The following is a 461,373-nucleotide window of genomic DNA, read 5'->3' as shown; positions in this document are numbered from 1 at the left end:
AAGAAGTAAATCTTGAGGTTATGACGAACACAGAAGGAGAAGTAGTTGTTGAGATTCCCGCTCAGGAGCTTGTCTATCAATATTGCACAGAATTAATGATAAAGTGCTACGATGATTTTCAATCTGGAAAAGTAGGTGACCTCAAGCTCTTTTTGGAAGGAATAGGAGATTCCGCCGTGGTAGTTTGTGATGAGAATGTTCTTAAGACCCATGTTCATACTAACAATCCCGGAGTTGTTATTGAAGAAGCCCTGAAATATGGAGAAATATTGAAAGTAAAAATAGACAATATGAAACTTCAGCATGAGCATCTGGTTGGTCAGAACAGCGAACCACCCAGAAAATATGGTTTTGTGGCTGTTTCTCCAGGTCATGGAATTTCTGAAATTTTGAAAAATCTCGGCGTTGATCAGGTTGTGCGTGGTGGCCAGACTATGAATCCAAGCACGGCAGATTTGAAATTTGCGATAGATAGAGTGAACGCAGAGATAATTTTTCTGTTTCCAAACAACCCTAACATTTTCCTGGCGGCAAAGCAAGCCGCGGAAAATACAAAAGGCAAAAATGTTATCGTAATTCCAACCCAGACCGTTCAGGAATGCATATCATCTATGATGAGTTTTGATCCAAACGAAGAGCTTGACAGACTTAGAGAAAAATTCATCGAAGCGGCAAAATATATCATACCTTTGAGTATTACCAGAGCTGTGCGAGATGCAAGACACAATGGAACAAAAATCAAAAAAGGTGAGTATATGGTAATGAGAGGTAAAAAATTGATTTCCCATGGTTTGTCACTTAAGCAGGCATTAAATAGAGCTTTAACAGCGCTTGATCTGCGCGGTAAAGAGGTAGTGACGATATTTACTGGGCAGGATGCTGTCGATGAAGAAGTAAATGCAATAAAAGAATCCTTAGAAAAGGTTATAGATGAGGTTCAGATTGATATTCATGACGGAGGTCAGCCGCATTATCCTTATCTTCTAATGATAGAATGAGGGGAAAAATCCCCTCATTCTACACTCATAACCACTTTTCCACATTCACCATTCAACATTAATTCAAAACCTTTTTCCCAGTCTTTAAAAGAAATCATGTGTGTAACTACTTTCGAAAGGTCTATCTTTTTGCTTTTCAATAACTGGTCAGCTATTCTCCATGTTTCGAACATTTTTCTGCCAGTTATTCCAAAAAGCTTTATACCTTTGAAAGTTATGAGTTCATCTATGGGAATCTGAATTCTGGTACTGAAAACACCGAGTATAGAGGCACTGCCACCTCTGGTGAGGCTCTGTAATCCCTGTTCAAGTGCTGTGCTGCTGCCAGACATTTCAAGCAAAATGTCTACGCCATCTCCACCTGTCAATTTCATCACTTTTTGAGTCAGATTCTCTTCTCTTGGATCTATTACGACATCTGCGCCGTTTATTTTTGCAAGGTTCTTTCTGAAGGGTTTTATTTCTGAAGCTATCACCAGTGAAGCACCAGAAGCTTTTGCAACCTGGATTGCCATAGCTCCTATTGGACCAACACCGGTTATAAGAACTGTTTTACCTGTCAAATCTTCAACAAGTGCTGTATGTACAGCATTTCCAAATGGTTCCATAACAGATGCAAATTCTTCTGGTATCTCTTTCGAAACTTTCCACAGGACAATCTCTGGTACCCTGACATATTCTGCGAAAGCACCATCTATATCCACGCCGAGAATCTTCATATCTTTGCATATATGCATACGGTTAGTTTTGCATTGATAACAGTGCTGACATGGTATATGTGTTTCTGCCGCAACATAATCTCCTACTTTTACCATTGTTACAGCTTCTCCGACAGCTTCAACTATTCCAGCAAATTCATGCCCCACTGTCATTGGTGGTTTAATATGTTTCTGTGCCCAGTCGTCCCATTTATAAATATGTACGTCAGAGCCGCATATTGAAACTTTTCTAACCTTTACCAGAACTTCTGTTGGTTTCAAGTTCGAAGGTTCTGGAATATCTTTCATTTTCAATCCTGCCGCCATGTGTGTTTTTGTTATGGCTTTCATAATCATCCCTCCCTGCCACAAAAAAGAGCTTACCTCAAATGTTATGGAAATTCAAAATCATTTGTTCGGTTAATTTTGAGGATGTTGTAAAATAAATGTGCAAATACAAAAGGAGGTGTAACAATGCCTTTATCAAGGATCACAGGTGTCCTGAGAGATGAACTTGAGCGGCTCTCGATGGAAGGGAGAGCGAAGGGCAAAGAATTCGTAATTGTTGATGTGAAAAAACCACAGGGTAAAAAAGGACCAAGATTTTTACTGAAAGGTTATGGTGATAGAGAATTTATAAGAATGAATTCCAATTCTTATCTTGGGATGTCTCTGAAAGATGAAATCATCAAAATTGAGGAAGAAGCTGCAAGAAAATATGGTGTTGGCCCCGGAGCCGTTAGATTCATCAGTGGAACTTATTTTCCACACAGGGAACTTGAAAAAAAACTCGCACAATTTCATTCAAGAGAAGATGCAATGATATACAGCGCAGCTTATGTAACTGTTATAGGCGTGATTTCTTCACTTGTAACAGATGAAACAATTATTATCAGTGATGAACTCAACCATAACTGCATTATCAACGCAATAAAACTTTCCAGACCGAAAGACAAATTTGTTTATAAGCATTTGGATATGGAAGATCTCGAAGAAAAGATTAGAAATAGTACTGGCAGAGCCAGGAGATTGATTATTGTAACAGATGGTGTGTTCAGCATGAGGGGAGACTATGCTCCACTGCATCGGATAGCGGAGATTGTCAACCACTATGATAGCAATTTTGAGGAAAATATAATAACAATTGTTGACGATTCTCATGGTGTTGGAGCTTTCGGTTCAACAGGTCGTGGTACCGAAGAGATGACGGGTGCGATGGCAGACATCCTGATAGGAACTCTTGGAAAAGCTTTTGGGGTTAATGGCGGCTATGTAGTTTCAAATGAAACTCTAACCACCTATCTCAGAGAAAAGGCGATTACCTATATTTATTCCAATCCTATAACACCTGCTGAAGCAGCGTGTGCGCTTAGAGTGTTGGAAATTCTGGATAGCGAAGAAGGTGAGATGAGGTTGAAACATTTAAGGGAGCTTGCGGAGAGATTCAGAAAAGGCTTATCTGAAGCAGGATATGAGACTATTGCCAGTGAGCATCCGATAGTTCCCTTGCTTGTTAGAGACACCAGAAGAACATTGGATATTGTGAAATATCTACTTGATAACGGCATTTTAGCTACTGGTCTGAATTATCCTGTAGTACCGAAAGGGGATGAAACTATAAGATTTCAGATAAATGCAGACCACACTGATTACGATATCGATTATGTATTGGAAATTTTGAGAAAGTACAGAAAATATAGATGGTCGTGAGGCGCTTGGGTATAGCAATTTGACTGATTATGTAACAGATTGTATAATCGGTTTAGACTATCCTATGAAGGGAGGTAGTGGGAATGAAGAAATTCCTTGCTTTGATGCTACTTGTTGTCGCGGCTTTCGCTTTCGCACAAACTGTTAACTGGGCGTTTTTGCAGGAGCCCATATCTTTGAACATATGGGATTATCTTGGACCGAACGCAACTGTCTGGACAGGGTATGTGCTGTCACCAAGATATCCTGGTCTTTACTCCTATTCTGATGTCAGATTTGACTGGGTACCGAGTCTCGCAGCAGACCTGCCAGAAATTGTCCAAGAGGGAGATTTGTGGGTTTATACTGTAAAACTTAGAACAGATGCTGTGTGGTCTGATGGAACTCAGTTTACCGCAGATGATGTGGTCTGGACTTTGAACACAGTGAGAAAGCTGATAACTGATTACGGTCTAGGTGGAAACTGGGCGAGTTATATTGACAAGGATTATTTCGTGAAGGCAGAAAAAGTTGATGATTTCACAGTTAAAGCTTATTTCACTCAGCCAAGCCTTGCAAAAGCAAACTTTGGTGCGCTGATGGTACCAATTCTGCAGAAAAAGTATTGGGAACCGAAGATCGAAGAGGCTTTCAAAACTGGAAATCCTCTTCAGACAATTTACAACTACGACACATCTGATGAGCCAATCCTTGGTGCATTTGCTTTCAAGAGATGGGAAAAAGGAGCATTTATAGAAATTGAGGCAAGAGATGACTACTATGATAAAGGAAGTGTTCTAACCCTCTACAAAAATGGAGCAGTGAAAATTGAGAATCCAAATACAGGTTTTGTATGGACGGGTTATGGAGAGGCTGCTGGCGAGAAAGAACTTGAGCTCGTGACTGGTCCATATGTTGAGAATATCGTTTACAGAATGTATCTAAACAGGTCGGCAGCTATTACGGCTTTAATAAACGGAGATGTAAGCTTCATATTCAATTCGCTCGGTTTGCAAAAAGGTGAAGAAGATCAGCTTGCAAAGATAGCAAATGTAAAGATCATAAAGAATAGTGTCAATGGATTCAGGTATATGTGCTTCAACATGAGAAGATTTCCAATGAACATAAAAGAATTCAGACAGGCAATAGCTGCTCTGGTAGATCGTGAATTCCTCACTTCGAGAGTTCTTGGTGGACAGGCATTTCCACAGTATGGCGTTGTTCCTTCTGGAAATACCTTCTGGTACAATCCGAATGTTGAAAAACTGTCTCCAGGATATGGTCTGAGCTCCGGCGATAGAAGGAAACTCGCGATTGATCTGTTGAAAAAAGCAGGTTTCAGATGGGTAGTTGAACCAAAGATAGAAGGTAACAATGTTGTCAGACAGGGTAGAGGCTTGATTGGACCAGACGGGCAGAGAATTGAGCAGATTGAACTTCTTGCCCCGGGTGCTGGTTATGATCCTATGAGAGCCACTATGGCACTTTACATTGAAAGATGGGCAAATGAGATTGGTATTCCAATTAAGGCTAATTTGGTTGATTTCAACCTGATTGTTCAGAGAGTTTTTGACGAACCATTTAATTTTGATATTTACATGCTTGGTTGGAGTCTTGGCTACTATCCAGATCATGTTGCAGATTTCTTCCACAGCAGACGCTCTGGTGTGGGAGATTTCAATGCTGCGGGTTACAACAATCCAGAATTTGACAAACTTGCTGATGAATTCCTTGCGGCTTCTGATATAAACAAGGCAAGAGAACTTTCCTTCAAACTTCAAGAAATCCTGGCAGAAGACCTTCCATATCTTGTTCTGTTTGATACGCCAGTAACAGAGGCTTACAGGTCAGATCAAGTTGTTTTCCCATATGAGAAGACACTTTCTGGTTTGCAGTATGTATACGGCACACCTACTTTGGTCAAAGCTGCTGAGTGATAGAAAACTTTGGCTTACCTTATTTACCAACCGCCCCCTGATGGGGCGGTTGGATTTTGACAGCTGAGGAGGAGGTAGAAAGTGGTCAGATTTCTTAGCGAGAGAATAGTGCAGATAGTTATACTCCTGTTTATTTATGTAACAATTGTTTTCTGGTTAATGGAGGCTCTACCTGGTAGTTTCCTCGATAAATATTTGATGAATCCGAAGATCACTCCTGAAATAAGAGAAAACCTCAAAAGACAGTTTGGTTTTGATAAGCCTGTTTTTACAAGATATCTGTATTACATGAAAAATTTCCTGGTACTGGATCTTGGAGTTTCTTTTTCCTACTTTCCCAGAAAAGTCACCACACTTATAATGGAAAGATTGCCAAGAACTGTTTTCCTTTTTGTGACAGCAACACTGGTCTCTTACGCACTTGGATATAATCTGGGAAAAAAGGCAGCGTGGAGCAGAGGCAAGATTGCTGACAAGGTAACGACCTTTACTGGAATTATCTTTTGGACAATATTTCTTCCCCTTCTGGCTATATTCAATATATGGCTCTTTGGGGTTATCCTGGGAATACTGCCTTTGAATCAGTTTATTGAACCGAATTTATGGAGAGATGTCCCGTTTTCAGCACAGGATGTTTTCTTAAAATTAATGTTGAATGCATTTATTTTCCTGGTTGTATTTTTAATTGCGGCGATAATTTCTCAAAGACTCAAGACGATACCCGCCAAGAAAACTTTACTCTATACATCCTTAGCAGGCGCTGTTCTGATTTCAATTTTGATATGGATTTCCTCAGGCAAGGGTACTTATGCCTGGGATATTATAAAGCATATGGTTTTGCCAGTTATTACTTTGACTCTTTACACATTTGCCGGTAGTATGCTTGTCATGCGTGATACCATGCTTGATGTTATAAGAGAGGACTATATAACTACAGCAAAAGCGAAGGGGCTGCCAGATAAGGTAGTGAGAGATAAACACGCAGCGAGGAACGCACTTTTGCCGCTTGTAACTAACTTTGTGATAAGTCTTGGGTTCACCATAGGCGGAGGAATAATCACAGAAACGATGTTCTCGTGGCCTGGATTAGGAAGGCTTTACCTTGAAGCACTTAACCAGCAGGACAGTCCACTGCTGATTGGTTGTCTTGTCTTTACGGGCGTTTTTGTTTTGGTTGCGCATCTTGTGGCCGACATATTGTATGCCTTCTTAGATCCGAGAATCAGGTACTGAGGAGTGATATGATGGTTGAAGCAGTGATAAAGGAACCATTGTGGAAGATACGTTTCAAGTTGTGGTTGAGATCGTTCAAAACCAACTGGGAACTGTTTAAAGAAAGGAAACTTGCAGTTTTTGGGCTTGGTGTGATAATCTTTTTTGCGATTTTTGGTTTGATCTATCCTCTTTATCCAGTTGTGATGAAAAATATTTTCTGGAAAGATGACCCATATGGTTATCAGACTTTCCTACCTTACGACCCGATTGTCGGGTTCGACCCAGAAGTAATCAGTCATCCGTCACCACCATCTTTAAGACACCCACTTGGTACGGATCCACTTGGTAGAGATATATTGTCGATGGTTATGTACAGTACCCCACGTGAGTTTGTTCTTGGTATAACAGCAGCACTGATAACGGTTGTTATAGGTACGATAATCGGAGCAAGTTCTGCTTATTATGGCGGGGTTATAGATACTTTCTTTATGAGGCTTGCTGACATTGTAATGCTTTTTCCAAGTTTGGCTTTATTGATGGTTTTGAGTGCCTTTATCGATTTAACACTTTTCAGACTGGCTGTTATTATAGGCCTGCTATCTGGATTTGGCTCGATAACACTGGTTCTCAAGGCTCAGGCACTTACGGTCAAAGTCAGACCGTTCATAGAGGCCGCGAAATCTGCCGGCGCAAGCGATGCTTATATAATTTTCAAGCACATTATCCCCAATATTCTTCCGCTGTCATTTCTGTATATGATGTTGAATGTCACGGGGGCCATTTTTACAGAAGCTACTCTGTCATTTTTAGGGCTTGCCAATATAAGAATGAGCTGGGGAGTAATAATTCAAATGGCTGAATCGTCAGGTTATCTGATGGGTGCAAGCATAGGAACTTTCTGGTGGCTATGGGTCCCGGCCGGCGCCTGTATAACTTTGCTTTGTTCAGCTTTTTATTTCCTTGGTAGAGGTTTGGAAGAAATAGTTAACCCAAGACTCAGAAAGAGGTGATGAAGTTGCTACTTTCTGTGAAAGACTTGAAGATGTATTACAAAACAAAAATGGGTTATGTGAAGGCTGTCGATGGTATAAACTTTGATCTTGACGCTGGAGAAAGTTTGGGAATAGTAGGTGAATCAGGTTGTGGAAAGACATCAATATCGATGACTGTGCTGAGGCTTCTTCCAGACAATGCCGAGTTTAAAGCTGGAAAGGTTCTTTTTGATATGGGTAATGGTCCAGTTGATCTGGTTTCACTTCCTGAGTCTGAAATGAGAAAATATAGATGGCGTGGTGTATCTATGATTTTTCAGGCGGCTATGAATTCTCTTAACCCAGTTTACAGAGTAGGAGATCAGATAGTTGAGGCAATACAGAACCATTATCCTGAAGTACCAGTGGATAAAGCAAGAGAAAAAGTTGCCCAGCTTTTCGAACTTGTGGGTTTAGATCCGTCAAGAATGGATCAGTACCCTCACCAATACAGTGGTGGTATGAAACAGCGTGCTGTAATTGCTATGGCACTTTCATGTGACCCAAGGGTGATCATTGCTGACGAACCTACCACTGCATTGGATGTGATTGTTCAGGATAGAATCTTGAAAGAAATACGTATTATTCAAAAGAAACTTAATATGGCAATGATTTACATTTCTCACGATATAGCTGTTATTGCAGAAGTTAGCGATAAAATAGCGGTTATGTACGCTGGAAAATTTGCAGAACTTGCCGATTCAGTTACGATATTCAAAAGGCCCATGCATCCATACACGTATGGTCTGATGCACGCGTTTCCAAGTACTGTCGGCGAAAAAACAGATCTTGTTACGATACCCGGAGAACCGCCAAATTTGCTCAACCCCCCCAAGGGGTGCAGGTTTGCTCCAAGATGCCCCAAAGCTGATAAGAAGTGCGAGAATGAAGAGCCGCTATATGTTGAAATTGAGAAAGGGCATTTTGTGGCATGCCATCACCCTGTTCAGCCTGGAGAGGTGGTGCAATTCTATGCAGAATGAAACTGTTTTGAAAATAGAAAGCCTGAGAAAATACTTTCCTGCTGAAAGAAGAATTTTCGGTAAGGTTAGATATTTTGTTCATGCTGTTGATGATATTTCCATAGAGATTAAGAAAGGTGAATCGCTCGCGCTGGTGGGAGAAAGTGGGTGTGGAAAGACAACAACCGGGAAAGTGCTTGTTGGTCTGGAAGAACCGACAGATGGAAGAGTTGTTGTGGAACAGGAAGATGTAACTCCGCTGCTTTTTGAAAATGAAAATAAAGCGAAGCATTATATTGAGAAAACATATGTAAACAGATTCTCGCAGATGAATGACGATGAACTTAGAAAGATAAACGGACTTGACAAGATCTACGCTGACAGATTTCTTTCACTTGGCAAAAACGGAGCAAAGTTTGTTTCAGAGTTTGTTGAAAATCGTCGGGAGAGAATCTGGCAGTTGCGTAAAAGAGTTCAGATGATCTTTCAGGACCCATATGAGTCTTTGAATCCAAGGTTGACTATTTTTGATATAGTATCAGAGCCGTTGAATATTCACGAAATAGGCAATCTAAAAGAACGGGAAGACAGAGTAGCTGCTATGCTTGCTGATGTTGGATTGACTCCTCCGGAAACTTTTATGTTTAGATTTCCACACGAACTTTCGGGCGGTCAGAGGCAAAGGGTTGCAATTGCAAGGGCACTAATACTTAATCCAACTTTTGTTGTGGCCGACGAACCGACTTCAATGCTTGATGTTTCTATTCGAACAGGTGTTATGAAATTAATGATGAAACTTGCCGAAGAGCACAACATGAGTTATCTCTACATAACACATGATCTTGCAGTGGCAAGATATATGAGTAACGATATAGCAGTTATGTATCTTGGAAAAATAGTTGAGACTGGCCCAACGGAAGAAGTACTGCAAAACCCTCTTCATCCGTATACGAAAGCACTGCTAACCGCGGTTCCTATACCAGATCCAGAACAGAAAAGAGGAGAGCCAAACATAAAAGGAAGTGTGCCAAAACCAATAAACCCGCCGAAACGCTGCAGGTTTTTCGACAGATGTCCTTACGCTGTTGAATATTGTGAGAAAAATAATCATCCTCCTTTAACAGAAGTTGCGCCAAAACATAAGGTGGCTTGTTATGTCGTCAGTGGGGAGGCAAGGTAGTATAAGAAAAAAGTTATTTCTGTGGATATCTCTAATCCTGGTAGCGTTTAATTACGCTGCCGGGGTTTTTGTATACAGAGGTTATGTCAAAAAACTTTCAGAGACAACTGTTAACTGCAACATTGTCTTTTCTCAAAATCTTATTCGCGGAGAGGTGAATATAATACCTCCAGATCGCTTTAAGGTCATGCCTCTTGATTATCAAATATATTTTTATGATAAGAGAGGTAATACACTTCAACTTATAGCAAATTCTTTGAATGGAAAAATGCAAGCTTCATTTGAAACACAGTCAAAAGACGTATTGATTTCGTCAGAATGGAATGTTGTTGGATATTCCAATGTTAAGATCAGGTGGTTGTGGCTGTCGATGAGCCTGGCTATTCCCATAGAGGTGAACATAAAATGAAGAAAGTCTTGTTTTTCATAATTGTTATGACTTTCCTATATCATGCCGTGATATTTGAACTTGTACTTGGAAAGTTTTCTCCTTTTCCATCTGCGCTGATGTGGGTTTTCGTAGCCATTATTTCTTGGTTTGTTGGAAATTCAATCGAGTCTTTCTCCAGGACGCTTTTTGTTGTTGTTACTTCTTTTATTGTATCAGGTATCATCAGTTATTTCTTAATGAGTTATTACATTAGAGAATCTGTAGAAGGATTGGTTCAGATAATCACACTGCGGATGATATCAATATCACTTCTCACTGTTTTTACGCTCAGCAGTATCTGTGCTTTTTTTGGGTATATGTTCAGATCTCGATAAAATCAGCAAGCCAACAAGGTTGTTGATTATATGACATACAACCGCAGAAAATAAGCTTTGGGTTTTGAGAACGGAATTTGCAAAGATGTATCCCACGATAAATCTGTAGACAAAGTTGAATATAGAAAATGATTCGATTTTCGAAAATATGTTTACACCATGAACAAGAGAAAAAATAGTTGCGTTGACCAAGCTATTGGGCACAAGAAATAGGATCACGCCTCTGAATATTAATTCTTCCGAGAACGGAAGAACGATGCCCAGTGTTAAAAATTCCTGAAGTGATATCTTTTTGTAAATTCTCATCTGACTTGCTTTTAGAAGATTACCGAGCAGGATCATTATTGTAAAAATAATGAAAAAACTCAGAAAACCCTTCAAGTTGATCTGAAAGGTGTAGGAAACTCTCAAAATAGCAAAAACAACGAGTGAATATGAAATCTGAAAAAACGACATCACTACTATTCTGTTCAGAGGAAACAATCCTGACAGTTTTTGAATTAATATAATGCCTGCCAGAACAAGCAAAATATGGAAAAAATTCAAGTTTATCTATCCTCCAGCAGATTTTTCAAATATTTGTTGCACACACCGCAATTCGAACAACTGCTCCATCTGCAATCTTGTGTTGGTAAGCCGCTGAGAGCTTTCTGATATTCTTCAATTAAAAACTGTTTTCTGATACCTGTATCGATGTGATCCCATGGAAGGCTCTCGTCGAATCTTCTTGGCCTGAGATATTCATTTGGATCAATTTTTGAGCTTTCAATTGCTTTTTGCCAGTGGTCGAGGTTAAACATGTTGTCCCAGTCGTCAAAAATTGCGCCATTTTTGAAAGCATTTATTAGTGTTTTAAAAACACTCCTATCTCCTCTGGAAATCAAACCTTCGATTAAACTCATTTCTGGATCGTGAAAGCTAATGTTTGCAAATTTTCTTGCCTGTGTTAATATTCTTTGGGCGTGTTTTATATAAGAAACGGGTTTTTGCTCGGAAAATTGGAATGGGGTATGTGGTTTTGGTATGAAATTCGAGATTGAGATATTTATTTTTTTAAATCCGATTTTTCGGGCTATGTTTGCCATCTCAATTATTCCTGATAAATCTTTATCTGTTTCTGTTGGGAGACCTATCATGAAATATAGTTTTATTCTGTTCCAGCCGGATTTTCTGGCTGTTTCGAGAGTTTTCACGTAATCTTCTTCGGATATATTTTTGTTTATCACATTTCTCAACCTTTGCGTCCCGGCTTCAGGAGCAAATGTCAGGCCAGCTCGCCTGACATTGCTCATAACGTTAGCCATTGCAAGCGCGAAAGCGTCAAGCCTGGTTGAAGGCATTGAAATTGAGGTGCAGGAATCTTTGAGGAGTTCTTTTAATTTACTGAGTATTGCTTCGATATTGCTGTGATCAGCTGTTGAGAGTGATAATAGAGCAAGTTCTTCGTATCCTGTGCATAACAGAGCAGAGAAAGATTCTTTCAACATCGTTTCGGAAAATTTTTCTCTGACTGGTCTATATATCATTCCGGCCTGACAAAATCTACATCCTCTCGTACAGCCTCTCATTGCTTCTACAACGATTCTGTCGTGGACGATCTGGGCATGTGGAATAATTCTGTTTGGTGGAAGAACAGATTTGTTCAGATCAGGAATCGTTCTTCGAGATATTTTTTCTGGAATATCTTTATCTGAAGGAAAAGGTGGTGTGGAATCTACATAGAATATTGGCACGTAAACGCCTTTAATCTTTGAGAGTGATCTGAGTTTTTCTTGCCTGGGGAGATTTTTTGTTTCTATTAGTCTATATGCAATCTCGACTGCTACTTCTTCGCCGTCACCTATCACTATTGCGTCAAAGACAGGCGCGATAACCTCAGGGTTTACTGTACAAGGCCCGCCAGCTACGATGATCGGGTCATTTTCTCTGCGTTCTTCAGCAATAATCGGTATCTTTGACAGATTAAGTGCCCACAACACATTTGTATATGACAGCTCATATTGAAGCGAGATACCTATCATATCAAGATTTCGCAATGGCGTCTTTGATTCATGTGTGAACAGTTCTATATTTTTTGTGCGCATCAAGTTTATCATGTCAATCCAGGGAAGAAAAGCCCTCTCTGCCCAGACATCGTGAATGCTGTTCAGAACGTAATATATTATGAGTAAACCAAGGTTTGACATTCCGATTTCGTAAACGTCTGGAAAAAGCAAACCAATTCTTAACTTAACATCTTCTGGGTTTTTTAATATCTGATTTAGCTCACCACCTATGTACCTGGATGGTTTCTCAACTTCATTTAGAAAATCATTCAAAAATCTCATTATTTTCGATTGTTCATCCAAAACTCGAACACCTTCCTTGCCAGTGGGGCTGCTGCTTCTCCTCCGCCGCCAGCTTTTTCAAGCATAACGAGTACTATTATCTCGGGATTTTTCACTGGTGAGAACCCTACAAACCATGAATGGGATTTTTCTCCCTGCTTACCGGTTTCTGCTGTGCCTGTTTTGCCTGCCACGTCAATATTTAGCCCTTTAAAGGCTTGGTAAGCTGTTCCTTCTTCGGAATGATTGCCATTTGATTCAACTACTTCTTTTAAAGAATCTTTTAAGAAGTCTATCGTTGTGTCTTTTAGAGGAACTTTATATGAGGCGTTTTTTTCATATCTGACAATCTTTTCTCCCTGTTGATTGGAAATGAGTTGAAGTACATGAGGCTGGTAACATGTACCATCATTCGCTATTGCGTTGAAAAAATTCAGCACTTCAATTGGAGTAAGATTTATAAAACTCTGCCCTATTCCGCACAGAATTGTATCTCCGGGATACCAGGGTTGATTATACACTCTGGATTTCCAGGATGGATCTGGAAACAAACCGGTGCGCTCTCCAGGTAGATCCACCCCGGTTAACTGGTCCAGCATGAACAAATTTGCAAATTGCTTCATTTTCTCTATACCGAGTTCCAGAGCCAGATTGTAAAAGAAAACATTGCATGAGACCCTCAAAGCTTTTTTTAAATCAGTTTCGCCATGGCCAGATACATACCAATCTCTGTAAGTTCCCAGAACATTTCCAGAATTTCCAACAAACTCAAAGTATCCCTTGCAATTTACAGTTTTAGTTAAATCAAGACCCTCTTCAAGGTAGGCGATGGCATACAGTGGTTTTATAACAGACCCGGGTGGATATGTTGCAGATATCGCTCTGTTTAAAAGTGGGCTTTGTGGATTGTTTGAAATTTCATTCCATTGTCTTCGATCCATAGAGTTTACAAACAAATTTGGGTCAAAGTCCGGATTTGAAGCCATAGCAAGTATTGAACCATCAGAAGCCTGGACAATTATGGTACCGGTGTAATTTGATTCTTTTAAAAGTTTTTGAACGTAATCTTGTATTTTTGAATCTATTGTCAGTATCAAATTGTTACCGGCTATAGGAGCTGCCTGTAAAAATCTCCCAAATGTTTTACCAGAAGGCGAGATACTTATCAGTTCGTAACCGTTTGTTCCTCTGAGGTAGGAGTCATATTCTTTTTCTACACCGGACATTCCTTTTCTGTCTATGTCTATATATCCGACAACGTGAGGTGCAAGGTTGCTGTATTTTCTGATATATTTTCTGGATATAAGAACACCTGTTTTTTGAAGTTTTATTGCTTCAGCTTCTGTTACGATGATTTCTTCACCAAGCAGGAGTTTTAATTTTCTTTCTGGGCCAACGACTTCTTCCACTGAGCTGGGGTCCATTAGTCCAGTTGAACGTGCCACCAGTACTTCTTCATCCCATGCAATTGGTGATCCATCATTGGTTAGAATTTTACCGCGCGGTGCTTCTATTTGTCGTACATATACCTTCAAAGAATCTACATATTCGCGATGTGACTCGCGTTGCAAAATTTGCAACACAAATGCCCTTGCCAGCAATATCAAAAACGGAATGGTCGCCATTAGATAAACAATCACTTTAAGCCTTTTCAAGTTTGTTCCTCCATAAGAACAGTGACGAAGTTGTTAAAATCAGGCTCGTTATCCAGCAGGAATCAGCTACTATTGTTAGCAAACCAATAGAAAAGATGTATATGAGAAATGGTAGAAACGGCTTGAGAAAATATTCTCTTATAATTATAAAAGATATGTAAGTTGCGAAAATTAATACATAGATGAAATTTATTCTCTGAAAGCACAAAGAAGAGTGAATTGTTAAAATCACCAGGACTCTTAAAGAATCAGCAATTTTGCTAAATTTGAGATATTCCAAAGCCATGTAAGGGATTATCAGAGGAAATACGTCAAAATATGCACCATCGAAGGCCAAAACAAGGATTGAGACAATATAGATCAGGTATTTTTCAGCAAAGTTCTTGCTCACTGCTTTTCACCTTGCTTATTCTCACAGCCAAATAAATAAATGGAGTGTCACAAACAGCCACAAGCCATTTCAGTACATATGTTGTAAAAACAATGCTTGTGAAAGTTTTTGCGTTATATATGCCAAGAAATGCTATGATGCAAAAAACTAGTGTATCGATAGCCTGGGACACCATAGTTGAGAGGTTGTTTCTGAGCCAGAGATGCCTGTTTTTTGTCAATTTTTTCCACATGTGGTAAGCCCACACATCGTGATGCTGGGAGACAAGATATGCAGATAAGCTCCCAATAGCTATTCTCGGCATTAGAGTGAATATTGATTTGAGATGTGGATCTGCTAAATCAGCTGCAGATGCTCTGTACCAAAGGCTAATCTGCATCCAGATGGTGGTCAAGAGAAGAGAGGTAAACCCAAGCCAAACAGCCTTCTGCGCTTCCTTTTTTCCATATAATTCGCTTAAAAGATCTGTTGCAAAAAAGCTTGCACCGTACACAACGTTACCAAGTGTGGCGGTTAAGCCGAAAAGTTCGACAAGTTTCACTACCTGGAGATTGCATACAATAGTTGTTGTGACCACAACTGTGTACAATCCATATTTACCGAATATCCTGAAAGCTAATATTGAGCTTCCAAGGACGATTGCTATTTCTGCAAACCATATTATTTCATTGCTGAGCATTTTTCAATACTCCTTTCCTGGATCAACCTGATTTATTAGTTTTCCTCTTTTCAGATATTCCTCCAGTATGAAAAGTGTTTCATTCATCAAGCCAGTTACTCCGTCGATAGTATATCCACCGACGTGCGGTGAAAATATGACATTTTTAAGTGTATTCAGTGGATATCTGCTTGGCAGCACAATTTCGTCTGGTGATTTTGGATATTGATACCATGTATCAATAGCTGCGCCGGCAAGAATATTTTCTTTGAGAACTTCAAAAAGTGCTTTTTCGTCAATCACTTCGCCTCTTGATATATTTACAAGGTATTTTCCCTTCATTTTGTACAGCCTTTCGCGATTGAGAAGATTTCTGGTTTCCCTGGTCAACGGAACTGTTATAAAAATCAAATCGCTCTGTTCAATAGCCCAATCAATATTGGATGTCACGCAGGAATGCTCAAAAGGTGCGGATTTTCTAACCGATATTATTTTGCAATTAAAAGGATGCAGGAGCTTTGAAATTTCTTTTCCGATATGTCCCATACCAACTATGCATACAGTTTTGTTTCTAAGAGAAGTCCAGTAATCCTGCTCCGGTGAACCGACGGAATAGCCATGCCACACGCCATATCTTAAATCCTGGTCGAATTCAACTATCCTTCCAAGCAGTGAAAGAGCCAGAGCCATGGCTCTTTCTGCAACTGCAGGTGCATTTTCATGACAGTTGCTTACCATTATTCCCCTTTTATTTATTGCCTCCCAATTGAGTGCATTGACACCTGCCATGGGTACAATTATCACCTGCAAGTTTTTTGCTGAAAGGATTTCTTCTTCAGTTAGCCTTGCTGCAATCACTATATTTGCTTCTTTTATCAAAGAGCGTGCGTCAGGTGAAGAAAAATAGCCTTCGAAAGCAATTTCTGGAAATTTAAGTCTAAATTCTTCTATTCTCTCTACCCAGTGTTTGTTTGTTTTGTTTAAAAACAACACTAACACTTAGTTCACCTCTCAATAGAGATGTAATGTCATCTCAAGTTGAGTTAAAACTTTTTTGAATTCGTTGTTTGTTGCTGCTGAAAACATCGGGTCGTTTTCTGGTACATTTGCAATTGTGCATATGTTTTTCCCTTCAGTTGCACAGACGAAATTGACTGCTTCATTGAGCAGACGATCATAAATCTCTGGTTGCTTCAATGGGGCACAATCCACTATAAATACGCTTTTTTCTGTTGAACCCCATACTACATAACCAACGGTTCTCATTAATGTCGTTCTTGCTGTTTTGTACCTGTTGCCAGCAAGCAGAAGTGTTGCAGGTTCACGTTGCCAGTTTGGATTGCGTTGAAGAGATATCATGGCTTCTACAGAAGCTTGATGGATCCATCTTGGATCTACTTTTAGAAAGTTTACATTTGTCGTGGGGTGCTGAATTTCTTTTATCATTGTGAAGAGTTTTCGCGAAATTCTGAATCCGTTTTTCTCATAAAATCTGACAGCTCTCAGCTCACTTTCAAGTACTTCGAGCGTTACGGTTCTGACTTTTTTCCAGCGCAAAGCTTCGAGTGCATGTTCAAGCATTCTGTAAGCGAGTCCGCTTCCTCTTTCGCTTTTTATCACACCCATGGAATCTATTCTTCCCTTATCCTTTCTGACACAACATACTATAAAGCCAGCTGGTTCGTCATCTTTTAAAAATATAAATGAATTCTCCATGGAGATAGAATTTTCACGTGCATCGAGGTTAAAACTGAATGTATCCCAGTTAACCGGCACAGGGTAATCGCTAAAAACCTCGTTAACGAGGCTGAGAAATTTGACAATCGAAAACTCTGTCAACAACTTGACAGATTCCATTATTCCACCACCTCTAACCTATATGGAGATATTCAGGTGATGATCGTTTTCATTTGGTTTGACTGTTGTAGATTTCATCGCAGTCTTCCATACGTCCAGAAGCTGCTCAAAATAGTAAATCACTTCGTCGAGTTTCTGAATATCTTTTTTTAAATTTGATTCTATCAATGTTCTATACATATAATTGTACAGGGATCTGAGCGATTTTGCGATCTCGCCACCTTTTTCCATATCCAGAGATATGTTCAGTTCAGTTATTATATCTTGAGCTCTCTTAATTTTTTCATTTGCTGCGATAAAATTATTTTCTTTGAAAAATCCCTTTGCATCTTTGAGAACCTCTATTCCTTTTTCGTAAAGCATTTCAACGAGCTTTGCCGGGCTGGCTGTTTTTACAGAATTTTCTATATAAGAATCTTTCATGTTCCTTCCTCCCGAAGTTTCTCAAGGGTTTTTTGAAAAAATTCTTGGTAAAACTTTAACACGATTGGCAAATCATTTTCAACAGCGTTGGCAATATCTTCTTTGTCTTGCTTTTCAAGACATTTCAAAAAATTTCTTAATCTTGATAACACATCTGTTGTGTCTGGCTCTGGTACTACAGTTATTTTGCGAATACTCTGTCTGAGGCTGTCAAGGGCAGATATGCTATCTGAAAGACTTTCTATGTCTTTAAAAGATTTCGTTTGACCATATCTTAAAGATTCGGCGACGTTCGGTAAGAGTTTTACAGCTGTTTTCACATAGTCTATGACTCCAGGAAGAATTTCCACAAGGTATTCTGAGGGAGTAACAAATTCCATAATTATATTTGTATCTTCTTCTAAAGTTGAATTTCTCAATTCTGAGACTTTCTGAGCAGGAATCTCAACATTGTTGATAATCAGATGTTTGAGAACCTTGCCCTTCGGTGATAATTCATCGTAAAGTTTTCCAAAATTTTCAAAATCTGAAACATTGAAAACAGACTCTTTTCCGTCCACGGTGACTTTTACCATATTAAATCACTCCTTTTTTGTGCGCTAACATAATGAGGGCGATTGTTTTTGCGTCAACGATTTCGCCGTTAAAGCACATCGAGATAGCTTTTTCTTGATGAACCACAGAAATGTATAGCAACTCGTCTTCATCCGGATTTTGATGTCCTTTTGTCAAATTTGTTGCAACATACAGATGTATTTGCTCGTTCGAAAATCCCGGGGTTGTATATATGCTTCCGAAATACTCAAGCGATTCAGATTTATAACCAGTTTCTTCTTCTAATTCTCGTTTAGCACAGCTTAATGGGTCTTCGTTACGATCCAGTTTTCCAGCAGGAACTTCTAAGAGTTCTCTACCTATAGGGTATCTGAACTGTTTGACGAGAATTATGCATCCATCATTCAAAATTGGTAATATTGCAACAGCACCAGGGTGATAAACCACTTCTCGCACTGATTTTTTATTGTTTTCCAGCAGAACTTCATCAACACAAAGAGTGAGTATCTTCCCTCTAAAAATTTCCTGTCTGCTCAACAACTTTTCCGACAACTTCTTCACTCCCTGACAGCCATGTTTTCAACTTCAACGGGCAGAACATTTGAGACGCCATCTATCATTGTTATTCCCTGTAACAGATCGGCACATTCCATAACTACTTTATTATGCGTGATTATTAAGAACTGCGCTTTCTTCGATCCATCCTCAAGAAGTCTTTTGAATCTTTCGGCATTGAATTCATCAAGTGGAGCATCTATCTCATCCAGAACATAGAATGGACTTGGTTTGACTTCAAGCAAGGAAAACAGCAAGGCTATTCCAACGAGGGCTTTCTCACCGCCTGAGAGTAGTTGTAACTTCTGTATCCTTTTTCCAGGTTTGCGCACAGATATTTCCACACCTGCTTCGAGTATATCTTTACCTGGTTCAAGTTTTATCTCTCCCTCTCCCCCGCTGAAAAGAAGGGATATAAAATAATTAAACTTCGTGTTGACTTGTTCATAGATATCGAGCAATTTGTTACGTGCTTCCTCGTCTGTACGCTTTACAAGATTAATTATCTTCTCCTGCGCATCCTGGAGATCTTTTTTTTGCATAGTTAAATCGTTGAACTTCTGCTCCACCTGATTAAATTCATCTATTGCTGTTACGTCAACCGGCCCGAGATATTTTATTTTGTTTTGAAGATCTTCAAGCTCATTTTTCAGTGATTCGAGCACATCTCCTGACAGTTCCTCGGTATTCATAGCGGTTTCTCTATCCACTTCATTTATCAGCTGATCTATTTTTGCCTGACTCTCCTGAATCGATAATTCTAAATGATGCAAATAATCTCTTAATTTTTCTCTGTCTTCTTTCATCTGCTGCATTTTTTTCTCCAGTTCGTTAAGTTTATTAAATTTCTGATCTTTGTCGCTCCTCTGCATTTTCATAGTTTCAAAAAGGTTTTCTGTTTCTTTCTTGATTGTCTCTATTTCTCTCTGATTATCAAGCAATATCTGCTTTAATCGGTCTATTTCCCCCTCAATTTCCTTTATTTGTGAATTCAGCTGGGTAGATTCTTCACTTAACTTTTGCTTTTCATCTTTCAGCTTTCTCAGCTCTGATTCATAATGAACTCTTCTTTCCAGCAAATTCGTAAGTTCTGCCTTCAATTCTGAGAATTGCGTCGAAATCTCCTCAAGGATATTTCTTTCGTGAGATAGTTGTTCATCGAATTTTTTTAACTCTTCTTCGTATATTCCAATCTGGTTAGATAAATCGCTTAATTCAGAAATAATCTGTTCTCTTCGGCTTCTCATTCCTTCGGATTTTATGGCATAATTCCTGCGAAGCTGGTCCATTGACTCTATCTCTTTGTTCAGTTCTTCGACAGTTTTATTCAATTCTTCAACCATTCTTCTTGTTGAGCTGCCTTCAGCAATGGCATTTGTCAGTTCTCTCTCCACTACTCTTTCCTGATTCAAAAGTGATCTGGTTTCTTCTTCTATCTGATTAATTTTTTGCTCGTGCAATTTTTCCAGCGAAGAAAGCTCACGTCTCTGGTTTGCTATTTCTGAAAGTCTGATCTTTCTCTTAACGAGTGAGTCTGATCTTTCTAATTCTACCTCTCCGCCTGTTATAGATCCATGTTGACCTATTATTTCTCCTTTCAGCGTTGCTATACGACATCTAACTCTATAACGTTTTTTGATATCCACCGCGTCTTCAAGGTTTTTTACTATTATATCGTTCCCAAAAAGGTATCCAGGCAAAGCACTGAATTTTTCATTAACTCTAACCACCTGCGCAGCATATCCAACAAATCCTGGATGACGTTCTATGTCTCTCATTCCACTGAAATGGGACTCTATTAGATCAAGAGGTAAAAAAGTTGCCCGGCCTATTTTCTCGGAACTGAGCCATTCTATCACTTTTTTTGCCGTCTCTGCGTTATCCACCACTACATGCTGGACAGCCCCTCCAAGAAGCACCTCTATGGCTTTTGTATAATCTGGTGGAAAATTTATCAGATTTCCAACCACATCGTAAATACCATCAAATGGTGCCTCGGCTTTTTTGGCGAATATTGCCCTTACAGACCTTGTGTATCCTTCGTAGGTTTGAATTCGGTATTTGATCCTTGATTCCTCTTCATCCAGAGATCTCAGCATGCGTCTTACATTGTCGAGCTGGTCAGCAGTGGCCCTCTTTTCGCTTGAGAGCTCCTTCAATCTCTCTCTGATCAACTGAAGTTCCTGTGCAAGCTGGGATTCCTTGTCGCCGGCGTTTTTCATTTTCTCCAGGAGCGCTCCAAGTTCCTGTTGAAGTCCATAGAGCCTTTGTGATTTCAAATTGAGTTGTGTATCAACCATCGAAATTCTTTTTGAAATATCTTCTAAAGCATCTTCGATTCTTGAAAGTTCATTTTCCAGAGACAATTTCTTTTTTTGTATTAAATCGCTTTTTTCCTTCAATGAGAGTAGTTCTTTTTCCTTTTCTGAATACCTTGAGATCAGCTGGTTACGTCTTTCTTCGACGTCCTGCAACATCTTCTCTTTTGTATTTATTTCTTCCATCAGAGCTTTGAAAATAAGATTTAATTCTTCGCTTCTTTTTTCAATAGATTCAATTTGCTCGTTTATTGAATCAAGTCTTGTAGTCATCTCGACGAACTTGTTTTCTCTTTCATTTAATCTCTTGGTGTACATTTCTCTCAACTCAATCAAAGTCGTCTGACGCTTTTTATAATCCTCGAGCAAATTTGTAAAGTTTTCTATCTCTCTATCAACGTTGGCGAATTCCTGTTTTAGAGCAGACCAGTTTGTTTCCACGCCTACAAGTTCTTTCTGTAGATTCTTTATCTTTTCGGTGGTTTCTTCTTGTTGGTTACTCAGGTGGTTTAATCTCTTTATCTCTTTTTTGAGAATATTCCCGTAATAAAGCTTTTTTACGTTTTCCAAACGTGAGCTGTATTCTCGATAGCGCTCTGCTCTTTTTGCTTTCAAATAAAGGGATTTTCTCTGTCTGTCCAGTTCGTACAATATATCCTGAACGCGCGCTAAATTGTTATTGACAATTTCAAGTCGCGCAAGGGATTCTTTTTTTCTTTCCCTGTAGAAGGCTGTACCAGCTGCTTCTTCGAGCAATAATCTGAGTTCTTCTGGTGAAGCGTTTACTATCCTTTCTATCTGTCCTTGCCCGGCTATGGAATAGAATTCCTTGCCTATGCCTGTCCCCATAAATTTCTCATGGATATCTTTCAGGCGAACAACTTCACCATTAAGCATATATTGATTTTTTCCATCAGATGTCAGCAGTCTTGAAACCACAAGTTTTTCATCTTCGTTCTCAAAGGACAATTCAACATATGCACTTGTTGCAGCAGGTATTTTGCTGGAACCTGCGAAAATAACATCGTACTTTTCCTCTGCTCTGAGTTGTTTCATAGACTGCTCACCAAACACCCATCTTATGGCATCAACTATGTTTGATTTTCCACCACCATTTGGTCCTATTATCGCTGTTATTCCATCAGCAAAAAATAACTTTGTAGGTCGGGCAAAGGATTTGAAACCACTAAGTGCCATACTGACAAGCTTCAAGCCCGACACCTCCCGTTAGGCTGAATATACTCTTTCTCCGGAGACAAAAGTTGCAACAACATTCAATTCTTCATCAAGGGCAACTAAATCTGCTGTTTTTCCCTCTTTAATAATTCCGGCATTGAGTTTACTCGCTCTCGCAGGTGTCAGCGTTGCCATAATTATAGCTTCCTTTTCAGTATATCCAAGGTTGAAAACAACATTTCTCACTGCCTGATCGAGTGTTAGAGTACTTCCAGCAAGATTGTTTTCTCCCTTCAAGCGCGCTATTTTTCCCTTTACAACTACTTTAAGCTCTCCTAAGGAGTATTCTCCGTCTTCTAATCCTGTTGCAGCCATTGAATCAGTGACCAGAACCGTCTTATTCGGGCCTTTAGCATTGATAATCAACTTTACAGTGGCAGGATGAAGGTGCACAAGGTCACATATTACTTCACAGTAAACATTTTTCTCCGTTAAAGCAGCGCCCACAACACCAGGTTCTCTGTGAGAAAAACTTTTCATTGCATTAAATACATGAGTAGCCCTTGTTGCGCCAATTTCTATTGCTTGAACAGTTTGTTCGTAAGTTGCATCTGTGTGGGCAATAGTAGGTATTATGCCATTTTTTCTAAGAAATTTAATCGCCACTGCAGCGTTTTTAAGTTCTGGAGCTATGGCAAAGATTTTTGTAATTTCTCTGAATTTCTCAACGAATCTGGATAGCTCTTCAAGATCTGGATTTTTCAACAATTCTTCTTTATGTGCCCCTTTTTTCGAGGGATTCAAATATGGCCCCTCTACATAAAGACCACCTATTTTTGATCCAGGGAGTTTCGTTCGCATTGATTTTCTCACGGTCTCGGCAACAGATGACAGCTTTTCGAATTTATCTGAAACAGTTGTTACTAAAAAAGTTGTCACACCATGTTTTGCATAAAACATAGAAAGTTTTTCAAAATCTTCAACAGTAGCACTCATTGCATCTATACCAATTGCGCCGTGCGTATGGCTATCGATATAACCGGGTGCAATTATCGGATATGTGAAATCAGCTTTCAATCCGGAAGATGAAACAGATTGTATGACCCCGTTTTCAATCGTTATAATCTTATCTTCAAGAATTCTGCTTGGTGTAATAGCCCTTTTTGCCCTGATTTTCATTGAACCATCCCCTGTACACCGCTTATTATGCTGATCAGATTCTGAATTATTGGAATCATATCAACTATATTCATTAGAGGATTATCAGGAACAAAGATTACATCACCCGGCGAAACATTGGGGTTGCTTGCGACAGACTTTCCTTTCAAAGTCCCGGACAGATCGCAGAGTACCGGCTCTCCAGTTGGACCACCTTTGAAGAGATAAACCCTGGATGCGATCGCTCGTGTTGTGAAACCTCCGCATTTCATGATTGCATCCATCACAGTTGAGTATTGATCTATTCTAACCAGTCCAGGCTTTGAAACCTGACCGAGTACATAAACGACATTTGATTCTATTGGCGGTACATAAAGTATATCACCAGCTTTCACAGAAATGCTGTTCAAAACTATTGGATCCGCCGCGTTTATTGTTTTGCTTTCATTTCCACGTTTCAGAATAATCTGGTTATAAGATCCCCAGTCACTTATGCCACCAGATAGGCTCAAGGCCTCTAAGGCTGTTATCTGCCTGTCAGATATGTAATACCCCCCAGGATTTTTAACCATGCCAAGTACATAAATATAACTTTCTAAATCTTTTTCTATCACAATGAAGGTTCCATCTATCAGATCGAGGTCTGCTTTCTTTATCTGGATATCTTTTAGCGAAACAAGCGTTGATTCGTTTGTAGGGTAAATAACATGTACCTGGCGGGCGTCGTTGACAAGTGTTATCTTTCCAAGAACAGTTGATAATTTGAATTCTTCGTTATGAGATAGCAGGATTTTTTCGTTTTTCACAGCATCTCCAAACACAAAAACATAATGGGGTGACTTTTCTGTTACATAGACAAAGTCCCCATCTTTCAGGAAAAAGTTGAACTCTTCTGATTCAACCTGATCTACACTGAACAAATGTCTCTTACCTTCTGAATAAACTATGACTTTGTCTGAAACAAAAATTTCAGTTGGTTCGGTTATAAAACCACCACATTTCGCTATGGCGTTCCTCAAGGTGGATCTTTCGTTGACTTCGAAAACCACCTGACCAGGCACTTTAACTCTTCCGAGAACACTCACCCGCGCTGGCTTTTTGAGCGTCACCTTGATGATATCTCCACTTTCAAGAACTATATCGGGCTCAAGCTGGATGGGCTCTTCACTGTTTCTCGATACTCTGCACAGCTGTTCAACCAGATCAAGATTCAGGTTAGCTTTCGAAAGAGCTCTTTTTAGCGTGATTTTCTCATCAAAATTGAAAGTTATGAATTGAGAAAGATCACCTATAAAGTAAACATATCTTCCTTCCCTTAGTTTAAAAACAACTGTTGCACCATTTTGCAAATCTTCATCTTTTAATCCATCTAAAACGTCGTGTATTTTGAGCACGGTGGTTTGTGTTTGCCCGGGCTGAATTAACTGAATAGATTCGAAAGTCTGTTCACTAATCTGACCAACCTTGTTGATCAGAGTGGACAGCTTCTTTGGTTCTTCTGGTTCAAAGATTATTTTTCCGGACGTTGCAAGATTTCCAACAACATAAACGTAAAACTCCTGATATTCAACTCTCACTAAATCTGCTGGCTCCAAATCGATATCTTTTTCTTTTATCGTAGATGCCTGTATTTCATACCATGAACCGTCTCTGTATATCTTTATTGTTCCACCTTTTTCAACCTGCGGAGAATCAAATCCACCAGCTTTTGCAATCAACACGCTCAATTTCATTGATTCTTCCGGTTGAAAATCAATTCTGCCCTGGTTTTTCACAAGTCCCAGAACATAAACAAATCTCTCCTGCTTTTTTACAACATCCACGTAAGCACCAGATTCAAGCAAAATATCTTCACCTTCCGAAAGTACTGATGGGGAGTAATCTTTCTTTGCGGTGCTTTGAGTGACAGTTATTTTTTCAATGTATTTCAATTCTGCTTGCACACCACCAGCCTTTGCTATTAATCGTTTTAGTGTGATGGGCTCATCTTCCATAAATTCGTAAATACCCGGTTTTGCAACAAATCCGGTCACATAGGCGTATCTCAAATCTATTTTTGGAACATAAATCTGATCACCCGGTTTGAGCTCCAAATCGTTGTTTTTACCCGTCAGGATTGCTTCCAAATCTATTTTTTGCACAGTGCCATTTCTGCTGAGGTAAACATTTCTCAGATCACCAACATTTGTAATAACCCCTCCGGCGAGAGATATAACTCCAGCCAAGGTCATTCCTTTTATATAAGAAAATGAGGAAGGGTTTTTCACTGCCCCAAGAACTTTTACATTGCTGATAGGACTTTTAGAAGGTATATAAATAATATCTCCTTCAAAAACAGGCACATCTGCTTCAATTGAACCTTCGTAAAAAGCCGAAAGATTAACGATAAAACTTTCTTCTCTTCTGAAAATTCTTATATTTTCAAGATCTATGGAATCGATGTTGAAATTCCCATTTGAACCAACAGTTGAGATAACTTGGCTGAGAGTTACAGGGTTTATACCAATATCTATTCTTCTATTCGTTATTCCCTGAATGTAAATATATCTCGGTGCGTAAGAAATAAGTGAAACAGTGACGCTCGGGTTGGGAATTAATTTGGCTATTTTTTCACTTGCTATTTTTTCAATATCTGACAGCGTCATCCCTTCAACTTTTATTCTTCCTACACCAGCGTAAGAGATGTACCCATCACTGTCTACAAGACAATCTTTTGTCATCTCCGGATAGGCGAAAACCTCGATTCTTACGATATCTCCTGTTCTTAAAGTGTATTCGGCAAAAATCAAACATGAGAGAAATAAAATCAATAAAAGAAAACCTTTCCGCATTCAATCACCTCTCGATTTACTTTCTCTTCATATGATATCACTTTGTTGAATACAGGCAGCGTTGGAAAATGTGGTAATATTTAAGAAAGTATCCAGGAGGTGATTTTGTGCCCATTAAAGTGAAAATAAAAAACGATGGAGAGTTTATATCAGAAAAACCGGTCCAGATTCGAGAAATTATTCGTTCTGATGAAGTTATTGCCGCAGTTTTTAACGGTAAATTAATAGACCTGAGATCAACGATAGATAGTGATGGAGAGGTAGAATTTGTTGATTTGTTTCACGAGCTTGCGCCTGAAGTTTACAGGCACACTATGTCTCACATTTTGGCTCAGGCAGTTATGAATGTCTATGGGAAGAAGAATGTCAGGCTTGGCATAGGTCCAGCGATTGAAAACGGCTTTTACTATGATTTTGAGATATTAAATGGAAAAATAACTGAAGAAGATTTATCAAGGATAGAAGAAGAGATGAAGAAAATAATCGAACAGAATATTCCTGTTGAGCGTATTGAAATGAGCAAAGATGATGCTATATCTTTTATGACTGAAAAAGACCAGCCGTACAAGGTCGAGCTTTTGAAAGAGATACAGGATAATAAAGTGACTTTATTCAAACAGGGCGATTTCGTCGATCTGTGCAGGGGACCACATATGCCTTCCACAGGCATGGTTAAACACTTCAAGTTACTTTCTGTTTCTGGAGCATACTGGAAAGGTGATGAAAAAAATCCGATGCTTCAAAGAGTTTATGGCACAGCATTTTTAAGGCAGGAAGAATTGAAAAATTACCTTGACCTCCTCGAAGAGGCCAGAAAAAGAGACCACAGAAAGCTTGGCCCTGCACTTGATATTTTCTTTATTGATTTTGATGTGGCTGCTGGTATGCCAGTTTTTACGCCAAACGGGACAGTTATTCTCAAAGAGCTTATGGAATTTTCCAGGCAGCTGCACATTGAATATGGTTATGAAGAAGTTATGACCCCACTTGTCATGAGTGAAAAGCTCTGGAGGATGTCGGGGCACTGGGAACACTATAAAGAAAATATGTATTTCACTACAAAAGAAGAGCAGCAATTCGCCATTAAACCAATGAATTGTCCTGGCCATATACTTGTGTACAAAAACAAACCGGTTTCCTATAGAGATCTTCCCGTGAGATTTTTTGAGTTTGGAAAAGTTCACCGGTATGAACGGAGCGGTGTTTTGCATGGGCTATTTCGTGTGAGAAGTTTCACTCAGGATGATGCACACATATTCTGCAGAATAGATCAGGTGGAAAATGAAATAGCAGGTGTGATAAATCTTGTTCACAGGATATATTCGCAGTTTGGTTTTGACTATTCTGCCGAACTGAGCACGATGCCTGAGGATCATATGGGGGACGAAGCAACCTGGGAGAAAGCAACAGAGGCCCTGAGAAAAGCTATGGAATCAGTTGGATTACAGTATGTTGTGAAAGAAAAAGAAGGTGCGTTTTATGGACCAAAAATAGATTTCCATGTAAGAGATTCGATAGGTAGAACCTGGCAATGTGCAACTATTCAGCTTGATTTCCTTATGCCACAGAGATTTGGGCTTGTTTATACCAGTATGGATGGAAAATATCAACAACCTGTCATGATACATAGAGCTATTTACGGAAGCTTAGAAAGGTTTTTAGGAATACTTATCGAGCATTACGCGGGAGCATTTCCGACATGGCTGGCACCTGTTCAGGTGATTATAATACCGATTGCTGACAGACATTTTGAATATGCTGAGAAGGTAAAAAGTGAATTTGTTAAAAACGGTGTAAGGGTGAAAATAGATGCACGACGCGAGACAGTTGGGTATAAAATAAGAGATGCGCAATCTATGAAAATACCTTACATGCTTGTTGTTGGAGACAGAGAAGCTGATTCAGAAGCTGTTTCTGTCAGAACAAGGGGCAGTGACTTCGGAAGCAAGCCAGTAAAGTTGGTTCTGGAAAAAATAACTGAGGAAATTGCGACGCGTTCGTTGAAAAATTTGATGGAGGAATGAATGTGGTTTTTACCGTTCTGGGAAAGGTGAATAAAAATATAATTGAGTTTTTCGAAAAAATGGAAGCTGCTGAGGGGAAGAATTCTCCTCAGCTCCTTTTAACAGATTCCTTGACAGATTCCAGGATACCTCAGATAGTTTTTTCAGGTTCTTCTGCCAAATTTTACGATGAAGGTAAATTAATTGCCAATTTTGAAAATGCAGAAGAAAATTACAAATCTTTATGGGCATTTGCAAAATCTTACGTCGAAAAAGATGCTACCAGCGCTGGATTGACGAGCACAAAATGGGCACGAAGGGTTATAAGTGGTATTCTCCAGGCTATGATTGTTCTGATGGAGGTTGAAGACAAAAACGGATTCAGCCATTCTCAGAGAGTTGCTAAGCTCGCGAAAAAAATTGGAACAGAGTTAAGGTTGAGCGAAGAAGATATTCTTTCTCTCACAGAAGCAAGCATGTTGCATGATGTAGGAAAGATAGGTATTGAACAATTGATGATGTTCACTCCAACCAGAATAAGGACTTTGGAAAGCATGCCAAAAGATCACGCATTGATGGGTGCTATCTATCTTTCAACGATAGAATTTCTCTGGGACCTGGTTCCTGCAGTGAGATCTCATCATGAAAGATGGGATGGACAGGGTTATCCAGACGGTTTGAAAGGCGAAGATATACCACTTTTTGCAAGAATAATAGCTGTTTGCGATTATTATGACGAGCTGACTCATTTTATAACGTCGGAATGGGGTGTTGGTCCAAAGAGTAAAAGCGATGCGTTGAAAATGATAATAGATCAAAGCTCACGTATGTTCGATCCAGAAATTGTGGATGTATTTGTTAAGGTTATGGAGTCAAGCGAAGACATCTAAGAATATTCCAAAGGGTTTTAACAGATCTTCAATCAGTTTTGCCGGCATGTTCAACATGAGTTTCAGAAAATTGAGCTGCTGTTCTATTTTTTCTTTTTCATGACTGTTGATAGCTGCTTCCAGCTTGTTTTCGAGCTCTCGAATTTGTTTTCTCAACTGGTCTTTGTACTCGTTGGAATTATCCTGAACTTTTTCGCCGTTAGGGTAATATATCCATGCAGTCGTTTTACCTGCGACTGCTGCAAGAAAAGACCCTTTTCTTCTTAAATCAAGATTGATCCCGCCATGAATTATTATTCCACCGTTTTTGGCGGCCTCCCTCTCAAATGCGAGCCAGTTGCTTATTTCCTGTGAAACTACGCGCAAGATACTTCTGCTTGCCGGAGCTGAATGAGAAAGCCCCGGTTCACCTGGATCGAGTTTATAACCAAGTATCGGATTTTCCAGACCAGCACTAAGGACATTCACAAAATCACACCTTCTTAGAAAGCATTTTAAGGGCTTCTTTGACTATTTGTTCTGCCTTCTTCGAAGAATGGTAGACGCTCTTTGCAGCCTCTCTTGATTCTATCTTACCAAATCCGAGGGCGACAAGTGCATCGATTGCATCTGACAACTCTTTTGAATAATCAGATTTTATTTCAAATTCTTCGTCTTTTAATTCCGCTATAAGCCTCTCGGCTGTTTTTTTACCGATACCTGGAAATCTGGATAGTTTTTCGACATCCTGAGAAATTATCAAATGCACTAATTCTTCTGGTTCAGAGGTTGAAACAATTCTCAAAGCAGTTTTTGGACCTATTTTTGAGACTTTCAGAATTTTTTCAAAAACATAGAGTCTTTCTTTGCTCAGAAAACCATAAATTGTTATTCCTTCCTGGCTGAATTCAAGATGTGTATGCAACTGAACTGTCTGCCCTATCTGTGCTTTTTCAAGTGTTTCAATGTCACAGAGAATTTTTATCAAAAAACCATTGATTTCAAGTATTACACTGCTACCATTTTTACTATGAACTGTGCCTTTAACTCCCACCAGCAAAGTATTCACCTCGCAATTATCCACTCTGGATCAAGCTGCCCGTCCATTATGTAATCCCTCAGATATCCAACTAAGTACAGAGACCCTGTAACGATAATTGTTTCATACCCATCTGATTTCAATATTTCGTAAGCTTTTATCGGATCAGGTTCAAGGATCGTGTTTGCGTTTATTTCCCTGGTGATTTGAAAAGTTTCCTGAGTATTTTGTGCCCTGTGGGAGAAAGGTCTTGTAACAACTATCCTATCAAACATGGGCGCAATCTGAGTCAAAATACTTCTTTTATCTTTATCATCAACTATACCTATCACAGCAGCAATTTTTTCATCCTCAAGATAATCTTTTATAGATTTTCTCAAAACAAGTGCAGCAGAAAGGTTATGCGCTCCATCAAATATCACCTTTGGTTTTTCACCAACGACTTCAAACCTTCCTGGCATGGTGGTCTTGCTCAAAGCACTTCTTATCCTGAGTTTATCTATCTTTATATTATTTCTTTGAGCAAAAATCAAAAATGCTTGAAGCGCTACAGAGGCGTTGAGAAACTGGTGTGCACCATTTAAGGAGATTTTCAAATCTTTGAGCTCGATGATATCGCTGTGAAAATCAAAGGTATTGTTCGAAAGAAAAAGTTTTTCGTTGTCGTAGTAGAAATCTTTTCCCAGGAGATATACAGAACTGTTTTTTAAGTGCGCTACTTGATTTATGACGTTTAAGGGAATTTCGTTAGTTTCTCCACAAACCACCGGGATATTTTCCTTGATTATTCCGGCTTTCTCAAAAGCGATTTTTTCAAGAGTGTTTCCCAGTATGTGCATGTGATCAAATCCGACAGTTACGATAACGCTCACTTCTGGGGTAAGTACATTTGTTGCGTCGAATCGTCCTCCAAGCCCGACTTCTATCGAAGCTGCCTGAGTTTTCATATCTCTGTATACGCAAAAAGCCATTGCCGTGGTGAATTCAAAAAAACTTGGTTTCGATTGTTCTCCTTCTTTGTCGAGCTCTATCGCTGCCTGTTGAACTTCATGAAAAGCATTCAGCATAGTTTCATCAGTTATGAATTTTTCATCCACCAGTATACGTTCTTTGAAGGATGTCAGATGTGGTGAATAATAGGCAGCTGTTTTTAATCCATGTTCTATAAAAAGCCAGCTCAAAAATCGTGTAACTGATCCTTTTCCATTGGTACCTGCTATATGAGCGCTTTTGAATACATTTTGAGGATTGCCAAGTCTCTCGCACAGTTTCTGAATTCTATCAAGTCCAAGTGTGATTTTCCCTGAAGGTCTTTCTTTGTAAAGATATTCGAGCATTTTCAGGTATGTCACATCAGATCACCCAGTATTTGATTGAGTATTTTGAGCCGATCTTCTATCTCAGAAAGCTTTTGACGTGCTTCTGAAATAGCTTCTTCTGGTGCATTGGAAAGAAATTTATCATCAGAGAGCTTTTTAAGCTGCCATTCTCTTTCTTTTTGCAATTTTTCTATGTTTTTCATCAATCTTTTGATCTCAGATTGAAGATTCAGGCCAGCCACATCAACGTATACATGCTGATTTTCAGAAACAAAAGCTGTGGCACAGCAAGCTGGTTTCTCTTTCACATAACTTATTTGAGCACCCGAAAGATGTTCTATGTAAGAGCTTTCCTCTTTACAAAGTGTTTCACCATATATGTAGACTTTCGTATTTCTTTTTGGAGGAATGTTCATTTCTGCTTTTACATTTCTTATTCCCCTGATTATTTGAACCAGTTTTTCAAAATTCTTTTCTGCCTCTTCGTTAATTAGTGTCACATCAACCTCTGGCCAATCTGAAATAACTATCGATTCGCCATGTACTGGCAAGTTTTGCCACAGCTCTTCACTCAAAAATGGCATGAATGGATGTAAGAGTCTGAGGCTTGTATCAAGAACTTTTACCAGAACATTCTGTGTGATTGCTTTCTTTTCACTATTGAGAACAAGCTTCGAAGATTCTATGTACCAGTCACAAAACTCATTCCAGAAGAATTCGTACAGCGACCTGGCAGCGATGTTGAATTCGTATTTTTCAATCGCATCACTTACTACCGAGATAACTTTCTGGAGCTTTGAAAGAATCCATCTATCTGCAAGGGAGAGTTCATTCAGCGGTTGGGGTTTATAATTGTCTAAATTTATCAGGACAAATCTTGCTGCATTCCATATCTTGTTGGCAAATTTTCTGTAGGTATCAAAGTATCTTTCATCAAGTTTTATGTCACTTCCCTGGGCTGCAAAGATTGCGAGTGTGAACCTGACAGGATCCGTTCCATATTTTTCAGACATATCTATTGGATCTATCCCGTTACCAAGTGATTTGCTCATTTTTCTACCGTGTTTATCTCGGATAAGCTGGTGTATGTATACATCTGTAAAGGGTTTTTTTTGCATAAACTGATAACCCATGATAATCATTCTGGCAACCCAGAAGAAGATTATGTCGAATCCTGTTACCAGAACAGATGTTGGATAGTATTTTTCAAGATCTTCTGTTTTCTCAGGCCATCCCAGTGTTGAAAAAGGCCAGAGAGCAGATGAAAACCATGTATCGAGTACATCTTCATCTTGCTCGATAGACTTTGAGCCGCATTTTGGACATTCTTCAATATCTATTTCAGATACTATCGTTTCATTGCAGTTTTTGCAGTACCACACCGGTACTCTATGACCCCACCAGAGTTGTCTGCTTATACACCAGTCGCGAATATTGTACATCCAGTGGAGATAAACCTTTTTCCATCTTTCAGGAACAAAACGAATTTCTTCGTTTTCAACAGCTTCAATAGCCCTTTTTGAGAGAGATTTCATACTTACAAACCATTGGTCCATAATTCTTGGTTCTATCACAGAGTCGCATCGATAACAATGCCCAACGGCGTGGTTTATATTCTCCACTTTGAGTAAAAACCCAGCTTTCTCAAGATCTTCTAAAACAGCTTTCCGCGCTTGATACCTATCGAGGCCAGCATATTTTCCGCCGTTTTCATTTATTTTCGCCTCGTTGTCAAAGATTTCTATAAATTGTAGAGAATGTCTTTTTGCTATATCAAAATCATTGGGATCATGAGCTGGGGTTATCTTTACAGCACCCGTACCAAATTCAGGGTCCACATAACTATCAGTTATGATTGGTATCTCTCTGTTCATCAGAGGAAGAACAACAGTTTTTCCAGATATATTCTTGTATCTTTCATCTTCCGGGTTAACTGCGACTGCAACATCGCCGAGCATTGTTTCCGGTCTTGTAGTTGCAATCACTATATATTCATTGCTTCCCGAGAATGGATATTTCACATAATAGAGTTTTGCAGACTCTTCTATGTGCTCAACTTCTTCGTCTGACAAGACAGTTTGACATCTTGGACACCAGTTGACCATATATTTTCCCCTGTATATCAGGCCACGGTTGTACAGATCTACGAAAACTTTTCTGACAGCTTTTGATAAACCATCATCCAGAGTAAATCTTTCTCGAGACCAGTCTACGGAAGCACCGAGTGTCTCTATTTGCTGACGTATCTCCTTTCTATATTTTTTTGCCCATTCCCAGACTATTTCGATGAATTTTTCTCTACCAAGCTGCTCTCTGCTTTTTCCCTGGCTCTCGAGATATCTTTCAACGGCATTTTGAGTAGCTATGCCGGCATGATCTTCACCCGGCACCCACAATGTATCAAAACCACGCATTCTTTTGTATCTTACTAATATGTCCTGCAAAGTGATATTCAGGGCGTGTCCCATATGGATTCGTCCCGTTATGTTTGGAGGTGGTATAACAATTACAAAGGGTATACCACTGCCTTTTGGCGCGAAATAACCTTTTTCTACCCATCTTTCATACCATTTTTTTTCTATCTGCTCCGGGCTGTAACGTGTACCAAGATTCATTGAATTACACCTCCAGATAGATTTTTCAATGATTTTACCACAATTCAATCGACAAAGATGCGTACGGTGGTGCCATCAGAACCAGTAACATTTATTATATCTCCCTCAAGATCAGACAGGTTTTTCAACGCTTCGTCTATTTGATCAGATACCAGATCAAGATCAACATTTGGTACATTCTTTTTCAAAGAGGGTAACATGAGTTTCATTGTCTGAGCAAGAGAAACTGGTATTTTCATATCTACCTTGTCTCCATCTGCGCTTCTTACTTGAATATACAGCAGTTTTTTCTTCCCTTCTTTCGGTTTTTGAAAATTGCTTGTTTCGGAAAAGATGCCCATACCTTCAGCAAGCTCAATAGCTTGCTCAGGAGTGAGCTTACCATCTTTTACCAGATTCATAATCCTCATAAGTTCTTCTCTCATATTTTTTCCTCCCCGCTGTTTTTTATCAAAGAGATCGCTGTCGAAAAATCGATCTCTCCTTTTTCCAATTTTTCGAGAATTGAAGAATATCGAGATTCTTCCTGAACAGAATAACCGAGATTTTTCAGAAGTCTGCTAAAATACGAATGGGCTGTCGGATAAGATATTTTCAATTTCTCAGCTACTTTTGTCAGATTTCCTCTGTTTTTCAAGTACAATCTCAGAAACTCCAAATCCTCGGAGGACAATCTTGAAAATTCATTTGGTTGAAAGGAACCTTCGACTTTGCTGTTGCAACTCACACATTTATATGAAGTTATGATTACCCTGCCGCCGCAAACTGGACATTTAGATTGGAATTCGATCATTTTTTCACCTTCACACAATGCCAACCCTTACAGTAGTTCCTTTACTCTCAACTTTAATAAAATCACCCGAAAAGCTCATCAATTCATCTAATGAAGTAATTATCATATCTTCAATGAGGGTATAATATTTTTCTTCAATTTCAATAGAAATCTTGTCTTTGATGGACTTTCGCAGCATAGGGGATAAGGCTTTCAAAAAAGGCTTTAAAACTATTACTATTGATAAAGGGATCGATATTTTGACATTCGTTGAATTCTCTTCGTTGACCATTATGAGAAATTTTCTACCTATGGGAGGAGTTATCATATCTTTGAGCCATTCAATATCTTCCTGATCGAGTTTCCCCCGAAAGCGCTCTTCAATATTTTTTTTGTTCTGCTCCGCACGTTTTTGAGCTTTTTTGTAGACCGATAGTAATGATACAAGTATGTATATTCCAAACGCGGCAAATAATATACCAAAGAAGAATTTTGCCCCAAAGAAAACTAAACAAAACCCAGCAATTATGAGTGTTATTGCCAAGTACATCTCATCACCTCCAAAAAAATTTGAAAGTAGGATTTTATATTTTATCAATTGTGAGTTTATAATATATGCTTTGTACACACACATAGAGAGAAGAGTGTAAATCTAAATTTTCAAAGTCGTAACATGATTGATGATACAATAAACAGGCAAGTATTTACACAAGCACTCGAGAAACGTCTTTAAATGCTCCAAAGGGACTCCGGAGCTACGTTTTTTGGTGCCTGTTTACTAAGGAGGTGAATCTGTGTACGCTATTATTGAGACTGGTGGAAAGCAGTACAAAGTTTCTGAAGGAGACACCATTGCTGTTGAAAAGCTGTCAGTTAAACAGGGAGAGCAGGTAGTTTTTGAGAGAATTTTGCACCTTTCAACCGATGGAACTGTGAAAATAGGGCAGCCTTATGTGGAGGGATGCACAGTTAAGGGAACGGTTCTGTCGCATGAAAGGGCACGAAAAGTTGTTGTTGTGAAATACAGGCCAAGAAAGAATTACCGACGTGAGCGTGGTCACAGGCAATGGTTTAGTCTTGTCAAAATCGACAAAATAGAAATTGAAAAAACATCATGATAAAGATCGTTTTTTATACCTTTAAGGGTGGCTACAGCGGCTTCAAAATTAACGGACACAGTAATTTTGATGTCAAAGGTAAGGATATAGTTTGTGCCGCTATCAGTGCGTTGTCTCAGCATACTGCCAAGATGCTTGTAAAACATTGTGGTGCCAGAATAGTTGCCAGGCAGGAAGGCTTACTGGAAGTCGCTTTAAACAATATCGATAATTTTTCAAATGTCGTTTTATCTGAATTCAAAGAAAGTATTGAAGATTTACAAAGTCAGTACCCGAGAAACATTTCTTTGGAGGTGAAAGAAGATGCGAATCGACATACAGTTGTTTGCTCATAGGAAAAGTGGAAGCACTAATGGAAGGGACAGCAACCCGAAATACCTGGGTGTTAAAGTGGGAGATGGGCAAAAAGTCATTTCGGGAAATATTCTGGTGAGGCAGAGAGGAACAAAAATACATCCGGGGAAAAATGTTGGTTGTGGTAGAGATTTTACCCTTTTTGCTTTGAAAGATGGTATTGTGAAGTTTCATGTGAAAAGAAATAGAAAGTTCGTTGATGTCATAACCCAAGAATGAGGAGGAATCAATATGGCACGACCTTTTCCTATACAGAGAACATCGATTGTTAGAGAAGCAGGAAAAAAGTGGTTTGTTGTTGATGCTTCAGGAAAAGTTCTTGGTAGATTGGCCAGCCAGATAGCGAAATATCTTATGGGAAAAAATGAGCCAACCTTTTTCCCTGGTGTAGACAATGGTAACTACGTGGTGGTCATAAATGCAGACAAAGTACTTTTAACCGGAAAAAAACTCGATAAAAAAATGTATTACCATTATTCAGGTTACCCTGGAGGGTTGAAACAATTGACGGCCAGACAGCTTCTTGAAAAGCATCCAGAGAGGCTAATATATCTGGCAGTTAAAAGAATGTTACCTAAAGCAGCTCTCGGCACCAAATATTTGAAGCGTTTGAAAGTATATGCATCAGACTCACATCCACACGAGGCTCAGAAACCGCAACCTTTAGAATTTTAATGGGAGGGTGAATGATGGATAAGGCTATTTTTAATGGTCTGGGTAGAAGAAAGACGTCTGTTGCACGGGTTTATATAGTTTCTGGGAATGGGAAATTGACTATAAATGATAAAATTTTTGCCTCTGCAGAGGAATATTTTAAAGATCGTGTGAGAGCAAGGCATGCCTTCGAACCGCTCGTTGTTACAAACAACGATGGCAAGCTTGATGTTTTTGTAAGGGTTGAGGGTGGAGGCCTTTCAGGACAGGCCGGCGCAGTGAGACTTGCACTGGCTCGAGCACTTATTAAGATGGATACGTCGTTCAAGCCTGTTTTGAAATCTCATGGTATGCTTTCGAGAGATCCCCGAATGGTAGAAAGAAAGAAATACGGTCTGAGAAAAGCTCGAAGAGCTCCTCAATACTCAAAACGTTAATTCATTCTCCGGGGCAATTTTTTATGCCCCGGGTTGAACCACCGTAATCTTAAGAAGGTCTAATTACTCTGGCATAAGACCTCGCAACTCTATTTTTCTTTCCTTCAGGAGGAATATGAGCTTGAGAATTTTCTTCCGGATTAATTTCTTGCAATGGTGAGTAAGGAACAGATTGAAAGGATTAAAAACTCTGTAGATATAGTACAGGTTATCTCGCAATATGTATCTTTGCAAAAAGTAGGGTCAAATTACAGAGGATTATGTCCTTTTCATAGCGAGAAAACACCATCGTTTCATGTTAATCCGACCCTTAAGCTTTATCATTGTTTTGGTTGTGGAGCATCTGGTGATGTGATCAAATTTATTCAGGAAATAGAGCACATTTCTTTTCAGGAGGCTTTGCAGAAACTTGGAAGGCAAGCTGGTATTGAGGTAAAATTTTCTTCCTCTCAATCCGGAAAAGATGAATATGTTGAATATCTCTTTAGAGTTCATACAGAATATAGAAATTGTCTTCGCAAAAACAGCGAGGTTGTTCAATATTTTTTTGATAGAGGTTTTAATGATCGGGAAATAGAGGAATACGAATTTGGGTACTGCCCGGGTGGATCAAAAATAGCTTATGAAGTTGCTTCAAAACTGTCTCTTAAATTTTCGAAAGCGATCAGGTATGGTTTGATGAGAAAAGTTGAGAGCGGTTATGTAGATACATTCGAAAACAGGATAATCATACCAATCAAAGATGATTTTGGCCGTATTGTAGCCTTCGGTGGTAGGACTGTCTCAAATCGTGAGCCAAAATATTTGAACTCTCCAGAAACACCGTATTTTTCAAAACGTTCTGTGCTGTTCATGTTCGATAAAGCAAAAAAGGCTATCAAGGGGGTGGATTTTGTTGTAGTAACAGAGGGTTATTTTGATGCGATAGCTTTTCACCGGATAGGTGTAACCAACGCTGTTGCAACTCTTGGTACAAGCCTTTCAGAGATTCATTTGATGAAATTAAAGCCACTGACAAAGAACATTATATTGTGTTTCGATAGCGATGATGCTGGTAAGAGAGCTACTATGTCTACATTGAAAATCTTTTTAGAGAACGATTTTGATGTTGCTATTGCTCAATTTAAGGAAAAAGATCCTGATGAAGTTCTGAGAAAAAGCGGTGCTGATATGTTGAAAGATACACTGAAGAAAGCATTGCCTTTTGAAGAGTATATTGTTGAGTTTTATTCAAAACAATTTGAGCTTTCAACTACTTCTGGAACAGAAAGATTTTTGATGCAGTTGAGACCCTGGACACGTTTGATGCTCAGCTTGAAAAAAATAGAGAGATACGAAAATTTGTTAAGAATAATTTCTTCAAAAACGAGGTTATCCACCGCCCAGCTATCTGAATATTTCAAATCAAAGGCAATTCAGAGGACAAAGTTTGTTAAAACCAACCTCCCTTCAGATGAGGATTATCTGATTTACTTGTACATAACCCGGGAAGATTTGAGAAGAGAAATATCGAAAATTGACAGATCGCTTATCAGAGAACAAACAGCTGAAATCCTTGATCTTTTGGAAAATAACCTTGATCTATCGGAGTTTGATGAAGAAACAAGAAAATATATTTTCGATGTCATGTCAAAAATACCTCCTGGCGACTCTCTCAAGATTTTTGAAGATATCAAAAAAAATTTTATTAGAAAATCAATTGAAAAGCGTTTGTCACAGATAGACAGTAAACTTGCAATTTGCAAGGATGAAAGAGAAAGGGCAAACCTTTTGAGAGAAAGACTGAGGTTGATTTCTTCCTTGAATGGGACCGGAGGTGGTCAAAGTGGAGCATGAAAAAAAGCAGCTGGAAGAAGAGCTTGAAGATGATGAAGGGAAAGAAAAATCTGCTCGGAGAAAAGCATTAACAGGCGAGGAAATTGAGAAGAGAGTGAGGAATCTTATAAAAACTGGAAAGAAGAAAGGTTTTATAACATATGATGACATAGATAAGGCTTTTCCACCTGATTATGATGGATTTGATACTTCTTTGATAGAGCATATATATGAAGAATTGGAAAAAAACAAGATCAACATACAGGATACAGAACCAATCGAAGAGATAGATGAGGATGTGGAATCAGAAATTCCAAGTTTGCTGGAAGAAGGACCGGAAATATATGACAACGTTGCTCTGAAAGATCCTATAAAGATGTACCTGCGAGAAATAGGAAAAATACCCTTGCTGACACCTTCACAGGAAAGAGAACTTGCGAGACGTGCCCAAATAGGCAATAAAAGGGCAAAAGAAAAGCTCATTGAATCGAATCTGCGGCTTGTAGTGAGTATTGCAAAAAGATATATCGGCAGAGGATTACCTTTTCTTGATCTGATTCAGGAAGGAAATATCGGTCTTCTGAAAGCGGTAGAAAAATTTGACTGGAAAAAAGGTTACAAATTCAGCACTTATGCGACCTGGTGGATTAGACAGGCAATTACGAGGGCGATAGCTGATCAGGCAAGAACCATAAGGATACCTGTTCATATGGTTGAAACCATAAACAAGCTTAACAGAATTACCAGAGAATACTATCAAAAACACGGTGAACAGCCTTCGTTAGAGGAACTTGCAAAACTTATGGATAAACCGGTGGATAAAGTTGAAGAGATCCTTCAAGCATCCAAAGAAACAGTTTCGCTTGAGGCTCCTGTGGGCGAAGATGAGGATTCTACCGTGGGAGATTTTGTGGCTGACGAGAACATAACCTCTCCAAAGAAAGAAGCTATGAGAATGCTGATGCGCGAAGAACTTGAAAAGGTTTTAAAGACACTTAACCCGAGAGAAGCAATGGTGCTCAAAATGAGGTATGGATTACTTGATGGAAAAGCCAAGACACTTGAGGAAGTGGGACAGTATTTCAATGTTACCAGAGAAAGAATCAGACAGATAGAGGTTAAGGCGTTGAGAAAGCTCAGACATCCTTCAAGGAGCAAGTACCTTAAATCTTTGATATCATTGCTTGACCAACAAGGGTGATATTATATACTTTGGAGGTGATTTAAAGCTGGTATCAAAAATAGTTGAAGTTCCAGACAATGTCGATATGGTGGTCGTTCTCGGGCAATATGATAACAGGCTAAGGTTTTTAAGGAAAAAATTCTCAGTTAACATCGAAGTTTTTGACAAGAAAATAACGGTTGCCGGGAGTGACAATTCTGTTGTTGAGACAGTAGAAAATATACTCTCTCAGGTTGTTACGGCAGCCAAGAAGGGATATGTGATGGATTGGGGAGAGTTTGAATCTTTGGTTGATTTCTATACAGCTTGGGGTGGAACTGTAGATATTGATCATCAGGAAGTTTTGCTTGCTGGGAAGATTCGCCCAAAGACAAGAGGTCAGAAAGAATACGTTGAAGCAATGAAAAAGCATGACGTTGTTTTTGCAATAGGACCTGCTGGCACCGGAAAGACATATCTCGCTGTAGCCATGGCCCTGGATTACCTTAGATCGGGAGCCGTTCAGAGAATCATACTTACAAGACCTGCTGTTGAAGCTGGTGAGAGATTGGGGTTTTTGCCAGGAGATCTGGTTGAAAAAGTCGATCCCTATTTAAGACCGATTTACGATGCTATCATGGATATGATGCCCGCAGAAAAATTTTACAGCTATCGCCAGAAAGGCATAGTGGAGATCGCTCCGCTGGCTTTCATGAGAGGAAGGACTCTGAACAACTGCTTTGTTATTCTCGACGAGGCACAAAATACAACTCATCAGCAGATGAAGATGTTTTTAACAAGGATTGGATTCAGCTCAAAAGCAGTTATCACAGGCGATGTTACTCAGATAGACATAGACAAAGGAAACTCTGGGCTCATCGAGTGTGAAGAGATTCTCAAGGGTGTTGAAGGCATAGCTTTTGTGTATCTTACTGATCTTGACGTTGTAAGACATCCTATAGTAAAAAATATAATAAAAGCTTACGAAAACTACGAGAGGAACAGGCATGAAAAAGATCATTGATTTCATCAGGCAAAATCTGATTGATTTTGCTGTGGTTCTGGCAGGTTTTTTTCTTCTCAAGATTCCATATCTCTCTAATATATCCCTTTTTTTAAATGGTTATGTCGTAGCTTCGCTGATCTGGTTTGCCTTGATAAGACCAAAAATGGATAAAAGACCATTTAATCTTCACAGGTCGTATTTTTATTTGTTTTACTCGATAACCTTATTTGGTTTTTTTCTCGCAAAAATAATTGTTAGAGAGATAGGATTATATGCATCACCTTTTTTTATTCCCATCACTCTTCTGGTACTCCTTTTTGATGTTGAAATAGCAATAGTTACTTCCATATTTTTCGCAATTATCTTCTCCTTAGTTTTCAATCTTGACGCTCTGGGTTTTGCTTTCATTTTGACAAATTCTTTACTCACCGCTTTGCTTGGTTCACGAATTCAGAAGAGAATGCATGTTGCAAGATCGGCACTTTTTGTGGCGCTTTTCTCGATGATTTTTTATCTCTTCCATATAGAATTGCACAGAGTAGATATCAATTTAATGGAAAGTTTGGTGATTCTTTTTATACCAATCGTTTTTTCAATTGTCAGTATAGGCGTGCTTCCATTTATCGAATACGCGAGTATGATATATTCAAATGTTGACTTAATGGAACTCAGCAATTTAAACAATTCTTTGCTAAAACTTCTTTCGTTGAGAGCACCTGGAACTTATTACCATTCATCGATGGTTGCAAACCTTGCTGAAGCTGCTGCGCAAAGGATAGGGGCAAATGCGATTCTTGCAAGAACAGCCGCTTACTTTCATGACATAGGTAAATCGAAAAGACCTTATTTTTATACAGAAAATATCTACGAGAAGAATCCTCACGATGAGCTAAATCCCAAGTTGAGCCATCTAATAATCCAGGATCATGTTAAATCTGGCATAGAAATGGCAAAGAGAAATAGGCTTCCTTTGCTTATTCAGGATGTTATACCTCAGCATCATGGAACTCGGGTGCAAAAATATTTCTATCACAAGTCAAAGGATATGGGAGAAGAACTCAGTGAAAATGAATTTCGTTATTCCGGGCCCAAACCTCAATTCAAAGAAGCCGGTATAATAATGTTGGCGGATGCCGTTGAAGCTGCTGCCAGAAGTATGAAAAATCCGACAGCCGGGCGAATAAAAACCATGGTTGAGGAAGTTATTTCAGGTATATATAACGAGAGAGAACTTGATGAGTCTGGATTAACCTTGAAAGATCTTGAGGCTATAGCAGAAGAGTTTACGAAAGTTCTGTTTAGTATGTTTCGCTCGCGCATTGAGTATCCAAAAGAAGAGATAAAGAAGGTGATCAATCTTGCCGAAGATTCACTTGGTCAACAAAACGAGAACGAAGATCGATCAAAAAAAGATCAAGCAAGTTATTAGCATGGTTTTGAAAAATGAGGATAAAAATATTGACGTGAGCCTTGTATTTATTGGAGAAAGACGTATGAGAAATCTCAATAGAGAATACAGGAAAATTGATTCGCCTACTGATGTTTTGACCTTCTTTTACGAAGAAGAATCTTTTGGGGAAATCTTTATATGCCCGTCACAGGTGGAAAAAAATGCGAGCAAGTATTCCCAGAGATATGAAATTGAGCTTTTTCGTGTGTTAATACACGCCTGCCTTCATTTGTGTGGTTATGATCATGAATTTGTGGATAACAAGTCTCAAGAAATGTTTCACAGGCAGGAAAAATATCTCAGGGAGGTAGAGAAAAATGGTTGTTAAACCTTTCAGGGCAGTCAGGCCAAAAAAGGAATTTGCTTCATCAGTTGCTGCAAAACCATACGATGTTGTAGATTCTCGGGAAGCAAAAGAAGTTCTTAAGTTGAATCCTTATACATTTTACAGAGTTACAAAACCCGAGATAAATTTTGATAAAGATATGGAGCCAAGTTCTTCTGAAGTTTTGCAAAAAGCCAGGGAAATACTTTCAGAAATGATTTCTTCAGGTATTTTGATTCAGGATGAGACAGAGTGTTTTTATATATATAAACAAACCGGAAAGGACCATATCCAAATAGGTCTTGTCGCAACATTCCATGTTGATGATTATCTCAACAACAAAATCAAAAAGCACGAACTGACCCGCAAAGAAAAAGAAGATGAAAGAGCAAAACATATATACCACTTGAAAGCACAAACTGGGCCTGTTTTTCTTATGTACAGGTCTTCGGAAAAATTGGATTCTCTCATAGAAAGATTTGCTCAAGGTGAACCCGAGTATGATTTTACAGACGAAGATGGTATAAGGCAAACGGTATATGTTGTGAAAGATAGACAATCAGTTGAATTAATCAAGAAAGCCTTTGAGGGTGTGGATAGTTTCTATATTGCCGATGGTCATCACAGAGCAGCTTCCGCTGTTAGAGTGGCACAAATTTTGAGACAGGAAACGAGCCCCTTTAAACCTGATGAAGAATATAATTACTTTCTTGGTGTCTTGTTTCCACACAAACATCTGAAGATATACGATTACAACAGAGTAATCAGAGATTTGAACGGATTGACAGTTCAGCATTTTATTTCAAGTCTTGAGAATATTTTTGATCTTTCCCTTGCCCCTCATTCACCTTACAAACCTGTTAAAAAACACGAGTTTGGTATGTATATAGGTGGAAAGTGGTACATTTTGAGACTTAAAGAAGGTTTAATTAATGAGTCGGATCCTGTCAGATCTCTCGATGTTTCAATTCTTCAGGAGTTTGTTTTGAAGCCAATCCTTGGTATAGACGATCCAAGAACAGATAAGCGTATAGAGTTTGTCGGAGGTATTTACGGGTTGAGAATGCTGGAGAATTATGTTGATAAAAAAGGATTTTCTGTGGCGTTTGCTCTTTATCCAACATCTGTTGAGGATCTTATGAAAATTTCGGATTTTGGCTTTATCATGCCTCCGAAGTCGACATGGTTCGAGCCAAAATTGAAAAGTGGCCTGTTTATTCACTTAATTTGAACCAAACATAATGTGTGAAAAGTCGAATTATCAGGAGGTGGTAATATGTTCTTCTACGATCCGACGTTTTTGTTATTAATACCGGCTCTATTACTCGCAATCTGGGCACAGGTCAAGGTCCAGAGCGCTTTTTCACATTATTCTCAAGTCAGATCAACTACAAATTTTACAGGAAGTCAGCTTGCAATGAGACTTCTTGATTCAGCTGGTATTTATGATGCCAGAGTTGAAGCGATGCCGGGTCATTTGACTGACCATTATGACCCGCGTACAAAAGTAGTCAGACTTTCTTCTTCAACTTACGGAAGTAGTTCTGTCGCTGCGCTTGGTGTTGTAGCCCATGAAATAGGGCATGCTATTCAACATGCAGAGAAAAATCCTCTGCTTGTCTTCAGAACTATTCTTGCTCCAGTTGCAAGCGTGGGTTCTTCCTTAGCATGGATATTTTTCATCATGGGATTATTATTTGCGCTGCCGGCAATGCTAAGATTTGGAATTGTGCTGTTCTCCTTAGCTGTTCTGTTCAGTTTGGTAACATTGCCTGTTGAATATGATGCGAGCAAGAAAGCTTTGAAATTACTGGGAGAAAATGTAATGATGCCGGAAGAAGAGCTTAAAGGCGTGAGAAAAGTTTTGAGTGCAGCTGCTCTGACCTACGTTGCTTCTACTGCAATGGCTGTATTGCAACTTCTAAGGATGTTACTTATCGCGGGAGTTTTTGGAAGGAGAGATTAAAAAAGGAGCCGTGGGGGGATTATTTTGAAAAAAATCACGATAAAAGATATAGCTGAGATTGCTGGTGTATCTGTGTCAACTGTTTCGCGCGTTTTGAATGAAAAAGGTAATGTAGATGATAGTTTGAGAGAAAGAGTCCTCAATGCTATAAGAGAAACAGGGTTTCAACCAAGTAAATTTGCGCGACAATTTAGAAAAAGAATAACTCAGGTTCATGTTGCTATTCCAATTTGGGAAGAACCTTATTTAAGAGTACTTGATGGCTTGATAGAAGCATTTGAAGATAAGGAAATTTTTGTTAGTGTGGGTAAAAGCACCGAAGATTCTGTTGCAGATATTGTGGTGCTGATTTCTGATAAAGATAATTGCGAAGGTAAGATAAATATAACAGTCGGTAGTGATTTCGATAATTGTTCAGTGGTTTTCGATTATTTTCATGCTTACAAAGAATTAACTGATTTTTTCCTCAAGAATGGAAAGCGGTCATACACTTTACTTTCCACAGGGCTTAAAGATTACAAAACATGTAAATTGTACGCAGCTTTTTTGAAGGCTATGTTTCACGGCGGAATTGAAGATTACGATGTTATTTTGCTTGAGAATGAAGGTGATTTTCTAAACAAGTTTTCACGACTTTCGGATGTCGTTTTTTGTGTTGATGACGTTATTGCGGTCAGGCTTATAGAAGCTTTGAAAATTGAAGGAGTAAGGATACCAGAGGAAGTTTCAATAGTAGGGCATGGGAATTTGACAATTTCTCAATTAGTAATTCCATCTCTGACGACGGTAGAATATTTTAACAGATCGATTGGAAAGATGTGTGCCAGTGTCCTTTTGAAGATTCTCAATGGTGAGAAGGTTCCTAAAAGAATTGTTTACAAAGGCCAGGTGATCAAGAGAGAGAGCAGCATATGAAGAAAATTCAAGCTATCACACTGCTTTTTACCGTAACAATGATCTGGGGTTTGACTTTCCCTGTTCAAAAAATAGCTTTAGACGGTGCAAATCCTTTTTTTTACAATTTTCTCAGATTCATTGTCTCGTTCTTTTTGAGCCTGTTGTTTTTCAGAAAAAAGCCAAGTTGGGGAAAAGGATTGATTCTTGGTTTGTTTCTAGCAATAGCTTATGCTTCTCAGACGAGTGGTTTGAAGATTACCAGTTCCACAAAGAGTGGTTTCATCACATCACTGTATATCCCGCTTGTACCATTTTTTTCTTATATTGTGGAAATGATCAAACCAACGTTAATTCAATTTCTTACCTTCCTTGTTTCTATTTTTGGGCTTTATATGTTAAATGATCCATCCAGAGATCCTTTTAATATAGGAGATTTACTCACACTTGTATGTGCAGTCAGCTTTGCAATTCATGTTGTTTTGATAACTCATTTTACGAAAAGGTCTGACGTTGATGAGATCTCGCTTATCGCACCACAGTTTCTTTTAACAGCGTTGATTAATCTTTGTTTAACACCTCTCGGTGGAGGCCTGAAAATTAGCATGGAATTCATTTTTGCGATGGTATTCTCAGCTCTTCTGGCAACTATTTTTGCTCTCTGGGTCCAGTTAAAATTTCAAAAGGAAGTAGGATCTAATGTATCTGCTTTGATCTATGTTGGGGAACCAGTTTTCGCGGCTATTTTTTCATTTTTAATACTCTCAGAGAAACTCTCGTTTTTACAGATCTCTGGTATGATTTTGCTTATCTGTGCGATAATTTTTGGGATAGCTTATAAAAGAGATTCTGGAGGTGATTGAAATGAGTATAATATACGCAAGAAGAAGCGTTAGAAAATTTCAACCCCGCGATGTAAGCGAGGATACAATTTTGGAAATTATCAGAGCGGCGATGCATGCGCCATCTGCTGGTAATGAACAGCCGTGGCACTTTGTCGTGATTAAAAATCAAAGCACGAAAGAAAAGATAGCAGAGATACATCCCTATGCAAAATCAGTAATTAGTGCTCCTGTCGCAGTAATTGTTTGCGCGGATTTGTCTTCGGTAAAATATCCCGGGTTCTGGGTTCAAGATTGCGCAGCTGCTACGGAAAATATTCTTCTCAGGGCTGCCGAACTTGGGCTCGGTGCTGTTTGGTGTGGTATATATCCTGACGAATTAAGAGTAGAAAGTTTTCGTAAATTCCTCGGTCTTCCTAAAGATATTGTAGCATTTTCACTGATACCAATTGGATATCCTGCTGAAAAACCAGGCACTGTTGATAGATTTCGAAAAGACAGATTGCATTTCGAAAGATGGTGAGAATGATGGAGAAAATTCTGGCTTTAGAGTCGACCGTTATCGCCCATGGATTGCCATTTCCAATCAATATTGATACAGCTGTTGAGCTTGAAGAGCTTGCAGCTGAAACTGGATGTTCTGCAAAGACTATAGGAATAATTGCTGGTCAGATAAAAGTTGGGTTAAGCAGGGAGGAGATTGTTCAAATTGCTTCGAGAAAAGATGTTTTAAAAATAGGAACCGCAGAAATTCCATTTGCACTTGCTAAAAAAATGTGGGCTGCAACGACAGTGAGCGCTACAATGCGCATTGCACATTTGAACAATATAAAAGTTTTTGCAACAGGTGGAATAGGAGGAGTTCACAAAATAGATCAATGGGATGTTTCTCAGGATTTAGCCGAACTCTCCAGAACCAGAATGATAGTAGTCAGCGCTGGTCCTAAATCAATACTGGATTTGAGATCTACTGTTGAAATGCTGGAGACATTTCAAATAACTGTTGTTGGCTATAAAACTGATGAGCTACCGGCTTTCTACTGTAAATCCACCAGCATACACATTAATAGAGTTGACAGTTTTGAAGAGATTGCATCTATTTTTTTATTCAAAGAGAAATTTAATCTACCCGGTGCAGTTCTTGTTTTCAATCCCATACCTGACGAACATGCAATTGAGGTTGAACAATTTGAAGAATGGTACAGACTATCTGAGCATGACCTTGATGCATCTTCTGTGAAGGGTAAAGGTGTTACTCCATTTCTTTTGTCGAGGCTGGCTCATTATTCGAAAGGAAAAACTGTTAGGAGTAATGTCGAACTTCTGAAAAACAATGTTAAGGTTGCCTGTGAAATATTGAATCAGCTTTCAAAGATGCAATAAGTTAGTTTTTGAAATTTTGCATGGTACATAGCTCTATCAGCGTTGCGGAGGATTTTTTCAAAATATCCTCCGTCTTTGGGATATTCTGCTATACCGGCGTTTGCAGATATTTTAAGCTTTTTTCCCTCCTGAATTATAGGAGTTTCTATTTGCTCTATAACACGCTCAATCAATTTAACTGCCAGCCGGGCAGGCGTACCTGGCAGGAGAAAAACGAATTCATCTCCGCCCAATCTGGCAACGAAATCGCTTTTTCTCATACACTTTTTGAGCCTTTTTGCAACAACCGATAACACTTTGTCACCTGTACTGTGGCCATATTGATCGTTGATTTTCTTGAAACCCATTAAATCGATGTAAATTACAGAAACAGTTTTTCCAGATCTATTTGATGAAGAAAGTATTCTTTCAGCTTCTTCTTCAAGCATACGCCTGTTGGGTAGCCCGGTGAGAGGATCATGATATGAAAGAAAACGCATCGTTTTGTTTTGATCTTTGATTTTTTTCTCAAGGTTTAATCTTTCGAAGACAACACCAATCTGACCGGCAAAAATTTTTGCAGTTTCAACAGCCTCTTCATCGAAAGCATCGACATCCTCGAAGTTATCTAAGTTGAAAAAACCTATTGTTTCTTTCTGGACTACAATTGGTATGGAAAGCATCACCTTGATTTCGTTGATTTTGCCAAAAGCCTTCAATATGGAGGATCTCTCTTTGTCGAGAGTTTCGTTGATTGAAAAATCAGTCACTTTTACCACATCTTTTGCAAGTCCCTGTGCAAGCTCATTTTCCCTGAAAAAGACTCTCGAAAGTTGCTGAAAGTCGTATCCAACAGCGGCCTTGTAATAAAAGATACCTCTCTTTCCTCTTAGCAAGACACTTCCTGCCTGTGCTCCCGGGATAATTTCAACAGCTTTTTCAAGCAAAAATTGATAATGGTTTTTTCTTTTTCCTTTAAGAACTTCACCAGTAAAATGCATTATTGCCTGCTGACACCTTGTTTTTCTTTCAAATTTATCAGTTAAATGTTTTAATTCTGTCACATCTATGAGAGTTACTATCGATCTACTTGAGTTTGGTATCATGCTTACATTAATGAGAATTTCCCGATAATTTTTTTCAGAATCAACAAGGGTAAAATAATATTTCTCTGGAACATGGCAAGATTTTCTTCTTTCGTAATGATATTTTTTCATTGTTTCGAGGTCCTTGGGATGAACGAAAGCAGTCCAGCTCTTTTTACCTTCCACGACACTTTTTGGCAACTTAATCAGTTTGCATGCTTCCTCATTGAGCGCAATTATCGTTGTATCTTCATCTATTATGAACGTGGGGATGCCGAGCAGCTGAATAAATGAACGTATTGAGTTTTCTTTCATGGCTTTTCACCTACTCAACTATGTGAACTTTGAGCATGTTAGTTGTTCCAACAATACCACACGGAGCACCAGAAGTAACAACCACAATGTCGGAATTTTGAACATATCCGACAGCTTTAACCTTCTCGACGGCCACGTGGATCATTATATCTGTGGAATGGACTTCTGGAATTAGCATCGGAACTATCCCCCAAACAATAGACAACTGATGAAAGGTGTTTTCATCTGGGGTCGTAGCTATGATAGGACGAAGTGGCTTGAAATAGGCCACCCTTCTTGCAGTGCTTCCAGAAGCTGTTGATATTATTATAGCTTTGGCATTTATTTCTTCAGAAATGTAGTAACTACTCCTTGCAATAGCTTCAGATGGATCTTCGATTTTTTCAAACCTGCGTTCTTTAAAATGAGCATTGATTTCGGGTAGGTAGTTCTCAACATTTTCAACAATCTCATTAATTTTTTCAACTGTTTCGATCGGAAAGTTCCCCACAGCTGTTTCAGAGGTTAGCAGTATAGCATCTGCTCCATCTAAAACTATGTTTGCAACATCCATTATTTCAACCCTTGTTGGTGATGAACTGTTGATCATAGAATTGAGTATTTCGGTTGCGACGATCACAGGTATTTTATAATTTGATGCGGTATTTATTATCTTTTTTTGCAATATCGGCAAATCTATCAGAGATGTCTCCACCGCTAAATCTCCTCTTGCTACGATTATTCCATCGCTCACGCGACATATATCTTCCAGCGTTTCTATGGATTTTTTTGTTTCTATTTTCGTAAGAATTTTCGCACTTGAATCGAAAGATTCAAGATGTTTTTTGATTTTTTGAACATCTTTTGCGTTTCTTGCAAATGATACACAGTAATAGTCCAGTCCCATATTGACAGTTTCAGCTATGATCTTAATATCTTCTTCTGTTGGTACTTCGACAGGTAGATCAGAATTGGGAAAATTGACGCCACTGTTTTTCTTCAAAATTCCTCCTATCTCCACGACGCATTCTACTTTTTTTGGAGAAATTCTTTCCACTCTGAGTTGTATTTTTCCATCATCTACGAGGATTAAATCGCCGGTTTTTACACCCTGAAATGGTCCGGAAAAATTTATGCTTATAGTATCCCGAGAAGAAAAAGTTTTTTCGCTTGTTACAGTCACTTTTTCACCTTGTCTAAGTTCGATGATTTCTTCTTTCTGATCTCCCGTCCGGAGTTTGCAACCTGGTAAATCAAGAATGATGGAAACAGGCATTTTGAGTTCATATCTAATATCTTTGATTAGCTCTACCAGCTCTGTGATTTTTTCCATCGTGTAATGAACTGCGCTTATCCTAAAAGCATTTACCCCTCTTTTTAGCAATTCCTTTATTTTCTCTGGTTTCTCGGTTTTAGGTCCTATCGAACATATAAGCTTGGTTTTTCTCATTTTTTCACCTCAAGAGAGTGTTAATGAAAGTTCATACAGAGACATATCCAGGCCTTTTTTGGACTTTAATGCTTCTGCTATGGGGACATGCTCTATTCTGTTCATCCTCAACGCCATCATCATGCATGTCTCACCATTCATCAATGCTTTAACTGCTTCTGCCCCCATTCTACTTGCTAAGAGTCTGTCAAAAGCTGTTGGGCTTCCTCCACGCTGAACGTGACCGAGTATAGTTATTCTTGTTTCATACCCTATTCTGTCCTGTAAGTTTTTTGCTACCTGTATTGCACCACCGGCTCCCTCGGCGACGACAATGATGCAATTTATTTTTCCTCTTTTTCTTTCTTCGAATAATCTTTCGGCCAGCTTGTCAAAATCAACGGGAACTTCCGGGACTATTGCAGCTTCAGAACCAGTTGCAAGGGCAGCATTCAATGCTATATATCCTGATTCTCTTCCCATTACTTCAACAACGAAAGCTCTTTCATGCGACGTGGCAGTGTCTTTCAATTTTTGTATAGCATCTATAACTGTATTTAAACATGTGTCAACTCCTATGCACATATCTGTTTGCGCTATATCGTTATCTATGGTTCCTGGTATACCAACTACAGGTATTCTATGCTCTTCATACAATAGTTTAGCACCAGTTAAACTGCCTTCGCCACCGATGACAACGAGTCCTTCTATACCGGCATTCTTCAATTTTGCGGCTGCTTTTGCCCGGCCTTCTGGTGTATAAAATTCCCCACATCTGCTTGTTCTGAGTATTGTTCCTCCTCTTTCCATTATTCCGGCAACATCCGAAAAGTTCATTTCCTTGAAAGCACCATCGATCATCCCACAATAACCTCTTTGTATTCCTATCACTTTCAGGCCATTTTTTACGCCAAATCTAACAACTGCTCTTATAGCAGCATTCATTCCTGGTGAATCCCCGCCACTTGTTAAGACGCCTATGGTTTTCATTTTCACACACCTCCTGGTGTAAAATAGACACTGAACTGATTAATTATATAACAGGAGGAAATTAAATTGTGGAGAATACTTCTTGAAGAGGTTGATTTACCTACCGCAAATATTTTGAAATCGTTGCTCGAGGAGAGTGGTATAGAGGTTCTGATCAAACCAGGCAGTTTTGATCCCGTTATTTTTGGACAGGGTGGGCTGGTCCAGATTCTCGTGACGGAAGAAGATTTCGAAAAAGCACAAAAAATTTTAAGGGAGGCGTCGAAAAATGAGGAGAACACCTCTATATGAAAGTCATGTATCTCTTGGAGCAAAGATGATAGATTTTGCTGGCTGGGAGATGCCACTCCAGTATACTTCGATAAACGATGAAGTTGCAACTGTTAGAAAAAACGTAGCGCTTTTTGATGTTTCTCATATGGGTGAGATCTTCGTGGAGGGGGAAGATACGGTTGAATTTGTGGATTATCTATTGACAAATTCTTTTAAAAATTTGAGAATTGGTCAGGTCATGTATACAGTTATGTGTAATGAAATGGGTGGTATCATAGACGACTTGCTGACTTACAGATTTGGGGAAAAGCAGGCAATGCTTGTTGTTAACGCTGCCAACATAGAGAAAGATTTCGACTGGATAGTAAATCAATCAAAACAGTTTAATGTTACAGTTCGAAACTTATCCGACCAGTATGGTTTGATAGCTGTTCAAGGGCCACTGAGCGAAAGATTTTTAAAAACGTTTGTTTCAGATATCGATTCTCTTTCTTACTACACCTTCGCCAGTTATTCGGTCTTTGGAAAAAACTGTATTGTTTCTAGGACTGGATACACAGGTGAAGATGGATTTGAAATTTATTGTCATTGGGATGATACTTTTACTGTGTGGAATGAATTGCTTCAACGGGGAAATAACTTTGGTGTAAAACCGGCAGGCCTTGGTGCAAGGGATGTTTGCAGACTTGAGGCTTCATATATGCTCTACGGAAATGATATGGATGAAACCACAACACCTCTTGAAGTCGGTTTATCTTGGGTAGTGAAGTTTGACAAAGATTTTATTGGAAAAGATAGCTTAATAAAGCAAAAGGAGTTGGGTTTACAGAAAAGAATAAGAGGTCTTGAGATCTCTGACAGAAGAATCGCACGTCATGGGATGTATGTATTCAAAGGGGAGAAAAGAGTAGGTGTGGTAACCAGTGGAACTTTTTCACCAACACTCGAGAAACCCGTAGCGCTTGCAATGTTAAGCAGTGAGATAAAGATTTCAGATGAAATTGAAGTGGATATAAGGGGAAGTAAAGTGAAGGCTATGATTGTGAAATTGCCTTTTTACAGAGGTTCTGTAAAAAGTTCTTAGGAGGTGCGGTGAGATGAAAAGGTATGCAAAGACTCATGAATGGGTCTCGGCTGATGGGAATATTGCTATTGTTGGTATTACAAATTTTGCACAGGAAAAACTTGGAGATGTTGTATACGTCGATCTTCCACAAGTTGGCAAGGTAGTTAAAAAAGGAGAAATGCTTATGAGCATTGAGTCAGTGAAGGCAGCAAGTGATGTATATGCACCTGTAAGTGGAAAGGTTACCGGGGTTAATGAAAAATTGAACAATGAACCGGAACTTGTGAATAAGGATCCGGAAGGAGAAGGATGGCTTGTGAAAATTGAGATGAGTAACGTAAGCGAGCTGGAAGAACTTCTCGACGAGGAGGCGTACAGAAAGTTTTGCGAGGAGGAAGGATAATGAATCCATATATTCCTCATACAGAAGATGAAATACGACAAATGTTAGAAGTTATTGGTATTGAGACAGTAGAGGAACTTTACAGAGATATCCCTGTTACGTCGAAGAATCTTAATCTTCCAGACGGTCTGGATGAGTTCACAGTTGTCTCAAAACTCAAGAATCTATCTTTAAAAAATATGGTGATCGAGAAACCGAATATTTTTATGGGTGCTGGAGTATATGCTCACTACATTCCACAGATTGTGAAGTTTTTATCTTCACGACCTGAGTTTGTCACAGCTTATACCCCATATCAGGCAGAGGTTTCTCAGGGAACATTACAAGCCCTATTTGAATATCAAACAATGGTTTGTGAACTCACAGGTATGGAAGTTGCAAATTCTTCAATGTATGATGGTGCAAGCGCTCTTGCAGAAGCAGTTCTAATGGCTCACAGGATAAGTAATAAACGCAAAGTTCTTATAAGCCGGGCTGTTCATCCAGAATATATTCAGACATGCTATACATACGCAACTGCCCAGGATATAGAATTTGAAACGGTTCCTGTTACTAAGTCCGGAATGACAGATCTGGCAGTCTTAAAAAAACTCATAGATGATGATACGTCAGCTGTTGTTGTGCAATATCCAAATTTTTTTGGTATTGTGGAAGATTTGAAAATGATCAGAGAGTATGCTGATGGTCTTGTTTTGATAGTTGTAACAGAACCTTTCGCTTTGTCTTTGTTAGAGCCACCGGGCAGTTTTGGAGCCGATATTGTTGTTGGAGAAGGACAACCCCTTGGAGTATCGATGAATTACGGTGGACCGGGGGTTGGTTTCTTTGCTACGCTTGAAAAATATGTTCGCAAAATGCCCGGGCGATTGATAGGAGAGACAAAAGATAGTGAGGAAAAGACAGGATATGTCATGATTTTACAGACACGCGAACAACACATAAGAAGAGAGAAAGCCACGTCAAATATATGTACAAATCATGCACTTATGGCCGTAACGAATGCGATATTTATGAGTATTCTGGGTCCACAGGGCATGAGAGAGGTTGCTGAAAGAAGTTACACTAATGCTCATTATCTGGCCAAGAAATTGTTAGAAAGTGGATTTGAACTTGTTTTTGATGGTCCATTTTATAATGAATTCATTGTACGAATGCGTTCTGAATATGATAAGATCTGGAGAAAGCTGTTTAACAATGGAATACTCGCTCCTCTCCCTCTTGAGTGGTATTATTCTGAATTCAAAGATTGCGCACTTGCCTGTGCAACAGAAGTAAATACAAAAGAAAGCATAGAAAAACTGGTTGATCTTTTGGGGCGTGATATTGTATGATAATCTTTGAAAAATCAGTTCCCGGCAGGAAAGCTTACAGATTACCAGATGAAGAGCTTCAAAGGATTGATCCTGTTTTTCCAGAGCATTTGAAAAGAACCCGCCCATTAAGATTGCCGGAATTATCAGAGCCCGACGTGGTCAGGCACTACACTGCTCTTGCAGAAAAAAACTATTCTGTTGATAAAGGTTTTTATCCACTCGGGTCATGCACGATGAAATACAATCCAAAGCTGAATGAGTATGTTGCAGGCCTGGAAGGTTTCACAGATATTCATCCATACCAGCCATGGGAGTCAGTTCAGGGTGCGCTGCAGGTGATGTATGAGCTGAAAGAATTTCTTTGCGAAATTACAGGTATGGATGAAATGACTCTTCAACCAGCTGCCGGTGCCCATGGGGAATTAACGGGAATGCTTATCGTTCGTGCATATCACCTTTCTCGTAATGACAAAAAAAGACATGTGGCACTGGTGCCAGACTCAGCACATGGTACAAACCCGGCTTCTGCGGCAATGGCAGGTTTTGATGTTGTGGAAATTAAATCAACGGAAGATGGGCTCGTTGACCTTGAACAACTCGAAAATCACCTTAATGATGAAATAGCTGTGCTGATGCTCACAAATCCAAATACACTTGGATTGTTTGAAAAAGATATTGTAAAAATAGCAGAGAAGGTTCATCAGGCTGGTGCTCTTCTTTATTATGATGGAGCGAACCTGAATGCGATAATGGGTAAAATCAAGCCTGGAGAAATGGGATTTGATATAGTTCATCTCAATTTACACAAAACTTTCTCGGCACCACACGGAATGGGAGGTCCCGGGAGCGGCCCAGTTGGGGTAAAAGCTTTTCTAAGTGAATTTCTTCCGATCCCAATTATTAGAAAAGACGGTGATAAATATTATCCAGACTTCAAATTGCCAAATAGCATAGGTAGAACCAGAAGTTTTTATGGAAACTTTCTGGTTCTCTTAAAGGCTTATGTATACATACTGTCTATGGGGAAAGATGGGCTGACCAGGGCTTCTGAAATGGCAGTTCTGAATGCAAATTATCTGCGTTCCTTGATATCGAAATTTCTTAAAATAGCTTCACCGGGAATTTGCATGCACGAGTTTGTAGTTGATGGAAGCCAGTTTGTAAAAGAAACAGGAGTAAAGATACTTGATGTTGCAAAGAGGATTCTTGATTATGGACTTCATGCACCAACAGTGTATTTCCCTCTCATTGTTCATGAAGATATGATGATAGAACCAACTGAAACTGAAAACAAAAATACCCTGGACTATTTCGCGAAGGTGCTTGAGAAAATAGTCGAAGAAGCGAAAAAAACACCAGAAGTTGTGAAAACAGCACCTCATACAACGCCTGTTAAGAGACTTGACGACATAACAGCAACCAAAAAACCTGTTTATAGATACAGATTAAGTTAAAAGGGGGCACTCAGCCCCCTTTGAATGTTTATTGAGCAGAAATTCTATAAAGCGGTGATACGAAGTCCACTTTGCTTATTTTTTGAGGAATATCATCAACGTCGAAAACATATAATCCATCGCTGGCTGAAACATATGCATACAATGCGCCTGAAAGCTCTCTGATAACTACGTCATGAGCATAGGCAGATGTGTTCCAGCCGATGGGAAAGATGATCTCCGTTTCCTCAAGATTTCCAGCAAGATCATCGACGTTGAAACACAATATACCACTGTTACCCGCCGCAACAAAAACCTTATCATCGTAAGCTGTTATTCCGGCAAAATTCTCAGCAATTTCTCCGAGTGCCACACTTGTGGCGTAAGGTGTTAAGTCATTTCTGTAAGCTTCCAGATAAAGCTGATCTGAGTCTCTTCCAATGATCAGTATGTAGTCATCTTTCAATATCATGTCCACAGGTGTATAATTAATCTCAACTTCTCCTTGATGGTTGAGAAATCCTTGCGATTCAATGGACATCTTAACCAGCTTTAATTTTTCGTCTTTAACCCCTGCCAAATATATTGTGTCCTGGTTTATTGCTATGGCGCCAACTGAGCTCATATCATAAGGTTGAGTAGATTCTGTAGCAATGTTGTAGACCAGAACTCTTTCATCACCTGCCACGATAAGATAATTTGACCCATTAAAACTTCCAGCATCGACGCGCTTAGCGTTAATTGCTAATGAGATAATATTGGGCTGAGTTTGCTTCCCTGAGAGATAGTCTTTCAGATTTACGCAAATTATGTCGCCTGACGAATCAACCACGTAAGCCCATCCATCTAAGAATGCTAATTCTTTTGTGCTGTTGATGCCTTCTTCGTATCTTATTGGATATCTCAATGCGTTTGGCTGGTTTATGTCATATATGACGAGCTTGCTTGTACCGCCAGAGATATACAGAAAATCGTAAAGATTTGGAGAGGTAGGGCTTTGAGAGATAGAGAAAGTGTATATTTCACTTGAACTTGTTGCGCCTTTCAAATCTTTTGCAACTACTTTCCATTGATAAGATTTACCTGGTTCTAATACTGTAGAATATTTTGTGAGAGAATAATTTTCTTCTATTACATCCAGCGGTTGACCCTGTTCAGACAGATAAAGATCGTAAGTCAGGGTATCTTTATCCGGGTCAGAACATGTCCATTCAAATTCCACGTACATCGTGTTCAGTGTTTGATTATCAGATGGATTGATGAGTGATGGTTTATCAGGGGCTCTGTTGGTAGTTTGACCCCCACCAAACCAGTCGCTGATACCAGTACATCCTTGGAGAAACAATGCTATCAGTCCTGTTATTGATAGCAAAATGTACGATAACTTTCTCATTTTTTAACCCCCTTTTGGCACAATACATATTGATGACTGGTAAAATTGTACCACAGCTTTTTCAAGAAAGGAGAGTTTTAATGAGGGCTTTATTGGTAGATTATGATGGAACGCTTGTCGAAGTTAACGAAGAAAAATTTACAAAAGAATATTTTGTGCAACTCAAAGCTTTTGCTGAAAATAGGATGTCATTTTCAGGTAAAGAGATCATGGAATGCATTGAGCAAATTACCAATTTTGCTGATGGGAAAGCCAACAATTATGAAAGGTTTCTGGAATGCTTTTCAAAAAAAAGCCAGCTAAATTTTGCTGACTTGAAAGGAATATTTGACACATTTTACAGAAGTAAATATTTTGAAAATTTAAGTGTTTTTGTGAAACCTAACATTTCTGTGGTAAACTTGGTAAACAGGGCAAAAGAACATGGTATTTTAACAGTTCTCGCGACCAATCCGGTGTTCCCAAAAATAGCGATTATTAAGAGATTAGAGTGGATAGGTATGACAGAATGCAGTTTTGATTTGATAACGCATATGGAAAATTCATATTACTGTAAACCTGATCCAAGATATTTTCAGCAAATAATTTCTATATTGAAAGTTGCTCCAGGCGATTGCACTATGGTTGGTAATGATGAATATTTTGATCGCTCATGTGAGAAAATAGGTATTGAATTTATTAATGTAAAGGAAATCGACAAAATTCAATTAGGAGGTGGGGAACATGGCAATACCGATGTTGAATGAAAGAAAGGTCAACACAGCTTTTGCTATAGTTGCCATTGTTCTATCAGTAGTTGCTGGCTTGGCTGGTATTGTAGGAACTGCACACATGCTTGAGGGCATAGTTGAAGGTTTTTTCTCTGATTATGAATTTGGATATGGTCAGATGTTTGGTGGTATGGTCGCAGCGATTTTTGCAGGGATATTTGGCATACTGGCTGCTGTTTTTACTCTTATTGTTTTGAATCAGTGGAGCAGTGCTCTGACAGACAATATTCAAAACACCAAAACATTGTTGACTTATTTAAAACAGAAAGGTGATTCAGAGAAGCAGACTAACCTGGTTGTTTTAGAAGGTCATCTGTCAGGCTTACAGCTCTATACGTGGGCATATTGGGTTTATTTAATTTTCTATGTACTGGCACTTTTTACGGGAGTAGCTTCATTTGTTTTTTCAATACTGGCGATAATCTTTCTGGCTGTATATCTGCAAAGCGTATTCACTGTCTCGAAAAGGTTGGAAGAAATTAAGAATATTATGTACCCACTCTTAGGTGTTGAAACACCCATGTTGACGTATATTAAATCCAGAAATATAGGTGTGTTCATTTTGCTGGTTATAGTTACGCTCGGTATATACTGGTGGTATCTTTTGATAAAACTTTCAAGCGAAATAAACCAGTATATTGACGCTGATCAAAGGCTCAGGCAGGTGATAAATGTTTGAAGATCATGATAGATGTTGATGACGTGCTTGCTGATTTCAATGGAGCTTTTATAGATTTGAGCCATGAGCTTTTTGGTACGCCGAAAGATGTTGAGATAACTGAATGGGATTTTTACAGATGTATTCCTGGGCTGACCAGGGAAATGGAACAGGAAGTCTGGAATATCATTAAAAACAGGGAGAATTTTTACGAAACCCTGAAACCATTCGCCAGAGAGGAAGACTTCTCCTTGCTAAGAGAGGTTATTCTGTCGAAAAGATACGAGATTTTTTTCGTGACATCCCGCTTCCCAGTGCGAGGAAGGAGTGTTGAGGAGCAGACTTGCCGATGGATAAAACGTCACATAGGCGGTTCTATCTCGCCACTTGTGTATGTAACTTCAAAGAAAGGTGCGTTATGTGAAAAGATGAATATAAGCATTGCACTTGATGATGCTCCACACCATATTGATAATCTGATCTGCCATGGTGTCTCGGTTGTCGTTATGGATTGGCCACACAATAGACAATTCGTTGATCTTCCAAGAGTCAAAAATCTCAAAGAATTTTTTCACGTAGTTGAAAACTGGGATATTATATGTCAAAACCAAACAGTCGAATGATTAAAGCTGTTATATTCGACATGGATGGTGTTCTTATAGATAGCGAAAGACTTTATAGGGATATTTTCCATCAGATCTTCTCAAAGTTTGGTGTAGATTTTCAGGATAATTTGTTTGACGAATTGGCAGGCACAACTCTGGAACGCGGTGGAGCAAGAAAAATCATAAAGAAATTTGGCTTGAACATTGATGAGTTTGCGTTTATTGAATTAGTGCACGATCTATTCGAAGAGCTTTCGTATGATCTTAAACCCAGAGAATGTGTTTCAGAAATTATCGGTCAACTTAAAAAAATGCATATCAAACTGGGAGTTGCAACTTCTACAATCAAAGAAGAAGCCTTAAAAAGGCTTAAAAAAGCTAATTTGTGCGGTTTGTTTGACTCCATGGTTTTTGGGGATGATGTTGAAAAAAGCAAGCCAGATCCAGATATATACATTGAATGTTTGAGAAGATTGAAAGTCAATTGTGCAGAAAGTATCGTTTTTGAGGATTCTGTAAATGGAGTTAAATCTGCTGTTGGCGCGGGGATTAAGTGCATAATAGGTGTGTTGCATGACCGCAACAATGCTCGTTCGTTGATTGAAGCCGGGGCTTTTTTTGCTGAAAAGCCACCGGAGGTTTTTCTCAGAATTTTGAGGTACCTCAGTTGAAAATTAGTTATAGTATAATTATTTGAGGATGGGGGTGAGATAATGCCGTGTTCAAAAAAGAATCCTGAGCCAAAAAAAATAGAAGAAAAGCCTAAGAAAACAGAAAAGAAGAAAAAATAGAATGCCCCGGCCTGAGCCGGGGGTTTTCATATCTCGGCGACCTTTGAGAATTTTTCAAGAAATTCTTCTCTGCTTATTCTGGCGACTCTGGTTAGTCTGGACAGCATTTCTTCATCTTGTAAATCTTTTCTGGTTAATCTGATCATGTAGCTGCGTGCAACTCTATAGTGCTCAGAATTTATATCTACCATACGGACTTTTGTCCTACCGGTGGATGGATCTATAAGTTCTTCGAAAGGCAGTATTCTAATTCTTCCATTGTCAAGGCACACCATACCACCAGTCAAATTTTCTTCATATTCTCCAAGTAAAAATCGCATTGCTCCGTAACCTAAGGTTCTTGTGTAATCAATATCGAAGGGTGTTGGCCTTGCACATCTGAGTTCATATCCAAGTGTCACGTCGATTATATTTATCTTTTCATCTCTCTGAGCGAAACGTTTCTGAATTTCCCTTTTGAGAATAGTTGCAAGAGGAATTTCGCTCAGTCTTATATGACCATGCGGATCAGTTTCAACTACTACGCCGGGAATACTTGCAAGTTCTTTCGGATCGATCATTTCTCCTATTCCTTCAGCTATTACTGCTAAACCATCGTTACGCCCCAGTGCTTTTCTTTTTATTATAGCTGCCTCAAGCAGATCACATACTTCAGAAAGTTTTATCCTTTCCTTTCTGAATTCTTCTCCAATAACGGTTAATGCTGCGCTTGCTGCTTTACCTATACCGAGCGCTAAATGACCTGCTTTTCTTCCCATTACTACGACGAAATACCATCTGTTTGTAGTTCTTGAATCCTGCATCAAGTTATAGACAAGTTCTGTTCCAACATGGCGTGCTGTTTCAAAACCGAAAGTTGGCATGCCTCCAGGGAGTGGTAGATCGTTATCGATAGTTTTCGGAACATGTGCAACACGTAGTGCTCCATTGCTCACTTTCATCACTGATGAAGCTGAAAATGCGGTATCATCCCCACCTATTGTGACCAGGTACCTCACCTGCAGTTCTTTAAGAGCTCTAACGACATTTTGCAGATCCTCAGCTTTTTTTGTGGGATTTGCGCGCGATGTTCTTAAGATAGAACCTCCTTCAATGTGAATGCGAGAGACATCTGAAATAGTTAAATGGCGGACAAAGGTCGTTTGTGCTTTCATCAGGTGCTCGAAACCGTCGTAAATACCCACTACCTCCAAGCCATTGTTAATGGCTTCAATTGTCACGGCGTTGATCACGCTATTGATGCCTGGTGCGGGACCTCCACCAACGAGAATTCCGACTTTCCCAGACACGTTAAAACACCCCTTCTCGTAGTTTATCGAAAGAATTATACTCCAACTCACCTGAGTTTAGAGATTTTTTTAGCTTGCCTTAATTAACAATGCATTTACGTTTTGTTTTTTATATTTTTAATATTCCAGATTAATGCACAGGTGTATCATATGTAGAAACAGGAGGGAAAGAGATTTGCGATTTTATGAGTCTTTGTTGAATGAAAAAATTTTAAGTGTTTTAGGTGCAAATATAAAGCGCTACTGTCCGGTGATTGTGGAAGGGCGTGTGTGTTTATATTGACACACAACCTGAAAAGATCACCGGGCTGCCAGTAAGGCGGCCCGATTTTTTTATTGGGAGTGATTAGAAATGAAAATCGTTGAATATTCGGCGAATGGAAACACATTTTTGATATTTGATTCGATGACAAATCTTTTAGGGGATGACACCAAGCGCGATTTAATTCTAAACTATATTACTGATCAGGATGGTGCAATATTTGTTGAAAAATCAGGCCAGGACTTTTTCATGGATTATTTTAATCGTGATGGAAAGAGGGCGATTTTTTGCGGCAACGGTGCGAGAGCTTTTGTGGCATTTTTACGTGATGAGGGGTTTCTGAAAGACGATCATCTCATATTTCATACAAAATCTGGCACCCTGAAAGGTTTTATTCAGAAAGAAAAGATATCGGTACAGATGCCTGGTCCGATATACCTTGGGAAAAGGGTGGTAGAGGAATTCGAGGGCCATCTAATCCGGGTAGGTGTTCTGCACTTTGTATTGAAAGTAAAATCTGTTGACAGAATGGACGTTATTCATGAGGGTAAGAGGCTGAGGGCTCTGACAGATGCCAATATAGACTTTTATCAGATTCTTGAAAAAAATTGTGTAAAAATGAGGACTTTTGAGAAAGGCGTGGAAAGAGAAACAAAAGCATGCGGTAGTGGTGCTGCGGCTGTCTTTTCCATATGTCAGACGGATAGATTGTTGGTTGAGGTCCCTGGTGGAATATTGTGCGTCTATATAAACGGAGATTCAATTTTTTTGCAGGGGGAGGTCAGAAGATGCAAGATAATTTTACCGAGATGAATAATGATTTAACAGCTGATTCCATTATTGAAATGATCAGTAGTTCGAAAAAGAAAACACCGGTAATCGCATACGTGAAAGGCCATTTGAGTGATATTGATATGAGTGGTGTTCAGTTTTTTGGAACAGATAATTTTGGAATTATTTTTGCCGACTATGAAGATCTGAGGCAATTCCTGGAAAAGAATGGAAATAAAATTCATGATGTGCACATAGAAGCTAAAGCCAGAAACTCCGCGCTTCCCATGGCAGACATTACAAAATTTAATGCACGCGTTGAGCCAGGTGCGGTAATTAGAGATCTGGTTAAAATCGGCGACGGTGCAGTTATTATGATGGGAGCAATTATCAATGTGGGTGCTGTTATCGGAGAAAAAACCATGATTGACATGAACGCAGTGATAGGAGGGAGAGCAATTATAGGAAGGAATTGTCATATAGGTGCCGGTGCTGTTATTGCCGGTGTTATAGAGCCACCAAGCGCAACACCAGTTGTGATTGAAGATAATGTCATGGTAGGTGCAAATGCCGTTGTTTTGGAAGGAGTGAAAGTTGGAAAAGGCTCAGTTGTTGCAGCTGGCGCTGTGGTGGTAAGTGATGTTGATCCATACACTGTTGTTGCAGGTATTCCGGCAAAGTTCATCAAGAAGGTTGATGAAAAAACGATAGAAAAAACGAAAATCATTGAGATATTAAGGCAGAGAGATCATTAGTTACCATATTTTGTACAAAAAAGTATAAGCTACATTTCTTTGGTACAATCATAATATAATCAAGAGATTTTTTAAGGGGGTGTATTTTTTGCTGGCGCTGTTGTTTGGAGCCATAGTTATTGCAGTGTGTTGTGTAATTATTCTGATTTTTAGGATTCTGGACAGCAGTCCTGGCAATGAGGAAACTATAAGGCTATCTGAGATGATACAGAAGGGTGCAAAGTCATTTTTGTTTCAAGAGTATGCTATTTTTTTCCCAATTATTTTTGTGATTGCGCTTTTGATATTCATTTTTCTTAACTGGATTTGTGCAATTTCTTTCATTGCCGGTGCTGTTTTTTCATCTCTTGCCGGTTTTTTTGGCATGATAATTGCTACGAAATCGAATGCCAGAACAAGCTGGGGAGCCATTAAAGGTTTACCAAGCGCATTGAGGATAGCTTTTTCCGGTGGAGCAGTCATGGGAATAAGCGTATCAACTCTTGGTTTATTAGGCATTGGACTAATATATAAACTGACGCGTAATGTAGAGTATATAAGTTATTATTCGCTTGGTGCATCTTTCGTGGCTTTGTTTGCAAGAGTTGGAGGCGGAATATACACGAAAGCAGCTGATGTAGGTGCTGATATAGTTGGAAAGACTGAGGCAAATTTGCCAGAAGATGATCCGAGAAATCCTGCCGTAATAGCTGACAATGTTGGAGATAATGTGGGAGATGTAGCTGGAATGGGTGCTGATCTTTATGAATCTTATGTTGGATCGATTTTTTCGGCGCTCGCTCTCGCAACTATTATTGACGCAAGATTTACAGATGCTATTTTTGCGCTGGTTACCTTCGGATTATTGTCTTCTATCGCTTCTGTTGTAATTACCTTAACAGCTGGGAAGAAATTCAGAGATCCGTCATCTGCTTTGAGATTTGGAACAATTCTGTCAAGCGTTCTTGTTGCAGTATGTATGTTCGTTTACTCCGCGGTGATCAATCTTTACAATATTTTCTTTGTTGTTATTCTTGGAATTTTTGTTGGCGTAGTTGTTGGGTTCGTGACGGAATTTTATACATCGGGCAAAAAAGTAATTAATCTGGCAAAATCAGCAACCATGGGCCCAGCAAATTCAATGATAAATGGTATATCCCTCGGTATGGAATCAACAAGTGTTGTTACTGTACTTATAGTTCTCGTTGTTTTAATTTCGTTCAGATTACTTGGACTTTTTGGAGTAGCTCTGTCAGCTGTGGGAATGCTTTCTACTATCGGCATGAGTTTATCGGTTGACGCTTATGGTCCCATTGCGGATAATGCTGGTGGAATTGCTCAGATGGCCGGTCTTGATAGCAAAGTAAGAGAGATAACAGATAAACTTGATTCTGTTGGCAATACAACAGCAGCTATGGGTAAAGGGTTTGCAATAACTTCGGCTGCTTTGACTTCCTTAGCTTTATTTTCAAATTACGCAAATGTAGCCCATGTAAGTACACTTGATATAAAAGATCCAACGCTTTTCACGGGTGCCATGATCGGTGCCATGCTACCATTTTTGTTCAGTGCTTTGACAATGAAAGCTGTTGGTAATACTGCAGATATCATGGTTGAAGAAATAAGAAGGCAAATAAAAGAAGTGCCTGGTATAATCTCTGGACAGGTTCAGCCGGATTACAATCGATGTATTCAAATAGCCACGAAAGGTGCTCTGAAAAGGATGGTTTTTCCATCATTGCTTGCAGTTATCAGTCCGGTTATGACATACTTTGTTCTTGGACCATCAGGAACAGCGGGAATTCTTATTGGTTCAACTGTTTCCGGAGTTATGCTCGCCATATTTATGGCTAATTCTGGAGGAGCCTGGGATAATGCAAAAAAATATGTAGAAGAAGGGCATTACGGTGGCAAAGGTTCTCTGACGCATAGAGCTACTGTTATAGGAGACACCGTTGGTGATCCACTTAAAGATACCGCTGGTCCATCTATAAATATACTGATTAAACTCATGGCAATAACATCTGTTGTAACTGCAATTTTTGTTGGGAGGTAGGAATATGAAAAGAATAGCTGTTCTTTGCGTCGGAAATGATTGCCCGGGATTGAATGCAGCTATCAGAGCAGCAACTGTTAAAGCTTCAGAGCTAAATATAGAGATTCTTGGTGTTAAGGATGGTTTTGAGGGATTCCTGAGCGGAAAAATAGAAGTTATGACAAGAAACACCGTTTCTGGAATATTGCATAAAGGAGGAACCATTCTTGGAACCTCTCTGTTTTTACCTGTGAATGAAGAAGACATTGTGCAGGTAGCAGAAAAGGTTGAACAGTATTCTATAACATGTTTACTGATACTTGGTGGAAGACTTGGAGTGAGAGCCGCATTGAAACTGATGCAGAGTGGTGTTCCATCTGTTCTTGTTCCGGCAACCATCGACAACGATCTTTCCTTTAGTGACTTTTCCATAGGATTTTTTACGGCTGTTGAACACGTTAAAGATGCCCTTGATATTTTGCACGCGACGGCGGAATCACATCACAGAGTAATGATTGTTGAAACGATGGGTAAACCAGGTGGCTGGATAGCAGTAGTTGGAGGTCTTGCAGGAGGGGCTGATTATATAATAACCAGTGCCGAGCCTCTTGATATCCAAGAACTTTTGAAGAAGATTCGCAGCCGTTATGAAAGTCAAAAAAGGTTTTCTCTCGTTATTGTAGAGAACGATGTCAACCTTCCGGGTGAAATATACCAGCTTGCTAATATGGATTCTCACATACCTCCAGCAGAAGCCATAGGTGAGTTTCTCGAAAAACAATTGAAAGATATAAACATGGAATGGAGATATACAAATCTCGGATATTTACAAAGAGGAGGCAGTCCTGTGTCTATGGATAGATTAATAGCAATTCAGATGGCGACGAGAGCAGTAGAAATGGTTAAGGCGGCAAGAGTGTACCATGCTGTTGGTATGAAGGGATTGACAGTGACAGAGGTGCCATATTCAGATACTATGATTAATGTACGAACTGTCGAGGAACATCTGAAAAATCTTGCAAAACTTTTTTATTGAGGGGATCAAAATGTCCTTGCTTGATGTTGTTGGTCCGGTTATGGTAGGGCCGTCGAGTTCTCATACTCTTGGAGCCATGAGAATAGCTAAGTTTGTCAACAGGATGATAGGGATGGTTCCGAAAAAGGTAGAATTCCTGCTCCATGGTTCTTTTGCAGAGACTTTTAGAGGACATGGTACAGATAGGGCACTTCTGGCTGGCATTCTGGGGTTAAGATACGATGATGAAAAAATAAGAGCTATTTACGAAATAGTAGATAAAGTTGGACTTTCTTATCAGTTCTCAAAAGCTAATCTTGGTGATGTGCACCCTAATACTGTTTGCGTAAAAGTTGAAGCTGGAGATTATCACCACGAAATAGAAGGTTGCTCTGTTGGTGGGGGGGCTATAAGAATCACGAAAATCAATGGTATCGATTGCAATTTGACATGGGCTTACGATACCTTGATAATAATCAATAAAGATGAACAAGGCGCACTTTCAAAGATACTTAGCAATTTGGGTGCAAATATTGCAAATCTTTATCTTAGGAGAATAAATCTCCTGGTTGGAAGGGCTTTGACTATAATCGAGCTTGATTCACCAGTAAATGTTTTCAATTTGTCGAAAAATCCGTTTGTTGTTGAATATTATTTTATTCCGAGAGACGATACGGTACAGGATTTTCTGGGTGGGTGATTATGAATTTCTCAGAACTAATTGAGTTGAAAAATAAAACAGGTCAACCTTTTCACGAAATTGTGCTGATTTCTCAGATGATGGAAAATGGTTCTGATCCAAATATTGTAAGAGAAAAGATAACTTTTCTACTGAAGACAATGTTCGAAGTCTGCGAAAAAAATTACGCCAAAAGACACCGTACATTAACTGGTCTCTGTGGAGGAAATGCTGAGTTGTTATCGCAATACGAACCTCACATGATTGGTAAATTTGCACACGTTGCCATGATCACTGCTTTGTCTGTGTCAGAGGCCAATGCTTCTATGTGTAAAATTGTTGCGTGCCCGACTGCTGGTTCTTGTGGCGTTGTACCCGGCGTATTGTTTGCACTCAAAATGGTTGAAGACTTTCCTGATAATGTGTTGATAGACAGTCTAATAGTGGCAGGGGCGGTAGGAGATGAAATAGCCAGAGTAGTTTCTACATCAGGTGCAGTCGCAGGATGTCAAGCGGAAATAGGAACCGCAGCAGCTATGGCAAGTGCTGTGGCTGTTTATAGTTTTTCAAATGATGCCGAAAAAGTTTCTCATGCAGCTGCCTTGGTTTTGAAATCTATGATGGGACTTGTTTGCGATCCAGTTGGTGGATTTGTTGAAGTGCCATGTATCAAAAGAAACGCTGTAGCGGTTAATATAGCAATAGCATGTGCTGAGATGGCACTCTGTGGTATAAAAAGCATAATTCCCTTTGATGAAGTAGTTGAGGCAATGGCAAAAGTTGGAAGATCTATTCCCGAGGAACTTCGTGAAACTGGACTCGGGGGCATCGCATCGACAGAAACAGCTAAATCTATTCTTGAAAAAATCAGGAGTGATCTGAATGAAGAAACGTATGAGCATTGAAATAAAAGACTCGGCAGATTTATGTACGCCCAGTGGCAAACTCAATCCAATGGCACTTGGATGGTCCAGACGGCCGTTAATTCGTTGCAATATTCATGGTCATTTTTTGAGAAAGAAAAAATGGAACTACTGGGCATTTATCAATCAAAATTGCATGTTCTCGGCGACTGTTTCAAATATAGATTACTTAGGTGTTGTTTTCTGTTATTTTCTTGATCTAAAAAGTGGTGAACTTATTGAGCGAACGGTTCTAACTCCATTTGGAACAGGTTGCAATTTACCAGATGTTGTGAACAAAGACGTGGAATTCAATTCAAAAGATATGAAAATTAGATTTCTGAGGCGAGATGAAAAAACATTTATAGAATCACACTTTGTCGCAAAAGGCAAAAGAATAGAAGCCCATTTAGAGGTTTTGCAAGAGAATATAGAATCTTTGAATGTTGTTGTGCCATGGAACTGGAATAGATATCAATTCACAAGTAAACAATATTGTTTGCCTGTGAGGGGGAAAGTATTTGTTTCTGAGAAATGTTATGATTTTGATCCAGATAACAGTTTCGCTACACTTGATTTTGGAAGGGGTGTGTGGAAATATTTAACTTTTTGGAACTGGGCAAATTTTGCAACGCGCTTAGATGATGGGACTGTTATCGGGGTAAATCTTGGAGCTGGCTGGACAGATGGAACAGGTACGAACGAGAATGCTGTTTTGATAAATGGGAAACTCAGCAAAATTGAAAGCGATGTAAGATTTGTTTATGACAAAACAGACCTTATGAAACCCTGGCACATATATTCATTCAACGGTGATGAGGTAGATATAGAGTTTCAGCCATACTTTCACCGCTCTGCAAAAACAAACTTGATATTACTCAGTTCGAACGTTAATCAGATGGTAGGTACCTTCAAAGGTTTTGTAAGGGATGGAGATAGAAAAGTTTACATAATCAGAGATGCCCTTGGATGGGCTGAAGAACATTACGCGAGATGGTAAATAGAGCCGAATCAGATTTTTACTATCCTTTTTATAATTTTCACAACTGTGTAAATATCTTCTTTTGAAATATCTTTGTGAGTCACAAATCTGTATATGCCTTCATGAGGTGGATTGATTTTCACGCCATTTTCTAACATTTTACCAACAAAAATTTCTGGTTCAATGGTATTAAAACTGAAAAACACCATGTTTATATCGAGCTGATCTTTCAAAACGTGAATCTGAGGGATTTCATCTAGAAGATTTGCCAGCAACTTTGCATTTTCATGATCTTCGGCAAGTCTGTCTATCATTTCATTCAGTGCTATTATCCCGGCAGCAGCGAGAACTCCAGCCTGTCTCATTCCTCCACCCATTAATTTTCTTCCCTTCCTGGCTTTCGCGACAAAATCTTTTGTACCTGCCAGAATTGATCCAACTGGAGCAGAAAGTCCTTTGGATAAGCAGAACATAACTGAGTCGGCACTTGAAGCTATTTGCTTTGCATCTACATTTAATGCAATAGCTGCATTAAATATTCTTGCACCATCTAAATGAACCGGTATTGAGCATTTTCTCGCAAGTTTGTGAACATTTTCTAAATAATCTATCGGTATTACTTTTCCACTTGAATGAGCGTTCTCCATGCAAATCAAGCCTGTTCTTGGATTATGTATGTCTTCATTTCTTATTGCCTTTGCTATTTTATCGATGGAGGGCATACCGTAAGGATCATCTATTGTTCGAAGTTGAACATTTGATATTACGGCAGGTGCGCCCACTTCATGAACAAAAATGTGGTTTGAAGAAGGCACTATGACTTCATCTCCTCTGAGTGTATGGGTGAATATAGCAAGCTGATTTCCAAAGGTGCCAGACGGAACAAAAAGGGCAGCTTCCTTGCCTATTTTTTCGGCTGCGAGTTCCTGCAATTTGTTAACTGTGGGGTCATCCTGATACACATCATCTCCAACTTCTGCTTCAAACATTGATCTTCTCATTTTCTCTGTTGGGGTTGTGACAGTATCGCTTCGAAGGTCTATCACTTCAATCCCTCCATAAACATAAATATTATACAGCTAACCTTTGTAAAAAATCCCGCATGGAAAATTTTGAAAAAGATATTTAAGTGTATTTTATGTTATAATTCTCGGCGAAAAGGTGTTTTTCATCTTAAATATTTGTGAAAAACCACATTTGGAGGGGGTGTATTTATGAGGTGGCTATCTTTTCTTATGTTATTTGCTATGGTGCTTTGTTTTGCTGCTGAACCTATAGTTATCGGAGTTTATGAACCCATGACGGGACCGTATGCAGCTGGTGGACAGATGACCATGGAAGGCATCAACCTTGCGTATGAACAGGTAAAAGAAGTTCTTGGAAGAAAGATTGAGCTTGTTCTGGTGGATAACAAAAGTGACAAAGTTGAAGCGGCAAATGCTGTTGCAAGATTGATTGAATATCACAAAGCTGTAGCAATCATAGGTAGTTATGGTAGTGCAGTTGCAATACCTGGTAGTGAAGTTGCTAATAAGCTTGGAGTTCCAATGGTTGGATGTTCGCCAACAAATCCGTTAGTGACCCTTGGAAAACCATTTGCTTTCAGAGTATGTTTTATCGACCCATTTCAGGGTACTGTTATGGCTCAATTTGCTGTTGAAAAACTTGGTGCAAAAACGGCTGTTGTAATACAGGATATTGCCTCAGATTATTCTGTAGGTTTGTCACATTATTTTCAGGAAGCTTTCAAAAAATTGACCAAAAATAACAAATCTGTTCTGGGTGTGATCTCCTATCAAACTGGCGATCAGGATTTTACAGCTCAGCTTACATTTGCTAACAGTAAAAATCCAGATGTGATTTTCATACCTGCTGCGGCGTACGGTGAGGCTGCTCTTATCATAAAACAGGCACGTGAGCTCGGAATGAAACAGGTTTTCTTGGGTGGTGACACATGGGAGGCACCGGAGTTCCTTGAAGTTGGTGGAAAATCTGTCGAGGGCAGTTATTTCAGCACCCATTTCGACACAGAAGCAGTGACAACACCGAAAGCCGCGGAATTTATAAAAGCCTTTAGAGAAAAATATGGCAAAGATCCAAGTGCTTTTGCTGCTCTTGGTTATGATGCATACATGCTCGTTATAGATGCCATTAAACGGGCAAATTCTGCAGATCCAAAGGCAATCAGGGACGCACTCGCAACTACCAAGAATTTTGAAGGCGCAACGGGCTACATAACGCTCGACCAAAACGGCGATGCGGTGAAAGATGCTGTTATAAGGATGGTGAAAGACGGTAAATTTGTTTATGTTGCAACAGTTAGACCTAGTGAGTAACTTTCGGTGCAGGCAGAACGCCTGCACCTTTCGGAGGTGCTGAAATGAACTGGACTCTATTTTTACAGCATCTGGCGAATGGTATAGCGTTAGGATTTGTTTTTGGTCTTGTAGCTATCGGTTATACTTTGGTCTATGGTGTGGTTAAGCTGGTTAATTTTGCTCATGGTGACATATTCATGATGGCTACATTTTTCGTTTATTACAGCATTACGCTTTTTTCAATTCCGTGGTGGTTATCTTTTGTTTTTGCCATTTTTCTTACAATTCTCCTGGGGATTTCTGTTGAAAAGATTGCCTACAAACCTTTAAGAAGCGCACCGAGAATTTCTTCGCTGTGTTCAGCAATCGGAATGTCCTTCCTGCTGGAAAATTTTGCAACAGTTGTGTTTGGGGGAAGACAAAAGCCTTTCTATCAACCAAATGTTCTGAACAGAACGATAGAAATATATAATGTGAGAATACAATTTGTAACAATAATTACAATTGTTGTGTCGATAGTCGCTTTATTATTTTTGAATTATCTCGTTTACAGAACAAAAATGGGTCTGGCAATGAGAGCTCTTGCACATGATTTTGATACAGCAAAATTAATGGGCATAAATGTGGATAGAACTATTACTTTTACATTTGCTGTTGGATCTGCTCTCGCTGCTATTAGTGCCATATTCTGGGCTTTGAGATATCCTCAAATATGGCCATTCATGGGGGTTTTCCCGGGGTGGCGCGCTTTTACGGCAGCGATAATAGGAGGTATTGGAAGCATTAAAGGTGCAATGACGGGTGGTTTTTTAATAGGTATGATTTCGATTTTGCTTGTCGCTTTTTTACCCGACCTGGCAGGATACAGAGATGCCTTCATTTTTATCATGCTTGTTTTAGTGCTTCTTTTCAAACCAAAAGGTTTGTTTGGTGAAGCATAGGGGGTTGTAACAATGTACAGAAAAAGCTCCTTCTGGCTTAGTGTGGCAACTGTATTCGCATTTTTCTTATTCATTGCTTACGCACAGGGCAATTTTGATGCTTATATTCTAAGAATCATGAATGTTGCCGCTATATATGTTATTCTTGGAGTTAGTTTGAATTTGATAAATGGTTTCACAGGGCAATTTTCCTTAGGACATGCCGGTTTTATGGCGATAGGCGCTTATACTTCAGCGCTACTTTACATGTCTCCTGAACTCAAAGCGATGAATTTTTTTATAAAACCACTCATCTGGCCTCTAAATCAGATTCAAATTCCTTTTTTTCCAGCTCTACTTATAGGGGGACTACTTGCTGCAGGTGCTGGTTTTCTGGTTGGGGCACCATGTATGCGAGTTAAGGGGGATTATCTTGCCATAGTTACCTACGGATTTTCGGAAATAATAAGAGTTCTGTTTAACAACCTTCAAAGTGTGACAAATGGTCCTCTTGGTTTAAAAGGTTTGCCGACATATACGAATCTCTGGTGGAGCTGGGGACTGGCTATCTTCACGATCTTTTTTGTGAAGAGATTAATCGACTCCAGCTATGGGAGAGCCCTCAAAGCTATAAGAGATGATGAAGAAGCAGCGGAGGCTATGGGGGTAAATTTGTTTTTCCATAAAGTTTTGGCATTTGTGGTAGGAGCTTTTTTTGCTGGTATTGCGGGTGGTTTGCTTGGAAGTTTGGTGATGACGATAGATCCAAATGCTTTCAACATAATGCTTACATTCCAAATAGTCTTGATAGTTCTTCTTGGTGGGCTTGGAAGCATAACTGGTACTGTGATATCGGGTGTTTTGATAGCTTTTTTAATGGAATGGTTGAGAATTGTCGAGACGCCAATGACTTTATTTGGTATTACGATTCCTGGAATAGCTGGCATGAGGATGCTGATTTTTTCGATTATCTTGATGATAGCAGTACTATTTTTCAGACATGGAATACTCGGGGACAGAGAATTTTCTTGGGAAGGTATGTTTTTAATTTTGAAAAGTAGAAGGGTGAAAAAAGGAGAATGAATTATGCTGAAATTAGATCACGTGACAAAAAAATTTGGTGGATTGATAGCCGTTAATGATGTATCAATTAATATTGAAAAGGGGAAACTTGCTGGCCTTATAGGACCTAATGGTGCGGGAAAAACGACTATTTTCAATATTATTACTGGTGTTTATAGACCAGAAAATGGCAGAGTTTACTTTAAAGATCGTGAAATCACTGGGGAAAAACCTCACAGAATAACGTCACTTGGGGTGGCGAGAACTTTTCAAAACATAAAACTCTTCTACAGAATGACCGTTCTTGATAATGTGAGGGTTGCATGCCATTTCAGGTTAAAGGCATCAATATTATCTGCTGTGTTTGACCTTCCCGGTTATTCAAAACAGGAAAAATCTATAACGGAAGAATCCTTGAAGTTACTGGAAGCTGTTGGGTTGTATGAATTAAGGAATGAACGTGCAAGTTCCTTGCCTTATGGTCACCAGAGAAAATTAGAGATAGCTCGCGCGCTTGCTACAAGACCCGAATTACTTTTGCTTGACGAACCTGCTGCAGGCATGAACCCGGAAGAAACATTAGACCTGATGAAATTTATTGTCAGAATACGCAATGAATTTGATCTGACAATTCTTCTAATAGAACATGACATGAAAGTAGTCATGGGAATTTGCGAAGAAATAACTGTTCTTGATCATGGAAACATTATTGCTCGCGGAACACCCCTGGAAATTCAGAATAACCCGGAAGTTATAAAAGCTTATTTGGGAAGTGGTGCTTATGCTCGTGGTTAATGATCTTTGCGTAAATTATGGTGCAATAAAAGCACTCAAAGGTATTTCTTTTCGTGTGGACCGAGGTAGTATAGTTGCCTTGATTGGTTCAAATGGTGCAGGAAAAACGACAACTCTGAAAGCCATCTGCGGTCTTGTGAAGATCAGATCCGGGAAGATTTTATTCAATGACGAAGATATTACAAACAAACCGACAAATCAGATTGTTTCCAGAAGAATTACGATGGTTCCGGAAGGCCGGCGAATTTTTCCGAATCTTACCGTATATGAAAATTTACTGATAGGAGCTTATCAGAGATCGGATAAAAATGGCATAAAAGAAGATATGGAATTCGTTTTCTCTTTGTTTCCAAGACTTAAAGAGAGAGTTGATCAGAAAGGTGGAACATTATCAGGCGGTGAACAACAGATGCTTGCTATTGGAAGAGCGTTGATGAGTAAACCGGATTTGTTGATGCTTGATGAACCATCCCTGGGACTGGCGCCGATAATAGTCGAAGAGCTCTTTGAGATAATCCAAAAAATACACAAAGAGGGTAAAACAATACTTTTAATTGAACAGAATGCTTATGCAGCGCTTAATATAGCGGATTATGCATATGTTGTTGAAACTGGCAGGATAGTTTTGCACGGTAACGGGAAAGAGCTTTTGAACAATGAAAAGGTGAAGTATGCTTATCTTGGAGGCTGAATTTAAAATTTGTGCGGTGTTTACTTTTTCGTAACTTGACACTGTGTTGACTAAGTGATACTATGATATCCGGTCGCTCGAATAAGATGATGAAAATGATGGGTCTTACGAATTGAATAGAAGTAGAAAAGGTCTTGTTAAGACCAGGAGTATTGTGTCCCTGGGTCATTGAAATGTGGATAGCAGTCCCGCCAATCGAAATATAATTGAAAGTCAGGAATCAAAACCTTCACTATAAGTTTTGTGGAGGGTTTGATCCTGGCTCAGGGTGAACGCTGGCGGCGTGCTTAACACATGCAAGTCGCGCGGGGAAACCCCTTCGGGGGGAGTACCAGCGGCGCACGGGTGAGTAACACGTGGGTAACCTACCCCTCAGCGGGGGATAACCGGGGGAAACTCCGGCTAATACCCCATATTATCCGGTGACGACAGTTGCTGGATGAAAGGAGTGTTTGCTTCGTTGAGGGATGGGCCCGCGGCCCATCAGGTAGTTGGTGAGGTAATGGCTCACCAAGCCTACGACGGGTAGCCGACCTGAGAGGGTGACCGGCCACAAGGGCACTGAGACACGGGCCCTACTCCTACGGGAGGCAGCAGTGGGGAATTTTGGACAATGGGCGAAAGCCTGATCCAGCGACGCCGCGTGAGGGACGAAGCCCTTCGGGGTGTAAACCTCTGTTGTGAGGGACGAATAAGATCTGGAGGAAATGCCAGATCGATGACGGTACCTCACGAGAAAGCCCCGGCTAACTACGTGCCAGCAGCCGCGGTAATACGTAGGGGGCGAGCGTTACCCGGATTCACTGGGCGTAAAGGGGGCGCAGGCGATCCAGTATGTCGGGTGTGAAATCCCACAGCTCAACTGTGGAATTGCGCCCGAAACTACTGGGTTTGGGGCTGGTAGAGGGAGACGGAACTGCTGGTGTAGGGGTGAAATCCGTAGATATCAGCAGGAACGCCGGTGGGGAAGCCGGTCTCCTGGGCCAAGCCCGACGCTGAGGCCCGAAAGCTAGGGGAGCAAACCGGATTAGATACCCGGGTAGTCCTAGCCGTAAACGATGCCCACTAGGTGTGGGGGAGTCATTCCTCCGTGCTGTAGCTAACGCGTTAAGTGGGCCGCCTGGGGAGTACGCCCGCAAGGGTGAAACTCAAAGGAATTGGCGGGACCCCGCACAAGCGGTGGAGCGTGTGGTTTAATTGGATGCTAAGCCAAGAACCTTACCAGGGCTTGACATGCAGGTGGTACCAACCCGAAAGGGAAGGGACCCTTTCCTTTTGGAAAGGGAGCCTGCACAGGTGGTGCACGGCCGTCGTCAGCTCGTGCCGTGAGGTGTTGGGTTAAGTCCCGCAACGAGCGCAACCCCTGCCCTTAGTTGCCAGCGGTTCGGCCGGGCACTCTAAGGGGACCGCCGGCGACGAGCCGGAGGAAGGAGGGGACGACGTCAGGTACTCGTGCCCTTTATGCCCTGGGCTACACACGCGCTACAATGGGTGGTACAGTGGGTCGCGACCTCGCGAGAGGGAGCCAATCCCCAAAACCATCCTCAGTTCAGATCGCAGGCTGCAACCCGCCTGCGTGAAGCCGGAATCGCTAGTAATCGCGGATCAGCCATGCCGCGGTGAATACGTTCCCGGGGTTTGCACACACCGCCCGTCAAGCCACCCGAGTCGGGGGCACCTGAAGACGCCTATCCTAACCCGAAAGGGAGGGAAGGTGTTGAAGGTGAATCTGGCGAGGGGGGCTAAGTCGTAACAAGGTAGCCGTACTGGAAGGTGCGGCTGGATCACCTCCTTTCTAGGGAGAAATCGGGACTGCTATCCATATTTGAGTGGCTCAAGCGGGCTCGTAGCTCAGTTGGTGAGAGCGCACGCCTGATAAGCGTGAGGTCGGAGGTTCGAATCCTCCCGAGCCCACCATGGGCGGGGACGTAGCTCAGCTGGGAGAGCGCCTGCTTTGCAAGCAGGAAGTCAGGGGTTCGAATCCCCTCGTCTCCACCAATGGAAGGGTCATTGAAAACTGCATAGGAAGCGAAAAGGTCAAGGTACTAAGGGCATGCGGTGGATGCCTTGGCGATGGAAGGCGATGAAGGGCGTGGTAAGCTGCGATAAGCCTCGGGGAGCCGCAAACAGGCTTTGATCCGGGGATTCCCGAATGGGGAAACCTGATTGGTCGTAAGACCAGTCGCCGAAAGGTGCGAACCGGGGGAAGTGAAACATCTCAGTACCCCGAGGAAAAGAAATCAAACGAGATTCCCTGAGTAGAGGCGATCGAAAGGGGAAAAGCCTAAACCAGTGCGATGTTCAAGCCCGTAGGCGTTGTTGCACTGGGGTTGTGGGACACAGTTGGGCGAGGCTACGGACTCGCCGGGGAGTTACAAATCTTCTCCTTAGCTGAACCATCTGGGAAGATGGGCCGGAGAGGGTGACAGCCCCGTAAGCGAAAGGGAGAAGACTCCTTGAACTGTGTTCCCAAGTACCGCGGGACCCGGGAAATCCTGCGGGAATCTGGGGGGACCACCCTCCAAGGCTAAATACTCTCCATCGTCCGATAGTGCACGAGTACCGTGAGGGAAAGGTGAAAAGAACCCCGGGAGGGGAGTGAAATAGAACCTGAAACCGCATGCCTACAATAAGTCGGAGCCCGCAAGGGTGACGGCGTGCCTTTTGATTAATGAGTCCGCGAGTTGTCGTCAGTGGCAAGGTTAAGCCGGTAGAGGCGGAGCCGTAGCGAAAGCGAGTCCGAATAGGGCGCAAGTCACTGGTGGCAGACCCGAAGCCGGGTGAGCTACCCCTGGGCAGGATGAAGGTGGGCTAAACCCCACTGGAGGTCCGAACCGATGGATAGTGAAAAATCCTCGGATGACCTGGGGGTAGGAGTGAAAAGCTAACCGAACCCGGTGATAGCTGGTTCTCCCCGAAACGCATTGAGGTGCGGCCTCGAGTGGTCTGTGCAGGGGGTAGAGCACTGATAGGGCTAGGGGGGTAACCTCCGAACCCTGTCAAACTCCGAATCCCTGTACATAAAACTCGGGAGGAAGTCTGTGGGGGATAAGCTCCATGGACAAAAGGGAAACAGCCCAGACCATCGGCTAAGGGCCCAGAGAGATGGCTAAGTGGGAAAGGATGTGGTGCACCCCAGACAACTGGGAGGTTGGCTTAGAAGCAGCCATCCTTTAAAGAGTGCGTAACAGCTCACCAGTCGAGGTGCACTGCGCCGAAGATGTAACGGGGCTCAAGCCATCCCCCGAAGCCATGGGTCTGTACATTATGTACAGGCGGTAGGGGAGCTTTCCGCTGTAGGGTGAAGGTAGACCCGTGAGGGCTGCTGGACGAGGCGGAAGTGAGAATGCGGACATGAGTATGCGAGAGGAGAGTGAGAATCTCTCCCCCCGAATGCCCAAGGGTACCTGGGGAAGGGTCGTCCTCCCAGGGTTAGCCGGTACCCTAAGGTGAACCCGAAAGGGATAGCCGAAGGGAAGCTGGTTAATATTCCAGCGCCACCTGTAATCGAGGTGCGAGGGGTGACGCAGAAGGGTAAACGCCGAGGGTAAGTGGCATTCCCTTCCAAGCGGTTAGGGCGTTGATGGGTGTAGGTAAATCCGCACCCGGAGTCTGAGCCGTGATGGGAAGGACCCGTGAGGGTCCAACGGCGTTGACCCCACGCTGCCAAGAAAAGCCTCGCGTACCGTTCGAGGTTGCAGGTGACCGTTCCGCAAACCGACACAGGTGGGCGAGCTGAGAAAGCTAAGGGGAGCGGGATAACCCTCGCCAAGGAACTCGGCAAATTAACCCCGTAACTTCGGGAGAAGGGGTGCCGCAGTAGGGTGAACTCAGGGGAAAGGGCAACCTGGAAACTGAGGAAGCCTGAAGCGGTCGCAGTGACAAGGCCCTAGCGACTGTTTACCAAAAACACAGGCCTCTGCAAACTCGTAAAGAGGATGTATAGGGGCTGACGCCTGCCCAGTGCCGGAAGGTTAAGGGGAGGGGTGAGGCCGCAAGGCGTAGCTCCAAACCGAAGCCCCGGTAAACGGCGGCCGTAACTATAACGGTCCTAAGGTAGCGAAATACCTTGCCAGGTAAGTTCTGGCCTGCATGAATGGCGTAACGACTGGGGCACTGTCTCGGCGAGGGACCCGGTGAAATTTCAGTGTGGGTGAAGATGCCCACAACCTGCGGCTAGACGGAAAGACCCCGTGGAGCTTTACTGCAACCTGGTATTGGATTCTGACACATCGTGTACAGGATAGGTGGGAGGCTGTGAACCCGGCTCGTCAGGGTCGGGGGAGCCGTCGGTGGGATACCACCCTCGGTGTGTCGGAATTCTAACCTGAACCTGTGAAGAGCAGGTTGGGAACAGTGCCAGGTGGGCAGTTTGACTGGGGCGGTCGCCTCCTAAAATGTAACGGAGGCGCGCGAAGGTCGGCTCAGGTGGGTTGGAAATCCACCGAAGAGTGTAAGGGCATAAGCCGGCCTGACTGTGAGACCGACAGGTCGAGCAGAGACGAAAGTCGGCCCTAGTGACCCGGCGACTCCGAGTGGAAGGGTCGTCGACAACGGACAAAAGTTACCCCGGGGATAACAGGCTAGTCTCGCCCGAGAGTTCACATCGACGGCGAGGATCGGCACCTCGATGTCGGCTCATCCCATCCTGGGGCTGAAGCAGGTCCCAAGGGTTAGGCTGTCCGCCTATTAAAGGGGTACGTGAGCTGGGTTCAGACCGTCGTAAGACAGGTCGGTCCCTATCGGCCGCGGGCGCAGGAGGTTTGAGGGAGGTCTCCCCTTGTACGAGAGGACCGGGGAGAGTGGGCCTCTGGTGTACCGGCTGTCCTGCCAGGGGCATACGCCGGGTAGCTATGCCCATAAGCGATAACCGCTGAAGGCATCTAAGCGGGAAGCGCGTCCCAAGATTAGACCTCCCATCCCATAAGGGAGTAAGGCCGGTCCGAGAATAGGACCTTGATAGGCCGGTGGTGTAAGCATCGTAAGGTGTTGAGCCAACCGGTACTAATAGGCCGAGGCCTTGACCTTACAGCTTCCTATGCAGTTTCCAGTGATCCTTCAGGTTTCCTCGGGTGCAGATACCAGAGCGGGAAACACCCGGTCCCATTCCGAACCCGGCCGTTAAGCCGCTCTGGGCCGATGGTAGTATGGAGGCGACTCCATGTGAGAGTAGGTAGTGCCCGGGGATTTAAAGAGGCTGCTTTGAAGCAGCCTCTTTTTTGTATTGCTATCTGTGACCTCCCCCCATTTCTAAAAAAGTGGGCTTCCTGCTTTATAAAAACTTTCGCCTCTCCGCAGGTTTAAGATCGGAATGGTCCACTCCTACAGCTTGGATATCCAAGCTATTTCTTAGTATACTCTCTTTTCCTATTTTTATCAGGTATCTATCCTGCCTTTCGTCTCATGTTTGAAAATCATGGGTTTTCCCGGCGGGGAATCATAAACTATCATTGCTTATAGAAGAGGTTTTCACAGTCAAAGTAGCTTCTGCTGTCAGATTTTCCACGCTCAAAGAGCTGTTATATTAACATATGGCTAATTTTATTTTTGCCACATTTATATTCTTACTGTGAACAGACGTACAAATTATCCGTTCTCTTAGTGTTAAGTTGTGACATTATGTGCTGAGAGCAAACGATATTCATTATTCACTTATAAAAGTGGAAAATTTTTGTCTCTGGTTAAAGTGCTTCATAACTTTCCACGGGATATCCTATTTCTTCCATTTTGCTCAAGACTGTTTTGATATCTTCAGTATCAACAATAACAGTTTTCTTTTCAATGCTGATCTCATACTCCTTCAATCCGATGTCATCGAATACTTTCGAAATTCTCATTTTACAGTGCTGACACGAAATATCCGGGACTCTCAGTGAATATTTCATGATCTTCTTCCTCCTAATTAGATTTGTAAAGGTGGCACGCAATAATTCTACCATCTTCCATTTTAACAAGTTCAGGCTCAACTGAACCACAGATGCTCATTGAAAAAGGACATCTTGGATGAAATCGACATCCTTTTGGTGGATTGATTGGATTTGGAACTTCTCCTTCAGGGATAAATCTTTTTTTTGAGCTCATGATATCTGGATCTGGCTCTGGAATAGCCGATATCAGAGCTTTAGTGTACGGATGCATGGGAGATTTGTAGATGTGATTATATGTACCTATTTCAACAAATTTTCCAAGGTACATTACCCCTATTTTATTGCAGATGTATTTGGTAGTTGCAAGATCGTGAGTTATAAACAAAAAGGTCAGGTTCATTTCTTTTTTCAAATCAAGAAGGAGTTTTAGAAGTTGTGACCTTACAGAGACATCGAGCATGGCCAGCGCCTCATCGGCAACAACAAATTTCGGCTTTAAAATCAGTGCTCGGGCTATCACTACACGTTGCCTCTGACCACCGGAAAGTTCATGGGGATAACGAGGATAAATTTCCGGTTGAAGATTGACTTTTTCGAGCATCTCAAGAACCATATTCCTTCTTTCTTGCTCGCTTTTTCCAATGTTGTGTATTTCCAGACCGTGTTTCACGGCATCCCCTATTTTCATATAGGGGTTCAGGGCAGCCATAGGGTCCTGAAAGATTACCTGCATTTTCCTTCTGAAGGATCTCATCTCATTGTTACTCAATCTGGTGATATCAACCCCGTCAAATTCTATAGTTCCCTCAGTTGGTTCTATCAACCTGAGAACAAGCCTGCCTGTTGTGGTTTTTCCGCTTCCTGATTCCCCTACTAATCCGAAAGTCTCTCCCTCGTTTATCTCAAAAGAAACACCATCGACAGCTTTGACAAATTTTTGCGGAACTCTCATTAATATTTCTCCCGCGCTTCTTTTAACAGCAAAGTATTTTTTCAGGTTTGAAACACGAAGTAAGCTCATTTTCCTCACTCCTTAGCGATACAACCAGCATTTGACTTGTCCTCCGTCCACATCAAAAACAGGCGGTTCTTTTTCGCAAATGTCCATTCTGAATGGACATCTACTGGTGAATCGGCATCTTTCTGGCACGTTCAGCAAAGAGGGAGGTGATCCAGGAATGAAATTGAGCTGAAGATCTTCTGGGTTGGTGTTTGGAATACTTTTCAAAAGTAATTTTGTGTATGGGTGTTTGGGTTCATAATAAATTTTGTTCTTGACATTCTGTTCTACCATCTGTCCGGCATACATGACAGCTATTTTATCGGCCATTTGAGCAACCACACCGAGATCATGTGTAATCAATATGACAGAAGTGTCATAGCTTCTTCTGAGTTCATCTAAGAGCTCCAGAATTTGTGCTTGAACAATTACATCAAGTGATGTTGTTGGTTCGTCAGCGATTACTATATCTGGATTCAAAACGAGTGCGAGTGCTATCATGACTCTCTGGCGCATTCCTCCACTGAATTGAAATGGGTACTCTCTCATTCTTTCCGGTTCAATACCAACTTTTTCCAAGATTCGAGCAGCTCTTTCTCGAGCCACATCAAAAGATATACCCGGTTCGTGTTCTCGGAGTGTTTCGTAGAATAATTTTTCAACTTTTATTATTGGATTCAGAGATGTCATTGGATCTTGGAAAATCATTCCCACGACTTTTCCACGCACTTTTTTCATTTCTTTCTCGTTTAAGGGAATTATGTCAATTTTTCCAACCGATAATTTGCCTTCATATTTTGTTTTCGCAGGCAGTAGTTTCAGTATGCCCTGACCAAAAGTTGATTTCCCACATCCGGATTCTCCAACAATACCTATGGTTTCACCCTTTTTTAACACAAGATCTATACCATCAACAGCTCTGACATATCCTTTCTGGGTGTGATAATGTATTTTAAGGCTTTCAGCTTTCAAGACTATTTTATCTTCGCTGCAATCCATGTTTATCACCTTCTCTCGCGAATTGTTGGATTTAGCAGCTCGTTGATCCCCTCGCTGAACATAGAAAAACCGAGAGCTGCTAAAACAATTGCAAGTCCCGGGAACATTATTCCCCACCAGGCTCTGCTCAGAACAAATCTCTGTCCACTGCTCAGATCAAATCCCCAGTCCGGAGTCGGAGGAGCTATACCAAGTCCAAGAAAAGACAGGCCTGCCTCTGTCATAAGTGCGTCTGCGAGATTCATCGATAGAACGACAACAACAGATGGCAGGACATTTGGAAAGATGTACCTTATAAGTATTTCCCAATTTTTAGCGCCAAGAGCCCTGGCAGCTTCTACGTAAAGCTCGTTTTTGATTGATGCTACCTGGTTTCTAATGATTCTAAAATATGTGGGGGCGTAAACAACGGCGATTGAAAGTGATATGTTTACCACTCCTGGTCCCAGAACGGCTGCAATAGCTATGGCAAGAACCAGTCCGGGGAAAATATACATCGCATCCATTATTAAAGTTAAAATCCTGTCAATCCATCCACCGAGATATCCAGAGATCAATCCCAATGGTACACCTATGGCGAATGCTATCGCAACTCCCATAAAAGAGATACTTAGAGCTATTCTTGCTCCATATATGACCCTGCTAAGTATATCTCTCCCTAAATTATCCGTTCCAAACCAGAATTGTTTCGAAGGTGGTTCAAGAGACAGACCGACCTTTTCTGTCGGATCATATGGTGCTATGTATGGCGCGAAGGCAGCTAAAATGATGAAAAAAATCAAAATGGAGGAACCAATGATTGTCAATCTGCCGGTTCCAGAACCTGTCAAATCTCTCATGAATTCCCCTATCTTTTCGCTCATAAAACCTCTGTTCTTGGCCACCTAACCACCCCTTAGTACCGGACTCTTGGGTCTACCAAGGCATTCACTATATCTATGATTATGCTTATTATCACTATGAATAATGCGAAAAAGACTATAGTGCCCTGAATTGCAGGGAAATCTCTATAACGTATTTTCATAACTAAGTAGCTACCTATGCCCGGCCAGGAGAAAGTCGTTTCTGTTAGAATAGCACCCGCGAGCAATATGGCGAATTCCATACCCATTATTGTGAATATCGGGACAAAGGCATTTCTCACAGCATGTCCATAAAGAACTATCTTTTTTCTTAAGCCCCTCGCTCTGGCAGCTTTTACAAAATCTTTGGATAACATCAAGACGGTGTTGTTGCGGACCATTCGTAAAAATACGCTTGAGATAACCATACCAAGTGTTATACTTGGTAGTGCTAAATAACGAAAGACATCGATCAATCCATGCCAGTCTTTCGAGAGAATAGCGTCCAGAACATAAAGTCCTGTGACAATTTTAAATTCAGCTGAAGCAGGGATTCTTCCACCCACAGGAAGCCATCGTAAATATGAAGCAAACACTAATTGTAAGATCAAACCAAACCAGAAAACAGGTATTGCGTACAGTAATAATGAATAAACCCTTGCTACAATGTCCAATCCTTCATCTTTTCTCCACGCACTTTCTGCTCCCCAGAATAACCCAATTATTAGGGCTATCAAGAAAGAAAAAATAGTCAGTTCCAGAGTTGCTGGAAAACGATCTTTAAGCTCTTCGAAAACAGGTCTGTTAGTAAGTGTGGATGTACCAAGGTTACCAGTCATAATTCCTTTAATGTAGTCAAAGAATTGAATTAACACAGGTTTATCTAAACCTAACTCATGGCGCTTTTGCTGGATAACTTCAATGGGAGCTTTACCTCCCAGGATAGCGAGCACAGGATCTCCAGGTATGATCCGAAGGATGAAAAATATAACAGCGAGCAAAATGAAAATCATTGGAAGGGCAAGAATTATCCTTGTTATTATATAGCTCTTCAATGACAAGATTATCACCCCGCAAGTTCTGCAAAAAAGCCCGCGCACAGGCGGGCTTTATAGATAAAAAAATTAATTACTTTTTCTCAAGTACATAATATCTGAATATTTGTGTAGGTTCAAGGATTATGCCAGATATATTGGCTTTTGCTTCACAATCTGCAAAACCTTGCCAGAGAGGTATGTATGGGACATCCTGGGCTAAGGATTTTTGAACTTGCTCATAAAGTTTCGATCTTTCTTCAACGGATTCAATACCACGTGCTTGCATCATCAAATTCTCAACTTCCATGTTGCTGTAAAAACTACCGAGCGACTTGGCTCCGCTTTCACTCAGGAATGGCCATACGTAATCGTCCGGGTCGAGATAATCCGGGTACCATCCAAGCAGGAATAATCCCATTGTTCCATTCAAGAAATATTCGACATACGTTGACCATTCGGCATATTTGATATTTACTTTTATCGCTTTTGTTTCTTCGAAAGATCTTTTCAAAAGTTGCGCGACATCAGCCTCTGTAGAACCGTAATGAGAAGGCGTATACCACAAATCGATCTGCAAGGGCTTTGAAGAAGAATAACCTGCTTTTTTCAGCAGCTCAACTGCCATATTCACGTCACGCTTTGGCATTGCATCAATATGGCTCCACCATCCCATTGGGATCATGGAATATAGAGGTTTTGCCAGATCAGAGAAGACTGTTTTTGTAATCACATCTCTATCAACGGCATAGGATAACGCTTGTCGCACATAGACATTGTCAAATGGTTGCTGTTTAACATTTATAACTAAGTAACGAATCTGAGGGCTTGTTCCTAAATAGACCTTTATTCCGAGCTGTGATTCCATGTTTTTCAGATCGAGAATATCTCTTGGATCCATGTGCCTGTATGCGACATCTATTTGCCCTGTTTCAAGAGCCATCCTCAACTGTGCGGAGTTTTCAAAAAATTGGATGATTATTTTTGGAGTCTTTGGAGCAGGTCCGAAATATTTTGGATTGGCTTCAAGAACGATTCTGACGTCTCTTTGCCATTCTGTGATCCTGTAAGGTCCTGAAGCTAACGGGGCTTCATCAAAAAATTGATTCTCCGGAGTTACTTTTGGATTGACCGGAAATGCGACAGTGTAACCAAGCACTGAAACAAAAGCCGAGAATTTGTATTTAAGTTTCACTTTCAACGTGTGCTGGTCAACAACCTCAATTTTATCAATGACATCACTCAGCAAGAACGCCGGATCCCCATTCAACCTTAATACGCGTTCCCATGACCATTTGAATACTTCTGCATCAATTGGTGTGCCGTCCTCAAACATTGCTCCTTTTTTAATGGAAAAAATGTAAGTAAGTCCATCATCAGAAACACTCCAGTTTTCAAACAACCACGGTATGATTTCGGCTGTTCCTAATTTGTAGTCTACAGGGCCAGCCAGGATATTTTGAAGAATGTTGCTGGAAAAATAATCATAACAATTGGCAGGATCAAGTGTTCGAATCTTGTCTGTGGTACCAACTACAATGAATTCAGCGGAAAACACGGCAATAACAAGCAAAACAAATAACAGCACAAGATATTTCTTCATACCCTTCCCTCCCCGATAAGAGTTTTCTTAGCGTGTATTATATCACACTGATATATAAATAATCCCAAATTCGCAGCTGATTTTTCGCAAATCTGTGACCAAACCCATGCAAATTAAATGCTGTACCTGTGACAATCTGGCTTGTATCAGAAGGGCTTGCAGGATTAGTTTTTTATCAAAATTGTGTTATTTATTTCTTCCTATGAGGAAACTCATTCTCAGAATCGATGAATTTTTATCATAGTCAATTTCTACCTTATTTACAAGCATTGCTATTAAGGCGATATCTTCATCCGAGCCGTATTCACCAACCAGGGGTAAGTAATAATAACCCATTTCCTCGTGGCTCTCGGTTTTCAGATAAGACTTGAGAGAATCAATGTCATGATTATTTAGAAGTGCTCGAGACTCTATGACTATCGAAAGTTGGCTTTCACAGTTGTCAATTTTGATACTCATGTTACTCGCGTTTTTTGACAGAAGATACCTGATTAGTTGAGCGCAGAGTTTCGTTGCTATTTCAATTTTTCTTGGCATGAGTTAATCCTCCTTCTTGTGGATTACTTTTATCAAAGGAATTAAAAACATCGCCACAAGCCCTGCGGCAAATCCGTTATTATAAAGATTGAGCCCACCATGCAGGAATCCCACATTGTTTACAACAGCTATATGGAGGAAGCCAGCGATAATACCCCATATTGGTCCAAATTCTCCGGCAATTGGTGAAAGCGTTGTTCCAAACAAGGCGGCAAGTACATTGTTGGGGTCTGATAAACTGTATTTATTCGTGAGACCTCCGATAGTTATGCCGAATAAAACTGGTAGAACATTTCTTGGATGTTTTCCAAAGGCTCCAAAACCGGTTACGGTAAGAATTCCACCCACAGTTGGTCCATTCAGTTGACTACCGGTTATCAGCACATAGAAGGTCATTGAAAAACCGAGTAATCCCATGTTGAAAAGTGTTATCGGAAATCCCTCAAATATGACAAAATCACTGACCAATCTTCCAGAGTGTTTCATAAGCTTGCTATAATTCGAAAGTGATTTTCTGTTCATTTTCCAGCCATAGTACATCATTAAAGCAAAAACAAAAAATAGAAAAATTGATAGAACGATATTATTGCCGATTGACCAGACTTTTTGCGATGGTATTTCATAGCCGTAGGTTCTGAGGAGTGCTGCAGCAACCATACCGATCATGCCACACGTAAACCCAACATTATATAAATTGTAACCCTTGTGAGTGGTCAAAAAATATCCGGCGAGATCTGGCAAAACAAATCCGATGGCTATAGCAACAATATATGAAACAAGGATCTCGTTGACTCCTTTCACAGGGAGAAAAAACGCAATTTGTGTGACGAGTGGGGCTATGGCTGTACCGAAATATGCAACGTATACGTATCTTGAAAATGGTTCTCGTTTGTAAAGAGAGTATAAAAAGACACCTATTAAGATTGGCCAGACATTGAAAATATTTTTTCCAAATAAGGCAAAACCACCAACTGTCAGTATTGAAGCAAAGGACAATCCGGTGGTAGGCAATTTCATGAGGTGCAGAAACCAGGTGAAAGTGATCATCAGGATACCGGAATTTATGAAAGCAGCGGATAGCCCACCAATTTCGATATAATCGGTTAGCAAATAATCTGGAACGGTTATTATTTTCAAAAGATTTGCAATCAGGTCTACTGGGTGCCACAGTCCACCTGTGATTAAACCAAAGATAATAAAGAGAAAACCAAAAGAATACAGGAAAACTCTATGTTTTTGCACAACAGATCCTCCCGTTTTTGTTGTTGAAACTACAGCAATATTATAGTAAAAAAAGCTGGCGGGCGCCAGCTTTTCAATGACAACATCCATGTTTTTTAGAAGGCTGGATGAATTTATTCGGGTCAGACTTAAACTTTTCTGAACATTCTTTGCTGCAAAAGTAATATTCTTTTCCCATATATTCAAACTTTTCCGCAGCTTCATGTATTTTTATTTTCATGCCACAAACAGGATCTTTGACTTTCATGATATCACCTCTATTCTGAGTTCAAACCAGTGTTTTTTTGAGCCTTTCATATTCCTCTTCTGTAATCTCACCTTTCGCTAAACGTTCTTTAAGAATTTCCAGAGCCCTGTTTGATTTTTCCATAGCATTTGCACCAAATGAAGAAAAAAACCATCTAAAAAACATTGCTGCAGCAACTATTACTACTATGCTCCAGACAATCATAATTACGGCTCCAAACCAATTCCAGTGACTAAAAAAGTTCCATCTTCCAAACCACCACCAGCACATAAACTCGCCTCCTTTCTTCCTACCCACCTGGGTAGGTACATAATGATTATACAACTTACCAAAACCAATCAATTATCTTCTTATTGAACTCTAATTTTTAAATAAATTCTTCTCGTTAACGAATGAAACAATTATTATTTACTGATTATCTGTTGATTCATGATAATTTACCATTTGATAATTTGTATGTTATTTTCAGGTAATAGTACAGTTTTTGAAATGTGATAAAGTTTCTTCTTGAGAATTAAAAGGAGAGCGGTTAATATGTTTTTTTTCAATCTCAAAAAAATGAATATTTTTGATCTATATAAAGGTATTGTTGTTTTTATTGAAAGGGGCTTTAAGCCCCTTTTATTTTGCAAAAAATGTGAGGTGAGCGATATTGAAAGCTTATGATCCATTCAAGAAACTATGGCATGAAGTAGATATAATAACGCCTGTAAAGACCCGGGGTCTTATAGCCTGTCCGACATTTTTTGACATCCACACGCATGTGAGGTTGAATGGTCAGGAAGATTATTCCTCGCTTCAAAAAGCAGCTATAGCTGGCGGTTTTGGAAGGGTCCTGATACAGCCGAATACTTTACCTTCAATCGAAACATACCAGATTTTTCACGAACATTTAGAACTTGCAAGAGATAAAATTGTTGACTTTTACTGGGCATGTTCTATCTTTGGAGAACTTCATCCAGATGGAAGAAAGATTCTGTGTTATTCAAATGATGGTTTTGAATACGATACCAGAAGAATTCTCAATGCTTTTAAAAATAAAAAGCCATATCTTTTACTTGATCACAGTCAACTGCACGAATTGGATGGGATTTTTTATGATGGAACGAATTTGAGTAATAAGACTCGTCCTGTGTCGAATGAGGCAATATCTATATTTAGAAATGTCATGCTTGGATTAGAATATGGTTTTAAAAGGTTTCATATCCAGCACGTTAGTACTCAAAGATCGATTGAGACCATTATATATCTGCGTAAATATGCAGAGATTACATGTGAGGTGACCCCCCATCATTTGTTTTTCAATATGCATGATATAAAAAATACGAATTTCAAAGTCAACCCGCCTTTTGCCAATGATTTCGATAGAGAAACTTTGATAAAAGCAATTGAGAATGATGTTGTTGATGTGCTTGCAACAGATCATGCACCCCATCCGGAAAAACCGGACGATTTTGAAAGGGCTCCTTTCGGAACAAGCGGCATAGAAATTGCTTTCAGCGCTTTTTACACGATTATAGGCAACATTGAAAAAGTTATAGAAAAAATGACCATTGCTCCAGGAAATTTAATGGGTCTGAGACTTAATTTCGATCTTGATAATATAGTCCTTATTGATCCGGATGCTCGTTATACTGTTGATTCAAACAAGTTTTTCAGTAAAGGCAGAAACTGTGTTTTTGATGGAATGAAATTAAATGGAAAAATAGTTGGTGTGAAAATGAAAGGAAAGTGGGTGTACTGGGATGGAGAATTTTTTCTTAACTAAAAAGAACACGGTGAGGCTCAGTGAAGATTCTTACTTATTTACTTTTGAAGAAAAGCTTGATTTTGAGCCCACGCAATTTATCATGATAGAGAATTCTTCAGTAACCAGAAAGCCATTTGCCCTTGGAAGATGGAAAGGAGATCTTGCAATAGGGATACAGGTGGTTGGCCCCGGCACAGAGTACATTGCAAAACAGAAGATACTCAGAGCTCACGGTCCCTTAGGCAGACCGTTCCAACCATCTGGTAGGGGCGCAATCATTGTTTCCTTAGCATGTGTAGCCATGGCCTTTGATTTACAGCAGAGGCTTTTAGGTGAGGTTTTTGTAGGTTCGCTGAAAAAACCATTTGTCGAATTGCCTTTTAAGGTAGTTATAGGCGATGAGCAATTTACCGAATTGCTGAAATCATTGAACGGATATGACTGGTATTTAATAGTTGGTTCTGAAGGTATGGAGAAAGTTTCCTATGAATTGCTTAAAGACAGGGGTGAGGTTTTTCTATCACTTAACGAGTATATGGCTTGCGGCATAGGTGCCTGTAAGGGTTGCGCTGTAGAGACAAGGGATGGTATCAAACATGTTTGCGTCGATGGCCCAGTTTTCAGGGGTGATTTGTTATGCATTTAAAAATTCCACTGATTATTGCATCCGGCACTGGAGGTATGGGCGAATATCTGAAATTGATAGATCCCGAATATATAGGTGCATATACACTCAAAACCATAACATTTTTTCCGAAAAAAGGCAATCCACCGCCAAGACTCTTTGCCACAGAAAATTACTTGATCAACTCGATAGGTTTAGAAAATGTCGGTTTAGAAAAATTTCTACAACAACTTTCCAGCGGAGAATTTGAGGAACTTTTCGCAAAAACAAAGGTGATAGCAAGTTTCTCTGGTGATGATGTTGATCAAATGCTCCAGATTGCAAAAAAAATTAAGCCATTCGAAAAAAAGTTTATCGCCATAGAATTTAATCTTTCATGCCCTAATGTATCGAAAGGTGGACTAGGTTTACTTTCTGATATCCATGGTCTGGAGAATTTATTGTTGTCTATTCGAAGAGAACTTAATGGCTTTCTCATAGCAAAAATCGGAATAGAGGGAATTTTTGTTGAAGCAGCGGCAGAAATTTTGAAAAAGTGCGGCTGGCAGGGATTGAGTTTGATAAATACTATTCGTTCTCTATACATTATCGGTAAAAAGATTATCAAAGGAGGACTTTCCGGTCCGGTTCTAAAGCCGGTAGCTTTGAGAGCGGTTTATGAGGTTAAAAATAGGGTGAGCGATCTTTATGTGATAGGAGGCGGTGGCATCATGAATGAAGAGGATGCGGATGATTTTATAAAAGCAGGGGCAGATGCCGTAAGCATTGGAACCGCCATCTTCAAAGATCCAAAAATCGTATCAAAAATAGCCAAACATATTTCGAGGAGGGAGTTAAAGTGATACCAGTTTTAAGTTTAGATATGGAAGACCCATTTGAATTTATTGACAGATATGGAAGTTTTGATTATGTCAAAGTTGGTCACAACCTTGCGTGCAGCGGAAAACAAGTTCTGGGTGAGCTTGAAAAAAGAAATCTTAAAGCAATACTCGATTTGAAATTTGCTGATATTCCTTCTACTGTGGCACGATCTATAAGATCCTGGGATCATCCATGTATCGTTGGCTTTACAGTTCATGCCGCAGCAGGTGTAGACAGTTTGAAAGCCGCACTTGAAAGTACTGATAAGATCGTGTTTGCAGTTGTTAAGTTAACTTCTGTCGAGGGAGAATTGGAGGATTATCTTGACCAGATAAACTCTATAAAGATCCTTGGTTGTTCATTTGTTTTACCCGGTAAGTGGGCAATGAAATTGAGAAAGCAGATACCTGCAAAAATACTCGTTGCAGGGATCAGAATGCTCAGACAGGCGGATGATCAAAGAGATGTGGTTAATCTTGAAGATATTTTGCAAGTTGCGGATTATGCTGTAATAGGGAGAGAAGTCTACAGAAGTGTAGATCCATCAGAAGCTATGGAAAGAATAAGGAGGATTGTCTATGCTTGAGATTCTTAGAAAAACGGGGGCATTACTTGAAGGGCACTTTTTATTGTCTTCAGGGAAACATTCTTCAAAGTATATACAGTGTGCAAAACTTTTCGAAAATCCAGATTTCGGCGACCAGATAGGTGAGATGATCGCAGAAAAGGTAAAACATTATAATCCGGATGTAATAATAGGTCCAGCTATTGGCGGGGTGATACTTTCGTATGTTGTCGCGCGCGCTTTAAAAGTGAAGGCTATTTTTGCAGAGAGAGAGAGTGGAACAATGAAGTTGAGAAGGGATTTTAAGATCGAAAAAGGAGACAGAGTAGTTATTGTTGAAGATGTTACCACCACTGGTGGCTCAGTAATGGAGGTTGCGCAAATTGTTGAAGAATGCCAGGGTCAGCTATGTTGCGTAGCAAGCATCGTAGATCGATCTGTTAAACCGTTGCCATTCAATGTTCCGTTTTATTCTTTGATAAGATTGCAGCTACCAATTTACGAACCCGATAGCTGTCCACTGTGTAAAGAAGGTATTCCGTTATTTAAACCCGGTAGCAGATGATCATAACTCTATGTTGAAAAATTTTTTCACTAAAAGACCTATGAAAAACGAGACAGCTGCTACTCCCATACTTATAGAAGTCATTTCCAAAAAATTTTTCTTGAAATTTTGTTCTTTCACTACTGAAACGAAGAAAGTAAAAACAAATATCACCAGAATAGCATTACATACCGTCATTGCAAGTGCAACAAATGGATTTACAAATACAAGATACGGAAATGTCAGAAATAACACAGTGATGATATAGGCAATACCCGTGTACAGGGCAGATTTGAGAGGTTTTTTCTCGCTGCCCTCTGATTTTCTCGAAAGATAGTCCGATGCCGACATTGACAAGGCAGCTGCTATTCCAGTGATTATACCAGAAAGGGCAACAATGGCAGTTTTTTGAATAGCGAGAGTTAATCCAGCAAGTGCACCCGTTAGCTCAACAAGTGCATCGTTCAAACCGAGTACCATCGAGCCTATGTACTCGATTCTTTCTTCGTTCACCAAGCTAAGCAGAGTTTTCTCGTGTTCTTCTTCGTCTTTAATGATTTCTTCAAATAGTTTCTCATTAGATTTCTTATAAGATAGCTGGGCTTTATCTTCATTTTGCTCCATCAATTTCAGTGCAAATGTTATCCCCAAAAATTTTGCGATCAATAAATAGAAAAATACTTTAAAATTATTTGGCTTTGCTTCTTTTCCTGTTCTGCTTTTGAGTTTCTCGTAATGTTTCAATTCATCAAGTGCGATTTTGCGCAGAATATCTGAATTGGCCTTATCTATTTTTGAAAGTTTTGAGTAAACAAAATACTCTGTAATTTCATTTTTCTGGAATTTCAACAGCATTTTTGATCCTCCTTTTGCACCATGTCATAACCTTGAAATGAGCAAAGTTTCTGTAATTTTTTCAGACTGTGATATACTTTATATGAGCTATTAAATTAGCATTACTCATTATTATTATGCCATGTCAATGTTAGTTAAAAATATGATGGAGGTGAATCTCATGCCTGAATTTGTTAATCCTTTCAGTGGAAAAGTACCAGACAGAAAACTCTCACTTTCAGAACTTATAAGGGCTATTAGATTGAATATTGCTGCCGAGCATGAAGCAGTTCATCTTTATATGGCACATGCTGATGCGACAGATCATCCTCTGGCAAAGAAAGTTCTTATTGATATTGCAAACGAAGAGAGAGTCCATATTGGTGAATTCACGAAGCTCCTCGAGATTCTCACGAAAGATGAAGCTCAGTATATGTCTGAGGGAGCAAAAGAAGTTGAAGAAATGATGGTGGAAAATAACGAAGAGCCGACCATAGGATCTTTAAAGGACGGTGAGAAAGATGGCAAATAAATATCTGATGCAGGAAGATGCACCGTTTGATCCAAAACTCTGGCAACTTTTCAATGAGACCATGACAGATATCGCAAAAGCTCAACTTGTTGGAAGGAGAATTCTTTCTGTTAAAGGTCCTTTTGGTCTTGGTTTGAAGCAAATTTCCATAACTGATGTGCAGATTGAGCCGGGGGTTTTTTCTAACAAAACTCTTCCTCTCTTTTACATCCACAAAACATTCAATATTTCTAAGAGGGACATAGCTTCTTATGAAAGAGAAGGTGTCACGCTTGATTTGAAAAATTTGATAACTGCTGTCAGGGAGTGTGCAACCATAGAGGACAGGTTAATCTTCGAAGGAATTAATTCGCACGGACTTGTCAGCGCGCCCGGGACAATTTCTATGGAGCTCAGCGATTGGAAAAATGTTGGGCAGGCCGCCAGTGATGTTATTGAGGCTGTTACAAAACTCGATGAAGCCGGATTTCATGGGCCTTATTTGCTTGCACTTTCACCTGATAGATACAATTTGCTTTTTAGAAGGTATGAAAGTGGCAATCAAACGGAGTATGAACACTTATCAATGATAATCAAAGGCATTTATAAAGCACCTGTTTTGAAAAATAGCGGTGTCTTGATGAGCGATTCTGAAGCCTATGCTTCAATAATACTCGGTCAGGATTTATCAATAGGTTTCATAGGACCTGCAGAGGAACGGTTCGAATTTTCTATTTCTGAAAGTCTTGCTTTGCTCATCAATGAGCCTTCTTCAATATGTGTGCTCAAAGGTTAAATGAAATTTTCTGATTTCTGAAAATAGGCAAAAGGCCGGAGATTTTGTGTTATGATCAGAATGTACAAGTGAATATTCCCCTCCCACGGGGAATGCCCTTGTATAATTCCGAGAATAGGGCTCGGAAGTCTCTACCGGACAGCCGTAAACTGTCCTGGCTACAAGGGCCTTATCTTTTATCGGTAGAGACTTTTGCTACCGATTTTTTATTTTGGAGGTGGACACATGAAAGTTGCTATTGTTGTAGGTAGCAGCAGTGATTTAGAACATGCCAGACAGGCTTCTGATACTCTGAGAATATTTGAGCTCGCCCATGAAATATTTATTCTTTCCGCCCACAGGACCCCACTCGAAGTTATGGATTTTGCAAAAAATGCGGAAAAAGAATTTTCTGTGATAATAGCCATGGCTGGTAAAGCGGCACATCTGCCGGGAGTGATCGCTTCAATGACATCTCTACCAGTCATAGGTGTTCCTCTTTCTGCTTCCATAAGCGGAATTGATTCGCTATTTTCAATAGTACAGATGCCCGATGGAATACCTGTTGCAACAATGGGTGTGGATAGCGCAAAAAATGCTGCTCTGTTTGCGGTTGAGATATTGTCTTTGAATAGTTCAAAGTTAAGGGAAAAATTGAAAGAGTACAGAGAAGATCTGAGAAGAGGAGTTCTTCAGAAAAACGAAGATTTTAAAAGGGGTGAACCTCAATGAAAAAAGAGATACTTTATGAGGGTAAAGCAAAGAAGGTTTTCAAAACCGATAATCCCGAATTTTTTGTGATTGAGTACAAAGATGACGCAACCGCTTTTGATGGCAAGAAGCGAGGTACGATTAACAATAAAGGTGTCCTGAACAACAAAATTTCGGCTATTTTTTTTGAACTCCTCCAGAAACATGGTATAGAAACCCATTTTGTAAGGTTGTTGAGTGAAAGAGAGATGCTCGTCAGAGCCGTGGGGATAATACCTATAGAAGTTATAGTCAGAAATATAGCTGCCGGAAGTCTTTCAAAAAGGCTTGGACTTGAAGAAGGAACTATTCTGAAAAAAACTGTGCTTGAACTGTGTTATAAAAACGATGAATTATCAGATCCGATGATAAACCGCTACCATGCACTTGCTATGGAACTCGCAACAGAGGAAGAGCTCAACCGAATCGAGCAAACAGCACTTAAAGTGAATGAAATTATGAAGAATTTTCTTGGGTCAAAGAACATAATCCTTGTTGATTTTAAACTTGAATTTGGCAGAGCAAATGGAAAAATCTTGCTTGCCGATGAGATTTCACCAGATACTTGCAGGTTCTGGGATGGTTCAACAAGGGAAAAACTTGATAAAGATAGATTCAGAAGGGATCTTGGAAATGTTGAACAGGCGTACTGGGAAATCTATAAAAGAATAAGTGAGGAGTGAGCTTGTGTACAAAGCAAAAATTCAAATAACTTTCAAAAATGGCGTACTTGACCCCCAGGGCAGTGCCGTCAAGCAAGCTTTGCATCATCTTGGCTTTGTATCAGTAAAAGATGTGAAAATAGGCAGATTAGTGGAAATTCTTATCAGCTCGCAAACACCGTTGGACGCCGAGAATCAAATTAAACAAATGTGTGAACAGTTGCTTGCCAATCCTGTGATAGAGGAATACAGAGTTCTCTCACTGGAGGAAATAGAATGAAAGCGGCCGTCGTAGTTTTTCCTGGATCTAATTGTGACAAGGATACTTTTTATGTCCTTAAGTATGTGATGGGTTTTGATTGTTATTATGTTTTCCACAAAGATCATTTTTATGAAAAAGAGTTTGATCTGATAGTTCTTCCAGGTGGGTTTTCTTACGGTGATTATTTAAGAGCAGGGGCGATTGCGAGGTTTTCACCGGTCATGAGAAGTGTTTCTAAAGCGGCAGAAAATGGTGTTTTGATTATTGGTATATGCAACGGCTTTCAAATATTGACCGAAGCAGGATTACTTCCAGGTGTGCTTATGAAAAATAAAGATTTGAGATTTCATTGTCATGATGTGTATTTGCGTGTTGATAATAATAAAACCCCGTTTACATTAGCGTATTCAGAGGGAGAAGTAATCAAGATGAATATAGCACATGGAGAGGGAAACTACTATTTCGATCATTGTAAAGAAATTGAGGATAAGATAGTTCTTCGATATTGCGACAGGAATGGAAATATCACAGAAGATTCAAATCCGAACGGTTCTGTTCTCAATATAGCTGGTATAGTTAGCAAAAATGGAAATGTTTTTGGTTTGATGCCTCATCCCGAAAGATGTTCTGAAAAGTTACTTGGTTCAGATAATGGCAAAAAAATTTTCGAATCAGTTGCTCTGTATTTAGAACGGAGGAAAGATCATGCTTTCGCATAGAGATCTGGGGCTTACTGATAAAGAATATGAGAAAATTGTGGAGCTTCTTCATCGTGAGCCGAACGAAGTAGAACTCGGTATGTTTTCAGTAATGTGGTCTGAACACTGCAGCTATAAACACACAAAACACCTTCTCAGAGATCTTCCTACAAGTGGTGAAAGAGTGATTCAAGGACCAGGAGAAAATGCTGGGGTTGTTGATATCGGTGATAATCTGGTAATTGTTTTCAAAATGGAAAGTCACAATCATCCTTCTGCAATCGAGCCTTTTCAAGGAGCAGCAACTGGGATAGGCGGAATAGTCAGGGACATATTTGCCATGGGAGCAAGGCCAATAGCACTTCTTGATTCGTTGAGATTTGGTGATCTGAAAAGTGCAAAAGTGAAATATCTTTTCTCAGGTGTGGTGTCTGGTATAGCACATTATGGAAATTGCATAGGTGTTCCAACGGTTGCTGGAGAGATCTATTTCGACGATTGTTATACAGATAATCCGATCGTGAATGTCATGTGTGTTGGTATAGCAAAAAAAGATGAAATAAAGTTTGCGAGAGCTCAATTTTCAGGTGCCTCGGTTATGCTCGTTGGCGCTATGACTGGTCGTGATGGAATACATGGAGCGAGTTTTGCATCGGAAAATCTTTCTGAAAAATCCCAGGAAAAGAGGCCTTCCGTCCAGGTTGGGGATCCATTCATGGAAAAATTGCTGATAGAAGCATGTCTTGAAGCTATCAAGATTGAAGGTGTTTTGGCTGTTCAGGATCTTGGCGCAGCAGGACTAACCTCTGCATGTTCTGAGATAGCCTCTAGAGGAAACAAAGGAATTGAGATAGACCTTGCTTTCGTTCCTCAGAGAGAAAAAGGTATGACACCGTATGAAATAGTACTTTCTGAATCACAGGAACGAATGCTTCTGGTAGTTAAACCTGAATATGAAGACGAAGTAAAACAGATTTTCCAACGCTGGGACCTCTATTCTCAAAAAATTGGCGTTATAACAGATGATGGGCTTTTCACTGTCAAAATGAATGGAAAGATTGTCGCGCAGGTACCAACAAAAGCGCTAACAGAAAAAGTGCCTGTTGTCGAGATGAGTTTTGAGAAGTGGGTTAATTCGGGAAACGCCGATGTTCCGGAGCCAGAAAATTTGCAGGAAACATTTCTCAAATTACTTTCAAGTGAAAACATCTGCAGTAGAAGGTCTGTTTATGAAAGATATGATCATCGTGTTGGTATCAATACAGTAGTGCTTCCTGGTTCTGATGCTGCCGTACTTAGGATTAAAGGTAGCAGTAAGGCTATTGCTGTTACAACAGATTGCAATGGTTTTTATTGTTTTCTCGACCCTTATGAGGGTGCAAAAATAGCTGTAGCAGAAGCGGCCAGGAACTTAGTTGCCACAGGGGCTATGCCGGTTGGTATAACAGATTGCTTAAATTTTGCCAGTCCAGATGATCCAAAGGTTGCTTACCAGTTAAAAAGAGCTGTTGAAGGTATGGCTGAAGCTGCAAGATTTTTAAGGATACCCATTGTGAGTGGGAACGTTAGCCTCTACAACGAGAGCAAGAAGAGAAAGATATATCCAACGCCTGTAATTGGAATGGTTGGTTTGATAGAAGATATCAGCTACATTTGTGATGCTGCTTTTAAAAATGAGGGAGATCTTGTGGTTCTCATCGGAGAAAATTTTTCTGAGAGTGCGTGTGAATATACAAAGGTTATCTGGGGCATCGATTATGGGAAAGTACCGAGTATAGATCTGGAAGTAGAAAAGCGAGTTCAGCAGGTTTGTTTGAAAGCAATAAGGGAAAAAATCGTCAGTTCCGCGCACGACCTTTCGGAAGGAGGGTTGGCAGTATCTCTCGCGGAGTCTTCTATTTTAGGTAATATAGGAGTTATCTGTGATCTGAGGGCGAATATCAGAAGAGATTTTGTACTTTTTGGAGAACAGCAGTCGAGAATGATTGTAACAATCAAAAAAGAAAATCTTCCGCTTCTTAAAAAAATTGCTGAAGATAATAACATTTCCATCTGTGTCATTGGAAGAGTGGCTGGTAAAAAATTTATCATCTCTGTGGATGGAGAAAAGGTGATTGATTTGAACATCGACGAAATCAGAGAGGTATATTATACATCTCTTGAAAAGCGGGTGAATGAATAGTGCCAGTTAAAGAGGCCTGTGGTTTACTTGGAATATATTCATCTCGAATGGACCGCTCTATTGCAAAAACAGTTTATTATGGACTTTTTGCTCTGCAGCACAGGGGCCAAGAGAGTGCAGGGATTGCGGTAAGTGATTTGAGATCTATTAAATATCACAAGGGACTTGGTTTAGTATCAGAAGTTTTTGATGAAAAGAATCTTGAAGATCTGACTGGAAAAATCGCCGTAGGGCATGTCAGATATTCCACTACTGGCAGTAATTCACTCAATAATGCCCAGCCTCTGGTTGTAAGATATCACTCTGGTGAGCTTGCAGTGGTACATAACGGTAATTTAATAAACGCGTTTGAAATAAGGCAAGAACTTGAAAAAAAGGGATTCATGTTTCACACGACAACTGATAGTGAAGTAATAGCCGCATTGATTGCAAAATCTGGCACAGATTTAGTTGAATCTGCAATTCAGCTTACAGAAAAAATAAAAGGAGCTTATTCGCTGCTGATAATGACAAAAGAAAAACTTCTCGCAGTAAGAGATCCTCATGGTTTTCGTCCTCTGTGCATAGGATCGTACAATGACGCATATGTTGTTGCCTCTGAGAGTGCTGCCCTCGATACAATTGGTGCTTCTTTTATGAGAGATGTTTGTCCCGGTGAAATAGTTGTTTTTGATAAATCTGGTATGTCAACTTGCAATGTAAGTGTCGAAAGAAAATCCCTGTGTATATTTGAATTTGTTTATTTTGCGAGACCAGATAGTGTTATCGATGGGGTAAGTGTTTACATGGCACGATGGAAAGCAGGAAAGATCCTTTCGAAAGAACATCCTGTTGATGCGGATTTGGTAGTTGCTGTACCAGATTCTGGAAATGTTGCTGCCATAGGTTTTTCAGATGGAACAGGTATACCTGTGGGAATGGGATTAATCAAGAATCGCTATATAGGAAGAACTTTCATTCAGCCCTCCCAAAGAATAAGAAACCTTGGAGTGAAACTGAAACTCAGTGTCTTAAAAGAACTGGTAAATGGAAAGAAAGTTGTTTTGGTTGATGATTCTATCGTCAGAGGGACAACGATGAGCCAGATTGTGAATATGCTTAAAGATTGTGGCGCAAGGAGTGTTCACGTTCGCGTGAGTTCACCGCCAGTTAAGTATAGCTGCTATTTTGGTATAGATACCTCTTCGAGAAAAGAATTAATAGCATCCAGCTATGATATAGAATCGATAAGAAAATTTGTTGGTGCTGACAGTGTTGGTTACTTGAGCATAGAAGGATTAGTTGAAGCAGTTGGTATGAAGGATAGAGATCTTTGTCTGGCTTGTTTCACAGGCAATTATCCTTTGAAAGCACCTCGTAAAGGAAAAAAATACCTTTTTGAAAAGAGGTGATTACTGTGGGATTTACCTACAAAGATAGCGGTGTTGATATAGATGCAGCAGACCTTTCAGTTCAGATGATTAAAAGATATGCCAGGCAAACACACATAGATGGTGTTCTTGGCGATATTGGAAATTTTGGTGCGTTTTTTCAACTTGATGATTCTTTGCGTCAACCTGTTCTGGTCTCGGGTGCGGACGGAGTTGGAACAAAGTTGAAGGTTGCTTTCATGATGGATAAACATGATACCGTTGGAATAGATTGTGTTGCTATGTGTGTGAATGACATACTTGTTCATGGTGCAAGACCCTTATTTTTTCTGGATTATATAGCTGTTGGTAAATTGATCCCTGAAAAAATTAGCCAGATTGTAAAAGGTATAGCAGAGGGATGTACTCAGGCTGGTTGTGCACTCATAGGTGGTGAAACTGCACAAATGCCGGATATGTACAAAGAAGAAGAATATGATCTTGCCGGTTTTGCTGTTGGTGTGGTTGAAAGAGAAAAATTGCTGGATGGTTCGAAAATAAAGCAAAGAGATGCTGTGATTGGTTTAGCTTCGAATGGGTTGCACAGCAATGGGTTTTCTCTGGTCAGGAAGGTTTTGCTTGGGAAAATGAAGGTTGATGAATATATAAGTGATTTAAAAAAGACATTAGGTGAGGAATTGCTGACCCCTACAAAGATTTATGTCAGAACTGTTCTTGATGTCTTGAACGATAAAATTCATGGTATGGCACACATAACTGGTGGTGGCTTGCTGGAGAATTTACCCAGAATTTTGCCAGAAGGTCTTGAGTTTCGCATAGACAAAAATTCCTGGGAAGTTCCTGTTATTTTTAAAATCATTCAGCGTCTTGGAAAAATAGATTCGAAAGAAATGTACAGAACCTTCAATATGGGCATAGGGTTTGTGATGGTGGTAGAAAGAGATGAAGTTGAGAATCTTTTGAGGAAATTAAATGAGCTGGGTCAAAACGCATGGATAATCGGTGATATCGTTCCTGGAGAGAAAGGTGTGATCATTTGATTCTCAAAGTAGGAGTTCTCGCATCCGGTAACGGAACAAATCTTCAAGCAATAATAGATAAATCCAAAAATGGTCAGATACCAGTCAGGGTTGCTGTAGTAATAAGTGACAGAAACGCTTTTGCACTTCGAAGAGCTCGTGATCACAACATTCCTGCCTATATTGTTAAACCCGGTGAATATGATTCTCAAAGAGAATATGAGCAACAAATGGTTGATATACTGAAAAAACACGGATCTGAATTAGTTGTGCTGTCTGGTTTCATGAAAATTTTATCCCCACATTTTATTGACAGTTTTAAAGGAAGGATAATAAACATTCATCCATCTTTGATCCCTGCATTTTGCGGCAAAGGATTTTATGGTATGAAAGTTCATGAAGCTGTAATTGATTATGGCGTAAAGATCACAGGGGCTACAGTTCATTTTGTCGATGAAAACGTAGATTCAGGGCCAATAATCATTCAAAAGGCTGTCGCCGTGGAAGACTCTGATACGCCCGAAACAATCGCACAGAAGGTTCATGAAATAGAACATGAGATACTTCCGGAAGCGCTGAAATTATTTGCACAGGGCAAACTCAAAGTAATTGGCAGAAGGGTTTTTATAGAGAGGTGAAGAATAATGAGGGCTTTGATCTCTGTTTCTAACAAGTCGGGCATTGTCGATCTTGCCAGAAACCTCGTCCAGTTTGGCGTAGAAATAATCAGTACAGGAGGTACGGCGAGATATCTTAAAGAACATGGTATAAAAGTCGTCGAAGTATCTGAGATAACTTCTTTTCCGGAAATACTTGATGGAAGAGTGAAAACTCTTCATCCTCTGATCCACGGAGCAATCCTGGCAAAAAGGGATAGTTTTTCTCATGCAGAAGAGCTCAAAAAGTTTTCTATCCATCCTGTTGATATCGTTGTTGTCAATCTATATCCTTTTAAAGAAACTGTCAGTAGAACTGACAATATGGAAGAAATTGTTGAAAATATTGATATAGGTGGTCCGACTCTGTTAAGATCTGCTGCAAAGAATTTCAAAGATGTGCTGGTTTTGTGTGATCCGAAAGATTATTCGTGGTTAACGGGAAAACTTTCAAATCAGGAAAAGATAACTTTCGAAGAAAGAATGCGTTTGGCGCTAAAAGCCTTTCGACACACCGCCTGCTATGATGCTGTGATCAGTGAGTTTTTTGCCAGAAAATCGCACGAAAGATGCTTTCCAGAAGTACTTGTGACTGGTTTTGAAAAAATTACTGATCTCCGTTATGGTGAAAATCCTCATCAAAAAGCAGCTCTTTACAGAGAACCTTTTGCGAAAGCTTCGTCAATTGTGAGCGCAAAGCAATTGCACGGGAAAGAACTTTCTTATAACAACGTTTGCGATGCAGATTCGGCATTGGCAATAGTCAAAGAGTTTGATATGCCGTGTGCTGTTGCAGTGAAACATACCAATCCATGTGGAGTAGCCTGTAGCAGTGATATACATGAAGCCTTTGAAATGGCATACAGAGCAGATCCAATGTCGATATTCGGTGGAATAGTTGCATTTAATAGAGAAGTGGACGAATCACTTGCTCGCAGGCTTAACGAGATATATCTTGAGTTAATCCTGGCACCAGGGTATTCTGAAGAAGCTCTTGATATTTTGAAGAGAAAGAAAAATTTGAGAGTTTTGATAGTAGATTTATCAAAGAATGATGGTGATCTGGAGTTTCGAAAAATTAGCGGGGGAATACTTGTTCAAACAAAAGATGATTTTGATTATGAGAAACTGAGTGTTGTTACGAAGAGATCTCCCACGCAAAATGAACTTGAAGATCTTCTCTTTGCCTGGAAGGTAGTCAAACATGTAAAATCAAATGCAATCGTCCTGGCAAAGAATCACCGCACGCTTGCTATTGGAGCAGGTCAGATGAACAGAGTTTGGCCTACAGAGCATTGTGTGAGAGTAGCGGAAAAAGAGGCAAAAGGTTCGGCATTAGCTTCAGATGCATTTTTTCCTTTTCCAGACGCGCTTGAGGTGGCCGCAAAAGCTGGTGTGTCAGCGGTGATTCAGCCGGGCGGCTCTATAAGAGACGATCAAGTTATAAAAGTGGCAGATTTGTACAATATAGCTATGGTTTTCACAGGAACAAGGCATTTTAAACATTGAGGTGATTTTTGTGAAAATTCTTGTGATAGGACGCGGTGGAAGAGAGCACGCTTTGGTTTGGAAGCTTGCTTTTAATAAAAATGTATCGATTTACTGTGTTCCCGGGAATGGCGGGATTGAAGAAAATGCGAGATGCTTTCAGTTAAATCGAATGGATCAAATACTGGATTTTGCGTTGAGAGAGAAGATAGATATTACAATCGTTGGGCCGGAAAATTACCTTGTGGATGGCATAGCGGATAAATTTGAGGAGCGTGGATTGAGAGTTTTTGGTCCAAGAAAGCAGGCTGCACTTGTAGAAGGTAGCAAGGTATTTGCAAAGATCTTGATGGCAAAATATGGCATCCCAACAGCTTCTTTTAAGATTTTTGATGACCCAGATTCTGCTGAAAAATACATTTCAGAAATAGACAAACCTGTGGTTGTGAAAGCTGATGGCCTTGCTGCCGGTAAAGGAGCAATAGTTGCGAGGACGAAAAAAGATGCATTTAAAGCTATAGATAGTCTTATGAGAAAAAAGATATTCAAGGAAGCTGGAGATAAAGTGGTTATTGAAGATTTTCTTGAAGGTTTTGAAGTTTCGGCTCTTGCTTTTTGTGATGGTAAAACTATAGTCCCCATGCTGAGCAGTATGGATTATAAAAGAGCCTACGATGGCAATAAAGGACCCAACACGGGCGGGATGGGATCAGTTACTCCCGCACCACACTACACGGATGAACTATCTGATTTTGTTTACAGGAAAATTATGTTCAAGATGGTCGAGGCGCTGCAAAAAGAAGATATTGAATACAAAGGTATTCTTTATGCAGGATTAATGATTACGAAAGATGGTCCGAAAGTTCTCGAATTTAACTGCAGATTTGGTGATCCGGAAACCCAATCAATACTCCTGCTTCTGGAGAATGATTTATTGGAAATTGTTCAGAGTGTTATTGAAGGAGAGCTTTCTAAAGTCAAGATTTCCTGGTCTGATGAAAAAGCTGTTTGTTTAGTAATTGCAAGTGGTGGGTATCCGGAATCATACACAGATGGCTATGAGATCTATGGGCTGGATAAAATTAAAGACGCTGTTGTATTTCACGCAGGAACAAAAAGGGTGAATGGAAAATTTATAACGGCCGGAGGCAGAGTTTTGAACATCTGTTCGAAAGCAAGAACTTACTCTGAAGCTGCGCAAAAAGTCTACAAATCTGCAGAAAGCATTTATTTTGAAGGTATGCACTATAGAAAAGATATAGCTGATTTCAAAGTATAACATTTTCTTTTCCAAATACTTTTTTGAAATGGAAACTCACTTCATCGAATTTTTCACAACTCAGCCATGGAGACCAGCCATTTTTTTCATACAGAGTTTTCACTTGCTGGGGATAATTCAATTTATCAAGAAATACCTTGTCTGTGTATCTTGCAAGCGTTTCTGAGAGTTTTTCAGCGTTCATTGGGAGGGCGGGACCTACAAAAACAGATACACTTATTCTGTTTTCTTTGAGTATCTTAAGAATATTAATTCTTTCCTCAATAGATGGTGCACCTGGTTCGAGAATCCTTCTCACATCCTCGCGATCAGTGGTTATAGTTATTGTTACAGAGACATCTTTCAGCAAATCTATATCTCGCAAAATAAGCGTTGATTTGCTCATAATGTGAATTTTTCGAAAATGATCATTCAAAATTTCTATTATTTTTCTTGTAAGCTGGTATTTTTTTTCTATTTGTTGATAAGGATCACATATACTCGATAAGAAAAAATCACCTTGTTTTTTGCTTAATTCCCTTTCAAGGATGTCAGCAGCGTTTATTTTCACCCACACATCTTTACCCCACTCGGAATTGGTATGTTTAAAAGGCCCTATGAATTTCGCATAACAGTATTTGCAGCCAAATGTGCAGCCTATGTAAGGGTTAATCACATATTTTGCTACTGGCAATTTCGTTTTTGTGATCAATTTCTTAGCCAGGGTTTCGTGAATCATTTTCGAGGACCTTCATTTATCACTATTCCTGATAATTTTCCTGATATTTGTAGTTCTTCTATTGTGGAACTCAATATTTTTTCTGTTTTGCCTATGCAAATAATTACAACTATTTTATCAACAATTTTGCTTACAAAAACGCCTTCTGCGGTGCAAAGTGGTGGCATATCTACGATAATTTTGTCATACGAATCAACAGAATCTTTGATCCATTTAATCAATTTTTGGTCACTCAAAGGCCAGTTGTCTTCTTCTTGCAATGTCAAAATATTTAATTTGTCTGAGAATTTCACCAAAGATACGTTGAAATCTTCATTTTTCAATGAGCTATTTTCATCTATTGAAAAGACCCTTCTTATAGAAGGATTATGCGTATTCAGATCAATCAACAGCACTTTTTGAGACATTTTTGAAAGTATATATGATAAATTGCTTGAGATATATGTTTTGCCTTCTTCTTTTTTTAAGCTGGTAAAACCAATTATTTTTTCAGGTTCATATAATAGTTTGACTGCAATTTGCTTGAATTCGTCACATAACTTTTCATCATCGCGTTGAAGACTTATCAGCAAATCATTACCAGTTACTCTTGCTGAAGAAATCTTTCCCAGCAGAGGTTCGTTTGGAAAGAATCTTTTGATTTCGTCTATAGAACGAAATCTCTTGTCTGTCGCATCTCTTAAAAACACAGTTAAGATTCCTAAGAAAATTCCAAGCACGCCCCCTATAGCCACTGTTAATCTCTTATTTGGTTTTGAAGGTTTATTTGGCACGACCGCGTTACTGATTATCCTGATATTATCAATACTTCCGGCAGCACCGATTTTTGCTTCTTCGTACTGGCTGAGCAACGCAAGATAAGTGGTTTGCTTTGCCTGCCTTTCTCTTTCTAATTCAAATAATTTTTGTTCGATAGCTGGTATTACGGAAACTTTCTTTAAATATTCGTCCCTGATTTTTTCTACCGCTGACAGCGTTGCTTGTAAAACCTGAAGCTCTGCCTGCTTCAGTATGAAGTTCGTATAAAGTTGAGTGTATGCTGGGTTCACGGTTTGCACTTCTGCACTGACAACTTTGCTTATCTCTTTCTGAAGCAAATCCTGCGTTTCTTCTATCTGCTTTTTCAATGCAACAACTCTTCTGTCATCTTCTGAGTAATTTTGAAGCAAGGCAGAAAGCTGGACCTGTAGATCCACAAGTTTTGATCTCAATTGCTGTACAACAGGATTTGTACTTATTGTTTCTGAGGAGATTATTTTCTGGTCCACCTTTTTAAGTAAATCTTCTGCTGCCTTTATTTCAACTTCTGCTTGTTGAATATTCAAAGTAATTTCATTCGTCTTCGAATCGTACTGCGCAATATACTTGACGAGATTGTCTGCCTGTTCACTGAGTGAGTATATCTGATTTTCTTCCTTGAATTTTTTGATTTCTTCTTCAACATCTTTAAGTTCTTGCTCAATTCTTGGCAGTTGTTTTTCTATGAACCTGAGTTTTACAACCGATTCGTTTGTTGTTAACTCACTTCTCATTTCTTGATATATATCTATCAGATTGTTGACCATTTCTGCAGCAAGTTTGGGATCTTTATGTTCGATAGATATCTTTATTATTTTGGTATCTTTGACAGACTCGACTTTCAACCATTTTTCCCTGATGACCTCAACAACATCTTGAGGTTCAATCTTTTTCTGGTCTTTGAAAAGTTCCATCAAATTCAGTTTTTCAATCAATTTTTCTATGTTGTCTCTGCTTTTTATTAACTCTATTTCTGTTGATATATCAGATCCACCGCTGACATTTGAAATACCTATCAACTGGGTAACAGCACTTGGAATACTTATTGAAGATTGACTTGTACGAACGAGTAATTGTGCACTTGCTTCATAAACAGGTTTTGCAAAAAACATCACATAAATTACACTGATAAAAGACGTGATGAGAAAAATAGCCAGAAACCACCAGATCCTTCTTTTAAAGATATTCATTATATCTGCCAGACTAAGCTCCGTGTTTTCATTGTTCACAGAAAAGCCCTCCTTAGAATTGATCTCAAGAAATATTTAACCACAAACTCGTCCATTCTGTGTTGTTATGTTACACTTTCAACTGGAGGGAAGAATGTGATTGCGGTTATTGGAAGTAACAACGTTGACCTTGTTTTAACAGTAGACCATTTCACAAATCCGGGAGAAACGCAGAGTTGTATTTCTTTCGAGAGATTTTCTGGGGGTAAAGGGGCAAATCAGGCAATTGCGTGCAAAAAATTGGGAGCGACTGTTAGGTTTCTGACATGCGTGGGCGATGATGAAAATGGACAATTTATTTTGCAAAATTTTTCAGAAAATGGTATTGCTGAGTTTGCGGTAAAAGTTCGCTCGCCAAATGGTTTTGCGATGATAGAGGTTACAAAGACTGGTGAAAATCGAATAATAATTTACGCTGGTGCCAATGGTTTTCTGACGCCAGAGACTGTAAGAGAAAACGCGCCAGATCTTCTTGAGGCGAGTGTGCTTTTGTTGCAAAATGAGATTCCTTTCCAGACGAGTTTCGAAGCAGCAAAACTTTTTAAAGCAAATGGCAAGATGGTGATTTTTGATCCAGCACCGGCTCATGGTATAGATAGTTCAATTTTCAAATTTGTTGATATTATTACTCCAAACGAATCCGAACTGATCGCTTTAACACAGATATCCAGTGTGAAAGAAGCAATTGACAGACTTCTCAAAAGCGGCTGTAAAAATGTGCTTTTAAAGATGGGGGAAAAGGGATGTATTTTCAAGGGTGAATACGGTGAATTCTACGTTGAATCTTTTAAAGTCAATGCTGTTGACACAACTGCTGCTGGTGATATTTTTAATGCTGCTTTTGCAGTAGGATTTTGCCGATTTGGGGATATCTACAGAGCTCTGGTTTTTGCGTCTGCTTCGGCAGCGATAAGCGTTACACGCAAAGGTGCACAGAGTTCTATTCCATTTTACGAGGAGGTAGCTGGATTTCTCAATGCAAGAGGGGGGAATAATTTTACAAAGACAGATGAGATTTTATAATCGAATATCCAGATTTATCCTCTTTTCTGTGGTAATTTTATCTATCAATCTGTATGCGGCTATTGATCTGCCTGGAAAGGACCCCGATCAAAGTTGGCAGGAGCTGATAGAGCAGATCAAAAGAAGCCCTGATTCTACGGTGGTTTTATATGAAGGGCCAAAAATATCCGCAAAAAGGCGGCTTGCAGAGTTTGATGACTTAAAACTGGCGGTTATAAATGAGGATATCGACGGGTTTATAAAAAGCCTGTCTGATTCCGTAGATCTTCAAATTGACGCGATTAAAGAGGTATTTCTTATTTTTCCTCAATTTGAAAAATATTCCATGGAGTTTGAAAGTGGTAATTTTGAGACCCTGTATAAAATAAAGAGTTTATGGAAAATAGGAATAAAACTGACAGCACCAGATGGTTTTGGGAAATGGCTGGTAGAGAATTTTCTGAAAGACCCCTATTTTTTTGACTGGAATCTGCTGGGCTTTTTAAAAAATCTTACCAACGCTGATAAAGTAGCTCTGGAAATTGCCGATGTTTGCAATATTTATAAGTATCAAGAGGACCTTTATCCATTCTTGCACAGGCTTTTTGGAATAACTTCTCAGATAGGTAATGTACAACCTTCTTATTTGCAGAACCAGATAGATCTTTATATAAGTTTGCTTACGAGAATAGAAAGATCTGACGGTTTGAGTCTGACGGCAGACCAGCTTTTCCAGATGATTTCCGATTTTGATAATCTCACGATAGAAAAGAATGATCTGAGAAAAAGGCTTTCTTTCTTAATTCAATCTGCTCAACAGACTGGCAAGAAATTCAGCGAAATATCGTCGCGGGATAGTCAAATAGCAGCGCTCTTGAAGAAATCTCACTCAGAAAACCACTCTGGTATGAAAATTCTTATTGCTGGCTTTGTGACGATAATTGTAATTCTGATGGCTTTTGATCGTCTCAGATTGAGGATCTTTATAATACTCGGAGCGAAGAAAGCTGCTATGAAAATTTGCAAAAAGATTTTGCTCAAAGACCCCTCCAATTTGAAAATCCGTTTTTCACTTGCAATGCTCTATGAACAGCTTGGCGATGTTGAGCAGGCACTGAAAGAATACCAGTGTATAAAAGATCTGAGCAGAATGTTTAAAAAGGAGGAAAATGATTGAAGTTAGTTCTGTGGGGGGTCGAATATCTTTGTGCTCGCTTTTATCATGGTTTTTCTCGCAGTTTTTTCCCATCGTCCTGATAAATAGAATGCCATTTTCAAAAGACTTCTGAATCCCATATCAGCCAGCATACCTGTCCAGGCACCGAGCAATCCAAGGTTGAAACGGGAAACCAGTAGATAGCCGAGAGGCAATCTAACGAGCCACATGGATATGGAGGTTATAATCATTGGTAAAGCTGTATTTCCCGTTCCACGAAGCGCGCCATTCATAACGTAATCCAGGGCGAGAAAAACTTGGAACATACCTATGAGTTTTACAGGCAATTCGGCTATTTTGATGATTTCCGCTTCGTTTGTGAAAAGTTCTATCAGCAATTGAGGAAAGAAAAATATGAAAATACCAACACTGACCTGAAAGATTGTTGTGAGAATCCAGCCTTGCCTGACGACTCCCGCAAGCTTTTTAAGATCACCCTGCCCGTTGTACTTACCAACAAGCGCGGTAATAGCAACAGACATTCCCATTCCTGGCATGAAGGAGATAGATTCGATATTTATACCAATCCTATGGCCCGCATAAGCCATCGGGCCTGCCATAAACAATATATTGGCAAATAACAGTAATCCAGTAGAAAACAGAAGATTTTCGCCTGCCGTTGGCAAACCTACGGAGAGGATATTTTTGACAGTTACAAAGTGAAGTTTCTTTCCCTGTTTTTCCCCGGCATACAATCTTCCACTCTTTAGCACAACCATAAAAAGCAGAGCTGCTCCAATAAAGCGTGATATCACTGTAGCAAGTGCTGCACCAGTTGTTCCAAGCTTTGGAAAGCCAAGCCTTCCATAAATCATTCCATAATCGAGAACAACATTTAGTCCATTTGATATAGCTGAAATTATCATTGGGGTTTTCGTATCACCGGATCCCCTCAAAGCTGCTGCCAGTGTACTCATAAGTGACATGCCCATGATACCAAATAGTATGGTTCTGAGATATTGTGTACCAGCTTCAAATACTGCAGGGTCAACATTTGGAAATATTTTGAAAAGATTTGTACTGAAGAATCCAAGTCCCATGAGTACAAATCCCCATATCGCAGCAAGATATATGCCGTTCCAGAGGGTTCTGCCAATTGATAGCCAGCTTCTGGCACCCGTACTGTTAGATATGAGTACAGTAACACCTGTGGAAGCAGCAATGAGAATCACCTGTAAAACGAAAAACAGCTGGTTTGCCAACCCGGCTCCGGTCATTGCCTGCCAGGAAAGATGACCGAGAAATGCTGTATCAACCATTCCAAATAACATTTGCATGGCATTTTCTGCCATAGATGGTAACCCTAAGGATAACAGTTCTCTTCTGATTTTTCCTGTTTCAAGTGAATCTAAATACTGCCTGATCAAAGAGTACTTCAAATTATTTCCTCCAGATCAATAAATAGCATTTTCTCTTTTCAAAAATTAGTTTGCTAAGGTAACTTTTTGCGCCTGTTTAAATCTTCATTGTGTATACTTGTAATTATTGGGAGGATAAAAATGAGCGGATATTATAGTCTTAAAGATCAGCATGTGGAGATCAAATTTGAATCTGAAGATGAAAGAGTTCTCATAATTTGCAGTGGTGGTGAAGATGTATTCACAAAATTGCTGAAAGAAAGGGCGGTATTTATTACTCACGAAGAAGATTTGTTGAAAAGTGCCGATCAAAGATCTTTAAGACTTCTTATGAATCCAACTAAATTGACATTTGCACCTGAGAGTTTTGATACAGTTGTGTGTTTCTTTACGTTCTTTTATTTTCCAAAGTATAAAGCGATTTTTGAAAATGTAAATCGGGTTTTGAAAAGGTGGGGTAAGTTACTTGTGTGGGATGTTACGATACCTAAGAAAGTCAGCCATAAGAGTTTTTTTGCTGTTCCGCTTCTAATAGATGATGGACTGGAAATGGTTAAAGTGGTGAATGTAACCAAATGGAAATTCGAGCAAAGTTCTGGTATGATCAAAAAAATAGCAAGAGAAAGTGGGTTTAAACTTGTAAAGGAACAAACATTCAACCAGGTTTTTCACCTGGAATTTTCCAAAATTTCCGACATGAAATAATTTTCTATCTGTTAGCAAGCTTTAAAAGTTCGGCCACGGTGTCTTTATAATCAGGTTTTTCATCTATTCTTTGTTTGAGAAAGCTGTTTATGGGATCTATCATTTTTATTGCTCTGTCTATCTGTGGATTCGATCCTGGTTTATAAGCCCCTACATCGATGAGATCTTTTGCTTCATAATAAGTTGCCATTAAATTGCGAAGATTTCTGCTTGCCTCAAGGTGATCATGACCAACGATATCCACCATCAATCTGCTTACACTTGCAAGTACATCTATGGCTGGATAGTGATTCAATTCAGATAGTCTTCTTGAGAGCATAATATGACCATCTACAACGCTTCTGACAGTGTCCGAGATTGGTTCATTAAAGTCATCCGCCTCGACAAGCACTGTGTATATAGCAGTGATGCTACCTTTGTCCGAATTTCCCGCTCTTTCCAGAATGCCAGGAATTCCAGCAAACACACTTGGTGGATAACCTCTGGCTGTTGGAGGTTCCCCTATTGCAAGACCTATCTCTCGCTGGGCCATTGCCCAGCGGGTTAGAGAGTCAACCATTAGCAGAACATCGTACCCAAGATCCCGGAAGTATTCGGCGATACTTGTAGCAGTATAGAGTGCTTTTGAACGCATCAGAGCAGGTTGATCGGATGTTGAAACGACAACTATTGATTTTTCAATTCCCTTAGCGAGGTCTTTTTCGATAAATTCTCTTACCTCTCTGCCTCTTTCGCCAATAAGGGCTATTACGTTAACATCTGCTACAGTGTTTCTGGCAATCATGCCAAGTAACGTGCTTTTACCAACACCGCTGCCGGCAAAAATGCCAATTCTCTGACCTTTTCCTATTGTTATAAATCCATCTATAGCTCGAACTCCAACTGGTAAAGGAGCAGTGATCCTCGATCTTTTCAATGGATGAGGCGCACTATTTATTAGAGGGTATCTGTGCTTAGCTATAAGCGGCTTTCCATCTATTGGCCTTCCCAATCCATCGACAATTCTGCCTTTCATATCCTCTGATACTCCTACATCTAAGCGCCTGTTAGTTTTGTAGACAAACGTGCCATGCTTGGCGCCCGATAGATCTTCGAGCGGCATCAAGAGAACCTTCCCATCTCTGAAACCAACGACCTCGCAGAGAGGTTTTTTGCCGTCCAGATTCAATTTGCAAAGTTCTCCCAGAAAAGCGTCTGGTCCGGTTGATTCGACAGTGAGGCCAATTATTCGGTTAACTCTCCCATTCATCTTGAGGAAATCTTCTCTCTCGATCCTGCTTTTCAAAAGTTCCAGAATCTGCAGGATATCATTCATGCCCGAAGACCTCCTCAATTAATTCCTCCACTATCTCTATAGCGTAACTCTTGGTACCGTTTATGAGGCCAAGCTCTGTTTCTACAATAATTTCCCCTTCTGTTAAAGCATCGGACTTGCTGATCTCTATACCAGCAGATTTGAATTTTTCCACAATTTCTGGATAATTTTCAAAATCCGAGAAATTCATGGTCACCTTCACATTGTTCATGCTGGCAATTTTCGAAAGAATATACTCGAGTTTTCTTTGATAATCTATTTTGTCTATTTCTTTGTAAGCTATTTTCTCTATCAGAACACGTACAACTTCTAAAAGTTTTTGAAGAATATCCTGCGTTTTCGCCATCAACTGATCATGAAAATCGTGCATGATCTTTTCAACGCTGCTGACCTTATTTTCAGCTGTTTTTTGCAAATTCTCAGCCTGTTTCTTTGCGTCTTCAACTATCTGAGCTGCTTTCATTTGCGCTTCATTCAGGATTTTTTCAGCTTCTAATTGAGTCTTTTGAAGCAACTCCTTAGCTTCCAGCTCCACTTTGCGAAGTCTTTCTTGAGCCTTCTCAGATATTTTTGATATGTCGTCTATTTTTTCTCGTTCCGGTTTACTGATAACACATGGTACATCAACGAAAAGTTCGCGCTTTTTTATTATCACACTATTAATTCTTCACCTCCGCCCTTGGCAATAATTATCTCGCCAGCTTCTTCCAGCCTTCGTACAACATTTATTATCTTCTGCTGAGCCTCCTCAACGTCTTTTATTCTGACTGGCCCCATGTATTCAAGCTCATCTTGCAACAGTTGTGCAGCTCTTTTGGAGATATTTCTGAATATTTTCTCTTTTACTTCTTCTGATGCTCCTTTCAGAGCAAGTGCCAGATCCCTTGTTTCCACTTCGCGCAATATCAACTGTACAGATCTGTCATCTAACTTTGCCAAATCTTCAAATACGAACATTCTTCTACGTATCTCTTCAGCAAGTTCTGGTGAATCGTATCCGAGTTTTTCCATGATTTTTTTCTCGGATGAACGATCAAGGCTGTTCATGATTTCTGCGGCTGTATCGACTCCTCCAACCTGGCTGAAACTCTGACTTACGAACCCGGAAAGCTTTCTCTCCAGATTCTTCTCTATCTCTCTGATAACTTCTGGAGAAGATCGCTCCAAGAGGGCTATTCTTTTAACAACTTCAACTTGAAGGTCTTCAGAAAGTGAGGAAAGAATCTTGCCGGATAGCTGTGGTTCCAAATAGCTTAGAATTAGCGCTACCGTTTGTGGATGCTCATTTTGTAGAAAATTCACAAGCTGAATTGGATCTGTTTGTCTGAGAAAGTCAAATGGTTTCACCTGAAGGTTTGAAATAAGTCTCTCTATGATTTTCATAGCTTTCTCTGGTCCAAAAGCTTTTTGCAGCACTTCTTTTGCATATTCTATACCACCCTGAGAAATCATTTCTCGGGCGCGGGCAATATCCTGAAACTCTGACAAGACAGTTTTTTTCTCTTCTTCACTTACTTTACCAACATTTGCGATTTCCACTGTAAGCTGCTCAACGTCATTTTCGTCGAGGTGTTTCAGTACAGAAGCAGCTTTCTCAGGTCCGAGCATAACCAGGAGTATCGCCGCTTTCCTTCTTCCTGTTATTTGTTCTTTCTCTGCCATGTTACATCCCTCTTTCTACAAGCCAGAGCTTTATTATGTTTGCTACTTCTTCTGGGGATTCTCGGTATATCTTTTCAAGATTTTCTTTCAATTCAAGCAATGCTTGCTGCTCTGGCGTGAGAGGAACCTCTTCTTCTTCTTCGAACACTTTTTTCAGCTCTTCTTCCATCTTCAGTTTTCTTTCTTCTATTAATCGTCTGCTTCTTATCCTCCTGAACTGAATTATCATGAGATAAAATAGCATGAATCCAAGTGCAAATAAGAGACTAACGCCCGTGACCATCATGGTAAACCTGCGTTTTCTCTCTATTTCTGATAGACTTTTTTGATATTCCTCTTCGAAAGTTCTATCGAATGGCAGGAACGCAACAGAGACCGCCAAATTTGGGTCACTTGAATTAGCACCGATACCTTTTTCAACAAGGTCTGACACAATGTTTGCCCATCTTTCTCTTTCTGCCTCATCGAAATTTTGGAACACAGATGACGAAGCATCTATTATTACAGAGAGACTCAGGGTATCTATTTCACCTTCTTTGTTTTGGACAACATTTTCGACAACAGTGTTCAGTTCGTAATTTGTTATTGTGTGACTCCGTTCATATGTTGATGTGCCTTGAGAAGTTGTAGTAGGATATGTAGGTGGTATATTAGAATCAGTACCAACTGCTCCACCTGTTGCAGGCAAATTTGCACTTTTTTCAGATTCCTGTTCCTGACTTCTAACAATTCCTCCCTGCCTTGTTGCAGGCTCATATTTTGTCAACTGCCTTTCGACTCTTTCCCAGTTGAGTTTAATATCCGGTATTACCTCGACTCTGCTCGGGCCAAAGACTGATTCGAGAGTTTGCTTTATCTTTTTCTGATAATATGATTCAAGACTCATTTTCAACTCTGCTCGGTTAGAAGCAAGCAACATATCTTGAGAAGCTGTAACTTTATCACTCAATACACGGGACATTTGATCTATCACCTTAACATTTTCAAGTTTCATGCCCTCCACAGCACCAGCCACAAGTTCCATTATTCCTTTAATTTGATTTTGTGAGAGGTCTTGGCCTGGTTGCAGAACAACCAGCACAGATGCCTTTGGTTCAGCCATCTCACCCCGGACATAATATGTATATTTTGGTAGAGTCAGGTGTACCCGGGCAGATCTGACACCACTTATAGTCATGATACTGCGCTCAAGTTCTCCCTGAAGGGCAACCTGGTAACGAACCTGCTTATCAAAACTTGTTGCTCCAAAGCTTTGTTGATCAAGTATTTCAAAACCTTTCGTTGTAGCTCCCAGAACCCCCATGGAGGCAAGCCTCATTCTTAATTCATAAACATTGTACTTATCTGAAACAAGCACTCTTCCAGGTTCTACTTTATACTCCACTCCCATTGTTTCAAGTTGCTGTATCAGATAGCCGGATTGCTCATCAGTCAGACCACTTACCAGGAGCGTGTATCTTGGAGCAGCAACAAAAATTATTGTCAGAATGCCTACGATTATTATTGATACAGCTATACCTGAGAAAAGTATTTTGTTACCTCTCGGTAGACCTTTCCATTTTTCATAGAATCCTTTTAGATACTCTTGAATTTTTTTCAAAAATTCCAACAGTATCACTCCTAATCTATTTAATTATTTTATCACCCCTAAGTGTAATCCTTCAGAGGACCAACCAGCCGAAAAAATTACCTGCCATAATTTAAATTTGATTGAGATATCGAAGTAATTTGAGTTTAATAGTAATTCTACACCAAAATTTGGTAACTTTGTGTATGAAATGCCGGCAACAAGTTCGAGGTTTTTTTCCCCAAATATGAGGGAGAGCGAGTGAGATATTCTTGGATAAGCAAAAAAGTAATGCGAAAATTCGCCTGCTGATATATCGAATCCACCCTGAAAATCAACGATGCCAAGAAATGAGTTGACAAAGTTCAATCCTGCTGACAGATCATTGAGTTCCTTGCCAACACTTATGTGTGGCTGAAGATAAAAAACATCTCTGATAAAAACCTGGTTATCTTTAAATTTTTTCGATTCCTCTATAACCTTTTGAGAATATTTTCTGCCTTCTTCAGATGGTCCATAGAGTGAAACCTTGCTTGGGCCTTCATAATACGCTGAAAGCGCGTAATCTATTTTTCCAAATCTTTCTTGAAGTTTGTTAAGATAAAGTTTTGCTCCATCCAGCGCCTGAAACGGATTGAATGCATTCAAAACTCCCAGCTCATAAGCTGTAGATGGCATCATCTGAGTTAAACCCATGGCACCTTTCTCTGACACAGCATGTATAAAAAAAGCTGATTCAACTGATATCAGTCCTTTCAGGATGCTTGAATCATCTCCTTGATCTATCAGAAGATCGATAGGTACAGAACTGTAAAAAAATGGTTGAAAAATGGACAATTGCAGCTTATTGGTGTACAATTCTATGGAAAAGTGTGTTTTTGGATCTGTCAGCAAAAACAAAGGGTCTGCAAAAAGCAGGCAGTTGATTGCTATATTTATAATCAACAGGATTTTTCTCATCAAATCGCCCTTTTTACATTATACAGGATTGAGGTGATCTCTTGAACTGGGTGATTGACACTGAAATTTTGAGCCAGGAGCGAAGGATTTTTATTGAAGGATTTTATGAAGCAGATTATGTTGATTTGCACAGTTACAGGTGCAAAGTGCTTGAACCAGTAAAGGTAAAGATTGTTGCGGTGGTTGCTAAGGAAGGAATAGCGGTTGGTGGATATGTGAAAACGACCATAGAACATCCGTGTGACAGATGCTTAAAACCTGTTCATCTTGCTATAAATGGAACGATAGAGGCGCTTTATAAACCAATCGATGAAGCACCAGAGGAGCGAGAAGAAGAATTACAATCTTTGAGAAACGTGATATACTATTCTTCTGGTAGAATAGATTTAACTGACCGCATACTGGAAGCAATAGTAATGGATGTGCCTATGAGAGTCCTGTGCAATGAAAATTGCAAGGGGTTATGTCCGCGTTGTGGAGCTGATTTGAATGAAAATACTGATCATTCATGCGAGGAACAGTCTATAGATCCAAGATTGGGCAAGTTGTTGATATTAAAGAAAAGTATACATAAGGAGGGTTAACGAAATGGCTGTACCAAAACAAAAGCGCTCAAGATCAAGAACGCACACAAAAAGAGCAAAAATTTACAGAACAGTTAGTGTTCCCATCAGCAAATGTCCAAATTGTGGCCAACCTAAATTGCCACATAGAGTTTGCCTTCACTGCGGTTATTATAACGGAAAGCAAATTTTGGAAATAGCAGAGTGAGGCAATGATTCGTGTTGCAATTGATTTGATGGGAGGCGACAGGGCACCCGGGGAAATTCTTGAGGGTGCCAGGTTGTTTTCCAGAAAAGACTGCAAGCTGTTTCTTGTTGGAACAAAAGAAGCCTTAGCAAACGCAACCGGTTTTGAAAAGGTTGAGGTTAGTGATTTCTTGCCTATGGATGTGAAACCTACGGAAATCCTCAGAAGAAAAACCTCCTCAATGTATATCGGGTTAAAGTTACTCAAAGAGGGCGCAGTAGATGTGTTTATCAGTGCTGGAAATACAGGAGCTCTTCTGGCAGGAGCGACGTTTATTCTTGGAAGAATTCACGGAGTAGAAAGACCTGCTTTGGCTGTTCCTGTACCATCTTTAAATGGTTTTACTGTGTTGATTGATGCTGGAGCAAATGTTCGTTCAAGACCTGAACATCTGGTGGACTTTGCTGTGATGGGACTATCATACGCGAAGGTGCTTGGAAGAGAAAAACCCTCTATAGGTCTTTTGAATGTTGGAGAAGAGGAAACGAAAGGCGACGAAACCACAAGAGAGACTTACGAGCTTTTAAAGAGGTATTTTCCAGATTTTTTCATTGGGAATGTAGAAGGTCATGATTTGAATACAGGAAAAGCGGATGTGGTTGTTACGGAAGGGTTTTCGGGAAATGTCGCGATGAAAACCATGGAAGGAACAGCAAAAATGATACTGGACACACTGAAATCAGAAGTTAAAAAAGCTGGTTTCGTTCAAAAAATAGGCGCTCTATTGATGAAAAAGGTTTTCTCAAGCCTTAAAAAAGCGCTTGATCCGCGTAGTTATGGTGGTGCTTTTATTCTGGGTGTAAATGGACTTGTTGTCAAGGCACATGGCTCCTCTGATAGATTAGCAATTCAAAACGCTCTCGAAGTTGCCCGTGTTGGCGCAGAGATGAAAATTGTTGAATCCATAGAAGGAGAGATAAAGCGTGTGCGGGATAGTGGGGCTGATCGGTGAAAATATAAAAGTAATTGACCTCATAGAAGCTCTTGAAAAACTTGAATACCGCGGATATGATTCTGCTGGGATCGCGTTTTTAAAAGATGGTGTAATTCAATTAGCAAAGGCGAAGGGAAAAGTCAAAGTATTGAAGGACCATCTCCAATCAGTTTTAAAAGAACACACAGAGAATGGTATTGCTCATACCAGATGGGCAACGCACGGGGAACCGAACGACATCAACGCACATCCTCATATTGATTGCACAGGTAAAATATCAGTGGTTCACAATGGAATAATTGAGAATTTTCGGTCATTAAAAGTTCGTCTCCAGGAGTTAGGACACAACTTTGTCTCCGAAACAGATACTGAGATTATTCCTCATCTAATAGAAGAATATTACAATGGTGATCTACTTGAAGCAGTCAGAAAAACTGTTCTGAAGCTTGAAGGAAGTTATGCAATAGCAGTAATTCACTCAGATCACCCAGATGTTATAATTGGTGCCCGTAAGGGAAGCCCTCTGGTCGTGGGAAAAGGCGATTCGGTTGTTGGTCTTGCATCTGATGTTACGCCTCTGTTGAAATTCATGAAAGATGTTATCTTTCTTGAAGATGGAGAGATAGCCCTGCTCAGAAAAAATGAATTGAGAATTTTCGGCACTGATGGTATTGAACATAATTGCAAGCCTGTTGAGATAACATGGTCTTATGAAGATGCGCAGAAATCTGGTTATAAACATTTCATGCTAAAAGAGATTTTTGAAGAACCTTCATGTATTGTTTCGGTATTGACCGGTCGAATAAAAGATGGCAGAGTTGTTCTTCAGGAACTTGAGCCATTTGAAGTATCTTTAAAAGAATTGCAGACGTTGAAAGTTGTTGCTTGTGGTACAAGCTCTCATGCGGCACTTGTTTTTAAATATTTTCTGGAAAACATGAGCGATGTTACCGTTGATGTAGATGTGTCTTCAGAATTCAGGTACAAAAAGCCGCATATAAAACCAGGTTCTATTATGGTTGCAATATCGCAATCAGGTGAAACGGCGGACACTCTCGAATCTGTTCGACTTGCAAAAAAGTATGGTGCAAAGATCATATCTGTGACAAATGTTCTGGGTTCAACTTTAACGCGCGAATCTGACATTGTTTTATATTTAAATGCGGGTCCAGAGATAAGTGTCGCCGCTACTAAATCATATGTTGCGCAACTTGTAATGCTTTATTTGCTTGCAATTAAGATAATTCAGTCAAAGGAATCCACAGGAAAACGGGATTTTGTTGACAAACTTTTGAGATTGCCAGAGGTTTTTGAGAACTCTTTAAAAGGAGCCGAATCTATACACGCTATAGCGAAGAAATACAAAGATTTCAAACATTTTATGTATATTGGAAGAGGATATGGATATCCAACAGCCCTTGAAGGAGCTTTAAAATTGAAGGAAATAAGTTATATTCACGCTACGGCATATCCTGCTGGTGAGCTCAAACATGGACCAATAGCTATGCTCGGGCCAGATTTTCCTGTGTTTTCGATCATTCCGTATGATTCTCTGTTTCAGAAAATGAAGAGTAATGTAATAGAGTGCAAATCAAGAAATGCGAAAATATTAGCGGTGACAAACGACGAGAACTATGAATTAAAGGAACTTGCGGATGATCTTATCTATGTCAATACAAGTGATGAGCAGCTTTATCCAGTTCTGATGACACCAGCAATTCAACTTTTTGCTTACTTTGTGGCAGACGAACTTGGACTGGATCCTGATAAACCGAGAAATCTTGCAAAAAGCGTGACTGTGGAGTGATTATGTGGAGATTTTGAAAAAGTTGCTTCAGCTAATGAACGAAAAAGAAGCTATAGAGCCAGTAGTGCTTGATATGTCAAATACCCCCTTGCCGACAGAATATTTTGTCATAGTAACTGCCAACTCTCAAACGCACATGGGTACTTTGAGAGATGCAGTGGTGGAGTTTTTTGTAAACAATAAATATCCGTTGATTTACTTTGACAAGGGTGGAGGGTATGACTGGCTATTGATAGATGCTGGTAATATAGTGGTACACATTTTTACCGCACGTGGCCGTGATTTCTACGATCTGGAGGGTCTTTGGAGTGATGCAGCCAGGCTTGATTAAGCCTGGCCACTGCAACCAAGTACATTTCTCATTTTATGCTTTACCAGTTTTTTAACGGCTTCTCTTGCAGGACCAAGGTATTTTCGTGGATCGAATTCCTCCGGATGAAGTGCAAATATTTCACGTATTGTGGCTGTTACTGCGAGTCGCAAGTCTGTATCGATGTTGACTTTGCACACCCCCATTGTTGTTGCTTTACGAATCATATCTTCTGGCACACCCTGAGCACCTGAGAGTTTTCCACCATACTGATTTGCTTTTTGCACGAACTCCTGTAGAACGCTTGAAGCTCCATGAAGTACTAACGGGAAATTAGGTAGTCTTTTTGCTATTTCGTGTAGTCTTTCAAAATCAAGTTTGGGTTCACCCTTGAATTTATATGCTCCGTGGCTTGTACCTATTGCAATCGCAAGTGAGTCCACTCCAGTTCTTTCAACGAACTCAACGGCCTTGTCTGGATCTGTATAACTTGCTTCTTTCTCACTCACGACCACATGTTCTTCGACACCCACAAGTCTTCCTAATTCGCCCTCCACAACCACGCCGCGTGGATGTGCGTAGTCAACCACTTGCTTCGTTAATTTTACATTTTCCTCAAATGGTAGATGTGATCCATCGATCATAACAGATGTGAAGCCAGCATCAATAACAGTTTTACATAGTTCAAAGGAATCTCCATGGTCCAGATGAACACACACAGGAACGTCCGGGGCATCTTCAACAGCGGCTTCGATAAGTTTCATCAAATAAACTTGTTTCGCATATTTTCTTGCACCTGCTGAAATTTGTAAAATCAGAGGCGCTTTTTCCTCTTTTGCAGCTTCAATGACTCCTTGAAGTATCTCCATGTTATTTACGTTGAAAGCTCCTATGGCATATTTTCCGTAGGCTTTCTTGAACATTTCCTTAGAGCTTACAAGTGGCATCTTAAGACCTCCCATGGTAGGATAGAAAAGGTGGCGGAGGCGGTGGGACTCGAACCCACACGGGGGCTTCACCCCCACCGATTTTCAAGACCGGCTCCTTAGCCAATTCGGACACGCCTCCGAAATTTTATTATACTTGAATAAGAGTATTTTTTCAAGGTGGGCTTATATGAAAGTTCTTCACATTACCAATACTTATAACAATGAAATACTCAAAGATAATCCTGTGATCAGAAAGATCATATCGGAGCTGAGTATGTACGGTATAGAACAAACAGTTATCATACCTGTGAAACGTTTATTTTCAGGAAAAGGAGAATACATTTTTAAAAGAAATCACATACAAGAGCACGTAGTTCCTGTTTGGGGATTGCCTTATGGTTTGCTTATAGACCTTAAATTGTGTCTTTCTGCCAAAAAGATTTTCAAATATGCTCCTCCGGATTGCGATTTGATTCACGCACATTCTTTCATATCTGACGGATACATAGCTTATAGATTATCGAAATCCCTTGGCAAACCTTTAATTGTGAGCATAACTGCTACAGATGTATGTGAGCAATTATTATTTTATCCACATCTAAGAATCCTGGCAAGAAAAATATACGATCAGGCGAGTTCTGTGATTTCTATGAGTGAAGCTCTTAGATCGAGATTTCTAAAACTTCTCAGAATAAAAGACGATGCCAAGACGAGAGTAATACCGAGCGGGATAGAGAAAGAAAGGTTTGAAAATTCATCATTTAAAAAACCTGATGCAAGAAAGTTCCAGTTGATTTTTGTCGGCAGGCTTGTAAAGCTGAAAAATCTCAAAAGGACAATTATTGCTGTAAAAGAGTTAATTTGCGAAGGGAACGAGCTGGAATTTAAAATAATAGGTGATGGTCCTATGGAAAAGCAGCTGATAGATATAGTTTATGATCTTGGTTTACAAAATCATGTGAAATTTCTGGGTAAACTTGATAATGATCAAGTTTATCAGAAAATAAAGGAATCTCACTCTCTTATAATGTGCAGTGTCAGAGAAACCTTCGGCCTGGTTTACATAGAGGCTCTGTCGCAGTATCGGCCAGTAATATATTCGAAGGGAGTGGGGGTTGATGGCCTTTTCGAAAAAGAAGTTGGTATTGGATGTGATCCAAAAAGCATAGAATCCATAAAAATGGCAATAAAAGAAATAATGGATCATTATGAGTATTATCTCGAACAGGTGATTTCTTTTAATCAGGAAGACTATGTGAACTTCACCTTAGAAAATACTGCCAGGTTGTATTACAAATTATATTTGGAAACGATAGGGCAAACGGCAAACAATATCAGGAAGGAGCTCAAAAAGGGTTTTTCGATGTAAGAGAATATTGTTTATGGAGAGCAGGGTATAAATCTGAATTATCTGGCAAGAAAGGTATTCATAGAAGGTTTGATAAAGTGAGGTACAAAAATCAAATTGGCACAATTTATGGTTTGAGTTCTGGGTATTTTGATATACGTACATTGAGTGGGGAAAAAATACACTCATCAGCAAAATATCAAGACTTAAAGGTTATTGAAAGAGCAAAGACGTTAATATTGGAAAGGAGGAATCAGCGCACTTTTCTTCATCTTAAAGAAGGTGGAGTTTCCTGCGCTGGTTTATGATGAAAATATTCATAGTTGGTTATGAACATCCGTGCGGTGATAAAAGAACTTTGAAAAGCGCATTGAATTTGAGCAAGTTGGGGAAAGTTTATTACCAATATTATGGAAGCTGCGATATGAAAAAATTGAATGATACAGATATAGAACTCATTGAGTTTGAAAAGCTACCTCCATCGAGGAATATTCTGAAATGGTTCAAAAAGTGGAAGAATTTTGATGAAAGGCTGTTTAATAGGATTCTGGAGGTCAATCCGGATGTGGTGTATTTTCATTATTTGCCTTTTACAGGATCTGGAATGATAAAAAGACTGAAGCAGTTGGGTAAGAAAATATTTTTCGAAATCCATGAAATTATTCCAGAGCAATTCATGGGAAAATATGCAATTTTTAGTCCTGTTAAGTCTTTAATTTGGAAGGAGTTTTCAACTTCTATAAGATTATCAGATGGTGTTATCTGTATTTCTGAAGATATAGCCATGTATGTCTTTGACCGATGTGGTATTCAGAAAGAGTTTTTTATTCTACCCAACATGGCTCTTATGGAAATTGAGTCAAATGCAAAAAGCAAAGAAATCGTCCTTGTAGGCAAAGACAGCAGGGAACTGTTCTACGAAAAAGAAATACTCAGAAAATTGATAGATAGTGGCTTCAGATTTAAAGTAATAGGTTTAAAGTCAGATCTCTTTAAGGATATCCCGTATGAATACGTACCGTTCTTGCCTTACGATGAAATGATGGAACAGTTATCCAGAGCTTCATTTTCATTGATTTCCTATGGCAATGAAAAAAGCAGGGATTATAAGAATTATGAATTCTCCATGCCAAACAAATTATTTGATTCTATAGCTGCTGGAACACCTGTTATTGTTAGAAGATCTTTTGTCTCCATGGTTAAAATAGTAGAGAGGTTTGGAGTGGGTGTTGTTATAGAACCCAGGGATGTTGAATCATCGGTTGAAAAAATTCTGAAAGCGTATGATGATTATGACAGGATTTTGAGCAATCTTCGAGTGTGCAAAAAGAATTTTGTTTGGAGCGAAGAAAAGGATAAACAATATCTCGAATATGTATCAAAGATTATGGGGGGCTGATATGGAGTTTCCCAAGGTAAGTGTGATAATTCCAGCTCGAAATGAAGAAAAATTCATAGAAGAATGCATAAGATCACTGATGAATACCTCTTATCCTGAAGAGAAAATTGAGATATTGGTAGTAGACGGCGTGAGTGAAGATGGCACTCGTTCGGTGATAGAAAAAATGATGGAAAAAAACAAGTGCGTGAAACTAATAGAGAATCTTAAGAAAAGGAAATCTCCAGGGCTCAATATAGGCATAAAACATGCAGCCGGAGATGTCATATTAATAGCAGATGCTCATAGCACCTACCCAAAAGATTATATTTTAAAGAATGTGCAGAATTTGTTGAACAGTGACGCTCACTGTGTTGGCGGGATGATAAATGTAAAGCCAAGAAGTGATACTGTCAAGGCTAAAGCGATAGCTTATGTGCTGAGCCACCCATTTGGCACTGGAGGTGCGAAGTACAGGCTTAAGATTGAAAAACCTGAATATGTCGATACAGTTCCATTCGGGTGTTACAGAAAAGAGGTTTTTGATAAATTAGAAGGTTTCAATGAAAATCTGCACAGAAATATGGATATAGAGTTTAACCTTAGAATGATAAGAAACGGCTATAAAATAAAACTTTTTCCAGATATCGTAATAGACTATTATGCGCGCGACAATTACAGAGATCTGTGGAATAACAATTTTGCGAATGGTTATTGGGTTATGATGTCGAATCTTTATTCGAAAAGACCTTTTTCTTTAAGACATACAGTACCTATGGCTTTTCTGATTTTTTTGGTTTTTGGCGCAATGTTAAGTATATTCAGTATTTTCTTTACTTTTTATTTGTCTATAGTAGGTCTTTATATTGCAATCGGCTGCTATCTATCTGTTAAAGCAGCTTTCAGATTGAAGTTTGCAGAAGCGTTCTTCCACACACTTTTTTCATTCTGGGTGCTGCATTTATCTTACGGTGCAGGGTCTGTGTGTGGTGCCATCAAATTGCTCTCAGAAAAATTAAAACGTCGATGAACTCAGGCTTTTTTCAGAAGTCTTACGATCCAGACTATTCCCAGTATGACAAGGATTATAAGAAGTAGAGGCAGGGCAATTACAAGAAGCCCAAAAAAGAGCAGTGCTACTATAACTGCTGCCAATAATATACCCGCAAATCCAGCAAAAAGCGGAAATAGCTTGAAGAAAAGATAGATCAGGAAAATGACCCCTAAGACCGCAAAAAAATATAGCATTGTAACCCCTCCTTATTATTAGCATAGACTTTTTGATTTTACCATTTACTCAGTGCGTAGTATCAAAATTTGACTTTTTGCTTTTTTGGGTGTAAACTTTCCAAAAAAGAGGTGCTGTTATGAAGTGCTTTATTCTGAGTAGAGATGTAAGATCAAATATCATGTGGTGGTGGTACTGCCCCGATTCGGTGGGGTAGTATCGCTATTGTTTTATTACACCGAATTGGGGCTCTCTTAACAAAGAGAGCCCTTTTTTTATTTTAAGGCTATCTGGAGGTGGATTTTATGAGAATCAGGGTGGATTTGAAAGTTGATGAGATTCCAAGGTACTGGTACAATGTGCTGTCTGATTTGCCTTTTAAACTCGATCCCCCACTGGATCCAAAAACAAAACAGCCCATATCACCGGATATGCTTTCTGCTATTTTTCCAATGCCGTTGATTGAGCAAGAAGTCACTGACAAACGTGAAATTCCAATACCAGAACCAGTTCTTGAAGAATATGCTGTTTTTAGACCAACGCCTTTGTTTAGGGCAACCTACCTCGAGGAGTTTTTACAGACGCCAGCAAGAATTTACTACAAGTATGAAGGTGCAAGTCCAACTGGAAGCCATAAAACAAACACAGCCCTTGCCCAGGCTTATTACAACAAAATCTCAGGCACAGAAAGGCTTGTTACTGAGACAGGTGCAGGACAATGGGGGAGCGCGCTTTGTTACTCAGGTGCAAAGTTTGGACTGAAAGTGAATGTTTTCATGGTAAAGATCAGTTATGAACAAAAACCCATGAGAAAGTATTTGATGAGACTTTTTGATGGTGATGTTGTTCCAAGTCCAAGCGAGAAAACCAGTTTTGGTAAATCAATTCTTGCAAGCAACAGCGAGAACCCTGGAAGCCTTGGGATTGCAATAAGTGAAGCTATTGAGATAACTCTATCGGATTCCAGAACCAAATATTCACTTGGCAGTGTTTTAAACCATGTTTTGCTTCACCAGACGGTGATAGGTCTTGAGTTGAAAAAGCAACTTGAGGTACTTGGTGAGAAGCCAGACGTGATACTTGGATGCCATGGAGGCGGTTCAAATTTTGGTGGAACTGTTTTGCCGTTTATTCCAGACAAACTTTCAGGAAAAGAAATCAAATTTGTTGCGTGCGAACCAACGGCATGTCCCTCTCTTACCAGGGGTAGATATGATTACGATTATGGTGATACAGCAAGCATGACACCACTTTTGAAAATGTACACACTTGGAAAAGATTTCATACCTCCAAAGATTCATGCAGGTGGTTTGCGTTATCACGGTGCAGCCCCAATTATTTCAAGACTTGTGAAAGAAGGTCTTATTGAAGCTGTTGCGTTCGACCAGGATGAAATTTTTTCGGCGGCGAAGCTTTTTGCTAAACTTGAAGGAATAGTCCCTGCTCCGGAAAGTTCGTATGCGATAGCTGGTGCTATAAGAGAAGCAAAAAAAGCAAAAGAGCACAATATTCCGAGAGTTGTTGTTTTTAATCTCAGTGGACATGGGTTATTTGACCTGACTGCTTATATATAATTCCCTCCTTTTCCCCGGCGAGCTTTGCTCGCCTTCAATTATTTTCAGCACATTTTGAGTGAATTTTCAACGTTTTATCAGATATTTTTTCATCATTTTTTTATCACCCAGTATAGATTGATTACCAGGAGGTTATGAGGGTGATAGATCAGATGGACAGTAACCCATTTCTTAGAAACTTAATAATTGCTATTTTGATAACTCTCATAACCACAGTTGCACTTTCTTATTCACCAAGAGTTTTTAAATACGACCCAATCACTGGTCTTTGGAAAAAAGTTGATCCCGTTGAATCACAGATAATACTGCCAGAAGCTGGACAGTTGAATTTTTCCAGCACATCTGTATCTGTTCCCTTAGATGGATCAATAGTCATTGATCCAATAACAATTGATCCATTTCTTGCAGAATCATCGACATCAAAGGGTAACAGGCAGTGGTTTTATTACATAGAGTATGAAGTAGGAAGATTTTCAGAGAAGAAATTCTTTGGGTTAATAGCAGCGCAAAACATGAACATAGGCACAACAACTGTCTGGATTGAAAGTGGGGAACTTCATGTTAAATTTGAGCTACTTGATGGATGGTTAGCCAGTGAATCGCATTTAAACATAACTGAGACGGAGCCATCTGGTAATCAATCTCCAGGGCAATATCCATATAAGGTGAATCATGATCCATATGTGAGCGAATTTGAGTACGTTGTTAATATACGCAACAAGTGCCAGGATTTCAAAAAAATTTATATTCTCCTTCACCTGAGTGTGAATAGAAATAGCCAGTTTGAAACAGCCTGGGCAGGAGGAAATCCACCAAGCAGAATGAGTGTGAGAGTGTCCAGTTCGAAAATTGCCTGGTATATCAAAAAACCGGGAAAGTATATGACAAACGCATTTGAGGTGACCATAAACAGTACAGATTCAGTGACAATAAGTTTTAAAAATTTCGACAATGTCAAGCCACAGGGGGGGATAGGGGTTAAAGATATAAGTGTTTTTTATGCTATTAGTGATGATCTTGCCGGTGAATTCAACTGGATACCAGCAGAAAACCTCAACAACTGGATAGTGACAGTTAAAGCTGGAGTTTCAAATCTGAATTTTTATCAACTTGTGGATTTGAAAACTCAGTCGGCGGGAATTTACAGAAACACTGGCACAATAACATTTACTGTTCAAAACACAAAAGCTTATATTGAGCAATTCTAAAATCTCACCCAGGAGGGTGAAAAGGAGGGAATTTTTATGAGGAAAGGTCTTATTTTTATCATTGCGATTCTTGCAGTAACGGCACTTGCAGTATTTGCAACAGAGGAATTGACAGTCTGGCAATTATTGGAGAATGAGTGGGTTGCACTGGATATGAACAGCACATCAACAACAGCGAAAGCTTTCAAGAGTGGAGCTGCCAACGGTTCGTGCGACAAATTCAACTGGACAATTAATTTCGAAACAGAAGTTCAGGTTGCCCAGTGGGTTAATTGGCAGATTGATGGAACAAAATGGACATGGTATGTTAGAAAACCTGGAACGTACATAACAGATTGTATCAGCTTCCTTATCCAGAGCAATGGTGAAATAGTTATCAGCTTCAGTGATTTTGCGAGTCCAACGTTTGTTCCAGGTGCAGATCCGTTTGATACTGCGGTCAATGAATACATCAATGCATGGTACGCTTACGGTATAGGTAACCTTCCAAGCGGCATTGAGGAGATGGCAGCTGCTGCAGAAATGAATGAAACAACTGTGTTTATACCAGACAGTGCGGAGCTTCACGAAGGAATAAGCAGAAAACTCTGGAACATGATCCAGGTTGTGGAATGCAATTCTGCTGGAGTTTATAGAGACAGCGGTGTTATAACAATAACGTTACAGAGGCAGATGCCATGGATTGATGGAGAGACTGGAAATTATAATTTCTGAAAATCATTGAGCAGGAAAGGCAGTAGGGGGAATTTTCCCCCTACTGTTTTTAAGCAAGAAGGATTGGGGTGAATTTGCTTGAAAAAATTTTTATATGTTTTTTTGATACTTGCCTGCACAAACATCTTTTCTCAGGGAACTTTCAATATCAGGCTTGATCCACTGGTTGTAACAAAATCAGTCGCTCAGGGAAGTCAATTCAGCTACGAGGTTTATCTGGAAAATTCTGATCCGTTCAATTCGGTAACTATAGAAGCGAAGGTGGAAGATGTAGTTGAGGATATCAACGGAATGTACAACATTGCTCCGGCTGGCTCAACAAAATATTCTGCCGCAAAGTGGATTAGGGTTGATCCAGAAATTTTCACCATTTCACCAGGTTCTGGCAGACAGGTTACTGTGAATGTGAGTGTTCCACGTGGGGTCGCAGGTGGAAGGTATGCGGCTGTTGTGTTTAAGATTGTTCCTCCTGAACAGACGCCACAAATTATGGAAGAGGCTGTGGGTTTTGCAGTTCAGTTTCAATTTCAACTTGCGAGTTTTTTAGAGTTAACTGTGGAAACAGGGCGAAGAAGAATAGAAGCGTATGCTGTTGATTTTGAAGTTCAGAAAATAAACGAAATTCCCAGTTTGGTTGAAATAGCAAATATGATTGGAAAGGATGCCACGGTGTTCAGTGTTTCAGTTTTAAACAAGAGCAATCTTCATGTGCAGACAACAGGAGAGTTAACTATTAAGACATCAGAAGGTAGAACGTTGGTAAAGATGCCTCTTGGTTCTGGCAGAGGAGTTATATTGCCAGAAACTACTGTGAAAGTTAGGAGTATCACTACCAGAAAGTTTCCTCCAGGAGATTACATAGCAAAAGCTGTTGTTAATTATGGAGGCCATAGACCTGCTATTGTCGAAACTCAGTTTTCTGTTAAAGGAGACGCGGCTCAAGTTGAGCAAACGAAGGTAAGCGATGTCCCGATGTTTTATATTGAACCTGGAAATATAGAATTAAGGGCAATGCCAAGAACTTTTAGAAGCACATTAATCAGTGTTACGAACCGAGGAGACGAGGTTGCGCGGATAAATGCTTCGATTTACCCGCTTGAATACGATATTAATGGTGAACTTGTTCCGATTGAAGATAGACAGGAAACAGTTGATTGGGTAGAAGTATCACCAGATTCATTTGAACTGAAACCAAATCAAACCCGAAAATTGAGAATTATTGCCAAACCTCCAGAAGATGCTCTTGGTGGATATTACTTCGATCTGGTGTTTTCTTCTTCAAATGAGAATGTAAAAACTGAATTTGGAGCTAATCTTCTGGTTTATGTAGGCTCAGATGAAACCATAGTTAAAAAACTTTCAGCGGATTTTCACTTAATTCAGCCAACCACGGATGGTTTGAATGTCGATGTGCTAATCAAAAATGACGGAAATTATCACATCATTCCTTCAATAATAGTTGGTCTTGAAAAGGTTATCCCGCAGCAGGAAGAAGAAAGTGGCATAATACTTCCAGAAAGTACAGAAAGGCTCGTCAGTGCTTCTTATTCTGGAGAAGTGCCTATTCTTCCAGGTGCCGAGAGAATTTATGGGGTGATGCTCCCAATTCAAATGCAACCGGGCGAATATGAAGTTGTTGCAAGAATAGATTTTGGAGATAGCCAGCCAATTATATTGAGAAAGAGGATCAGATTAGAGGGGGGCGAGGAGAAATGAAAAGGTTCTCCATATTGATAGTTTTTTTAATAGCTTTAACATCACTTGCTGAGGAAGAGCCTCTTGTGACAAATATTTTTCAGGATACCTATATACTTGATGCTCTTGCAGATATCTCTGCTCAAAGTGGTGTGCCAATTATTGCAGATACTACCGTCAGTGGTTTTGTCACTATAGAGCTGAATGAAGTACCACTCGAAAAAGCTTTGAAAATGATTCTTATGCCGGGTGGATATACTTTTATAAAAGTTGACGGGTTCTATTTTGTCGGTGCACCTGATCCAAAAAACCCTGCTTTCCGTTATCTTGTTCAAACGAAAGTAATAAAACCATCTTATTTGAAAGTCGATTCAATTCGAAATTTGCTTCCCTCTTTCTATGAACCTTTTATAAAAATAGACACCGAGAACAATTTGATAACAATAACTGCACCGGAACAAATAATAGCGAAGTTTGAAGAGGATTTAAAAAATATCGACATACCACCAAGGCAGGTAAAGATAAGTGTAGTTGTCTCAGAGGTCTCTAAGGATAATTTGGGAGAAATAGGTCTGGATCAGATCGGTTACACGTTTGGAGCCAATCAACAGTATAACGAAGACTGGACAGCTGTTCTTGGGCTGATTTCAGGTGTATTGTCTGTTCAGACAGACGTTTTTGGTACCATTGTTGCAAGACTCAGAGCTTTGGAACAGGATCAGAAAGCGAAGATAAAAGCTGATCCCTGGATTATAGTTCAGGAAAACAAGCCGGCAAGGCTTTTTGTGGGCCAGAGAGAGATCATTATTCTGCAACCCGAGGAAGGGACTACAACAACCGAAACAGTTGATGTTGGTGTAGGAATTGATATCACAGCACGGGTTGTTGGTAAAAATGAGCTTGAGATAAATGTTGCACCAAACATAAGTCATTTTACAACTGCTCAAACAACGAGCTCGTTATCAACTAAGAGAAGCGAGCTATCTACTACTCTACGTATACAGAGCGGCCAGACAGTTGTCATAAGTGGCTTGACTGTTGAAAACTCTTCTGACGGTTACACTGGCATCCCATTACTTGGGAATATACCCTTACTGAGGTATTTATTTGGAGTTAAATCGGATTCTCAAAGTCAAAGAGAAGTGATTATTTTTCTGAGTGCGGAGATTCTTTGAGGATGTGTTTGTCATGAGAATGTTGATTCTGTCTTTTCTTATTTTCTGTTTTGCTGTATTTGCAAATGAAACAGTAGTTATTTATCAACTGGAAGTAATTCGTTTGAATGAAGAGATAGCCACAAAAATAAACTTAAAAGATATTCAGGTTGAAAAACTGGATTCCAACAATCTTGGTTTTCAAGTGATCTATGACGCCAAAACTATGGAAATTTTGATGAAAGCACCGTTTATTACTGCAAATCTTGAGCTTGGGACAAAGAATGAAAAAACATTGATTTCTACAAGGCCATGGGTGTCAACTATTGTTGGAAAACCGGCTGTTTTATTTGCAGCGACGGAGGAACTCTCTTTTACAACAGGGTTAAGAACAGGCGTTGGTATGAGAATTCAACTCACTCCTGTGAATGTCCACGAAAATAAGATTCTGACGAAAATAGCTTTTTCTGACCCATATGGTCCCACTGTGTTTGACAACGAAATGTGGCTCAGTAATGAATGTTTTTCTCCTATATGCATAACGACCATGAAAACAGAAAAAGAGACTATGTATTTTGCAATATATGCAAAAGCATCACTTGTATCAAAACTCCCCGAAAACAATATTTACATGGTTGGGAGTGTTGATGAACTTGCAGATATGTTTGTGACATCTTCAGCAGATAGGATAAGTGAGGTGAATGGATATGTTTATACTGACTTTTCCCGGATAAGTGGAGCTGTTGAGGCATCAATCTGGGCGAACGATTCACTGGTAGTACAATCTGGACTTGTGATAATTCCACTCAGTTTTGTTTTCGGAGTAGAACATCTTGTAAGTGAAGATGGATTAAGAGCGGGTGCAAAATTTCTCTATGATTCTGATTATTATCTGCTGCTTGGAGTTTCAGACTATTCTAAAATTTCAGAGAACTTTACACTTTTTGCGGAATTTTATCCTTTCAAGATCTCACTTTCTCAGTGGAAATTTGAATCGATTTCATGGAAAGTAGGAGCTCGAATAGATTTTGAAGATTACTGTATAGTTCTTGGTGCTTACAAAAGTGGGCAAATCAATCTATGGCTTGAAGGAAGGGTAAGGGTTTATCGGGCGTTATTCTTATTAGTGGGCATACAATATTCTCTGGATAACAGGATATATTTAAGAGCGGGAATTTCTGTAAAGTTTTAATCTTGATATCCTAATTTTTTTGATATCTCCCTCGTACAGTTAACGACGTGAATTGCGTATTTTCTTATCCATGTACTTGTCATTTTATTTTTGGAACCAGCTATGCTTACGGCTCCTATCGGCTTTCCTTCATAATTCAACACGGCACTCCCAACGCATCTCACGCCGTACTCATTTTCTTCATCGTCTATCGCATAACCTCTTGCCTTTACAAGTTTTAGATGCGAAATCAACTTTTGAGGATCTGTTATGGTTTTACTGGTTTTTTTTACAAGGGTCACGCGGGACAGGTACTGGTTGAGTTCCTTTTCTGATAGATGCGAAAGTATAGCTTTGCCAAAACTTGTGCAATAAAGTGGTACTGACATACCAACGCGCGACATCAGAGGCATGCTTTCAGCACTTTCAATTTTTTCTACATAAACGGCTTGATCGTGGTCTTTTATGACTAAATTCACTGTTTGCTTAGTTATCGAAGCAAGCTCAAAAAGATGCGGCCTTGCCACGTCCCTCAAATTTATTCTTCTCAATATGACACTTCCATAATCAACAAGTTTGAAACCCGGCAAGTATTTTTTGTTTTCATCTTTGATTACAAAACCCAGCTCTTCGAGTAGTTTCAAGTATTTAAAGGCATTTGAAATGCTCATATGAAATTTTTCCGCTACTTCACTGACACTCACACCTTCTGAGCTTTTAACAATACAATCAATTATGCAAAGAACCTTTCTCGGGCTTTCAAGAAATGTTTTATCGTTTTTTTCTTCAGAACGTGATCGCAACTTTCAGTGCCGTCCTTTCTTCTATCAATTTCAGAGCTTCATTTGCCTGAGACAGCGGCAATCTGTGTGTTACAATTCTTTCAAATATTTCTGGATGTTTTGCAATAAGGTCGACTGCCTGTACCAAATGTTTAGCATCACTCACCCAGACTCCCTGAATGTGTATGTTTTTGAAAACAAGGTCATGATACACATCTAATGGTATTGATTCTTGTGGTACAGCAACACCTGTTATCATATACATTCCACCACGTCTCACCAGCCTGAAACCTTCCAGCAGAGCTTTGCTATTGCCGCTTGCTTCAATTACGATATCTGCACCCCGGTTACCTGTGATGCTCAAAATTTTTTTGGTTCTTTCTTCTTCATTTATATCATGCCGATTGAGCACAATATCTGCTCCAGCTTTTTTTGCGAGTTCCAGTCTCTGTTGAGATCCACTTATCATTATAACCTGAGATGCGCCCAATGTTCTTGCGGCAACCACACAGAAGACGCCAAGTGGTCCTGCTCCCTGAATGACAACGGTTTTTGAGAGTAAAGGTTCTGATATCAGATCAAACGCATGCATTGCAGTCGCGCCAGAGCATGCCGCTGTAACGAGGCATACCGGGTCGATTTGCGGTATTTTTAATATCTCAGTTTCTCTGAAAAGAACCATGTATTCGCTGTATGCACCAAGCAGATATGGATAATCTTTGCATGAGAGGTTTATTCCATAAACTTTTCTGTTTGGGCACAAATAGGGTTGTCTGGAAACTTTGCACCAGAAGCAATTATTGCAGACTATGCCTCTGTTCCATATTATCCAGTCGCCGGTTTTTATTTTTTTTCCATTCAGATCACATTTTTCTCCGTTTATCTGTACGACTTGCCCAACTCCCTCGTGACCAAGTATTATTGGCAGTGGTGTTCTTGGATCTTCACCCTTTGCCATGTGAAGATCACTGCCACAAACACCACTTGCGAGCAATTTTACGAGGATTGCTCCTTCGGGTAAATTGGGAATATCAAAATTTCTGAGAACAAGAGGATGATTGAATTTTTCGAGAACCATCGCTCTACTCTTCATTTTGAATCCTCCTCGGGCCTTATAGGTTCTTTTATCTCATAATGTAATCTTCTTTTTTCATCGAGCCAGAATATTATATATTTCTTCCATTCGTCTTTTCTCGGCAGGAAATTCATCACTGGTGGGTCGAAATGAGAAAATCTAAGATGTGGTCCGCGACTTTCATCTCTGAGAAGAATAGCAGTTAGAATGACTCTCGAGAGCAGCAGCATATTTTCTGTTTCAATCATATAAGCTACTCCATTTTCATCCAGACAAATACCTTTTTCTTCTATCGATTGAATTTCGTTGATAGCCTTTACAATTTCACTGTGCTGCCTGACAAGAAAAGCTGAATTTGAAAGTATTTCCTTTATCTGATTTCTCGCTTGATATGATGGTATGGAACCTTTTACTTTATTATTGGTAATTTTAATCTTCTCGAAGTTTATTTTCCTTGCCTCAAGTGCTGCATTCTGGCCTGCAATTTTGCCAAAGACCTGTGTATCAAGAAGTGAATTTCCCCCTGGTCTGTTTGCCCCGTGCTGCCCCCCTGCACATTCACCAGCTGCAAAAAGACCGTTGACATTTGTTTTTGCATTTCTGTCTATTTTCACACCACCTTGAAAATGCTGCAATGCATTCTGAACTTCGAACCGTTCTTTCGAAAGATCAATATGTCTTTGTTGAAGCCATTCCACCACTTTTGGGTTGATTTTCATTAATCTTTCATATGGTGTGGTTTTATAAAATAATTTTCTATCGGCTTTTTCACTCCAAGAAAGTATCTCTTCGGGAATGTCTTTTATTGATAAATAACCTGGATTTTCTGTGAAATCCAGATACACTTTGTGACCACATAAACTATGAACGTAAACAGCAAGATCTATAACCTTCGTTGGTGATTCATAGGAAATGGGCCAGTGAGCCCCTTTTTTAAATTGAAGAACAGATAGTTGATTTTTATCTTTTTCTGAAAGATAGTCATTAAGAAACTCTCTTCCAGTTTCATCTACAATTTTTGGCAAGCTTCTAAACATGCTGCCAGAACTTGCAAAGAGCATATGAGGGTGGCATATGCCGATTTGCATAAATTCCATATTTACGAGTTTTGCACCTGCTCGCAGAGCAGCAGCATATCCATCCCCTGTCATCTCGCTGGGAAAAACATTTTTCGAATAAAGAGCACCCGCCCCACCTGTAGCGAGTACGAAAGTTTTGGCCTGGATGAGATATATTTCATCTGAGATGATATCAATTGCTTTTGCAGCAATTACTCTGTTGTTTTTCACTATGAAATCGTAAACCATAACGTTTTCAACGATTTGAACTGATGATTCCTCCAGTTTTCTTTGAAGTGCTTTTGCAATTTCCACAGCCGTTTCAGGACCAACGTAGCACGCTCTTGGATAAATTGATCCATCAGTCAAGAATTGATCTACTCTGCCATCAGCTGTTTTTACAAATGGAACACCTATATTTATAAGATATTCCAATGCTCCGGCGCTTTCTTTTGATAAAACTTCAGCGAGATCGTAATCAGAAACTTCCCCGCCTATCCTATAAATATCCATCGCATGTTCTTTCCAATTATTTTGAACTGGTGCTGTATAGGGAAGTGTGGCATGAAATGCCATTCTATCCGAGCAGGCAAGGGCTGTCGTTCCGCCTTTTCCCAGAGGTTTTTTGCTCAGTAAAATTACAGCGAGCTCAGGTGCTGTTTCTTTTGCTGCTAAAGCAGCCCTCATACCAGCACCGCCAGCTCCGATTACAACGACGTCTGCAAAAAAGTTCTTCATGCTTTTTCACTCCATTTCACCATTTCTATTGCTTTTACTGGACAGAGTTTTACACAGAGGCCACATCCATCGCACAGTTCGCTTATAACATAAGATTTTTCGGATTGATACGGCGCATCATATATGCATACTTTTTGGCAGGTTCCACAGGATGTGCACAATGCTTGATTTATTTGTGCTTTAAAAAGGTGTCTGCGATCTATTTGCTCATTGCTGAGAATTGCTTTTCCACTTAATTTTCCTTTAATCTGAGAAAAATCCGGGTAAGACTTTCTTTCCATAAATGCTTTGATCTGTTCGAGCAGCATATCTATTGCTTCGTAACCTGAAAGATATATCAAGCTGCATACTTCCACTGCATTCGCACCGGCGTAGATGTATTTGATAATATCTTCCCCACTTCCTACGCCGCCCGAAGCAGCTACTGAGATATTCAGATGAGGACTGCTTGCTGCGATCCATCTTAGAACATAATTGAAAGCCCAGGGACCTCCATGACCAGCATAACCTTCATGAAGGACAGGTCTTTCTTTTTCAAGATTTATATCAAGTCCCGTAAGCCTGTTGAACATAACCACACCGTCTATACCGGATCTTTCAAGCATTTTTGCCATAGAAAGCGGTGAAGAAAGTTGCATTGGCAGTTTTACAATCAGGGGAATCTTTACTGAATCTCGCACGATTTTCGCAACTGAGAGAATTTTTTCTTCTACATCTCCCCCCCTAAAAGATATCGATCCGTGAGGACATGAAACATTTAATTCTAAGGCTGGTGCTCCTGCACCTTCTGCCATTCTCGCATATTGACTCCATCCTTCGTCTGTGACACAGTTTATACTTGGGATAACAGGTATTGAGAGAGTGTTGACAGCTTTTCGAATTTCCTCAAAGTATTCGTGAGCATCGAACGGGCTTGCTTGCTCGAAAGAATAGAAGGTTTGCGATCTTAATTTTCCCATTTTTCTTTCGATAATTTCAAATCTTGGAGTGGGAGAAATCCTGCAAATTTTTTCCTCGAACAAGGATTTTGCAACCACACAGGCTGCTCCATGTTCCTCGGCTTTTTTCATGTTTTTTAAGTTTTCCGCAAGACCTGATGAAGCAACTATGATTGGATTTTTTAACTTGATTCCCACATATTCACACGAAAGATCCATTTTAAAACCCCCATCTCAAAGCTCTATTCTTTTACCTTTCTCAGCCGATAAATAAGCTGCATAAATGACTTTGACTGTCTCTTTTGCGAGCTCAAAATCCGACTCAGGTTCTTTTTCTCCAAGGATTGCCAGTGCAAAATCTCTCATCTCTTGAGGATAGCCTCTTACCCAATCCTCATCCGGTGACGGAAAGGTCCAACCAGACTTTGTTTCTATTTTTTCTGCTATGTATTCGTTTTTCCAGGCATCTTCTGAAGGTGTGTAGGCAATCATCATGTTGTTGGGAGTTATATTGCAGTAAATCATTCCGTTTGCTGTGTTTATCTGTACAAAGTTTTTTACACCACCAAGGCTTATGTCGTTCGATATTACAATAGCTTTCGAGCCATCTTCAAAATCAACAATACTGCATGACCAATCTTCCACATCATACCAATCTGTAACCATGAAGGGTTTGTCGAAATTTTTGACACTCTCTATTTTTGTCAAATTTCCGGTTTCTGCGAAAACTGTTTTCGCTTTTACAGGTTTTCCATATCTTAACTTACCCTCGAAATGTTTCAGGTGCAGGATGGCCCCAATTGGATGAGATCCCATTCTTAAAAGACTTCCACCGCCTGCTGTTTTCCATCTCCGCGAATATGATGCGTGTGATCCCGAATGACTTTCCTCCGCTCTGAGTTCTAAAACAGGAGCCTTTGAAGCTGATAGCAATTTTTTTGCTTTGGTTATAGCAGGCGCATATACGAAATTTTCAGCATACATAAATTTTATATTAGATGATTTTAAAGCGTTTTCTATGCCGGCTATTTTTTTGATTACCTGCCTGTACATGTGTTCCTTATCTATTTCACCGACTTTTTCAACATCAGGCATGTCTTCGCCAAAATAACCTGTGAGTGGCTTTTCGCATATGATGTGTTTTCCCTGCTCGGCGCATGCCGATATAATTTGTTCATGTACGTTTGTTGGTACGCAGATATCTATTACATCCACCTCGTTATCTTTACAGAGCTCGTAGTAATCTTTATATATTTTTTTCAAACCATATCGTTTCACAAATTTTTCTGCATTTTCAGGATGCAAAGCACAGACTCCGACTACTTCAAATAGATTTTTGTTCTCCTCATAGGCAGCCATATGAATATGGGAGACAAATCCTGCTCCGGCTATGCCTACCCTGATTTTACTCATTTTTTGCCCCCCTTTTTCTTGAGAAATATTTGGAAAACATTACCAAAAACATTGCTATTAGGAGAATCAATGATATGGGTCGTGTGAAAAATGGCAATAGACTGCCTTTGGATAGCATTAAAGCACGCCTGAGGTTTGTGTCAGCCATTGGCCCAAGGATAAAACCCAGTACGAAAGGTGCTGCGGGGAAATCGTTCAGTCTCATGAAGTAACCAAGCAGACCGAAAAGAAGCATGATCCATACATCAAACATACGACCGTTGAGTACATATGTCCCAACCACACAGAGCACAAATATTATGGGCATAAGTATTTCCGTGGGAACAAGTAATATTTTCAGGAACAGTCTTGTTACCAGAAGGCCAAAGATAACCATCAATATTGTCGCTATAGTGAACATTGCTGCCACATTTCCTATCATCTCAGGATGTTCTATTGGTAATAGTGGGCCAGCTCTGACACCGTGGATCCATAAAGCAGCCAGGAGGACTGCTGCTGGAGCGCTTCCGGGTACTGCGAGCGTTAAAACAGGGATTATCGCACCTGCAACACAGGCATTATTTGCTGTTTCTGCTGCTGTTAGTCCTTCAAGGGAACCCTGACCAAATTTCTCAGGTTCTTTGCTAGACCTTTTTGCCAGGTCGTATGAAACCCACGAAGAAACATCCTCACCAACTCCGGGAATGACTCCTATGAAAACTCCTACTATTCCTGATCTGATTATGTTTATCCAATTTTTCAAAATTGTTTTCCCGTAAGATACCGAAGATTTATTTTTTGAGAAATTCAGCGCTACTTCCATTTTTGTTGTTCTTTTCAAATTCATCAATATTTCTGGTATTCCGTATACACCAACCAGAACAGGTAACAGGGCTATGCCACCATAAAGTTGAATGTTTCCAAAAGTGTATCTTGGAAAAGATGTGATTTCGTCCAGACCTATCTGCGAAATCATCAATCCCAGGAATCCTGCAATCCACCCTTTTAGTGGATCTTTTGGTGCCGTCAAACTTCCGGCTATAACTGTTCCAAAAACTGCAAGAACAGCAAATTCCCAGGAACCAAACTCGAGTGCAAGTTTTCCCAAAAGGGGTGCAAGCGTAACTATAAAAATTGCCCCGATAACAGAACCAATGCCAGACATAATTGTGGCCACATTCAATGCAAAACCTGCTTGCCCAGATCGGGCGAGTGGAAATCCATCGACCGTGGTTGCTGCATTGGCAGGGGTTCCAGGTATATTCAACACGATCGCAGTTCTGCTTCCTCCATATATTGCTCCTATATAAACACCTACAAGCATTCCTATGGCTGTTTTCGTGGGAAAACCAAAAGTGAGGGTTGTGAGAATTGCTACACCAAGTGTAGCTGTCAGTCCCGGTAATGTACCAACAAGCATTCCAAGCAATGTTGCCCATGCCATATTGAAAAGGATAATCGGATCAGTTATGATTTCAACAAGGTATTTGAAATAATCAATAAGGACATGCATTAACATACTCCCCTTTACGGTAGCGGTAAGAGAAATAGTTTTTCAAACAGATAATAAATTCCAATGGTTACAAGAACTGATGCACCTATGACCAAGGCGGGTTTCTTTCTAAAGAACATAAGCGATAAAGCAGAAGTAAAGATGCTTGTGAGCACGATAAAATTAATGTGACCAAGTAGTAAGACATAGACTAAACAAGTTGCAACGGAAACCAAAAGTCTTTTCATTTCTTTTTTATTACGTTCTTTTTCCTCTGGATCATTTGATATAGTCTCTGTTGTTTTTTGCTTTCTCAAAAGCATGATCAGATTAAGGATAATCACTAATACTGAGAAAACCACTGGAACAATCCCTGGCGAACCGTATTTTCCATATTCCGTAGTTGTGGGCATTCTCAATGCACCGATGAGAAAAAATAAAGCCAGTGTTATAAAGACAAGAGCTGTGATTTTATCTTTCATTTATGAAACCTCCTGAAAAGCGCCCCGAAGGGCGCTGTTAATAATCAACTATTTCCCAATTCTGGGTATGTTGTATTTTTCCGGGGATATTTTCAAAACTCCTCTGTCGTAAAGCAACCAGGTTACACGCCTTGCAGTTTCTTCAACTATTTGATCTGCTTTTTCTCCATACACGCATACAGAAACAAGCCCCTGCTTATCTGCCCAATCTTTCATTGCCTTTGAATTTGCTGCTTTCTCAAATATTTGCCCAACTGTTTCTAAAATCTCCATGGGGACATCTTTGGGAATTATCAAACCAAAGTAAGCACCGACGTCAGGAAAATCTGGATACCATTCTCGAATAGACGGGATGGTACCGTATCCGGAAATTGTTAGAGGCTCGGCACTTAATGTACAAAGTGCCCTCAATCTTTTTGCCCTTAGCATATCGGCGACTTCCATAGAAAATTGCATGTTCCCAACAACCTCTCCTGAGACTACAGCAACTGTTGCGGGATTACCGCCCGCGTATGGAACGTGCCTATATTTAACGTTGAAATATTCGGCGAATATTTCAGCAGCAACATGACCGCCACTTCCAGTACCAGCCGAGGCTATTGGTATTTCCGGGTTATTTTTCATAGCCTCAATAAGATCGTTTATTGTTTGATATGGAGAGCTGGGATTGACAACAACAACATTTGGTGCGTAAATCGGCAGAAAATATTTCCAATCTCTGTGTGTGAAAGTGATGCTTTCTTCCAGCAAAGCGTATTTCGTCAGGTCAAGCACAGCATTTGCTGTCCATGTATAGCCATCGTGTGACGCATTCCAGGTATTGACTGTACCGATTGAACCTGCCCCACCCGGGGTGTTAACGATGATGAATTTTCTTCCCAGATAAGGCTCCATCTGGCTTGTTATCATTCTTGTTACCTGATCTGTTGAGCCGCCAGCTGACCAGGGAACAATTACCGTAATTGATTTGGCTGGTTTCCATTCAGCAAAGATCACTGTTAAAAGAATCACGCTGAGAAGCACCACTGCGATTTTTCGCATCATGATCCCTCCTTTTTGGTTTTGATGCTAATGTGTTTTTTCATAAAATGAAAATGACTTTCATATTGTAATTTACCACCATGTAAAGTGCAAATCAAAATCTTTTATTTCCCATAAATATGGTATTATCAATGAAAAAGGGCAGATAAACAGTCGTTTCAGGGATTTTCTAAGAAAATCGGCTTATTGTATTTTATTAAACCAGAAAATCATCAAGGAGGAAGAGTAAATGGTGGGTGTTGTTGGGGTTGGCAACATAGGTTCGATCATAGTTAATAGGTTGGTTGAATCTGGGATTTTTTGTCCGGGTGAAATTATTTTGAGTAATAGATCGTCAGAAAAACTGAAACCTTTTTTATCGATGGGTTGTTTGGTTGGAACCAATGAGAAAATCTCAAAGTTGTGTGATTTAATATTTCTTTGTGTCAAACCGCAAGATAGCCAGAAAGTGTTTTCTGAGCTTAGAGAATTTAATGGGAGATTAATTATCAGTACTATGACAGCCATATCGATAGATAAGATCTTCAAAGAGACTCGTTGCAACAATGTGGTAAGGATTATGCCAAATATACCCGCAAAAATTGGGAAAGGAGTTGTAGCAGCATCTAAATCTCAAGCAATTGATGATCAAATGTGGAATGAATGCCAGCTCATTCTTTCCTGCCTTGGCAAGGTAGTAGAGGTTGAAGAATATCAGCTTGCAGCCGTTACTGCTCTGAGTGGAAGTGCTCCTGCGTTCATTTTTGTTATTATAGAAGCGCTGATTGATGCGGGTATCAGAATGGGGCTTTCTTATGAGATCTCAAGATCTATGATTCTGGAAACCATGATAGGTTCAGCGGAACTTCTTTCAAATCTTGGAAATCATCCAGGAGAGTTCAGGCATGTAGTAACATCTCCGTCAGGTACAACAATTGAGGGTATCTACAGAATGGAAAGAGAAGGCGTGAGAGGTGCTCTTATGAAGACTATTCAGGAGACCTACTTGAGAGCGCTTCAAATCGAAAAAGATTTTGGCAATTGAGGAGGGAAGAGGATGAGTAAAGTAACTCTGAGTGCAGCACTTGCTGGTATCTTTTTCATAATTCTTGGAATAGTTTTGATATTCGATCTTAACGCAAATCTCGTGTGGTCAGTTATTTTGCTTGCGCTTGGTCTCGGCTTTGAATTTGGGGTTTTTGGAAAATCTTACGGTAGATTCGTTCCCGGAGGTATTTTAACAACCATTGGCGTTCTTTTTCTTTTTTGTTCAGTTATTGGTTTTTCTTATCTGAAATTTCTCTGGCCTGTTTTTGTTATGGCACCAGCTACTGGTTTGATTCAGGCTTATTTTGCCAGCAGAAAAAAAGGATTGCTCGTTTCGGCAATGGTTCTTTTCGCGATGACTGCGTTTTTTTTCGGCGTGAGTTTTTATCAGACAGTTTTCTTGAGGATCGTCTTTGGTGTTTTAATTATAGTTTCAGGTATAGCGTTGCTCATTCCTAAAAAGAGATAAAATCAGTTGCCTGTCCATAATTTTTCTTCAAAAACGTCATAGCTTCTTCTGCATATTTTTCGTCGATGACGTAAATCGGCATGTTTGTTGACATGGCAGATACGTATACCTGGGCACTTCTTTCAACAGCTTCGCACATATTGAAAGCTTCGTCTAATGATTTTGCGGCACACACAAGGCCATGATTTGCTATTAACACCGCCCTGCTGTCTTTCATGCAACGAACTACATTTCTGGCAAGCTCATTTGTTCCAGCATTTGCATATTCACTCACGGGAATCTGCTTTGAAAACATCAAAACAGTTTCTGTTATTGCTGGTAATGGAATTCGAAGCACAGAAAGTACTGTTGCGTAAATTGAATGTGTATGAATAACAGCGTTCACATCAGAAAAATTTCTGTATATCTGTGTGTGAAGCTGATACTCAATAGATGGTTTGAGATTCCCTTCAATTATTTTTCCATTCATATCTATAACAGGCACCTGATCAAAATTGAGTTTATCGTAGGCGATGCCACTCGGAGTAATTGCTATGAGATTTTCATCTATTTTCACGCTTATGTTTCCCGAACTTCCACTCACATGGTTTGATCTAAGCATTTTTAATCCAAATTCAACTATTAATCTTTTTTGCTGCTCGTACATGTTTTCACCTCGTCTTCTTCAGGGTTAATCTGCGAACAGAACATATATCCAATCGATCGATTTTTAGCTTCATACATGGCTTTATCGGCATTTCTGGTCAGTTCTTCTATTGTTTTACCATCTTCTGGAAAAACGGCAATGCCTGCACTTACACCAACGCAAAACGGATTACCATTAACAGTGACAGGACATGAAATGGTCTTTACAAGCCTCTGAATTATTTCTTCAATATTTCTTTCATCTATGTCTGTCAGCAAGATAACAAATTCATCTCCTCCTATTCGCCCAACTATATCGTTCTTTCTTACGACTGATTTGAGTCTTTTGCCAACAGCTTCAAGTATCTGATCGCCCATATGATGGCCATGTTTGTCGTTGACTGACTTGAATCTGTCTAAGTCCAGATAAACAACAGCTGCTGATTTACCTTTTTGCGAGTAAAGTTTTAAAATTTTGCGTGCCTCGCTTAAGAAAGCCCCTCTGTTCATCAAACCCGTCAAGGAATCTGAAAAAGCCAGTTTCCAAAGTTGATCGCCGAGTGTTTCCCGAAAAAACCAGAACAAATCGATAGCAACTGCGGTAACACCTACTGCTTCGAGTAGATTTTGTATTTGAGAAACCTGAGGGATTATGAAAAACACACCGAGCACAGAAATGTATTTTGCATACATAAATAAAAAAATACCTATTTTCAAGATTACATAAGAGTATCCAAAGACAAGGCACATTATCATAAAACGTGCTGCGAGGTCTACGATGGCTGGTAAAAGAAAAGAAATGTTAACTTCTTCAACCTTAAGGCAGGTAAGATCTAAGATCGCAACAGTTGAAAATAAAATAAGTAAAACACGTATTATCCCACGGCGTTGATATTGATTTTTCAATGACATCACCTCATGATTGTTCTCTACCAAACTGATTTTAGCATTTTTTATTAAATTGGCATTGACTATGATTTCGTTATTATTGCCTGAAAATAAAAATATTTGCGATAAAATATTCTGAGAGGTGATTTCTTGTTTTTTCTGGAAGAAAGAAGAAGACATCCTTGCAGGATAAATCATGTAGCTTTGCTGGTAATTGATGTACAGAGATATTTCTGTGATTTGCACGGAGGAGCTTATCTGCCGGGTGTAGAGAACGCTTTGAAAAAAATCAACGATCTAATAAAAGCCTTTGAAGATAAGGCTTTACCTGTTTTTTGTACTGTCCACAGAGGAAACAATAAAATGATGAAGCAATGGTGGGGAAACTCCGTTGAAGGACAACAAACTGAATTGTCGGTGATTCAGAAAAAGGCACAAATTATATACAAAGATTCATATGATGCATTTCATAAAACGAAACTTGAAAACTGTCTTCGAAAAGAACAGGTGAAACAGCTGGTTGTTTGCGGTGTCATGACACATTTATGCGTTGAGACAACTGTGCGAAGTGCATTTGTAAGAGGATACGAGGTCGTAGTTGCCCAGGATGCGTGCTGGGATAAAAATGACTGGTATCATTTTTCATCTTTAAAAAGCTTGGCTCATGGTTTTGCAGTTGTGAGTTTAGCAGATGAGATAATATGCATGTTGGGATCGTAGGCGCTGGTCCGGCAGGTGTTTCCGCCGCAGTTTTTCTCAAACGCTGCGGCATAGAGATATCTGTTTTTGAAAAAGAATCTGTGGGTGGTCTCATCGCCAATGCATGGCGTGTTGAGAACGTACCAATAATTTCTCCGTGTAGTGGTGAAGAGATTGCAAGATCTCTGAAAGTGAGTTTAAATGAATTTTCTATAAATGTTCTTTATGAAGAAGTTGTGGAAATTTTCAATCGTAGAGTTTTAACCAGATCCAAAGAATATCTCTTCGACAAAATTATTGTGGCAAGTGGTACATTGCCAAGAAGGATTTTAAAATTTGAAGTGAGCAGTAATGTTGTTTACGAATACAGACATTTACCAGCAGATATAGAATCACTTGCTGTTTTTGGTGCAGGAGATGCTGCTCTCGACGGGGCGCTAAAAGCTTTTGAAAATGGAGTCCGGTCAGTTCATATATTCAGCAGGAGTGGGAGAATAAAAGCCATAAAAAGACTTAGGGATCTGGCTATGAATTCTCCGATTGTTTTTCATTTTTCAGAACCAATTTTGGATGTAATCCAGGGTGAAAAGCTTATTTTAACCACGCATAAGGCAGTATATGAATTTGATGCCCTGTTGATTTGTATTGGAAGGGTTCCAAATGTGTTGTTTGTCAAAGAGCGCACCAGTGATATATATATCGTTGGCGATGCGCATGGCAGTCATAGGCAGATGAGTATCGCCATTGGTCAGGCGATAGAAACAGCTATGAATATACTGGGAGGTTGAAAAATGAAAATTATTGCAAAGTATGGTAAAGAAAATATAGCCACCGTTTATATTGGCATAACTTCGAGAGGAAGCATGGTTGAATTTGTTCAATCGGTTCAACCACCTTTTTCAAGGAATGAAAAATGGGTTTTGATAATTTCAACATTGAAAGGTTGCCCTGTGGGGTGTCTGATGTGCGATGCTGGTGGTTATTACGAAGGAAAATTGACAGCCGAAGAGATGCTTGAACAGATTGATTTTTTAATAAAAGAGTATTTTCCAGATGGTCTTGTCAAAGTGAAAAAATTTAAAATTCAATTTGCGAGAATGGGAGAACCGGCACTCAACAAAAATGTTCTGACTGTGCTCGAAAAGGTTTCAGATCACGAGAATTTGATCCCATCTATATCTACGGTAGCCCCGTATGGGTGTGAGGAATTTTTCGATCGGCTGCTGAGTATAAAACAAAGACATTACCAAGGAAGATTCCAGCTTCAATTTTCGATTCATTCTACAGATGAGAATCAACGCGATGAAATCATACCTGTGCGAAAATGGTCGTTTAAAGATATAGCTCTTTATGGAGAAAAATTTGTAAAAAACAATGATAGAAAGATAGCATTAAATTTCGCACTTTCAAATAAAGTAACGGTGAGCGCAGAGAAGATAGCAAACACATTTTCGCCTGATAAATTCCTGATAAAGATAACTCCCGTGAATCCGACGTATAACGCGGTGAATAATCAAATCGAATCTGATATAGACCTGTCCACAGGTTTTCCAGTTAGACACAGGGTTTTCATGGAAGAGTTGAAAAAATCCGGTTTTGAAATCATCTTAAGCATCGGAGAACCTGAGGAAAATAAAATAGGTAGTAATTGCGGTCAATATATAAGGAAACATATTTCTAACACTCAGAAGCTGTCTCAGGCTTATACATATGTTCAGAAGAGTGAAAATGTGTTATTCTACAATCATTTTGATCAATCTTAATTTTATATTCCATTCGAGTGAAGTGATTTTTTAAGGAGGGATAAAATGAAAACTTTCAGAAAAGAGTTGTGGTTTCATACAAAGAGGCGAAGAGAATTTGTGAACATTACTCATCTTCTGGAAAAATGCGTTGAAGAAAGTGGAATCAAAGATGGATTGCTTTTATGTAATGCGATGCATATAACCGCAAGTGTTTTTATAAACGACGATGAACGTGGACTTCATCAGGATTTCGAGAATTGGCTTGAAAAACTTGCTCCAGAAAAACCTTATTCACAGTATAAACATAATGATAGTTTTGAGAATAACGCAGATGCCCATTTGAAAAGAACAATTATGGGAAGAGAGGTTGTTGTGGCAATCACAAATGGAAAGCTTGATCTTGGCCCGTGGGAGCAGGTGTTTTATGGGGAATTTGATGGTATGAGGGACAAACGCGTTTTGGTCAAAATTATAGGCGAGTGAAAGCTGTAGTATAATCTACGATTAATCATAAAAAGGGGGTTAAAGGGTTCAACGGAGTCACGTCTATGAAACATGATCTTTTTAGTGATATCAATTCTGCTTCTGATGCAGGATTTGACGTAATTGAAATTTGGAAAGAAAAGCTTTTTAAAGCCATTGCTGAAAAATCTTTGCATGATATAAGTGTCGAACTGATTAAAAATGCTCTGGATCCGTACTCGATAAACTCGCTCGAGCAGGCTACTTTCAGTGATAATTTTGCAGATAAGTTTGAGAAATTTGAAATGCTCTGTGTTATTGCTGAACAATTGCGCGTTAAAGTAATTGTTGTCATACCAGGCTTTGTGAAAGAGGAGTTTTCAGAAAAAGAGATTAAAAAAGAAACATTGCGCGCCCTAAGAGAGTTTTCAAAGTTAGCAAAACAGTATTATGTGAAAATTGGTTTTGAATTTCTCGGAGAAAAAGATTGCTCGATCAGCAGGTTTAGTCTTGCGCGTGATATTATTCAGGAATTGAACGAGAGCAACGTTGGACTTGTGATAGACACATACCATTTTTTCAAGGGTGGTTCAAAGTTGCGTGAACTTGAAGACATGAAACCGGAAAACATATTTCTGGTACATGTGAGTAATCTGGATGAAGTAGAAGTTGCGGCTGACCATGACAGATTGATGCCCGGCGATGGAAAGTTACCAATTAAAGAATTTTTTGCTGTATTGCGAAAGATAGGTTATGATGGGGTTGTTTCGGTGGAATTATTTAATGGGAAGTACTGGGAGATGGACCCAAAGAGAATCGCTCGAGAATCGTATGAAAAACTCAGTGACGTTTTGAATATTTGATTCAAGATGCGCCGAGTTTCTTAGAGATTTCATGGGCTGTCCTCATAACCTCCATGGCGACAACAACAATCGTTTGTTCACTGAAAGAAGTTGCAGCTGCTGTAACACTTATACCTCCTATTACGTTCCCTGTATAATCAAACACCGGTGCGCCCAAGCATTTAACACCATGCTCGTTTTCTTCATTGTCTATAGCGTAGCCTTTTTGCCTTATGAGTGAAAGCTCATGGATTAATCTGTCTGGATCAGTTATTGTGTTATGTGTGTGCTTTACCAGTTTCACCCTTGAAAGATAGCTGTTGAGCTCTTCCGATGGCATAAAAGCCAGAATAGCTTTGCCAAAGCCGGTAGAATAAAGTCTCATTCGCATACCTATGCGTGAAATGGTTGGTATGGTCCTTGCGCTTTCTATTTTGTCCACGTATACACCTTCGTCACCGTCTTTTATTGCAAAATGGACGGTCATTCCTGTCTTTTCCATCAGGTCTACAAGAAATGGGTGAGCGATTTCTCTGACCTGGACGTTTCGCAAAACTATGCTGCTCAGTTCAACTATTTTGTACGATGCGATATATTTGTGAGTCTGCGGTTCTTTGTAGACATAACCGCAATTAACGAGCGTCTCAAGGTGTTTGTAAACAGCCGGAGGAGACAAATTCATATGTTGCGCTATATCCTGTATTCTTGCTCCATTTTTTTTCGAAATCACGTATTCAAAAATTTTCAGTGCCTTTTCAACTGATCCAATTGCCATATACATTATCTCCTTAGCGGACGACTCTCCCAGAGCCTTCGCCTTTTGCAAGCTTTTTGACCTCATCGATGCTGACCTGGTTGAAATCTCCAGCGATGGTGTGTTTCAAGCATGAAGCGGCAACGGCAAACTCGAGAGATTCCTGAGGTTTCATATTGTTTAGAAAGCCAAATATTAGGCCTGCAGCAAATGAATCACCGGCACCAACTCTGTCAACAATGTGAACTGTATACTGTTTGCTTGAATAAAAATCTTTTCCATCCATCAAAACTCCAGACCATTTGTTAACATTAGCTACGATACTTTCACGAAGACTTATTGCAACTTTCTTGAACCCAAATTTTTCCTGTAATCTTGTACATACCTGTTCATAACCTTTCAAGCTTAGTTTTCCTTCGATTATATTTGAATTATCTGCTTTAATGCCGAAAACTTTTTCTGCATCTTCCTCGTTAGCAAAAAGCACATCAACATATTCAACCAGCTCACTCATTACTTGCCTTGCTTTTTCCTCACTCCATAATTTTGCGCGGTAATTCAGATCACAGGATGTCATAATTCCTTTTTCTTTCGATTTTTTCAAGGCATTTCTGCATGATTCAACAAGGTTGTCTGAAAGAGCTGGTGTGATGCCTGTAAAGTGGAACCATTTCGCATTTTCCAGAATTTTATCCCAGTCAAAATCATCGGGATTCGAGAGGGCAAAAACAGAGTTGGCTCTGTCATATATAACCTTCGAAGGTCTCTGGGAAAAACCTGTTTCGAGGAAATAAAGTCCGAGCCTACCTTCACCAAAACATATGTATGATGTGTCAACACCATATTGCCTGAGAATGCGTAAAACTGCCAGCCCCAGATCATTTTTTGGCAATTTTGTTACAAAAGCAACATCTATACCAAAATTAGCAAGCGAAACAGCGACATTTGCTTCGGCGCCCGCATATGTAACATCAAACTGTGACGCCTGAATCAATCTCAAGTGACTTTGAGCAGAAAGCCTCATCATGATTTCTCCGAAGGTAACGACTTGCGACATATTATCACCTCTATTTCTTTATAGTTAATCAATAATACTATTAATAAATCAACATTCATTCTATCATATCTTTTTGCAGCATGTCAATGTTGTTCAAAATTTATTGACCACATGGTCAATAAAGTGATAAAATACTATATGTCAGCCAGTTAGAGGAGGAGATAGTGTGAACGCGCTGGAGGTAAAAGACCTTACCAAGTATTATGGAAAAAGCAGGGGAATAGAAAAAGTAAACCTCAGAGTTCAGGAGGGTGAAATCTTTGGGTTTATTGGTCCAAACGGTGCTGGTAAAACAACTACAATCAGATTAATCCTCAGGTTGATCTTTCCGAATCATGGAACCATAAAAATATTTGAGAAAGACTTACGCGAATATGGAGAGGAACTTCGCAATGAAATAGGTTATATACCAGGCGAAGTGAATTTCTATCCTGAGGTAACAGTTAAAGATTTTCTGGAGTACACCGCCAGGTTTTATAAGACTGCCGAAAAAAGTTATGTAGAAAAGCTGTGCAGAAATTTTTCGATTGACGTAAAGAAAAGATTTAGAGAGCTTTCTATGGGAAATAAGAAAAAAGTTGCCATAGTTCAAGCATTGATGCATAAGCCAAAATTGCTAATTCTTGATGAACCAACGAATGGTTTGGATCCGCTCATACAGAATTTATTGTTTGAAATTCTTAAGGAGGAAAGAAAAAAAGGTGTGACTGTTTTCTTTTCATCGCACATTCTGAGTGAAGTTGAGAAGCTTTGCGACAGAGTCGCTTTGATAAAGGATGGCAAAATTCTGAGGACAGAAAAAATAGATGATCTGATGAAGCAGAAATATAAAATTGTGAAATTGAAGACTGATGAAAATCCCAGTACTTTGAAAAATGTACTGCAAATAAAAGATTTTAAGAGTGAAAATGGTACTACGAGTTTTATTTATTATGGTTTAATCGGCGATCTGATCAAAAAACTTTCCGGGTTGAAAGTAAATGATTTATGGATAGAGGATCCTTCCTTAGAAGAGATTTTTATATCTTACTACAAGGAGGAGTCAAAATGAATATTTATCGCTGGGATTTAAAAAGAAATATGAAAAGTGTGTTAATCTGGACGATTGTGCTTGTTGCAATTCAATTTATGTATGTTTCTATATATCCATCGTTTGCCTCTGAAACAGAACTCCTTACCAGATGGATGAAAATCATGCCAAAAGCGTTCGTGAAGCTTTTCAATCTTGAAGATATTGATTTTTCAAATATATTGAATTATCTTGCCATGGTATCGAGTATATATATTACTCTGGTTGGAAGTGTTTTTGCCGTGATTGTTGGAGCAAGAAGTGTTTCTCGAGAAGAAATTGAAAAAACTGTAGAGTTTCTGCTTACAAGGCCAGTCAATCGTATCAGTGTTGTTCTGAGCAAATTCAGTGAATCAATCTCAGAATTGATTATTTTTGATGTAGTCGTTTCTCTGTCTTCATTAATGGTTCTGAACATTTTCAAACAGAGTGATTTTGATACCGGCAAATTCTGGATCTTCTGGTTGTCTCAGATAATACTTCACATAGCCATTATGAGTATTAGTTTTCTTGTTGGATCAACTTTGAAAAGGCCTGAAAACGCGTTTTCACTTTCTCTCGGAATTATGTTTGTTCTGTATATTTTAAATGTGATTTCAAAGTTGACAGAGAAGGCGGAATTTTTGAAGTATTTTACGCCCTTTTCTTATTCAGATGCTTCTGCTGTTATTAAATCTGGCTTAGAGCAATCGTTTTTATATTTTTATGCACTGCTTATTCCTACATCACTGTTGCTATCTTTGATCGTTTACTCCAAAAAAGATATCCTGGTGTGATAGATATATGTCTTACAAGAAAAAAGACAAGATACTCATGCTTGCGATGGAAGAATTTGGGAAAAAGGGATACGAAGCAGCTTCTACCAATCAGATAGCGAAAAATGCTCAGGTTGCCAAGGGATTGATATTCCATTATTTCAAAGATAAGGAAAATTTATATTACGAGACTTACAAGATGGTCTTGGGTCAAACTCTGGAGGAATTTAATAAATTTGTCGAAAGCCATAAAAATGACGATCCTTTCGATATGATGAAAGCCTGGGCCATCAGAAAAGTACAGTTGTCTTATGAAAAGCCTGAAATGGTTGATTTTCTGGCAACTCTCATGAGTGCACCTGACCAAGTCAAAACAAAAGTTGTCAATGATCTCAAGGAACTTCAAACGAGTTTTTTTAATATTTTGTTTGAGAAAATACAAAAATTGAACTTGAGAGATGGCATAACAGCAGAAATTGCTATTAAATTTATCGTGTGCCTCTTTAGGGGGCTTACGGAGGTATATTTTGAAGTCTACAGATCCAAACCGGAGAATATAAAGCAAGATGTTAAAAAATTGCTTGATGAAAGCAATGCGATGATAGACATAATAAAACACGGCATTGTGGAAAAATAAAACTGGAGCAGGCGGTGGGACTCGAACCCACACCCTCCGCCTTACCAAGGCGGCGCTCCACCGCTTGAAGCTACGCCTGCTTACGTTGTCAGTATACCAGAAAAAAATACTGTTTTCAAGTATCTGAGATTACGGAAGTTTGGGTATAATCATGATCAAGATGAAATTCGCTGGAGGGGATAAGATGAGTCTTAATTTTGTTGACAGATCTGGATGGAACAGCATTAAATATGATTCAATATACCGTAAATATGGTAAAGATGTGATACCCGCCTGGATAGCAGACATGGATGTTGCAACAGCCCCGGAAATAATAGAAGAATTTTACAAAAGGGTTTCTCATGGTGCTTTTGGTTACACATTCCGTTCTGAAGAATATTACAGTTCAATCGTCAATTGGTACAGAAGCAGATATAATTTTGAACTTCAACCGGATTGGATAGTCGATGGTATAGGGGTTATACCGATGATATCAGTTTTGGTAAATGCTTTGACAGATCCGGGTGATAAAATCATAATTCAGCCACCTGTTTATCCACCGTTTTTTTCAATTATCAGAAAAAATAACAGAACACTTGTTGAAAACAGGCTCGTTAAAACTGATAGTGGTTATGTTATGGATATTGAGCATTTGAAAAGAGTTGTTGATTCTCGCACGAAAGCAATAATACTATGTAACCCTCATAATCCTGTTGGAAGAGCTTGGACTTTGAATGAATTATCTGAATTATATAAAATAGCTATAGATCGCAATTTAATAATAATCAGTGATGAGATACATGGTGATATTATTTATAGCCCTGATAGATTCACTACGATCTTGAAAGCAGGTTTGCCAAATGTTATTGTTCTTAACTCTCCTGGTAAAACTTTTAACATGCCTGGCTTGAACAATTCCTATGGAATAATACCTGATGAAAATCTCAGAAAGAGATACCTTGAGTTTGTTTCAAGGTATGAAATAGGTTCGTCCAATATATTTGGTACTATAGGTCTTCAGATAGCTTATTCAAAGGGAAGTACCTGGGTCGACAAGCTTTTGGAACATCTTTTGAAAAATAGAAATGTAGCTTATGAGTTTTTGAGGGAAAATTGTCCACTAATAGATGTGAATCTACCCCAGGCTACGTTTTTAATGTGGTTGGATTGTCATAAGCTAAATTTGCAGGACCCACAAAGGTTTTTTCTCGAGAAAGCAAGAGTTTATATGAACAGTGGAAAAGATTTTGGTGACCCGCACTCGATCAGATTAAATTTTGCGTGCAGCACGGAAACGCTAATTGAAATCTTATCAAGAATAAAAAAAGCCTACGACAGTGCTTTATAAAAACTCCACATCTTTACATTGCTTAAAGAGGAAGTTTATCTCCTTTATGGGCGGAAGGAAGTCACAAATTTATTATTTTTCTTTATGAGATATCATTTAATAAGGCGGTAGGTTTTGACTGAAAATATTGCTTCATAAAAAATGAAGGATATGGTGGCTTAAATAAAAAACAGGATGATAAGTGGTTGAAAGACAGATCGTATAAAATAATGTTTTTTAGTACTTGGCAGAAAGGATTGTGAGTTATGAAAATTGCAGTTCTTTTAGGAGGAATTTCGAGGGAGCGTCCAATATCTCTCAAAAGTGGGGAAAATGTTTTGAAAGCTCTGAAAAAGCTTGGTCATGATGTTGTTCCGATAGACGTAGATGAGAATTTTTTAGAAATAGCCCCTAAGCTCAAAGAGTTTGAAGTTGTATTTAACGCACTGCATGGGCATTTTGGTGAAGACGGAACTGTTCAGGCAATCTTGGACTGGGTTGGGGTTAGTTATACCGGCTCGAAAGTTTTGGCAAGCGCCATATGTTTTGATAAAGTCATGACTTACCGTGTTTTAGATGGTTATGTGAATTTTCCCGAGTATACGATTGTAAAAAAGCCTGTTAAAGAATCGCCATATGGTTTTCCCTGCGTTATAAAGCCAAGAAAAGAGGGGTCAAGTATTGGTGTTCATATATGTGATAACTCGAATCAATTGTATAATGATTTATCTGAAGAATTGAAAAAATATAACGAGATGATGATTCAGAGATATATAGAAGGCAGAGAATTGACTGTTTCAATTCTTGAGATTGGTAAACCACAAATATTACCGGTACTTGAGTTGAAACCAAAACGACGCTTTTATGACTATACTGCCAAGTATGTTTCTGGTATGACCGAATTTATCTTGCCTGCGCCGTTAAGCGTGGAGGAATACGAAAAAGTTGCAAATTCGTCTCTCAGAGCCTTTGAGTTATGTGGGTGTGAGGGCTTTGCCAGAGTGGATGGTATTCTAAAAAATAACGTTTTCTATGTTCTTGAGTTGAACACTATACCGGGCCTAACTGATTTGAGTGATATGCCTGCTTCTGCTAAGGCCGCTGGCATGAGTTTTGAGGAGTTAGTAGATGCTATAATTCAAACGGCGGTGAGATGATTGAAGGCTTTGATCAGGTCAGTTATTTTTAATCGGTGGCTGAGATTTTGCGATAAAATAATGGGTTCTTCTGAGTATAGCTTTGGAAATATATTTTTATCTTACAAGGACGGCCTGGTAATTCGTGCTACTGACGGTTGTTTGACTGCCTGGATGAAGATTGCTGAATGTGAACCATTTTACGGAGAAGTTCAGATCCCGTTGAGATTGCTAAAAGGTTTTTTGATTGGTGAAAAAACTGAGGAAGTAGAATTAACATTTATAGGTGATCAGGTGTTACTGCATGCCAATCAAGAAACTTTGAGAATTAAAACTTCCCAACCAAAAGATAGAGAACGCATGGAACCTTTTAAAGAAGTTGGCCGTACGCATCTTAAAAAGTTTGTAACTTATCTGGATTTTGCGACAGCTGCACTTGAAGAGGGAGATATGACGTACATAGGTTCATTTGATAACCATCTTGTCATGGTTGCGTCTTCGCGCACAATTTTAAGCATTTGCGAATTTGATGATAGTTCTTTTGAAGAGTTTCATTTCTCAGTGCCATATATGAGTAGCAGACACATTGTTAAAGCCATGAAAGTTTATCAGAAAGATTGTCTTTTAACTCTGGCTATTGGTGATGAAAAACTAACTTTGCTCACGGATGATTTTGGAATGCAGATTTGTGGAGAAAAAAGTTCTTTTGATTCCAAGATAGATCAGGTATTTTTTGAAAATGGAAATCCAGAGATGCTTTATTCAGCTTTTGCGAAATACATTTCGAAAGCTGCCTGGCTTCTGCCAAAAGATACCATTTTGAAAATCAGCGGGACAGATAAAGAAATCAAATTTTTTGGGACATACGGTTCTGTTCAGTACAAAGCGGAACTTCCTATGGGCATTTCGAAGCCTTTTGAAGTAGAAGTTTCGCCCCACAGACTCAGATCAGCACTTGCACGCATGAGTTCAAGATTATTTTTAATTGTTTCTGATCGGTTTATAAGGATAGGGGATCAGAAAGGTAGATATGTGGTGATACCTTTTGCTCATATCCGATAGTTTAGTAATCTGTCCAGCTTGCTGAATAATTTGCTGAATGCTTTGTACCTGTGGCTCAATTTGTGCTTTTCTTCTCCCATTTCTCCGAAAGTTGTACTGTATCCATTTGGTATGAAGATTGGGTCGTAACCAAATCCTGATGTGCCTCTTATTTCTCTGCTTATGGTTCCTTCTACTGACTCCTCACAGCAAACGATTGTTTTTTCGATAGGATCGTAATAGGCAGCAACACAGACAAATCTTGCTACTCTTTCTTGTTTTGTTTCGAGCATTTGCAGAATGAACTGCATTTTTTCCTTATAAGAAGCATTTTTCATAAATCTTGCCGAGTGAACTCCTGGAAAACCGTCAAGCGAATCTATTACAAGTCCTGAATCATCAGCTATCGTTTTCTTTTTTGTAAGATTCGCATAGAAGGTTGCCTTTCGAATAGCATTTTCCATAAATGTGTCTCCATTCTCAACTGCCTCAAGCGCAATATTTAGATCTTTCAGCGTTAAAACTTCAACTCCATCTGGGACAAATTTCTTGATTTCTTCTATTTTATGACCATTTCTGGTTGCAATTAAAAGCATTTGATCGCCTCCAATTTTCTTTTGAATGATGCAAAATCTGACCTGAAAATCCCATATCCCATAACCAGTATTTCTGCTCCACTGCACACAACCTTTTCGACGGTGTTTTCGTTGATTCCTCCATCAACCATTATTTTTGTTTTCAGACCTTTTTTTTGGATCATTTCCGAGAGTTTCCTAATTTTTTCAACGCTGGATTGTATAAATTTTTGTCCAGAAAACCCCGGATTAACCGTCATTATGAGAACACCGTCCAGATCTTCAAGTATCTCAGAGAGCATTTCGATGGGCGTGTGAGGATTCAAGGCAACATAGGCTTGTGCTCCTTTGTCTTTTATCTGGTAGACAACTTTGTGTAAATGAACGCATGCTTCATAATGAACGGCTATTATTGAGGCGCCTAAGTCGATAAATCTCTCGACGTATTTTTCTGGATTAATAATCATTAGGTGAGCATCTATGGGCAAATCTGTGCACTTCCTTACGGCTTCGAGTACAGGAAACCCAAAAGTTATGTTAGGTACAAAAACACCGTCCATGACATCCAGATGGATCATGTCGATGTATGGTTCCACTCTTTTTACTTCTTCAGATAATCTCGAAAGATCGCTTGCCAGAATAGATGCAGATATCATCCTCATTATTTACTCACTTCCTTGTACATGGTTACATAGCTTTCATATCTGCTCGTGGATATTTTACCCTCTTCTACCATTTGTTTTATTCGGCATCCAGGCTCAGAAATATGTGTGCAATCTTTGAATAAGCAATTTCCATTTTCTACAAATTCTGGAAAATAGAACTTCAAATTATCTGGATCTACGTGACTGATATCTATCAATGAGAATCCAGGTGTATCTACCACATGACCTCCAAATGGCAGGTGAATTAGCTCGGCAGCTGTGGTAGTATGTTTTCCTCTTTTTGTTCTTTCAGAGATTTCCTGCGTCCTCAGGTTTATACCCGGACATATGCTGTTTAAAAGGCTGCTTTTTCCAACGCCAGAAAGGCCTGCAAAAACTGATAACCTGTCTTTGAAATACTCTTTCAATTTTTCCAGACCTTCACCAGTTTTAGTGCTGGTACACAGAAGGGGGTATATTTTGCTGTAGGTTTTAATAAAGTGGTCTTTTTTTTCTTTATCTTCTTCGGTGAGTAAGTCAATTTTGTTCAGAATGAGAAGGACATTCAGTCTGGCTTCTTCTATAAGAACAAGTAATTTATCCAGAATGAGAAGGGAGACTTCTGGCTTTTTGATAGTATAGACGCACACAACTTGGTCTATATTTGCAACACGAGGTTTTAAAAGCTCGTTCTTTCGCTTCAAAACAGATTCAACAACACCTGCATCCTGCACTCTTACATATTCGACAATATCACCAACAATTGGCTTAAGCCCTTGCAGTTTAAACCTGCCTCTCAAATGGCACCTGATTTTTTCCTTAGTTTTTGCATCTTCTACAATCAACATATTGGACATGAATTTGACAACAACACCCCTGCTTCTCAGTTCTCTTCCCTCCCTGTTATTTCCCCAGAATCGATAAGAATATTTATTTCATCTCCTTGTTTTACTGGAGTTCCGACTGGCGGGTAAATTCCTATAACTCTTCCATCAGTTCCTTTGTATGGCATTTCCGTTATACTTACCTTGAATCCCATTTCCGAAAGTATTGTCAGTGCAGTATCTTCTGGAATGCCGACCAGGTCAGGTATAGGTATTTTCTGAGGTTCACTCAAAAATATAGTTATTTCCCTATTCTTTCTTACCTTTTGACCGGCATTCGGGTATGTATGGCTCACAGGGCCAGTGCCAATAACCTGGCCGGGTTTTAATCCTGTTTTCTTGAGTATTTCAACAGCTTCATTCAATTGCATAGATCTCAGATCAGGAATCTCAACCAATTTTGGCCGAATCATAAAATATGAAAAAAATATAGCAGCGCCAGCGATTGATCCTAAGACGAAATAGATTGTGAAGATTATAATTGCTTTGAAAGGAGATTTCTTATTCTTAGTTGCCCGCATGCTGCTTCTATGTCTGCCCCCTTTTCGTATCTTATCTCAGCTTCTATACCTGAGTTAATCAGGATTTCTTTGAATCTGTTGATTTTCCATTTTGCAGGTTTTTCGAAGTTTGAGAACGTTGAATTCACTGGTATTAAATTCACAAATACTTTCAGGCCATTCAGGAGTTTGGCAAGTCTGCGAGCATCTTCATCGAAATCGTTGAATTCTTTTATAAGAATGTATTCGATCGTAAGTCTCCGATCTGATCTTTCCTGGTAATTTTTTGCCGCATTGATAATTTCTTGAATAGAATATTTTCTGTTTATTGGGATTATCTGATCTCTTTTCTCATTTGTTGAAGCATGTAGAGAAATAGCTAGGTTTAGGTCGAGCCTTTCTTCAGAAAGTTTCAATATCATTTCAGGTATCCCAACAGTGCTCAATGTCACACGTCTGGTACCTATGTTTTTTGTTTTTTTATCTATCAATATCTTGATGCTTTTGATAACATTATCGTAATTCAACAACGGTTCTCCCATTCCCATATAAACAATATTTCTTATTGTTTGTCTGGAATCTTTTTCTATTGCGAGGATTTGAGAAACTATCTCACCAGCGTCGAGATTTCTGACGAAACCACTCTGACCTGTTGCACAAAAACTGCATTTAACCGGGCAACCGATTTGTGTCGAAATACAGGCTGTTGCATAACCTTCATGAAACAGCAGAACAGATTCTATTGTGTTTCCATCTGACAGCTCATAAAGATATTTCGTGGTTTTGTCTATCGAGGAAACTCTTTTGCTTACAATTTTTGGAATCTGAATACAAAAATTTTCTCTCAGAAGAGATCTATGCTGTTTTGAGAGATTTGTCATTTGTTCGAAAACAAAAACATGTTTTTTGTAGATCCAATCAAGTATTTGATCGGCTCTATATTTTTCCAGACCAAGTTCCTGAATTTTCTGCACAAATTTTTCGTAAGTCATACTTAAGATATTCAAAGTTACCACCTCGTATGATGATTATACGATCATATCTTTAAGATGAGCTAATATTAATCAAACTTTTGGTAGAATTTGAGATCTGTGGAAAAAATTGTCTCAGGATGGCTGTAGTATAATTCAACAGGAGGTGCAATATTTGACTGTAAATGAAGCAAAGTTTCTCAGTAAGAAAATAATGCAAGCAGGCGAAGTCCCTCTATTAGTGGGGCATTTCGGAGTTGGGAAAACTGATATAGCAAGGCAAATTGCCTTGGAGACAGGTAGAAATTTGATAATTCTTATCCTTTCACAGATGGAGCCGGGTGATCTAATAGGTTTACCAGCAAAAGAGAACGATAAAACAGTTTTTCTCAGACCGGATTGGTGGCCTGAAAATGGAAAATCAATCATTCTTCTGGATGAGATAAATCGCGCTCATCGATCGATAAGAAATGCGATAATGCAGCTGGTCATAGACAAAAGAATTCACAACCACATCTTACCTGAAGATACGTGGATCATGGCAACAATGAATCCTCCAGATGACGAATATGACCAAGCTGATTTGATAACAGATCCTGCTTTTATTTCTCGCTTTTTTATCCTTGATATATCCCCATCTCTGGAAGAATGGCAAAAGTGGGCAAAAGAGAACTCTATTGATGAAAATGTTAGAAAATTTGTTGAGAAATATCCAGAATTTCTTTACACACCATCTGCTCTGTCTCTTAAAGTTGAACTCAGGCCCAGCCCAAGAAGCTGGTATAAACTTAGCAATGTACTCAAATTTCTAAACGATGAGGAAAGGAAAAAATATGGATACTCTATAGCTGCTGGTATACTTGGCCCAGAAGCGGCAAAAGCATTTGTGGAATTTGGACATATCGATCTGGTACCTATACCCCAAAAGGTATTGCTTGAAGGTATTCAGCAAGCCCTGAAAGACGATATAGATCAGGCAAACTCTTTAACATTGAGAATAATAGATTATTTTTCCAAACTTGATGGTGCTACTACTCAGTTGTTACATGCTCATATTTCGACGGTTGCAAAAAATCTGAGTGAGCTTTCTTCGGTTCTGCCAAGAGATTCTTTTTACGCCATCATCAGGTTCATTGTAGATAAAGCTAATGGAAAAGAGAATTCAAAATTTTTTGATGAACTTGTGGAGAAACTTTCAAATTTTGAACAGGTGAGATCGGTACTCGATGAGATCTGAATTAGAGAAAATAATTTTGAATCTTGGAAAAAAATCTCCGTTTTACCTCTATTTGCTTCTGGGAGTTTCACGTATACCTTCAAAAGACGTGAAAACTATTGACCTTTCATTCTCAAGGTTCAAAACTGTGCTTTACTATAACCCCGACTGGGTTTTCAAAACCTCTTCGGATTTTGTAGAAGGTATGATAATGCATCAGATAATGCATCTGATAAACCTTCATTTCCTCATTAAACCAAAGGACAGCAGAGATAGAGTAATCTGGGACTTAGCAATGGATGCCGCGATAAACCAGCATATTCCTCAGCTTGCAGCATTTGGAATTCCTTTGAATTTGTTGATTGAAGAAGGGCATGGAGTTGATAACGAAAGGTTATTCGTTCTTCCACCTGACTGGATGCCGGACAAAAGTGCTGAGGAATATCACAAATGGATTTTAAAAAGAATGGAAGAGCTTGGAAGATTTGATATTATGATAATGGGCGAGATCAGAGAAAGCAACTCCGATTCACATAAAGGACTTTATAATGTACAGAATGTTGATATGATACTTGAGATCAATAAAAATATCCTTAAGAAAGCCTTTAATTTGTACGGCTCAGAACTTCCATCGGGAATAAGAAGGCTTGTTGAAATATCTGTATCAAGACCTGTGCTTAACTGGAAAGATGCAATAAGGCATTTTGCAGGAGCTTCTGAATACGGCGAAAGGTATTTGACTGTGCTGAAGCCAAACAGAAGGTATGAAAATCAGCCCGGATGGAGGACTTCACATGCAGCTAAACTCGGAGTGATAGTTGACACAAGCGGAAGCATAATTGAAGAAGAGCTTGACAACTTCTTTTCCGAGATAGAAGCTCTTTCGAGATATGTTGATACAAGTTTTGTGCTTGTTCAGGTTGACAGAGCTGTGAATTTGGAAATGAGATATTCAAAAGGAGACTACAGGAATATAGAAATAGTTGGTGGTGGTGAAACAGACCTTCAGCCGGCTGTGAATTATATAGAAGATAAATATCGTCCAGAAGGGATAGTAATCTTTACAGATGGTTATACCGATCTACCATCTGTAAAAAGGCGGGTGCTCTTTGTCCTTTCTAAGTATCATAGTGAAGAATTTTCAACATCTGCAAGAAAAAAGTACGGTCATTCAAGTGTGGTGGTACTGCCGTGAAAGGTTTAGGGCCTTTTGAAAAACTCGTTCGATGTTATGAAAATCTTCAGACAGAGCCAGCGTTTGAGCAGTTGGAATTTTATAAAGAAAAGCTTGATCAATATCATAAACATGTTTTGCTGTCTACTGTGGGAGCAGAAAACAGCTTTTATGTTTTCTCGTTTGTTGACAGTTCAAAAAGACGTGTTGTTGGCGTTTCTATAGCAAATCCTTTTGAAAAGAATTTATTCATATACAACTCTGATTTAGAGCCTTCTTGTTTGAAAGAGGTTTATTTTGAACTTTTTGAAAAAGCCCCCCAATTTATGAGAAGTGGTATCATAAGGCTTCCATTTCAGTCCAGGGTACTATCAGTTGTTGGTGATGATGATTTACTGGAGAAAGAAATATTGAAGGAGAAAGTTTATGGTTCTGAAAATCTCTCTTTTGCAAAAAAAATTGATCAGAGAATTTTTGATCGCTTTTGCGAACTTAACGCTAAAGAAATAGATTTTGCCAGAATATATTTTTTGTCGGATTATGGGGTATGTATACTGGTTTTGCCAGATGATATAGATACACAGTACGCACCTCTTTTATCGGAAATATCCCGAATTTATCGGAAAAGATATGGAGCAGTTTATCAGGGAAACCTTGGAAAATTCAAGCGATTTTCATCTATTTTAACAGCGTTTGTGATTGAATATAACGAGATTTTAAAAGGAAGAGATGTCGAAAAAGATTGTCTCGAGCTATGCGAGAAAATCCGATCGGCTTATAGATGCATTATGAATTTGTGTGACTGATTACTTTCTTGCACGTATTATTCTGGTTAGTTTTTCCACGCTTTGTTTCAAACCGCCCTGTCTGTTGACTATATTCCAGATTTTCTCAAATTCTTTAACAGTTTCTTTGAATTCTTTAGTGAAAAGCTTCCATTCTTCATCCGGAATATTTGATATATCGCTGTATTTTTTTATAAAAAGAAGCATTTTCATACCAAGTATAGCCAGTTTTGCGTCGTTAATAATTTGATCTATCAATTTCTCCTGATGGTTGCTTTTGATGGTTGAGAGTTGTTCGATAATTTCTTGAGCATCATTTATAGCTTTCTCAATCTCGTTTTCTTTTACAAGAAATATCCGCTTCGATTTTGAGACTCTTTCAGGAAATAATAGTGATAAAAAGTATGGACTTGCGTTTGGTACTTCTATGCTCGAATATTTGTATAGGTTTCCAAGTGAATAAATATATTGTGAGACAGGTTTGTCGGTTTTCAAAATGTGAAGATCTATATCTTTTAACAGATCATTTACTGAGGGTTTCCCAGATATATTCCAGCCAAGTGATGCCGCGTAGCTTATGCCAATTATTGAAAAAGGTATATGCTGATGATGGCCGTTGTCTCCCCAATCTGTTAATAAAAAGCCCGCCGCGTTATACTTCTTTCCATTTACTATGGCGTTCTGTATATTCTCTATGGCATTGTTGATCCTGCCAGTAAATGAGTTCCATGTTGAAGTTCCGGGGCAAACATAGAATGTTACACCTTTTTCTGCAAACAACCTGCATTCATTCTGGAATGGATGGTCTTTTTCATACCCCCAGATAAGAGAAACAACGTCATCTGGAAGATGATCGACAAGTTCCGGGTAATTCTTTATGATATCTCCCCAAAACATCATCGTTTTACCATGTTTTCTAACGATATTGTATATAGAAAGCAGGAAATTCAAATATACCTTGCCTTTTCCAAGCTCTTCACACAGTTGCTTTGAACGACCAAGCCCAAGGTCGAAAGTTTCGTCTCCACCGATATTTATTTTTTTGGAAGTGAAATTTGGCAAAAGTTCATCAAAAAGATTTTCCATGAACTCTATTGATTCTGGCACAGCAGGTGAGAGTGAAAATGGACCGTACTTTTCTCCCCAAGGTGTTATGAACCCATCCGGGCACTCAGCGAGATGTTTGTACCGATCGTACTTGAGCCATTTACTAAGATGGCCAAAAGAGTTTTGATTTGGAACAAGTTCGATGAATCTTTCTTTGCAGTATTTGTCAAGCTCCAATATTTCTTCTGCAGTGAGAGGAGAATACTCTTTCCATATCTGCTCATGATTTTCATAAGCAAACGTATGTTCTGTATAAAGCTGAAATTGATTGTATTTTAATTCTGCAAGGATATCGATCAACCATTTTAACGTGTCTATCGTTGGTATTCTGTCTCTGCTTATATCAAGCATGAACCCACGATTGGCAAAGTCTGGCTCGTCTTCGATAATCATCGATGGTAATCTGTAGTTATACTGCCTTATAAGCTGACGCATGGATTGAATAGCATAGAACAATCCTTGTTGAGAGCTGGCTATTAATGATATTTTAGACCCAAGAATCTTTATCCTGTAGCCCTGCGAGTTTACAATAACATTTGGATCAATTAAAAGTTTTATGTTTGCTTTTTCTGTGTTATAGGTCGTTATAGAGTAGTGTTTACCATCTTTTAAAAGCGTTTCCTTCAGCAAATTTGCCAAATTGAATATGTGTGATGAGGCAAAAATTTTTCCCTTTTCTGGGAATTCAAAGGCCTCTTTGATCAGAGAAAACCTTTTTGGAACTGGAATCATTTTTTGAAAGCCTCCTTTCCGCATCTGAAAGATATTTTATCATTCAGGAATTTAGAAATTGTGTTGAAGAGTGTTTAGAATTATTGTGTTATAATTTTCTTCAAGTAATTGGAGGTGGTTATGTGCCGAGATATGAACCTCAAGAGATAGAAAGCAAATGGCAGAAATTTTGGGAAAAAGAAGGTTTGTTTAAAACACCTCAACATTCTGATCTACCGAAATACTACATGCTCGTGATGTTCCCATATCCATCTGGTACGCTTCATGTGGGTCATGTGAAAAATTACGTTATAGGTGATGCAGTTGCGCGCTACAAAAGAATGCGCGCCTACAACGTGTTGCATCCGTTTGGTTACGACGCCTTTGGGTTACCCGCAGAGAATGCCGCAATCGAGCGAAAAATCCATCCAAAAGATTGGACTTTGAACAATATAAATATCATAAGAAGACAGATAAAGAAACTTGGTATCAGTTATGACTGGAGCAGGGAAGTCATAACCTGTTTGGAATCTTACTACAAATGGACCGAATGGATCTTTTTGAAATTATATGAAGCCGGGCTTGCCTATAAGAAAAAAGCGGCGGTGAACTGGTGTCCAAAGTGCATGACATCACTTGCAAATGAGCAGGTAAAAGACGGAAGATGTGAACGGTGTGATACACCGGTTACCATAAAGCATCTTGAACAATGGTTTTTCAAGATAACAGACTATGCAGAGAGACTTTTGAAAGATCTGGATAAGCTTACTGGGTGGCCAGAACATGTAAAAACAATGCAGAGAAACTGGATTGGCGAGAGCAAGGGAGCAAAAATTTCGTTCAAAGTTGAAGAATCAGAGATGAATATAGAGGTTTTCACCACGAGGCCTGATACACTCTGGGGTGTAACTTTTATGGTACTTGCACCCGAATCTGATCTTGTTAATCACATAACGCTTTCAGAATTAAAAGGGGAACTTGAGAAATTTCTGAATTATGTCGGGCAACAGGATAGACATAAAAGAGGCTCAGCGGATGTTGAAAAAGAGGGATTTTTTACGGGAAGGTACGCGATCAACCCGGTTAGCGGTGAAAGAATTCCAATATACGTTGCAAATTATGTTTTGATGGAATACGGTACAGGGGCTGTGATGGGTGTTCCTGCTCATGATCAGAGAGATTACGAGTTTGCTGTTAAGTACAATTTGCCTATAAAAGAAGTTATAAAGCCATCCGAGGATATTCCAAAAAATAGGGCTTATGATGGCCCGGGGATTATGGTTAACAGTGGTCCACTGAATGGTACTGTTGTGCCTGAAGGTATAGAAAGAGTTATCCAATGGCTTGAAGAAAGGGGCATAGCGAAAAGATCTGTACAGTACAAATTAAGGGACTGGCTTATTTCAAGGCAACGGTACTGGGGGGCTCCTATTCCAATTGTCTATTGTGAAAAATGTGGGATGGTACCTGTCCCAGAGAAATCTCTCCCAGTTCAATTACCTTACGATGTTGAGTTTCTTCCAACGGGTCAGTCGCCTCTAATGCTGAACGATGAATTTAGAAAAACTTCATGCCCAAAATGTGGTGGTCCCGCTCTCAGAGATGCTGACACGATGGATACTTTTGTTGATTCTTCATGGTATTTCCTGAGATATGTTAACCCAGATCGGGATGATGTGCCTTTCGTGAAAGAAGATGTCGATCACTGGTTGCCTGTTGATCAATATGTTGGTGGTGTGGAACATGCTGTTTTGCATTTGCTTTATTCAAGATTCATAACGAAAGTGCTCCATGATCTTGGATACCTGAGTTTCGATGAACCGTTTGAAAATCTCTTTACTCAGGGGATGATATATAAAGACGGCGCCAAGATGTCTAAGAGTAAAGGTAATGTTGTCTCACCTGATGAAATGATTGACAGGTACGGAGCTGATACTCTCAGAATGTATATCCTTTTTATGGGACCACCTGAGAGAGATGCAGAATGGAATGATGCAGGAATAGAAGGTGTATATAGATTTATAAGGAGAGCTTGGTCCCTTATGGATCAGATAATATCTCTACCAGATAATCAGAATCAGGTGTTTGCGGAAGAAGAGAAACATCTTCGCAGAAAACTCCATATGTCCCTGAGAAAAGTTACCCAGGATATGGAGGGAGGATTCAAATTTAACACAGTTGTCAGTAGCTTGATGGAGCTGGTGAACGATGCTTATGATTACATAGACAACTTACCGCAACATCGGTGGAATATGAAGTTGTTGAAAGAACTTGCTAAAAATTTTGTGCTTATGATATCTCCCTTTGCACCCCATTTTGCTGAGGAGCTCTGGCAAAGAATGGGCTATAGCTCGTCAGTAATGAAAGAAAAATGGCCTGAATATGATCCGGATGCACTTGTTGTCGAAGAAGTTGAAATAGCAATCCAGGTAAATGGAAAACTGAGAGATAAAGTGAAGATTCCTGTAGATGCTACAGAAGATCAGATAAAAGAAATCGCGTTAAAGAGTGAAAAAGTTCGAAAGTATATCAGCGATGAGCCAAAAAAAATAATTTATGTTCCAAAAAGATTGTTGAACATAATTTTTTAAGACAGGAGATCCACTCCTGTCTTTTAATTTACCTTCCTCAATAAATTGCACTGTTCTTTATCGATTTTCTTTTTTACTTCCTCTTAATAAAAAATTTTTTGTACAATAACTCTTGGAGGTGTCTCTATGAAAAAAATTCGCTCTAAAATGTTGCTGTGGTTTTTATTGCCCATTATTATGTTTTGTGGCATCATAGCATTTGTTGTATATACAAATGTCTCGAGCTCAACGATCTCTATGTCTCGAACAACGGCCGAAAAAATCGTGATTCTTGGCAGCAAAGTAGTATCTGAATGGCTGATGAGAATCACTGATAGAATCAAGGTTCTTGCGGAGAAAAAAGTTATAGCTAATGTGGCCATTGAAGGTGCGGAAGATCTGTTTGTTTCATATTCTGAAGGTGTGGCTCGCACGGTAGATGGAAAAGAAGTAGATATAAGCAAAGAGGAGTTTTTCAAGCAGATATTTTCCGGGAATGATCTGGTGATAAGCGAACCTGTATTTTCTCCATTTTCTGGAAAACCGTCATTTATTGTTGCAGCCGCGTTTAAGGATTATCAAGGTCAAGTTTTAGGTTTATACGGAGCGGTTGTTCCACTCGAAACTCTGGCAAAGATGGTAAATGAAATTCAAATAACCAAGGAAAGTTTTTCCATAATTCTGAGTTCAAACGGAACAGTCATGATTCATCCAGAGAGAGACAAAGTGCTGAAGGCGAATTTTTTGAAATCTGACAATGAAAAATTGATTAGTATTGCTGAGAAAATGGTTTCTGGTGAATCAGGCTATGGAGAATTTGTGGAAAATGGAGAAAAAAGATACATTTTTTTTGCGCCCATAGAGGCTTCACGAGGCTGGTCCTTAGGAGTGAATGTCTCTGAAAGGGAGATATTCAGCAATGCGAGAAAACTCAATTTTATAGTAATATTGCTCTTTCTTATTTTGATAGCTGTTATAGTAGTAGTTGTGTTTTTTACATCGACATCGGTTTCCAATCCTATCAAAAATCTTGCCGAAGCTGTTAATAAATTTGGCCAAGGGAAATTATCGGTGAACTTTGCTTCAAGTAGTAGAGATGAAATAGGCCAAATAGCTCATGAACTTCAAAAAATGTCTGAAGCATTAAGAGGGGTTGTTGGAGATATTTTCAAAACTTCGGAAAATATAGGCGATTATGCCCAATCTTTGAAGCAAACTTCAGTAGATCTTGATGCCCTTGGGAAAATCTTTCAAACGCAAATGAAGGTTGTTCGACAAGCAGTTGAGAGTTCTCAGCAATCATTAAAGGAGTTTATCACAGGTGTTCAGGAGATAGTCTCAAGCGCACAGAATATTGCCAGTGCCTCTCAGGAACTTTCGGCAAAATCTTCGCAAATGAGTGGCGCAGCAAAAGAGGGAGAAAAAGCTCTGAATTCAGTTGTCTCTCTGTCAGAAGACTCTAAGAATAGAGCAGAGTTCACAGTTTCTGTTGTAGAAGAGTTATCAAACAGTGTAAAGGATATAAATGAAATAGTAAATGCAATCAACTTGATTGCCGAGCAAACAAATCTTCTTGCATTGAACGCGGCTATAGAGGCTGCAAGGGCTGGTGAGGCTGGTAAAGGATTTGCTGTTGTAGCAGATGAGATAAGGAAACTTGCAGAACAAAGTAAAGCTGCTACAGAAAGAATAAGCCAGATGCTCACTGATATACACCATAAAACTGTTAAAGCCAGAGATGTGACACAACAAACGATGGATGCTGTTGATAAGATGGCACAGCAATCAATTCTGGCAAGAGAATTTTTGATAAGTATACTTGAGCGAATAGGACAATTAGCAGCTATGATTGATGGCCTCGCTGCAAATGCGCAACAACAGAGTGCTTCATCTGAGGAAATGAATAATGCTATCGCAACGGTAAGAGATTCTATTGATGAAATAATAAAAAGCACGGAAGAGACGATAAAAATATTGAAACAACAAATTGAGATAAATCAAAAGGTTGGTAATGTGAGTTCTAAGTTATTCGATGTCTCAAATGAATTGAAAGAGCTTGTTAGCAGGTTTGAAATGTAAGTTTTGTAACATATATTATGTTAACAATCATTTCACAAAAATATTTTGAACTTTGATAGGAATGTCTGTGTCTAAAGTGTTGGAAGATGAATAGGACCCCCCACCCTCCTTTTGACACATAGAGAAACTTTATAAAGATTCACTCAGGGCGATCTTGAAGATCGCCCTTTATTTTACCTGTATAATAATCCTTAGGCTTATTATTATTTACAGGGAGGCGATTTTCTTGAAAATAGGTAATCGTGAAAATGTTAGTCCACAAAAATTTTTTGAGGGGAAAGTTGTTAAAAGAATTTTGATTGGGGAAAAGGATGGTGCGCCCGGTTTCACAATGAGATTGTTCACACTTCAGCCCGGTGCGTCTACACCTTATCATAATCACAGTTGGGAACATGAAGTTTTTGTTTTAGAGGGAAAATTGAAGATTAGATCCAAGGATGGAGAAGAAGTAATAGAAAGTGGAAGTTTTGTTTTTGTAGAACCTGATGAAGAACATCAGTTTGTCAACATAGATGACAGACCATCATCGTTTATATGTGTCGTACCAAATTATGGCGAACAATGACTGAGCGCAGAAGCTTTATTTTGACCTTCCTGATCTGATAATTTGTTTTGCGCCGACTTGACATGTAACAATAAAGGTGATATTATTTCTATGGGGTTAATTCATGTTACGACAAAATTCTGGCGTGCAGCCAGGCGGGGAGGGAAGGTTTATGAAAAAGTGGATAGTTTTTTCTGCTTTGCTATATGTGGTAATCTTGGGCGCTGCAACGCTTACCGTAATTGGCCCTTGGTCAGGCGCCGAGATGGATGCATTTGTGTCTGTGCTTCAGGAATTTGAGAAACAAACCGGTATTGATGTGGAGTACAAAATCTATCGAGCGGAAGATCTTGCAAATTTGTTGCCGGCACAGTTTGCTGCAAAAAGGGCTCCTGGAGATGTTATTTTCATGTGGGCAAGCTTTATAAGAGAATATGGACAGAAAGGTCATATAATGCCATTGACAGATGTCCTGAACGAAGCAAATTATTTACCTGGCTCACTTGATGCTGTGAAAGTTGGAAAAGAACTCTATGGGGCAGCCTACACCGGAAAGGTCAAACCAGGATTCTGGTATAGAAAATCGTTCTTCGAGAAAAATGGCTTGCAACCGCCGAGAACATGGGACGAATTCATCAGCTTGCTCGAAAAGATCAAAAAAATACCTGGAATAAAGGCTCCGATAGCAAGTGGTGACGGTGTTGGGTGGCCACTGTCTGATGTAACAGAGCATTTCCTTGTAACTTTTGGAGGTCCTGAGCTTCAATATGATTTGATCGAGGGAAACATACGATGGGATAGCAATATAGTTATGAATGCAATGAACAAATTGACGTATTTACTCGATAAAAAATACTTTGGTGAACCGACAGAATGGACACTTGTACTGAAACAGTGGTGGGCAGGAGATTATGCGCTGTACTTTATGGGTAGCTGGATAACCGGTATGGTAGATGATCCCAACGATCTCGGAGTTTTTTCGCTGCCCGGTGCAAAGGGAGTTGTATTTGGTGCAGATTATGCATTCGTACCCAAGTACACCCAGCATTCAGAAGAAGCCAAGAAACTCATTGCATGGCTATGCGGCCCAGAAGGTCAGGCTTTCCAGGTAAAACAGGGTGGACATATCGCGACAGCAAAAGGTATAGATTTGTCCAACTATCCTCCTGTTGATAGAGAAGTGGCTAAGATAATAGAAGGCATAACTGCTTTACCAGACCTGGATGATTCGATTGGTGGAGAATTCCAACCTGCATTCTGGGATCAGTTGAAATTGCTATGGGTACAACCGGGCAGGATAAACGATGTAATAAGAACTTTGCAGGATAAAGCACCGAAAAAGTGAGAATATGAAGGCGAAAAAAAGATATGTTTTGTTTTTTGTGATGCCTGCTATTTTGATGCTGCTTGTTTTTGTAGTATATCCGGTTGTAAGAACTGTGGTCCTGAGTTTTTTTAATTCGGACGGAGATTTTGTTGGATTGAAAAATTATTTTCAGGTTCTTTCAAGTCGTGAAATAGTTGATTTAGAGGGTTTTTCCCGGGGATTTCCCCTGGGAGCCCTTATTCACAATTTACTATGGATAGCAATTCATCTGCCTCTTGTTTTGATTCTCGGTCTGGTACTTGCAGTGCTTTTGAGAAATGTCAGAGGTGGATTTATTATAAAATCGATTATTTTTCTTGGAATGGTTATGCCAATGATTGTTGGTGGTGTGATGATAAATTTTATTTTCGATAGAAATCTTGGTATAGTGAACGGTGTTCTTGGGTTGTTCAAAATTCAGGGTAAGACGTGGACTGCATATCCAAACACAGCTCTTTTATCTCTTATATTTGGATCAGTGTGGTTGTGGACAGGTTTTTCAGTTGTGCTTTATTCGGCTGGTTTAGAAACAATTCCAAAAGATTATTATGAAGCCGCTCAACTCGATGGTGCTTCTGCTTGGAAAGTATTCACGAATATAACAGTACCTTTACTTAAACCAATTACTGTGGTTGTAACTACAATGACCTTATTGTGGGAACTGAAAGTGTTCGATATCGTCTATGTTGCTACTATGGGAGGTCCAGGAGGGGCTTCAAATGTTTTGGCATTGCAAATGTACACATATGCTTTTAGAGCACTTGATTTCAACAGATCTGCTGTTGTCGCCGTGATATTGACTCTTTCAACGCTTGCAGTTAGTTTGTCTTTGCTTAAATCTGTGAGGGATGATCAATCATGAATAAAAAAGTTCTCTGGACAGTAGTTGGATGGATAATAGGTTTGATCTGGATAATTCCCTTCATAGGTGTTCTGATGACAGCTACACGCCCGCTTGATGAATTGCTTAATGGCTGGTGGAATTTTGATTCATTTCATCCAACGTTGAATAACTTTGTGGGCGCCTGGAATCATCCAACTGCTTCACTGAAACAGGGCATGATGAATTCTCTCATTGTTGCCATTCCGGCAACTTTTATTCCTCTGATACTTGCAACTATGGCTGGATACGGATTTTCACGCTACAGATTTCGATTTAGAAAATCTTTGTTTGCGCTCGTTGTTATAACACTTGCTCTTCCTCAGCAAACGATAGCTGTTCCAATTTTTCAGCTTATGAACTGGTTAAATTTGATAGACAGTTACTCAGGGCTAATAATAGTACACACTGCCTGGGGTATACCATGGATCACATTTTTTATGAGAAACTTTTTTGTCACCATACCAAGAGCCATGGAAGAAGCTGCACGTATAGATGGCGCGAACGATATAACCATATTTTTCAGAGTAGTTCTTCCGATGGCACTTCCTGCTGTGGGCTCAGCTTTTGCATTACAATTTTCATGGGTCTGGAGCGATTTCTTTCTGGCGTTGATACTCATATATTCTCCTGATAAATTGTTAGCGACGCAGAGAATACCTCTTATGAGAGGGGTTTACCATGTAGACTGGGGGCTTTTATCTTCCGCGGCGATAATAGTTATGGTAGTTCCAATACTTATCTATCTGTTGTTACAGAGATACTATATAAAAGGAATGGTTGGCTGGTCACTGAAATAAACGGGAGGAGATTGAATGAAGGTTCAGTTGTGTGAGAAAAGTGTAGAAGAATACAGAAAAATTATAGGTGATAAAGTAGATGAAATTAAAGAATCCGCTAAGAATTTGACCGGTCTGAAAGTTGTGAATGTCAATGCCACGGCATTTGGTGGCGGTGTGGCTGAAATATTACAGAACCTTGTGCCGCTTATGAGATCTGTGGGTATAGATGCAGAATGGCATGCTATAGAAGCTTCCAATGATTTTTTCAATATAACGAAAAAATTTCACAATACCCTTCAGGGAGCATCCATTGAGATAACTGATGAAGAGTGGGAATTTTACCAGAGCGTGTGTGAGAAGAACAAAAATATTGTGGACGAAAAAGCTGATATTGTAGTCATACATGACCCACAGCCGGCTGCTATAAAGATTTTTTCAAAAGCAAGAGCAAAATGGATCTGGAGATGTCATATCGATTTATCGACACCGAATGAGGCTGTGTGGAACAAATTCAGTAGATATGTGGAAAATTACGATAAACTTGTTTTCCATTTAAAAGAATATTTTCCTAAGGAAATGGCTGGCAGGTGTGTTGCTTTTCCTCCAAGCATAGATCCGCTGAGTGAAAAAAATATTCATCTGGATGATGAATTTTCAAGAAAACTTTTAAAAACACTGGGCATAGATGTAAACAAACCTCTGATAACTGTTGTTGCCCGATTTGATCCCTGGAAAGATTTATTTTCAGCAATTGACGTTTATAGACTGGTCAAGAAATCTATTCCTGAGGTTCAGCTTGCAATAGTGTCAGCCATGGCAAGTGACGATCCGGAAGGATGGATCTTTTTTGAAAAAGTTGCAAGATATGCTGGCACAGATAAAGATATATTTTTCTGCACTAATCTGAATGGTGTTGGTAATAGAGAGGTTAACGCAATACAAAGAATGAGCACTGTTGCCCTGCATACCGCAACAAGAGAGGGATTCGGGCTTGTTATAAGTGAAGCTCTTTACAAAATGGTTCCTGTTGTTGCGAGGCCTGTTGGTGGCATAAAAATACAGATATCTCATGGCAAAAATGGATATCTTGCATGGAACGTTGAAGATCTGGCAGAATTTGTGAGAAAATTGATAGAGGATGAAGAGCTCAGAAAAACAATGGGAGAAAACGGGAGAAAAACTGTTATAGAGAAATTCATAATAACTGTTAATCTGGCTAATTATATAAAACTTTTCAATGAAGTCTTGAGGTGAATTGAGTGCCAGCACCTGCTGTGAGAAAGAAAAACAAGAAAGATGTTCTTCTATCTATTTTTGAACATGATGGAATTTCACGTGCCAGCGTTGCAAAAATCACAAATCTTGCTTTGAGTACGCTCAGTTATATAATTCGAGAGCTCGAAGAAGAAGGTTTTCTCGAAAGTGAGGAATTGCTTCAAGGTAGAGGAAGACCAGCAAGAGTATTGAAAATCAATCCAGGTAGCTGGTTTACGGCTGGTATAAAAGTTGGAAGAGAAGAAGTTAGAGGGACACTTTTTGATGCACGGATGATCCCCATCAGAAATCACAGTATTAAAATTCTTTCGGAAATAAGAAATAACGATGGTTACACAGAAGCTATAAAAGAAGTGGTTGAGAAACTTAGATGTAATCAATTACTTGGAATAGGCGTATGTTCATCGGGTATAGTCGAGGATAGCAGGATAGTTGTGTCTCATTTAATGAACGTGCGGAATCTGGATATCAAGGAACTTTTGATGAAGAAACTTGGTATAAAGAGATTTATTCTTATGAACGATGTTGATGCTTTATGTTACTCGGTTTCTAAAGCGGTAAAAGAAGATTTTCTCGTTGTAACTTATGGAACGGGTATAGGTGCAAGTGCATGGGCGAAAGGCCAAACAAGACATTTTGAAATTGGCCATACAATTATTTCTTCAGAGGGGAAATGCTACTGTGGTCAGACCGGGTGTCTTGAGTACCATGCCTCAGAGTACGCTGTTCTGAAAAGATTTTGTGGTGAGAAAATAAATTTTGAAGATTTTGCGAGAAACGAAGAAGAAAAATACAGATCTCAAATAGAGCAAATCAGAACAATTGCCTCACGAGATTTCATGTCGGTAAAAGCTTTTTACAATGATCCACTCAGAAAACTTGCCACTGTTGTTGGAAATCTTATGATGGTTCTAAAACCTGCCCGTGTTGTTTTTCTGGGTGAAGGCATGGTTAACAGAAAAATGATTGATATAATTGAAGATTACGTGATACAAAATTTTAATAAAGAATTTATCAACAATGCTACTTTCACACTTGGAAAAGCAGACTGGGAACATGGAGTTGCTTCTGCTGTAGTGCACAAGTTTATAGCAGATATAATCAAGTAAACTATTTGTAGCTTATGAGCTGTGTCACCATTTTTCAAAACTGACGAGTTCTACTGTGTAATTTTCTGTGGGTATAATTACTTTAAGTACAAGTTCGATTTGCTTACTTACAACCCATGTCATCTGCAGTTCGTCATCCACATAATACGAAAATTTCCTACCCACATAGCCAGCAACTTTTTCATCACCTTCGTAAACGATTTTTATGTTGTACATATTCAGTGTAGTTGGATTGTCCAGATCTATCATCTGGAAAAAAGGCTGAAAGGCAGGATTGTATATATATCCGAAGGCTATTGCAAGATACGATGCAGCTACTTGCTCGAAGGTGACATCTTGACCTTCATCTACTGCAAATTTTGTCCACTGAGTAACTTCATATTTGCCATTAATTCTCTTTGTCTCAAAACCAGTAAGTATCATTTCTTCTCCGCTCACGATTCTGTAAATAATCGACCTGTAGTTCAAAAAATTCATTTCTGCTTCGTAGCCTAATAATGTTATGGACAGCAGAACTAATAAAATCAAAATGGCTTTTTTCATGGAAATCCCCCCTGTGGACAGATTTGTTTAATTATAACACTCCATAAACAAATGAGCCAATCAATCCGCACGCAAAAATCAAAATAAGAGGGTGTATTTTGAGTTTATTAATGCAAAAAAAAGTAAATGAGGCTATAAGTAATGTCCATAAATCTTTTATGTTTGGTGAGATTAAAGAGTAAACAGTTACCAGAACCATTACAGTCGTAACTCCCATAAGAGAAGAAGACCATTTATTTTTGTTTATTTTTATTCTGCCTGATAAATAGAATATTACAGCGATTATCACAATAGGTGCCAGTAAAAAAGCTATGGTGTTCAGAAGAGCTCCTGTGAATCCATAATATCTGTAACCGGTATAGGTTGCAAGATTGATAGCAACTGGTCCTGGTGTCATCTGTGCAATTGATATGGCTTGAGAAAATTCCTCAGCAGAGAGAATACCTTTTTCGATCATTTCGTATTTGAGAATACCAACAACAGCCCATCCACCACCGAAGGCAAAGAAACCAATCTTCAAGAAAGTCAATATTAATTTCAAAATCATTTACTCAACTCCCTTGAAATAAAGAAAAAATAACACCCCTGCGAAAACAGGTATGAGAAGATCATTGTTCAATATCAATAAAATCACACCAGCAGCTACAATTACTACTTTGAAAATAGTCCACTTCTGTTTTTTTATCAATCCGTAAAAAACATTAAACACGAGGCCAATTACCGCCGCATAGCAGCCCTTGAGAAATCCTCGAACATAGATATTATTCGATAGTGGCTTAATTACACTTGCCACAGCAACGATGGCGAAGAATGGTGGTAAGACTACAGCAATACCAGCGAGTAGAGCCCCAGGGATGCCAGCCACTCTTTTTCCTACCATGATAGCTGTGTTAAAAGCTATAGGACCTGGTATAGTTTGAGCAATCGATAGGTCTTCGTAGAATTCATCCTCATTGCTCCACCCCATCTTTTTTGCTTCCCATTGCATCACTGGAATCATTGCATATCCACCGCCGAGGGTTAAAGATGAGATTTTTAGAAACGTCAAGAAAACTTTCAGCAAGACATTCATTACCTTTCACCCCGTTGTCTAATCTGATAATAGCTTATGATAGAATTCGGAAGACGGGTATAATTAATTTGCCATGCATTCTTCCTGATTTTAAAACAATTGGTTGCTGGCTGGAGGTTTGAACATGAAAAAACATGAAAATGAGAAATCTTCGTTTTTTTCATTGTTGCTGAAAAATCAGGTAATTTTTGCCTGTACAGTTATTATTGGAACTTTTTTTGCCATTAATTTGCTTCTGGAAAAATTTTATAATAAATATGTCTTTGAGCCGGTTTTTGAAAGTACAGTTAATTATGTTTCCGCTTATATAGATGAATGGCAGAGAACAGTTCAGACTTTTGATGTTTCTTATAAATTGTTTGCAGCACAATTACTTGAATCTGTTGGAAAAGAGCTTGAAGAAGATTTCAATGTTTCGGATGAATATCTGACAGATTTTATAAACAGCCAGACTGACATCGAACGATCCCTGTACCTTGAAAAAGCAAACTGGTACTTGATCGATCCAGATGGAATAATTCAGAGAACCAATTATGCTACAGATCTTTTTCTTGATCTTTCAAAGGCTGTTCCCAGATATTGGCAGAGTCAGCTGAGTTCTATGGAAAAAGGTCAGGTTCTTCTGGAAAATCTCAGTTTTGAGGTTAGAACAAACAGACCACGAATTTTTGTATACAAAAAATTGTCGAATGACTGGATTTTAGAAATAGGATTCAGTATAAAACCTGTTTTAGTAGAAAAAATGTGGAAGAATCTAAACAATATTATTGAGAGCAGCAAATATATTGAAGAAATCAGGCTTTACAGTGTTTCTTTTCTTCCATTTGGTCATTCTGTAAAACTTGATGAACATGAAATGGAAAATTTTTCTAAGGTTCAGTCTGAAAGAGATTATTTTGTTGAATCTATAGGAGATTCCATGTTCAAGCTGTACAAAAATTGGATTCCATTAACAGAAGAAGGAAAAATAGATTGGAGCAGCTATAGTGTTCACTTTACTGTTAGAGCTCTAATTTTGCTCAATTTTAAAGAACTTGCTCTGTTTAAGACTCAACTAATTTTTATCTTCAGTTGTGCGATAGTTTCAGCCGTTCTGATAAGTGTTTTCATAAACCTGAGGCAATTTAGAAGAATTCTGTTGCCAATAGCAAAATTACTGGATAGAATCGAAAAATTCAGGAACAATCCGCTCGCCAAAGAAGCACCTGGCAAACCTGAGTCGCGAATAAAAGAAGTTTATGAGCTGGAACGATCTTTCCAGGAAATGCAAAAGAGTGTCGTTAGCCAGATGATTTCCCAAAAACTCGCTAACGAGCTTTTGGAGCAAGATCTTGAAAAATATAAATCAGAAGCTCTTATAGATTCCTTAACAGGTCTTTATAATTACAGATTTTTACTTAGGTATAGAGCAAATCTTGAAGATTCTCAAAAGAGGTTTGTGATTTGTTTTATAGATGTTGACGGGTTGAAAGATATAAATGATAATTACGGTCATAGTGTTGGGGATACAGTTCTCAAAATAATTGCGGAAAAACTCAGAGCTGTTATCAGAAAAAAAGATGTTGCTCTGAGGATAGGAGGAGATGAATTTGCAATTATATTTGATGATGCGGATTTAAATGAAGCCGAGAATGTTATGAGGCGTATTGAATCGGCTCTTTCAGATACGAAAATAGATGACGTCTCCGGGCTTAAAATTTCCATCAGTTATGGCCTGGCCGAAGGATCGGTAGAGTCTCAGGCAACTTTTGAAGAGATCCTGAAAAGCGCAGATATAAGTATGTACAGGCAAAAAGTATCTAAGAAAAGAGATTAGGATCAACACACTTGAATGGAGGTGGTTTTGTGAAAGTGGTTGAAGTAATTGATCTGAAAAAGAGCTACGGAACTTTTCAAGCTTTGAAAGGCGTGAAATTTGAGATAGACGGAGGAGAGATTTTTGGTTTAATAGGCCCGAACGGTGCTGGTAAAACCACGACTTTGAGAATAATCTCAACTTTGTTGAAACCGGACTCTGGTAGCGTGAAGGTTTTTGGATATGATGTAACCTCATCTCCTGATGATGTTAGAAAATTTATAAGTTATCTTCCTGAAGATGCTGGTGCTTATAAAGAGTTAACTGGCCTGGAGTATCTGAGATTCATTGCCAGATTTTTTGCCAGAGATGAGGCTGAGCTCAAAGATATGGTTGAAAAAGGTGTTCAGATAGCAAAATTGAAAGACAGAATCACTTCGAAAGTAAGCACATACAGTAAAGGTATGATCAGAAGATTGTTGATTGCCAGAGCACTTATGGTAAATCCGAAACTTGCGATTCTGGATGAACCAACCTCTGGTTTGGATGTCCTGAATGCTCATGAAGTTAGAAAAGTAATAAAGGATTATACGAAAAATGGTGGAACGGTACTTTTATCTTCTCATAACATGCTTGAAGTGGAATTTCTCTGTGATCGAATTGCTCTTATAAATGAAGGACAGATAGCCAGAATAGGCTCTCCAGTACAACTCAAGCAAGAATTTAACGCTGTTAATATAGAAGAAGTTTTCACAGAGGTGATAAGATGTTCGCAAACTTGTTGAAAAAAGAACTTCGAGAGGTTCTCACCATAGGAAATCTTATAGTGGTAATTGTTCTTGCTTTCGTGTACGCTTCTATAGGTGGAAGTATAGGAAATATAGAAAAAGAAGTGGCGAAAAAACCTGTTGTGGCAATAGTGAACATGGACAGAGGAGAATATGGAAGAGTTGTTCAAAGCAGCATAGAAAGCTTTGCAGAAGTTGTTTACACAGGAAAAGATTTGCAAAGCGGACTCGACGTTTTGAGAAACCAGAGCGGTTCAGCTCTTCTTCTTGTTGAGGAGAATTTTACAGATAGCATCAAGTCAGGTGAGAAAGCGAGAATAAAGATTTTTTGGTTGCTCAAGGGACTCGGTATTATGGACACGATTTCTTCGAGTGTTCTTGAGAATTTTGCCAGTAACGTTGAGAAGCAAATAACGATTATCCTTATGAACCAGTATAATGTTAAAAATCCACAGCTCGTACTTGATCCTGTTGAAAAAGTAGATGCAACAATTTTTCAGGGGAGAGTCTTTGATGGTGCGTCGCCTTCCCAGTTGCTAAATTTAACCAGTTCTCAATCAACAATGACTTCTGTTGTGATAATGATGTTGATAATCATGGCTGGAAGCACTGTGATATCTTCAATGGGTTTGGAAAAAGAAAACAAGACATTAGAAACTCTTTTGACCATGCCAGTGAAAAGAAGCTATATAGTTTTTTCAAAAATACTGGCTGCTGCTATAGCAGGTTTAGTTATGGCATCTATTTATATGGTTGGTTTTAGTTTTTATATGAAACCTTTAACGGCAAGTTCCACAGGCAACCTTGACTTGACACTTTCTATGGTTGATTACGTACTGGTTGGGTTGTCACTTTTCACGGCTTTGCTTTGTGGAATTAGCTTGGCAATGTTTTTAGGTATTCTCTCGAAGGATTTCAAAAGTGCTCAGACGATGACTTTTCCACTGACGGCGCTTGCTGTTTTCAGTGGACTCATAACTATGTTTAAAGACTTTTCGACTCTGTCACTTCCGTTGAAGATAGCTGTTTTTGCTATACCTTTTACTCATCCAATGCTGTCTATAAGAAACCTTTTGTTTGAAAACCGCTCTTTTGTTTTCTATGGATGTGTTTATAATGGTATTCTCGCTGCTTTCTTAGTTATTTTAATCACAAGGATTTTCAATACAGATCGGTTGATTGTTGGTATTGATTTCAGAAAAAAAAGACGAGCACGTTTACTTTAAAAAATCGGGGCTCACAGAGCCCCGACTGTCGCGAGAAGGTGTGTTTATGTGGTAGAGGTTGCTCATGCAATTAAAGCTTTACAGGAAAGTTTATGTTCTCGGATAAGTTTGGTAAGTTGAGGTACTATTTTGTGCAAATCTCCAACAACAGCAAGATCGGCTATAGACATAATTGGTGCTTCAGGATCTTTGTTTATAGCAATAATATATTCGCTTTCATGCATTCCAGCTATATGCTGAATAGCACCTGATATACCGCATGCTATGTACAGCTCTGGTTTAATAATCTTTCCTGTCTGCCCCACCTGTTTTTCTTTCTCAATCCATCCTGCTTCAACAGCACCCCTTGATCCGGCTACTGTGCCACCGAGTGCTTCGGCAAGTTCGTGGAGTATATCAAATCCTTTTTTACCGCCAACGCCTCTACCGCCAGAAACAACTATTTTTGCTTCAGAGATGTCAATCGATGATTTCTCAATTTTCATGACTTTCTCAACAATGACAAGCAAATCTTCATCGTTCAAATCTGGTTCAATGGACTCCACAGTTCCTTTTCTTGAAGAATTTGCGCAAGGCATCGGGAAGACGCCGGGACGCACAGTCGCCATCTGTGGCCTGTGCACGGGGCATTCAATAGTAGCCATCAGGTTTCCGGAAAAAGCAGGACGGGTCATGAGAAGATTTTTCGTATTTGGGTCGATTTCAAGATGGGTGCAGTCTGCTGTCAGGCCTGTCTTTAATCTTGCGGCGAGCCTTGGGGCAAGATCTCTACCAATATGAGTTGCACCTATTAAAACTATCGATGGTTTTCTCTCGTTGATGAGTTTGCTCAAAACTTTTGTATATCCACCTGCGGTATAATGTTGAAGTAGCTCGTGCTCTATAAAAATGACGTGATCTGCTCCGTGTTGAATTAAAAAATCTGCGCAATCGGAAATTTTCCATCCGAGAACCACTGCCGTAAGCTCTTCATTCAATTCATCTGAAAGTTCCCTTGCTTTTCCTATAAGCTCCATACTGACTCTTTGCAAAGTTTCTCTGTATTCTGATATAACCCATACGCCCATATGATATCTCCTCCGTTATACGAGTTGCCTGTTCTGCAATTCTATGAAAATCTGTTCGGCTGATTCGTACGGGTTGAGTTCGATCTTCCTTCCCTCTTTTCTGGGTCCTTTTGTAAAAGTTTTTCTCACTTTCGTTGGAGAACCCGTTAAACCGACGTCTTCTCTCTTTAAGAAAAGATCTGAAAGTTTCAGGGTTTGAATAGTTTTTTTAAAACAACCGAACAAATCGTTCATATTCATATATCTTGGAATATTTAAGTCTTTACTGCAAGCTAAAAGACACGGTAGTTTGGTTTTCACTATTTCATAACCATCTTCCAATGCTCTTTGAACTTTCACAAAATCTCCTGAAAATTCAGCTTTTTCAACATATGTAACATGTGGAATTTGTAGATGTTCCGCAATTTCTGGCCCAACCTGAGCTGTATCTCCGTCTATTGCCTGCCTGCCGGTCAGAATTAAATCAAAACCAATTTTTTTTGCAAAAGCGGCAAGCACAAGGCTTGTTGCCAGTGTATCGGAGCCAGCGAAGGCTGTATCACTTATCAAATATGCTTCGTCTATACCCATAGCGAGTGATTCTCGAAGTGACCATTCTGCTTGAGAAGGCCCCATTGTTGCAACTATTGTGTGAGCCTTTATTTGTTCTTTCAATTGTAATGCCAATTCTAAAGCGTTTTTGTCTTCCGGATTTATGATTGAGGGCACACCTTCACGTATCAATGTTCCTGTTTTAGGGTCAACTCTTACTTCATGTGTGTTCGGTACCTGTTTTATGAAAACCAGAATTTTCATTATTTCACCTCATTTCAAAACATGTGATGCTATGATCATTTTCTGGACTTCTGATGTACCTTCATATATTTGTGTGATTTTTGCATCTCTCATCATTCTTTCTACGGGATAATCTTTTGTGTAGCCATACCCTCCAAAAATTTGGACAACTGTCGTGGTTACTTTCATGGAAATCTCTGATGCAAACAGCTTTGCCATTGCAGCATCAACGGTGTGAGGAAGATTGTTTTGCTTTTTCCATGCAGCTTTGTAGACGAGATTTCTTGCTGCTTCTATTTGTGTAGCCATTTCTGCTATATACCATTGCAATCCCTGAAAACTGGAAAGTGTTTTCCCAAACTGTTTACGATCTTTCATATATTTAACACATTCATTAAAAGCTCCTTCGGCTATTCCCAGAGCCTGCGCAGCAACTCCTATTCTTCCACCATCCAGAGTTGACATAGCTATTTTGAATCCCATACCTTCTTCACCAAGCAAATTGTCCCTGGGAACTTTACAGTTATCGAAAACAAGTTCGGCTGTAGAAGATCCTCTGATTCCCATTTTATGTTCTATTTTCCCTATTCTGAAACCATCAAAACCTCTTTCAACAATGAAAGCGCTTATTCCTTTGGTAGCTTTCGAACGATCTGTCATTGCAAAAACTATAAATACATCGGCGTGAGCAGCGTTTGTTATAAACACTTTACTGCCATTCAGCACATAGTGGTTATCCTGAAGTCTTGCTGTTGTTTGCTGGCTTGCAGCATCTGTACCTGCATTTGGCTCAGTAAGGGCAAAAGCACCTATTTTCGTACCCTGCAACAATGGCCTGAGATATTTTTCCTTTTGCTTTTGATTCCCATAAGTGAATATGGGCCAGCAACAGAGAGACGTATGGGCAGAAACTATTATCGAGGTAGAAGCGCAGGCCTTGGCAAGTTCTTCTACAAGTAAAATATATGTTATGTAATCTCCTCCTGATCCACCAGATTCTTTTGGGAATGGGATACCAAGCATGCCAAGTTTTGCCATTTTTTTGATAGTTTCAAGTGGAAAAATTTCCTCTTCATCTATTTTTGCAGCAAGAGGTTTAACCTCTTTTTCTGTAAATTCTTCGAAAAGCTGTTTTGCAAGTAATTGCTCATTACTGAATAAAAAATCCACTGTGTCACCTTCTTATATCGTGATTTTTTTCCCGTAATAGATAATACCTTGTTTTTTTGAAAGAAGGGCGCTGTAAAACATTTTTTTGTGAAATGTATCACGATTATAATATTTTACCCACAGGTGTGATAATCTACATAGCAGAACTCAATGAAATTCATGAATTTGATTAGATTATTAGTCTGCTGCAGATACAGTTTAAAAAATTGTCCATGACGAAGTTAATCTCGAGTAAGTTCCAGAAAGAGCTTTGTAAGAGGCTATTTTGAGAAATAACATTAAGTCTTTATAGAAGGCGAAATTTCCAAAATCAGTAATATTATTGTTGGACAAGCTTATCCAGACGGATCTGTCTTCATAATATTGGTATAGATCTGATCTTTACGTGCATATCTCTAAAAAATGATTGAAACTTTTTTGAAAGAACTAAGTCTTATTTGTAGAATCAAGGGAGGGATAGAGATGAAAAAAGTTTTCTTAACGGCTTTTCTAACCAGTTTAATCTTTATAGGTTTCGGCATAGTCCAGGATTCAAGCAATCTTTTTGGAGTTGATTTGTACAAAGTTCTGTCAGAAAAGCCGGGAAACATATTTTTTTCTCCATTCAGTATCAGTTCAGCTCTTGCAATGACTTATATTGGTGCAGATTCTGATACAGCACAGCAGATGAAAAATGTTCTTCACTTCGATCTCGATGACGAGACGTTGCTCAGCAATTTCTCACAGTTAACTACATCTTTAAATCAATCAAATGAAAATTATCAACTATCTGTTGCGAATTCTATGTGGCTTCAGGAAGGATATCCTTTTCTAAAAGAGTTTGTCGAACAGATACAAAAGTATTACCAGTCATGGATCAACTATGTCGACTTTGCGAACCACAAAGATGAAGCAAGAGAAAAGATAAATGAATGGATAGAGGCAAAAACGAATAACAAGATTAGAGATTTGATAAAGCCGGACGATATAGATTCACTAACAAGGCTTGTTTTGACAAACGCTATATATTTTAAAGGATTATGGCTGAATCCGTTTGATCCTTCTTCAACCAGAAAGGAATTATTTCATATCTCTAAGAACGAAGAAAAAGAAGTAGATATGATGTTTAAAAATATCACAGCTAACTATACAGAAGATTCATTAGTTCAGGTTCTTGAGTTACCTTATGCGAAAAATAAGATCTCGATGATAATCGTGCTTCCAAAAGAAGATAAAGATTTGAGCCAGATAGAGAAAAATATTTCATTAGATCTCTTTAAAAAATGGAGGAGTAATTTAAAACCGACGGAAGTGAATGTTCATATTCCGAAATTCAAAACAGAGTGCAGATTCAATCTGAAACGAACACTTATGAGCATGGGTATTGTTGATGCTTTTACAGATGAAGCCGATTTTTCGAAAATGGACGGTACAAAAATGCTGAAAATCAAAGATGTGATTCATCAATCGTTTATAGAGGTATATGAAGAGGGAACACAGGCGGCTGCGGCAACTGCTACTATAGTTAATATCAAGATGGCTCCAAAAAAACCGGTGGAATTTAGGGCGGATAGACCGTTTATTTTTTTTATATACGACAGCACTTACGATTTGATTTTGTTCATGGGGCGCCTGATTAATCCATAAAACAAGGGATTTATTTTATCATCTCTGAAGATTTCTAATCAATTTGATCAATTTTTCTTCCATCTCTTTAGCGTCTTCGAGCATTTTTTTATCCACTGACACAGGCATATTTATTACTTTTGAAATTGCGGTGATAATATTAGTATCAGCTTTGCTGGTATATCCCGGATAATCAGGAAGATATTTTTTCATGAATCTGCTCGCCTTGGAATTATCTACACTAACGAATGGAATACCATAGTAAGCTGCTATAAGAGAGCCATGCATCCTCTGAGATATAACAAGAGAAGAACAGGTTATGGCTTCTAACGGTTTTTTTGAAAACTCGAGTTCTGGATATTTCTCCATTAATTTAACGCAGACCTTTTCATCCTGAGGGCTCATGGGAACCAGTAAAAATCTTTTTAGACCAATATTTTTGAGAAAGCTCAGAATATTCGATAGATTGATTTCTTCTTTGAGACAAAAACTCACCTGAGAAGATTTTTTTACCTCTAAGGGTAGTTTCGAAAGGCTTTTTATGGCGAGATCTGTTCCTTCAAAAATATTTTGGCTCATCAATTTTCCATACCGGGCACTTACAGGATCCCGCGCGATAAAGTATACGTTCTTTCGTGATAGTATGTATCTCAAAATCTTTCTGGAAAATTTTCTTTTTACGGGTCCCAAGCTGTTAGCAAGCAATACGACAGGTTTTCTAAAAAGTGTGGAAACTATCACAATAGAAGCATAGTATAAAAAACTTCTCAGACTCGTCTGGTCCTGAAATATACCTCCTCCTCCACACACAACAACTTTACTGTGCAAAATCGCGGTGAAAATAGAGATAAAATCAAATCTATTGACTGGTTCAACACCTTTTTTTGTGTAATCCTCAATTTTGTGTTTTGGGACAAGAATGTAGATTTTATCGAATGTCCTGCCCAGGATATCAAGCGCTGATTCGCACAGAAGCTCATCGCCAAGGTTTCCATATCCATAATAGCCAAATAATAGAGCACTTCTCAAGGAAAAGCATCCTCTCTTAAAGAATTATAACAAGAAGATTATATCAGAGTCAGGAGGGTATATATGATTCAAAAACTTAGTAACAAAGTTTATGTGGTAGGGGGAGATGGTTCTGCAAATGTTGTGATTATCGTCGACTCAAAGGGGGCAATCGTAGTTGACACCTCTCTTTTTGAAGAAAAAGCTCGTAAAATAAGAGAATTTATAGAAGGTGTTTTGAAAAAAAGAATCTATTTGATTATCAATACCCACTATCATCCAGATCATTGTTTTGGGAATATTGTTTTTGATGATGTTCAAATACTCTCTTCATCTTTGACCAAGAAAAAAATGTCTCTGATGGATGCAGATTATCTGAAAGATCTTCCTATGATTAAAAAACCTGTGCTTCCTTCTATTACTTTTGAAGAAGATTGGTGTGATGAGTATCTTCAAATAGCAAAACTCGGGGGACATACACCAGATTCCTCTATTGTAATAGTGAGAGATGAAAAAATTCTTGTTGCTGGTGACCTTGTTTTCAATGGATTTCATCCGGAAATAGTTTCTGATAGTAATTTAGAACAATGGATAACAATTCTGGAAGATCTGAGAAGAAGACATTTTAACTGGGTTATTCCGGGTCATGGAGAGCCAATGGGAATGGTCAGTATAGATCTAATGGTCAGGTATCTTTCAAAGATAAAAAGATTGCTTGCCGGAACCGTGACTTATGCTGAGATACTCTCCGATGATAATTTTTCCAGAAGGGAGTTTCCAGAGCTGTTTTCGTGGGGGATCGAAAATCTTCTTTCCGTTCAACGTGCAAGATGAAAATATTGATCGATATTTGCAAAAAGAATTAATTTGTTTATCTGTATCTTTATGTACTCGTCATTGCTTTTGGATGTAGTCATGGTGAATTCTTTTAAATTTCCTTCTTCAATTTTTAGTTTGAAGACAACCGGTTCAGATGCCTGATTGAGAACAAATGATGTGGGACTTATAGTTATGCTGTTATCATCAAATTTGGTTATCACCAAGGGAGTTTGCAGTATTTTGAATATGCTTTCAAAAATCGTCAGAATATTTTCAACGGGAATCTCTATATTTTCCATATCAATATACCCGGGAAAAGAAGAGTAAAGCCGCTTTGTTCTTGCAATGTATACAAAAGACAGATCTGAAAGCACCACAGGTTCTTTTATGAGCAAATAAAAATCTTCCAGATTTCTAATAGCCGCTTCAGCAGACATCGACAAATTCTGGTAATCTTCGCCACTTTTCACTCTGGCTAAAATTTGAAATTGTGCGTAAAAATCGCGACAACCTGCTATGCTCTGAACAAAATCAAATATTGGATTAGCAAGATACGATACTGTGATCAATGTCACAAAAAAGATTATCTGTCTTTTCATCAAAGTCCGTTCGTCTCCCTTATAGAATAGATTCTTTGTTTTGGTGTAACTATCTCTGTTATTCGAACACCGAAATTTTCATCAACTACCACGACTTCGCCTTTTGCTATAAGTCTTCCGTTTACGAGAATATCAACTGGCTCGCCCGTTAATTTATCCAGCTCTATCAGAGATCCTATATTCATTTCCAAAACCTGCTTAAGTGTCATTTTTGCGCGGCCGAGCTCCACAACTACCTTCAGAGGGACATCTAAAAGCAGTTCTAATTTATCGGAAAATTCCGATGGTGTAGAAACTGCGGCTCTCTGAGATTGATCAAATTCTTGAAATTGAACCGGCTGAACTTTTACTTTTTCTTCCTCTCTCTTCTGTTCTTTTTCCTTCTCTGGTTCCTGAGCAGGATGAATGATTTTGTATATGTCTTTGAAAAACAGGGCAGGTGCAATCAACAGGATTTTGGATTTGTGAGAGTTTTCCAGGTCAATTTCATAAGCAACATACGCCAGTACCTGGGCAAGATTAAAATTAAGAACGGGTTCCTCATCTTTTTTCACAAGATCAACTTTCAGTTTGGAGATAGAGACCTTTTTCTTAGTTTGTTCTGAAAGAGAAGTGGTAGAAGATCCCATCATCTGGTTCATTGTTTCAGTTATTGCACTCAACCTTACTTCATCCAGCTCGAAACTTTCAGGTTCACCAGACCCGCCCATCATCATGTCTGCAATACGAGCACCGAGTGATTGTGGGAACAATATCAAAAATTCCCCTTTCAGGCCATCTGAGAACTCTATCTGAACGGCGACGATCGTTTCATCGAAAGATGATAACAAATCCTTCAGGGTTTTTTGAGAGATTTCTACCAAAGTCACTTTTACCTCTCTGCCGATCACAATGCCGAGGGCTGCTGTTGAAGAGTCAATTATCAAATTCGATATTTCTTTGATTGCTTCCTGGTCATGTTCGCTCAGGGTGTCACTTAATCCTTTTAAAAGTTCATTTAATTCATCCTGTGTCAGAAAATCACTGTTCATTTTCTTCCACCTCCGGCTTCAGAATCCGGGTAACTTTAACAGCTCTATAGCCTTTAAAGACACCTGGTCGAGCCATAAATTTCGGTTTGCTCTGGACTTCAACCATTACATCATCATCTTTATGAGTCTGCAGCCTTATGACATCTCCAACTTCAAGGTCCAGAATTTCTTTCACGCTGAGAATCGCTTCTCCCAAAATCGCCGATATCTTCATTTTCATGGTTTTTACATTTTGCTTTAAATCTTCAAGCATTTTTTCGGACAATTGCTCTCTTTTTGCTGTGAACCATGTTCGCGAAGAGAGTTTGTCCATAAAAGGCTCTGTTAAAGAAGATGGCCAGCATATATTTAAAAATCCTTCCGTTTTTGCAATTGTAACGTACAATGACACCAGCAAAATCATTTCATTTGGAGGTGCAATCTGGACAAATTGTGGATTGTTTTCCACGCTTTCGATAGTTGGAACAAATTGATAAACTTCACTCCAGGCTTGAGATAGATTTGTGAGAATATTCATAACTTCTTTTCTCATTATAGAAAGTTCTATGTCTGAAGGTGTACGTTTCACATTGGGTATGCCAGGCCCACCGAGAATCAAGTCTAAAATCGTGTAGAAGATCTCCAGATTCATTTCTAAAATAGCGCTCCCAACAAATTCAGGCGCACTGAAAACAGTAATGAATGATGGAGCAGGAAGAGATCTTATAAACTCCTCATATGATATCTGATCTATGCTAGCAAGATTTATGTTTGTGAACGTTCTAACCCTTCCTGAAAGGTATGTAGAAATGGATCTTGCGAAATTTTCATGAATCATATCGAAGACCCTTATATGCTCTTTTGAAAATTTACTCGGCCTTCGGAAATCATACAGTTTGACTTTCTTGGTTTCTTCTTTTTTGATTTCATCTACTGTGACTTCTCCAGAGCTTATTGCCTGTAATAATTTATCTATTTCATCCTGACTGAGAACATCGGACACATCATCACCCCTCATTCAACGGAGCTGATGGCCTTTATATATAAATATACTCCTATCACGCCGAGCCTTTCTCTATCTCCCGTAAAACCTGTAATTTCATTCACCATGGCCCTTATTTGTTTCTTCAAAAGTTCGATACCAGCAGCTGTATTCAATTCAGATTTGTCTTTGCTTAGAAAAATTAGCATCAAACCATCCATTATTTCATCATTTTTGCTTCCTATGGCAGCTCTGCAGGCATCACTCGCAACAGTGAAACTCAGAGAATCGATCACTGCAACCTCTTTTCCGCCTTTCAGCATGAATGTTTGGTAAGTCCCGGATTGTATCAGAACCGCCTTAATTTCCACAGGAGTTGTGACAGTTGTTTCCTGACGCTGGTTGGTCAAATTTGTACCAAGCATCATTATGGTGACAATAGTCACACCAGCAGCCACCACGGCAGGGATAAGTATCATCATTAACAAGCCACCAAAGCCTTTTTTCTTTTTTTCTTCGTCAGCCATTGTATCACCTACTTTGCTTTTTCCCTCTTTATAAGTATATCAATCCTTCTGTACTGATTCCTGAGCTGTACCAGGCGTGCCAGATATTCGCTATCAAGTCTTTCTATGGTTTGATTGTAAAGATTTTGATTTATCTGCCCCTGCTGAAGCTTGTCAGTTGCAAGTTGTTTTTCACTGTCTATGTATGTTCGCAACGCCTGTATTTCTCTTTTTATTGGCCAATCTCCCATCCCTATCGGGTAAAATCTTTGGGAATCGTAAAAATATTCCGGATCAAATCTACCAGCCCTGATATCTGCAAGCCTTTCCACAGATCTTCTTTTTTTTAGCTCCTCTGTAAAGAACTGTACAACGCTTGAGGCTCTTGCGGAGCTCAAATGCCAGTTTGAAACATATATTGAATCTTGAGATAGCGGTTGATCGTCTGCGTATCCATATATCTGAAGCACATTTGTTGTATGTTCTATCACAATAGATCCTATTTTTCCAAGTAATTCTTTCGCCTCTGGTGTTAATTTAGCACTTGCAGGATAAAAAAACGCCATGTCCTGCATAATTATAACAGTACCCTCATCTTTTTCCTGAATCGTTATTTTTCCTTTATACTCTTCGGCAATTCTTATTAATTCTTGATACACCCCTCTTTGCGAAGTTATCAAAGGTTCTTCTGAAAGACTCTTTCCACCAGTTAAAACACTTGGAGGCATTCCTGTCAGAGCGGATCTTATTCCCACAACCACTTGCTGGAATTTGCCAGGGCTTATGGTTGACATTGAAAATAGCAGGACGAAAAAAGTCAAAAGCAATGTCACCATGTCCCCATATGTTGTAAGCCAGCTGCCCTTGGGTACTTCCGGTTGCTTTTTTCTTCTTGGCATTACGCAGTTGCCTCCTGTATGGCTGCTTCGTAAACAACTTTTTCCTGATTTGTAAGGAATGATTTGAGCTTTTCTTCCAGAACTCTTGGGTTTTCTCCTGCTTGAATTGAAAGGACCCCTTCCAGTATCATTTGTTTTTGCCTGAGAATTTTTGCTGCCCTTTTACCTATTTTTTCACCCATGGGTAAGAAAACAGCGTTTGACAGTATAGAACCATAAAAAGTAGTTATGAGCGCCACAGACATACCAGGCCCAAGTGTCTCAGGATTGTTCAGGGTCTTCAACATTGCTATTAAACCTATAAGAGTTCCTATCATACCATATGCAGGAGCATAGGCCCCCGCTGAATCCATCAGAGCTTTCTCGCCAGCCAGATCTTCTTCTATCAAATCCATTTCTGTCTCCATCATATTTTTGAGCAAATCAGGATCTGTTCCATCTATGACAAGTTGGAGCGCCTTTTTCATGAATGGGTCTTCTATTTCGTTCAGATTTTCTTCCAGGGAAAGCAATCCTTCGCGTCTTGCCTTTTCAGAGAAAGATACAAGGGTCCTGACCAATCCAACATTGTCAATCTTTGGTTCTTTGAAAGTGGACATCATCACCTGGATTATTTTGAAACTCTTTTCCTTTGGGTGAGAAGCGATTGTGGAAGCTATTGCGCCTCCTATGGTTATGAAAAGTGATGGCAGGTTATAATAAACTCCAAGTGAAGATTTGTTTGCGATTATACCAAACACAATCATACCAAAAGCCATAAATATGCCAAGAATTGTTGAAATATCCATTAAACCACCTGCCTATTGCTTGGGTAAATATTTTAAAACATCGGGCATAGGATACGCTTTTCTTTTGTATTCTATCACCTTTTCGACAACCTCTTCGATCTTTTCCAAAACGATATATTTTCTCCCGTTGAACAGAGTAATTGTTGTGTCTGGAAGCGCTTCTATTGATTCAATCATTTCAGCATTCAAAACAAATTGTTTTCCTCGCAGATGTGTGAGCCAGATCATTTAATATCACCTTATCTTCTCAATGCAACAAGCTCACCAAGAATGGTATCAGCTGTTGTTATAACCCTCGCGTTGGCCTGAAAACCACGTTGGGCTATGATCATTCTCGTAAATTCTTCTGCAAGATCAACGTTTGACATTTCAAGAGCTCCTGGTATAAGTGTGCCTCTTCCACCGCTGCCCGCGGTCCCAATCTGTGCAAGCCCGCTATTTGAACTGGTTATGTATAACGAATCGCCGATCTCTGTTAGACCCGCCGGGTTATTGAAAACTGCCAGAGCCACCTGGCCAAGAATATCTGTCAAACCGTTGCTGAAGGTGCCTATGATTTCACCATTTTCATTTATTGCAAAAGACTGCAATGTTCCAAGTGCATTTCCATTTTGATAGGTAAAGGCGGCAGAATTACTTCCAGAAAATTGTGTCATGGACGAAAAGTCAATTGCCGCAGTAACATTACTATCACCACGATGAGATGCAGAAAAGCTGATCGTTCGAAGTTCAGTGTTACCGACTGTAAGTTGGCTTCCGTCCCATGTAACTCCGTACATGCCGCTGATCCTTCCAGATTCATTGAAGTTGATAATTCCGCCAACATAGTTGTTTGTTCCGTCACTACTCTGGCCGTTTGCATCAATATATGTTATTGGTTCACCACTTGCTGTATAAGCTTTCCATATCCATGCGTTTTTCATATTACCAAATTCACCTATTCTTGTGAATTCCACATAAACTGAATAGGCATTTCCAAGTGAATCATACATTTGAACCGCTGTTACATATTTCGGGCTTTCATAGGAAAGCACGTTGTAATTTGATGGATTATCTGACTCATAAAACCTTGCTTCTCCAGCCGTTGGGATTGAAATATTTGCACCGGTAGCAACAGTGAATTCATCGCTGGCTGTTGTTTCATCATAGAAAATAACAGTATAATTTTGACCGTTGACAATATCGGAATCGCTTATTGTGAAATTTCCGCCACTTATCGGTACAGCATCACTGAAAATCACATTGCCATTGCTATCGAGAACAACTGCGTGATAATCTCCATCAGCTGGGATAGTGCCTGATACATCTGTCTGTGTTAGCTGACCATCTGTGGTAGCTGTAGCACTCAGGTTTTGATATACTCCAGCTTCATCAACATTGCCATATTGATTCATAACTATATAGCCCACGGATACGACAGCGTTATTTTCGTCGTAAGCCGTCCATGTATAACTTTGCTTGGTTGAAAATGGATCAGTCTGCCTTACAAAATCATCGTCGGTTTTTGAAAAGACAAACCTCACAGAATGTTCGTTTCCATCTTCATCAGTAACTGTCATCGAAAACGGTGTTGGCCCAACAGAAGAATTGAGATTTCCTTCCATTGTCGCACTGGTTGTTGCGTTTGCGGGCATGGTCATTCCTGCACTTATTACTATGTCACCTATTGGTTGGTTTGTGTCAACATATCTCGTACCGGTAGCTGGATCCTGTATAGCTCTCCAACCCTGCACTTTGTAGCCTGTTGAGCTCTGAATCAGCGTTCCATTCGTATCAACAGAGAGTGCGCCAGCTCGCGTGTAATAGTACTGGCTACCATCACTGAGTACGAAGAATCCGTCTCCCTGAATTGCGAGATCTGTTTTGTTACCGGTGTTTTCGAATGAACCTTGGGTCATTATTTTATCAATAGTCGCGAGCTGTGAACCGAGACCGATTTGTATTGGGTTTGTGCCGCCAATGTTGTTTTGTGGACTCCGGGCTGCTTTCATGGTTTGGAGGAGCGCCGTTTGGAAAGTTACCCTTGAACCTTTAAATCCCACGGTGTTCACATTGGCTATGTTGTTGCCAACTACGTCGATAGCGTATTGAAAATTTCTCATGCCAGCGACACCGCTGAACATAGAGCGCATCATGATTTATCCCTCCTCTGATATCTCGATTATTGAAGCAAGTGGATACTCTTTACCTGAGATGTAGACATAAATTTCATTGCCCTTGAACTTTACTGATTCGATCTTTCCGCCTTCGATTCCGCCAATTTCTGTTTCACTCCCGTCTGAATTGAGCTTTGAAACAACGTAGGTATAAGTACCATCTTCTACCTGTAGACCACTGCTATCCCTTGCGTCCCATACGTACGCATGGGCTCCTGCGTCAAGAGTACTTGAGGTAGCTTCTCTTATTAAATTTCCGTCTGAATCATAAATTCTCACTATAACCGGCGCTGCTTCATCAAGTTCAAAAACTATGCTTTCGGAAACACCGTCACTGACAGTGATCTGATTTGCTTGAACAGTAGCGTATTTTCCTATTAGCGAGGCAGATTGAGCTTGAAGTGCACCTTCTTGCAGCGTAAGGAATTCTTGAATTGAGTTAGTCATGTTTGTTATCTGTTCGAGAGTCGAAAATTGTGTGAGCTGGGCTATAAAGTCTTTGTTGTCCATTGGTTCAAGAGGGTCTTGATTTTTCAGCTGTGTTATCAAAAGTAACAGGAAAGCATCTTTGTCAAGAGTATTGCTTGGTGTTCTTTCAGAACTCGTGTAAGTTGAGTAAGAATAATCAATTGAGTTGATCATCTTCTTTCACCTCCTGTTCCTGTTGTCTTTTTTGTCTGCGTTCATGATTTTGATTTTCTTTTTGTTCCTGATGATTACTTAGTTGATCTTCTTCTGTCTTATGAGGAGTTTTGATATCTATCTGCTCGACTTTAAAACCGAGAGTGCTCAATCGTGAGGCGAGTTCTTTGGAATTTTTTTCGAGTAATTCTTTTGCCTCGTTTGTCTGGACTTTCAAGGTTATGATCAATCTATCCTGTTGCTTTATTAGCTCGATTTCGACTTTTCCGAGATTTGGTGGTGATAGATCAACTGTTGCCTTTTCCACAATGTTGTTCTGCATTTCTTTAACTGTCTCAACAATTGTTTGAATGTTAGAACTTCTTTCTTGTTGTTCGATTCTTGTCACGACTGAATCAGCTGTCTTCTGAATTTCATTATGTGTTTGCGTTATTTGCTCACTTTCGTACGTTTTACGTGCAAGCTTTTCATTCAAAAGTTCTTTAACTTGTTCGACCTGTTTGAATTTCTCGATTTGAGGTTGTTCAGATATAACTGGCGTATCGTTTTTTAAATTTTTTGCTATCTCGAGCTTGAAGTTTTCTATTTTTATTGGTTGAGATGTTTTCAGCTGACTCGGAATTTCTCTTTTAATCTGTCTAAATTGGGTGAATTCACTTGTGCTGTTTTGGATCTGAACAACCGCGTTTTTAATGATCAGTTGTATTTGTTTGAAAGTCATGGCAGGTTGGGATTGACTTGATTTAAGGACACTTTTTTCTGATATCAGATTTTCAGCTATTATCCCACTTTGCTGAGAAATTTTTTGTTCCGGAAGATCTTCTGTTTTCTTCAATTGTGTTGAAATTTCTGTCTTTCCCTGCAAAATAAGCTGTTCAATTAAATTTCTCGAATCTACTGTTTTTTGCTGTTCCTCTGAACGGGGTATTTGTACAGTTTTTTTAGTAGTTTTGCTTATAGAAAGAACGTCTGGATCGGTTTTCAATTTTTGAACTGTTTCGGCTTCTGGTTCATTAGTTTGAGAAACAAGTTTCTCAGCTTTTCTGGTGCTTACCACTGGTTGCTTTGACACAATGATATTCTGTGAGTCAGACCCAACATTTGCCCTTTGATGATTTGATGATTGAGATGTCTGGCTGGGCTTTTGAAATTGGAAGATGTCCTTGCTCTGCGTTTTTTCCGCTTGTACATTTTGTTTGTTTGTGTTGCTTTGAAGATTGGTTTTGATCGTAATGGTAAGGTCATTTTCCGATTTCTCTGATGTTGCAATGGGTTTCTGATGGCTATTTTTCACTCCAAGACTCTCTGTTTGAGGGATATTTATATTTGCATGAACGGTTTTTTGAGAATTATTCTGTTGAGTGTTTGAAGATGTGTTTTTGCTTTGGGTCTGAATCTGTAAATTACTTATTTTATGAGAATTTACCTTTTGATTAGCTGTATTTTTTTGCCCATTGTTATGAACAATTTGTTTTAATTGCTGATTTTCCTGATGTGATTTGTTTTCTACGCCTTCTTTGAAAATCGATCTTTTTGGAATGTTTTGAACCTTACTTTGAACCTGCTCGGTGAGATTTTTTGAAGAAAGTTCCTCGTTTTGTTTTTCAACAGAAATTTTTGGGCTTGGTTCAGGGCTTATCTGTTTGCTGGATAATGCATTCTGGTTTTGTTTTACATCATTGCTTTGCTTTTCAGTGATGGTTTTCTGATTGGTGCTCTGTTTGTTTTTCGTAGTACTATCTATATCAATTTTAGAATTCAGGTCAGTTTTTATCTGTGAAAGTTTTACTATTCCGTTTTTTTCGGTTACAGGATTTTTTATTAGCTTTTCATCGTTCTGAGTTTCCTGCTTTGTTTTGACCGCGGTATTTGTCTGATGGGATATTTTGACAAATCCCTGCATTGCAGATAATTGTTGCACTTTTGTTTTAACAAGTTCTAATATCATTGCGAATGAGCTTGAATTCGAAGATTTAGTCTTCACAGATTTTTGTTCTGAAAACTCGCCACTCGAGACAGGTTGTGTGGTTATAAACTCACCCCCTTGAGTACAAGCTTTTGAAACAATCCGGGTTTCTCATCTTTTAATCTTTTCAGAATTTCTTTCGATCTTTCGCTTTCCAGGGAAGTGAGTATTATCATCACAGAGTTTTCGTCCAGAGATAATGAATCGATCATCTGAAGAATTTGTTCATCAGTAAATTGCTTTATGAAGTCAAATGAAAGGTCCTTGATTATTTTTGCGTCTATCATGAGAGACAGTTCATTTACAAGTTGCTTTTGCTTTTCCTCAATCTGTCTTTCTCTCTCATTCAAGGAGCTGATTATTTCTTCTACAGACGCGATTTTATTCATCACCTGAGCAGCTTTCTCTGGGTTTATTTTTCCAAGTTCGGTTAAAACGTCTGCTCTCAGGTCAGGTGAAAGATTTGAAAGGGCTGCGGCTATTGAATCAACTGTATACGCGTTGCTCGCAAGGACAGGTGCTATTCCAGTTGGATCGGCACTGGAAATAGTCTCGGTTATTTTTTTAATATCTTCTGTGCTTTGCAATTTTCCTGTGTTAGCTTCAAGTTGAAGCATTTTTTCTTCCCATTCTTTTCTCATCTGTAGAACTATTTTTCTTTCTGCTTCAACAAGTTTCAGCTGTTCTTCTGCCTGGGATTTTGCGCTTTTTGCCTCTTCAAGTATTTGTTGAGCTCTTGTGGAAGCAGCTCTTGATATTTCTTCAAAATATTCTGACGGAGAGAGTATCTGAAGTGGCTCGTATTTAACATACCTGTCCACGTACGGTATTTTTGATAAGAGAAACGATATATAACTTTTCCAGTCCTCAACAGGATTAGCAGAAAGCCCTTTTATTCTGCTGTACTCAAAGACGAAATACCCATATATAAGTATCGTAAGGCTCACAAAAAGAGCTACGATAATGATTTTAAGAAAGGCTTTCAGTCTGCCTTTCTTTTTTTGTTTTTCTGCCAATTATTACCCTCCTGAAGAATTTTTCTGCATGATGAGCGAGTACTCCTAAAAAAATGTATAATATATTTACTCAAATGGGGTTGAGTTACTCAAAGGGGGTTGAGTTATGTATTTTTCGCTAACGCCAAAAAGCTCTAAGGAAAATCTGTATGATCGTGAAGAAGAGTTGTCCAAACTCAGTGAATATTCGAAAACAGGAAGAATTATTCTCATAACTGGTATAAGGAGAATAGGTAAAACATCTGTGTTGAAAGTATTCCTTGAGCAAATGAAAGATCAGGGGCATTCGACAGTGTTTATAGATTGCAGAGTATATGAAAAAATCAACAGATTTGACAGAATTTCCTTTGAAAGGAAAATCATATCCGAATTTGAGGATATTATCCAGAAGAATAGATCGATCTTCAAAGTGATCACAAAGATAAATGTGGGTGGTGTTGAGCTGAATTTTGAAAAACTCCAAAAAGATCGTAATCTAACAGGTTATCTTGAATTGATCAACAAGGTTATGAAAAAGAAAAATTCAAGATTGCTCATTGCTTTCGACGAAGCCCAGGTGTTGAGGTTCTACGGCAGAGGCGGAAAAGAGCTGTTGAACCTCATGGCGTACATATACGATAATCTTGAAAACATAGTCATTGTATTAACAGGTTCTGAAATTGGTGTATTGCATGATTTTTTGAATTTGGAAGATGCGAATTCACCACTTTTCGGAAGATACGTCCATGAATTGTTGCTTGAGAGATTCCAGAGGGCTGAATCGGTTGAATTTCTCGTTGAAGGGTTCAAGCAAATTGGTATAGAACCATCTATTGGAGAGATTGAAAAGGCAGTTGATTTACTGGATGGTATCATTGGCTACCTTTCCATATACGGTTATATAGTCTCCACGACCAAAGACTGGGGAAACGCCCTGCAGGAAACAGAAAAATCTGCCATAAAAATAGTCAAAAAAGAGCTTGAGCTGCTCAGGCTGAGGTCTGAAAATTACATATCTGTTCTGAAGGCAGTTGGTTTTGGAGCTGAAACCTTCAGTCAGGTGAAAAATTTTGTTGAAGCACGTTTTGGTTCTATAACAGATCAGACATTAAGCAACAATCTCAATTTGCTTCAGAAAATGGGTTTTCTGGAGGTTAATTACAAAAACGGAAAAAAGATCTACAGCATAAGTGATCCGATGATTCACAGGGCAATTTCAGATTAACAGGGCAGCACAGATGTGCTGCCCTATCTCAATTTTCCCATTGTAGATATGGATAACCATCGTTGATTGTAGAATTGATAGCCCAGATCTCATCGAAGTCCCAGCCTGTGTATGTGGACTGAGTTTTCATTTGGGCTGTACTTTTGTATTGAGCAGTTGAATGATCATCTTCAGCGTTAGAAATATCTGAATCGTAAAAACAGCCTGGTGTATTGACCTGGATAGATTCGGTTGAAAAATAAACGTTATAGACAAAGGCATAGCGAGAAGTTGAATTTTCAAGCGAAACTGCTGAATAACAATTCTGGACAGTTGGATGAATAGCAGAGTCCATTACGATAAACCCACTCGCTGAACCTGATTCAGAATAAATGGTACCTTTTGCATAGCTGTTTTTGACAGAAACATTGTTAGCATCACCGATAATACTGATAAAGCCAGAGGCATCATCTTTTGTATTGATCTCAAATTTTGCAAAACATTCTTCAAACGACGATTCCAAACCAGTATGACCAAAACCAGCAACTTCGATAAATTTATCAGTTGCGCTGATAGAACCTTCAAAAGAGCATCTCAGAAAACTTTCTCCACGTCCTGAAATCTCCGCGGCAAATCCTCCAACTGTTGTAACCTGATAATTCACTTCAATATCCATTTTGACAGTACAGTTTGTAAACGAGTAGCTTTGTGAAGAACCTTTTATAAAACCAGCAAAACCTCCCGCATAACCAGACATTTGTGATGGGTTTCTTCTTGCATACATTTGACCAGATACTGAACAGTTTTCGAAAGAATCGAAACTTCCCGGTCCTTCTTCATGCCATTCGATATAACCTGCAAAACCACCTGTGTATGTACTTGTTGCGTTGATCGTACCGTTAAAAGAACAGTTCTTAAAACCATTTATGGATGAATAACCTGCAAAGCCACCCGCTGCGAGTGTATTAGAATTGTTTAGATCTTTAAGTTCAATATTGTCCGCCGAACAATTTTCAAACCACGTAGCATTAGCATCTGCGACAAATCCACCCAAATAATAACCACCCTCAGGAGATTCTACTGTTATATTTTGTATCTCACAATTTGTAATCGTTGAACCACTGGTGTAACCAGCAAAACCTCCAATATTAGTAGATTTTGATATAGACGAATCTTGAATAACTATTTTGTCAATCAAGCTATCATTTATGCTCCCTGCGAATATGCCTGAACAAGATGCATTCCAGTCAACTGTTGCATTTTTAAAGACAATATTTGTTATAGTTGCTTGGGATATAACACCGAAAAAGCCTGAATAGTTATCTACTTCACTCAATACGACCATATTTTGAATCTCAAATCCCATACCATCGTAACTACCTGTAAATGGACCAGGGCTGACTGGAAAATCATGACCGACTGGTTCCCAGTTTGCAACAATTGGGTCTAATTTGCTTTTAAGATCATTCAAATCGATGTTTTTGATCTGCTTGAAATGTTTGTCAAGGTTATTTCTGATATTGTTCAATTGTTGGGCTGTCACAATGATGTATGGATCGTTCTGTGTTCCAGTCCCTCCTCCAAAATCTTCAGTTTCAGAATAGGCTGTGAAATCTACTGTCGAAGCACCTGACACCTGCTTTGTTGGAGAGACCATACCCGAAATCACTATGTAATAACCGCTTAGTTGGGCAGATACTGTTACATTACCACTCAAACCTTTGATAGACCAGTTCCCGTTTAAATCTGTCGTTGCCTGCTTTGTACCTGCTGTGACAGTAACTCCAGACAAAGCTGTGTCGTTCCACAGTTTTACCGTACCTTGAATGTCATACGTTGTTGGGACAATTGGTGCGGCACAGTTGAACAGTAAAAGAGTCGTCGACAAAACCAAGGCAAAAAGCCATTTTCTCATAAAATGACCTTCTCTGTAAAGGCTTTGGGGAATTTAAGAAACAGGTAGAAATTGAACGGAGGAAAATCTGAAAGAGGAAGGAAAATATTCCGCAGTCAGCGACCGCCCAATTCTATGAGTGTAATTTCTCTCACCCCCTTGCCAAGTTGAAAAGATTATACACTATATTTTTGAGATTTATATTCTAAAAACACCTGTCAAAAACAAATATAGAAGCTGTATGCTACTTTCGGCATATGATGGAAATCTTGCAGCGAAAGCCGAATAATAAATCCACAATGTTTTTTGTCATGATAATGTGTCAAAATTGTGGTATGAGGTGATCAGAAGGTTGTTGCATCGAAGTTTTTTTCAACAGACTGTCTGAGTTGGGTAAGAGCAAAGATTGTGTCATTCGAATACTGGAGAAGTTGCCTGAAAGGGTGGTGGGATGATAGCCGTCTTAGATCTTGGCTCGAATTCTTTTATTGCTCTTGTTTACGATAGAGGCAAGATACTCTTGGAGAAGGTCTATGAAGTTGGCCTCAAGTCAATTAAAGACGATGAGCAGGCTTTTTGTGTTGCAAAGCAATCAGTTGAGAAGATTCAAAGTGAAATCAGCGGTATAGAAACATACGCTTTTGGTACTGCGGTTTTTCGCCAGAGACCAGAACTTTTCCACAGGCTGTTAAAGCATTTTGAAATAAAAGGAAAAATTCTTTCAGAAAAAGAAGAAGCTTATTTGACATATTTGTGTATCGATCCAAAACAAAGTATGGATGTCACAGTCTTTGATCTGGGAGGAGGCAGTCTGGAGGTTGTTAAAAAAGATTGGTTTGTGAGCCTTGAGATAGGCACACATGTTTTGAATTCTATCTTTGATCTCTCTTTACCCAGGGCAAAGGATTTTGACAAGACCGTTGATTATGTTTTAAAACAGCTTCCTGGTTTTGAAAACCCTGTTGGCATTGGAGGATCCTTTGTTGCAATCGCCGCGTTAAAGGTTCAAAAATGGGATCTAAAATCACTCGATGGTTTTATACTCACGCCTGAAGATATTTATAAAATTTCAGAAAAGCTCAGGAAGATGAATCTTCAGCAAATATTAGATATGAAGATAATACCACCCGGAAGAGAAAAAACCATTATCGCAGGTTGCGCGGTGGCAACCGCAATAGCGACAAAGGGCAATATAAAAGTTTCAACGAAGGGCTTCAGATATACCTTGGCAAGGATGATAGAGGAAGGAAAATGGCCTGCTTCTGGCGTGCCCGGGGAGATTTGAACTCCCGGCCTCCAGATCCGCAGTCTGGCGCTCTATCCAGCTGAGCTACGGGCACAACCTGGCGGAGAGGGAGGGATTCGAACCCTCGGTTGGGTAAATCCCAACACTTGCTTAGCAGGCAAGCGCCTTCGACCACTCGGCCACCTCTCCAGACTAATTTTCATTATAATACAACTCGCTCAAAATTCAAGCTTTTTTCCAAATAATTCTCTGAAAATTTCTATTCAACCACAACAATCGAGTTTTTTACATACGGTATGAACCTTAGGCGATGGTATTGTTGAAATTTCACATTTGAAGCATCATTTTCAATTCTTGTGCAGAATACAGTAAACTGGAAATTGAACTCCATTTTTTGTATGGCAATTGTGTTTAACTCCTTTGGATTTTCGTAAAATCTGACTCTATTTAAAAGTTCTTGAAAACCATTTCTATTCTGACTTCATTTCTTTCAACATCATCATTGTGATAGGCTGTGATATCAAGACCATCAAACTCAAAACCTTGTTTTCTGTAAAATTCAATGGCATTGGCATTATTGGTCTGTGTCTCAAGAACTATTGCGCGACAGTGTTTTTGTTTTGCTATTTGCTTGGCTTTGTCTAAGAGTATTTTTCCTATACCTCTTTTACGATACTGTTCAAGAACAAGTAATTCATATACTCTAAGTCTGTTGTTCCAACTCTCAATGCCAACGGTCATCCAGCCGACAATTTCACCGTCAATTTTCACACCAAATATCCGAGCTCCATCGCCGCTTTCTTCATCCATCCATTTTTGCCAGAGCGGCTCTTCGTAATCTTTAACGATGGGTTTATCGGTCGTTTGAAGTTTCAATTCTATCATCCATCCTGTTTGTGTTCTTCTGATATCCACTTTGTAATATCTATCACTCGACCACTTGAAATGAAGTTTGAAATCCTTCCAGCGGTTTTTATCAAGTTCAAAAACTTCCATGTTCGGGCTCCTTCAACTCACAGACAGAGTATTTTTTCCAGGATATTGCATGAATCTTTCACATACTTTGGACAGATTGTTTTGAAAACATTCTCTGCCCTTGCCTTCTGCAGACCTTCGCTGGTACTTATATCACAGCCAAGAAGATCTTTACACATTATTGATCCGTCCAATAACTTGAATTGTTCAACAAATTCTCTTGCAAGAAGATATGTTTGCTCTTTGTCTTCTCCACCGGTTTTTAAACCTATTATCATGAAAGCACCAGAGACAGCGCCACAAACATGTGCAAGCCTTGACATTCCTCCACCAAATGCAGATGAGATTTTTAAGGCTGTCTTTTCGTTTATACCAAACATCGGTGCATAAGCTGCAAAAACAGATTGGGAACAACTTAAACCTTTTTCAAATAGATCAAGAGCTCTTTGATTCATTTTTACCCTCCTTGCTTAATTTCCTTGATCCATTCAGAGAGTGCAAAAAGATCAACATTTCCACCAGAAAGTACGGCAACGACTTTCTTACCTTTTAATGGGAATCTGCCAGAGATGAGTGCTGCTACTGTAACTGCGCCTGAAGGCTCTACAAGTAATTTCATCCTCTCAAGTAGAAAGACAACAGCTCTTTTTATCTCTTGTTCTGATACAAGAAGAATGTCATCTACGTACTTTTGAACAACAGGAAAGGTAAGCGTACCTGGCACAGCAGTCCTTAATCCATCAGCGATTGTATTTATATTCTTTAATTCAACAAGATGACCTGCCTTGAAAGAAAGATATGTGCTGTTGCTCTGCTCTGGTTCAACCCCGTAAACTCTGGCATTTTTGAGAATTTCTTTGATCGCCTTAGAAATACCTGAAATCAACCCACAACCGCCACAAGGAACTAAGACAGCGTCAAAATCACAAAGTTGTTCGATCAACTCGAGCCCTATCGTGCCTTGTCCGGCCATTATCCATGGATGGTCGAACGGGGGAACAAAGATTGCCCCAGTTTGTTGCGATATCTCATAAGCCCTGTTTAGCCTTTCTGTCGACGTTCTACCACATCGTTCTATCCTTGCACCATACCCTTTTATTGCTGAAAGTTTAGCCGCCGAAACATCCTCTGGTACAACTACAGTTACATTGGTATTCAAAATCTTGCCCGCACAAGCAAGAGCTTGCCCGTGATTGCCAGACGAACCTGTCACAACACCGTTTCTCAGATTTTCCCTGCTCAGTGAAAGCAGAAAATTCATCGCACCTCTGAATTTGAAAGAACCACTCTTTTGAAGATTTTCCGCTTTTAGAAAAACAGAACTCTCTGAAAGTATGTTCAAAGTTTGGGATGAAAAAACAGGCGTGGTGTGGGCCAACTGTGAAATTCTTCTTTTTGCATCTCTCACATCTTGAAGTGTTATCAACCTTGATTCCTCCTTAGTTAGAAAGAAATTCTGCTATCTTTTCAGCAACAAGTTCTTTTTCTATGTCGTTTGTCACAGGATGAGCGCTTTTTTCAAGAACAACAGTCTTGAATTCAGCTTTCAAATGATCTTTTATAACATCTAAAACAGATAACGGTACAGAGTTGTCTTTTTGGGTTACTATGACTAATGTAGGAGATTCAACCATCTCGAGACTTTTTATGGCAACCTTTTGTAGCTTATACAAATGCGCAGCAGGTTTTATAAATACTTTATTCCAATATTCTTGGGCTAATTTGTTGAGTGAAGGGTCATCAAAAACTGGTGGTTCCTTCTCTTTATATCGTACAAACAAACTCATCAAGGGGGTGAATCTGAGTCTCCAATCTGTCACCTTAAAAGCCGGGGCTGCCAAAACAAGTTTTTTGGCCTTGAACCTTGACGCCACAACGGCAGCGAGAAGTGCCCCCATTGAAAGCCCAACAACACTTATTTGGTCACAAAAATTAGTTAGATCGAGATAAGCATCTATCGATCTCCTGACCCAGTCTTCCCATGTTGAATTCAAAAAATCCTTGTGGTTAGTACCATGACCTGGAAGTCGAGGTACAGATACAGTAAAGCCTTCATCGAAAAGTCTTTGTGCAACGTAAATCATATCGTGTGGACTTCCTGTGAAACCATGAATTAAAAGTACACCTTTTTTGCCATTTGTTTTGAAGATCGGAAAACATATAGGATCAATCAAGCGAATATCCTGGTCATATATATTAAGTTTCATAAACTAAATTCACCTCTTTTGTAAATTATAACGCAGCAGGTTTACAAAAAATCATCTTTTGTGGATTTCTTCTATTTTTGTATCTTCTTGTTCTTTCAAAAACACACGAATAACAACTACGTTCAAGTCAAAATACTGCTCATCGTCACTTCTATGTTACCGTTTGTTAATCTATAGGTAAAATAAATTTCGTATGCTCACAAATGTGCAGCACATTTGTGAAGGAGTGACGTTGCGTGTATGGTAAATCATTAAGACTGAAGAGAATATTCAAACCTGATGGTTATTCTGCTGTAATTGCCCTCGATCACGGTCAATTCCAAGGCCCCATACCAGGTCTTGTAGATATACGTGACACGATTCAGAAAGTGATTATGGGAAAACCGGACGCTTTGATCTTAAACCCCGGCGTTCTGAACAAATGTCACGACTGTATTTCTGGCGATGTCGGAATAATACTCAGAATAACAGGTGCATCAACAAACTATAGCCCCAAATTTGATTTTCACAGACTTACAACATCTGTTGATCATGCACTAAGATTGGGTGCAGATGCAGTCATTGTCATGTGCTTTGTGGCTGGTGATGGTGAGATACCATCGCTTGAAATTGTTGCAAAAATTGCGGAACAATGCGATAAAGAAGGTATACCACTTTTTGTTGAAGTACTCTCGCAAAACTCAAAGAGTAATGACGTTACCTGTATTGCTACCGGTGTCAGAGCTGCCTTCGAACTTGGCGCAGATGCATTGAAAGTCTACTACACAGGGGGAGATACTTTCAGTACGATAACTTCTGCTGTTCCAATACCTATTCTGATAGCCGGTGGTCCGAAGGATCTGGATGCGTTTTCTATGGTTCGTGAAGCCATTGATCATGGAGCAAAAGGAGTTGCCTTTGGAAGAAATGTATTCCAAGCCGATGATGTAACCGAATATGTACGAAAACTTGTTTCATGTGTGCATCACCATGCAAAATAGGGGGGAACAAAATGAAGAAATGTCTTACGATTTTTTGGTTAATTGCTGTCTTAACGTTTACTACAGTTCATGCAATCAGTGGAAAAGTGTTTCTGGACTCAAATGCCAATGGCATCTTTGATGAAGACGAGATAGGATTGCCAAATTGTTATGTATCCGATGGACGAGAAATAGTTGCAACAAATGAAGATGGAGATTTCTTTTTAGATACTAACGAACCTTTTATTTTCATAATATTACCTGATGAATATGCTTGCAGAAAGTGGTACTCTTCAACTAATGAGAGACAAATTTTATTTGCACTCACCAAATCTCATTTCAGTAGAACTTTTGCCGTGGTAAGTGATATTCATTATGCGGAGAATCCCGAAGCATTCTCAAAGGCTTTGACAGATCGCTCGATGAAATATAATGCAGACAAGTACTTGGAAAAATTGATACAGAGTCTGAACAAACAGGAACTCTCCTTCGTATTAGTACTTGGAGACATTGGAGCAAGTATCAGAGACATCGATGATCAATCAGCTAAAGATCAGCTTGGACGAGTCGCTTCCTATATGAATAGAATAAAGGCCGATGTCTTCTATGCGATTGGGAACCATGAATTCAAAAGTAAGGCTGAAAGACCAACTGGGATTTTCGAAGCAACTTTTGGTCCAAGATATTATTCTTTTAACAGATCTGGTATTCACTTTATCGTTCTCGACATACATCTATCAGACCGTGGCTCACTTAAATATGAAATTGATTCCGTTCAACTCAAATGGTTGGAAAAGGACTTAACTTTGGTACCAAACAATCAACCAATAGTAGTTTTCTCTCATGAACCACTTTATGACCTGACTGACTCCGAAAACAACAGAGAACTCAAAAAACTGTTCATTGATTATCAGATAACCGCTCATATCTCGGGTCATTGGCATACAATGATAAAACTATCTGACTATCCCTATTTGGAGCTTACTTGTGGAGCAGTATGTGGTGCTTGGTGGGAAGGACCTTCCCCATCCGGAGACGAATTTGGCTACGTGCTGTTTGAAACTTGTAGAAATGTTTTGAACTATGCTTATATCAACATCAATGAAGATCTCTCAATCTGGTTGGAATTTCCTTTCGAAGGTGTATTATCAGGGCTTGTACCCATCAGAGTTGTCACTTCGAAATTTATTTCAAATGTAGCAATTTCCATTGATGGCAAAGAGCTTTCCTTTAAACCAATTATTGTGAACAAAGACAACTGGGTGGAGTATCTTTATCGTTTGAATCTAACTAATCTGGCTCAAGGAATGCACGAATTTGTCTTTAAAGATACCGAAACTCAAGTAGAGAAACGGAAGAGCTTCTGGGTTAGTAATAGAAGTATAACATTTAAGATTCTCAAAGATTACCCCGAGTGCTTTCTTGGAAAACTGGTTACGGTTGACAATGCTAAGTTTGTAGCTAAATCCGGTTCTGTAGTTTCTTTCTATGATGGAACGGATGGCATGATGGTCAAATTTAGTAATCCCAATATATCGAATACGATTTCCGATTCAGCAATGTACAGCCTCACGGGTGTAGTAAGAGATCCTTGGGTTGTCGCTGATCCACTAAGAATTCATCTGGATGAAGGGATCATCCAGAGATAAATACAGATGGGAGGGAAGGAAAATGAAAAAACAGGTCTTCTTGATTGTTCTTATCGCACTCTGTACTGGGGTTCTCTTTGCAGACACAGTACTCACAGCCAAAGGTATTATAGCTCTAAAAAACACTGAAGATGGCTATGCCTTCACACTTGAGGAGCTTAAAAAAATGGCTGGAACAACTTATGTCGTTCAGGATCCTTGGATGGGAGAATGCTTCTACCAAGGGATAAGTCTAATTGATTTGCTCAATTATGTGGGCTATCCGACAAATGCAAAGAAAATCATTCTCGTCTGTTCTGACAAAAAAGAATTTACAGTTACCGTCAACGACGCTAAGTTGTATCCAATAATATTAGCATATGCCAACAAAGGAAAAGATTTGCCTCAAAATCAAGGTGGACCACTGAAATTGGTATTCCCTGTGACCACTTACCCAGAGATTGAAAAAATCTATCCTAAGGAAAACTGGGCGTGGTGGGTAATAGAAATAAGAGTTGAGATGTAGTAAGAAGATGCGGGGGTATCCATGCCCCCGTATCTATTAACTAATACGTGTTTCATGGAAGGGTGGAAGGAAAGTGAAAGCAGCTATTTACAAAGAGATTGGAAAAATAGAGATAGAAGAAGTTAGTAATCCAGTTTTGACTGATGACGAAGTCCTTCTAAGAGTCGAAGTTGTTGGAATTTGTGGTACAGATATTAAAACTTATAAACGTGGACATCCTCTTTTTCGACCACCTTGTATTCTTGGACACGAAGTAGTGGGCACTGTAGTAAAGGTAAATACAGTGGCTGATAATGAATTGCTTGGAAGGAAATTTGCGATCCCACCTTATTTAGGATGTGGCGAATGTGAATTCTGTAAAAAAGGATTCTCTGAACTCTGCAGAAACAAAATCTGGATCAATGGGGCATTTGTTGAATACTTGGTTGTGCCAACTGGACTAATCAGAAGAACTATGGCTGAAGTTGACATGGAGATCAATGATGCAATAGCAACACTTACAGAACCTCTTGCATGTGTAATTCATGGAATTGAAAGAATCAAACCCAGAGAACAAGAAAGAATCCTCGTAATTGGTGCCGGACCAATGGGAATACTTGCAAGCATTCTTCTCAGAAACAGGAATAACCAAGTCTTTCTGTCTGAAATAAATGAAAACAGACTAGCACTAGCGCAAACCATGAAATTTGAGACTATTAACGTGAACATGGTTTCACTTACAGATTTCTCATCCAAAATGGGTAAATTTGACCACATCATAGTTGCTAATGATTCAACAGATGCAGTAATAGAAGCTTTCAACTGTGTTAAACCTGGCGGCAAGATTGAATTATTTGGAGGAATGTCAAGGTCTTCACGACTCTCTATTGATCCATATTATATACATTACGATGAAATCGATCTCATAGGAAGTTTTGGTTTTTCTGATCAGGATTTCAGAAATGCATTCCAAGAATTGAAAATACACCAGAATATGTATGTAAAGCTGATCACGGGTGAATTCAATCTGAATGAGATAGAGAAGGCATTTCAAGCAGCAGCAAATCCCAGTAACCTGAAGATAGTTGTGAGAATATCTTGATCGATGATTTTGGAATTTTTACTGAAAAGGGGGAATAATTATGAGAAAAGTGTCTGCAATCTTGTTAATGATAACAATTTCTATAACTCTCCTTGCCTCAGTCAAGCTTAAATTCTACTGCTTGGCATGGCAACCTGGTGCAGTTGATCAAGTATTTGACATTGTTGATGAGTGGAACGAGTCTAATCCTGATGTACAAGTAGAAATAGTTTGGGGAACATGGGAAACATCTGATCAGTACTTGTTAACTAACTTTGGTGCAGGAACGGCTCCTGACATTTTCCATACCGATGCTGAGAAATTTAGGGAATTTGGATTGATGGGGTTTGTCGAACCATTAAACAAATTTATAGATAATGAGATACTGAAAGATATACCTAATGATGCCTGGCGTGATTGTATGGATGAGAAAGGCAATATCTTTGGAATACCTTGGTGTAGAGAAAGTCAAGTAATTTTCTACAATAGGAAGCTTTTCAGAGAACTTGGTATTGATCTACCAAGTGATAGAATAGTGACCTGGGATCAATTAGTAGAAATAGCTACACAAATAGTGCAAAAAACAAATGGAAAGACTTGGGGATTACTTGCACCACTTATGGAAAGATTTCACTGGACTTTGATAGAGCAAAACGGGGGAAAAGTACTTCAGACAGATGAAAAGGGACATTGGAAAGTTGAGATCGATGATAAAGCCAGGGAAGCTATAGATTATTATCTTTCACTGATAACAAAACACAAAGTCATGCCTAGTGATGTAATTAGCATTGATTATACTTCCTTGATGCAAGGCTTCTTAAATGAAACATACGCAATGGTTGTCTTTGGTTGTTGGAATCGTCGATTGCTTTCAGAATCAGCCAGTAAGAACTTCGAGTGGGGATTGATGTGGATCAAAAAGGGAGAAAATATGACTAACGCTGCCGATCCACAAGGAATAGGTATATCAAAAGCAAGTAAATACAAAAAGGAAGCTTTTGAATTCATTCGATTTTTCACAAACACAAAGAATTCTGCGGATATAAGTTACAAAGACTGGTTATTCCCGATGAGAAATAGTGCTTTGCAAGATTCAAGATTCTCGGAACCCAAATATGACTGGAATTATGCTTACGAACTCTTGAAATATGCTAAGAATGTGAAACCACCTATGCCTGGTTTTTACACCTTTGAATGGAAAATATTGGCACCAACACTTGAAAAAGTCATTCTTGGCAAATTAAGTACGCAAGATGCGTACAAAGAGATCGAAGTAAAGGGAAATGCTTTGTTGAAACAACTTGGCCTGAGATAGTCGGGAAGGAGTATAAAAAATGAATTCTTTGGGAGACACGAAAAAAGCTCTTCAATACTTATTTCCACTTATATTGATCATATCGATTGTGAGTGTCTATCCCTTCGTGCAGGGTATGATGTCTAGTCTTTATGGCGGGAGTATTTTTGCTGGTAAAGAGAGATTTGTTGGTATAGATAATTTTGTCACACTTTTTGAGGATGACCTTTTCTGGTCAAGTTTGAAAAATAATATTATATGGGTTGTGAGTTGTGTTGGCTCAGAGTTTATTATTGGTATGGCAATAGCTCTACTCATGAACATGAAATGTGTAAAGATGAGGAATCTCTATCGTGGTCTTATACTCTTACCTTGGGCGACCCCACCTGTCGTTGCAGGTTTAATCTGGAGATATATTCTGTCCACAGAAGGCCCATTGAACGCGTTTCTGAAAGCTACTGGATTGATGTCGAATCCTCCTTCATGGTTAATAACACCAGGGTATTCTCTGATGGCGTGCATTGCTGTTAACATTTGGCTTGGCCTACCTTTCATGACAATTATGCTCCTGGCTGGGCTCCAAGCCATTCCATCTGATATCTATGAAGCGGCTCAGATAGATGGTGCTGATTCTGTTCAGAGTTTTTTTCACATAACACTACCAATGATGAAGAGTGTTATTTCGGTCATATTAACACTCATGTGCATATGGACCTTTAATATGTTCGATGTGGTATTTGTTTTGACAAATGGTGGTCCTGGAAACTCATCATTGATACTCTCTCTCTACGGATATCAGAATGCATTTGCGTATTATCAAAAGGGTTATGGAGCAGCGATAGGTGTTATCTCTTTAGTGATCTTGCTTATACCAGTTTCTGTTTATGTAAAAATGTTGCTCAAAGAGGTGGAAAGGGAATGAAACGGAAGAAATCCTATGTAATCGTAGCAAACATAATGGCTCTCTTGGTGGTTCTAATAATCCTATCTCCACTTTTCTTACTTTTCAGTAACTCATTCAGAAGCACTGCAGAAATCCTCAGAGAACCTATGGGATTACCGAAAACCTTCTATACGGGGAACTTCTCTTATATATTCAGAAAAATGGACTTTGGAACCAATTTCCGAAATAGTTTGATGACCACGGCATGTACAGTTGTTCTTTGCCTTTGTACAACGGTTCCTGCTGGCTATGCTATATCAAGGTTTTCCTTTGTTGGGAAACGTCAGCTGGTAATATGGTTACTCGCTTCACAAGCATTTCCTGGTGTTCTGATGGCAGTTGGATTTACAAGTCTTTTGAAAAACTTGAATTTGATGAATTCTCTCTCGGGTCTTGTTATACTCTACCTTTCGTTTACAATACCCTTTTGTTCTTGGTTGCTAAAGGGATACTTTGATCAGATCCCAGTATCTATTGAAGAAGCCGCTATGATAGATGGTTGCACGAGGAGTCGAGCGTTGTTGACTATTGTAATACCAATGGCTGTCCCAGGATTAATTGCTGTTGGGACATTCGCTTTCATGCTCGCTTGGAATGAATTCTTCTTTGCATTAGTGCTACTTCAAGACAGATCGCGTTATACATTGCCTCTCCTTCTTGCAAGATTCCTTGGTACGGGTGGAGCGGTTGAATGGGGTTATCTCTGTGCAGCGTCCCTTCTTTGCACATTGCCACCAATTTGCATCTTCTTGGCCTTTCAGAAATACCTTGTCAGCGGATTAACGAAAGGAGCCATCAAGTAATGAGAATAGCAGTGCTTGGTGCCGTTGCTTTGGATCACTATATACTTGTTGAATCTTTTCCTGAGGACGATTCAATGGTTTTTGCATTAAAAGAGTTTCATACAATTGGTGGTTGCGGCGCCAACATTGCTATCAACCTCGCCTTGAACGGTTGCGAAACTCATCTCTTCTGTGGAATCGGAAAAGATGACGTAGCAACTTTTATAATGCATTCTTTAAACAAGATGGGTATTCAGGTTCATTGTTTATCAGAAGGAAAAACTGCCTCAACCATTATTCTACTTGACAAAGAGGGACGTAGAAGAATTATCTCTCTTGGTGGAAATGCACTTTTCCATTCGGATGGTGACACAAGATATGATGAATATGACGTTGTATGTGTTGCAGATTCGATTCCTTCAGAAGCCCTCAGAGCTTTACAGAGCAGTGCAAGGTTGAAAATATATGTGCCAGGCGGTTGTGGTTTATATTTTGGAGAAAATGAAATAAGAAAAGTGGCTAATTTTTCATCAATCACTGTACTTTCAGCGAACGAAGCGTCAAAAATCAGAAAATGCAATGAAATCAGCCAGTGGGTTATCGTTACAAGTGGTGAAAATCCAACGAAGTTGTACTATCAAGGTACACTCGTAAGAGAATTTGCTGTCCATAGTGTTGATAATATTGTTGATACAACTGGTGCAGGGGATGCATTTGTAAGTGGATTGGTATTTTCATTGAGTCGTACAGGAGACATTTTTACTGCAATTGAAATTGCTCATAATTGGGCAGCAAAAGTTATCCAGAAATATGGGGCAAATCTGTCCTATGACTTCGTGGAGGTGACTCAATGAAATCTTCTGATTCAAAGAAAAATGATTCTGAGTTGATCAGAATTTGCAAAATGTATTACATAGAAAACTGCACACAAGAACAAATTGCAAGAACCTTCGGTGTTTCAAGATCCCAGGTTTCAAGGCTCCTCAATGAAGCTCGTAAGCGCGGGTTGGTTGAAATAAAGATTCATGAGGACAAGATCGATAGTACAAATCTTGGGAACAGAATAGTGGAACTTTTTGGTTTACGAGAAACGGTGATCGCTGACACAGGAGACAGAGATCGCCTTGAAAGTATAGCCAAAGCTGGTGCAAGTTACTTAGGAAAAGTAATTGAAGATGGTATGATCGTGGGTATTTCCTGGGGTAGAACTCTCGCACAAGTAGTTGAACATATGATAACCTCAAAGAAGTTAAGCAACACCGTGTTTGTACCACTACTTGGAGGTGTAGGGCAACACAGATACGAGTATCAAGTAAATGCACTTGTTGAAAAGATAGCTGACGCATTTCATTCAAACAGATACTATCTTCACGCTCCTGCATTCTTTGAAGATAATGAAAGCTTAAGATATATGCTTAGCAATGAAAGTGTGCGAACCATTGTTGATCTATGGGACAGACTCGATCTGGCGGTCGTAGGAATTGGCGAACCCATTTCACTGTCGAATGCTTTTAGATCTGTACTCCCACAAAATTTTGTCACAAAGCTTGTAAGCCAAGCAGCTGTCGGTGATATAGCAGCAAGATTCTTTGATCAAAATGGTAATGCTTGTGAACTCAAAGGCTATCAAGATCATGTTTTGGGTATTTCTCTGGAGCAGTTAAGAAATACACCACGAGTCATCGGTATCGCCGGAGGAGAAGAGAAGGTAAAAGCAATATGTGCTGCCATGAAAGGAAGGTTTATAAACATATTAATTACCGACATTAGAACTGCTCGAGAAATAGTTCGGGTGATGGAACAATGAGGATTGGGATAGTATGTAACCCATCATCTGGAAAATACGCTGGATTCGATGAAATATGGCATCTTTTAGCAAGGGAACTTGTCCATCACAACTTATTCTGCACTTATGCAACTTCAAGATTACTACCAAAAGGTATAGCACACAGTGTTGTTGGTGAAGAGCACGCATATGGTACTGAAAAAGACTCTATCATAGCAGGAAGTATCTTACAAAATGTTGATTTTGTAATAGTTTTTGGTGGGGATGGGACATTGAGTGACGTTGTTTATGGCCAATACTTGGCAGGAAAACTTGTACCGATAGCTGGTGTGGCTTTAGGAACTATTAATGCTGGGCCTTTAGTTACTTTCAAAAGTGTAGATGATTTGTTGAAGTTCAACTTAGGAAAGTTCTCTACAAGGCCAGTAGCTGGAGTAGAGGTATACGATGATAGAAATTTAATCGGGGTTGCCTTCAATGATGTGGTATTTAGTAATTGCACAGTTTCAACAGTTGGAGGACAGGTTTGCACAGTTGACGCTAAAGCATTTCTGAAAGGACAGAAAATTGCTACCACGCCTACAAAGATTGGAACTTCAAAAACTGAAATAAGAATCAATGGAGAACTCGTGAAAATTCCGTTTGAGATAGGTCAAATAATAATCTCTCCTTTGCACAAAGTTGATGTTCACAAAGGGAAGGCTTTGTCCGGCAAATTGTGTTGGGCACCATATCTTAACATGGTGGGAGGAATGATTGTCAGTGAACAACCAATTATCAAGATTGTGGCAACAGAATTGGATGCCATATCGCCATTTTTGCTATCACAGTTCATATTCAAGAATAGTGATACCGTTGAAGTTGGAAAAACAAAAGGCTTTGTTATCGTAGATGGAAATCCGAGATTAGACATGAGAAGCACAGATAAGTGTACTCTGAAATTCAACGATAAGGCAGCAATTACTTGTGCTTTTGGATTGGAGGAAAGGTCCAATGAACGTGGCCAAGATATTTGAGAAAACCTTGGAGGCATTTGCAGTTGGTGATGCAATGGGTATGCCAACTGAATTCATGACTCGAGAAACAATAAGAAAGAATTATGGATTAATCGATAAGCTCTTAGATCCAACCTGCATATCATCAATACACAAGAATCTCAAAAAAGGTCAGGTGACTGATGATACCGAGCAGGTACTTGAGTTGATAGAAGCTTATTATAATGCGAGAAAGATAGATAAAGATATAACGTTGAACACTCTGAGATCCTGGTGTGAAGAAACAAATGCCGCAGCAAAAGGATTTCTGGGACCTAGTACACTGAGGGTTTTATCCGGGAAATCAGGCGAGGGTCAAGGTACCACCTGTGGTGCCGCAATGAGAATACTTGCTGTTTCCCTATCTGTTAAGAAAGGTGATATTGAAACCTTGCAAAAAGCCATTTGGGAAAGTTGTTTATGTACGCATTACTCGGATATAGCTGTAGAAGCTGCAATGGCCCTTGGGTTTGGATATCATTATGCTGCCTTGGGGGCGACCTATGATGAGATTATAAATCATATATTACAGGGAGCTTTTCAAGGAAGAAAAATGGGACCCGGTAATTTTGTTGGAGCATATACGGGTCGACGAATTGGGTTTGCAATTGATACTATCAAAAATATGTCTTCGATGAATGAAGTTATGGACTTCATATACGAAGCCATTGGAACAACAATGGAAGCTAATGAGGTTGTCCCAGCATCTGTAGCTATTTTTTCGTATGCAAAAGAGGATGTGTGGCTCTCCATAAAAATGGGAGCATCGATTGGAGGTGATACAGATACAATTGCTGCGATTGCTGGTGCACTTTCAACTCTATATGCCAAAAATCACAATATACCAAACGATATCGTGCATGAAGTGTTAAGAATAAATAAACTCGATCTATGTAAATATGCCCAAATGCTTGAAATTATGTTTTTAGGTGATATATCGTGTTTGCAATAATATGCGTTGGTAGCACACTGGGAATTCTTTATGCGATCTCGAACTTGGTTTTGATACCATATTTGATACAAAAACTGGGAGATATGCAAGCTGCCAGTTTAGTTTTCTCGGCTGGTATATTATGTACAGCTTTTGTGGGCCCGTTGATCGGATCTCTTGTTGATTTCTTCGGAAAGAAGATGCTATTTATATTTATATTAGTTCTTGTGATTATTCTTGCTTTGTTTGGAATAATGACTCTAACAAAACCAATGGTAATCTTTTCTGGCTTTTTGATTGTCTTGTGTACTTTCAGTTTCTTGATACCTTACTCAGTCTTGGTAAGTGATCAAAGTGAGGATTATAACAGGACTAAGAATTTCGGGATTTCAACAGGCGTAGTCAATATCTCATTATTTGGAGCATCTGTATTGGTATCCCTTTCGGAGAAATATAACTTGAACGTAACCCTAAAATTGTTTATTGTAGTTCTGTCAATACTGGCTTTGACTATATTTACTCATCGCAAAAAGAACATTGTCCATTCGATGTGTGAAAGGCAACTTCGTTATAGAACAAAGACAAAGGTGACCATAAACTATTTTGCGTTAGGATTATACCTTTGTATTCATTTTTTCTTCTGGGCTGCATATGGAGGCATAATACCTTATCTAACATCTTTTCTTACCGACAATGCCGTGATTAGTGAAACTATGTCACCAATATGGGTGGGAGGACTCACACTTCTTAGTGGTGTGTCCGGCATTTTTACAGGCAAGTTTGTTGAGTATTTTAGCCAGAAAAAATTATTCCTTCTAAGCTCATTCTTGGCGGCTCTTGTTTGTGGTTTCATGGTATTCTCCTATAGCTTGGTAACAACCAAAAGTATTTTCACCCTATTTTGGTTCATCTGGTTTCTTGGGTTTGGAATAACTTCTGGTTTTTTGTGTTCTATGGTAAACTCGCTTCTTTCATCTCTTGCACAGAAACATGATCAAGGAAAGATCTTTGGGATTGGCAATGTTGTTAACATGTGTTCGCAATCTCTTTCTGTTGGACTCATAGGGCGCCTCATTGCAAAAGGTAATTATCAACCAATGTTTCTAATAGCATTTCTATGCTTCCTAATGGTGCTCTTGCTCAGTAGTATTCTTTTCAATTCACAATTAATAGTTAAGAAAGAAAACAAGAATGAATCATAGAAGTTGATTCAAATTTATATTCAGTCAGTAAGCTAAAACAACGAGCCTCTTAGCATTCAAATCATAAGGATCTTTGTCGAGTGACCCATATAAAATGATATTATTAAAACCACATATTTGAAGCATCATTTTGAGTTCATGTGCAGAATACAAATAGTGTTCCAATCTATGAATTTTGTACCTCCCATTTTCAAGAACAATCCAATCATTTATCATTCTTGCCATACCAGGCTCGAAGCTGTGTTTTTCTATAAGCATCTTTTGATCACGCTCACTAACAATGGAATCCTTGTAATTTTTTAGAACAATTTCTTTTGAAGCCATTTCCATCAGCAGTTTGCCGCCACTTTTCAGACTTTTTCTGATGTTTCTCAGAACTTTTAGGTTATCTTCATGATCTTTAAAATAACCAAATGAAGTGAACATATTGATGATAAGATCAAAATGATCTGGTTTGACAAAATCTTTCATGTTGGCATGAACAAAATGCACATTGGCAAACTCCGAACACAGTTCTTTGGCTCTGTTCAAAAGAAATTCTGAGGCATCAACTGCCGTGACAGAAAAACCGAGTTTTGCAAGCTCATATGTGTGCCTTCCCGGCCCACAGCAAAGATCAAGCACATTGCCGCTCTGAATACCTGTTATGCTTATAATCTTTTCTACCTGCTCTTTCGCCGCCTGGAAGCGTTCTGGTGGAAAAAGCCAGTCGTACATATCCTTCCAGAAGCTCTCGTCGATGAACCATTCCACATCGTTCCCCCCTTATTTAAACAAGGAGGCAAAAGCCTCCTTTTAATTCTGTTCAAGTAATTTTCTTGTGTATTCTATGACGCTGTTTATTTTTGAAGGATCTTTACCACCAGCCTGTGCAAAATCTGGCCTTCCTCCTCCGCCACCTTCGAGGATTTGAGCGGCATATTTTGCTATATCTCCTGCTTTGATCTTTTTTGCAAGATCCTGGGTGACACGTACTATCAAATTGACTTTGTCTTTGCTCGTAGAAAACAAAAGTGCCACTGTAGAATTTTCGCCAGCCACAGCTATGTCTGAAAGATTCCGCAATTCGTTCGATTCGATGTCGTTAAATACGCAGTGCACAAATCTAATGTTTTTGATCTGTTCAAAAGGAGTCTGCTTGAGCTGAGAAACAAGCAATTTTGATTTGAATTGCTGCAATTCTTTCTGCAAATTGATATTTTTCTCGATGAGATTTTCGATTTTTGAGAGAATTTCATCTTGTGAGGTACCGAGTTTCTCACAGATGTTTCCTACAAGCTGTTCTTTTACTCTTAAATAATTCAATGTATTGAAACCTGTTATTGCTTCTATACGCCTTGTACCAGAAGAAATTGCAGATTCAGAAACTATTCTGAACAAACCTATGTTACCGGTATTTTTAACATGAGTTCCACCGCACAATTCTTCGCTGAAGCTATGCACCTTGACAACTCTTACCACGTCGCCGTATTTTTCTCCAAATAGTGCTATTGCACCTTCTGCTACAGCCTCTTTGTAAGATTTTTCTTCTGTGATTACGGGTATCGATCTGAGTATTATTTCGTTAACCATGTTTTCTATCGACATCAATTCATTATCTGTTAGAGGTTTATGATGAGTAAAATCGAATCTCAATTTTTCCGGTGTTACAAGTGAACCTGCTTGTTTGACATGCGTTCCAAGCACCTTTCTTAGCGCTGCGTGAAGTAAATGAGTAGCGGTATGATTTCTCGCCGTGGACAGTCTTTTTTCCCTATCGACGATCAGTCTGACTTTTGTTCCTTCTTTTAGTTCGCCTTTTTCCACGTTGATTATGTGCACGATAATTCCTTCAACAGGTATAAAAACGTGTTCTACTGAAGCAGAGCCGCCATCCCAGACAATCTGTCCGACATCGCTAACTTGGCCACCTCTTTCTGCATAAAAGGAAGTTTTGTCAAAGACAGCTTCATATTTTGTACCAGACTTTTTTAAAAAAATAACTTTAGCTTCGCATTCGAGTGTATCATAGCCGACAAATACAGTTTTTGATTTCTGTGCAAGTTCATCGTAAATTTCCTGAGATTTTGCATATTCAACGTTATTTCTTGCAGATCTCGCTCGTTCCCGCTGAATCTTCATGAGTTTTTCAAATCCTTCCAGATCCACCTTCAAGTTATAATCTTTTGCAACATCTACAACTATGTCTGGTGGGAACCCGTAAGTGTCATATAATTTGAAAACGTCTTCTCCGTCAATCACTTTGCTTGATCTGGAGATTATATCTCTGAGCATTTCATTTCCCTGAGAGATTGTTTTGAAAAACCTTTCTTCCTCGGCTCGTGTAACTTCCAGAATCAGATCTTTTCTGTTTTTCAATTCAGAATAGGTGTTACCCATGTGCTCTATTACAGTTTCATTTATGAGGTGTAAAAATGGTTTCTGTGCTCCCAGTAGAACACCGTGCCTGACAGCTCTTCTGAGAATTCTTCTAAGCACGTATCCCCTTTCTTCATTTGATGGAAAGACGCCATCGGCTATCAAAAAACTCACAGCTCTTGAATGATCTGCGATTACTCTGATAGATATATCTTTTTGTTCGTCTTTCTTATATTCGACACCAAGCACATCCTCAATTTTCGAGATAATAGGTTTAAAAATGTCTGTTTCGAAATTGCTTTCAACCTTTTGTACAACAGATGCAACCCTCTCAAGGCCAGCACCAGTATCTATGTTTTTTCTTGGAAGTGGATACAGGGCACCTTTCTCATCTTGGTAAAACTCAGTAAAAACCAGATTCCATATTTCTAAGAAACGTTTATCTGAATTGGCAGGGGTACATTCTCCGTCAGAACAATCTTCATTTAAACCTGTGTCATAATGAATCTCTGAACATGGTCCACACGGACCCGTTGGTCCCGCTGGACCCCAGAAATTTGTGTCTTTTCCCATCCTGATGATTTTCTTTTCACATACTCCAACAATATCTTTCCATATTTTGAAAGATTCTTCGTCTTCTTCATATACAGTGATCCACAGTCTGTCTTTCTCAAGCTTCAACACCTCAGTGACGAACTCCCACGCCCAGATAATGGCCTCTTTTTTAAAATAGTCCCCAAAAGAAAAATTTCCGAGCATTTCAAAGAATGTTTGATGTCTTGGTGTTCGTCCAACGTTTTCTATATCGTTTGTTCTCAAACATTTTTGGCAGGTTGTTACTCTCGTATAAACTGGTTCTACTTTTCCCCAGAAAATGGGTTTGAAGGGAACCATTCCAGCAACTGTGAACAGAAGTTGTGGATCATCTGGTATCAAAGAAGCACTTGGCAAGATTTTATGACCTTTCTTTTCAAAAAATCTTAAAAATGCGCTTCTAAGCTCATCTCCTGTCATATCTTAACCTCCTCATAAGATGCCAAGCGTAAATAAAAAATAGGTTACTGGCGTAACGAATAACAATCCATCAATTCTATCTAACATACCTCCATGACCTGGCAAAACATTTCCAGAGTCCTTAAGATTGAAGTACCTTTTCAGGGCAGATTCAAATATATCGCCAAATGTATCAAATATGGCTATCGTCAGAGAGAAAATTACAAGCGACTTGAATGGCATAACCTCGCTGTGAAAAATCAGCTCAAAACAGATTTTATAAACAACCGAGAATGCGATTGCAGTGAGAAAACCACCAAAAATTCCTTCAAGGCTTTTGGATGGGCTTATATGCTTTGCTATCTTTGTTTTTCCCCATCTCAAGCCAGCAAAATACGCCCCGGTGTCATACAGCCAGACAGCCGTTAAGTTCAAAAGTGCGTTTGCCGCACCAAATTTTAGATATAATGGGAAGAAAAATGAAAGACATCCCGCTATATAGAGTAAAGAGAGGCTCGAAGCGAGTACAGTATTCCATACAATCGAGATTTTTTTGATCGTCAAAACAGATAGAGCGCCATTCAAAATGAATGCTAAGCAAAGCAACAACATGCCATTTCTTGCTTGAAATATCCCATAAACAATAGTGAAGCCAACACTGATCGATACGCCAAAATACAGAAAAATCCTGTGTTGCTGGTCGAGTATTGCCATATTCAAGAGCTCGTAAGAAGCGAGTAAAACTACAGCGGCAACCAATCCTATCAAACTGTTATAGTTTATAAAACATGCGACCACAAAAGGAGCAACTATTAGAGCAGTAATAAGTCTTGTTTTTGTTTCAGCCATCATAATCCCCCAAATTTTCTGTGACGCTTGTTGAAATCATCTAAAGCTCTCAAAAGATCGCTTCTTGCAAAATCTGGCCACAGAGTTTTTGTAAAATACAACTCGCTATAAGCTGTCTGCCAGAGCAAAAAATTACTTATCCTTATTTCGCCCGAAGTCCTTATCACGAAATCGGGGTCAGGAACGTCGGGCAAGTAAAGAAATTGCTTGAAGTCATCTTCACTAAGAGACTTTACACCAGCTTTTATTGCTCTGTTGAATGCATCAATCAATTCTCTGCGTCCACCATAGTTTAATGCCAGAATAACCTGAATTTTGTCGTTGTGCTTCGTTTTTTCTTCGAATTCCCGGCATATGTCTGCTATTTGTTTTGGCAACTCATCTATGACACCACAAAATCTCAATCTAACCCCCTGTTTCATCATATGATTAAATTTTCTCTTTATTGTATTTACCAGTAAGAGAAAAAGATAGTTTATCTCTTCTTTTGGTCTTTTCCAGTTTTCTGTCGAAAAGGTGTACAGGGTGACATATTTTATGCCCAGTTCGGCGCACCATTCTACGACTTTTTCGGCTTTCTGGGCTCCTCTTCGGTGGCCCTCAGCCCTCGGTAGTCCTTTCTTTTGAGCCCATCTTCCATTTCCATCCATTATGAAAGCTAAATGTGTGATCAAACTTCCATTATCTCCTTTTCTTTCTTTTCAAGCAATTTATCTATTTCCAGTATCTTCTTATCTGTTAGATCCTGTATTTCCTTTTCAATTCTCTTTTCGTCGTCTTCGGAAATCTTGCCATCTTTTGTATCACCTTTTAACTCCTTCAGAATATCCCTTCTGATGTTCCTTATGGCTATCTTGCCCTGTTCAGCAATCTCTTTGGCTTTTTTGGCCCACTTTTGCCTTTGTTCTGTTGTTGGGGTGGGAAAAGTCAATCTTATTACATTTCCATCGTTCTGTGGAGTTAGTCCCAGGTCAGATGCGAAGATGGCTTTTTCTATAGATGAGAGTACCGATCTGTCCCATGGTTTAATTATCAGGGCTCTATCCTCGGTAATATTCACTGTTGCAAGTTGACTTATGGGGGTCTGAGCACCGTAATAATCCACCTTTATTTCTTCAAGAATTGCTGGTGAAGGTCTGCCTGTGCGCATTTTTCGGAGCTCTTCGCTGATTTTCTCAACAGCTTTATTCATCCTATCTTCCGCGTTTTTCACAAGGGGATGTCTCATACAAGTCCCTCCCTGATTAGATTTCATCACACTTTGTTGATTATACTATAGAAGAGCAAATCTGCCATATTTGGGCACAGATTACACCACAAATAGTATATATCACGATTGGGAGGGTGTATCGTTGGTATATGAAATGAAGATTTTTTCAAAATTAACCAATTCTCTCTCTATGCTTTCTATTTCTATCTGGTTATTCTTAAACATTTCTATGATCTCGTAGAGTTGTTTTGAAGTGGTGAGATTCAGGTGTATTTCTATGATGTTCCCATCTTTGTGCCACTCAGTGAATCCGAGATTTCTCAATTTTTTCTGGAGCGAATCGTTTTCAATCAGGCAGATTTTATATCCTCTTGCGCTGAAAAGACTCAAGAGCTTTTTCTTTTCTTCGCACACAACTATTCTTGCTTTGCTCATTATAGCAACTCTATCTGCAACAGCTTCAACCAGATTCATGTCGTGGGTTGAAAGCAAGATGGTTTTTCCACGTTCCTGGAGGTTTTTGAGCAATGATCTGAATTCGACAGCGGAATTCACGTCCAATCCAAGAGTGGGTTCATCGAGCAAGAGTATATCTGTTCCAGCCGCAAGACAAACGGCTATTGCTGTTTTCTGTTGCATGCCCCTTGAGAGTTTGTGAACAATTTCGTTTGCTTTCTCTTCTATACCAAGTGTTTTTAAGATTTCTAAAGCTTCAGTTTTTTTTAAATGTTTTCCTCGAATGCCCGCAAAATACTTCATATTTTCAACAGGAGTCATTCGCCAATAAAGGTTTCTGTTTCCTTCAAGAACGACGCTTATATGCTGAAGGGCTTTTGATCTATTTTTCAAAACATCGTGTTCTTTGATTTTTATCTGCCCGCTATCAGGTACGATGAGGCCGCACGCACATTTTATGGTTGTTGTTTTACCTGCTCCATTGGGTCCAAGCAATGCGAATATCTCGCCTGGTTTCAATTCGAGAGAAACATCATCAACGGCTTTCAAGCGTTCTTTTGAGCCTCTTTTTGGATAGGTCTTAACAAGATTTTTGATCTGTATCATTACGACACCCCCTTATCAATATTGCCCAAGAGTACCGGCAGTCATTGCATGTTTTTCGAATAATCTGAAAATTAATATACCGGTCGAAAGATATATCGTAGCCACAACCCACAACAACAAATGATCCTGGGCAGAAAACTGATAGAATCTAAGACCATCTATAGCAAGTTTTCTCATAAGAAAAGCTGCCTGTGACATTGGAAGCAGTCGATAATAAAACTTAGAGAAGTCAAACATCGTAAATGCAAGGGATGCAAAAGTAACTATCTGAATGAACGATGATATTCTTTTGAAAACGAGTGCTATTCCGCCTAACATCATACCTATGCCAAGTGCAGAAGCCGTCCCGGAAATTAACAGATACAGAAGTGTTGGAAGATCAAAATTCAAATGCCTTCCGGTTGTGAAAGCTGCAAAATACATCAGCGGGATCGCGAACAATATATTGAAAACAAAATCACTGATCATTCTGAAAAGCATCTGATATTCAAAAGCTATTGGAGCAACAAATACCTGTTCAAGTGTCCCTCTCTGTGCCTCATCTATTATCCCCCATGCCACACCCTGGAAAGAAAAGATAAACATCAACCACATAAAATAACCCACAATAACCCCATCAATTGTTTCGCCAAAAGTTGGTGCTGAACCTCCCACTGCTTTTATTCCAAAAAATATTAGGTAGAAGAAAATCAGTACAGTTACCAGGCTGGAGATCGTGTTGAAATAATAACGCTTAAATTCTATCCATGATTTTTGAAAATTTGCAATAAAAGCATTAAACATATTTTGTTCCCCCTTTCTTTATGAAAATATTTTAGGGGGAAACTTTATAATTTGTCAAGTATCGCTTTATATAATTTTAAAAAGGGTATGAACCAGAAGTTTTAAGCAGGTTGGGATTTGCAAAAATGGTTTCATAGTTTGTATAAAGTACCATACCAGGCGGGGAGCCTTTTGGTTTATGAACATTTTTTATGGGCGTGTAATCTACAGGAACTTTTGAAGAGAAACGTGCCTTAGAATGGTAAGCGGCGATAGCTGCAGCAAACTCTAAAATCTTTCTTGGCACAGTCTGACCATTTGTTTTTATCACAACATGAGCACCTGGCATTTCATGAACATGAAGCCAGATATCATTTTTATTAGAGATTCTGACAAGCTTCTCGTTTTGTTTATTGTTTTTTCCAACCAGTATCGTAAATCCTTCATACACAATTTTTTTAAACTCTGGCTTACTTTTCGATTTTCTGAAAACAGTTTTTTCCTTGATTAAACCCTGCTGAGCCATTTCCTGTTCTATTTCCTGAAGTGTTTCAAGGTCTTCGGCCAGCTCTAGGGTGTGCATCAACTGTTCGGCATAATTCAAAAAAAGAGTTTCCCGTTTTATTCGTGCTTTCAGTATTTCAGATTTTTCTTTTAACTTTTTGTAAAGAGCAAAATAATACTGGGAGCTTTCTTTAACACCTTTTCCGTCAACCAGTGGTACCAAGGTCATTTGACCTGTATTGTAGTCCATAACATTTACAGATTTATGCAGGTCTTTTTTTTCCTGAGCATATTTTAGCAACTCTCCGTATTTGTGATATTCCTCAGCTTTCCGGCATGCCAATAATTCTTCTTCAAGCGTGTTGAGGATCTTTTCGCTTTTTTTTACTTTATCTTGCACGCATTTTATCAATCTTGCTTTAAAGTTATCGACCTCTTTTTTCAAAAGAACGATTTTATAAATATCATCTATAGCATTGGATATATTCGAATGTTCAGACAGGTTTTTAAATGGCAGTGTTTTCAAAGGAATAGTTGTGATTAAGAATTTTTCTTCAAATTCATAAACATATGTTTTTCCTCTTTCGAAATCATTGATGAGTGAAAAGAAAGAATGTTTTAAAGATTCTCTCTCTTCTGTGAGCAGATCGCAGGCAAGTTTATCTTGGAGGTTTGCTCTGTTCAAAAGTTCCCTTATTATATATTTTGAAAACCCAAAGAATTCCTGTGAGAGTACCTGAGAGATTTTTGCCCGTTCATCGAAAGAAAAATCATTGTAAGTAACCTCAAGTGGATTCAATTTTTCATTGCTTGATCGATAGATTTCCCCTTTTTGAATTCGACGAGACACTGTCAGAACAGACCTCAAGGCATCAATTATGATGTCATTTTCCACAAAAATAACATTGCAGTGGCTTCCGAAAAACTCGATATACAGTCTGTAAAAATGTCTGTTTCCAATCTCGTCTATTTTATCAAATTCAAAGAACATAACCCTGTCAAGTGATACCTGGCAGACTTTCCTGACACGAGCATTTCTAAGCTTTGTACGCAACAGCAGCACAAAATTTGATGGACGATGATCTGAGAAATCTTCTTTTTCTGTATAACAAATATGTGCCAGGGATGGCTCAAGACATATTCTTACCACGGCATTCTGAAAATAAAGGTATATGTCCGATTTACCATATTGGTATATTTGTCTCAGTTTTGCCCCTTCAAGACTGCTTAATTCGTCTACGATTCTTTTAAGCACAAATCCGTCAGAAATCATTCAATCAACCCCAGAAGAGATTTCACGTGTTTTATTTCTGTTTTGTATAGGTCTTTGCTATCAGGTGTTTCCAGAATCCATGGTACGCTCTGTATCTGGGAAAAGCTCAGGAAGTTTCGGAATCCTTCATCACCTATATAACCTTTACCAATATTTTCATGCCTATCAAGAGGTTTTCCAAAAGGTGCTTTGGAATCGTTCAAATGGATCATTTTCAGCCTCCAGAGTCCAAATGCTGATTCCATTTCGTCAAGCAATTTTGTGACCCCTTCTTTTGTGGTTATGTCATAGCCCGCATCAAAACCATGGCATGTGTCGTAAGTAACACCGATTCGATCTGGATAAGACACAGACTTTATAATCTGGCCAAGTTGGTGCATTTTATAGCCAATATTTCCACCTTTTGGAGAAACATTTTCAAGCAGCAATGTAATGTTCGAAGTGTTTTTCATAAACTCATCTATTGCCCTAACAATTCTCTGCATACCTTCCCTTTCTCCAGAACCGGTATGACTTCCCGGATGAACATTTAGATAAGGGATACCCAGCATTTCACAGATTTTGCCCTCAATTATCATCAATTGCACAGACTTGGTCCATATATCTTCTTTCGGACTTGCCAGGTTGATTAAATATCCTGTGTGACAAAACGCATTCTGAAACGGAATTGCACATTTATTCATGAAAATTTTGAATTTTTCACATGATTCTTTCGAAGGCAATCCGGCTCTCCAGGTTCTTGGACTGTGTGAAAAAATCTGGAATGCGTTTCCCCCTATTTCTACTGTTAACTCGGGTACTTTTTCGAAACCATATGAAATTGGCATATGAGCACCTATTTTTATCATCTTCATCACCAGAATTGATGATAACATAATTAGGGGGAATCATCTTGTTGTATATTGGTACAAGCGGGTACTATTTTGATGACTGGATAGGAGCTGTTTACCCGGAAAAGATATCTCGCTCAGCGATGATAAAATATTACTCGGCTGTCTGGAAATTCAATGCGGTTGAACTGAACTTCACTTATTATGGCCTTCCAGGTTATAAGACAATAGTTTCCATGGTGAGAAAAACTCCTTCTTCACTTGTTTTTAGTGTAAAGGTTCCAGGCTCGATTACGCATGAAGGATGGAAAAATTCACATTTTCCTCGCGAAGATATCAAATTTCTTCTAAATGCTTTAGAACCGATGATTCTCGAGAAGAGACTGAAAGTTTTGCTCGCACAATTTCCTTACTCTTTTACCTACTCCAAGGAAAATGTTGATTACCTGAAGAAAATCAGAGATACTTCTACAATTCCCATAGCTATCGAATTCAGACATAAATCCTGGAACACAGACGATGTTTACAGGTTTCTCGAAGAAAATGAAATGTGTTATGTCATAGTTGATGAACCGCAGATCAGGAATCTTTTTCCTTACAGACCTTTAAAGACTTCTGATATTTCTTATTTCAGATTTCATGGCAGGAACAGTAAATGGTTTGTTTCTTCTTCTGAGCGTTACAATTACGATTATTCTGAAGAAGAACTGGAGCTTTTCAAGATCGATATTGAAAAATTACTTAGAAAGTCGCTTGATACGTTCGTTTTTTTCAATAATTGTTATCGTGGCAAGGCTGTAAAAAATGCAATAAAGCTTCGTTCCATGATAGATAACAGCTTTTTTGGAGGTTATTTCTTCCAATAAAGACAGCTGTGGATTCTTGAATATATGCTTCCTGAGAGAGCATTTCTGGTTTTTTAAATATTCTTTATAAATACAAAGAAAGAAAATAGTTGATTTGACATAATCATGATTGTTTTTTATAATCTTTTGCGAATAACTTTTGTAAGGGGGTTGTTTCATGGACAGAAATGCAATCGTTGAAAAAGTTGCGAAAATTATATCCGAGAAACTTGGAGTTGAATTGAGTCAGATCAGTGAAACAAGCAAATTGACAGAAGATCTGAATGCTGATTCTTTAGATCTGGTTGATCTGGTAATGGCATTTGAGGAAGAATTTGATGTAAAGATTGATGATTCGGATCTGGAAAAGATTTCGACAGTAAAGGATATTGTAGATTATATTATTTCAAAATCCTAACCTTGGGGATTATTCCCCAAGGTTTATAAAGTAGAGCTCTCCAGAGTCAGAACACAGAACAACTACTTCAGATTCTGAAATTTTAAACATCTCTAATGCGTAAGTTCCCACATTTATTGTTTCTATAGAGTTTTCTTCAGGATCAACTATATACACTTCTCCTGGTAGATGATTCAGAAAGACGAGTTTTTCTTTCATATTCAGAACTCTATGGGAAACATTCGGCAAAATGATCTTTTGTGCGATTTCACCGGTGTATGTAATCAGTGAAGCAATTGGTTCAAGTAAACTTGTAACGACAATATAATTTTCTGTGAGTACCATATCTCTTGCGAAATCTGGAAGATTAATTCTCCACATCTCTCTGTTATTCTTCAGGCAAACCAGCATTCCATCTGTATAGCCCAGCAGAAAAGAAACTCCATTCTTTTCAATGTATTTAACAGGATTTTTCAGGTTGTCCACTTTCACTTCAACTCTGTTTTCGCTGACGATTTCGTAAGATTTGTCGCTGTCGAAAAAATACAGATAAACTAATTTGTCGTCTAACACTTCAAAGTATGGTGAGGCCGATTTAAAGGAATATTTTTTTCTAACCAGAAGTGTTTGATAATCAATTTCGTAAACAGAACTGTCTTTAGAACAACTGACATAAATTTTGCCGTCAAAGGATTTTATCGTTGTTGGATGGGAGCCAACGTCTATTCTCTTTACAAATCTGCCGAACATTGTGTAAACCATGACAGAAGATTTGTAATAATCAGAGATAAATACCATACCAGCTTTGTAAATGGCACTGACAGGATATGAAAGTCCAACTGTTATGTTGCTTATCGTCTTTCCGTTTTTATTCAGTACAAGCACTGATGGTGATTGAGATCTTACAAGGCATATTATCTCGTCGTTGTAAGATGCTCTTGTATAACCTGCTTCTATATGAGTTATTTTTACGCTGTTTGCGTAACTGAATGATGAAAACGTGAAAAAAGATAGCAGAAGAAGCTTTGCTAAAAATCTTCTCATCATTGGGGTGCTCCCAACATGAAAAAGGTTGTAATTGCAAGATTTACCAGGGTGAACATCTGGACAATTCTTTCTTCTTTCCATCCAAGAAGTTCGAAATGATGGTGTAAAGGCGCCATTTTAAATATCCTTCTTTTAAAGATCTTGAAGCTAACCACTTGCAATATCACACTAAAGGTTTCGGCAAGAAAAACAGGAGTAAAACATATCAATGAAAGTTCGTTCGAGGTTCTTAACGAGACTGTTGCAAGAAGTCCTCCAAGGGCTAGAGCTCCAGTATCTCCCATGAATACTTTGGCTGGCTTGATGTTATAGATTAAAAAAGCCATAACGGCAACTGATGTGTACAGAAGTGATTTTTCACTCTGATTCAGAAATACCCAGTATGGCAAACTGGTGGTTAGAAAAACTCCCCCAGCCAGTCCGTCCAGTCCATCCGTAAGATTAACCGCATTGCTGAAGCCAGCTATAAACAAAATAGCAAATATTGGGTAAAAATATCCAAGGTTCAAAGTTGAGTGGGTAAATGGTATCAAAATATGATTTCTTTGTGGATTTACGATCAGGTATATCACTGTTGAGAAAATTACCTGAAGTAGAAATTTCTGCCATGCTCTCAAGCCCATGGATTTTTTTCTTTTCAGGCTGAGAAAATCATCCAGAAAGCCGATGAAACCGAAAAAGATAAGCGCGAGAGCATCGGCCGTGTTAACAAAAAAGATAAACAGAGATGGTACCAAAACAAACAAAATTCCCCCAGCTGTGGGCGTACCTGCTTTATAACTGTGTAAATCCGGCCCTTCCTCTCTTATATACTGACCGAGTTTATATCTTCTCAAAAATTTTATGAGTGGAGAGTACAGAATCGTGCAGATTGCGAAAATTATAAACGGGATCAACATCTAATCTCCTCCGTATATATTTGCAAAACTTTCTCTATTTGAACTGACCTTGATGCTTTGAATAAAACTACATCGCCAGGTATCAGGATTCTTTTCAAAAAATCAGAGATTTCTGTTGCGCTGTTGCTTGCAAAAATTTTTTTTGAACAGTTCATGATTTCTATCTCATTATCGACGTTGTAAACCACAACACCATCTAATTTTTCGAGAATCTCGCCAAGTTTCCTGTGTGTTTCAATTGAGTATTTTCCCTGTTCTTTAATTGAACCAACTACAGCAAATGATCTTTTACCAAGCTTCTTTATTGTTTCAACGGCTGTTTCAAACGACTCTATGCTTGCATTATAAGTGTCATCCACCACATAAATTCCATTGCAATTCATTACCCTGAATCTTCCAGCCACAGGCATAAAGTTTTCCAGAATGTTTTTATTACAGTCTATTCCGAGAATATCCAGTGCGGCTAAAACTGCTGATATATTTGTTAGCTGACCGGCATTCCAGATTGATTTGAGGTTGAAGATTAGCTGCTCTCTTGGGGTTTTGTAGAAGGCTTTCGTTGAGAAATCAATATAACAATAATCGACAAGTTGATAATCTCCTTTTTTATAGCCAAAAGTTACCATAGGTTTCGATGAAATTCTATCCAGCAGTTTTTTATCATACAAAACTATGGCTGTTCCATTTTTTTGCATATTCTCGATTAATTGGAGTTTTCCTCTCAATATCATTTCCTGATTTCCTGCTATTCCACGATGTGCTGTTCCAACATTCAGCAAAATTGCCACGTGAGGCATGGCTATTTGGCATAATCTTGCAATATCTCCAAATTTATTCATAGCCATTTCTAAAATAGCGAATTTCTCCGCATTGTATTCATTGAGAATCGATAGTGGCAAACCGATCTCCGTGTTCAAATTTCCTGGATTACGAAAAGCCCTGTCTTTTCCCAAGAGCTGATAGAGGAGTTCTTTCGTGGTGGTTTTTCCGTTTGAACCTGTTATACCTATCACAACTGGATTATGTTTTTTTAATTTTTCTCTGGCATTGCTGAGCAAAAACTCAATTGTGTCATTGACAGTTATCAATTTTTCTTCTGGAATATGTTGTAGTTTTTTTTCGGCAACGACATAAGCAGCACCTTTGTTAATTGCTTCATTGGCGTAAAAGTGTCCATCAGTTTTTTCACCTTTAATGGCTACGAAAACACATCCGGGGGTAACTTGCCTTGAATCAACGACAAAGCGAGAATTCTCAAACACGTTTTTTCTCCTTTTCGTATTCTTTCAAAAGGATTTTTCTAATTACTTCAGCGTCCTTGAATGGAATTTTCCTCTCGTCGCTGAAAATTTGATATTCTTCATGTCCCCTTCCTGCTACTATGACCATATCTCCGCGATTTGCCAAAGTGAGAGCTGTTTCTATTGCTTCCTTTCTGTCTGGAATAACGAGATATGGTGATCCTGATGGAACACCTTTCTCAACTTCGAATAATATTTCCTCGGGATCTTCTCCTCTTGGATCATCGGTTGTTATTATGCTTACATCAGAGTATCTGCAGACCACTTCAGCCATCATTGGCCTTTTTCCTTTATCTGCCTGGCCACCAGCTCCAAAAACTGTTATGATTCTTCCGCTTGCGATTTTTCTTGCAGTGATAAGGGTTTTTTCCAGTGCATCCGGGCTGTGAGCAAAATCAACAACGATATCGATACCCACCAGAGCGCCTTCACGTATGAACTGAAACCTTCCTTCTACTCCCTCAAAGCTTTTAATGGCTTCTATAATAGACTCAATATCGTATCCAAGTTCACAAAGAGATGCAATTACAAGTGTTGCGTTGTATGCGTTGTGTATGCCGGGTATGTTGATTGAGCATTTGTGTTCTCCGAAGCGGCTTTTCAAAACGAAATTTGTTCCGAATTTGTCTATTTCTGCAGATAGAATTCTGTAATCACTATTCTCAGACATGCCGTAGATTACTTTTTTCACTCTTTTGTTCACTATATGCTCGAATTCATCACTGACAACCGCTATACCGAATTCTTTTAATAGATCAAATATGTGGAGCTTGGTCTTTATGTATTCGTCAAAAGTTTGGTGGAAATCAAGATGATCACGCGTAATATTTGTCAAAGCAGCAATGTCAAATTTTACAGACTCCACTCTTTTCATAGCCAAAGAATGTGATGAAACTTCCATCACAAAATGTTTGCCACTTCTATCAACTGTGTTTTTCATTGCTTTGAGAATTTCTATTGCATCTGGTGTTGTATTGTCATGGTGAAATTTTTGCTCTCCAAGTATGTCATAATAAATTGTTCCAAGCATGCTGCCATTACTTCCGAGAGTCTTCAGGACGTGGTGAAATAAATGAGCTGCCGTTGTTTTTCCATTTGTCCCGGTTATACCTATAGTAAGCAGTTTGTTGAATGGATCGCCGTAATATAAAGCAGATAAGATAGATTCAGCAAGTCTGCTGTCACTCACAACCACGTGAGGAAAATCCACTGATATGGGATGCTCAACAACAAGAAATGAGGCACCTTTCTTGATTATTTCAGAAGCTATTTCATGAGAATCAAATCGACTTCCTTTGTGACAAATGAACAAATATCCCGGACGAACCTCGGTTGATTTATTGGTGATGCCTGTTATTACGATATCTTCTCCATCAAACTGGAGATTCAGGGTTACTTCATCGATAGCTTCAATCAGATTTCTGACAAGCATTGTTGCACCACCTCTAAACAATTGTAACACCGCTTGTAAAGCTTGACAAGTTTTCCAGGTTATGCTATGCTAAAATTAGCACTCAAATGATGAGAGTGATAAAATGAGGCGTGAATCAAGAATAAATGAGAGGCAAAAAAAGATTCTTTACTGTGCTGTACGTGAGTATATAATGTCAAAGAGGCCTGTGAGCTCCGAGCGGGTTCTGGAGGCTTCAGATCTCTCATGTAGTGGTGCGACTGTGAGAAATGATCTCAGAAAACTTGAATATCTTGGTTATTTGCATCAACCTCACACGTCAGCTGGAAGAATTCCAACTGATAAAGGTTATCGATTCTATGTAGACGAAACGCTCAGTTTGATGAAAGAATACACGCAGCGCTCATCTTCGATTTATTCAAAGTATCCTATTACTTTTGGTGATATGGAGAAAATACTCGAAGGGGCGGCCATGGCCCTTTCGAAGATTGCTAAAGGTGCTGTTATTCTTGAAAAACCAGCCGTTGAGAAACTCAAAATTCTCCGTGTTGCAATAGCACCAGTCACCAGAACTTATTATGTGGTTTCCATGGTAATGGAACTTGGGCTGGTAAAATTTATACCATTCAGGACTTTTCAGGAAATAGATTATCTATCACTGGAAAGTATAATGAATCAGCTTCTAAGTGGGCGAAATATAGAAAATATGAGTGATCGAATCTTGGAAAGCGAAATTGATCAATATTTGATAGATCTTTCAGAGTATCTCGTTAACACTTTAAAAGAAGATTTCAGAAATGATTTAATTAAAGTTGGTATTGATACATTGATCAACGCTGAAGATTTCGATGTGGAGGAGGTCAGAAAGCTGTCAAATTTCTTTTCAGACGATTTGATGCTAAGAAAGGTGTTTATTAATGCGAAAGAGATTCCTGCGGTCTTGATTGGTTCTGAACACGGTGTATCTGGTCTGGAGAATCTCGCTTTTTTCATCGACGGATACAAAAAGGAGGACAAATTAATGGGAAAAGTGATGGCCATCACTTCCAAGGTGGTCAGATATGAAGATATATTCAATTCATTGAGATATATGACAAGTAGGCTTACAGAGTACTTTACGGTTGCAACCAGAGAGGAGGGAAAATAATGAACGAAAATGAAAAACCCCAGATTACCGAACAAAAAGAAAATCAATCGGCATTAGATCAGCTCATTAAAGAGAAGCATGAGTTACTTGAACATCTAAGACAGCTCAAGGCACAATTCGAGAACTACAAAAGAGATTCATTAAGAGAAAAAGAACAGGTTTTGAAAAATGCCAATGAATACTTCCTTGTGAAATTAATTCCTGTGCTTGACGATATGGAAAGAGCTTTCGAAGAGGTTCGAAGATCAAAATCATACAAAAATTTCTACAGCGGAATGGAGATTATATACAAAAAGCTCTGGAAAATTTTGAACGATGAAGGACTTTTCAAGATAGAACCAAAAGAAAAATTTGACCCGTTCGAACACGAAGCAGTGGAACGTGTTGAGACAGATGAAAAAGAAGAATATTCAATTTTGAAAATCCTGGAAAATGGTTATAAATTTCACAAAAAAATTGTGAAGCCTGTGAAAGTTCAGGTAGCAGTCAGGCCAAGAGGTGAAAACGGTGCCAAGACAGAGTAAGGATTATTACGCAATCTTGGGTGTATCAAGAGACGCTTCGCAGGATGAAATAAAAAGGGCTTACAAAAAACTTATAAAGCAATGGCATCCCGATTTGCATCCAGAGAACAAAAAAGAAGCCGAAGAAAAGTTCAAAGAAATACAGGAGGCTTACGAAGTTTTAAGCAATCCTCAAAAAAAAGCTATGTACGATCGCTTTGGTTATGTTGGAGAAGCTGAGTTTTCCCAGCAGACTTCCTCAGGTTCGTTTGAAGATATTTTCAAAGATTTTGAAAGTTTCTTAGGAAGAGATATCTTCGACATATTTTTTGGGGAAAGAGGAACGCAGGAGAGGCAGCAGAACAGGCGAAGAACAGGTGAAGATATAACGCTGAATATTGAAATTGATTTTGCCGACTCTCTTCTTGGGAAACAGATACCTGTGGAGTATGACAGGTATGAACGTTGTGAGCACTGTCAAGGGCAAGGAGTTGAACCAGGCAGCGGTTATCAAACTTGTCCGAGGTGTCACGGTACGGGTGTCATAAGAGAGGAAAGAAGGAGCATTTTTGGGGTTTTTGTTAGTACAAGGACTTGTAGCACTTGTGGTGGTACTGGCAGGGTCATAAAAGAAAAATGTCATGTTTGCGGCGGAGCGGGTAGAATAAGAAATCGCTTTAGGACTACTGTCAATATACCCGCTGGGGTTTCTGATGGGGCCAGGATAAAAATTGAATCAGGTGGTAACGCTGGTTACGGTGGTGGACCGTATGGTGATCTGTATGTTTTGATCCATGTCAGACCAGATAAGAGATTTAGAAGACAGGACGATGATATATATGTTGATGTAACGGTAGATTATCTCGAAGCCATTCTTGGTACCACTATGAAACTCGATTTGCCAACGGGAAATTCGACAATGCTTCGAATACCGGCAGGTACTCAGCCAGGGACAGTTTTTAGACTTAAAGGAGAAGGTGCTCCATCAGTAAGAACAGGTAGGCGCGGTGACCTGTATGTCACAGTCAATGTTCGAATACCAAAAACTCTTTCCTCTGAAGAAGCAAAGCTTTTAAAAGAACTTGCAAAAATAAAAGGAATAGAATCTTAAATTAGCATCAAATAACCTCAAAAATGCCAAATAAACCAGATCAGGGTCCTTATACCCGTTTGTTTTTTTATTTTTTATCTATTTACAACTATTTTAGAACATGATAGAATAAAATGTAAATATTATGCAAAAGGAGGCGCAAGGCATGAGGCGCCAAGATTTGTTTGATTTCCTTCATCGCAATCCTTCCATTCAAGAAGCAAAAGCGCTCGCCAAGAAACTCGGATTAAAAGTCAAGAAAATGATGAAAAAACAGGAGGTATACAAATTAATCAGCGAATACGCTTCGAAATTACCTGAGGAAGCTACATCTCCACCTGCTTCTGCGAAAAGAACTGTGCAGGAGATTAACGAAATTCCTTTTTCGTATGGATCAGATAAGATAGTGCTTCTACCGGTTAACCCTCACCTTGTTTATCTTTATTGGGATCTGTCTGCAGAAACTTTTGAAAAACTTTCTAAAGCCGGGAATGTAGTCGTGAGATTGTACGATGTGACGTTCATTATTTTTGATGGAAAAAATGCCCACAGAATTTTTGAGGCTGGGATTGATCTCGGTGTCTGCAGAAATTATTATTTTCATGTCCCGATGTCCAATGCAGATTACATTGCAGAAATAGGTTACAAAAATGGCTACGATTTCATCCCGCTACTGAGATCAAATCTTTGCAAGACACCTTCAGATTCTCCGTCACCTTCTAACAGACAGAGATGGTATATAAGAGGAAAGAAATACGTGTTTGTAGGTGAAGCTTTTTTAAAGCCTGTTGAGCACATAGGTGGTAGCCGTGGTTCAAGTTTCTCAAATCTGGCAGGTGATAGAAAGTGATCGGTTATTTCAGCCTTGTTCTTCACTCTCATCTTCCATATGTTCATCACCCAGAACATGATTCTTTTCTTGAAGAAAGGTGGTTTTTCGAAGCAGTTATCGAAAGCTATATACCTTTATTGATGACTTTCGATCGACTTGCTCGGGATGGAATATCTTTTAAAGTAACAATATCTCTGACCCCGCCACTTCTTGAGATGATGAAAACAAAAAGCCTTCAGGAAAAATTCTTAACCCACGTAACCCAACTTATCGAACTCTGCGACAAAGAAATAGTTCATGCAAGGACCCTTGAAGAAAAAGAACTTGCTCTTTTTTACAAGAATAGATTTACTCAGGTACTGGAGTACTATAAATCTCTGAACTGCGATTTGACCAGCGGATTTAAAAAACACTCACTTGATGGAAACATCGAACTTATCACATGCAACGCCACACACGGATTTTTGCCTTTAATGCAACATCAACCTGTTGCTGTAAACTCACAGATAAAACTTGGAGTAAGAGCTTTCCAAGAAGTATTTGGTTTTCCTCCGAAAGGCATGTGGCTTGCTGAATGTGGTTATTATCCTGGTTTGGATGAGATTCTCAAAAGACATGAATTGAGATTTTTCTTTGTTGACTCACATGCACTTTGGTACGCTGATGAAAAACCAAAATATGATGTTTACAGGCCTGTAATGACTCCATCTGGTGTTTTCGCTTTTTCGAGGGATCCAGAATCGAGTGAACAGGTCTGGAGTGCCTCAACGGGATACCCTGGCGATTACAGATATAGGGAGTTTTATAGAGATATAGGTTTTGACAGAGATTTTGATTACATAAAGCCATACATAGATCCAAGCGGTGCACGTGTGAATACAGGTATCAAATATTACAAAATCACTTCCAAAGAATTACCGCTGGACGGTAAATCTTTCTACAATCGTGATGATGCTTTAACAGCTGCAAAAGAGCATGCTTTAGATTTTCTTGATAAGAAACTTACTCAGATACAAAGACTTTATGAGCTTTTTGATCAACCTCCAGTCGTGGTAGCTCCTTTCGATACGGAGTTGTTTGGGCACTGGTGGTTTGAAGGGCCAGAATTTCTGGAATATTTCTTTAGAGAAGCCGCGAAGGTTCGTTCAATGAAACCTCTGACAGCTTCCGAGGTCCTCGAAAAATTTGATTCGTTTCAAATACTCACACCGGCGGCTTCTTCGTGGGGAAACGGCGGCTACAATGAAACATGGTTAAACGGAAGAAATGACTGGATATACATTCATATGAACGAATTGAGTGACAGAATGGAGAAACTTGCAAGTGAATTTAAGGACGAGCACGATTTGTTAAAAATAAGAGTACTGAACCAGATGCTCCGTGAGCTTTTGCTTGTTCAATCGAGCGATTGGGCCTTTATCATTACGACAAACACCAGTGTCGAATATGCAGTTAACAGAATTAAAACGCATGTGAAAAGGTTTTTAGATCTGGAAAGACAGTTTTTGAGCAATAATATAGATGAAGAATATCTTTCGCAAATTGAGCAAATGGATGCGATATTCCCCTGGATAGACTACAGGGTATATAGTCGTTAGCAGAATCCGAGAGGAGGGATACAGTGCCTGCCAAATATTACGAAATCAGGTGGCACTCAAGAGCTGGTCAAGGTGCGAAAAGTGCCTCGCAGCTTTTGGCAGAAGCAGTTTTGGATATGGGTAAGTATGCCCAAGCTTTTCCCGAATATGGTGCGGAGCGATCTGGTGCGCCTATGAGGGCATTCAACAGAATTAGCGATGGGAAGATTACTATCCATTCATCAGTTGAGAAACCAAATGTGGTTGTGGTGATCGATGATACGCTGTTATCACCAGCGGTTGTCGAGGGCATAACTGAAGATGGTGTTTTAATTGTTAACACAACCCACCCTGTCGACTACATTAGAAAGAAAACACATTTTAATGGCAAAATTTGTACATTGAAAGCAACTGATATAGCCCTTGAGGAAATTAAAAGAGGGATACCAAATACAGTTATTCTTGGTGCAGTTGCGAAAATTACAAATGTTGTGACACTTGAATCGCTCGAGCAAAAAATCAAGAATATGTTTGGAAAAAAGCTCTCTGAAGAGATGCTTGAAGCCAATCTCAGAGCTTTAAGACGGGGTTACGAGGAGGTGGCCTGCGATGGCTGAGTTGAAGAAATGGAATGAAGTTCCAATTGGTGGAATTATTACTGAGCCGGGAACTGCACGCAAATACAAAACCGGCGACTGGCGCGTGAAAAGACCTGTTTATGATAGATCAAAATGTATAGATTGTATGATGTGTTGGTTCTACTGTCCGGACCTTGCTATTATTCAGGAAAATTCTGTTATGAAAGGGATAAATTATTTCTATTGTAAAGGCTGTGGTATTTGCGCTAATGTTTGCCCAAGAAATGCTATTGAGATGAGACCCGAAACAGAGTTTTCACACGAGGAGGAGTGAGTATGAAGCTTACCAGACAGGCTATAACTGGAGCACAGGCAGCCGCTTATGCTATGAAACAGATTGAACCTGATGTAGTGGCTGCTTATCCTATCACCCCTCAAACACCCATAGTTGAATATTTTGCAAAATATGTTGCCGATGGTGTAGTTAAAACAGAAATGATACCTGTTGAGAGCGAGCATAGTGCGATGAGTGCACTTGTTGGTGCCGCTGCTGCAGGCGCAAGAGCAATGACAGCAACCAGTGCCAATGGACTTGCACTAATGCATGAAATTGTTTATATAGCTGCTTCATTGAGACTTCCTATAGTAATGCCGGTTGTCAACAGAGCACTTAGTGGGCCAATAAATATACATTGTGACCATAGTGATACAATGGCAGAAAGAGATTCAGGATGGATACAGCTTTTCTGCGAAGACGCGCAGGAAGTTTACGATTTGACAATCATGGCTGTAAGGATTGCCGAACATGAAAATATAAGACTGCCTGTTATGGTTAATCAGGATGGATTCATCATTTCTCATGGAGTAGAAGCGGTTGAATTGTTGCCTGACGATGTTGTCAAGAGTTTCGTTGGTCAGTTGAAGCCTCTCTATCCTCTCCTTGATGTGGAAAATCCAGTGACATACGGTCCTCTTGATCTATACGACTATTATTTCGAACACAAAAGGCAGCAAATTGAGGCAATGAAAATGTTTTTGAGGTATTCTCAAAAATATCTGAAGAGTATTACAAAATTTCTGGCAGGAAATATGATTATGTTGAACCTTACAAAATGGAAGACGCACAGTATGTTATGGTAGCTCTTGGTTCAACTAATGGGACGATAAAATATGTTGTTGATCAATTAAGAGAAGAAGGAAAAAAAGTTGGGTTGTTAAAAATATGGATGTTCAGACCATTCCCGAAAGCTGAAATACAGAGGTACCTTACAGGTAGAAAAGCCGTTGTCGTTCTCGATAGATCGGCTTCTTTTGGTGCAGAAGCACCTCTATATGAGGCTGTTAAGTCGTCTCTGTATGAAGTAGCATCGAAGCCGCTTCTTGGTTCCTTTGTCTATGGACTTGGCGGCAGAGATGTTAATCCAGAATTGATAAGGTACGCTTTTGAAAAGGCTATCAGTCATGAACTTGTTGCAGACCAGGAATTGTACCTTGGTCTGAGAGAATGAGGAGGTGCATTGAATGCCGTTGACAATGAAGAAACTCGCAGAGATTTTTACAGATAAAGACCCTGGTTTAACGCAAGGGCACAGAATGTGCCCTGGATGTGGCGCACCAATAACTGTAAAAATAGCATTAATGACCGCTAAAGCACTCGGATACGAACCTGTAATAGGATTTGCGACTGGTTGTATGGAAGTTTCATCAACAATCTATCCATATACTTCCTGGACGGTTCCTTATATACACAATGCTTTTGAAAACGTAGCTGCAACAATTAGCGGTGTTGAGACTGCTTATAGATCTCTTAAAAAATCCGGGAAAATTCCATCTGATAGAAAATATGCCTTTTTTGCTTTCGGTGGAGATGGAGGAACGTATGATATAGGTTTACAGTCACTTTCCGGTGCTATTGAAAGAGGACATAAATTTATATATATTCTTTATGATAATGAAGGTTATATGAACACGGGAAACCAAAGATCTGGCTCAACACCTCCCGGTGCAGATACAACCACTGCACCTGTTGGAAAAAAGATACCAGGAAAGCTTCAATTGAAGAAAAACATCGTAGAGATAGTAGCAGGTCATGAATATGTTTATGCCGCGACAGCTACTGCTGGTGAACCGATGGATTTTATAAGCAAGATTGAGAAAGCACTGACTTTCGAAGGTCCGTCGTTTTTAGCTGTATTGAGTCCCTGCGTCAGATACTGGAGAGTTCCAGAAAATCGGACAATTGACATTACGAAGCTTGCTGTTCAGACTAAATATTGGCCTCTGTATGAGGTGGATCGCGGTGTTTATAAAGTCACCAGAAAACCATCGAGTTTCAAACCTGTTTCTGAATTTGTCAAAGTTCAGGATAGATTCAGACCTTTACTTCAAAAACCAGATGCAGAAGAAATAATAGATGAACTCCAGCAATATGTTGACAAAAGATGGGAAAGATTGCTTGCTCTGGAGGAGGCCACAAAAGATAAACCCGTGAGATAATCTTAACCACCCCAGGGGGCGATGGTGTGGATGCATTGATTGTTATAGACATGCAGAGAGATTTTGTGGACCCTGATGGAGCACTTTATTTTGCGGGCGCCGAGAAGGTTGTTGCGCCCGCTATTGATGTTATCAAAAATTCAATGGAAAGATCTGAAATTGTTATAACAACGCAAGATTGGCATGAAGCAAATGATGAAGAGTTTAAGATGTGGCCAAGCCACTGTATTAAAAATACGCCTGGTGCTGAACTTATTGCTCCTTTGAGAGAGCTTCTTCAAAATTATCCGAAATATTACCCAGTTTATAAAACCAGATACAGTGCATTTTACGGGACAGAGCTTGATAGAATTTTGAAAAATTTCTCGATAGATAAAGTCCAGGTTTGCGGAGTTGTTACGCACATATGCGTTCTTTTCACTGTTGAAGAACTCAGAAACAGAAATATCAAGGTAGAAGTTTACGAAAAAGCAACAGCTTCATATGATCGTGAATTTCACGAATTTGCCCTGCGTATGATGAAAGAAGTCCTTGGTGCTGAGGTGATTTTATGAGAAAAAAAAGACTCGATCCAAAGGTATTTAAAGTTCCCATAGATCGCATCAGAAATGACTATTATTCAGATATATATTTCTCAAGGTATGTTGAGGTACTCAAGAAAGACAACAGACATCCAAGGGTTCTGTACCAATTTTTTCCAAGAAAAGATTGCACAGTTGTTGGTATAGACGAGGCGCTGGCAATTTTAAGGTTTGCGACCGGATATTACAAAGACGAAGAAAAAGCCAAACAGATATTTCAGGAGATCCTCTCACTTGATAAAGCTATTCAGGCTGCTTCTGTTGACATGAGGACAGATATTGTTTTGAAATATACTGAACGAAAATGGGATTTGAGAATAAAATTGAACCAGCTCTGGGTAGATAAATGGGATGAGATAGAAGTCAAGGCCCTTTATGATGGCGATGAAGCAAGGGAATGGGAACCTATCATGACTATTGAGGGAGATCCAACGTATTTTGGGTATTTAGAGACAATACTCTTAGGAGTCATTGCAAGGGCCACGAGCACGGCTACAGCCGTTAAAAACGTTGTTAAAGCTGCGAACGGTAAACCAGTTCTGTATTTCAGCGCCAGGTTTGATCATTACTGGGTTCAGGCAACCGACGGGTATGCAGCACTTTGCGCCGGTGCTTTTGGTGTCTCGACAGATGCCAACGCTGATTATTGGGGAGCTCAATCCATGGGAACAATGCCACATGCCCTTATAGCAGCGTACAACGGAAGCACAGAGGAAGCTGCTGTGGCTTTTGACAAACATATGCCTGAAAACGTGAATCGCATAATTTTGGTGGACTGGGATAATGACGTTATTGGGACAACCTTGAGGGTTGTTAAATCTTTCTATGAAAAGCAAACCGGAAAGAATTTCGTTTTGGGTGTGACTGATCCTTCCCCTATAATAGGTGTGGGCAAGGGAAGGATATGGGGGGTAAGATTTGATACTTCTGGAAATTTGAGGGATATTTCAGTTGTTCCGAGGGACGAATCTTCATTGGGGGTTTGTCCGGAGCTTGTCTGGCGTGCACGGCAGGAGTTTGATAAAGTTGGCTTAAAGGACCTAAAAATAGTTGTTTCAGGAGGATTTGATGCCGATAAAATTTCTCTTTTCGAGAAACTAAGAGTGCCTGTAGATGTGTATGCTGTTGGGTCAAAATTACTCAGACACAAGGTTGACATTACAGCTGATATAGTTGAGGTTGATGGAAAACCGTGTGCGAAAGTTGGACGGATTAAACAGGATACTTCAAGACTTGAAAGAGTTTTCAAAAGATACTGGGAAGAGGAGGTGTGATTATGACAGAGAAGGGTACATGGACAGTGAAGACAGGGTTTGCAGATATGTTCAAGGGCGGAGTCATAATGGATGTAACAACAGCAGAACAAGCAAAAATAGCAGAAGAAGCTGGCGCAGTTGCGGTTATGGCACTTGAGCGCGTACCGGCGGATATACGAAAAGCTGGTGGTGTTGCCCGCATGGCAAGTATTGCAAAGATAAAGGAAATCATGCAGGCTGTTTCAATACCTGTTATGGCAAAGGTAAGAATTGGCCATATTGCTGAGGCGAGAATTCTTGAGGCACTCGGGGTAGATTTTATAGATGAATCAGAAGTTCTTACCCCGGCAGATGACAGATTTCACATAAACAAACATGAATTCAAAGTTCCCTTTGTTTGCGGAGCGAGAGATCTTGGAGAAGCCCTCAGAAGAATTGCTGAGGGTGCTGCTATGATAAGAACTAAAGGTGAAGCAGGAACAGGAAACATAGTTGAAGCGGTTAAACATATGAGAAGGGTTATGGATGAAATAAGAAGACTCACAACTATGGCTGATGAGGAACTGGTTTCTTATGCCAAGGAAATAGGCGCACCTGTAGAACTGGTAAGGGAAGTCAAGAAACTCGGTAGACTGCCTGTTGTGAATTTTGCCGCAGGTGGTGTTGCTACTCCTGCAGATGCAGCACTGATGATGATGCTTGGCGCTGATGGTGTTTTCGTTGGATCTGGTATTTTTAAATCGAAAGATCCTGCAAAGATGGCGCGTGCTATAGTTATGGCTGTGACTTACTGGAATGACGTTGATATGTTGCTCAAGGTTTCTGAAGATATAGGGGAGCCGATGCCAGGGCTTGAGGTTGAAGAATTAGAAGTTCGGATGCAGGAGAGAGGATGGTAAAGTTGACCATAGGGGTTCTGGGGCTTCAGGGTGATTTTAGGGAACATCTCTGGGCTTTGCAAAAACTTCAAGTTGAGACAATTGTAGTAAAAACCGTTGAAGATCTTAGAAAAACAAAAGGGCTTATAATACCGGGCGGTGAATCAACAACAATAGGCAAACTTGCAAGATTGACGGGAATAGCAGATGAATTAGAAAAGCTGGTTGATCAGGATTTCCCAATTTATGGGACCTGTGCAGGTATGATATTACTTGCTAAACAAATAGTGAATTATCCGTATCAATACAGCTTTGGCTTCATGGATATAGTTGTAGAAAGAAATGCCTACGGTAGACAGGTAGAAAGTTTTGAAGTTAATCTTGATATACCATCGACTGGAGGTTTATTCAAAGCAATTTTTATAAGAGCTCCTAAGATTGTTGAGTGGGGTGAAGGAGTGGAAGTTCTTGCTCGTTATGGAGATTCACCCGTTTTAGTGCGGCAGGGTAATTTGCTTGCGAGTTCGTTTCATCCAGAGCTCGGCCAGGATTTAAGAATACACAAATATTTTCTTGAAATGGCAGGCGTTAAACATGCGGGTATATGTTGATATTGTTGATGAAAAAACAAAAGCAAATATCTTTCATGCAATTGGCATGTGTTGCGGCGTAGCTGTTGCCGATGAAAAAGATGCCGATCTTTATGTTGGGGAAAAGGCGCATCCATTTCTTGACTCTGTAATTGTAAACAGTCACATACCGGATGATCTGGATCAAGTTGTAGATGTGATACTACCTGGCCAGGAGCTTGATTACTATCTTATGAAATTCAAGCTGATGTATTGCTATGTTCTGACAAGATGCAGTATAGAAACTTTTCTGGATGAAGAAATATATAAATCGCAAAGGTATAACATCCCCCTGTCGATTGCCATGGTAAAAGTTTGTTCCGATGAGGAATTTACCACGCGAGCCCTTTACAATAATGCAAAAAAACAGGCTAGAACCTCTGACAGAATTGTTCTTTATGATAAAAACACCCTGATAGCTATTCTCCCATACGCTGGTTTGGATGGGGCAAAAGTTTTTGTGGGTAGATTGATCAGACGTGCAAAACGCATAAAGCTGCCAAAAACGAGTCATTTTCCAGATGTCATAGCATCGATATGTCAGATAACAAATGAAATAACAGATGCATCAGATTTACTTTTAAGACTTGAAGAGACTGCTAAGGATGCTGTTTTGGCCGGCCAAAGGATCGTTACAATATAAAAGGCGGCAAAAGCCGCCTTTTATATGCCAAGTTCTGCAAAGATTCTTTCTACAAGCTCTCTTCCAACTTTTGCCTGTGCTTCATGAGTAGAGGCACCTATATGAGGAGTAGCAGTGACATTGGGGAGTTGTAATAATTTTTTTCTCAGATCATCTGCAGGTGGCTCAACTTCAAATACATCGAGTGCAGCTGCATAAATTTTTCCAGAGCTGAGAGCATCGTATAGTGCCTGTTCATCTATCACTCCTCCGCGTGAAGCGTTTATGATTATCACACCATCTTTCATCTTGGATATTGTTTCAGAGTTTATCATGTGCTTTGTTTCATTTGATAATGGAACATGCAGAGTTATGATATCTGAATTTGTAAACAATTCCTCAAGGCTGACAATTTTGACTCCTTCGAAATATTCAACGAATGGATCATACGCAATGACTTTCATGCCAAAAGCGATTGACCTTTTTGCGACTTCTTTTCCTATGGTTCCCAATCCTACAATACCTATTGTTTTTCCATAAAGCTCATGTCCCTCAAGTTCTTTTTTGGTCCAGAGTCCTTTTTTCAAATCGCATGTGCCTCTTGCAATATGTCGAGATGCACTAAGTATCAGACCAAATGTTAACTCTGCTACAGATATGGAACTTGCTCCAGGTGTATTCAAAACTTTTATTCCTTTTTGCTTTGCTGCAGTAACATCTATATTGTCAAGACCAACGCCAGCTCGCCCAATTACCTTTAATTTTTCGCCTTTATTTATCAGATCTTCAGTAACTTTGGTGGCGCTTCTGACAATAAGAACCTCTATTTGCGGTATCAGTTCGAGTAGTTTATCCTTATCAAGATGTTCACACGTTACCTGAAGTTGACTTTTTGATTTGAGCAAATTTAATGCTTCCTGATCCAGAGGATCGTTGATATGAACTCTTATCATCCAGCTACCCCCTCGCGTTTAAGGGTTTCCATTGCTGCTCTGACACCAGTTCCAAGTTCAATTTTATAACCGAGTTCACTTAAAGTAAATTCCAGAGCTGATATTGCAGTTATAGTATCGAACATCGACACATATCCGAGATGTGCTACTCTGAAGATTTTTCCAGATAGGTGTCCTTGCCCGCCGGCAATTGTTACACCATATTTGTCCCGTATGATTTTAACAAGTTTTTTTCCGTCTATGCTTTCTGGAACTTTTACTGCTGTGACAACATTTCCCGGCCTCTTTGAGAATAACTCAAGATTAAGTGCTCTCATTGCGTTTCTCGTCGCCTCTCCCAAAATTCTATGTCTCTCCCAGACATTTTCTATGCCTTCTTCTTTTATCATTTTTATACTTTGATTGAGCATATATATCATGTTCACAGCTGGAGTCCACGGGTTATCTGGATAATTTTTGTCATAGTATCTCAAGTCAAAATAGTACTTTGGACACTGATTTTTCTCGACTAATTTCCATGCTTTTTCACTTAGAGCCATAAAAGCAAGGCCAGGTGGCATCATAATGCCTTTTTGAGAACCGCTGACAACTACATCTACTCCCCATTCATCCATTTTGAGTGGTTCGGCAAGTAATCCGCTTACCTCGTCTGTAACAAGGACATGATCGGTATCTTTCGTAAGTTGGGCGATGGACTTCAAATCAATTACCGTTCCTGTCGATGTTTCGCTGTGTGTTGTGAATATTACCCTGGCATCTGGATGTTGTTTCATAACATTCTCTATTTGCTCCGGACTAACAGCATTTCCCCATTCAACGGCTATTTCTACAACCTGAATACCGTATGAATCACAAATTTCTTTCCATCTTTCTCCAAACTTTCCTGCTACAACAACTATCGCTTTTTCTCCCGGGTTCATCAGATTTGTGACAGCTGCTTCCATTGCTCCTGTTCCCGATGATACGAAAGTGTAGATTTTACTATTAGTCTGGAATAGATATTTTGCACTTTCAAGTGTTTCTTTCATGATTTCAAGAAATTGCGGTGTTCTATGATGGATAGTTTCTTTTGCACCGGCAAGGAGTATATCAGCTGGTACTGGTGTGGGACCCGGGGCCATTATGTAATTCTTCCTGAGCATATACACACCTCCTTATAATTCTCCAAAAGTAGTTTAACATGTAGAAACTGCTTTCTTATAACCTCTATTTATGCAATAATTTGCATGCCATTTTTTGCATAATGCAATTTCTTGCAAGTTAGAAAAATTTGATGAAAAGTGATTTTTTGTGTTACAACGACCTTGGCACGAATTTGATAATATATTATCGGGGTGATGGTGTGAAGACAAAACAACACAACTTTTCTAAACTTGCGGAAAGATTAAAATCATCGATGATCAGAGAATTACTCAAATATGCTAATATGCCAGGCGCTGTTTCTTTTGGCGGAGGGACACCTGATCCAGAGACTTTCCCAAGACATGAATTGTCAAAAATAGCTTCAGAGATTTTAGAAGAAGAATATAAATATACTTTGCAATATTCTGTCACGGAAGGTGACCCACAGCTTATAAATCAGATACTGATCTTACTCAAGAGAATTTATGGAATAGAAGGTTTATCACACGAGAATATTCTCATAACAGTTGGTTCTCAGCAAGCGCTTGAATTATTGGGAAAAGTTTTTATAGATTCAGGTGACTATGTTGTTGTTGGTGATCCTGAGTATCTGGGAGCAATAAGTGCTTTTCGAATGAGAGAACCGCGTTTTGTTGTTGCAAAATTTGATGAAGATGGACCTGATATAGATATGATTGAGCAAAAAATTGAAGAAATAGACAGAGCGGGAGAAATAAAAAAATTGAAATTTATATACGTTGTTTCAAATTTCCAAAACCCATCAGGCGTCACAACATCTCTGGAGAAGCGAAAAGCTCTGATCGAGGTTGCAGAAAAGTATGATTTGCTTGTTGTTGAGGACGATCCGTATGGTGTACTTCGATTTGAAGGGGAACATGTGCCATCAATAATGAAACTTGGAGGAACTGATCGGGTTATTCTTTTAAATACTTTCAGCAAAATTCTTTGCCCCGGTTTGAGAATAGGAGTGGTTGTTGCAGATAAGTCTATAGTGAGGAAGATGGTTCTTGCAAAACAGGGTACAGATCTATGCAGTCCATCTTTAACGATGAGGCTTGCAGCAAGATATCTCGAACGTTATGATGTGCTTGAACAAATCAAACCTGCCATAGAACTTTACAGGAAAAAGAAAAATGAAATGGTCAGAGCGCTTGAGAATTATTTTGGTGACATTAAAGGAACGAAGTGGACAAATCCAAACGGTGGATTATTCATATGGACCACCCTCCCAGAAGGTTACGACACGATGGAAATGTTCAAATTTGCAGAACAAAACAAAGTTTTTTATATACCAGGAGAAGCATTCCGACCTTATTCTGAACCATCTTCATCTATGAGAATGTCATTCTGCTTGCCTTCTGTTGAGGAAATTCACGAAGGTGTGAAGAGATTGAGAACAGCTTTTGATCAATACAGGGTTTCCAGGAGGATGAAATGAAATGTACAGAATCTTGGTGATAAACCCTGGCTCAACTTCCACAAAAATTGCAGTCTATGAGGATAAAAAATGTAAACTTCTGGAAAAAGTTGAGCACAGTTTATCAGATCTTGAAAAACATCCAAATTTGATGGATCAATTGAATTTCAGACGAGAAAATATACTTATGATACTGAAAAAGCACGGTTTTAAAATGGAAGATTTTGATGCCATTGCTGCAAGAGGAGGAATATTACCTCCCCTTAAAAGTGGAACTTATATTGTAGATAACAGGATGATTCATTATTTGAAGTATGATTCGCCAGTCAGTCATGTTTCCAATCTTGCTGCTATTATCGGTTATGAACTGGGTCAAGGAAAAATACCTGTTTATGTGACAGACCCCATTTCTGTTGACGAAATGGTTGACGAAGCGAGATTTTCAGGTGTTCCGGAAATAGAGAGAAAAAGCTTTTCACACGCACTGAACATAAAAGCAGTTTGTAGAAAGGTAGCTCTGGAACTGAACGCAGATTATGAAGACCTGAACTTTGTGGTTGCTCACCTTGGTGGAGGAATTTCTGTTGCAGCAATAAGGAAGGGAAAGATTATAGATGTGAATAATGCAAATGACGAAGGACCATTCAGCCCTGAGAGGACAGGAGAGCTGCCTGTCGGTGATGTGGTTAGAATGTGCTTCTCGGGTAAGTATACCAAACAGGAATTGAAGAAAAAGTTTGTGGGTAAGGGAGGACTTGTGGCCTATCTTGGGACAAATGACCTGAGAGAAGCTTTACAGTTAGCGAAAACTGATGAGAAAGCGAATGTAGTTGTTCAGGCGATGGCATATCAGATTGGTAAAGAAATAGGGGGAATGTGTGCAGTTTTGTGCGGAAAAGTGAACGCGATAGTTTTAACAGGTGGTATGGCTCATAGTAATGAGTTTGTCGAGATGATAAAAAGTTATGTTTATAGATTTGCCCCTATTTTTGTTGTGCCTGGAGAGTTTGAAATGGAGGCATTGGCATTTGGAGCTTTGAGAGTTTTGAGAGGTTATGAACAGGCCAAAGAGTGGGGTGTTGTTGATGAGCAGGTTTCTTGAAATTGTTGAAAAAGTGAGAGGGATTAGAAGAAAATTGGTAGTTGCGTCTGCTGGTGATAGTGTTGTTCTGAATGCCGTAAAACTTGCTGTTGAATACGAAATTGTGTCACCGATTCTGGTTGGACCTTATGAAAAAATAAAAGTTCTTTCTTCAAATGTTGATCTCGATTTATCAAAATGTGAAGTGGTGGATAGCCCAGAGAGTGATGCTGCTGCAAAAGCTGTGGAGATTGCAGATAAAAATGGGGAACTTTTAATGAAAGGCCTGGTTAAAACCGGTGATCTTATGAAATTGGTCCTTCGAGATGAATACAGATTGAAAACAGGTTCAACCATGACAATGGTAAGTGTTTTTGATATACCTTCATACGCAAAGCTTTTGGCAGTAAGCGATGCTGGGATGATAATATCGCCCACTCTCGAACAGAAAGTTGATATGATAAATGCTGCGGTAAGAGTCATGAAAAAATTTGGAGTGGAAAAGCCAAAGGTTGCTGTACTTGGTGCAGTTGAGATTCCAAATTTGAAGATGCCCGCAACTTTGGACGCAGCGATATTGAGCAAAATGAATGATAGGAATCAAATAAAAGATTGCATTGTTGACGGACCTTTTGCTCTTGATAACGCTGTTTCTATTGAAGCTGCAAAGCATAAAGGTGTAGAAAGTCCGGTTGCAGGAGATGCTGACGTACTAATCATGCCAGATATTGAAGCGGGGAATATTTTCTATAAATCAATGGTTTTTCTTGCAAATGCTAAAGTTGCTTCTGTGATCCTTGGAGCGAGATTGCCAATTGTTTTAACATCACGGGCCGATTCGGATGAAACGAAACTTTATTCGATAGCACTTGGTGCATTACTTGTTTGAGGGGATGGTTGAGTGTACAGAATTCTGGTGATAAATCCTGGTTCGACTTCAACAAAGCTCGCCATTTTTGAAAATGAAGACATGATCTTGTCAGAAACTCTGAGACATAGTTCGGATGAATTATCCAGATACGATACCATCTTTGATCAATATGAATTTCGAAAAGGTGTGATTGTTGACTTTCTTGAGAAAAGTGGATATTCCATCCACGATTTTTCAGCTATTGTCGGTAGGGGCGGGCTACTGAGTCCGATACCAGGGGGGACGTATGAAGTGAATACATCTATGATAGATGAATTAAAACAAGCTAAATATGGTGAACACGCATCCAATCTTGGAGCAGTTCTGGCATATGAACTTGCTCAAATTGCAGGGATAAAATCCTACATCGTCGATCCTGTTGTGGTAGATGAACTTGCAGAAATCGCAAGGCTTTCCGGGCACCCTGAGCTGCCAAGAAAGTCAATTTTTCATGCCTTAAACCAAAAAGCAGTTGCGAGAAGGGCTGCTGCAGAACTTGGAAAAAATTATGAAGACGCCAATTTGATAGTGGTTCATATGGGTGGAGGTATATCTGTAGGGGCCCATGTGAAAGGAAAAGTTGTTGATGTGAACAATGCACTTGATGGTGATGGGCCTTTTACCCCTGAAAGAAGCGGTACACTTCCTTTAACGCAATTGATAGACCTCTGTTTTTCTGGAAAATATTCGAAAGAGTGGATCATGAGAAGGATAAAGGGCAACGGGGGTCTGGTTGCTTATCTTGGGACAAACAGCGCTATTGAGGTTCAAAAAAGGATTTCTGAGGGAGATAAAAAAGCAGAAATTGTTTACAGAGCTATGTCATACCAGATAGCAAAATGGATCGGTAAAACAGCTGCGGCTATGAAGGGAGATGTAGATGCAATAGTTCTCACAGGTGGACTTGCCTACGATGAAAGATACATGATAAGCTGGCTCAAAGAATATGTTTCTTTTATTGCACTTGTTTTTGTATATCCAGGAGGAGATGAAGAGAAAGCACTTGCACTTGGAGTTTTGAGGGTTTTAAGAGGCCAAGAAAAAGCAAAAATATACAGTAAAGAGGCGGAAAAATGGCAAAAAATCATGTCTTTGTAGGGCTGTATGGAAGTGGAAAAACGGAGATAGCTATAAATTATGCGATCAACCTCAAGCAAAATTACAGTCAGGTAGCAATTGCTGATGTTGATGTTGTATCACCTTATTTCAGAATCAGGGATGTTCGAGAGTTGATCCAGTCTTACGATATAAAAACGATCACACCGCCCGAGAACATTTTAAACGCAGATTTACCCTTAATAACGGCTTCTGTTATGGGGTATCTTGGAAATCCTGAGTATCAGGTCGTTCTGGATGTGGGAGGCGCCGAAAGAGGTGTCGTAGTTCTTGGTTATCTAAGAGAGTATCTCGGAGACAGTAGGGTATATTTTGTTGTTAACACTAAAAGACCTTTTACAGAGAGCTCTGAGCAGATTGTGCAGGTTGTGAGAAGGATTGAGGAACGTTCTGGAATAAAGGTAGATTATCTTGTCAACAATACAAATCTTGGCAGCGAAACGACAGTTGATTTAATAGAAGATAGCGAGATAGTAATTTCAAAAGCATCAGAGATTTTAAACATACCTATTGCATTTACTGTCACAGCTCAGACAGATACTTTGATAAGTAAGTTCAATATTTTTCGCATAAAGAGATTCTTGAAAAAAAGGGAGGAGTTGTCTTGAAAAAAGCTTATATAGAAATAGATAGTGAAAGATGCAAAGGTTGTGGACTTTGTATAAATGCGTGCCCTCAAAAAATAATAAGATTTTCGACAAAATTCAATAGTAAAGGGTATCACCCTGCAGAACAATACGATCCACAGGAAAAGTGCCCGGGTTGTGGTTTTTGCTACATGATGTGTCCGGATACCTGTATAACGGTTTACAAACTATCTCAACCTGTGAGGTGATTCAAGTGAAAAGAGTTATGATGAAAGGTACGGAAGCTATTGGAGAAGCTGCTATAAAAGCTGGATGTCGGAATTACTTTGGTTATCCTATCACGCCTCAGAGCGAACTTACAGAGTATATGGCTCGAAGGTTGCCCGAGGTAGGAGGTTCTTTTCTTCAAGCTGAAAGTGAGGTTGCTGCTGTGAATATGGTCTATGGAGCGGCGAGTGTTGGCAGAAGAGTTATGACATCTACGTCATCTCCAGGTTTCAGCTTGATGCAGGAAGGAATCTCTTACATAGCATGTGCTCAACTTCCTTCGGTTTTTGTTAATGTCGTGCGCGGTGGGCCGGGGCTGGGTGATATTCAGCCATCCCAAGGTGACTATTTTCAGGCAACAAAGGGAGGAGGTCATGGAGATTACAGACTCATAGTTCTATCTCCGTCAACAGTTCAGGAAGCGGTTGAGTTAACGATGCTTGCTTTTGAGCTTGCAGATGAATACAGAAATCCTGTACTCATATTTGCAGATGGTTTGCTTGGACAGATGATGGAGCCAGTGAGTTTTCCGGAGAAAGAATTTGCTTATGATAACGATAGCTGGGCATTGACAGGCGCAAAAAATAGATCGCCAAGGCAGGTAACAAGTTTCAATATAGATCCTTATGGGCTTGAAAAGATGAATATGGAGCTTCAAAGAAAATATTTCAGAATAGAAAGTCAAGAGCCTCGCTGGGAAGAATACAATACAGACGATGCTGACATTTTGATAGTTGCACATGGTACAGTTGGAAGAATAGTTAAAAGTGTTGTTAAGATGGCAAGGGAGGAAAAAATAGCTGCTGGTTTGTTCAGGCCGATTACACTTTATCCTTACCCGTATGAACCCTTGTCAAAATTGTCTGAAAAGGTGTCCATGGTGTTAACAGTTGAGATGAGCTCCGGTCAGATGCTTGAAGATGTAAAACTTGCTGTTCTTGAAAAAACAAGAGTAGAGTTTTATGGGAGAATGGCCGGTGTAGTTCCTACCCCAGAAGAGATCTTTTCTCATCTCAAGAACTTAGTTGGGAGGCATTGAAATGGAATATAAAGCAGTTTACAAAATGCCGGAATCCTTGAGCGGAAAGCCATTCACATATTGTCCTGGTTGTCATCATGGAATAGTTCACAGGTTGATAGCTGAAGTTATAGATGAACTGGATCTCAGAGAAAAAGCAATAATTGTTGCTCCCGTCGGGTGTTCTGTTTTTGCGTACGAGTTTTTCAACTTGGATGGTACAGTAGCTCCACATGGTCGAGCTACTGCTGTTGCAACTGGTATGAAACGCGCGAGGCCAGATCTTGTAGTTTTTACCTATCAGGGCGATGGGGATCTCGCTGCAATTGGAACAGCCGAAACAATCCATGCTGCTAATCGTGGCGAGAGAATCACAACCATCTTCATAAACAACGCGATTTATGGAATGACGGGTGGCCAGATGGCTCCAACAACGCTGCTGGGTATGAAAACTACCACGTCGCCTTATGGAAGAAATGCAGAGAAGGAAGGTTATCCCGTTCACGTATGTGAAATTCTCAAGGAATTGAAGGGAGTAGCTTTTTTAGCCAGAACCAAGGTAGCAACGCCAAAAGATGTTATAACGACCAAGAAATATATAAAAAAAGCTTTTCTGGCGCAGATAAAAAATACAGGATATGGTCTTGTTGAAGTTTTATCTACATGTCCGACAAATTGGGGAATGGGCCCCATAAAAGCTATGCAATGGCTTGAACAGAATATGGTGAAAGAATACCCGCTTGGCGTTTTTATTGATAAGGTTGGTGAGGAATGATGATGCATAGCATAATATTTGCTGGTTTTGGCGGACAGGGTGTTATGTTAATGGGTCAGGTACTTGCTCAAGCTGCAATGAATCAAGGAAAGCACACAACATGGTTTCCATCTTATGGTCCAGAAATGCGCGGCGGGACTGCCAATTGCACAGTTGTTGTAAGTGATGAACCGGTTGCTTCTCCTGTTGTTGATACACCACTGGAAGTTGTTGCAATGAACATACCGTCACTTTTGAAATTTGAGCCGAAGTTGAAAAAAGATGGATATCTTTTCATCAATACTTCAGTTATAGATAGGAAACCTCAGAGAAATGACGTGAAGGTAATCGAAATACCCGCTAATGATATCGCCGAAAAACTTGGCAATGTTAAGGTGGCAAATATGGTTGTGCTTGGAGCGTTTGTCTATACAACAAAATGTACTGAAGTGGATTCTCTGATAGAGGCAATGAAATACAAGCTATCTGCGAAAAACTCAGAAATAATCGAATTGAATGTTAAAGCGATTTTTGAAGGCGTAAAACACGTAGGCGGATAAGATAAACCCACCCATTGGCCGGAGCAAAGGCTCCGGCATTTTTTAATTTATGGCAAAAATTTGAATCTGTAGAAACCAAGAAAATACCTGTTTTTTTCCCGTGGAGACCATGATGGATCGAGTTTTTCAAGATTTTCGTATCTCACAAACCTCATTTCCCCTGCTGATTCTCCTATTGGGCCGGTATGATACAAAAACCATCTATGATTCTGCAAAAAATATATATCCGATATGTATATCATCATATGGTATGGATATTCGAAATCCTCGGGATGGAAAAATACAGCTATATCACCAGGCAGAGCATGCTCAACATCCTTAGAAACGAATTTCAAGCTGTTTTCGAGCATGATCCTGGCTGACGCGAAAGCAGAAAATTCGCCAGGATTTGTATATTTTCCTGAAATAATTCTGAATATTTTATCTCCAATCAAAGGTATGTCTGGATAATTGTATTTCTCCACATCATCAAAAATTGGGCCCGAATAATTCGATCTTTCCAGCCATCTTCCATCATGTTTTTTAAGTGCTTCTCTTGAACAGTAACGTATTAATCCTGCGCAATCTCTTTCATGTTCGTTCCACAAAACCGGCTCGTTTTTTATGGCAGACAAACCTATCCAAATGAACCAGTTTCTGAATTTTTCCGCATCATTTTCACTGAGTACAAGACAATCTGGATAACCATCTTCATCATCATCTGAAGTATCTGCCTCAAAGTACAGAGAAACAGCTTTCGTTTTTTTTATAAAACCCTTGCTCTCAAAATATAGAATTACTTTTTCGTTTAGCTTCACATCTGGTATCAAAATTCCGTCCTTTTTAATCTCAACAGGTCTGTTTGAATAGACTTTTGCCGATGCAATTCTGGCGCGTATAAAAATATCTTTCCTATCCTTAACAGGGATCTTTTGATCAGTCAGATCCACTCTAAACCTAACGCCCGTTATCACATTCCATACTACTATCAATACGATAGCAATCAAGAAGATCTGGTATTTCTTCATATCTTACCCTCCGAATGAATCTGAGAAAATAATCTCTGTGGAATCCTCTCAATTCATCAAAATCGGCGCCAGTTATGAATAAAATAAATCCTTCTTCTATCCATGCAGGCAGTTGAAAATTTTTCTTAAGTATACTGTGAAGGATTTCATGGAATAAGACTTCCTCAAGTAAGCCCTTTTGTTTAAGAATATAAAACGGTTGGGTTATGATCATTCCATTTTTATAGACAGCAGCCACATGATACGGTCTGTTTGAAAGCTGATGAAATTCAGCAAGATTTTCCGATTCATATATTATTACGTCAAATTCAGCTGGAACTTTTATGAATTCGGCAACTTTTTCAATTTTGAAAAGGAGGGCGACCGATACGTCGCCCAGTTTGACAAGTTCACTCAGATTCCATATCTTCAGACCGAAAACCAATGTTGAGCACATCAGGATCAGAATGAGCATAGAGCCCCTTGTAATACATTGAATATGCCTGAGTTGGTAAAATCCGGTATTTTCCGTTTGCGGTTGCTCGCCAAACATAACTCATCCTTCCATTCGAGTATTTGTATGTAAAAAAGGCTATGCGATCTTCGTAAATTTCCCTTGCCAAATACCAGTTTTCCCAGGATCTATACCACATATAATCAAATTTCGAATAGGACTGAAGGCTTCTTTCATTATAATTCTGCAAAATTTGGGCACATGATGGAAAGTAATCTTCGATTACTATATAATTTCCAGAACCGTTTTCAAGGTATATGATAGTCTTCATTATGTCTCCGGAGTTTACAGAAACAGTGCCTGTGCTGAAAGTCACTTTGCATGGTGATACTGTGATCAGTTCATCGTTTCCAGAAAAAGTGAATCCTTTATCACAGATAAGCTCTTTCCCGTCCCAGCTCAGTATTCTCTCTGCTATAAAAGGTAATAAGGTGAATCTTCCTTCTTTGAACCAGTAAGTTCCTCTTTCGGATTTTAACAGTATTTCATCTTTTGAACAGGAGAGTGATTTCACATCCTGAGGGACCATCACTATCAATTCATCGTTTATCCAAAGCTTTCCATCTTTCAGATAAACTGTTCCCATTTTCGTTAAATTGGCATCTGAGGTACCAAAGTGTGTTTTTGCAGTTTGCGTTTTTGTGTCATAAACCATTGCTGCATTCTCCATTATCACTAATATAAGTCCATCAAAAGTTTCAAGTTTTTCAAATTCGAATTCCATTTCATTCAGAGAAAGTTTGTTTCCGTTAACTGTGAACGTAGTTCCTCTGTAAGAGTATTTTCCGTCATCAAATGCCGAGATATAGATCTCTCCATTTTTCAATTCTTCGAGCAACTCGATCGAAACAGGTATGTAATCCTGATTTATGGGGATAAAAGCGTCGATTATGCTCTTTTCATTTTTAATCAGAATTTCATAACGCTTGAAAAAATCTCTTTTTACTTCTATGCCATCGCTTACAGAACCTACTGGACTTTCGTAATAAACTACGTGTACCTCTACAAGTCCTTTACCTTTTATTTTTAGGTCTTCTTTCTGAAGAGAAAGCTCACCTTCTGTATCGAGTTCTACCACTTTACTACCATTTTCAATTACCAGATGTGGATTCTCAACGCCTGGCAGGACTTCAAGCAATGCAAGAACGGCAAATGAGGTATCTTTTGTGGAATACCAGAAATACCCATCTTTCTTTGAAAACAAATAATTGATGATTTTTCTCTGCAAGCCTTCGTGTTTCCCCCATTTTGTGAGGGCTCTCAGCAATATCGAAGTTAATTGAACATCTGATGTAAAGAAATCATACACCTGATCGACATATGCAAATTTTTCTGTCTCATGCACCAGTTTTAATGCTTCATCGAGCGCTTTTTCATTAGAAAATGAAAGATAGATCCAGTCAATGTCTTTTTGTGGTGTATACGATTCATGTGGAATTTTGTAAAGATCGAGCACGTAAACTCCGTATGCTGAAAGATTTTCTTTAAGATAATTGATTCCACTGTTAATTACGGAGCTGGCTACTTCAATGCCTGCTTTTTTTGCGTAATATAATCCCTCCATCACATAACAGGTCATGAAGTTGTTACTATCATCGGTTTGCCACCATCCCCATCCACCGTCGTATTTTTGATATTTGTACAATCTCATCAAGCCTTTTCTGACGATGTCTTCAAGATCTTCTATCTTCAATCCCATTTGTGAAGCGATTACAGCTGGCAGAAAACTGCTCATAGTTTGTTCGGTACACCCATACGGATATTTGATCAGGTGTCTTATTGAGTCTTCAACAAGCGGTATTATGTTTGAAAAGATTCTTAATTTAGCAGTTTTATACTCTGATTGAGGTAAAGATATTTCTTTTACTCCATCGACAAATTCGAGTACATAGAATTCTCTCTCAAAAGCAAATGGTTTTACAGGGATATTCAAAGCAACTGCATCTTTTAAATCATTGTGACTAACTGCGTAGGTTGTTATTGTTGATAGATCAGACTCTTTCAGGGCATTTATAGTCCAGTAAGATGTGTTAGAAATTTTTGGTACTATATCAAATATGCTTAATGATTGATCCGGAGAGATCAACTTTATAGCTTCTGGAAGCTCAAGCCAGAGCCTTGTTTTTAATATATCGCTGGTTTGATTGTGAACTGTTGCCGATATTTGCATAACATCTCCTTCACGAAGAAATGAAGGCAAATGCGGCGTAACATAGAAATCTTTCGTAACGACAAATGAACTGTTTGCCTGCATCATTGATTTTGTGGAAAATCCATAAGCAGTAGCAATGAAATTTGTTATGCTATCTGGAATCTTAAATTCAACTGTAGCTGTTTTGTTTTTAGTCCTCAATTGAGGTATCCACAAAGCCGTGTCTGGGAAGTATTCTCTTACATTTATCTTCGCTTCAACAGCAGATCTTTTAAAATCTTCGAATGTTGTAGGTTCTGGGAGCATGCTGTACAGGCTGCCGGTACTTTTTAGATTTGCCAGATCGATATAAAACCATCTTTGAGAAAAGCTCCATGTGACATCCGGATAATTGTTTTGTGGATAAATCACTTCCTCGATCTGAGCAGGATTGAAGCCAATCATTGAATATATGGCTTCATCTACAATTGTTAAGCAGAATACACCATCGTTTTTGGATTTGATAGTCAATTTTGCTGTCTCACCGGGCTTGTACGATTCCCTGTCAAAGTACAATTCCGCTTTCTCAACATTTAGATCCCGCTCGATAGCTATTTTCAAATTGTCCATGATTCTCCGTCCATTTTCATATGCCAAGAAAATAAGGAATAGGTTCCTTTCTATTACATTCTCTGGTATGGTGAACTCTACAGTTGAGTGATCTTTCAGAGAAAATGGTTTCAGATCATAGATTGTGTCGGCAGTAAGTGCAATTATTCCCGAAACCTCTGAAGGTGAAAATAACTGAACCGTGATTTTTTCTCCTGGTTTGTATTTTTCTTTATCGGTAACAACAGCAAATTCTGAAATTTTATATCCCTTTGCCCATGCGTAGGAGTGCACATATATCGATTTCCTTGCTTTTTGGAAAGAGAGCTGTATTTTGAAACTGCCTATTTTGTCTGGTGAGAATTTAAGGATGGCTTTACCGCCATCGACCTGCAAGGTTTTTTCATTTTCACCGATTAGCACTGACATCTGTCCGCTCAATGGGTTTCCGTTGAGATCTGAAACAAATATTTTCAACTCCACTGATTCGCAAGGTTTTGCAAATATATAATCTCTGTCAACCGAGATTTTTACATTATCTGCATATATATAAATTGATTTTTCCTGTTCAATTTGCCTCTGACTTTCATCAGCTACTATTGCTTGTAATGTGTAGTAACCTTCGAAACCTTCTTCTGTTTTCAGTGAGATTTTTACTTGCCCACTCTCGTCTGTTAATTCATAAGCTCTGTAGACAAGATATTCTGATTGCTCGATGGGATCTGCATTTACATAAAGAGCCACCTGAGCACCAGCTACTGGTTGCCCGTTAAAGTAATTAACTTTTATGGTGAAATCGACAGGTTCACCGGAAATATACTTTTCTTTGTCGGGCAAAATCTCCATTTTATACTCTGGCTTTCTATATTCTTCCACCAGAAAAGTTTCGTAAAAATCTCTTTCATTGTGTTCAACTTTTATAGTGTAATTTCCTACAGAAGAGGTCTCGGCAAGATCAAAACTATCCCAGAAACCACCAAGTTCATCTGTCGAAAGTGTTTTGCTGTAAATCTCGTTATTTTTTGGGTCTTCTATTTTGACTGTCACCCTTGATGCTCCAAGTGCTGTGTAATAGCTTCCATCAAGTTTAAAAAGCTGTCCACGAAGGTTGACTGTGTCTCCAGGCTTATAAATGGGGCGATCTGTCAGCAAAAACAGTTTTTCATCTCTATCGATAGAACGGCGTGTTCTGTAAAATCTACAGAAAGCAAGTGATTTTTCTTTCTTAACTAAGGCAAAATCGAAATCTTTATCAATTCGTACCAAACCATTTTCGTCTGTTTTCATTTTGCCAATAACTTTGTTGCCTTTCAAAAGATAAACGGCCACATTTTCCAGAAATCCCCCGGTTGTCTTTACCACCCCAAGTATTGCTTTTTCTTCATCAGCTACAAAGACTATTCCCATGTCTGTAACGATGAGTACCATTGCATCGTAGGTTGTTTTCTCTGATTTCTCAAATCCTGTTAAGACAGCAAGGTAAACTCCTATTTTTTCAAACTCCAGTGAGAACTCCTGCCATTTATCAGTGATGGTGAAAGTTCTTTGGTAAACATGCTTTTTTGCATTCGAAACTATTTTCGAGATCGGGAGTTCTTCAGCCTGTGTAAAAAGTTTTACTGCGTCAATTTCGAGTTCATAAATTGTCAGGGTAATTTTATCCATATCACTGGCGACGAAGGATATTTTTGAGTCAGGTATTTCAAGTATATTGCTACCTAGAAAATAAGCATATCCTCCAAAAAACATCGTTGCACAAAGAAGCGATAACAGAGTAAAATTTTTGAACATATCAATTCCCCCTCTTTTTCAATCTTAAAAAATTCATGTTTAGATCGTAGATAATTTGTATTTCCCTTAATGAACTTTGGTTGGTAGATTTCCATTCGTCGAACAACCTGAACAATTTTTGAATAATTCCAAATATATCCCACTTTCCATTCCATGAATTCCAGACAGCATATCCATTTTCCTCTATATGGCAAATGTCTCTTGATCTCATGCATAAAGACCAGAAAGATAAGTGTAAAAGTTTCAAAAACTGGATGTTGGTATAAATAACTGTATTCTGTTGTGGATATGATAATTTTTCGAAAGAAAGCAATTTCTCAAGATTTCTTTGATTCAAATTTCCTAATAAACCTCTGGCTTTCAAAAATCTTGTTTCAAACAAATAATCTCCTTTGATGCCATCTTCAATTTTCTCCAGGACGAATGCGGGCTGCGAATCAATGACATATATGTCTATTGGCAATACAATTCTACCACCGGGTTTTAGCTGTTTGATCCAGGTATATGGAATATTATCCGCAGCTACGGTGACAATAATTGCGTCATAGGGTGCGTATTTTTCGCAACCGGATGCCCCATCATCATTAACGAAAATAACATTGTTTATTCCCAGCTCTCTGGCGGTTTTCTCTGCATGAAGCAGAAATTTTTGATTGTATTCTACAGCCACTATCAGCCCATTTTCCTTAACGATTTGAGCCATAACACAGGCGTTATAGCCTGTTCCAGAACCTATTTCGAGTACCTTCATACCACGGCAAAGATGTGCAATTTTCATAAAATATGCCATCAAAGAAGGTTGACTCGATGTAGAATATTCATCCTGATCTTTCATTGTAACGATTACCTGGTCCGAATAAACAACTTGCGGAGGATATTCAATCTGAGAAAATCTTTCTCTTGGAACTTTTAAAAAGCCGCTGAGGATATTTTCATCGTCTATACCAGCTATTCGAATATCATGTGTAAGTTTTTCCCTCCAGAAAAATTCACACATCTTTCACACCCAGTCAAATTATACTCCTCACTCATTCCTCCAACATGAGCTTTATTTTTTCGAGTGTTTCTTCCGGATCTCTTCCAAATACCCTTATCATTGCTTCCTTTCCCCACCATCCTTCATCGTATATTATGTCTGGAGGAGATTTCAGCTTTGAAATTGCCTGTTCTATCATCCATACCATTGACTTACCTTCATTTTTTTGTATTTCTTCTGGTTCTTTTGATCTATCGTGGTGATAAATTTTCAATCCTTTTTTCTTTGCCCTGTCTATGTATTCTTTTTTGAATCTCACGTTCACAGTACACCTTATATGAGGGAAAAATTTCATCATCGTTACTGTCATACGTGATGTGTGTGATTTATCATTGAAAGATGCCGCAGACACGCTTACTGCTGTTCCACTTTTCAGACGAAGTCTTCCGGGAAACTTTCCCACTTCAAACTCATCTTTTGCCCATGGTAAAGCAAAAGATACGTTTTGACCAACCTCCGGCACAGTTAGATGTCCTATTTCAAGGTAAAACGGTAATATTTCGTCCAATGTACTCAATACATCATATCTATGCCATTCTCTGGCAACTTTCTCTGTTTCGACAATTTCATGAGATTTTTCGAGAATCTTTCTAACAAGCTTCATTGATGATCTGATAGATTCCTCAATAGGATACCCCAAATCGAGAAAACCGGCTACTGCCGTAGAAAAAGCACATCCTGTTCCATGAAATTCTCCACGCACCCTGCTTGTTTCGAAAGTTTTATCTTTGTAAATAACTTTAATCTGGCTATTATTTTCATGACCACCAGTGATTATGAAATGCTCTTTCTTTCCTATTTTTTCGGACTCTTCATTGTTTAACACAACGTAATCTGCGTAATTGACAAATTTTTTCACTTCTTCGGAATCCAAAAACTTGAATCCTGACGAAGATTCAAGAATCACATTCCAGATGATCATAGAGCCTGGAAACAATTCACGAAGATTTTTCACAACTTCAGGTAATGCAAGTCCAACTTTGATTACTCTTGGGGCAGGAAGAACTTCTAACTCTTTCCTAATATCTTCCCATTTTCTAAAATTAACCGCAAAAACTCTTTGCTCATTTTGAGTTGTAAAAGCTGAAACTATCCCATATGCTCTGATTCCCATTACAGATGAGATTTTTATGTCTTGGAGAAGCCCTGCGCCTGCAGATGGATCTAAACCTGAGATAATTAACATTACAATTCCCTCCAGTATTTTAAAAGTCTTTCAAGCCCATTTTTGCACTCTGTGGTTGGCTCTATTACAAAATCTACGTTCATATCTTTTATAAAATTTAATATTTCACGAAACCTCTTTGAATTTCCCCAGGGAGCATGGTGGCACATTTTGTAAGTTTCGAGATCTGCATAATAGATGTGAAACTCGCTGATTTTATCTGAAAGAAGTTCTACAAAATTCACCGGAGAAAAACCGTACAATTCTGAATCTATAAGAAGGTGCCCTATATCCACACACATCGTGCTATTCGTATTTTCCAGAAAAAATTTGTAATCCTTTGCTTCATGAAAATGATCATTTCCATAAATGTTTTCAATGCGAATAGGAATCAAAGTTGAGAGATTACAGAATTCGCTTTCTACCTCCCTGTATATGGGTAGCCAGCTCTCTTTTTGAAAAGCGTTTGGAAAGTGTACCACCATATATTCTGCTCCAATTTTTTTCGAAAGCTCGGCACATTTTCTGTTTATGGAAAAAGTATCTGATCTCTCTTTTATATTTAAAGAAGTTGGAGCAGGATGGTAAACATATCTATAAATAAACGGTGCGTGAACACCAAATTTTTTATTCTTAAAAAAAGAGAGTATTGTTCCTAAATCTTCCTGCTTGAAAAATCCAAGTTCATATAAATCAGCATCTGGCAGAGTTGTCAAAAGGTGCGGATTACTTCTTATGATGCTTGTGGAAACGCCTTTTCTCAAAAAAACTCCTCCACGATTTTTATTGCACAGAAAGGGCCACACATAGAGCAACCTTCATGTAAATAAGGCCTTTCTTTATATTTCTTCCTCGCCAAATCTTTTCCAAGTGACAATTTAAACATTTCTTCCCAGTTGAAATTTTTTCTTGACAATGCCATTTGTTTCTCTAACCACCATGCCTTTCTGTTTCCACGTGCTAAATCCGCAATGGCAGCGGCTATTTTGGATGCTATCACGCCTTCTCTCACATCCTCAATTGTTGGAAGAGATATATGTTCTGAAGGAGTTACATAGCAAAGAAAATCTGCTCCATAGTAACCTGCCAGAGCCCCACCAATAGCACAGGCAATATGGTCATATCCCATAGCTCTATCTGTTGGGAGTGGTCCAAGAAGAAAAATCGGAGCATCTTCTCCTATTTTTTTCATGAGTTTCACATTCAATTCCACTTCATTTAAAGGTATATGACCAGGGCCTTCTAACATCACCTGAACACCTTTTTCTCTTGCTTTTTCAACAAGTTCCCTCATTACAAAAAGCTCCTCGAATTGCTGTACATCACTCGCATCTAACACAGTCCCGGGTCTCATGCCATCTCCCAGGCTCAGTGTAATGTCGTAATCCTTAGCAATATCCAAAAGTTCATCGAAATACTCGTAAAATGGGTTTTCTTTGTTGTTTTTAATCATCCAGCCAGCTATGATTGCTCCTCCTCTGCTCACTACCTTCAAAATGCGTCCTGAATTTTTCACGTGTTCCAGAACTTTCTTTGTTATCCCAGCGTGTATTGTCATGAAGTCGATCCCATCCTCCGCATGGGAAATAACCATATTGAGAAAATCTTTTTCAGAGAAATCCACCACATTTTTCTTCAACTGGTAACTTTTCATAGCAGAGTCGTAGATAGGAACGGACCCCACAGGAACGGCTGAGAGATCTATAATAGCCTTTCTGATTTCTTTAAGATCGCCCCAGGTAGAAAGTACCATCAGAGAATCTGCACCATATTCAATCGCCACTCTGGCTTTTTCTTTCTCTTCTTCCAGTGAGAAAAAGGCCTGTGATGTTCCTATGTTCGCATTCACTTTCACGGTGAACCCTTCTCCGACTATCATGGGTTTTTCTATTTTGTGAAGCTTGTTCTTTGGAAGGACAGCTTTTCCATATGCCAATCTTTGTTGGATTACTTCTACATCTACATCTTCGTATTCAGCGACTCTTTTCATCTCCTCTGATGATGTTCCTTTTTGAGCTATTTCCATTTGAGTCATGATAATCACCTCAATTTTTCTTCTATGATCTGAGCTATTTTTTTGCCGGAAAGGATCATGCCACCAAATATGGGTCCCATTCGAGGACCACCATGTACAGCACATGCTGCCATCCCTGAGGCCATCAATCCCGGAAATATCTCACCTGTATTTTCTACGACGAATTGTTCAGCTTCATCAGCATTCATAGGTAACTCCATTTTCATTTCGATAAGCCCCCTTTTTGCCAGGAGTGATGCCACATTTGCTGGATGCCCTGTTCCATCTATAACGAAAGAGGCTTTCACAGTTATAGGATCGACATGCAATCCCAATCTCATGGTAGGCCCCCAATTTATAACTACACCACATACTTTTCCATCTTGCATAGCCACATCTTCAACAGAAATATTATTGAAAACAGTCGCACCAACCATAGTAGTTCTATAGAGAAGGGCTGAGGCAAAATGTACAGAATCAACCAGTACATGATTTTCTTGAATCACGTAAGTTATTTCTAATTCATTCAGAAAATCTTCCAGTTCTTTTTCCAGAACAATCTCATTAAACATCATTCCTCCTCCCCAAATACCTCCCCCGGGCGTATTTTTCTCCTCAAATATTGCTACTTTAAAGCCTTTTTTCGCCAGTTCGTAAGCTGCTGTTAAACCACTTGGGCCTGCTCCAACTATCGCTACATCAAGTTCCAGAAAACTCCTTAATTTCTTGAAATACCTGTTAACTATTAACGTAGAGATCATCGTATCTTTCACAAAAATTCCTCCTTTTTTGAAATAAAAACCCCCGCACATACGGCGGAGGTTTTATATTCATTTTTCTCCATTCCCTCCGCCAGCATTACCTGGATCAGGTTCATTGGGTCGAGGACTTTCGTCCTCCTCTCAGCCCCAAAACAGGAGCTCCCCATGGAGAAAGAATTTATTCAATTTACAATTGAAATTGTAACTATTTCTTTTGGCAATATTGTATAATTAATGTGAACTTCTGAGGTGAAGGAATTTTTCTGACACCGAGGAAGGATGGGCTATGCAATTGATTGCCCCCTTTCTCGGTGCTAAAAGAGAAAGGGGGTTTTGTTTTGGAAAGATTCTACATAGTCAATATCATCGTTGAAGACAGACAAAATGCCTACAGGCAGGTCAACGAATTCCTTCACAATTTTGCCGAAGTAATAAGGTTAAGAGTAGGTTATCCTGTACCAGATGAAAACATAGCTATTATTTTGCTTGTGGTGAAAGCAAGCAATGATCTGATTGGTAGTATGAGCGGAAAACTTGGACAAATAAAAGGAGTGAAGGTAAAAACAATGCCTATTAAATGAGAGGTGAAATTATGTATACATTTGTTAAAAAGATACTCGATAGCGAATCATTTATCCCGCATGAAGAAATAAACAGGTTGTTATCTCTGACGAAAAATCCTGATAAAAAATACATAGAAGAAATACTTGAAAAATCTTTGAACAAAGAAAGATTAGATCTTTCAGAGACGGCAGCGCTTTTGAATGCTGAAAATCCCGAGCTTGTTGAAATGATATTTACCGCAGCAAAATCTTTGAAAGAAAAAATATATGGCAACAGAATTGTTTTGTTTGCACCGCTTTATATTGGAAATGAATGTATAAACAACTGCTCATATTGTGGTTTTCGAAGCGAGAATAAACAAGTTATCAGAAAAACTCTTACAGATGAAGAACTCACAAATGAGCTGTTTGCGCTGACTTCAAAAGGGCACAAAAGACTGATAGTAGTTTTTGGTGAGCATCCTGTGTATTCACCCGAGTACATTGCAAAAACTATAGAAAAAATTTATTCTTACAGAAACGGTAATGGTGAAATAAGAAGGGTAAATGTGAATGCTGCTCCACAAACAGTGGAAGGATACAAAACGATAAGAAATGCTGGTATAGGTACGTTTCAAATTTTTCAGGAAACCTATCATCTCCCAACGTATAAGAAATACCACAAAGCCGGCCCAAAATCATCTTATACTTACAGATTATTCGGCCTTGATAGAGCCATGATAGCCGGAATAGATGATGTTGGAATAGGTGCGTTGTTTGGTTTGTATGATTGGAAATTTGAAGTGATGGGATTAATGTGTCATACAAGACATCTTGAAGAAAGATTTGGCGTTGGACCACATACAATATCTTTTCCAAGAATAGAACCTGCTGTTGGAACTCCTTTAACAGAGAAGCCCCCGTATGCTGTCAGCGATTATGATTTCAAAAGGCTTGTTGCGATCATAAGGCTTTCTGTGCCATATACAGGTTTGATATTAACAGCAAGGGAAAAAGTGCAACTCAGAGATGAGGTGATAAAACTTGGCGTTTCTCAGATAGATGCAGGCTCCAGTATAGGCGTTGGGTCATATGCTCAGAAAGATCAGGAGATTGTCAGGAAAAGTCAATTTATACTCGGAGATACAAGAACCCTGGATGAAGTAATAAAAGAACTTGCTATGGAAGGTTATATTCCTTCTTTCTGCACAGCTTGCTATAGAGCAGGAAGAACTGGCCAGCATTTTATGGAATTTGCTATACCCGGTTTTGTGAAAGAATTTTGCACACCGAACGCTCTTTTAACTTTCAAAGAATATCTGATCGATTATGCCACAAATGAAACGAAACTTATAGGCGAGAAACTTATCGAAAAAGAGCTTCTGAAAATACCAGATTCGAGACGTGAAACTGTTAGAAAAATGCTTGTGAATATCGAGAAAGGCGAACGTGATGTCAGGCTGTAAGAAGATACTCGAACATATTTCTGAAAAGTTTCACTGCAAGGTGTGGGTTTGCAAAAAGGTTGGAAGAAGAATTTCCTTCATAAATGATCTTAAAGCGGGTATAGAAAAATTTGAGCCTCCTCAAGTTATTTGTGAAGATGACAGATACGTTGTTTTAGCTCAGGTTGAAAAACCGAGTTCTGAGATGGTTGAGCTATGCTGGAAGGTGATTGATTGTGTTCGAAGGTGTTTTGAAGAAAATCCTGAACCATCCGGAAAAAGTTGATCTCGAAGAAATAGCATTTTTACTTTCAGATTCAAGAGTAGATGAAAAACTGTTTGCGCTTGCAGATGAAGTCAGGCAAAAATATATGGGAAAAGACGTGTATCTCAGAGGAATAATCGAATTTTCGAATTATTGTAGAAATGATTGCCTTTATTGTGGTATAAGAGCTTCAAATAGAAATGTGAAAAGGTACAGAATGAAAGCAGATGAGATAATTCATCGAGCAAGGGTAATTTATCAGATGGGGGTAAAAACAATCGTACTACAATCAGGGGAAGATCTTTTTTACGATGAAGAATCCATAGCGTATGTTATAAAAGAAATCAAGAAAATGAAAGTAGCTGTTACTTTGAGCATTGGAGAAAGGACGTATGAAGAGTACAGATATTGGAAAGAATCTGGAGCAGATAGATATCTCATGCGTCATGAAACTGCTGATGAACAGATCTATGAGAAGATGCACCCAGGTGATTCCCTTCAAAACAGAATAGAGCATTTGAGAAAACTCAAGCAGCTCGGGTATGAAATTGGGGCTGGTTCAATGGTTGGTTTGCCTGGTCAGAATGACTACTCGCTTGCGAAAGATGTTTTATTTGTTTATGAGCTTGATGCAGATATGGTGGGAATAGGACCTTTCATACCACACCCCAATACCCCATTGAGCAATTTTAAAGGGGGCGACCTCCAAAAAACTTTGAAATTAATAGCTTTAACGAGGCTTTTCTTACCGGACTCTAATATACCGGCAACAACTGCCCTGGGTACCATTCATCCATCTGGAAGACAGCTCGCACTTAAATGTGGTGCAAATGTAATCATGCCAAACTTTACTCCTTCTCCATACAGAGCTCAATATGTTCTTTACCCGGGAAAAATATGTATTTTTGAAAAAGACACAGCTTGCGGAGAGTGTACAAAACAGTTAATCAAGTCTGCAGGGTATTTCGTGAGTAACAGTCTTGGCTACAGGAAAAAGATTGCAACAGAATAAAGCGGGCACAGGCCCGCTTCAAGCGAGGATTTTTTCTATCTCAGCCATCACATCATCTGTGAGTTTTTCTTTCACTTCAACTGCTTTTATGTTTTCCTCGAATTGCTCCATTTTTGAAACGCCAAGTATAACGCTTGAAACATGTGGATTTTTCAAACACCACGCGATCGCCAGTTGAGAAAGAGTGCAACCAAGTTGCAGAGATATTTTTTGAAGTTTTTCAAGTTTTTCAAAAGTAGCCTGGCTGAACAGACCTGTTTCTTCAAATCTCTTTCTCAGCCATTCATATCTGGCAAGCCTTGAGTTTTCTGGTATACCCTTAATGTATTTTCCTGTTAATAATCCAGATGCCAGAGGGCTGAATGTAGTGAGACCCATCCCGTATTTTTCATAAATAGGTGCATATTCTTTCTCTACCCTTTCGCGTACGAGCATATTGTATTGAGGCTGTTCGACAACAGGCGGTATACAGTTCAATTGTTTCGCAGTTTGGTGAGCCCTTTCCAGTTCCTCTGCACTCCATTCTGAGGTTCCCCAGTAAAGTGCAAGTCCATTTCTCACAATTTGATCCATTGTCAGAACTACTTCCTCCATAGGTACTTCTGGGTCTGGCCTGTGGCAATAAATTAGATCAACATAATCCATTTGAAGCCTTTTTAAAGAGGCCCATGTACCTTCCAGCAAATGTTTGCGAGATAATCCTCTGTCATTTGGTCCATTTCCACCCCAGAAAATCTTTGTTGAAACAACAATGTCAGATCTTCTGTAGGCTTTTAACACTTCACCAAGCATTGATTCAGCTATACCATTTGCATAAGCCTCGGCAGTGTCAAAAAAATTGATACCATTGTTTACAGCTGCTTTGATAAGTGCTTTCGAAGTTTCCAGATCCAATTGATTGCCGAAAGTTATCCATGATCCAATTGATAACTCACTTATTTTTAATCCCCATTTTCCAACTTTTCTGTATTCCATAATTGCACCTCCTTTGTTCGTTAAACTAATTATACCAAATTTATCCGAATTTAGATAGGTCCTGAATATTGAGCCGTATTTAATAATATCTGAGATTTTCATATAAATTTTGTGGAAACAATATTCTTGGTATAAAATAGCCAAGAGTGGAGGTGTTAAAAGTTTTGGATTTTCTTTCATGGTTAGTTGTTTTAAGCACACTCGCGACAGTTGCTTTTGCCTGGGGCGTTTTTCTTTCAAACCTCGGGCGGATCCCACAGAAATCTGAAGAGTATGAAAAACTTGAAGATAGAATTTTACAATTGATGGGGCAATTTCGGCATATGTCAGCTATCAGATTGAATATGCTTGATAAAAAGATAGAGGAAATGCGAAAGCTTATAAAAGAAGCAAATTCTCTTTATGGAAAGCTTTGTGTTCAAGAAACGAAGCTTGTTGATAAAACCTGCGAATGGGATTCAAATGTTGAAACAGAACTTCATGATAAAGAACCTGAATCACATGAGTCTGAGCATGAGGAGGCCCCTGATTCTGAAAATAATACTTCCGTAGAGAGAAAAATATTACTCCTTTATCAAGAAGGAAAAACAGAACAGGAGATAGCAAGATCGCTCGGTATAGGGGTCGGGGAAGTGATGCTCATTCTCTCACTTTTCAGGCACCGAACTGATCATCAGTGACGATTTCAATCAGTATACTGGCAATATTGGGATCAAGCACTGTTCCAGACATTTCTTTGATCATTTCTATGGCTTTTTCTTTGGAATATGAATCACGGTAAGGTCTTGCACTTGTCAAAGCTTCATATACATCCGCTGCTGCTATTATTCTTGAAGGAAGAGGTATTTCTTCGCCTTTTAAGCCATCCGGGTATCCCATTCCATCCCATCGTTCATGGTGATGCCTCACCCATTTAGCCTCTTTTCCTTTCAAACTGTTAACGGTTCTGAGGAGTTCTTCTGATTTTGTTGGATGAGTTTTTATGACTTCGAACTCTTTGTCAGATAATTTTTCAGGCTTGTTCAATATGTAATCTGGAACACCTATTTTTCCAACATCGTGAAGTATACATGCGGTTCTTATTCTTTCACACTCTTTTTCTGAGAGCCCCAATTTTTTGGCTATGAGGTAAGCAAGCCTGGATGCCTTTTCACTGTGGCCACTTGTGTACAAATCTTTCAATTCTAAACTTTTCACCATTAATTTAAGATTTTCGAATTTTGACTGCTGGTATTCACTTCTGAAAAGATTTCCAAGTTGAATAGCTAAAAAAGCTCCGAAGATTAATGGGATGGATAGTAAGTCAATAAAATTATACAAAACGTAGGCAAGAGCAATTAAAGGAAGAGACATGAATGCACTTAAAAAAGGTACTTTTATGGTATTGACGAAGCTTTTTTGAAATGAATTATTTGTGACTAAATAAAGACCTATGGAGAATAGCAAGGAATTTGTGAAAATGTATAAAAGCGAGGCTAAGAGAGCAAACCACATATCTACGGTAATGGAAAGTGTTTTCAGAGAATCGAAGACTATCGAGACGACATATATGGAAATACCGATTTGCGAGATATTAAATAAGTACTTTTTCATATCTTTACTGTGAGCAAGAACTAAACCTGAGAAGACAACAGAGAAAGACGAAATGAAGATAGCTTCACTTATGGGCAAAACGCATGCCATCAGCACATTGATTAGCAGCCCGCCCGTTAATCTGACGTTATTGTTAGATATTTTTAAAACCGAGAATCCAACTGCCTCAAACAAGATTGCAAGTATAAAGAAAATAGAAAATCTCAGGTCGAATTTCCAAGAGTTGTCGAACAGAGATGTACAGAATAATACTATTAAAGCAGAGAAAAGTAACAATATATAAAGTATAAATATGCTTTGCTTCTTCATAGGATCAACTCCGCTTTCTTTGCCGGGGCAGAATTTTTTTGCATTTTACCACAACTCTATATTTCCGACTGCAGAGATCAAGAGAGCGAGGAAACTTCCCATGATCAGGAAAACTTTCCACAGTTTTTTCATCATAACCCCCCCTATGTCTCAGAGTGAGACTTCGCTTTTTGCCTTCTCCGCTCTCCCCACCGCTTCACTAAAAAGCGCCCCGGCTGAATTATTGCAACGCAGATGTTATTTTTTCTATTATTCTATCGATACCTTTCTTTGTTATCGCTGAATAAGGTATTACCTCTAAATTCTGTTTTTCGAATTCCCTCACTTTCCTGCAAAGTTCAGATTGATTTAATTTGTCCACCTTGCTCAAAACAATTGTAACAGGAACCTGAAAATACTCGCTCCACTCAAGAAACATTTTATCACTTTCTTGCAAAAAAAGTCTACAATCAATTAAAAGTATACTGAGTTTAATCCGGTGAGCCCTGTTTTCAAAATATTTTTCAATTATCAGAGCCCATCTTTGTCGTTCTTTTTTTGATGCCTCTGCATACCCATAACCAGGTAGATCTACGAAATAATATTTTCTGTTAACTTCGTAAAAGTTTATTGATCTGGTCTTACCCGGCCTTTTACTTGCTCTGGCAATTTTCTTATTAAATAATACATTAAGTAAAGTTGATTTTCCTACATTTGATCGTCCTACAAAACAAATTTCACCAAACAATGGCTGAGGAAAATCACTTTCGCTATAAGCGCAGGCAACAAGATCAACATTTTTTACGAACACGATTTTTCTACCGCCTTTTCTATGTCCTCGACAAATATGAATTCCATTTTGTCTTTTACCTGCGGTGGTATTCTTTTTAAATCTTTTTCATTTGCTTTTGGTAATAAGATCCTTTTTATGCCATGTCTGTGTGCCGCGAGAATTTTTTCTTTCACACCACCAACTGCGAGAATTTTCCCTCTTAAGGTTATTTCACCAGTCATAGCAGTATCATTTCTAACGGGTTTCCCTAAGACAGATGAAATCATTGCCACCGTCATCGTTATGCCTGCAGATGGGCCATCTTTTGGAACGGCGCCTTCCGGTAAATTTATGTGAATGTCACTCTGCTGGAATTTTTCTTTACAGTCCTGACCGCAAAAAGATCGGGCAACACTTAAAGCTATTCTTGCAGATTCTCTCATCACCTCGCCCAACCTACCTGTCAGAATTAAATCACCTTTTCCCGGCATCAGTAAAGATTCGACAACCATTACTACGCCACCATACTCTGTCCATGCAAGCCCGTGCACTGCTCCTATTTCAGGTTTTGACAGCATTATGTCATTTTGAACTGGCTGTGGTCCAAGGAAATGTTCGAGATCTTTTGATTTAATTACAACAGATTTTGCACCCTGTTCGATTTTCAAAGCAGACTTTCTCATCAATCTTTGAAGCATACGGGTTAGTTGCCTTACGCCTGCTTCTCTTGTGTAAGTATGAATGATTTTTTTGATAGCGCCCTGAGTTATTTTAAATGTAGCTTCATTCAGTGCATTTTCTCCCATAAGTTTTGGAATTATGTACTGTCTGGCTATAATGGATTTTTCATAGTCAGTATAACCTTCAAGTTCAATTATTTCCATTCTGTCAAGCAAAGCAGGCGGAATAGTGTGTGTTACATTTGCTGTTGTTATGAATAGGACATTTGACAGATCGAATGGTATTTCAAGATAGTGATCTACGAACTCTTTATTTTGCTCTGGATCGAGAACTTCGAGCAATGCGGCAGCTGGATCACCCTGAAAACTAACAGCCATTTTGTCTATTTCATCAAGCAAGAGTACAGGGTTTTTACTCTGTGCGGTTCTGATCAATTGCAATATCCGCCCAGGCATTGCTCCGACATAAGTTCTTCTGTGCCCTTTTATTTCAGCTTCATCTCTCAATCCTCCAAGCGACATGTGTGCAAATTTTCTGTTCAATGCTTGTGAGACGGCTCTTGCCAGCGATGTTTTTCCAACACCTGGAGGACCGACAAAGCAAAGTATAGGGGCTTTGACAGAGTTACTCCTTTTTCTCACCGCGAGAAATTCAAGAATTCTTTCTTTTGCTTCTTTCAGCCCGTAATGACTCGCTTGCAATATCTTCTCTGCTTGTGAAATATCCTGCCTGTCCTCTGTGGAGTTATCCCATGGCAAATTAAATAACCAATCCAGGTACGTTCTTATTACTGTGGCTTCTGCAGAGTAGGGGGACATTTTCTCCAATCTTTCGATTTCCAGTGTGGCTTTTTGTTTTGCGTGTTCTGGAAGTTTTAATTTTTGTAATCGAGCTTTAAGCTGATCAGCTTCTGTATCTTTTTCTCCTAACTCTTCTGTGATGGCTTTCAATTTTTCCCGAAGAAAGAATTCTTTTTGATTCTCTTCGATCCTCTTTTTGACTTTTGTGTCAAGTTCTCTTTCGATCTCAAGAATCTCATTTTCGTGTGACAATATTTCAAGTATCATCTCAAGCCTTTTTGCTGGTTTTAGTTGTTCAAGTAAAGATTGGCGCTGTTTTAATTGAAGAGGGAGTAGTGATGCAACAAAATCTGCTAATCTGTTTGCATCTGAGATTTCTGACATGGCCGAAAGTGTTTCTTGAGAATATCTCTGTGTGTAGTAAGCATATTTTGCAAAACTCTCTCGCACGCTTCTTATAAGCGCTTCGAGTTTCTTTGTTTTTCTGTAGTTCACTTTCAGAATTTCGAGCTTCACTAAAAACGGATTGTCCTGAACGACTTCATAAGCTCGTGCCCGTTCGAGACCTTCCAGAAGAACCCTGAAGCTCCCATCTGGCAGTTGTACAACTTGAAGCACTTTTGATACGGTCCCAATTTCGTACAATTGATCAAAAGAAGGTTCCTCTACTGAAGGATCCTTCTGTGACGTGACAAATACAAATTGCTGGTATGATTCTATTGATTGTTCCAGGGCAAGCAGTGTTTTTTCTCTTGCAACATGCACTGGTACAACTGTTTGTGGAAAAATAATCATTCCATTTCTTAGATGTATCAGGGGTAATGTTTCTGGTACTTCAGGGCTCTGGAAAGATTCTCTGGCTAATTTTTCTAATTTTTCGAATTTTGTAGACAATCTGACCACCTCGATACAAGTTTTTTCAAAATATCGATTTTTACTTCTATTTGAACAGTTCTTCCGTGCTGGCAATAATCAAAATACAGCCTGAGACAATCTTTTGGCCAAAACTTTTCGAGCTTGTCTGCCCATTCTACTAAAATTATTCCGTTTTTTTGCTCAAGAATCTCTTCGAGTTCCATGAGAAACTCTTCGTCTATTTTTTCAAGTCGATAAAGATCCACGTGGTACAGAATGGTATTACCAGAATAGATATTTATGAGCGAAAAACTCGGGCTTCTAACCTTTTGCTGATCTACACCAAATAAAGGCGCAAGATATTTCACAAATGTTGTTTTTCCCGAGCCAAGCTGACCTATCAATAATACCAGATCACCGTTTTTAAGTTCTTCAAAGATGATACCAGCCAGGAGCTTTAGTTCGTTTTCCTTGAGACATCCAAAATGATATTTCATTTTCTTGCTTTTTTATTCACCTCTCTTATGACTTCTAAGACTTGATCGTGTAATAGACCGTTACTGAAAAGAAAATTACCGGTGTTGAGATGTGCCTGGTTTCCGGACAGGTCCGTTACGATTCCACCAGCTTCTGGAACGAGGACGAATAAAGGAGCTACATCCCAAGAATTGGCTCTTTTTGCTATAAAGAAATCAAACCTTCCACAGGCAACATAAGCGCCAGCAAGTATAGCACTGCCTGTCATTCTCACCCGCCTGACTTTCTTTTCGATTGCGCTGATGAAGATCCCTGTAAAATCTGTATAAAAGCCTGTATTTCCAATAGAGTCTTTCAAAAGCGAATTTTCTGAAACATTTATTCTTTCCCCATTTTTATACGCACCCTGCCCTTTGATTGCGTAGTATGTCTCGTTGAGAACTGGATCGTGTGCTACGCCAAGGATAACTTGCTCTTTTTCAACGTAGGCGATTCCAATCGCAAAAGAAGGTAGACCATGGACGTAGTTCATTGTGCCGTCTATCGGATCAATTATCCACATTCTGTCTCCTTTTTCGAATAGCCCTTCCTCGGCTAAAATAGCGTCATCTGGAAAATGGTCTTTTATCTTCTGAACAATCATTTTCTGTGCTTGCTTGTCGCAGTCACTTACCAGGTCCTGAAAAGAGCTTTTTTGCCGAACATTTTCTGCATTGCCCCAGTGTTCCATCAGGTAGAGACCGACTTTTCTGGCGATCTTTATTGAAAAATCCATTCTGTCCATATTTGCACCTCCTTACAAAATAAGGGGTCCTCTGAGGGACCCCTTAGTGGTGGGTGCGGCAGGGATTGAACCTACGACCTCTTCCTCGTCAAGGAAGCGCTCTCCCACTGAGCTACGCACCCTCGTCAAGATTTTAACACAACCGTTTTCCAATTTCAAGTCCTGTGATTAATTTTCACGATCTAATAAGAGAAGCCTATAATTTTTCATGGAGGTGGAAAAATGGTTATCAAACCAGAGTCAATGAAATCCGAGAAAATCGAAAACATGCGCGGCGGAAAAGGAGAAGTGGAAATACTCCATTTATTGGACAAAGAATTAATGCTTGGAAAAGCAAGACTTTTTGCAAAATTATCTGTTCGCCCTGGTTCATCAGTGGGTTTTCATCGACACGACAACGAATTTGAGATATTCTACATTCTTTCTGGAGAGGGCATCTTCAACGACAACGGCGTTTCAAAACCCATCCGGGCTGGAGATATCTGTTTCACTAACTCTGGTGAGAGTCACTCTATTGAAAATATTTCGCAAAAAGATCTGGAATTTCTTGCAGTCATTGTATTGCTATAGTCGTGATATAATCAAAAAAATGAAATTAGCCAGAGTTCTCGGGGAGGGATTTTTGGTGAAATCTATAAAGTCGAGGATTTTATTTTGGTTTCTTTCAAGCACGATAGCATTACTTGTTATTTTAGGAATCTTTATTTTTACACAAACAAGAAATACGGTTTTGCCACTCACCCAGGAATTAAGCAATGAAGTTGTTAAAGGGAATGCAACGATGATAAACGAATGGCTCAATGGAAGGACTCTTGAGCTTAAAGCAATCGCACAGAGTGGAACGATGGATTTTCTTTCAACAGCTGCTTACTGGGTGGCAGAACAATTATCAGAAAAAGTGAAGGACCGGAAGGAAGTTTTTGATACTTATTTCATTACAGATAGCAATGGGCAAATGTGGGAAACCGATGGAGCAAGTATAGTTTCTCTTGAGGGATCTGATCGGGAATTTTTTAAAAACCTGATGAAAGATGATCAATATACATTCGTGGGTGATGTACATCTATCTCCTCTTTCTAAGAGGTATGTTTTTGTGATAGCGCATAAAGTTATAGATAGTTATGGAAACGTCGCCGGAGTTTTTGGTGCAACTATCCCGCTTGAAAAGCTTTCACAGATGACTGCTGGAATAAAAATGGGACATGTCGGTTATGGATGGATAGTTGACTCGCATGGGCTTGTGCTGGCTCATCCTGATGATAGCGTAGTGTTGAAACTCAACGTTCTTACGAGTTCGAAAGAAGGATACACCAATCTGGATACGCTTGGGGAAAAGATGGTGAACGGAGAAAATGGTTTTGGCCAGATTACAATGCCTGATAAAACAAAGAGTTTCGTGTTTTTCACGCCAATTGCTGGCAGCCCGGGGTGGACTCTTGGTATGACCATACCTGAGGCCGATTTGATGGCTCATACAAACACACTTTTGAGAGTGGTTATCATAGTTCTGCTGGTAATAGTTGGAATCGTTGTTTTGATTTCATTTCTGGTTGGAAATACCATATCAAGACCTATCAGAAATCTGGCGAGCAGTGTTGAAAAATTCGGTAGTGGAGATTTAATTACCCAATTTGAGATACACGGAAAAGATGAGATTGCGAACATGGCAAAGGCATTAAATTCGATGGCCGATTCTCTGAGAGAATCTTTGAGATCTGTCAAGGAATCTGCGCAAACCGTTGATACTTATGCGTCCGATCTTGAACAGATAGCGAGGAACAGCCGTGAAATAGCAGAGAAACTTTCCACGCAAGCTGAGGAAATAAACACAAATGTTCAAAATGCTTCTGCTTCAATTCAGCAGGTTAGCTCAGGTGTTGAAGAAGTTGCTGCAAGTGCCCAGAATGTTTCTAAATCCACTCAGCAACTCAGTGAACGAGCCGAGAAAGTTACCGATGCAGCAAAAGAAGGCGAAGAGTCAATAGAAAAAATAATTGAAATTGTCAACAAGGCAAAAGAGAGAGCCGATTTAACAACAAAAACCGTTGGAGGTTTGACTGAAGATGCAAAAAACATTGCCACGATTGTTGAAACCATAAACTCGATAGCAGAACAGACAAATCTTCTTGCTTTGAATGCTGCTATAGAAGCTGCAAGGGCCGGGGAAGCCGGTAAAGGCTTTGCCGTAGTTGCAGACGAGATACGAAAACTTGCTGAGCAGAGCAAATCAGCTACCGAGAATATAGCAAATATTTTGAGAAAAATTCAGCAAAGTGCAAAAGATGCTGATTATCAAACCAATCAAACCGCTGAAGTAGTCGAGGAAGCAGCCAAGCAGGCCGTTGTGGTTGGAGAGAGATTGAAGGATATCCTTACGGAAGTTGAATCAATGGGAAGCATGGTGGAGTCAACTGCGGCGAGTGCTCAAGAGCAAAGCGCGGCTACGGAGGAAATGGCAAGTGCCATGGACAATGCTACCAAGGCAGTAACCACAATTGCTCAACAGATAGAGAGTATGGTTCATTATGTTAAACAGCAAACAGAAGGAGCCCAGAAGGTAAGTGAGGCAAGCAAGCAGTTGAAAGAAATGTCTCAACTTCTTGTTGAAAGTCTTGCAAAATTTAGAAGTGAGTAGGGGGTCAACCCCTACTTTTTCTTTGATCTCTTGTTCTGATACATTCTTTTATCTGCGATCTTCAAAATATCATCTATGTCTAAGGATGAATTCGGTTCTAACTCTATTAATCCATAACTTATAGAAATTTCAAACGACTTGAATTCATCGGGTTTTTCGTTGTTTAGACTGCTATTCACTCTTTCCATAATAAACTTAACTTCTTTTTCAGAAGAATTTGGAAAAACTATTAAAAATTCATCGCCGCCGATTCTGGCAATCTTATCTGATTTTCTTACACATCTTTTTACCACTTCAACAACAAATTTCAGCAGATTATCTCCAGCACTATGGCCTATAGAATCATTGATCAGCTTAAAATGATCAATATCAAAATAGCAAATTGTTATCTTGAAGCGATTTGTTTTCAGATAAGCAGAAAGTATCTTCAGTGCGGCGTATCTATTATAAACACCGGTTAGTTCGTCTGTCAATGCAAGTTTTTCCAATCTCTTTTGGAGTTTGTTTTTCTGTGAAATTTCTTTTGACAATAGTCCTGTAAACTTTTCTTTTTCTTCCAATTGTTCGTTGAGCTGTTTGATAAGGCTATCATATCTGTCGATTAATTGATCTATTTCTATTACCCCGGTTTTTTTGGAAATTTTTGAATTGTGCTTAACGTGATCAAAAAGGATTTTCAACGACTTTTGAATTCCTCTGCTTAGGGCATAGGTGGACAAAATAGACACTGTCGAGAGAAGCAAGATAATCAGGTTGAATGTCCAGAATATGAGATTTTTGAGTTTCCCAAAAATAGAAAGATCTATCTGGATTTTTAGATAAAAATCAAAAGGCAAATTTCCGGGATGCCACTTGCTGTAGATATTGTGTAGCCATTTTCCAGCGTTATATATGACGAAAGATTGTGAATCAATTTCATTAAATAACTTTTTGTCTGTGCTTGTTAAATTGAAATAGGAGCAAGGCTTGTATTGAAAATAGAGATTTCTTTCAGAAATAAAACCTGTTTTTTCCGAAATTCAATGTTCTCTAAAAGTTTTTCAAATGGTTTTTTCTCAATTGTGATGCCTATTTCAAATAAATATTCATTTGGAAGCTTTATATAGGTAAATAACCTTGGATTGTTTGTTTTGATCTCAAAAGTTAATGGGTCAAAGTGTTTTTCTGATGGTTTCAGCCCAGAAATGACCTTCTAGTAATCCTTTTTTTCCGATATGTCAATGCCAAGATCGGTAGCGTAATCTGTTCTTTCAATGATACCAGATTGATTGATTATATACCAGTTGACTTTATCTTTTCTGTTTTTCAATAAAGAATGCAATTTCTGGGAAATTTCCTGGTCGGTTGGGCTTGATTTCTCGAGAAATGAATACATTTCATCAAGAATCTGACTGAGTTCGTCTCTGGTTAAAAAATACAGTTCTTCAAATAATTCACTCCACTGATCCAGTGATTCCATGGTTGTGTTATAAACCGATAAGCAAAAATTCTTCACGATTTTAGATTTATAATATTCATCGAATATGATATTGGAAATACTCAAAGAGATTGCAAAGACAACTGCCAGTACCCAAAAATATCTGAACAGATATTTCGTAAGACTTTTTGAATTTTCCATAAAAGCCCTCCGTTAAAAAGATTTTTCTTTCGCTTGGCTTTGTCTTCAAAATGAATTTATGCAATATACTAACGGTGTATAATCTCAACTTGGAAATGAATTTCTGAATAATTATATCGTTCAAAAATATGAAAAAGTGAAGGAAGAGGATCTGTGAAGAGACTTTTTTTGAGTGATCTACATATAGGAGATGGGTCGGCAAAAGACGATTTTGAATTCGATGCTGAACTTGCAAATTTGATATACGATTTCTCTCAGCACTCAGATGCAGAAATTATTCTTGTGGGAGATGGAATAGAAATACTTGAAAGCCATGCTGTGAAAAGTTTGGGGTTGATTTCATTTGAGGAACTTGGAGAAAAACTCGATGAATCTGTTATAGATGACATAGCAAAAAGGCATCCTGTAGTTTTTAAAGCTTTCAGAGATTTCTCAAAAAATCACAAAATTCACTATGTTGTTGGCAACCATGACTATTATCTGCTATCCAACAAAGCAATTCAAGAAAGGCTTTGCGAGTTATTAGATGTGGAAATAGTACCGTTTTATTATGATCAGGATACGAAAATACTGGCAATACACGGTAATCAATTTGATATTATAAACAAATTCGGCTATGATAAAAAAAATCAAATGCTTGTGCCGCCACTCGGAGATTATATTTCAAGATATATGATGTTTCATTTCGACGAGCATGTGCGATCGCTTGTACCTGCAGAGATAACAAGGGATTACGACAATGTGCGACCAATTCTTGATGTCTTTCATTGGTTCGATAGAGCTGTTGAGGTTTATGATCTGGGTGTGGATATACTTGAGCTGTGGGTTAGCACATTTTTGCAAATGATGAGAACTGCCGAAGCTCGTTTCTGGATGAAAAAAAATTTTCCGATCATGCACTGTTTTTCAAAAATATTTCTCAACAAAATGGGCGGAATGAGCCTTGGTTCTTTTCTGGTTAGATCAACTATGACACTCAGAAATTTAAGAAAAACTGACTATCTTTATAAAACTGCCAAAAACATGCTCAGGGGTAAAAAGAAACTAACCAGGCAGGATTTGCTCGGTTATTGTGATAAAGAGATTCAAATAGGTGAGCTAAATGGCGTTGTGTTTGGACATATCCATCATAATTGCTTGAGAATAGTTCCTCATGATGGGCAGAACAAATTTTATATAAACTGTGGTTCGTGGAGGCCTGTTGTAGAGAAAGTCAACGGCAAGAGAAAATACGGTTTTCAAAGAAAAGCTGAATTGTTTTATGCAATCATTGTTGGCGATTCTGATGGTGATATTGAGATAATAACAAGCGTCACTAATAAAATGAATCGTGACAAAACATTGTGAGGTGATCTTTTTGCTTAAAGAAGCGATAAAGAAGGAACTTTTGGGTGCAATTGAGAAAGTAGTTGGGCGGCTTTATTCCTTTGAAGTTGATGTGGCTCCTGAAAATTTTGGAGATTTTGCGACAAATGCCGCTCTGGTTGGTTCCCGATATGCTAAAAAACCGCCCATGCAGCTTGCTGAATCTCTGAAGGATATTCTAAAACAAAGTGAATTGTTTGAATCTGTACAGGTTGCAAAGCCGGGTTTTTTAAATTTCGTTATGAGAAAATCAACATTGATAAAGATAATTGAAACAATAGTAGAAAAAGATGATTATCCTGTAGAAAAATCAGGGCAGGAGAAGATCCAGTTTGAATATGGTAGCGCGAATCCAACTGGCCCATTTACCGTTGGGCATGGCAGGCAAATTGTTATTGGAGATATACTTTCAAATGTTTTTAAAGCGCTTGGGTATGATGTAATCCGGGAAATGTATATAAACGATGCTGGCAGGCAGATCAGATTATTAGCAAAATCTTTGTGGGTTAGATATAACCAGGTTCTTGGAGTGGAAGAAATTGATATTCCTGAGGACGGTTACCACGGCGAATATCTGATAGAAATAGCAAAAAAGCTTGTAGAAGAAGTTGAAGAGAAGTTCAAAATGAAATGGAATAATGAAATTGAAGGTTTCTTTCAGAAATACGCTGTTGATAGCATACTGGCAGATATGAAATCTGATCTGAGGTTGCTTAATTGCTCGTTTGATATTTATTTTTCTGAGAAATCGTTAATTGATGATGGCACAGTTGACGAAGTTCTGGAAATTCTGGAAAAAAACAGTTATGTTTATCGTAAAGATGGTGCGTTATGGTTCAAGGTTTCAGAATTTGTGGATGAAGAAGACAAAGTTTTGATAAGAAAAGATGGAACTTTCACATATTTTCTGACTGATATAGCATATCATTACAAGAAATACAAAAGAGGATTTTCGAAAGTTTACGATATATGGGGAAGCGATCATCACGGTCACGTTCCAAGAATGAAAGCAGCTATGAAGGCACTTGGTGTCGAGGATGGATTTTTAAATGTGATTTTGCATCAGTTTGTGACTCTCAAACGAGGTGATGAAATTGTCAGGATGTCAACGAGATCTGGAAATTTCGTTACCCTCAAAGAGCTTGTAGAAGAGGCTGGGGCAGATGCTACAAGATACTTTTTTGCGATGATAGATCCAAACACACATATGGTGTTTGATTTGAACCTTGCAAAACAGCAGTCTTCAGATAATCCAGTTTATTATGTCCAGTATGCTCATGCAAGAATATGTAGTCTTTTTGAGCAGGCAAAAGCAAAATCTGTTTCTTTCGAAAAAGGTAAAGACCTTGATTTATTGAATGACAAAGTAGAAACAGATTTGATTCTCAGAATTGATGGTTTTGAGGATGCCTTAAAAGATGCAGCACGAACCCTTTCACCAAATAAACTCACCCAGTACCTTGAACAACTCGCGTATGACTTTCATAGTTTTTATACAAAATGTCTTATTGTTGATCCGAAAAATATGAAATTATCGAATGCTCGCTTGAATCTTTCTTATGCAGCAAAATTGGTTTTGAAAAAAGGTTTGTCATTGCTTGGTGTAAATGCTCCAGAAAAGATGTGATGCTCGTGGCAAAGATTCTTTTTTCTGTAGCCGCTATTATTTTTCAATTTGTACTGAAATTTGAGGAATGGCAGATTGTTCTCTCTGCGGCTTTTTTGATACCGACATCTATTTACTTTGTCTTTAAGAAAACAAGAAAAGCGGATATTTTACATACAATAACGCTTATACTCACTATTGCTGCAATAATGCTACCAAAATTGAGAGGGTCACCTGCTGTTTCAATCATGCCATTTTACCTTTCGCTTGCTTTGAGTATTTTATATGATCTGTTTTTTCTCTCAAAAATCTGGTATTTTGTATGGGCAGGTTTCTGGGGACTCACAGGATTCGGGTTAGTTCAGCTTGCGAAAGATAAACTTTCCAATAATGTATGGATAGTATTTCTGGCGGTTTTACTGATAGGTGTGCGTGATCTGTTTGAGAGGAGGAAAGCCTGTGGTGGAAAGATATGCCCTCTCTCCAATGAAAGAGATATGGAATCAGGAGAGGACTCTTAAAAGATGGCTCGAAGTTGAACTTGCGGTTATGAGTGCTTATGAAGAGCTTGGGATGATTCCAGCAGGAATCTCAGGTTCAGCAGAGAAAAATGCACTGATAGATTTGAATCTTTTTAAAGAATACGAAGAGCAAACTGACCATGAGGTTATAGCTTTTGTTAAGATGGCAACCAGTCGTATGGGTAAAGAAGCTCGTTTCTTCCATTATGGTTTAACCTCTTCGGACGTGATTGACACAGCTTTGTCTGTAGCACTTGTGGAAAGTTGCAACATCCTTCTTGATCAGATGAAAAAACTTTTGAAAACGTTGTGGGATTTATCCATAACTTATAAATACACTTTAACCATAGGTAGAACACATGGAATTCATGCGGAGCCAACAACTTTTGGTTTAAAAATTCTCAACTGGTATTCGGAAATGAAAAGAAACTATGAGAGATTACTTTTCGCCAGAGAACAGATTGCGTTTGGCAAAATAAGCGGAGCTGTCGGAAACTACGCAAATGTCCCACCAGAAGTAGAAGAACTTGCTTTACGGAAACTAAATTTAAAACCATCTCCTGTATCAAGTCAGATTGTAAACAGAGATCATCATGCTTTCTTCATCACAGTATTAGCTCTTGTAGCCAGCGCAATAGAGAGAATAGCCACAGAAATAAGGCATCTTCAAAAAACCGAAGTACTTGAAGCTCAGGAGCCTTTCAAAAGTGGGCAGAAAGGATCGAGTGCTATGCCTCACAAGAAAAACCCTATTTTATGTGAAAGGCTCTGTGGTTTGTCGAGAATTATGCGATCTTTCGTTTACACTGCTCTTGAAAATAATGTCCTCTGGCATGAGAGGGATATTTCTCATTCTTCGGCGGAAAGGTATATCTTTCCAGATGCCACTCAAACTTTGCATTATATGCTGGTAAAAACTGATTATCTTTTAAAAGGTTTGGTTGTGTATGAAGAAAATATGCTGAAAAATTTGAATTTAACTCGTGGTCTTATCTATTCTCAGAGGTTAATGCTCGAACTGATAAAAAAAGGTATGTCTCGTAACGAGGCATACGATCTGGTTCAAAATCTGTCTCTAAGGTGCTGGCAAACCGGTGAAAGTCTGAAGGATCTTTCTTTGAAAAATATAACTGTTCTGAGCAAAGAAGAAATAGAAAATATTTTTGATTCACAGTACTATATCAAACACGTTGATGAGATCTATAAAAGATTTAAAGGAGAGTGATTTTGTTGAAAGCAGCTGTTATAGGGCTCCAATGGGGCGATGAAGGGAAAGGAAAGGTTGTTACGTATCTATCGAGAAGATATGATTGCGTTGTGAGATATTCAGGAGGGAGCAATGCGGGTCACACAGTAGATTACGGCAATTTCAAGATGGTTCATCATTTACTCCCATCTGCCGATATAAAAAAACAGAAAATGATGTACATTGGCCCGGGAGTTGTTGTTGATTTAGATGTTCTTCTCGAAGAGATTGATCAAATTAACAATTTAATACCTGAGTCAAGGTCTCTACTTAGGATATCAAAACAAGCTCATGTTGTGATTCCAATTTACAGAGATCTGGACGAAAAAATTGACAGTTCGCGTGCAAATCAAATTGGCACTACTCGAAGGGGAATAGGAATTTCTTATGCCAACCGTGCCATGAGATGTGGATTGAGATTGGAAGACTTTGAAACACCAGCAAGGGCAGAAAGTTTTTTGAATGAAATTTCGAGGACTTGGAGTATTAAGTTTGATGTGAAAATGATTCTCGATAATTTAATTGAAAAATACAACAAAATTAGAGATCTTTTGATTGATAGTTCAGAAGCTGTCAGAGTTTTGAAGGAGAAAGATCTGTTATTTGAAGGTACTCAGGGCGTTTTGCTTGATGTTGATATGGGGACTTACCCGTATGTAACTTCAACAAATTGCTCAACCACAGGCATTCAACCAGGGTTTGGCTATCCGGTGCAGGTAGACAAAATATTTGGGGTGATGAAGGCTTACACAACTCGTGTTGGCGAAGGGCCCTTTCCTACTGAGCTTAAAGACGAGGTTGGAGAAAACCTCAGAAGACTTGGTTCTGAGTATGGCGCGACAACAAGAAGGCCAAGAAGGTGCGGCTGGCTTGATCTTGTTCTGATAAAATATGCAATTGAAACAAGTGCGTGCAATGCACTGATTATGACAAAAGCAGATATACTTTCAGGGTTCGAAAAAATTCCCATTTGTATGGGTTATAAGATAGGAGGCAAATTTTATACACAGATTAACAATACAGCGCATCTGACGGAGATAGAGCCTGTTTATGAAGAGATAAAAGGATGGAAATCTCTGCATTCAAAAGAATTCGACGATTTTATCTATAAGATAGAAAGAGAGCTTGGTTTGAAATTTGCTTATATTTCAACTGGACCGAAAATTGAAGAAATAACAGAGCTTTAAGGGGGTGAAAAATTTGGATTTGTTTGAAGCTATCAAATCAAGGAGAAGCATCAGGCATTATGAGCCAAAAAGTATACCAAAGGAAACAATTATGCAGATATTACGTCTATCTCTCAATGCGCCGAGTGCAGGAAATAGACAACCGTGGAGATTACATGTGGTTCAAAATCCAGCTATTAGAAAGCAACTTTCAGAAGCAGCAGGTGGGCAAACTTTGCTTTTGGAAGCTCCATGGGTAATATGCGTAATCGCCGTTCCTGACGAAAGTGCTTCAAAATATGGAGAAAGAGGTAGGTCTCTGTACTGCATTCAAGATACGGCCGCACTGGCAACTTATATACTTCTCATTGCAAGAGGCTTTGGGCTGGATACCTGCTGGGTTGGCGCATTTAACGAACAAAAAGTAGGGGAGATTCTAAAACTTTCAGCTAACCAGAGGTGTGTTGCCATGATACCCATAGGGTATGCCGGTGAACCAAGAAAAGACCGTGGTAGAAAATCATTAGAGGAAATAGCCATCTTTCATGAATAAAAGGAGGGTCGAGTGAATGGCGATTAATTTGACAGGAAGATCTTTATTGACGTTACTCGAGTATACGCCTGAGGAAATTAGTTTTTTACTTGATCTGTCAGCTCAGGTTAAACGTGAAAGCAGGGCAAGGATAGTTCATAAAAGATTCGCTGGAAAAACTCTCGCAATGATATTTGAAAAACGCTCAACCAGAACAAGAATGGCTTTTGAAACCGCTTTTGCCGAAGAGGGAGGACATCCGATTTTTCTGTCAATTCAAGATATACAGCTTGGTGCAAAGGAATCTATTGAGGATACAGCAAGAGTTCTTGGTAGAATGGTCGATGCAATAATGTTTAGAGGATACAAACAGGAAACAGTTGAAACACTTGCAAAATATTCCGGTGTTCCGGTTTATAACGGTTTAACAGATGTTTATCATCCTACTCAAGTTCTTGCTGATCTCATGACTACCCAGGAAGTTTTTGGCAAATTGAAGGGTATCAAGCTCGTTTTTATGGGAGATGGAAGAAATAATATGGCAAATTCTCTGATGATTGGCTGTGCAAAGATGGGGATGCATTACGTAGTATGTTCTCCCGCAGAGCTGAGACCCGATGAAAACCTCATGCAAACATGTCTTACTATTGCGAAAGAAACAGATTCAAAGATTGAAGTGATAGATGATCCTGAGAAAGCCGTTGATGGTGCTGATGTTATATACACAGATGTTTGGGCATCAATGGGAGAAGAAAGCAAGCAGCAGGAACGCGAGAGATTGCTGAGGCCTTATCAGGTCAATGAAGTATTGATGAGAAAAACAGGTAAAAAAGATACAATATTTTTGCACTGCCTGCCAGCTGTAAAAGGCCAGGAGGTTACTTTTGATGTTATAGAAGGTAAGCAGAGCCGGGTGTGGGATGAAGCAGAAAACAGAAAACACACAATAAAGGCTCTTATGATAGCTACCCTGTTATAAATTAAAAAAGCGGAGCAAATGCTCCGCTTTTGATTTTTTTGTTCGATTCAATTTATGGGAGTTACATTGACCGCTTGAGGTCCTTTATTTCCCTGCTGAACTTCAAACTCAACTTCCTGACCTTCTCTCAGCGTTTTGAATCCATCTGTTTTGATCGCTGAAAAATGTACAAATACGTCTTCTCCACCTTCTTTTGTAATAAATCCGTAGCCTTTCTTTGAATCGAACCACTTAACTGTACCTTTGAACATTCTGATTCCTCCCAAAATGACAGGTCTTTCCTGCCTGCGTTGTTTATATAATAACATGACAGGTGCAGCAAAATTTGTGAGAGTGAAGAAAAAATATTAACGCCATGATATCGTTACATTGTATGAAAAACTCAATCAATGTTCTTTCAGAAATTTTCTCAAAGCTGATTTTGCACCGTACAGGGTAAGGAAAAACATCGCAATACTTATTATGAAGAAAGATAATTTGTGTTCTGCGAGTGTTCCCATCGCATAGGCGGCGTAGAAAAAAGTCAAACAATACCAGAGGTCACCGAAGAGGAATTTTATAATGCAAGAGAAATCTTTACCACTGTAGGCTGCCAGTAAAGGAGCGATTTTTCCGATCCATGCAATAATTTTACAAAAAAGGTAAAAAAGCCATTCGTTACGCTTGAAAATTTCACAGTTGGCCTCGATTAATTTTTTCAGAAATTGTGTAAGTTGTTTTTCTGAATTTTTCAGCAAATTTTTTAAAAATATTCCAGCACCGTAAAGAAGAAAATCTCCACATACCAAGGCAAGATAAGAAATTGAAAGTGAAATGTATTGGTTCACTTTTTTCATGCCTGCAAGGGACCCTGCCAGCGTTATAAATGTTGGCAGTCCAGAATTGTCAAATAACGTTCCAAAAAATGTTAACAAATAAAAGTGTTCTTTAAAACAGGATATCAGCTTGTCGAACACCATCATTTATATAATAATACACGGGGGTGAGAGAATGAAAAACAATTCTCATGCTATACCAGAAGTTTCTTATACACCTGTAGATGTTTTCATAGCCTTGATTCTAACCGTTCCCGCGATTTTTTCCCTCTTGCACGCCAGGATTGTTAAAACAATAGGCTATCTGATATTTGCCTTTGGCAGTATCTCACCGGAAATTTATGAAAAAATCACATTCCAGGAAATACCTCACAGTGTCAAACTGCTTTTGAAAATCCAGTTAGTACTTCATTCTATTTTTGGGCAGTTCTTTGATTTTTATGATCTCGTGTGGTGGGACAAATTGTTGCATTTTCTCGGTTCCGCCAGCATAGCATTTTTCTTTTATCATGCTTTGTCAGTTGACTCAAAATTTTGGAAAGCAGAGAAAAGATCGATATTCAATGCTTTTTTGCTTGCTAATTTTGCAGGTGTTCTTTGGGAAATAGCTGAATTCATTGCTGATGAATTGTTTCATTTGAATGCTCAACCCAGTTTGCATGACACGATGCTTGATCTTATCTTTAACCTTACAGGAGCTTATTTTGCTTCGAAACTCTTGTTGAAATCAAAAACAGGCAGTTTTATATCGAAAAAACGAGTTCTGAAAAATTAGATTTGACATATCTACTATAAGTTTCTTATAATAAAATCACATTCTTATCTTTCGGGGAGGTGTGAATGTGGCTGTTTGGTCAGTAGTTCTATTGCTTTTAACGATCATTTTTATCGTTGTTTCCACAGTTCGCTGGAAACTCCCCCCGTTTCTTGCTCTAATTTTCGCAGCTTTTATCTATGGACTACTTTCCGGAATGAAACTTGCAGATATCATCTCCTCTATCACAGCAGGTTTTGGTGGAACGGTCAGCTCAATAGGTATCGTAATTGTCGCAGGTACGATCATAGGATTTTTCTTGGAAAAATCTGGTGGGGCATTCACGATGGCTGAGTCGGTTTTAAAATTGACAGGCAGAAAGAATGTACCACTTGCCATGAGCATAATTGGATATATTGTTTCTATTCCAGTTTTCTGTGATTCTGGTTTTGTTATTATCAATCCTCTGAACAAAGCTCTCACGAAAAGGGCTGGTATGAGTTTAGCTGTCAGTGCGATTGCCTTAAGTCTTGGTTTGTATGCAACGCACACAATGGTACCTCCAACTCCCGGACCAGTTGCAGCAGCAGGTATTCTCAATGCTGATCTTGGAGTTGTCATTCTGTGGGGTTTACTCGTGTCGATACCAGCAATGCTTGTTGGATGGCTTTTTGCTATGAAATTTGGTTCGAAGATCAAGATAGACCCAGACCCAGAGCTTACAGAAGAAGAGATTAACAAAAGAATGAAAGAAGCACCAACAGCTACTTCCGCATTTATGCCCATAGTTGTTCCTATTATTTTGATCGTTCTGAAATCCATCTCTGATTTTCCGACAAAACCGTTTGGTGATGGTGGATTCAGAAATTTCATAGGATTCATAGGTAACCCTGTAACTGCCCTTGTAATAGGCATTTTGATAGCCTTCTTGTTGCCAAAAAAACTGGATAAAGAGATGCTCTCAATGAGCGGATGGGTTGGTCAGGCTGTTTTGAATGCGGGAATTATAATTCTTATAACAGCTTCAGGTGGTGCTTTTGGCAAGGTACTTCAAAATTCTGGTATAGCAAATGTCATAGGCCAGAACCTTGCAAAAGCGAATCTTGGTATGTGGTTGCCATTCATTGTTGCAGCTGCTATAAAAACAGCACAGGGTTCTTCAACTGTCGCGATAATCACAACTGCATCCTTACTTGCTCCACTGATGGAGCCTCTTGGGCTGACTTCAACAGTGGCAAAAGCTCTCGCAGTTGTTGCAATTGGTGCCGGATCTATGGTTGTTTCACATGCCAATGACAGTTATTTTTGGGTTGTAACACAGTTTTCAAAAATGGATGTGAAAACAGGTTATAAACTCCAAACTTTTGGAACATTTATTGAGGGTATCACTGCTGCAGTAATTGTATGGCTCATAAGCTTAGTTGTCCTGTGAGGTGTGGTAACTTTGAGAGAAGATGCTCTGAAAATAGTAAATGAGACAATAAAATATCTACTTCCTGATAGTGCTGTGACGAAAACTCTTCGTGAGTTGAATTTGTCAGGAAATATAATACTTGTTGCTATTGGGAAAGCTGCCTGGCGTATGGCAAAAGCAGCAAAAGACACCCTTGGTGAGAAGATCACCAGGGGTGTTGTTATAACAAAATATGGTCATAGTGAAGGTGAAATAGATGATATTGAGATTTACGAAGCCGCTCATCCCGTACCTGATGAAAATACAATTAGAGCAACTGAAAGAGCTTTAAAAATTGTTCAGGGGTTGTCGACTCAAGATACGGTTTTATTTCTTGTATCAGGTGGCGGTTCGGCTTTATTTGAAAAGCCAAAAGGGAATATTTCCTTACAGGAAATTCAGCAGATCACTGAAAAACTTTTGAAAAGTGGCGCAAATATCGTTGAAATTAACACAATCAGAAAACATCTTTCAGATGTGAAAGGTGGCCGGTTTGCACAGAAAGTTTATCCAGCAAGAATAATCTCGCTTGTTTTATCTGATGTGCTCGGCGACAGACTTGATAGCATCGCTTCAGGGCCAGCTTATCCGGATATGACTACGAGTGAACAGGCGATTGATATTTTAAAAAAGTATAACGTAATCGTTTCAGACAATATTCTTCAGGAGATTATGGATGAGACACCGAAAGAATTGAAGAATGTGAAGACAATCATAATTGGGAGTGTTAAAATTGCCTGTGAAAAAGCCTCGGAAATCGCTTCAAAAATGGGATATAATTCTATGATTTTAACGACTTCTCTGGATTGTGAAGCGAAAGAAGCCGGTAGGTTTATATCATCTATTGCCAGAGAAATACTCAGTAATGAGAGGCCTATTAAGAGACCTTCTGCGGTTATTTTGGGGGGAGAGACTGTTGTTCATGTGAAAGGTTCTGGAAAAGGAGGCAGAAATCAGGAACTTGCCTTTTCTGCTGCCATTGGCATAGAAGGACTCAAAAATGTTGTGATCTGTTCAGTTGGGACAGATGGAACAGATGGACCAACAGATGCCGCCGGAGGAATTGTTGATGGTGAAACATGCCGGAAGATCAGGGAGAATGGTTTTGATCCGGAAGAATTTTTGAAAAACAACGATTCTTACAATGCTCTCAGATTGGCAAACAGCTTGGTTTTCACAGGTCCAACAGGTACAAATGTGAATGATTTGATAGTGATTCTGGTTGGTTAGTCAACTACCCGCCGCCTATAGAGGCGGGGGCTTGAAAAAGCCCTGATTGACTACCCTCAGCCACATAAGTGGCTACGTTAGACAGGTACACCCTATGATGCTGCTCAAGTTCCAGACTCTGTCGTGCAGGTCTAAACAGTCCTGAGAGGTAGGGACAGTGGCAGACATAACAAGCCTGTCTAACATTGGGGATGAGCACCTTACAGGGATAATCCCTGAGTTATCGTCAAAAGACAATTGGAAGTGATTGTGTGGTTTATGTAATTTCAAAAGATAGCAAACCATTAATGCCAACAAAAAGACATGGCAAAGTAAGAAGACTACTAAAACAAGGTCTTGCAAAAGTTGTTAGAAGAGAACCATTCACAATTCAGTTGCTGTATGACACAACGACCTATACGCAACCTATTACAGTTGGGGTAGACATTGGCTCAAAAGTAATCGGTGTTTCAGCCATAACAGACAAACAAGAATTGTTCAGCATTGAAGTAGAACTGCGACAAGACATTAAGAAATTACTTTTAGAGAGAAGGGAATATAGAAGAAACAGAAGATATGGAAAAACAAGATATAGAAAACCAAAAGATGCAAATCATGTTTCGACAATAGGATGGCACATAGTAAACAGGTTGAAACAACAATACGATGTTGAAATAGCTTTTGGCAGTATCACAAAAGCAAAAAGAACAGAAATGGGATTAGAGAAAACACATAGAAACGATGCATTTGTAATAGCAGGTTGTAGCAAAGATATTAACAGAGCTACTGAATGGTACTTTGGGAAATATTTCAGAAGACAAAACACGTCATTACACAAAGCGAATATATTAAAAGGCAGCATCAGAAAACGAAACACTATAAAAGAAGTCAAAGGATTTAGAAGATTTGATAAAGTGAGGTACAAAAATCAAATTGGCACAATTTATGATTTGAGGAGTTCTGGGTATTTTGATATACGTACATTGAGTGGGGAAAAAATACACTCATCAACAAAGTATCAAGACTTAAAGGTTATTGAAAGAGCAAAGACGTTAATATTGGAAAGGAGGAATCAGCGCACTTTTCTTCATCTTAAAGAAGATGAAATCTCCTGCGCTGGTTTATGATGAATCTTGAAAGTCAATCTGAGATATGATATTATATAAAAACAGTGGCGGTGTAGCTCAGCTGGTCAGAGCGAGTGATTCATAATCACTATGTCGTGGGTTCGAGTCCCACCGCCGCCACCCGAAGGCAGCTATAGCTGCCTTTTTCTTTATAGATTTTGAAAAGTAGCCATTTGAGGTATAATTTTTTATGTACAGAAAGAAGGTGAAATTTTGAGGATTCTTCTTGTTAATCCCTCAAACAAAGGTTATTATTATCGATTGGGAGCAGTTTATCCCCCTCTCGGGCTTTTTTACATAAGCTCCACTTTGAAAAAAATAGGTCATTCTGTCAGAGTAATTGATATGAACGTTGAACCATTTGATTGGAGAAATTTTGATTATTCTTCTTTCGATGTAGTAGGTGTCTCAACCGATACAGTTAGATTCCCGCTTGCAAAACAGATCTGTCAGGTGGTTAAATCTCAAGGTGTAATAACTGTTATGGGTGGTCCTCACGCCACAGCTGAATATGAAAAGATCCTAACTGATGGAATATGCGATTATGTTGTACTTGGAGAAGGAGAAGTTGTTTTACCAAAGCTTCTTGAAGCACTTAAAAATAACGAGAGAAAACCCGACTTAAGTGGCCTGTGTTACATAGAAAATGGGACGATTGTTTCGAAAAAACCGGAATTTGTGGAAGACCTTGATTTACTTCCATTTCCCGACAGAGAAAATTTTACTGCTTATAGAACTATGTTTGATAAAAAAATGGCGACAAGCGTTATAACTTCTCGGGGATGTCCATTCAATTGTGAATTTTGCAGTGCATCTCAATTTATGGGAATGCGAATCAGAAAGAGAAGCATTGAAAATGTTGTGGAGGAACTGAAGATTTTGAAAAAAATGAATTACGGTTCTGTCATATTTTTTGATGACAATTTCACTATCGATAAGACAAGAACAATAAAACTTTGCGAGCAGATGCTCAAAGAGAATTTAAATTTCAGCTGGTGGGCATTTTCCAGAGCTGATGAATTACTTGGCAAAGAAGACTTAGTTGAAGCAATGTCAAAGGCCGGTTGCAAGATGCTGTTTATTGGTTTTGAAAGTGCTGAAGACGAAATTCTCCAGGAGTATAACAAAAAATTATCCAGCTCAATTGCATTTGATGTTGCCAAACTGCTGAAAAAATACAAAATAGACCTGTTTGCAAGTTTTATCATGGGGGCATTAAACGACACAAAAGAGTCTATTAAAAAAACTATAAAGTTCGCAAAAAAACTTGGAGCAGAAATTGTGCAATTTTCAATAATGACTCCTTATCCTGGTACTAAGTTGTATGAAAAACTGAAATCAAAAATTACAGTGAAGGATCTCTCAATGTTTGATGGCACAAATTTAGTTTTTCAACATCCGAAATTTTCACCGGATGAGTTGAAAAAATTGTTTTTCAAAGCGTATTATTCAATATATTCAACACCAAGATTAATATTTAAGCGTGGTATACCGTTCCTTATAAAACTTTTAAGCACAGGGCAGCAAGCAGCATATTCAATGTGATAATATAGCGTAAGGAGGTGCTCTGGTGAAAGTCTTCATGGTAATAGTTCACTCACTGATAAGCGTTGCGTTGATTTACATGGTTCTTCAGCAGATGAGTAAATTTGCTGAGCTGGGAGGTGCTTTTGGCTCAGGATCGCTTCACACCATGTTTGGAAGAAAGAAAGGACTCGATACATCGGGAAAGATTACCTTGTGGTTGAGTGTGGCATTTTTTGTGAGCAGTATATTGACTGCCTTCTTTATTTCGAGGTGATCAAATGCAAGTTGAGCAGCAACTTGAGATTCTGAAAAAAAACGCTGTAGATCTTGTTAGTGAAGAAGATCTACTGAATAAGCTCACCAGAAAAAAACAGTTGAGAGTGAAATTGGGAGTGGATCCAACCAGGCCAGATCTCCATTTAGGTCATGCAGTTGTGCTATTCAAACTCAGGCAATTTCAAGATCTTGGTCATAGAGTTATTTTAATCATAGGTGATTTCACAGCCCAGATAGGTGATCCATCTGGAAGGGATGTAACCAGACAGATGTTATCTGAAAGCGAAGTAAGACAAAATGCAAAAACCTATCAAGAACAGGCGTTCAGGATTCTTGATAAGGAGAAAACCGAAGTGCGTTTTAACAGTGAGTGGCTTTCTAAAATGAGTTTTGCGGATGTCATAAAACTCGCTTCAAAATATACTGTTGCCAGAATGCTTGAGAGAGACGATTTCTCGAAAAGATACTCATCGAATTTGCCGATATCTATATCTGAATTTCTTTATCCGCTTGCTCAGGCATATGATTCAGTTGCTGTTCAGGCAGATGTTGAGCTTGGTGGAACTGATCAATATTTCAATCTTCTCGTTGGAAGAAAAATTCAGGAGGAAATGGGTCAAGAACCGCAAGTTGTTTTAACGATGCCAATAATTGAGGGAACTGACGGTAAAATGAAAATGAGTAAAAGTTATGAAAATTATATTGCTTTCAACGACACACCATTTGATATGTATGGAAAGTTGATGTCCATACCGGATGAGTTGATAATCAAATACATAAGATTACTGACGCAGATTCCTGAACAAAAGATAAATGAATACGAATCGCTTATTCAAAGTAAGTCAGTCAATCCAAGAGATATAAAAATGAAGCTGGCATTTGCAATAACGAGCTTTTTTCACGGCGAAGAGGGCGCAGCTAAGGCAGAAAACGAGTTTATCAAGATTTTCAGACAAAAAGAATTGCCAACGCAGATGCCTGCCATCGAGCTTGACAATTCTGAGGTTGAGTTGGTAGAATTACTCGTGACATTGCAGATTGCTTCAAGCAGAAGCGAAGCAAGAAGATTGATATCCCAGGGCGCAGTAAAGATAGATGATGAAAAGATAACAGATATACATGCTAAAATTTTTGTAGATAGAGAAAAAGTTCTCAGAGTCGGAAAGAGAAACTTTTTCAGACTTGTTGGTCGGTAAACTTATTTGTACTCTTGATTTTTCGTACTAAATGGTGTTATAATCTTTCACGATCTTGATTTTTGGTCTTTGACAAGTGGGGGGAACGAATCCCACCGTAAGAAAATAATATGAAGGGAGGTTGGAGCTATGAAGAGGTTTCTCCTTTTAGTCGTGGCATTGTTCGTAGCAGTAGGGGTTTCGGCTGCGGGTATGTTTCCTGATGTACCAGCCACCCATTGGGCATATCCTTATGTTAGCCACTTGAAAGATAAGGGTATCGTCATTGGTTATCCCGATGGCACCTTCAAGGGAAATCAAAACATCACTCGTTATGAAGAAGCAGCAATGATCAGCAGATTGATAGGTCTTCTTGAAACTGAGATAGTTGCTCCACACATCGCAGACATCATGAAAGTTCTCGATGCTGTCAGTCTACGTCTTGGCTCAACTGTAAAAAAGGTGGATGAACTCGAACAGAAAATGAACAACCTCAGTACGGTTCCTGGAGAACTTGCCACAGCCGAAGCTCAGCTCTCCGAACTTTCTAAATCGGTTGAGATGCTCAAGCAAACTGTCAATATCCACGATAAAGACGTAATAAAGCTTTATGAAACTGTGGCAAACCTCCAGAAAAATTACGATGCAAAATTTGTTGAAATGAGCAAAGCAGATCAGTCAGCAGCCAGCAAATTGGCAGCACTGGAAAGTGCTATGGGTAAACTTGAGGAAAAAATCGCAAATGTCGAAAAGAAACTCCTCGCGCTGCAACCGATTAAAGATGTTCTAAAAGATTTAACGACAAGAGTTACCGCTCAAGGAGAGAAAATTGCCTCCGCTGAAGAGAAAATCGGTGATCTGAGCGCCACACTCGATAATGCTGTTGCGACGATTGGCTATGTGTCTATCAAACTCGATAGAGCGCAGGAAAACCTGGTCAATGCGACAGACAGAATAGCTGCTCTTGAGGACAAATCAAAGGGTATTGACGAGAACGCTCAGGCTATTGAAAGCCTCAAGGCAGAATTTGGAGACAGGCTTTCTCAACTTGAAGAGAAATTTGGCAGTTTTGAGTCCAACTTTGACGATTTCGCAGCCATGCACGACGAACAGATCAATTATGTGCTTGATGAAATTGATTCTGTGAATTCGCAGATCGATGAACTGCGTGAAGGGCTCTTTGCTGTCAAGGATGACACGGGTGCCTCTATTGAAGAGCTGAATGGCAAAATTGAGAATGTAAAATCTGATTTACTTGCTCAGATCGAGGAACTCAAGAAAGCCAATTCGGCTACGACAGGACTTGCAATCGGTGCTATAATTATCGCAGTAGCCGCAATGATTGTGGGTGCTATGTAAACACCCCTGGTGGGGTATAAAAAATAACACTAATTTTTAAAGGTGAAGGAGGGTGTTAAAGTATGAAAAAACTTTTGGTAGTTTTGCTTGCTTTGGCAACAGTCGCAGCCTTTGGTGCAGTGAATTTTTCTGGAAGACTTGACGTAACACCGAGTTTGAGTTACGACGCATCAACACTTGCTTTGACAACATCGATTGGTGCATCTGCTTACTTGAATGTTGATGCATCAAATGAATCAACCACTACAGGTTTCTACGTGACATTTGCTTCTTATCTAAAGTCAATCACAAACAGCACAACAACATTCCCAATCACACTCGATTATGACACCTATGTATGGCAAAAACTCTACAGCTCTGAATCATTGAATGTCACGCTTAAAGCAGGTTTGCTTTCAAGAGGATGGAGCTATGTAACAGGATCTTACTTCAGCTGGATAGTTACACCACCATATTTTGTTTTTGACAATTACACTCCAGCAGTTGCAGTTGATATGGATATTGCTAATGGTGATGTTTCTGACAATCTTGCTCTGTATGTCTATTCACCAACATCAACAACGGCAGACCTTGATATCTACAACAGCTTCAGCTTCGGATTTTTGAATGTTGGGCTCATGGCACAGGGTGTTTTCAGCGCAGTTTCTGGTGGTACTTTCGGATTTCCAGAAATTGGTGGATCGGTTTCTGCTGACCTGGCAGAGGCTCTGAACATCGAAAATGCCACACTCAACGCCTTTGCATATCTCTCAGTTGACCCAGCAGCAACGGATCTTTCCACCATGCTCAGCGATTATCTTGTTGGCGTAGACTTTGGTTATGACAAGCTCAGCGGTAGTTTGGCTTTTGCAAAAGGAAACATGCTTGGTATCGGTGTCCAGACAAAGATACTTTCTCCTGTAACACTCGGTGCAGATGTTGTCTGGAGCGATCTTACAGATGTAACAAACTTCGGTCTTGATGCTTATGCAAGCTGGAAAACAGAAATTTTGAACCACAGAATTTCTGTTAAATACGCATCAGATACTGTTACCCTTGCCTGGAGGATGAGAGTGTACTTCTAAGGTAAGCTTGGCTTATAAAAACCCCGGTGTATGCCGGGGTTTTATTTTTTAAGCCAGTATTTTTCCCATCTATTCTGGATTTTGAGCATGGATAACGGTAAATTCAATGTATCGTTCAGGATTTTTCCGGATCTGTACATGAATTCAATTAATTTTGATTCAAAATGGTAATCATATGTGAAAATATCTCCAGTATATTTTTTTTCTTCAATGAGCTTTTTTTCATATTCGGTGCCTGCTAAAGGTAATAATCTTGAGGTCACGACGATTCTTTTCATCTGTTTTTTTGAAACGAGCTTTCTCACCTTTCTTATAAAATTGAAGTTTTCAGAAAGTTCTTCCAGAGTTGTTAATTCATCAAACATTATAAAACCAACTCTTATTTGAATATCGAACTTTCCAAGTATTTCGAAGGCTTTTATGTTATCTTGAACCGTTGTGTCTTTTTTAAATCTGTCAAGAACACTCTGAACACCGGATTCTATTCCTAAAAATACCTTTCTTAAGCCGGATTCTTTCAGTAGCCTTAAGAGATCTTCGTTTATATCATCAGCTCGGCATTCAATGCTGTATCGTATGTCAAGATTTTCTTTAATAATTCTTTCTGCCAGCAAAAAGGCCCTTTCTTTGCTTGCCAGAAAATTGGCATCGTTGAAAGATATGTACTTCACTCCATGATTCTTTTTCAAAATTTTTATTTCCTCAACAACATTTTCCACGCTTCTGAATCTCAGTTTTTTTCCAGACAATTGAAAAAAAGGTACCACACTGCAAAAAATACATCTTCCATAACATCCTCTTGAGCTTTCCATTGACGCATACCCAACTTTTTTTAAAGCATCAGGGAGAAAATCTCTTGCTGGAAACGATAAATCATCCAGATTTGCAGCTTTATTGAAGGGGTTTTTCAGTATTTCTCCGTTTTTTTTATAAGCAATACCATTAATATTCTGCCAGTTTTTTCCATTGAGAAATGCTCTGGCAAAATTTATAAAGCCTGTTTCACCTTCCCCAAGTATGATTGAATCGATCGCTGAAAAATTTTCGAGCAGGGTGTAATAGGCAAAAGTTGGAAAAATGCCCCCCACTGTTATATGAGATTTCGGACTTGCTTTTTTGACAAGTTTCACAAAATTCATTGTTTCGAGTGTGTAATCCTGAAAAGGGATAGATATTCCTATTATTTGTGGAGCAAAAGATTTTATCTTTTCAAGAGTTTTTTTAACAGAAATTTTCTGAAGCTTTGGATCAATCAGAACAGTCTCTATGCCTTCTTTTCTCAGTTGACTGGCTATATATTCCAGCCCAATATGTTCATAAGCCGGCACATGTTTTAGAGGAGGATTTAACAATACGATCATTCAGAATGCCTCCTAACAAAAAACCTGGGGCAAACGCCCCAGGTTGGTTTCGATGAGAAAATTAATATTATTCTTCTTTCCACAGATAGTAGTAATCCTGCCCGCCTCTCATTGGGTTCGGGAACCAGCCTTTAACCCAGCTTCTTCTGACACTCTGAGTTTGGGCTTCATAGAGAGGTACACCAAGAACATATTTAATTGCAAAAGCCTGAACCTGTTCATACAGTTTCTGCCTCAAGGCAGGATCAGTTGCCGTGGCTGCTTCTTCTATAATTTGATTGCAGCTCTTCCCACCAAGCTCTGGAGTGGGTGTTGAAACGAATTTTTTGAAATTGTCTCCCTGAGCGAACCCGTATGTTCCTGCCGAATGGTAGTACGTCTGAATAAAGTTATGAGGATCAGGATAATCTGCAACCCAGCCTATTATGAACGCCGGCAGGTATCCATTTTTGTATGATGTTAAATATGTGGGCCACTGTTCGCCACGCACCTCAATTTTGAATTTTGGATTTATCATTTCCACGTATGTTTTTATCATTTCAGCCACAGTTCTTCTCGTTTCATTTCCTGTGTTGTAGAGCAATATGAGCTTGAAACCTTTCTTCCAAACTTCTCCATTCCAGGCTTTTTTGAACTCTTCAGTAGCCTTTGCTATGCTGAAATCAAACATAGGAAGGTTGGCGTTATAACCAAGCAGAGAACTCGGCAAATCAGCTGGGATCCTTTTTCCCTGACCACGTAGAACATCTTTTATTACCGCGTCGTAATTGATAACATATGCAAAGGCTCTTCTCACATGTTCGTCACTGAAGAAATCTGGTGGAATACCCTCACCGTCGAGTTTTCCAGATCCAATGTATTTGCTGTCTGGTCTGACATTCCAGTTGAAATGCAGGGATGTTATTGATATATAAGGGAGGTTCTTCTCAACTACAATACCAGGAGTACCTTCGATCTGTGGCAGATAAATTGTTGGTACTGCAGCGATATCGGCGTCACCTTTTTCAAGCATTGCTTTCATTGTAGACCATTCACCCACATTCCATATGATAACCTGTTTAACTTTTGCTGGGCCTCTCCAGTATCCATCAAATCTCTCAAGAATAACTTTTTGCTGTGCTCTATCCCATTCGACTACTCTAAATGGACCTGTTCCGTTTGTTTTTGCATACAGAGGCGACTGTTCTTTCGGAAGATCGTGGTATCTCCACCATGTATCGGCTTTACCATCCCAGCATCCCTGGGCTATTGACCATTCTTTGTTCAGCACCATGCTCCAGTTGGCATATCCACACAGAATGGAAAGAAACGGGCCAAATGGTCTTGTTAAATGAAACACAACGCTGTCTCCATCAACCTCGATAGCAGGGTCGATGTAATCTGTGTATATTTTTATCAGTTTGTCTTTGTATTCTGGCAATGGTTCACCGGTGTTGGAATCAATCATATCAGAATAGGACATTCCGGTGACTTTTTCGACGAATTCCTCTAAGGAATAAACTTCAAACATGGCTTCCCACAGCATCCACATTGGACCCCCGGCCGGATCGAAAAGGAGGCCTCTTTCAAAACTGTACTCCACATCTTCGGGTTTTAATTCTGCACCATTGTGGAATTTTACACCTTTTCTGATTGGAAAAACATAGGTTTTTCCTTCGTCTTTGATCAAACCATTTTCAAGGTTCGGTACTTCAGTTGCCAATCTCGGGACCATTTTTGTGACACTTGATCCGTCATAAGCGATCAGACATTCATAGACTTCGCTCAGAACTTCGCCGCTTGCTGTGTCATAGGCAAAATGTGGATCGAAAGTATCAGGTTCGCCAGCCATGTTCAGTCTGATTATTGTGTCTGGGTTTTTGACCTCTGCGAAAGCCAGAAATGCCGCCAAAACCATGAACAGAACAAAAAATTTTTTCATCTTCATACCCCCTTGTGGTGAGATATTTACATAGAGAGTATACACCATGAAAAGAACTTATTTCAAGCTCGATAGATCTTTCAGAGTGTAGTATCATAAATAAAACAGGAGGTGACAAGGTGATAGCATTTCTTACCGATTGGTCTTTAAAAAGTTATTACGTTGGCGTAGCCAAAGCGGTTATGAAGAAAATCAACCCGTCTGTGGATGTTGTTGATATCACTCATGATATAAAACCATTTGACGTGAGAATGGCGGCTCATGTTTTGCTCAGGGCGTCATTTGATTTCCCTGAAAATACAGTTTTTGTAGCTGTGGTTGATTATGGCGTTGGAACAAACAGAAAGGCTATTTGCGTGAAGACGAAGAACAATCATTTTTATGTGGGTCCGGACAATGGCATTTTCACATATGTTGCGCAACATTATGGGGTAAAGCAAATTAGAGAACTTGATAATAAATCATTTCATTATGGATCTTCATACACGTTTCATGGCAGGGATATTTTTGCAGCAGTTGCCGGCTATCTTTCAAAAGGGATTCCATTTGAACAAATTGGATCGGTTCTACCAAACTACATTGTGCTACCCACAAAAAATGCTCAGCTTGGTTCTGATTTCATGATTGGTGAAGTTGTTTATTTCGATGGATTTGGAAATGTCGAAACCAACATACCAGCATGTTTTGTAGAAAAATTGCAGTGGGAAATGGATGATGTTATATTGTTGAATGAAAGATACGAGCTTATTTATGTCAAAGCTTATGGCGATGTAGAAAAAGGGAAAGGACTTGTACATGTAGATAGCTCTGGCTTCATAGAGATATCTGTGAATCAGGACAGTGCCGCAAATGTTTTCAAATTTCATGAAGGAGAATTGGTAAAGCTTAGGAGGAAAAAGCCTTGAAATTGATCGTTGGACACAGAAATCCTGATTTTGATTGTTTTGCTTCGTGTGTGGCTGCTCAGAAACTTTACCCGGATCATACGATTGTCTTGAGTGGATTGCCTCAACAGAATCTTGCCCAATATCTTGCAGTGTATGAAGAAAAATATCCATTCATAACTGAAAAGGATCTTCCCGATAAATCAGCTGAGTCTATCATTGTTGTTGATACTGCCAGTAAAGAACGTGTAAGTCAGCAAATTCAAGAGATTCTTGAAAGATGTGGTAATGTCTTGATTTTTGACCATCATCCAGACATAAAAGAGATATCTATAAAGGGCGAAAAAAAGATAGAAAGTGTGGGGGCTACTGTAACAATTTTACTTGAAGAGATAAAGAGGAAAAACATACAGATTGACTCAATTGATGCAACGTTATTTGCTGTAGCGATATATGAAGACACAGGTAATCTGCTCTATACAACGACAACTATTCGTGATGTGGAGATGATCAAATATTTGTTGCAAAATGGAGCAAACCTCGTGGAAATTTCAGATTTCATAAAATATGATTTGAACTATGATCAAAAACTTATAATGGATCAACTCGTTTCAAATCTCGAAACTATCGAAATAGAGGGTTCACCTGTGAGCATAGCAGTTGCTGAGACAGACAAGTTTGTAGGTGGCTTAAATGCTGTGAGCAGTAAATTGTGGTATCTGGAGGGTATGGATACATTAATTTGCATTGTAAGAACCGGTAAAAAGACACATATTATAGGTCGCAGTTCTTCAAACAACATTGACATCGGTACTTTGATGACAGAACTTGGCGGGGGCGGTCACAGAAAAGCGGCAAGTTGCACTTTGAATTCTCAAGATGTTCCGAAAATTAAGAGCATGCTGCTGCAAAAATTGAAAAATTACGTAAATAAAGGGCCAAAGGCAAGGGACATTATGTCTTTCCCTGTCAGGGTTGCGTATGCTGAAATGAGTATATCCGAAGTGAACAAGATAATGGAGAGAACAGGGCACAATGGTTTGCCTGTGATCGAAGATAATAAACTTGTTGGTATTGTTACGAAAAAAGCTGTTGATAGGGCGATGAATCACGGTTTGCAAAAACATCCTGTTAAATCCATTATGTCAGGCAAATTGATAGTTGTGTCACCAGAGACTCCATTGAACAAGATTAGACAGATTATGATAGAGAATGACATAGGCAGAATACCGGTGGTAGAGAATGGAATTCTGGTGGGTATCATCACAAGAACAGATGTCATGAGATCGAGTTTCTCAAATGCGGTACGTTCTATTCAAAGAAAAGCCGTTCACGAAACTGTTGAGACCACATTTTTGAATGTCAGAGATATAATGTTGAGCAATTTGCCAAAGAAAATATCTATTCTTCTGAGACAGCTTGGAAGATTTGGTGACGAAATAGGATTACCAGTTTACACAGTTGGAGGCTTTGTGAGAGATCTTTTAATGGGAAATCCGAATTACGATATCGATATAGTGGTTGAAAAAGACGGACTTTCACTTGCCGATCTTGCTGCGAGGAAGTTGAATGCCAAATTGGTGAAATATGAAAAATTTCTCACCGCTTCTCTTTTTTGCAAAGATGGTTTAAGAATAGACGTAGCGACTGCAAGAACCGAATACTACGAAGCTCCTACAGAATTACCTCAGGTTGAGGTAAGCACCATAAAGAAAGATCTCTACAGAAGAGATTTCACCATAAATGCCATGGCGATAAAATTGAATCAGAAAGATTTTGGTTTGTTGATAGATTTCTTTGGTGCAAAGAAAGATTTAGATAGCAAGCTCATAAGGTGTCTTCATACATTGAGTTTTGTGGAAGATCCGACAAGAATTCTCAGAGCTGTCAGATTTGAAACACGTTTTGGTTTCAAAATAGAGCAGCAAACAGCCAGATTGATGCTCGATGCGGTTCATCAGGGGTATCTGGAAAAAGTCAGTGGGCAGAGATTGAGGCAAGAGTTTGAGAAAATACTTGAAGAGAAAAGTGTTTTTGAAGCCTTGAAGAGACTTTCTGATTTTGAGGTTATAAAGCACATGTTCCCGGGTGTTTTTTACACAAGTTCTATGGAAGAAAAACTGAGGGCGCTGTTCATGTTTTTACCATGGGCGGAGAATTTTTTTGAAAAATTGAATAGATTTTACGCAGTTATGTACGTATTTCTCGAATATCACAGCGAAAATTTGCTGGAAGAAATTAGGCAGAGATATGGTTTATCACATTGTTTTGTATCAGAATTGAAAGTAATCAAAAAAATGATCGTACCGCTTTCCAAAATGATTTCACTTCATATGGAATTTTCAGATATATACAGAGTAACACAGAGTTTCTCATCAGAGGCCTTTTGCTATGTGGCTTCTTATCTTGATTCACAGGCTCAGCAATATTTGAAAGAGTTCCTCGAAAAAGTGAAAGGCACAAGATTGAAGGTCAACGGCGGGTATCTGGTAAAAAATTTTAATCTAAAACCAGGCAGACTCGTCGGTGATATCCTCGAGAAACTTTATTGCGCAAAACTCGATGGAGTGATCACCGACGAATCTGAAGAAGAGTACGCTAAAAAGCTTATCGAAAGCGTTTTTTCAAAAGTTCCTGAACAATGAAATTTGCCACGTCGCTTGGCAGCGTACCAGCACCAAAGCCAGCATCATAACCGAGCTCTAAGGCCAATTCGTGTGTGATTCTTGGCCCACCAACTATTGCCAGTAAACTATCTCTTATGCCCTCAGCATAGAGCATATCTATAAGTTCTGTCAAATGTTTTATGTGGACATTTTTCTGCGTGACAACTTGAGATACAAGAATGGCATCTGCATGAACTTCACGTACTTTTTTGATAAGCTCAAGAGGCAAAATTTGAGCTCCAAGGTTGTAAACTTTAAATGCCCGGTACCTTTCAAGCCCGTAATCTCCGTGAAAACCTTTCATATTTAAGATTGAATCAAGTCCTACTGTGTGAGCATCGGTTCCAACAGTTGCTCCAACGACAACTATTTTCCTGCCAAACTCCTTTTCCACAAGTTCATCAAGCTGGTCACGGGACATTTTTTTGAATTTCGGAGCGACTACCTTTATCGCGGTTGCATCTATTGACATATTTGTTTTTCCGTAAACGACAAAAAATGTGAAATTCTCACCTAAATCTTCCATCGTTGCTATAACTATGTCCTGAAAACCGAGGTTTTCACAGAATTTCTTTGCAACCTCCCGTGCAAGAGGCCCATACTCTAAAGGAAGAGTAAAAGAAAGTTGGACGGCGCCATCATTTGTTTGATCTCCATATGGTCTTATATTTCTGAGGTCGATCATTTTTTCACCCCCAGGCGATTTTCAAGTTCGTCCTGAATAGGGTTTATATAGTTTTCAGATTTTCTAAACACGCCCTCAAAACCTTTACCACTGTCTGGTTTTCGGGATATGTCGGCAAACTGCCCTTCTTCTATTGCTCTCAGCAACCCTACTTCTTTCACGTGTTCAAGCAGGTTAACAGCCTGCCTCAAGACTGTGTTTGCCCTTTGTTCTACGAAACCTTTTTCTTTAAAAAGAATTTCTCTGCCAAGATGGCGAGCAGCTTTGAAAACATAATTTGCATTTACAAGTGCAAGGTATCTGTCCTGCAGGTGTGGTGTGTGTATTGCTTCAGTCAAAATTCCAAGAAGCTGAATACTCTGTCCTGTCATAACTGACACGAGATTAAAAAGGGTTTCCAGGGCATAGCCTTTAAATATATTTCCAGTCATGAACTTCGTTGGGGGCATGTACTTTATAGGACAATTGGGAAACAATTCGCGTGCCAGCATTGCGTGAGCTATTTCATACAAAAGGCTGTCCTCAATATCGGGGTTGATTTCAAAAGCATGTCCAAGGCCCATCAATTCTGGTTTCATTCCTGCCTTCAGTGCGAATTGTTCATTAATCAATTGCGAAGCTGTCACTGTGTAAGCTTTTTCAATAGCGTCGGCTGTTGTGAGATAATTATCTTCTCCAGTATTGATAGTTATTCCAGCAAATGCACAGATTAACCTGGAGATGTATTGATCGGTGAATGTCCTGATCATGTTTATATCTCTGAATAATATGCCGTACATTGCATCATTCAGGAGTATATCGAGTCCTTCCATAGCAGCAATAGCAGCAATTTCTGGCATGCAAAGCCCTGAAGCGTAATTTACCTGACGGATATATCTGCCGACTTTCTCGGCAGCATTATCAAGAGCCTGCCTCATGATTCTGAAATTTTCCTGAGTGGCGTATGTGCCACCGTAGCCTTCTGTTGTGGCACCATAAGGAACATAGTCAAGCAAACTCTGTGCAGTTGACCTTATCACAGCGATTATATCCGCTCCCTGAAAAACGGCAGCTCTTGCCTGAACAACGTCTTCGTATATGTTCCCTGTTGCTACTATAAGATATTTGTATGGTTTTGGTGGATCACCCAGTAATTTGAGTAAATCATTTCGTTGACTGCTTTTTTTCTCTAATTTATCAAGAGCTTCCTTTGAAAGCTCGCGCATTTTCGATTCGATTTTATAAAATGGTGCATCGGGTAAAGTTCTAAGATCCAGGCCATCTGAAATCGCTTCACATATCTCCTGAGCACTTTTTTCCAGTACGATCATTGCATTAACTACAGGTTTTGCTACACCGTCTTCGAGCATACTCCATTCTTTAAGTTTGTCGACTACCACGTTGACTAAAGGAATTTGATCTCTCGTTACTCCATCCACACCAAAAAATCTCAGAACTGTTCGCTCGACAGAGACGGTGGAATAATGATCAATCAGTTCGTTTTTGACCTCATCTGTTATCTCTTTTGCAAGTTGTCTTGCATAAACAACTGAATCGCCGTCAAGTTTTATTACTGGGCGATCCACACCACCACCTCCGTCTCCATCGTATCACAAATTATCTAAAGGCTTAAATTTTTCCGGAACTTCCAAGAAGCTCTATTTTGTGTATTACTGTTTCTGTGATAGCTTTTGATGCAGCATTGAGCAATGTGAGCTGATCTTTAAGCTGTGGGTTTGAACTCAAAATTTCCCTGATTTTTTTGACATAAACTGTCTTAAGAACAGTTCCTATGTTTATCTTTCCAAAATTCATTCTGCTTATTTTCTTGAGATCTTCATCAGTTACTCCGCTTGAACCATGCAAAACCAGTGGTACATCAACAACATTTTGTATCTGCTGGATCCTTTCAAAATTTATCTGTGCTTCTTGCTTTTGCATTGCATGTGCTGTTCCTACAGCTATTGCAAGGGCATCTACTTCGGTGTTCTGGAAAAACTCCTTTGCCACAGCTGGCTCTGTGAGAATTTGGGAGATTTCTTCTCCATCCTCTGATTTTCCTACTCTTCCTATCTCGGCTTCTACAGATATACCGAGCGATCTGGCAACTTTCACCACAATTTGTGTGTTACGTACATTTTGTTCAAACGATAAATCTGATCCATCATACATAACAGATGTAAACCCAGCTTTCATTGCTCTGAAAATAATATCAAGCTCTCTGGCGTGATCCAGATGAGAAACTACTGGCACAAATGTCTTCTTCGCCAGCTCATTCATCATGAATGCGGCTATTTCCACACCGAGATGTTTTATTGCGCTTGGAGAAGCCATCAGTATGACAGGGGATTTCATTTCTTCCGCACCTTTTATTATTGCTACGGCATCTTCGTAAGTGTGAATATTAAAAGCAGGAATGGCGTAGTTAGATCTGTATGCAACTTGTAGTAATTCTTTCAGAGTAGTCAGCATTATTCTACCTCCTTGATCAATCTTTCATAACCTCTTTGGATTTCTTTATAAAGCTCATTCATTTTTTCTGACAATTCTTTATTTGGAAAAACTTTTTCGAAATGGATCTTTTTTCTCAAGTATTCGATCATTTGAAAATCATTTGCACCTCTGATCGCAGATATTGCAGCACCAAGAGCGGTCAACTCTGCAGTGTTGAGATAATAAATGGTTTTGCCTAACATGGAAGCTTTATATGATATAAAAGTTTTGTTGTCTGTCAAACCTCCACCAGCGATTACAGGCAATTGCCCAACAAATTTTTCGAGGTTCTCAACAGTCAATCTGCTTGTGTAGCATAGATAGAGGTAAACGGATTGAAGCATCTCTATCTGGGAGCAGCTTGCAGGTATCTTGAGAAAATTTATTCCATCTGCGTTTTCTCCAACTATATTGTCACCGTTTGAATAAATATAAAAAGGTAATTTTACAGGCAGAACACTTATTTGCTCGTTCAACTCAATGAATCTTTTCGATGATGTTTTCATCCCGAAAATCTTGAGAATTAATTCAATTAGTTTTCCATGATACCTGACGCCTGAAGCGAGATAATATTGCTTATCTTCGAAAGCAATTCCAACAAGTCCACCGTTTTTCATGAAGGGAGATTTCATATGCATATTTTTATCTTTTTCGTGAGCTATAGCGGTTATCAGAGAGGCTGTTCCCATTGAGTCGTAAATTATTTCGCTTCCAAAAAGAGATGTTAATCCGTATGTTCCCGTGAGGTGATCATGCCCAGATAGAAAAACGGGCACATTTTCCCATTGCCCAGCAAAACTCCCAGTATAATGCAGTTCTCCAAGTTGATCTGGGTCAATTTGAAAATATTTCAACAACTCCTCATTCCATTTTCGACGGTGTATATCTACCATGTGACTTCGGCATGCCTGAGTCATGTCCCAGAGAGGTTTTCGTGTTAATTTATAAGTTATGTAAGAGGAGATTGGAAGCCAGTGTTCAACCTGGTCAGGTTTGACTATCGACTTTTCATACATGTACAGTATTTTGTACAGCGAAAAATAATAGATATCCCTTGAACCTGAGATTTCATAAGGGGCAAGTGTCTCAACTGTGTCTTTATATTTTTCCTGAAGTGGCTTTGTACATGTATCATACCAAACTATCGGATCATACAGTTTTTTGCCACGTGATACCGCTACGACTGATTCACCAACACTTGTGCATGAAAGCCCTGCTAAACTCCACCTGTCTTTGATCTGACAAAGTACTTTCTCTATAGCGTGTTCAAGTTTATCAAGATCGAAATACTCAACTCCATTGATAACGTTTTTTGGTGTTTTTACTTTGAATACATTTTCAATGCCATTTTTTGTGATAACCATTATTTTGGTATTGGTGGTACCGATGTCTATACCTGCATAAGCTTTCATAATTATTCCTCCAGTATCTCAACTAATGGAAGTTGACTCTCCAGGTCTTCGATATTGAAAATAGCAGCTCCATATCTTAGAGTATTGGCCATGCCGCATGCTGTCGCAAAAATAGACCTTTCTCTGAGTGATTTTCCCAAAGCTTCGCTGTACAGGTATCCAGCAAAGAAAGAATCCCCAGAGCCAACGGAAAAATCCGAGTAAACGATTTTCGGTTTTACATGAAAAATTGCCTCCTCACTTAAAATTGTCGATCCTTCTTTCCCTTTTGTAATACACAGAACTTCTATGTTGAAAGTTTTTCTCAACTTATTGAGTTGTGTTAAACTTATGTCCTCCAGTTCAAAGGCTATTTTCAATTCCTCGGCATTTACTTTAACCATTTCAGGTTCATACTTGACCAGTTCTTTTAACCATTCGCCGGATATGTCTACCATAAGCCTGCATGATTTCTCTTTTATAAGCTGTGCTACTTTCGACATGTCTTTTGTTCCGAAACCTCTTGGAGCGCTGCCTGAGATCACCACAGTACTTTCTGGAATTAGCGAGAAGGTAATAAATGAGATAAATTCTTCTATTTCTCTTTTTTTTATAAATGGTCCGGGTTCATTTATCATGACCATCTTTTTCTCGTATTCGTAAACAACCGCTGTGTTGATTCTATTTTCATCTTCTATCCAGAACTCTACTGTCTTGAGATTTTCCTCTCTGCATTTAGAAGAAATTATCTTACCCACATCTCCTCCTAATATGTTTAAACATACGTAATCTTCGAAACCAAGTGTTCTGAAGACCCGTGCTATGTTTAAACCTTTGCCATCAACCAGTTTTACTATTGAATCGCCTCTCAGAACATTTGGAGTTTTTGGAGGGTTTGATATTATAACCCAGTGATCGTAACATGGGTTTAGATTCATTATCTGGATTGTCACAGGTCTACCTCCAATCTCTTTCCGCAGCATATTCGATAACATTTTTTGCGGTGTTTATATCTGTTATCAGCACATCGGTGAGCTTTCCCTTGAGCAGGCCAGCAATGCTTTCAATTTTATGAAAACCTCCAGCAACAACAATTTTTAGTCTGGATTTCATATATTGCTCAAAAGTTATATTATTTACTTTTTTCATGAAATCCAGATCATATATTTTTCCATTGATATCAAAATAATGTGTCAGGACATCGCCAACAATCTTGAGTTTTTCAAGCGTGTTCAGAGTTGATCCATCGAAAACATTCTGTCGGAAGAGCGGTGAACGGGATATTGAGTACCCAACACTGCAAATAACTATATCCAGGTTGTTCCACATCGAATTTATAAAAGTAAATTCTTCTGTATTTTGAAATTGCTGCTTTTGCTCGATGTTATCCATAAGGAATGGAAAGTAAACAGGAATCGATTTCGCATTCAGGCGCTCTGCAAAATTCTGTGCTATGAAATTTGAATCAAAATGCCTGTCAGATAACTTGAAAGTTCCCCCAGATAGAGGAACTATTTTCCAGTTATGCTTTTGCAGGTTGTATTCGTATGTCGCGAGTGTGTACATAGTGGTTCCCCAGCCTATGCCTATGTTAAGGGATTCATCAGGTAGACCGGATAAAAACTCCCAGGCTTTTCTTGCGAGAGATTGAAGCAAGAGTTGATTGTTACTGTGGCTATTCGTAAGCAGCAATTTTTTCAAATCAAATTTTTCCTTGAACAATTTTGCATATTCTATTTCGAGTTTTTCTGGTATTTTCGGTGGTATTACTTCTATACGGACTATCTTTCTTTCAACAGCCATTTTCAAGTATTTGCTAACCTGAACCCTTGATACGCCAAGTTTTCTGGCAATGTCCTTCTGTAGCATGTTTTTTACATAGTAATCGAATGCCACTTCAAACAGTAAGTCATCACTTATTGTCATTCCTTCACCGCCCCGCTGACAAGTCCTGAAATGAAATATCTTTGCAACAATATGAATACAACAAGTGGTGGCAATGTAGCAAACACAGAACCTGCAAATAAAGGTCCCCAGCGAGTTTGATACTGGCCAACGAATACTGAGAGAAATGTTGGTATTGTCTGGAGTGCCTTGCTTGTCAGTAAAGACATTGAGTACAAAAGCTCACTCCACGCAAACAAGAATGCATATACTCCTACTGCCGCAATGCCAGGAAGAGTTACCGGAAATATAATTCTTAGAAAAGCTTTCGTCCGAGTACATCCATCTATGAGTGCAGCTTCTTCAAGGGATTTTGGAACTGATAGAAAAAAGCTCCTGAGAAATACAATGGTTATAGGTGTGGTGAATGGAATATAAGCTAAGATTAAACCAATATGTGTGTCAAGGAGTTTTATCCAGTCGAGAAACTTGAATATCGGTACCAAGAAAACTATCATCGGAAACATTTGAAAGATCAAAACGCTTATAAGTAAAGTGTTTTTCCATTTGAATGAATATCGTGAAAAAGCGTAAGCCGGGAAGAGGCCTATCAATAAAGAAAAAATCATTGTACCAGTGCCAACAATTATGCTGTTAAAAAAGTAATTTTTGAAGTCCAGATTTGATATTTTATGATAATGTTCAGTAGTCCAACTTTTCGGAAGGTACATTATCGGGTAACTATATATTTCCTGATATGTTTTAAAAGATGTCAGAACAAGCCATATGAAAGGAAAAGCTATGACAAATGATATAACGCCGAGCAGAATATATGAAACAATCCTTATTGTTTTCTTCTTAGTACTTCTTTTCATCAAGCAGCCACTTCCTTTGACATATTTCTTGTGAAAAGATATGCTATCAGAAAGACTAACAGAAATAAAATGTTAGACAGAGCAGCGGATTTATTGTATTCCAGAAACCTGAAACTGAGTCTATAAATATAAGTCACAATTGTTTCAGTCCCGTAATTTGGCCCACCACCAGTCATTACGTAGATCAAAGGGAAATAATTTATTGTCCATATAATGGTTAACATTAATGTGGTCATCATCACGGGTTTTAACTGGGGTATGGTGACATTCCAAAATCGTCTGTATGCATTTGCCCCATCTATTTCTGCTGCTTCATAAAGCTCCTGAGGAATTGTCTGAATACCAGCCAGAAAAAACATTCCACAAAGGCAAAATCCCTTCCAGATATTCGCGATAATAACAGAAACCATTGCCATATTCGGAGTGGCAAGCCAGGCTATGTAGTCTCTTATAATTCCGGCTTTCATAAGAAGATCGTTCAGCACACCGTACATATCGTTATACATCCATTTCCACATGACACCAGCGACAATATCCAGAGTTGCCCACGGAAGGATTAGAATGATTGTTCTGAAGAACACCTGTCCTCGTTTGATCTGATTGAGCAAGAGAGCAACGGCAAGTCCAAGAGAAATCTGACCCAGGACACTTCCAAAAACCCATACAGCAGTGTTTTTAATGGCTTTGTAAAAAATCTGGTCTTTGAAGATATCAAGGTAATTTTTAAAAGTGAATTTACCATCATCTGAGAAACTCATCACAATATTTGAGATTGTCAGAAATATTACGAAAAGAACTATCACAATAACATAAGGCAAAACCATCCTGAGCGCGATTTTTCCCTCTTTCAAAACCTCTCACTCCTGACTGATGGGCGGGACAAGCCCGCCCGATTTATAGTTTACTTCGCTCCAAGTATTTTATTAACATTTTCTGCTGCTATTTTAATAGCCTCCTCTGGTGTGAGTTCGCCAAGTAAAACTCTCTGTACCATTGTTTGAATTTGTTCTGATATTTGTGGATACTGAGGAATAGGAGGTCTTGCTACTGCATGTGGGAAAGTTTCAAATATTATTTGCCATTTAACGTCATTAGCAAGCTTGGATTTCTTACATACGTCCATCCTTGTTGGCATGGGACCGCCTTTTTCCTCTACCCATTTCATCCAAACATCAAAACTTGTCAGGTATTCTGCAAGTTTCCAGGCATCTTCTTTGTTTGGACTTGAGCTTGGAATAACCAAAGCCCATCCTCCAAGGACACTTGCAGGTTTTGCATCATATGGATGAAGTGCTACCGAGTATTTTCCAGCAATATCTGGGTTGGCAGCTTCAATCAACGGGAATGACCATGGACCACCTATTGCCATGGCAACACGGTTCTGTGCCATCATATTTCGGTAATCATCTTCATGATACTGAATAGCGTTTGGGCTAACATTGTATTTTTTTGCAAGGTCTGTGTAGAATTTCAACGCTTTAAGCCCTTCAGGTGAATCGAAAGCTGCTTTTGAATAGTCATCTGTTAGAAGTTTTCCACCTGCGGCGTACAGAAACATCATATATCCAAGGGTGGTATGCTCTGTTTTAGTACCGCTGACACCGTAGCCATATATCCTATTTTTCGTATCTGTAATTTTCAGCGCCGCATCCAGAAGTTCATCCCATGTTTTTGGAGGATTATCCGGGTTGAGGCCAGCTTTCTCAAACATTGCTTTGTTGTAAAGTAAAAGTCTGCAATCTGTATACCATGGTAACCCATATCTGATCTTTTTGTAAGTCACAGTAGGCCATAGATTCGGCCATATCTGAGCAGTCCCTTCCCAGTTTTTAAGATGTTCTTCCATCGGCTCAAGCCAGCCCTTTTCTGCAAAGGTTGGGACCCAGCCACCAAGGTCTGCAAAAGCAAGATCTGGACCCTTTCCAGCCTGCAGTGCTGTGACGAGTTTGTCGTAATAGGTGTCAAAACCAAATAACTGAACTTCAACAGATATTCCGTATTTTTCTTCAAAAGTTTTAATGACAGAGTTCCATGTTTCGTCAAGCTCTGCAACCTGTCCTCCTATCCATATCGTCAATGTCTTCGAGAAACTTAGAACGCTCACAATTGCCAGGAATAAACACAAAACTGTCTTCTTCATATTCACCCCTCCTTATGTGTGGTTACATATGTAACTTACTTATGTAACTCAAAAATAAGTTTATCAGTTTTGTTTTTTCAATGCAAATTGGATTTTGGAGTTTAAGTGTGAGGAAGCGAAAATAAAAAAGAGCTTTCTGGTGAAAACCCCACCTTAAATGCTATTAGAGTTGTTATATTATGGAATTTCGAGAAAAATCTTTGTCCCCTTATCGACGATGGAGTGAATAGCCCACGATAAAGACAATTTCCTGAGTATGTGTTTAACAATAGCAAGCCCAAGGCCAGAACCGGAGAAAGTTCTCGCGTTACTTGCCCGGTAAAAACGGGCCGTTATATTCTTGAGATCTTCTTCAGGAATTCCAACTCCTTTATCTTCGATAATCAGGGTGTCTTTTTTGGCGTGAATGATAATGTCTCCGTTTTGATTCGAATATTTAATTGCGTTAGAAATCAAGTTTGCCAGAGCTATTTTGAGTGCCTCTGTGTCAGTCTTTATGATCTTGTTCACTTTGATATGCACGAAGAGATTTTTTTGCTTGATTTTTTTGTCGTATTCCGAAATCACTTCATCTATCAATATTTTCAAATTTATTTTGACTTTCTCCGGAATGTACTCCTGCTGTTCCAGTTTTGAGAGTAGTACCAGCTGTTCAATTATTCTTTGCATTCGTTTTAAATGTTTTTCCATTTTTCCAAGCGTTTCCTGAACATATTCACCTTCTTTTGCTATTTGAAGTAATCCCAGTAATGCTGTTATTGGTGTAAATAATTCATGCGCCACTGCATTTACGAAAAATGTCTTTGAATCGCTCAAAATTTGTTTTTCCTCAAAGATGCCACCATTGCTTGGATAAAAAATTATCACATCTGGTTTGAGAACCATTAAGGGTTTATATTTTTCAGCTATCTCATGCCAGTTTATATCCGACACCGTGCACAGTCACCAGCCTCTCTTTGCCGAGTTTTTTTCTGAGTAAACTCATGTACACGTCTACAATTCTCTCACTCCTATCCTCGTTTTGCCAGACATTGTCTAATATTTCGCTTCTGGTAAAGACTTTCTTAGGGTTTTCAAAAAACATCAAAAGAATCTCAAATTCTTTTGCTGAAAGCTCCACAGATTCGTCGTTTATCAGCAGAATTCTTTCATTTACGAGCAATTTCATGTCTTTGTGTGTTAGTTCACGTTCAGCAAACATGTTTTTTCTCCTAAGCATGGCTCTGACTCTCGCGACCAGCTCTCTTGGATGAAACGGTTTTGTCACATAATCGTCTGCTCCCATTTCAAGACCGAGAATTTTATTTCTATCTTCTCTTAGAGCTGTCAAAACTATTACGTAGGTTTTGGGGCACATAACACGAATTGTGGGTATTTCTTCCATCGCATCCCCATCAGGTAGCATTAGATCAAGCACAATTAAATCAAAACACTCTTTTTCGATATAATCATACATTTTTTCAATGGAATCTGCGGTTTTTACCTCATGAGAATCCAGTTTTAGATACCTGCATATAACATCACTGACATCTTGTTCGTCTTCTACTACAAGTATCGAAGCCATAGAATCCCTCCATTTGAATAATGCCATGAAGATGTTAAAAAGTTTTGATACTTTTTCATAACCTTTCGAAATCCCTGCGGCATAAAAGAATTGGGAGAAAACAGAAGGAGGTGTTATTTGTGAAAAAGATTTCTGTGTTTTTGTTAGTGCTGGTAGCAATAGCTATTCTGGGAGAAACCCTTGTAATTAAGGGCTCAAACACTATTTATCCAATTGCACAGCTGTGGATTGAAGAATTTCAGAAAATGTATCCAGATGTGGTGGCAACTCTTGAAGGAGCAGGCTCAAGCACAGGCATCAAGGCTTTGATGAATCAGACAGCTGATATCGCTAACGCAAGCAGGTTTTTAAAGTCAAGTGAAATTGAGGCCATGCATGAACAGAAAAAATACTTTGTCCCGCTGGTGATAGGATACGATGGTATCGCTGTTATAGTTAATCCAGATCTGGGAATTGATTCTATATCCATCGATACACTCTACAAAATTTACACCGGTCAGATAACAGAATGGAGTCAAATTGATTCGAAATTACCAAAAAAGACGATTGTTGCCTATTCTCGAAACACTGCTTCTGGAACATTTGAGGTATGGCTGGAAAAGGTTTTGAAAGGGGACAAACTTTCGCCAAGAATTCAGATGGTTGAATCAACACAGGCAGAAATTGAGAGTGTCGCGAGAAACCCATACGCGATTGCTTACACAGGTATGGGTTATGTTACCGATCAGGTTAAAGCATTAAAGATTGATGGCATAGAACCATCAGTACAAAATGTTCTCGCTGGAAAATATCCTTTGAGCAGACCTCTGTTTGTGTTTTTTGATTTAAGCCGTTTTGGTAACGCATGGCCTGAAAAAGGTATTGTGGCAAGTTATATAAGGTTTATCTTATCGCCTGAGGGACAGAAAATAGTTGAAAAAGCTGGCTATATACCAGCTTATGGAACAGGTAGATAATGAGGAAAACAGGCCAGTTTCTTTTTTCTCTGATAGTTTTTATGGCTGCCATACTCGTGGCAGTCGCGCTTTTTGGTATCGTGTATTTTCTTTTTGCTGAATCCCTCAAGGCGATCAAAGAAGTAGGTTCAGACCTTTTTTCCGCAAACTGGTTTCCCGTGTGGGATGAACCAGAGTTTGGTATTAGAACCATGCTCCTTAATTCTTTGTTGCTAACTATCTGGACGAGTGTTGTTGTGTGGATAATCGGCATTATAGTTGCTTTTTATCTTCATAGTTATGCTGGAAAAAATGAAAAAGAATTTATGCTCAGAATTTTTGAATTTGTCAGCGGAATACCGTCAGTCGTTCTCGGATTTTTTGGCGTAGTTGTTCTTGCCCCAGTTCTTCTAAAAGTAGGGGCCTGGACAGGGCAAAATTTTTTGAACGCTTCTTTAATGCTTTCTGTGTTCACTTTACCGTTCATGATTAGTCTGTCATATCAGTCACTGGAAAAAGTCCCAAAGGAGATCTCCTATGCTGCCGTGGCAATTGGAGCGAAGCAGTTATCAGTTATGGTTGTCGAACTGAGGTATGCGATGCCTGGTATTGTTAATTCTATGATGAATGTATTCAACAGGATTTTCGGTGAAACAATGATAGTACTTATGGTTTCGGGCGGAAGTAATATGCTTGTCAAATCTTTCTTTGATCCTATAAGGCCTTTAACAGCAACTCTTGGAAGTGAAATGGGGGAGGTTGAAATTGGGAGTGTGCATTACAGTGCGTTGTTTTTCATAGGTTTTCTGCTTCTGATTATTTCATTGCTCCTGACCGTGCTTGCAAATTACATAGTAAGATGGCGAGAAAGATGGATAAGGGGTTGATTGAATGAAGTGGTTTTTCAGATTGATAAGCTACAGTATTCTTGCTGTTATGGTAGCAGTTATATTGCTCATAATCATCCCTGGTATAAATGCCTTCTTTCGACCAGGTTTTTTCACCGAGTTTCCCAGATCAGCAATGGCGGAAGGTGGAATATTTCCTTCTATAATAGGCTCTTTTCTCCTAATGGTTTTCGTTTTTCTTGTGACAATACCTCTTGGATTGTTGGGGTCGATATTTATAAGTGAATTTGCACCAAAGCGTTTCTCTGTTTTTCTTCAATCTCTTGCAGGTACTATGAACAGCATCCCATCGATAGTTTACGGGCTATTTGGGTTGAGTTTCTTCTGTGTCAGATTAAGATTTGGAACATCTTTGATATCGGCTTCATTAACTTTGTCAACGATGGCGATACCTTTTTTTATAAATAATGCCGTTGAATTTCTCAGAGCTGTTCCCAGGGAACTCCGCGAAGGTGTTGTTGCCCTTGGTGCAAACAAAGTTCAGACAACCATGATGGTTCTGAAATCGGGTAAAAGTGGTCTTTTAACCACTTTGATGCTTACACTCGGGAGGGCTTTCAGTGAAACAGCACCGATTTTGATCACAGGAGCTGTTTTTTATGCCACAAGGCTTCCTGGGAGGCTTACTGATCCAATAATGTCTTTACCAACGAGTATTTACGCGATTGTTATGAATCTTGGGCAGAAATCCCAGTGGATGGCTCATGGAATGGCGAGTTTGATGACAATTGTTATGATTTTGATTTATTCCATTGTTCAAATAATAAGGAGGCATAGAAATGGATGAAATTATTTTTGAGATAAAGGATCTTTGCGCATATTACGATACCCACAGAGTTCTTGATCATATCAATGTGCAGATAAAATCTAAAAGGATAACTGCGATTATGGGCCCGTCTGGTTGTGGAAAAAGTACATTCTTAAGGTGCTTGAACAGATTAAATGATCTTGTTGATGGATTTTCAATGGTCGGTCAGATTTTTTACAGAGGACAGGATATATACCAGATCAAAGATCTAACACAGTATCGCCGAAAAGTGACCATGGTTTTTCAGAGGCCTAACCCTTTTCCAATGTCGGTATTTGACAATGTTGCATATGGGCTCAGGTTAATGGGCATAAAGGATCGTTATTTGATAAGGGAAAAGGTGGAAAATGCTTTGAAACGAGCCGCTCTCTGGGATGAAGTTGAAGATAAATTAAAAAAACCCGCAGTCCAGCTTTCGGGGGGCCAGCAGCAAAGACTTTGCATAGCAAGAGCACTTGCTGTTGAACCAGAGGTGATACTTCTGGATGAACCAACATCGGCACTTGATCCCATTGCAACAACTAAGATTGAAAGACTTCTCGAAACTATAGCAGAGGAATACACGGTGGTAATTGTAACGCATAGTATGGGGCAGGCCCTTAGGATAAGTGATGAAGTGATGTTTTTATATCAGGGTCGTCTGGTAGAATACGGTGTGACATCACAGATTGTTAAAACTCCAACTCATGAAATGACGCGGCAATTTTTAACTGGTAAGATAGGTTGAAGGAGAGGTGTAGATGACAGGTAGAACTATACATTATGAGAAGGAAATGCTTTTTTTAAATGAGAAACTTGCTGAGTTTATAACAGGTGTTGAAAATCTATTTGAAAAGACCCTTTATGCTATTCAATCTGGTGATGAGCATGTTATCAAGCAAATAGAAAATATGGATGATTACTTTGATTCACTCGATCTTAAAATTCAAACAACTGCATTCGATATAATCGGGAAATATCAGCCTCTTGCCGATGATTTGAGGTTTGTTGTTGCAATGATAGGTCTTTCAGTGGATCTTGAGAGGATTGCCGATGAATGTGTAAATATCGCACAGCTAAGCAGGCATACCCAGAGGGGCGTCGAAGGTTTCACAGCGTGGAAGACATTGAATGAGATGATAAAAATCATATTGACAATGTTCAAAGAGATAGTCGAGGCTGTTCAGCATAAAGATCTCGATCTTGCGATAAAAGTGTGGAAAAAAGATGATCAGGTTGATTTTCTTCATAACAGGGGTCACGAGAATCTCATTGATTTTGCATGTAAAGAAACAAGCCCAAGAATGATGAGATTGTACCTGGAGGAAGCCTTTTTAATCAGGCATTTGGAGAGAATAGCAGATCATCTAACAAATATTTCAGAAAAACTTTATTTCATGGAGACAGGCAAGCAACTTAAAGAGGTCCTCAGAAAAGAAAAAGGGTGAGTAAAACTCACCCTTATTTTTTCAACACCTCTGTATTCACAAGATTAGGTGGAATTTCTCCATAAAGTGCTTTAACAAGATTTTCAGCTGCCATGACAGACATTTTTGTTCTCGTTGTATAAGATGCTGATCCAATATGTGGCGTGAGGATCACATTATCCAGTTCAAGTAACTCTGGTTCAATTTGTGGCTCTTTCTCGAAAACATCAAGCGCAGCACCCCTGATCCATTTATTCTTCAAAGCTTTAACAAGAGCTTTTTCATCAATTACTGGTCCGCGAGCGGTGTTTATCAGATAAGCTTCCTTTTTCATCATCCGGAGTTCTTCCTCTCCAATTAAGTGATATGTTTCTTTTGTTAGTGGCAAATGCAATGTCACGAAATCTGATTCTCTCAGCAGTGTGGAAAGATCTACAAAAGAAGCGTTCAATTGCTTTTCAACATCTTCAGGAGCTCTTTTCCTGCTGTAATACAGAACTCTCATGTTGAAACCTGATGCACGCCTTGCTACAGCCTGGCCTATTCTGCCAAAACCGACAACTCCAAGGGTTGCACCATAGATATCTGTCCCAAGCATAAGCATTGGCTGCCAACCATTAAATTTTCCTTCTCTGACAAATTTGTCTGATTCAACTATTCTTCGAGCAATTGACATCATCAATGCCCAGGCAAGGTCAGCTGTTGTTTCTGTCAGGACACCCGGTGTATTTGTTACCATGATTCCTCTTTTTGTTGCTTCTTCAATGTCGATATTGTTATAACCGACAGCGTAGTTTGCTATAACCTTTAACTGTTTTCCTGCTGCTTCCATCACATCTTTGTCAATTACATCTGCCAGGAGGCAGAGAATACCATCCACTCCCTTTACTTTGTCGATAAGAACATCTTTTGGCAAAACTCCGTCGTAGTTACCGATCTGCATTTCACAGTGTTGGGAAATCATTTTTAAGCCTTCATCTGGTATTTGTGCTGTTACAAAAACTTTTGGTTTTTTCAAGCCTTATACCTCCCTTCAATTAGTAAATTACTTTAACAGATTTCCATAAGCAGATAAAAATATTCTTTTTGCGTTTGCCACAACAAGATCGGGATCTTCACCAGGAAGTGGTTTGACCTCAAAGGAAATTACGGGTTTTTCTGTGGCTGTTTTTTTGTCAAAGTAACCAGTTTTTTCTAATGATTTTAGAAAGTAAGTTAATTGCTCAACGTCGTTAGCTCCATGATCTATTCCAAATCTCGGGTGGAGATCGCCGTATGCAGGATGGTCTTTTTTGAGAACAGCGTTTCCTATATGAACATGCGTGATAAATGGCGAGAGTAATTGTATTGTGTAAAAAGAATCTTCGAACACCAGTGGTTGGTGAGAAAGATCAATAGTTAAACCAAAGTTCTGATGATAGCTTCTTACATATGAAGCTATCTCGAAGGCCACAGGCGCCGGACCGATCAGCGCTTTTTTGTCTATTGACCAGTCAAAGATCTCCAGATTTATCCCGACAGAGTGGTTAAACTGTTCGCTCAATTGCTGTGAATATTGACAGAGCTCTCTTAAAGATTTTACAAGCTGTTTTTTTGCCGCTTCAAGTTGATCTTCCTTCACCATTTTTCCACTTAACAGTGCCACGGCTTTTGCTTTTGTTAGATAAGCTTTGTCTATGGAGTTTTTGATTTCCTCAACGGCTTTCTTTCTATTTTCCTCTTTTAAAGAGTTTAAATTTAATCCTTTTGCTAAAATCAGTGGCTGAGCAGCAATCAACAGTTCCACTTTTGCAATTTCACACATCTTCGCGATTTTTTCAAGTACTGGCTTTTCCACCAGAGCACTTATCTCAATAGCTTGAAAAAATTCGTCTATCAGGACTTTTTTCACAGTTGACAATATCTCTTCTTCAGTTTTCGCATCCGGATAAGCCATAAAATGTATTAGTCCCATGTGAAATCTGCTGTGCCAGGGGTACATTTTGTTCCCTCCTTTAATAATTACCCAGCGAATCAAGATTTACAGCATTCTCCGCTGCCTTTTCTTTTATGCAAATGCTAAATTCCCTCTTTCCGTGTTCATGATGGAAACAGTTGATTTCGACATATAAAGCTTTTTTCTCCTCAGCAGATACTTTTCTAATGTTATTTTGAAGCCGGATTGCTCAGGGAATTTTGCAGCATTTTCACGGGATGTATAAACGATCATCGCTTCTTTCACGCTCCAACCTCCTACATAAATAAGATAACATCTAATGCTGTTGAGATTTCATGAAGATATATCTGAAACAAAGTCGATACTTTGGAGATCTATAAAGATAGTATGATTGAATCATGAAAGATATGGGAAGATCAACATCTTTTATTTATCTGGTAATCACGGCAATATTGTGGAGCCTTGGTGGAGTGTTGATAAAATTAGTTGATTGGAATCCAATTGCGATAGCCGGTTCAAGAAGCGCTATTGCAGCGATTGTTATGCTTATTTATTTGAGAAAACCCAGGTTAACCTGGAGTATTGATCAATTACTTGCAGCTTTTTTCTATGCAGGAGTCGTTATTTTGTTTGTGATGGCAAACAAGTTCACAACAGCAGCAAATGCAATATTGCTTCAATACAGTGCCCCCGTTTATGTTGCTTTGCTTGGTTCATGGCTTTTAAAGGAGAAAGCAAACAGATATGATTGGCTGACAATTGGTTTGGTTTTCTCTGGTATGATCCTTTTCTTTCTGGATGAGCTTGATTTCGGAAATTTGCTTGGCAATATATTTGCAATTTTGAGCGGGATTTCTTTTGCTTTCATGATTGTTTTTTTAAGAAGACAAAAGAAATCTTCAACGACAGAATCGGTTTTTCTTGGTAATATTTTTGCAGCATTGTTTTCGCTTCCTTTTATGACAGAACCATTGCCTTCCCTATCAGGGTTCTTGGGAATAATACTTCTTGGAACTGTTCAGCTTGGGATATCTTACATACTGTACTCAATTGCAATAAAACATGTAACTGCACTTGAAGCCATACTTGTTCCTGTTCTGGAGCCAATTTTAAATCCCGTCTGGGTTTTCATTGCCACAAAAGAAACGCCCGGAAAATGGGCCCTTCTGGGAGGAACGGTAATACTTTGTTCGGTAACGTGCAGGTATGCTTTTCCGGTCATAAACAAAAAACTCAAACTCAAGACATAAATAATTTCGAAGGATTCAAAATGTTTCCGGGATCTATCGCTTTTTTGATTTTTTTCATCAAGTCTATTTCTTCCTGACGGAAAAATATGGGCAGGTATTTTTTTCTCTTTAGTCCAACACCGTGCTCTCCAGTCATACTTCCTTCTAACTGCGCCGTGATCTGATAGAGTTCTTCTAAGGATTTTTCAGTTGACAACTTCCAGTTTTCATTGTTCATTGACTCCGGTTTGAGGAAAGTCACATGGACATTTCCATCGCCAACATGGCCAAAATTTAAAACTTCGATGTTGTTTTTTCTGGCTATCTGATAGGTAGATTGGATCAACCTGGGTATGGCATTGATTGGAACACTTACATCTTCCATGCAATGTTCTGGTCTGAAAGCAATTATTCCCTCAGCTATTGCCTTTCTGAATTTCCATATCTTCATCTTTTGATGTCTGTTATCTGCTATGTAAACTTCCATTGCTCCCATCTGCTGAAGTTTCTCGCCGAGTGATATATACAGTTTGATTAAGCTTTGCCTGTCAGATGAATCAATCTCGAATATCAGGTGACATCCTGCTTCTTGATAAGGTATGGCCTCGTTCAGAAATCTGGAAGCCATCTGTACTGAATATTTGTCCATCAACTCTATAGATGTAGGGAGGATTCCAGATTGAGAAAGTACTTTCGGTACGCACCTAACAGCATCGTCAATGCTTTCAAAAGGTGCGAGAAGTACAGCGGAATATTTTGGCTTTGGAATCAATCTGAGTATTATTTTTGTCACTATTCCAAGTGTGCCTTCGCTTCCTATGAAGAGTCTTATCATATCGTATCCCATGACATTTTTCATCATTTTTCCACCAAAGTGGACTATTTCTCCTGTGGGCAAAACGACTTCTATTCCAAGAACATGATAGCTCGTGGGACCATACTTTAATACCTTTACGCCCCCTGCGTTCTCTGCCACATTCCCACCTATTGAAGAACTTTCGCTGCTGGCAGGATCTCCTGCATAAAATAAGCCATGTTCTTCAGCGAGCTTCTGTATCTCGTCTGTTATGACGCCGGGCTCTACAGTGACAGTCATATTTTCTGCGTCAAATTCGATTATATGATTCATTTTTTCCAGTGATAATATCAGTCCATTTTTTTCAGCAACAGCCCCACCAGACAGACCTGTGCCGGCGCCTCTTGGTGTGACTGGAATTTTGTGATTATAGGCAAATTTCATTATCTCACTTACTTCGTTTGCACTGTTAGCAAAAACAACTGCCATTGGCAAAGGAGGCCTCACACCGCTTGTCTCATCTTTCGAATATCTTTCGAGTTCTTCAACATCTGTCTTAATATTTTCCTCGCCCACGATTTTCCTGAGATGTTCTATAATGCTATTCATTAGTTTCATCCTCCAGGTATTTAGTTATCTGTTCAAGGGTACTGCATGCATCTGAAACTATTCCTATGTCTGCCACCTTGAAGATTGGAGCGTATTTATCTTTGTTAATAGCGATAATGATTTGTGAAGTTTGCATCCCGGCAAGGTGCTGTACAGCACCAGATATGCCTGCAGCAATGTAGATTTTAGGTTTGACTACTTTTCCACTTAATCCAACCTGGTGATCAAAAGAGATCCATTTTGCATCTACAACGGCTCTTGTTGCGCCAACTGCTCCATTGATTAATCGGGCAAGTTTTTCAGCTATCTGAACATTTTCTTTTTTCCTGAGTCCCTTTCCAACAGATATTACTACCTCTGAATCTTCTATTTTCGCTTCTTTTTTCTCTGTAAATCCTATCAATTGATATTTGTCGGTTGTTTCGGTAATTCTTTTGAAAATGATCTCGCATTTTTGTTTTTTCACCTGTAAGATTGGAAAGACTTTTGGCCTGACTGTTGCCATTTGAGGCCGGTGATTTGGGGTGATTATTGTCGCCATGACATTTCCACCGATCGCTGGCCTTGTTTGTAAAAGGTTTCCATTTTCATCGACATCGAGTTCTGTACAATCTGCCGTTAAGCCTGTTTTCAGTTTAGCTGCGAGTGCTGGCATAATAGTTCTTCCAAAAGTGGTAGCTGGTGCAAGTATTATAGTTGGACTGTATTCCCTGACAGTTTTTTCCACATACTCTATCAATGGTTCAGGTGAAAGTCTTTCCATTTTTTCGAAAATCAGAACGATTATTTTATCGGCATATTTTTTTAAAATGTCTATATCTGGATTTTTCGTGCAACACAATATAAGCATCAGCTGAGAATTTATTTTTTCTGCCATTTGGTTTGATTTACTTAGCAATTCCAGGGTAGTTCGATCAGTGCGATCGTTGAGCACACATATCATTTCACTGCACTTCCTTTGTATGGCTTTAGAATCTCCACGATTTCTTTTATTCCTTTTGAAACATCTTTTCCTGAGTATATGAAACAATTTCTTGAAAATTTAGTATTATAAACTTTCACGACTCTTGTAGGGGAAGCTCTTAGGCCGACTTCGTTCTGAGAAAAGCCGAGATCCTTTGCTGTGTATATCTCAACTTTTTTACCAAGCGCCGCTTTTTTGCCAGATAATGTTGGCAGTCTTGGCTCGCTTACAGTTCTTAAAACTGCAAGAACCGCTGGTAGTTTTACCTTCCATACCTCATACGCATCTTCTGTGGTTCTTTCAGCCACTATTGATTGTTCTTCAATTGCTATGAATTTTGATACATAGGTTAACACAGGCAGGTTCAAGAGCATAGCGAGTTCTATCCCAACCTGACCTGTTTCACCATCGGTGGCTTTTTCGCCGCAAAGAACAAGATCGAACGAGATATTCAGTCTTTTAATTGCTTCAGACAAAGTAAAGCTGGTAGCCCATGTATCTGAACCTGCAAAAAATGGATCGCTCAGAAGTATTGCTCTGTCTGCTCCAAGAGCGTATGCATCTTTCAAAACTTCCTCGCAATTCATTGGGCCCATGCTCATTACCGTTATATGTGCCTGATGGGATTCTTTCAGATTCAATGCTAATTCAAGAGCATGCATGTCAAGAGGGTTCATAATAGCATCCAATCCCTCACGAATCATGGTTCCAGTTTCTGGATCTATCTTTACCCTATCTGTGTCCGGTACCTGTTTTGCAAGAACAAGTATTTTCATGCTGATAACACCTCACTCTATCTGCTGTACATATCTTATACCATAAATGACCATAATGTAAAGACATATTGTCTGAATATCTGATATAATAATCCCAGAAATTCATTAAGGAGGATGGATATGAGCTTAGAAAGCCTTGCTGGGGAGCTTTTTATGGTTGGTATAGATGGTACGGAATTAACTGATGAGACTGCGCGCGTTCTTGAGCAGGTTAAACCTGGTTTTATCATACTTTTTTCAAGAAACATTGAATCTCCGGAGCAACTTTACCAGCTGATCAAAGAGCTCAGAAAAGTTGTCAAAAAGCCTGTAGTCTTTTCCATAGATCAGGAAGGAGGAATTGTAACAAGGCTTAGAAATGGATTTACAGTGAGCTGTGGAGCGATGGCCCTTGCGGCGACGAAAGATGAAAACAATGCATATCTCGCTGGGAAGATTCTGGCTTTGGAAATGAAATCTCTTGGAATTACGTGGAATCTTGCCCCGGTGCTTGATATAAATGACAATCCGAATAACCCGGGAATTGGAGTGAGAAGTTTTGGGGACACACCGCAAAAAGTGATAAAGTTCGCCAAGGCTTTTTACAAGGGTTTAAGCGAGGAATCAGTCGCAGCCTGCGGTAAGCATTTTCCTGGAAAAGGAAGTGTGGAAGTTGATGCGCACTTAGATATGCCTGTTTTGCAAAAATCTCTTGAAGAACTCAAAAGATGGGAATTGATACCCTTTGTTGAGCTTATGAAAGAAGGTTTAGAAAGTATCATGCCGAGCCATATACATTTACCACAATTGCAACCAGACAGGCTGCCAGCTACGGTTTCAAAAGAAATACTCACAGATTTGCTCAGAAAAACGTTGAACTATCATGGTATAGCTGTGGCTGATGATCTGTTGATGGGTGGCATAACAAAAGCTATGTCTGTTGAAGATGCGGTGATTAATTCATTCAAATCAGGTATGGATGTTTTAAGTTTATGTCATGAACCACAGGCTCAAATTTCTGCCAAAAAAGCTTTACTTGAGCAGATAAAGAAAAATCCTGAGCTTGAAAAAAGGTTATCTGAATCTCTTGGAAGAATTAAAAATTTTAAAGAGAAATTCTATTTAAAAACGTTTCCCGATGAAATATCATTTGATTTTTCTGATCATGAAAAGATCATGGACAAAATAGCAGAACAATCTATAACTCTTGTGAGCGATGAAGATAAGATGATTCCTCTTGAGTTATCTGTGAATGATTGTGTGATCACTGTGAAAACAAGCAGGCTTGTTCAGGTTCAGGAAACTCAAACGGGTATTCCATGGGTTGCGAAGGAATTGTCAGAAAAATTTGGTTGTGAATTGTTGGTGGTTGATAAAGATTCAAAATTGGTGAAAAAAGGTAAAAAATGTGTTTTTTTCACGGAAAATGCTCATCTCAGTACCTGGCAGAGTCGATTGCTCGAACAGGCAAGAAGCAATTTCAGACAGTTGCTTGTTGTGGCAATGAGAAATCCGTATGATTGTTTTCTTGTTAACTCATCTTCTATATGTTCTTACAGTTATGAAATGGTTTCCCAAAGGGCACTTTTTAAGGTTTTGCTCGGAGAGATTAAACCCCTTGGAGAATTACCAGTGGAGGTGTTCAAATGAGTCTGTCCAATTTACCTACAGAAATGGTGAATCCCAAAACAAGAAATCTTGATGCGAGAGATACTTTCGAAATACTCAAACTCATTAACGAAGAAGACGCACTTGTGGCTCTCGCAATAAGAGAGGTGTTGGCAGAAATAGATAAGGTTGTCCAAATGTGTATAAACTGCCTTGAAAAGAACGGACGCGTATTTTATGTAGGAGCTGGAACGAGTGGTAGAGTTGCATATGTAGATGCTGTTGAATTGATTCCCACTTACAGCCTGCAGGAGGGTGTATTTATTCCAATAATAGCGGGTGGCACTCAAGCACTTGGAAAATCTGTAGAAGGCGTAGAAGATGATGAAGAAGGTGGAAAAAATGATCTATTTTTCTACAAACCTTCTGAAAAAGATGTTGTTATTGGAATAGCTGCCAGTGGAAGGACACCTTATGTAGCAGGTGCTTTAAGATATGCTAAGCAGTGTGGTTGTAAAACCGCTCTGATATGTAATGTGAGAAAACCTCTTCTGGCCGAATACGCTGATGTTGTGATTGCTGCTGAAACTGGGCCAGAGGTTGTAGCGGGCAGCACGAGAATGAAAGCCGGCACAGCGCAGAAGATGATTCTAAATATGATAAGTACAACTGTTATGGTTAAGATGGGCAAGGTTTACGACAACCTCATGGTTGATGTTATGGTTTTAAATGAAAAACTTAGAGAAAGAGCTCAGAATATAGTTACTCACATAACAGGTGTAGATAAACAGACAGCAGAGATTTATTTAAAGAAAGCTGATTACAATGTGAAAGTAGCGGTATTGATGATTTTGTCAAAAAATGATGTCGAGGAATGCAGAAAAATACTACAAGATCAATCAAATCTTAGAAAAGCTTTACAGATAGCAGTTAGATAAGTTTTTTGCTATTATTTAAACATCGCTAAAATTTATGAGAAAGGGGATTGAAAATGGATAAAGAATACCCCATTCCGCTTTATTACAAAGTTTATCAGAATTTGAGGCAGAAAATTCTTGATGGTGTCTACAAACCAGGTGATAGAATACCACCCGAATCTGAGCTGGTGCAAATCTATAATGTGAGCAGATTAACAGTTAGAAGAGCTCTTGAGGAATTGAGATCAGAAGGTTTTATAACGAGAGCAAAGGGCAGAGGTACTTTTATCACTGGTAAGAAAGAAGAAGAGCAGATGAATGTACTTAAAGGTTTCACTGACAAAGCGAAAGAAGAAGGATTCGCCGTAAAATCCATCGTTCTTGAAAACAAATTGGTGGAGGTTCCACCAGATCTTGCAGAGGTATTTGCGATTGACCAGGGGACAATGGTTATATTGCTGAAACGAGTGCGTTATATGAACGAAGAGCCCGTGGCAATAGAAAGTGCTTATTTGAATACTTCTGTTGATGTCAGATTACTGAATATCCTGAAAAGAGATATGTCAAAGGAATCTCTCTATGATTTTTTAAGAGCAGATTTGAAATTGCCGCTTTTGAGGGCATACGAGATTCTTGAGGTCACGCAAGTATCTGGCATGGATGCTAAATATTTGAATGTTTCAGCAGGCCTGTGCGCTTTGCTTAGAAAACGTTACACTTACACTACAGCTAACAAATGCCTGGAATTTGTCAGATCTATTTATAGAGGAGACAAATACAGATTCAAAATCGAACTAAAAACAACTGGTGTTTTTGAAAAATGAAAACCATAAAGGGGGTGCTTTCATGAAGAAGTTTTTGGTAGCTATTCTGGCAGTTTTTGCAGTAGCTGGGATTTTTGCAGCTGATGGAAGATTGATTATCGCTATGGAAACAGAACCTGTAGGTCTTGATCCACACCTTGTTACAGCTTTCGCATCTCACAGGGTTTTGGAAAATATCTACGATGGTTTATTCAGATATGATGAAAATATGAGATTAATACCAAACCTTGCCGAAGAAGCCAAAGCTGTGGATCCTTATACAATTATTTTCAAAATCAGGGAGGGTGTGAAATTTCACGATGGGACTCCTTTAACCGTTGAGGATGTGCTTTTCAGTTTTCAAAGAATATTGGATCCGGACACAAAATCTCCTGCTGCCGCGTTTTATCAAGATGTCGAATCTATCAAAGCCATAGACAACAACAAAATCGAGTTCAAGCTGAAAAAACCCATGGCAAGCGCACTTTTACCTAATTTCGCGGGCGTGAATAGCTCAATAGTTTCCAAAAAATTTGTTGAATCTGGAAAAAATATGCAACTTGAAACAAACGGAACAGGTCCATTCTATTTAGCCGAATATGTACCCGGGAATTACATCATTTTGAAGAAAAATCCTTATTACTTTGTGAAAGATCAACCCAAATTCGATGAAATCAGAATCGTTTTCATGCCCGAAGAAGTTTCCAGAGTAGCGGCTTTGAAGAATGGCGATGTTGATATAGCCAAGATCAATGAGCCATTGAATCTCAAGCAATTCCCAGAAGGTAAATTCAAAATCTACAGATCACCGGTACTCAGTTATTACCTGATAGGTATTAACACCACGAGAAAACCTTTGAACGATCCAAGGGTGAGAAATGCGCTTAACTACGCTATCAACAGAGAAGCCATTATAAAAGCTGTTGCTTTTTCCGAAGGAGTAGTAACAGGCCCGTTGAATCCAGCTGTTCAGCCATGGGCACTTCAACCAAAGGCTTTTGATGAATACACATACAATCCTGCAAAGGCAAAAGAGCTTTTGGCACAAGCTGGTTATCCAAATGGTTTTGAGTTCGAAATTGTAGCATCACAGAGATATAATTTCGATAAAGTTGCGCAGGTTATTCAAGCTCAACTTGCGGAAATCGGTGTTAAAGTGAAGATCAACCTGGTCGAATGGGGTATATTCGTCAAAAAGTGGCGTGAGAGCGATTTCGATGCCTTCATTTCTATGAACAGCGGATCAATAGAACCTGATATTCAATTTTACAGAACATTCCATACCGGTGGATCGACAAATGTTTTCCTGTATTCAAATCCAAGGGTTGATGAATTACTCGATCTCGGGAGAAGTGAAGTCGACATATCAAAGAGAAAGGCTATCTACGATGAATTGCAAAGGATCATCGTAAAAGAATCACCCGTTATATTCCTGTACAGTGCAAATCAGGTCTTTGTGAGTAATGCATCTGTTGAAGGTTTCAAACTTCTTGCAAACGAGAGTCTTGTATTTTTAAGGGAGACCTATAAGAAGTGAGTTTCGGTTATCTTATAAGACGTATTATCACATCAATTCCAACAGTTCTGTTTGTTGCTTTTGTAGTTTTTATAATAATACACCTTGTTCCGGGCGATGTCGTAGATATGATGCTTGGAACTCAAAATTATTTGACTCAAGAACAAATACAAGAACTGTACAAACAATATGGGCTTGATAAACCTTTGATTGTTCAATTTGGTGTATGGTTAAAAAATTTAGTGACACTTGATTTTGGAACGTCGTTAAGGTCAGGAAAAAAGGTGGCAGCCCTGATAGCCGATAGATTTCCTGTGACTCTGGAATTATCTATATTATCGATGTTTTTCGCAACTATTATAGGAATTCCACTTGGTATCATCGCTGCTATCAAGAAAAATTCTTTCACCGATGGTCTGGTCAGAGTTATTGGATTGGTAGGCCTTTCGTCCCCATCTTTCTGGGTGGGGGCGATTTTGATTGTCATCTTCGCGGGGTTATTCAAAGGCTTTAACATTTTTGGTTATGTGCGCATGCAAGAAGATTTCTTGAAGAACCTGCAGGTTATGTTCCTGCCATCTCTGACACTTGGTTTGATGCTTTCGGCTCAGATTATGAGAATGACAAGATCATCAATGCTCGATGTTTTACAGCAAGAATATATAAAGACCGCAAAAGCAAAAGGAGTAAGCTACTCAAAACTCATAGGAAAACATGCTCTTAAAAATGCTCTGATACCGATCATAACACTTTCAGGCATCCAGCTTGGATATCTTCTGGCAGGGACGATTGTTATAGAAAACATGTTTGCTCTGCCGGGGCTGGGAAGATTACTTTTACAAGCGGTTAACGAGAGAGATTATCCAGTAATACAGTTTGTGGTGATGTTCATAGCCTTGATAATAGTTGCTCTGAACATAGTTGTTGATTTCATATATACACTAATTGATCCTCGAGTCGAGTTAAAGTGAGGTTTCACGATGAATAAAACAATAAGAAGGTTTTTCAAAAATTATTTGAATCTCATTTCCTTAGTAGTTTTGCTGGCAGTTATAATTATAGCCTTTATTCCGGAAATTTTTTCACCTTACGACCCTTATTCGATGGATTACAACGCTATACTCGAACCGCCTTCTTTAAAGCATTTTTTTGGAACAGATCAATTCGGCAGGGATATTTTTTCAAGATGTATTTTTGGTCTTCAGAAAAGTGTGATAATCGCGTTCAGCTCGATTTTGATTGCCTCGTTTTTTGGTTCAATTCTGGGATTGATAGCTGGATATTATGGTGGTTTCTGGGATTTGTTGATCATGAGGATTTGCGACGGGTTTTTTGCATTTCCCTCGTTGATTCTGGCGCTTTTTATAGTAGCACTGTTTGGTGCAACCCTTATTAATATGATAATCGCTGTTGGTGTAGTTTATATACCGATTTTTGCAAGAACGGTACGAGGAGCTGCTTTATCTATTAGAGAGAGTTTGTTTGTAAAGGCGTCAAAGGTAATAGGAAAAAGTGATTTAAAAATAATGATTGAAGATGTGCTATTAAATTTATCTTCAATATTGATTGTCACTTTCACAACTAATCTCTCTACAGCTTTTCTCACCGAGGCATCGCTTGGTTTTCTTGGATTGAGCGTGCCACCACCAGAACCAACCCTTGGTGGTCTGGTTGGTCAGGGCACGGCATTTTTGCTCAGTGCCCCATGGGTAACACTGTTCCCGGGATTTGTCATAGCCCTCATTGTTTTGAACCTGAATATTCTTGGAGATGGTTTGAGAGACCTTCTCGATCCAAAAAACAAGTAGGCATTTCTTTCTAATACCTTTTTTCAGTTGCAAAATATTACAAAAGGACCAGTAATTGGTCCTTTTTTTGTTCCCATCTCTTTCAGAGAGGACCTTCTTTCGGACTAAAAAGAGAGGAGGAGGAAGGAATGGAGGAGGAAAGTTTCCATCTCTTTCAGAGAGGACCTTCTTTCGGACTCTACGTTTTTGAGTATACCATAAATAAAGGGCTATTTGTATCTAAAATTCATAACCTGGTGTTAACAATGTTAGTGCATGTCTAACATTAACCCTTTTTCATCACTCTTTTTGGCTTCCCATGCGGATTCAGGACCTATTTCTTAAAAGTAGCTTGTTTTCGCTATGTCTATTTTTTGAGGGAGGTTTGAAGATTTTGCTTAAAATCATTGCAAATTACTGTATCAGTGACCTGATCTTGTTTTACCATCTTTTTTCACTTGTCAATGATCTGACTCTTAACCTATTCCCGCCGCACTACATGGTTTGGAATGTTTTACTTCAAGCTATGCTTTTTAGATATCTTACATTCATCTTGAGTCCCACGATTTTGTTATAACACATTACATGTTCTTTAGAACAATTCAACCATTCACTGAAAATAGAATTTTTTATTTGTTTTCTACAAGATTTCTTGCAGTAGAGATATCTGTTATAAGTCCTGAAATCCACCCACCTTTTAATGCGGCTTTAAGAGGTAAAACTTTTTCTTTGCCCGCAGCCATAACTACAAATACTGGTATTTTTTGAATGGCATTCCAGTCAATGGATACTATTCTATCATCAAGAGAAGTTTGCACTGGCTTCCCATTTTCGTCAAAAAATCGCATAAGAACCTCTCCAACACAGCTCAACTTTTCAAGCTGTTCCATTGTTTCTTTTGAAACTAACTTGGTCTTTAACAGTGTACTTTCCTGACCCATACATCCCATTCCAACAAAAGCTATATCGACCTCAGATGCCTCCATAAGTGCTTTTTTTACTGAAGGTTCTTCTTTTATTGAAGGATTTTCTACAAGAACCGGTACAGCTAAAGGTATATACTGAGCTGAAATAGCTTCAGCCAGAATCCAGCTTATACTGTAAGGGTTTCTCTGGCCAATAAAACTGCCTGTTAAATCATGAACAGAACACTTGTGGTGTATTTGGATAATCTTCTGGGAAAGATGTGGAGCCATTGAGCTGACAGTTGTGCTCCATCCAAGCCCTATTCTCGATGGCTTATGGTCAGCTATGAACTTCAGCAAAAATTCAGCACCAAATTGTCCAAGTAGATTTCTGTCTTCAGGAGCAACAACTGCTATTTTTAATCCAAAAAGTTTTTTCAGCTCTTTTTCCAGAATATAGTATTCTGGTAATGATCGATTAATTCTAACCTGTACTATCCCTTGATTTTTTGCAACAGACAACAATCTGCTGACTTTTGTCCTTGTTATACCAAGTTCTTCGGCTATTTCTTGCTGAGTGTGTCCATCCACATAGTACATCCAGGCAATTATAGTCATCAGATCTTCGTTGCTTTGAAAACCCAGCATCAACAGTTCTCTCCTTTTGAACCAGTGAATCATCGAACATGGATTTTTTCAACCTGCGCTTTAAATGCTTTTACATTTTCTGTTAAATCTGCACCTGCTTTGTGGAGCGCCCCTCCTATTAAAAGTACCACATCTTTGTTATAAAATGACACTATATCACCACAAGAATCTATATTCATACCTCCTGCCGGAGATGGAAAGATTTCTTTGAATGATCCGAAAGGTTTTTTGAGTCCATGATTTATTTTGCGACAATCTTCTTTTGAAAAAGTAAAACGACCACCGTAATTTGGAAATATTACTACATCGGCGCCTATCATACGCTGTATTGTTCCAAACAAAACGTCAAAATCCATAATAGAAAGATATCCGCCAAGAAAGGCCGGGTGGCTCAAAATAGGAAGATCGGTGTTTTCCCTCAAAGTTATGAAACTGCTGAATCCACTGAGAGCCGGTGATACAAGCAGTGCACCACTTCCAGCTTCTTTGACAAATTCTGCTTGTTTCAACATAGTTTGCTCATTAGATGTTATGTTTGGAGCGTAGATTGTGTGAAATCCAGTTTCGCGATTTGCTTTGTGAATTGCTTCTGTTACTTTTAAAACACGATCTTTGAATTTTGAGAATGGTTGATCAGCAAGTCCGTGATCGTCTTTTATAATGTCTATACCACCAAGTGCTAAATTGTAAGCCATCTGGGCAAGCTGATCTGTTGAGAGACCCATTGGCTTGATGGCTGTTGCAAGAAGTGGCCTGTTGTATATAGAAAGCAATTTTCTCAATCCTGAAATGCCATAGCGCGGACCGGGAAAGATATTTTCTATAGAAGGGGAAAGTTGAAGGCCGATTATCTTCAAATTTGGAAACAGGCTGCAGTTTCCCATGATAACGTTGAAAAATTGTGCTGGTTCATTTCCAACAGTCTCGACAGGGTAACTTATTGTAACAACAGTGGAATTGTGATTGTTTTGAATCTCTTCAATTTTTCCAACAACATTTTCTCTAATTGAATTTCCTGTAAGTTCTATTGGAAATTCGATAGTCTGTTCAACACAGATTGCTTCGGCAATTTCCTTGGCTCTTTTACTTTCTTCAAATATCTGATATTTTACCCTGAATCTCTCCTGACTGAAATGGTATCTGGTTTCATATTCAATCACTTTGATTCACCTTCCATTTATAAATCTTCACTTTTTATAAATTGCTCAATCTCATCTATCTGTGGCTCGACAAGATCTTCTTCCTTGATATTCAGTTTTTGACCTGTGAGAGTTTCAACGGCTTTTACAAGATTCATCGCATTAAGTCCATAGTATTTCATCAGATATTCTTTACTTCCACCATGAGCGTATGTGTCTTTTAAACCTATTCTTATAAGGCGTTTAGCAATACCGTTTTCAGCCATGAGTTCTGAAATTGAACTGCCAAGTCCACCAATGATTGTGTGATTTTCCATACTGATCACACCGTATTTCGTTTTTTCAATTGCATCAAGTATTGAGTCATCACCAAATGGTTTGTGAGTCGAGATATGTAAGTGTTCTATAGAAACGCCATTTTCTCTGAGCACTGCTGTGGCTTTCAGGGCTTCTTCAGTCATGATTCCGCTTGTTATCAGAGTAATATCGCTTCCTTTGCTCAAAACTCTACTCTTTCCAAATCTCATTGGTTCTTTAAACAATCTTGGTATTTGTCCCCTAAGTTGCCTGATGTAAACAGGTCCATCTATTGATTGAGCCACGTCGAGAACGCTCTCTACTTCTGTTGCATCACCTGTTTCCAGTATGGTCATGTTGGGAACTGTCCGCAAAATTCCAATGTCGTTTATCGCCTGGTGCGATGCACCACCTGGCGTAGTTATACCGGGTAAAAAGCCAAATATCCTTACTTTCAGGTTTGGATAGGCTATGCTCATTTCTATTTGATCAAGGGCTCTTCTGTACATAAAAACGGCAAAAGTATGTACGAAGGGTGTAAAGCCTTCTCTTGCCATACCTCCTGCTGCGCTCATCATGTTTTGTTCGGTCATTCCGAAGGAATAAAATCTATCTGGATAGGTTTCTTTGAAAAGACCTATTTCCGTAGAATTGGTTAAATCAGCTGAAAAAACAACGACTTCCGGTTTATCGGCAGCCCATTTGACAAGATTTCTCTCATGAACTCTTGCTTCTAATTTCATTGACCATCACCCCCGAATCTTTCGTGCAGAAATTGCTGAAGTTCTTCTTTTTCCTGTTCATTTGTTATTCTTATGTAATGAAATTTTGGTGCTCTTTTTTTGAGTATTTCAATGCCCTGATATGGGATAGTCCTTGCGATAATAAACAAAGGTTTTGATTCATGAGGAGTGTTTGCCGCATCAATGAGTTGTTTCGTATCATGTCCATTCACTTCTACTGCCACTGCTCCGAAAGATTCCAATCTTTTTTTCAGTGGTTCAATTTGATTTACAGTATCTATTTTTCCATCTGCTGATTGTCCATTTGCGTCGATTATCACATTGACAGTATCTATTTTGTAAAAAGAAAGTGTTTCTATTGCTTCCCATGTCTGGCCAATCATGAATTCCCCATCGGACATGACAAGCCAGTTTTTCCCAGTTTCACCTTTTCTCTTTCTTGCCAGAGCTATACCAAGAACCTGTGAGATAGTTTGACCAAGTGAGCCGGACATCAATTCATGACCGGGTGAATGATCGGCACCTATCATCTCGACTGTAAAACCATCTTTGTTGAACATCTCCAAGCCTTCAGCAGCCATGCGATTTGTTTCAACAAGAGTGGCATACAGCACCAGAGCGTAATGCACGGGACTGAGAAAAAACCTGTCGAGCTGGGGTTCTTTTGGACCGTTGTAACCGTAACCGGAAAAATATTCTCTGTTGTTTTTCGATGGTACACCGGTGAAAGCAGGGGGAATTTTTGGAGCTACTGATGGACCAATGTTCATCAGTTTGGTGTAGAGAGTGGCTAAAATTTCTGCACTTGAACATGCTTGAGATAAATAACCGCCACCATTTCTTATTGTAAATTCAAGTACCCTGCGTCTTATCCCATCTGCTATTTTCTTGATATCTTTATTCACTGAACATCACCTCCGAAGTTACGCCGATTCAAAAAGCTTTCTGAGATTTTCTTTGAACGGTGGATAAACAATGCCTTTTTCTGTGATAATGCCTGAAATTAATTCTGCCGGGGTCACATCGAAAGCTGGATTGAAAACAGGGCTTTCCTGTGGTGCAACCTGACTATTTCCCACACAGCGGATTTCATCAGCGCTTCTTTCTTCTATTGGTATATCCTGACCTGCAGGTGTTTTGAGATCAATCGTACTGGTTGGTGCAACAACGTATAATGGAACATTATGGTATTTGGCAACTATAGCGAGGTTGTAAGTTCCTATTTTATTTGCAGTATCGCCGTTGGCTGCTATTCTGTCTGCTCCAACAAGTGCAAGATCGATTTTGAATTTTTTCATCACCAGACCGCTTGCTCCATCTACGATTATTGTGTGAGGTATACCGAGTTCTTTCATTTCCCAGGCAGATAAACGGGCCCCCTGTAATCTTGGCCTTGTTTCATCCAGGAAAACGTGTATTTTCTTATCTATTTCATGTGCATATCTTATTATTCCTAAAGCAGTACCGTAATCAACTGTTGCCAGAGATCCTGTGTTACAGTGGTGAATTATCTTTGCTCCAAAAGGTACAAGTTCAACACCATTTTTAGCTATCTGTTTGTTTATTTCAACATCTTCGCGTTCAATATCAACTGCTTCTTTTTCCAGAATCATTTTTAAATCTTCGAGCGAACCATTGAATCCCTGCCAGATTTTCTTCATTCTATCCAGTGCCCAGAAAAGATTCACGGCAGTGGGTCTTGAAGCTCTCAGAAGATCGTCGGCCTTTTGAAGTTCTCTGATTAAATCGTCATTTTTCGAAAGCTTTTGCACACAAAGAACCATTCCATAAGCTGCTGCTACTCCAATTGCCGGAGCACCTCTAACGGTCATCTCTTTAATGGCTCTGGCAACCTCATCAACAGTTTTCAATTCAAGATACAGAGTTTTCTCTGGTAGGTATCTCTGATCTAAGAGTACAAGTTTATCCTTTTTCCATTCTATAGATCTGAATGTGCTCAAATCATTTCCTCCTTTCAAATCAATGGTTTTGAATTTTTCATAACTTGCGACAGATCTTGAATTTTTTCAACGTCTTTCCACATGTTGATCCAATTAATAGCAATATACAGGGCAATACTTTCTGATTTCGCCCTGATGTTTTCATCTTTTATTGTCCAGAAATCATGAACATGCGCCATTCCTATAGTCCTTCTGAAAATCTCAGCTGCACCAAATCCAGCCGATTCTTTAAGAAGCCTTAGCATGTAATTTTCTCTATAGCTTTCTGAAGGCCATTCGCCATTTGAATCTTTTTCCCAGGCATTCAAAAATCTCTGCTGAAAAACGTTCCAGGTTTCTTCGAAAGACTCAGCTATCCATTCTCTATATACATTTCTTGTGCCTGGTTCTACTCTGTGTGCTTCCTGTGCGGCATAGGCAATTGCAAGGTTCGCAAAGTAGGTTCCTATGTCATGTGCCATTGGGCCGTAAAATGCAAATTCCGGGTCGATCACTTTCGTTGTTTTTTCATTTAACATTATCGAACCGGTGTGCAAATCGTTGTGGATTAAGGCCTGAGATTTAGTCATATAAAGTTCTTTGAAGTAGAATATTTCACCTCTGATTTTGTCATCCTGGTGAATCTTTTTTACTATTTCATCAAGAGGCTTACTCCATTTATTGTTTGGATGATCAATATATGGTTGTGTGAATACCAAATCTTCCTGAACTTTGCACAGAACAGGGTTTGAAAAATTGATCACCATTTCTTTTTTCTTTCCTGAAGATAAGTAAAGATCAGAAGTATAGAACAGGGTTTTTGCCATGAAGATCCCTATGTGCTCAGCAACTTTTGGAAAGATTTCTCCATCTATTAAAGCTTCGCGCATAACTTTTAATTCCTTAAGGTCTTCTATCACAAGGACGTGCGATTTATTATCGTAGAAATATATTTTTGGGACATAATCTGGTGCGTACTGTGATTCTATACTGAGGGTTTCGTACTCTATTCTCTGCCTGTCAACTGGCATTTTGAAATCTGGATATCTCCATGCATACGGCAAAGCCTGCTTCAGTATAACAGAATTTCCATTTTCGATATTGCAAATGCGGAATATTAAATTAACATTGCCTTCTGAAATAATCTGAGCCGAAAGTTTTCCATCGCCAAGAATAGATTTTCTGAGATCGGTTTTTTCCACATATTCCAAAACGGTTCTTTCGTTGAGCTGTTCCATCTGCTTCGACCTCCTTAATTAACGTGATTCTTTGCGTATGGCGAAACTAATTCCCAGAGCAGATACTAATACCAGACCTTTAATGAAGTCCTGTATATACCATGGTGTGTTGAGCATAGTAAGACCATTCAGCATAACTCCAACAAAAACTGCTCCTAAGAACGTACCCCAGACGTTAGGCCTTCTGACACCAAGTACTGCAAAACCGAAATATGTTGATGCAACTGCGTCCAGAAGATAAGGGTCTCCTGCTTTAACCGCACCAGAACCAATGCGCGAAGCGAGGACAAGACCTCCGAGGGTTGCAAGTAAAGCACTTATTACGTAAGCAGCTGTTCTGTATTTTTTCACCGGTATACCTGCTAACCTTGCAGCTTCGATGTTCCCACCAACTGCATAAAAAGCTCTGCCAAATCTCGTGAATTCAAGCAAAAACCAGGTGATCAGCACTACGCAGAGCATTATAATGACCGGTACAGGTATGCCGCGAAAGTTCTCTGTTTTGAATACGAACCCCTGTCCTATCGTTAAGAATTCCTTGGGTATGAATCCTTTTGTGACCTGGCGCATAGGGTCCCACGGATTTGTCATGCCTCTATACACGGCATCTCCTTTTGTGATCCACATTTGCAAACCCTGGGCAAGATAAAGTGTTCCAAGTGTAGCCAGCAAATCTGGTATCCGGAGTTTCAATATCAAAAAGGAATTGAGCAAACCGATACCAATTCCAGCCAGCAGAGCACCAACTATTGCAATATACCAGGGAATCTGCCAGATAACCATTAAAGCTGTAGAAAATATCACCGCAAATCCTGTCACGGCACCAACAGACACATCCATACCATTAACAACTACCGAAAAAGTCACACCAATTGCCACGATAGTCAAAATAGAGACAGCCCTGAGGATGTCAAAAAAATTGTCTAAGCTGAAAAAGGCTCTTGTACTGAGCGAAAAGAAAACTATCAGAACAACAAGAGCAGTTATTACACCATACTTGAGAAGAAAATTTGTCATCCTATCTTTCACTGTTTCACCCCCGCTGCATAGCTCATAATCGCTTTTGAATCGGCATTTTCATAAGTTAACTCCGCCACAATCTTTCCATTCCTCATGACTAATATCCTGTCGGCTATTCCAACAGCCTCGTTTATTTCACTGGTGGCAAGAATGACAGCAGATTCTTTCGCAACTTGAATGATAAGCTGGTATATTTCCTTTTTTGCTCCTACATCAACACCTTGAGTTGGTTCATCAAGCAAAAGCACCTTTGGTTTACCTCCAAGCCATCTGCTGACAACTATTTTTTGCTGATTTCCTCCAGAAAAGTACTGTGCCTGACGTTCAATGTCGAAAGGTACCAATCGAACTTTTTCAGCCAAACTCTTGGCGTGATTGCATTCATTCTTTTTGAGTATTTTGCCTAAGAAGCCGCAGAAATTTTTTAGGAAAGGTATGGTTATATTTTCTCTCGCGGATTTGTCAAGAATCAATCCTTCTTTTCTTCTTTCTTCTGGAACGAGGTATATACCGCTTTTAATAGCATCAACGGGGCTTGTTATTTTTATTTGCTTACCGTTCACGAAAATTTTCCCATTATTAGCACGAATGGCTCCAAAGATTGCTTTCAATGTTTCTGTCTTTCCGGCACCTGTTAGGCCCGTTATGGCTAATATTTCACCCTTCCTGACACTAAAGCTCACTCCATTCACTCTGTTAAGACATTTTAAATCTTCTACTCTCAAAATTTCCTGTCCGAACTGTCTCAGATCTTTTTTTGGAAAAAGATCTTCCTGAGGTGAATCGAGCATCGCCTCAACTATTTTTGATAGTTGCGGTACATGTTCAAAATATGCTGCTTTTCTACCATTTCTGAGGACAGTGACCTCATCTGCCACAATTTGAATTTCATCCAATCTCTGGCTTATATACAAAATTCCGACATCACGCGCTTTCAATTTTTTGACAAGCTCAAAGAGCTTTTCTGCTTCAATTAGACTCAATGAAGAAGTTGGTTCATCTAAAATGAGAAATTTAACTTTATGCAACAAAGCTCTTGCTATCACAAGCTGCTGTTTTTCGTGCAAGGATAAATTCTCAACTTTCTCGAAAGCAGGTATGGGAAAACCTATATCACTCAGATCCTTTTCAGCTTTCTTTTTAAGATCTCTTGTAGAGACAATTGTGCCATACCTGTTAGCAAAATTTTCAAGATAAAGATTCTCAGCCACTGTTAGAGTTGGAACTAACTGGGTATCCACTTCCTGGTGAACTACTTCTATTCCATTGTGAAGCGCGTCAAATGGTGTTCTCAAAATTACTTCCTGGTTATCTATCGTAACTGAGCCATCATAGCTGTCGTAATACCCGGTCAAAATTTTAACCAAGGTGCTTTTCCCGGCACCATTAGCCCCTACAAGTGCATGCACTTTGCCCGATTTTATCTCTATATCGACTTTATCGAGAGCCAGAACACCGGGAAATTTTTTGCTCAAATTATTTCCTCTTAGCACAGCCATATTAGGAAGGCAGGGCAAAAAGCCCTGCCCAATTCCCCCTTTCTTATTTCTTATTTTTTTCAGTTAAAGCCTTCAGCCATTCGGGCCATACTAAATTGCTTTCACCAAGGGCCGGTAATGCTTTTACAAGTTCGTCCATGTTGGTTATATTGTTGTCGACAAGGAACTGTCTTGTAATCAATTGTGGTTCGACCAGTAAATACTTGGGTAATTTTTCTCCACCAACGAGGGCTGCCGCAGCCCTTACGGCAAGTCGACCGACTGCGTAGGAATCTGTTCCAACAGTTGCAACCCATGGACTGTTTTGCTGAATCATCATCTGAATGTCTTCGGTGGTAACATCAACTGAGTAAACTTTGAACTGATCACTTTTACCTGCTTGCATTATTGCTCTTACCGCACCTTTTGCGAATTCATCCCACATGGCGAGTACTGCATTTGCTTCGGGTTTTTCTTTCATGGCTGCTTCCATTCTTGTTTGAGTATCAGCAGCAGTTGATCCTGTAACTGCACCTATCTTTGCAACTTCTTTGATCCCGGGAAAACGCCATTTGATTATCTGCCACATTTTGTCTCTCTTATCTAATGGTGCAAATCCACCTACGTTTACATAAATAACATTTGCATTTCCTGCAAAGTCAACTGCCAGTTGTTTGCTTATCAGATAACCTATCAGCAAATCATCTTGTTCGATTTCAGGAACTCTGTTGTCATCTACAACCAGATCGAAAGTTACTACTTTGATTCCTCTGTCTAAAGCCTCTTTGATCTTTGGCATCAATGGATCTGGTCTTCCATGGTCAATTATGATCGCGTCAACTCTCTGGGTGATAAAATTTTCGATCATGGTAACCATTCTTGCCATATCTCCATGAGCGGTTGCTTCTAAAAGTGTTACGCCGAGTTCTCTTGCCATTGATTGAGCACCGGCAAGGTAACGCTCAAAGAAACTACCTTCTCCTACCTCCCTTACCAGAGCTATCCGTACATTTTTGGGATTTTCAAATTTTTTGGGGAGTTGAACCTGGGCGAAGACTGAGATCACTACTAGTGATGTTAAAAGAAACACCAGCACTTTCGAGTTTTTCATGACAATGCACCTCCATAGAGGAATAGATTATGCACATTTGTGCAATAATGCACATTTGTGCAAAACAAGTATAGCATAAATTTTTTCTGATACAACACTGCCTTCTTAATTAACTAAAAAGCTTTAAAATTCTTATTTTGCAGCACTTTCAAGGTATTTTATTTCTGTAATTTATATTCTTTAATTGTTACAAAGACGGCGATGCTTTGAGATAGTAGAAAGGAAAATAAATTTATCATAACATAAATACTTTATGGTTATGATAATATCTATTGTGGTAACATAATTATGTGAACCATGGGGGTAAGATTATGAGGAAATCTGTTTTGTTTTGGCTTGCGATTTTGATAGCCGGGCTTATTTTCGGAAATTACCTGAATCCCTTGCAAAGAAAAGTTATTAACTATGCAATGACCATGGTCGGTGGAGAGTATGGGTGGGGGAGTTACGATCCAGAAAACAGAGTATTTGATTGTTGGAATTTTGCCACGTGGGTTTATCATACCGCATTAGATGAAAATGAAAGAATCGATCACATGATAATTGGTAGAAGTGATCTACTCTGGGTTTATTTCGACAAAGCTGAAGAACTTCTGGCAGGTGATCTTCTTTTTAACGGTGGCGGCCATACAGTTGGGTTCCATGCTGGTATATATAAAGGAAATTACAAGACTATAGAAGCACGTGGAGGAAAATATGGTATAGGTGTTTTTGATATAAGGGGTGAAAACAGGTTTGCTCCTTATGGCCAAACAGGAAACAGGTTTTGTTATTTCTCGCTCTTGGTGAGACTCTGGCTTCATGAAAACCCATCTTTCCCATATGTTTATGTTGAAGAACCACCAAATTATTTTTTCAGAGATGATGGAGTGGATCTCACAATACATTATTATGCTTTGCCTTTTTTGAGTGGATACACTCTTCAGGTAGAGATGCTTGATTACATGACGGATGAAGTTATCTGGAAATCTTCGTATGATTTAGATATTTATTCTTTAGATGAAAATGTTTTGAAAGTACATATACCAACAGATGATGTACAAAATATTTATGTGTATTTTAAAGTCAGAATTTCTTTAGGAACGCGTGATGCTTTTTCTTACGATACAAAAATTCTAAAATTTACTGAGATTATGTGAAGGAGGTGTTTAAAGTGAAAAAGCTTTCTTCAATTTTAGTTTTTGTGGCTATTTGTACCACATTGTTTTCCTGGGCGGGCACAATATACATATGGGATTTTCCAGCCTGGAGTGAAGATGGAGATAACTATGCCTGGTTGAAGAGAATGATGTCTAAATTTTCGGAATCATGCCCAGGCATTGAATTTAAACTTACAGAAATACCATGGAGCGGTGGAGATCAAAAACTGGACCTTGCTGTTGCTTCAAAAAAGTGGCCAGATCTCACCCGAGGCCCTCTTAGAACCCATTATGTAGTACAGGGGGTTCTTCAAAACATCGATGATTATCTCACCGAGGAAGAGAAGATGGATTACTATTCTGAAGCAATCAAAGGGGCAACTTATGAAGGAAAGATGTACGGTTTTCCATTTTATATGACGACAAAGGTAGTTATTGTCAATAAAAAGATTTTTGATGAAATGTCTGTGCAAATACCATCTGTCGAAAACCCATGGACTTTTGACGAATTCTATGAGATTGCAAAAAAGTTGACCTTTGATAGAAACTCAGACGGCAAAATTGATGTATATGGATTCGTTGCGAGTGGTTTTCCAGCACCAGATAATTCCCATTTGTGGCCATTTGTGCTTGGATGGGGAGGAAAATTTGTAGAAGGTCAGGGGAAAGATTTAAGGTCTGCGATTGTGAATGAGGAGAACAAACAATCATTAGAATGGCTTGCAAAGGTTTTTGCAGACTGTGCGCCTCCTTTTATGGCTTCTTATGGTGATGCTGATGCGTATACGTTATTCAGAAGCGGTAAAGCTGCCATTTATGTTACTGGAACGTGGGCAATTCCAGCCCTCATTAATGCTGGTCTCGAAATAGATGTGGTCCCATATCCAGTAAAGAACAAGGGTGATAGTTTCTGGAGTTTTGGCGATGTTTCTTCATATCAAGTATTTGTGCAGAATGATGTGGAGAAATTGAAGGCAGTTATTGAGTTTGCGAAGTATATAACATCTTCTGAACAGCAAAAGGAACTGACGAAATATGGACAATTTCCAACAAAGAAGAGCGCAGGAAATATATATGAAAACGATCCATTGATGTTCAAGGCAAACTTGATATCCCAGCACAATTATGTTTTTCCTCCCCATCCAGCTAAAGAAAAGATAATGGAAGCTATCTCAAGAGAGATTCAGCTTGTTTTGCTTGGAAAAAAAGATGCAAGAAAGGCTCTGGAAGATGCAGATAAGAACGTAACACGGATAATAGAAAGCACAAAGAAGGGGAGATAATATTGCTACGTAGAAAGATCAGTGCTTATTTCTTTGTCGCTCCTGCTACGATTATCTTTATAATTTTTACCTTCGTTCCTGTTGTGATGGCTTTTGTAATGGCGTTCCAGAATGTTGGAATATTTGGTAATGAATGGGTTGGTTTCGAGAATTTCAAAGAAGTTTTTCAGAATAGCGATTTCTGGATTGCCTTGAGAAATACCATGTGGTATGCTTCATTTAATGTTTTAAAGAATATTTCTGTCGCTCTTATGCTTGCTTCACTTCTTGCTCCATTATCAGAAAAAGCTCAAAGCCTTTTTCGAGCAATTTATTATCTTCCAACGGTTACTGCAACAGTGGTCATAGGTATTGTTTGGGGATGGCTTTTAAATTACTCTTTCGGGCCGATAAATACTTTCCTGACCAAGATAGGTGCTGGTCCTGTTCCTTGGCTCGTGGACCCTTCAATGGCTATGTGGTCGATAATTCTAACTGACATGGTTATTGCGCCTGGTTCGGGAGTGATTCTTTATCTTGCGGCAATAAACAATATACCAAAATCACTCTATGAGGCAGCTGAATTAGATGGCGCGTCTGGATTTTATAAATGGTTGAAGATAACAATCCCACTTGTGACTCCCACCACACTCTATCTAACAGTTGTTTATACGATAGCAGCTATAAGTGTTTTTGACAAAATTTATGTACTCACAGGTGGTGGTCCTGGAAATTCGACAATAACTCTGGTTTATCTTATTTACACAACTGCTTTCAGAGATTTCAATTATGGTCTTGCTTCAGCTATCTCCTTAGTATTTTTCTCTATAGCTGTAGTGATATCTATCTTTCAGTTCAAATCTTTGTCGCGTTCTTACGAATGGGAGGGCTGAGATTGAAAAAGATTTTCAAGTTGCTGGCTATTGCACTGGTTTTAGGAATATGGTCTGTATCAACGCTTTTTCCTCTTTACTGGATGGCACAAACATCGCTTACTCCAGAGGAAGATATAAGACAAATTCCCCCTAAGCTCTTTCCTTCAAGACCAACTTTGCAAAATTTCAGGGATTTATTCACATATTCTCAAATCTGGGACTGGTCAGTGAACAGTTTGCTTATAAGCATTTCAATCACAGCTGGTTCAATATTTGTCTGCTCCTTAGCAGCTTATGCCCTGGCAAAAATGAATTTCAAAGGAAAAAGATTGCTGTTTACAGCTATAGTTTCCACAATAATGGTTCCACCCCAGGTAACACTTTTACCGGCGTTTCTCTTGATAAATAAATTTGGATTACTTGATACTCTATGGGCTGTAATAATCCCATCACTTGCGAGCCCTTATACAATCTTTATGATGAGGCAATTTATGTTTTCTATCTCTCAAGACTATATGGACGCTGCGAGAATTGACGGAGCTACAGAGTGGGGAATTTATTGGAGGGTAATATTACCCATGAGTAAACCAGTTATCGCAGCTGCTTCCATTTTTACTTTTATTTCATCCTGGAATGCCTTCCTATGGCCATTAATAGTTTTGAACACGCCCTCAAAATATCCTTTGACAGTTGGACTGGCAACATTGCAGAGACTTGAGATGACGCAGTTCGGTTTGCAGATGGCTGGTTCCATGGTCTCCGCTATACCTATGGTTGTTATCTTCTTTGCTTTCCAGAGATATTTTGTGAAGGGATTGATGACAGGTGGCACGAAAGGTTAATCTTTTTCTTGTTTTACTTGTGACAACAACTTTAATGCCCTATCCACTTGGCATATGGGTTGTAAGAGATCAAATAACTTCCATAGAGAAAATTAACAGGGTAATAGAAATAGCGAAAGAAGTGGGAGCAACAAGGATATATGTCCAAGTTGTTGGTAGAGCTGATGCTTATTACAACTCTGAAATTTTGCCGAAAGCCGAAACCCTTTCTGAATGTTCGCCAGATTTCGATCCTCTCAAAGAGATAATAGATTTAGCAAAGATTAGTGGAATAAAAATTTCAGCCTGGATGAATGTTTTCTATGCCTGGCCTTTTGGAAAAAAACCAGTTTCTGAAAAACATGTAGTTAATGTTCATCCTGATTGGATAACTTATGATCAAAATGGAAAAAGTATGCTTGAGTATGCATCCTCACCCGAAATAAACACACCTGGTTTATTCCTGGAGCCAGCGCTTGAAGATGTAAAAAAATTTGTGAGCAATATTGCTGAAGAAATTGCAAAAAATTATGATGTTGATGAGATACATCTTGATTATATTAGATATCCCTACAAAACATTTGGTTATCATCCAGAAGCGATGAAGATATATAGAGAGTGGCTAAAAAAGGCTATTCAGGAGAAAAAGTTGACCAATCTTGGGGAAGGTTTCGATCTTTTCAGAATACAACAGGTTTCCGATACTGTTAAGTTAATCTACGAAAAAGTCCATAACTACGGTAAAAAACTGTCTGCTGCTGTCTTTGCTTACTATGAACAAGATGCGATAAGCCAGAGACTTCAGGGGTGGTTGCAATGGTTAGAGGGAGAATATTTGGATTATGCTTGTTTAATGGCTTATGAGAATAACAGAGATACTGTTGAATATTATGTTAAGTACGCTGTAAAAGCGCTTGGAGCAGCTGAGAAAATAAGGGTTGGTCTTGGAGCCTACAAAATGACAGAGAATCCTGAAAAATTATATGAAATAGCAAAAAGTGTTGTAGAAAAATATCGGCCAGATGAGATTTTGATTTTCTCTTTTGAAAATTTGCTTGATGAAAAAGTAAGAAAATATGTGGCGGATATCGCCAGATTGAATTTTTAAAAGGAGGTAGTGAGCATGAAAAAATTTCTGATTGTCCTGGCTCTGGCAGTTTTATTTGTTCCAGTCCTGGCTGATGAACAGCAGGTTGTCGGGGTTTTGATGAGTGATTATACGGCTCGATGGTATGCCGAACTTGGCTTCTCTGGTTCCGACTGGGATTATCTTGGGGAAATGAAACGCATATTCGATTTCGTTAAAGGTCTTGGTTACAGCTGTGTCCCTGTTTTCAACAGAGATCTGGAATTGTATGCCAATCCCGAGGCAGATCCAGTGATCAAATTCGAAAGAATTTTTGATATGAGCAAAATTAAACTCCTTATACTTCCTAACACAAGGCGCATGTCGCCTTTGGAAATTGAAGCTGTGAAAAAATTCATAAGCAATGGTGGCTATGTTTTTGCCTTGGCACAGGCTTCTTTTAGAAACCATAACAATTCTTCCTATGATGTCAGTACTGTATTTGCTCTCGGAGATATTTTCAAAGTTTCGTACAGCGCGTTTGCCTGGAAACCTCCTGTGCATGGCTATATAAAAAAAGTTGCAGATCATCCAATATGGGAAGGGATCGATGAGTTTGTAGCTACTCCAAGGCACTGGGCTATGGTTGTTGAGATTTTGGAAGATGCGGCCGTTCTTGGAGAATGGTACAACGATGATATGGAAACTCCAAGTCACATGCCAGATGTCAATGCTGCGATCATAGAAGGAAAGAATTGTATATACGTCGGTGAAGATCTCTTTTTGAACCCAAACTTTGATGAACCAATGGTTCAGCTGCTCCTTGCAAATATCATTGATTACTTCATGAAAAAGTGAACAAAGGGGAGAGCAATTCTCCCCTTTGTTTTAAGGAGTGGTGGTTTTATGAAAAGGCGTTTATTGTTAATTTTGCTTAGTTTGTGCTCCTTTAATCTACTTTTTGCCAGCCTGATTGGAAAATTGATCGTAGTTGATCCCGGTCATGGTGGGAAAGAAGATCGCGGTGCCACTGGAACTATTCTTGAAGAAGCAGATATAAATTTAAAAGTTGCAAAATATTTGCGCGAGTTACTTGAAGAATGTGGTGCAACAGTTATCATGACAAGAACTTCTGACAGGACTGTGAGCCTGGCTGAAAGGGCAAATCTTGCAAACAGGGTTGATGCCGATCTTTTTGTGAGTATACATTTCAATTCTATGAAAAATACCCCTAATTCTGATTTTTCCATAGCCTATTATTCAGCATATTCTGCTGATTATGCAAGAAATGTTGCAGATTATCTTATAGAATCTTTCAAAAAATATGTTGGCACTTCGGGTGATGCTGGACCTGGTGATGTTTATTTAATGAGAGAAGTAAAAGTCCCTGCTGTTTTGGGAGAGCCATGTCATGTTTCCAATGAAGAAAGAGAGCAATGGTTAAACGAGGAAGAAAATCTCAAAGCTGTCGCGATAGCTTATAAAGAGGCCATCTGCCGGCTTTTTGACAGTGAGATACCTGAATTAAACCTTGAAGCTGTTGAAGAAATAAACAGTTGGGATTTTAATATAGATTGTTCTCAGAATATAGATAAAGCTTTTGCCTTTTTTGATAAACAACCACTCAACGTAGAGATTCAGCAAGATCGTTTATTTATTTCTGTGCCGGAGAATATCTCACCAGGAAAATATTTCTTAACAGTATATGCAATTGGAAAGAATGGTGTTTATTCGAAAAAATATACAAAATGGATACAATTCAATCCGCCTGTTGATTCAGTCAAGATTGAAATCTTTCCAGATAGAGCGCCTGCAATTGCTGGTAGTTATTATAAAATAGATCTGATTCCTTATGCAAGAAGGCATTGCGTAGATAAAGAACCATTATCTGTAAAAGTGAGTGATGGTTTTATCACAAAAAGTGGAAATTCCCTGATAATTCCGTACATGGGGATAGATGAAGTGTGTATCACTGTTTCTTACGAAGCCACTGAATTAACTGTACCATTGCTTTTTTCCGGTGACACCTGGGTAGAAGTTGTTTCTATTTATAGCGATGATGGGACATTTCTTGGAATAATTGAAAATACTGGCGAACCAGTAACTATTTCATACGACGGTTATGAGAGGGTTATATACAACCAGACACCGGTAAAACCGGTGAGCTTCAAAAGTATTCGGGTTAACAGAACACTTGAAGGATTTTTGAAAGGCAAAAAAATAATAATAGCTGCATCAGAGCGGAAAGAGAGTTTTGAGAAGATAGCTCAAATCCTACAAAATTATGGATGTGATGCAGAGATTGTAATAGTTCAAAGCAAAAGAGACGAGATAAATCTCATGAGGAGAGCTTCTTCTGTTGATTTCATATTTCTGATAAGCCTCAATATAAATCTAAAACCGAGATATGAAACTTTCTTTCTATCAGATGAGAAAGAGTTAGACAGAGCAATTGAGTTACTTAAAAAAGCAGGAGGTATTGGATGAAAAAAACACTTTTCTTAATGGTATTTCTGTCCCTGTCGATATATGCGTTTTCAAAACATCCGTTTTTGAATCATGAAGGATTTGTCGTAATTTTAAGTGATCTTCATTTTCCTTTTGCAAAAGAAAAGGTCGAGTTTCTGATAGATCAAGTTTGCGAAATTAAGCCAGGGGCGGTTTTTATCCTCGGTGATTTGACAGAGATGGGGTCTGATTATGAGTTTTCTGAACTGGATAAGATCATATCCAGATTGAACAGTTATGAAATAGACGTTTATGAAACGCCTGGAAATCATGATACAAGATGGTCACCGAGAAACAGAAAAGGCGAGAGTGGTTTTAAGGGATTTTGTATTGATGCTGGACCTTTTGAATTTCTCGGTGTAGATACATCGATGTACTTTGAGCACCATGGTCATATAGGAATTCTTCAATTGCAGTGGATCGAGACGAGACTCAAACAAAGTGAAAAGCCGGTTGTGATAATGGCCCATCATCCTTTTGGCGGGCCAGCTAATTTTACAGATGATGGCTGGAAATTGATGAACTTGATAAATGATTCAAATGTCCCAGTTGTTTTAGTTGGTCATGGGCACAGCTATGATATTAAGGGTATGTACAATGGTGCCTGGTTTCAGATGGTTGGTGCAGCTAAGGATGGTTGGTACACGGTTTTAAGCTGGGAAGATGGCGAAATATTTTTATGGGCTTTGAATACTGATGGTGTTTGCAATCTTATAAGGCAAATTCCTGCAGGAAAAGAAAGAAGATACTCTCAGATTTTGAAGGTTAATCTGAGAAAGATTGGTGAAAAAGGGGTTTCATTATATTTTGAAACAGAAGGCATAAAACAGATAACTCTCACAATTAACAATTCAATTTTTAAGAAGTTTTCAGATTTCGAAAAGCGGCTCGAAGTACCTGTTGAGTTGCACAATGATGCTTGTATATTTGCAAAGATTCTTGCTGAAGGCGTTGATGGTTTTACTGAACGCTATATCTTCTCTGATTTTGATTCATCAAAGTTGCTATGGAAATTTCAGGCTTCAGACGGAGTTTTCTCAAATCCTGTTTGCTCAGATGGCAAAATATGTTTTGCAGATTTATCAGGCACAGTTTATGTACTCGATGACTATGGTAAATTGTTGTGGAAGAAAAAATTTTCAGGTCCTTTTGTTTCAAATGTTGTTGTAAGGGGTAGAAAACTTATTTTTGGAGATTTAATGGGAAATCTTGCGGCATATGATCTTGAGACTTTTGATGAAATATGGTCCATGAATTTTGATTGTCCGGTTTTTTCTATATCATCCGGGCAAAAAAATATAGCTGTTGGAAGTGGTGAAAATCTGTATCTTGTAGATCCAGATTGTGGAAGAATAATTTATAAATTCTACATGTATGGTACAGTGCAATCACCAGCAAGATTTGTATCCCCTTATTTTCTGCAAACATCGTGGGGAGGTGTCCTTTCGATTATTGATGAGAACGGAAAATTGGTCAAGAACTTTGCAGTTGGAGCTGGATATGAAACAGCTGCCCCATGCACACCGGAATTGTTCGATGACTGGATTGTTTTCACAAATACATCAGGTGCTTTACATGGGCAAAATATTTCAATGAAAACAAAAAGATGGAGAAAATCTTCCCTGGGAGCTGGATATTCTTCTGTGGAAAAAGACAACTCTGGAAATGCGTATGTTTCAAACATAAATGGTACGATCTATAAATTCAATCCTGTAGATGGGGAAATTCTGTGGAAATCAAATGTAGACGGACAAATCTATGATTCATCTCCCAGGATTGTGGGAGAAGAAATGTTGGTCGTTTGCACGATTGACGGTAATATTTTCTTTCTTGATCTGGAAAAGGGAGAGGTTCTGGAAAAGCTTTATCTTGGACCCGGGTTTATATTTTCAAAGGCTTATCCGTATAAATCTGGGGTTCTGGTAGCCTCTATGAATGGAACAATTGCTTTTATCGATTTATCCAAATAAGAAGGGAGCCTGTAAGGCTCCCTTAAAAGATATTTTCTATCTTGCCTTCGTAGAAAGTTTTTAATATTTGTTGATAGTTTTTCCCAATTTTGGCAAGGTAGTTGGCTCCGTACTGACTCATTCCAACACCGTGGCCATTTCCTCCACCATAAAAAGTAACTTGTTTTATTTTTCCATTTTCTCTATCAATGTCAAATACAAAGTATCCACTTGGCAGTATAGAATAATTACTGTAAGTAGAACCATCATGCCGTTCAATGATTATATCCCTGTTAAAGCCTGTGAGACTTTTGGTCGGGCGTATAATGAATCTGATGTTGTATTCCTTGTCTATTTCATAAATTCCATTCTCCGATACTATCCTGAGCGTCATAACTATTCCACCTTCTCCTCTTCTGACAATTTTTAAATCTTTGAGTTCCCCAATAGAAAAGTTAGCATTATTAATATCTACAGGAATCCCCTGCAGAGTTCTTATTGCATCTACCCCTAAAAGCTGGTCAGCTTTTTCTCTCGCAATCAAACCCTTGCTGATGACATTTTCAAGTTCTTCACGTGTCATGGTTACTTTCCATCTGAACCATGGGGACTCTCTGTCGTAAAAATCACATAGTTCTTTTTCAATGCCCCAGAAAGCTCTGAAAAATTTATTCCAGAATTCCTCATTTTTGTTTTCAACTAAGAGTTTTCCAAATTGTGGTTTTGACCTGAGATAAGGTATAACCGCACCTGGAAAATTGCCCTGTTCATCACTCCATACTTCCTCATTGTTTGATGTAAAACCACATGATGTTGAAAAGTAAACCACTGTTTCTACGGGATATCCATTTACAAACATAATTTTCCCCTGTGTTTCTTCAACAGCTTTTTCAACGATTTCGGAAATTTCTTTGTTGTTAAAAACCTGGCTTTTCGTACTATCGTCGCAGTGGGCCCCATAGAAATTATCCTTAGGACCTTTTAGAACATCAGCGATGGCGCGACTTCTTGCAAGAACTGCCTGTGCTTTTATAGCTTCTTTTTCAAACCAACCTGGTACTTCACTTGGTACAACGTATTTCACGTAGTTTTCGATGTCTAATTCGTTTATAAGTATTATCCCCTTATCGATCATTTTTACTAAGATGGTGTCTTCATAAACGGGTGTTCCATAGGAGCGCTTTGCCGAAAGAACCTTGATCATTCCCTTAATTGTTATTGAATCTGAGTTGATCTGTGTATCATTCATTAACAATCCGTTTGCTCCCGGTTTGATTATTACCACGGATCCTTTTTCAAAAGATTGGGCTTCGATAGATGTTTCACTTAAACACTCGATTTTCACCTCGTTAAAAACATAACCTTTTGTTGTTCCCGCATTGTCTAATTCATTGCTCAATAAAACACTTATTCTTGCTGGAAAAGTGGTTGCAAATAGAAAAACGGAGACAATCAAAAAGAAAGAAGTTAGTACTTTCATACGATCACCTCCATATAGTTATCATATCATAAATACAATTTTGATATGACGAAAATGGCTTATGTTTGAAAGCTATCGATGGGTTTTTTCGATGGTTAAAAAGAAGATAAACACCCCTGCATATATGAGAATATCTCCAGGGCTTATGAGAAATTTTCTGGCCCATGGAAGGATAATGGGTATCCAATCTCCAAGGATAAGTTTTTCAGAAAAAGAATAAACAAATGTGTGTTTCACTGTCAGGTCGAGTTCAAGCATTCTGGCAAAAGGTTCATAAACGGGCATTTTTCCATTGTTGAAAAGTATCACGAGCGCATTCATAGCTGAACCAGCTGCCATGAATTTAAAACCGTTGATTTTCCAGTTTAACATCATTGCAGTAAAAAGTAATCCATAAGAGATAGCCATCAAGAGGCCTCTTTGTTGAAAAGGGAGTATTTGTATAATAAAAGGCACGGGAAACAAATAAATCGCTTTGATTTCGAGTTTGTCAAGATGGAAAATTCTTTTTTTCAGAATGAGGGAAAGTAAGAGTGCTATTATGAAAACATCCAGTATCAATTTATATTTCTCCTAAAATAGTGTTGTCGATCAGGCGAGCTTTCCCAACCCAAGCCGCAATGGCAACAATGACTTTTCCTTCGATTTTTTCAACAGGTTCAAGGGTTTCCTCACTAACTATTTCTACGTAATCTATTTTTATTTTATCGAAGGAAGACAGATACTGTACTATTTTTTCTTTCATTCTTTCGGTATTTTTTTCGCCAGACCTGTATAGATTTTCCGCAATTTTCAGGGATCTGTTCAATGCAAGCGCCTGGTTCCTTTCTTCAGTTGATAGATAAATATTTCTTGAACTCATTGCAAGACCATCTGGCTCTCTCACAATCGGGCATTCTATTACTTCTACGTCCATGTTTAAATCCCTGACCATTCTTCTTATTACACGAAACTGTTGTGCATCTTTCTGGCCAAAATATGCACGGTTGGGTTTCACTATGTTGAACAACTTGGTTACAACTGTGCAGACACCTCTGAAATGCCCTGGTCTTGATCTGCCACATAAGTGTCTTGAAAGACTCTCTTCATTGATGTAGGTAGAATAATCTTTTGGATACATTTGTTCAATTTCGGGAACAAAAACATAATCAACATCTTCTTTTTCGAGAAGAGACGCATCACGATTTAAATTTCTTGGGTAAGAATTATAGTCCTCATTTGGACCAAATTGCGTTGGATTGACAAATATGCTGACAACAGTTATATCATTCTCTTTTTTTGAACGTCTGACCAGGGAAAGATGTCCTTCATGCAGATAACCCATTGTTGGAACAAAGCCTATTGTTTTTTCTTTTCTCAACTCTCTACATATCTTTTTCATTTCGTCTATGTTTTTGACAACTACCATTATTTCACCTCGCTATAAAAACTGGCGGAGGCGGTGGGACTCGAACCCACAAGGGCTTAAAAGCCCACCGATTTTCGAGACCGGCTCCTTAGCCAATTCGGACACGCCTCCGCTTTATTTTCATTATACCAACAGGTGTTCAAAAATCAATTAAAGAACCTGTTCGTACTTTTACAGTGTAGTTTCTTTCTGCACCGAAATGCCTTTTTGCATATTCCCGCACAATTTTCTTGGCCAGCTCTTCCTGATTAATATTTTTGATATCCGAATATTTTGTTATGCATATCACACCATTTCCAAGTTCTATCAGGGCAAAATCTTCTTCAAGACTATCAAGCCAGATCAACGTTGCAAGGTGTTTTGAAAAGTTTTTTATGAATGAAAGCTCTCCAAGCAAACTGGTTTCAGAAAAATCAGCGCCTTTCTCTGTGAGCGTGTTGATGGTGCTTTCTCCATGCAAAGCTATCAGAGCTGTGAGAGATGGAAATTCATTTTCATTCTCAACTGTATAAGCTGCCACATTGATATTCCCAAAGTATTCGTTATTTCCGATTTTTAGAGTTATTGACAGATCTTTTTCCAGATTCTGTATTGTCTCATAAAGTTTCATGGCTTCCTGACTGTCATGAAAATAATCTATTGTAAAATCATCGATATGTCTCATTTTTCACCTCATCCATACCTTTTAAGGAATAGTTCATAAAGTTTCTTGTTTTCTCTCACAATTTCTAAAGCGAACTTTGCATGGTCTTTTGCATAACCATTCCCGATAATCATATCCACATCTTTGCCTATACCTTCAGCTCCAAGAGCTGCTTTTGTGAAACTGGTTGCCATAGAGAAAAAGTAAACCTTACCGCGTTCTTTACAACACATCACAGAAGCCATTTCCGTGTCAGGAACATTCACAACGTTTATAACAACGTCTGCAAGTTCACCGCCGTTCATTTCCATGAATTTTTTGTAGGTTCCAACTGCATCCTGAGCATCTGAGACCATTACTCTGTCAACTATTTTTAGATTTTCAAGCTCAGCTACAGATTTTTCTGAATGAACCAGGCCAATAACCTTGCCAGTCGGCCCGGCATATTTCTTTGCTACGTAACAGCAAAGTACACCAGATTTTCCCGCAGCACCAGTTACTAAAACAGTATCTCCAGGCGAAACAAGTCTTGCGGTTTGTATCGGAGCACCAGCTACGTCTAAGATAGCCAGTGCCACTGATTCTGGCATATCTTCAGGTAATTTTGCAAAAACCCCCGTTTCAAACAATATGGCTTCAGCTTCAACATCAACCTGTTCTTTGTCAAGGTGAACTTTTGTGATTTTTTTCAAATTCAGAGGCGTCAAACTCAATGAAACGAGTGTTGCTATCTTATCACCTTCATTTGCATCTATTTTCAGGTCTTTTCCAATTTTTTTGATTTTCCCTATCAGCATTCCCCCAGAACCTGTTATTGGGTTGTGCATCTTACCACGTTCTTTAACTATTTGCATAATTTTCTCAGCTACTTTTGATTCATCTTTCCCAGCTTCATTTTTAATTTGTGTAAAAGATGCAGCATCTATGTTCAGTTTTATGACATCTATCAAAATTTCGTTGTCATATATCTTCGAAGTATCGTTGTCAATTTTCCAGGCAGGTTGAGGTAATTTACCCTTTGGTTCTATAACTCTATGAAGTCCGAATGGATCTCCGCGCACAAAGTCACCTCCAGATGAAAAAGGGGCTCAGCAGCCCCCTTTTAATTACAGTCCTTCTCTTTGAAGTTCTCTTGCAATTTCCTGTTCAGCCCAGGATAAACCTTCATCTATTGTTTTCTTTCCGTACAGAACGTCGTTAACCATGTTTCCGACTATGGTCCTTATCTCTGCCCAGACACCAAGTTGTGGATCAAAAACACCATTGGGTAATTGTTTCAAAGGAACCTCCGCATCTGGATTTTCTGCAAGGAATTTCTTCCACAAATCGGTTTCTGTTGCACTTTTTCTGACAGGTAGGTATCCTGTCTTTGTCGCCCAGTATGCCGTTATATCTGGAGAAATTAAAAATTTCATGAATTCCCATGCAGCTTTCTTTTCTTCATCTTTTGCCGTACTGAACATGATTAAATCAGTTCCTGCAAACAGTGCATTTTGTGTTTTCCAAACCGGGAGCGGTGCCCAACTCCAGCCGTGTTTTCCTTGAGAAGCGCTCGCAACATAGGGTTTACTGGCTACTGTTTCTATAAACATCGCTATTTTTCCTTCGCCGAAAGGACCGTCTAAGTAACCTCCCTGTACAAATGCGTATTTGTCTTTCAAATCTAACAGGAATTGAAGAACTTCTCTTGATTCGGAGCTGTTGATAGTTACTTTCCATTTTCCATTCTCATCTTTTGCAAGAATGTCACCGCCGTTCAACGCGAGAAACACCTCAAAATGATCCACCGTTGAGCGGAATGCGAATCCATATTGGTCTATCGTACCATCGCCGTCAAAATCTTCAGTCATGAGTATGGCTGCTTTTTTCAGCTCTCCAATTGTCTCCGGGATGTTCAAACCGGCAAGTGTTAGTGCATCTGTATTGACATACATAACATAGATGCTTTTGTTGAACGGAACTGCGTAAACGGTTTTGTCCCAAGTGCAGTTCATTCTCATTGGCTCCCAAATGTCCTGCCACTCGGTTGAACTTAGACCTATTTTTGGATCAGTGAGGAAATCATTGAGTGGCTGAACTATCCCAGAATAGATCAGTTTTGCTGTCCAGTTTGAATATGCTTGCGAGATTGTTGGGAGACCTCCCGCCTGTGCTGCAGCGAGTAGTTTCTGCTGTAATGTACTGTAGTTTCCTATATAAACCGCTTCAACTTCGATATCTGGATGTTGCTGATTGAAAAAGTCAACGATTTCCTGCAAAGTTTTGCCATGTCCTCCGCCCATAGCATGCCAAAAAGTCACCTTAACTTTTGCAAAACCCAGAGTGATTACCAGAACAAGCAAAGTCACCAGAAAAAGTTTTTTCATAACTACACCTCCCCTGTTGAATGATACAGTTTTGATTTTATCACCTCATTGTAAAAATTCTTTATTTTTCGACGTAAATCTAATAGATCGGAATCATTCACTATGACCAGATCTGTTTCAACAATGTCGTGCTGAGCCATTAAACGTTCTCGAATTTCCTCTTCATTCATTCCTTTTTCCCTAAGGCGATGTATTATTTTATCTTCTGGTGATTTTATTAAAATCACTATATCGCATATTTTATCCAGTTTGAGTCTGTGTAAAATAGCTGCGTCTATAACGATCAAGCCATCTGATGATTCTACTTGTTTTTCAACTTCAATACGTATTAATGGATGAACTATTTTCTCTAAGGAGGAAAGTTTGTTCAGATCTGAAAACACTACGCGGGCAAGTTTTTTCCTATCTATTTGGTTTTTCAGAAAGATTGATTCTCCAAAGATCTTTTTTAGGGAATCTTTCACTTTCTCGTTCGAAAGTACAGAGTGTCCAATCAGATCAACGTTTATTACTTTTGCGCCAAATTCTTTTAAAATAGATGCAACTGTACTTTTTCCAGACCCCATTTTGCCTGTCAGACCTACTACGAATTTCAATACAATTTTTCTCCTTTTTCTGAGAGCAATGTTTCAAAATTTCTGTATTCTTCAAGCGTTAAAACCACAACAGCTATTTCATCTTTTGCCTGCTGATAAAGTTTTGAAAGTTTCTCAGCAATCTTTTCACTTTCCTTGACTACAACAACGTAAATATCGTCGCCGAAAGGGCTCTCTTTCAAAAAATAGATCATGGACGGATCGAAGATCTTTACTATGTAATCTTTCAATCTATCACAACCTTTTTGGAAGGTTCTGCAAATTCTGTTTCTTCGTAATTCTTCCTACCCATCAGGGAATATGTTATTTTCTTGCTGAGCTCAACACCCGGTTGGTCATAAGGGTTAATATTCAAAAGGTTACCCATCAGTGCTGTTGTAAACTCAAAATACATGAAAAATTGCCCCATATCGTAAGCGTTTATAGTCGGAAACACAACCCTCATGCTTGGACGACCATTGTTAGCAAGCGCTCTTTCTGTGCCAGTTAACTCACTTTTCAGGAGCGTTGAGAGAGTTTTACCGCTGAGATAGGAGATATCGTCATCTTTATGAGTAGATGGTATTAATATATCACGCTCGTGTTTTTCAACTTCTAAAAAGATTATTGTTTTGTCATCAGGGCCCTCGTTGTAAAGTTGCAATTGTGAATGTTGATCTACCGCGCCGAGCGCTTTTACTGGTGTTAATCCTTCATTGACAACCTCCCCTGTCAGGGAATATTTCTTTCCAAGACTTTCAGCCCAGAGCTGTCTGAACCAATCGGCAAGTGAGTATAATTTATTTGAATATGGCATCATAACTGTGATGTTTCTACCTTTTTTCTTGTTTAAATAGTGACACGCGGCTATCATAGCGGCAGGATTTTTTTCAACATTTATGTCTGCACATTTGAGATATGCATCTTTTGCACCATCAAGCAGAGCTTTGATATCTACGCCACATGCCATTGCTGGCAAAAGCCCGACAGGAGAAAGGACACTGAATCTTCCTCCTAAATTTTCAGGGATATCAAGTGTTCGAATTTTCTCCTGATTCGCTACGCGTCTTAAAAAACCTTTTGTGGGGTCTGTTGTGAAAATTAAGTGTTCGGTAGTATTTATTCCTCGCAATTGCAAAAGCGATCTGATTATTTGATAATGTGCAAGACATTCAGCAGTTGAACCAGATTTTGATACTATATTGAAAAGAGTCTTGCGGGGATCAATTTCATCGAGAATAGCAGCAGATTGGTCTGGATCAACGTTTTCAAGAAAAAAGATCTTCAAATAGCCGTTTCTTTCTTGTTTTGAAAGATGATTCCAATTAAGTGGTGTGAGTGCATTTGCAAGAGCTACTGCTCCAAGGTTCGAACCACCAATTCCAACTACCACAAGGCTGTCGAAAGAAAGAACCCATTGCCTGATGTCTTCAATCGAATCTATATGACTCCTGTCAAAAACAACGCTGACAAATGCTGGTCGATTCTTAACAACTCTATCTACGGATTTTGATATGATTTGTTTTACAGAGTTGAATTCTTCTTCATTTATTCCTCCTTTTGTATTTGGCTCGAACATAAAACTGAAATCGAAACGGAGCATTTCTACTCCCCCTCAGTAAGAGATAACAGTTCTGATGAGGTAATCTCTGAGTCTTTCTCTTGGATTCAAGTATGTTAATTCAACTAAGAAGCATGTTCCCGCAACCTCGCCACCGAGTTTTTTCACAAGCTGTGCTATTGCATTTGCTGTACCACCTGTCGCAAGAACGTCATCAACAAGCAGGATTTTCTCTCCTTTATCTATTGCATCAGAATGAATTTGAAGCTTGGCTGTCCCATACTCGAGATCATATTCAATTGATGTTGTTTCGTAAGGCAATTTTCCAGGTTTTCTAACCGGAATAAAGCCTTTGTGAAGTTTGTAAGCAAGAGCAGAACCAAAAATAAATCCCCTTGCTTCTGGAGCAACAATTAAATCGAAATCGATATCAGACACAGTTTCTGCCATTTTATCTATAGCTGCCTGGAAAGCCTGAGGGTTTTTCAAGAGGGGAGTAACATCTCTAAAAATAATTCCTTCAAATGGAAAATCAGGAATATCTCTGATGAATTTTCTCAAATCCATCTGTCCACCATCCTTTTCGGAAGAATCGCACAGGTACATTTTATCAAACGTGAAGGCTGTTTTCAATATCTGGAAAGTTGAAAACAAAATCGCGCGGATAAACCCGCGCGTTCATGCTGTTGCTTTTTGAACTTTGCCTGCCTTGAGACATCTGGTACAGACTCTCATAGTCCTGACAGTTCCATCTTCGGTAATCACACGAATTTTCTGAAGGTTCGGTCTGAACATTCTTCGAGTGTGTCTATTGGAGTGACTGACGTTTTTGCCAGCTACAGGTCCTTTTCCACATATTTCACATCTTTTTGCCATCTCTCATACCCCTTTCTCAAACCGCTTAATAATATTACCAGATCGGTAGTGCAATTTCAAGGTTACATCTTTTCAGAAGGCAGCTATTCTGGTATCGTATTTATGAGGTGAAGGCACTGAATCTCAATGAAGTATATCTGTTTCTCTTAGACATGGATGGAACATTTTACATTGGAGATAAACTTGTAACAGGCGCGCTGGATTTTCTTCATGTGGTAAGAAAGCAAAAAAAGAGGGTTATGTTTTTAACAAATAATTCTTCAAAGAACAATTTTGATTATGTAGAAAAACTGAAAAAACTTGGGGTCGATGTAACTCCTGAAGATATCTTTACCTCCGGTGAGGCTACGGCTCTTTTCCTTGAGGAAAGATTTGGTCATGTGGATCTTTTTACAATAGGTACTGAATCACTTGTAAAAACACTGGAGAGTTACGGACATAAAAATACTGAGCAAAACCCACAATTAGTGGTGCTTGGATATGATACAGAGATCAACTATCGTAAGCTTTCTCTCGGGTGTTTGTTTTTAAGAAAGGGCCTGAAATACATAGCAACTCATCTGGATGTAAATTGCCCGTCATTGCATGGGCCAGTACCTGATGCGGGTTCTTTTATGGCATTGATAGAAAAATCCACTTTGAGGAAACCTGATTATATCGTTGGAAAGCCGAACCCTCTGATGCTAAAAATGATTGTCAGGAAAACCGGCGTATCTCCTGATAAGATAGCGATGGTTGGTGACAGGCTCTATACCGATATGGAATTTGCCTACAATTCAGGTGTTTTTTCAATACTTGTTTTATCTGGTGAGACGACCTTGCATGATCTGAAATCTGTTGCAAGAAAACCAGATCTTATAGTGGAAAATATAGGTCAACTCGCCAAAATGATTGAAAGTGGGTATCACGTTTGAATGTAAAATACAGTTTGAGAACTAAGAGAACGGAAGAACTTGTGAATCTTGCTCAAAGCGGGCTTAAAGAAGCCTTAGACCTTTTGGTAGAGAAATTCTATCCTATGGTTGTAAAAATTTCCTCAAAATATTATGCGCCCTGGGCAGAGTTTCAAGATCTGGTTCAAAACGGTCTGGTTGGTTTGATCAAGGCAGTTTATTATTACCAGTCTGATAAAGGAGGATTCACTTCTTTTGCCTGGACAAGTGTAGAATCGGAGTTGAAGTCCTTTCTCACCTTTCTTAACCGGAGGAAGAACAGAATGTTGACAGATGCTTTGAGCGTCGATTCCATAACTGATGAAGAATCTGATGAAACCGGTTATTCTTTCGAAGACGCAGGGACTTCAACAGTGCGCCAAGCTGTCTTAGAAATAGTTATGGAAAAAGTAAACGGGCATCTTACCGATCTGGAACAGGGGATAATCAGTATGTGGATAAATGGATCGAGTTATGAACAAATAGAGCAGGAATTGAATGTGAACTTTAAGAAAGTCGATAATACTGTACAGAAATTTAAGAGAATAGTCAAAACAAAGATAGACCCACTTCTTATAACTATCTTTTTTCAAAATTAGTATCTATTCCACGTTTTTCTCAATTCTTTGAGCTTTTCCAGAACGCCGTACTCTCTCAATTCTTCAGCTAATTGGTTATCATTTATATTTTCAGCATACAGGTCAATTGCTTCGATAGTTTCTTTCAAGGCAAGATGACAAACTATGAGCATTGCTTTGACCGTACTGTCGTCTCTGTTAAGCTGTAAGGCTCTGGTTAAGATAAGTTTCGCACTGTCATATCTTTCAAGATTCAATAAAGTGCAGGCCATATTTGTATATGCAGGCAGAAAATTCTTGTCCATTTCGATAGCTTTCTGATAACATTCTATAGCCCTGGCATTTTTTTCTTGTTTTCTGTAAACATTTCCAAGGTTATTCCACACTTCCGGTGTTTGCTGAATTTCTAAACATTTTTTATAAAGAAACTCAGCTTTTGATAAATCGCCGGATTGCGACGCTGTGTAGGCTTCCTGAAAAATCTTCTCAATTTTCATTCCACCATTCCTCTTGTGTAATATATAGTGTCTGAATAAACCTCCTGGCCAATTTTTACCTCGACAGCAACCGGGACAATATCCGATGGGATAGGCCTTGTGCGCTTGAAAGATATGGACCAGACAGGCTGCCATATTTCTCTTTCGGAATTTACTGGTCCAAAGCCTCCAGATAGCAATTCTAAATCCGTTACCTGCGAACGGGAAAAAAGTTTAATGTTTTTTCCTCTAAGTGTTACGAGATCTGTTCTTTTCCATTCTTTTGGAGTATTATCGAATAATACGCCATAGAGGGAACCTCTTTTTATTTTCGGAAGAAGATCGCTGAAAAATTCTGAGGTAGCTTTCAACCATTCAAGTTTCAGATAATTTGCCGAGATGTTGAAAAAAACTGGTCCTCCACCTTCACGAACCTGAATTAATTGTCGAATAAACGGCAGCGGTTCACCAGATATATTTTCAACTCTGATTGAAAGATCGATATATTCTTCGCTAAGACTCAGATTATCTACTTTGACTATTACTGGCTCCTGAGATTTCATCAATCGGACTGACACACTATGGGATTTCCAATCCATTAGCATAAGGTATGGATAATGGTACTCGAAAAGAACGGTATTACCTGTCGGAGTAAACAGGTCGTGCAAACCATCGTCTTTCACTATCGAGAGTGTGCCGTTTTTTGTAATAATTACAGGTTCACCTGATAAACTGATTTCAAAATTCCAAGCATTGTAGGAAGGATATGTTTTTATTACATTCATCGAATAATCAAGAAGAATAAGCTGATTTGCAAATGTGTCAAGTATCCATATCCCGTTTGGAGTTATCTCGATATCTCCAATTATATGAAAGCCTTCAGGGTTAAAAAATGTAATTTTTCCACCGTCGCACGTGAAGATTCTATCAACATCTGCTCCCCATAGTCTGTTGACTCTATCAAATCCTGCAAGGATGGGGTTAATAAATCCATCACCTATGACTTTCTCAGAGAGGTTTTGAAGATCGTACTCGATCAGTTTTCCATCTCCCGATATATATACGTGAGATTCAGGAAAAGCAGCGATGCTCCGAGGGGAGATACTTATTTTGTAGATTTGGTACTTACCTTCTTCGTATCTTATCAACCTTTTATTTGCTTCATCGGCTATAAGTAAGGAATTTTCATAGAAAGCCACGGCATTCGGTGTGTAGAAGTATTCTACTCCTCTGGTAAAACCAGGAACTGTTAAGATCTCATCAAATACTGTTGGCGTTGAGAATTTTATGGGGTTTGAAAGCACCTCGATTTCTTTTATTAAAGAAAGTACCTCAGCTTTTCCAGGACTTACTACAAGAACTGTTTTGAGATTTTCCTGTGCTTTTTCAACTGCCCTGGTATCTATATCGATTTTTGAAGTGAAAAACCAGAACTCAGGTATGTCAGCAACATATATCAGACCAGAAAGAGCCTGCTCCATGAGATTTCTCGCGTTTGAAACATCTCCCTGATACCAGTGCAATAAAGCCTGTGAGAACAGCTCTCGAGCTTGTTCTTCATTAACTATAGGATAGATCAACACGCAGTGCAATACAAAAAGCAGAAAAAGTAATTTTCTCAAGCTTACCCCCTCTTTTTAATTATTTTTATCAAGTCAGTTTTTCTTTCCGATTTGTTGACCAATCTTTCGATATTTTCCGAGTGTCTTAACGTTGATAAGGTTGAGAGCAACAAAAACAACACTCCGTAGTCTTTGTTAAAGAAGAAAGCAACAAACGAAGCTGCGTACATACCTACTATCGAAGCCAGTGAAACATATTTTGTTAAAAGAGTTATGCTGATCCAGGTTGCGAGGAAAGTAAAGCCACAAATCGGGCAAAGTGCAAAAAATACCCCTGTGGTACTTGCAACACCTTTTCCGCCTTTGAACCTCAGGAAAACTGGAAAATCATGGCCAAGGACAGCAAAAATGGAAGATATTCCTGTATAATGAATATCTTTAAAAATCAGAGAAAAAACAAGTACAGGCACAAAGGCTTTAACGCCATCAAGAACCATACAAATAAAGCCGATAACAGGGCCGGCAGCCCTGAGAGCATTTGTGCCACCAACATTCCCACTACCGGTTCTTCTGATGTCGATTTTTCTCAATTTCGGTAGAAGATAACTGAATGGTATTGCTCCGCAAAAATAGGAAATCAGTCCAATAAGTATATAATTCATAATCATCTCCTACTTTTGAATTCTATCACCAATGGTGTTCCAGTAAATTGATCTACCCTCTCTCTTATAAATCTTTGTAATGTTTTCTCTGTTTGATAGTCGGTGAGCTCTTTTTTATTAACCATGATAACAAATTTCGGTGGCTTTATCTTTATTTGCTTTATGGAATAAATCCTCAAATTTTTTCTGCTAAGGGCAGGCGAAAGCAATGGAAGTTGTGATGCAAGCTTACTCAAGAGTTGTTGAGGAACTTTTCGGCAGTAAGATTCGTACGCCTCATCTATAGCATTGAAAAGTTTTTCCAGGCCACTTTTTTTGACAGCACTGGTAAAAACTATTCGACAGAAATTAATGAATGGCATCTCAGTGAAAAGCGCTGCCTCATAGTCTTTTTTACGTACGTTTACAAGATCAAATTTATTAATCACACAAACCATGGCTCTACCACTGCTGAGTATCAAATCAGCAATTCTTTTATCCTGCCTGGTAACGCCTTCGGTTGCATCTATAACAAGCAAAACAACATCAGCAGATTGTATGGTATCAATCGTTCTGCTTATACTGAATTGCTCGATTGTTTTTCTTTCTATTCTGCTCTTTCTCCTCATGCCAGCTGTGTCAACAAGTATGTACTTTTTGCCATTAATTTCGATCATTTCATCCACAGGATCTCTCGTTGTGCCGGGTACAGGAGTAACAGTGGCTCTGTCCATATTCAGAAGAGCGTTGAAAAGTGATGATTTTCCAACGTTAGGTTTTCCAACAATCGCGATCTTCGGTGAAGATTCTTTAAAAAGCATTGATTTCTCGCCAGATTCTCTCAGCAGATTTGTAATTTTATCAAGTAATTCGTCTATGTTGTTGCCATGTTGAGCAGAAACAGGAATATATTCGGCAAAACCGAGTTTCATTATATCAGGAAGGTTTTTTTCAACCACGGACATATTTTCAGACTTGTTAATTACCATAAGAACTTTCTTGGCGATTTTTCTCAATTGTTGAGCAACATATTCATCTTCTGATGTAATGCCGCTTCTTCCATCCACAACGAATAAAATGAGATCTGCTTTTCGAAATGCCTCGAAGGCTTTATCACGCATTGCAAGGAGAACGGGATCTCGGGTTGATTCAAATACTCCACACGTGTCGTACAGAAGGAAAGAGGTCTCGTTGTAAACAACGAGACCTTTTATAATATCACGAGTAACACCTTCTATCTTTTCTGTTATTGCCTTTCTGCGTCCGATAAGTCTGTTAAAAAGCGTTGATTTTCCGACATTCGCCCTTCCAGCTATAACAACTGTTGCCATATTAACTCTTCATCCTGTCACCGAGCGTTCTTTTTACTGTTGATTCATCAATTTTGCTTTTATATTCTTCGTAAGCCTTTTTCTCCTCGAGTTTTTTCTGACTCACCAGAAGCTTCCTTCGCTCGGGTATAAGCCTCAAAACAAGTACTTCTACTTCGTCTCCCTCTTTTAAAGATTCATCTGCGTGACTCGCAGGCATTAATCCATCGATAGAGAAATCCTTCAATTCTATTATAAAGCCGGAATTCACTTTTGATTTCACCAGGGCTTTAGCTACGGAGTTTTCAGAAAGTTTTGTAACAACTTCATCCCATGGGTCTGGTGTTAATTGTTTCACACTGAGCCTCATTCGTCTTTTCTGTTTGTCTATTGATAATATTTTGACATTTAATCTGTCTTTTTCCTTGAACAGATCTGTTGGATCCTTTACTTTGTTCCAGGAAAGTTCTGATTTTGGTACAAAACCACTGACACCATCTTCCAGTTCCACAATAACACCTGCTGGTAAGATTCTTACTATTTTGCCGCTTACCACGTCTCCTTCGTTGTATTTCTGTACGACTTCTTCCCATGGATCTCCTTTGGCTTTTTTATAACTCAGAGCAATTCTGTGTTTTTCCGGATCTATTTCTATCACTTCGGCTTGAACAATTTGGCCTATCTTGAAATATTTGTGAAGATCTGCTTTTTTGCTCGTCCAGAAAACCTCGGAGATGTGTATCAGTCCGTCAAGCCCTGGTTCGAGGTTCAAAAAGATTCCAAACGGCATTATGCTTTTGACTGTTCCCTGAACAACTGTTCCTACAGAATATCTTTCTGAAACTTTCAGCCATGGGTCAGGTTCCAGAGCTTTCAAGCTCACTGTTATAGAGCTTCTTGCTGGGTTAATTTCTATTATTTTGACTTTTATTTGATCGTTTTTCTTGAGAATATCATCTGGTGAAACCGAAGGATCGTGCGACATTTCTGATCTTGGTAAAAAGGCTTTTATTCCATCAAAATCAATTATTGCATGATTCATCCTGATACTTTCCACTGTTCCCTCAATTTCATCTCCAACTTTGTGAGTGTTGAAAAATTCTTTCTTTAACCGTTCCAGAAGTGCTTTTCTGGAAACAACTATATGGAGCTTGTTTCTACGAACAGAATACTCAATTATCAGGAAATTCATTTCTTTTTCTTGAAAAGATTGATTTCTTTTAAGCAGAGATTGAGAACCCGGCAAGAAGGCGTCAAAAATATTGGATATTAATACCCGGTATCCTCCCGGAATAGTTTGTACTATTTTGCCCTTGACGGGTATTTTAGACTCATACGCTTTTCTCAATGTATTTCTCATTTCTCTTATGTAAGGTCTTTTCTCTGATAGCAGAGCATATCCTTCTTCATCATTGATTTTTAGGATTTGAGCTTTGATTTTTTGACCTACTGAATATTTTTCAATGGAGTGAATTAACTCATTTTGCTGAATTATCCCTTCACCTTTACCACCAAAGTCTACAGAAATGCCTTCTGCTGGATTTATCCTGGTCACCACAGCCTCTACGACACTCCCGGGATTGGTTTCAACGAAATCAAGATATTCTTGAAAATTTTCCATCTTTTCGTGTTCATCAGTCATTTCCTTTCCCTCCTACACTTAATTTTGTCGATAACTGTTTTTACATCTTCTTCAGGCGTTGAAGTGCCTGTTGTGATACCTATCATCTCTACCTTATCAAAATTAATTTTATCAACTTCTTCAGGAGTTTCTATTTGGATCGCTCTTGTAAATTTCGAAGCTATTTTTGTTAGTTTTGAAGTATTTGAACTGTTTTTTCCACCTATTATAATCATTAAATCAACCTGTTTAGCTATCTTTTGCGCTTCTTTTTCTCTTCTTGCTGTGATTTCGCACACGGTGTTTATGATTCTTATTTCGCTGAATTTTGATTGACTGATTGATTTTACAACGAAGTCGTAAAATTCATCGATGGACATAGTTGTTTGTGACATAATGCAAATTCTTCCGGATAATTCTGGTGGTTTCAAAGTTATCGTGGCATCTTTAACATAACCCTTTAAAGCAGACATTTCGGGGTGACTTTCTTTTCCAAATACAACTATTCTGTACCCTTCTTGATGTATTCTGCTTGCAGTTTGAAAAAGATTATGTACTATGGGGCAGGTTGTGTCTACAATTTTCTTGAAAACTTTTTGCAGCTCAAATAGCTGATCTCTGGATATACCATGTGCGCGTATTATCAAAGACGAATTTTTTGCATCTTCGGGTATAATATTCTCTTGAAGTACGTTTACTCCTCTTTTCCTTAGAGAATCAACAACTGTTTTGTTATGTACAATTTCACCAAGCGTGTAAATTTTCTCATTTTCATTGATCTCAGATAAAGTCATCTTCAATGCTCTGCGAACTCCAGAGCAGAAACCAATATCCTCAGCAACAATTATCCTCAACTTTTATCCTCCTGAAGGCAATCTGGCATATTTCGTCTGCCACTTCGTTTATGTCTTTGGATGTGGTATCTATTACGATGGCGTCCTCAGCAGGTTTCAAGGGAGCTATTGATCTGCTTGAATCTTGTCTGTCTCTGATCTTTATTTGATCTGCAATATCTTCCATCGTAAGGTTCATATTTTTTGCTTTCAATTCTTCGAACCTTCTCCTCACACGTTCTTTGAAAGAAGCTGTGAGGAAAATCTTTACATCTGCTTCGGGTAAAACAACTGTTCCAATATCCCTTCCTTCTACCACAAATTTTCCATTTTGGCATATATGTCTTTGTATCTGAGTTAATCGCTCTCGAACTGCAGGTATTGTTGCAAAATCTGATGCTAATTTTCCTGCTTCTGATGATCTTATTTCATCTGAAACCTTCTTTTTATTTAAATAGAGTTCTCCGTCGATATATTCAATATCTATCTCTGCCAGATGTTTTTTTAGATCGTCTTTTGCCGAAAGGCCCTTCGAATGCAAATAAAGTGCCACGGCTCTGTACATGGCTCCTGTATCAAGGTAATTCATATTCATTTTCTGTGCAACAAGTTTTGCAACTGAAGATTTCCCAGAACCAGCAGGTCCGTCGATAGCTATTAAAAAGCGGTTCAATTCATGCCTCCTCCGGTGTGTCAACAATCTGAAAAACCTTGTCGAGCCTCGTCATTTCAAAAATGCGCTTCACATTCTGCCTCATCGAAGTAAGAATTACTTCTTTTCCATAATTTCTCGCATCTTTCAAGATGGCGACCATAGTTCCAAGTCCTGCGCTGTCGATATAAGGTACATCAGACATATCAATTACTAATTTTCTGTGGTTTGATGTTTCTATCTGTTCCTTTATCATTTTTTTTATATCTGCAGAATGATATGCGTCAAAATCACCATCAATCTTACAGATTAACTTCATCTGCTGCTGTTCAAATTTCACTTTGATATCATTCACAGTGATCGCCCCCCAGAATTATTTTTAGTTCATCAAGTTGTTTCTGATTTACAACATCTGGTGCACCTGTCAGTGGACAAATACCACTCGATGTTTTTGGAAAAGCTATAACCTCCCTTATTGTAGGTACACCGCAAATTATAGCAGTTAATCGATCCAGTCCAAGCGCTATACCTCCATGTGGTGGTGCACCATATTGAAACGCTTCTAAAAGAAAACCGAATTTCAATTTTACTTCCTCTTCGGTAAGCCGCATCAATTTGAAAATCTCTCTCTGGAGTTCAGCATCGTGAATTCTTATACTGCCTGAGCCCACTTCGAACCCATTTATTACGATGTCGTAAGATTGAGCTCGGATCTTTGAAAGATCGCTGTTTTTGTACTTTTTTAGATCATCAAGGTTTGGCATAGTGAATGGATGATGTTGAGCAACGAATCTATTTTCTTCTTCACTATATTCAAACATTGGAAAGTCCGTAACCCAAAAAATATCAAATCCTTTCCGCAGATCAGAGAAATACCTCTCACCCAGAATTTTTCTTACTTCACCAAGCACTGTGTTAACTATGTCAATTTTACCTGCCGAAAGTACACAAACATCATTATAGTTTATTGAAAGCTCTTTTGCAACTGAATTGTAGTTTTTCTGCAAATATTTTGCCCCAGCACCTTTAATCGATTCAGGCGAATCAAATGAAAACCACAGTATGCCACCACCACCGAGTGATTTTGCTATTTCGTTTAGTTCATCGGCAAGTTTTCTGCTCATCTTATTTGCGAAATCCCGAACAACGAATCCCTTTACAACACCGCCACTGGAAAGCTCAGCATTTATCGCGTGATATTCACATGTTTTAAAGTGTTTGGAAAGATCAAAAAATTCCATGCCAATTCTTCGATCCGGCTTGTCTGAACCGTATTTGTTCATACACTCGTTATAAGTAAGTCTGTCAAGTTTGCCTGGCAAATCTACCTGGAGCACTTCTTTGAAAAGATGTTTAATCATGCCTTCTGTTATCTCCAGGACATCATCCATAGTATTAAAAGACATCTCTATATCTATTTGAGTAAATTCTGGTTGCCTATCTGCCCTCAGGTCTTCGTCTCTGAAACACCGAACCACTTGAAAGTATCTGTCTATGCCACCGATCATAAGCAGTTGCTTAAAAAGTTGAGGTGATTGAGGGAGTGCGTAGAAAGTACCTGGTTTCAGTCGAGAAGGTACTAAAAAATCTCGCGCGCCTTCCGGGGTACTCTTCGTCAAGAACGGAGTTTCCACTTCGATGAAACCATTCTTGCTTAAATAATTTCTGATGCATTGGGTAACTTTGTGTCTTGTAATTATTCTGTCTGAAACTTCTTTCCTCCGAAGGTCAATGTAGCGGTATTTCAGTCTAATTTCTTCGGCTGGTAATTTTGTTTCTCCCGGGTAAAAAGGCAGATCTTTTTCGGGTGATGAAAAAACATTTACTTTTTCTGCAAAAACTTCTATCTCTCCTGTCAAAAGGTCCTTGTTTATAGTTTCTTCAGGCCTTTTTTGGACTACACCCTCGATTTGCACGACAGATTCCCTACGCAGGTTTATCTGACAATTTTGGGAAAGAATAATCTGGGTTTGACCGTATCTGTCTCTCAGCATTAAAAACTTCACTCCACCAAGATCTCTAATTCTGTCGATCCACCCTGCAAGAATGACTTTCTTACCCACATCTTTGATAGTTAATTCACCGCATGTATGGGTTCTCAGCATCTTTCATCCTCCTGTTTTTGCGAAAACATTATAGTTAGAATAATGATATCATTCAAAATGTTTTTTGATACTTACTGTTATGATTATAGACGAACTGATGATGACATAAGGTAAAGATAATGATAAACTGATATTGACAATGTGAACAGGGGGTGTGGTTGTGAGATTCTCGGAGTTTGTTTACAAAAGGCCTGATTTGGAACAGTTCAAAGTTGATTTCGAAAAAACTGTTGCAGATTTGAGAAAAGCAAAGACTTTTCAGGAAGCTGATCTTATTGTTAAGCAGTTGAACAAAATGAGAGAAGATTTTTCAACAGCTTCTTCAATCTGCATGATACGTTACTGCATGAACACAAATGATGAATTCTACAAAGCCGAAAAAGACTTTTTTGACACGGCAACACCTGTTGTTGAGGGGTTGACAACTCTGTTTTATAGAACCCTACTTGATTCTAATTTTAGAGATGATCTCGAAAAAATCTACGGAAAACAATTATTCAATATCGCGTCTCTAACTGTAAAAACTTTCAAACCCGAAATTCTCGATGACCTTGTCGAAGAAAACAAACTTTCAACTCAGTATGCACAGCTTGTTTCATCCGCCCAAATCAGCTTCAAAGGAAAGAAGATGACAATACCACAATTGAGGGCGTTAATGATTTCAAAAGAACGTAATGAAAGAAAAGAGGCCGCAGAAGCATTATATTCATTTTTTTCAGCAAACGAAGAGAAGTCTGATCAAATATACGACAGGCTTGTTAGATTGAGAACTGAGATAGCCAGAAAACTTGGTTATGTAAGCTTTACACAACTTGGTTACGATAGACTTACTCGCTCAGATTATAACGAAAAGATGGTTGAAAAGCTTAGAGAGGCCATCAAAAGATATATCGTTCCTGTAGTAGCTAAGTTGCGAGAAAAGCAAGCAGAACATCTTGAATTGAAAAAATTAAAATATTATGATCTTTCCGTTATATTAAAACAGGGAAATCCAAAACCTCAAGGAGATGAAGACGAAATTGTCCGCAAAGCAAGAGAGATGTACGCAGAAATGTCTCAACAGACTGATGAATTCTTCTCTTTTATGTTGCAAAATGAATTGATGGATTTGAAGGCCAGAGATGGAAAATACCCAGGGGGATTTTGCCATTTTGTGCCAAACTATAGATCCCCTTTTATCTTTGCAAACTTTAATGGCACCGAGCATGATGTCGAGGTTTTAACTCACGAGGCCGGGCACGCTTTCCAGGTTTTCAGAAGCAGAAATTTTGATATTCCTGAGTATCACTGGCCAACACTTGAGGCATGCGAGATTCATTCGATGGGTATGGAGTTTTTTGCATGGCCGTGGATGCATTTATTCTACAAAGAACAGGCAGAAAAGGCAAAACTTGTTCATCTGTGGGGTGCTTTGAATTTTATACCTTACGGGACATGTGTTGATGAATTCCAGCACCTTGTCTATGAAAATCCAGATATGACTCCCAGGGAAAGAAGGAAAATTTGGAGAGATATTGAAAAAACTTACATGCCCGAGATTGATTACGACGGCAATCAGTTCTTAGAAAATGGTGGAAGATGGCACCAGCAGATGCATATATTCGAGAACCCATTTTATTATATTGACTATGTACTTGCCCAAATATGTGCATTTCAGTTCTGGATCAGATCGCGTTCAGATTTTAGAAGTGCTTTTGCAGATTACGTAAAATTGTGTGATGTCGGTGGTAGTTTGCCTTTCACAGAACTTTTGAAGGTGTCGAAACTTTCATCGCCGTTTGAAGATGAGAGCATTCGCACAGTTGCCGAGGAAGTTTATTGCTGGATAAATTCACATGCTTAGTTTTAAATAGAGTTCGTCGAAGTTTTCTACCCTATTGTGTTCAAAATCTGGATAAACGCCGGCATAATCAAGCAAGATAAATTCTGTGCCGGCGTTTTTAGCAGCTTTGAAATCTACCTCTGGATCATCGCCAATATAAACACATTCACTCAAAGAGATTCCACTGAGTCGAGAAGCTTCTACAAATAAAGCAGGATCTGGTTTGGGTTTACCAACTTGCTCTGAGCTTAAAATGAACTCGATAAACCTGTCAAGTTTTAGAATTTTTGCCCTCTTTTCCTGAACAGCCCGAACACCATTTGTCAGCACAGCCATTTTTTGGCCAGATAATTTCATCTTCGTCAAAAATTCTTCAGCACCTGGCATGAAATAAGCCAGGTTGGAGAGATTTTTTAAATATTTTTCTGCAGCTTCACTGTATTCTACTCTTTTTGCTTCGATTTTCTCCAGAAAATCTTTAAATCTTGCTCTGACGATGTAATCTTTACTGTAAAGGCCTTTCGAAAATGCCTGCCACCATTTTTTGTTTATTTCTATATACAGTTCTATTTGCGACTCGTTTATTAAAATCCCGTACTCCAGCAGTGTTAGTTTTAGAGCTTCCTTTTCAGAACGGGAAAAATCGAGCAAAGTATTATCCAGATCAAAATAAACCATCTGGTATTTCATTAAGGTTTTTCACTCACTTTCTAATTGAGCTTTAATGAACTGTTTGTAGAAAACTACAACAAAAACTGCTGCAGGAACCCCGAAAAATATGCCAACCGGGCCGAATATTTCAGAGGTTATGAGTATTGAGAATATCATTAAAACAGGATTTACCCGTGCATAACCCTTCATGGCTTCGAAGAAAAATATAAAGACTGAAAGGTGAATTAGTATTGAAAAGGTAATTATCCAGAACATTCCTGTCAGCCCCAGAGAAAGTGAGAAGAGAAAAATTGGTATGAATTCGAAAATTACTCCAACAATGGGTATAAAATTGGTTAGAAATGCCCAGAAAGCTATCAAAGGTGCGTAGGGTAAATTCATGAATCTGAAAAGCAGAGCAAACGCTATTCCAACTATGACGGCATTTAAAGCTATAACACCTATAAATCTACGCATATTTATTTTCAGTTCGGATAAAAATTCATTTATCCCATCTCTACATTTTCTTGGATACAGAAGCGGAACAACCTGAACTATATGATGCGCATATAGAGAGACATAAACTGCACCAAGTATTGAGAAAAACAGTACAACAATTACACCCGGAATATGAGCCGCTGCCTCTCTGAGCAAATAATTAGCAAGTTGCGCAATGCTTGGCTCTATGAAATCTACAAGTGCGTTAAGTGCATTTATCAACTCTTCGTTATTTATATACTGTTCCCAGGTTCTTTTTTCAATGATATCTGTGATAAGTTTGTAAAAATCCGCTATCTGTGTAAAGGCGTTTGGTACGATCATAACAAGTCCCCATATGAGAGCGAAAAAATATATCAACAACGCTATTACCGTCGCTATTCTTTTTGGAACATGAAGAAATCTGGTTATAAAACTCGCTACGGCATCGACTATCATGACAGCTATGAAGGTTAGCAAGACAGTATTGAAAAAATTTCTGTATATGAGGCTGAGAATTATAAAAATTGCGATATAAATCAGAGTATAGTACATGGCGACCTTTCTTGGTTCCATTTCAACTCCCCCTGAGTGGTTGTTTTTTTGATTTTATTCTGTGCCAGGTCATGGTGAAGATAGCCATCGCGATAGATATGAAAGCGGTTGTGTAAAAAACGATGGTTATATTGTCGCCAAAGGGCATTATCAGGAGAAATCTGAGTCCTGTTCCGCATGCCCATGCGAATCCCATGACGAAAGACGAAGCAAACGATGTATGATTTGGCAGGGTTATCTGAGCTTGAGTAACGTTGGAAGACATGGTCAGATAACCAAAAGCATCGATCAATGTATAGCTTAAGATCGTCGAGAATGCACTCGATGAAGTTATTAGCATAAACAAAGCTACACTCATACCAAGAAAGCTCGCGAAATTAACAAGATTATTGCCAATTTTTTTGCTTATCCACGCTCCCAATACAGTTGTGAAAACCCCCACAGCTATACCTATCGATAATAGACTACCACCAAAAATCAGAGAATACCCTCTTTGTACAGACAAAATTGGAGCATAAAGATGCACGACAGACATTATGAGTGTTCTCATGGTTACCATAATCCATAAATCCATAAGAGTTGAGATCTTCGAAAAATGAAATTTTTCTTTTGGTTTGTCTGGCCTGGTATATTTGGCTCTTTCAGGTTTGATAAATAGAGCTAAAAGAGCTAAAAGTGGTAAGCCAATTATCCAGAGGTGTTTCAAATTAAAATATGAAAACGCAGTTACAAAAACCGGGCCAAGTGCTGCTCCTATCGTCCCGGCAGATACAAAAATTGGCATTCCTCTTTCCGAAACACTGTGGGATAAAGATGCACCTGCTGGATGAAAAGCTGAATTAGCAAAATAAGCTACAAGAAATAAAATGAACAAAGTTACTATACTATGGGCAAAGTCGATCAAGCTTATCAGAAAAATTGTTGTCGCTGTGAGCAAATAAATGAATCGAAATCTGTCTTTAACGTTATCAGCAATTATTCCAAAGAATATCTGAAAGACAGACGAGATGAAAGATATTGCCGTAATAAAAAATGCGATCTGTTTTGCTGTAATTTGGTACTTATCCATAAAGTATGGGCCAAGCGGTGTAAGAAATGAGACATAAAAATCCGAGATAAAATGAGCTAGAGATGCAAAAATAGATATATCGATCAACCTCCAATTTTAGAAAGTATACCTGCAACGATATTTCTGAAACTTTTCTCTGCCTCGGAGCCTCTCATATACGAAACAACAGGTTTTCCAGCGTCTGAGTATGAAGCTATTGCTGGATCCATGGGTATTTCTCCAAGGCATTCCACACCCGTTAAATCAATTAATTCACCTGTGGTTTTCTCGCCAAAAGGATTGATTCTGGTTTTACAATTAGGACAGATGAGATAAGACATATTCATCGCAAACCCGATTACTGATTGCCCCATTTCATGAACAAAATTGATTGCCCTCAGAACATCGTCAATCGCAACACGTTGCGGGGTAGTGACGATCAGTGTTCCATCGAGTTTAACGATTTGAAAGAGGCTCAGTGCTTCGTCCCCTGTTCCTGGTGGTAAATCGAATATCAAAAAATCCAGATCACCCCAATCGGCGTCACCAAGGAACTGCTGAATAATAGTGTGTTTTAATGGTCCTCTCCATACAACAGGTTGCCCATCATTGAGAAGCATTGCCATTGAAAGAACTTTAAGATTATTCAGAAACTTTGGTGGCTGTATTAGTCCATTTTTCATAAATGGTTCGTCTCTTAATCCAAGCATTCGGGCTACATTAGGACCATGAATATCCAGATCTGCAAGACCAACTTCGAAACCTTCTTCGGCCAGAGCAACTGCTATATTCACAGCCACAGTTGTTTTTCCAACACCTCCTTTACCGCTGAGAACAGCTATTTTGTGTTTGATTCTGGAAAGATTTTGTTCGATTCTCTTTTGCCTTTCGGAAATCTGAGATAACCTGTCTTTTTTCTCCAACTTTCTCACCTCTTGAACAATATTCTACACTACCCATTATTGAATGATAAAATTAGTCTGTAGGAGGAGAGGTTTTTGGAAAAGCCATTAACGGTTAAGGACTTAACAGTTTCTATAGATGGAAAAATTATTCTGGAAAAAGTCAATTTTTGTGTTAAAAAGAGCGGCCTTTATACGATAATTGGCCCAAATGGTGGGGGAAAAACCACTCTTGTGAAGGCTATCTTGAATCTCATAAAACCTGAAAGTGGTGAAATAAAAATATTTGGCCTTTCAAATCAAAAATACCTGCGTATTTATACGGTTGGTTATTTGCCTCAGCGCTTGTCTGCCCAACGCTTTTTTCCCATAAAAGTATACGATGTTGTAAAAATGGGTTTGCGCGAACGAGACATGGGAGAAGAAGAACTCATAGACGATGCTTTGAAAAAAGTTGGTATGAGTGATTTCAAAAATGCTTTTTTTTCCGAATTAAGCGGTGGTCAACAGCAGAGAGTTCTCATTGCGAGGGCAATCGTCTCCAGACCGAAGTTATTGATTCTCGATGAGCCCACCACGGGACTTGATACAAGAAGTCAGCAAATGTTTTATACGATGGTAAAAAGTTTTGTAGATAATGATATGACAGTTTTAATGGTCAGCCACGATATAGGGTTTGTCATGGATTTTTCAGATGGGGTTTTTTGTATAAATCAAAAAATGCTTGAGCATGACTTGTGTGAGAATTCTTTGATTTCCAGGGAATTTTTTGAAAAACTGTACGGTTACAAAGTGAAACCCATAATCCATGATCATGGTGATAAAGATGATTGATATGTACTTTTTTCTTTTGAAAGCATTTTTTGCTGGTATTTTAACAGCTTTGTCGACTTCGCTGGTGGGTGTGCATGTTGTTTTAAGAAGGATGTCCTTTTTTGGTGATGGCATTGCACACATAGCTTTTGCTGCTGCTGCAGTGGGAGCTGTTTTCAATGCCTCAAGTTTTTTTACAGCGCTTTTGTTTTCAATTCTCTCTGCAATACTACTGGGTTATCTATCACAGAAAGGTGTTCATGAAGATACCGGTGTTGGTATCCTTTTTTCTCTATCGATGGCAATTGGTATAATTTTGTTTTCTGTCAAAAAACAGCAGCGAAGCTTAATGTCTTATCTATTTGGCGATATATTGACTGTTTCAAACAAAGACTTATTTTTTCTATTTCTGATTGCCACACTTGCGATTTTATTCACATTGATTTGGAAAGATCGGCTTATTTATATGACCTTCGATAAAGAATTTCTGAAAGCAATGGGAGTAAGAACGGAAGTTGTTTACTATTCATTCTTGATTCTTCTCGCTGCTACGATAGTTATTTCTGTCAGGACAGTTGGGGTAATTCTTGTGTCAGCTTTTTTGATAGTGCCGGCAGCAAGTTCGAATCTTATTTTGAAAGATTACAGAAAAATGTTTTGCCTCGCACCAATTCTCAGTATATCTTCATCAATCGTGGGAATAACATTGTCTATCTGGATAGATGTACCTGTCGGGCCTATTATTGTGGTTGTACAAAGTGTGATTTTTTTCTCGATGCTTTTTTTGAAGAAAGGATGGTTTTGATGTATTTATCGAGGGATTTTACTTTTGATGCGGCACATAGACTGGAAAAATATCACGGCAAATGTGAAGAGCTTCATGGACATACTTATAAGCTCAGGGTAACAGTTGAAGGAGATCCTGATGAAGAAGGGATGGTCGTTGATTTTTTGTATTTAAAAAAAACAGTTAATGAGCTGGTTATTTCGGTTCTTGACCACAGATATCTGAATGAAATAATATCTCAGCCAACAGCTGAGAATATCGCAAAGTGGGTTTGGGATAAACTAAAAAATCCTCTTTCAACGCAGCGATACAGATTATATGAAGTGAGCGTCTGGGAGAGTGAGAATTCGTTTGTGAGCTACAGAGGTGAATAGATGAAAGATGTGCAAAATCAACCGGATAATAGAAACATCTATCTTCAGAGAGTTGGTATAAGAAATTTACAATATCCCGTGACTGTGATGGATAGAAACAACGGTTATCAGGATACGGTTGCGACTATAAACATGTATGTTGATCTTCCCGTGAATTTTAGGGGAACACACATGAGCAGGTTTGTTGAGGTTCTAAACAGATACAGATTGGGGATTGACCCAAAGATTATCAAAAATATGCTTGAAGAACTCAGAAATAATCTCAACGCGAGTGTTGCGAGAGTTGAAATAGAATTTCCCTATTTTATTCTGAAAAAAGCGCCTGTTTCCAGTATAGAAAGTTTCTTAAAGTATACATGTCGCATTGAGGGGCAGAAAACGGAAAAATTATACGAATTTACCATGTCTGTTGGCGTACCCATAATGACACTCTGCCCTTGCTCTAAGGAAATAAGCGAACGGGGCGCACACAATCAAAGAGCCATGGCATGGATACATATCAAGTCCAAGAAAATGATCTGGTTCGAGGAATTAATAGATGCAGCAGAGCAAGCAGCAAGCTCTCCAGTGTTCACTATTTTGAAGAGGGTAGATGAAAAATTTGTGACAGAGCATGCTTATGATAATCCCAGATTTGTAGAGGACGTGGCAAGGGAAATAGCTGTAAGATTGAACAGAGATGAAAGAATTTCCTGGTACAGGGTTGAAGTTGAAAGTTTCGAATCTATACATGATCACAGCGCCTATGCCTGCGTTATGAAAGACAAGGAGGATTGAGATGACTATCGAGGTACTTGACAGAGGTTTCGTAAAATTGCTGGATCACATGGGGGACGATTTTTCAGCAGTTAAAGCGGCAAGAATATCTCACGGAAGAGATCTGATTGATGAGGAGAGAGACAGAAAATTGATTGAGTATCTTTTAAGGAGCGGGCACGAGTCGCCCTTTGAGCACATTGTATTCACTTTTCATATCAAATGTCCCATTTTTGTGGCAAGACAGTGGATGAGACACAGAATAGCATCTTACAACGAGTTGAGTGGTAGATACACAGAACTGGCAGAAGAATTCTATTTGCCAGATCTGTATAAAAGATACGGCGAAAGATTGAATGAAAATGATTTGCAGAAAGCAAGCAAGCTTATTGAAGAGTCTTACAAAAAATCCCATGAAGCTTACAAATGCTTGATCGATATGAAAATTCCCAAAGAACTGGCAAGAGTAGTTTTACCGTTTGCTACTTACACTCAATTTATATGGTCAGTTAATGCCAGAAGTTTGATGAACTTTTTGTCTTTAAGGGCAGATTCTCATTCTCAATGGGAAATGCAGCAATTTGCACTGGCTGTTGCTCAGGTTTTTAAGAGTATCTGTCCATGGACCTATGAATCTTTTATTAGATATCGTTACGAAGGCGATTTGCTGAAAGGAGTGAATCCATGAAACTTTCTGAAATTCTATCTGAATTGAAAGCCAGAGTTATCACAGGTGAGGAAATGATCGACGAGCTTGATTTTGAATATGTGACTGTCTCTGATTTAATGAGCGATATTCTTGCGCTTGCGAGACCCAATATGGTCCTTTTGACAGGATTGACAACCCCACAGGTTGTGCGAACAGCTGATGTTGTAGGTATAAAAGCAGTCATAATAGTAAGAAGGGATCGCCTTCCGGACGAGACAATAGAAATGGCAAAGTTATCAAATATAGTCCTTGCTATAACCAAAATGACGATGTTTGAAGCCTGTGGTAGGCTTTATTCCAGAGGACTTAAACCAATTTGGGAAGTGTGATGCTCTGTGGAAAAGATTCTTGATCGCGTGCAGAGTTTTTTTCTGGATATGCCCATCACAGAAATCATGAATTCGAATGTCATCTCAGTTAAACCTGATAGAACCTTGAGGCAGGTCAAAGAAATACTTCGTATAAAAAGAATCTCTGGATTACCTGTTGTTGATTCTGAACGAAAACTTATAGGTATAGTGAGCATCGAAGATATCATAAAAGCTCTGGAAGGTGGTTATGTGGATGACACCGTTGAAGAGAGAATGACGAAAAATGTTGTGTCAATTCAGAGCAATTCTACTTTAAAAGATGTGATAGAGGTTTTTGAAAAATGGCCTTACGGCAGGTTCCCGGTAGTAGATTCAGAAAACAAACTGGTTGGAATAGTCACAAAAAACGATGTTATGATGGCTCTCTTGACAAAGTTGGGATTGGTATACCTCCATGACGAAAGACGGCGGGAGGTTTTGGATAGCCCCGAATATTTCGCAAGATCTCTTCTAACTGGTGAGCGACTTGATAAATCGGGTGCAGATTTTTACTTTCCAATAGATTATTACGATATTAATCTGGCTGGTATAGGTGCTTCAAGATTGAGACAGTTTCTCCTTGCGAAAGGTGTTGATGAGAAAACAGCAAGAAGAGTTGCAATAGCTACTTATGAAGCCGAAACCAATGTTGTGATTCATAGCGGCAGTTCTGGTGGTATATATTGCTTTATAAAACCTGACAGTGTGTTTGTAAGAGTCGAAGATCACGGAAAAGGAATAGAAGATGTCGAGCTTGCTATGCGTGAAGGTTACTCTACCGCACCTGATTATGTCAGGGAGCTTGGGTTCGGAGCAGGAATGGGTCTTGCAAACATTAAAAGATGCTCTGATAACATGATGGTTATGTCAAAGGTCGGAGCAGGGGTAGTTGTTGAAATGGAATTTCTGACGAGGAAGGAGGATAAGGGATGAAGATTTCTGAGATGGTCAGCAAAATTGGTTTAGAGGTTGTTTGTGGAGATTGCAAGGAAGAAGTAGTTCATGGTTGCACTGGTGATCTTTTGAGTGAAGTAATGTCGCACGCGAAACCTTCCTCTGTGTGGATAACAGTGCAATCCCATGTTAATATTGTTGCTGTAGCCGCAATTTCTGGAATAAGAGCGATTGTGTTGTGCAATGCTCACAAATATCCTGAGGAGACTGTTTCAAAGGCTCAACATGAAAACATATGTTTACTTAGAACAGAAAAATCTCCTTTTGAGATAGCTGGTTTACTTTATTCGATTGGTATTAAACCATGATAAAAGCAGATTTGCACTTGCATTCATGCCTGTCACCATGTGCAGACATAACAATGGTACCGGGTGTGGTTTCTCAGAAAGCAGACAGTGAAGGTATAGATATTCTTTCAATAACTGACCACAATGCGTGCAATAATGTGAAAAGTTTTAAAAAGAGACTGTACCGGTTGCTTCTGCCCGGTGTAGAACTAACCTCTCTTGAAGAAGTACATGTGCTTGCTTATTTCAGTTCTTTTGAAAAATTAGACAGATTCTGCAAATATGTTAGAAAGTTTTTGCCAGTTTTTCCTTATGATCCAGAGCTAATGGGATATCAGGTAGTTGTCAATGAGAAAGACGAATTTGTGAAAGTTGAAGAAATTTTTCTTGGGAGTGCCCTTCAATTAAGATTGAAAGAGTTGGTAGATACCATAATCTTTTATGAAGGAATACCTGTCTATGCTCATATCGAGCGAAGGTTTGGTATATTGTATCAATTAGGGGTTTTTCCGAAAGACGACCGGGTAAAGGTCGTTGAAGCACGCACCAGGGAAGGATGGAAAAAGGCTATTGATTCTGGTTTTGTGGTTTTGAGTAATTCTGATGCGCATACTCCAGATGAAATAGGCTGTAGATTCACAAGATTCAAACTGCATAAGCTGAACTTAAAAGAAGTATTCAGTGTCTTATCAATACCAGAACGAGAAAGGATCCTGTCTATATGGGATTGCGAACCATAGCTGATCACATAATGGACATAACGCAGAATTCGTTTAAAGCGGAAGCAAAAAAGATAACCTTAACGATAGAAGAAAATAAAAATTGGTTTTGTTTCCAGGTTGAAGATGATGGATGTGGAATGGACGATGAACAGCTGAAAACTGCTTTTGATCCTTTTTACACAACAAGAGATCACAGAATAAGAAAATTTGGTCTTGGATTGCCTTTTTTGAAACAAGCTGCTGAAGCAACCGGTGGGGCTGTAGAAATCAGGAGCGCCAAAGGCGCTGGAACATTTGTGAAAGCGTGTTTTGATACAAATCATGTAGATTGTCAGAGTATAGGTGACCTTGCAGGGTGTTTATCTACCCTGATATTATCAGCTACAGATGTCGAACTTCAGGTGAATAGATTCAAAGATGGAAAAACCTATTTTATTTCAAGTGGTGAATTGAAAAAATATCTACCGGACTTTTCTTCTGTGAAAGCGATAAAGATTGTTTATGAGATAATAGAGGAACTTGAAGAAAGTATCAAATGAGGAGGTGCCATAATGAAGTTCTGGCTGACTTTTTTTCTGACTTTTTTTGCCGCTGTTAGCTGGGGAATAGTAATAAGTGATGTTACTTTCACAGGTCTTGAAACGGTTGAAGCTTCTGAATTGCTTTTTCTGGTTAGAGATTATGTGAACGTTGATTTGACAGATCAGGGGGTTCAGGAACTTGCGAAAAAGATTTTTGATACTGGATATTTTTCTTCGCTTGAACCTGAGCTTATTTCAACTGATAAAGGATATGTCTTGAATCTGAAGGTTCAGGAGAACCCGGTTGTGACAGATTGGAAAATCGAAGTAACTGGCCCTGAGTTGATTAAGAAAGACAATCTTCAGTCTGCTGTTGTTCTTGAAAAAAACAGAGCACTGAGCATAGAAAAAGTCAAAGAGTCTCTTCAAGCAATAAAGAAAAAATTTGACGATGCAGGTTATTTTCTGGTAGAAGTGAACGGTGATTTTAAAGAAGGGGTTTATATTTTCCAGGTAATTGAATACGCTTTGTGGGAAATATATTTTGATGGAGAGACCGATGGATTGGATTTTTCACAGATAAGGAAACAGATGAAAATAGATACACTCAAAGATTTCTACACCACACCGAGTATATTGAGGATTTTCACGAAAGATATTAAACGATGTTATCCAACTATTCAGAGTATTTCGTCTGTTATGAGTGTACTCAGCAAATATGTGTATTTTGGTGAAGAAACTTCAATAAATTTTGAAAAGATGGATATACCTGGAGTTGATGAGAAAGCAGCTGCTTTGAAAATCAATGTTTCTCTCAGAAAAATTATCGATGATGGGAAGGTCTATGACAACGTTGAGATAGCTGGGAATAAATTGATTTCATCTTCAGAACTCCAGAGCATCATCAAATTACAGCCCGGTCAATATGTCAGCAATGTAGAGATATTGAAAGCTATGCAAAATCTGATCGATTATTATGATGAAAAGGGTTATCCGATGGTTTTCGTCACAGCACAGGAAAAAGAGAATACATTGCTGCTGAATGTTCATGAGAAGTACGTTTCTTCTGTTGAATTTGATGGATTGTCTTTGACTAAGAAATATGTCATAGATGACTTGATCACTTTTGAAAAAGGCGAGGCTCTCAAAGAAAAGGATTTTTATGATACAATTTCTGCTCTGAACAGGACACAGTTTTTTGAATCTATAAGTGCTTACCCAGTTGGAACATCGGATTCCACAGAAGTGAAAGTAATGATAAATATCGGCGAAAAGCAGAGAAAATTCGATTTCAATGGTGGTATAGCATGGACTCCGCCTTCTGAAGGGAAGCAGTGGTACGAGGGGTTTTATGGCGAGGTCACTCTTGCTACTATAAATCCGTTTGGTTATGGTCAGAGTTTTTCCATAAGCGGAACACTCGGTCTTTCAAGTAGATCTTTTAGCTTTGAGTATTCTGTAAGAAAACCCTTCGAACTTCCTGCAACTCTCGGAGCTCTGTTCAAATATGAAAATACAACCGACGACTCGTCTGTTACGAATATACTCCAGCTTGGAGGTAATTTTACAACTTTGAGACGTGAAGGACATGCCTTTGGAGCAGGAGTTACTTATGAACAGAGATATTCATCGATTGGTACGGAAAACACTTTGATACTTTCAGGCAATTATTCCTATGATACGAGAGACAATTCGATATTTGCCATGAACGGTAAATATCTTTACACGGGCGTTTCAAAGGCAGGGTTATTTGGAATACTTGACGACAGAAGTTACTGGAAATTGAGAGTAGATGCCAGAATGTTTATGCCTTTATATGAAGATTCACTTTCGGTTGCATTCAGGGCTTTTGCCACAACACTTCTTGGAGAAAGTTACAAAATATCTGGTGCCACTGAAGAGACCATTTTGTTCTACGGTATTGACAGTGTCAGAGGGACAAGCAGTGTTAAGGATAAAGCAGGATGGGTTGGCAGTGCGGAATTGAGATATGATCTCAAATCTCAGACTATTCCAATTTATTTACTTGCATTTGTCGATGTCGGTGGAACTGGCGAGTCTCTTCTGCAGCCAGACATAAATGTTACAGCTGGTCCAGAGATGGACATAGCTATTCCAATGCTTGGAGTGATAGGATTTGGAGTAGCCTATAATTTCGATGGAAACTGGACTTTTGACAACTTCAAGCCATTTTTCAGATTTGGCACAGCTTTTTGAAGAAAAAGCAAGTTATGAAGAGATATGAATTATTTTCTAAATGTAAAAGGTTTTACCGAGCCGAGAAATGGTATAATCAGTCAAAGGTGGGGATATTTTGCCAAAGAGTATGACGGGTTATGCAAGATGTGAAAAGATTACAGACAGCTATCGGATTCAATGTGAGTTAAAATCTTTAAATTCAAGATATTTTACGGTGGATATTCAGTCTCCATCGTTTATGCTTGGTCGCGAGAATCAATTGATAGATTCTGTCAAAGAATTTATTAAAAGAGGCAAGGTATCTCTGAGAATTTTTGTAGAATTTCTCTCACCTTCAAATGCAGTTAAAATAGATACAGGTCTTGCAAAGAGTTATTATGATGCACTTGAAAGTCTGGTGAATGAACTTGGTATACCAGAACCTGTTAATTTAGATAATCTTTTGAGATTCAAAGATCTTATCAGGTTTGAGCTTTCTCAACAGCAGGAAAAGGAAATTTTCTCATTGATTGAGGAAGTTCTTAAATGCGCTCTTACTGAACTTAACAGAGATAGGTCAAATGAAGGTTCGAAACTTGCAGGAGATTTGCTTGCGATACTCGACCAGATAAAAGATCTCTGTGAAAGGGTATCAAATCTCGCTGAAAGTATGCAACAAAAAATTAAAGAAAAGATCATTCAGGATGTAAGAAGATTGTTGAGCGATGAAGTTCAGCTAAATGATACCCTGCTCGAGAATTCAGTCGCATTTTTGGTTCAGAGGGCGGATATTAGGGAAGAGCTTACAAGACTTGCCAGCCATGTTGAAAAAGCTGTTAAACTTCTGTCATCTGATGAGCCTATGGGTAATCACTTGGATTTCCTTGCTCAAGAGATGCTTAGAGAAGTCAACACAATTCTCTCTAAATCCCAGAGTCAGGAAATTTCAGATTTTGCTTTAAAAATGAAGGTGTTGGTATCTCAGTTCAGGGAACAGGTCCAAAATATTGAATGATTTTCTCAGGAGGTGTGGTCCGCAATGTATGGTTTGATTAACATTGGTTTTGGGAATGTAATTTCTGGGGATCGTGTTATTGCCATTGTAAATCCTGAATCTGCACCATTGAAAAGACTCAAAGATGAGGCAAAAGATGAAGGAAAATTGATTGATGCAACCTACGGAAGGAAAACGCGCGCAATATTGATCACCGATAGCAATCACATAATATTGAGCGCTATCCAGCCTGAGACGATAGCTCAGAGATTCAAGCAATCTATGATAGAGATAGAAGAAAATTTGAACAAAGTGAGGTAAGAAGGTGAAAGGAGTTCTGTATGTCGTCAGCGGACCATCAGGAGTCGGAAAAACCTCCATTATCGAGTTAACTCTTAAAAAAGTAAAAAATATCGTTTTTTCTGTGTCCTGTACAACAAGACCTAAAAGGCCTGGTGAAATTGACGGAAAAGATTACTTTTTTGTCAGTGAGCCTTCATTTATGAAAATGGTGGAGAATGGTGAGTTTCTCGAGTGGGCTGTTGTGCACAGTTACTACTATGGAACGTTAAAAAAATTTGTTGAAGAACAACTCGAAAACGGGAAAAATGTTCTTCTGGATATAGATGTTCAGGGTGCAATGACGGTTATGAAAAAAGCCGGGGATGCTGTGTATATATTCATCGCTCCACCTTCTTTTGAAGAATTAAAACAGAGGCTTGTAAAGCGTGGAACGGAGGATAAAACTAATTTGGAGCGGAGATTGGAAGATGCAAAAAGAGAGCTGTCTTTTATCCCGCAATTCGAATATTTGATAGTGAATGAAAATCTTCAGGAATCAGTTGATCAACTTTGCTCTATAATTGTTGCTGAACAGGTAAGAGTTAAGAGAGCTCTTGACAGGCTTGGGATGCACAAATTTTTTGAAAATGGAGGTGGCTATGTTGAGTAAACCAGTGATAAACTACGACTATTTGTCTAAGAGAATACCTTACAAATACGCTATACCAGTCGCAGTAGCAAAAAGGGCAGAAGCGTTAAAGGAGTATGCAAAAGCGTATGTGACAACTCCCGATGGAAATTTAATTTCTATGGCTTTCAAGGAATTGCAGGAAGGGTATATCAGGATTAAAAATGAAGAGATATTGAAAATATTGCTTCCGGAAGTGAAGTAGTTATGAAAATTCTCATAGGAGCGACGGGCTGTATAGCTATTTATAAAGTTGTCGGGCTTGTCAGTTCCTTGAGAAAAGCCGGACATGAATTGAAAATTATTATGACTGAGAGCGCCCAGAAACTTGTTTCAAAGACGCTTTTCTCAGCTGTTGGTAATTGCGAGGTCTATACAGACGAAGATTCTTTTGATGTGAGGAATGGCTGGATACCTCACACCGAGCTTTCAAAATGGCCAGATATTCTTGTTGTTGCTCCTGCAACTGCAAATACCATAGCTAAACTGGCAAATGGCTTTGCTGATAATCTTTTGACAATGGTCTGCCTTGCGTACGAGAAAGATAGAAAACTTCTGATACCTGCGATGAATTACAGGATGTATGAAAACCAGGTAACTCAATATAATTTGCAGGCAATGAAACAAAGAGGATGGTGGGTACTGGAACCATCGGTTGGTCATCTGGCCTGCGGTGAATCTGGTCGTGGCCGGTATCCAGAAAATGAAATTGTACAGGAAGCTATATACGTGCTGGCATCTGAAAAGCCTTTAAAAGGTATGAATCTCCTTATTACAGCTGGTCCAACATGGGAAAGTATAGATCCTGTGAGGGTACTTTCAAATCGTTCCAGTGGCAAGATGGGATATGAGCTTGCGAAGGTTGCTGTTCGACTTGGTGCAAATGTTACTCTGGTTTCAGGTCCGACATCACTTGTTGCCCCTTATTTTGTAGAAGATTTTGTGAAAGTTGAAAGTGCAGATCAGATGTATAGAGAGGTAGAAAAAAGATTTAACAGATCAGATGGAGTAATTATGGCCGCTGCTGTTGCAGATTACTCACCGACTAAAAAAAGTGATATAAAAATTAAAAAAGGGGCAGATAAATTAAATATATCTTTTAAAAAGACAGTAGATATACTTGGTGAACTTGGGAGAAAAAAAGGTGAAAAAATTCTTGTTGGTTTTGCCGTAGAATCTCAATCCTTAGAAGATTATGCAATCGAAAAGCTCAAGAGAAAAAATCTGGATATGATAGTAGCAAATCAGGTTGATGCTATGGGAAGTGATAAAAATACTGTATTGATAATAAAGAAGGATGGTACTTTAAAGAGAGTTGGTCCTGATGAAAAAGAGCGTATTGCTCTTGCTGTTCTTACTGAACTTGCTGATTTTTGGAGTAGATCACGAGGTAATAGTTGATTCTTTTGAGAATGATTTAATTACTCTGAAGATAAAACCTCTTTACACACCTGCAAAAATGCAGAGAATTTATATCTTTTCACAGACAGGCCACAGGCTTGCCAAATTGGACAGCGATATGAATGTTTTGTTTGATGTTTCCAAAACAGACTGGATTGTGCCAGAAGTTTTTGGTGAAAATGTATTCGGCAATATAATGAAAGGAACAAATCCACCTGTTTTAAATATCTCTTGTTACAGATCCAATCCAGATATCTTTTTGTTTACAGATACAGAGAAAAGAAGAATGTATGTTATCGTAAAAATTCCCGAAAAGTGGCTATTCACTGGATGTGAATTTCAGGGTTTGTCTTTCAAAAAATTCAGATTTTCAAATCTTTTATATCTCTATACAGATACCGGGTTGAAAGATGGCATTCACAAAATAGATTTAGAATTCCTTTTACCACATGGGCTAAAGAAGACATTAAGCAGAGACGTATTTGTTTTCAATGGTATCGCAAATTTTTTGAGAGGAAACACGGTTCCTTTTTTTGCAGAATATGTACCACCTTACCAGCACACTGTCAAACCTGGTGAGACACTCTGGTCCATAGCCAATATGTATAATCTTAGAACAGCTGATCTTGAGTTAGTTAACGGCTTGCAGGATGGAAGCAAGATTATTTCCGGGCAGATATTGAAGCTCGCGAAAGTTAGATTTGATGCGTCTTTAACAACAATTGTGGTTAACACCACAGTAGCCCGCCTCGCTTTGTATTACAATGGCACGCTTGTGAAATCATTTCCTGTGGCTATTGGAAAAAGCGATACCACACCACCCGGCGTGTACTGGATTGTAAAAAAAGAAATTGATCCAGCATTATACTGGTATGGAGAATATATACCTCCACGTTCGCCTATAAATGGTCTTGGTACGAGATATTTGCAACTCTCGAATCCGACTTACGGTATACACGGCACAACAAAACCGTGGGAAATTGGAAAAAGAATTTCCCACGGCTGTATACGAATGCTGAATCAAGATATAGAAACCTTAGATGCTTTCATTGATCTTGGTACTAAGGTAATCGTCATAAAAAGTATGGAAGCTTTTCCGAAAAAACTGGAAGATTTGCTTTAGAACCTCCCACCCTTTTTCTCTACTCTCTTTCGATATTCCGCCATTTTTCTTTCGCTTTCCTTCATGAATTTTGCGAGTTTTCTCTCGAAATCAGCTTTGCCAGAACCCTTTTGATCAGACTCTTTCTGCTCTTTCAGGGACAATTCCCATTTTCCATCCTTGGTTTTTCCAATAATTTTTGCCGTTACTTCCTGACCTTGCTTGAGAAAATCTTCCACGTTCTTAACGTACTGATTTGCTATTTTGGAAATGTGGATAAAACCAGCTTCTCCATTCTCAAGTGTAACTATTGCTCCAAATTTGGTTATTTGAGTTACTTTGCTTTTCACAACATCTCCAACCTTTGTCACAAAATGCCCCTCCTCGAAGAATTTATGGCTTCTCAATATTGCTGATCTTTATATTTGCGGCGGAACTTTTCAATTCTACCTTCGCTGTCTATAACAAGACTTGCGCCACTCATACCTTTGTATAAAGGATGGCAGTTTGAGCAAACGTCAATTCTAACATTCTCGAGTGTGGTATAGAATTTATGCTCTGCGCCACAAGCACATTTTACCGTGACAAGTTTCATCTCCGGATGAATTTTCTCCTTCACTGCATTATCACCTCTTGAAAATTGTCTTTTCATACCTTATCAATCATATCACACAATTTGTATCAGTCAACTTGCTTTTATTTTTCAGTAAGGCAGTATTAGCTCTTTTATATTTCCTGTATTAAAAGATTGCCGTTTTATCTCGTTAAAATTGTTGTCAAAGATTGTGACCGTATTTTGATAAGACAGGTAGATTTGTTCTGAGGTTGTTATGAATGTTTCGCCAATGACATCAACTTCATCTTCCTTTGAGAGGTTTTCATTTAATTTCATCAACTTACTGTTTGTTAAAACATAGATATAACCTGATCCATACCTTATTCTTTTGCCTTCCCCGTCAATCTCAAACTGCCCGGCTTCTTCAAGCGTTCCGATATTTATTTTCAGAACTCTATCTGATGTGAGGACATAACAATAATTATCCACTACCACAACATCTTTTGCCTCACATGGAATGGTTTCTTCTTCATTTATTTCCTGAGGTATCGTAGCATCTATGATTTTCAAACTGTTACTGCTACAGACAAATATTTTCTCCCCTTGCACAAAGATCCTGCCTTCTCCTTGTATTGGAAGCGAGCTTATATGAGAAACATTTTCTGGATCAGACACATCGAGCAACGAAATACTGCTTTCGTCAGTAACAATTGCGTAAAGTTCTCCTGCAATGATTCTCTGAAGTGGGATCAGTGTTGATACAGATATATAGTTTCCTCCAAAAGTCGAAGTTGCTAAAGACGAATCTTGCAAAATATTCAGTGTATTCCCTATAACATATAATGTGTCGTCATAGTAACATATATCATTTCCAGTGAAAGTTGCTATCTCACTTGTTGATGGATTTGCAAGGCTTGAAAAATCCAATTTATGAACGCCACTGTCTGTCAGTGCTAACAGTATTGCCCCTTCGTCTTCAGAGGCAACATCGAATGTCCATAATGGCCCTTCTGTTGATGTTGATCCGTCTGTTGCCACTACCTTCCAGAAATATCTTTTTCCAGTTTCAAGATCCTGAATCACAACCGCTGAATTTTCTATGTTTTGACGGATCAGAGGTGGATTTGAGCTTTCACCAAAGTAAACATTGTAGAATAATTTGTCGTTGTCCTGATCAAAGCATGACCAGCTAAGAGTCACTTCTGTCTGATAAACATTTGAATTATCTTCTGGTGAAGGGTTAGCAGGTTGCTCTGGGGGATTATTTGGAATGCCCTTAGTTGTGAATTCCCAAACAGGCCCAGTAATCTGATTTGTTCCATCACTCACTTTCAGGTACCACCTGTAAGTGGTGTTTGGAGAGAGGTTGCTCAAAATATAGCTGCTGTCAGAAGTTGTGCTTTCAAGGTGATCTTCTAAATATACTTCGTAAGTCAGATTATCCTCATCGGGGTCAGAACAGCTCCATTGAAGATTTACGGGAATTTCCAAAGATTGAGCACCATCTGGTGGAGATATCAATTGGGGTGTATTTGGCGCTCTGTTCTCGCCAATCATAGCTGTTTTGAAGGAAACCACATCGCTTTGAGAAGTATATTCTCCATCGAAGGCTTTTACATACCAGCTATATTCTGTATCAGGCTGAAAATTTGTTTTAGTATATCTGCCGTTTGTTGCAGTTGCAACGAATGTTCCGTTGATATAAAGTTCAAATTTTAGTGGATCTTTATCTGGATCAACGCAGCTCCATTCAAAAGTTACTGAGCTATAGTTTACGTTCTGTACACCCACTGGGTAAATTAGCTTCGGCTTTTCTGGGCTTGCATTAACTTTTACTGTAGAAAATTGCATAATTTTTGATGTAGATTTATTTTTCGTATCATCTGCGATTATTTGCCAGTAGTAAGTTTTTGAAGGTTCCAGCTGTGGCTTATACTCGTTTTTTGTTCCATTGTATTTTTCTATGAGATCGTCTTCACTCATACCGATTTTGACAGTATATGAAAGAGGATCATTTTCAGGATCTTTGAATTCCCAATGCAGCGTTGTGTCTGTAGGCACATCTGAAACTCCATTTTCCGGGTAAGATGAAATAAATTCAGGAGGTTGGTTTGTAACAACAGGTGAACCGCAAGAAATTACCAAAGCTATAACAGCAGCTACAAAAATTACTAAAATCAATCTTTTCATAATATCTCCCCCTATGGGAAAAATCGGAAATTAGTTGAAAATGTTGAGAGCAGATTGAACTATTTCGATGTTATTATATACCAAGAGATGGTTTTTCAAGGAGGCGTTCAAATGGAAGAGCGGGAAGAGTTGCTAAAAAAAATTAAGGTTCTGGAGGATCAACTCGAATATTATCGGGCACGTGATGCACAGATGGAACAAATGATTCAGGAATACAACCAGTTCATAAAAAAACAGTTCGAGTTATATGATGATTTTGTCAAAGATATTGGTACAAGCAGGATAATCGATCCTTTAACACGTGTTTACTCTACCGAGCATATAAATCGCCTGATTGCTTATTATCACCAGAAAGCTTTCGAAGAAAACAGAAGCTATGCTATAATAATGGTCCGCTTGCTTGATTGCAATGACCAATTCGAAAAGCACCTGTCAAGTGTTGGAAAAATACTCAAGAGCACGGTCCGTGTGCCTATGGATAGTGTGGGAAGATTTTCTGAGGACAGTTTTGTTGTTTTACTTACAGATGTAAAAAAGGATATCGCCACTAAGGTGGTTGAAAGAGTTGACAGGTCCATAAAGAGTTCTGTAGAAGCATATGTGAAGATAGCTTTTAGATCTTATCCCGACGATGGCGAGAATCTTGAGCAATTTATTAAGGATATGAGTCAGGAGGTTTCTTAGTGGGAAAATTAATTATCGAAGGCCCAGCCAGATTAAATGGGGCTGTTAAAATCTCCGGATCGAAAAATGCGGCTTTGCCGATTATTGCAGCGTCACTTATCTGTGACAGAGGTGTTTTGCTTGAGAATGTTCCAGATTTGATGGATGTTAGAACAATGATAGACATACTCAATTCAGCCGGTTGCAAAACACGTTTTGCTGAAAATGTGCTCTCTGTTAATCCACCAGAGAAACCAAACACAGATATTCCATACGAGCTTGTCAGAAAAATGAGAGCATCTTTTAATGTTTTAGGTCCACTTGCTGCCAAATATGGAAAGGCTTCTGTTTCACTTCCTGGGGGCTGTTCTATAGGTGTCAGGCCTGTGGATTACCATATAGAGGGATTGCAGAAGTTAGGTTTTTCAATAAACATAGAACATGGTATTGTCACAGCTGAACTTGGTGAAAGACCACAAGAAGTTTTAATATCGCTTCCTTTTCCAAGCGTTGGTGCTACAGAACATATAATGACAACCGCGGCTATTTTGGACGGTACTCACACAATTCTGGAAAACGCGGCTATGGAACCAGAAATAGAAGATTTGGCTAATTTTTTGAATGATATGGGATGCAAAGTTTTCGGGGCAGGAACAAGACGTATTGAGATTTTTGGCGTGGAAAAAACTCGTGAATGCACTCACAGAATAATACCTGATAGGATCGAGGCAGGTACTTACGCGATAGCTGTTGCTGCAACTATGGGGGATGCCGTAATAGAAAATCTTCAGGTTTCCCATCTTGTTGCGCTTTTTGACGTGCTCAGAAGCGCCGGTGTTGAAATTCAGCAGATTGATGAGACAGCTATTCGCATAAAAATGAATCAAAGGCCTCAGCCTGTCAAGGTTCAGATTACTCCATATCCTGGCTATCCAACAGATCTCCAGCCTCAAATCATTACTTTTTTATCGATAGCTACGGGAACATCTACGGTATCTGAAACAGTTTTCAAATCGAGATTTCAGCACGTAGATGAACTGAGAAGGCTTGGTGCAAAAATAGAGGTGAACGATGGCACAGCTATCATTTATGGAGTGGAGAACTTGAGCGGGGCGCAGGTGAATGCAACTGATTTGAGAGCAGCTGCTGCTCTGGTCATAGCAGGTCTGATGGCAAGCGGAACAACATCTATAAATGAGGTTGATCAGATTTTCAGAGGTTATGAGAATATCGTTGAAAAACTTTCACGGCTTTCGGCGGTGGTTGAGTATTTTGAATGACATTATCAGTATCCTGAAAGATAATCTTTTTCGATGCAAACTGTGTCCTTTGCAGTGTGGGGTGAATAGATATGAAACAACAGGAAGATGTAAAATTGGCAGCAAAGTTAAGATAATGAGTGTCGTGCTTCATTTTGGAGAAGAGCCCCCTATAAGTGGTGAAACTGGTGCGGGAACAATTTTTTTTAGTGGATGCAACCTTAGGTGTGTCTATTGCCAAAATATGAATTTCAGTCAGAAAGCTGATGGGGTTGAGATAAGTACAGAAGAGCTCGCTGAAATTTTCCTTGATCTACAGAGTCACAATGCGAAATGTCTGAATCTTGTTACTCCAACTCCTCATCTTCCTTTTATAATTGAAGCACTTTCAATTGCGAAAAGAGAAGGTTTTGATCTTCCTGTTGTTTATAACACGAGCAGCTATGAATCTGTCGATATTCTACGCTTAATTGAAGGCGTTGTTGATGTTTATTTAGCGGATTTGAAATATGCCGACGACGAAACTGGGATGGCTTTGTCTAAGGTGAATGATTATTTCACTGTTGCAAAAAAAGCATTGATAGAAATGCACAAGCAAGTTGGGGCATTCAGGGAGTTGTACGGAAAAATAAAAGGTTTAATTGTTCGTCATCTCGTGTTGCCAAATAATGTATCACAAAGTGAAAAAGTTTTAGAGTTTGTTTTTTATGGTCTGTCACCAAGTGTACCTGTTTCGCTAATGTCTCAATACAATCCTTTGTTCAAAGCAAAACAGAACCTTCTTATAAGCAGAAAACTGGAAAAGGAAGAATACGAACAAATTGTAAACACGGCTGTTCGAATGAATATGAACGGCTGGATTCAGACTGATGAAAAGAAAAAGGTTACAGTGAAGCCTGTTCCATCAACTTACAAAATTACAAGCCTGCTGAAATCAAAAACATAAATAGAAGCCCGGTAACTGCTATTGCAGCTGTCGTTAAGACTATTTCTTTTGTGTATGTATAACTGCTCCTATCTATTGTCAAAACACTGGTTGCCGTGAAGCTCTCTTTTTCTGTCTGTGCAAAAGCTATTACGGTATATGCTCCATCTGATATGCCGCTGCCTGAAAAATTGATTTGATTTGAACCTGCTTTTCCTTTTCCTGACCATTGCCATACCACTTTTTTGTCTTTGTCCAGGACTTGAATGCTCAGTGTAGCAGGTTTGGACAGATATATATAGAAGGTTGTATAATCCTGGTACCAGTCTCCGTTTGGAGAAAATATCTCGGGCTCAATCTTAAGATTTATCGATAACACTTCTTCTATAAGGCTTATATTCACGCTCGTTTCTTTAGCATAGGAGATATTTACCAATCTTGTCTCTGGTATAAATCCAGCGGATTTGAAAGTTATGTAAAGACTGCCCTCAGGAACGTAAATTGTGTCCTGCACACTGTTAACTTTTCCAAGATACTGATCTTCACTGTATACTTCGACTGGATAGACATTTGAATATACCCTCAACATACCTGCTCTTTTCAAGGGGGCATGGAAAACAACTACACCAGGATATGAAACGTATGCAGAATCATCAAAAATTATGTACCAGGATTTGCGAACAGTTATTCTGTGCTCGCCTGACGAACTCAACGTGATTTCCAGAACTCCGTCAATATCGGACATTCCGGCGTATATGCCATTTACATAAACAGATGCAAACGGCTCTGTTTTTACAACAAGCGTATAGCCTGCAAATACAACTGCTGGCAAAATAAACACAATCAAAATAAGAAGCTTTTTCATCTCTATTCCTCCTGAATTACCAGCTGGTGGTTGTATACCAGTCAACTATGTTTTCAATGCCCCAGAGCCCGCCTTTATCATAGTATTCTACACCAAGTATAAGTAGCTCTGTACTTCTGATATCTATAACTCCCATCGATCCTGTTTGAATCTCTTCTGAAAGATTAATGTAAGCTGCTGCTCTTGGAGAGATTGTCCCTGATAACTCGTCTAAAAAATCCCCTTCATAGCTGTATATGTCTATGATTACATCGGCTTCTCTGTCAGAGGTGTTCATAATACTAAAGGCAGTTTGTGATTCTACAAAGTTCGTATAATTAAGCCCATACCAGTAATATTTTGCATCTGATGATACCTGTACTGGCTCGATCACATGATCTCTACCAACAAGTACATCATCAGATTTGTAAAGAGCAGAGATGTAAAGAAGTTGATCACTTTGAATTAAAACAAGGCCCCAGTTTTCGTCAGATTGAGGAATTACCTGAGATAAATCAACCCAAACAGTTTCAAATTCATTTGATCTGTAACTATTTTGCCAAATAGTGTTTCCCTTGTAATCGTAAACGACCACTCTGAAATATGCCTTTTCTTCACTCAGGTTTGACACAAAAATTGCTGTACTTTTGCCGATCGTCTGATCATAGTACACCCCATAATTTGCTGCAAAACCTGCTGCGCAGAGAAATATTAAAACAAGCAGGGCGACTTTCTTCATAATTATCGCCTCCTCGCTCAGGGAATTTTGGGATAACAAACTATCGAACTACCAGAAGCATAAACAGTTAAAAGATAGGGCTTTCCATCGATTATTAGCATTGCAAAACTATCTGAAGTTTTTGCGGTGTTTGTTTTGAGCAACAGGTTCAACGTGTATATTTTTTCAACCCATGATGGTGGCTGCTGAAGTTCTTGAGGTGATTTCACACTGGTTTCCCCATAAGATATCAATTCTACTTCACTTGCGCTATTTGAGAAAAGGTTCAGCAACATACTGCCGTAATATTCAGCATCACTGCTGGTAGCAAGATCGGTCAGGTGCACATAAGTATCTATCAATTGATTTTCATCCAGATTGCCTTTAAGATATCTGTTCAAATCGTAAACTGTTTGTTCTGCGAATGCTCCAATATCCGGTTCAAGAAGAGAAAGACATCCGCTCATAATCATGGCCAAAAGAATAATTGTAAAGATCACTAATATTCTCATACGTACTCCCCCCAACTTACTTTGTGTGCCTGTGAGCCACCTTGGTTGCTGCAAATGCCCATGGTTTTAGTTTGTAACTGTATCCCATACCTTTCACATAACCGACAACACTTGATAAAACATCTCTGCTGGCACCATTATAACCAACGTCTATATGTATCTCTGGATGATATAGTTGAAGCATTTCTTTTGCAAAACTTGCCATTTCCAGACTTAGATATGTTTCTTCAAATAATCTGCTGAAGATATCATAGTGCTTTCTTTCTCTTTTTAGAGTGTAAAAATAGGTTGCACCAATTCCTATTTTGTAAACCACCAAAGCTGTTGCAAAAGTTACCACACCATCTCTCGCATCGCTATCGGTACCAATATATATTTTGGAAGGGTTTCCATCATTGAAATCTTGTATGATTTCCCTTACAGCTTCGATGTCAACATTGCCGTAAGTAGGATTTTTCAATAAGAATCAATCACCCCCTGATCAATATTATTGGTACGAGCAACTCGTCCAGACTCAAAGAACCATGCTTCGATTTTAAGCTCTCTTCTCTTCCTGTGAGTTTAAAATAAAAAGAATAATCTTTTCTTGCAATCAATATGACATCGCCGATTCTCTCCAAGTTTTCCTTCTTTGGTGATTTTCCGAAAAGTTCCATCTCGATAGCCTGGTGTTTTGTTATGGCGAATGCCTCTGAAGGGTACTTTTCTTTGATATATTCTACCACTTCTTTTGGAAAACGTGTATAAATGTGCATCATTCTCATTTCGCCTCCAGGAGGTAAATCGAAAAAAGAAGCTATTTCGTCTTTCCACGACCACCAGATTTCATTTTGCCACGGGGTAAATATCTGTCCGTGATCTCCTATTATCAAAACCAGGGTATTGCTTTTCAGATTTTTCGAGATTTCTTCTTTTATCATTCTCAAAAGCCAGTGAAGTTCTCGCTCAAATGCTTGAGAATTAACACCAAGTTTGTGCCCGATAGAATCGAGCAATCCCCAGTATACAAAACCAAAAAGTTTTCCATTTTCGTCAAGCATTTCTTTTAATTTTTCAAACAGATCTCCAAAACTCTGATAACTTTTTACTGAAGCACCGGCATTTATCAAATTTGAAAAACCAGATCCTCTGATATTTTTTGATGTAAGCACGCACCCTTTAACTCCGGCTTTTGATAGTTTCTCAAATATCGTCTCTGAAAGTAAGATTTTCTTTGAAGACAGGTTTGCCCCCAGCTTTCCAACTGTCGGTGAGGAAAGTTCTATCATATTGACCAGCGTGCCAAATTCTTTTAGATATAGAGTATAACCCAGTATACCGTGTTCTACAGGAGTCACGCCGGTTAAAATTGACGCCAGCGAAGAACTTGTTGTCGTGGGAAATACTGAAGAAGCCTGCAGGATATCACTTTCGCTAAAGATGGGATTTTTAATCAATATTTTGTTCAAACTGTTCATGCCCATAGCATCTATAAGAAATAGTATAACTTTGTTGACATTTTCCATAAGACCCGGTTTTTCCAGACCAAATGGGTATTCTGGATAATGCGCCGGGCAACCAAAGTGTGATAAAATAGCATTAGAAACATTCACAAGCGAATATTGCTCGTAGTCTGGTTTGAATAAGTTTTCGCTGATTTGTTTCAAGACCACAGGCACCACCACTTAAAGTATAGATCCAGAATATGTATTTTTCAAAACAATATCAGTTCAACTTGACCATAATGTTAATTGAATGATATACTTTAAATCAGATTCATTTAATAAGGAGGTTGAAATATGAGAGAGATGACAGAAAAATTTCTTAAAGATGCCTTCGCAGGAGAGAGTATGGCTCATATGAAATATGCAATTTTTGCTGAGGAAGCTGAGAAAAAAGGGTTTAAAAATCTGGCGAAGTTGTTTCGTGCCATTTCTTATGCTGAATATGTTCATGCAAGAAATCATTACCAAGCTCTTAAGATGATACAATCCATTTCAGAAAATATACAACAATGTATAGACGGAGAGAATTTTGAGGTAGAAGAAATGTATCCTGTTTACAATGAAGTTGCAAAATTTCAGAAAGAGAACGAAGCTGTTCGAAGTACTCACTATGCGTTAGAGGCAGAGAAGATCCATGCTGTTATGTATAAAAAAGCCAAGGAACTTGCCGAACAAGGTAAGGATTACCCAGCTGATAAGATAAGCATCTGCAGTGTTTGTGGTTACACCGTTGAGGGAGATGCACCAGAAAAATGTCCGGTATGTGGTGCAGGTGCTTCTCAATTCGTTAATTTTTAGGGGGCGAGAAGATGGTCAAGTACAGATGTATAATTTGCGGGTATGTGTACGATCCTGCTGAGGGAGATCCAGATAGCGATATCCCTGCAGGAACATCTTTTGAAGATCTTCCAGACGATTGGGTTTGCCCAGTATGCGGAGCGTCGAAGGAAGATTTTGAACCAGTAGAAGAGTGAACCCCTCAGGGGTTCACTTTAATTTTTTATATATAGAATAAATGCCTGCTGCGAGAAGAATTTTGGTCAGATCGCCCGGTATGAACGGAATTGCTCCCATTGAGAGAAGCTTTATGAGCGTAAGGTGAGATCCTTTTATTGCAAACCACCAGTAAAGCTGCAGCAAACCGATTGCGTAGATTATACCAAAATTTGCAAAAGCAAGCCATAACAACGTTGAAGTTGAAGATCTATTTTTTTGTTCGAAAATACTTCCGAGGACAAAAGAAGCAATAACGAAACCGATAAGATATCCCCCTGTTGGACCGATAACGATGCTCAGTCCTACTTTAAGACCAGCAAACCAGGGCATACCAGCAATACCTACCAGAACGTATATTATCTGGCTCACGCCTGACAATCTTCCAATGAGTAAAGGTGAAAGCAAAACCACTAACGTTTGTCCTGTAACTGGTACGGGACTGAAGGGAAGAGGGATTTTGATCTGTGCGGCAGCTCCTGTCATAACTGCAAAAATTGTTGAAAGCAAGATTTTCGAAAAAATACTCTGCTGTGCCTGAAGTTTTTGAACCTCCATTTATTCACCTCCAGAATTATTCTATAAAGCTTTCTTTTTCGATTTCGAAAAGAAAGCATTTCTTTTTGTTTCATTATTGCCAGTGCGGTATTTTTTGATGATATTATATTGACATCTAACTATTAGACATAAAAGGAGGTGATCCTTTATGAACGAAGATATGGTTTTTAAGCGTTTTTTTATCATAAGTCGACTTCACTTTCACATTGTTCATGACGAACTTGAAAAACATGATATTCATCCCGGGCAACCTCCACTATTGATGCTTGTTGCCAAAAATGAGGGTATTACTCAAAATTTAATTGCACGAAAGCTCAATGTCCGTCCGGCCACTGTTGCAATAATGCTTCGAAGAATGGAAAAATCCGGCTTAATTCAAAGAGAGCAGGACGAAAGTGACAGAAGATTTCAGCGGGTTTATCTGACGGATAAGGGAAGTCATATGGCAGAGATTCTCAAAAGCAAAATGGAAAAGGTGGAAAAGATAGCTATGGATGGTTTTTCCTCGAGTGAAAAAGATCAGTTTTTGAAATTTTTGGACCGCATAATAGAGAATTTAAAAAAACACACTAAGGAGTGGTGCCATGATTAAGATTTTGAAATATTTGAAGCCATACACACATTTGGCACTTATTACTGTTGCACTGGTTGTAGTTGATTCTTATGTGACACTTTATTTGCCTGATTTGATGTCTCAAATAGTGGATAAAGGTATTACAAGAGGCAATGTTGACTATATATGGCAAACAGGTGCCAAGATGCTTCTTGTTTCTTTAATTCAGGTCTTGGCAATAATTTTTATGAGTTTAACCTCTTCAAAAGCAGCTATGGGCCTTGGCAAAGATTTGAGAAATCACATTTTCAAAAAAGTCCAGAGTTTTTCTCTTGGAGAAATTGATCAGTTCAGCACAGCTTCTTTGATTACCAGAACTACAAATGATATTACTCAGATACAGCAGGCTACTGTGATGATACTCAGAATGGTCATAAGAGCTCCTGTAATTGCTGCTGGCAGTATAGTGATGGCTGTGTCAAAAGATGCGAAACTTACTATGATACTTCTGGTTTCTGTTCCGATCGCTGCTGTTGCAATGTATTTTATTTTTAGCAAAACTATGCCACTGTTCAAGAGTATGCAGAAAAAGATAGACAGATTGAATCTCGTTTTGAGAGAAAGAGTTACTGGTGTGAGAGTCATAAGGGCTTTTAATAAAGAAGATCACGAAAAAGAAAGATTTGAGAAAGCGAATGTGGATCTTACTCAGACAGCACTGAAGGTTAACAGAATAGGCGCTGTCATATTTCCAATAATGATGATAGTGATGAATTTCACCATAATCGCTCTTGTATGGTTTGGCTCAAAGCAAATTGACATGGGACAGTTGCAGGTTGGTTCAATGATGGCGGTTATGCAGTATGTGATACAAATTCTTTTCTCTTTTATAATGATATCTATGATATTTATATTTCTACCACGTGCCTCTGTTTCTGCACAGAGAGTTATCGAGGTTTTGAAGACAACCCCCACAGTTTTGCAACCATCAGATCCTACCGAGCCGGCTGGAAAAGGTGTAATAAGATTCGAAGATGTAAGTTTTTACTATCCCGGTGCAAAAGAAGCTGCTCTGGAAAATATTTCGTTTGAAGCTCAACCGGGAAAAATGACGGCAATTATTGGAAGTACCGGTTCTGGTAAAACAACCATTCTCAATTTGATTATGAGATTTTACGATGTTACCAGAGGTGCTGTGAAAATAGACGGTGTTGATGTACGCCATATTCCACTGGAAAGATTGCGTGGAATGATAGGTTATGCGCCTCAGAAAGCCGTTATTTTTTCAGGAACGATAGCAGACAACATACGCTTTGGGAGAGATGAATTGAGTAATGAGGATGTATTGCGTGCGGCAGAGATAGCTCAAGTAGATGAATTCACCCAGAAAATGCCAGAAGGTTTGAATTCTCCTGTAGCTCAAGGAGGCACAAATTTATCAGGTGGACAGAAACAAAGAATTTCTATAGCACGTGCCATAGCTGGAAAACCAAAGATATACCTTTTTGATGATACTTTTTCTGCGCTTGATTTCAAAACAGATGCCCGTGTCAGGGCAAAATTGCTAAAAGAAGTTAAAGATGCAACGGTCATAATAGTTGCTCAAAGGGTAGCCACTGTGATGAATGCAGACCAGATAATAGTCATCAAAGATGGAAAGGTTCAGGGAATAGGAAATCACAAGCAATTGATGAACACATGCCCTGTTTATAAAGATATAGTTTTATCGCAGCTTTCAGAAGAAGAAGCAGTCGGAGGTGATTCTAATGGCAAATGAAAAGCGTTCACAACCACTTCCTTCGAGAGGCCCGAGACCTGGTGCAGGACCATTGATGATTTCGTCTGACAGGGCAAAAAATTTCAAAGCGACTTTGAAAAGGTTGATAACGTATCTTGGACCATATATTATTCCTGTAATTATAGTGCTCGGCATAACAATTGTTGCTACTGTACTGACAATTTTTGCCCCGAAAATACTTGGAAAAGCGACTACCGAAATTTTTCGTGGGGTTATGGCAAAAATGCTTAAATTACCAAATGCAGGCATAAATTTTTCTTATGTTGCAAGGATTCTCATTCAAGTTAGTCTTTTATATGGTCTGAGTGCTCTTTTGAACTATATTCAACAGTTTATAATGGCTGGTGTTTCTCAAAAAGTGGTTATGAAGATGAGAAAAGATATATCTGAGAAGCTTACAAGACTTCCTTTGAAATTTTATGATTCAAAAACACACGGAGAAATATTAAGTCGCGTCATAAATGATGTAGATCTCATAAGCAACACACTTCAGCAGAGTCTGATTCAGTTTGTTTCCGGGATTATTTCCATAGTTGGTGTAGTTATTATGATGTTAACAATAAGTCCTCTGCTTACAGGAGTGACTTTACTAACTTTACCGTTAAGCATCATTGCCACTGTTTTTATTGCTAAATATTCTCAGAAACATTTTTCAAAACAGCAGAAAACCTTAGGAGAGCTCAGCGGTCATACAGAAGAAGTTTATTCAGGGCACACAGTCATAAAGGCTTTTCGCAGGGAGCAAGAAGCGGTAGAAAAATTTGAAAAAATAAACGAACAACTTTATGAAGCAAGCTGGAAAGCACAGTTTTTGTCCGGAATGATAATGCCTCTCATGAGGTTTATCGGAAATCTTGGATATGTTATCGTGTCTGTCGTAGGCGGTATTCTTGTTACAAGAAGGGCAATTACGATTGGTGATGTTCAGGCTTTTATTCAGTACTCGCAGCAATTTACACAGCCTATAGTTCAAATTTCGAATATTGCTAATCTTATCCAGTCAACAATAGCAGCTGCTGAAAGAGTTTTTGAGATTCTTGATGAAGAGGAAGAACTTCCAGACAGCCAGACCGCTATAGAAGTAAACGAAGTTCATGGTGATGTCAGTTTTGAAAGGGTGTATTTCAGCTATGTTCCTGAAAAACCTCTTATAGAAGATTTGAATATAGAAGTAAAAAGCGGGCAGAGAATAGCAATAGTTGGACCGACAGGGGCTGGAAAAACTACTCTTGTGAATTTGTTGATGAGATTTTATGAAATTCAAAGCGGAAGTATAAAACTTGACGGAATAGATATCAGAGAAATTTATAAAAAAAGTCTGAGAAAATGCTTTGGTATGGTCCTTCAGGACACATGGCTTTTCAGCGGAACTATAAAGGAGAACATAGCCTATAGTAAAGATGGTGCTTCGGAAGAAGAAATAATAAGGGCTGCTAAAATGGCTCAAGCACACCATTTCATAATGGCTCTTCCAGATGGTTATAACACAGTTATAAATGAAGAAGCAACGAATATTTCTTATGGTGAGAAACAGCTGATAACCATTGCAAGAGCTTTTCTATCTGATCCCGACGTACTTATACTTGATGAAGCAACCAGTAATGTTGATACTCTCACAGAGATATATATTCAAAAGGCTATGGATGAACTGATGAAAAATAGAACGAGTTTTATCATTGCTCATAGACTTTCCACTATAAGGAATGCCAGCTTAATACTGGTCATGAACGAAGGAAAAATAATAGAAAAAGGTACGCACAGAGAACTTCTCGAGAAAAATGGTTTCTATGCAGATCTTTACAAAAGCCAGTTTCTTGGTGCACTGGTTGAAGCATAAGGTGGGTGTGAGTTTCACCCACCTCTTTTTTAAAAAATTCTGAAAGATTTGATTTCTCTATATTTTGCTGCCTGAAGTATTCTTATGACCCTGTTAACTTTTTCAATCGGCTCGCCGCTCAAATCTTTCTTTTGTTCGATCTTTTGCAAGATTCTGTCAAGTTCCTGGTAACTCATTCCAAATGCATATTCATCCGTTATGCCGGGTATGAGATCTGGTGAAGGTGGTTTCTTCAGAATTTTTTCGGGTATTTTTAAATGTCTTGCAAGCTCAAAAATCTGGGTTTTGTAAAGATGTGCTATTGGCTCAATATCAACTGAATCATCTCCCCATTTTACATAAAGACCTGTTAAGAACTCTGTTTTGTTTGTTGTCCCAACCACAGCATAATTTCTCTTTTCTGCTTCAAAATATAAGATGCACATCCGAATTCTGTGTTTTGATCTGTAGTATGCCAGCCCTTTTAAAAATTCTTTGTTCCCTTTATTTAAAAGATCATCTATAAATGGGTCATTTGAAAGTTTCTGCCATTTTCCAAGTACATATCTTTCCTGAACGGATTTTGGAAATAAAAACGCTGGTGGGAAGAGTTTGTATATTCCAAGTTTTCTGAGCATTGGAGTGGCAGGTTTTATTTCGTAATGTATTTTCAAATTTTCACAAACAGTTTTTGCATCTTTTACTGATTCTTTAGAAGAATCTCTCTCCGGTAGAATCAATCCAAAAACTTTCTCTGCACCGAGTGCCCTCACACACAAGGCAGCTACAACTGCTGAGTCTAACCCACCACTGATGCCTACCACAGCACCTTTATAACTGTATTCTTTTACGAAATTTGATATGAATTCACAGATTTCATCAATACAGTTTTTCACATAGTAATTATATACCTATATCACTCGATCAAAATCTCTATATTGTTAATATCATGGTTTTCAACCTGCACATCTGCTGTAGCATCTGGTGTGGCAGAAATGATTTCATCGGCATCGTCCCAGGTGCTGTAAGTTTCTTCTTTGAATATTTGTAATTCGTATTTGCCGGGCTTTATTTTCAATATCCTGAATTCTCCATCTTCCCAGTTATTGGATTTTTTATGAGTAAAGGTTGATGCAACCACGGTGGCTTCTTCTGTATCGAATAGAGCAACGAGCGCATGGACAATTCCTTCATTGTTTGAATTTACTACTCTTCCATTGATATCGTACAGTTTTCCGTATCTCACATGAACAACTGGTGTCACGCGAAATTTACTTGGATCAGGATTACTACTGTTCCATGAACCATTGTACTTTATGGATCTTGACAGATCAAAGTCCAGAACGATCACAGTTTTTTCATTTACATCGATCGGTTCTGTGAATGGATATTTCAAAGAATCTGAGTTTATTTCGAGAGTGTATTCCTGACCATTAACGGTTATAGTAGCATAGCTTATTTCAAATCTGATCTGGGTAAAAGTGCCATAAGCCTGAATTACCGGAAAACCGATCTCTGTTCCTATTAGATCGAGTAAATTCACTGCTGTGGCCTCGTCTGTTACAACGATTGAAGCGTCTTCTGTGTCGCTCATTAATAAAATTCTGTCAATCGTTACATCAAGTTTCTGGATATCACTCACCGGTAAAACGGCATCAGTCAAATAGATTTCAATTTCTCCTGTATTTGAAAGATTCATGCAACCACTTATGAGTAGTACGAAGAGTAGTACGAAAAACATCACGCACAAGGCATATTTTCTCATAACCCCACCTCCTGAAAAAATCATACAAAGTGGGGATTAGAAAAAAATTAAAAGAGGGTATCTCTACCCTCTTAAAAGTAATTTTCTGCAGCATGAATTGCGGCGATTGCTCCGTCTGAGACAGCTGTAATAATCTGTCTGACGTTCTTTTTCCTCACATCACCTATTGCATAAAGTCTTGGTATGTTTGTTTGCATCCATTCATCGGTGAATATATATCCCTGCTCATCAACTTTCACAATATCTTTCACAAGCTCTGAATTTGGTTTCAAGCCGATCGCTATAAAAACTCCATCTACTTTTAATTCACTAATCTGACCAGTTTTGACATTTCTCAGAACGATTCTTTCTAATTTTTTATCTCCATGAAATCTTTCAACCACGTTGTCAAATGCGAATTTTATTTTTTCGTTGCTAAAAGCCTTGTCCTGAAGTATTTTGACTGCTCTGAGTTTGTCCCTCCTATGTATCACAGTAACAGATTTTGCTATTTTTGATAAATAAAGCGCATCGTTCAAAGCTGTGTCGCCTCCACCTACAACGGCGACATCTTTATCTTTGAAAAAATATCCATCGCAGGTTGCACAGTAAGATATACCTTTTGCCAGAAACTCTCTCTCTCCCGGAACTTCAAGTTTTTTTGGATCTGCCCCTGTTGCAATCATTACAACTCTGGATTTTACAATTCTTTCTTCCGTTTTAATTACCATTTCGCTGTTTTCCACATTCAATTCAATAACATGGTTGTTCAGAAATTCAGTCTGGAGAGATTCTGCATGTTCTTTCATTTTTCTTGCCAATTCCTGGCCTTCAATATTTGGGAAACCTAAATAGTTATCTATATATGTTGTGAGGTTCAATTGCCCGCCTTCAAGAACTTTTTCCACAACAAGCACACTCAAACCTGCCCTTTTTGCATAAACTGCTGCACTCAGAGCAGCTGGACCACCGCCTATTGTGATAATATCATAGTAATCTTTTATTGATTTTGTGGAACCAACTTCAAAGAACATTCTAATTTTCCCCCGCAGCCTTTAGCAATTCCTGTAAAAACATGTTTTCTGGATATGCTCCAACGAAATCACGCTGATCATTTATGAAAGTATGAGGTACCGAAGAAACACCATAGTTCATACTCAATTCTGGAAACTCGTTCGCCTCTATCATTTCCGCTGTAATATTTGGATTAATGAAAGCAGCGTTATGGGCCATAAGAACGGCTTTGGGGCAATAGGGGCACGTTGGTGTAACAAAAACCCTTATTTTGACTGGCGATTTTATAGAACGAATCTTCTCAATCTGATCTTCATTGAAAAATGCTGGTTTACCAGATGAAACGGTTATTATATCCTGTATCAAACTTGAAAATTCATGACCGGACGGTATGCCGTAAAATCTGATTCTCGTGTCTTCACCGTTTTTGTTCAGAAATACAACTGCTGGTGCCATTTCAATTTTGTATATTTCGGCAACTTCCCTGTCTTTTTTAACATGGTAAACATAAAACTCTATCTTGCTGTCAACTGCAGAAAGTTCTTCCAGGACTTGTTTTGTTAAATCGCAATATTCACATTCACTGGCATCGTCAACAAAGATCAAAATTTTTACAGGGTCCACTAATTGTTCTGAAAATACTTTTTTTAAGTACTTTACGTCCTTTTCATTTATTAATGGCATGCTTGCACCTCCTAATGTTTTCTCTATAAATATTCTACCTTATTAGTCGGAATTTATTCCTTTCGATCGAGTGAAGCTGATGTAAAACCTAAGATAATGAGAAGAGTACCTATCAGGAGTTTGCTTAATTCATGTCCTGATGATACTCTGTTCACAACAAAAACAGTGCTGAACAACCCCCAGCAAGTTAAAAGGGAGGCCATATTTCTCTTTATAGATCTTTTAAGCAAATATAAGACGACATATTCTTTTTTCGTGTAACCGAGGGAAAGAAATAGCACCCTGAATCTCTTATCTTCGTTTTCAAGATAAACAGACAATCTTCCCACGTGAAACAGGAAGGCGATCAAAACACATACAAAAAAATCCCTCAAAGAATATTGGCCAAAGGCAGATGTATAGGTTAGAAGTAATCCGAGCGTAACAATCGTATTTACGGAAGAAAAGGGGGCGAGCGTCATATTCACCGCCCCGGAAAAATTTGCCCAGACTACAGGTAGTGCTGTTACTATGCCTATTGAAGAATAAGATAACCCGAGAAACAGATCTTTAATAAAATCGGCCACGTTTATTTTTTCTCCTCCCCTTCAGGTTCTTTTTTCAGAACTTCAGCTATACCAGCTATACTTGAGAGAATTGCGGAGGCTTCCATAGGCAGGAATACCTTGGTTGCTTTGCCGTTCGCTATATCTTTCAGCGCATCAAGATATTTTATTGCTATAAGATCATTTGTTGGTCCTCCTTCATGAATCGCTTTGAAAACGTTGAGTATTGCTTCGGCCTGACCCTGAGCTTCTGCTATCAATTTAAATTTATTTGCTTCAGCCACTTTCTTTATTGCTTCAGCCTGGCCTTCTGCTTTTAATATAGCAGCATTTCTTTCACCTTCAGCTTTGAGTATCTCTGCCTGTTTTATACCTTCTGCTTCGAGGATAGCCGCTCGCTTAGTTCTCTCAGCTTTCATTTGTTTGCTCATCGCATCGGTTATATCTTTTGGTGGATCTATTTTCTTGATTTCGACTCTCGTTATTCTCACACCCCATTTGTCAGTAGCGTCATCGAGGACGGTCCTGAGCTTTGTGTTTATTTTCTCTCTTGATGTGAGCGTCTGATCAAGTTCCAATTCGCCTATAACGTTTCTCAAATTTGTCTGAGCGAGCTTTAACGTGGCAAACTGAAAATTGCTTACGTTGTAAACTACTTTGTAAGCATCTGTGACTTCATAATAAATCACAGCGTCAACTGTCACTACAACATTGTCTTTTGTTATAACCTCCTGGGGAGGAACATCGATAACCATTTCTCTCAAATCGACGCGCGTCATTCTGTCAAAGAACGGGATGATAAAGTGTAATCCCGGCCCAGCTTCTCTGTTAAATTTACCCAATCTCTCTACCAGACCTCTTTGATACGGTCGAACAATCTTAATACCAGTTGCAGCAATTATAAGTATTAAAAAGGCTATTATTCCAAGGGCTATTATCACAGTTACTCACCTCCTGTCTTTTCAACGATAACATGCGAACCTTCTACTTTGATTATTTTTACTTTTTCTCCCTCATTTATTACTTGCTCGTCTTTTGAATATGCTCGCCAGAGGTCCCCATTAATCTTAACCAGACCTTTTCCCTGCTTATTGTCTATGGTTTCAATTACTGTAGCTATCTGACCTATTATCTCATCTATGTGTATCTTACGAGGTTCTTGTTTTGTTAATTTCTTTGTCAGAGGTCTTGTGAGAATAACAAGCAATCCAGATACCAGGATGAATACCATAATCTGAGCCAGTGTACCAAAACTCACACTAACGGCGGATGCAACGAAAGCGCCTATCCCAAACCAGAAAAGAAAAAAAGATGGAGTGAATATTTCACCAACCACAAAAATTACTCCCAGAATTAGCCAGAAGAGATAAGGTTCCACTGTTTCACCTCCCTTATATGGTGAAAACAACTTCTGGATCAACGTAATGTATATCAAAATTATTTGCTTCTTTAATATTTTTGAGATATCTATCTATTTTGCCGCTGTATCTTGAAGATATGTGGTAAAGGATCAACTTCTTGACTTCCGCTGATTTCGCAATGTCGAGAACCTCTTCCAGGGAAGCATGAGCATTCATCTTCCTGTCACTGCTTCTAAGAAATGTACATTCGTGTAAAAGAATTTCACTATCTCTTGCATTTTCGGGGTCTATTCCGAACGTATCACCAGAGATTGTCAAGATTTTTTTCTCATAAAACTCTGTTATGTTGTTTGAACCAAGCTTTTTTGAAAGTTCCGATATCTCTTTTTCAGGTAAGTTGCGGTACTCTTCTTTTAATCTCCTGCGCGTTTCTATTATACTGTAACCCAGACTCATATCCTGCGAAGTGTGCTTGACTTTGAATGGCACAACATATCTTGCAAAGTTTCCTGCCTGACGAAGAAACACTTTTTCTCCTGCACTAACAGGTATGTGATTGAATTCAAACCGCAGGTCATTGTTGGCTTGTTTGATGAAATTTATCCAATCTTCGATAGCTGTATTTCCTTTAGGGTAGTAGACAGTCAATGGCTTTTCTCTATCTCCCATAGAGTTATTCCTTGTGTTCACTATGGTCCACAATCCAGATATGTGGTCAATATGGCCATGTGTTAAAAAAATATATCTTATGGCATATATTTTGTTGGACATTGTCAAAGAAACTCCCTCACCGGCATCAAACAGAATTCTTTCTGGTGCGTAGTAAACCCATGTAGAATAAAGAGCCTTGGAATATATCTGAAGTATCAGCTAACTCACCCTTTCTCCTCTCCGACGATTTCAACTTTTATAGTTCCTCTGACTCCGCCAGGAAGCCTCATCTCGATATCGTAAAGCCCCGTTTCTTTGAGTGGCTTATCAATGTTTATCCACTTTTTGTCAATTTCAACACCTGAGTTTTTTGAAAGGATCTCTGATAAATTTGTAGAAGTCAACGCACCAAATAATTTTCCGCCACCTCCAACTTTTGCCGGAACTTTGTGAATCTGTTTTTGAAGGGTTTTCAATATCTCCTCGCTTTTCTTTTTTGTCAGATCTTCTTTGTGTTCCTTTAGAATTTTTTCGTTCCTGATCCTTTTAATTTCTCCTTCGGTTGCCATTTTTGCCAATCCACGAGGTATTAAAAAATTTCTTGCATAGCCATCTTTAACCTCTTTCATATCACCAGTTTTTCCAATACCAGGTATATCTTTTAGAAGTACTACTTTCAAAACAATACCCCCTTTCATTTCTTTATGATTATATCTTATAATCAAAAAGATCAATTTGGTAAGGAGGTCAGCATATGGAATATGATGTTTACCTGAGAATAAAAAGCGAAGATGTTCATAAACTTGGTTATATTCTCGAAGTAGAAGACAATTTTGTGAATATGAGAAAATATGAAAATGGGCTTTTGAGAATACTTGTTCCTGCTGATATGCTTCAGGAACTTCTTGAGTTTCTCGAAACGGTAAGAAAGCATGTAGATTTCGAGGTAGTGGAGTGTAGAGAAAACGATGGGCGTATTTAAATTACTGAAACCCGATGAATTTCTGGAAAGTGTTGATAAGATAGATATAGGAAAGTTTATTCTCAATGGCAAAGATGTGTTTATTTTCGATTTTGACAACACGCTTGGTTTATGGAGGTCTTCAAAAATAGAAGAGAGGTTTCGATATGTTATAGATGAAATAAACAGTAAGAGAGGAAAGATTCTGATAGCTTCAAACGGAAGACCGAGGAAGATTTCTCTCGATGGTGCCCATATCATATGGAGAAGCAGAAAACCATTAACTTTTAAAATAAAGAAATTTCTTTTAGACAATCAGATACCAGTTAATCGTGTTGTAATGATAGGTGACCAGATTTTCACAGATATTCTGGCGGGAAATTTACTTGGTGTGTATACAGTAAAAGTAGAACCTTTAAGCAGACATGAGTTTTTTTTCACCAGAATACTGAGATTTTTCGAGCGGATTGTGCTGAAAATAATTCGCAAGTGAGTTAGAGATTCAAAAAGGAGGAAACAGTGCAGCGAGCACTGAATTTTGTATGAAATGTAGAGGATGTGGAGCTCAGATACAGCATGAAAATCAAAGAAAACCTGGCTATGTACCCTTAGAAGTTTTTCAGAAAAGAAGAGCAGAGGGGAAAGATATTCTTTGCCAGAGATGCTTCAGAATGAGGCATTATGGAAAGCTTGAATCAGTAAAGATTACAAATGATTTTGTCAAAAAGTTGTCAAAGCTTGTTCGAAAATTTGAAGTTGTTGTCTGGGTCTTGGATATAAGCGATTTTGAAGGAAGTTATGATCCATTGCTTGCAGAAATTTTGAAAGATCTGAATAAAATAATTGTTGTGAACAAGATAGATCTTCTTCCAAAAGCTGTCACGATTCGTGAGATCAAATCCTGGGTTGAAGAAAGGCTGAAAGGGCAAAGGTTCAGGGACGTATATCTGACGAGCGCAGCGAAAAATTATGGAACGAGATCTCTTCTAAGGGCACTCTCGCTTTATGAAAATGTGATTTTCATTGGTATGACTAATGTTGGAAAATCTTCTATTTTTCAGAAATTAACCGGTGTCGATGTTAATGTTACACCTTTTCCGGGTACCACACTTGATTTGATAAAAGCAACTGTGAAAAATACGGATATCTTTGACACACCAGGGATATTTTCAAATCGCAGGATAATAGATTTTCTGGAACCTGGATCTCAGAAAAAGATTTCTCAGAAATCCCTGAGTAGAATGACTTTTAAGCCTCAAAAAGGTCAAACAATATTTATTGGAGGTCTGTGCAGGTTAGATTTCTCTTTTGATACAGAGCTGCCACCAATTTTTCAAATATTTGCAAGTGAGTCTGTAAAATTTCATGTTACCGGTACTTCGAAAGCAGATAATCTGCACGTTAAGCAATATGGCAGATTGCTTGTGCCGCCTTTTAAACCAAAAGAGCTTTCAATGGATTCATTAAATTGGAAAGAAGAGGAATTTGAGTTAAATACAGGAGAAGAGCTTGCTATAGCTGGTCTTGGATGGTTAAGTGTAAGAAGAGGCCCATTTAAGGCAAAAGTTAAAACTATCAACGATGTAATTGTTAAAAAAAGAAAAGCACTTGTTAATCCTTACAGAGGAGGTATGAGAGGTGGATAAAAAACAACCTGGTATTGTTGTTGGCGTCAGCAACAGGCATGTTCATCTTTCTAAGGAAGATATAGAAATACTTTTTGGAAAAGGCTATGAATTGAAACCTGTGAAAGATCTGGGGCAACCTGGACAATATGCGGCAGATGAGAAGGTAATAATAGTAGGTCCCAAAGGCGCTATCGAACAAGTAAGAGTACTCGGACCAGCAAGAAACAACACACAGATAGAAATTTCAAGAACAGATGCTTTCAAGCTTGGGCTGAATCCTCCTGTGAGAGATTCAGGGGATATAGAAAACACGCCGGGTATAGTCATAGTAGGTCCCAAGGGAACGGTTATAAAAGACAAAGGAGTAATTTTAGCCAAGAGGCACATTCACATGCATCCAAAAGATGCTCAACACTATGGAGTTAAAGATAAAGATATTGTAAAAGTGGTCTGTGAAAAAGAGGGACGCAGACTCATATTCGATGATGTCCTGGTTAGAGTCAGTGAAAAATTCGCTCTTGAGTTCCACGTCGATACAGATGAAGCGAATGCCGCTTTGTTAAAAAACGGTGATCTGGTGTGGATAATAGAATAACAGTTAATTATCAGGGAAGAACATACAAATTTGAAGGGTCTATAAAGGTAATAGATATTCTAAAAAAATTGGGTTTAAACAGCGAAGAGCACGTTGTTCTTGTAAACGGCGAAATATATACAGAAGATAGAATGGTAAAAATAGATTCAAATGTGGAAATACACCGAGTTACATCAGCAGGTTAATCAGGGGGTGAATGTGTGATAAGCCAGGAAGTTTTATCTTATAAAGACGAGTTGATTCAACTGAGGAGAGATTTTCACATGTACCCTGAGGTTGGTTTTGAATTGCACCGAACTTCGCAAAAGGTAGCAGAGTATCTTGAATCAGTAGGATTAGAAGTTAAAAGAAATGTGGCTCAAACAGGCGTTGTTGCATTGCTCAAAGGTGCAAAACCTGGTAAAACAATTATTTTGAGGGCAGATATGGATGCACTCACATTACAAGAGCTGAATAATGTTCCTTATAAATCAAAGATCGATGGTGTAATGCATGCTTGCGGGCACGATGGCCATACAGCCATGTTACTTGTTGCGGCAAAAATATTGAAAGCCCATCAATCTGAACTCAGCGGAAATGTGAAATTCGTTTTTCAGCCTTCAGAAGAAAAATTCCCGCCAGGTGGGGCTTTACCAATGATAGAGGAAGGTGTTTTGAAAAATCCAGATGTCGATTATGCTTTTGGTGTGCATCTCTGGTCACAGCTTGATTGTGGAAAGATTGGTATCAGAAGTGGTGCACTCATGGCCGCCGCAGATGAATTTCAGATTATTCTCAAAGGTAAGGGCGGTCATGGTGCTCAACCACATTACTGCAAAGACCCAGTAATTGCGGCTGCCGAGCTTGTAATGGCTCTTCAGACCATTGTTAGTAGAAAAATAGATCCGTTTGAGAGTGTTGTTGTCACAGTTGGAAAGGTTCAAGCAGGAAGTGCATTCAATATCATACCTGAAACGGCCATTTTGCAGGGAACTGTTAGAACGTTGAGCGAGAATAGTCGAAATTTGGTAAAAGAAAGTATAAAAAGAATTACACAGGGTGTGTGTATGGCTCACGAGTTAGATTTTGAAATAGACCATAAAGATGGCACAGCTGTTCTCGTGAACGATGAAAAATTAACAGATTATGTTCGAAAAATTGCTGAAGGTATTTTTGGCAAAGAAAATGTCGTTGAGGTACCTCCAACTATGGGTGGAGAAGATATGTCGTTCTTTTTGAAAGAAGTACCGGGTGTTTTTTATTTCATAGGTGCGTCAAACTCGCAAAAAGGTCTGGAAAGATCTCACCATTCACCGTACTTTGATATTGATGAAGATTCCTTGCTTGTTGGTACACAGATGCATGTAAGTTTAGTTTTGAGTATGCTTGGAGGAAAAAATGATTGTATTTCAAAAGGTTGTTGAAGCTTTTCTTCTTCCTCCAGGTTTTTTCGTGACATTGTTTCTATTAATAGGCATTTTGCAGTTTAAAAAAAGTAGAAACACGGCGATTTTTATGATTTTTCTTGCGCTTTGTTTCTACTTTTTTTCCAGTGGTCTTGGTGCTCTAACACTTGTTTTACCTCTTGAAAGATCTTATGAAATTTCTATCCCGAAAAAGATTGATGCTGTTGTTGTTCTTGGTGGAGGTATTGTTAAGACTCCTAATGGTTATCAGCCATCACAAAGTTCTATAGTAAGATTGCTCGAAGGCGTCCGGATAGCAAAGGACTTTGATTCTTTTCTGATAATATCTGGAGGAATGTTACCATTGCTGAATCAACCTCCAGAGGCAGTAGTCATGAGAGATTTAGCCATATCGTTAGGTTTTCCGGCAGAGGCGATAATAATCGAGCCAGATGCAAAAACAACCTTTGAAAATGCGATTTTTACATCGCAAATCTGCAGAGAGAAAGGTTTTCAAAACGTGGTTGTCGTAACATCAGCAATTCACATGAAGCGTGCCATTTATTCATTTTCTAAGGCCAGATTCACAGTTCATCCATGCCCAACAGGCTATCTTTACAATCACTCCAAGCTCGGTTGGTCTGATTATTTACCAAATAGAGATGCTTTAACAGCAAACCTGTGGGCAATTCATGAAATAATAGGTATTCTCTGGTACAGGTTCAAATGATTCATCCCTTTATTCCGGTACTTACAAGTGATTTTACAAACAAATCCTGAAGTGTGAAAAACAGCAAAAGTGTCGGTGCCAGAGCAATCACTGTCCCGGCCATTATTATTCCCCAGTTGTTGGAAGATTCCGCGTTTATGATCATGTTTATGGCAACTTGAACTGTTTTCATTTTATCTTCCATCGCCACTATCAATGGCCAAAGGTACATATTCCATGCGTATGTGAAATTTATTATCGCTGCTCCAGCTATAATAGGTCTTGAAAGAGGAAGTACGATCCTGAAAAAATACTGCATTGAACCTGCTCCATCAATTTTTGCTGCATCTTCAAATTCTCTCGGAATAGTTTTGAAATGCTGTTGCATCAGGAAAGTGTTCGTTGCACTTGCCATAAATGGTATTGTCATGGCCATATATGTGTTTGTCCAGCCGAATTTACTGACTATTTTAAAAAGGGGAACTATCAAGACTATTTCAGAAGGTATAAAGAGTGTCGCAAAAAGTATGTAAAAAGAAATCCTGCTTCCCCTAAATTGAAAGTTTGCGTATGCATAACCTGAAAGTGTACCGCTGATCAATTTTCCAAAGGTAATCAAAACAGCTATTATTGCACTATTCAGCATCATTCTTGCAAATGGAACTATTTTGAAAGCATCGAGATAATTTTTGGTGAAAAATCCTTGTGGGAGAAATTTGGGAGGATAAGAAAAGACAAATTCTGGTGGTTGAATGCTCATAACAATTGCCAGAAAAACAGGTGCAAACATAAAAATGCTTGCTATTATCAGAAATATCTCAGTTGTCACAACTTTTATAGTTTTTCTGGTTGATTTTCTCATCACATTTCACCTCTATTGGTAATGAACTCTCTTCTGCGCGGCAGAAAAATAAATCACCGTTACCACGATCATTATAAAAAAGAGTATGACATTTTCTGCAGAAGCTAAGCCAGTTTTCTGAAATCTGAATCCATCCATGAAGAGCTTGTATATCATATTGGTTGTATAACCACCTGGACCACCTTTTGTCATCACATCTATGATTGCGAAAGATTGAAACATAGAAGATATTATGCTCATGATGACAAGATAGAAAGTTATCGGCGAAACAAGCGGAAATATAATCTTCCAGGTTCTCGTCCAGGAATTTGTACCATCGATTATGCTGGCTTCAATTACCTCGGACGAAATATTTTGAAGTGCTGCTAAGTAGAAAATAATGTTGAACGGTAATGTTTTCCAGATGGAAGCTATTATCAATGAATATGCAGCGAATGGTTTGGTTGTTAACCATTGGGCCTGTATTCCAAACAGTGTTCTTGTCAGGTAATTGACATGCCCAACCACAGAATTCAACAGAAAACCCCAGAGGGCTCCTGCAACAGCATGTGAAACAGCGTATGGTGCAAAAATAAGTGTTCTGTATATTCTCGAGCCAGGAACTTTTTGATCTAACAACAACGCAAAAAAGAACGATAAAAAAATAGATACCAGAACAGTAGCAGCGGTGTATATTAAAGTGAATCTTACCGCCAAAATATAATCAGGGTCCTGAAAAAGATTTAGGTAATTTTGCAATCCAACAAACATTTTTCTGTTTCCAAATACAGATATTTTCATAAAACTCGAGTAAAATGAATCAGCAGCAGGGATATATATGAACAGGACGATGATAACGTAGGTTGGAATTAAAAAAATATACGGCAGCCATTTTCTTTTCACGCGAGCACCTCCATGAAAAACATAGCGGCTGGGCAGAGCCAGCCGCATTTATCAAAAATATTCTTTTATAGCTTTGTTTGCATTCTTTTCTGCTTCATCGAGAGCTTGCTTAGGTGTGATGGAGCCAGATATCATTTTTTCCACAGCTGTTTCAATAGCGTCTCTAACCTCAGGAAAAGCACCAATTATTGCACCATTTGTGTTGTAATTCTGTACACTCGTTAGAAGTTGAAGAATAGCCGTCAGATGATGTGGATTATCTCTGTAATACCCCTGAACCTGCAATGTTTGAATTGCATCCACTCTTATTGGAAAATAACCTGTTGCCTGATGCCACGTTATTTGAGGTCCTGGTTCAGCTAAATATTTAACCAATTTCCAAGCTGCATTGATTTCCTGCTGATCTTTTTGTTTTATAATCCACAGGCTTCCTCCACCTATTATAACTCCTCCACGCTGCGCACCATCTGGAAGTGGTAAAAATGCTGTTCCGAGTTCAAATCCCTGTTTGGCAGATTCATTCATCAGCAGTGCGACATCTGATGTTGAAGATATGAGCATTCCTACCGTTTGTGATATGAAAAGTTGTCTTGCGGCTGTCCAGTCGGCGCGTTTTGTGTTGATCATCAATCCTTCTTTTGTTAATTTATCCCACAGGTTGAGAAAATTCATGGCCGCTTCATTGTTAAAAGTAGCTTTGGTTGCTTTTTTCGTTCTTCCATTGTCGTTATCGACAAGTGATTTGTTTTGCAGAGCCATATACTCTTCAAAGAACCAGGAATAAAGTGGCCAGGTTATACCACTTCTGATAACATTTCCTTTTTCATCTTTTTTAACAAGCTTTCTGCATGCCTCTATCAACTCACTGTAAGTTCTCGGGGGATTATCTGGATCAAGTCCAGCTTCTTTGAAAAGCGTTTTATTATAATACAAAAGTGGTGTTGAACTGTTCCATGGCATTGAATAGAGCTTTCCGCTAACCCGGTAGTAATTAAGTACCTGTGGCAGAAACAGACCAACATCGAAAGTTGGATCTTTGTCAATCATATCTTGAACAGGAACTACGACACCGCTATCAATCATTTTTTGGGTGCTTATTTCATTCAATTGAACCACGTGTGGTGGTGTACCTGCCTGTACAGCAGCAACTGTTTTTGCTAATATTTCTTCGTAACTTCCAACATACTGAACTTCCACCTCGATATCAGGATTGAGTTTCATGAAATCGTTCACCATGTTTTGAATTACTTCAATTCGCCAGCCACCCATGGCATGCCAGAATTGAATCTTTACTTTTGCGAACGACAAAACTGTTAAAACTAACAAAGATATCACCAAAAATTTCTTCATCCTAACACCTCCTTCTCCCCATGGTATATGAGATAGCTTAAATAATCTATAAATATCTTAAAAAAAACTAAAAGACCACACCCCAAAGGGGTACGGTCTTCTCCTCATCTCCCCCCATACCCTTGCGTTAATTCAAAAAGAATATATCATAAAGATACTTTTATGTCAATTTTGTTCATATTCCGTAACATAGCTTTTTAACTCACAGAAAGCATGTATTAAGGGCAGTTTTTGCTAATCTGTAGAAAAACCTTCACAGCAACCACGGAAGAAATAAATGGACAAAAAACCATCCTAAGACAAGAAAATCTGTGTATCTGTGAAGATACATCCATTTTCTTTTAAAAACTTTCCTCAACAAATAATATGCAAACAGCAAAATTATGCTAAACCACAAAATCCAACCTGTATGAAATATAAAAATGCCCAGCGCCAGATAACCGTGAATAAAACCTGTTACAATCAGGGCTAATCCTGTATATTTGTGCAGCAATGAACCAATTTTCAGAAATTTTCTGGCCCCCTTAACATTTCTCATGATTTTTCTCAGTGGAAAAAGCGAAAAATTGTAAAAAAGTAAAACAACACTTATCCAGGCAAAGATTTTGTAATCCATATAACATAGTTTACCACGATCACAAAAATTCAAGTGATATGAAAATATTAAAAGTGTTAGGAAATACCGAATTGCGCACGTTTTCAAAAAACCGCTGACAATACTTTGTATTGCGAACTTACTTACTATTTTCTTGCCTCCTAAGTAAAAATGACTAATCAAGAGATAAATATTCTCCCGAATAACCAAAATCTTGCAGAATATGTTTCCAGGATTCAAAGCCAGAAGGTTTTTGCTTCCATTTTTTGGGAGCAGGCATTCCATAGACAACTATTTTCTGATTACTTGTTATTTCGGCATTAGTAAGAACTTCGCCAGTCTCGGCATCTATAAAACTTATCAAATCAGGTACCATAGCCACGTGCTTACCATCAATTTGTGCTAAGATGTTTTCATTTTTGAACAAAATATTCATTGTTAATCCGCTATATTTATCTTTCCCTTCTATTGAGACAATGCCACAATCAAATCCTTTTTCGGTCTTAGAATTTATATCGCGAACACATCCTACGAACAGTTCCTTAATACCCATGATAGATAGTTTTTTAGAAAGCTCTTCTATTGACTTACCGCCAAATCTTCTGAGGATTTCTCCAATCTTTTTAGCTCGGCTAATTGATCCAGCAACTAGATATTTAGTGATTTCATGCTTGCGTACTGGCCATGTAGAAAAAGCAGCTGCCATACCCCACGACACTGTGATGTTTCTTGCTACACTTTCCGCGGTTTTATGATCTGTTTCATTGCCAAGATATACCACAGCTATATCTCCTGATGAATCAGCTAATACTAAAGGGACGGAGGGAATGCCTGCACAATAATATAATGTGGTGGATAACTCTGGGACAGCTCTTCCGTTGCCATCTGCATCTATTAAAGGAGTTTTTGTGATTCCACTAACGTAAACAGATACAAGCGTATTAAATCCTCCCATTTCTCCAGGCATTACGTATTTCACTTTCATCCCAGATATGGCACATATTTTCCTTATAAACTCATACGCATAAAGTGCCTCGCAACCAAATCCTTTTTCTTTAATGATTTTTGGCGACCCTATACCTGCAACCATCACCGCAAACTCATAATCACTCATCTCATCGGTAGTTATTAGCTCTATCTCTATGCTACCAGTTTCCTTTTCTATTCTCTCTATAAGGTACCTACCAACGCCTACTGGCCCACCTCCTCCTGCGCCTAAAAAAGCAGCGCCATTTACAATTACTTCAAGATCTTCTTTGTGCAGAATTCTCACAGGTATGCTCCTTTCTTAATCACAAAATTATATTTTTCCCATAATTTTAGCTATTTCGACAAGTTCTGGGTGTTCAATCTTACCCTCATCCATCAATAGTTCTCCATCGAGCCAAACGGAGGAATTTAAACAAATCCCATCCGCGTGAGAGATTGCTTCACCAAGTTTTCCCTTGAAAGCAGGCCCTTGGTAACCAAATCCCCATTCTGTTGATCCCCAGACACGTTCATCTTCAGTACATAAACCACTCAGTTTTGCACCTGGATTGAAGCCATAACATACATGAGCTAGATAGTACATTCTTGGGTCATCCAGTTTTTCCAACCATTTTTTGACGAACTTTGCCTCATCTTGGCCGAGTATCTCCGTGATTTTTCCTTCTTTTACCACAAGTTTTATTGGGTGTTTAAGTACTCCAAGATCTGCTTCACCTCCACCAGAAAATGATCCATCGAAAACTATCGTACCGTTAATACTCTCCTCAAGTGGGGCCCATCCTATTTGTCCTAATAAGAAATGTGGTCCCGGAGTATCTGCACGTAATTCGTTTGTTACAGGTCTCGTTGGGATATTTTCGAATGAAATATCTGTTCCGGCAGGTGTGGTGATTTTCATTTTTTTTGCCCTTTTGGTCATTTCCACAACTTTGTTCTGAAATTTTTCCTGGAGCTCTATATCTACTCTTGCTATACATCTTGCTATTCTCTCGCGATCCAAACCTCCGAGGAATAAATATCTTGTTCGGCCATTTGACATTGCTTGGGTCCAAGCGCTGTTGTAAAGTAACCATTGGTTATTGAATTCAATCCATACATCGGTTGATGGAATAGCAGCTTTTAATGGTTCTGGTAATTGATTATCCGCAATTTTTCCATATCCCCTAGGTGTTGAATGCAAAGCAATCATCACTTTTGCTCCTAAAGTTTCTGCAACTTTAGCTGTTTCTTCGGCGGGTTTGAAATCCATAACTGAGTCGATTGTGATTAGAACGGATTCTCCTCTTCGAACACGGCACAAATCTCTTACAATAATTGATGCAGCTTTTGCAACTTCAAACTCAAATGCCTCTGCCATACTCAATCCCTCCCAGAATTTTCACTTTGTTTTTTGTTTTCTAAGGATGAAAGTAGATGAACATACACATCAAGTGCCTTCTCCAAGTGTTCTATATAAGTAGCATTTCCAAGGAAATATAGAGAAGATGCTGTATTAAGTTCATTCTTGATGAATTCGAAATAACTTTGATGTTCTGGGTATAGATCAAGAAGATACTCACAAATTTTTTCGGCAGCTTCTAACAATCTAATAACCGCGTAACTTGGTGGCTCTCTAACATTTATTTTTACAGATGTAATCAGAAATCCCAGCATTTCAATTGGAAAATTTGATATACGTTGAGGAGCTTCAATTTCTTGATTAAAAGTGGGTTCATTTTGGTTTTTCGCTTCAATATGAATAACCGATTCGTCGCGTGCGGGTGTCTCAGGTAATTTATCGTAATATCCGAGAGCTATCAAAATCAATGGTTTTAGATAAGAAGATAATGAAAGAATTTTTGTGAGAGTATCTTTTTCAAAAGAAGTCACTGGGCAAGATCCAATTCCCAACTCAAACGCCTTCAGCATAATGTTTTGGCAAGCCATAGAAACATCAATTACAGCGTTTAAAGTCCAGTCTTTTAATTTCAATTCTTCGATTCTTCTCTCATTCACACATGCTACTATTATTGCTTTGGGGTTTCCCAGTATTCCTGGGGAACAACTTTTTATACGATCGATAGTGTTTTTCTGAAAATAGCAGTAAAATTCCCACACTTGTAAATTGCCTGCGGTTGGGGCATAAATGCCAGAAATTAGGATTTCATGTAAAATGGAAATATCTATTTCGTGATCATTAAAAAAACGCACACTTCTCCTCTTAAGGATGGCTTCGCCAACCTCCATTATGAATTCACTTCCATCAATAGTGCCTTTCCTTTTGAATACAAATGGCATTTAACTACTCTACCTGGTTGTAACTCAACAGATTGTGGTTCTGCCTTGCGACATATTTCCTGAACGAAAGGACACCTTGTGTGGAAAGAGCAACCAGCTGGTACATCCACTGGGCTTGGTATTTCTCCAGTAGATTGAATTTGTTTGGGTTTAAGAGCTTCTTCGGCTTTGGTTACGACAGGAATCGATGACAACAACATCTGAGTGTATGGATGACTGGGTTCTGCAAAAATTTGGGCTGTTGGTCCTTGTTCCACGATTTTACCAAGATACATAATTGCAACTCTGTTGGAGATATTTCTGACTAAACTTAGATCATGGGTGATAAACATATAAGTCAATCCAAGTTCTTCTTTAAGCTTCAGCAGTGTTCGTATGATCTTAGCTTGAATGGAAACATCCAACGCAGAAGTTGGTTCGTCGAGAATGACAAACTCTGGTCCAGCTGACAGCGCTCGTGCAATTGCTATCAGCTGTTTTTCACCACCTCCTATATCTCTTGGAAGTTTGTAAATGTATTCTGGCGGCAGTTCAACCATATTTAAGGCATTAACAATGGCTTCCCGAAGCTTCTCTCCTCTCAAGTGTTTGTGTATTATTAGTGGTGCCCCTATGATTTGAAAAACTGTCTTTGAGGGATTAAGAGATGTGCCGGGGTCTTGAAAAACGATCTGAATATTCTTTTTCAGTTGGGCTGGACGTTTCCAATGAATGTGGCTTATGTCAAGGTCTTTGTATTCAATCCTGCCTTCTGTTGGTTCATACATACCAATAACTGTGTAGGCGGTTGTGCTCTTGCCTGAACCAGACTCCCCAACCAATGCAAAGACGTCTTCTTTATAAATGTCAACGTCAATTCCATCAACGGCCTTGACAAAAACTCCCTTTTTATTTGTGGGGAAATACTTCTTAAGATTCCGTATCCGAAGAATGACCGACATCAGAAGCCACACCCCTCTCAGTCTCGTAAAGAAAGCAAGAAACGAAATGTTCGTCCTCGACTTCATAAAAGCCGGGTTTTGTGGAAAAACACTTTTCTGTTGCTTGCTCGCACCTTGGAGCAAATCGACACCCCTGGGGTGGATTTAGATAATCTGGTATTCTTCCTCCAATACCTTCAGCGATTCCCTCACCAGTTAGTCGTGGCAAAGCTGCCAATAATCCACGCGTATATGGATGATAAGGGTTTTCGAAAATGTTTTGACTACTGGCATATTCCGCAATGGTACCCGCGTACATGACATATATTCTGTCGCATGTTTCTCTGGCAACTCCCAGTGAGTGAGTTACAAGTACCAGTGCCAATTTTTGTTCATCGCATAGTCGTTTTAGTAGTTTGAGAACTTGATCCTGGATCGTAACATCCAGATTAGTGGTGGGTTCATCAGCAAGTATGATATTGGGTTCAGCGGCAAGTGCCATGGCTATACATACTCTTTGTCTCATACCCCCACTTAACTGGAAAGGAAAATTCGTGTGAATTCTCTCTGCGTCCGGGAGTCGCGCTAGACGAAGAGCATTAATAGCCGCTTCTCTTACTGATGACGAACGATTTGCCGCATATCTCACAACGAGCTCCATCTGTTCACCTATGGTGAAAACAGGATTGAGTGATGCCGTCGGATCTTGGAAGATCATTGCAACACGTTTTGCTGGTTTTCTCACCATGTGGTGTGCACTTCTTTCCAAAATAACTTTTCCATTCACTGTAACTTTGCCACTTGATAAAATCGCGTTACTCGCGAGTATTCCCATAATCGCTTTCAGTGTAGTCGTCTTGCCACAGCCTGTTTCACCAACAAGTCCTATCTTCTCTCCTCTTTTTACCGTCAAATCAATTCCATCGAGAACTTTCAGAATACCTCTGTATACCTTGTAATTAACACGTAGATTCCGAACTGCCAATGCTTCTTCATTCTTCATAACTATTCCCCCGATGTCAGCATTTCTCTGATACCGTCACCAAGCAGGTTAAATGACAATATAATAACCACAATCATCAAAGCTGGAAATACAGATATCCACCAGTAGGTAGGAAGATATTTTGCACCATCAGAGACCATGGTCCCCAATGCCGGGGTTGGCGGTTGTTCTCCCAGTCCAACAAAACTCAGTGATGCTCCTGTTAAAATTACCCATCCCATGTCGAGAGTCATCTTTGTCAGAATTGGCCCTAAATGGTTTGGAAGAATTTCACTGAACATTATCTTGAATCTGTTCATTCCAGTTAACTCCACCGCTTTCACGAATGGTTCATTCCTAACTGAAACAGTCATACCGTACACCAGTCGAGCATACCATGGCCACCACGAAACACACACTGCAATCATGGAGTTCATGAGCGTAGGCTTAAGCAAGGCTGCTATTGCCAGAGCAAGGACCAAAGGGGGCACAGCAAGAAACACATCTGTCACTCGCATAACAACTGTACTGAACCACCTGCCTTCAAAGTAGCCCCCGAAGAGACCAACAGCTGTTCCAAGCGGAACAACTATCGCAAGCACAACTATTCCCATAATTAATGCCCCGCGGAATGCAAAAAAACATCTCGTAAGAATGTCTCTACCCATGGCATCAGTCCCAAAAGGATGTTCCAGGCTTGGAGGATGCATGGTGTTACCAAAATCGACAAATGCTCCCGCGTGCTCAGGATATGGACTAACCACTGAAGCAAAGATAGCGACAAATACGATACTTGCTACCATCAAAAGCCCCAACAATGACAACTTGTTTCTTGAAAAACGGTACCATGCTCGTTTAAACCTTTCAGCATAGGCAGATCTTGCGGATATCTCAATTGTCACTGTGCTATCACGCACTTTTTGCCCCTCCTAACCGTACTCTGGGATCAAGATATGCGATAATCACGTCTATAACGACATTTGCAATTGTGTATCCAATACCTATAATTAACACAACACTTATGATTGCAAAAAGATCTTTGTTAAGCATGGCTTCTATGCCATAACGAGATATTCCCGGATAAAGAAAAACGAGTTCGACAAGGAAAGCGTTTCCCAACAGCGCAGCTATATCCAGAGCCATTATGGATATTGGTGCCACCAAAGAGGGTTTTAGCAACAAACGGCGGTATATCAATTTGCTTGGTACTCCGTATGCTCGGGCTGCGAGAATGTAGTCCTTTTCAGCATTATCAACCATACTTGCCCTTGTCATTCTCGCTGCTTGAGCAGCCCCGCCCATTGACAGAGCGAGAGAGGGTAATACTATGTGCCATAAGGTATCTAGCGCCACACGCAAGTTTCCAGTTAGTAAACCGTCAATTATATACATTCCCGTGATTCTTGGGGGAGCAACTAAGCCAGGACTTATTCTTCCCGTTGTTGGGAAGATCGGGATCAAATAAGTGAATAAAAGAAGAAATATAATTGCCCACACAAAAGCAGGAGTTACTATTCCTATATAGGAGAGTATCCTAATTGCACCATCGAGCCAGGTTCCCGAAAAACGCGCAGAAAGGCGACCAAGGTTTATACCGATAACGGCCATGAAGAATGCCGACAGTGCAATTATTTCAATGGAAGCAGGTAAGTATTCTGCTATGTCTTTTGTAATTGGTCTTCGCGATCGTAAGGACTCACCAAGATCACCTTGCATCAAATTGGACAGCCAAAGGAAGTATCTCTCCACTAATGGTTTGTCGAGGTTCATCTCTTTTCTCAAAGAATCGACTGCCCATTCCGGTGCTCTTGGACCCAGAGCCATGCGAGCTGGATCCCCTGGGACAATATTGGAAATTATAAAAATTAGTATCGATACTCCAAAAAGTACGCCTATGGAATAAACAATGCGCTTAATTATATATTTGGTTAAAGACATATTCTCATCACCACCATTTGTTTACGGCTAAACCGGATGAGTTTCATTACGCCTACTCATCCGGTTTAGAAATCTGCACTTTACCTTTTCTCGGGGAATACTTTCATATCATGTGCGTAGAGTCCATAGCCCAGGGGAAGGGCAATTTGCTTTCCTTGATGTACTAAATCTGCAACAAACCAAGAAACATACGATGCTTGATACGCACGTGTTTCTGCCCGGTCTATTAACCAAATTGTTGGGCACAGCTCCACAAGTTTCTGTTGAATTGCGTGGTACTTATTGAATCGTTCCTCGGTATTGATCGTGCTCAGTGCATCTTCTATCATACGATCGATCTCTGGATTCAACAGCCACTCACATTGTTCCCATGTGCCTGTTGATTTTGAGTGGTAACGGGTTGTCAGCATGCCGCCTGCTTCCATGTAATGTGCCGCAACGAATATCAAGGAACAGTTAGGAGTTGTTTCAATGCTTTGAGCATCAGCAATCATAGAACCGAAAGGTTTTTTCGTCACCTCAACTTTAATACCTAACTTAGACCAATTAGCTTGAAGCATTAGGGCTATTTTTTCCTCCTCTGGCACCTCGGCACACCAAGAAAATGTCAAAGGATATTTGTCTAATTGTCCATAGTATTTGGATTTTTTGAGTTCTTCACGCGCTTTGTCCAAATTGAATTCCCATGGCTGTATGGATGAGTCATGGCCGGGAAGAGTCTGCGGAACTGGCCCTCGTGCGACTAATGATCCTGGGAATATTATATTGGCTATTGTTTTGTAGTCTACTGCGTATGCCAAAGCTCTTCTAAAGTGAACGTCATCTGTTGGAGGTTTTCGTGTATGCAACATCACATTTAAATTCATTCCTCCTGGGACAAAACGTATTACTTCCACACCTGGCATCTTTGCCATTGCTTCATAGCTCTCCATTGGCTGTATTTCGTCTGTTATCTCCAGTTCCTTTTTTGCCACAAGAGTTCTTATAGTTACCGGGTCTGCCGTGGCCATTTCTTTGAAATACTCTGGAGCGTTCGGTTCCCAACCTCCCCACCAGTCATCGAACTTTTTCATAAGTACGTATTCCTCCATCTTTACTTCTTCCACCATGTAGGGACCGCTACCTGCATCATGTTCTAAAAGCCACTTTCTTCCGTAATCTCCGAACTCTCCATATGGTCCTGAATCTAAATGTCTGAGAACTGTGTCTTTATCAACAATATACAATCTGACTAAGGTGCTCAAGAATGGCCCATAAGCTTTTTTCATCTTAAATTGAACTGTGTACTTGTCCAGAGCTACTACTTTGTCAATAAATGGTTCAAACAAATACGCGAATCCCTCTCCCATCGTTAACAGTCGTTTCACAGAGAAAACGACGTCTTCTGCGGTCAATTCATTGCCAGAATGAAATTTCACACCTTGCCTCAGATAGAACGTCCAGACTAAACCATCTGAGCTACATTCCCAGTGAGTTGCTAAGTGTGGTCTCACTGAACCATCTGGATTTGGAAAGACAAGGCTGTCATATAGATTGACGATAGCTATACAGTCTGAAAAATCACTACCGACGGCTGGGTCAATATAAGTAGGCCAGTCTTCTGTTGTTCTAACGATACTCTGAGATTGACCAAAACACAAAACGGAAATCATTATCAAGAAACAGACAGCGACTAATTTCGTACTATCTTTTGACATACTACCCCCTCCTTATTAAGAATACCTTTTCACGTTAAGAGGTCTCTACCATTTTTTCGAAAGGCATGTATTCAATATCGAATCCAAAATGCTTTGGTCCAAGCAACTCTAAACCTTTTTCTGTCAGAAATACTTTTCTTGCAGGAATTCCTAATACTTTAACTTCCATGCCAACTTGAATGTCTGGATTGTACAAGGGTTCAAAATCAGAAGATTTAACAACAATTATCATGTCGGGACTTGTTATATAAGGTTTTTCATTCAGCCATCCTATATGATTCTCATTTTTGAACCAAATTTTGAATTTTTGTCCTTCAAATTTTCGTGTGCCTGTGATCTCATGGTATCCCCAATAATAACCATCTTTGTCCATCCATTCTTTCTTTGATACTGTTCCTGTAAAAATTATTTTGCCGTTAGTCTTTCTTAAAACAGCATCTTCTGGATTTCTTCCCTGATCTCTCTCTACTCTGATCAAATTACCTATTTCAAAGCATTCTGTTAATGTACCACTAATTATCATATTTTTCATATCTCTGATGGGCATTAAATAACCTGCCTGACCAGCTATACCAAATGCTGCTGCAGAAAGGTATTTTCCTATTCTTTCTGCCATGGAAGAATTAACTGCTTTTTCGATATAGCAAATATTTCCCCATTGATCCCAGGAAACCATAGGATATGGTTCTCTTCCATATATATGAGGTGTTACCTGGGTTACCTCGGGGATTGCACGCCCCGTATAGTCACCATCAACGGCATATAGATGTAATTCCATTGCCGCAGCTAAAGCAGTCGGAGTATTGGCACCACCAAGTTCAATAGGAACTATGACGTTTGCAGTAACACCTGTAAATTTTTGCAGTGCTTCAACGGACTTCGAAAGCAAATTAACGCTCACCTTCATTTCCTCACTTAATCCAATTTGCTTCATTTGTTCGATTGTTTGGTTTGTTAAAGGAGCTATGGATCCCATCAAGAATGGGCAGACTGCGTAGCCCTCATCAGGTATTTCTTGTACATCAATCCATCTGATGAACCCCGTTTTCTTTAAAATGTTAGTCAATAACCTGATGCCATCTTCCGGACGTCCACCTCCACCTGTGCCGAAAAACGTACAACCCCTCACAAAATCTGTTATTTCTTCAACATTTGTGAGACTCTTTGTAGGCACCTTTATCACCCTTTCTACTCACTAGTTAGGATTCAGTTTCAATCTGCTTGAATACTTAAGTAGTTTCGGTAACCGAGTTTCTCTGAAATTTCAATAGCAGCATTTTTAAGTTCTACTGATATCTTTATGATGTCGTTGTCTTTGTGATATGGCAACAATAAAGCACTGATGGCAGCAACAACTTTGTTTGTGTAATCGAAAACAGGTACACCCACACCTCTAACCCCGATCCGGTGCTCATGTTCATCGACAGAATAGCCTCGGCATCGAATTTCACGCAATTGTTGTTTTAGTAAGTCTGGATCTGTTACTGTATATGGTGTGTAAGATTTGAGTTGGATGTGTTTTAAATATTGATCTAATTCTTTTTCAGAAAGCCAAGCTAAAATTGCTTTCCCAAGAGCCGTTGGATATAGATCGAAAACTTCACCAATCCTGGAAATGGATGGCATTGTTTTACTGCTACCCACTTTTGCAATACATACTCCCATGTTTCTTTCTCTAATAGCCATATGGACAGTGACTTGAGCTTTTTCACTTAGTTCTAGAAGTACAGGATAAGCAACTTCAAAGATTTCGTTGTTTGCTAAAACCCTGCTACCTAGATCCACAATTTTGTACGAAGTTTTATATCTTCCTGAATGTGCGTCTTTGTAAACATATCCTTCTTCTTGAAGAATTCTCAAGTAATAGCATATATTTGATGGTGATTGGCCGATGCTTTCTGCTAATTGGGAAACCGTTACACCAAGTTTTTCAGAGCATATGAGTTCCAAAATTCTCAATGTCGTATTTATACTGCTCATAAAATAAATCCACCTTTCTTATTCAAAAATATTTAATTAATTAAATATAATTGTACAATAACAGGCTATCCCGTATTATTGGTATTGTCAAGGATTGTTTTTCAGTATTAGCAGTAAGTAGTTCTAATAATCCAGAAAAAATTTGGAACAAGGAATAAATTTGAATAAAATCTTACAATATCTCGAATAAATTCACATTTTCTCGTAAAATCTCATAAGTAAAATTTTTGGTTAACAAATTTGTAAGGGAAAAACTCAACTGCCTATAAACATAAATCTAAGCAAGATCTCATACAGAAATGTGATTAATATTCAAGTTTGCTTGGGCATCATCTTAAATTTAGTGAAAGAGTCTTAGAAACATCGCCAGCTTGTTCACAGCAAAGTAAAATTTTTCAGAATTTGTTTAACCTGTATATTCAGAAGGCATGCATATGATCTTTCCAATTCTTAATTCCAGCATTCTTGATGTATTTGCCGGTTTGATAACCATTGCCGTATCCAGCCCTTTTGAACTGCCCGCACACGCAACTATCCATTCACTGCATTTGATTAATCCGGCATCTGCTGCCATAAGGCTCATTTCCACACAAACCTTGACCCCCTGAGAAAACAGCCTCAGAGTATTGGCTATAACTTCGGCAGTATGAATGCCATTGTATTCTCTCCTGAAGGCTCTTTCAATTCCAGAAAGAACGTGAGTTGCGGTGAGAACTTTATGGCCTTTATTTATGAGTTTTTGAAATGTTTGCTCAGAAAACTCTTGATGATCTACTTCTTTAAAGCCATGATGATGTGTGACCACAATCAATTGAAAATCATCCGGTATCATTTCTAAAGCCTTTTCTGCACTATAACCGCGGGTAGAAGATATCAGCAGTTTTTTTCCACATTTGCTTGCTTCCTCAATTGCAAGTTGTAAGGTTTTTTCTGTGTTCTCCTCACCTTTTTTTGGAAAAAGCACCATCTCTCAAACCCCCTTATTTCAAAGAAAATTCTATCACGTTCAGATAGCTTTGAGTGTAGGTCGATAATCTGAATTTGGCTTATACTTTTAAGAGGTTGAAAAATTCTCGCATCAGGAGGGTGAAAAGTGTTTAGACCTGTGAGGAGATCTGAGAGGCAGCTTTCTGTACAGGAAGCATATAAAATACTGGAAAAAGGTCAGTATGGAGTGCTTTCAACCTGGGATGGTGAGTTTCCATATTGTGTACCTGTAAATTATGTTTTTATAGATGGATATATATATTTTCACACAGCCTTAGATGGCCATAAAGTTGACAGCATAAAAAACTATCCCAAAGTATGTTTCAATGTGGTAGCAGAAAATGAGATTCTTGAGCAGGAACTTTCCACGAAATATGAAAGTGCTACCGTTTTTGGCAGGGCAGAATTTGTTGATGGAGAAGAAAAGAAACAGGTCCTGCGCAGTCTTGTAAAAAAGCTTTCCCCAGGTTATGAAAACGAAGGTGAAAAATGTATTCTGTCAATGTTGAATCAAACAGGGGTGGTCCGGATTTCGATAGATTACATAACAGCCAAAGCCAATCGTGGAAAATAATGCCTGCTTTCAAATATAGATTGTTCAGATTCGGAGTTTTTCTATTCTAAACGCTTCAAAATAGGAGATATTTTCTTTGCTGCTATATTGATAAACAGAGCCTTTTGAAAAATGCCCAAAAGCCATGCCAAAAACAAAAGCTATAGGCACAGGAACGCGTTTCAATCGAATCTAAGAGGAATGGAAATACGATTGACAAATCTTACAAATCTCTGTGATTCTTCATACAGTGAATCTGTTAATTCATACCAATCAAAAGCCATTCCCAGCATTTTGCCATGTTCGTCATGTCCACGTATGTATAAATATCTGCGATTTTGAAGAGAAGGGCCATATGATCTTGAAGAACTTCCCAGCCTATAAACAGTCTCCATAACCAATTGTCCAACAATAAACGGCTTCCAGTTTGGCATTGGTAGGGAAACTTCAACACTAACGTGGCCAATTGGCATTATGCAGTAGTAATCTGGCATACCGGTCCATGTGCTTTTCAAAGATTTGTAAGCCCATCCTACAAGATAATCTGGAGTAGTACGCACATAGGAATCGTCAAGCTTATCTACAAATTGTGTTAAAAGTGTATCTATAAACTCTTTTTCTTCAATTGTCATGGAATCGGTTTTTATTACCTTGATGTATTCAAAAGCGGGATTTGGTTTTTGATACCACGGGTAATGCGCATAGGACTGAAAATATGTATTTTTCTCACGATTTTTCCACAGGCTTTCTAACATGGTGAAGAAAAATTTCTTTTGTTCAGAATCATCTGCCAACAACTTAAAACCCCATAAACCTTCTTCGGGCAAAATAGAAAGTTCTTCAACAAAGTATGGTTCTGAAAATACATCCAGAACTTCTTCACGCATTGCTTTATAAAGATGAATGATCAAACCAGTTTGTCGAAAATTAATCTGGGCAGATGGTTTTCCCAGCCCGCTCGAGCCGGCGCAGATTTTTACATCATGTGGTTTTTTCAAATCGATCTTGCCTTTACGCCTGCCTATTTGGTACTCAATGTAATCATTTTCAAAAGAAAGCGTTCCATATTTTTCCTTGGCAAAATTCATTACCAGTCCGTAAGTTTTTACACAAACAGCGAAAGCTAAGATCAAACTGCCGATAAAACCAAGAAAAATAACCCAGCCAGAAACCTTCCAGCCAAGCAAGCTGAAAACAAGAACTGGCAATCCAATCCAGATCAGCAGAAATTCTAAAAGCGGAACCATGACAGTTTGCCTGCCACTGATGTACAGAGCTTTAATTTTCAAACTCCCCACCCCCCTTTAATCGGACTCAAAGATCTGGTTTATCTACCCCATATTCATAAGCATATTGAAGAGCCTCAATTTGAGCGTTTCTTATCAAATCTCTTGCATAACCGGCTTTTTGGCTTATGCGTTCTACTCTGTCTATTATGTCTATTGCTATACTGAATCTGTCGGTTTGATTCAAAATCGATAGCTGCATCGGTGTAGTTATACCACCTCTTCCTTTCAAGAACGGTGAAAGTGCGGTGGAATCTATTCCATATTTTCTGTTCTCGCGATAGCCTCGCACATGTATGTTGTCGTGATTTTTCCTTCTGTATGTGAGCCTGTGTATGAGCCATGGGTAACCGTGGAAGTTGAATATAACAGGTTTGTCGATGGTGAAATAAGAATCAAATTCTCTATCAGTCAATCCATCAGGATGCTCACCGCTCGGTGTTAGAGCAAAAAGATTTATCACGTTCACAAATCTTATTCTGAGCTCCGGGAAAAAGTCTTTAACAATCTTCACTGCCGCGATGGCTTCCTTTGTTGGAATATCTCCACAGCTTGCCACGACAACATCTGGTTCTTCTTGAGGGTGATTTGATGCAAAATTCCAGATTCCAATTCCTTTTATCACGTTTTTGATTGCTTCATCGATATCCAAATATTGTGGATGTTTTTGTTTATCGGCCACGATGATGTTTATTCTGTTTGTTGTCTGCAAGCAATGCCATGTCGTTGCCAGAAGCGTATTTGCATCTGGTGGAAAATAAACTCTGACTACGTTTGGCCATTTGTCAACAATTGAGGTTATAAAACCCGGGTCTTGATGCGTGAAACCGTTGTGATCCTGCCGCCATACCACAGAAGTCAGCAGCAGATTTAAAGAAGAAACCGGCATTCTCCAGGAAATATCCGAAGATATATCGATCCACTTTCCAAATTGATTGACCATCGAAGAGATGATAGGTGCAAAACCTTCGTAAGTATTTAGAAAACCATGCCTGCCTGTGAGCAAATATCCTTCAAGCCAGCCTTCGATTGTGTGCTCGGAGAGAATTTCCATAACTCTTCCAAAAACTGAAAGATAGCCTTCGTCACTGTCAACTGGAAAAATTCTTGCATTCCAGGCTTTGCCATGAGAAAATGTTGCATCAAGTCTGTTGGATTTTGTTTCATCCGGTCCAAAAACTCTGAAATTATCTGGATTAAGATCTATGATCTTTCTGAGATAGTCTCCAAGCGGGCGGGTATTTTCGTGGTATTTCTGTTGCTGTGGATCGATGGAGAACTCTTTTAACTGGGGTAATTTCAATGAAATTCTGATAAGCCCACCATTCGAAACTGGATTTTTACTCATCTTCAGATTATCTGGTGGAATGAGTTCAAGTAAATCTTTTCTCAATTTTCCAGATTGATCGAATAGTTTATTGGGTTCATAGCTCATCAACCATTGTTGCAAAATCACGAGGTTTTCTGTGTTTTCTTTGACATCAGAAAGTGGTACCTGATGTGATCTCCAGTATCCTTCGATGTAATGGTCTTTGACGATCTTGGGGGCAGTCCAGCCTTTTGGAGATCTCAAAATTATCATGGGTAAAATTGGCCTTTGAATTTTTTCCTTGGCATCAGACCAGATATTGATTATTCTTTCAACACTCTTATCCATCGCTTCAGCCATTTTTTGGTGCGACTCAACATAATCATCTGTTCCATCAACAATGATTGGATCATAGCCATAGCCTTTGAACAAATTGAGTAGTTCGGCTTCTTCTATTCGAGCGAGTACTGTTGGGTTGTTTATTTTATAGCCATTCAAAGACAGTACTGGTAAAACCGCACCATCTCTTGCTGGATTGAGAAATTTATTGGAATGCCATGACGCCGCAAGAGGACCAGTTTCTGCTTCGCCATCTCCAATAACTGTTACAGCTAAGAGTTTTGGATTGTCGAACACTGCACCGTAGGCGTGAGAGAGTGAATAACCAAGCTCGCCACCTTCCTGTATCGAACCGGGTAGCTCAGGTGTGCAGTGGCTGCCAAAACCACCTGGAAAAGAAAAATACTTGAAGAGTTTTTTCATCCCTTCTTCGTCTTGTGTGAATTCCGGATAGTATTCACTCAATGTCCCTTCAAGATATACAGGCGCTATTACACCAGGCGCGCCATGGCCGGGCCCAGCAATGAAGATGGCATTCAGATTGTACTTGTTTATCACTCTGTTAGCATGAACATATACGAAACTCAAGGCGGGTGAAGCACCCCAGTGGCCAAGCAATCTGTTTTTTATATGTTCAGACTTCAAGGGAGTTCTCAGTAGGGGGTTGTCTTTGAGATAGATCATTCCGGCTGAAATATAGCAGCAGGCTTTCCAGAAATCAACAAGTTTTTCAATCATAATTTCACCTCAATTTGATTTTATCTCAAATCTGTGAAAATGAGTTAGAATTTTACCTGGTAATCTATCATTGTGGGAGGTGAATTTATGAAAAAAGTTCTTGCGGTGATATTGCTGCTTGCTTTAACATTTGTGGCATTTGCACATGTCAAAAACGTCATTTACTTCATTGGCGATGGAATGGGTTTCAACCACCTTTATCTTGCAAGTTTGCTTGAGGGAAAGACATTGAACATGATGAAAACACCTTACACAGGCATTGTCAAGACGTTTTCTGCCAACACATGGGTAACTGATTCTGCTGCAGCTGGTACAGCACTTGCAACTGGTTTTAAAACAAACAACGGAATGATAGGCATGCTCCCAAACCAAGAATCTGTACCGACGATCATAGAAATTGCCAAAGCATACGGAATGAGAACAGGTATAGTTGTCACATGCCGAATTACACATGCTACTCCAGCATCATTCTATGGACATGTTCCAGATAGAGATATGGAAAACGAACTTGCAGAACAATTAATCACAAATGCAACGGTTGATATTATCATGGGCGGAGGCTACAGAAACTTTTTACCAATGTCTGTCAAGGGCAGCAGCAGAAAAGATGAAAAAGATTTGATAGCACTGGCAAAGGAAAAAGGGTATGCTTATGTGACCAAAAAGAGTGAGCTTGCTAATATTGACTCAGATAAAGTGCTTGCTCTTTTTTCAAGCAGTCACATGGCTGCGGCAAGCGATCGAAGTGGAGAGCAGCCGATGCTCTACGAAATGGTTGAAAAGGCACTTGAGCTGTTATCAAAAGATGGTGAACCATTCTTTTTAATGGTCGAAGGATCACAAATTGACTGGGAAGCACACGGGAATGACCCTTATGGAGTCTGGAAAGAAGTTGCTGAATTCGATAAAGCTGTAGGCGTAGCTTTACAATTCGTTAAAACAAACCCAGATACTCTGATCGTTATCACAGCCGATCACGAAACTGGCGGGCTTTCTACTTCTACTGGCACCTATATGCTTGAGGTTGAAACGCTCAAAAAATTCAAAATGAATACCGATACTTTTTTGGCTAAATTCAATATCGAAGAAAAAGAAAAATTCATCAGTGCTGTTAAAGAAATTTATTCAGTTGATATGACCGAAGCAGAATACGAATGGTTGTTGAACATCAAGAAAACAGCAAAAAGTTCCTATGATTTACCAAACAACTTTGGAAAATACATAAGCAGCAAAGCCTTAGTTGGATGGACCACTTTCGACCATACGGGAAATCCTGTACCAATCTTTGCCTTTGGACCTGGTGCGGAATATTTCACCGGCTGGTTTGACAACACAGATATACCAAGATTGATAGCTCGCTTAATGGGATGTCCGCTTACCTATCCCATATACAAAGAGCCAGTAATTACAGGCCCTGTATTGTATTGAAAAAAGGCGGGCAGAAGCCCGCCTTTTATTTTATTCAGCTGGTTTGCCTAACCACTAATTCGACATCCAGTATTAGCTGTTTATAGCTTTTTCTTTTACCGGTAATTCGCCCCAGAAGGATTTTGAAAGCTTCAAAACCCATTTCGTACTTCTTGATTTGAACGGTAGTCAAAGGCGGACGAAAATAAGATGCAAAACAGATATCATCATAACCAACAACTGCTATATCTTCAGGCACCTTTTTTCCAAGTTCATCCAGCGCTTTTATCGCACCAAATGCGAACATATCGTTGTAACAGAATATAGAGTCAAAATCTATACCCTTTTTGATTGCTTCCTTAACTCCCATATATCCTGCTTCCATATTTTTATTGTAAGGAGCAGTGACAAGGTAATCTTCAGAAAGTTCTATATTTGCTTGGGAAAGTGCTTTTTTATAGCCTTCATATCTCATTATTGATGCAGAGTTGTCCATGCTTGTGTTGATGAAGAGTATGCGTTTTCTATTTCTGGAAATCAAATGTTTTGTTGCCAAATAGCCCCCTTTGATTTCATCGTTGTATATTTCATCGATGCCTGAACAGTACATATGCCTACCGATTAACACGAAGGGAAAATTCATCTTTAAAAGTTTTTCAAAATCTTCTGTATTCTGCCCAAATGGGCTGATCAACAGGCCTTCAACTCTTCTTTCAAGTAGAGTAGTAATAGCCTGCGACTGGGTTTTTGGATCTGTCTCTGTATTCATCAAAAGTAATTGGTAACCGAATTTTCTTGTAGCAGCTTCGATGCCTTTAAGAACCTCTGCAAAAAAAGGGTTGGAGCTGTCTTCTATGACAACTCCAACGGTCTTTGTTTGATTTCTCCTCAAAGCAAAAGCCGTTGTGTTTTTTATATAACCGATCTCTCTGGCTATTTTGAGAATCTTCTGCCGGGTCTGCTTGCTTATATCGTCTTTGCCTCTCAGGGCCTTCGAAACTGTGTTGACTGAAACGCCAGCTCGTTTGGCGATGTCTTTCATCGTCACGTATTTTTTCACTTGCACTCACCTTCATTTAGTATAATACATAAGAAATAATCGATCTTGAAAGTGGATTGTTTTTCAACGTTGTGTAGACCTTTCGCTTTCCCTCCTTTTCTTTTATATACAGTATAGAAGTAAAGGCATAGCCCCAGCCTGTGATCTTGCTTATGAGTGAATTGTCAGAAGACAATATTTTATCAGTCTGTTTTGATATGAGCACATATTCTGATGCAACTTCACCTAAGGACCATAGCAGGGCAGATATATTCTTATTTCTCTTTGTGTTGAATATGGTTAAATTGCTTATCCAATCTCCTGATAAATCAAGAAAACCATGAAGCTTTCTTTTTTCGGAGATTGATACAAGTTCTTCATCCTGCAACAAATCGTCATTTACCCAGAGTATTTCATCACTCAGAGGTGCTGGTCCTAAAACAACTACTGGATAGAAGTTCCGGCTAATCAAATTTCCATTTTCAAAAACCTCAAGAAAGATATTCTGTGTATCGTGTTCAAGTTTTGCAGAGAAATCTATACCTTCTGACACCGACCATTTTTTCAGTGGCACTGGTATCTGTTTAAGGATTTTTGTATCTGTTCTTATGATTAAATCTGCATCCATATTTTTTCCTGAATTATTAGCTATATAGATCTGGGTATGATAAGTATCTCCATCTTGGATAATTGCCATGTGGTTTTTGATGATTGGCAGAATCTTTTTGTTGAGAAATCTCAACTTGGAATGAAAAACTTTCGGCATGCGATTGTAATCGAGTAAACCATTGGCTTCCCAAGCAATATCTGAGAATTCTGTTATAACATACCCTGAAATCTCTGGCCTGAGTCTTATCTTTTCTATCTGATACTTTAATCCCAGAAATTGATTGAGCTGGGTTTGGTAAATAAAGTCATCTATGTTGTGAAAGCCACAAACGCGTGCAATTGCCTCGATAGGTGATGAATTAGGAAATTTCATACCCATCGTAGTTACAGGAAATTTCATCCAGTTACCTTCCCAATCTTTTGGATCAGAAAGTCCCCAGACACCGAATTCCGATACGATTTTTGGCAATTTCTTCGATTCGGCGTTTGATTCAAAAAAGCTCTTAAAATCACCTGTAGCAAAACTTTTTATTTTTTCATCCCATTGCGCATTGTGATACGGAAACGAATGATAAAAATGAAAATCATCTATATCGGATATAACGTGAAAATTGCCCATACATGCAGAATTGTCTACGTATAGCCTTGTATCATCAAGGGCTTTGGCTTTTCTGAAAAACATCTTGAGCCAGATTCTCGTTTGTTCCTCTGATAGATCCACACCCCAGCTTTCGTTTATCAAGCTCAGTAAGACAAAACTCGGGTGATTTGCATGCCTTTTTAAAAGGTTTTCAAGCAATTTTTCAAGATATCCCATTGATTTTTCATTTAACTGCCTTGCGTATGGCAGGTCTATCCATATCAGGAGACCAAGTTCATCGGCAATTTCTAAGTAAAGATCATCTGGAATTTTCACATGGAATCTTAAAAGATTCAGCCCCATTTCTTTGGCCTTCAATAATTCAGAGAGAAGATCGTTTTTCTCAGGCAGTGTGTAGTGATTGACCGGATAGAAATTTTGATCGAGTGCACCGAATATATAAACAGGTTCACCATTTAACAGTATCCTGTCTTCATCTACATCAATTGATCGAATGCCAAATGTGGTTTGAAACCTGTCTTTCGAATTGTCCTTGGCAAAATCGATTATGGCTGTATAAAGCTGGGGAGATTTCAAAGACCAGAGTTTCGGATCGTCAATGAGAAGATCAAATGTTGAGCGGCTAAATTTCTTATTCAGAATTTGCGTTCCAGATGGATCTATCACGGTTAGAGAAAAATCATGCTCTTGCCTGTCAGAAAACTCAATCTCGCATTTGATGGTTTTCAAATCTTTCATTGGTATGAATTTAGCAGATTTTATAAAAATATCATCTACAACCCATAGCTCGATATTTTGGATTATTCCGCAAGCATTCCCATACCAATCTTGTTTTCCCACAACAATTTCCGGCTTGCCAGATATGTCAAAATCAGAAACATGGATTTTTAAGATATCATGGCCATCAAAGTTGAGAAAATCTGTTATTTCAACTTCAAACAAATCATAACCATTTTCGTGATGCAGGACTTGCTTGCCGTTTACATAGATTTTCGACAGCCAATCAATCCCATGAAATCTCAACATGATTCTTTTGCTGGATATTCCTTCCAATTCGGTCAATTTTCTTTCGTATAAGCCCGAAAAACAAATCGGGTTTGGATAGCTTTGCTCAGTTATTGGAAATTCGTGCGGTAAAAAAATATTGTCACAAGTACCGTCATCGTAAGTTATTTTCCAGCCATGGTTTAGAGTTATTCTCACTGTCTTACACTCCTTTCACCTTAAACTCAAAACTACTCCACGTGTTAGATACCTTTGCATGAAAAGATAAACTACTACGACTGGCAGGGATGCCAGCACATTTGCCGCCATTATTGGACCATAACGTATGTTGACATCTGAACCTGCCAGTGCCACCAACCCAACTGGTAGGGTGTACATCTTTTCATTTGTCATGACAATCAAAGGCCAGAAAAAATCATTCCATATCCAGGTGAAGTGAAGCACAGCCACCGTTATGATAGAAGGTAGAGACATTGGCAGGATTATTCTGAACATTATATCCAGCTCGCCTGCGCCGTCCAGTCTTGCAGCTTCTTCGTAATCTGATGGTATAGCTTTCATGAACTGTGAGAGTATAAAAACTGCCATAGAAGAAGGCAAAGCTGGCAGTATTATCCCAAAAAGATTATTCACAAGACCGATTTTTCTGATCATCAGATATAACGGGATGGCGATTGCTTGACTTGGTATCATGAATCCGGTCAAGGATAGAAAATAGAGAAATTTTCTCCCTGGAAAATTCATTCGACTCACCGCATACGCTGCAAGTGTACAGATTACAATGATTCCAGCTGTCCCTATCGAGGAAGAAACGAGACTATTTGCAAACCACGCGCCAATCTTTGCCCTTTGAAGTATTGTTCTGTAATTATCGGCCGACCATTTAGAAGGTATCCATTTTCCGGCAAGGATATCTTTCTGTGATTGAAAAGATGCCAGGGTCATCCAGATAAGAGGAAGCAGGTAGATAACAGACAGAAAAATTGCCAGAATCGTCAGAATATATTTTTTTACCTTCATTTATATCAACTCCTCTTTTGAAGAGGAAATCATCAAACGCAGCTGCAAATATGAAAAAACGAGCATTATGAGGAACATGATAAAAGCCATACTCTGTGCATAGCCCATTTTGAAATATCTAAAACCCTGTTCATAGATATATTGCATAACTGTTCGAGTCTTTCCAGCCGGTCCTCCTGCCGTCATGATGTAAACCTGCCCGAAAATCTGAAGTGAAGCTATGATCTGAGTCACAATAACAAGAACATGCACTCTCTTCAAAAGTGGTATTGTTATGAAGATCATTTTTTTGAAACTGCTGGCACCATCAAGTTCTGCTGCTTCGTAATAGGAAGATGGTATTTGCTGCAGGCCCGCAATATATAAAATGACGCAAAACCCCATCGTCCACCAGACAGTGGTGATGGCAACAGCCGGCATGGCCCAGAATGGATCAACAAGCCAGTTAATGGTTTTCAGTCCTATGGATTTTGTGGCTTTTGAGATCAATCCAAAATATGGATTGTAGAGCAAAGACCATGTCAGACAGACAACTGAGATTGTCAAAGTGTATGGGAGATAAAAAGCAGACCTCAAAAAACCCCTTGCGTGCATTTTACTGTTTGCAAGCACGGCAACCAGAAAAGACAAAATCATAATTGGCGGAACTGTCAGAATGACAAAATAAAAGGTATGCCACAGTGATGACAGAAAAACTTTGTCAGAAAACATGCGCGACAAATTTGAAAGGCCTATAAATTGAGGTGTACCCAGAATGTCCCATTTGTAAAATACCATTCTGACTGAATTTACAAAGGGAATCAATTTGAAAACAACCAGCAAGGCACCAAAAGGCAGAAAAAATAAATAGGCAAGCAATGTATGTTTTTTCCTGTTATGAACAGTCATGAAACCCCTCCGTGCGAAAGAATAAAGAAGGGGGATATCCCCCTTCTTTCGTATCAGACCTCAGTCTGACAAAACGTTCTTAATTGTTTGCTGTAATTCTTTTGCACCCTGCTCGGGTGTGATCTGGTTAAGAATAACAGCCTGATTGAGTTCCCACATTTTCTGCCTGATCTCTACCCAGCCCCTCATACTCGGTGCAGGCACAACAAAGTTTGCAACCTGTGCATAATCAGCTCTCATTGGTAACTTTAAGAAGGCATCAGATTTCAGAACACTGTTGAGAACTGGCAGATGCCCTGCTTTTGCCCATTCTGCGGAATTTTTTGCAAACCACTCTATGAATTTTACAGCGGCTTTGATCTTGTTCTGGTCATCTTTTGGATGTTTTGGAAGCACCCATGTGTGACTATCTGCCCATGTGTATGGTTTGCTACCAGGGATTGCAGGCACACTTGTAACACCAAATTCCAGATCGAGTGTTGGATAAACTGCCATTGCCCAGACACCATTCAAATGGAATGGAGATTGGTCATTTTGAAAAAGTGATTCTCCAGTATTGTAATCCATCGATTCTATAATGCCCGAGTCAAAGAGATTTTTAATGAACTCATAGGTCTTTTTGGCTTTTTCAAGATCGAGTTTGATTGTATTTGTTTTTGCATCGTAAAATTCACCGCCAAGCTGTGTGTAGTATGCTATGAAAAGTCTTTCACCAGTCATTGGCCCATTTTCTGCAGATATACCAACTTCCAGACCAAGTTTGTCTTTGGCTGTTTTTGCATAACTGATCAATTCATCCCAGGTTTTTGGGACAAGAACTTCACCATTTTGGTCAGTTAATCCTGCTTTTTTCAAAAGTTTCTTGTTGTAATAGAGAACAAGAGGGTGCGTATCGATTGGGATTGCATAGAGTTTGCCGTTGTAGTGTGCCTTTGAAATAACTTCCGGTACATAATCAGACAAAATATCCTTGGACACGTAATTGTCAATAGCTGTCAGAGCTCCTCTTGAGGCAAAATCCGGTATCATTGCAAGATGCATGACAGAAACATCGGGTGGATCTCCTGCAACAACTGCTGTAGTTAATTTGTTGTAAAGTTCTCCCCATTCGATTATTTGTTCGACAACTTCGATATCGGGGTTTTCAGCGTTGAATTTTTTGATTAGATCAGTTACTATAAATCCTTCACCACCACTGAAAAATGTCCAGACAGTTATCGTTGTTTTTGCTGTGACTGCTATTGCCAGAATAAGCATGATACCGACAACCAGAAGAACTTTTTTCATAATTCTACCTCCCCTGAAATTTTTAGAATAGCGTATGGCTGAGCGTTCATATTTGAGAGTAACCAGTGTAATCTACTTCAACGATAACGTTATCGTTAACCTAAGTCAAATTTCAATTCACTCAGCAATAAAAAGATAATCGAAGTTACTAAAAGAAATTAAGAGAAACAATGCAGATAATCGGCAGAAAAAATGCATTTTTTATATACCAGACCACTGTTATGCCTGATTTCGGGCATGATTGTTGCCTTCATGAGTTTTCGTTAACAAAAAAGCAAACTTTCTCTGTGGTTTTTACTGATTTCCAGAAAAATCAATTTGCTTGAGAATCTTCTTGACCCACCTTTTGGTGTGCTCTATTTCTCCATCTTTTAATGGCCCTTCGACATCTTCAACGAAGAACCATTCAGAAGGAACAACAAGCTTTCCTCCCTTTTTTGTGAGCTTCTTAGAGATGGAATCTGCAGCATAGCCAAATATTTTCACAAAAAATGGCAACGCGAAAAAAGAAGATCTTATTTTTTCTTCTGCAAATCTTGTATCGAATGCGATCACCTTAATACCTTTTAAGCCGTCTTTTGGTATTTTTCTCAGAAAGCTCTTGATTGCTCTGGTTGGACTGAAGGCTCTGGTGGGAGAGCCAACGATGAGCAGATCGAGATTTTCCAGATTTCTGTATTTTACATTATCCACTTTGAGTACATTGACTTCGTTTGGAGAAAAAGCTTCACCAATTGTGCGGGCTATTTTCTCGGTGTTTGAAAAAAACGAATCATAGAGTATCAATATATTCATCTTTATACCTCCATTTCTTTATGCTTCTTTTAGAAATACGATAACGTCCCGGGCAAATTTTCTGCCAGAAGCAGGATGCCCGAGTTTCCTATATAGAATCAGTTTGGCATTTGGTATACACTCAGCAGTTTCACAAAACAATATTTCTGAATAGAAAGGATCTTTACTTCCAGCTATTACAAGTGTAGGAGCGGCGATCTCTGACAGACGGTTTTTGAAATTATGATTGTCTTCTGCCTTGATTGTTACTATCAGGTCTGATGGATCTTCTGGTGCGCCGAAAAGTTTTTTCGAAAAAAGTGATATGAACCAGAACAGTAATTTACCCATATATTTTTTGATTCCCTTTTCTGAAAGCGATAAGCTCATCAAGGAAAAACAGGCTTCTCTCCATTTTCGTTGATTCGCCAGCTGTCCAGCATGCATCTGAACATCCCTGGCTTTTTTGTTAAGAGTATAAGCGCTTGAATGAATCACCAATTTGCGAACCAGCTTTGGGTGATCAGCAGCAAAATGCTGAGCAATAGACCCGCCTGTTGAAACACCTATCAAATCAATTGGATATTCGAATTCTTCTGTGATCATTTTTGCATAATCATCTGCCATATTTTTCAAAGTATAAATATCAGGCAAATTTGATTTTCGATTCACAACATATACCGTATAATCTTCTCCTAAAAATTTGTAAATCTTAAAGAAAAATCGGAACATGGATGCAGACAGAGGCTTGTTTTCAAACGTTAATCCCTGGAAAATTACAAGATCACGAGGCCCATGGCCGAACTTATTGTAAGGAAGGCCATTGTTAAAATAACCTGCCACAGTTTTTGATTTCATATTTTTTCCACTTCCTTTTGATTTCAAATTTAAAGCGGAGAGGATAATTAAGAGGACTGAAATTAAATGAAAATTACAATATCTTGTTATTTTTATTATATCACATTAACTTTGTAAAAAGTGATTTTTCAACAGATGGTGGCGAAAAATTCTTCTGTGTTCGAGTATAATAATTATAAAGCTAAAGATATTAAAGATATCAGGGAGGTAAAATAATGCAATACAGAGAGTTTGGTAAAACTATAAAGACGTCTCTTTTGGGATTTGGTGCAATGAGACTTCCCATAATAAATAACGATGAATCTCAAATCGATGAAGAAAAAGCAATAGAGATGATCAGATATTCTGTCGATCATGGAGTGAATTATATTGATACTGCATATCCCTATCACAGGGGGAACAGTGAAAAAGTCGTTGGAAAAGCGCTTAAAGGTGGTTATAGAGAAAAAGTCTTTCTTGCCACAAAATGCCCTGTTTGGCAGGTAGAAAAATATGAAGATTTCGACAGATTTCTGGACGAGCAATTAAAAAAGCTTCAGACTGACCATATAGATATGTACCTTATGCATGCACTCAACAAAGAAAGATGGCAAAAAATAAGAGATTTGAGATTTTTTGAATTCTTCGAGATGGCTAAAAAACAGGGAAAGATAAGATTTGCTGGCTTTTCTTTTCATGATAAATATTCCGTCTTTAAAGAAATTGTGGATAATTACAACTGGGATTTCTGCCAGATTCAACTCAATTACATGGATATCAATTATCAGGCTGGTTTGAGAGGGCTCATGTACGCTTCTGAAAAAATGCCCGTTGTGATAATGGAACCTCTCAAGGGTGGAAAACTCGCAAGGCTTCCAGACAGAGCTATGAATATTTTAAAAAGAAATGGGAAAAACTGGTCGGCTGTAGAATGGAGCTTGAGATGGCTCGGAAACTTTCCACAGGTCTCAGTCATTTTGAGTGGAATGAGCACACTGGATCAGGTGAAAGAAAATATCGATATAGCAGGCCGAGTTACAGTGAACAACCTGACAGAAGATGATTTAAAATTAATCGAAGAAACAAGAAAAGCCTTGGAATCTTTTGCGGTGATCAACTGTACAGAATGTAACTATTGTATGCCATGCCCAAATGGTGTGAATATTCCGGGAAATTTCAGATTGTACAATGAGACAATTATGTTTGAAGATATAGAGGGGGGAAAAGGAACATACAGGTGGTTTGAGAGTCAAAAAATGTCGGCATCTTTCTGTATAGAATGTGGCGAATGTCTCAGCAAATGCCCTCAAAAGCTTGAAATTCCTTCACTTCTCAAAAGGGTTCACAGTGAATTTGTGAAAAGATAAAAAGACTTTTGATTGTAGATGGTATTTTCAAGCAAATCAAATCACCGTGAAGTGTGAAATAAAAAATTTTGTGAAGTAAGAAATATAGAGCAATTATTTCGATGTCAAGTCAATAAAAGGTAATATAACAGGTGGTCCTCCTGCTAATGAGGTTGCAGATGCTATATAAGAGCGTGCAAGGGAAAGTAAGTTTATGACACCGCTTAAAGAACAAATCTTTCTGAATTCTTCTTCATTTGTATTATTAGCTGTGAAATTCCCGGTAATTACAATTGGTTTTAAAACTGCTCTTATCATGTACAATCAAGAGCTTGCACTGTGGTTTCAATTCCGTTAGACGGAATTTGGTTTTGGGGTAAAGGATGAAATCCCTCCCGCAGTACCCAGTTCAAATTCCTCACAGGATGATAAGGCCAGGCTGGAAAGGACTGAACAGCAGGCCGGAACACATTAAGAAAGCAGTGGAAGGTTCTCTGAGAAGGCTCAGAGCGGAAGTCATAGATATTCTCTACCAGCACAGGGTGGATCCAAACGTTCCAATAGAAGAAGTAGCTGGGGTTGTAAAGGAACTCATAGAAGAGGGTAAGGTGAAGCACTTTGGACTTTGCGAAGCTTCTGCCGAAACGATAAGAAGAGCTCATAAAGTCTGTCCTGTTGATGTGGTGCAGTACGAGTACTCCATGTGGTGGAGAAAACCTGAAGAGGAAATACTTCCCACCTGTGAAGAACTGGGAATAGGCTTTGTAGCTTACAGTCCTCTGGGAAAAGGGTTCCTTACAGGAGTGATAAGTGAAAACTCCAAGTTCGATGAGGAAGATATTCGAAACAGGATTCCACGCTTTCAGAAAGAGAATTTGAAGGAAAACCTTGCACTTGTAGAACTCCTCAAAAAGATCGCTGAGCGAAAGGGCGCGACACCATCACAGATAGCTCTCGCATGGCTTATTACACAGAAACCCTGGATAGTTCCCATACCCGGCACAACGAAACTGAGTCACCTTCTGGAAAACATCGGAGGGGCTTTTGTTGAACTCACACCGGAAGAGCTCCAGGAAATAAACGATGCTCTCTCAAGAATAGAAATAAAAGGTGGAAGGTACCCTGAGAATCTGGAAAATATGACGTATCTGTGAAACATACTGTGCTGTTGGCGTCCGTTATTTTTGTATTTTCTCCGATTTTTTTTACGGTAACATGAAAGACTGGTACGAGAATTTCAGAAGAATGAATCCATCGATGGGAGGTGTTACCATGCAGATTCCAAAAGTCACTTTGAACAACGGTGTAGAAATGCCTATTCTGGGATACGGAGTTTTCCAGATACCACCAGAAAAGACAGAAGAATGTGTCTATGAGGCTATAAAGGTGGGATACAGACTCATCGACACAGCAGCATCGTACATGAACGAAGAGGGAGTGGGAAGAACAATAAAACGCGCGATTGACGAAGGAATTGTCAAAAGAGAAGAGCTCTTCGTCACGACCAAACTGTGGGTGTCGGATGCCGGTTACGAATCCGCAAAGAAGGCTTTTGAAAAGTCCTTGAAGAAACTGCAACTCGAATACATAGATCTCTATCTCATTCATCAACCTTTTGGAGATGTACACTGTGCCTGGAAAGCTATGGAGAAACTGTACAAAGATGGATTGGTAAGAGCCATAGGTGTGAGCAATTTCTATCCCGATCGGTTGATGGATCTGATGGTTCATCACGAAGTTGTTCCCGCGGCGAACCAGATCGAGATACATCCGTTTTATCAGAGGCAAGAGGAGATCGAATTCATGAGAAATTACAACATTCAGCCTGAAGCCTGGGGTCCTTTCGCTGAGGGAAGAAAAAACATTTTCCAGAACGGAGTGCTCAGATCGATCGCGGAAAAGTACGGCAAAACGGTTGCACAGGTAATTTTAAGATGGCTCACTCAGAAAGGAATCGTTGCCATTCCCAAAACTGTGAGAAGAGAGAGGATGATAGAAAACATCAGTATCTTCGATTTTGAACTCACACAGGAAGACATGGAAAAGATCGCAGCGCTCGATGAAGGACAGAGCGTATTCTTCTCCCACAGGGATCCCGAGGTCGTCAAATGGATCTGCTCGCTGAAAAGATGAAAAATCGCCACGTGGAACACTATTGAAAGGAGGTACAACCATGGTAGATGATATCTTTGAAAGGGGTTCTAAAGGTTCGAGCGACTTCTTCACGGGTAACGTCTGGGTGAAGATGCTGGTCACTGACGAAAACGGAGTATTCAACACACAGATATACAACGTTGTTTTCGAACCACGAGCGAGAACGCACTGGCACAGCCATCCGGGAGGACAGATCCTGATCGTGACCCGGGGAAAAGGCTTTTACCAGGAAAGAGGAAAACTCGCGAGAATGTTGAAAAAAGGTGATGTGGTATACCACCGAACGTGGTTCACTGGCATGGTGCGGCACCCAATGAAGAACTCGTACATATAGGTATCAGTACACAGGTTCATCTTGGCCCCGCAGAGTGGTTTGGACCTGCCACAGAAGAAGAGTACCGAAAGGCCACGAAAGGAAAGTAACGAATTTCTCCGTTTCATTCGCTTAGAATCCAATACTATCCTCCTCGCCAGAATATCCAAATTCATCACAGAAGATGCACTAACTGAGGCAGGATTAGCGTTCCTTCAGGCGATGGGCAAGTTAGCAAGAAGAGAGTATCCGTGGGTCGAATTTTAATAGATTGAAAGCCACACCCTTGAAAGGGGATGGGATTCTTCGTACGGCGTACTCAATTTGCAAGCCTTAACCGTACAGGGTTGACCAAGGTCCCTATCCCTAACTTTCTGGGTTCGTAGATATCTTCTTCAGCGCTTAGTCTGATGGAATTTTAACAGTTACAAGTCTATAACTGTTCATCATGATCTGCTGGGGATGTGTTTTCTGGCTTGTGTTCTGTAAGCAAGACCTGAAAGAAGGACTCTCAGATTCATGTTATACCTTCAGTGTTTTTGTCTGAAATGGCATCACAATTGAGATCTTACTACAGAAAACTCAGAAAGCTAACTACCATTCCACAGAGATTCTTTGAACCATTATTCCACGATAGTAATTGTGCGCAGTAAAGCCCAGAAGATAAAACATGTGCAATTTGCCGTCTGCATGTATCAGATTTACGCTCCAGGGAACAGGAAAGATCCTCTTTTCTCCGATCTCGAAATAGTCCAGGCTCTCGAGGTCGTACCTTTCCATGATGGCCTTTGTGAGGTCGAAGGTCTTTTTCAATTTTCCATCCAAACCGATCTCGATAACAACAATGTGGGACGTTGGATAATCTAAGCCCAGAGTGAAAAAGGAATCATCCGTGTGACCGAGAACCGGGTATCCACCGCCACCGCTTGGTATAGAGAAAGGTACTTTCACAGTTTTCTTCCTTTCCTTTTTTCCGAACTCATAAATGGCCAACTCTCTGTTCGTCCATCCTTCCACTCTGTAGTACTTTCCGTTTGCGAAAAAGTCCGGGAGATAATCCAGCTTGAACTGTTTTCCTTTCTCAGAAAGAGAACCTGAGTAAGAGAACGCCTGACAGAGGTAAGCGGAGGAATGTCCCGAACTGGTGCTCTTGTAGGCAAGAAATTCTATTCCTGATTTGCTTGATTCGTTGATCAGAAAATCTTCGAAATCCAGTTCCTGCTCATCGAGAATGTTTCCTTCCCTGTCGATTCTCATCAGATAGAGAAAGTTCTCTCCATCGAGCCCGACACTTCCGAGAAACAAAAATTCGTTGTTGAGCCTGTACAGTTCTCCATGGTGAAGTGAAACATCTTCGTAAGGAATGTTCCAGATGTTGTTGTAAGTTGGTTCTCTGTAATCCCAGACACTGGAATTGAGTTTTCTGTACCTTACGATGAAACCATCTCCGCTTGCTTGTCTGTAAGCGTATATCTCGAGAACGTTCTCTCCATCGAGAAGGGCATCTTCAACGAAATCATAGTTGCTTCCGATATAACACAGATCCACTCCTTCACACGAAACATTTTCTTTTGCCACAGACCCCGCGAAAGCCAGAAATTTACCGGAATCGAATCTAACTTTATCGATGCTCTGAGCGAAGAACACGACTGAGAAAAGAACAAAAAGGATCAAAATGCCCCGCTTCATTGCTTCATCACCTCCTCAAGATGTGCCTGAAGTTCACTTGTGATCCTGTTCCAGTCTTCAGAAAGTTCGAACTTTGAAATGCGAAAAGTCCAATCTTTTATCTCTTCTGGCACTTTGGCATCTACAGCGGTGAAAGGATCTGTCATGATCATCTTTTGAATCTCCTGCTCTTTCCTCTTTCTGGTCATCTTGCTCAGATTCTTGAGGGAATCTATTTGCACCATCATTCTGGATTCATAATCCGCAAGAGCTCTTTTAACAGCTTCAATCAGATTGCGTCCAAGCACGCTCAGCGGGTCACGGGTTTCATAACCTTCTCTTTTTGGATCGTCGGTGATCTTTCTCAGATATTTGTCGAGGATAAAATTTTGATTTTTGCTGTTTCTCTGTGATAGCCACCTCAGAAAATCTTCTGTTGGATAAGTTTTTTGAACGGTTCGACCGTCTCTGTCGATGTAGGAATACGACAGCGCGTTGATTTTATAGAAATCTTCCTGCTCGTAAGCTTTATAAAGTTTTATCCATTCATCCACGATCGTGTTGTATTCTTCAACCGTCTCAAATGACGACAAGCTGAGCAGTTTTTCGAGCTTTTCTCTCACTCTGTCTCCCTGTGGATCTTGCTGCTTTAGCTTTTCGCTTAACATAAAGAATTTTTCTAAAAGTTCAGGGACGCTTCCCAGCTCATGTGAGAACCCTACACTCTTATATGGGAAACTTTTGTCGAAGAAACTGACCGAGTAGCGATAGTCATAATTACCTTCCAGCCTGTAGCTTTTGTCCACGTTTAAGTCGTTTTCATTCAGAGAGACATAGTAGTGATAGCGGTGATACTGTTCGATCTGCCTTCGCAGGTTCTCGGCAGTTTTGTTGAATCGTTGAACTCTATCTGCAAGTTCTTCCTCTTCCAGAAACTCCTGGAAAGCTCTGGCAGCTATTTCATTCAAACCGATTCCCTTAAGTTGCTCATTCTCTTTCAGATAGAAAAAGTTGATTCCACCGTACTTCATCAATTCTGACAGATAATTAACGTACTCCGGTTTGAAGCTTTGAATATCTTTTTCTAACGCGCGTGCCTGTTCCATCAAAAGATGCCATTGATCAACGAGCGTGTTGTAAAACTCTGCCTGTTTGTGGGTATAATTCATCAGACACACAAAATTATCGATACACGTATCAGATCTGATCTTCAAACTCTCCAGCTCACTCAAGCTGGTCATCACCTTGTTGATCTTTTCCTGGATCTGTCGAACCAACTGCGAAGACTGCTGTATTAAGTTGGTTTCGAAAAGGACATCGAGGGCGATCTTTTCTTCAACGGTCTTTCTGAATTCTTCAGTTTGTTCCAAAACATTCGAAAGTTCACTCAGAATCCTTTCCAGATCACTCTTGTTTCCGTCTATTCTTCTTTGGACATCTTCTTTCGCCCGCACTATGTAACTGTAATATGCCGGTATAACTGCGCCATCGAATAGGCGTGAAGAAATGTATTCAAGATTTCGTACATCGTAATTGAGATCTCCCCATTTTTTATCACTCTCATAAATCTGATTGCTCAGTAAAGAAAATTTGTTATTGATGCTCTTAAAGAGACTTTCTTCTTCGTTCAATCTGTACTTGTAGCCGATGAATTTCTCCTGGCAATAAGACACGACATTAAAAGCAGCCCGATCGAGTGGATTGACGTGAAAGGCGTAGAAGGCTTTCTCCAGTTTGTACAGAAGAACCTTGACAGAATTTGAATCGTTTATATTCTCAAGGAATTGTTCTTTTATCTTTTGAAGATAAGCATTGTATTCCTCTTGATTCTGGAAATCTAACTTCGGTGTTTCTGTTACGCACACGACAATTTCACCTGTTGATGGAACGTAAGCTCTTTCGTATAATTTGCGCGCTTCAGTGGCAGCGTCTGATATTTCAGCTTCTATTTCTATTTCCTCATCCAAAGTCACGTTCACGTCCGGCAGCGAAACCGAACGAGTATTTTCGACCTTATAAGTGCGCACATCATCTTTTCCTGCAACAGTGACAGTGGCAGACTTTGTCTTCTCAGGAAGCTCAACATGCAAGTTTTCAACGATTTCTCTCTCGTAAGCGGGTGTCACGCTGATCTTTTTCACGTAGTAAGTGCTCTTTTCAGTTGAAAGCAACGGATCGTACTTTTCAAACAGTTCTTTTTCTTCGAGAGTCTTCGTGTAAACGATGTTTCCCTTTAAATCCTTCAGAGTGATCGTGATTTGCCGTGATTTTAAATCTTTTAGTGAAGAGGAGACCGTGTATTTTTTCTGCACCCGCGCGTTCAGATCAAGCTCAGGAACGCTCAGGACAAATTCTCCCGGTGCATTGATTTCCACAGTGACATTGACACTGCTCGCGGAAAGAAAGTAGCTCAAAGCTTCTCTTTTCTTCTCTACAACGTAATCGATTCCACGCTTGAAAGCCTCCGCTCTCCACTGAGTGATCCAGAAGTTCTTAACCTCTTCGGTTGTGTATGCTTTGTGCGAGAGGTTTAAAAACAGGCTTTTCATTTTTTCGTACCATTTTTTGGATTCAAACTCTTTCTCATTCAAGATCTTGTTTCCAACATTGTACAGACCGTGCTTCATTCCTCCGTCTTCGAAAACGAGCTCGAGAAAATCTGAAACTTCAACAGAGTCTGACTCGAGCCATTTTTTGAAGTCTTCTCCCTTGAAGGCTAGAGGATTTTTTTCAAGGGGCTTTCTGAGTTCGTCCATCTTTCGATTCACAAACTCCTGTTTGAATTGGTTTATTTTCTCGTCGAACACGTACACTATCACCCTGTCCCAGAATGGCTGAGCGAAACTCACAACGGTGAGCATTGTGCTCACATATGGAAGCAAATTTATGACTTGAGAGACCCCCACCTTTGAAAAATTCTCAAAGGCTTTGTCGTAGTTTCCTTCCTTCAGGTAAGAAACTCCCTCGGTGAGGTCAAGAAAATCGAGGAAATTGGACATTCCTGAGACAAAAAAATTGACCTCCTCTAATGGTATATTGAGAAGACTCGCAAAATCTTTTGCCATTCCAAAGTCATTCTTGAATTCCTGGTAAGTTGGAGCAGAGGCAAAGAGTATGCACGAAGAGAGGAGTAAAAGGAGGATGATCGTCCTAAGCATTCTTAAACGACTCCTTTCAGTTGATCTGACCTATTATAGCATTTCAGGTGCCTCTCTCAAAAAGTGTGTCAAGAATCAGAGAAAATTAGATGTCGTTTATCGTCTGGGTGAAGATGTTAGTCACTGACGAAAACGGAGTATTCAACACACAGATATACAACGTTGTTTTCGAACCACGAGCGAGAACGCACTGGCACAGCCATCCGGGAGGACAGATCCTGATCGTGACCCGGGGAAAAGGCTTTTACCAGGAAAGAGGAAAACTCGCGAGAATGTTGAAAAAAGGTGATGTGGTATACCACCGAACGTGGTTCACTGGCATGGTGCGGCACCCAGTGAAGAACTCGTACATATAGGTATCAGTACACAGGTTCATCTTGGCCCCGCAGAGTGGTTCGGACCTGTCACAGACGAATAGTTTCATTTGCTCAGAATCTTTTCAAGCAACGGAAAGAAGTTTCGTCCCACTCGAAGATATCCTTGAAAGCGAAAGAAAAGCTATGGAAATCGTTATGAATTATAGAAAAGCAGCGTTTGATTGAAAGACATGGAGAGAATGCTAACTGGAAAGTGGAGGATGTCTCCTTAAGAGAACGCTACGATACAAGAGTTTCTCAACCAGATGGTGGGGTACATAGAATTTAAGGGGCATAAACCCTTGAGATTCTCTGCTGAATTAATCGACGAGGCAGAAACCTGTGACTCTGAAGATCTTCAACCCCTTTGAAAAAAATAAAAGGAAAATCTAAGTTGTTCATGGAAGTGAAGACATCGATGTTACTGAAAAACTTGAGCTGACAAGACATAGTTTCGTGATTTTTTATAAGTAAACAGGCGAAAGGTTTACCCAACAGCATGTTGGACATGTTATAGAGGGCGATCTGGCCTTTCTTGAAGAAGCTGGTGATGTGGTTCGAGCTTTTAGATCCGTGATTTGTCTGAATTGTTTATAGTTTTCGTTTTGGGTGTATGAGTAGGAAATACACTCAAGGATGTAAATATCTACAGAATTCAATTGGGGAGGTGATGTCTTTGAAAAAAATATTCCTGATACTAATTTTGTTACTGTTGTGTTTCTTCCTCATGGGCCAGGACGTTCAAAACAAAAGATCAACAAACATATTAGTTGCATATTTTAGCTGGGGCAACAACGTAGCACGAATTCCAGAAAAGGTGGACACGATCACTCAGGCCAGTGCTATCGCTCCCGGCCATACAGGAAAAGTTGCTCAATACATCGCTGAATTTACAGGAGGAGATATCTTTGAGATAGTTGTGGAACCAAAGTATTCCTCTAATTACTCAGAATGCTTAGATCAAGCTGCTGAGCAGTTAAGAAGGAAAGAGCGTCCAGTACTGGTTAAAAAAGTGGCAAACATAGACCGGTACGATATCATTTTCCTTGGTTTTCCCAACTGGTGGCATACGATTCCCATGGCGATCCATAGTTTTGTGGAAGAACATGATCTTTCTGGAAAAACGATTGTTCCATTTGTAACTCATGGGCGAGGAGGATTGGAAAGAACCATCCGTGATCTGAAAGCAATATTATCCGAGGACTGCAGAATACTTGAACCTCTCAGTACTTATGAAAGAAATGTTGATAGGGCAAAAGATGATGTGGAAAGATGGCTCAGAGAACTGAATTTTCTGAGGTGATTCAAATGTTCTTCATAAGAATTGTTATTTGGCTACTGTCTTTTTTATGTTGATGGCGTATCATACCTTTGGCGAAGTGTTTCATGAAATAACAGGAATCCTGTCTTTTTTCTTATGCGTTTTGCACAATGTGTTAAATTGGAGATGGTATTTGAATCTTTTCAAGGGTAAATATTCTTTATTTCGAATTTTTCATGCGGTTATTAATTTCTTACTTGTTGCTGTAATGATTGGTACAACGATTAGTAGCATTGCTATATCTCAGGTTTTTGATTTTCCAATTTTTGTTTCTACAGATTTAGCAAGAAAGTCACACATGGTGTTCAGTGCTTGGTGCTTTATAATGATGGCAATTCATTTTGGATTTCACTGGAAAATATTTTTTGGAAAAATGCGGAGATATATCGGATCGAGGATAAAAAAGTTTATTCTATCAATTGTTTTAATTTATGGAACATACCAGTTTTTCAACAGGCAGATTTTTCACAGGATGTTTGGTTTGATCAATTTCACATATTTTGATTATGAAGAACACATAATCGTATTCTTTATGGATTATTTAGTGGTGTTCATGCTGATAGCTTATCTATCTTACTCGCTCGTCAATTCCATAAAAGGGGGATGAAGTTATGAAATCTTTAGTAGTCTATTACAGTTGGTCCGGAAACACACAAAAAATAGCAAGATTGATCCAAGAACTGACAGATGGAGATATCGTTGAGCTGATTCCTGAAACACCTTATCCTTCATCCTATAATGCAACTTTAGAGCAGGCCAAAAAGGAAATTCAGGCAAATTATAAGCCACCTCTAAAAACTAAGATCGATAATATCGAAGATTATGAAATTATTTTTGTGGGTTCACCAAACTGGTGGGGTACCATGGCACCGCCTGCTGCCACATTTCTTTCTCAATATGATCTTTCTGGTAAAAAGATTGCTCCGTTCATCAGCCACGGAGGGGGAGGAAAGCAAAGGATTGTAGAGAATATAAGAAAATTGTGCCATAATTCAAAGATTTTAAAAGAACTCGTAATTTACGGAAGTGGGGGAAAAGGTCTCGAAAATGAAATTTCGGAATGGTTGAAGGAGGTTTTGAAATGAGAATCTGAGTGTAGTAGCCTGAATATTTAAATTATTGGGTTATTTCGTTTTTTAATCTTTCTACTTCCTCTTTGATTTCTTCTATAACCTCTGGGTTATAGATTTCTTTTCTACCATTTTTCTTAATTGAAAATATGATAAACACTTTTCCGCCGAAATTCTCCTCAAATTTTTTATGAGTCTTACCAATCCATTTTTTCCATTGACTTATTTGTGGTGTTTGTTCATAAGTTATAGGTTTTATTTGTAGACCGATATATTTTTCACCGATTTGAATGTAAAAATCTACATTATAAAGCCTGTCCCACTTATCAGGAGCGGGTTTTATCTCTACATCAAGATCTCTCTGTAATTGCCCGTAGATGGTTTTCACTTCTGTTAGGTAACCATCATAGGTTCTATTAATCACGAGATCGTGAATATATTGGATACAATCATCCTCGGTTACCTCTTCAATTTCCGCTTGAATAACTTCCGTAACTTTTACATACAGTTTTCTTCCAAGCTCCTTGATATATTCTTCGGGGGGTAGTGAAATGCCATTAGTCTTGAGAAAGCCAGCGAGTTTTTTGTAGTAAAATTGCTTCCAATCCTTGACTGATCTTGGCTCACATTCACGAATCCATTGCGAAACTGGACCGACACTATTCTTTTTATTCAATCCCCATCTGTTTGTTGCTATATTTAATATCCATTCTCTGGCCATTATTTCACCTCTTTTTCAAGCTCTAAAAACATAGATTTGTATCTGTATTCTCTTTGTCTGTCTGCTTTTGCAATACCAGATTTTATGAGATAGGCATTCACAAAAATTTTGTTTTTAAGATAGACATATGCTTCTACAGTATCTTCATTCAATGGTTCATCATCTTCAAAACGGAGTAAAATTTCTTTTCTTGCAACATAATTTTTCAAATAATTCAATGCTTCCTGATTTTTGATCACATCAACACCCAGAAATCTAACTTTTAA

General features: G+C 39.1%; 462 protein-coding genes, 9 tRNA genes, 3 rRNA genes, 1 pseudogene and 2 riboswitches (2 of these 477 cut by a window edge). Of the genes and pseudogenes, 248 read left to right on the top strand and 227 right to left on the bottom strand.

All coding sequences use genetic code 11. The features are described 5' to 3' along the window. Nucleotides 1-998, top strand: the 3' portion of a protein-coding gene (locus TEL01S_RS10390; protein ID WP_012004041.1) for a DAK2 domain-containing protein. The gene continues 625 nt to the left of window position 1, outside the view; the window shows 998 of its 1,623 coding nt (coding positions 626-1,623); its start codon lies beyond the left edge, outside the window; it ends in the stop codon at nt 996-998. A 14-nt stretch (nt 999-1,012) separates the two neighbouring features. Here the strand turns inward: TEL01S_RS10390 and tdh are convergent, their stop codons facing one another. Further along, entirely contained in the window at nt 1,013-2,047 is a 1,035-nt protein-coding gene (gene tdh / locus TEL01S_RS10385; RefSeq protein WP_012004040.1) for an L-threonine 3-dehydrogenase, read from the bottom strand. Nucleotides 2,048-2,170: 123 nt separating this feature from the next. Between tdh and TEL01S_RS10380 the strand changes: the two genes are divergently transcribed. From TEL01S_RS10380 to TEL01S_RS10930, 8 genes are all read left to right on the top strand, one after another. Further along, complete coding sequence (locus TEL01S_RS10380; RefSeq protein ID WP_012004039.1) at nt 2,171-3,406, top strand: aminotransferase class I/II-fold pyridoxal phosphate-dependent enzyme; 1,236 nt, start codon at nt 2,171-2,173, stop codon at nt 3,404-3,406. 83 nt (nt 3,407-3,489) lie between these two features. Further along, nucleotides 3,490-5,322, top strand: coding sequence for an ABC transporter substrate-binding protein (locus TEL01S_RS10375; RefSeq protein ID WP_041426512.1), 1,833 nt, complete (start codon nt 3,490-3,492; stop codon nt 5,320-5,322). An 81-nt stretch (nt 5,323-5,403) separates the two neighbouring features. Then, on the top strand, nt 5,404-6,555 hold the full coding sequence (locus TEL01S_RS10370; protein WP_028843613.1) for an ABC transporter permease: 1,152 nt from the start codon (nt 5,404-5,406) through the stop codon (nt 6,553-6,555). Between the two features lie 8 nt (nt 6,556-6,563). After that, nucleotides 6,564-7,547, top strand: coding sequence for an ABC transporter permease (locus TEL01S_RS10365; RefSeq protein ID WP_012004036.1), 984 nt, complete (start codon nt 6,564-6,566; stop codon nt 7,545-7,547). Next, nucleotides 7,547-8,551 (top strand): ABC transporter ATP-binding protein, encoded by a 1,005-nt coding sequence (locus tag TEL01S_RS10360; protein WP_038051452.1) that lies wholly within the window; start codon nt 7,547-7,549, stop codon nt 8,549-8,551. Before TEL01S_RS10365 ends, TEL01S_RS10360 begins: the two co-directional genes overlap by 1 nt. Continuing rightward, nucleotides 8,541-9,710 carry an ABC transporter ATP-binding protein gene (locus TEL01S_RS10355; protein ID WP_012004034.1) on the top strand — a complete coding sequence of 390 codons (1,170 nt, stop codon included), beginning with the start codon at nt 8,541-8,543 and terminating at the stop codon, nt 9,708-9,710. Before TEL01S_RS10360 ends, TEL01S_RS10355 begins: the two co-directional genes overlap by 11 nt. After that, entirely contained in the window at nt 9,685-10,119 is a 435-nt protein-coding gene (locus TEL01S_RS10350; protein WP_012004033.1) for a hypothetical protein, read from the top strand. Before TEL01S_RS10355 ends, TEL01S_RS10350 begins: the two co-directional genes overlap by 26 nt. After that, on the top strand, nt 10,116-10,475 hold the full coding sequence (locus TEL01S_RS10930; RefSeq protein ID WP_012004032.1) for a hypothetical protein: 360 nt from the start codon (nt 10,116-10,118) through the stop codon (nt 10,473-10,475). Before TEL01S_RS10350 ends, TEL01S_RS10930 begins: the two co-directional genes overlap by 4 nt. Here the strand turns inward: TEL01S_RS10930 and TEL01S_RS10790 are convergent. Genes TEL01S_RS10790 through TEL01S_RS10285 form a run of 13 tightly spaced genes read right to left on the bottom strand, consistent with a single transcriptional unit; the run spans nt 10,407 to nt 26,379 of the window. Continuing rightward, nucleotides 10,407-11,021, bottom strand: coding sequence for a CPBP family intramembrane glutamic endopeptidase (locus tag TEL01S_RS10790; protein WP_012004031.1), 615 nt, complete (start codon nt 11,019-11,021; stop codon nt 10,407-10,409). The two genes, TEL01S_RS10930 and TEL01S_RS10790, sit on opposite strands and share 69 nt — an antisense overlap. Nucleotides 11,022-11,023: 2 nt before the next feature. Next, nucleotides 11,024-12,823, bottom strand: coding sequence for a TIGR03960 family B12-binding radical SAM protein (locus TEL01S_RS10340; protein WP_028843614.1), 1,800 nt, complete (start codon nt 12,821-12,823; stop codon nt 11,024-11,026). Continuing rightward, on the bottom strand, nt 12,802-14,457 hold the full coding sequence (locus tag TEL01S_RS10335) for a penicillin-binding transpeptidase domain-containing protein (RefSeq protein ID WP_012004029.1): 1,656 nt from the start codon (nt 14,455-14,457) through the stop codon (nt 12,802-12,804). Before TEL01S_RS10335 ends, TEL01S_RS10340 begins: the two co-directional genes overlap by 22 nt. After that, nucleotides 14,444-14,848: a hypothetical protein gene (locus tag TEL01S_RS10330; protein ID WP_012004028.1), complete on the bottom strand. Its 405-nt coding sequence runs from the start codon at nt 14,846-14,848 to the stop codon at nt 14,444-14,446. Before TEL01S_RS10330 ends, TEL01S_RS10335 begins: the two co-directional genes overlap by 14 nt. Then, complete coding sequence (locus TEL01S_RS10325) at nt 14,829-15,527, bottom strand: queuosine precursor transporter (protein WP_012004027.1); 699 nt, start codon at nt 15,525-15,527, stop codon at nt 14,829-14,831. The genes TEL01S_RS10330 and TEL01S_RS10325 overlap by 20 nt, the downstream gene beginning before the upstream one ends. A 3-nt stretch (nt 15,528-15,530) precedes the next feature. After that, complete coding sequence (locus TEL01S_RS10320; protein WP_012004026.1) at nt 15,531-16,505, bottom strand: 2-hydroxyacid dehydrogenase; 975 nt, start codon at nt 16,503-16,505, stop codon at nt 15,531-15,533. 12 nt (nt 16,506-16,517) lie between these two features. Next, nucleotides 16,518-17,363, bottom strand: coding sequence for a GNAT family N-acetyltransferase (locus TEL01S_RS10315; RefSeq protein ID WP_012004025.1), 846 nt, complete (start codon nt 17,361-17,363; stop codon nt 16,518-16,520). A gap of 18 nt (nt 17,364-17,381) precedes the next feature. Further along, the gene (gene fliS / locus TEL01S_RS10310) at nt 17,382-17,786 is read right to left on the bottom strand and encodes a flagellar export chaperone FliS (protein WP_012004024.1); all 405 of its coding nucleotides are present in this window, start codon (nt 17,784-17,786) and stop codon (nt 17,382-17,384) included. After that, on the bottom strand, nt 17,783-18,361 hold the full coding sequence (locus TEL01S_RS10305; protein WP_012004023.1) for a hypothetical protein: 579 nt from the start codon (nt 18,359-18,361) through the stop codon (nt 17,783-17,785). The genes fliS and TEL01S_RS10305 overlap by 4 nt, the downstream gene beginning before the upstream one ends. Before the next feature lies 1 nt (nt 18,362). After that, the gene (locus tag TEL01S_RS10300) at nt 18,363-18,893 is read right to left on the bottom strand and encodes an NUDIX hydrolase (protein ID WP_012004022.1); all 531 of its coding nucleotides are present in this window, start codon (nt 18,891-18,893) and stop codon (nt 18,363-18,365) included. A gap of 5 nt (nt 18,894-18,898) precedes the next feature. Continuing rightward, nucleotides 18,899-22,435, bottom strand: a complete 3,537-nt coding sequence (smc, locus tag TEL01S_RS10295) for a chromosome segregation protein SMC (protein WP_407635788.1) — start codon at nt 22,433-22,435, stop codon at nt 18,899-18,901. A gap of 6 nt (nt 22,436-22,441) precedes the next feature. Continuing rightward, a complete protein-coding gene (gene nagA / locus TEL01S_RS10290; protein ID WP_012004020.1) occupies nt 22,442-23,569 on the bottom strand; it encodes an N-acetylglucosamine-6-phosphate deacetylase in 1,128 nt (375 codons plus the stop codon). Beyond that, entirely contained in the window at nt 23,566-26,379 is a 2,814-nt protein-coding gene (locus TEL01S_RS10285; protein WP_012004019.1) for an SLBB domain-containing protein, read from the bottom strand. The genes nagA and TEL01S_RS10285 overlap by 4 nt, the downstream gene beginning before the upstream one ends. Nucleotides 26,380-26,486: 107 nt before the next feature. Between TEL01S_RS10285 and thrS the strand changes: the two genes are divergently transcribed. Next, on the top strand, nt 26,487-28,403 hold the full coding sequence (thrS, locus tag TEL01S_RS10280; RefSeq protein ID WP_012004018.1) for a threonine--tRNA ligase: 1,917 nt from the start codon (nt 26,487-26,489) through the stop codon (nt 28,401-28,403). Further along, the gene (locus TEL01S_RS10275; protein WP_228369019.1) at nt 28,400-29,272 is read left to right on the top strand and encodes an HD-GYP domain-containing protein; all 873 of its coding nucleotides are present in this window, start codon (nt 28,400-28,402) and stop codon (nt 29,270-29,272) included. Before thrS ends, TEL01S_RS10275 begins: the two co-directional genes overlap by 4 nt. Here TEL01S_RS10275 and TEL01S_RS10270 read toward each other — a convergent pair. The 7 genes from TEL01S_RS10270 to TEL01S_RS10240 are packed head-to-tail and all read right to left on the bottom strand — an operon-like array spanning nt 29,255 to nt 35,546. Next, complete coding sequence (locus tag TEL01S_RS10270) at nt 29,255-29,740, bottom strand: hypothetical protein (RefSeq protein WP_012004016.1); 486 nt, start codon at nt 29,738-29,740, stop codon at nt 29,255-29,257. The two genes, TEL01S_RS10275 and TEL01S_RS10270, sit on opposite strands and share 18 nt — an antisense overlap. Nucleotides 29,741-29,744: 4 nt before the next feature. After that, a complete protein-coding gene (gene ruvA / locus TEL01S_RS10265) occupies nt 29,745-30,305 on the bottom strand; it encodes a Holliday junction branch migration protein RuvA (RefSeq protein ID WP_012004015.1) in 561 nt (186 codons plus the stop codon). Between the two features lie 11 nt (nt 30,306-30,316). Next, the gene (locus TEL01S_RS10260) at nt 30,317-31,642 is read right to left on the bottom strand and encodes a bifunctional folylpolyglutamate synthase/dihydrofolate synthase (protein WP_012004014.1); all 1,326 of its coding nucleotides are present in this window, start codon (nt 31,640-31,642) and stop codon (nt 30,317-30,319) included. Next, nucleotides 31,639-34,224 (bottom strand): valine--tRNA ligase, encoded by a 2,586-nt coding sequence (locus TEL01S_RS10255; protein ID WP_012004013.1) that lies wholly within the window; start codon nt 34,222-34,224, stop codon nt 31,639-31,641. Before TEL01S_RS10255 ends, TEL01S_RS10260 begins: the two co-directional genes overlap by 4 nt. 44 nt (nt 34,225-34,268) lie before the next feature. Further along, nucleotides 34,269-34,649, bottom strand: coding sequence for an SHOCT-like domain-containing protein (locus tag TEL01S_RS10250; protein ID WP_012004012.1), 381 nt, complete (start codon nt 34,647-34,649; stop codon nt 34,269-34,271). Continuing rightward, a complete protein-coding gene (locus tag TEL01S_RS10245; RefSeq protein WP_028843616.1) occupies nt 34,646-35,017 on the bottom strand; it encodes a DUF2089 domain-containing protein in 372 nt (123 codons plus the stop codon). The genes TEL01S_RS10250 and TEL01S_RS10245 overlap by 4 nt, the downstream gene beginning before the upstream one ends. Nucleotides 35,018-35,027: 10 nt before the next feature. After that, nucleotides 35,028-35,546 (bottom strand): hypothetical protein, encoded by a 519-nt coding sequence (locus TEL01S_RS10240; protein WP_012004010.1) that lies wholly within the window; start codon nt 35,544-35,546, stop codon nt 35,028-35,030. Between the two features lie 244 nt (nt 35,547-35,790). On the opposite strand from TEL01S_RS10240, the gene rplU reads away from it, so the two are divergent. The 16 genes from rplU to TEL01S_RS10160 all read left to right on the top strand — a co-directional run bounded on the left by rplU (nt 35,791) and on the right by TEL01S_RS10160 (nt 48,402). Beyond that, the gene (gene rplU / locus TEL01S_RS10235; RefSeq protein ID WP_028843617.1) at nt 35,791-36,114 is read left to right on the top strand and encodes a 50S ribosomal protein L21; all 324 of its coding nucleotides are present in this window, start codon (nt 35,791-35,793) and stop codon (nt 36,112-36,114) included. After that, a complete protein-coding gene (locus TEL01S_RS10230; protein ID WP_012004008.1) occupies nt 36,111-36,449 on the top strand; it encodes a ribosomal-processing cysteine protease Prp in 339 nt (112 codons plus the stop codon). The genes rplU and TEL01S_RS10230 overlap by 4 nt, the downstream gene beginning before the upstream one ends. Continuing rightward, the gene (rpmA, locus tag TEL01S_RS10225) at nt 36,418-36,687 is read left to right on the top strand and encodes a 50S ribosomal protein L27 (RefSeq protein ID WP_012004007.1); all 270 of its coding nucleotides are present in this window, start codon (nt 36,418-36,420) and stop codon (nt 36,685-36,687) included. Before TEL01S_RS10230 ends, rpmA begins: the two co-directional genes overlap by 32 nt. A 12-nt stretch (nt 36,688-36,699) precedes the next feature. Then, the gene (gene rplM / locus TEL01S_RS10220) at nt 36,700-37,143 is read left to right on the top strand and encodes a 50S ribosomal protein L13 (protein ID WP_012004006.1); all 444 of its coding nucleotides are present in this window, start codon (nt 36,700-36,702) and stop codon (nt 37,141-37,143) included. A gap of 11 nt (nt 37,144-37,154) precedes the next feature. Continuing rightward, nucleotides 37,155-37,559, top strand: coding sequence for a 30S ribosomal protein S9 (gene rpsI / locus TEL01S_RS10215; protein WP_012004005.1), 405 nt, complete (start codon nt 37,155-37,157; stop codon nt 37,557-37,559). Between the two features lie 153 nt (nt 37,560-37,712). Continuing rightward, on the top strand, nt 37,713-39,395 hold the full coding sequence (dnaG, locus tag TEL01S_RS10210) for a DNA primase (RefSeq protein ID WP_012004004.1): 1,683 nt from the start codon (nt 37,713-37,715) through the stop codon (nt 39,393-39,395). Continuing rightward, on the top strand, nt 39,376-40,575 hold the full coding sequence (gene rpoD / locus TEL01S_RS10205) for an RNA polymerase sigma factor RpoD (protein WP_407636300.1): 1,200 nt from the start codon (nt 39,376-39,378) through the stop codon (nt 40,573-40,575). The genes dnaG and rpoD overlap by 20 nt, the downstream gene beginning before the upstream one ends. Next, nucleotides 40,559-41,560, top strand: a complete 1,002-nt coding sequence (locus TEL01S_RS10200; RefSeq protein WP_012004002.1) for a PhoH family protein — start codon at nt 40,559-40,561, stop codon at nt 41,558-41,560. The genes rpoD and TEL01S_RS10200 overlap by 17 nt, the downstream gene beginning before the upstream one ends. After that, nucleotides 41,544-42,971, top strand: coding sequence for an HDIG domain-containing metalloprotein (locus tag TEL01S_RS10195; protein WP_028843620.1), 1,428 nt, complete (start codon nt 41,544-41,546; stop codon nt 42,969-42,971). Before TEL01S_RS10200 ends, TEL01S_RS10195 begins: the two co-directional genes overlap by 17 nt. After that, nucleotides 42,901-43,320 carry an rRNA maturation RNase YbeY gene (ybeY, locus tag TEL01S_RS10190; protein WP_228369017.1) on the top strand — a complete coding sequence of 140 codons (420 nt, stop codon included), beginning with the start codon at nt 42,901-42,903 and terminating at the stop codon, nt 43,318-43,320. The genes TEL01S_RS10195 and ybeY overlap by 71 nt, the downstream gene beginning before the upstream one ends. After that, nucleotides 43,310-44,548 (top strand): DUF1015 domain-containing protein, encoded by a 1,239-nt coding sequence (locus TEL01S_RS10185; RefSeq protein WP_012003999.1) that lies wholly within the window; start codon nt 43,310-43,312, stop codon nt 44,546-44,548. The genes ybeY and TEL01S_RS10185 overlap by 11 nt, the downstream gene beginning before the upstream one ends. 45 nt (nt 44,549-44,593) lie before the next feature. After that, nucleotides 44,594-45,283 carry a zinc metallopeptidase gene (locus TEL01S_RS10180; RefSeq protein ID WP_012003998.1) on the top strand — a complete coding sequence of 230 codons (690 nt, stop codon included), beginning with the start codon at nt 44,594-44,596 and terminating at the stop codon, nt 45,281-45,283. A 24-nt stretch (nt 45,284-45,307) separates the two neighbouring features. Continuing rightward, nucleotides 45,308-46,198, top strand: a complete 891-nt coding sequence (locus TEL01S_RS10175) for a LacI family DNA-binding transcriptional regulator (protein WP_012003997.1) — start codon at nt 45,308-45,310, stop codon at nt 46,196-46,198. Next, on the top strand, nt 46,195-47,040 hold the full coding sequence (locus TEL01S_RS10170) for a DMT family transporter (protein WP_012003996.1): 846 nt from the start codon (nt 46,195-46,197) through the stop codon (nt 47,038-47,040). The genes TEL01S_RS10175 and TEL01S_RS10170 overlap by 4 nt, the downstream gene beginning before the upstream one ends. A 1-nt stretch (nt 47,041) precedes the next feature. After that, the gene (locus TEL01S_RS10165; protein ID WP_012003995.1) at nt 47,042-47,542 is read left to right on the top strand and encodes a nitroreductase family protein; all 501 of its coding nucleotides are present in this window, start codon (nt 47,042-47,044) and stop codon (nt 47,540-47,542) included. A gap of 5 nt (nt 47,543-47,547) precedes the next feature. Further along, nucleotides 47,548-48,402: a pseudouridine-5'-phosphate glycosidase gene (locus tag TEL01S_RS10160; protein ID WP_012003994.1), complete on the top strand. Its 855-nt coding sequence runs from the start codon at nt 47,548-47,550 to the stop codon at nt 48,400-48,402. On the opposite strand, the gene TEL01S_RS10155 is transcribed toward TEL01S_RS10160, so the two are convergent. Genes TEL01S_RS10155 through pfkA form a run of 3 tightly spaced genes read right to left on the bottom strand, consistent with a single transcriptional unit; the run spans nt 48,381 to nt 52,179 of the window. Then, the gene (locus TEL01S_RS10155) at nt 48,381-49,781 is read right to left on the bottom strand and encodes a diguanylate cyclase domain-containing protein (protein ID WP_012003993.1); all 1,401 of its coding nucleotides are present in this window, start codon (nt 49,779-49,781) and stop codon (nt 48,381-48,383) included. The two genes, TEL01S_RS10160 and TEL01S_RS10155, sit on opposite strands and share 22 nt — an antisense overlap. A gap of 10 nt (nt 49,782-49,791) precedes the next feature. Further along, a complete protein-coding gene (gene pyk / locus TEL01S_RS10150) occupies nt 49,792-51,210 on the bottom strand; it encodes a pyruvate kinase (protein ID WP_012003992.1) in 1,419 nt (472 codons plus the stop codon). A 9-nt stretch (nt 51,211-51,219) separates the two neighbouring features. Then, entirely contained in the window at nt 51,220-52,179 is a 960-nt protein-coding gene (pfkA, locus tag TEL01S_RS10145) for a 6-phosphofructokinase (protein WP_012003991.1), read from the bottom strand. A gap of 66 nt (nt 52,180-52,245) precedes the next feature. Here pfkA and TEL01S_RS10140 point away from each other — a divergent pair, with 66 nt between their 5' ends. Genes TEL01S_RS10140 through gcvPB form a run of 5 tightly spaced genes read left to right on the top strand, consistent with a single transcriptional unit; the run spans nt 52,246 to nt 56,688 of the window. Next, nucleotides 52,246-52,470 (top strand): putative signal transducing protein, encoded by a 225-nt coding sequence (locus tag TEL01S_RS10140; RefSeq protein ID WP_012003990.1) that lies wholly within the window; start codon nt 52,246-52,248, stop codon nt 52,468-52,470. Continuing rightward, nucleotides 52,448-53,536 (top strand): glycine cleavage system aminomethyltransferase GcvT, encoded by a 1,089-nt coding sequence (gene gcvT / locus TEL01S_RS10135; protein WP_012003989.1) that lies wholly within the window; start codon nt 52,448-52,450, stop codon nt 53,534-53,536. The genes TEL01S_RS10140 and gcvT overlap by 23 nt, the downstream gene beginning before the upstream one ends. 13 nt (nt 53,537-53,549) lie before the next feature. Further along, nucleotides 53,550-53,921 (top strand): glycine cleavage system protein GcvH, encoded by a 372-nt coding sequence (gene gcvH / locus TEL01S_RS10130; protein WP_012003988.1) that lies wholly within the window; start codon nt 53,550-53,552, stop codon nt 53,919-53,921. Further along, nucleotides 53,921-55,252, top strand: a complete 1,332-nt coding sequence (gcvPA, locus tag TEL01S_RS10125; RefSeq protein ID WP_012003987.1) for an aminomethyl-transferring glycine dehydrogenase subunit GcvPA — start codon at nt 53,921-53,923, stop codon at nt 55,250-55,252. Before gcvH ends, gcvPA begins: the two co-directional genes overlap by 1 nt. Beyond that, nucleotides 55,249-56,688 carry an aminomethyl-transferring glycine dehydrogenase subunit GcvPB gene (gcvPB, locus tag TEL01S_RS10120; protein WP_012003986.1) on the top strand — a complete coding sequence of 480 codons (1,440 nt, stop codon included), beginning with the start codon at nt 55,249-55,251 and terminating at the stop codon, nt 56,686-56,688. The genes gcvPA and gcvPB overlap by 4 nt, the downstream gene beginning before the upstream one ends. Before the next feature lie 28 nt (nt 56,689-56,716). Here the strand turns inward: gcvPB and TEL01S_RS10115 are convergent, their stop codons facing one another. Next, complete coding sequence (locus tag TEL01S_RS10115) at nt 56,717-58,060, bottom strand: hypothetical protein (RefSeq protein ID WP_028843622.1); 1,344 nt, start codon at nt 58,058-58,060, stop codon at nt 56,717-56,719. A gap of 80 nt (nt 58,061-58,140) precedes the next feature. On the opposite strand from TEL01S_RS10115, the gene TEL01S_RS10110 reads away from it, so the two are divergent. From TEL01S_RS10110 to TEL01S_RS10095, 4 genes are read left to right on the top strand one after another with little or no spacing between them, the layout of a single operon-like run. Further along, nucleotides 58,141-58,806: an HAD family hydrolase gene (locus tag TEL01S_RS10110; RefSeq protein ID WP_012003984.1), complete on the top strand. Its 666-nt coding sequence runs from the start codon at nt 58,141-58,143 to the stop codon at nt 58,804-58,806. After that, entirely contained in the window at nt 58,784-59,509 is a 726-nt protein-coding gene (locus TEL01S_RS10105) for a DUF4234 domain-containing protein (RefSeq protein WP_051366254.1), read from the top strand. Before TEL01S_RS10110 ends, TEL01S_RS10105 begins: the two co-directional genes overlap by 23 nt. A gap of 5 nt (nt 59,510-59,514) precedes the next feature. Further along, nucleotides 59,515-60,111 (top strand): 5' nucleotidase, NT5C type, encoded by a 597-nt coding sequence (locus TEL01S_RS10100; protein WP_228369062.1) that lies wholly within the window; start codon nt 59,515-59,517, stop codon nt 60,109-60,111. Beyond that, nucleotides 60,087-60,764: an HAD family hydrolase gene (locus TEL01S_RS10095; protein ID WP_051366252.1), complete on the top strand. Its 678-nt coding sequence runs from the start codon at nt 60,087-60,089 to the stop codon at nt 60,762-60,764. The genes TEL01S_RS10100 and TEL01S_RS10095 overlap by 25 nt, the downstream gene beginning before the upstream one ends. 146 nt (nt 60,765-60,910) lie before the next feature. Here TEL01S_RS10095 and pfp read toward each other — a convergent pair whose 3' ends face one another. Further along, the gene (pfp, locus tag TEL01S_RS10090; RefSeq protein ID WP_012003980.1) at nt 60,911-62,173 is read right to left on the bottom strand and encodes a diphosphate--fructose-6-phosphate 1-phosphotransferase; all 1,263 of its coding nucleotides are present in this window, start codon (nt 62,171-62,173) and stop codon (nt 60,911-60,913) included. Between the two features lie 352 nt (nt 62,174-62,525). On the opposite strand from pfp, the gene dapF reads away from it, so the two are divergent. The 7 genes from dapF (at nt 62,526) to TEL01S_RS10055 (ending at nt 69,571) form a co-directional block, all read left to right on the top strand. Next, the gene (gene dapF / locus TEL01S_RS10085; RefSeq protein WP_012003979.1) at nt 62,526-63,248 is read left to right on the top strand and encodes a diaminopimelate epimerase; all 723 of its coding nucleotides are present in this window, start codon (nt 62,526-62,528) and stop codon (nt 63,246-63,248) included. Further along, the gene (gene dapD / locus TEL01S_RS10080) at nt 63,245-63,961 is read left to right on the top strand and encodes a 2,3,4,5-tetrahydropyridine-2,6-dicarboxylate N-acetyltransferase (RefSeq protein ID WP_028843625.1); all 717 of its coding nucleotides are present in this window, start codon (nt 63,245-63,247) and stop codon (nt 63,959-63,961) included. The genes dapF and dapD overlap by 4 nt, the downstream gene beginning before the upstream one ends. A gap of 79 nt (nt 63,962-64,040) precedes the next feature. Then, nucleotides 64,041-65,996: a sodium-translocating pyrophosphatase gene (locus TEL01S_RS10075; RefSeq protein ID WP_228369016.1), complete on the top strand. Its 1,956-nt coding sequence runs from the start codon at nt 64,041-64,043 to the stop codon at nt 65,994-65,996. A gap of 4 nt (nt 65,997-66,000) precedes the next feature. Further along, nucleotides 66,001-67,011 (top strand): 6-phosphofructokinase, encoded by a 1,011-nt coding sequence (locus TEL01S_RS10070; protein WP_012003976.1) that lies wholly within the window; start codon nt 66,001-66,003, stop codon nt 67,009-67,011. A gap of 10 nt (nt 67,012-67,021) precedes the next feature. Further along, nucleotides 67,022-67,690 carry an L-serine ammonia-lyase, iron-sulfur-dependent subunit beta gene (gene sdaAB, locus TEL01S_RS10065; RefSeq protein ID WP_012003975.1) on the top strand — a complete coding sequence of 223 codons (669 nt, stop codon included), beginning with the start codon at nt 67,022-67,024 and terminating at the stop codon, nt 67,688-67,690. A gap of 2 nt (nt 67,691-67,692) precedes the next feature. Beyond that, nucleotides 67,693-68,574, top strand: coding sequence for an L-serine ammonia-lyase, iron-sulfur-dependent, subunit beta (locus tag TEL01S_RS10060; RefSeq protein WP_012003974.1), 882 nt, complete (start codon nt 67,693-67,695; stop codon nt 68,572-68,574). Further along, nucleotides 68,552-69,571 carry a DUF2804 domain-containing protein gene (locus TEL01S_RS10055; protein ID WP_012003973.1) on the top strand — a complete coding sequence of 340 codons (1,020 nt, stop codon included), beginning with the start codon at nt 68,552-68,554 and terminating at the stop codon, nt 69,569-69,571. The genes TEL01S_RS10060 and TEL01S_RS10055 overlap by 23 nt, the downstream gene beginning before the upstream one ends. Nucleotides 69,572-69,582: 11 nt before the next feature. Here TEL01S_RS10055 and ltaE read toward each other — a convergent pair whose 3' ends face one another. Continuing rightward, on the bottom strand, nt 69,583-70,599 hold the full coding sequence (ltaE, locus tag TEL01S_RS10050; protein WP_012003972.1) for a low-specificity L-threonine aldolase: 1,017 nt from the start codon (nt 70,597-70,599) through the stop codon (nt 69,583-69,585). A gap of 168 nt (nt 70,600-70,767) precedes the next feature. Here ltaE and TEL01S_RS10045 point away from each other — a divergent pair, with 168 nt between their 5' ends. The 10 genes from TEL01S_RS10045 (at nt 70,768) to rrf (ending at nt 80,524) form a co-directional block, all read left to right on the top strand. Beyond that, on the top strand, nt 70,768-71,889 hold the full coding sequence (locus TEL01S_RS10045; protein WP_012003971.1) for an ABC transporter substrate-binding protein: 1,122 nt from the start codon (nt 70,768-70,770) through the stop codon (nt 71,887-71,889). A 44-nt stretch (nt 71,890-71,933) separates the two neighbouring features. Then, the gene (locus TEL01S_RS10040; RefSeq protein WP_012003970.1) at nt 71,934-72,812 is read left to right on the top strand and encodes a branched-chain amino acid ABC transporter permease; all 879 of its coding nucleotides are present in this window, start codon (nt 71,934-71,936) and stop codon (nt 72,810-72,812) included. 12 nt (nt 72,813-72,824) lie between these two features. Further along, nucleotides 72,825-73,874 carry a branched-chain amino acid ABC transporter permease gene (locus tag TEL01S_RS10035; RefSeq protein WP_012003969.1) on the top strand — a complete coding sequence of 350 codons (1,050 nt, stop codon included), beginning with the start codon at nt 72,825-72,827 and terminating at the stop codon, nt 73,872-73,874. Nucleotides 73,875-73,877: 3 nt separating this feature from the next. Then, entirely contained in the window at nt 73,878-74,648 is a 771-nt protein-coding gene (locus TEL01S_RS10030; protein ID WP_028843629.1) for an ABC transporter ATP-binding protein, read from the top strand. After that, nucleotides 74,635-75,339 (top strand): ABC transporter ATP-binding protein, encoded by a 705-nt coding sequence (locus tag TEL01S_RS10025; RefSeq protein ID WP_028843630.1) that lies wholly within the window; start codon nt 74,635-74,637, stop codon nt 75,337-75,339. Before TEL01S_RS10030 ends, TEL01S_RS10025 begins: the two co-directional genes overlap by 14 nt. 240 nt (nt 75,340-75,579) lie before the next feature. After that, nucleotides 75,580-77,134 (top strand): 16S ribosomal RNA (locus tag TEL01S_RS10020). Between the two features lie 45 nt (nt 77,135-77,179). Then, nucleotides 77,180-77,256 (top strand) — tRNA-Ile (locus TEL01S_RS10015). Between the two features lie 5 nt (nt 77,257-77,261). Further along, nucleotides 77,262-77,337, top strand: a tRNA-Ala gene (locus TEL01S_RS10010). Between the two features lie 37 nt (nt 77,338-77,374). Further along, nucleotides 77,375-80,367 (top strand): 23S ribosomal RNA (locus tag TEL01S_RS10005). Between the two features lie 40 nt (nt 80,368-80,407). After that, nucleotides 80,408-80,524 (top strand): 5S ribosomal RNA (gene rrf, locus TEL01S_RS10000). The 16S, 23S and 5S rRNA genes sit together here with 2 tRNA genes alongside, the layout of an rRNA operon. Before the next feature lie 496 nt (nt 80,525-81,020). On the opposite strand, the gene TEL01S_RS09995 is transcribed toward rrf, so the two are convergent. The 10 genes from TEL01S_RS09995 to TEL01S_RS09955 form a co-directional block, all read right to left on the bottom strand. Continuing rightward, the gene (locus TEL01S_RS09995; protein ID WP_028843631.1) at nt 81,021-81,224 is read right to left on the bottom strand and encodes a heavy-metal-associated domain-containing protein; all 204 of its coding nucleotides are present in this window, start codon (nt 81,222-81,224) and stop codon (nt 81,021-81,023) included. A 13-nt stretch (nt 81,225-81,237) separates the two neighbouring features. Next, nucleotides 81,238-82,227: an ABC transporter ATP-binding protein gene (locus tag TEL01S_RS09990; protein WP_028843632.1), complete on the bottom strand. Its 990-nt coding sequence runs from the start codon at nt 82,225-82,227 to the stop codon at nt 81,238-81,240. A 12-nt stretch (nt 82,228-82,239) separates the two neighbouring features. Beyond that, nucleotides 82,240-83,205 (bottom strand): ABC transporter ATP-binding protein, encoded by a 966-nt coding sequence (locus tag TEL01S_RS09985; RefSeq protein WP_028843633.1) that lies wholly within the window; start codon nt 83,203-83,205, stop codon nt 82,240-82,242. A gap of 5 nt (nt 83,206-83,210) precedes the next feature. Beyond that, the gene (locus TEL01S_RS09980; protein ID WP_407636302.1) at nt 83,211-84,044 is read right to left on the bottom strand and encodes an ABC transporter permease; all 834 of its coding nucleotides are present in this window, start codon (nt 84,042-84,044) and stop codon (nt 83,211-83,213) included. A 56-nt stretch (nt 84,045-84,100) separates the two neighbouring features. Continuing rightward, a complete protein-coding gene (locus TEL01S_RS09975) occupies nt 84,101-85,108 on the bottom strand; it encodes an ABC transporter permease (RefSeq protein ID WP_012003961.1) in 1,008 nt (335 codons plus the stop codon). 67 nt (nt 85,109-85,175) lie between these two features. Then, complete coding sequence (locus TEL01S_RS09970) at nt 85,176-86,684, bottom strand: ABC transporter substrate-binding protein (protein WP_012003960.1); 1,509 nt, start codon at nt 86,682-86,684, stop codon at nt 85,176-85,178. Between the two features lie 186 nt (nt 86,685-86,870). After that, the gene (locus TEL01S_RS09965) at nt 86,871-87,221 is read right to left on the bottom strand and encodes a hypothetical protein (protein WP_028843635.1); all 351 of its coding nucleotides are present in this window, start codon (nt 87,219-87,221) and stop codon (nt 86,871-86,873) included. 3 nt (nt 87,222-87,224) lie between these two features. After that, the gene (locus TEL01S_RS09960; RefSeq protein ID WP_028843636.1) at nt 87,225-88,463 is read right to left on the bottom strand and encodes a DUF1576 domain-containing protein; all 1,239 of its coding nucleotides are present in this window, start codon (nt 88,461-88,463) and stop codon (nt 87,225-87,227) included. A 73-nt stretch (nt 88,464-88,536) separates the two neighbouring features. Continuing rightward, the gene (locus TEL01S_RS10865; protein ID WP_012003957.1) at nt 88,537-88,710 is read right to left on the bottom strand and encodes a YHS domain-containing protein; all 174 of its coding nucleotides are present in this window, start codon (nt 88,708-88,710) and stop codon (nt 88,537-88,539) included. Nucleotides 88,711-88,731: 21 nt separating this feature from the next. After that, nucleotides 88,732-88,980 (bottom strand): SHOCT domain-containing protein, encoded by a 249-nt coding sequence (locus TEL01S_RS09955; protein WP_012003956.1) that lies wholly within the window; start codon nt 88,978-88,980, stop codon nt 88,732-88,734. A 382-nt stretch (nt 88,981-89,362) separates the two neighbouring features. On the opposite strand from TEL01S_RS09955, the gene TEL01S_RS09950 reads away from it, so the two are divergent. From TEL01S_RS09950 to pyrE, 5 genes are read left to right on the top strand one after another with little or no spacing between them, the layout of a single operon-like run. After that, the gene (locus TEL01S_RS09950; protein WP_012003955.1) at nt 89,363-90,478 is read left to right on the top strand and encodes a dihydroorotase; all 1,116 of its coding nucleotides are present in this window, start codon (nt 89,363-89,365) and stop codon (nt 90,476-90,478) included. Then, nucleotides 90,456-91,106, top strand: coding sequence for an iron-sulfur cluster-binding protein (locus tag TEL01S_RS09945; RefSeq protein WP_012003954.1), 651 nt, complete (start codon nt 90,456-90,458; stop codon nt 91,104-91,106). Before TEL01S_RS09950 ends, TEL01S_RS09945 begins: the two co-directional genes overlap by 23 nt. Further along, the gene (locus TEL01S_RS09940) at nt 91,097-91,927 is read left to right on the top strand and encodes a dihydroorotate dehydrogenase (protein ID WP_028843637.1); all 831 of its coding nucleotides are present in this window, start codon (nt 91,097-91,099) and stop codon (nt 91,925-91,927) included. The genes TEL01S_RS09945 and TEL01S_RS09940 overlap by 10 nt, the downstream gene beginning before the upstream one ends. After that, nucleotides 91,924-92,532 (top strand): orotidine-5'-phosphate decarboxylase, encoded by a 609-nt coding sequence (gene pyrF / locus TEL01S_RS09935; RefSeq protein WP_012003952.1) that lies wholly within the window; start codon nt 91,924-91,926, stop codon nt 92,530-92,532. Before TEL01S_RS09940 ends, pyrF begins: the two co-directional genes overlap by 4 nt. Further along, nucleotides 92,525-93,076: an orotate phosphoribosyltransferase gene (gene pyrE / locus TEL01S_RS09930; RefSeq protein ID WP_012003951.1), complete on the top strand. Its 552-nt coding sequence runs from the start codon at nt 92,525-92,527 to the stop codon at nt 93,074-93,076. Before pyrF ends, pyrE begins: the two co-directional genes overlap by 8 nt. Here the strand turns inward: pyrE and TEL01S_RS09925 are convergent, their stop codons facing one another. Beyond that, nucleotides 93,077-93,910: a VIT1/CCC1 transporter family protein gene (locus TEL01S_RS09925; protein WP_028843639.1), complete on the bottom strand. Its 834-nt coding sequence runs from the start codon at nt 93,908-93,910 to the stop codon at nt 93,077-93,079. A gap of 160 nt (nt 93,911-94,070) precedes the next feature. On the opposite strand from TEL01S_RS09925, the gene TEL01S_RS09920 reads away from it, so the two are divergent. The 12 genes from TEL01S_RS09920 to purD all read left to right on the top strand — a co-directional run bounded on the left by TEL01S_RS09920 (nt 94,071) and on the right by purD (nt 105,541). Next, complete coding sequence (locus TEL01S_RS09920; protein ID WP_012003949.1) at nt 94,071-94,421, top strand: ferritin family protein; 351 nt, start codon at nt 94,071-94,073, stop codon at nt 94,419-94,421. Continuing rightward, a complete protein-coding gene (locus TEL01S_RS09915) occupies nt 94,411-95,196 on the top strand; it encodes a family 1 encapsulin nanocompartment shell protein (protein ID WP_012003948.1) in 786 nt (261 codons plus the stop codon). Before TEL01S_RS09920 ends, TEL01S_RS09915 begins: the two co-directional genes overlap by 11 nt. Nucleotides 95,197-95,274: 78 nt before the next feature. After that, nucleotides 95,275-95,377, top strand: a riboswitch (purine riboswitch). Nucleotides 95,378-95,421: 44 nt separating this feature from the next. Beyond that, nucleotides 95,422-95,907 (top strand): 5-(carboxyamino)imidazole ribonucleotide mutase, encoded by a 486-nt coding sequence (gene purE / locus TEL01S_RS09910; protein ID WP_028843640.1) that lies wholly within the window; start codon nt 95,422-95,424, stop codon nt 95,905-95,907. After that, on the top strand, nt 95,904-96,608 hold the full coding sequence (gene purC / locus TEL01S_RS09905; protein WP_028843641.1) for a phosphoribosylaminoimidazolesuccinocarboxamide synthase: 705 nt from the start codon (nt 95,904-95,906) through the stop codon (nt 96,606-96,608). The genes purE and purC overlap by 4 nt, the downstream gene beginning before the upstream one ends. A 4-nt stretch (nt 96,609-96,612) precedes the next feature. Next, on the top strand, nt 96,613-96,867 hold the full coding sequence (gene purS, locus TEL01S_RS09900; protein WP_028843642.1) for a phosphoribosylformylglycinamidine synthase subunit PurS: 255 nt from the start codon (nt 96,613-96,615) through the stop codon (nt 96,865-96,867). After that, the gene (gene purQ, locus TEL01S_RS09895) at nt 96,864-97,568 is read left to right on the top strand and encodes a phosphoribosylformylglycinamidine synthase I (protein ID WP_028843643.1); all 705 of its coding nucleotides are present in this window, start codon (nt 96,864-96,866) and stop codon (nt 97,566-97,568) included. The genes purS and purQ overlap by 4 nt, the downstream gene beginning before the upstream one ends. Next, the gene (gene purL, locus TEL01S_RS09890; protein ID WP_028843644.1) at nt 97,555-99,729 is read left to right on the top strand and encodes a phosphoribosylformylglycinamidine synthase subunit PurL; all 2,175 of its coding nucleotides are present in this window, start codon (nt 97,555-97,557) and stop codon (nt 99,727-99,729) included. The genes purQ and purL overlap by 14 nt, the downstream gene beginning before the upstream one ends. Further along, the gene (purF, locus tag TEL01S_RS09885; protein WP_028843645.1) at nt 99,729-101,120 is read left to right on the top strand and encodes an amidophosphoribosyltransferase; all 1,392 of its coding nucleotides are present in this window, start codon (nt 99,729-99,731) and stop codon (nt 101,118-101,120) included. The genes purL and purF overlap by 1 nt, the downstream gene beginning before the upstream one ends. Before the next feature lie 5 nt (nt 101,121-101,125). After that, nucleotides 101,126-102,139, top strand: a complete 1,014-nt coding sequence (gene purM, locus TEL01S_RS09880; RefSeq protein WP_028843646.1) for a phosphoribosylformylglycinamidine cyclo-ligase — start codon at nt 101,126-101,128, stop codon at nt 102,137-102,139. Next, the gene (purN, locus tag TEL01S_RS09875; RefSeq protein ID WP_028843647.1) at nt 102,136-102,756 is read left to right on the top strand and encodes a phosphoribosylglycinamide formyltransferase; all 621 of its coding nucleotides are present in this window, start codon (nt 102,136-102,138) and stop codon (nt 102,754-102,756) included. The genes purM and purN overlap by 4 nt, the downstream gene beginning before the upstream one ends. Nucleotides 102,757-102,762: 6 nt before the next feature. Continuing rightward, nucleotides 102,763-104,283, top strand: a complete 1,521-nt coding sequence (purH, locus tag TEL01S_RS09870; RefSeq protein WP_028843648.1) for a bifunctional phosphoribosylaminoimidazolecarboxamide formyltransferase/IMP cyclohydrolase — start codon at nt 102,763-102,765, stop codon at nt 104,281-104,283. 10 nt (nt 104,284-104,293) lie between these two features. After that, the gene (gene purD, locus TEL01S_RS09865; protein WP_028843649.1) at nt 104,294-105,541 is read left to right on the top strand and encodes a phosphoribosylamine--glycine ligase; all 1,248 of its coding nucleotides are present in this window, start codon (nt 104,294-104,296) and stop codon (nt 105,539-105,541) included. On the opposite strand, the gene TEL01S_RS09860 is transcribed toward purD, so the two are convergent. Next, entirely contained in the window at nt 105,531-106,259 is a 729-nt protein-coding gene (locus TEL01S_RS09860; RefSeq protein WP_028843650.1) for an SPL family radical SAM protein, read from the bottom strand. The two genes, purD and TEL01S_RS09860, sit on opposite strands and share 11 nt — an antisense overlap. Beyond that, a complete protein-coding gene (locus TEL01S_RS09855; protein WP_028843651.1) occupies nt 106,256-108,286 on the bottom strand; it encodes an exopolysaccharide transport family protein in 2,031 nt (676 codons plus the stop codon). Before TEL01S_RS09855 ends, TEL01S_RS09860 begins: the two co-directional genes overlap by 4 nt. A gap of 96 nt (nt 108,287-108,382) precedes the next feature. On the opposite strand from TEL01S_RS09855, the gene rbsK reads away from it, so the two are divergent. Both rbsK and TEL01S_RS09845 read left to right on the top strand, forming a co-directional pair. Continuing rightward, complete coding sequence (gene rbsK, locus TEL01S_RS09850; protein ID WP_028843652.1) at nt 108,383-109,309, top strand: ribokinase; 927 nt, start codon at nt 108,383-108,385, stop codon at nt 109,307-109,309. Continuing rightward, nucleotides 109,263-110,465, top strand: coding sequence for a tetratricopeptide repeat protein (locus TEL01S_RS09845; protein WP_144313097.1), 1,203 nt, complete (start codon nt 109,263-109,265; stop codon nt 110,463-110,465). Before rbsK ends, TEL01S_RS09845 begins: the two co-directional genes overlap by 47 nt. A gap of 2 nt (nt 110,466-110,467) precedes the next feature. Here the strand turns inward: TEL01S_RS09845 and TEL01S_RS09840 are convergent, their stop codons facing one another. Next, complete coding sequence (locus tag TEL01S_RS09840) at nt 110,468-111,883, bottom strand: MATE family efflux transporter (RefSeq protein ID WP_028843654.1); 1,416 nt, start codon at nt 111,881-111,883, stop codon at nt 110,468-110,470. 120 nt (nt 111,884-112,003) lie between these two features. Here TEL01S_RS09840 and TEL01S_RS09835 point away from each other — a divergent pair, with 120 nt between their 5' ends. Continuing rightward, nucleotides 112,004-112,567 (top strand): class I SAM-dependent methyltransferase, encoded by a 564-nt coding sequence (locus TEL01S_RS09835; protein WP_012003932.1) that lies wholly within the window; start codon nt 112,004-112,006, stop codon nt 112,565-112,567. A gap of 4 nt (nt 112,568-112,571) precedes the next feature. Here TEL01S_RS09835 and TEL01S_RS09830 read toward each other — a convergent pair whose 3' ends face one another. From TEL01S_RS09830 to TEL01S_RS10785, 5 genes are read right to left on the bottom strand one after another with little or no spacing between them, the layout of a single operon-like run. Continuing rightward, a complete protein-coding gene (locus TEL01S_RS09830) occupies nt 112,572-113,882 on the bottom strand; it encodes a FliI/YscN family ATPase (protein ID WP_012003931.1) in 1,311 nt (436 codons plus the stop codon). Next, on the bottom strand, nt 113,875-114,537 hold the full coding sequence (locus TEL01S_RS09825; protein WP_012003930.1) for a FliH/SctL family protein: 663 nt from the start codon (nt 114,535-114,537) through the stop codon (nt 113,875-113,877). The genes TEL01S_RS09830 and TEL01S_RS09825 overlap by 8 nt, the downstream gene beginning before the upstream one ends. Then, complete coding sequence (fliG, locus tag TEL01S_RS09820) at nt 114,534-115,544, bottom strand: flagellar motor switch protein FliG (RefSeq protein WP_028843655.1); 1,011 nt, start codon at nt 115,542-115,544, stop codon at nt 114,534-114,536. Before fliG ends, TEL01S_RS09825 begins: the two co-directional genes overlap by 4 nt. Nucleotide 115,545: 1 nt before the next feature. Continuing rightward, nucleotides 115,546-117,153 (bottom strand): flagellar basal-body MS-ring/collar protein FliF, encoded by a 1,608-nt coding sequence (gene fliF / locus TEL01S_RS09815; protein ID WP_028843656.1) that lies wholly within the window; start codon nt 117,151-117,153, stop codon nt 115,546-115,548. 24 nt (nt 117,154-117,177) lie between these two features. Then, nucleotides 117,178-118,071 (bottom strand): lytic transglycosylase domain-containing protein, encoded by an 894-nt coding sequence (locus tag TEL01S_RS10785; RefSeq protein ID WP_012003927.1) that lies wholly within the window; start codon nt 118,069-118,071, stop codon nt 117,178-117,180. A 50-nt stretch (nt 118,072-118,121) separates the two neighbouring features. On the opposite strand from TEL01S_RS10785, the gene TEL01S_RS09805 reads away from it, so the two are divergent. Genes TEL01S_RS09805 through rsfS form a run of 5 tightly spaced genes read left to right on the top strand, consistent with a single transcriptional unit; the run spans nt 118,122 to nt 121,953 of the window. Continuing rightward, entirely contained in the window at nt 118,122-118,655 is a 534-nt protein-coding gene (locus TEL01S_RS09805) for a DUF177 domain-containing protein (protein ID WP_232504389.1), read from the top strand. Between the two features lie 4 nt (nt 118,656-118,659). Further along, the gene (gene rpmF, locus TEL01S_RS09800) at nt 118,660-118,842 is read left to right on the top strand and encodes a 50S ribosomal protein L32 (RefSeq protein WP_012003925.1); all 183 of its coding nucleotides are present in this window, start codon (nt 118,660-118,662) and stop codon (nt 118,840-118,842) included. Between the two features lie 4 nt (nt 118,843-118,846). Further along, complete coding sequence (gene plsX, locus TEL01S_RS09795) at nt 118,847-119,833, top strand: phosphate acyltransferase PlsX (protein WP_012003924.1); 987 nt, start codon at nt 118,847-118,849, stop codon at nt 119,831-119,833. After that, entirely contained in the window at nt 119,805-121,622 is a 1,818-nt protein-coding gene (gene glmS, locus TEL01S_RS09790) for a glutamine--fructose-6-phosphate transaminase (isomerizing) (RefSeq protein WP_012003923.1), read from the top strand. Before plsX ends, glmS begins: the two co-directional genes overlap by 29 nt. 4 nt (nt 121,623-121,626) lie before the next feature. Further along, nucleotides 121,627-121,953: a ribosome silencing factor gene (rsfS, locus tag TEL01S_RS09785; protein ID WP_028843658.1), complete on the top strand. Its 327-nt coding sequence runs from the start codon at nt 121,627-121,629 to the stop codon at nt 121,951-121,953. On the opposite strand, the gene fba is transcribed toward rsfS, so the two are convergent. Together fba and TEL01S_RS09775 are read right to left on the bottom strand one after the other, a co-directional pair. Further along, the gene (fba, locus tag TEL01S_RS09780; RefSeq protein ID WP_012003921.1) at nt 121,950-122,879 is read right to left on the bottom strand and encodes a class II fructose-1,6-bisphosphate aldolase; all 930 of its coding nucleotides are present in this window, start codon (nt 122,877-122,879) and stop codon (nt 121,950-121,952) included. The genes rsfS and fba overlap by 4 nt on opposite strands. Nucleotides 122,880-122,910: 31 nt before the next feature. After that, nucleotides 122,911-123,000: transfer RNA gene (locus tag TEL01S_RS09775), tRNA-Ser, on the bottom strand. A 48-nt stretch (nt 123,001-123,048) separates the two neighbouring features. Between TEL01S_RS09775 and TEL01S_RS10860 the strand changes: the two genes are divergently transcribed. The 4 genes from TEL01S_RS10860 (at nt 123,049) to TEL01S_RS09755 (ending at nt 126,617) form a co-directional block, all read left to right on the top strand. Next, nucleotides 123,049-124,230 (top strand): glycosyltransferase family 4 protein, encoded by a 1,182-nt coding sequence (locus tag TEL01S_RS10860; RefSeq protein ID WP_028843659.1) that lies wholly within the window; start codon nt 123,049-123,051, stop codon nt 124,228-124,230. Between the two features lie 77 nt (nt 124,231-124,307). Beyond that, the gene (locus TEL01S_RS09765) at nt 124,308-124,517 is read left to right on the top strand and encodes a hypothetical protein (RefSeq protein WP_028843660.1); all 210 of its coding nucleotides are present in this window, start codon (nt 124,308-124,310) and stop codon (nt 124,515-124,517) included. Continuing rightward, complete coding sequence (locus tag TEL01S_RS09760; RefSeq protein ID WP_081706840.1) at nt 124,514-125,608, top strand: glycosyltransferase; 1,095 nt, start codon at nt 124,514-124,516, stop codon at nt 125,606-125,608. The genes TEL01S_RS09765 and TEL01S_RS09760 overlap by 4 nt, the downstream gene beginning before the upstream one ends. Nucleotide 125,609: 1 nt before the next feature. Further along, the gene (locus TEL01S_RS09755; RefSeq protein WP_028843661.1) at nt 125,610-126,617 is read left to right on the top strand and encodes a glycosyltransferase family 2 protein; all 1,008 of its coding nucleotides are present in this window, start codon (nt 125,610-125,612) and stop codon (nt 126,615-126,617) included. Nucleotides 126,618-126,619: 2 nt separating this feature from the next. Here the strand turns inward: TEL01S_RS09755 and TEL01S_RS09750 are convergent, their stop codons facing one another. Beyond that, the gene (locus TEL01S_RS09750; RefSeq protein ID WP_028843662.1) at nt 126,620-126,835 is read right to left on the bottom strand and encodes a hypothetical protein; all 216 of its coding nucleotides are present in this window, start codon (nt 126,833-126,835) and stop codon (nt 126,620-126,622) included. Nucleotides 126,836-127,120: 285 nt separating this feature from the next. On the opposite strand from TEL01S_RS09750, the gene TEL01S_RS09745 reads away from it, so the two are divergent. The 6 genes from TEL01S_RS09745 (at nt 127,121) to TEL01S_RS09720 (ending at nt 134,352) form a co-directional block, all read left to right on the top strand. Further along, complete coding sequence (locus tag TEL01S_RS09745; RefSeq protein WP_028843663.1) at nt 127,121-128,389, top strand: TrpB-like pyridoxal phosphate-dependent enzyme; 1,269 nt, start codon at nt 127,121-127,123, stop codon at nt 128,387-128,389. 140 nt (nt 128,390-128,529) lie between these two features. Continuing rightward, nucleotides 128,530-129,597 carry a hypothetical protein gene (locus TEL01S_RS09740; protein ID WP_028843664.1) on the top strand — a complete coding sequence of 356 codons (1,068 nt, stop codon included), beginning with the start codon at nt 128,530-128,532 and terminating at the stop codon, nt 129,595-129,597. A gap of 36 nt (nt 129,598-129,633) precedes the next feature. Further along, nucleotides 129,634-130,311 (top strand): hypothetical protein, encoded by a 678-nt coding sequence (locus tag TEL01S_RS09735; protein ID WP_012003915.1) that lies wholly within the window; start codon nt 129,634-129,636, stop codon nt 130,309-130,311. A 78-nt stretch (nt 130,312-130,389) separates the two neighbouring features. Beyond that, nucleotides 130,390-132,027 (top strand): hypothetical protein, encoded by a 1,638-nt coding sequence (locus tag TEL01S_RS09730; RefSeq protein ID WP_012003914.1) that lies wholly within the window; start codon nt 130,390-130,392, stop codon nt 132,025-132,027. Beyond that, a complete protein-coding gene (locus TEL01S_RS09725; RefSeq protein ID WP_012003913.1) occupies nt 132,024-133,181 on the top strand; it encodes a type II secretion system protein GspD in 1,158 nt (385 codons plus the stop codon). The genes TEL01S_RS09730 and TEL01S_RS09725 overlap by 4 nt, the downstream gene beginning before the upstream one ends. 13 nt (nt 133,182-133,194) lie before the next feature. After that, nucleotides 133,195-134,352, top strand: a complete 1,158-nt coding sequence (locus TEL01S_RS09720; protein ID WP_144313096.1) for a hypothetical protein — start codon at nt 133,195-133,197, stop codon at nt 134,350-134,352. Here TEL01S_RS09720 and TEL01S_RS09715 read toward each other — a convergent pair. Genes TEL01S_RS09715 through TEL01S_RS09680 form a run of 8 tightly spaced genes read right to left on the bottom strand, consistent with a single transcriptional unit; the run spans nt 134,349 to nt 143,332 of the window. Continuing rightward, nucleotides 134,349-135,134 carry an IclR family transcriptional regulator gene (locus TEL01S_RS09715; protein WP_012003911.1) on the bottom strand — a complete coding sequence of 262 codons (786 nt, stop codon included), beginning with the start codon at nt 135,132-135,134 and terminating at the stop codon, nt 134,349-134,351. The two genes, TEL01S_RS09720 and TEL01S_RS09715, sit on opposite strands and share 4 nt — an antisense overlap. Next, entirely contained in the window at nt 135,118-136,206 is a 1,089-nt protein-coding gene (locus TEL01S_RS09710) for a zinc-binding dehydrogenase (RefSeq protein ID WP_012003910.1), read from the bottom strand. Before TEL01S_RS09710 ends, TEL01S_RS09715 begins: the two co-directional genes overlap by 17 nt. After that, nucleotides 136,203-137,984, bottom strand: coding sequence for an FAD-binding protein (locus TEL01S_RS09705; RefSeq protein WP_028843668.1), 1,782 nt, complete (start codon nt 137,982-137,984; stop codon nt 136,203-136,205). Before TEL01S_RS09705 ends, TEL01S_RS09710 begins: the two co-directional genes overlap by 4 nt. Next, complete coding sequence (locus TEL01S_RS09700) at nt 137,981-139,141, bottom strand: 4Fe-4S binding protein (protein ID WP_012003908.1); 1,161 nt, start codon at nt 139,139-139,141, stop codon at nt 137,981-137,983. Before TEL01S_RS09700 ends, TEL01S_RS09705 begins: the two co-directional genes overlap by 4 nt. A 15-nt stretch (nt 139,142-139,156) precedes the next feature. Further along, nucleotides 139,157-140,335 (bottom strand): Gfo/Idh/MocA family protein, encoded by a 1,179-nt coding sequence (locus TEL01S_RS09695; RefSeq protein ID WP_012003907.1) that lies wholly within the window; start codon nt 140,333-140,335, stop codon nt 139,157-139,159. Beyond that, on the bottom strand, nt 140,328-141,827 hold the full coding sequence (locus TEL01S_RS09690; protein ID WP_012003906.1) for a tripartite tricarboxylate transporter permease: 1,500 nt from the start codon (nt 141,825-141,827) through the stop codon (nt 140,328-140,330). The genes TEL01S_RS09695 and TEL01S_RS09690 overlap by 8 nt, the downstream gene beginning before the upstream one ends. 14 nt (nt 141,828-141,841) lie before the next feature. Further along, nucleotides 141,842-142,288, bottom strand: a complete 447-nt coding sequence (locus TEL01S_RS09685; RefSeq protein ID WP_012003905.1) for a tripartite tricarboxylate transporter TctB family protein — start codon at nt 142,286-142,288, stop codon at nt 141,842-141,844. A 48-nt stretch (nt 142,289-142,336) separates the two neighbouring features. Further along, a complete protein-coding gene (locus tag TEL01S_RS09680) occupies nt 142,337-143,332 on the bottom strand; it encodes a tripartite tricarboxylate transporter substrate binding protein (protein WP_012003904.1) in 996 nt (331 codons plus the stop codon). A 226-nt stretch (nt 143,333-143,558) separates the two neighbouring features. Between TEL01S_RS09680 and proC the strand changes: the two genes are divergently transcribed. Next, nucleotides 143,559-144,353: a pyrroline-5-carboxylate reductase gene (gene proC / locus TEL01S_RS09675; protein ID WP_012003903.1), complete on the top strand. Its 795-nt coding sequence runs from the start codon at nt 143,559-143,561 to the stop codon at nt 144,351-144,353. A 12-nt stretch (nt 144,354-144,365) separates the two neighbouring features. Further along, nucleotides 144,366-144,824, top strand: coding sequence for a hypothetical protein (locus tag TEL01S_RS09670; protein ID WP_012003902.1), 459 nt, complete (start codon nt 144,366-144,368; stop codon nt 144,822-144,824). Here TEL01S_RS09670 and TEL01S_RS09665 read toward each other — a convergent pair. Together TEL01S_RS09665 and TEL01S_RS10780 are read right to left on the bottom strand one after the other, a co-directional pair. Further along, a complete protein-coding gene (locus tag TEL01S_RS09665; RefSeq protein ID WP_012003901.1) occupies nt 144,811-145,470 on the bottom strand; it encodes a class II aldolase/adducin family protein in 660 nt (219 codons plus the stop codon). The genes TEL01S_RS09670 and TEL01S_RS09665 overlap by 14 nt on opposite strands. Beyond that, entirely contained in the window at nt 145,446-146,354 is a 909-nt protein-coding gene (locus TEL01S_RS10780; RefSeq protein WP_049753376.1) for a GGDEF domain-containing protein, read from the bottom strand. The genes TEL01S_RS09665 and TEL01S_RS10780 overlap by 25 nt, the downstream gene beginning before the upstream one ends. A gap of 132 nt (nt 146,355-146,486) precedes the next feature. Here TEL01S_RS10780 and TEL01S_RS09655 point away from each other — a divergent pair, with 132 nt between their 5' ends. From TEL01S_RS09655 to TEL01S_RS09635, 5 genes are all read left to right on the top strand, one after another. Beyond that, on the top strand, nt 146,487-147,056 hold the full coding sequence (locus tag TEL01S_RS09655; protein WP_012003899.1) for an isochorismatase family cysteine hydrolase: 570 nt from the start codon (nt 146,487-146,489) through the stop codon (nt 147,054-147,056). After that, entirely contained in the window at nt 147,038-147,823 is a 786-nt protein-coding gene (locus TEL01S_RS09650; RefSeq protein ID WP_012003898.1) for an NAD(P)/FAD-dependent oxidoreductase, read from the top strand. The genes TEL01S_RS09655 and TEL01S_RS09650 overlap by 19 nt, the downstream gene beginning before the upstream one ends. A gap of 3 nt (nt 147,824-147,826) precedes the next feature. Beyond that, entirely contained in the window at nt 147,827-148,798 is a 972-nt protein-coding gene (locus TEL01S_RS09645) for a radical SAM protein (RefSeq protein WP_012003897.1), read from the top strand. 45 nt (nt 148,799-148,843) lie between these two features. Next, nucleotides 148,844-149,263 carry a secondary thiamine-phosphate synthase enzyme YjbQ gene (locus TEL01S_RS09640; protein ID WP_012003896.1) on the top strand — a complete coding sequence of 140 codons (420 nt, stop codon included), beginning with the start codon at nt 148,844-148,846 and terminating at the stop codon, nt 149,261-149,263. Between the two features lie 65 nt (nt 149,264-149,328). After that, the gene (locus TEL01S_RS09635) at nt 149,329-150,105 is read left to right on the top strand and encodes a sugar phosphate isomerase/epimerase family protein (protein ID WP_012003895.1); all 777 of its coding nucleotides are present in this window, start codon (nt 149,329-149,331) and stop codon (nt 150,103-150,105) included. 1 nt (nt 150,106) lies between these two features. Here TEL01S_RS09635 and TEL01S_RS09630 read toward each other — a convergent pair whose 3' ends face one another. After that, a complete protein-coding gene (locus TEL01S_RS09630) occupies nt 150,107-150,859 on the bottom strand; it encodes an IclR family transcriptional regulator (protein ID WP_232504362.1) in 753 nt (250 codons plus the stop codon). Nucleotides 150,860-150,872: 13 nt separating this feature from the next. Continuing rightward, entirely contained in the window at nt 150,873-151,895 is a 1,023-nt protein-coding gene (locus tag TEL01S_RS09625; RefSeq protein WP_028843670.1) for a sugar kinase, read from the bottom strand. Between the two features lie 166 nt (nt 151,896-152,061). On the opposite strand from TEL01S_RS09625, the gene TEL01S_RS09620 reads away from it, so the two are divergent. From TEL01S_RS09620 to TEL01S_RS09610, 3 genes are read left to right on the top strand one after another with little or no spacing between them, the layout of a single operon-like run. Then, nucleotides 152,062-152,946, top strand: coding sequence for an ABC transporter ATP-binding protein (locus TEL01S_RS09620; RefSeq protein WP_028843671.1), 885 nt, complete (start codon nt 152,062-152,064; stop codon nt 152,944-152,946). Continuing rightward, complete coding sequence (locus tag TEL01S_RS09615; RefSeq protein WP_028843672.1) at nt 152,943-153,740, top strand: ABC transporter permease subunit; 798 nt, start codon at nt 152,943-152,945, stop codon at nt 153,738-153,740. Before TEL01S_RS09620 ends, TEL01S_RS09615 begins: the two co-directional genes overlap by 4 nt. Before the next feature lie 7 nt (nt 153,741-153,747). Beyond that, nucleotides 153,748-154,356 (top strand): TetR/AcrR family transcriptional regulator, encoded by a 609-nt coding sequence (locus TEL01S_RS09610; RefSeq protein ID WP_038051474.1) that lies wholly within the window; start codon nt 153,748-153,750, stop codon nt 154,354-154,356. A 3-nt stretch (nt 154,357-154,359) separates the two neighbouring features. Here the strand turns inward: TEL01S_RS09610 and TEL01S_RS09605 are convergent. After that, nucleotides 154,360-154,436 (bottom strand) — tRNA-Thr (locus tag TEL01S_RS09605). A 104-nt stretch (nt 154,437-154,540) separates the two neighbouring features. Here TEL01S_RS09605 and TEL01S_RS09600 point away from each other — a divergent pair. The 3 genes from TEL01S_RS09600 to TEL01S_RS09590 all read left to right on the top strand — a co-directional run bounded on the left by TEL01S_RS09600 (nt 154,541) and on the right by TEL01S_RS09590 (nt 157,860). Continuing rightward, complete coding sequence (locus TEL01S_RS09600) at nt 154,541-155,683, top strand: MalY/PatB family protein (protein WP_028843674.1); 1,143 nt, start codon at nt 154,541-154,543, stop codon at nt 155,681-155,683. A 245-nt stretch (nt 155,684-155,928) separates the two neighbouring features. Continuing rightward, a complete protein-coding gene (locus TEL01S_RS09595; protein ID WP_028843675.1) occupies nt 155,929-156,819 on the top strand; it encodes a D-alanine--D-alanine ligase in 891 nt (296 codons plus the stop codon). Beyond that, nucleotides 156,820-157,860, top strand: a complete 1,041-nt coding sequence (locus TEL01S_RS09590) for a hypothetical protein (RefSeq protein ID WP_028843676.1) — start codon at nt 156,820-156,822, stop codon at nt 157,858-157,860. On the opposite strand, the gene rdgB is transcribed toward TEL01S_RS09590, so the two are convergent. The 5 genes from rdgB to rlmN are packed head-to-tail and all read right to left on the bottom strand — an operon-like array spanning nt 157,848 to nt 161,434. Further along, nucleotides 157,848-158,435: an RdgB/HAM1 family non-canonical purine NTP pyrophosphatase gene (gene rdgB / locus TEL01S_RS09585; protein WP_012003886.1), complete on the bottom strand. Its 588-nt coding sequence runs from the start codon at nt 158,433-158,435 to the stop codon at nt 157,848-157,850. The genes TEL01S_RS09590 and rdgB overlap by 13 nt on opposite strands. Beyond that, nucleotides 158,426-159,076 carry a ribulose-phosphate 3-epimerase gene (gene rpe, locus TEL01S_RS09580; RefSeq protein ID WP_012003885.1) on the bottom strand — a complete coding sequence of 217 codons (651 nt, stop codon included), beginning with the start codon at nt 159,074-159,076 and terminating at the stop codon, nt 158,426-158,428. The genes rdgB and rpe overlap by 10 nt, the downstream gene beginning before the upstream one ends. Beyond that, a complete protein-coding gene (gene rsgA, locus TEL01S_RS09575) occupies nt 159,076-159,945 on the bottom strand; it encodes a ribosome small subunit-dependent GTPase A (protein WP_028843677.1) in 870 nt (289 codons plus the stop codon). The genes rpe and rsgA overlap by 1 nt, the downstream gene beginning before the upstream one ends. Beyond that, nucleotides 159,942-160,463, bottom strand: a complete 522-nt coding sequence (locus TEL01S_RS09570) for a PASTA domain-containing protein (RefSeq protein ID WP_028843678.1) — start codon at nt 160,461-160,463, stop codon at nt 159,942-159,944. Before TEL01S_RS09570 ends, rsgA begins: the two co-directional genes overlap by 4 nt. Then, nucleotides 160,418-161,434, bottom strand: coding sequence for a 23S rRNA (adenine(2503)-C(2))-methyltransferase RlmN (rlmN, locus tag TEL01S_RS09565; protein WP_038051477.1), 1,017 nt, complete (start codon nt 161,432-161,434; stop codon nt 160,418-160,420). The genes TEL01S_RS09570 and rlmN overlap by 46 nt, the downstream gene beginning before the upstream one ends. Before the next feature lie 154 nt (nt 161,435-161,588). On the opposite strand from rlmN, the gene TEL01S_RS09560 reads away from it, so the two are divergent. The 3 genes from TEL01S_RS09560 to TEL01S_RS09550 are packed head-to-tail and all read left to right on the top strand — an operon-like array spanning nt 161,589 to nt 164,609. Next, entirely contained in the window at nt 161,589-162,650 is a 1,062-nt protein-coding gene (locus tag TEL01S_RS09560) for an AAA family ATPase (RefSeq protein ID WP_028843680.1), read from the top strand. After that, nucleotides 162,640-163,824 carry a vWA domain-containing protein gene (locus TEL01S_RS09555; RefSeq protein ID WP_028843681.1) on the top strand — a complete coding sequence of 395 codons (1,185 nt, stop codon included), beginning with the start codon at nt 162,640-162,642 and terminating at the stop codon, nt 163,822-163,824. The genes TEL01S_RS09560 and TEL01S_RS09555 overlap by 11 nt, the downstream gene beginning before the upstream one ends. Beyond that, a complete protein-coding gene (locus TEL01S_RS09550; RefSeq protein WP_028843682.1) occupies nt 163,821-164,609 on the top strand; it encodes a DUF4895 domain-containing protein in 789 nt (262 codons plus the stop codon). The genes TEL01S_RS09555 and TEL01S_RS09550 overlap by 4 nt, the downstream gene beginning before the upstream one ends. Here the strand turns inward: TEL01S_RS09550 and TEL01S_RS09545 are convergent, their stop codons facing one another. Beyond that, nucleotides 164,610-166,427, bottom strand: coding sequence for a family 20 glycosylhydrolase (locus TEL01S_RS09545; protein WP_038051480.1), 1,818 nt, complete (start codon nt 166,425-166,427; stop codon nt 164,610-164,612). A gap of 122 nt (nt 166,428-166,549) precedes the next feature. Here TEL01S_RS09545 and leuS point away from each other — a divergent pair, with 122 nt between their 5' ends. From leuS to TEL01S_RS09505, 8 genes are all read left to right on the top strand, one after another. Continuing rightward, nucleotides 166,550-168,997, top strand: coding sequence for a leucine--tRNA ligase (gene leuS / locus TEL01S_RS09540; RefSeq protein ID WP_028843684.1), 2,448 nt, complete (start codon nt 166,550-166,552; stop codon nt 168,995-168,997). A 126-nt stretch (nt 168,998-169,123) separates the two neighbouring features. Next, the gene (locus tag TEL01S_RS09535; protein WP_028843685.1) at nt 169,124-171,055 is read left to right on the top strand and encodes a methyl-accepting chemotaxis protein; all 1,932 of its coding nucleotides are present in this window, start codon (nt 169,124-169,126) and stop codon (nt 171,053-171,055) included. Between the two features lie 226 nt (nt 171,056-171,281). Beyond that, entirely contained in the window at nt 171,282-171,620 is a 339-nt protein-coding gene (locus TEL01S_RS09530; protein WP_028843686.1) for a cupin domain-containing protein, read from the top strand. Nucleotides 171,621-171,771: 151 nt separating this feature from the next. Further along, nucleotides 171,772-172,944: an ABC transporter substrate-binding protein gene (locus TEL01S_RS09525; RefSeq protein ID WP_028843687.1), complete on the top strand. Its 1,173-nt coding sequence runs from the start codon at nt 171,772-171,774 to the stop codon at nt 172,942-172,944. Nucleotides 172,945-172,948: 4 nt separating this feature from the next. Next, a complete protein-coding gene (locus TEL01S_RS09520) occupies nt 172,949-173,827 on the top strand; it encodes a carbohydrate ABC transporter permease (RefSeq protein ID WP_012003873.1) in 879 nt (292 codons plus the stop codon). After that, nucleotides 173,824-174,645: a carbohydrate ABC transporter permease gene (locus TEL01S_RS09515; protein ID WP_012003872.1), complete on the top strand. Its 822-nt coding sequence runs from the start codon at nt 173,824-173,826 to the stop codon at nt 174,643-174,645. Before TEL01S_RS09520 ends, TEL01S_RS09515 begins: the two co-directional genes overlap by 4 nt. 15 nt (nt 174,646-174,660) lie before the next feature. Further along, complete coding sequence (locus TEL01S_RS09510; protein WP_028843688.1) at nt 174,661-175,881, top strand: glycosyltransferase; 1,221 nt, start codon at nt 174,661-174,663, stop codon at nt 175,879-175,881. Nucleotides 175,882-175,886: 5 nt separating this feature from the next. Then, the gene (locus TEL01S_RS09505; protein WP_028843689.1) at nt 175,887-177,011 is read left to right on the top strand and encodes an ROK family protein; all 1,125 of its coding nucleotides are present in this window, start codon (nt 175,887-175,889) and stop codon (nt 177,009-177,011) included. Between the two features lie 24 nt (nt 177,012-177,035). On the opposite strand, the gene TEL01S_RS09500 is transcribed toward TEL01S_RS09505, so the two are convergent. The 3 genes from TEL01S_RS09500 to TEL01S_RS09490 are packed head-to-tail and all read right to left on the bottom strand — an operon-like array spanning nt 177,036 to nt 178,554. Beyond that, entirely contained in the window at nt 177,036-177,554 is a 519-nt protein-coding gene (locus tag TEL01S_RS09500; protein WP_028843690.1) for a hypothetical protein, read from the bottom strand. A 31-nt stretch (nt 177,555-177,585) separates the two neighbouring features. Continuing rightward, nucleotides 177,586-178,101, bottom strand: coding sequence for a chromate transporter (locus TEL01S_RS09495; RefSeq protein WP_144313094.1), 516 nt, complete (start codon nt 178,099-178,101; stop codon nt 177,586-177,588). Then, nucleotides 178,102-178,554, bottom strand: coding sequence for a chromate transporter (locus TEL01S_RS09490; RefSeq protein ID WP_232504361.1), 453 nt, complete (start codon nt 178,552-178,554; stop codon nt 178,102-178,104). It lies immediately after the preceding gene. Nucleotides 178,555-178,580: 26 nt separating this feature from the next. Between TEL01S_RS09490 and TEL01S_RS11060 the strand changes: the two genes are divergently transcribed. The 4 genes from TEL01S_RS11060 to TEL01S_RS09475 are packed head-to-tail and all read left to right on the top strand — an operon-like array spanning nt 178,581 to nt 182,435. Continuing rightward, nucleotides 178,581-178,748, top strand: coding sequence for a hypothetical protein (locus TEL01S_RS11060; protein WP_169728187.1), 168 nt, complete (start codon nt 178,581-178,583; stop codon nt 178,746-178,748). 2 nt (nt 178,749-178,750) lie between these two features. After that, nucleotides 178,751-180,442, top strand: a complete 1,692-nt coding sequence (locus TEL01S_RS09485) for a GGDEF domain-containing protein (RefSeq protein WP_038051483.1) — start codon at nt 178,751-178,753, stop codon at nt 180,440-180,442. 29 nt (nt 180,443-180,471) lie between these two features. Further along, the gene (locus TEL01S_RS09480; RefSeq protein WP_028843693.1) at nt 180,472-181,206 is read left to right on the top strand and encodes an ABC transporter ATP-binding protein; all 735 of its coding nucleotides are present in this window, start codon (nt 180,472-180,474) and stop codon (nt 181,204-181,206) included. Beyond that, nucleotides 181,188-182,435, top strand: coding sequence for an ABC transporter permease (locus TEL01S_RS09475; RefSeq protein WP_028843694.1), 1,248 nt, complete (start codon nt 181,188-181,190; stop codon nt 182,433-182,435). The genes TEL01S_RS09480 and TEL01S_RS09475 overlap by 19 nt, the downstream gene beginning before the upstream one ends. Nucleotides 182,436-182,497: 62 nt before the next feature. On the opposite strand, the gene TEL01S_RS09470 is transcribed toward TEL01S_RS09475, so the two are convergent. From TEL01S_RS09470 to TEL01S_RS09460, 3 genes are read right to left on the bottom strand one after another with little or no spacing between them, the layout of a single operon-like run. After that, complete coding sequence (locus TEL01S_RS09470; RefSeq protein WP_028843695.1) at nt 182,498-183,502, bottom strand: electron transfer flavoprotein subunit alpha/FixB family protein; 1,005 nt, start codon at nt 183,500-183,502, stop codon at nt 182,498-182,500. 15 nt (nt 183,503-183,517) lie between these two features. After that, nucleotides 183,518-184,297 (bottom strand): electron transfer flavoprotein subunit beta/FixA family protein, encoded by a 780-nt coding sequence (locus TEL01S_RS09465; protein WP_028843696.1) that lies wholly within the window; start codon nt 184,295-184,297, stop codon nt 183,518-183,520. A gap of 9 nt (nt 184,298-184,306) precedes the next feature. Then, nucleotides 184,307-185,446 carry an acyl-CoA dehydrogenase gene (locus TEL01S_RS09460; RefSeq protein ID WP_028843697.1) on the bottom strand — a complete coding sequence of 380 codons (1,140 nt, stop codon included), beginning with the start codon at nt 185,444-185,446 and terminating at the stop codon, nt 184,307-184,309. Nucleotides 185,447-185,908: 462 nt separating this feature from the next. Between TEL01S_RS09460 and TEL01S_RS09455 the strand changes: the two genes are divergently transcribed. Continuing rightward, complete coding sequence (locus TEL01S_RS09455) at nt 185,909-187,072, top strand: serpin family protein (RefSeq protein ID WP_028843698.1); 1,164 nt, start codon at nt 185,909-185,911, stop codon at nt 187,070-187,072. 18 nt (nt 187,073-187,090) lie between these two features. On the opposite strand, the gene TEL01S_RS09450 is transcribed toward TEL01S_RS09455, so the two are convergent. After that, entirely contained in the window at nt 187,091-188,080 is a 990-nt protein-coding gene (locus tag TEL01S_RS09450; RefSeq protein ID WP_012003859.1) for a polysaccharide pyruvyl transferase family protein, read from the bottom strand. Nucleotides 188,081-188,143: 63 nt separating this feature from the next. On the opposite strand from TEL01S_RS09450, the gene TEL01S_RS09445 reads away from it, so the two are divergent. Beyond that, nucleotides 188,144-188,893: an MBL fold metallo-hydrolase gene (locus TEL01S_RS09445; protein ID WP_028843699.1), complete on the top strand. Its 750-nt coding sequence runs from the start codon at nt 188,144-188,146 to the stop codon at nt 188,891-188,893. On the opposite strand, the gene TEL01S_RS09440 is transcribed toward TEL01S_RS09445, so the two are convergent. The 11 genes from TEL01S_RS09440 to TEL01S_RS09390 all read right to left on the bottom strand — a co-directional run bounded on the left by TEL01S_RS09440 (nt 188,878) and on the right by TEL01S_RS09390 (nt 199,442). Beyond that, on the bottom strand, nt 188,878-189,477 hold the full coding sequence (locus tag TEL01S_RS09440; RefSeq protein ID WP_144313093.1) for a hypothetical protein: 600 nt from the start codon (nt 189,475-189,477) through the stop codon (nt 188,878-188,880). The two genes, TEL01S_RS09445 and TEL01S_RS09440, sit on opposite strands and share 16 nt — an antisense overlap. After that, entirely contained in the window at nt 189,477-190,508 is a 1,032-nt protein-coding gene (gene fliN / locus TEL01S_RS09435) for a flagellar motor switch protein FliN (RefSeq protein ID WP_012003856.1), read from the bottom strand. The genes TEL01S_RS09440 and fliN overlap by 1 nt, the downstream gene beginning before the upstream one ends. After that, nucleotides 190,498-191,490 (bottom strand): flagellar motor switch protein FliM, encoded by a 993-nt coding sequence (gene fliM, locus TEL01S_RS09430; RefSeq protein WP_028843701.1) that lies wholly within the window; start codon nt 191,488-191,490, stop codon nt 190,498-190,500. Before fliM ends, fliN begins: the two co-directional genes overlap by 11 nt. Nucleotides 191,491-191,501: 11 nt before the next feature. Then, nucleotides 191,502-191,996 (bottom strand): flagellar basal body-associated FliL family protein, encoded by a 495-nt coding sequence (locus TEL01S_RS09425; RefSeq protein WP_028843702.1) that lies wholly within the window; start codon nt 191,994-191,996, stop codon nt 191,502-191,504. Between the two features lie 8 nt (nt 191,997-192,004). Continuing rightward, nucleotides 192,005-192,874 carry a flagellar motor protein MotB gene (locus TEL01S_RS09420; RefSeq protein ID WP_028843703.1) on the bottom strand — a complete coding sequence of 290 codons (870 nt, stop codon included), beginning with the start codon at nt 192,872-192,874 and terminating at the stop codon, nt 192,005-192,007. Further along, the gene (locus tag TEL01S_RS09415; protein WP_012003852.1) at nt 192,874-193,662 is read right to left on the bottom strand and encodes a motility protein A; all 789 of its coding nucleotides are present in this window, start codon (nt 193,660-193,662) and stop codon (nt 192,874-192,876) included. Before TEL01S_RS09415 ends, TEL01S_RS09420 begins: the two co-directional genes overlap by 1 nt. Before the next feature lie 12 nt (nt 193,663-193,674). Continuing rightward, nucleotides 193,675-193,890, bottom strand: coding sequence for a flagellar FlbD family protein (locus TEL01S_RS09410; protein ID WP_012003851.1), 216 nt, complete (start codon nt 193,888-193,890; stop codon nt 193,675-193,677). A gap of 11 nt (nt 193,891-193,901) precedes the next feature. Next, on the bottom strand, nt 193,902-195,797 hold the full coding sequence (locus TEL01S_RS09405) for a flagellar hook protein FlgE (RefSeq protein WP_028843704.1): 1,896 nt from the start codon (nt 195,795-195,797) through the stop codon (nt 193,902-193,904). Between the two features lie 3 nt (nt 195,798-195,800). Continuing rightward, nucleotides 195,801-196,460, bottom strand: coding sequence for a flagellar hook assembly protein FlgD (locus tag TEL01S_RS09400; RefSeq protein WP_012003849.1), 660 nt, complete (start codon nt 196,458-196,460; stop codon nt 195,801-195,803). Next, nucleotides 196,444-198,408 (bottom strand): flagellar hook-length control protein FliK, encoded by a 1,965-nt coding sequence (fliK, locus tag TEL01S_RS09395; RefSeq protein ID WP_232504360.1) that lies wholly within the window; start codon nt 198,406-198,408, stop codon nt 196,444-196,446. Before fliK ends, TEL01S_RS09400 begins: the two co-directional genes overlap by 17 nt. Nucleotides 198,409-198,488: 80 nt before the next feature. After that, entirely contained in the window at nt 198,489-199,442 is a 954-nt protein-coding gene (locus TEL01S_RS09390) for a hypothetical protein (protein WP_012003847.1), read from the bottom strand. 106 nt (nt 199,443-199,548) lie between these two features. Between TEL01S_RS09390 and TEL01S_RS09385 the strand changes: the two genes are divergently transcribed. Next, the gene (locus TEL01S_RS09385) at nt 199,549-200,646 is read left to right on the top strand and encodes an AAA family ATPase (protein WP_012003846.1); all 1,098 of its coding nucleotides are present in this window, start codon (nt 199,549-199,551) and stop codon (nt 200,644-200,646) included. A gap of 28 nt (nt 200,647-200,674) precedes the next feature. On the opposite strand, the gene TEL01S_RS09380 is transcribed toward TEL01S_RS09385, so the two are convergent. Further along, on the bottom strand, nt 200,675-202,540 hold the full coding sequence (locus tag TEL01S_RS09380) for a carboxypeptidase-like regulatory domain-containing protein (protein ID WP_028843706.1): 1,866 nt from the start codon (nt 202,538-202,540) through the stop codon (nt 200,675-200,677). Between the two features lie 430 nt (nt 202,541-202,970). Here TEL01S_RS09380 and TEL01S_RS10855 point away from each other — a divergent pair, with 430 nt between their 5' ends. After that, nucleotides 202,971-203,804, top strand: coding sequence for a Ppx/GppA phosphatase family protein (locus tag TEL01S_RS10855; RefSeq protein WP_012003844.1), 834 nt, complete (start codon nt 202,971-202,973; stop codon nt 203,802-203,804). Here the strand turns inward: TEL01S_RS10855 and TEL01S_RS09375 are convergent. From TEL01S_RS09375 to TEL01S_RS09350, 6 genes are all read right to left on the bottom strand, one after another. Continuing rightward, nucleotides 203,783-203,859: transfer RNA gene (locus TEL01S_RS09375), tRNA-Arg, on the bottom strand. The two genes, TEL01S_RS10855 and TEL01S_RS09375, sit on opposite strands and share 22 nt — an antisense overlap. A gap of 4 nt (nt 203,860-203,863) precedes the next feature. Further along, nucleotides 203,864-203,954: transfer RNA gene (locus TEL01S_RS09370), tRNA-Ser, on the bottom strand. Nucleotides 203,955-204,212: 258 nt separating this feature from the next. After that, a complete protein-coding gene (locus TEL01S_RS10775; RefSeq protein ID WP_012003843.1) occupies nt 204,213-204,761 on the bottom strand; it encodes a GNAT family N-acetyltransferase in 549 nt (182 codons plus the stop codon). 17 nt (nt 204,762-204,778) lie between these two features. Next, nucleotides 204,779-205,195 (bottom strand): C-GCAxxG-C-C family protein, encoded by a 417-nt coding sequence (locus TEL01S_RS09360; RefSeq protein ID WP_028843707.1) that lies wholly within the window; start codon nt 205,193-205,195, stop codon nt 204,779-204,781. Between the two features lie 2 nt (nt 205,196-205,197). Beyond that, nucleotides 205,198-206,166 (bottom strand): threonine ammonia-lyase, encoded by a 969-nt coding sequence (locus TEL01S_RS09355; protein ID WP_028843708.1) that lies wholly within the window; start codon nt 206,164-206,166, stop codon nt 205,198-205,200. Nucleotides 206,167-206,179: 13 nt separating this feature from the next. Further along, a complete protein-coding gene (locus TEL01S_RS09350; RefSeq protein WP_051366246.1) occupies nt 206,180-206,947 on the bottom strand; it encodes an alpha/beta hydrolase in 768 nt (255 codons plus the stop codon). Nucleotides 206,948-207,183: 236 nt separating this feature from the next. Here TEL01S_RS09350 and TEL01S_RS09345 point away from each other — a divergent pair, with 236 nt between their 5' ends. The 12 genes from TEL01S_RS09345 (at nt 207,184) to TEL01S_RS09290 (ending at nt 219,092) form a co-directional block, all read left to right on the top strand. Continuing rightward, nucleotides 207,184-207,927 carry a class I fructose-bisphosphate aldolase gene (locus tag TEL01S_RS09345; RefSeq protein ID WP_012003839.1) on the top strand — a complete coding sequence of 248 codons (744 nt, stop codon included), beginning with the start codon at nt 207,184-207,186 and terminating at the stop codon, nt 207,925-207,927. 11 nt (nt 207,928-207,938) lie between these two features. Beyond that, nucleotides 207,939-209,555, top strand: coding sequence for a metallophosphoesterase family protein (locus tag TEL01S_RS09340; protein WP_012003838.1), 1,617 nt, complete (start codon nt 207,939-207,941; stop codon nt 209,553-209,555). Nucleotides 209,556-209,577: 22 nt separating this feature from the next. After that, nucleotides 209,578-210,060 carry a molybdopterin-dependent oxidoreductase gene (locus TEL01S_RS09335; RefSeq protein WP_012003837.1) on the top strand — a complete coding sequence of 161 codons (483 nt, stop codon included), beginning with the start codon at nt 209,578-209,580 and terminating at the stop codon, nt 210,058-210,060. Between the two features lie 73 nt (nt 210,061-210,133). After that, a complete protein-coding gene (locus tag TEL01S_RS09330) occupies nt 210,134-211,141 on the top strand; it encodes a zinc-dependent alcohol dehydrogenase (protein WP_012003836.1) in 1,008 nt (335 codons plus the stop codon). 40 nt (nt 211,142-211,181) lie between these two features. Continuing rightward, nucleotides 211,182-212,435, top strand: a complete 1,254-nt coding sequence (locus tag TEL01S_RS09325) for an ABC transporter substrate-binding protein (protein ID WP_012003835.1) — start codon at nt 211,182-211,184, stop codon at nt 212,433-212,435. Between the two features lie 19 nt (nt 212,436-212,454). After that, on the top strand, nt 212,455-213,336 hold the full coding sequence (locus TEL01S_RS09320) for a carbohydrate ABC transporter permease (protein ID WP_012003834.1): 882 nt from the start codon (nt 212,455-212,457) through the stop codon (nt 213,334-213,336). Further along, nucleotides 213,333-214,160 carry a carbohydrate ABC transporter permease gene (locus TEL01S_RS09315; protein WP_012003833.1) on the top strand — a complete coding sequence of 276 codons (828 nt, stop codon included), beginning with the start codon at nt 213,333-213,335 and terminating at the stop codon, nt 214,158-214,160. Before TEL01S_RS09320 ends, TEL01S_RS09315 begins: the two co-directional genes overlap by 4 nt. Further along, entirely contained in the window at nt 214,160-214,993 is an 834-nt protein-coding gene (locus TEL01S_RS09310; RefSeq protein WP_012003832.1) for a carbohydrate kinase family protein, read from the top strand. The genes TEL01S_RS09315 and TEL01S_RS09310 overlap by 1 nt, the downstream gene beginning before the upstream one ends. Beyond that, nucleotides 214,990-215,946 carry a sugar-binding transcriptional regulator gene (locus tag TEL01S_RS09305; RefSeq protein WP_012003831.1) on the top strand — a complete coding sequence of 319 codons (957 nt, stop codon included), beginning with the start codon at nt 214,990-214,992 and terminating at the stop codon, nt 215,944-215,946. The genes TEL01S_RS09310 and TEL01S_RS09305 overlap by 4 nt, the downstream gene beginning before the upstream one ends. Further along, nucleotides 215,943-216,941, top strand: a complete 999-nt coding sequence (locus TEL01S_RS09300) for a diacylglycerol kinase family protein (protein ID WP_012003830.1) — start codon at nt 215,943-215,945, stop codon at nt 216,939-216,941. The genes TEL01S_RS09305 and TEL01S_RS09300 overlap by 4 nt, the downstream gene beginning before the upstream one ends. Then, nucleotides 216,919-217,911, top strand: a complete 993-nt coding sequence (locus TEL01S_RS09295; RefSeq protein ID WP_012003829.1) for an ADP-ribosylglycohydrolase family protein — start codon at nt 216,919-216,921, stop codon at nt 217,909-217,911. Before TEL01S_RS09300 ends, TEL01S_RS09295 begins: the two co-directional genes overlap by 23 nt. Next, nucleotides 217,899-219,092, top strand: a complete 1,194-nt coding sequence (locus TEL01S_RS09290; protein WP_012003828.1) for an MFS transporter — start codon at nt 217,899-217,901, stop codon at nt 219,090-219,092. Before TEL01S_RS09295 ends, TEL01S_RS09290 begins: the two co-directional genes overlap by 13 nt. Nucleotides 219,093-219,116: 24 nt before the next feature. On the opposite strand, the gene TEL01S_RS09285 is transcribed toward TEL01S_RS09290, so the two are convergent. The 9 genes from TEL01S_RS09285 to TEL01S_RS09245 all read right to left on the bottom strand — a co-directional run bounded on the left by TEL01S_RS09285 (nt 219,117) and on the right by TEL01S_RS09245 (nt 228,951). Further along, the gene (locus tag TEL01S_RS09285) at nt 219,117-219,845 is read right to left on the bottom strand and encodes a class I SAM-dependent methyltransferase (RefSeq protein WP_028843711.1); all 729 of its coding nucleotides are present in this window, start codon (nt 219,843-219,845) and stop codon (nt 219,117-219,119) included. Nucleotides 219,846-219,887: 42 nt separating this feature from the next. Continuing rightward, on the bottom strand, nt 219,888-222,464 hold the full coding sequence (gene alaS, locus TEL01S_RS09280; protein WP_012003826.1) for an alanine--tRNA ligase: 2,577 nt from the start codon (nt 222,462-222,464) through the stop codon (nt 219,888-219,890). 12 nt (nt 222,465-222,476) lie between these two features. Further along, nucleotides 222,477-223,295 (bottom strand): phosphatidate cytidylyltransferase, encoded by an 819-nt coding sequence (locus TEL01S_RS09275; RefSeq protein WP_012003825.1) that lies wholly within the window; start codon nt 223,293-223,295, stop codon nt 222,477-222,479. After that, a complete protein-coding gene (uppS, locus tag TEL01S_RS09270; RefSeq protein WP_012003824.1) occupies nt 223,292-223,966 on the bottom strand; it encodes a polyprenyl diphosphate synthase in 675 nt (224 codons plus the stop codon). Before uppS ends, TEL01S_RS09275 begins: the two co-directional genes overlap by 4 nt. Further along, entirely contained in the window at nt 223,963-224,520 is a 558-nt protein-coding gene (gene frr / locus TEL01S_RS09265) for a ribosome recycling factor (RefSeq protein ID WP_012003823.1), read from the bottom strand. Before frr ends, uppS begins: the two co-directional genes overlap by 4 nt. 102 nt (nt 224,521-224,622) lie before the next feature. Further along, on the bottom strand, nt 224,623-225,564 hold the full coding sequence (locus TEL01S_RS09260) for an ABC transporter ATP-binding protein (RefSeq protein WP_012003822.1): 942 nt from the start codon (nt 225,562-225,564) through the stop codon (nt 224,623-224,625). A 15-nt stretch (nt 225,565-225,579) separates the two neighbouring features. After that, on the bottom strand, nt 225,580-226,347 hold the full coding sequence (locus TEL01S_RS09255) for an ABC transporter permease (protein WP_012003821.1): 768 nt from the start codon (nt 226,345-226,347) through the stop codon (nt 225,580-225,582). Nucleotides 226,348-226,423: 76 nt separating this feature from the next. Continuing rightward, the gene (locus tag TEL01S_RS09250; protein WP_012003820.1) at nt 226,424-228,103 is read right to left on the bottom strand and encodes an Rqc2 family fibronectin-binding protein; all 1,680 of its coding nucleotides are present in this window, start codon (nt 228,101-228,103) and stop codon (nt 226,424-226,426) included. Continuing rightward, entirely contained in the window at nt 228,100-228,951 is an 852-nt protein-coding gene (locus tag TEL01S_RS09245) for a deoxyribonuclease IV (protein WP_012003819.1), read from the bottom strand. The genes TEL01S_RS09250 and TEL01S_RS09245 overlap by 4 nt, the downstream gene beginning before the upstream one ends. Nucleotides 228,952-228,995: 44 nt before the next feature. On the opposite strand from TEL01S_RS09245, the gene TEL01S_RS09240 reads away from it, so the two are divergent. Both TEL01S_RS09240 and acpP read left to right on the top strand, forming a co-directional pair. Continuing rightward, nucleotides 228,996-229,799, top strand: a complete 804-nt coding sequence (locus TEL01S_RS09240) for a DUF72 domain-containing protein (protein ID WP_012003818.1) — start codon at nt 228,996-228,998, stop codon at nt 229,797-229,799. A 157-nt stretch (nt 229,800-229,956) separates the two neighbouring features. Next, nucleotides 229,957-230,196 carry an acyl carrier protein gene (gene acpP, locus TEL01S_RS09235; RefSeq protein ID WP_012003817.1) on the top strand — a complete coding sequence of 80 codons (240 nt, stop codon included), beginning with the start codon at nt 229,957-229,959 and terminating at the stop codon, nt 230,194-230,196. A 9-nt stretch (nt 230,197-230,205) separates the two neighbouring features. Here the strand turns inward: acpP and TEL01S_RS09230 are convergent, their stop codons facing one another. The 4 genes from TEL01S_RS09230 to TEL01S_RS09215 are packed head-to-tail and all read right to left on the bottom strand — an operon-like array spanning nt 230,206 to nt 234,854. Then, entirely contained in the window at nt 230,206-231,222 is a 1,017-nt protein-coding gene (locus tag TEL01S_RS09230) for a YncE family protein (protein WP_012003816.1), read from the bottom strand. Next, complete coding sequence (mraY, locus tag TEL01S_RS09225) at nt 231,219-232,121, bottom strand: phospho-N-acetylmuramoyl-pentapeptide-transferase (protein ID WP_038051491.1); 903 nt, start codon at nt 232,119-232,121, stop codon at nt 231,219-231,221. Before mraY ends, TEL01S_RS09230 begins: the two co-directional genes overlap by 4 nt. After that, nucleotides 232,115-233,383 (bottom strand): UDP-N-acetylmuramoyl-tripeptide--D-alanyl-D-alanine ligase, encoded by a 1,269-nt coding sequence (locus tag TEL01S_RS09220; protein ID WP_028843714.1) that lies wholly within the window; start codon nt 233,381-233,383, stop codon nt 232,115-232,117. The genes mraY and TEL01S_RS09220 overlap by 7 nt, the downstream gene beginning before the upstream one ends. Then, nucleotides 233,376-234,854, bottom strand: coding sequence for a UDP-N-acetylmuramoyl-L-alanyl-D-glutamate--2,6-diaminopimelate ligase (locus TEL01S_RS09215; protein WP_028843715.1), 1,479 nt, complete (start codon nt 234,852-234,854; stop codon nt 233,376-233,378). Before TEL01S_RS09215 ends, TEL01S_RS09220 begins: the two co-directional genes overlap by 8 nt. A 103-nt stretch (nt 234,855-234,957) precedes the next feature. Between TEL01S_RS09215 and hrcA the strand changes: the two genes are divergently transcribed. The 14 genes and pseudogenes from hrcA (at nt 234,958) to TEL01S_RS09145 (ending at nt 247,043) form a co-directional block, all read left to right on the top strand. Beyond that, nucleotides 234,958-235,980 (top strand): heat-inducible transcriptional repressor HrcA, encoded by a 1,023-nt coding sequence (gene hrcA, locus TEL01S_RS09210; protein WP_028843716.1) that lies wholly within the window; start codon nt 234,958-234,960, stop codon nt 235,978-235,980. Next, nucleotides 235,980-236,504 carry a nucleotide exchange factor GrpE gene (locus tag TEL01S_RS09205; protein ID WP_012003811.1) on the top strand — a complete coding sequence of 175 codons (525 nt, stop codon included), beginning with the start codon at nt 235,980-235,982 and terminating at the stop codon, nt 236,502-236,504. Before hrcA ends, TEL01S_RS09205 begins: the two co-directional genes overlap by 1 nt. Further along, the gene (gene dnaJ, locus TEL01S_RS09200; RefSeq protein ID WP_028843717.1) at nt 236,488-237,594 is read left to right on the top strand and encodes a molecular chaperone DnaJ; all 1,107 of its coding nucleotides are present in this window, start codon (nt 236,488-236,490) and stop codon (nt 237,592-237,594) included. Before TEL01S_RS09205 ends, dnaJ begins: the two co-directional genes overlap by 17 nt. Nucleotides 237,595-237,739: 145 nt before the next feature. After that, a complete protein-coding gene (locus tag TEL01S_RS09195; protein WP_012003809.1) occupies nt 237,740-238,423 on the top strand; it encodes a DUF4912 domain-containing protein in 684 nt (227 codons plus the stop codon). Continuing rightward, nucleotides 238,420-240,003 (top strand): glycoside hydrolase family 57 protein, encoded by a 1,584-nt coding sequence (locus TEL01S_RS09190; protein WP_012003808.1) that lies wholly within the window; start codon nt 238,420-238,422, stop codon nt 240,001-240,003. The genes TEL01S_RS09195 and TEL01S_RS09190 overlap by 4 nt, the downstream gene beginning before the upstream one ends. 23 nt (nt 240,004-240,026) lie before the next feature. Next, the gene (locus tag TEL01S_RS09185) at nt 240,027-240,599 is read left to right on the top strand and encodes a 2-oxoacid:acceptor oxidoreductase family protein (RefSeq protein WP_012003807.1); all 573 of its coding nucleotides are present in this window, start codon (nt 240,027-240,029) and stop codon (nt 240,597-240,599) included. Then, nucleotides 240,592-240,894 carry a pyruvate synthase subunit PorD gene (gene porD / locus TEL01S_RS09180; protein ID WP_012003806.1) on the top strand — a complete coding sequence of 101 codons (303 nt, stop codon included), beginning with the start codon at nt 240,592-240,594 and terminating at the stop codon, nt 240,892-240,894. The genes TEL01S_RS09185 and porD overlap by 8 nt, the downstream gene beginning before the upstream one ends. A gap of 2 nt (nt 240,895-240,896) precedes the next feature. Beyond that, nucleotides 240,897-242,068, top strand: a pseudogene (gene porA, locus TEL01S_RS09175) (pyruvate synthase subunit PorA). A 13-nt stretch (nt 242,069-242,081) separates the two neighbouring features. Then, nucleotides 242,082-243,056: a thiamine pyrophosphate-dependent enzyme gene (locus tag TEL01S_RS09170; protein WP_012003804.1), complete on the top strand. Its 975-nt coding sequence runs from the start codon at nt 242,082-242,084 to the stop codon at nt 243,054-243,056. A gap of 26 nt (nt 243,057-243,082) precedes the next feature. Continuing rightward, entirely contained in the window at nt 243,083-243,610 is a 528-nt protein-coding gene (locus TEL01S_RS09165; protein WP_012003803.1) for a cysteine hydrolase family protein, read from the top strand. Then, nucleotides 243,607-244,911, top strand: a complete 1,305-nt coding sequence (locus TEL01S_RS09160) for a nicotinate phosphoribosyltransferase (protein ID WP_012003802.1) — start codon at nt 243,607-243,609, stop codon at nt 244,909-244,911. The genes TEL01S_RS09165 and TEL01S_RS09160 overlap by 4 nt, the downstream gene beginning before the upstream one ends. Before the next feature lie 2 nt (nt 244,912-244,913). Beyond that, nucleotides 244,914-245,792: a pyridoxal 5'-phosphate synthase lyase subunit PdxS gene (pdxS, locus tag TEL01S_RS09155; protein WP_012003801.1), complete on the top strand. Its 879-nt coding sequence runs from the start codon at nt 244,914-244,916 to the stop codon at nt 245,790-245,792. A 2-nt stretch (nt 245,793-245,794) separates the two neighbouring features. Continuing rightward, the gene (gene pdxT / locus TEL01S_RS09150) at nt 245,795-246,382 is read left to right on the top strand and encodes a pyridoxal 5'-phosphate synthase glutaminase subunit PdxT (RefSeq protein WP_028843718.1); all 588 of its coding nucleotides are present in this window, start codon (nt 245,795-245,797) and stop codon (nt 246,380-246,382) included. Continuing rightward, a complete protein-coding gene (locus TEL01S_RS09145; RefSeq protein WP_028843719.1) occupies nt 246,366-247,043 on the top strand; it encodes a hypothetical protein in 678 nt (225 codons plus the stop codon). Before pdxT ends, TEL01S_RS09145 begins: the two co-directional genes overlap by 17 nt. A gap of 20 nt (nt 247,044-247,063) precedes the next feature. Here the strand turns inward: TEL01S_RS09145 and TEL01S_RS09140 are convergent, their stop codons facing one another. Both TEL01S_RS09140 and TEL01S_RS09135 read right to left on the bottom strand, forming a co-directional pair. Continuing rightward, on the bottom strand, nt 247,064-247,975 hold the full coding sequence (locus TEL01S_RS09140; protein WP_038051496.1) for a D-2-hydroxyacid dehydrogenase: 912 nt from the start codon (nt 247,973-247,975) through the stop codon (nt 247,064-247,066). Next, on the bottom strand, nt 247,972-249,117 hold the full coding sequence (locus TEL01S_RS09135; RefSeq protein ID WP_012003797.1) for a pyridoxal-phosphate-dependent aminotransferase family protein: 1,146 nt from the start codon (nt 249,115-249,117) through the stop codon (nt 247,972-247,974). Before TEL01S_RS09135 ends, TEL01S_RS09140 begins: the two co-directional genes overlap by 4 nt. 254 nt (nt 249,118-249,371) lie before the next feature. Between TEL01S_RS09135 and TEL01S_RS09130 the strand changes: the two genes are divergently transcribed. The 9 genes from TEL01S_RS09130 to TEL01S_RS09090 are packed head-to-tail and all read left to right on the top strand — an operon-like array spanning nt 249,372 to nt 256,828. Next, nucleotides 249,372-250,556 (top strand): aminotransferase-like domain-containing protein, encoded by a 1,185-nt coding sequence (locus tag TEL01S_RS09130; protein WP_051366281.1) that lies wholly within the window; start codon nt 249,372-249,374, stop codon nt 250,554-250,556. Between the two features lies 1 nt (nt 250,557). Beyond that, nucleotides 250,558-251,637, top strand: coding sequence for a butyrate kinase (buk, locus tag TEL01S_RS09125; protein WP_028843722.1), 1,080 nt, complete (start codon nt 250,558-250,560; stop codon nt 251,635-251,637). Then, a complete protein-coding gene (locus TEL01S_RS09120; RefSeq protein WP_028843723.1) occupies nt 251,621-252,505 on the top strand; it encodes a bifunctional enoyl-CoA hydratase/phosphate acetyltransferase in 885 nt (294 codons plus the stop codon). The genes buk (TEL01S_RS09125) and TEL01S_RS09120 overlap by 17 nt, the downstream gene beginning before the upstream one ends. Before the next feature lie 12 nt (nt 252,506-252,517). Continuing rightward, nucleotides 252,518-253,624: a butyrate kinase gene (buk, locus tag TEL01S_RS09115; protein ID WP_028843724.1), complete on the top strand. Its 1,107-nt coding sequence runs from the start codon at nt 252,518-252,520 to the stop codon at nt 253,622-253,624. Then, nucleotides 253,600-254,250 (top strand): cobalamin biosynthesis protein CobQ, encoded by a 651-nt coding sequence (locus tag TEL01S_RS09110; protein ID WP_028843725.1) that lies wholly within the window; start codon nt 253,600-253,602, stop codon nt 254,248-254,250. Before buk (TEL01S_RS09115) ends, TEL01S_RS09110 begins: the two co-directional genes overlap by 25 nt. Next, nucleotides 254,247-254,477: a 4Fe-4S dicluster domain-containing protein gene (locus TEL01S_RS09105; protein WP_012003791.1), complete on the top strand. Its 231-nt coding sequence runs from the start codon at nt 254,247-254,249 to the stop codon at nt 254,475-254,477. Before TEL01S_RS09110 ends, TEL01S_RS09105 begins: the two co-directional genes overlap by 4 nt. Before the next feature lie 5 nt (nt 254,478-254,482). Next, nucleotides 254,483-255,535 (top strand): 3-methyl-2-oxobutanoate dehydrogenase subunit VorB, encoded by a 1,053-nt coding sequence (locus TEL01S_RS09100; protein ID WP_028843726.1) that lies wholly within the window; start codon nt 254,483-254,485, stop codon nt 255,533-255,535. A gap of 1 nt (nt 255,536) precedes the next feature. Beyond that, nucleotides 255,537-256,289 carry a thiamine pyrophosphate-dependent enzyme gene (locus TEL01S_RS09095; protein WP_012003789.1) on the top strand — a complete coding sequence of 251 codons (753 nt, stop codon included), beginning with the start codon at nt 255,537-255,539 and terminating at the stop codon, nt 256,287-256,289. Further along, the gene (locus tag TEL01S_RS09090; RefSeq protein WP_038051499.1) at nt 256,289-256,828 is read left to right on the top strand and encodes a 2-oxoacid:acceptor oxidoreductase family protein; all 540 of its coding nucleotides are present in this window, start codon (nt 256,289-256,291) and stop codon (nt 256,826-256,828) included. The genes TEL01S_RS09095 and TEL01S_RS09090 overlap by 1 nt, the downstream gene beginning before the upstream one ends. Before the next feature lie 47 nt (nt 256,829-256,875). Here TEL01S_RS09090 and TEL01S_RS09085 read toward each other — a convergent pair whose 3' ends face one another. The 8 genes from TEL01S_RS09085 to TEL01S_RS09050 are packed head-to-tail and all read right to left on the bottom strand — an operon-like array spanning nt 256,876 to nt 267,847. After that, a complete protein-coding gene (locus tag TEL01S_RS09085) occupies nt 256,876-257,835 on the bottom strand; it encodes a DUF1175 domain-containing protein (RefSeq protein ID WP_028843728.1) in 960 nt (319 codons plus the stop codon). Beyond that, entirely contained in the window at nt 257,765-258,259 is a 495-nt protein-coding gene (locus tag TEL01S_RS09080; RefSeq protein WP_144313091.1) for a hypothetical protein, read from the bottom strand. The genes TEL01S_RS09085 and TEL01S_RS09080 overlap by 71 nt, the downstream gene beginning before the upstream one ends. Continuing rightward, entirely contained in the window at nt 258,225-262,859 is a 4,635-nt protein-coding gene (locus tag TEL01S_RS09075) for an MG2 domain-containing protein (RefSeq protein ID WP_028843729.1), read from the bottom strand. Before TEL01S_RS09075 ends, TEL01S_RS09080 begins: the two co-directional genes overlap by 35 nt. A gap of 1 nt (nt 262,860) precedes the next feature. Next, nucleotides 262,861-263,856, bottom strand: coding sequence for a protein-L-isoaspartate O-methyltransferase (locus tag TEL01S_RS09070; RefSeq protein WP_051366243.1), 996 nt, complete (start codon nt 263,854-263,856; stop codon nt 262,861-262,863). Nucleotides 263,857-263,887: 31 nt separating this feature from the next. Then, entirely contained in the window at nt 263,888-265,081 is a 1,194-nt protein-coding gene (locus TEL01S_RS09065; RefSeq protein WP_012003783.1) for a thiamine-phosphate synthase family protein, read from the bottom strand. Further along, entirely contained in the window at nt 265,081-265,824 is a 744-nt protein-coding gene (locus TEL01S_RS09060) for a sugar phosphate isomerase/epimerase family protein (RefSeq protein ID WP_012003782.1), read from the bottom strand. The genes TEL01S_RS09065 and TEL01S_RS09060 overlap by 1 nt, the downstream gene beginning before the upstream one ends. Next, entirely contained in the window at nt 265,821-267,095 is a 1,275-nt protein-coding gene (gene thiC / locus TEL01S_RS09055) for a phosphomethylpyrimidine synthase ThiC (protein ID WP_028843730.1), read from the bottom strand. Before thiC ends, TEL01S_RS09060 begins: the two co-directional genes overlap by 4 nt. Before the next feature lie 5 nt (nt 267,096-267,100). Further along, nucleotides 267,101-267,847 (bottom strand): sulfide-dependent adenosine diphosphate thiazole synthase, encoded by a 747-nt coding sequence (locus tag TEL01S_RS09050; protein WP_028843731.1) that lies wholly within the window; start codon nt 267,845-267,847, stop codon nt 267,101-267,103. Between the two features lie 53 nt (nt 267,848-267,900). Next, nucleotides 267,901-268,011: riboswitch (TPP riboswitch) on the bottom strand. A 162-nt stretch (nt 268,012-268,173) separates the two neighbouring features. Here TEL01S_RS09050 and TEL01S_RS09045 point away from each other — a divergent pair. The 3 genes from TEL01S_RS09045 to hydE all read left to right on the top strand — a co-directional run bounded on the left by TEL01S_RS09045 (nt 268,174) and on the right by hydE (nt 271,099). Further along, nucleotides 268,174-268,416 (top strand): TM1266 family iron-only hydrogenase system putative regulator, encoded by a 243-nt coding sequence (locus TEL01S_RS09045; RefSeq protein ID WP_012003779.1) that lies wholly within the window; start codon nt 268,174-268,176, stop codon nt 268,414-268,416. A gap of 11 nt (nt 268,417-268,427) precedes the next feature. Then, complete coding sequence (gene hydG, locus TEL01S_RS09040) at nt 268,428-269,843, top strand: [FeFe] hydrogenase H-cluster radical SAM maturase HydG (RefSeq protein ID WP_012003778.1); 1,416 nt, start codon at nt 268,428-268,430, stop codon at nt 269,841-269,843. A gap of 215 nt (nt 269,844-270,058) precedes the next feature. Beyond that, the gene (hydE, locus tag TEL01S_RS09030) at nt 270,059-271,099 is read left to right on the top strand and encodes a [FeFe] hydrogenase H-cluster radical SAM maturase HydE (RefSeq protein ID WP_012003776.1); all 1,041 of its coding nucleotides are present in this window, start codon (nt 270,059-270,061) and stop codon (nt 271,097-271,099) included. 18 nt (nt 271,100-271,117) lie between these two features. Here hydE and TEL01S_RS09025 read toward each other — a convergent pair whose 3' ends face one another. Further along, nucleotides 271,118-272,074, bottom strand: coding sequence for a potassium channel beta subunit family protein (locus tag TEL01S_RS09025; protein ID WP_012003775.1), 957 nt, complete (start codon nt 272,072-272,074; stop codon nt 271,118-271,120). Nucleotides 272,075-272,238: 164 nt separating this feature from the next. Here TEL01S_RS09025 and TEL01S_RS09020 point away from each other — a divergent pair, with 164 nt between their 5' ends. Further along, on the top strand, nt 272,239-272,754 hold the full coding sequence (locus TEL01S_RS09020; protein WP_028843732.1) for a DUF6115 domain-containing protein: 516 nt from the start codon (nt 272,239-272,241) through the stop codon (nt 272,752-272,754). Here TEL01S_RS09020 and TEL01S_RS09015 read toward each other — a convergent pair. The 6 genes from TEL01S_RS09015 to TEL01S_RS08990 form a co-directional block, all read right to left on the bottom strand. After that, nucleotides 272,729-273,976: an HD-GYP domain-containing protein gene (locus TEL01S_RS09015; protein WP_028843733.1), complete on the bottom strand. Its 1,248-nt coding sequence runs from the start codon at nt 273,974-273,976 to the stop codon at nt 272,729-272,731. The two genes, TEL01S_RS09020 and TEL01S_RS09015, sit on opposite strands and share 26 nt — an antisense overlap. Nucleotides 273,977-274,196: 220 nt before the next feature. Beyond that, a complete protein-coding gene (gene yihA, locus TEL01S_RS09010) occupies nt 274,197-274,766 on the bottom strand; it encodes a ribosome biogenesis GTP-binding protein YihA/YsxC (RefSeq protein ID WP_028843734.1) in 570 nt (189 codons plus the stop codon). Next, entirely contained in the window at nt 274,757-277,102 is a 2,346-nt protein-coding gene (gene lon / locus TEL01S_RS09005) for an endopeptidase La (protein ID WP_028843735.1), read from the bottom strand. The genes yihA and lon overlap by 10 nt, the downstream gene beginning before the upstream one ends. After that, nucleotides 277,078-277,560, bottom strand: a complete 483-nt coding sequence (gene tsaE, locus TEL01S_RS09000; protein WP_012003770.1) for a tRNA (adenosine(37)-N6)-threonylcarbamoyltransferase complex ATPase subunit type 1 TsaE — start codon at nt 277,558-277,560, stop codon at nt 277,078-277,080. Before tsaE ends, lon begins: the two co-directional genes overlap by 25 nt. Continuing rightward, nucleotides 277,557-278,324, bottom strand: a complete 768-nt coding sequence (locus TEL01S_RS08995) for an inositol monophosphatase family protein (RefSeq protein WP_028843736.1) — start codon at nt 278,322-278,324, stop codon at nt 277,557-277,559. The genes tsaE and TEL01S_RS08995 overlap by 4 nt, the downstream gene beginning before the upstream one ends. Nucleotides 278,325-278,371: 47 nt before the next feature. Continuing rightward, a tRNA-Val gene (locus TEL01S_RS08990) sits at nt 278,372-278,446 on the bottom strand. Between the two features lie 100 nt (nt 278,447-278,546). On the opposite strand from TEL01S_RS08990, the gene TEL01S_RS08985 reads away from it, so the two are divergent. Continuing rightward, entirely contained in the window at nt 278,547-278,894 is a 348-nt protein-coding gene (locus tag TEL01S_RS08985; protein ID WP_028843737.1) for a cupin domain-containing protein, read from the top strand. A 55-nt stretch (nt 278,895-278,949) separates the two neighbouring features. Then, nucleotides 278,950-280,959, top strand: coding sequence for a methyl-accepting chemotaxis protein (locus tag TEL01S_RS08980; RefSeq protein ID WP_028843738.1), 2,010 nt, complete (start codon nt 278,950-278,952; stop codon nt 280,957-280,959). 11 nt (nt 280,960-280,970) lie between these two features. Here TEL01S_RS08980 and TEL01S_RS10770 read toward each other — a convergent pair whose 3' ends face one another. After that, nucleotides 280,971-281,795, bottom strand: coding sequence for a sensor domain-containing diguanylate cyclase (locus tag TEL01S_RS10770; RefSeq protein WP_028843739.1), 825 nt, complete (start codon nt 281,793-281,795; stop codon nt 280,971-280,973). Between the two features lie 356 nt (nt 281,796-282,151). Beyond that, nucleotides 282,152-282,577, bottom strand: coding sequence for a hypothetical protein (locus TEL01S_RS08970; RefSeq protein WP_028843740.1), 426 nt, complete (start codon nt 282,575-282,577; stop codon nt 282,152-282,154). Nucleotides 282,578-282,730: 153 nt separating this feature from the next. On the opposite strand from TEL01S_RS08970, the gene TEL01S_RS08965 reads away from it, so the two are divergent. From TEL01S_RS08965 to argF, 7 genes are read left to right on the top strand one after another with little or no spacing between them, the layout of a single operon-like run. Continuing rightward, the gene (locus tag TEL01S_RS08965; protein WP_028843741.1) at nt 282,731-283,924 is read left to right on the top strand and encodes a metallophosphoesterase family protein; all 1,194 of its coding nucleotides are present in this window, start codon (nt 282,731-282,733) and stop codon (nt 283,922-283,924) included. Nucleotides 283,925-283,934: 10 nt separating this feature from the next. Then, nucleotides 283,935-285,569, top strand: coding sequence for an arginine--tRNA ligase (gene argS, locus TEL01S_RS08960; protein WP_028843742.1), 1,635 nt, complete (start codon nt 283,935-283,937; stop codon nt 285,567-285,569). Nucleotides 285,570-285,574: 5 nt separating this feature from the next. Further along, entirely contained in the window at nt 285,575-286,069 is a 495-nt protein-coding gene (locus TEL01S_RS08955; protein WP_144313089.1) for a hypothetical protein, read from the top strand. Continuing rightward, nucleotides 286,008-287,294, top strand: a complete 1,287-nt coding sequence (gene purB / locus TEL01S_RS08950) for an adenylosuccinate lyase (RefSeq protein ID WP_028843744.1) — start codon at nt 286,008-286,010, stop codon at nt 287,292-287,294. Before TEL01S_RS08955 ends, purB begins: the two co-directional genes overlap by 62 nt. 5 nt (nt 287,295-287,299) lie before the next feature. After that, entirely contained in the window at nt 287,300-288,502 is a 1,203-nt protein-coding gene (locus tag TEL01S_RS08945; protein WP_028843745.1) for an adenylosuccinate synthase, read from the top strand. Nucleotides 288,503-288,515: 13 nt separating this feature from the next. Beyond that, nucleotides 288,516-289,034 carry a nitroreductase family protein gene (locus TEL01S_RS08940; RefSeq protein WP_028843746.1) on the top strand — a complete coding sequence of 173 codons (519 nt, stop codon included), beginning with the start codon at nt 288,516-288,518 and terminating at the stop codon, nt 289,032-289,034. 16 nt (nt 289,035-289,050) lie between these two features. After that, entirely contained in the window at nt 289,051-289,992 is a 942-nt protein-coding gene (argF, locus tag TEL01S_RS08935) for an ornithine carbamoyltransferase (RefSeq protein WP_012003759.1), read from the top strand. Nucleotides 289,993-290,039: 47 nt separating this feature from the next. Here argF and TEL01S_RS08930 read toward each other — a convergent pair whose 3' ends face one another. Both TEL01S_RS08930 and TEL01S_RS08925 read right to left on the bottom strand, forming a co-directional pair. Beyond that, nucleotides 290,040-290,243, bottom strand: a complete 204-nt coding sequence (locus TEL01S_RS08930) for a cold-shock protein (protein WP_012003758.1) — start codon at nt 290,241-290,243, stop codon at nt 290,040-290,042. Between the two features lie 135 nt (nt 290,244-290,378). Then, complete coding sequence (locus TEL01S_RS08925) at nt 290,379-290,828, bottom strand: hypothetical protein (RefSeq protein WP_038051502.1); 450 nt, start codon at nt 290,826-290,828, stop codon at nt 290,379-290,381. Nucleotides 290,829-290,982: 154 nt separating this feature from the next. Between TEL01S_RS08925 and TEL01S_RS08920 the strand changes: the two genes are divergently transcribed. The 10 genes from TEL01S_RS08920 (at nt 290,983) to TEL01S_RS08875 (ending at nt 300,751) form a co-directional block, all read left to right on the top strand. After that, nucleotides 290,983-291,582, top strand: a complete 600-nt coding sequence (locus tag TEL01S_RS08920; protein WP_051366240.1) for a hypothetical protein — start codon at nt 290,983-290,985, stop codon at nt 291,580-291,582. 67 nt (nt 291,583-291,649) lie between these two features. After that, on the top strand, nt 291,650-292,993 hold the full coding sequence (locus tag TEL01S_RS08915) for a GntP family permease (RefSeq protein ID WP_028843749.1): 1,344 nt from the start codon (nt 291,650-291,652) through the stop codon (nt 292,991-292,993). A 12-nt stretch (nt 292,994-293,005) separates the two neighbouring features. Next, nucleotides 293,006-294,244: a glycerate kinase type-2 family protein gene (locus tag TEL01S_RS08910; protein ID WP_028843750.1), complete on the top strand. Its 1,239-nt coding sequence runs from the start codon at nt 293,006-293,008 to the stop codon at nt 294,242-294,244. A 251-nt stretch (nt 294,245-294,495) separates the two neighbouring features. Then, on the top strand, nt 294,496-295,350 hold the full coding sequence (locus tag TEL01S_RS08905; protein ID WP_028843751.1) for an RRXRR domain-containing protein: 855 nt from the start codon (nt 294,496-294,498) through the stop codon (nt 295,348-295,350). A 46-nt stretch (nt 295,351-295,396) separates the two neighbouring features. Continuing rightward, a tRNA-Met gene (locus tag TEL01S_RS08900) sits at nt 295,397-295,470 on the top strand. Nucleotides 295,471-295,563: 93 nt separating this feature from the next. Beyond that, nucleotides 295,564-296,895: a B12-binding domain-containing radical SAM protein gene (locus tag TEL01S_RS08895; protein WP_028843752.1), complete on the top strand. Its 1,332-nt coding sequence runs from the start codon at nt 295,564-295,566 to the stop codon at nt 296,893-296,895. A 25-nt stretch (nt 296,896-296,920) separates the two neighbouring features. Continuing rightward, a complete protein-coding gene (gene secG, locus TEL01S_RS08890; RefSeq protein WP_012003751.1) occupies nt 296,921-297,151 on the top strand; it encodes a preprotein translocase subunit SecG in 231 nt (76 codons plus the stop codon). 4 nt (nt 297,152-297,155) lie between these two features. Beyond that, the gene (gene tyrS / locus TEL01S_RS08885; RefSeq protein ID WP_028843753.1) at nt 297,156-298,349 is read left to right on the top strand and encodes a tyrosine--tRNA ligase; all 1,194 of its coding nucleotides are present in this window, start codon (nt 297,156-297,158) and stop codon (nt 298,347-298,349) included. 129 nt (nt 298,350-298,478) lie between these two features. Then, nucleotides 298,479-299,687 carry an S-layer homology domain-containing protein gene (locus TEL01S_RS08880; protein WP_038051506.1) on the top strand — a complete coding sequence of 403 codons (1,209 nt, stop codon included), beginning with the start codon at nt 298,479-298,481 and terminating at the stop codon, nt 299,685-299,687. Between the two features lie 62 nt (nt 299,688-299,749). After that, nucleotides 299,750-300,751: a hypothetical protein gene (locus TEL01S_RS08875; RefSeq protein WP_028843754.1), complete on the top strand. Its 1,002-nt coding sequence runs from the start codon at nt 299,750-299,752 to the stop codon at nt 300,749-300,751. 41 nt (nt 300,752-300,792) lie between these two features. Here the strand turns inward: TEL01S_RS08875 and TEL01S_RS08870 are convergent, their stop codons facing one another. Both TEL01S_RS08870 and TEL01S_RS08865 read right to left on the bottom strand, forming a co-directional pair. Next, on the bottom strand, nt 300,793-302,112 hold the full coding sequence (locus TEL01S_RS08870) for a B12-binding domain-containing radical SAM protein (RefSeq protein WP_028843755.1): 1,320 nt from the start codon (nt 302,110-302,112) through the stop codon (nt 300,793-300,795). A 67-nt stretch (nt 302,113-302,179) separates the two neighbouring features. After that, nucleotides 302,180-304,033 carry an ABC transporter substrate-binding protein gene (locus TEL01S_RS08865; RefSeq protein WP_012003746.1) on the bottom strand — a complete coding sequence of 618 codons (1,854 nt, stop codon included), beginning with the start codon at nt 304,031-304,033 and terminating at the stop codon, nt 302,180-302,182. 119 nt (nt 304,034-304,152) lie between these two features. Here TEL01S_RS08865 and TEL01S_RS08860 point away from each other — a divergent pair, with 119 nt between their 5' ends. After that, a complete protein-coding gene (locus TEL01S_RS08860) occupies nt 304,153-304,938 on the top strand; it encodes an SAM hydrolase/SAM-dependent halogenase family protein (RefSeq protein WP_028843756.1) in 786 nt (261 codons plus the stop codon). After that, nucleotides 304,935-307,562 carry a CBS domain-containing protein gene (locus TEL01S_RS08855; RefSeq protein WP_028843757.1) on the top strand — a complete coding sequence of 876 codons (2,628 nt, stop codon included), beginning with the start codon at nt 304,935-304,937 and terminating at the stop codon, nt 307,560-307,562. Before TEL01S_RS08860 ends, TEL01S_RS08855 begins: the two co-directional genes overlap by 4 nt. On the opposite strand, the gene kamE is transcribed toward TEL01S_RS08855, so the two are convergent. The 11 genes from kamE to TEL01S_RS08800 form a co-directional block, all read right to left on the bottom strand. After that, nucleotides 307,525-308,268, bottom strand: coding sequence for a lysine 5,6-aminomutase subunit beta (kamE, locus tag TEL01S_RS08850; protein ID WP_012003743.1), 744 nt, complete (start codon nt 308,266-308,268; stop codon nt 307,525-307,527). The genes TEL01S_RS08855 and kamE overlap by 38 nt on opposite strands. Then, the gene (kamD, locus tag TEL01S_RS08845; RefSeq protein ID WP_012003742.1) at nt 308,265-309,833 is read right to left on the bottom strand and encodes a lysine 5,6-aminomutase subunit alpha; all 1,569 of its coding nucleotides are present in this window, start codon (nt 309,831-309,833) and stop codon (nt 308,265-308,267) included. The genes kamE and kamD overlap by 4 nt, the downstream gene beginning before the upstream one ends. A gap of 43 nt (nt 309,834-309,876) precedes the next feature. Beyond that, on the bottom strand, nt 309,877-310,719 hold the full coding sequence (locus TEL01S_RS08840; protein WP_012003741.1) for a class II fructose-bisphosphate aldolase: 843 nt from the start codon (nt 310,717-310,719) through the stop codon (nt 309,877-309,879). Then, nucleotides 310,719-312,152: an FGGY-family carbohydrate kinase gene (locus tag TEL01S_RS08835; protein ID WP_051366238.1), complete on the bottom strand. Its 1,434-nt coding sequence runs from the start codon at nt 312,150-312,152 to the stop codon at nt 310,719-310,721. Before TEL01S_RS08835 ends, TEL01S_RS08840 begins: the two co-directional genes overlap by 1 nt. Nucleotides 312,153-312,154: 2 nt before the next feature. Further along, entirely contained in the window at nt 312,155-313,084 is a 930-nt protein-coding gene (locus TEL01S_RS08830) for a 1-phosphofructokinase family hexose kinase (protein ID WP_012003739.1), read from the bottom strand. A gap of 4 nt (nt 313,085-313,088) precedes the next feature. Next, nucleotides 313,089-314,057: a sugar-binding transcriptional regulator gene (locus TEL01S_RS08825; RefSeq protein WP_012003738.1), complete on the bottom strand. Its 969-nt coding sequence runs from the start codon at nt 314,055-314,057 to the stop codon at nt 313,089-313,091. Then, complete coding sequence (locus TEL01S_RS08820; RefSeq protein ID WP_012003737.1) at nt 314,054-314,890, bottom strand: carbohydrate ABC transporter permease; 837 nt, start codon at nt 314,888-314,890, stop codon at nt 314,054-314,056. Before TEL01S_RS08820 ends, TEL01S_RS08825 begins: the two co-directional genes overlap by 4 nt. Next, nucleotides 314,890-315,741, bottom strand: coding sequence for a carbohydrate ABC transporter permease (locus TEL01S_RS08815; protein WP_028843759.1), 852 nt, complete (start codon nt 315,739-315,741; stop codon nt 314,890-314,892). The genes TEL01S_RS08820 and TEL01S_RS08815 overlap by 1 nt, the downstream gene beginning before the upstream one ends. Before the next feature lie 50 nt (nt 315,742-315,791). Next, complete coding sequence (locus TEL01S_RS08810; protein WP_012003735.1) at nt 315,792-317,030, bottom strand: ABC transporter substrate-binding protein; 1,239 nt, start codon at nt 317,028-317,030, stop codon at nt 315,792-315,794. A gap of 177 nt (nt 317,031-317,207) precedes the next feature. Further along, complete coding sequence (locus TEL01S_RS08805; protein ID WP_228369013.1) at nt 317,208-317,963, bottom strand: sensor histidine kinase; 756 nt, start codon at nt 317,961-317,963, stop codon at nt 317,208-317,210. Further along, on the bottom strand, nt 317,941-318,594 hold the full coding sequence (locus TEL01S_RS08800; RefSeq protein WP_028843760.1) for a response regulator transcription factor: 654 nt from the start codon (nt 318,592-318,594) through the stop codon (nt 317,941-317,943). Before TEL01S_RS08800 ends, TEL01S_RS08805 begins: the two co-directional genes overlap by 23 nt. A 119-nt stretch (nt 318,595-318,713) precedes the next feature. Here TEL01S_RS08800 and TEL01S_RS08795 point away from each other — a divergent pair, with 119 nt between their 5' ends. The 5 genes from TEL01S_RS08795 to phoU are packed head-to-tail and all read left to right on the top strand — an operon-like array spanning nt 318,714 to nt 322,672. Then, on the top strand, nt 318,714-319,550 hold the full coding sequence (locus tag TEL01S_RS08795; RefSeq protein ID WP_012003732.1) for a PstS family phosphate ABC transporter substrate-binding protein: 837 nt from the start codon (nt 318,714-318,716) through the stop codon (nt 319,548-319,550). Then, nucleotides 319,550-320,416, top strand: a complete 867-nt coding sequence (locus TEL01S_RS08790) for a PstC family ABC transporter permease (protein ID WP_012003731.1) — start codon at nt 319,550-319,552, stop codon at nt 320,414-320,416. The genes TEL01S_RS08795 and TEL01S_RS08790 overlap by 1 nt, the downstream gene beginning before the upstream one ends. Nucleotides 320,417-320,420: 4 nt before the next feature. Then, complete coding sequence (locus TEL01S_RS08785) at nt 320,421-321,224, top strand: PstA family ABC transporter permease (protein WP_012003730.1); 804 nt, start codon at nt 320,421-320,423, stop codon at nt 321,222-321,224. After that, entirely contained in the window at nt 321,217-321,972 is a 756-nt protein-coding gene (gene pstB / locus TEL01S_RS08780; RefSeq protein WP_012003729.1) for a phosphate ABC transporter ATP-binding protein PstB, read from the top strand. Before TEL01S_RS08785 ends, pstB begins: the two co-directional genes overlap by 8 nt. A 13-nt stretch (nt 321,973-321,985) precedes the next feature. Then, nucleotides 321,986-322,672, top strand: coding sequence for a phosphate signaling complex protein PhoU (phoU, locus tag TEL01S_RS08775; RefSeq protein WP_012003728.1), 687 nt, complete (start codon nt 321,986-321,988; stop codon nt 322,670-322,672). Between the two features lie 13 nt (nt 322,673-322,685). Here phoU and gyaR read toward each other — a convergent pair whose 3' ends face one another. The 3 genes from gyaR to TEL01S_RS11055 all read right to left on the bottom strand — a co-directional run bounded on the left by gyaR (nt 322,686) and on the right by TEL01S_RS11055 (nt 324,872). Further along, entirely contained in the window at nt 322,686-323,669 is a 984-nt protein-coding gene (gyaR, locus tag TEL01S_RS08770) for a glyoxylate reductase (RefSeq protein WP_012003727.1), read from the bottom strand. Between the two features lie 27 nt (nt 323,670-323,696). Then, nucleotides 323,697-324,632 carry a sugar phosphate isomerase/epimerase family protein gene (locus TEL01S_RS08765; RefSeq protein WP_012003726.1) on the bottom strand — a complete coding sequence of 312 codons (936 nt, stop codon included), beginning with the start codon at nt 324,630-324,632 and terminating at the stop codon, nt 323,697-323,699. A gap of 66 nt (nt 324,633-324,698) precedes the next feature. Further along, nucleotides 324,699-324,872, bottom strand: a complete 174-nt coding sequence (locus TEL01S_RS11055; protein WP_154654502.1) for a hypothetical protein — start codon at nt 324,870-324,872, stop codon at nt 324,699-324,701. Between the two features lie 113 nt (nt 324,873-324,985). Here TEL01S_RS11055 and TEL01S_RS08760 point away from each other — a divergent pair, with 113 nt between their 5' ends. After that, on the top strand, nt 324,986-325,837 hold the full coding sequence (locus TEL01S_RS08760; RefSeq protein WP_028843762.1) for a DMT family transporter: 852 nt from the start codon (nt 324,986-324,988) through the stop codon (nt 325,835-325,837). Here TEL01S_RS08760 and TEL01S_RS08755 read toward each other — a convergent pair. From TEL01S_RS08755 to TEL01S_RS08745, 3 genes are read right to left on the bottom strand one after another with little or no spacing between them, the layout of a single operon-like run. After that, the gene (locus TEL01S_RS08755) at nt 325,827-327,221 is read right to left on the bottom strand and encodes an FAD-binding oxidoreductase (protein WP_012003724.1); all 1,395 of its coding nucleotides are present in this window, start codon (nt 327,219-327,221) and stop codon (nt 325,827-325,829) included. The two genes, TEL01S_RS08760 and TEL01S_RS08755, sit on opposite strands and share 11 nt — an antisense overlap. After that, nucleotides 327,214-328,164: an electron transfer flavoprotein subunit alpha/FixB family protein gene (locus TEL01S_RS08750; protein WP_012003723.1), complete on the bottom strand. Its 951-nt coding sequence runs from the start codon at nt 328,162-328,164 to the stop codon at nt 327,214-327,216. The genes TEL01S_RS08755 and TEL01S_RS08750 overlap by 8 nt, the downstream gene beginning before the upstream one ends. Beyond that, on the bottom strand, nt 328,161-328,961 hold the full coding sequence (locus TEL01S_RS08745; protein WP_012003722.1) for an electron transfer flavoprotein subunit beta/FixA family protein: 801 nt from the start codon (nt 328,959-328,961) through the stop codon (nt 328,161-328,163). The genes TEL01S_RS08750 and TEL01S_RS08745 overlap by 4 nt, the downstream gene beginning before the upstream one ends. A 120-nt stretch (nt 328,962-329,081) precedes the next feature. On the opposite strand from TEL01S_RS08745, the gene nagZ reads away from it, so the two are divergent. The 7 genes from nagZ to TEL01S_RS10980 all read left to right on the top strand — a co-directional run bounded on the left by nagZ (nt 329,082) and on the right by TEL01S_RS10980 (nt 336,148). Beyond that, nucleotides 329,082-330,590 carry a beta-N-acetylhexosaminidase gene (gene nagZ / locus TEL01S_RS08740; protein WP_028843763.1) on the top strand — a complete coding sequence of 503 codons (1,509 nt, stop codon included), beginning with the start codon at nt 329,082-329,084 and terminating at the stop codon, nt 330,588-330,590. Next, nucleotides 330,587-331,486 carry an N-acetylmuramic acid 6-phosphate etherase gene (murQ, locus tag TEL01S_RS08735; RefSeq protein ID WP_028843764.1) on the top strand — a complete coding sequence of 300 codons (900 nt, stop codon included), beginning with the start codon at nt 330,587-330,589 and terminating at the stop codon, nt 331,484-331,486. Before nagZ ends, murQ begins: the two co-directional genes overlap by 4 nt. Before the next feature lie 53 nt (nt 331,487-331,539). Continuing rightward, nucleotides 331,540-332,289, top strand: a complete 750-nt coding sequence (locus TEL01S_RS08730) for a GntR family transcriptional regulator (protein WP_028843765.1) — start codon at nt 331,540-331,542, stop codon at nt 332,287-332,289. A gap of 22 nt (nt 332,290-332,311) precedes the next feature. Continuing rightward, complete coding sequence (locus TEL01S_RS08725; protein WP_028843766.1) at nt 332,312-333,805, top strand: ABC transporter substrate-binding protein; 1,494 nt, start codon at nt 332,312-332,314, stop codon at nt 333,803-333,805. Then, a complete protein-coding gene (locus tag TEL01S_RS08720) occupies nt 333,802-334,755 on the top strand; it encodes an ABC transporter permease (protein ID WP_028843767.1) in 954 nt (317 codons plus the stop codon). Before TEL01S_RS08725 ends, TEL01S_RS08720 begins: the two co-directional genes overlap by 4 nt. 9 nt (nt 334,756-334,764) lie before the next feature. Beyond that, complete coding sequence (locus TEL01S_RS08715) at nt 334,765-335,592, top strand: ABC transporter permease (protein ID WP_028843768.1); 828 nt, start codon at nt 334,765-334,767, stop codon at nt 335,590-335,592. A 364-nt stretch (nt 335,593-335,956) separates the two neighbouring features. Beyond that, nucleotides 335,957-336,148 (top strand): hypothetical protein, encoded by a 192-nt coding sequence (locus TEL01S_RS10980; RefSeq protein WP_144313088.1) that lies wholly within the window; start codon nt 335,957-335,959, stop codon nt 336,146-336,148. Nucleotides 336,149-336,200: 52 nt separating this feature from the next. Here TEL01S_RS10980 and TEL01S_RS08710 read toward each other — a convergent pair whose 3' ends face one another. The 9 genes from TEL01S_RS08710 to TEL01S_RS08670 all read right to left on the bottom strand — a co-directional run bounded on the left by TEL01S_RS08710 (nt 336,201) and on the right by TEL01S_RS08670 (nt 346,090). Next, nucleotides 336,201-337,124 carry a sugar-binding transcriptional regulator gene (locus tag TEL01S_RS08710; protein ID WP_012003715.1) on the bottom strand — a complete coding sequence of 308 codons (924 nt, stop codon included), beginning with the start codon at nt 337,122-337,124 and terminating at the stop codon, nt 336,201-336,203. Between the two features lie 29 nt (nt 337,125-337,153). Next, nucleotides 337,154-338,284 carry a RuBisCO large subunit C-terminal-like domain-containing protein gene (locus TEL01S_RS08705; RefSeq protein WP_051366236.1) on the bottom strand — a complete coding sequence of 377 codons (1,131 nt, stop codon included), beginning with the start codon at nt 338,282-338,284 and terminating at the stop codon, nt 337,154-337,156. Nucleotides 338,285-338,301: 17 nt separating this feature from the next. Beyond that, on the bottom strand, nt 338,302-339,303 hold the full coding sequence (locus TEL01S_RS08700) for a transketolase family protein (RefSeq protein ID WP_028843771.1): 1,002 nt from the start codon (nt 339,301-339,303) through the stop codon (nt 338,302-338,304). Further along, nucleotides 339,300-340,208 (bottom strand): transketolase, encoded by a 909-nt coding sequence (locus TEL01S_RS08695; protein WP_028843772.1) that lies wholly within the window; start codon nt 340,206-340,208, stop codon nt 339,300-339,302. The genes TEL01S_RS08700 and TEL01S_RS08695 overlap by 4 nt, the downstream gene beginning before the upstream one ends. An 18-nt stretch (nt 340,209-340,226) precedes the next feature. Next, complete coding sequence (gene mtnA / locus TEL01S_RS08690; RefSeq protein ID WP_028843773.1) at nt 340,227-341,264, bottom strand: S-methyl-5-thioribose-1-phosphate isomerase; 1,038 nt, start codon at nt 341,262-341,264, stop codon at nt 340,227-340,229. A gap of 14 nt (nt 341,265-341,278) precedes the next feature. Beyond that, nucleotides 341,279-342,481 carry an S-methyl-5-thioribose kinase gene (gene mtnK, locus TEL01S_RS08685; RefSeq protein WP_012003710.1) on the bottom strand — a complete coding sequence of 401 codons (1,203 nt, stop codon included), beginning with the start codon at nt 342,479-342,481 and terminating at the stop codon, nt 341,279-341,281. 18 nt (nt 342,482-342,499) lie between these two features. Then, complete coding sequence (locus tag TEL01S_RS08680) at nt 342,500-343,510, bottom strand: ABC transporter permease (RefSeq protein ID WP_012003709.1); 1,011 nt, start codon at nt 343,508-343,510, stop codon at nt 342,500-342,502. Then, nucleotides 343,507-344,976: a sugar ABC transporter ATP-binding protein gene (locus tag TEL01S_RS08675; protein ID WP_161632323.1), complete on the bottom strand. Its 1,470-nt coding sequence runs from the start codon at nt 344,974-344,976 to the stop codon at nt 343,507-343,509. The genes TEL01S_RS08680 and TEL01S_RS08675 overlap by 4 nt, the downstream gene beginning before the upstream one ends. Before the next feature lie 67 nt (nt 344,977-345,043). After that, complete coding sequence (locus tag TEL01S_RS08670) at nt 345,044-346,090, bottom strand: sugar ABC transporter substrate-binding protein (protein ID WP_051366233.1); 1,047 nt, start codon at nt 346,088-346,090, stop codon at nt 345,044-345,046. Between the two features lie 311 nt (nt 346,091-346,401). Here TEL01S_RS08670 and TEL01S_RS08665 point away from each other — a divergent pair, with 311 nt between their 5' ends. Genes TEL01S_RS08665 through TEL01S_RS08630 form a run of 8 tightly spaced genes read left to right on the top strand, consistent with a single transcriptional unit; the run spans nt 346,402 to nt 355,731 of the window. Beyond that, entirely contained in the window at nt 346,402-347,229 is an 828-nt protein-coding gene (locus TEL01S_RS08665; RefSeq protein ID WP_012003706.1) for an NlpC/P60 family protein, read from the top strand. Between the two features lie 14 nt (nt 347,230-347,243). After that, nucleotides 347,244-348,512, top strand: a complete 1,269-nt coding sequence (locus TEL01S_RS08660; protein ID WP_012003705.1) for an ABC transporter substrate-binding protein — start codon at nt 347,244-347,246, stop codon at nt 348,510-348,512. Between the two features lie 2 nt (nt 348,513-348,514). Then, on the top strand, nt 348,515-349,384 hold the full coding sequence (locus TEL01S_RS08655; RefSeq protein WP_012003704.1) for a carbohydrate ABC transporter permease: 870 nt from the start codon (nt 348,515-348,517) through the stop codon (nt 349,382-349,384). Between the two features lie 2 nt (nt 349,385-349,386). Then, nucleotides 349,387-350,208 carry a carbohydrate ABC transporter permease gene (locus tag TEL01S_RS08650; protein WP_051366231.1) on the top strand — a complete coding sequence of 274 codons (822 nt, stop codon included), beginning with the start codon at nt 349,387-349,389 and terminating at the stop codon, nt 350,206-350,208. Then, nucleotides 350,192-351,295 carry a glycoside hydrolase family 10 protein gene (locus tag TEL01S_RS08645; RefSeq protein WP_028843776.1) on the top strand — a complete coding sequence of 368 codons (1,104 nt, stop codon included), beginning with the start codon at nt 350,192-350,194 and terminating at the stop codon, nt 351,293-351,295. Before TEL01S_RS08650 ends, TEL01S_RS08645 begins: the two co-directional genes overlap by 17 nt. A gap of 15 nt (nt 351,296-351,310) precedes the next feature. Further along, the gene (locus TEL01S_RS08640; protein WP_028843777.1) at nt 351,311-352,111 is read left to right on the top strand and encodes a type 1 glutamine amidotransferase family protein; all 801 of its coding nucleotides are present in this window, start codon (nt 351,311-351,313) and stop codon (nt 352,109-352,111) included. Between the two features lie 48 nt (nt 352,112-352,159). Beyond that, on the top strand, nt 352,160-353,740 hold the full coding sequence (locus TEL01S_RS10765; RefSeq protein ID WP_012003700.1) for an N-acetylmuramoyl-L-alanine amidase: 1,581 nt from the start codon (nt 352,160-352,162) through the stop codon (nt 353,738-353,740). Continuing rightward, complete coding sequence (locus TEL01S_RS08630; RefSeq protein WP_028843778.1) at nt 353,737-355,731, top strand: outer membrane protein assembly factor BamB family protein; 1,995 nt, start codon at nt 353,737-353,739, stop codon at nt 355,729-355,731. The genes TEL01S_RS10765 and TEL01S_RS08630 overlap by 4 nt, the downstream gene beginning before the upstream one ends. Before the next feature lie 22 nt (nt 355,732-355,753). Here TEL01S_RS08630 and TEL01S_RS08625 read toward each other — a convergent pair whose 3' ends face one another. The 12 genes from TEL01S_RS08625 to rpmB all read right to left on the bottom strand — a co-directional run bounded on the left by TEL01S_RS08625 (nt 355,754) and on the right by rpmB (nt 364,619). Then, nucleotides 355,754-357,190: a SpoIID/LytB domain-containing protein gene (locus TEL01S_RS08625; protein WP_028843779.1), complete on the bottom strand. Its 1,437-nt coding sequence runs from the start codon at nt 357,188-357,190 to the stop codon at nt 355,754-355,756. 72 nt (nt 357,191-357,262) lie between these two features. After that, complete coding sequence (locus TEL01S_RS08620) at nt 357,263-357,751, bottom strand: DUF5317 domain-containing protein (RefSeq protein ID WP_012003697.1); 489 nt, start codon at nt 357,749-357,751, stop codon at nt 357,263-357,265. Nucleotide 357,752: 1 nt separating this feature from the next. Beyond that, nucleotides 357,753-358,598: a pantoate--beta-alanine ligase gene (panC, locus tag TEL01S_RS08615; protein WP_028843780.1), complete on the bottom strand. Its 846-nt coding sequence runs from the start codon at nt 358,596-358,598 to the stop codon at nt 357,753-357,755. Nucleotides 358,599-358,620: 22 nt separating this feature from the next. Next, nucleotides 358,621-358,709 (bottom strand) — tRNA-Ser (locus TEL01S_RS08610). A gap of 28 nt (nt 358,710-358,737) precedes the next feature. Beyond that, a complete protein-coding gene (locus tag TEL01S_RS08605; protein ID WP_012003695.1) occupies nt 358,738-359,262 on the bottom strand; it encodes a hypothetical protein in 525 nt (174 codons plus the stop codon). A gap of 8 nt (nt 359,263-359,270) precedes the next feature. Further along, nucleotides 359,271-360,302, bottom strand: coding sequence for an L-erythro-3,5-diaminohexanoate dehydrogenase (kdd, locus tag TEL01S_RS08600; RefSeq protein WP_028843781.1), 1,032 nt, complete (start codon nt 360,300-360,302; stop codon nt 359,271-359,273). 45 nt (nt 360,303-360,347) lie between these two features. Further along, on the bottom strand, nt 360,348-361,607 hold the full coding sequence (locus TEL01S_RS08595; RefSeq protein ID WP_012003693.1) for an ABC transporter substrate-binding protein: 1,260 nt from the start codon (nt 361,605-361,607) through the stop codon (nt 360,348-360,350). Between the two features lie 2 nt (nt 361,608-361,609). After that, a complete protein-coding gene (gene coaE / locus TEL01S_RS08590; RefSeq protein WP_012003692.1) occupies nt 361,610-362,203 on the bottom strand; it encodes a dephospho-CoA kinase in 594 nt (197 codons plus the stop codon). After that, nucleotides 362,200-362,433, bottom strand: a complete 234-nt coding sequence (locus TEL01S_RS08585; RefSeq protein ID WP_012003691.1) for a hypothetical protein — start codon at nt 362,431-362,433, stop codon at nt 362,200-362,202. Before TEL01S_RS08585 ends, coaE begins: the two co-directional genes overlap by 4 nt. Then, nucleotides 362,430-363,785, bottom strand: a complete 1,356-nt coding sequence (locus TEL01S_RS08580; RefSeq protein WP_012003690.1) for a glucose-6-phosphate isomerase — start codon at nt 363,783-363,785, stop codon at nt 362,430-362,432. The genes TEL01S_RS08585 and TEL01S_RS08580 overlap by 4 nt, the downstream gene beginning before the upstream one ends. 12 nt (nt 363,786-363,797) lie before the next feature. Beyond that, nucleotides 363,798-364,310 (bottom strand): adenine phosphoribosyltransferase, encoded by a 513-nt coding sequence (locus tag TEL01S_RS08575; protein ID WP_012003689.1) that lies wholly within the window; start codon nt 364,308-364,310, stop codon nt 363,798-363,800. 111 nt (nt 364,311-364,421) lie between these two features. Next, entirely contained in the window at nt 364,422-364,619 is a 198-nt protein-coding gene (gene rpmB, locus TEL01S_RS08570) for a 50S ribosomal protein L28 (RefSeq protein ID WP_012003688.1), read from the bottom strand. A gap of 107 nt (nt 364,620-364,726) precedes the next feature. Between rpmB and TEL01S_RS08565 the strand changes: the two genes are divergently transcribed. Both TEL01S_RS08565 and TEL01S_RS08560 read left to right on the top strand, forming a co-directional pair. Further along, complete coding sequence (locus TEL01S_RS08565) at nt 364,727-365,533, top strand: HAD-IIA family hydrolase (protein ID WP_012003687.1); 807 nt, start codon at nt 364,727-364,729, stop codon at nt 365,531-365,533. Further along, on the top strand, nt 365,530-366,150 hold the full coding sequence (locus tag TEL01S_RS08560; protein WP_012003686.1) for a sigma-70 family RNA polymerase sigma factor: 621 nt from the start codon (nt 365,530-365,532) through the stop codon (nt 366,148-366,150). The genes TEL01S_RS08565 and TEL01S_RS08560 overlap by 4 nt, the downstream gene beginning before the upstream one ends. On the opposite strand, the gene TEL01S_RS08555 is transcribed toward TEL01S_RS08560, so the two are convergent. The 9 genes from TEL01S_RS08555 to aspS are packed head-to-tail and all read right to left on the bottom strand — an operon-like array spanning nt 366,147 to nt 375,329. Next, nucleotides 366,147-366,626 (bottom strand): tetratricopeptide repeat protein, encoded by a 480-nt coding sequence (locus TEL01S_RS08555; protein WP_012003685.1) that lies wholly within the window; start codon nt 366,624-366,626, stop codon nt 366,147-366,149. The genes TEL01S_RS08560 and TEL01S_RS08555 overlap by 4 nt on opposite strands. Then, nucleotides 366,623-368,227: an NHL repeat-containing protein gene (locus TEL01S_RS08550; RefSeq protein ID WP_012003684.1), complete on the bottom strand. Its 1,605-nt coding sequence runs from the start codon at nt 368,225-368,227 to the stop codon at nt 366,623-366,625. The genes TEL01S_RS08555 and TEL01S_RS08550 overlap by 4 nt, the downstream gene beginning before the upstream one ends. A gap of 2 nt (nt 368,228-368,229) precedes the next feature. Continuing rightward, the gene (gene plsY, locus TEL01S_RS08545) at nt 368,230-368,829 is read right to left on the bottom strand and encodes a glycerol-3-phosphate 1-O-acyltransferase PlsY (protein WP_012003683.1); all 600 of its coding nucleotides are present in this window, start codon (nt 368,827-368,829) and stop codon (nt 368,230-368,232) included. A gap of 2 nt (nt 368,830-368,831) precedes the next feature. Continuing rightward, a complete protein-coding gene (gene der / locus TEL01S_RS08540; protein WP_012003682.1) occupies nt 368,832-370,139 on the bottom strand; it encodes a ribosome biogenesis GTPase Der in 1,308 nt (435 codons plus the stop codon). A gap of 1 nt (nt 370,140) precedes the next feature. Then, entirely contained in the window at nt 370,141-371,760 is a 1,620-nt protein-coding gene (locus tag TEL01S_RS08535) for a 30S ribosomal protein S1 (RefSeq protein WP_012003681.1), read from the bottom strand. After that, nucleotides 371,757-372,593 (bottom strand): 4-hydroxy-3-methylbut-2-enyl diphosphate reductase, encoded by an 837-nt coding sequence (gene ispH / locus TEL01S_RS08530; RefSeq protein ID WP_012003680.1) that lies wholly within the window; start codon nt 372,591-372,593, stop codon nt 371,757-371,759. The genes TEL01S_RS08535 and ispH overlap by 4 nt, the downstream gene beginning before the upstream one ends. Beyond that, complete coding sequence (gene cmk / locus TEL01S_RS08525) at nt 372,574-373,245, bottom strand: (d)CMP kinase (RefSeq protein ID WP_012003679.1); 672 nt, start codon at nt 373,243-373,245, stop codon at nt 372,574-372,576. Before cmk ends, ispH begins: the two co-directional genes overlap by 20 nt. A gap of 1 nt (nt 373,246) precedes the next feature. Further along, entirely contained in the window at nt 373,247-373,579 is a 333-nt protein-coding gene (locus tag TEL01S_RS08520; protein ID WP_012003678.1) for an STAS domain-containing protein, read from the bottom strand. Next, entirely contained in the window at nt 373,572-375,329 is a 1,758-nt protein-coding gene (aspS, locus tag TEL01S_RS08515) for an aspartate--tRNA ligase (protein WP_012003677.1), read from the bottom strand. The genes TEL01S_RS08520 and aspS overlap by 8 nt, the downstream gene beginning before the upstream one ends. Before the next feature lie 160 nt (nt 375,330-375,489). Here aspS and TEL01S_RS08510 point away from each other — a divergent pair, with 160 nt between their 5' ends. After that, entirely contained in the window at nt 375,490-377,172 is a 1,683-nt protein-coding gene (locus TEL01S_RS08510) for a M3 family oligoendopeptidase (RefSeq protein ID WP_028843782.1), read from the top strand. Here TEL01S_RS08510 and TEL01S_RS08505 read toward each other — a convergent pair. The 4 genes from TEL01S_RS08505 to TEL01S_RS08485 are packed head-to-tail and all read right to left on the bottom strand — an operon-like array spanning nt 377,161 to nt 380,805. Then, nucleotides 377,161-377,841 carry a YjjG family noncanonical pyrimidine nucleotidase gene (locus tag TEL01S_RS08505; protein WP_012003675.1) on the bottom strand — a complete coding sequence of 227 codons (681 nt, stop codon included), beginning with the start codon at nt 377,839-377,841 and terminating at the stop codon, nt 377,161-377,163. The genes TEL01S_RS08510 and TEL01S_RS08505 overlap by 12 nt on opposite strands. 9 nt (nt 377,842-377,850) lie before the next feature. Continuing rightward, nucleotides 377,851-378,855: an AI-2E family transporter gene (locus TEL01S_RS08500; protein ID WP_012003674.1), complete on the bottom strand. Its 1,005-nt coding sequence runs from the start codon at nt 378,853-378,855 to the stop codon at nt 377,851-377,853. A gap of 1 nt (nt 378,856) precedes the next feature. Further along, a complete protein-coding gene (locus TEL01S_RS10760; RefSeq protein ID WP_049753372.1) occupies nt 378,857-379,990 on the bottom strand; it encodes an MFS transporter in 1,134 nt (377 codons plus the stop codon). Then, nucleotides 379,987-380,805, bottom strand: coding sequence for an Mrp/NBP35 family ATP-binding protein (locus TEL01S_RS08485; protein ID WP_012003672.1), 819 nt, complete (start codon nt 380,803-380,805; stop codon nt 379,987-379,989). The genes TEL01S_RS10760 and TEL01S_RS08485 overlap by 4 nt, the downstream gene beginning before the upstream one ends. A gap of 75 nt (nt 380,806-380,880) precedes the next feature. Here TEL01S_RS08485 and TEL01S_RS08480 point away from each other — a divergent pair, with 75 nt between their 5' ends. From TEL01S_RS08480 to TEL01S_RS08400, 17 genes are all read left to right on the top strand, one after another. Then, nucleotides 380,881-381,618 (top strand): metal ABC transporter ATP-binding protein, encoded by a 738-nt coding sequence (locus TEL01S_RS08480; RefSeq protein WP_012003671.1) that lies wholly within the window; start codon nt 380,881-380,883, stop codon nt 381,616-381,618. A gap of 1 nt (nt 381,619) precedes the next feature. Next, a complete protein-coding gene (locus TEL01S_RS08475; RefSeq protein WP_161632324.1) occupies nt 381,620-382,402 on the top strand; it encodes a metal ABC transporter permease in 783 nt (260 codons plus the stop codon). Then, a complete protein-coding gene (queD, locus tag TEL01S_RS08470; RefSeq protein WP_012003669.1) occupies nt 382,402-382,758 on the top strand; it encodes a 6-carboxytetrahydropterin synthase QueD in 357 nt (118 codons plus the stop codon). The genes TEL01S_RS08475 and queD overlap by 1 nt, the downstream gene beginning before the upstream one ends. After that, nucleotides 382,759-383,535 (top strand): GTP cyclohydrolase FolE2, encoded by a 777-nt coding sequence (folE2, locus tag TEL01S_RS08465; protein WP_012003668.1) that lies wholly within the window; start codon nt 382,759-382,761, stop codon nt 383,533-383,535. A gap of 1 nt (nt 383,536) precedes the next feature. Beyond that, on the top strand, nt 383,537-384,202 hold the full coding sequence (gene thyX, locus TEL01S_RS08460; protein ID WP_012003667.1) for an FAD-dependent thymidylate synthase: 666 nt from the start codon (nt 383,537-383,539) through the stop codon (nt 384,200-384,202). After that, the gene (locus TEL01S_RS08455) at nt 384,199-384,552 is read left to right on the top strand and encodes a hypothetical protein (protein WP_012003666.1); all 354 of its coding nucleotides are present in this window, start codon (nt 384,199-384,201) and stop codon (nt 384,550-384,552) included. The genes thyX and TEL01S_RS08455 overlap by 4 nt, the downstream gene beginning before the upstream one ends. A 6-nt stretch (nt 384,553-384,558) precedes the next feature. Continuing rightward, nucleotides 384,559-385,506, top strand: coding sequence for a CBS domain-containing protein (locus TEL01S_RS08450; protein ID WP_012003665.1), 948 nt, complete (start codon nt 384,559-384,561; stop codon nt 385,504-385,506). Then, nucleotides 385,503-385,835, top strand: a complete 333-nt coding sequence (locus TEL01S_RS08445) for a hypothetical protein (RefSeq protein ID WP_012003664.1) — start codon at nt 385,503-385,505, stop codon at nt 385,833-385,835. The genes TEL01S_RS08450 and TEL01S_RS08445 overlap by 4 nt, the downstream gene beginning before the upstream one ends. Beyond that, on the top strand, nt 385,832-386,554 hold the full coding sequence (locus TEL01S_RS08440; RefSeq protein ID WP_012003663.1) for a phosphotransferase: 723 nt from the start codon (nt 385,832-385,834) through the stop codon (nt 386,552-386,554). Before TEL01S_RS08445 ends, TEL01S_RS08440 begins: the two co-directional genes overlap by 4 nt. After that, the gene (locus tag TEL01S_RS08435) at nt 386,536-387,075 is read left to right on the top strand and encodes an ATP-binding protein (protein WP_028843785.1); all 540 of its coding nucleotides are present in this window, start codon (nt 386,536-386,538) and stop codon (nt 387,073-387,075) included. The genes TEL01S_RS08440 and TEL01S_RS08435 overlap by 19 nt, the downstream gene beginning before the upstream one ends. A gap of 12 nt (nt 387,076-387,087) precedes the next feature. Further along, the gene (locus TEL01S_RS08430; protein ID WP_012003661.1) at nt 387,088-389,274 is read left to right on the top strand and encodes a BamA/OMP85 family outer membrane protein; all 2,187 of its coding nucleotides are present in this window, start codon (nt 387,088-387,090) and stop codon (nt 389,272-389,274) included. Nucleotides 389,275-389,371: 97 nt separating this feature from the next. Beyond that, complete coding sequence (locus TEL01S_RS08425; RefSeq protein WP_028843786.1) at nt 389,372-390,250, top strand: YicC/YloC family endoribonuclease; 879 nt, start codon at nt 389,372-389,374, stop codon at nt 390,248-390,250. A 24-nt stretch (nt 390,251-390,274) separates the two neighbouring features. Further along, the gene (locus TEL01S_RS08420; protein WP_012003659.1) at nt 390,275-390,550 is read left to right on the top strand and encodes a DUF370 domain-containing protein; all 276 of its coding nucleotides are present in this window, start codon (nt 390,275-390,277) and stop codon (nt 390,548-390,550) included. A 4-nt stretch (nt 390,551-390,554) separates the two neighbouring features. Continuing rightward, nucleotides 390,555-391,181, top strand: coding sequence for a guanylate kinase (gene gmk / locus TEL01S_RS08415; RefSeq protein WP_012003658.1), 627 nt, complete (start codon nt 390,555-390,557; stop codon nt 391,179-391,181). Next, nucleotides 391,171-391,404 (top strand): DNA-directed RNA polymerase subunit omega, encoded by a 234-nt coding sequence (locus tag TEL01S_RS08410; RefSeq protein WP_038051526.1) that lies wholly within the window; start codon nt 391,171-391,173, stop codon nt 391,402-391,404. Before gmk ends, TEL01S_RS08410 begins: the two co-directional genes overlap by 11 nt. Nucleotides 391,405-391,406: 2 nt before the next feature. Beyond that, nucleotides 391,407-392,600 carry a bifunctional phosphopantothenoylcysteine decarboxylase/phosphopantothenate--cysteine ligase CoaBC gene (coaBC, locus tag TEL01S_RS08405; RefSeq protein WP_012003656.1) on the top strand — a complete coding sequence of 398 codons (1,194 nt, stop codon included), beginning with the start codon at nt 391,407-391,409 and terminating at the stop codon, nt 392,598-392,600. Then, entirely contained in the window at nt 392,524-393,723 is a 1,200-nt protein-coding gene (locus TEL01S_RS08400) for a L,D-transpeptidase family protein (RefSeq protein ID WP_012003655.1), read from the top strand. Before coaBC ends, TEL01S_RS08400 begins: the two co-directional genes overlap by 77 nt. On the opposite strand, the gene TEL01S_RS08395 is transcribed toward TEL01S_RS08400, so the two are convergent. The 3 genes from TEL01S_RS08395 to TEL01S_RS08385 all read right to left on the bottom strand — a co-directional run bounded on the left by TEL01S_RS08395 (nt 393,720) and on the right by TEL01S_RS08385 (nt 396,448). Further along, a complete protein-coding gene (locus TEL01S_RS08395) occupies nt 393,720-394,073 on the bottom strand; it encodes a S1 RNA-binding domain-containing protein (RefSeq protein ID WP_012003654.1) in 354 nt (117 codons plus the stop codon). The genes TEL01S_RS08400 and TEL01S_RS08395 overlap by 4 nt on opposite strands. Nucleotides 394,074-394,105: 32 nt before the next feature. Next, nucleotides 394,106-394,321, bottom strand: a complete 216-nt coding sequence (rpmE, locus tag TEL01S_RS08390; RefSeq protein ID WP_012003653.1) for a 50S ribosomal protein L31 — start codon at nt 394,319-394,321, stop codon at nt 394,106-394,108. Nucleotides 394,322-394,405: 84 nt separating this feature from the next. Then, complete coding sequence (locus TEL01S_RS08385) at nt 394,406-396,448, bottom strand: hypothetical protein (protein ID WP_012003652.1); 2,043 nt, start codon at nt 396,446-396,448, stop codon at nt 394,406-394,408. Between the two features lie 111 nt (nt 396,449-396,559). On the opposite strand from TEL01S_RS08385, the gene TEL01S_RS08380 reads away from it, so the two are divergent. From TEL01S_RS08380 to TEL01S_RS08370, 3 genes are read left to right on the top strand one after another with little or no spacing between them, the layout of a single operon-like run. Next, nucleotides 396,560-397,132 carry a GGDEF domain-containing protein gene (locus tag TEL01S_RS08380; protein WP_012003651.1) on the top strand — a complete coding sequence of 191 codons (573 nt, stop codon included), beginning with the start codon at nt 396,560-396,562 and terminating at the stop codon, nt 397,130-397,132. After that, the gene (gene murA, locus TEL01S_RS08375; protein WP_012003650.1) at nt 397,132-398,391 is read left to right on the top strand and encodes a UDP-N-acetylglucosamine 1-carboxyvinyltransferase; all 1,260 of its coding nucleotides are present in this window, start codon (nt 397,132-397,134) and stop codon (nt 398,389-398,391) included. The genes TEL01S_RS08380 and murA overlap by 1 nt, the downstream gene beginning before the upstream one ends. After that, complete coding sequence (locus tag TEL01S_RS08370; RefSeq protein WP_012003649.1) at nt 398,384-399,316, top strand: radical SAM protein; 933 nt, start codon at nt 398,384-398,386, stop codon at nt 399,314-399,316. Before murA ends, TEL01S_RS08370 begins: the two co-directional genes overlap by 8 nt. On the opposite strand, the gene TEL01S_RS08365 is transcribed toward TEL01S_RS08370, so the two are convergent. The 5 genes from TEL01S_RS08365 to TEL01S_RS08345 are packed head-to-tail and all read right to left on the bottom strand — an operon-like array spanning nt 399,288 to nt 403,021. Next, the gene (locus tag TEL01S_RS08365; RefSeq protein ID WP_012003648.1) at nt 399,288-400,160 is read right to left on the bottom strand and encodes a hypothetical protein; all 873 of its coding nucleotides are present in this window, start codon (nt 400,158-400,160) and stop codon (nt 399,288-399,290) included. The genes TEL01S_RS08370 and TEL01S_RS08365 overlap by 29 nt on opposite strands. 16 nt (nt 400,161-400,176) lie before the next feature. Then, a complete protein-coding gene (locus TEL01S_RS08360) occupies nt 400,177-400,878 on the bottom strand; it encodes a hypothetical protein (RefSeq protein WP_012003647.1) in 702 nt (233 codons plus the stop codon). Nucleotides 400,879-400,895: 17 nt separating this feature from the next. Continuing rightward, a complete protein-coding gene (locus TEL01S_RS08355) occupies nt 400,896-401,369 on the bottom strand; it encodes a hypothetical protein (protein WP_012003646.1) in 474 nt (157 codons plus the stop codon). Between the two features lie 16 nt (nt 401,370-401,385). Next, entirely contained in the window at nt 401,386-401,829 is a 444-nt protein-coding gene (locus tag TEL01S_RS08350; RefSeq protein WP_012003645.1) for a ribonuclease H-like YkuK family protein, read from the bottom strand. Nucleotides 401,830-401,839: 10 nt separating this feature from the next. After that, on the bottom strand, nt 401,840-403,021 hold the full coding sequence (locus tag TEL01S_RS08345) for an alkaline phosphatase family protein (protein WP_012003644.1): 1,182 nt from the start codon (nt 403,019-403,021) through the stop codon (nt 401,840-401,842). Between the two features lie 126 nt (nt 403,022-403,147). On the opposite strand from TEL01S_RS08345, the gene TEL01S_RS08340 reads away from it, so the two are divergent. Together TEL01S_RS08340 and rd are read left to right on the top strand one after the other, a co-directional pair. Next, entirely contained in the window at nt 403,148-403,651 is a 504-nt protein-coding gene (locus tag TEL01S_RS08340) for a rubrerythrin family protein (protein ID WP_012003643.1), read from the top strand. A gap of 11 nt (nt 403,652-403,662) precedes the next feature. Beyond that, nucleotides 403,663-403,827: a rubredoxin gene (gene rd, locus TEL01S_RS08335; RefSeq protein ID WP_012003642.1), complete on the top strand. Its 165-nt coding sequence runs from the start codon at nt 403,663-403,665 to the stop codon at nt 403,825-403,827. A gap of 13 nt (nt 403,828-403,840) precedes the next feature. Here rd and TEL01S_RS08330 read toward each other — a convergent pair whose 3' ends face one another. Further along, entirely contained in the window at nt 403,841-404,404 is a 564-nt protein-coding gene (locus TEL01S_RS08330; RefSeq protein ID WP_028843789.1) for a biotin transporter BioY, read from the bottom strand. A gap of 148 nt (nt 404,405-404,552) precedes the next feature. On the opposite strand from TEL01S_RS08330, the gene TEL01S_RS08325 reads away from it, so the two are divergent. From TEL01S_RS08325 to TEL01S_RS08315, 3 genes are read left to right on the top strand one after another with little or no spacing between them, the layout of a single operon-like run. Beyond that, nucleotides 404,553-404,996: a MarR family winged helix-turn-helix transcriptional regulator gene (locus TEL01S_RS08325; RefSeq protein ID WP_028843790.1), complete on the top strand. Its 444-nt coding sequence runs from the start codon at nt 404,553-404,555 to the stop codon at nt 404,994-404,996. Beyond that, nucleotides 404,989-406,734: an ABC transporter ATP-binding protein gene (locus TEL01S_RS08320; RefSeq protein WP_028843791.1), complete on the top strand. Its 1,746-nt coding sequence runs from the start codon at nt 404,989-404,991 to the stop codon at nt 406,732-406,734. The genes TEL01S_RS08325 and TEL01S_RS08320 overlap by 8 nt, the downstream gene beginning before the upstream one ends. Further along, nucleotides 406,724-408,592 carry an ABC transporter ATP-binding protein gene (locus TEL01S_RS08315; RefSeq protein ID WP_028843792.1) on the top strand — a complete coding sequence of 623 codons (1,869 nt, stop codon included), beginning with the start codon at nt 406,724-406,726 and terminating at the stop codon, nt 408,590-408,592. Before TEL01S_RS08320 ends, TEL01S_RS08315 begins: the two co-directional genes overlap by 11 nt. 29 nt (nt 408,593-408,621) lie before the next feature. Here TEL01S_RS08315 and nadE read toward each other — a convergent pair whose 3' ends face one another. The 9 genes from nadE to rplI form a co-directional block, all read right to left on the bottom strand. Beyond that, complete coding sequence (gene nadE / locus TEL01S_RS08310) at nt 408,622-409,467, bottom strand: NAD(+) synthase (protein WP_012003637.1); 846 nt, start codon at nt 409,465-409,467, stop codon at nt 408,622-408,624. Nucleotides 409,468-409,487: 20 nt separating this feature from the next. Beyond that, on the bottom strand, nt 409,488-410,336 hold the full coding sequence (locus TEL01S_RS08305) for a DUF4382 domain-containing protein (protein WP_028843794.1): 849 nt from the start codon (nt 410,334-410,336) through the stop codon (nt 409,488-409,490). Nucleotides 410,337-410,407: 71 nt separating this feature from the next. Continuing rightward, nucleotides 410,408-411,349 carry a thioredoxin-disulfide reductase gene (gene trxB, locus TEL01S_RS08300; RefSeq protein WP_038051530.1) on the bottom strand — a complete coding sequence of 314 codons (942 nt, stop codon included), beginning with the start codon at nt 411,347-411,349 and terminating at the stop codon, nt 410,408-410,410. Between the two features lies 1 nt (nt 411,350). Continuing rightward, the gene (gene pdo / locus TEL01S_RS08295) at nt 411,351-412,013 is read right to left on the bottom strand and encodes a protein disulfide oxidoreductase (protein WP_028843796.1); all 663 of its coding nucleotides are present in this window, start codon (nt 412,011-412,013) and stop codon (nt 411,351-411,353) included. Nucleotides 412,014-412,066: 53 nt separating this feature from the next. Continuing rightward, the gene (locus TEL01S_RS08290) at nt 412,067-412,579 is read right to left on the bottom strand and encodes a hypothetical protein (RefSeq protein ID WP_028843797.1); all 513 of its coding nucleotides are present in this window, start codon (nt 412,577-412,579) and stop codon (nt 412,067-412,069) included. A gap of 2 nt (nt 412,580-412,581) precedes the next feature. Continuing rightward, nucleotides 412,582-413,499, bottom strand: a complete 918-nt coding sequence (locus TEL01S_RS08285) for an SPFH domain-containing protein (protein WP_012003632.1) — start codon at nt 413,497-413,499, stop codon at nt 412,582-412,584. Between the two features lie 2 nt (nt 413,500-413,501). Further along, nucleotides 413,502-413,936, bottom strand: a complete 435-nt coding sequence (locus TEL01S_RS08280; protein ID WP_012003631.1) for an NfeD family protein — start codon at nt 413,934-413,936, stop codon at nt 413,502-413,504. 13 nt (nt 413,937-413,949) lie between these two features. Next, nucleotides 413,950-414,786 (bottom strand): MBL fold metallo-hydrolase, encoded by an 837-nt coding sequence (locus tag TEL01S_RS08275; protein ID WP_144313087.1) that lies wholly within the window; start codon nt 414,784-414,786, stop codon nt 413,950-413,952. A gap of 8 nt (nt 414,787-414,794) precedes the next feature. Continuing rightward, nucleotides 414,795-415,250 (bottom strand): 50S ribosomal protein L9, encoded by a 456-nt coding sequence (gene rplI / locus TEL01S_RS08270; RefSeq protein ID WP_028843799.1) that lies wholly within the window; start codon nt 415,248-415,250, stop codon nt 414,795-414,797. A gap of 74 nt (nt 415,251-415,324) precedes the next feature. Here rplI and TEL01S_RS08265 point away from each other — a divergent pair, with 74 nt between their 5' ends. Genes TEL01S_RS08265 through TEL01S_RS08235 form a run of 7 tightly spaced genes read left to right on the top strand, consistent with a single transcriptional unit; the run spans nt 415,325 to nt 419,869 of the window. Then, entirely contained in the window at nt 415,325-415,552 is a 228-nt protein-coding gene (locus tag TEL01S_RS08265) for a DUF4911 domain-containing protein (RefSeq protein WP_028843800.1), read from the top strand. Further along, complete coding sequence (locus tag TEL01S_RS08260) at nt 415,539-416,024, top strand: YqeG family HAD IIIA-type phosphatase (protein ID WP_038051533.1); 486 nt, start codon at nt 415,539-415,541, stop codon at nt 416,022-416,024. The genes TEL01S_RS08265 and TEL01S_RS08260 overlap by 14 nt, the downstream gene beginning before the upstream one ends. Before the next feature lie 49 nt (nt 416,025-416,073). Continuing rightward, on the top strand, nt 416,074-417,177 hold the full coding sequence (yqeH, locus tag TEL01S_RS08255) for a ribosome biogenesis GTPase YqeH (protein WP_028843802.1): 1,104 nt from the start codon (nt 416,074-416,076) through the stop codon (nt 417,175-417,177). Further along, nucleotides 417,170-417,754: a phosphate propanoyltransferase gene (gene pduL, locus TEL01S_RS08250; RefSeq protein WP_028843803.1), complete on the top strand. Its 585-nt coding sequence runs from the start codon at nt 417,170-417,172 to the stop codon at nt 417,752-417,754. The genes yqeH and pduL overlap by 8 nt, the downstream gene beginning before the upstream one ends. Further along, nucleotides 417,739-417,939, top strand: a complete 201-nt coding sequence (locus TEL01S_RS08245) for a ubiquitin family protein (protein ID WP_012003624.1) — start codon at nt 417,739-417,741, stop codon at nt 417,937-417,939. The genes pduL and TEL01S_RS08245 overlap by 16 nt, the downstream gene beginning before the upstream one ends. A gap of 15 nt (nt 417,940-417,954) precedes the next feature. Beyond that, nucleotides 417,955-419,157, top strand: a complete 1,203-nt coding sequence (locus TEL01S_RS08240; protein WP_028843804.1) for a M20 metallopeptidase family protein — start codon at nt 417,955-417,957, stop codon at nt 419,155-419,157. Further along, a complete protein-coding gene (locus tag TEL01S_RS08235) occupies nt 419,132-419,869 on the top strand; it encodes a YdcF family protein (RefSeq protein ID WP_028843805.1) in 738 nt (245 codons plus the stop codon). Before TEL01S_RS08240 ends, TEL01S_RS08235 begins: the two co-directional genes overlap by 26 nt. A 1-nt stretch (nt 419,870) precedes the next feature. On the opposite strand, the gene TEL01S_RS08230 is transcribed toward TEL01S_RS08235, so the two are convergent. The 15 genes from TEL01S_RS08230 to TEL01S_RS08160 form a co-directional block, all read right to left on the bottom strand. Further along, a complete protein-coding gene (locus TEL01S_RS08230; protein WP_012003621.1) occupies nt 419,871-420,710 on the bottom strand; it encodes a carbohydrate ABC transporter permease in 840 nt (279 codons plus the stop codon). Between the two features lie 12 nt (nt 420,711-420,722). After that, nucleotides 420,723-421,592, bottom strand: a complete 870-nt coding sequence (locus tag TEL01S_RS08225; protein WP_028843806.1) for a carbohydrate ABC transporter permease — start codon at nt 421,590-421,592, stop codon at nt 420,723-420,725. A gap of 51 nt (nt 421,593-421,643) precedes the next feature. After that, entirely contained in the window at nt 421,644-422,942 is a 1,299-nt protein-coding gene (locus tag TEL01S_RS08220; RefSeq protein WP_028843807.1) for an ABC transporter substrate-binding protein, read from the bottom strand. Between the two features lie 253 nt (nt 422,943-423,195). Beyond that, nucleotides 423,196-423,558 carry a hypothetical protein gene (locus TEL01S_RS08215; protein ID WP_028843808.1) on the bottom strand — a complete coding sequence of 121 codons (363 nt, stop codon included), beginning with the start codon at nt 423,556-423,558 and terminating at the stop codon, nt 423,196-423,198. 154 nt (nt 423,559-423,712) lie between these two features. Then, nucleotides 423,713-424,810 (bottom strand): DUF917 domain-containing protein, encoded by a 1,098-nt coding sequence (locus TEL01S_RS08210; protein ID WP_028843809.1) that lies wholly within the window; start codon nt 424,808-424,810, stop codon nt 423,713-423,715. Between the two features lie 27 nt (nt 424,811-424,837). Further along, the gene (locus TEL01S_RS08205) at nt 424,838-425,884 is read right to left on the bottom strand and encodes a M29 family metallopeptidase (protein ID WP_028843810.1); all 1,047 of its coding nucleotides are present in this window, start codon (nt 425,882-425,884) and stop codon (nt 424,838-424,840) included. A 2-nt stretch (nt 425,885-425,886) separates the two neighbouring features. After that, the gene (locus TEL01S_RS10755) at nt 425,887-426,753 is read right to left on the bottom strand and encodes a DUF6092 family protein (RefSeq protein WP_051524920.1); all 867 of its coding nucleotides are present in this window, start codon (nt 426,751-426,753) and stop codon (nt 425,887-425,889) included. After that, the gene (locus TEL01S_RS08195; protein ID WP_028843811.1) at nt 426,753-427,745 is read right to left on the bottom strand and encodes an oligopeptide/dipeptide ABC transporter ATP-binding protein; all 993 of its coding nucleotides are present in this window, start codon (nt 427,743-427,745) and stop codon (nt 426,753-426,755) included. Before TEL01S_RS08195 ends, TEL01S_RS10755 begins: the two co-directional genes overlap by 1 nt. Further along, nucleotides 427,714-428,727 (bottom strand): ABC transporter ATP-binding protein, encoded by a 1,014-nt coding sequence (locus TEL01S_RS08190; RefSeq protein ID WP_051366225.1) that lies wholly within the window; start codon nt 428,725-428,727, stop codon nt 427,714-427,716. The genes TEL01S_RS08195 and TEL01S_RS08190 overlap by 32 nt, the downstream gene beginning before the upstream one ends. Before the next feature lie 2 nt (nt 428,728-428,729). Further along, the gene (locus TEL01S_RS08185; protein WP_198407819.1) at nt 428,730-429,623 is read right to left on the bottom strand and encodes an ABC transporter permease; all 894 of its coding nucleotides are present in this window, start codon (nt 429,621-429,623) and stop codon (nt 428,730-428,732) included. Then, complete coding sequence (locus TEL01S_RS08180; RefSeq protein ID WP_028843813.1) at nt 429,616-430,644, bottom strand: ABC transporter permease; 1,029 nt, start codon at nt 430,642-430,644, stop codon at nt 429,616-429,618. The genes TEL01S_RS08185 and TEL01S_RS08180 overlap by 8 nt, the downstream gene beginning before the upstream one ends. 80 nt (nt 430,645-430,724) lie before the next feature. Beyond that, the gene (locus TEL01S_RS08175) at nt 430,725-432,341 is read right to left on the bottom strand and encodes an ABC transporter substrate-binding protein (RefSeq protein WP_028843814.1); all 1,617 of its coding nucleotides are present in this window, start codon (nt 432,339-432,341) and stop codon (nt 430,725-430,727) included. 34 nt (nt 432,342-432,375) lie between these two features. Next, nucleotides 432,376-433,515 carry a DUF917 domain-containing protein gene (locus TEL01S_RS08170; protein WP_028843815.1) on the bottom strand — a complete coding sequence of 380 codons (1,140 nt, stop codon included), beginning with the start codon at nt 433,513-433,515 and terminating at the stop codon, nt 432,376-432,378. Between the two features lie 38 nt (nt 433,516-433,553). Beyond that, a complete protein-coding gene (locus tag TEL01S_RS08165; RefSeq protein WP_051366221.1) occupies nt 433,554-434,321 on the bottom strand; it encodes an IclR family transcriptional regulator in 768 nt (255 codons plus the stop codon). A 406-nt stretch (nt 434,322-434,727) separates the two neighbouring features. Beyond that, nucleotides 434,728-435,288: a pyruvate kinase alpha/beta domain-containing protein gene (locus TEL01S_RS08160; protein ID WP_012003617.1), complete on the bottom strand. Its 561-nt coding sequence runs from the start codon at nt 435,286-435,288 to the stop codon at nt 434,728-434,730. 126 nt (nt 435,289-435,414) lie between these two features. Between TEL01S_RS08160 and TEL01S_RS08155 the strand changes: the two genes are divergently transcribed. After that, on the top strand, nt 435,415-435,882 hold the full coding sequence (locus TEL01S_RS08155; RefSeq protein WP_028843817.1) for a pyridoxamine 5'-phosphate oxidase family protein: 468 nt from the start codon (nt 435,415-435,417) through the stop codon (nt 435,880-435,882). Nucleotides 435,883-436,043: 161 nt separating this feature from the next. Here the strand turns inward: TEL01S_RS08155 and TEL01S_RS08150 are convergent, their stop codons facing one another. Both TEL01S_RS08150 and TEL01S_RS08145 read right to left on the bottom strand, forming a co-directional pair. Next, the gene (locus TEL01S_RS08150) at nt 436,044-437,150 is read right to left on the bottom strand and encodes a hypothetical protein (protein ID WP_028843818.1); all 1,107 of its coding nucleotides are present in this window, start codon (nt 437,148-437,150) and stop codon (nt 436,044-436,046) included. A gap of 25 nt (nt 437,151-437,175) precedes the next feature. Then, entirely contained in the window at nt 437,176-439,533 is a 2,358-nt protein-coding gene (locus TEL01S_RS08145; protein ID WP_028843819.1) for a phosphoketolase family protein, read from the bottom strand. Between the two features lie 87 nt (nt 439,534-439,620). Between TEL01S_RS08145 and TEL01S_RS08140 the strand changes: the two genes are divergently transcribed. Further along, nucleotides 439,621-440,961 (top strand): alkaline phosphatase, encoded by a 1,341-nt coding sequence (locus TEL01S_RS08140; RefSeq protein WP_028843820.1) that lies wholly within the window; start codon nt 439,621-439,623, stop codon nt 440,959-440,961. 34 nt (nt 440,962-440,995) lie between these two features. Here TEL01S_RS08140 and TEL01S_RS08135 read toward each other — a convergent pair whose 3' ends face one another. The 7 genes from TEL01S_RS08135 to TEL01S_RS08105 all read right to left on the bottom strand — a co-directional run bounded on the left by TEL01S_RS08135 (nt 440,996) and on the right by TEL01S_RS08105 (nt 449,021). Continuing rightward, on the bottom strand, nt 440,996-442,000 hold the full coding sequence (locus TEL01S_RS08135) for a LacI family DNA-binding transcriptional regulator (RefSeq protein WP_028843821.1): 1,005 nt from the start codon (nt 441,998-442,000) through the stop codon (nt 440,996-440,998). 16 nt (nt 442,001-442,016) lie between these two features. Further along, on the bottom strand, nt 442,017-444,392 hold the full coding sequence (locus TEL01S_RS08130; RefSeq protein WP_028843822.1) for a glycoside hydrolase family 2 protein: 2,376 nt from the start codon (nt 444,390-444,392) through the stop codon (nt 442,017-442,019). Nucleotides 444,393-444,407: 15 nt separating this feature from the next. Then, nucleotides 444,408-445,214 (bottom strand): carbohydrate ABC transporter permease, encoded by an 807-nt coding sequence (locus TEL01S_RS08125; RefSeq protein ID WP_028843823.1) that lies wholly within the window; start codon nt 445,212-445,214, stop codon nt 444,408-444,410. After that, a complete protein-coding gene (locus TEL01S_RS08120; protein WP_012003609.1) occupies nt 445,215-446,102 on the bottom strand; it encodes a carbohydrate ABC transporter permease in 888 nt (295 codons plus the stop codon). A 60-nt stretch (nt 446,103-446,162) separates the two neighbouring features. Continuing rightward, the gene (locus tag TEL01S_RS08115) at nt 446,163-447,389 is read right to left on the bottom strand and encodes an ABC transporter substrate-binding protein (RefSeq protein WP_028843825.1); all 1,227 of its coding nucleotides are present in this window, start codon (nt 447,387-447,389) and stop codon (nt 446,163-446,165) included. A 294-nt stretch (nt 447,390-447,683) separates the two neighbouring features. Further along, on the bottom strand, nt 447,684-448,184 hold the full coding sequence (locus TEL01S_RS08110; RefSeq protein ID WP_028843826.1) for a flavodoxin family protein: 501 nt from the start codon (nt 448,182-448,184) through the stop codon (nt 447,684-447,686). A gap of 18 nt (nt 448,185-448,202) precedes the next feature. Beyond that, complete coding sequence (locus TEL01S_RS08105; protein ID WP_012003606.1) at nt 448,203-449,021, bottom strand: alpha/beta fold hydrolase; 819 nt, start codon at nt 449,019-449,021, stop codon at nt 448,203-448,205. 215 nt (nt 449,022-449,236) lie between these two features. On the opposite strand from TEL01S_RS08105, the gene TEL01S_RS08100 reads away from it, so the two are divergent. Then, nucleotides 449,237-450,367: an aldo/keto reductase gene (locus tag TEL01S_RS08100; RefSeq protein ID WP_012003605.1), complete on the top strand. Its 1,131-nt coding sequence runs from the start codon at nt 449,237-449,239 to the stop codon at nt 450,365-450,367. 93 nt (nt 450,368-450,460) lie between these two features. On the opposite strand, the gene TEL01S_RS10975 is transcribed toward TEL01S_RS08100, so the two are convergent. Continuing rightward, nucleotides 450,461-450,670, bottom strand: coding sequence for a hypothetical protein (locus tag TEL01S_RS10975; protein WP_144313086.1), 210 nt, complete (start codon nt 450,668-450,670; stop codon nt 450,461-450,463). 59 nt (nt 450,671-450,729) lie between these two features. On the opposite strand from TEL01S_RS10975, the gene TEL01S_RS08095 reads away from it, so the two are divergent. The 3 genes from TEL01S_RS08095 (at nt 450,730) to TEL01S_RS08085 (ending at nt 452,834) form a co-directional block, all read left to right on the top strand. After that, nucleotides 450,730-451,500 carry an aldo/keto reductase gene (locus tag TEL01S_RS08095; protein WP_081706832.1) on the top strand — a complete coding sequence of 257 codons (771 nt, stop codon included), beginning with the start codon at nt 450,730-450,732 and terminating at the stop codon, nt 451,498-451,500. A 118-nt stretch (nt 451,501-451,618) separates the two neighbouring features. After that, a complete protein-coding gene (locus TEL01S_RS08090; RefSeq protein ID WP_028843827.1) occupies nt 451,619-452,479 on the top strand; it encodes an aldo/keto reductase in 861 nt (286 codons plus the stop codon). Nucleotides 452,480-452,519: 40 nt separating this feature from the next. Continuing rightward, a complete protein-coding gene (locus TEL01S_RS08085) occupies nt 452,520-452,834 on the top strand; it encodes a cupin domain-containing protein (protein WP_232504359.1) in 315 nt (104 codons plus the stop codon). A 573-nt stretch (nt 452,835-453,407) separates the two neighbouring features. Here TEL01S_RS08085 and TEL01S_RS08080 read toward each other — a convergent pair. Beyond that, entirely contained in the window at nt 453,408-454,502 is a 1,095-nt protein-coding gene (locus tag TEL01S_RS08080) for a hypothetical protein (protein WP_028843828.1), read from the bottom strand. Then, nucleotides 454,499-457,639, bottom strand: a complete 3,141-nt coding sequence (locus TEL01S_RS08075) for a hypothetical protein (RefSeq protein ID WP_028843829.1) — start codon at nt 457,637-457,639, stop codon at nt 454,499-454,501. Before TEL01S_RS08075 ends, TEL01S_RS08080 begins: the two co-directional genes overlap by 4 nt. 89 nt (nt 457,640-457,728) lie before the next feature. Here TEL01S_RS08075 and TEL01S_RS08070 point away from each other — a divergent pair, with 89 nt between their 5' ends. From TEL01S_RS08070 to TEL01S_RS08055, 4 genes are all read left to right on the top strand, one after another. Then, nucleotides 457,729-457,995, top strand: a complete 267-nt coding sequence (locus TEL01S_RS08070; RefSeq protein ID WP_232504358.1) for a cupin domain-containing protein — start codon at nt 457,729-457,731, stop codon at nt 457,993-457,995. Nucleotides 457,996-458,665: 670 nt separating this feature from the next. Further along, nucleotides 458,666-459,298 (top strand): flavodoxin, encoded by a 633-nt coding sequence (locus TEL01S_RS08065; protein WP_028843830.1) that lies wholly within the window; start codon nt 458,666-458,668, stop codon nt 459,296-459,298. A 151-nt stretch (nt 459,299-459,449) separates the two neighbouring features. After that, on the top strand, nt 459,450-459,923 hold the full coding sequence (locus TEL01S_RS08060; RefSeq protein WP_049753367.1) for a DUF4405 domain-containing protein: 474 nt from the start codon (nt 459,450-459,452) through the stop codon (nt 459,921-459,923). A gap of 4 nt (nt 459,924-459,927) precedes the next feature. Continuing rightward, nucleotides 459,928-460,401, top strand: coding sequence for a flavodoxin (locus tag TEL01S_RS08055; protein ID WP_012003598.1), 474 nt, complete (start codon nt 459,928-459,930; stop codon nt 460,399-460,401). A gap of 31 nt (nt 460,402-460,432) precedes the next feature. On the opposite strand, the gene TEL01S_RS08050 is transcribed toward TEL01S_RS08055, so the two are convergent. Together TEL01S_RS08050 and TEL01S_RS08045 are read right to left on the bottom strand one after the other, a co-directional pair. Beyond that, nucleotides 460,433-461,107: an MjaI family restriction endonuclease gene (locus TEL01S_RS08050; protein ID WP_028843831.1), complete on the bottom strand. Its 675-nt coding sequence runs from the start codon at nt 461,105-461,107 to the stop codon at nt 460,433-460,435. Further along, nucleotides 461,107-461,373 carry the final stretch of a DNA methyltransferase gene (locus tag TEL01S_RS08045; RefSeq protein WP_028843832.1) on the bottom strand. It continues 972 nt past the right edge of the window, so the window shows 267 of its 1,239 coding nt (coding positions 973-1,239); its start codon lies off the right edge, out of view; the stop codon is at nt 461,107-461,109. Before TEL01S_RS08045 ends, TEL01S_RS08050 begins: the two co-directional genes overlap by 1 nt.

This window comes from Pseudothermotoga elfii DSM 9442 = NBRC 107921, assembly GCF_000504085.1.
GTDB lineage: Bacteria > Thermotogota > Thermotogae > Thermotogales > DSM-5069 > Pseudothermotoga_B > Pseudothermotoga_B elfii.
The sequence above is the reverse complement of the archived record's forward strand: the minus strand, read 5'-3'. Positions and strand labels throughout refer to the sequence as shown.

Bases quoted from the DNA above. Each gene is read 5' to 3' on its own strand.
- tdh (WP_012004040.1), bottom strand. From the start codon at position 2,047: ATGAAAGCCATAACAAAAACACACATGGCGGCAGGATTGAAAATGAAA.
- TEL01S_RS10380 (WP_012004039.1), top strand. From the start codon at position 2,171: ATGCCTTTATCAAGGATCACAGGTGTCCTGAGAGATGAACTTGAGCGG.
- TEL01S_RS10375 (WP_041426512.1), top strand. From the start codon at position 3,490: ATGAAGAAATTCCTTGCTTTGATGCTACTTGTTGTCGCGGCTTTCGCT.
- TEL01S_RS10365 (WP_012004036.1), top strand. From the start codon at position 6,564: ATGATGGTTGAAGCAGTGATAAAGGAACCATTGTGGAAGATACGTTTC.
- TEL01S_RS10360 (WP_038051452.1), top strand. From the start codon at position 7,547: ATGAAGTTGCTACTTTCTGTGAAAGACTTGAAGATGTATTACAAAACA.
- TEL01S_RS10355 (WP_012004034.1), top strand. From the start codon at position 8,541: ATGCAGAATGAAACTGTTTTGAAAATAGAAAGCCTGAGAAAATACTTT.
- TEL01S_RS10350 (WP_012004033.1), top strand. From the start codon at position 9,685: ATGTCGTCAGTGGGGAGGCAAGGTAGTATAAGAAAAAAGTTATTTCTG.
- TEL01S_RS10930 (WP_012004032.1), top strand. From the start codon at position 10,116: ATGAAGAAAGTCTTGTTTTTCATAATTGTTATGACTTTCCTATATCAT.
- TEL01S_RS10325 (WP_012004027.1), bottom strand. From the start codon at position 15,527: ATGCTCAGCAATGAAATAATATGGTTTGCAGAAATAGCAATCGTCCTT.
- TEL01S_RS10315 (WP_012004025.1), bottom strand. From the start codon at position 17,363: ATGGAATCTGTCAAGTTGTTGACAGAGTTTTCGATTGTCAAATTTCTC.
- fliS (WP_012004024.1), bottom strand. From the start codon at position 17,786: ATGAAAGATTCTTATATAGAAAATTCTGTAAAAACAGCCAGCCCGGCA.
- TEL01S_RS10305 (WP_012004023.1), bottom strand. From the start codon at position 18,361: ATGGTAAAAGTCACCGTGGACGGAAAAGAGTCTGTTTTCAATGTTTCA.
- nagA (WP_012004020.1), bottom strand. From the start codon at position 23,569: ATGAAAATCAGGGCAAAAAGGGCTATTACACCAAGCAGAATTCTTGAA.
- TEL01S_RS10285 (WP_012004019.1), bottom strand. From the start codon at position 26,379: ATGCGGAAAGGTTTTCTTTTATTGATTTTATTTCTCTCATGTTTGATT.
- TEL01S_RS10275 (WP_228369019.1), top strand. From the start codon at position 28,400: ATGAATGTGGTTTTTACCGTTCTGGGAAAGGTGAATAAAAATATAATT.
- TEL01S_RS10255 (WP_012004013.1), bottom strand. From the start codon at position 34,224: ATGAATCTTGGTACACGTTACAGCCCGGAGCAGATAGAAAAAAAATGG.
- TEL01S_RS10250 (WP_012004012.1), bottom strand. From the start codon at position 34,649: ATGAGAGAAGAACTTATGAGGATTATGAATCTGGTAAAAGATGGTAAG.
- TEL01S_RS10245 (WP_028843616.1), bottom strand. From the start codon at position 35,017: ATGATCGAATTCCAATCTAAATGTCCAGTTTGCGGCGGCAGGGTAATC.
- TEL01S_RS10240 (WP_012004010.1), bottom strand. From the start codon at position 35,546: ATGTACTTGGCAATAACACTCATAATTGCTGGGTTTTGTTTAGTTTTC.
- TEL01S_RS10230 (WP_012004008.1), top strand. From the start codon at position 36,111: ATGATAAAGATCGTTTTTTATACCTTTAAGGGTGGCTACAGCGGCTTC.
- rpmA (WP_012004007.1), top strand. From the start codon at position 36,418: ATGCGAATCGACATACAGTTGTTTGCTCATAGGAAAAGTGGAAGCACT.
- rplM (WP_012004006.1), top strand. From the start codon at position 36,700: ATGGCACGACCTTTTCCTATACAGAGAACATCGATTGTTAGAGAAGCA.
- rpsI (WP_012004005.1), top strand. From the start codon at position 37,155: ATGATGGATAAGGCTATTTTTAATGGTCTGGGTAGAAGAAAGACGTCT.
- dnaG (WP_012004004.1), top strand. From the start codon at position 37,713: ATGGTGAGTAAGGAACAGATTGAAAGGATTAAAAACTCTGTAGATATA.
- TEL01S_RS10195 (WP_028843620.1), top strand. From the start codon at position 41,544: ATGAAAAAGATCATTGATTTCATCAGGCAAAATCTGATTGATTTTGCT.
- TEL01S_RS10185 (WP_012003999.1), top strand. From the start codon at position 43,310: ATGGTTGTTAAACCTTTCAGGGCAGTCAGGCCAAAAAAGGAATTTGCT.
- TEL01S_RS10180 (WP_012003998.1), top strand. From the start codon at position 44,594: ATGTTCTTCTACGATCCGACGTTTTTGTTATTAATACCGGCTCTATTA.
- TEL01S_RS10170 (WP_012003996.1), top strand. From the start codon at position 46,195: ATGAAGAAAATTCAAGCTATCACACTGCTTTTTACCGTAACAATGATC.
- TEL01S_RS10165 (WP_012003995.1), top strand. From the start codon at position 47,042: ATGAGTATAATATACGCAAGAAGAAGCGTTAGAAAATTTCAACCCCGC.
- TEL01S_RS10160 (WP_012003994.1), top strand. From the start codon at position 47,548: ATGGAGAAAATTCTGGCTTTAGAGTCGACCGTTATCGCCCATGGATTG.
- TEL01S_RS10155 (WP_012003993.1), bottom strand. From the start codon at position 49,781: ATGAAAGAAAACTCAATACGTTCATTTATTCAGCTGCTCGGCATCCCC.
- pyk (WP_012003992.1), bottom strand. From the start codon at position 51,210: ATGAGAAAAACCAAGCTTATATGTTCGATAGGACCTAAAACCGAGAAA.
- pfkA (WP_012003991.1), bottom strand. From the start codon at position 52,179: ATGAAAACCATAGGCGTCTTAACAAGTGGCGGGGATTCACCAGGAATG.
- gcvT (WP_012003989.1), top strand. From the start codon at position 52,448: ATGAGGAGAACACCTCTATATGAAAGTCATGTATCTCTTGGAGCAAAG.
- gcvH (WP_012003988.1), top strand. From the start codon at position 53,550: ATGAAAAGGTATGCAAAGACTCATGAATGGGTCTCGGCTGATGGGAAT.
- gcvPA (WP_012003987.1), top strand. From the start codon at position 53,921: ATGAATCCATATATTCCTCATACAGAAGATGAAATACGACAAATGTTA.
- gcvPB (WP_012003986.1), top strand. From the start codon at position 55,249: ATGATAATCTTTGAAAAATCAGTTCCCGGCAGGAAAGCTTACAGATTA.
- TEL01S_RS10115 (WP_028843622.1), bottom strand. From the start codon at position 58,060: ATGAGAAAGTTATCGTACATTTTGCTATCAATAACAGGACTGATAGCA.
- TEL01S_RS10110 (WP_012003984.1), top strand. From the start codon at position 58,141: ATGAGGGCTTTATTGGTAGATTATGATGGAACGCTTGTCGAAGTTAAC.
- TEL01S_RS10105 (WP_051366254.1), top strand. From the start codon at position 58,784: ATGGCAATACCGATGTTGAATGAAAGAAAGGTCAACACAGCTTTTGCT.
- TEL01S_RS10100 (WP_228369062.1), top strand. From the start codon at position 59,515: ATGATAGATGTTGATGACGTGCTTGCTGATTTCAATGGAGCTTTTATA.
- TEL01S_RS10095 (WP_051366252.1), top strand. From the start codon at position 60,087: ATGTCAAAACCAAACAGTCGAATGATTAAAGCTGTTATATTCGACATG.
- dapF (WP_012003979.1), top strand. From the start codon at position 62,526: ATGAAAATCGTTGAATATTCGGCGAATGGAAACACATTTTTGATATTT.
- dapD (WP_028843625.1), top strand. From the start codon at position 63,245: ATGAATAATGATTTAACAGCTGATTCCATTATTGAAATGATCAGTAGT.
- TEL01S_RS10070 (WP_012003976.1), top strand. From the start codon at position 66,001: ATGAAAAGAATAGCTGTTCTTTGCGTCGGAAATGATTGCCCGGGATTG.
- sdaAB (WP_012003975.1), top strand. From the start codon at position 67,022: ATGTCCTTGCTTGATGTTGTTGGTCCGGTTATGGTAGGGCCGTCGAGT.
- TEL01S_RS10060 (WP_012003974.1), top strand. From the start codon at position 67,693: ATGAATTTCTCAGAACTAATTGAGTTGAAAAATAAAACAGGTCAACCT.
- TEL01S_RS10055 (WP_012003973.1), top strand. From the start codon at position 68,552: ATGAAGAAACGTATGAGCATTGAAATAAAAGACTCGGCAGATTTATGT.
- TEL01S_RS10045 (WP_012003971.1), top strand. From the start codon at position 70,768: ATGAGGTGGCTATCTTTTCTTATGTTATTTGCTATGGTGCTTTGTTTT.
- TEL01S_RS10040 (WP_012003970.1), top strand. From the start codon at position 71,934: ATGAACTGGACTCTATTTTTACAGCATCTGGCGAATGGTATAGCGTTA.
- TEL01S_RS10035 (WP_012003969.1), top strand. From the start codon at position 72,825: ATGTACAGAAAAAGCTCCTTCTGGCTTAGTGTGGCAACTGTATTCGCA.
- TEL01S_RS10030 (WP_028843629.1), top strand. From the start codon at position 73,878: ATGCTGAAATTAGATCACGTGACAAAAAAATTTGGTGGATTGATAGCC.
- TEL01S_RS10025 (WP_028843630.1), top strand. From the start codon at position 74,635: ATGCTCGTGGTTAATGATCTTTGCGTAAATTATGGTGCAATAAAAGCA.
- TEL01S_RS09995 (WP_028843631.1), bottom strand. From the start codon at position 81,224: ATGAAATATTCACTGAGAGTCCCGGATATTTCGTGTCAGCACTGTAAA.
- TEL01S_RS09990 (WP_028843632.1), bottom strand. From the start codon at position 82,227: ATGAGCTTACTTCGTGTTTCAAACCTGAAAAAATACTTTGCTGTTAAA.
- TEL01S_RS09985 (WP_028843633.1), bottom strand. From the start codon at position 83,205: ATGGATTGCAGCGAAGATAAAATAGTCTTGAAAGCTGAAAGCCTTAAA.
- TEL01S_RS09980 (WP_407636302.1), bottom strand. From the start codon at position 84,044: ATGAGAGATTTGACAGGTTCTGGAACCGGCAGATTGACAATCATTGGT.
- TEL01S_RS09970 (WP_012003960.1), bottom strand. From the start codon at position 86,684: ATGAAGAAATATCTTGTGCTGTTATTTGTTTTGCTTGTTATTGCCGTG.
- TEL01S_RS09965 (WP_028843635.1), bottom strand. From the start codon at position 87,221: ATGCCAAGAAAAATTGAAATAGCAACGAAACTCTGCGCTCAACTAATC.
- TEL01S_RS10865 (WP_012003957.1), bottom strand. From the start codon at position 88,710: ATGAAAGTCAAAGATCCTGTTTGTGGCATGAAAATAAAAATACATGAA.
- TEL01S_RS09955 (WP_012003956.1), bottom strand. From the start codon at position 88,980: ATGTGCTGGTGGTGGTTTGGAAGATGGAACTTTTTTAGTCACTGGAAT.
- TEL01S_RS09945 (WP_012003954.1), top strand. From the start codon at position 90,456: ATGGAGAATTTTTTCTTAACTAAAAAGAACACGGTGAGGCTCAGTGAA.
- TEL01S_RS09940 (WP_028843637.1), top strand. From the start codon at position 91,097: ATGCATTTAAAAATTCCACTGATTATTGCATCCGGCACTGGAGGTATG.
- pyrE (WP_012003951.1), top strand. From the start codon at position 92,525: ATGCTTGAGATTCTTAGAAAAACGGGGGCATTACTTGAAGGGCACTTT.
- TEL01S_RS09925 (WP_028843639.1), bottom strand. From the start codon at position 93,910: ATGCTGTTGAAATTCCAGAAAAATGAAATTACAGAGTATTTTGTTTAC.
- TEL01S_RS09920 (WP_012003949.1), top strand. From the start codon at position 94,071: ATGCCTGAATTTGTTAATCCTTTCAGTGGAAAAGTACCAGACAGAAAA.
- TEL01S_RS09915 (WP_012003948.1), top strand. From the start codon at position 94,411: ATGGCAAATAAATATCTGATGCAGGAAGATGCACCGTTTGATCCAAAA.
- purE (WP_028843640.1), top strand. From the start codon at position 95,422: ATGAAAGTTGCTATTGTTGTAGGTAGCAGCAGTGATTTAGAACATGCC.
- purC (WP_028843641.1), top strand. From the start codon at position 95,904: ATGAAAAAAGAGATACTTTATGAGGGTAAAGCAAAGAAGGTTTTCAAA.
- purQ (WP_028843643.1), top strand. From the start codon at position 96,864: ATGAAAGCGGCCGTCGTAGTTTTTCCTGGATCTAATTGTGACAAGGAT.
- purL (WP_028843644.1), top strand. From the start codon at position 97,555: ATGCTTTCGCATAGAGATCTGGGGCTTACTGATAAAGAATATGAGAAA.
- purH (WP_028843648.1), top strand. From the start codon at position 102,763: ATGAGGGCTTTGATCTCTGTTTCTAACAAGTCGGGCATTGTCGATCTT.
- TEL01S_RS09860 (WP_028843650.1), bottom strand. From the start codon at position 106,259: ATGATTCACGAAACCCTGGCTAAGAAATTGATCACAAAAACGAAATTG.
- TEL01S_RS09845 (WP_144313097.1), top strand. From the start codon at position 109,263: ATGCAAGAGGGGGGAATAATTTTACAAAGACAGATGAGATTTTATAAT.
- TEL01S_RS09835 (WP_012003932.1), top strand. From the start codon at position 112,004: ATGAGCGGATATTATAGTCTTAAAGATCAGCATGTGGAGATCAAATTT.
- TEL01S_RS09830 (WP_012003931.1), bottom strand. From the start codon at position 113,882: ATGAATGATATCCTGCAGATTCTGGAACTTTTGAAAAGCAGGATCGAG.
- fliG (WP_028843655.1), bottom strand. From the start codon at position 115,544: ATGGCAGAGAAAGAACAAATAACAGGAAGAAGGAAAGCGGCGATACTC.
- TEL01S_RS10785 (WP_012003927.1), bottom strand. From the start codon at position 118,071: ATGAGAAAAATCCTGTTGATTATAAATATAGCAATCAACTGCCTGCTT.
- rpmF (WP_012003925.1), top strand. From the start codon at position 118,660: ATGGCTGTACCAAAACAAAAGCGCTCAAGATCAAGAACGCACACAAAA.
- plsX (WP_012003924.1), top strand. From the start codon at position 118,847: ATGATTCGTGTTGCAATTGATTTGATGGGAGGCGACAGGGCACCCGGG.
- fba (WP_012003921.1), bottom strand. From the start codon at position 122,879: ATGCCACTTGTAAGCTCTAAGGAAATGTTCAAGAAAGCCTACGGAAAA.
- TEL01S_RS10860 (WP_028843659.1), top strand. From the start codon at position 123,049: ATGAAAGTTCTTCACATTACCAATACTTATAACAATGAAATACTCAAA.
- TEL01S_RS09760 (WP_081706840.1), top strand. From the start codon at position 124,514: ATGATGAAAATATTCATAGTTGGTTATGAACATCCGTGCGGTGATAAA.
- TEL01S_RS09755 (WP_028843661.1), top strand. From the start codon at position 125,610: ATGGAGTTTCCCAAGGTAAGTGTGATAATTCCAGCTCGAAATGAAGAA.
- TEL01S_RS09750 (WP_028843662.1), bottom strand. From the start codon at position 126,835: ATGCTATATTTTTTTGCGGTCTTAGGGGTCATTTTCCTGATCTATCTT.
- TEL01S_RS09745 (WP_028843663.1), top strand. From the start codon at position 127,121: ATGAGAATCAGGGTGGATTTGAAAGTTGATGAGATTCCAAGGTACTGG.
- TEL01S_RS09735 (WP_012003915.1), top strand. From the start codon at position 129,634: ATGAGGAAAGGTCTTATTTTTATCATTGCGATTCTTGCAGTAACGGCA.
- TEL01S_RS09725 (WP_012003913.1), top strand. From the start codon at position 132,024: ATGAAAAGGTTCTCCATATTGATAGTTTTTTTAATAGCTTTAACATCA.
- TEL01S_RS09720 (WP_144313096.1), top strand. From the start codon at position 133,195: ATGAGAATGTTGATTCTGTCTTTTCTTATTTTCTGTTTTGCTGTATTT.
- TEL01S_RS09710 (WP_012003910.1), bottom strand. From the start codon at position 136,206: ATGAAGAGTAGAGCGATGGTTCTCGAAAAATTCAATCATCCTCTTGTT.
- TEL01S_RS09705 (WP_028843668.1), bottom strand. From the start codon at position 137,984: ATGAAGAACTTTTTTGCAGACGTCGTTGTAATCGGAGCTGGCGGTGCT.
- TEL01S_RS09700 (WP_012003908.1), bottom strand. From the start codon at position 139,141: ATGGATCTTTCGTGTGAATATGTGGGAATCAAGTTAAAAAATCCAATC.
- TEL01S_RS09695 (WP_012003907.1), bottom strand. From the start codon at position 140,335: ATGAGTAAAATCAGGGTAGGCATAGCCGGAGCAGGATTTGTCTCCCAT.
- TEL01S_RS09690 (WP_012003906.1), bottom strand. From the start codon at position 141,827: ATGCATGTCCTTATTGATTATTTCAAATACCTTGTTGAAATCATAACT.
- TEL01S_RS09685 (WP_012003905.1), bottom strand. From the start codon at position 142,288: ATGAAAGATAAAATCACAGCTCTTGTCTTTATAACACTGGCTTTATTT.
- TEL01S_RS09680 (WP_012003904.1), bottom strand. From the start codon at position 143,332: ATGATGCGAAAAATCGCAGTGGTGCTTCTCAGCGTGATTCTTTTAACA.
- proC (WP_012003903.1), top strand. From the start codon at position 143,559: ATGGTGGGTGTTGTTGGGGTTGGCAACATAGGTTCGATCATAGTTAAT.
- TEL01S_RS09670 (WP_012003902.1), top strand. From the start codon at position 144,366: ATGAGTAAAGTAACTCTGAGTGCAGCACTTGCTGGTATCTTTTTCATA.
- TEL01S_RS09665 (WP_012003901.1), bottom strand. From the start codon at position 145,470: ATGTACGAGCAGCAAAAAAGATTAATAGTTGAATTTGGATTAAAAATG.
- TEL01S_RS09650 (WP_012003898.1), top strand. From the start codon at position 147,038: ATGCATGTTGGGATCGTAGGCGCTGGTCCGGCAGGTGTTTCCGCCGCA.
- TEL01S_RS09645 (WP_012003897.1), top strand. From the start codon at position 147,827: ATGAAAATTATTGCAAAGTATGGTAAAGAAAATATAGCCACCGTTTAT.
- TEL01S_RS09640 (WP_012003896.1), top strand. From the start codon at position 148,844: ATGAAAACTTTCAGAAAAGAGTTGTGGTTTCATACAAAGAGGCGAAGA.
- TEL01S_RS09635 (WP_012003895.1), top strand. From the start codon at position 149,329: ATGAAACATGATCTTTTTAGTGATATCAATTCTGCTTCTGATGCAGGA.
- TEL01S_RS09630 (WP_232504362.1), bottom strand. From the start codon at position 150,859: ATGGCAATTGGATCAGTTGAAAAGGCACTGAAAATTTTTGAATACGTG.
- TEL01S_RS09625 (WP_028843670.1), bottom strand. From the start codon at position 151,895: ATGTCGCAAGTCGTTACCTTCGGAGAAATCATGATGAGGCTTTCTGCT.
- TEL01S_RS09615 (WP_028843672.1), top strand. From the start codon at position 152,943: ATGAATATTTATCGCTGGGATTTAAAAAGAAATATGAAAAGTGTGTTA.
- TEL01S_RS09610 (WP_038051474.1), top strand. From the start codon at position 153,748: ATGTCTTACAAGAAAAAAGACAAGATACTCATGCTTGCGATGGAAGAA.
- TEL01S_RS09600 (WP_028843674.1), top strand. From the start codon at position 154,541: ATGAGTCTTAATTTTGTTGACAGATCTGGATGGAACAGCATTAAATAT.
- TEL01S_RS09595 (WP_028843675.1), top strand. From the start codon at position 155,929: ATGAAAATTGCAGTTCTTTTAGGAGGAATTTCGAGGGAGCGTCCAATA.
- rdgB (WP_012003886.1), bottom strand. From the start codon at position 158,435: ATGCTTTTAATTGCAACCAGAAATGGTCATAAAATAGAAGAAATCAAG.
- rpe (WP_012003885.1), bottom strand. From the start codon at position 159,076: ATGAGGATGATATCTGCATCTATTCTGGCAAGCGATCTTTCGAGATTA.
- TEL01S_RS09570 (WP_028843678.1), bottom strand. From the start codon at position 160,463: ATGCGGGCAACTAAGAATAAGAAATCTCCTTTCAAAGCAATTATAATC.
- rlmN (WP_038051477.1), bottom strand. From the start codon at position 161,434: ATGACTTACGAAAAATTTGTGCAGAAAATTCAGGAACTTGGTCTGGAA.
- TEL01S_RS09555 (WP_028843681.1), top strand. From the start codon at position 162,640: ATGAGATCTGAATTAGAGAAAATAATTTTGAATCTTGGAAAAAAATCT.
- TEL01S_RS09545 (WP_038051480.1), bottom strand. From the start codon at position 166,427: ATGATTCCAGTTCCAAAAAGGTTTTCTCTGATCAAAGAGGCCTTTGAA.
- TEL01S_RS09535 (WP_028843685.1), top strand. From the start codon at position 169,124: ATGAAAAAAATTCGCTCTAAAATGTTGCTGTGGTTTTTATTGCCCATT.
- TEL01S_RS09525 (WP_028843687.1), top strand. From the start codon at position 171,772: ATGAAAAAGTGGATAGTTTTTTCTGCTTTGCTATATGTGGTAATCTTG.
- TEL01S_RS09520 (WP_012003873.1), top strand. From the start codon at position 172,949: ATGAAGGCGAAAAAAAGATATGTTTTGTTTTTTGTGATGCCTGCTATT.
- TEL01S_RS09515 (WP_012003872.1), top strand. From the start codon at position 173,824: ATGAATAAAAAAGTTCTCTGGACAGTAGTTGGATGGATAATAGGTTTG.
- TEL01S_RS09510 (WP_028843688.1), top strand. From the start codon at position 174,661: ATGAAGGTTCAGTTGTGTGAGAAAAGTGTAGAAGAATACAGAAAAATT.
- TEL01S_RS09500 (WP_028843690.1), bottom strand. From the start codon at position 177,554: ATGAAAAAAGCCATTTTGATTTTATTAGTTCTGCTGTCCATAACATTA.
- TEL01S_RS09495 (WP_144313094.1), bottom strand. From the start codon at position 178,101: ATGATTTTGAAATTAATATTGACTTTCTTGAAGATTGGTTTCTTTGCC.
- TEL01S_RS09490 (WP_232504361.1), bottom strand. From the start codon at position 178,554: ATGATTCCAGTGATGCAATGGGAAGCAAAAAAGATGGGGTGGAGCAAT.
- TEL01S_RS11060 (WP_169728187.1), top strand. From the start codon at position 178,581: ATGAGATTTTTAGAAACGTCAAGAAAACTTTCAGCAAGACATTCATTA.
- TEL01S_RS09485 (WP_038051483.1), top strand. From the start codon at position 178,751: ATGAAAAAACATGAAAATGAGAAATCTTCGTTTTTTTCATTGTTGCTG.
- TEL01S_RS09475 (WP_028843694.1), top strand. From the start codon at position 181,188: ATGTTCGCAAACTTGTTGAAAAAAGAACTTCGAGAGGTTCTCACCATA.
- TEL01S_RS09470 (WP_028843695.1), bottom strand. From the start codon at position 183,502: ATGGGCGTATGGGTTATATCAGAATACAGAGAAACTTTGCAAAGAGTC.
- TEL01S_RS09465 (WP_028843696.1), bottom strand. From the start codon at position 184,297: ATGAAAATTCTGGTTTTCATAAAACAGGTACCGAACACACATGAAGTA.
- TEL01S_RS09455 (WP_028843698.1), top strand. From the start codon at position 185,909: ATGAAAAAAGTTTTCTTAACGGCTTTTCTAACCAGTTTAATCTTTATA.
- TEL01S_RS09445 (WP_028843699.1), top strand. From the start codon at position 188,144: ATGATTCAAAAACTTAGTAACAAAGTTTATGTGGTAGGGGGAGATGGT.
- TEL01S_RS09440 (WP_144313093.1), bottom strand. From the start codon at position 189,477: ATGAAAAGACAGATAATCTTTTTTGTGACATTGATCACAGTATCGTAT.
- fliN (WP_012003856.1), bottom strand. From the start codon at position 190,508: ATGAACAGTGATTTTCTGACACAGGATGAATTAAATGAACTTTTAAAA.
- TEL01S_RS09425 (WP_028843702.1), bottom strand. From the start codon at position 191,996: ATGGCTGACGAAGAAAAAAAGAAAAAAGGCTTTGGTGGCTTGTTAATG.
- TEL01S_RS09420 (WP_028843703.1), bottom strand. From the start codon at position 192,874: ATGCCAAGAAGAAAAAAGCAACCGGAAGTACCCAAGGGCAGCTGGCTT.
- TEL01S_RS09415 (WP_012003852.1), bottom strand. From the start codon at position 193,662: ATGGATATTTCAACAATTCTTGGCATATTTATGGCTTTTGGTATGATT.
- TEL01S_RS09410 (WP_012003851.1), bottom strand. From the start codon at position 193,890: ATGATCTGGCTCACACATCTGCGAGGAAAACAATTTGTTTTGAATGCT.
- TEL01S_RS09405 (WP_028843704.1), bottom strand. From the start codon at position 195,797: ATGATGCGCTCTATGTTCAGCGGTGTCGCTGGCATGAGAAATTTTCAA.
- TEL01S_RS09400 (WP_012003849.1), bottom strand. From the start codon at position 196,460: ATGATCAACTCAATTGATTATTCTTACTCAACTTACACGAGTTCTGAA.
- fliK (WP_232504360.1), bottom strand. From the start codon at position 198,408: ATGATATTAGAACTTGTTAAAACAAAAGTGCAACAATTATCTGCAATG.
- TEL01S_RS09385 (WP_012003846.1), top strand. From the start codon at position 199,549: ATGTATTTTTCGCTAACGCCAAAAAGCTCTAAGGAAAATCTGTATGAT.
- TEL01S_RS09380 (WP_028843706.1), bottom strand. From the start codon at position 202,540: ATGAGAAAATGGCTTTTTGCCTTGGTTTTGTCGACGACTCTTTTACTG.
- TEL01S_RS10855 (WP_012003844.1), top strand. From the start codon at position 202,971: ATGATAGCCGTCTTAGATCTTGGCTCGAATTCTTTTATTGCTCTTGTT.
- TEL01S_RS10775 (WP_012003843.1), bottom strand. From the start codon at position 204,761: ATGGAAGTTTTTGAACTTGATAAAAACCGCTGGAAGGATTTCAAACTT.
- TEL01S_RS09360 (WP_028843707.1), bottom strand. From the start codon at position 205,195: ATGAATCAAAGAGCTCTTGATCTATTTGAAAAAGGTTTAAGTTGTTCC.
- TEL01S_RS09350 (WP_051366246.1), bottom strand. From the start codon at position 206,947: ATGAAACTTAATATATATGACCAGGATATTCGCTTGATTGATCCTATA.
- TEL01S_RS09340 (WP_012003838.1), top strand. From the start codon at position 207,939: ATGAAGAAATGTCTTACGATTTTTTGGTTAATTGCTGTCTTAACGTTT.
- TEL01S_RS09335 (WP_012003837.1), top strand. From the start codon at position 209,578: ATGAAAAAACAGGTCTTCTTGATTGTTCTTATCGCACTCTGTACTGGG.
- TEL01S_RS09325 (WP_012003835.1), top strand. From the start codon at position 211,182: ATGAGAAAAGTGTCTGCAATCTTGTTAATGATAACAATTTCTATAACT.
- TEL01S_RS09320 (WP_012003834.1), top strand. From the start codon at position 212,455: ATGAATTCTTTGGGAGACACGAAAAAAGCTCTTCAATACTTATTTCCA.
- TEL01S_RS09315 (WP_012003833.1), top strand. From the start codon at position 213,333: ATGAAACGGAAGAAATCCTATGTAATCGTAGCAAACATAATGGCTCTC.
- TEL01S_RS09310 (WP_012003832.1), top strand. From the start codon at position 214,160: ATGAGAATAGCAGTGCTTGGTGCCGTTGCTTTGGATCACTATATACTT.
- TEL01S_RS09305 (WP_012003831.1), top strand. From the start codon at position 214,990: ATGAAATCTTCTGATTCAAAGAAAAATGATTCTGAGTTGATCAGAATT.
- TEL01S_RS09300 (WP_012003830.1), top strand. From the start codon at position 215,943: ATGAGGATTGGGATAGTATGTAACCCATCATCTGGAAAATACGCTGGA.
- TEL01S_RS09295 (WP_012003829.1), top strand. From the start codon at position 216,919: ATGAACGTGGCCAAGATATTTGAGAAAACCTTGGAGGCATTTGCAGTT.
- alaS (WP_012003826.1), bottom strand. From the start codon at position 222,464: ATGACAGGAGATGAGCTTAGAAGCGCATTTTTAAGATTTTTTGAAAAG.
- TEL01S_RS09275 (WP_012003825.1), bottom strand. From the start codon at position 223,295: ATGATGGCTGAAACAAAAACAAGACTTATTACTGCTCTAATAGTTGCT.
- frr (WP_012003823.1), bottom strand. From the start codon at position 224,520: ATGAGACATCCCCTTGTGAAAAACGCGGAAGATAGGATGAATAAAGCT.
- TEL01S_RS09260 (WP_012003822.1), bottom strand. From the start codon at position 225,564: ATGATACAGATCAAAAATCTTGTTAAGACCTATCCAAAAAGAGGCTCA.
- TEL01S_RS09255 (WP_012003821.1), bottom strand. From the start codon at position 226,347: ATGTTTAATGCTTTTATTGCAAATTTTCAAAAATCATGGATAGAATTT.
- TEL01S_RS09250 (WP_012003820.1), bottom strand. From the start codon at position 228,103: ATGATTTCTGACGGATTTGTGCTTAAAAGAATCGTAGACGAATTAAGC.
- TEL01S_RS09245 (WP_012003819.1), bottom strand. From the start codon at position 228,951: ATGATAAAAATAGGTGCTCATATGCCAATTTCATATGGTTTCGAAAAA.
- acpP (WP_012003817.1), top strand. From the start codon at position 229,957: ATGGACAGAAATGCAATCGTTGAAAAAGTTGCGAAAATTATATCCGAG.
- TEL01S_RS09230 (WP_012003816.1), bottom strand. From the start codon at position 231,222: ATGATGAGAAGATTTTTAGCAAAGCTTCTTCTGCTATCTTTTTTCACG.
- mraY (WP_038051491.1), bottom strand. From the start codon at position 232,121: ATGTTGATCCCGTTTATAATTTTCGCAATCTGCACGATTCTGTACTCT.
- TEL01S_RS09215 (WP_028843715.1), bottom strand. From the start codon at position 234,854: ATGCTTGTCAGAAATCTGATTGAAGCTATCGATGAAGTAACCCTGAAT.
- hrcA (WP_028843716.1), top strand. From the start codon at position 234,958: ATGAGGCGTGAATCAAGAATAAATGAGAGGCAAAAAAAGATTCTTTAC.
- TEL01S_RS09205 (WP_012003811.1), top strand. From the start codon at position 235,980: ATGAACGAAAATGAAAAACCCCAGATTACCGAACAAAAAGAAAATCAA.
- TEL01S_RS09195 (WP_012003809.1), top strand. From the start codon at position 237,740: ATGAGGCGCCAAGATTTGTTTGATTTCCTTCATCGCAATCCTTCCATT.
- porD (WP_012003806.1), top strand. From the start codon at position 240,592: ATGGCTGAGTTGAAGAAATGGAATGAAGTTCCAATTGGTGGAATTATT.
- TEL01S_RS09170 (WP_012003804.1), top strand. From the start codon at position 242,082: ATGCCGTTGACAATGAAGAAACTCGCAGAGATTTTTACAGATAAAGAC.
- TEL01S_RS09160 (WP_012003802.1), top strand. From the start codon at position 243,607: ATGAGAAAAAAAAGACTCGATCCAAAGGTATTTAAAGTTCCCATAGAT.
- pdxS (WP_012003801.1), top strand. From the start codon at position 244,914: ATGACAGAGAAGGGTACATGGACAGTGAAGACAGGGTTTGCAGATATG.
- TEL01S_RS09145 (WP_028843719.1), top strand. From the start codon at position 246,366: ATGCGGGTATATGTTGATATTGTTGATGAAAAAACAAAAGCAAATATC.
- TEL01S_RS09140 (WP_038051496.1), bottom strand. From the start codon at position 247,975: ATGATAAGAGTTCATATCAACGATCCTCTGGATCAGGAAGCATTAAAT.
- TEL01S_RS09135 (WP_012003797.1), bottom strand. From the start codon at position 249,117: ATGCTCAGGAAGAATTACATAATGGCCCCGGGTCCCACACCAGTACCA.
- TEL01S_RS09130 (WP_051366281.1), top strand. From the start codon at position 249,372: ATGATCAGAGAATTACTCAAATATGCTAATATGCCAGGCGCTGTTTCT.
- buk (WP_028843722.1), top strand. From the start codon at position 250,558: ATGTACAGAATCTTGGTGATAAACCCTGGCTCAACTTCCACAAAAATT.
- TEL01S_RS09120 (WP_028843723.1), top strand. From the start codon at position 251,621: ATGAGCAGGTTTCTTGAAATTGTTGAAAAAGTGAGAGGGATTAGAAGA.
- TEL01S_RS09110 (WP_028843725.1), top strand. From the start codon at position 253,600: ATGGCAAAAAATCATGTCTTTGTAGGGCTGTATGGAAGTGGAAAAACG.
- TEL01S_RS09095 (WP_012003789.1), top strand. From the start codon at position 255,537: ATGGAATATAAAGCAGTTTACAAAATGCCGGAATCCTTGAGCGGAAAG.
- TEL01S_RS09090 (WP_038051499.1), top strand. From the start codon at position 256,289: ATGATGCATAGCATAATATTTGCTGGTTTTGGCGGACAGGGTGTTATG.
- TEL01S_RS09085 (WP_028843728.1), bottom strand. From the start codon at position 257,835: ATGAAGAAATACCAGATCTTCTTGATTGCTATCGTATTGATAGTAGTA.
- TEL01S_RS09075 (WP_028843729.1), bottom strand. From the start codon at position 262,859: ATGTTCAAAAATTTTACTCTGTTATCGCTTCTTTGTGCAACGATGTTT.
- TEL01S_RS09070 (WP_051366243.1), bottom strand. From the start codon at position 263,856: ATGTGTGAATTTTTCTGGAGGGAAAAACTTACACATGATATTCGAATA.
- TEL01S_RS09065 (WP_012003783.1), bottom strand. From the start codon at position 265,081: ATGTTAATTATCTCAGGTTTAGATCCATCTGCAGGCGCAGGGCTTCTC.
- thiC (WP_028843730.1), bottom strand. From the start codon at position 267,095: ATGACTCAAATGGAAATAGCTCAAAAAGGAACATCATCAGAGGAGATG.
- hydG (WP_012003778.1), top strand. From the start codon at position 268,428: ATGTATACATTTGTTAAAAAGATACTCGATAGCGAATCATTTATCCCG.
- TEL01S_RS09025 (WP_012003775.1), bottom strand. From the start codon at position 272,074: ATGGAATACAGAAAAGTTGGAAAATGGGGATTAAAAATAAGTGAGTTA.
- TEL01S_RS09015 (WP_028843733.1), bottom strand. From the start codon at position 273,976: ATGAAGAAGCAAAGCATATTTATACTTTATATATTGTTACTTTTCTCT.
- tsaE (WP_012003770.1), bottom strand. From the start codon at position 277,560: ATGAAATATCATTTTGGATGTCTCAAGGAAAACGAACTAAAGCTCCTG.
- TEL01S_RS08995 (WP_028843736.1), bottom strand. From the start codon at position 278,324: ATGGACAGAATGGATTTTTCAATAAAGATCGCCAGAAAAGTCGGTCTC.
- TEL01S_RS08985 (WP_028843737.1), top strand. From the start codon at position 278,547: ATGGTTATCAAACCAGAGTCAATGAAATCCGAGAAAATCGAAAACATG.
- TEL01S_RS08970 (WP_028843740.1), bottom strand. From the start codon at position 282,577: ATGGAAAATTCAAAAAGTCTTACGAAATATCTGTTCAGATATTTTTGG.
- argF (WP_012003759.1), top strand. From the start codon at position 289,051: ATGGCGATTAATTTGACAGGAAGATCTTTATTGACGTTACTCGAGTAT.
- TEL01S_RS08930 (WP_012003758.1), bottom strand. From the start codon at position 290,243: ATGTTCAAAGGTACAGTTAAGTGGTTCGATTCAAAGAAAGGCTACGGA.
- TEL01S_RS08925 (WP_038051502.1), bottom strand. From the start codon at position 290,828: ATGAAAAAAGTGAACCAATACATTTCACTTTCAATTTCTTATCTTGCC.
- TEL01S_RS08920 (WP_051366240.1), top strand. From the start codon at position 290,983: ATGAAAAACAATTCTCATGCTATACCAGAAGTTTCTTATACACCTGTA.
- tyrS (WP_028843753.1), top strand. From the start codon at position 297,156: ATGCAAGTTGAGCAGCAACTTGAGATTCTGAAAAAAAACGCTGTAGAT.
- TEL01S_RS08880 (WP_038051506.1), top strand. From the start codon at position 298,479: ATGAAGAGGTTTCTCCTTTTAGTCGTGGCATTGTTCGTAGCAGTAGGG.
- TEL01S_RS08875 (WP_028843754.1), top strand. From the start codon at position 299,750: ATGAAAAAACTTTTGGTAGTTTTGCTTGCTTTGGCAACAGTCGCAGCC.
- TEL01S_RS08870 (WP_028843755.1), bottom strand. From the start codon at position 302,112: ATGATCGTATTGTTAAATCCTCCTCTAAAACATGTGCCGGCTTATGAA.
- TEL01S_RS08865 (WP_012003746.1), bottom strand. From the start codon at position 304,033: ATGAAAAAATTTTTTGTTCTGTTCATGGTTTTGGCGGCATTTCTGGCT.
- kamE (WP_012003743.1), bottom strand. From the start codon at position 308,268: ATGATCGACCTCAGAAATATAAGACCATATGGAGATCAAACAAATGAT.
- TEL01S_RS08840 (WP_012003741.1), bottom strand. From the start codon at position 310,719: ATGCTGACTACTCTGAAAGAATTACTACAAGTTGCATACAGATCTAAC.
- TEL01S_RS08835 (WP_051366238.1), bottom strand. From the start codon at position 312,152: ATGAAAGCTTATGCAGGTATAGACATCGGTACCACCAATACCAAAATA.
- TEL01S_RS08825 (WP_012003738.1), bottom strand. From the start codon at position 314,057: ATGACAATAAGTGATGACTTACTGTTTGAAGTGGCATTCGATTACTAT.
- TEL01S_RS08820 (WP_012003737.1), bottom strand. From the start codon at position 314,890: ATGAAAAGAAGTACTAAGAAGAAAACAATAAGGATTGTTTCATATATT.
- TEL01S_RS08810 (WP_012003735.1), bottom strand. From the start codon at position 317,030: ATGAAGAAGACAGTTTTGTGTTTATTCCTGGCAATTGTGAGCGTTCTA.
- TEL01S_RS08800 (WP_028843760.1), bottom strand. From the start codon at position 318,594: ATGGCTTCGATACTTGTAGTAGAAGACGAACAAGATGTCAGTGATGTT.
- TEL01S_RS08790 (WP_012003731.1), top strand. From the start codon at position 319,550: ATGAGGAAAACAGGCCAGTTTCTTTTTTCTCTGATAGTTTTTATGGCT.
- TEL01S_RS08785 (WP_012003730.1), top strand. From the start codon at position 320,421: ATGAAGTGGTTTTTCAGATTGATAAGCTACAGTATTCTTGCTGTTATG.
- pstB (WP_012003729.1), top strand. From the start codon at position 321,217: ATGGATGAAATTATTTTTGAGATAAAGGATCTTTGCGCATATTACGAT.
- phoU (WP_012003728.1), top strand. From the start codon at position 321,986: ATGACAGGTAGAACTATACATTATGAGAAGGAAATGCTTTTTTTAAAT.
- TEL01S_RS08765 (WP_012003726.1), bottom strand. From the start codon at position 324,632: ATGTACCCCTGGCACAGCAGATTTCACATGGGACTAATACATTTTATG.
- TEL01S_RS08760 (WP_028843762.1), top strand. From the start codon at position 324,986: ATGAAAGATATGGGAAGATCAACATCTTTTATTTATCTGGTAATCACG.
- TEL01S_RS08755 (WP_012003724.1), bottom strand. From the start codon at position 327,221: ATGAATAGCATTATAGAACATCTCAGGAAAATCGTGGGCGAGGAAAAT.
- TEL01S_RS08750 (WP_012003723.1), bottom strand. From the start codon at position 328,164: ATGATATGTGTGCTCAACGATCGCACTGATCGAACTACCCTGGAATTG.
- TEL01S_RS08745 (WP_012003722.1), bottom strand. From the start codon at position 328,961: ATGAAAATACTTGTTCTTGCAAAACAGGTACCGGACACAGATAGGGTA.
- nagZ (WP_028843763.1), top strand. From the start codon at position 329,082: ATGAGCTTAGAAAGCCTTGCTGGGGAGCTTTTTATGGTTGGTATAGAT.
- murQ (WP_028843764.1), top strand. From the start codon at position 330,587: ATGAGTCTGTCCAATTTACCTACAGAAATGGTGAATCCCAAAACAAGA.
- TEL01S_RS08730 (WP_028843765.1), top strand. From the start codon at position 331,540: ATGGATAAAGAATACCCCATTCCGCTTTATTACAAAGTTTATCAGAAT.
- TEL01S_RS08725 (WP_028843766.1), top strand. From the start codon at position 332,312: ATGAAGAAGTTTTTGGTAGCTATTCTGGCAGTTTTTGCAGTAGCTGGG.
- TEL01S_RS08715 (WP_028843768.1), top strand. From the start codon at position 334,765: ATGAATAAAACAATAAGAAGGTTTTTCAAAAATTATTTGAATCTCATT.
- TEL01S_RS08710 (WP_012003715.1), bottom strand. From the start codon at position 337,124: ATGCTGGGTTTTCAAAGCAACGAAGATCTGATGACTATAATTGCCTGG.
- TEL01S_RS08700 (WP_028843771.1), bottom strand. From the start codon at position 339,303: ATGAAATTAGAAGCAAGAGTTCATGAGAGAAATCTTGTCAAATGGGCT.
- mtnK (WP_012003710.1), bottom strand. From the start codon at position 342,481: ATGGAACAGCTCAACGAAAGAACCGTTTTGGAATATGTGGAAAAAACC.
- TEL01S_RS08670 (WP_051366233.1), bottom strand. From the start codon at position 346,090: ATGAAAAACTCGAAAGTGCTGGTGTTTCTTTTAACATCACTAGTAGTG.
- TEL01S_RS08665 (WP_012003706.1), top strand. From the start codon at position 346,402: ATGAGGAAATCTGTTTTGTTTTGGCTTGCGATTTTGATAGCCGGGCTT.
- TEL01S_RS08640 (WP_028843777.1), top strand. From the start codon at position 351,311: ATGAAAAAATTTCTGATTGTCCTGGCTCTGGCAGTTTTATTTGTTCCA.
- TEL01S_RS10765 (WP_012003700.1), top strand. From the start codon at position 352,160: ATGAAAAGGCGTTTATTGTTAATTTTGCTTAGTTTGTGCTCCTTTAAT.
- TEL01S_RS08630 (WP_028843778.1), top strand. From the start codon at position 353,737: ATGAAAAAAACACTTTTCTTAATGGTATTTCTGTCCCTGTCGATATAT.
- TEL01S_RS08625 (WP_028843779.1), bottom strand. From the start codon at position 357,190: ATGAAAGTACTAACTTCTTTCTTTTTGATTGTCTCCGTTTTTCTATTT.
- panC (WP_028843780.1), bottom strand. From the start codon at position 358,598: ATGGTAGTTGTCAAAAACATAGACGAAATGAAAAAGATATGTAGAGAG.
- TEL01S_RS08605 (WP_012003695.1), bottom strand. From the start codon at position 359,262: ATGAGACATATCGATGATTTTACAATAGATTATTTTCATGACAGTCAG.
- TEL01S_RS08595 (WP_012003693.1), bottom strand. From the start codon at position 361,607: ATGAAAAAACTTTTTCTGGTGACTTTGCTTGTTCTGGTAATCACTCTG.
- TEL01S_RS08580 (WP_012003690.1), bottom strand. From the start codon at position 363,785: ATGCTCCGTTTCGATTTCAGTTTTATGTTCGAGCCAAATACAAAAGGA.
- TEL01S_RS08575 (WP_012003689.1), bottom strand. From the start codon at position 364,310: ATGGATTTGAGAAAATTCATCAGAGATATTCCTGATTTTCCATTTGAA.
- rpmB (WP_012003688.1), bottom strand. From the start codon at position 364,619: ATGGCAAAAAGATGTGAAATATGTGGAAAAGGACCTGTAGCTGGCAAA.
- TEL01S_RS08555 (WP_012003685.1), bottom strand. From the start codon at position 366,626: ATGAAAATTGAGAAGATTTTTCAGGAAGCCTACACAGCGTCGCAATCC.
- plsY (WP_012003683.1), bottom strand. From the start codon at position 368,829: ATGAATTATATACTTATTGGACTGATTTCCTATTTTTGCGGAGCAATA.
- der (WP_012003682.1), bottom strand. From the start codon at position 370,139: ATGGCAACAGTTGTTATAGCTGGAAGGGCGAATGTCGGAAAATCAACG.
- TEL01S_RS08535 (WP_012003681.1), bottom strand. From the start codon at position 371,760: ATGACTGATGAACACGAAAAGATGGAAAATTTTCAAGAATATCTTGAT.
- aspS (WP_012003677.1), bottom strand. From the start codon at position 375,329: ATGCTGAGAACCCATACATGCGGTGAATTAACTATCAAAGATGTGGGT.
- TEL01S_RS08505 (WP_012003675.1), bottom strand. From the start codon at position 377,841: ATGAAATACCAGATGGTTTATTTTGATCTGGATAATACTTTGCTCGAT.
- TEL01S_RS08500 (WP_012003674.1), bottom strand. From the start codon at position 378,855: ATGGAACCAAGAAAGGTCGCCATGTACTATACTCTGATTTATATCGCA.
- TEL01S_RS08475 (WP_161632324.1), top strand. From the start codon at position 381,620: ATGTACTTTTTTCTTTTGAAAGCATTTTTTGCTGGTATTTTAACAGCT.
- queD (WP_012003669.1), top strand. From the start codon at position 382,402: ATGTATTTATCGAGGGATTTTACTTTTGATGCGGCACATAGACTGGAA.
- folE2 (WP_012003668.1), top strand. From the start codon at position 382,759: ATGAAAGATGTGCAAAATCAACCGGATAATAGAAACATCTATCTTCAG.
- thyX (WP_012003667.1), top strand. From the start codon at position 383,537: ATGACTATCGAGGTACTTGACAGAGGTTTCGTAAAATTGCTGGATCAC.
- TEL01S_RS08455 (WP_012003666.1), top strand. From the start codon at position 384,199: ATGAAACTTTCTGAAATTCTATCTGAATTGAAAGCCAGAGTTATCACA.
- TEL01S_RS08445 (WP_012003664.1), top strand. From the start codon at position 385,503: ATGAAGATTTCTGAGATGGTCAGCAAAATTGGTTTAGAGGTTGTTTGT.
- TEL01S_RS08440 (WP_012003663.1), top strand. From the start codon at position 385,832: ATGATAAAAGCAGATTTGCACTTGCATTCATGCCTGTCACCATGTGCA.
- TEL01S_RS08435 (WP_028843785.1), top strand. From the start codon at position 386,536: ATGGGATTGCGAACCATAGCTGATCACATAATGGACATAACGCAGAAT.
- TEL01S_RS08430 (WP_012003661.1), top strand. From the start codon at position 387,088: ATGAAGTTCTGGCTGACTTTTTTTCTGACTTTTTTTGCCGCTGTTAGC.
- TEL01S_RS08420 (WP_012003659.1), top strand. From the start codon at position 390,275: ATGTATGGTTTGATTAACATTGGTTTTGGGAATGTAATTTCTGGGGAT.
- TEL01S_RS08410 (WP_038051526.1), top strand. From the start codon at position 391,171: ATGTTGAGTAAACCAGTGATAAACTACGACTATTTGTCTAAGAGAATA.
- coaBC (WP_012003656.1), top strand. From the start codon at position 391,407: ATGAAAATTCTCATAGGAGCGACGGGCTGTATAGCTATTTATAAAGTT.
- TEL01S_RS08400 (WP_012003655.1), top strand. From the start codon at position 392,524: ATGAAAAAGAGCGTATTGCTCTTGCTGTTCTTACTGAACTTGCTGATT.
- TEL01S_RS08385 (WP_012003652.1), bottom strand. From the start codon at position 396,448: ATGAAAAGATTGATTTTAGTAATTTTTGTAGCTGCTGTTATAGCTTTG.
- TEL01S_RS08380 (WP_012003651.1), top strand. From the start codon at position 396,560: ATGGAAGAGCGGGAAGAGTTGCTAAAAAAAATTAAGGTTCTGGAGGAT.
- TEL01S_RS08365 (WP_012003648.1), bottom strand. From the start codon at position 400,160: ATGAAAAAGCTTCTTATTTTGATTGTGTTTATTTTGCCAGCAGTTGTA.
- TEL01S_RS08360 (WP_012003647.1), bottom strand. From the start codon at position 400,878: ATGAAGAAAGTCGCCCTGCTTGTTTTAATATTTCTCTGCGCAGCAGGT.
- TEL01S_RS08355 (WP_012003646.1), bottom strand. From the start codon at position 401,369: ATGAGAATATTAGTGATCTTTACAATTATTCTTTTGGCCATGATTATG.
- TEL01S_RS08340 (WP_012003643.1), top strand. From the start codon at position 403,148: ATGAGAGAGATGACAGAAAAATTTCTTAAAGATGCCTTCGCAGGAGAG.
- rd (WP_012003642.1), top strand. From the start codon at position 403,663: ATGGTCAAGTACAGATGTATAATTTGCGGGTATGTGTACGATCCTGCT.
- TEL01S_RS08330 (WP_028843789.1), bottom strand. From the start codon at position 404,404: ATGGAGGTTCAAAAACTTCAGGCACAGCAGAGTATTTTTTCGAAAATC.
- TEL01S_RS08325 (WP_028843790.1), top strand. From the start codon at position 404,553: ATGAACGAAGATATGGTTTTTAAGCGTTTTTTTATCATAAGTCGACTT.
- TEL01S_RS08320 (WP_028843791.1), top strand. From the start codon at position 404,989: ATGATTAAGATTTTGAAATATTTGAAGCCATACACACATTTGGCACTT.
- TEL01S_RS08315 (WP_028843792.1), top strand. From the start codon at position 406,724: ATGGCAAATGAAAAGCGTTCACAACCACTTCCTTCGAGAGGCCCGAGA.
- TEL01S_RS08305 (WP_028843794.1), bottom strand. From the start codon at position 410,336: ATGAGAAAATATGCCTTGTGCGTGATGTTTTTCGTACTACTCTTCGTA.
- trxB (WP_038051530.1), bottom strand. From the start codon at position 411,349: ATGTTCTTTGAAGTTGGTTCCACAAAATCAATAAAAGATTACTATGAT.
- pdo (WP_028843796.1), bottom strand. From the start codon at position 412,013: ATGCCATTAATAAATGAAAAGGACGTAAAGTACTTAAAAAAAGTATTT.
- TEL01S_RS08265 (WP_028843800.1), top strand. From the start codon at position 415,325: ATGGAATATGATGTTTACCTGAGAATAAAAAGCGAAGATGTTCATAAA.
- TEL01S_RS08260 (WP_038051533.1), top strand. From the start codon at position 415,539: ATGGGCGTATTTAAATTACTGAAACCCGATGAATTTCTGGAAAGTGTT.
- yqeH (WP_028843802.1), top strand. From the start codon at position 416,074: ATGAAATGTAGAGGATGTGGAGCTCAGATACAGCATGAAAATCAAAGA.
- TEL01S_RS08235 (WP_028843805.1), top strand. From the start codon at position 419,132: ATGATTGTATTTCAAAAGGTTGTTGAAGCTTTTCTTCTTCCTCCAGGT.
- TEL01S_RS08230 (WP_012003621.1), bottom strand. From the start codon at position 420,710: ATGAGAAAATCAACCAGAAAAACTATAAAAGTTGTGACAACTGAGATA.
- TEL01S_RS08220 (WP_028843807.1), bottom strand. From the start codon at position 422,942: ATGAAGAAATTTTTGGTGATATCTTTGTTAGTTTTAACAGTTTTGTCG.
- TEL01S_RS08215 (WP_028843808.1), bottom strand. From the start codon at position 423,558: ATGGATTACAAAATCTTTGCCTGGATAAGTGTTGTTTTACTTTTTTAC.
- TEL01S_RS08205 (WP_028843810.1), bottom strand. From the start codon at position 425,884: ATGGCAGAGGCATTTGAGTTTGAAGTTGCAAAAGCTGCATCAATTATT.
- TEL01S_RS10755 (WP_051524920.1), bottom strand. From the start codon at position 426,753: ATGGAGGTTGGCGAAGCCATCCTTAAGAGGAGAAGTGTGCGTTTTTTT.
- TEL01S_RS08195 (WP_028843811.1), bottom strand. From the start codon at position 427,745: ATGTCGGTCATTCTTCGGATACGGAATCTTAAGAAGTATTTCCCCACA.
- TEL01S_RS08190 (WP_051366225.1), bottom strand. From the start codon at position 428,727: ATGAAGAATGAAGAAGCATTGGCAGTTCGGAATCTACGTGTTAATTAC.
- TEL01S_RS08180 (WP_028843813.1), bottom strand. From the start codon at position 430,644: ATGTCTTTAACCAAATATATAATTAAGCGCATTGTTTATTCCATAGGC.
- TEL01S_RS08175 (WP_028843814.1), bottom strand. From the start codon at position 432,341: ATGTCAAAAGATAGTACGAAATTAGTCGCTGTCTGTTTCTTGATAATG.
- TEL01S_RS08165 (WP_051366221.1), bottom strand. From the start codon at position 434,321: ATGAGCAGTATAAATACGACATTGAGAATTTTGGAACTCATATGCTCT.
- TEL01S_RS08160 (WP_012003617.1), bottom strand. From the start codon at position 435,288: ATGGTGCTTTTTCCAAAAAAAGGTGAGGAGAACACAGAAAAAACCTTA.
- TEL01S_RS08145 (WP_028843819.1), bottom strand. From the start codon at position 439,533: ATGATTGAAAAACTTGTTGATTTCTGGAAAGCCTGCTGCTATATTTCA.
- TEL01S_RS08140 (WP_028843820.1), top strand. From the start codon at position 439,621: ATGAAAAAAGTTCTTGCGGTGATATTGCTGCTTGCTTTAACATTTGTG.
- TEL01S_RS08125 (WP_028843823.1), bottom strand. From the start codon at position 445,214: ATGAAGGTAAAAAAATATATTCTGACGATTCTGGCAATTTTTCTGTCT.
- TEL01S_RS08120 (WP_012003609.1), bottom strand. From the start codon at position 446,102: ATGACTGTTCATAACAGGAAAAAACATACATTGCTTGCCTATTTATTT.
- TEL01S_RS08115 (WP_028843825.1), bottom strand. From the start codon at position 447,389: ATGAAAAAAGTTCTTCTGGTTGTCGGTATCATGCTTATTCTGGCAATA.
- TEL01S_RS08110 (WP_028843826.1), bottom strand. From the start codon at position 448,184: ATGAATATATTGATACTCTATGATTCGTTTTTTTCAAACACCGAGAAA.
- TEL01S_RS08105 (WP_012003606.1), bottom strand. From the start codon at position 449,021: ATGAAATCAAAAACTGTGGCAGGTTATTTTAACAATGGCCTTCCTTAC.
- TEL01S_RS08100 (WP_012003605.1), top strand. From the start codon at position 449,237: ATGCAATACAGAGAGTTTGGTAAAACTATAAAGACGTCTCTTTTGGGA.
- TEL01S_RS08095 (WP_081706832.1), top strand. From the start codon at position 450,730: ATGAAATCCCTCCCGCAGTACCCAGTTCAAATTCCTCACAGGATGATA.
- TEL01S_RS08090 (WP_028843827.1), top strand. From the start codon at position 451,619: ATGCAGATTCCAAAAGTCACTTTGAACAACGGTGTAGAAATGCCTATT.
- TEL01S_RS08085 (WP_232504359.1), top strand. From the start codon at position 452,520: ATGGTAGATGATATCTTTGAAAGGGGTTCTAAAGGTTCGAGCGACTTC.
- TEL01S_RS08080 (WP_028843828.1), bottom strand. From the start codon at position 454,502: ATGAAGCGGGGCATTTTGATCCTTTTTGTTCTTTTCTCAGTCGTGTTC.
- TEL01S_RS08075 (WP_028843829.1), bottom strand. From the start codon at position 457,639: ATGCTTAGGACGATCATCCTCCTTTTACTCCTCTCTTCGTGCATACTC.
- TEL01S_RS08070 (WP_232504358.1), top strand. From the start codon at position 457,729: ATGTCGTTTATCGTCTGGGTGAAGATGTTAGTCACTGACGAAAACGGA.
- TEL01S_RS08065 (WP_028843830.1), top strand. From the start codon at position 458,666: ATGTCTTTGAAAAAAATATTCCTGATACTAATTTTGTTACTGTTGTGT.
- TEL01S_RS08055 (WP_012003598.1), top strand. From the start codon at position 459,928: ATGAAATCTTTAGTAGTCTATTACAGTTGGTCCGGAAACACACAAAAA.
- TEL01S_RS08050 (WP_028843831.1), bottom strand. From the start codon at position 461,107: ATGGCCAGAGAATGGATATTAAATATAGCAACAAACAGATGGGGATTG.